At 50.0% G+C, this 461373-nt stretch carries 457 protein-coding genes, 1 tRNA gene, 3 riboswitches and 1 other annotated feature (2 of these 462 running past the window's edge); of the genes, 381 read left to right on the top strand and 77 right to left on the bottom strand.

All coding sequences use genetic code 11. The annotated features are described in order from the left end of the window. Positions 1-1983, bottom strand: partial view of a S9 family peptidase gene (locus Q5741_RS02570; RefSeq protein ID WP_305022467.1) — the 5' portion only. 27 nt of this gene lie to the left of the window's left edge; 1983 of the gene's 2010 nt are visible here — the first part of the coding sequence; its start codon is at positions 1981-1983; its stop codon lies off the left edge, out of view. A gap of 62 nt (positions 1984-2045) precedes the next feature. Next, the gene (locus Q5741_RS02565) at positions 2046-2672 is read right to left on the bottom strand and encodes a YktB family protein (RefSeq protein WP_305022466.1); all 627 of its coding nucleotides are present in this window, start codon (positions 2670-2672) and stop codon (positions 2046-2048) included. 250 nt (positions 2673-2922) lie between these two features. On the opposite strand from Q5741_RS02565, the gene Q5741_RS02560 reads away from it, so the two are divergent. The 3 genes from Q5741_RS02560 (at position 2923) to Q5741_RS02550 (ending at position 5786) form a co-directional block, all read left to right on the top strand. Continuing rightward, positions 2923-3522: a hypothetical protein gene (locus Q5741_RS02560; RefSeq protein ID WP_305022726.1), complete on the top strand. Its 600-nt coding sequence runs from the start codon at positions 2923-2925 to the stop codon at positions 3520-3522. Between the two features lie 171 nt (positions 3523-3693). After that, entirely contained in the window at positions 3694-5100 is a 1407-nt protein-coding gene (gene gndA, locus Q5741_RS02555; RefSeq protein WP_305022465.1) for an NADP-dependent phosphogluconate dehydrogenase, read from the top strand. Positions 5101-5234: 134 nt separating this feature from the next. Continuing rightward, the gene (locus tag Q5741_RS02550; RefSeq protein WP_305022464.1) at positions 5235-5786 is read left to right on the top strand and encodes a shikimate kinase; all 552 of its coding nucleotides are present in this window, start codon (positions 5235-5237) and stop codon (positions 5784-5786) included. Positions 5787-5845: 59 nt separating this feature from the next. Here the strand turns inward: Q5741_RS02550 and Q5741_RS02545 are convergent, their stop codons facing one another. Continuing rightward, a complete protein-coding gene (locus Q5741_RS02545; RefSeq protein WP_305022463.1) occupies positions 5846-6151 on the bottom strand; it encodes a rhodanese-like domain-containing protein in 306 nt (101 codons plus the stop codon). Positions 6152-6244: 93 nt separating this feature from the next. Between Q5741_RS02545 and aroA the strand changes: the two genes are divergently transcribed. The 8 genes from aroA (at position 6245) to Q5741_RS02505 (ending at position 14909) form a co-directional block, all read left to right on the top strand. Continuing rightward, a complete protein-coding gene (gene aroA / locus Q5741_RS02540; protein WP_305022462.1) occupies positions 6245-7540 on the top strand; it encodes a 3-phosphoshikimate 1-carboxyvinyltransferase in 1296 nt (431 codons plus the stop codon). 63 nt (positions 7541-7603) lie between these two features. Continuing rightward, positions 7604-8035 (top strand): CoA-binding protein, encoded by a 432-nt coding sequence (locus Q5741_RS02535; protein ID WP_305022461.1) that lies wholly within the window; start codon positions 7604-7606, stop codon positions 8033-8035. 145 nt (positions 8036-8180) lie between these two features. Then, the gene (locus tag Q5741_RS02530) at positions 8181-10064 is read left to right on the top strand and encodes a glucose PTS transporter subunit IIA (RefSeq protein WP_305022460.1); all 1884 of its coding nucleotides are present in this window, start codon (positions 8181-8183) and stop codon (positions 10062-10064) included. After that, entirely contained in the window at positions 10061-11809 is a 1749-nt protein-coding gene (gene ptsP / locus Q5741_RS02525; protein WP_305022459.1) for a phosphoenolpyruvate--protein phosphotransferase, read from the top strand. The genes Q5741_RS02530 and ptsP overlap by 4 nt, the downstream gene beginning before the upstream one ends. Positions 11810-12082: 273 nt before the next feature. Further along, positions 12083-12523: a hypothetical protein gene (locus Q5741_RS02520; protein ID WP_305022458.1), complete on the top strand. Its 441-nt coding sequence runs from the start codon at positions 12083-12085 to the stop codon at positions 12521-12523. A gap of 152 nt (positions 12524-12675) precedes the next feature. Further along, complete coding sequence (gene ytxJ, locus Q5741_RS02515; protein WP_305022457.1) at positions 12676-13017, top strand: bacillithiol system redox-active protein YtxJ; 342 nt, start codon at positions 12676-12678, stop codon at positions 13015-13017. Between the two features lie 104 nt (positions 13018-13121). Next, complete coding sequence (gene ccpA / locus Q5741_RS02510) at positions 13122-14129, top strand: catabolite control protein A (protein WP_305022456.1); 1008 nt, start codon at positions 13122-13124, stop codon at positions 14127-14129. 81 nt (positions 14130-14210) lie between these two features. Further along, a complete protein-coding gene (locus tag Q5741_RS02505; RefSeq protein ID WP_305022455.1) occupies positions 14211-14909 on the top strand; it encodes a 5'-methylthioadenosine/adenosylhomocysteine nucleosidase in 699 nt (232 codons plus the stop codon). On the opposite strand, the gene Q5741_RS02500 is transcribed toward Q5741_RS02505, so the two are convergent. Continuing rightward, positions 14906-15538 carry a GNAT family N-acetyltransferase gene (locus Q5741_RS02500; protein ID WP_305022454.1) on the bottom strand — a complete coding sequence of 211 codons (633 nt, stop codon included), beginning with the start codon at positions 15536-15538 and terminating at the stop codon, positions 14906-14908. The two genes, Q5741_RS02505 and Q5741_RS02500, sit on opposite strands and share 4 nt — an antisense overlap. Before the next feature lie 275 nt (positions 15539-15813). Between Q5741_RS02500 and acsA the strand changes: the two genes are divergently transcribed. Further along, a complete protein-coding gene (acsA, locus tag Q5741_RS02495) occupies positions 15814-17526 on the top strand; it encodes an acetate--CoA ligase (protein ID WP_305022725.1) in 1713 nt (570 codons plus the stop codon). A 182-nt stretch (positions 17527-17708) separates the two neighbouring features. Here acsA and Q5741_RS02490 read toward each other — a convergent pair whose 3' ends face one another. Together Q5741_RS02490 and rpsD are read right to left on the bottom strand one after the other, a co-directional pair. Next, on the bottom strand, positions 17709-20756 hold the full coding sequence (locus Q5741_RS02490; RefSeq protein ID WP_305022453.1) for a transglycosylase domain-containing protein: 3048 nt from the start codon (positions 20754-20756) through the stop codon (positions 17709-17711). Between the two features lie 199 nt (positions 20757-20955). Continuing rightward, positions 20956-21555: a 30S ribosomal protein S4 gene (rpsD, locus tag Q5741_RS02485; protein ID WP_305022452.1), complete on the bottom strand. Its 600-nt coding sequence runs from the start codon at positions 21553-21555 to the stop codon at positions 20956-20958. Between the two features lie 547 nt (positions 21556-22102). Between rpsD and Q5741_RS02480 the strand changes: the two genes are divergently transcribed. The 5 genes from Q5741_RS02480 (at position 22103) to Q5741_RS02460 (ending at position 26967) form a co-directional block, all read left to right on the top strand. Further along, positions 22103-24052 (top strand): diguanylate cyclase domain-containing protein, encoded by a 1950-nt coding sequence (locus tag Q5741_RS02480; protein ID WP_305022451.1) that lies wholly within the window; start codon positions 22103-22105, stop codon positions 24050-24052. Positions 24053-24174: 122 nt separating this feature from the next. After that, positions 24175-25005, top strand: a complete 831-nt coding sequence (locus Q5741_RS02475; protein WP_305022450.1) for a hypothetical protein — start codon at positions 24175-24177, stop codon at positions 25003-25005. A gap of 77 nt (positions 25006-25082) precedes the next feature. Continuing rightward, positions 25083-26198, top strand: a complete 1116-nt coding sequence (locus Q5741_RS02470) for an aminopeptidase (protein WP_305022449.1) — start codon at positions 25083-25085, stop codon at positions 26196-26198. Positions 26199-26292: 94 nt separating this feature from the next. After that, entirely contained in the window at positions 26293-26538 is a 246-nt protein-coding gene (locus Q5741_RS02465; protein ID WP_305022448.1) for an HPr family phosphocarrier protein, read from the top strand. Positions 26539-26679: 141 nt separating this feature from the next. Further along, positions 26680-26967 (top strand): YlaN family protein, encoded by a 288-nt coding sequence (locus tag Q5741_RS02460; protein WP_305022447.1) that lies wholly within the window; start codon positions 26680-26682, stop codon positions 26965-26967. A 143-nt stretch (positions 26968-27110) separates the two neighbouring features. On the opposite strand, the gene cax is transcribed toward Q5741_RS02460, so the two are convergent. Beyond that, complete coding sequence (gene cax / locus Q5741_RS02455; protein WP_305022446.1) at positions 27111-28184, bottom strand: calcium/proton exchanger; 1074 nt, start codon at positions 28182-28184, stop codon at positions 27111-27113. A 159-nt stretch (positions 28185-28343) separates the two neighbouring features. On the opposite strand from cax, the gene Q5741_RS02450 reads away from it, so the two are divergent. Beyond that, positions 28344-28706: an Asp23/Gls24 family envelope stress response protein gene (locus tag Q5741_RS02450; protein ID WP_305022445.1), complete on the top strand. Its 363-nt coding sequence runs from the start codon at positions 28344-28346 to the stop codon at positions 28704-28706. A gap of 55 nt (positions 28707-28761) precedes the next feature. Here Q5741_RS02450 and ftsW read toward each other — a convergent pair whose 3' ends face one another. Next, entirely contained in the window at positions 28762-30012 is a 1251-nt protein-coding gene (gene ftsW, locus Q5741_RS02445; RefSeq protein ID WP_305022724.1) for a putative lipid II flippase FtsW, read from the bottom strand. Continuing rightward, on the bottom strand, positions 30006-30134 hold the full coding sequence (locus tag Q5741_RS02440; RefSeq protein WP_305022444.1) for a hypothetical protein: 129 nt from the start codon (positions 30132-30134) through the stop codon (positions 30006-30008). Before Q5741_RS02440 ends, ftsW begins: the two co-directional genes overlap by 7 nt. A gap of 304 nt (positions 30135-30438) precedes the next feature. Here Q5741_RS02440 and Q5741_RS02435 point away from each other — a divergent pair, with 304 nt between their 5' ends. From Q5741_RS02435 to Q5741_RS02395, 9 genes are all read left to right on the top strand, one after another. Then, positions 30439-31638, top strand: coding sequence for a M20 family metallopeptidase (locus Q5741_RS02435; RefSeq protein ID WP_305022443.1), 1200 nt, complete (start codon positions 30439-30441; stop codon positions 31636-31638). 71 nt (positions 31639-31709) lie between these two features. Beyond that, positions 31710-32138: a CBS domain-containing protein gene (locus Q5741_RS02430; protein WP_305022442.1), complete on the top strand. Its 429-nt coding sequence runs from the start codon at positions 31710-31712 to the stop codon at positions 32136-32138. Positions 32139-32246: 108 nt separating this feature from the next. Then, positions 32247-33962, top strand: coding sequence for a DNA repair helicase XPB (locus Q5741_RS02425; RefSeq protein WP_305022441.1), 1716 nt, complete (start codon positions 32247-32249; stop codon positions 33960-33962). Positions 33963-33979: 17 nt separating this feature from the next. Continuing rightward, positions 33980-35656: a hypothetical protein gene (locus Q5741_RS02420; RefSeq protein WP_305022440.1), complete on the top strand. Its 1677-nt coding sequence runs from the start codon at positions 33980-33982 to the stop codon at positions 35654-35656. A 63-nt stretch (positions 35657-35719) separates the two neighbouring features. Continuing rightward, the gene (locus Q5741_RS02415; protein WP_305022723.1) at positions 35720-36160 is read left to right on the top strand and encodes a YlbF family regulator; all 441 of its coding nucleotides are present in this window, start codon (positions 35720-35722) and stop codon (positions 36158-36160) included. Between the two features lie 45 nt (positions 36161-36205). Beyond that, the gene (locus Q5741_RS02410; RefSeq protein WP_305022439.1) at positions 36206-36463 is read left to right on the top strand and encodes a YlbG family protein; all 258 of its coding nucleotides are present in this window, start codon (positions 36206-36208) and stop codon (positions 36461-36463) included. Positions 36464-36647: 184 nt separating this feature from the next. Continuing rightward, positions 36648-37085 carry a hypothetical protein gene (locus Q5741_RS02405; protein WP_305022438.1) on the top strand — a complete coding sequence of 146 codons (438 nt, stop codon included), beginning with the start codon at positions 36648-36650 and terminating at the stop codon, positions 37083-37085. A gap of 180 nt (positions 37086-37265) precedes the next feature. Then, on the top strand, positions 37266-38222 hold the full coding sequence (locus Q5741_RS02400; RefSeq protein ID WP_305022437.1) for a selenium metabolism-associated LysR family transcriptional regulator: 957 nt from the start codon (positions 37266-37268) through the stop codon (positions 38220-38222). Continuing rightward, entirely contained in the window at positions 38219-39097 is an 879-nt protein-coding gene (locus tag Q5741_RS02395) for a PHP domain-containing protein (RefSeq protein ID WP_305022436.1), read from the top strand. Before Q5741_RS02400 ends, Q5741_RS02395 begins: the two co-directional genes overlap by 4 nt. Before the next feature lie 114 nt (positions 39098-39211). Here Q5741_RS02395 and Q5741_RS02390 read toward each other — a convergent pair whose 3' ends face one another. Then, positions 39212-40966 (bottom strand): Rqc2 family fibronectin-binding protein, encoded by a 1755-nt coding sequence (locus Q5741_RS02390; RefSeq protein ID WP_305022435.1) that lies wholly within the window; start codon positions 40964-40966, stop codon positions 39212-39214. Positions 40967-41224: 258 nt separating this feature from the next. On the opposite strand from Q5741_RS02390, the gene Q5741_RS02385 reads away from it, so the two are divergent. The 19 genes from Q5741_RS02385 (at position 41225) to spoVM (ending at position 62731) form a co-directional block, all read left to right on the top strand. Continuing rightward, positions 41225-44017, top strand: a complete 2793-nt coding sequence (locus Q5741_RS02385; protein WP_305022434.1) for a calcium-translocating P-type ATPase, SERCA-type — start codon at positions 41225-41227, stop codon at positions 44015-44017. Between the two features lie 111 nt (positions 44018-44128). After that, positions 44129-44965 carry a diaminopimelate epimerase gene (gene dapF / locus Q5741_RS02380; protein WP_305022433.1) on the top strand — a complete coding sequence of 279 codons (837 nt, stop codon included), beginning with the start codon at positions 44129-44131 and terminating at the stop codon, positions 44963-44965. Between the two features lie 143 nt (positions 44966-45108). After that, positions 45109-47001 carry a bifunctional homocysteine S-methyltransferase/methylenetetrahydrofolate reductase gene (locus Q5741_RS02375; RefSeq protein ID WP_305022432.1) on the top strand — a complete coding sequence of 631 codons (1893 nt, stop codon included), beginning with the start codon at positions 45109-45111 and terminating at the stop codon, positions 46999-47001. A gap of 32 nt (positions 47002-47033) precedes the next feature. Beyond that, positions 47034-47921: a YicC/YloC family endoribonuclease gene (locus Q5741_RS02370; RefSeq protein ID WP_305022431.1), complete on the top strand. Its 888-nt coding sequence runs from the start codon at positions 47034-47036 to the stop codon at positions 47919-47921. Between the two features lie 51 nt (positions 47922-47972). Beyond that, entirely contained in the window at positions 47973-48233 is a 261-nt protein-coding gene (gene remA / locus Q5741_RS02365; protein ID WP_005548256.1) for an extracellular matrix/biofilm regulator RemA, read from the top strand. A gap of 14 nt (positions 48234-48247) precedes the next feature. Next, positions 48248-48820 (top strand): guanylate kinase, encoded by a 573-nt coding sequence (gene gmk / locus Q5741_RS02360; RefSeq protein ID WP_305022429.1) that lies wholly within the window; start codon positions 48248-48250, stop codon positions 48818-48820. A gap of 58 nt (positions 48821-48878) precedes the next feature. Next, positions 48879-49079, top strand: coding sequence for a DNA-directed RNA polymerase subunit omega (gene rpoZ / locus Q5741_RS02355; RefSeq protein WP_305022428.1), 201 nt, complete (start codon positions 48879-48881; stop codon positions 49077-49079). A 277-nt stretch (positions 49080-49356) separates the two neighbouring features. Beyond that, the gene (gene coaBC, locus Q5741_RS02350) at positions 49357-50643 is read left to right on the top strand and encodes a bifunctional phosphopantothenoylcysteine decarboxylase/phosphopantothenate--cysteine ligase CoaBC (protein WP_305022427.1); all 1287 of its coding nucleotides are present in this window, start codon (positions 49357-49359) and stop codon (positions 50641-50643) included. Beyond that, a complete protein-coding gene (gene priA, locus Q5741_RS02345) occupies positions 50643-53171 on the top strand; it encodes a primosomal protein N' (protein WP_305022426.1) in 2529 nt (842 codons plus the stop codon). The genes coaBC and priA overlap by 1 nt, the downstream gene beginning before the upstream one ends. Before the next feature lie 226 nt (positions 53172-53397). Beyond that, positions 53398-53895, top strand: coding sequence for a peptide deformylase (def, locus tag Q5741_RS02340; protein WP_305022425.1), 498 nt, complete (start codon positions 53398-53400; stop codon positions 53893-53895). Between the two features lie 5 nt (positions 53896-53900). Next, positions 53901-54845, top strand: coding sequence for a methionyl-tRNA formyltransferase (gene fmt / locus Q5741_RS02335; protein WP_407074304.1), 945 nt, complete (start codon positions 53901-53903; stop codon positions 54843-54845). Between the two features lie 41 nt (positions 54846-54886). Continuing rightward, a complete protein-coding gene (rsmB, locus tag Q5741_RS02330; RefSeq protein WP_305022722.1) occupies positions 54887-56239 on the top strand; it encodes a 16S rRNA (cytosine(967)-C(5))-methyltransferase RsmB in 1353 nt (450 codons plus the stop codon). Between the two features lie 275 nt (positions 56240-56514). Continuing rightward, complete coding sequence (gene rlmN / locus Q5741_RS02325; protein WP_305022423.1) at positions 56515-57555, top strand: 23S rRNA (adenine(2503)-C(2))-methyltransferase RlmN; 1041 nt, start codon at positions 56515-56517, stop codon at positions 57553-57555. A 7-nt stretch (positions 57556-57562) separates the two neighbouring features. Continuing rightward, entirely contained in the window at positions 57563-58357 is a 795-nt protein-coding gene (locus Q5741_RS02320; RefSeq protein ID WP_305022422.1) for a Stp1/IreP family PP2C-type Ser/Thr phosphatase, read from the top strand. Next, positions 58354-60597, top strand: a complete 2244-nt coding sequence (pknB, locus tag Q5741_RS02315) for a Stk1 family PASTA domain-containing Ser/Thr kinase (RefSeq protein WP_305022421.1) — start codon at positions 58354-58356, stop codon at positions 60595-60597. The genes Q5741_RS02320 and pknB overlap by 4 nt, the downstream gene beginning before the upstream one ends. Positions 60598-60672: 75 nt before the next feature. Then, a complete protein-coding gene (gene rsgA / locus Q5741_RS02310) occupies positions 60673-61590 on the top strand; it encodes a ribosome small subunit-dependent GTPase A (protein WP_305022420.1) in 918 nt (305 codons plus the stop codon). A 2-nt stretch (positions 61591-61592) separates the two neighbouring features. After that, positions 61593-62255, top strand: coding sequence for a ribulose-phosphate 3-epimerase (gene rpe, locus Q5741_RS02305; RefSeq protein ID WP_305022419.1), 663 nt, complete (start codon positions 61593-61595; stop codon positions 62253-62255). Positions 62256-62258: 3 nt separating this feature from the next. Beyond that, positions 62259-62510, top strand: a complete 252-nt coding sequence (locus Q5741_RS02300; protein ID WP_305022418.1) for a hypothetical protein — start codon at positions 62259-62261, stop codon at positions 62508-62510. 140 nt (positions 62511-62650) lie between these two features. After that, positions 62651-62731: a stage V sporulation protein SpoVM gene (spoVM, locus tag Q5741_RS02290; protein WP_407074313.1), complete on the top strand. Its 81-nt coding sequence runs from the start codon at positions 62651-62653 to the stop codon at positions 62729-62731. A gap of 208 nt (positions 62732-62939) precedes the next feature. Here the strand turns inward: spoVM and rpmB are convergent, their stop codons facing one another. Then, entirely contained in the window at positions 62940-63128 is a 189-nt protein-coding gene (gene rpmB, locus Q5741_RS02285; protein ID WP_305022417.1) for a 50S ribosomal protein L28, read from the bottom strand. Positions 63129-63800: 672 nt separating this feature from the next. Between rpmB and Q5741_RS02280 the strand changes: the two genes are divergently transcribed. The 4 genes from Q5741_RS02280 to Q5741_RS02265 all read left to right on the top strand — a co-directional run bounded on the left by Q5741_RS02280 (position 63801) and on the right by Q5741_RS02265 (position 68891). Then, on the top strand, positions 63801-65588 hold the full coding sequence (locus tag Q5741_RS02280; protein ID WP_305022416.1) for a DAK2 domain-containing protein: 1788 nt from the start codon (positions 63801-63803) through the stop codon (positions 65586-65588). A 35-nt stretch (positions 65589-65623) separates the two neighbouring features. Further along, positions 65624-66478, top strand: a complete 855-nt coding sequence (locus Q5741_RS02275; protein ID WP_305022415.1) for a DegV family protein — start codon at positions 65624-65626, stop codon at positions 66476-66478. A gap of 13 nt (positions 66479-66491) precedes the next feature. Beyond that, a complete protein-coding gene (recG, locus tag Q5741_RS02270) occupies positions 66492-68537 on the top strand; it encodes an ATP-dependent DNA helicase RecG (RefSeq protein WP_407074303.1) in 2046 nt (681 codons plus the stop codon). Positions 68538-68603: 66 nt separating this feature from the next. Next, the gene (locus Q5741_RS02265; protein ID WP_305022413.1) at positions 68604-68891 is read left to right on the top strand and encodes a stage VI sporulation protein F; all 288 of its coding nucleotides are present in this window, start codon (positions 68604-68606) and stop codon (positions 68889-68891) included. Positions 68892-69035: 144 nt separating this feature from the next. Here the strand turns inward: Q5741_RS02265 and Q5741_RS02260 are convergent, their stop codons facing one another. Continuing rightward, complete coding sequence (locus Q5741_RS02260) at positions 69036-70457, bottom strand: N-acetylmuramoyl-L-alanine amidase family protein (RefSeq protein WP_305022412.1); 1422 nt, start codon at positions 70455-70457, stop codon at positions 69036-69038. Positions 70458-70704: 247 nt separating this feature from the next. Here Q5741_RS02260 and Q5741_RS02255 point away from each other — a divergent pair, with 247 nt between their 5' ends. Beyond that, on the top strand, positions 70705-71166 hold the full coding sequence (locus Q5741_RS02255) for a disulfide oxidoreductase (protein WP_305022411.1): 462 nt from the start codon (positions 70705-70707) through the stop codon (positions 71164-71166). A 65-nt stretch (positions 71167-71231) separates the two neighbouring features. Here the strand turns inward: Q5741_RS02255 and Q5741_RS02250 are convergent, their stop codons facing one another. From Q5741_RS02250 to Q5741_RS02240, 3 genes are all read right to left on the bottom strand, one after another. Then, positions 71232-71555: a YolD-like family protein gene (locus Q5741_RS02250; RefSeq protein WP_305022410.1), complete on the bottom strand. Its 324-nt coding sequence runs from the start codon at positions 71553-71555 to the stop codon at positions 71232-71234. Continuing rightward, positions 71552-72823 carry a DNA polymerase IV gene (locus Q5741_RS02245; protein ID WP_305022409.1) on the bottom strand — a complete coding sequence of 424 codons (1272 nt, stop codon included), beginning with the start codon at positions 72821-72823 and terminating at the stop codon, positions 71552-71554. The genes Q5741_RS02250 and Q5741_RS02245 overlap by 4 nt, the downstream gene beginning before the upstream one ends. 179 nt (positions 72824-73002) lie before the next feature. After that, on the bottom strand, positions 73003-73374 hold the full coding sequence (locus tag Q5741_RS02240; protein ID WP_305022408.1) for a hypothetical protein: 372 nt from the start codon (positions 73372-73374) through the stop codon (positions 73003-73005). A gap of 302 nt (positions 73375-73676) precedes the next feature. Here Q5741_RS02240 and Q5741_RS02235 point away from each other — a divergent pair, with 302 nt between their 5' ends. From Q5741_RS02235 to Q5741_RS02225, 3 genes are all read left to right on the top strand, one after another. Further along, positions 73677-74672 carry an alpha/beta hydrolase gene (locus Q5741_RS02235; RefSeq protein ID WP_305022407.1) on the top strand — a complete coding sequence of 332 codons (996 nt, stop codon included), beginning with the start codon at positions 73677-73679 and terminating at the stop codon, positions 74670-74672. Positions 74673-74813: 141 nt separating this feature from the next. Next, positions 74814-76787, top strand: coding sequence for an ATP-dependent DNA helicase (locus Q5741_RS02230; protein ID WP_305022406.1), 1974 nt, complete (start codon positions 74814-74816; stop codon positions 76785-76787). 461 nt (positions 76788-77248) lie between these two features. Next, positions 77249-79060 (top strand): serine hydrolase domain-containing protein, encoded by a 1812-nt coding sequence (locus tag Q5741_RS02225; protein ID WP_305022405.1) that lies wholly within the window; start codon positions 77249-77251, stop codon positions 79058-79060. A 77-nt stretch (positions 79061-79137) separates the two neighbouring features. Here Q5741_RS02225 and Q5741_RS21645 read toward each other — a convergent pair whose 3' ends face one another. Continuing rightward, a complete protein-coding gene (locus tag Q5741_RS21645; protein ID WP_407074312.1) occupies positions 79138-79314 on the bottom strand; it encodes a DUF6199 family natural product biosynthesis protein in 177 nt (58 codons plus the stop codon). Positions 79315-79580: 266 nt separating this feature from the next. Here Q5741_RS21645 and Q5741_RS02220 point away from each other — a divergent pair, with 266 nt between their 5' ends. The 6 genes from Q5741_RS02220 (at position 79581) to Q5741_RS02195 (ending at position 83107) form a co-directional block, all read left to right on the top strand. Continuing rightward, complete coding sequence (locus Q5741_RS02220; RefSeq protein WP_305022404.1) at positions 79581-79784, top strand: hypothetical protein; 204 nt, start codon at positions 79581-79583, stop codon at positions 79782-79784. 167 nt (positions 79785-79951) lie between these two features. After that, a complete protein-coding gene (locus Q5741_RS02215; RefSeq protein WP_305022403.1) occupies positions 79952-80299 on the top strand; it encodes a DUF6054 family protein in 348 nt (115 codons plus the stop codon). Positions 80300-80588: 289 nt separating this feature from the next. Beyond that, positions 80589-81161 (top strand): hypothetical protein, encoded by a 573-nt coding sequence (locus Q5741_RS02210; protein WP_305022402.1) that lies wholly within the window; start codon positions 80589-80591, stop codon positions 81159-81161. Positions 81162-81268: 107 nt separating this feature from the next. Next, complete coding sequence (locus Q5741_RS02205) at positions 81269-81790, top strand: hypothetical protein (RefSeq protein WP_305022401.1); 522 nt, start codon at positions 81269-81271, stop codon at positions 81788-81790. Between the two features lie 59 nt (positions 81791-81849). After that, positions 81850-82284 (top strand): GNAT family N-acetyltransferase, encoded by a 435-nt coding sequence (locus Q5741_RS02200; protein ID WP_305022400.1) that lies wholly within the window; start codon positions 81850-81852, stop codon positions 82282-82284. A gap of 31 nt (positions 82285-82315) precedes the next feature. Continuing rightward, on the top strand, positions 82316-83107 hold the full coding sequence (locus tag Q5741_RS02195) for an HAD family hydrolase (protein WP_305022399.1): 792 nt from the start codon (positions 82316-82318) through the stop codon (positions 83105-83107). Positions 83108-83200: 93 nt separating this feature from the next. Here Q5741_RS02195 and Q5741_RS02190 read toward each other — a convergent pair whose 3' ends face one another. Next, complete coding sequence (locus Q5741_RS02190) at positions 83201-83794, bottom strand: YdeI/OmpD-associated family protein (RefSeq protein ID WP_305022398.1); 594 nt, start codon at positions 83792-83794, stop codon at positions 83201-83203. 309 nt (positions 83795-84103) lie between these two features. On the opposite strand from Q5741_RS02190, the gene Q5741_RS02185 reads away from it, so the two are divergent. From Q5741_RS02185 to Q5741_RS02175, 3 genes are all read left to right on the top strand, one after another. Continuing rightward, complete coding sequence (locus Q5741_RS02185; RefSeq protein WP_305022397.1) at positions 84104-84235, top strand: hypothetical protein; 132 nt, start codon at positions 84104-84106, stop codon at positions 84233-84235. A gap of 115 nt (positions 84236-84350) precedes the next feature. Then, complete coding sequence (locus tag Q5741_RS02180) at positions 84351-84593, top strand: hypothetical protein (RefSeq protein WP_305022396.1); 243 nt, start codon at positions 84351-84353, stop codon at positions 84591-84593. 125 nt (positions 84594-84718) lie between these two features. After that, positions 84719-84985: a magnesium transporter gene (locus Q5741_RS02175; RefSeq protein ID WP_345784147.1), complete on the top strand. Its 267-nt coding sequence runs from the start codon at positions 84719-84721 to the stop codon at positions 84983-84985. A gap of 78 nt (positions 84986-85063) precedes the next feature. On the opposite strand, the gene cysK is transcribed toward Q5741_RS02175, so the two are convergent. After that, positions 85064-85990 carry a cysteine synthase A gene (cysK, locus tag Q5741_RS02170; protein ID WP_305022395.1) on the bottom strand — a complete coding sequence of 309 codons (927 nt, stop codon included), beginning with the start codon at positions 85988-85990 and terminating at the stop codon, positions 85064-85066. Between the two features lie 66 nt (positions 85991-86056). Continuing rightward, on the bottom strand, positions 86057-86575 hold the full coding sequence (locus tag Q5741_RS02165; protein WP_305022394.1) for a hypothetical protein: 519 nt from the start codon (positions 86573-86575) through the stop codon (positions 86057-86059). A gap of 546 nt (positions 86576-87121) precedes the next feature. Between Q5741_RS02165 and Q5741_RS02160 the strand changes: the two genes are divergently transcribed. Continuing rightward, positions 87122-87823, top strand: a complete 702-nt coding sequence (locus Q5741_RS02160; RefSeq protein ID WP_305022393.1) for a YitT family protein — start codon at positions 87122-87124, stop codon at positions 87821-87823. A gap of 93 nt (positions 87824-87916) precedes the next feature. On the opposite strand, the gene Q5741_RS21595 is transcribed toward Q5741_RS02160, so the two are convergent. Both Q5741_RS21595 and Q5741_RS21590 read right to left on the bottom strand, forming a co-directional pair. Continuing rightward, the gene (locus tag Q5741_RS21595) at positions 87917-88096 is read right to left on the bottom strand and encodes a DUF2188 domain-containing protein (RefSeq protein ID WP_345784146.1); all 180 of its coding nucleotides are present in this window, start codon (positions 88094-88096) and stop codon (positions 87917-87919) included. A 27-nt stretch (positions 88097-88123) separates the two neighbouring features. Then, complete coding sequence (locus Q5741_RS21590; protein ID WP_345784145.1) at positions 88124-88381, bottom strand: DUF2188 domain-containing protein; 258 nt, start codon at positions 88379-88381, stop codon at positions 88124-88126. Positions 88382-88499: 118 nt separating this feature from the next. Here Q5741_RS21590 and Q5741_RS02150 point away from each other — a divergent pair, with 118 nt between their 5' ends. Beyond that, the gene (locus Q5741_RS02150; RefSeq protein WP_305022392.1) at positions 88500-89303 is read left to right on the top strand and encodes a lipid II flippase family protein; all 804 of its coding nucleotides are present in this window, start codon (positions 88500-88502) and stop codon (positions 89301-89303) included. A 156-nt stretch (positions 89304-89459) separates the two neighbouring features. Here the strand turns inward: Q5741_RS02150 and Q5741_RS02145 are convergent, their stop codons facing one another. Next, on the bottom strand, positions 89460-90014 hold the full coding sequence (locus Q5741_RS02145) for an undecaprenyl-diphosphatase (protein ID WP_305022391.1): 555 nt from the start codon (positions 90012-90014) through the stop codon (positions 89460-89462). Positions 90015-90199: 185 nt separating this feature from the next. On the opposite strand from Q5741_RS02145, the gene Q5741_RS02140 reads away from it, so the two are divergent. Continuing rightward, a complete protein-coding gene (locus tag Q5741_RS02140; RefSeq protein WP_305022390.1) occupies positions 90200-91180 on the top strand; it encodes an LCP family protein in 981 nt (326 codons plus the stop codon). A gap of 82 nt (positions 91181-91262) precedes the next feature. Here the strand turns inward: Q5741_RS02140 and msrA are convergent, their stop codons facing one another. Both msrA and Q5741_RS02130 read right to left on the bottom strand, forming a co-directional pair. Next, entirely contained in the window at positions 91263-92252 is a 990-nt protein-coding gene (gene msrA / locus Q5741_RS02135; protein ID WP_305022389.1) for a peptide-methionine (S)-S-oxide reductase MsrA, read from the bottom strand. 96 nt (positions 92253-92348) lie between these two features. Then, positions 92349-92981 (bottom strand): TVP38/TMEM64 family protein, encoded by a 633-nt coding sequence (locus Q5741_RS02130; RefSeq protein WP_305022388.1) that lies wholly within the window; start codon positions 92979-92981, stop codon positions 92349-92351. Positions 92982-93344: 363 nt separating this feature from the next. Here Q5741_RS02130 and Q5741_RS02125 point away from each other — a divergent pair, with 363 nt between their 5' ends. From Q5741_RS02125 to Q5741_RS02115, 3 genes are all read left to right on the top strand, one after another. Beyond that, positions 93345-94034 (top strand): TerC family protein, encoded by a 690-nt coding sequence (locus Q5741_RS02125; RefSeq protein WP_305022720.1) that lies wholly within the window; start codon positions 93345-93347, stop codon positions 94032-94034. Positions 94035-94155: 121 nt separating this feature from the next. Next, on the top strand, positions 94156-95094 hold the full coding sequence (locus tag Q5741_RS02120; protein ID WP_305022387.1) for a Gfo/Idh/MocA family protein: 939 nt from the start codon (positions 94156-94158) through the stop codon (positions 95092-95094). Positions 95095-95165: 71 nt separating this feature from the next. Then, positions 95166-95504 carry a hypothetical protein gene (locus tag Q5741_RS02115; RefSeq protein WP_305022386.1) on the top strand — a complete coding sequence of 113 codons (339 nt, stop codon included), beginning with the start codon at positions 95166-95168 and terminating at the stop codon, positions 95502-95504. Between the two features lie 66 nt (positions 95505-95570). Here Q5741_RS02115 and Q5741_RS02110 read toward each other — a convergent pair whose 3' ends face one another. Then, positions 95571-96389, bottom strand: coding sequence for a helix-turn-helix domain-containing protein (locus tag Q5741_RS02110; RefSeq protein ID WP_305022385.1), 819 nt, complete (start codon positions 96387-96389; stop codon positions 95571-95573). A gap of 181 nt (positions 96390-96570) precedes the next feature. On the opposite strand from Q5741_RS02110, the gene Q5741_RS02105 reads away from it, so the two are divergent. The 7 genes from Q5741_RS02105 to Q5741_RS02075 all read left to right on the top strand — a co-directional run bounded on the left by Q5741_RS02105 (position 96571) and on the right by Q5741_RS02075 (position 102855). Further along, positions 96571-97686: a Gfo/Idh/MocA family protein gene (locus Q5741_RS02105; RefSeq protein WP_305022384.1), complete on the top strand. Its 1116-nt coding sequence runs from the start codon at positions 96571-96573 to the stop codon at positions 97684-97686. 20 nt (positions 97687-97706) lie between these two features. Then, complete coding sequence (locus Q5741_RS02100; protein ID WP_305022383.1) at positions 97707-98471, top strand: sugar phosphate isomerase/epimerase family protein; 765 nt, start codon at positions 97707-97709, stop codon at positions 98469-98471. Then, on the top strand, positions 98464-99546 hold the full coding sequence (locus tag Q5741_RS02095) for a Gfo/Idh/MocA family protein (RefSeq protein WP_305022382.1): 1083 nt from the start codon (positions 98464-98466) through the stop codon (positions 99544-99546). The genes Q5741_RS02100 and Q5741_RS02095 overlap by 8 nt, the downstream gene beginning before the upstream one ends. A 63-nt stretch (positions 99547-99609) precedes the next feature. After that, positions 99610-100578: a sugar phosphate isomerase/epimerase family protein gene (locus Q5741_RS02090; protein ID WP_305022381.1), complete on the top strand. Its 969-nt coding sequence runs from the start codon at positions 99610-99612 to the stop codon at positions 100576-100578. A gap of 30 nt (positions 100579-100608) precedes the next feature. Next, a complete protein-coding gene (locus tag Q5741_RS02085) occupies positions 100609-101337 on the top strand; it encodes a ThuA domain-containing protein (protein WP_305022380.1) in 729 nt (242 codons plus the stop codon). Positions 101338-101633: 296 nt separating this feature from the next. Beyond that, positions 101634-101963, top strand: a complete 330-nt coding sequence (locus tag Q5741_RS02080) for a winged helix-turn-helix transcriptional regulator (protein ID WP_305022379.1) — start codon at positions 101634-101636, stop codon at positions 101961-101963. A 190-nt stretch (positions 101964-102153) separates the two neighbouring features. Next, complete coding sequence (locus Q5741_RS02075; RefSeq protein WP_305022378.1) at positions 102154-102855, top strand: hypothetical protein; 702 nt, start codon at positions 102154-102156, stop codon at positions 102853-102855. 23 nt (positions 102856-102878) lie between these two features. Here the strand turns inward: Q5741_RS02075 and Q5741_RS02070 are convergent, their stop codons facing one another. Further along, positions 102879-103139: a hypothetical protein gene (locus Q5741_RS02070; RefSeq protein WP_305022377.1), complete on the bottom strand. Its 261-nt coding sequence runs from the start codon at positions 103137-103139 to the stop codon at positions 102879-102881. Positions 103140-103636: 497 nt separating this feature from the next. Next, positions 103637-104362 (bottom strand): Crp/Fnr family transcriptional regulator, encoded by a 726-nt coding sequence (locus Q5741_RS02065; RefSeq protein ID WP_305022376.1) that lies wholly within the window; start codon positions 104360-104362, stop codon positions 103637-103639. 252 nt (positions 104363-104614) lie between these two features. Between Q5741_RS02065 and adhE the strand changes: the two genes are divergently transcribed. The 7 genes from adhE (at position 104615) to metG (ending at position 116748) form a co-directional block, all read left to right on the top strand. Continuing rightward, positions 104615-107224 carry a bifunctional acetaldehyde-CoA/alcohol dehydrogenase gene (gene adhE / locus Q5741_RS02060; RefSeq protein WP_305022375.1) on the top strand — a complete coding sequence of 870 codons (2610 nt, stop codon included), beginning with the start codon at positions 104615-104617 and terminating at the stop codon, positions 107222-107224. Positions 107225-107415: 191 nt separating this feature from the next. After that, entirely contained in the window at positions 107416-109677 is a 2262-nt protein-coding gene (pflB, locus tag Q5741_RS02055) for a formate C-acetyltransferase (protein ID WP_305022374.1), read from the top strand. Between the two features lie 41 nt (positions 109678-109718). Then, a complete protein-coding gene (gene pflA / locus Q5741_RS02050) occupies positions 109719-110468 on the top strand; it encodes a pyruvate formate-lyase-activating protein (protein WP_305022373.1) in 750 nt (249 codons plus the stop codon). Between the two features lie 287 nt (positions 110469-110755). Then, complete coding sequence (locus Q5741_RS02045; protein ID WP_305022372.1) at positions 110756-113458, top strand: stalk domain-containing protein; 2703 nt, start codon at positions 110756-110758, stop codon at positions 113456-113458. Positions 113459-113652: 194 nt separating this feature from the next. Continuing rightward, positions 113653-114114, top strand: coding sequence for a Fur family transcriptional regulator (locus Q5741_RS02040; RefSeq protein ID WP_305022371.1), 462 nt, complete (start codon positions 113653-113655; stop codon positions 114112-114114). A 35-nt stretch (positions 114115-114149) separates the two neighbouring features. Further along, positions 114150-114410: a membrane protein insertion efficiency factor YidD gene (gene yidD / locus Q5741_RS02035; protein WP_305022719.1), complete on the top strand. Its 261-nt coding sequence runs from the start codon at positions 114150-114152 to the stop codon at positions 114408-114410. 328 nt (positions 114411-114738) lie between these two features. Further along, the gene (metG, locus tag Q5741_RS02030) at positions 114739-116748 is read left to right on the top strand and encodes a methionine--tRNA ligase (protein ID WP_305022370.1); all 2010 of its coding nucleotides are present in this window, start codon (positions 114739-114741) and stop codon (positions 116746-116748) included. A gap of 103 nt (positions 116749-116851) precedes the next feature. Here metG and Q5741_RS02025 read toward each other — a convergent pair whose 3' ends face one another. Both Q5741_RS02025 and Q5741_RS02020 read right to left on the bottom strand, forming a co-directional pair. Further along, complete coding sequence (locus tag Q5741_RS02025; RefSeq protein WP_305022369.1) at positions 116852-119302, bottom strand: molybdopterin-dependent oxidoreductase; 2451 nt, start codon at positions 119300-119302, stop codon at positions 116852-116854. Positions 119303-119403: 101 nt separating this feature from the next. Next, positions 119404-119826: a hypothetical protein gene (locus tag Q5741_RS02020; protein ID WP_305022368.1), complete on the bottom strand. Its 423-nt coding sequence runs from the start codon at positions 119824-119826 to the stop codon at positions 119404-119406. A 191-nt stretch (positions 119827-120017) separates the two neighbouring features. Here Q5741_RS02020 and Q5741_RS02015 point away from each other — a divergent pair, with 191 nt between their 5' ends. The 3 genes from Q5741_RS02015 (at position 120018) to Q5741_RS02005 (ending at position 121581) form a co-directional block, all read left to right on the top strand. Beyond that, entirely contained in the window at positions 120018-120500 is a 483-nt protein-coding gene (locus Q5741_RS02015; RefSeq protein WP_305022367.1) for a methyltransferase domain-containing protein, read from the top strand. Between the two features lie 15 nt (positions 120501-120515). Further along, positions 120516-120806, top strand: a complete 291-nt coding sequence (locus Q5741_RS02010; protein ID WP_305022366.1) for a hypothetical protein — start codon at positions 120516-120518, stop codon at positions 120804-120806. A gap of 76 nt (positions 120807-120882) precedes the next feature. Continuing rightward, the gene (locus tag Q5741_RS02005; RefSeq protein ID WP_305022718.1) at positions 120883-121581 is read left to right on the top strand and encodes a cytochrome c biogenesis CcdA family protein; all 699 of its coding nucleotides are present in this window, start codon (positions 120883-120885) and stop codon (positions 121579-121581) included. A gap of 9 nt (positions 121582-121590) precedes the next feature. Here the strand turns inward: Q5741_RS02005 and splB are convergent, their stop codons facing one another. Beyond that, complete coding sequence (gene splB, locus Q5741_RS02000; protein WP_305022365.1) at positions 121591-122667, bottom strand: spore photoproduct lyase; 1077 nt, start codon at positions 122665-122667, stop codon at positions 121591-121593. Between the two features lie 254 nt (positions 122668-122921). On the opposite strand from splB, the gene mntR reads away from it, so the two are divergent. From mntR to Q5741_RS01985, 3 genes are all read left to right on the top strand, one after another. Next, positions 122922-123347, top strand: coding sequence for a transcriptional regulator MntR (gene mntR / locus Q5741_RS01995; protein WP_305022364.1), 426 nt, complete (start codon positions 122922-122924; stop codon positions 123345-123347). Positions 123348-123556: 209 nt separating this feature from the next. After that, the gene (locus tag Q5741_RS01990; protein ID WP_305022363.1) at positions 123557-125194 is read left to right on the top strand and encodes a family 10 glycosylhydrolase; all 1638 of its coding nucleotides are present in this window, start codon (positions 123557-123559) and stop codon (positions 125192-125194) included. Positions 125195-125293: 99 nt separating this feature from the next. After that, a complete protein-coding gene (locus tag Q5741_RS01985; protein ID WP_305022362.1) occupies positions 125294-126289 on the top strand; it encodes a patatin-like phospholipase family protein in 996 nt (331 codons plus the stop codon). 143 nt (positions 126290-126432) lie between these two features. Here the strand turns inward: Q5741_RS01985 and Q5741_RS01980 are convergent, their stop codons facing one another. Then, positions 126433-126750: a hypothetical protein gene (locus Q5741_RS01980; protein ID WP_305022361.1), complete on the bottom strand. Its 318-nt coding sequence runs from the start codon at positions 126748-126750 to the stop codon at positions 126433-126435. 6 nt (positions 126751-126756) lie between these two features. Continuing rightward, positions 126757-127749, bottom strand: coding sequence for a DUF1385 domain-containing protein (locus Q5741_RS01975; protein WP_305022360.1), 993 nt, complete (start codon positions 127747-127749; stop codon positions 126757-126759). A 197-nt stretch (positions 127750-127946) separates the two neighbouring features. Here Q5741_RS01975 and Q5741_RS01970 point away from each other — a divergent pair, with 197 nt between their 5' ends. The 30 genes from Q5741_RS01970 to spo0A all read left to right on the top strand — a co-directional run bounded on the left by Q5741_RS01970 (position 127947) and on the right by spo0A (position 154257). Beyond that, positions 127947-128441, top strand: coding sequence for a YqhR family membrane protein (locus Q5741_RS01970; RefSeq protein WP_305022359.1), 495 nt, complete (start codon positions 127947-127949; stop codon positions 128439-128441). 116 nt (positions 128442-128557) lie between these two features. Then, a complete protein-coding gene (locus Q5741_RS01965; RefSeq protein WP_305022358.1) occupies positions 128558-129628 on the top strand; it encodes a M24 family metallopeptidase in 1071 nt (356 codons plus the stop codon). 57 nt (positions 129629-129685) lie between these two features. Continuing rightward, positions 129686-130243, top strand: coding sequence for an elongation factor P (gene efp, locus Q5741_RS01960; RefSeq protein WP_305022357.1), 558 nt, complete (start codon positions 129686-129688; stop codon positions 130241-130243). A 262-nt stretch (positions 130244-130505) separates the two neighbouring features. Then, positions 130506-131759: an aspartate kinase gene (locus tag Q5741_RS01955; protein WP_305022356.1), complete on the top strand. Its 1254-nt coding sequence runs from the start codon at positions 130506-130508 to the stop codon at positions 131757-131759. A gap of 170 nt (positions 131760-131929) precedes the next feature. After that, positions 131930-132196 carry a YqhV family protein gene (locus tag Q5741_RS01950; protein ID WP_305022717.1) on the top strand — a complete coding sequence of 89 codons (267 nt, stop codon included), beginning with the start codon at positions 131930-131932 and terminating at the stop codon, positions 132194-132196. Positions 132197-132268: 72 nt separating this feature from the next. After that, positions 132269-133273: a stage III sporulation protein AA gene (spoIIIAA, locus tag Q5741_RS01945; protein ID WP_305022355.1), complete on the top strand. Its 1005-nt coding sequence runs from the start codon at positions 132269-132271 to the stop codon at positions 133271-133273. Continuing rightward, positions 133266-133784, top strand: a complete 519-nt coding sequence (gene spoIIIAB / locus Q5741_RS01940; RefSeq protein ID WP_305022354.1) for a stage III sporulation protein SpoIIIAB — start codon at positions 133266-133268, stop codon at positions 133782-133784. The genes spoIIIAA and spoIIIAB overlap by 8 nt, the downstream gene beginning before the upstream one ends. Before the next feature lie 13 nt (positions 133785-133797). Next, positions 133798-134001, top strand: coding sequence for a stage III sporulation protein AC (gene spoIIIAC / locus Q5741_RS01935; protein WP_305022353.1), 204 nt, complete (start codon positions 133798-133800; stop codon positions 133999-134001). A gap of 22 nt (positions 134002-134023) precedes the next feature. Continuing rightward, positions 134024-134413 (top strand): stage III sporulation protein AD, encoded by a 390-nt coding sequence (gene spoIIIAD / locus Q5741_RS01930; RefSeq protein ID WP_305022352.1) that lies wholly within the window; start codon positions 134024-134026, stop codon positions 134411-134413. Positions 134414-134473: 60 nt separating this feature from the next. Further along, positions 134474-135766: a stage III sporulation protein AE gene (gene spoIIIAE / locus Q5741_RS01925; protein ID WP_305022351.1), complete on the top strand. Its 1293-nt coding sequence runs from the start codon at positions 134474-134476 to the stop codon at positions 135764-135766. 14 nt (positions 135767-135780) lie between these two features. Continuing rightward, complete coding sequence (spoIIIAF, locus tag Q5741_RS01920; RefSeq protein ID WP_305022350.1) at positions 135781-136554, top strand: stage III sporulation protein AF; 774 nt, start codon at positions 135781-135783, stop codon at positions 136552-136554. Positions 136555-136571: 17 nt separating this feature from the next. Beyond that, positions 136572-137213 (top strand): stage III sporulation protein AG, encoded by a 642-nt coding sequence (gene spoIIIAG, locus Q5741_RS01915; protein ID WP_407074302.1) that lies wholly within the window; start codon positions 136572-136574, stop codon positions 137211-137213. 45 nt (positions 137214-137258) lie between these two features. Next, positions 137259-138128, top strand: coding sequence for a SpoIIIAH-like family protein (locus Q5741_RS01910; protein ID WP_305022349.1), 870 nt, complete (start codon positions 137259-137261; stop codon positions 138126-138128). Positions 138129-138486: 358 nt separating this feature from the next. Beyond that, positions 138487-138957 carry an acetyl-CoA carboxylase biotin carboxyl carrier protein gene (gene accB, locus Q5741_RS01905; RefSeq protein ID WP_305022348.1) on the top strand — a complete coding sequence of 157 codons (471 nt, stop codon included), beginning with the start codon at positions 138487-138489 and terminating at the stop codon, positions 138955-138957. 48 nt (positions 138958-139005) lie between these two features. Continuing rightward, on the top strand, positions 139006-140349 hold the full coding sequence (gene accC / locus Q5741_RS01900; protein ID WP_305022347.1) for an acetyl-CoA carboxylase biotin carboxylase subunit: 1344 nt from the start codon (positions 139006-139008) through the stop codon (positions 140347-140349). A 128-nt stretch (positions 140350-140477) separates the two neighbouring features. Beyond that, complete coding sequence (locus Q5741_RS01895) at positions 140478-140885, top strand: Asp23/Gls24 family envelope stress response protein (protein WP_305022346.1); 408 nt, start codon at positions 140478-140480, stop codon at positions 140883-140885. A 72-nt stretch (positions 140886-140957) separates the two neighbouring features. Then, positions 140958-141497 carry an alkaline shock response membrane anchor protein AmaP gene (gene amaP / locus Q5741_RS01890; RefSeq protein WP_305022345.1) on the top strand — a complete coding sequence of 180 codons (540 nt, stop codon included), beginning with the start codon at positions 140958-140960 and terminating at the stop codon, positions 141495-141497. A gap of 15 nt (positions 141498-141512) precedes the next feature. Further along, positions 141513-141746: a DUF2273 domain-containing protein gene (locus tag Q5741_RS01885; RefSeq protein WP_305022344.1), complete on the top strand. Its 234-nt coding sequence runs from the start codon at positions 141513-141515 to the stop codon at positions 141744-141746. 153 nt (positions 141747-141899) lie between these two features. Beyond that, complete coding sequence (gene nusB / locus Q5741_RS01880; protein WP_305022343.1) at positions 141900-142352, top strand: transcription antitermination factor NusB; 453 nt, start codon at positions 141900-141902, stop codon at positions 142350-142352. Between the two features lie 74 nt (positions 142353-142426). Then, entirely contained in the window at positions 142427-143284 is an 858-nt protein-coding gene (folD, locus tag Q5741_RS01875; protein WP_305022342.1) for a bifunctional methylenetetrahydrofolate dehydrogenase/methenyltetrahydrofolate cyclohydrolase FolD, read from the top strand. Positions 143285-143347: 63 nt separating this feature from the next. Then, positions 143348-144661 carry an exodeoxyribonuclease VII large subunit gene (gene xseA, locus Q5741_RS01870; RefSeq protein ID WP_407074311.1) on the top strand — a complete coding sequence of 438 codons (1314 nt, stop codon included), beginning with the start codon at positions 143348-143350 and terminating at the stop codon, positions 144659-144661. Beyond that, on the top strand, positions 144648-144908 hold the full coding sequence (gene xseB / locus Q5741_RS01865; RefSeq protein ID WP_305022340.1) for an exodeoxyribonuclease VII small subunit: 261 nt from the start codon (positions 144648-144650) through the stop codon (positions 144906-144908). Before xseA ends, xseB begins: the two co-directional genes overlap by 14 nt. Before the next feature lie 22 nt (positions 144909-144930). Further along, positions 144931-145806: a polyprenyl synthetase family protein gene (locus Q5741_RS01860; protein WP_305022715.1), complete on the top strand. Its 876-nt coding sequence runs from the start codon at positions 144931-144933 to the stop codon at positions 145804-145806. A 145-nt stretch (positions 145807-145951) separates the two neighbouring features. Beyond that, positions 145952-147859, top strand: coding sequence for a 1-deoxy-D-xylulose-5-phosphate synthase (dxs, locus tag Q5741_RS01855; protein ID WP_305022714.1), 1908 nt, complete (start codon positions 145952-145954; stop codon positions 147857-147859). 35 nt (positions 147860-147894) lie between these two features. Then, complete coding sequence (locus Q5741_RS01850) at positions 147895-148758, top strand: TlyA family RNA methyltransferase (RefSeq protein ID WP_305022339.1); 864 nt, start codon at positions 147895-147897, stop codon at positions 148756-148758. A gap of 306 nt (positions 148759-149064) precedes the next feature. Next, positions 149065-149514 (top strand): hypothetical protein, encoded by a 450-nt coding sequence (locus Q5741_RS01845; protein ID WP_305022338.1) that lies wholly within the window; start codon positions 149065-149067, stop codon positions 149512-149514. A 38-nt stretch (positions 149515-149552) separates the two neighbouring features. Next, positions 149553-150002 (top strand): transcriptional regulator AhrC/ArgR, encoded by a 450-nt coding sequence (ahrC, locus tag Q5741_RS01840; protein ID WP_305022337.1) that lies wholly within the window; start codon positions 149553-149555, stop codon positions 150000-150002. A 26-nt stretch (positions 150003-150028) separates the two neighbouring features. Then, entirely contained in the window at positions 150029-151747 is a 1719-nt protein-coding gene (gene recN / locus Q5741_RS01835; protein WP_305022336.1) for a DNA repair protein RecN, read from the top strand. A gap of 123 nt (positions 151748-151870) precedes the next feature. After that, entirely contained in the window at positions 151871-153208 is a 1338-nt protein-coding gene (gene spoIVB / locus Q5741_RS01830) for a SpoIVB peptidase (protein WP_305022335.1), read from the top strand. 245 nt (positions 153209-153453) lie between these two features. After that, positions 153454-154257, top strand: a complete 804-nt coding sequence (spo0A, locus tag Q5741_RS01825) for a sporulation transcription factor Spo0A (RefSeq protein ID WP_305022334.1) — start codon at positions 153454-153456, stop codon at positions 154255-154257. Between the two features lie 107 nt (positions 154258-154364). On the opposite strand, the gene Q5741_RS01820 is transcribed toward spo0A, so the two are convergent. Then, complete coding sequence (locus Q5741_RS01820; RefSeq protein WP_305022333.1) at positions 154365-155141, bottom strand: FlxA-like family protein; 777 nt, start codon at positions 155139-155141, stop codon at positions 154365-154367. A gap of 264 nt (positions 155142-155405) precedes the next feature. Between Q5741_RS01820 and Q5741_RS01815 the strand changes: the two genes are divergently transcribed. Beyond that, the gene (locus Q5741_RS01815) at positions 155406-157106 is read left to right on the top strand and encodes a methyl-accepting chemotaxis protein (protein WP_305022332.1); all 1701 of its coding nucleotides are present in this window, start codon (positions 155406-155408) and stop codon (positions 157104-157106) included. 73 nt (positions 157107-157179) lie between these two features. Here the strand turns inward: Q5741_RS01815 and Q5741_RS01810 are convergent, their stop codons facing one another. Continuing rightward, positions 157180-157773 (bottom strand): thymidine kinase, encoded by a 594-nt coding sequence (locus Q5741_RS01810; RefSeq protein ID WP_305022331.1) that lies wholly within the window; start codon positions 157771-157773, stop codon positions 157180-157182. 246 nt (positions 157774-158019) lie between these two features. Here Q5741_RS01810 and Q5741_RS01805 point away from each other — a divergent pair, with 246 nt between their 5' ends. The 6 genes from Q5741_RS01805 (at position 158020) to lipB (ending at position 164183) form a co-directional block, all read left to right on the top strand. Continuing rightward, positions 158020-158235 carry a hypothetical protein gene (locus Q5741_RS01805; RefSeq protein ID WP_305022330.1) on the top strand — a complete coding sequence of 72 codons (216 nt, stop codon included), beginning with the start codon at positions 158020-158022 and terminating at the stop codon, positions 158233-158235. 122 nt (positions 158236-158357) lie between these two features. Beyond that, the gene (gene lpdA / locus Q5741_RS01800) at positions 158358-159779 is read left to right on the top strand and encodes a dihydrolipoyl dehydrogenase (RefSeq protein WP_305022329.1); all 1422 of its coding nucleotides are present in this window, start codon (positions 158358-158360) and stop codon (positions 159777-159779) included. Positions 159780-159913: 134 nt separating this feature from the next. Beyond that, positions 159914-160945: a thiamine pyrophosphate-dependent dehydrogenase E1 component subunit alpha gene (locus Q5741_RS01795; protein ID WP_305022328.1), complete on the top strand. Its 1032-nt coding sequence runs from the start codon at positions 159914-159916 to the stop codon at positions 160943-160945. A gap of 2 nt (positions 160946-160947) precedes the next feature. After that, entirely contained in the window at positions 160948-161934 is a 987-nt protein-coding gene (locus tag Q5741_RS01790; protein ID WP_305022327.1) for an alpha-ketoacid dehydrogenase subunit beta, read from the top strand. A 21-nt stretch (positions 161935-161955) separates the two neighbouring features. Next, positions 161956-163365 carry a dihydrolipoamide acetyltransferase family protein gene (locus Q5741_RS01785; protein WP_305022326.1) on the top strand — a complete coding sequence of 470 codons (1410 nt, stop codon included), beginning with the start codon at positions 161956-161958 and terminating at the stop codon, positions 163363-163365. Positions 163366-163478: 113 nt separating this feature from the next. Beyond that, positions 163479-164183 carry a lipoyl(octanoyl) transferase LipB gene (gene lipB / locus Q5741_RS01780; protein WP_305022325.1) on the top strand — a complete coding sequence of 235 codons (705 nt, stop codon included), beginning with the start codon at positions 163479-163481 and terminating at the stop codon, positions 164181-164183. Between the two features lie 70 nt (positions 164184-164253). On the opposite strand, the gene prli42 is transcribed toward lipB, so the two are convergent. Continuing rightward, the gene (gene prli42 / locus Q5741_RS01775; protein ID WP_305022324.1) at positions 164254-164355 is read right to left on the bottom strand and encodes a stressosome-associated protein Prli42; all 102 of its coding nucleotides are present in this window, start codon (positions 164353-164355) and stop codon (positions 164254-164256) included. Between the two features lie 84 nt (positions 164356-164439). Between prli42 and Q5741_RS01770 the strand changes: the two genes are divergently transcribed. Then, positions 164440-165576, top strand: coding sequence for a tripeptidase T (locus Q5741_RS01770; RefSeq protein WP_305022323.1), 1137 nt, complete (start codon positions 164440-164442; stop codon positions 165574-165576). A 59-nt stretch (positions 165577-165635) separates the two neighbouring features. Here the strand turns inward: Q5741_RS01770 and mciZ are convergent, their stop codons facing one another. Further along, positions 165636-165782, bottom strand: coding sequence for a Z-ring formation inhibitor MciZ (gene mciZ, locus Q5741_RS01765; protein WP_305022322.1), 147 nt, complete (start codon positions 165780-165782; stop codon positions 165636-165638). Positions 165783-165911: 129 nt separating this feature from the next. On the opposite strand from mciZ, the gene Q5741_RS01760 reads away from it, so the two are divergent. The 4 genes from Q5741_RS01760 to fur all read left to right on the top strand — a co-directional run bounded on the left by Q5741_RS01760 (position 165912) and on the right by fur (position 169000). Next, on the top strand, positions 165912-166487 hold the full coding sequence (locus Q5741_RS01760) for an NUDIX domain-containing protein (RefSeq protein WP_305022321.1): 576 nt from the start codon (positions 165912-165914) through the stop codon (positions 166485-166487). Positions 166488-166501: 14 nt separating this feature from the next. Beyond that, entirely contained in the window at positions 166502-167686 is a 1185-nt protein-coding gene (locus Q5741_RS01755; RefSeq protein ID WP_305022320.1) for an endonuclease Q family protein, read from the top strand. 80 nt (positions 167687-167766) lie between these two features. Then, positions 167767-168411: a stage II sporulation protein M gene (spoIIM, locus tag Q5741_RS01750; RefSeq protein ID WP_305022319.1), complete on the top strand. Its 645-nt coding sequence runs from the start codon at positions 167767-167769 to the stop codon at positions 168409-168411. A 109-nt stretch (positions 168412-168520) separates the two neighbouring features. Further along, positions 168521-169000, top strand: coding sequence for a ferric iron uptake transcriptional regulator (fur, locus tag Q5741_RS01745; protein ID WP_305022318.1), 480 nt, complete (start codon positions 168521-168523; stop codon positions 168998-169000). A 104-nt stretch (positions 169001-169104) separates the two neighbouring features. On the opposite strand, the gene Q5741_RS01740 is transcribed toward fur, so the two are convergent. After that, on the bottom strand, positions 169105-170295 hold the full coding sequence (locus tag Q5741_RS01740) for a S8 family peptidase (RefSeq protein ID WP_305022317.1): 1191 nt from the start codon (positions 170293-170295) through the stop codon (positions 169105-169107). 205 nt (positions 170296-170500) lie between these two features. On the opposite strand from Q5741_RS01740, the gene Q5741_RS01735 reads away from it, so the two are divergent. The 30 genes from Q5741_RS01735 (at position 170501) to Q5741_RS01590 (ending at position 197847) form a co-directional block, all read left to right on the top strand. Further along, positions 170501-170737 carry a DUF4227 family protein gene (locus tag Q5741_RS01735; RefSeq protein ID WP_305022316.1) on the top strand — a complete coding sequence of 79 codons (237 nt, stop codon included), beginning with the start codon at positions 170501-170503 and terminating at the stop codon, positions 170735-170737. A gap of 87 nt (positions 170738-170824) precedes the next feature. Then, entirely contained in the window at positions 170825-171748 is a 924-nt protein-coding gene (xerD, locus tag Q5741_RS01730) for a site-specific tyrosine recombinase XerD (RefSeq protein WP_305022315.1), read from the top strand. Positions 171749-171791: 43 nt separating this feature from the next. Then, positions 171792-172979 carry a phosphopentomutase gene (gene deoB, locus Q5741_RS01725; protein WP_305022314.1) on the top strand — a complete coding sequence of 396 codons (1188 nt, stop codon included), beginning with the start codon at positions 171792-171794 and terminating at the stop codon, positions 172977-172979. A 143-nt stretch (positions 172980-173122) separates the two neighbouring features. Beyond that, on the top strand, positions 173123-173947 hold the full coding sequence (locus tag Q5741_RS01720) for a purine-nucleoside phosphorylase (protein WP_305022313.1): 825 nt from the start codon (positions 173123-173125) through the stop codon (positions 173945-173947). A 32-nt stretch (positions 173948-173979) separates the two neighbouring features. Then, positions 173980-174843, top strand: a complete 864-nt coding sequence (locus tag Q5741_RS01715) for a purine-nucleoside phosphorylase (protein WP_305022312.1) — start codon at positions 173980-173982, stop codon at positions 174841-174843. Between the two features lie 74 nt (positions 174844-174917). Further along, on the top strand, positions 174918-176249 hold the full coding sequence (locus Q5741_RS01710) for a pyrimidine-nucleoside phosphorylase (RefSeq protein ID WP_305022311.1): 1332 nt from the start codon (positions 174918-174920) through the stop codon (positions 176247-176249). 149 nt (positions 176250-176398) lie between these two features. After that, complete coding sequence (locus Q5741_RS01705) at positions 176399-177607, top strand: D-alanyl-D-alanine carboxypeptidase family protein (protein WP_407074301.1); 1209 nt, start codon at positions 176399-176401, stop codon at positions 177605-177607. A gap of 126 nt (positions 177608-177733) precedes the next feature. Continuing rightward, positions 177734-178087, top strand: a complete 354-nt coding sequence (gene spoIIAA, locus Q5741_RS01700; protein WP_305022310.1) for an anti-sigma F factor antagonist — start codon at positions 177734-177736, stop codon at positions 178085-178087. Then, positions 178087-178539, top strand: coding sequence for an anti-sigma F factor (spoIIAB, locus tag Q5741_RS01695; protein ID WP_305022309.1), 453 nt, complete (start codon positions 178087-178089; stop codon positions 178537-178539). Before spoIIAA ends, spoIIAB begins: the two co-directional genes overlap by 1 nt. An 11-nt stretch (positions 178540-178550) precedes the next feature. Next, a complete protein-coding gene (sigF, locus tag Q5741_RS01690) occupies positions 178551-179306 on the top strand; it encodes an RNA polymerase sporulation sigma factor SigF (protein WP_305022308.1) in 756 nt (251 codons plus the stop codon). Between the two features lie 164 nt (positions 179307-179470). Then, the gene (locus tag Q5741_RS01685; protein ID WP_305022307.1) at positions 179471-180112 is read left to right on the top strand and encodes a stage V sporulation protein AA; all 642 of its coding nucleotides are present in this window, start codon (positions 179471-179473) and stop codon (positions 180110-180112) included. Next, a complete protein-coding gene (locus tag Q5741_RS01680; RefSeq protein WP_305022306.1) occupies positions 180109-180534 on the top strand; it encodes a stage V sporulation protein AB in 426 nt (141 codons plus the stop codon). The genes Q5741_RS01685 and Q5741_RS01680 overlap by 4 nt, the downstream gene beginning before the upstream one ends. Before the next feature lie 19 nt (positions 180535-180553). Beyond that, the gene (locus tag Q5741_RS01675; protein WP_305022305.1) at positions 180554-182305 is read left to right on the top strand and encodes a spore germination protein; all 1752 of its coding nucleotides are present in this window, start codon (positions 180554-180556) and stop codon (positions 182303-182305) included. Positions 182306-182422: 117 nt separating this feature from the next. After that, positions 182423-183754, top strand: a complete 1332-nt coding sequence (gene lysA, locus Q5741_RS01670; protein ID WP_305022304.1) for a diaminopimelate decarboxylase — start codon at positions 182423-182425, stop codon at positions 183752-183754. A 167-nt stretch (positions 183755-183921) separates the two neighbouring features. Continuing rightward, complete coding sequence (locus tag Q5741_RS01665) at positions 183922-184356, top strand: peptidylprolyl isomerase (protein ID WP_305022303.1); 435 nt, start codon at positions 183922-183924, stop codon at positions 184354-184356. Between the two features lie 257 nt (positions 184357-184613). After that, positions 184614-185069, top strand: a complete 456-nt coding sequence (locus tag Q5741_RS01660) for an IDEAL domain-containing protein (RefSeq protein WP_305022302.1) — start codon at positions 184614-184616, stop codon at positions 185067-185069. A gap of 138 nt (positions 185070-185207) precedes the next feature. Further along, positions 185208-185358: riboswitch (FMN riboswitch) on the top strand. A gap of 275 nt (positions 185359-185633) precedes the next feature. Next, complete coding sequence (gene ribD / locus Q5741_RS01655) at positions 185634-186743, top strand: bifunctional diaminohydroxyphosphoribosylaminopyrimidine deaminase/5-amino-6-(5-phosphoribosylamino)uracil reductase RibD (protein WP_305022712.1); 1110 nt, start codon at positions 185634-185636, stop codon at positions 186741-186743. 16 nt (positions 186744-186759) lie between these two features. Further along, on the top strand, positions 186760-187419 hold the full coding sequence (ribE, locus tag Q5741_RS01650) for a riboflavin synthase (protein ID WP_305022301.1): 660 nt from the start codon (positions 186760-186762) through the stop codon (positions 187417-187419). Positions 187420-187438: 19 nt separating this feature from the next. Beyond that, positions 187439-188686, top strand: coding sequence for a bifunctional 3,4-dihydroxy-2-butanone-4-phosphate synthase/GTP cyclohydrolase II (locus Q5741_RS01645; protein WP_305022300.1), 1248 nt, complete (start codon positions 187439-187441; stop codon positions 188684-188686). A gap of 74 nt (positions 188687-188760) precedes the next feature. After that, positions 188761-189231: a 6,7-dimethyl-8-ribityllumazine synthase gene (gene ribH, locus Q5741_RS01640; protein WP_305022299.1), complete on the top strand. Its 471-nt coding sequence runs from the start codon at positions 188761-188763 to the stop codon at positions 189229-189231. 45 nt (positions 189232-189276) lie between these two features. Further along, the gene (locus Q5741_RS01635) at positions 189277-190071 is read left to right on the top strand and encodes a segregation and condensation protein A (RefSeq protein WP_305022298.1); all 795 of its coding nucleotides are present in this window, start codon (positions 189277-189279) and stop codon (positions 190069-190071) included. After that, positions 190040-190660 (top strand): SMC-Scp complex subunit ScpB, encoded by a 621-nt coding sequence (gene scpB, locus Q5741_RS01630; RefSeq protein ID WP_305022297.1) that lies wholly within the window; start codon positions 190040-190042, stop codon positions 190658-190660. The genes Q5741_RS01635 and scpB overlap by 32 nt, the downstream gene beginning before the upstream one ends. A gap of 175 nt (positions 190661-190835) precedes the next feature. Beyond that, the gene (locus tag Q5741_RS01625) at positions 190836-191549 is read left to right on the top strand and encodes a DUF2953 domain-containing protein (RefSeq protein WP_305022296.1); all 714 of its coding nucleotides are present in this window, start codon (positions 190836-190838) and stop codon (positions 191547-191549) included. 144 nt (positions 191550-191693) lie between these two features. Continuing rightward, complete coding sequence (ytfJ, locus tag Q5741_RS01620) at positions 191694-192188, top strand: GerW family sporulation protein (RefSeq protein ID WP_305022295.1); 495 nt, start codon at positions 191694-191696, stop codon at positions 192186-192188. Between the two features lie 150 nt (positions 192189-192338). Continuing rightward, entirely contained in the window at positions 192339-193499 is a 1161-nt protein-coding gene (locus tag Q5741_RS01615) for a D-alanyl-D-alanine carboxypeptidase family protein (protein ID WP_407074300.1), read from the top strand. Positions 193500-193531: 32 nt separating this feature from the next. Further along, a complete protein-coding gene (locus Q5741_RS01610; RefSeq protein WP_305022294.1) occupies positions 193532-194182 on the top strand; it encodes a nucleoside recognition domain-containing protein in 651 nt (216 codons plus the stop codon). A 14-nt stretch (positions 194183-194196) separates the two neighbouring features. Further along, positions 194197-194727, top strand: a complete 531-nt coding sequence (locus Q5741_RS01605; protein WP_305022293.1) for a spore maturation protein — start codon at positions 194197-194199, stop codon at positions 194725-194727. A gap of 60 nt (positions 194728-194787) precedes the next feature. Then, on the top strand, positions 194788-195534 hold the full coding sequence (locus tag Q5741_RS01600; RefSeq protein ID WP_305022292.1) for a pseudouridine synthase: 747 nt from the start codon (positions 194788-194790) through the stop codon (positions 195532-195534). Positions 195535-195686: 152 nt separating this feature from the next. Continuing rightward, entirely contained in the window at positions 195687-196403 is a 717-nt protein-coding gene (locus Q5741_RS01595) for a response regulator transcription factor (protein WP_305022291.1), read from the top strand. Between the two features lies 1 nt (position 196404). Next, on the top strand, positions 196405-197847 hold the full coding sequence (locus Q5741_RS01590) for a HAMP domain-containing sensor histidine kinase (RefSeq protein WP_305022290.1): 1443 nt from the start codon (positions 196405-196407) through the stop codon (positions 197845-197847). Positions 197848-197958: 111 nt separating this feature from the next. Here Q5741_RS01590 and serA read toward each other — a convergent pair whose 3' ends face one another. Beyond that, positions 197959-199548 (bottom strand): phosphoglycerate dehydrogenase, encoded by a 1590-nt coding sequence (gene serA, locus Q5741_RS01585; RefSeq protein ID WP_305022289.1) that lies wholly within the window; start codon positions 199546-199548, stop codon positions 197959-197961. A 216-nt stretch (positions 199549-199764) separates the two neighbouring features. After that, positions 199765-199989, bottom strand: a binding site (T-box leader). A 162-nt stretch (positions 199990-200151) separates the two neighbouring features. Here serA and Q5741_RS01580 point away from each other — a divergent pair. Together Q5741_RS01580 and Q5741_RS01575 are read left to right on the top strand one after the other, a co-directional pair. After that, positions 200152-200745, top strand: a complete 594-nt coding sequence (locus Q5741_RS01580) for a CPBP family intramembrane glutamic endopeptidase (RefSeq protein WP_305022288.1) — start codon at positions 200152-200154, stop codon at positions 200743-200745. Further along, entirely contained in the window at positions 200742-201128 is a 387-nt protein-coding gene (locus tag Q5741_RS01575; RefSeq protein WP_305022287.1) for a hypothetical protein, read from the top strand. Before Q5741_RS01580 ends, Q5741_RS01575 begins: the two co-directional genes overlap by 4 nt. A gap of 48 nt (positions 201129-201176) precedes the next feature. Here Q5741_RS01575 and Q5741_RS01570 read toward each other — a convergent pair whose 3' ends face one another. After that, positions 201177-202142 (bottom strand): polysaccharide deacetylase family protein, encoded by a 966-nt coding sequence (locus tag Q5741_RS01570; RefSeq protein WP_305022286.1) that lies wholly within the window; start codon positions 202140-202142, stop codon positions 201177-201179. 93 nt (positions 202143-202235) lie between these two features. Between Q5741_RS01570 and Q5741_RS01565 the strand changes: the two genes are divergently transcribed. From Q5741_RS01565 to Q5741_RS01370, 40 genes are all read left to right on the top strand, one after another. After that, entirely contained in the window at positions 202236-202607 is a 372-nt protein-coding gene (locus tag Q5741_RS01565) for a hypothetical protein (protein ID WP_305022285.1), read from the top strand. 194 nt (positions 202608-202801) lie between these two features. After that, a complete protein-coding gene (locus Q5741_RS01560) occupies positions 202802-203416 on the top strand; it encodes a genetic competence negative regulator (protein WP_305022284.1) in 615 nt (204 codons plus the stop codon). A 123-nt stretch (positions 203417-203539) separates the two neighbouring features. Continuing rightward, positions 203540-204235, top strand: coding sequence for a glutamic-type intramembrane protease PrsW (gene prsW, locus Q5741_RS01555; RefSeq protein WP_305022283.1), 696 nt, complete (start codon positions 203540-203542; stop codon positions 204233-204235). A 62-nt stretch (positions 204236-204297) separates the two neighbouring features. Further along, positions 204298-204447, top strand: coding sequence for a hypothetical protein (locus tag Q5741_RS01550; protein WP_305022282.1), 150 nt, complete (start codon positions 204298-204300; stop codon positions 204445-204447). Between the two features lie 68 nt (positions 204448-204515). Further along, positions 204516-205868, top strand: coding sequence for a germination protein YpeB (gene ypeB / locus Q5741_RS01545; protein WP_305022281.1), 1353 nt, complete (start codon positions 204516-204518; stop codon positions 205866-205868). 139 nt (positions 205869-206007) lie between these two features. Then, positions 206008-206664: a flagellar brake protein gene (locus Q5741_RS01540; RefSeq protein WP_305022280.1), complete on the top strand. Its 657-nt coding sequence runs from the start codon at positions 206008-206010 to the stop codon at positions 206662-206664. A gap of 109 nt (positions 206665-206773) precedes the next feature. Continuing rightward, positions 206774-207481, top strand: coding sequence for a (d)CMP kinase (gene cmk, locus Q5741_RS01535; RefSeq protein ID WP_305022279.1), 708 nt, complete (start codon positions 206774-206776; stop codon positions 207479-207481). Further along, entirely contained in the window at positions 207478-208065 is a 588-nt protein-coding gene (locus Q5741_RS01530) for a lysophospholipid acyltransferase family protein (RefSeq protein ID WP_305022278.1), read from the top strand. The genes cmk and Q5741_RS01530 overlap by 4 nt, the downstream gene beginning before the upstream one ends. A gap of 138 nt (positions 208066-208203) precedes the next feature. Then, positions 208204-209433, top strand: coding sequence for a 30S ribosomal protein S1 (gene rpsA / locus Q5741_RS01525; RefSeq protein ID WP_305022277.1), 1230 nt, complete (start codon positions 208204-208206; stop codon positions 209431-209433). Between the two features lie 181 nt (positions 209434-209614). Then, complete coding sequence (der, locus tag Q5741_RS01520; protein WP_305022276.1) at positions 209615-210937, top strand: ribosome biogenesis GTPase Der; 1323 nt, start codon at positions 209615-209617, stop codon at positions 210935-210937. Between the two features lie 11 nt (positions 210938-210948). After that, a complete protein-coding gene (gene plsY, locus Q5741_RS01515; RefSeq protein WP_305022275.1) occupies positions 210949-211563 on the top strand; it encodes a glycerol-3-phosphate 1-O-acyltransferase PlsY in 615 nt (204 codons plus the stop codon). Then, positions 211556-212596, top strand: coding sequence for an NAD(P)H-dependent glycerol-3-phosphate dehydrogenase (locus Q5741_RS01510; protein ID WP_305022274.1), 1041 nt, complete (start codon positions 211556-211558; stop codon positions 212594-212596). The genes plsY and Q5741_RS01510 overlap by 8 nt, the downstream gene beginning before the upstream one ends. A gap of 68 nt (positions 212597-212664) precedes the next feature. Then, on the top strand, positions 212665-212940 hold the full coding sequence (locus Q5741_RS01505) for a stage VI sporulation protein F (protein ID WP_305022273.1): 276 nt from the start codon (positions 212665-212667) through the stop codon (positions 212938-212940). Between the two features lie 133 nt (positions 212941-213073). After that, positions 213074-213676, top strand: coding sequence for a nucleotidyltransferase family protein (locus tag Q5741_RS01500; protein WP_305022272.1), 603 nt, complete (start codon positions 213074-213076; stop codon positions 213674-213676). Positions 213677-213719: 43 nt separating this feature from the next. Beyond that, the gene (locus Q5741_RS01495; protein ID WP_305022271.1) at positions 213720-214067 is read left to right on the top strand and encodes a 2Fe-2S iron-sulfur cluster-binding protein; all 348 of its coding nucleotides are present in this window, start codon (positions 213720-213722) and stop codon (positions 214065-214067) included. Positions 214068-214480: 413 nt separating this feature from the next. Next, positions 214481-215959: a stage IV sporulation protein A gene (spoIVA, locus tag Q5741_RS01490; protein WP_305022270.1), complete on the top strand. Its 1479-nt coding sequence runs from the start codon at positions 214481-214483 to the stop codon at positions 215957-215959. Positions 215960-216261: 302 nt separating this feature from the next. Then, on the top strand, positions 216262-216534 hold the full coding sequence (locus Q5741_RS01485) for an HU family DNA-binding protein (protein WP_305022269.1): 273 nt from the start codon (positions 216262-216264) through the stop codon (positions 216532-216534). A 138-nt stretch (positions 216535-216672) separates the two neighbouring features. Beyond that, positions 216673-216897, top strand: coding sequence for a trp RNA-binding attenuation protein MtrB (gene mtrB, locus Q5741_RS01480; RefSeq protein WP_305022268.1), 225 nt, complete (start codon positions 216673-216675; stop codon positions 216895-216897). A gap of 104 nt (positions 216898-217001) precedes the next feature. Next, positions 217002-217532 (top strand): hypothetical protein, encoded by a 531-nt coding sequence (locus Q5741_RS01475; RefSeq protein WP_305022267.1) that lies wholly within the window; start codon positions 217002-217004, stop codon positions 217530-217532. 147 nt (positions 217533-217679) lie between these two features. After that, a complete protein-coding gene (locus Q5741_RS01470; protein WP_305022266.1) occupies positions 217680-218546 on the top strand; it encodes a heptaprenyl diphosphate synthase component 1 in 867 nt (288 codons plus the stop codon). Positions 218547-218555: 9 nt separating this feature from the next. Continuing rightward, positions 218556-219284 (top strand): demethylmenaquinone methyltransferase, encoded by a 729-nt coding sequence (locus Q5741_RS01465; protein WP_305022265.1) that lies wholly within the window; start codon positions 218556-218558, stop codon positions 219282-219284. After that, positions 219277-220149: a UbiA-like polyprenyltransferase gene (locus tag Q5741_RS01460; RefSeq protein WP_305022264.1), complete on the top strand. Its 873-nt coding sequence runs from the start codon at positions 219277-219279 to the stop codon at positions 220147-220149. Before Q5741_RS01465 ends, Q5741_RS01460 begins: the two co-directional genes overlap by 8 nt. Further along, positions 220149-220766 (top strand): UbiX family flavin prenyltransferase, encoded by a 618-nt coding sequence (locus tag Q5741_RS01455; RefSeq protein WP_305022263.1) that lies wholly within the window; start codon positions 220149-220151, stop codon positions 220764-220766. The genes Q5741_RS01460 and Q5741_RS01455 overlap by 1 nt, the downstream gene beginning before the upstream one ends. After that, positions 220753-221613 (top strand): menaquinone biosynthetic enzyme MqnA/MqnD family protein, encoded by an 861-nt coding sequence (locus tag Q5741_RS01450; protein WP_305022262.1) that lies wholly within the window; start codon positions 220753-220755, stop codon positions 221611-221613. The genes Q5741_RS01455 and Q5741_RS01450 overlap by 14 nt, the downstream gene beginning before the upstream one ends. Beyond that, entirely contained in the window at positions 221610-222584 is a 975-nt protein-coding gene (locus tag Q5741_RS01445; RefSeq protein ID WP_305022261.1) for a polyprenyl synthetase family protein, read from the top strand. The genes Q5741_RS01450 and Q5741_RS01445 overlap by 4 nt, the downstream gene beginning before the upstream one ends. Positions 222585-222710: 126 nt before the next feature. Continuing rightward, entirely contained in the window at positions 222711-223154 is a 444-nt protein-coding gene (ndk, locus tag Q5741_RS01440) for a nucleoside-diphosphate kinase (RefSeq protein ID WP_305022260.1), read from the top strand. Between the two features lie 28 nt (positions 223155-223182). Then, complete coding sequence (locus tag Q5741_RS01435) at positions 223183-223983, top strand: CheR family methyltransferase (RefSeq protein ID WP_305022259.1); 801 nt, start codon at positions 223183-223185, stop codon at positions 223981-223983. 210 nt (positions 223984-224193) lie between these two features. Next, complete coding sequence (gene aroC / locus Q5741_RS01430) at positions 224194-225363, top strand: chorismate synthase (RefSeq protein WP_305022258.1); 1170 nt, start codon at positions 224194-224196, stop codon at positions 225361-225363. 1 nt (position 225364) lies between these two features. Beyond that, a complete protein-coding gene (aroB, locus tag Q5741_RS01425; RefSeq protein WP_305022257.1) occupies positions 225365-226462 on the top strand; it encodes a 3-dehydroquinate synthase in 1098 nt (365 codons plus the stop codon). Next, positions 226463-226840 (top strand): chorismate mutase, encoded by a 378-nt coding sequence (gene aroH, locus Q5741_RS01420; protein ID WP_305022256.1) that lies wholly within the window; start codon positions 226463-226465, stop codon positions 226838-226840. Positions 226841-227187: 347 nt separating this feature from the next. Beyond that, a complete protein-coding gene (trpE, locus tag Q5741_RS01415; protein ID WP_305022255.1) occupies positions 227188-228732 on the top strand; it encodes an anthranilate synthase component I in 1545 nt (514 codons plus the stop codon). A 21-nt stretch (positions 228733-228753) separates the two neighbouring features. Further along, positions 228754-229794, top strand: coding sequence for an anthranilate phosphoribosyltransferase (gene trpD, locus Q5741_RS01410; protein ID WP_305022254.1), 1041 nt, complete (start codon positions 228754-228756; stop codon positions 229792-229794). Then, a complete protein-coding gene (trpC, locus tag Q5741_RS01405) occupies positions 229784-230584 on the top strand; it encodes an indole-3-glycerol phosphate synthase TrpC (protein WP_305022253.1) in 801 nt (266 codons plus the stop codon). Before trpD ends, trpC begins: the two co-directional genes overlap by 11 nt. A gap of 76 nt (positions 230585-230660) precedes the next feature. After that, the gene (locus Q5741_RS01400; protein ID WP_305022252.1) at positions 230661-231329 is read left to right on the top strand and encodes a phosphoribosylanthranilate isomerase; all 669 of its coding nucleotides are present in this window, start codon (positions 230661-230663) and stop codon (positions 231327-231329) included. After that, positions 231326-232519 (top strand): tryptophan synthase subunit beta, encoded by a 1194-nt coding sequence (gene trpB / locus Q5741_RS01395; protein ID WP_305022251.1) that lies wholly within the window; start codon positions 231326-231328, stop codon positions 232517-232519. Before Q5741_RS01400 ends, trpB begins: the two co-directional genes overlap by 4 nt. Continuing rightward, positions 232519-233325: a tryptophan synthase subunit alpha gene (gene trpA / locus Q5741_RS01390; RefSeq protein WP_305022250.1), complete on the top strand. Its 807-nt coding sequence runs from the start codon at positions 232519-232521 to the stop codon at positions 233323-233325. The genes trpB and trpA overlap by 1 nt, the downstream gene beginning before the upstream one ends. Before the next feature lie 30 nt (positions 233326-233355). Continuing rightward, positions 233356-234453, top strand: a complete 1098-nt coding sequence (gene hisC / locus Q5741_RS01385) for a histidinol-phosphate transaminase (protein WP_305022249.1) — start codon at positions 233356-233358, stop codon at positions 234451-234453. A gap of 42 nt (positions 234454-234495) precedes the next feature. Further along, positions 234496-235590, top strand: coding sequence for a prephenate dehydrogenase (locus Q5741_RS01380; protein ID WP_305022248.1), 1095 nt, complete (start codon positions 234496-234498; stop codon positions 235588-235590). A 673-nt stretch (positions 235591-236263) separates the two neighbouring features. Continuing rightward, positions 236264-236590 carry a hypothetical protein gene (locus Q5741_RS01375; protein ID WP_305022247.1) on the top strand — a complete coding sequence of 109 codons (327 nt, stop codon included), beginning with the start codon at positions 236264-236266 and terminating at the stop codon, positions 236588-236590. After that, positions 236587-236868 carry a SunI/YnzG family protein gene (locus Q5741_RS01370; RefSeq protein ID WP_305022246.1) on the top strand — a complete coding sequence of 94 codons (282 nt, stop codon included), beginning with the start codon at positions 236587-236589 and terminating at the stop codon, positions 236866-236868. Before Q5741_RS01375 ends, Q5741_RS01370 begins: the two co-directional genes overlap by 4 nt. 91 nt (positions 236869-236959) lie before the next feature. Here Q5741_RS01370 and Q5741_RS01365 read toward each other — a convergent pair whose 3' ends face one another. Genes Q5741_RS01365 through Q5741_RS01345 form a run of 5 tightly spaced genes read right to left on the bottom strand, consistent with a single transcriptional unit; the run spans position 236960 to position 242166 of the window. Continuing rightward, positions 236960-237814 carry an STM4011 family radical SAM protein gene (locus Q5741_RS01365; protein WP_305022245.1) on the bottom strand — a complete coding sequence of 285 codons (855 nt, stop codon included), beginning with the start codon at positions 237812-237814 and terminating at the stop codon, positions 236960-236962. Then, positions 237811-239202: an STM4012 family radical SAM protein gene (locus Q5741_RS01360; protein ID WP_455430321.1), complete on the bottom strand. Its 1392-nt coding sequence runs from the start codon at positions 239200-239202 to the stop codon at positions 237811-237813. The genes Q5741_RS01365 and Q5741_RS01360 overlap by 4 nt, the downstream gene beginning before the upstream one ends. A 27-nt stretch (positions 239203-239229) precedes the next feature. Then, on the bottom strand, positions 239230-240036 hold the full coding sequence (locus Q5741_RS01355; protein WP_305022244.1) for an STM4013/SEN3800 family hydrolase: 807 nt from the start codon (positions 240034-240036) through the stop codon (positions 239230-239232). Then, complete coding sequence (locus Q5741_RS01350) at positions 240030-241379, bottom strand: STM4014 family protein (protein ID WP_305022243.1); 1350 nt, start codon at positions 241377-241379, stop codon at positions 240030-240032. The genes Q5741_RS01355 and Q5741_RS01350 overlap by 7 nt, the downstream gene beginning before the upstream one ends. Beyond that, on the bottom strand, positions 241321-242166 hold the full coding sequence (locus Q5741_RS01345; RefSeq protein ID WP_305022241.1) for an STM4015 family protein: 846 nt from the start codon (positions 242164-242166) through the stop codon (positions 241321-241323). The genes Q5741_RS01350 and Q5741_RS01345 overlap by 59 nt, the downstream gene beginning before the upstream one ends. A 166-nt stretch (positions 242167-242332) precedes the next feature. Between Q5741_RS01345 and Q5741_RS01340 the strand changes: the two genes are divergently transcribed. Further along, positions 242333-242902, top strand: a complete 570-nt coding sequence (locus tag Q5741_RS01340) for an Imm50 family immunity protein (RefSeq protein ID WP_305022240.1) — start codon at positions 242333-242335, stop codon at positions 242900-242902. 77 nt (positions 242903-242979) lie between these two features. Here the strand turns inward: Q5741_RS01340 and Q5741_RS01335 are convergent, their stop codons facing one another. Next, positions 242980-244116 (bottom strand): phosphodiester glycosidase family protein, encoded by a 1137-nt coding sequence (locus Q5741_RS01335; protein WP_305022239.1) that lies wholly within the window; start codon positions 244114-244116, stop codon positions 242980-242982. A gap of 374 nt (positions 244117-244490) precedes the next feature. Between Q5741_RS01335 and Q5741_RS01330 the strand changes: the two genes are divergently transcribed. The 8 genes from Q5741_RS01330 to Q5741_RS01295 all read left to right on the top strand — a co-directional run bounded on the left by Q5741_RS01330 (position 244491) and on the right by Q5741_RS01295 (position 250137). Further along, on the top strand, positions 244491-245084 hold the full coding sequence (locus Q5741_RS01330) for an RNA polymerase sigma factor (RefSeq protein ID WP_305022238.1): 594 nt from the start codon (positions 244491-244493) through the stop codon (positions 245082-245084). Beyond that, complete coding sequence (locus Q5741_RS01325) at positions 245081-245710, top strand: anti-sigma factor (protein WP_305022237.1); 630 nt, start codon at positions 245081-245083, stop codon at positions 245708-245710. The genes Q5741_RS01330 and Q5741_RS01325 overlap by 4 nt, the downstream gene beginning before the upstream one ends. 110 nt (positions 245711-245820) lie before the next feature. Then, positions 245821-246408, top strand: coding sequence for a histidine phosphatase family protein (locus Q5741_RS01320; protein ID WP_305022236.1), 588 nt, complete (start codon positions 245821-245823; stop codon positions 246406-246408). A 100-nt stretch (positions 246409-246508) separates the two neighbouring features. Then, on the top strand, positions 246509-247624 hold the full coding sequence (locus Q5741_RS01315) for a hypothetical protein (protein ID WP_305022235.1): 1116 nt from the start codon (positions 246509-246511) through the stop codon (positions 247622-247624). A gap of 72 nt (positions 247625-247696) precedes the next feature. Next, positions 247697-248203 carry a gamma carbonic anhydrase family protein gene (locus Q5741_RS01310; RefSeq protein WP_305022234.1) on the top strand — a complete coding sequence of 169 codons (507 nt, stop codon included), beginning with the start codon at positions 247697-247699 and terminating at the stop codon, positions 248201-248203. A 23-nt stretch (positions 248204-248226) separates the two neighbouring features. Then, on the top strand, positions 248227-248409 hold the full coding sequence (locus Q5741_RS01305; protein WP_305022233.1) for an IDEAL domain-containing protein: 183 nt from the start codon (positions 248227-248229) through the stop codon (positions 248407-248409). Between the two features lie 173 nt (positions 248410-248582). After that, positions 248583-249239: a DUF1405 domain-containing protein gene (locus Q5741_RS01300; protein WP_305022232.1), complete on the top strand. Its 657-nt coding sequence runs from the start codon at positions 248583-248585 to the stop codon at positions 249237-249239. Positions 249240-249282: 43 nt separating this feature from the next. Beyond that, positions 249283-250137 carry a sporulation protein YpjB gene (locus Q5741_RS01295; protein ID WP_305022231.1) on the top strand — a complete coding sequence of 285 codons (855 nt, stop codon included), beginning with the start codon at positions 249283-249285 and terminating at the stop codon, positions 250135-250137. 98 nt (positions 250138-250235) lie between these two features. On the opposite strand, the gene Q5741_RS01290 is transcribed toward Q5741_RS01295, so the two are convergent. Both Q5741_RS01290 and Q5741_RS01285 read right to left on the bottom strand, forming a co-directional pair. Then, positions 250236-250772, bottom strand: a complete 537-nt coding sequence (locus Q5741_RS01290) for a GNAT family N-acetyltransferase (RefSeq protein ID WP_305022709.1) — start codon at positions 250770-250772, stop codon at positions 250236-250238. A 42-nt stretch (positions 250773-250814) separates the two neighbouring features. Further along, on the bottom strand, positions 250815-251684 hold the full coding sequence (locus tag Q5741_RS01285; RefSeq protein WP_305022230.1) for a YitT family protein: 870 nt from the start codon (positions 251682-251684) through the stop codon (positions 250815-250817). A 201-nt stretch (positions 251685-251885) separates the two neighbouring features. Between Q5741_RS01285 and Q5741_RS01280 the strand changes: the two genes are divergently transcribed. From Q5741_RS01280 to Q5741_RS01160, 25 genes are all read left to right on the top strand, one after another. Beyond that, the gene (locus Q5741_RS01280) at positions 251886-252215 is read left to right on the top strand and encodes a nucleotide pyrophosphohydrolase (protein ID WP_305022229.1); all 330 of its coding nucleotides are present in this window, start codon (positions 251886-251888) and stop codon (positions 252213-252215) included. 47 nt (positions 252216-252262) lie between these two features. Continuing rightward, positions 252263-252802, top strand: coding sequence for a tetratricopeptide repeat protein (locus Q5741_RS01275; RefSeq protein WP_305022228.1), 540 nt, complete (start codon positions 252263-252265; stop codon positions 252800-252802). 13 nt (positions 252803-252815) lie between these two features. Continuing rightward, positions 252816-253619 carry a 4-hydroxy-tetrahydrodipicolinate reductase gene (gene dapB, locus Q5741_RS01270; protein ID WP_305022227.1) on the top strand — a complete coding sequence of 268 codons (804 nt, stop codon included), beginning with the start codon at positions 252816-252818 and terminating at the stop codon, positions 253617-253619. An 81-nt stretch (positions 253620-253700) separates the two neighbouring features. Beyond that, positions 253701-254135 carry a methylglyoxal synthase gene (gene mgsA / locus Q5741_RS01265; RefSeq protein ID WP_305022226.1) on the top strand — a complete coding sequence of 145 codons (435 nt, stop codon included), beginning with the start codon at positions 253701-253703 and terminating at the stop codon, positions 254133-254135. After that, the gene (gene bshB1 / locus Q5741_RS01260) at positions 254132-254833 is read left to right on the top strand and encodes a bacillithiol biosynthesis deacetylase BshB1 (protein WP_305022225.1); all 702 of its coding nucleotides are present in this window, start codon (positions 254132-254134) and stop codon (positions 254831-254833) included. Before mgsA ends, bshB1 begins: the two co-directional genes overlap by 4 nt. A 94-nt stretch (positions 254834-254927) precedes the next feature. Then, a complete protein-coding gene (bshA, locus tag Q5741_RS01255; RefSeq protein ID WP_305022224.1) occupies positions 254928-256091 on the top strand; it encodes an N-acetyl-alpha-D-glucosaminyl L-malate synthase BshA in 1164 nt (387 codons plus the stop codon). Between the two features lie 42 nt (positions 256092-256133). Continuing rightward, on the top strand, positions 256134-257471 hold the full coding sequence (locus tag Q5741_RS01250; protein ID WP_305022223.1) for a CCA tRNA nucleotidyltransferase: 1338 nt from the start codon (positions 256134-256136) through the stop codon (positions 257469-257471). Beyond that, positions 257461-258435, top strand: coding sequence for a biotin--[acetyl-CoA-carboxylase] ligase (locus Q5741_RS01245; protein ID WP_305022222.1), 975 nt, complete (start codon positions 257461-257463; stop codon positions 258433-258435). The genes Q5741_RS01250 and Q5741_RS01245 overlap by 11 nt, the downstream gene beginning before the upstream one ends. A 343-nt stretch (positions 258436-258778) precedes the next feature. After that, positions 258779-259654: a 3-methyl-2-oxobutanoate hydroxymethyltransferase gene (gene panB, locus Q5741_RS01240; RefSeq protein ID WP_305022221.1), complete on the top strand. Its 876-nt coding sequence runs from the start codon at positions 258779-258781 to the stop codon at positions 259652-259654. Further along, on the top strand, positions 259651-260550 hold the full coding sequence (gene panC, locus Q5741_RS01235; protein ID WP_305022220.1) for a pantoate--beta-alanine ligase: 900 nt from the start codon (positions 259651-259653) through the stop codon (positions 260548-260550). The genes panB and panC overlap by 4 nt, the downstream gene beginning before the upstream one ends. Next, a complete protein-coding gene (gene panD / locus Q5741_RS01230; protein ID WP_305022219.1) occupies positions 260543-260926 on the top strand; it encodes an aspartate 1-decarboxylase in 384 nt (127 codons plus the stop codon). The genes panC and panD overlap by 8 nt, the downstream gene beginning before the upstream one ends. 114 nt (positions 260927-261040) lie before the next feature. Beyond that, entirely contained in the window at positions 261041-261718 is a 678-nt protein-coding gene (locus Q5741_RS01225; RefSeq protein WP_345784144.1) for a tetratricopeptide repeat protein, read from the top strand. 153 nt (positions 261719-261871) lie between these two features. Then, positions 261872-264727 (top strand): ATP-dependent DNA helicase DinG, encoded by a 2856-nt coding sequence (gene dinG / locus Q5741_RS01220; RefSeq protein WP_305022218.1) that lies wholly within the window; start codon positions 261872-261874, stop codon positions 264725-264727. 34 nt (positions 264728-264761) lie between these two features. After that, on the top strand, positions 264762-265406 hold the full coding sequence (locus Q5741_RS01215) for a redox-sensing transcriptional repressor Rex (RefSeq protein WP_305022217.1): 645 nt from the start codon (positions 264762-264764) through the stop codon (positions 265404-265406). Further along, the gene (locus Q5741_RS01210; RefSeq protein ID WP_305022216.1) at positions 265399-266700 is read left to right on the top strand and encodes an amidohydrolase; all 1302 of its coding nucleotides are present in this window, start codon (positions 265399-265401) and stop codon (positions 266698-266700) included. Before Q5741_RS01215 ends, Q5741_RS01210 begins: the two co-directional genes overlap by 8 nt. Positions 266701-266744: 44 nt before the next feature. After that, a complete protein-coding gene (locus Q5741_RS01205) occupies positions 266745-267290 on the top strand; it encodes a hypothetical protein (protein ID WP_305022215.1) in 546 nt (181 codons plus the stop codon). Between the two features lie 363 nt (positions 267291-267653). Beyond that, complete coding sequence (locus Q5741_RS01200; protein WP_305022214.1) at positions 267654-268187, top strand: hypothetical protein; 534 nt, start codon at positions 267654-267656, stop codon at positions 268185-268187. Continuing rightward, positions 268180-269682, top strand: coding sequence for an AAA family ATPase (locus Q5741_RS01195; protein ID WP_305022213.1), 1503 nt, complete (start codon positions 268180-268182; stop codon positions 269680-269682). Before Q5741_RS01200 ends, Q5741_RS01195 begins: the two co-directional genes overlap by 8 nt. A gap of 133 nt (positions 269683-269815) precedes the next feature. Beyond that, positions 269816-270688 carry a 3-hydroxyacyl-CoA dehydrogenase family protein gene (locus tag Q5741_RS01190; RefSeq protein ID WP_305022212.1) on the top strand — a complete coding sequence of 291 codons (873 nt, stop codon included), beginning with the start codon at positions 269816-269818 and terminating at the stop codon, positions 270686-270688. Further along, entirely contained in the window at positions 270685-271902 is a 1218-nt protein-coding gene (locus tag Q5741_RS01185; protein ID WP_305022211.1) for an acetate/propionate family kinase, read from the top strand. Before Q5741_RS01190 ends, Q5741_RS01185 begins: the two co-directional genes overlap by 4 nt. Before the next feature lie 126 nt (positions 271903-272028). Continuing rightward, positions 272029-273324, top strand: coding sequence for an asparagine--tRNA ligase (asnS, locus tag Q5741_RS01180; protein ID WP_305022210.1), 1296 nt, complete (start codon positions 272029-272031; stop codon positions 273322-273324). 3 nt (positions 273325-273327) lie between these two features. Continuing rightward, positions 273328-274038, top strand: a complete 711-nt coding sequence (locus Q5741_RS01175; protein ID WP_305022209.1) for a DnaD domain protein — start codon at positions 273328-273330, stop codon at positions 274036-274038. 155 nt (positions 274039-274193) lie between these two features. Further along, positions 274194-274772: an RNA polymerase sigma factor gene (locus tag Q5741_RS01170; RefSeq protein ID WP_305022208.1), complete on the top strand. Its 579-nt coding sequence runs from the start codon at positions 274194-274196 to the stop codon at positions 274770-274772. After that, positions 274769-275203, top strand: a complete 435-nt coding sequence (locus Q5741_RS01165; protein ID WP_305022207.1) for a hypothetical protein — start codon at positions 274769-274771, stop codon at positions 275201-275203. The genes Q5741_RS01170 and Q5741_RS01165 overlap by 4 nt, the downstream gene beginning before the upstream one ends. A gap of 26 nt (positions 275204-275229) precedes the next feature. Then, on the top strand, positions 275230-276465 hold the full coding sequence (locus Q5741_RS01160; protein WP_305022206.1) for a hypothetical protein: 1236 nt from the start codon (positions 275230-275232) through the stop codon (positions 276463-276465). Positions 276466-276621: 156 nt separating this feature from the next. Here Q5741_RS01160 and proC read toward each other — a convergent pair whose 3' ends face one another. The 3 genes from proC to proB all read right to left on the bottom strand — a co-directional run bounded on the left by proC (position 276622) and on the right by proB (position 280002). Next, positions 276622-277500: a pyrroline-5-carboxylate reductase gene (gene proC / locus Q5741_RS01155; RefSeq protein WP_305022205.1), complete on the bottom strand. Its 879-nt coding sequence runs from the start codon at positions 277498-277500 to the stop codon at positions 276622-276624. Between the two features lie 105 nt (positions 277501-277605). Further along, a complete protein-coding gene (locus Q5741_RS01150) occupies positions 277606-278868 on the bottom strand; it encodes a glutamate-5-semialdehyde dehydrogenase (protein ID WP_305022204.1) in 1263 nt (420 codons plus the stop codon). Positions 278869-278901: 33 nt separating this feature from the next. Then, positions 278902-280002 (bottom strand): glutamate 5-kinase, encoded by a 1101-nt coding sequence (gene proB, locus Q5741_RS01145; RefSeq protein WP_305022203.1) that lies wholly within the window; start codon positions 280000-280002, stop codon positions 278902-278904. A 419-nt stretch (positions 280003-280421) separates the two neighbouring features. On the opposite strand from proB, the gene Q5741_RS01140 reads away from it, so the two are divergent. Together Q5741_RS01140 and Q5741_RS01135 are read left to right on the top strand one after the other, a co-directional pair. Further along, a complete protein-coding gene (locus tag Q5741_RS01140; protein WP_305022202.1) occupies positions 280422-281240 on the top strand; it encodes a carbon-nitrogen family hydrolase in 819 nt (272 codons plus the stop codon). 125 nt (positions 281241-281365) lie between these two features. Then, positions 281366-281566 (top strand): hypothetical protein, encoded by a 201-nt coding sequence (locus Q5741_RS01135; RefSeq protein WP_305022201.1) that lies wholly within the window; start codon positions 281366-281368, stop codon positions 281564-281566. Between the two features lie 232 nt (positions 281567-281798). Here the strand turns inward: Q5741_RS01135 and Q5741_RS01130 are convergent, their stop codons facing one another. Next, positions 281799-282728 (bottom strand): LysR family transcriptional regulator, encoded by a 930-nt coding sequence (locus tag Q5741_RS01130; protein ID WP_305022200.1) that lies wholly within the window; start codon positions 282726-282728, stop codon positions 281799-281801. A 299-nt stretch (positions 282729-283027) separates the two neighbouring features. Here Q5741_RS01130 and leuC point away from each other — a divergent pair, with 299 nt between their 5' ends. The 19 genes from leuC (at position 283028) to Q5741_RS01035 (ending at position 310644) form a co-directional block, all read left to right on the top strand. Then, a complete protein-coding gene (gene leuC / locus Q5741_RS01125; protein WP_305022199.1) occupies positions 283028-284452 on the top strand; it encodes a 3-isopropylmalate dehydratase large subunit in 1425 nt (474 codons plus the stop codon). 23 nt (positions 284453-284475) lie between these two features. Next, entirely contained in the window at positions 284476-285075 is a 600-nt protein-coding gene (gene leuD, locus Q5741_RS01120; RefSeq protein ID WP_305022198.1) for a 3-isopropylmalate dehydratase small subunit, read from the top strand. A 383-nt stretch (positions 285076-285458) separates the two neighbouring features. Then, a complete protein-coding gene (locus Q5741_RS01115; protein ID WP_305022197.1) occupies positions 285459-286832 on the top strand; it encodes an N-acetylmuramoyl-L-alanine amidase family protein in 1374 nt (457 codons plus the stop codon). A 29-nt stretch (positions 286833-286861) separates the two neighbouring features. Continuing rightward, entirely contained in the window at positions 286862-287614 is a 753-nt protein-coding gene (locus Q5741_RS01110) for a GerMN domain-containing protein (protein ID WP_305022196.1), read from the top strand. 170 nt (positions 287615-287784) lie between these two features. Next, positions 287785-290523: an S-layer homology domain-containing protein gene (locus Q5741_RS01105; protein ID WP_305022707.1), complete on the top strand. Its 2739-nt coding sequence runs from the start codon at positions 287785-287787 to the stop codon at positions 290521-290523. A gap of 86 nt (positions 290524-290609) precedes the next feature. Further along, positions 290610-291311, top strand: coding sequence for an endonuclease III (gene nth, locus Q5741_RS01100; protein WP_305022195.1), 702 nt, complete (start codon positions 290610-290612; stop codon positions 291309-291311). Positions 291312-291344: 33 nt separating this feature from the next. Next, the gene (locus tag Q5741_RS01095; RefSeq protein WP_305022194.1) at positions 291345-291623 is read left to right on the top strand and encodes an NAD/NADP transhydrogenase alpha subunit; all 279 of its coding nucleotides are present in this window, start codon (positions 291345-291347) and stop codon (positions 291621-291623) included. A gap of 212 nt (positions 291624-291835) precedes the next feature. After that, positions 291836-295462 carry a dynamin family protein gene (locus tag Q5741_RS01090; RefSeq protein ID WP_305022193.1) on the top strand — a complete coding sequence of 1209 codons (3627 nt, stop codon included), beginning with the start codon at positions 291836-291838 and terminating at the stop codon, positions 295460-295462. 257 nt (positions 295463-295719) lie between these two features. Next, positions 295720-297492 carry an ABC transporter ATP-binding protein gene (locus Q5741_RS01085; protein ID WP_305022192.1) on the top strand — a complete coding sequence of 591 codons (1773 nt, stop codon included), beginning with the start codon at positions 295720-295722 and terminating at the stop codon, positions 297490-297492. A 65-nt stretch (positions 297493-297557) separates the two neighbouring features. Next, positions 297558-299354 (top strand): ABC transporter ATP-binding protein, encoded by a 1797-nt coding sequence (locus tag Q5741_RS01080; RefSeq protein WP_305022706.1) that lies wholly within the window; start codon positions 297558-297560, stop codon positions 299352-299354. 119 nt (positions 299355-299473) lie between these two features. After that, complete coding sequence (gene purT / locus Q5741_RS01075) at positions 299474-300658, top strand: formate-dependent phosphoribosylglycinamide formyltransferase (RefSeq protein ID WP_305022191.1); 1185 nt, start codon at positions 299474-299476, stop codon at positions 300656-300658. Then, entirely contained in the window at positions 300651-301106 is a 456-nt protein-coding gene (locus Q5741_RS01070) for a GNAT family N-acetyltransferase (RefSeq protein WP_305022190.1), read from the top strand. The genes purT and Q5741_RS01070 overlap by 8 nt, the downstream gene beginning before the upstream one ends. 288 nt (positions 301107-301394) lie before the next feature. After that, on the top strand, positions 301395-303056 hold the full coding sequence (locus tag Q5741_RS01065; RefSeq protein WP_305022189.1) for a response regulator: 1662 nt from the start codon (positions 301395-301397) through the stop codon (positions 303054-303056). A 62-nt stretch (positions 303057-303118) separates the two neighbouring features. After that, positions 303119-304864 (top strand): sensor histidine kinase, encoded by a 1746-nt coding sequence (locus tag Q5741_RS01060; protein WP_305022705.1) that lies wholly within the window; start codon positions 303119-303121, stop codon positions 304862-304864. Beyond that, entirely contained in the window at positions 304861-305835 is a 975-nt protein-coding gene (locus tag Q5741_RS01055) for a substrate-binding domain-containing protein (RefSeq protein ID WP_305022188.1), read from the top strand. Before Q5741_RS01060 ends, Q5741_RS01055 begins: the two co-directional genes overlap by 4 nt. 247 nt (positions 305836-306082) lie before the next feature. After that, a complete protein-coding gene (locus tag Q5741_RS01050; protein ID WP_305022187.1) occupies positions 306083-307114 on the top strand; it encodes a galactose ABC transporter substrate-binding protein in 1032 nt (343 codons plus the stop codon). A gap of 147 nt (positions 307115-307261) precedes the next feature. Next, a complete protein-coding gene (locus tag Q5741_RS01045) occupies positions 307262-308770 on the top strand; it encodes a sugar ABC transporter ATP-binding protein (protein ID WP_305022186.1) in 1509 nt (502 codons plus the stop codon). 28 nt (positions 308771-308798) lie between these two features. Further along, positions 308799-309812 (top strand): galactose/methyl galactoside ABC transporter permease MglC, encoded by a 1014-nt coding sequence (gene mglC, locus Q5741_RS01040; protein ID WP_305022185.1) that lies wholly within the window; start codon positions 308799-308801, stop codon positions 309810-309812. Between the two features lie 172 nt (positions 309813-309984). Continuing rightward, complete coding sequence (locus tag Q5741_RS01035; protein WP_305022184.1) at positions 309985-310644, top strand: CAP domain-containing protein; 660 nt, start codon at positions 309985-309987, stop codon at positions 310642-310644. Positions 310645-310742: 98 nt separating this feature from the next. On the opposite strand, the gene Q5741_RS01030 is transcribed toward Q5741_RS01035, so the two are convergent. Further along, positions 310743-310815, bottom strand: a tRNA-Lys gene (locus Q5741_RS01030). A 291-nt stretch (positions 310816-311106) separates the two neighbouring features. On the opposite strand from Q5741_RS01030, the gene Q5741_RS01025 reads away from it, so the two are divergent. The 8 genes from Q5741_RS01025 to Q5741_RS00990 all read left to right on the top strand — a co-directional run bounded on the left by Q5741_RS01025 (position 311107) and on the right by Q5741_RS00990 (position 321384). After that, entirely contained in the window at positions 311107-311973 is an 867-nt protein-coding gene (locus Q5741_RS01025; protein ID WP_305022183.1) for a GDSL-type esterase/lipase family protein, read from the top strand. Next, the gene (locus Q5741_RS01020; protein ID WP_305022182.1) at positions 311970-312935 is read left to right on the top strand and encodes an ABC transporter ATP-binding protein; all 966 of its coding nucleotides are present in this window, start codon (positions 311970-311972) and stop codon (positions 312933-312935) included. Before Q5741_RS01025 ends, Q5741_RS01020 begins: the two co-directional genes overlap by 4 nt. Next, the gene (locus tag Q5741_RS01015) at positions 312928-313917 is read left to right on the top strand and encodes an ABC transporter permease (protein ID WP_305022181.1); all 990 of its coding nucleotides are present in this window, start codon (positions 312928-312930) and stop codon (positions 313915-313917) included. Before Q5741_RS01020 ends, Q5741_RS01015 begins: the two co-directional genes overlap by 8 nt. 79 nt (positions 313918-313996) lie before the next feature. Then, positions 313997-315976: a DNA topoisomerase IV subunit B gene (gene parE, locus Q5741_RS01010; RefSeq protein WP_305022180.1), complete on the top strand. Its 1980-nt coding sequence runs from the start codon at positions 313997-313999 to the stop codon at positions 315974-315976. Positions 315977-316146: 170 nt separating this feature from the next. Then, complete coding sequence (gene gyrA / locus Q5741_RS01005) at positions 316147-318582, top strand: DNA gyrase subunit A (RefSeq protein WP_305022179.1); 2436 nt, start codon at positions 316147-316149, stop codon at positions 318580-318582. Positions 318583-318842: 260 nt separating this feature from the next. After that, entirely contained in the window at positions 318843-319247 is a 405-nt protein-coding gene (locus Q5741_RS01000; RefSeq protein WP_305022178.1) for a MarR family transcriptional regulator, read from the top strand. A 188-nt stretch (positions 319248-319435) separates the two neighbouring features. After that, the gene (locus Q5741_RS00995) at positions 319436-319891 is read left to right on the top strand and encodes a MarR family winged helix-turn-helix transcriptional regulator (protein ID WP_345784142.1); all 456 of its coding nucleotides are present in this window, start codon (positions 319436-319438) and stop codon (positions 319889-319891) included. Next, positions 319888-321384 (top strand): DHA2 family efflux MFS transporter permease subunit, encoded by a 1497-nt coding sequence (locus Q5741_RS00990; RefSeq protein WP_305022177.1) that lies wholly within the window; start codon positions 319888-319890, stop codon positions 321382-321384. Before Q5741_RS00995 ends, Q5741_RS00990 begins: the two co-directional genes overlap by 4 nt. 70 nt (positions 321385-321454) lie before the next feature. Here the strand turns inward: Q5741_RS00990 and Q5741_RS00985 are convergent, their stop codons facing one another. Beyond that, positions 321455-322192: an RluA family pseudouridine synthase gene (locus Q5741_RS00985; RefSeq protein WP_305022176.1), complete on the bottom strand. Its 738-nt coding sequence runs from the start codon at positions 322190-322192 to the stop codon at positions 321455-321457. 3 nt (positions 322193-322195) lie between these two features. Then, positions 322196-323059, bottom strand: coding sequence for a class I SAM-dependent methyltransferase (locus tag Q5741_RS00980; RefSeq protein WP_305022175.1), 864 nt, complete (start codon positions 323057-323059; stop codon positions 322196-322198). Between the two features lie 199 nt (positions 323060-323258). Between Q5741_RS00980 and Q5741_RS00975 the strand changes: the two genes are divergently transcribed. The 4 genes from Q5741_RS00975 to Q5741_RS00960 all read left to right on the top strand — a co-directional run bounded on the left by Q5741_RS00975 (position 323259) and on the right by Q5741_RS00960 (position 325406). Next, the gene (locus tag Q5741_RS00975) at positions 323259-323675 is read left to right on the top strand and encodes a hypothetical protein (protein ID WP_305022174.1); all 417 of its coding nucleotides are present in this window, start codon (positions 323259-323261) and stop codon (positions 323673-323675) included. A 173-nt stretch (positions 323676-323848) separates the two neighbouring features. After that, positions 323849-324301, top strand: a complete 453-nt coding sequence (locus Q5741_RS00970; RefSeq protein ID WP_305022173.1) for a flavodoxin — start codon at positions 323849-323851, stop codon at positions 324299-324301. Positions 324302-324332: 31 nt separating this feature from the next. After that, entirely contained in the window at positions 324333-325052 is a 720-nt protein-coding gene (locus Q5741_RS00965) for a hypothetical protein (protein ID WP_305022172.1), read from the top strand. Positions 325053-325106: 54 nt separating this feature from the next. Beyond that, positions 325107-325406, top strand: a complete 300-nt coding sequence (locus Q5741_RS00960) for an acetyl-CoA acetyltransferase (protein ID WP_305022171.1) — start codon at positions 325107-325109, stop codon at positions 325404-325406. A gap of 42 nt (positions 325407-325448) precedes the next feature. Here Q5741_RS00960 and Q5741_RS00955 read toward each other — a convergent pair whose 3' ends face one another. Beyond that, positions 325449-326453, bottom strand: coding sequence for an aldo/keto reductase (locus Q5741_RS00955; protein ID WP_305022170.1), 1005 nt, complete (start codon positions 326451-326453; stop codon positions 325449-325451). Between the two features lie 187 nt (positions 326454-326640). Here Q5741_RS00955 and Q5741_RS00950 point away from each other — a divergent pair, with 187 nt between their 5' ends. The 3 genes from Q5741_RS00950 (at position 326641) to Q5741_RS00940 (ending at position 328330) form a co-directional block, all read left to right on the top strand. After that, positions 326641-327294 (top strand): hypothetical protein, encoded by a 654-nt coding sequence (locus Q5741_RS00950; protein ID WP_305022169.1) that lies wholly within the window; start codon positions 326641-326643, stop codon positions 327292-327294. Between the two features lie 106 nt (positions 327295-327400). Then, the gene (locus Q5741_RS00945; RefSeq protein ID WP_305022168.1) at positions 327401-327592 is read left to right on the top strand and encodes a hypothetical protein; all 192 of its coding nucleotides are present in this window, start codon (positions 327401-327403) and stop codon (positions 327590-327592) included. A 159-nt stretch (positions 327593-327751) separates the two neighbouring features. Further along, positions 327752-328330, top strand: coding sequence for a hypothetical protein (locus Q5741_RS00940; protein WP_305022167.1), 579 nt, complete (start codon positions 327752-327754; stop codon positions 328328-328330). Between the two features lie 89 nt (positions 328331-328419). Here the strand turns inward: Q5741_RS00940 and Q5741_RS00935 are convergent, their stop codons facing one another. Beyond that, complete coding sequence (locus Q5741_RS00935) at positions 328420-329262, bottom strand: metallophosphoesterase family protein (RefSeq protein WP_305022166.1); 843 nt, start codon at positions 329260-329262, stop codon at positions 328420-328422. A 231-nt stretch (positions 329263-329493) separates the two neighbouring features. Continuing rightward, positions 329494-329763 carry a hypothetical protein gene (locus tag Q5741_RS00930; protein ID WP_305022165.1) on the bottom strand — a complete coding sequence of 90 codons (270 nt, stop codon included), beginning with the start codon at positions 329761-329763 and terminating at the stop codon, positions 329494-329496. A gap of 205 nt (positions 329764-329968) precedes the next feature. Between Q5741_RS00930 and Q5741_RS00925 the strand changes: the two genes are divergently transcribed. The 6 genes from Q5741_RS00925 (at position 329969) to Q5741_RS00900 (ending at position 332787) form a co-directional block, all read left to right on the top strand. Then, a complete protein-coding gene (locus tag Q5741_RS00925; RefSeq protein ID WP_305022164.1) occupies positions 329969-330319 on the top strand; it encodes a hypothetical protein in 351 nt (116 codons plus the stop codon). Between the two features lie 85 nt (positions 330320-330404). Continuing rightward, positions 330405-331391: a ketoacyl-ACP synthase III gene (locus Q5741_RS00920; protein WP_305022163.1), complete on the top strand. Its 987-nt coding sequence runs from the start codon at positions 330405-330407 to the stop codon at positions 331389-331391. A gap of 73 nt (positions 331392-331464) precedes the next feature. Then, positions 331465-331659: an H-type small acid-soluble spore protein gene (locus tag Q5741_RS00915; RefSeq protein ID WP_305022162.1), complete on the top strand. Its 195-nt coding sequence runs from the start codon at positions 331465-331467 to the stop codon at positions 331657-331659. 16 nt (positions 331660-331675) lie between these two features. Next, a complete protein-coding gene (locus Q5741_RS00910) occupies positions 331676-331852 on the top strand; it encodes a hypothetical protein (protein WP_305022161.1) in 177 nt (58 codons plus the stop codon). Between the two features lie 219 nt (positions 331853-332071). Continuing rightward, complete coding sequence (locus tag Q5741_RS00905) at positions 332072-332530, top strand: GNAT family N-acetyltransferase (protein WP_305022160.1); 459 nt, start codon at positions 332072-332074, stop codon at positions 332528-332530. Between the two features lie 44 nt (positions 332531-332574). Then, positions 332575-332787, top strand: coding sequence for a hypothetical protein (locus Q5741_RS00900; protein ID WP_305022159.1), 213 nt, complete (start codon positions 332575-332577; stop codon positions 332785-332787). 50 nt (positions 332788-332837) lie between these two features. On the opposite strand, the gene Q5741_RS00895 is transcribed toward Q5741_RS00900, so the two are convergent. The 4 genes from Q5741_RS00895 to Q5741_RS00880 form a co-directional block, all read right to left on the bottom strand. Next, positions 332838-333119: a YxcD family protein gene (locus Q5741_RS00895; RefSeq protein WP_305022158.1), complete on the bottom strand. Its 282-nt coding sequence runs from the start codon at positions 333117-333119 to the stop codon at positions 332838-332840. A gap of 3 nt (positions 333120-333122) precedes the next feature. Next, positions 333123-333566 (bottom strand): hypothetical protein, encoded by a 444-nt coding sequence (locus Q5741_RS00890; protein WP_305022157.1) that lies wholly within the window; start codon positions 333564-333566, stop codon positions 333123-333125. 107 nt (positions 333567-333673) lie between these two features. Then, positions 333674-334240 carry a PadR family transcriptional regulator gene (locus tag Q5741_RS00885; RefSeq protein ID WP_305022156.1) on the bottom strand — a complete coding sequence of 189 codons (567 nt, stop codon included), beginning with the start codon at positions 334238-334240 and terminating at the stop codon, positions 333674-333676. Positions 334241-334401: 161 nt separating this feature from the next. Further along, positions 334402-334968 (bottom strand): beta-class carbonic anhydrase, encoded by a 567-nt coding sequence (locus Q5741_RS00880; RefSeq protein WP_305022155.1) that lies wholly within the window; start codon positions 334966-334968, stop codon positions 334402-334404. A gap of 129 nt (positions 334969-335097) precedes the next feature. Between Q5741_RS00880 and Q5741_RS00875 the strand changes: the two genes are divergently transcribed. The 20 genes from Q5741_RS00875 to glnA all read left to right on the top strand — a co-directional run bounded on the left by Q5741_RS00875 (position 335098) and on the right by glnA (position 359542). Continuing rightward, complete coding sequence (locus Q5741_RS00875; protein WP_305022154.1) at positions 335098-336621, top strand: carboxypeptidase M32; 1524 nt, start codon at positions 335098-335100, stop codon at positions 336619-336621. A gap of 173 nt (positions 336622-336794) precedes the next feature. Next, positions 336795-337790, top strand: a complete 996-nt coding sequence (locus Q5741_RS00870) for an ABC transporter substrate-binding protein (RefSeq protein WP_305022153.1) — start codon at positions 336795-336797, stop codon at positions 337788-337790. Between the two features lie 44 nt (positions 337791-337834). After that, on the top strand, positions 337835-338611 hold the full coding sequence (locus Q5741_RS00865; RefSeq protein ID WP_305022152.1) for an ABC transporter ATP-binding protein: 777 nt from the start codon (positions 337835-337837) through the stop codon (positions 338609-338611). Positions 338612-338627: 16 nt separating this feature from the next. Further along, positions 338628-339443, top strand: a complete 816-nt coding sequence (locus tag Q5741_RS00860) for an ABC transporter permease (RefSeq protein WP_305022703.1) — start codon at positions 338628-338630, stop codon at positions 339441-339443. A gap of 206 nt (positions 339444-339649) precedes the next feature. Beyond that, positions 339650-340624, top strand: coding sequence for an aromatic acid exporter family protein (locus Q5741_RS00855; protein ID WP_305022151.1), 975 nt, complete (start codon positions 339650-339652; stop codon positions 340622-340624). Positions 340625-340703: 79 nt separating this feature from the next. Further along, positions 340704-341264, top strand: a complete 561-nt coding sequence (locus tag Q5741_RS00850) for an outer spore coat protein CotE (protein WP_305022150.1) — start codon at positions 340704-340706, stop codon at positions 341262-341264. Between the two features lie 104 nt (positions 341265-341368). Continuing rightward, complete coding sequence (locus tag Q5741_RS00845; RefSeq protein WP_305022702.1) at positions 341369-342643, top strand: putative amidoligase domain-containing protein; 1275 nt, start codon at positions 341369-341371, stop codon at positions 342641-342643. A gap of 162 nt (positions 342644-342805) precedes the next feature. Next, positions 342806-345526 (top strand): DNA mismatch repair protein MutS, encoded by a 2721-nt coding sequence (gene mutS, locus Q5741_RS00840; protein ID WP_305022149.1) that lies wholly within the window; start codon positions 342806-342808, stop codon positions 345524-345526. 35 nt (positions 345527-345561) lie between these two features. Continuing rightward, positions 345562-347562, top strand: a complete 2001-nt coding sequence (mutL, locus tag Q5741_RS00835) for a DNA mismatch repair endonuclease MutL (protein ID WP_305022148.1) — start codon at positions 345562-345564, stop codon at positions 347560-347562. 58 nt (positions 347563-347620) lie between these two features. Next, on the top strand, positions 347621-348409 hold the full coding sequence (locus tag Q5741_RS00830) for a class I SAM-dependent methyltransferase (RefSeq protein WP_305022147.1): 789 nt from the start codon (positions 347621-347623) through the stop codon (positions 348407-348409). Beyond that, positions 348393-349373 (top strand): tRNA (adenosine(37)-N6)-dimethylallyltransferase MiaA, encoded by a 981-nt coding sequence (gene miaA / locus Q5741_RS00825; protein WP_305022701.1) that lies wholly within the window; start codon positions 348393-348395, stop codon positions 349371-349373. Before Q5741_RS00830 ends, miaA begins: the two co-directional genes overlap by 17 nt. A gap of 18 nt (positions 349374-349391) precedes the next feature. Next, a complete protein-coding gene (hfq, locus tag Q5741_RS00820; protein ID WP_305022146.1) occupies positions 349392-349634 on the top strand; it encodes an RNA chaperone Hfq in 243 nt (80 codons plus the stop codon). A gap of 162 nt (positions 349635-349796) precedes the next feature. Next, positions 349797-352493, top strand: coding sequence for a penicillin-binding protein 1A (locus tag Q5741_RS00815; RefSeq protein WP_305022145.1), 2697 nt, complete (start codon positions 349797-349799; stop codon positions 352491-352493). Between the two features lie 134 nt (positions 352494-352627). Beyond that, complete coding sequence (locus Q5741_RS00810) at positions 352628-353185, top strand: DUF402 domain-containing protein (protein ID WP_305022144.1); 558 nt, start codon at positions 352628-352630, stop codon at positions 353183-353185. Next, a complete protein-coding gene (locus Q5741_RS00805) occupies positions 353185-353817 on the top strand; it encodes a YdcF family protein (RefSeq protein WP_305022143.1) in 633 nt (210 codons plus the stop codon). Before Q5741_RS00810 ends, Q5741_RS00805 begins: the two co-directional genes overlap by 1 nt. Before the next feature lie 165 nt (positions 353818-353982). Next, positions 353983-354978, top strand: coding sequence for an AAA family ATPase (locus Q5741_RS00800; RefSeq protein ID WP_305022142.1), 996 nt, complete (start codon positions 353983-353985; stop codon positions 354976-354978). A 94-nt stretch (positions 354979-355072) separates the two neighbouring features. Continuing rightward, complete coding sequence (gene hflX / locus Q5741_RS00795; protein ID WP_305022141.1) at positions 355073-356380, top strand: GTPase HflX; 1308 nt, start codon at positions 355073-355075, stop codon at positions 356378-356380. Positions 356381-356436: 56 nt separating this feature from the next. Further along, complete coding sequence (locus Q5741_RS00790) at positions 356437-357690, top strand: methionine gamma-lyase family protein (RefSeq protein ID WP_305022140.1); 1254 nt, start codon at positions 356437-356439, stop codon at positions 357688-357690. A gap of 83 nt (positions 357691-357773) precedes the next feature. Next, positions 357774-358184, top strand: coding sequence for a MerR family transcriptional regulator (locus Q5741_RS00785; protein ID WP_305022700.1), 411 nt, complete (start codon positions 357774-357776; stop codon positions 358182-358184). Positions 358185-358213: 29 nt separating this feature from the next. Beyond that, positions 358214-359542, top strand: coding sequence for a type I glutamate--ammonia ligase (gene glnA / locus Q5741_RS00780; protein WP_305022139.1), 1329 nt, complete (start codon positions 358214-358216; stop codon positions 359540-359542). A gap of 183 nt (positions 359543-359725) precedes the next feature. On the opposite strand, the gene Q5741_RS00775 is transcribed toward glnA, so the two are convergent. Continuing rightward, positions 359726-360235: a hypothetical protein gene (locus Q5741_RS00775; protein WP_305022138.1), complete on the bottom strand. Its 510-nt coding sequence runs from the start codon at positions 360233-360235 to the stop codon at positions 359726-359728. Positions 360236-360520: 285 nt separating this feature from the next. On the opposite strand from Q5741_RS00775, the gene Q5741_RS00770 reads away from it, so the two are divergent. Then, complete coding sequence (locus Q5741_RS00770; protein WP_305022137.1) at positions 360521-361660, top strand: 5-methyltetrahydropteroyltriglutamate--homocysteine S-methyltransferase; 1140 nt, start codon at positions 360521-360523, stop codon at positions 361658-361660. A gap of 185 nt (positions 361661-361845) precedes the next feature. Here the strand turns inward: Q5741_RS00770 and lexA are convergent, their stop codons facing one another. After that, positions 361846-362472, bottom strand: coding sequence for a transcriptional repressor LexA (gene lexA, locus Q5741_RS00765; protein WP_305022136.1), 627 nt, complete (start codon positions 362470-362472; stop codon positions 361846-361848). 319 nt (positions 362473-362791) lie between these two features. Here lexA and Q5741_RS00760 point away from each other — a divergent pair, with 319 nt between their 5' ends. From Q5741_RS00760 to Q5741_RS00615, 30 genes are all read left to right on the top strand, one after another. Then, positions 362792-363154 (top strand): LysM peptidoglycan-binding domain-containing protein, encoded by a 363-nt coding sequence (locus Q5741_RS00760; RefSeq protein WP_305022135.1) that lies wholly within the window; start codon positions 362792-362794, stop codon positions 363152-363154. A 272-nt stretch (positions 363155-363426) separates the two neighbouring features. Then, entirely contained in the window at positions 363427-363633 is a 207-nt protein-coding gene (locus Q5741_RS00755; protein WP_305022134.1) for a DUF896 domain-containing protein, read from the top strand. 202 nt (positions 363634-363835) lie between these two features. Next, positions 363836-364351: a hypothetical protein gene (locus Q5741_RS00750; protein WP_305022133.1), complete on the top strand. Its 516-nt coding sequence runs from the start codon at positions 363836-363838 to the stop codon at positions 364349-364351. A 121-nt stretch (positions 364352-364472) separates the two neighbouring features. Further along, positions 364473-365267: an HAD family hydrolase gene (locus tag Q5741_RS00745; protein WP_305022132.1), complete on the top strand. Its 795-nt coding sequence runs from the start codon at positions 364473-364475 to the stop codon at positions 365265-365267. 180 nt (positions 365268-365447) lie between these two features. Beyond that, positions 365448-368873 carry a methionine synthase gene (gene metH, locus Q5741_RS00740; RefSeq protein ID WP_407074299.1) on the top strand — a complete coding sequence of 1142 codons (3426 nt, stop codon included), beginning with the start codon at positions 365448-365450 and terminating at the stop codon, positions 368871-368873. 141 nt (positions 368874-369014) lie between these two features. Continuing rightward, the gene (gene rnz / locus Q5741_RS00735) at positions 369015-369947 is read left to right on the top strand and encodes a ribonuclease Z (RefSeq protein ID WP_305022130.1); all 933 of its coding nucleotides are present in this window, start codon (positions 369015-369017) and stop codon (positions 369945-369947) included. Between the two features lie 349 nt (positions 369948-370296). Continuing rightward, positions 370297-371097, top strand: a complete 801-nt coding sequence (locus Q5741_RS00730; protein ID WP_407074298.1) for a TIGR01457 family HAD-type hydrolase — start codon at positions 370297-370299, stop codon at positions 371095-371097. A gap of 2 nt (positions 371098-371099) precedes the next feature. Beyond that, a complete protein-coding gene (locus Q5741_RS00725; RefSeq protein ID WP_305022128.1) occupies positions 371100-371921 on the top strand; it encodes an Fpg/Nei family DNA glycosylase in 822 nt (273 codons plus the stop codon). Further along, complete coding sequence (locus Q5741_RS00720) at positions 371911-372783, top strand: deoxyribonuclease IV (RefSeq protein WP_305022127.1); 873 nt, start codon at positions 371911-371913, stop codon at positions 372781-372783. The genes Q5741_RS00725 and Q5741_RS00720 overlap by 11 nt, the downstream gene beginning before the upstream one ends. Positions 372784-372795: 12 nt before the next feature. Continuing rightward, complete coding sequence (locus Q5741_RS00715; RefSeq protein WP_305022126.1) at positions 372796-373134, top strand: cyclic-phosphate processing receiver domain-containing protein; 339 nt, start codon at positions 372796-372798, stop codon at positions 373132-373134. Continuing rightward, a complete protein-coding gene (locus tag Q5741_RS00710; protein WP_305022125.1) occupies positions 373131-373445 on the top strand; it encodes a thioredoxin family protein in 315 nt (104 codons plus the stop codon). Before Q5741_RS00715 ends, Q5741_RS00710 begins: the two co-directional genes overlap by 4 nt. Continuing rightward, positions 373442-374215 carry an ABC transporter ATP-binding protein gene (locus tag Q5741_RS00705; protein WP_305022124.1) on the top strand — a complete coding sequence of 258 codons (774 nt, stop codon included), beginning with the start codon at positions 373442-373444 and terminating at the stop codon, positions 374213-374215. The genes Q5741_RS00710 and Q5741_RS00705 overlap by 4 nt, the downstream gene beginning before the upstream one ends. Positions 374216-374236: 21 nt before the next feature. Beyond that, positions 374237-375292, top strand: coding sequence for an SAM-dependent methyltransferase (locus Q5741_RS00700; RefSeq protein WP_305022699.1), 1056 nt, complete (start codon positions 374237-374239; stop codon positions 375290-375292). A gap of 166 nt (positions 375293-375458) precedes the next feature. After that, positions 375459-376940, top strand: a complete 1482-nt coding sequence (locus tag Q5741_RS00695) for a serine/threonine-protein kinase (RefSeq protein WP_305022123.1) — start codon at positions 375459-375461, stop codon at positions 376938-376940. Positions 376941-376988: 48 nt separating this feature from the next. After that, positions 376989-378053 carry an SAF domain-containing protein gene (locus Q5741_RS00690; protein WP_305022122.1) on the top strand — a complete coding sequence of 355 codons (1065 nt, stop codon included), beginning with the start codon at positions 376989-376991 and terminating at the stop codon, positions 378051-378053. 27 nt (positions 378054-378080) lie between these two features. Beyond that, positions 378081-378797 (top strand): hypothetical protein, encoded by a 717-nt coding sequence (locus Q5741_RS00685; protein WP_305022121.1) that lies wholly within the window; start codon positions 378081-378083, stop codon positions 378795-378797. Further along, entirely contained in the window at positions 378794-379633 is an 840-nt protein-coding gene (locus tag Q5741_RS00680; RefSeq protein WP_305022120.1) for a hypothetical protein, read from the top strand. Before Q5741_RS00685 ends, Q5741_RS00680 begins: the two co-directional genes overlap by 4 nt. After that, complete coding sequence (locus tag Q5741_RS00675) at positions 379634-381547, top strand: ATPase, T2SS/T4P/T4SS family (protein WP_305022119.1); 1914 nt, start codon at positions 379634-379636, stop codon at positions 381545-381547. Further along, the gene (locus Q5741_RS00670; RefSeq protein WP_305022118.1) at positions 381540-383609 is read left to right on the top strand and encodes a hypothetical protein; all 2070 of its coding nucleotides are present in this window, start codon (positions 381540-381542) and stop codon (positions 383607-383609) included. Before Q5741_RS00675 ends, Q5741_RS00670 begins: the two co-directional genes overlap by 8 nt. A 30-nt stretch (positions 383610-383639) precedes the next feature. Beyond that, the gene (locus Q5741_RS00665; protein WP_305022117.1) at positions 383640-384125 is read left to right on the top strand and encodes an ABC transporter permease; all 486 of its coding nucleotides are present in this window, start codon (positions 383640-383642) and stop codon (positions 384123-384125) included. 6 nt (positions 384126-384131) lie between these two features. Then, the gene (locus tag Q5741_RS00660; protein ID WP_305022116.1) at positions 384132-384533 is read left to right on the top strand and encodes a hypothetical protein; all 402 of its coding nucleotides are present in this window, start codon (positions 384132-384134) and stop codon (positions 384531-384533) included. Beyond that, positions 384533-385084 carry a hypothetical protein gene (locus tag Q5741_RS00655; RefSeq protein ID WP_305022115.1) on the top strand — a complete coding sequence of 184 codons (552 nt, stop codon included), beginning with the start codon at positions 384533-384535 and terminating at the stop codon, positions 385082-385084. Before Q5741_RS00660 ends, Q5741_RS00655 begins: the two co-directional genes overlap by 1 nt. Further along, a complete protein-coding gene (locus Q5741_RS00650; RefSeq protein ID WP_305022114.1) occupies positions 385071-386057 on the top strand; it encodes a hypothetical protein in 987 nt (328 codons plus the stop codon). Before Q5741_RS00655 ends, Q5741_RS00650 begins: the two co-directional genes overlap by 14 nt. 162 nt (positions 386058-386219) lie before the next feature. Beyond that, on the top strand, positions 386220-387770 hold the full coding sequence (locus tag Q5741_RS00645; RefSeq protein ID WP_305022113.1) for an ABC-F family ATP-binding cassette domain-containing protein: 1551 nt from the start codon (positions 386220-386222) through the stop codon (positions 387768-387770). Positions 387771-387867: 97 nt separating this feature from the next. Continuing rightward, positions 387868-387976: riboswitch (TPP riboswitch) on the top strand. 171 nt (positions 387977-388147) lie between these two features. Continuing rightward, positions 388148-388834, top strand: a complete 687-nt coding sequence (locus tag Q5741_RS00640; protein ID WP_305022112.1) for a thiamine phosphate synthase — start codon at positions 388148-388150, stop codon at positions 388832-388834. A gap of 11 nt (positions 388835-388845) precedes the next feature. Then, positions 388846-390021 (top strand): glycine oxidase ThiO, encoded by a 1176-nt coding sequence (thiO, locus tag Q5741_RS00635; protein ID WP_305022111.1) that lies wholly within the window; start codon positions 388846-388848, stop codon positions 390019-390021. A gap of 18 nt (positions 390022-390039) precedes the next feature. Beyond that, positions 390040-390243: a sulfur carrier protein ThiS gene (gene thiS, locus Q5741_RS00630; RefSeq protein ID WP_305022110.1), complete on the top strand. Its 204-nt coding sequence runs from the start codon at positions 390040-390042 to the stop codon at positions 390241-390243. 2 nt (positions 390244-390245) lie between these two features. After that, positions 390246-391013 carry a thiazole synthase gene (locus Q5741_RS00625; RefSeq protein ID WP_305022109.1) on the top strand — a complete coding sequence of 256 codons (768 nt, stop codon included), beginning with the start codon at positions 390246-390248 and terminating at the stop codon, positions 391011-391013. Further along, positions 391010-392113 (top strand): ThiF family adenylyltransferase, encoded by a 1104-nt coding sequence (locus tag Q5741_RS00620; protein ID WP_305022108.1) that lies wholly within the window; start codon positions 391010-391012, stop codon positions 392111-392113. Before Q5741_RS00625 ends, Q5741_RS00620 begins: the two co-directional genes overlap by 4 nt. 158 nt (positions 392114-392271) lie before the next feature. Then, positions 392272-392946 carry a response regulator transcription factor gene (locus Q5741_RS00615; protein ID WP_305022107.1) on the top strand — a complete coding sequence of 225 codons (675 nt, stop codon included), beginning with the start codon at positions 392272-392274 and terminating at the stop codon, positions 392944-392946. A 63-nt stretch (positions 392947-393009) separates the two neighbouring features. On the opposite strand, the gene Q5741_RS00610 is transcribed toward Q5741_RS00615, so the two are convergent. Both Q5741_RS00610 and Q5741_RS00605 read right to left on the bottom strand, forming a co-directional pair. After that, positions 393010-393516 carry a C40 family peptidase gene (locus Q5741_RS00610; protein ID WP_305022106.1) on the bottom strand — a complete coding sequence of 169 codons (507 nt, stop codon included), beginning with the start codon at positions 393514-393516 and terminating at the stop codon, positions 393010-393012. 283 nt (positions 393517-393799) lie between these two features. Next, positions 393800-394441 (bottom strand): thiamine diphosphokinase, encoded by a 642-nt coding sequence (locus Q5741_RS00605; RefSeq protein WP_305022105.1) that lies wholly within the window; start codon positions 394439-394441, stop codon positions 393800-393802. Between the two features lie 201 nt (positions 394442-394642). Between Q5741_RS00605 and Q5741_RS00600 the strand changes: the two genes are divergently transcribed. Both Q5741_RS00600 and Q5741_RS00595 read left to right on the top strand, forming a co-directional pair. After that, on the top strand, positions 394643-395305 hold the full coding sequence (locus tag Q5741_RS00600) for a trimeric intracellular cation channel family protein (RefSeq protein ID WP_305022698.1): 663 nt from the start codon (positions 394643-394645) through the stop codon (positions 395303-395305). Then, positions 395302-395766 carry a low molecular weight protein-tyrosine-phosphatase gene (locus tag Q5741_RS00595; RefSeq protein ID WP_305022104.1) on the top strand — a complete coding sequence of 155 codons (465 nt, stop codon included), beginning with the start codon at positions 395302-395304 and terminating at the stop codon, positions 395764-395766. Before Q5741_RS00600 ends, Q5741_RS00595 begins: the two co-directional genes overlap by 4 nt. Before the next feature lie 161 nt (positions 395767-395927). Here the strand turns inward: Q5741_RS00595 and Q5741_RS00590 are convergent, their stop codons facing one another. Beyond that, on the bottom strand, positions 395928-396662 hold the full coding sequence (locus Q5741_RS00590) for an alpha/beta hydrolase (protein ID WP_305022103.1): 735 nt from the start codon (positions 396660-396662) through the stop codon (positions 395928-395930). A gap of 259 nt (positions 396663-396921) precedes the next feature. On the opposite strand from Q5741_RS00590, the gene pdhA reads away from it, so the two are divergent. The 8 genes from pdhA (at position 396922) to Q5741_RS00550 (ending at position 408092) form a co-directional block, all read left to right on the top strand. Further along, the gene (gene pdhA / locus Q5741_RS00585) at positions 396922-397989 is read left to right on the top strand and encodes a pyruvate dehydrogenase (acetyl-transferring) E1 component subunit alpha (protein WP_305022102.1); all 1068 of its coding nucleotides are present in this window, start codon (positions 396922-396924) and stop codon (positions 397987-397989) included. Between the two features lie 93 nt (positions 397990-398082). Next, complete coding sequence (locus tag Q5741_RS00580; protein ID WP_305022101.1) at positions 398083-399060, top strand: alpha-ketoacid dehydrogenase subunit beta; 978 nt, start codon at positions 398083-398085, stop codon at positions 399058-399060. A gap of 32 nt (positions 399061-399092) precedes the next feature. Then, positions 399093-400748, top strand: a complete 1656-nt coding sequence (locus Q5741_RS00575) for a 2-oxo acid dehydrogenase subunit E2 (RefSeq protein ID WP_305022100.1) — start codon at positions 399093-399095, stop codon at positions 400746-400748. 3 nt (positions 400749-400751) lie between these two features. Further along, a complete protein-coding gene (gene lpdA, locus Q5741_RS00570) occupies positions 400752-402173 on the top strand; it encodes a dihydrolipoyl dehydrogenase (protein ID WP_305022099.1) in 1422 nt (473 codons plus the stop codon). 211 nt (positions 402174-402384) lie between these two features. Beyond that, positions 402385-403179, top strand: a complete 795-nt coding sequence (thyA, locus tag Q5741_RS00565) for a thymidylate synthase (RefSeq protein ID WP_305022098.1) — start codon at positions 402385-402387, stop codon at positions 403177-403179. A 29-nt stretch (positions 403180-403208) separates the two neighbouring features. Further along, entirely contained in the window at positions 403209-403694 is a 486-nt protein-coding gene (locus Q5741_RS00560) for a dihydrofolate reductase (protein ID WP_305022097.1), read from the top strand. 253 nt (positions 403695-403947) lie between these two features. Continuing rightward, positions 403948-405435 (top strand): glutamate synthase subunit beta, encoded by a 1488-nt coding sequence (locus tag Q5741_RS00555; RefSeq protein WP_305022096.1) that lies wholly within the window; start codon positions 403948-403950, stop codon positions 405433-405435. Positions 405436-405812: 377 nt separating this feature from the next. Beyond that, a complete protein-coding gene (locus Q5741_RS00550) occupies positions 405813-408092 on the top strand; it encodes a type IA DNA topoisomerase (protein ID WP_305022095.1) in 2280 nt (759 codons plus the stop codon). A 24-nt stretch (positions 408093-408116) separates the two neighbouring features. Here Q5741_RS00550 and Q5741_RS00545 read toward each other — a convergent pair whose 3' ends face one another. Both Q5741_RS00545 and Q5741_RS00540 read right to left on the bottom strand, forming a co-directional pair. Continuing rightward, positions 408117-408881 carry an HAD family hydrolase gene (locus Q5741_RS00545; protein ID WP_305022094.1) on the bottom strand — a complete coding sequence of 255 codons (765 nt, stop codon included), beginning with the start codon at positions 408879-408881 and terminating at the stop codon, positions 408117-408119. 57 nt (positions 408882-408938) lie between these two features. Beyond that, positions 408939-409859, bottom strand: coding sequence for an ArsR family transcriptional regulator (locus Q5741_RS00540; RefSeq protein ID WP_305022093.1), 921 nt, complete (start codon positions 409857-409859; stop codon positions 408939-408941). A 308-nt stretch (positions 409860-410167) separates the two neighbouring features. On the opposite strand from Q5741_RS00540, the gene Q5741_RS00535 reads away from it, so the two are divergent. The 5 genes from Q5741_RS00535 to Q5741_RS00515 all read left to right on the top strand — a co-directional run bounded on the left by Q5741_RS00535 (position 410168) and on the right by Q5741_RS00515 (position 415690). Then, positions 410168-411379, top strand: a complete 1212-nt coding sequence (locus tag Q5741_RS00535) for an MFS transporter (RefSeq protein WP_305022092.1) — start codon at positions 410168-410170, stop codon at positions 411377-411379. A gap of 77 nt (positions 411380-411456) precedes the next feature. Beyond that, on the top strand, positions 411457-412182 hold the full coding sequence (locus Q5741_RS00530; protein WP_305022091.1) for a phosphonate ABC transporter ATP-binding protein: 726 nt from the start codon (positions 411457-411459) through the stop codon (positions 412180-412182). Positions 412183-412221: 39 nt separating this feature from the next. After that, the gene (locus tag Q5741_RS00525) at positions 412222-413547 is read left to right on the top strand and encodes a hypothetical protein (protein ID WP_305022090.1); all 1326 of its coding nucleotides are present in this window, start codon (positions 412222-412224) and stop codon (positions 413545-413547) included. Continuing rightward, the gene (locus Q5741_RS00520) at positions 413544-414233 is read left to right on the top strand and encodes a response regulator transcription factor (protein ID WP_305022089.1); all 690 of its coding nucleotides are present in this window, start codon (positions 413544-413546) and stop codon (positions 414231-414233) included. The genes Q5741_RS00525 and Q5741_RS00520 overlap by 4 nt, the downstream gene beginning before the upstream one ends. 5 nt (positions 414234-414238) lie before the next feature. Further along, entirely contained in the window at positions 414239-415690 is a 1452-nt protein-coding gene (locus Q5741_RS00515; protein WP_305022697.1) for a sensor histidine kinase, read from the top strand. 150 nt (positions 415691-415840) lie between these two features. Here Q5741_RS00515 and Q5741_RS00510 read toward each other — a convergent pair whose 3' ends face one another. Beyond that, positions 415841-417052, bottom strand: a complete 1212-nt coding sequence (locus tag Q5741_RS00510; protein WP_305022088.1) for a glucose-1-phosphate adenylyltransferase — start codon at positions 417050-417052, stop codon at positions 415841-415843. Between the two features lie 218 nt (positions 417053-417270). Between Q5741_RS00510 and glgB the strand changes: the two genes are divergently transcribed. Together glgB and glgA are read left to right on the top strand one after the other, a co-directional pair. Further along, positions 417271-419328 carry a 1,4-alpha-glucan branching protein GlgB gene (gene glgB, locus Q5741_RS00505; protein ID WP_305022696.1) on the top strand — a complete coding sequence of 686 codons (2058 nt, stop codon included), beginning with the start codon at positions 417271-417273 and terminating at the stop codon, positions 419326-419328. Next, positions 419325-420797 carry a glycogen synthase GlgA gene (gene glgA, locus Q5741_RS00500; protein WP_305022087.1) on the top strand — a complete coding sequence of 491 codons (1473 nt, stop codon included), beginning with the start codon at positions 419325-419327 and terminating at the stop codon, positions 420795-420797. The genes glgB and glgA overlap by 4 nt, the downstream gene beginning before the upstream one ends. Positions 420798-420855: 58 nt before the next feature. Here glgA and Q5741_RS00495 read toward each other — a convergent pair whose 3' ends face one another. Beyond that, positions 420856-421899, bottom strand: coding sequence for a glycine-rich domain-containing protein (locus tag Q5741_RS00495; RefSeq protein WP_305022086.1), 1044 nt, complete (start codon positions 421897-421899; stop codon positions 420856-420858). A 200-nt stretch (positions 421900-422099) separates the two neighbouring features. On the opposite strand from Q5741_RS00495, the gene Q5741_RS00490 reads away from it, so the two are divergent. Then, a complete protein-coding gene (locus tag Q5741_RS00490) occupies positions 422100-423134 on the top strand; it encodes an AI-2E family transporter (RefSeq protein ID WP_305022085.1) in 1035 nt (344 codons plus the stop codon). Between the two features lie 92 nt (positions 423135-423226). Here Q5741_RS00490 and Q5741_RS00485 read toward each other — a convergent pair whose 3' ends face one another. Then, the gene (locus Q5741_RS00485) at positions 423227-424399 is read right to left on the bottom strand and encodes a M20 family metallopeptidase (protein WP_305022084.1); all 1173 of its coding nucleotides are present in this window, start codon (positions 424397-424399) and stop codon (positions 423227-423229) included. Positions 424400-424585: 186 nt separating this feature from the next. On the opposite strand from Q5741_RS00485, the gene Q5741_RS00480 reads away from it, so the two are divergent. From Q5741_RS00480 to Q5741_RS00470, 3 genes are all read left to right on the top strand, one after another. Beyond that, on the top strand, positions 424586-426052 hold the full coding sequence (locus Q5741_RS00480; protein WP_305022083.1) for an ABC transporter substrate-binding protein/permease: 1467 nt from the start codon (positions 424586-424588) through the stop codon (positions 426050-426052). Next, a complete protein-coding gene (locus Q5741_RS00475; RefSeq protein ID WP_305022082.1) occupies positions 426039-426761 on the top strand; it encodes an amino acid ABC transporter ATP-binding protein in 723 nt (240 codons plus the stop codon). The genes Q5741_RS00480 and Q5741_RS00475 overlap by 14 nt, the downstream gene beginning before the upstream one ends. A 145-nt stretch (positions 426762-426906) precedes the next feature. Further along, positions 426907-427057, top strand: a riboswitch (cyclic di-AMP (ydaO/yuaA leader). A 4-nt stretch (positions 427058-427061) separates the two neighbouring features. Beyond that, the gene (locus tag Q5741_RS00470; RefSeq protein WP_305022081.1) at positions 427062-427760 is read left to right on the top strand and encodes a 3D domain-containing protein; all 699 of its coding nucleotides are present in this window, start codon (positions 427062-427064) and stop codon (positions 427758-427760) included. A 71-nt stretch (positions 427761-427831) separates the two neighbouring features. Here the strand turns inward: Q5741_RS00470 and Q5741_RS00465 are convergent, their stop codons facing one another. Next, the gene (locus Q5741_RS00465; protein WP_305022080.1) at positions 427832-428440 is read right to left on the bottom strand and encodes a polysaccharide deacetylase family protein; all 609 of its coding nucleotides are present in this window, start codon (positions 428438-428440) and stop codon (positions 427832-427834) included. Between the two features lie 423 nt (positions 428441-428863). Between Q5741_RS00465 and Q5741_RS00460 the strand changes: the two genes are divergently transcribed. The 4 genes from Q5741_RS00460 to Q5741_RS00445 all read left to right on the top strand — a co-directional run bounded on the left by Q5741_RS00460 (position 428864) and on the right by Q5741_RS00445 (position 431335). Further along, positions 428864-429532, top strand: coding sequence for a PspA/IM30 family protein (locus Q5741_RS00460; RefSeq protein ID WP_305022079.1), 669 nt, complete (start codon positions 428864-428866; stop codon positions 429530-429532). 105 nt (positions 429533-429637) lie between these two features. Beyond that, the gene (locus Q5741_RS00455; RefSeq protein ID WP_305022078.1) at positions 429638-430042 is read left to right on the top strand and encodes a DUF350 domain-containing protein; all 405 of its coding nucleotides are present in this window, start codon (positions 429638-429640) and stop codon (positions 430040-430042) included. Between the two features lie 25 nt (positions 430043-430067). Continuing rightward, on the top strand, positions 430068-430574 hold the full coding sequence (locus tag Q5741_RS00450; protein WP_305022077.1) for a DUF4178 domain-containing protein: 507 nt from the start codon (positions 430068-430070) through the stop codon (positions 430572-430574). Between the two features lie 11 nt (positions 430575-430585). After that, the gene (locus tag Q5741_RS00445) at positions 430586-431335 is read left to right on the top strand and encodes a DUF4247 domain-containing protein (protein WP_305022076.1); all 750 of its coding nucleotides are present in this window, start codon (positions 430586-430588) and stop codon (positions 431333-431335) included. Between the two features lie 75 nt (positions 431336-431410). On the opposite strand, the gene Q5741_RS00440 is transcribed toward Q5741_RS00445, so the two are convergent. Beyond that, entirely contained in the window at positions 431411-431719 is a 309-nt protein-coding gene (locus Q5741_RS00440; protein WP_305022074.1) for an HNH endonuclease, read from the bottom strand. A gap of 167 nt (positions 431720-431886) precedes the next feature. Here Q5741_RS00440 and Q5741_RS00435 point away from each other — a divergent pair, with 167 nt between their 5' ends. Then, positions 431887-433164 carry a molybdopterin molybdotransferase MoeA gene (locus Q5741_RS00435; protein WP_305022073.1) on the top strand — a complete coding sequence of 426 codons (1278 nt, stop codon included), beginning with the start codon at positions 431887-431889 and terminating at the stop codon, positions 433162-433164. Between the two features lie 38 nt (positions 433165-433202). Continuing rightward, entirely contained in the window at positions 433203-433781 is a 579-nt protein-coding gene (mobB, locus tag Q5741_RS00430) for a molybdopterin-guanine dinucleotide biosynthesis protein B (protein ID WP_305022072.1), read from the top strand. A 79-nt stretch (positions 433782-433860) separates the two neighbouring features. Here the strand turns inward: mobB and xerS are convergent, their stop codons facing one another. Continuing rightward, complete coding sequence (xerS, locus tag Q5741_RS00425; RefSeq protein WP_305022071.1) at positions 433861-434940, bottom strand: tyrosine recombinase XerS; 1080 nt, start codon at positions 434938-434940, stop codon at positions 433861-433863. Positions 434941-435133: 193 nt separating this feature from the next. Between xerS and Q5741_RS00420 the strand changes: the two genes are divergently transcribed. The 10 genes from Q5741_RS00420 to Q5741_RS00375 all read left to right on the top strand — a co-directional run bounded on the left by Q5741_RS00420 (position 435134) and on the right by Q5741_RS00375 (position 443552). Beyond that, complete coding sequence (locus Q5741_RS00420) at positions 435134-435562, top strand: GNAT family N-acetyltransferase (protein WP_407074310.1); 429 nt, start codon at positions 435134-435136, stop codon at positions 435560-435562. Positions 435563-435614: 52 nt separating this feature from the next. Next, positions 435615-436229, top strand: a complete 615-nt coding sequence (locus tag Q5741_RS00415; protein ID WP_305022069.1) for a flavin reductase family protein — start codon at positions 435615-435617, stop codon at positions 436227-436229. A 502-nt stretch (positions 436230-436731) separates the two neighbouring features. Further along, complete coding sequence (locus tag Q5741_RS00410) at positions 436732-437151, top strand: GTP pyrophosphokinase (RefSeq protein WP_305022068.1); 420 nt, start codon at positions 436732-436734, stop codon at positions 437149-437151. A gap of 264 nt (positions 437152-437415) precedes the next feature. Continuing rightward, the gene (locus Q5741_RS00405; protein WP_305022067.1) at positions 437416-438360 is read left to right on the top strand and encodes a tyrosine-type recombinase/integrase; all 945 of its coding nucleotides are present in this window, start codon (positions 437416-437418) and stop codon (positions 438358-438360) included. A gap of 240 nt (positions 438361-438600) precedes the next feature. Next, complete coding sequence (locus Q5741_RS00400) at positions 438601-439863, top strand: WD40/YVTN/BNR-like repeat-containing protein (protein WP_305022066.1); 1263 nt, start codon at positions 438601-438603, stop codon at positions 439861-439863. A gap of 130 nt (positions 439864-439993) precedes the next feature. Continuing rightward, entirely contained in the window at positions 439994-440179 is a 186-nt protein-coding gene (locus tag Q5741_RS00395) for a hypothetical protein (protein ID WP_305022065.1), read from the top strand. Positions 440180-440362: 183 nt separating this feature from the next. Continuing rightward, a complete protein-coding gene (locus Q5741_RS00390) occupies positions 440363-440758 on the top strand; it encodes a DUF2500 domain-containing protein (RefSeq protein ID WP_305022064.1) in 396 nt (131 codons plus the stop codon). A gap of 117 nt (positions 440759-440875) precedes the next feature. Next, positions 440876-441298 (top strand): cell wall hydrolase, encoded by a 423-nt coding sequence (locus Q5741_RS00385; protein WP_305022063.1) that lies wholly within the window; start codon positions 440876-440878, stop codon positions 441296-441298. 85 nt (positions 441299-441383) lie between these two features. Further along, on the top strand, positions 441384-441833 hold the full coding sequence (gene gerQ / locus Q5741_RS00380; protein WP_305022062.1) for a spore coat protein GerQ: 450 nt from the start codon (positions 441384-441386) through the stop codon (positions 441831-441833). A gap of 399 nt (positions 441834-442232) precedes the next feature. After that, positions 442233-443552 carry a hemolysin family protein gene (locus Q5741_RS00375; RefSeq protein ID WP_305022061.1) on the top strand — a complete coding sequence of 440 codons (1320 nt, stop codon included), beginning with the start codon at positions 442233-442235 and terminating at the stop codon, positions 443550-443552. Positions 443553-443605: 53 nt separating this feature from the next. Here Q5741_RS00375 and Q5741_RS00370 read toward each other — a convergent pair whose 3' ends face one another. Further along, positions 443606-444238: an RNA polymerase sigma factor gene (locus Q5741_RS00370; protein ID WP_305022060.1), complete on the bottom strand. Its 633-nt coding sequence runs from the start codon at positions 444236-444238 to the stop codon at positions 443606-443608. A 187-nt stretch (positions 444239-444425) separates the two neighbouring features. Here Q5741_RS00370 and rpmG point away from each other — a divergent pair, with 187 nt between their 5' ends. Further along, entirely contained in the window at positions 444426-444575 is a 150-nt protein-coding gene (rpmG, locus tag Q5741_RS00365) for a 50S ribosomal protein L33 (protein ID WP_305022059.1), read from the top strand. A gap of 143 nt (positions 444576-444718) precedes the next feature. After that, entirely contained in the window at positions 444719-445855 is a 1137-nt protein-coding gene (locus tag Q5741_RS00360; protein WP_305022058.1) for a zinc-dependent alcohol dehydrogenase, read from the top strand. Positions 445856-445918: 63 nt separating this feature from the next. Here the strand turns inward: Q5741_RS00360 and Q5741_RS00355 are convergent, their stop codons facing one another. Next, positions 445919-447151, bottom strand: coding sequence for an aminopeptidase (locus Q5741_RS00355; protein ID WP_305022057.1), 1233 nt, complete (start codon positions 447149-447151; stop codon positions 445919-445921). Between the two features lie 136 nt (positions 447152-447287). On the opposite strand from Q5741_RS00355, the gene Q5741_RS00350 reads away from it, so the two are divergent. The 6 genes from Q5741_RS00350 to Q5741_RS00325 all read left to right on the top strand — a co-directional run bounded on the left by Q5741_RS00350 (position 447288) and on the right by Q5741_RS00325 (position 454862). Next, a complete protein-coding gene (locus Q5741_RS00350; RefSeq protein WP_305022056.1) occupies positions 447288-447560 on the top strand; it encodes a hypothetical protein in 273 nt (90 codons plus the stop codon). 127 nt (positions 447561-447687) lie between these two features. After that, positions 447688-448494 carry an MBL fold metallo-hydrolase gene (locus Q5741_RS00345; protein WP_305022055.1) on the top strand — a complete coding sequence of 269 codons (807 nt, stop codon included), beginning with the start codon at positions 447688-447690 and terminating at the stop codon, positions 448492-448494. A gap of 169 nt (positions 448495-448663) precedes the next feature. Continuing rightward, positions 448664-449665 (top strand): aldose 1-epimerase, encoded by a 1002-nt coding sequence (locus Q5741_RS00340; protein WP_305022054.1) that lies wholly within the window; start codon positions 448664-448666, stop codon positions 449663-449665. 33 nt (positions 449666-449698) lie between these two features. Then, complete coding sequence (fumC, locus tag Q5741_RS00335) at positions 449699-451087, top strand: class II fumarate hydratase (protein ID WP_305022053.1); 1389 nt, start codon at positions 449699-449701, stop codon at positions 451085-451087. 231 nt (positions 451088-451318) lie between these two features. Continuing rightward, entirely contained in the window at positions 451319-454078 is a 2760-nt protein-coding gene (locus Q5741_RS00330) for a CHASE3 domain-containing protein (protein ID WP_305022052.1), read from the top strand. A gap of 154 nt (positions 454079-454232) precedes the next feature. Next, a complete protein-coding gene (locus Q5741_RS00325; RefSeq protein WP_305022051.1) occupies positions 454233-454862 on the top strand; it encodes a LysE family translocator in 630 nt (209 codons plus the stop codon). A gap of 25 nt (positions 454863-454887) precedes the next feature. On the opposite strand, the gene Q5741_RS00320 is transcribed toward Q5741_RS00325, so the two are convergent. Beyond that, positions 454888-456270: an amino acid permease gene (locus tag Q5741_RS00320; protein WP_305022050.1), complete on the bottom strand. Its 1383-nt coding sequence runs from the start codon at positions 456268-456270 to the stop codon at positions 454888-454890. A 282-nt stretch (positions 456271-456552) separates the two neighbouring features. Here Q5741_RS00320 and Q5741_RS00315 point away from each other — a divergent pair, with 282 nt between their 5' ends. The 6 genes from Q5741_RS00315 to Q5741_RS00290 form a co-directional block, all read left to right on the top strand. After that, complete coding sequence (locus tag Q5741_RS00315; RefSeq protein ID WP_305022049.1) at positions 456553-458007, top strand: potassium/proton antiporter; 1455 nt, start codon at positions 456553-456555, stop codon at positions 458005-458007. Positions 458008-458131: 124 nt separating this feature from the next. After that, complete coding sequence (locus Q5741_RS00310; protein WP_305022048.1) at positions 458132-458458, top strand: YnfA family protein; 327 nt, start codon at positions 458132-458134, stop codon at positions 458456-458458. A gap of 98 nt (positions 458459-458556) precedes the next feature. Then, entirely contained in the window at positions 458557-458790 is a 234-nt protein-coding gene (locus Q5741_RS00305; protein WP_305022047.1) for a DUF2188 domain-containing protein, read from the top strand. Positions 458791-458831: 41 nt separating this feature from the next. Beyond that, positions 458832-459713 (top strand): NAD-dependent epimerase/dehydratase family protein, encoded by an 882-nt coding sequence (locus Q5741_RS00300; RefSeq protein WP_305022046.1) that lies wholly within the window; start codon positions 458832-458834, stop codon positions 459711-459713. Positions 459714-459933: 220 nt separating this feature from the next. Then, positions 459934-460956 (top strand): FecCD family ABC transporter permease, encoded by a 1023-nt coding sequence (locus Q5741_RS00295; RefSeq protein ID WP_407074297.1) that lies wholly within the window; start codon positions 459934-459936, stop codon positions 460954-460956. A 7-nt stretch (positions 460957-460963) separates the two neighbouring features. Further along, a protein-coding gene (locus Q5741_RS00290) for a FecCD family ABC transporter permease (protein WP_407074309.1) crosses the window boundary here: on the top strand, positions 460964-461373 show its 5' portion. The gene runs 610 nt beyond the window's last position; 410 of the gene's 1020 nt are visible here — the first part of the coding sequence; the start codon lies at positions 460964-460966; its stop codon lies beyond the right edge, outside the window.

Here is a 461373-nt window from a genome sequence, read left to right as displayed (position 1 = left end):
ATTGAACCAGCGGACGATATGGTTGAGACGCTTCACCCGAAGCTGCGGATGTCCGCTGCGGGACAGGTTGTGGTCCGCACCCGGGAAGCGTACGAACTGTGTCTCCTTGCCCAGCCGCTTCAAGGCAACGAACAGCTGCTCACCCTGTTCCACCGGACAGCGCAGATCCTGTTCCCCGTGAAGAATGAGCAGAGGCGTATTTACCTCGTTAACATAAGCGATCGGGGAATGCTTCCACAGTTTCTTGAAATCCTCCCAAGGATTGCCCCAGATCTGGTCCTCGGTAAAGTAGTAGCCAATATCACTTACGCCGTAGAAGGAAAGCCAGTTGCAGATGGAACGCTGGGTCACCGCTGCCTTGAACCTGTCGGTATGTCCGACGATCCAGTTGGTCATGAAGCCGCCGTAGCTGCCGCCGGTTACGGAGAGGCGGTCACCGTCCACAAAGTCATAAGCGGAGAGAACATAGTCCACAGACTCCATGACGTCCTGGTAGTCACGCCCGCCGTAATCACCGCGAACGGTATTGACATGCACCTGACCGTAACCGTGGCCGCCGCGCGGGTTGGTATAGAATACCGCATATCCAGCGGCGGCAATCAGCTGGAACTCATGCATAAAGGTATGTCCATACATCGCCTGAGGTCCACCATGAATCTCCAGCACAGCGGGCACCTTACTTCCTTCCTTGAAGCCAACCGGCTTCATCATCCAGCCCTGAATGTCCCAGCCGTCCGAGGTCGTGAACCAGAAGGTCTCGGGTACACTCAGCTCCAGTTCCTCGAACAGCTTGGCATTACAGTTCGTGAGTCTTTCCTCTTCCGCTTGTCCAGAAGCCCGGAAGAACAGATCGCCAGGCTGAAGCGGATCTGCGGCGGCATAGACGAGGTCACCTTGAGCACTGACATCAAACTGATAGACTTCCCGCTCACCGCCGACGATCACTTCACTGCCTGAGCCATCCAACGCAAACTGAACAATCTGTACACTGCCTTCCCTGGTGGTCTGAAGATAGACAGAACGCCCGTCGCGGCTGAAAAGGGGAGGCGTTCCTGCAGCAGCCCTCATATCACTGACTGCAGCATGACCGAGCTGAACGTCCATATCGCTGTAGAGCTGGCGTATCTCACCGCCTGCAGCAGAGATAAGCTGGATTCGGGACAAGGTCGCAAATCCATGGGAAAGGTTGTCTGCCAGCATCAGAATCTTTTCGCCATCCGGTGTGAAGGCAATCGGGCCGATCGACAGCCCGCCCTGTGTCAGCTGCCTGCGGCCGCTGCCGTCCGCCTGAACGATGTAGAGTTCGTTGAAGAGGCTCAAGTCCGGATTACGGCTGCCGTCTTCCACAATGTCGGAAGTGAATGCAACCTGTCTGCCGTCCGGAGACCAGGCGAAGAACGAAATGTCATAATTACCGCGGGTCAGCGGCGTGGATTGGGACGCTTCAATATGCCAGATGAAGAGATGGGAGCGTCGGCCGTTCCACAGGCCTGCACCATCGGATTTATAGCGGATGCGGTCGACAACGATGTCTTTGGCCTCATTTTTGCTCTTCTCATCCTTATTCTCTTCCTGCTCTTCCTCTGAGTCGGCCGCGGAAGCACGAAGCAGCAGCTGCTTGCCGTCCGGAGACCATTTGAATGCAGAGACGCCATGCTTCAGATCGGTTATAGGCCGGGCTTCGCCGCCATCTGCCTGAAGGAACCAGACCTGGACGGCCTCATTCTTTTTGCGCAGAAACGCCAGGATGGTCCCGTCCGGTGACCAGGCCGGAGCCGAGTCATGCTCTCCCGAAGTGAAAGGGCGGTCCTGCCGGCTGCCGCCGCTAATAAGGCGGATGTGGGAACGGTAGCCGTCCTGATCCTTGGATACAACCTTGGAGACATAAGCAATGCTGCCGTCACGCGGAGATAGCACCGGGCTCTCCACCCAAGATAGCTTGTACAAGTCTTCTGCCGTGATTTTACGTGTGCTGCTGTTCATGGCTTATCCTCCTTCAAAAAAATTTTAATGACTAACCGTTTCCATTTTATCTCATGATGATGCTAAAAAGCTATCTGATATAGCGGTGTCAGCTTTTTGAAGGTATTGCGGATGGTCTCCAGCAGTTGTTCGCCATCCTTCAGCACATCTTCACCGGCGTTAATACGCAGGCCGCACATGACCTCGGCTTTTTTCACGCTGCGCAGCTTGTCGATCATTTTCTGGAAGTCCTGATCCTCCATTTTCCCGTGGATCAAGCCTTCGGGAGACATATGATCCATGGACCAGTAGAAGTTGGAAGGAAGCTCCTTGCGGATCGTCTGAAGCTTCTTGTCTAATCCTTCGGCGAATGTCGTTTTGTTCGGGCTCTCGTAAATGATGGCGAATATGACAAATACATGAGTTGCAAACATCCCAACTTCAAAATGCGGCAGGGCCTTATAGCCGCGCTTCGCCGAGGCCCATGCGACCCAGGTATCCTTGGGCGGATTCACCGTACGGCGGGCATGCTTGGCCACATGGACATACATCGGTTCCCCGCTGAGTTCACTCAGGAAGGGCGCCAGCTCGGCCCCCAGCTGCTCCAGCTTCGGACGTACCCGTTCGATGAGCACTTCCATGCGCGGCTCCAAGCCGGGGATTTCAAATACATCAAAGTCTTTTTGATCAAATCCGGTAAAAGCAGTCACGTTAACTTCCCCCTGTTTTCTCTGATTATGGGTCCGATTATAGCATATCCCTGCCGCCTGTCTTTATGGGGGTTTGAAGAAGATTTCGTGAAGGTTGTCCTGCCCGGCGGGTCTGCTGCCTGTCCCCAGTCACAAAATTAGGCAATAAACCAAGTACGCTTACATAACATGAAGTATAAAATAGATTACAGAAGCAAAATCAATGAAGCTTGCCGTTATCGCCAATATCCGGTGCGGAGGAGGGATTGCCGTGAACAAGGGCTGCGAAGTGGAATACTGCAACTTGGAGCTCCGGTTTAGCCGCCGGCATATCCAGCAGTTGATCAAGGATTTGATTCAGGAGGGTTATTCCCTGTACTGGAGTGAAGATGATGCTTCATTTATTCTATCGATCCGGACAGGTCGCAAGCTGGTAAAGCTGCGCTTTCAGCAGATGAAGAACGGGGAATACAAGATGGTCGGTGACTATATGATCAGGGATCCGAAGCTGGCGGAATGGCTGGAAAAGCTGATCAATGACACACGCGGACATGCTGTGGTCAAACGCTTCAAGGAACAGCATATCCTGGTAGAGAACATTCTGTTCGGAGAGGTGATCCGGCTTGTAGAGGTGTCCGGCTTCAAGACCCGGATTTTGTACCAGAAGGGCCCAATACTTTCCGCTGAGGAAATGCAGGAGATGTTCGACTCGAATGAAGGCGAGAACAGGCTTATGCTGCTGCGGCTTGAGATCGATCTGGAGCTGGATCAGCTGCGCACAGCGATACGGGCCTGTGACAAGGAAGCGGTACACGCCAGTAAAGAACGAATGAAGCGGCTGTCCCATCAGCTGTTTATGCTGGAAGGCTAGAGAATGTTCCCGGGTAACGGTGACAATTTGAAGAACACCTCATCTGTTGGGGTGTTTTGTTCTGCGTGGCTGCTTCATCGGGGTTCACTTCTTCCGTTAAAGGGTTTAGAATAAACTTGTCGTATTGCATTCAGCATAAAACCAAATTATATGCAAAGGATGAGGAACCAGATGGCAAAACAGCAGATTGGTGTAGTAGGCCTGGCCGTTATGGGCAAAAATTTGGCTCTCAACATTGAAAGCAAGGGCTTTACGGTTTCGGTATTTAACCGCTCTCCTCAAAAAACGCATGACTTGCTGGAAGAAGCGAAAGGCAAAAATTTGACAGGTACTTTCTCTGTCGAGGAATTTGTTCATTCGCTGGAAACCCCGCGCAAGATTCTTATTATGGTACAAGCTGGTCCGGCAACAGATGCAACGATTGAACAGCTGATTCCGTACCTGGATGAAGGCGACATTATTATTGACGGCGGCAACGCTTACTTCCCTGACACTCAGCGTCGCAGCAAAGAGCTCGAAGAGAAGGGCTTCCGCTTCATCGGAACCGGGGTATCGGGCGGTGAAGAAGGCGCACTGAAAGGCCCTGCCATTATGCCGGGCGGACAGGAAAGCGCGTACAAGCTGGTAGAGCCGATTCTGACGGCCATTTCGGCCCATGTTAACGGTGATCCATGCTGTACGTATATCGGACCGGATGGGGCAGGTCATTATGTCAAGATGGTGCATAACGGAATTGAATATGGTGATATGCAGCTGATCGGCGAAGCTTACCACCTGCTCCAATCTGTGCTTGGTCTCGAGACGGAAGAGCTGCACCGTATTTTCTCGGATTGGAACAAGGGGGAGCTCGACAGCTATCTGATCGAGATAACAGCAGATATTTTCTCCAAAACAGATCCGGACACCGGCAAGCCGATGGTCGATGTGATCCTGGACGCAGCCGGTCAGAAGGGAACAGGCAAATGGACAAGCCAAAGCGCGCTCGATCTGGGTGTGCCCCTGTCCATGATTACAGAGTCGGTTTTCTCCCGTTTCCTCTCCGCAATGAAAGAAGAGCGGGTTGCAGCCAGCAAGATTCTAAATGGGCCTGAAGTGAAGCCGTTTGACGGTGACCGGGAGCAGTTCATTGAGAATGTGCGCCGGGCACTTTTCGCAAGTAAAATCGTTTCGTATGCGCAAGGGTTCGCCCAAATGCGTGCTGCTTCCGATGAATATGGCTGGGATCTCAAATACGGCAACATCGCTATGATTTTCCGCGGCGGCTGTATTATCCGCTCTCAGTTCCTGCAGAATATCAAGGATGCGTATGACCGGGAGCCGGCCCTGAAGAATCTGCTGCTTGATCCATATTTCCAGAATGTGGTCGAGTCCTATCAATCCGCTTGGCGTGAGGTGATCTCCGCAGCGGTATCTCAAGGGATTCCGGTTCCAGGCTTCTCAAGTGCACTTTCTTACTATGACAGCTACCGTACAGAGCGTCTGCCGGCTAACCTGCTGCAGGCGCAGCGTGATTATTTTGGGGCGCATACATTTAAGCGTGTGGACAAGGAAGGCGTGTTCCATCATCAATGGTTCTAATCTCATCTTAATAGATTATAGATAACATAACCCGCAGGGACTGGAAAGATGATTTCTGGTTCCTGCGGGCTTTCTTATGTCAGCAGATCGGACAAATGCTCTATTATACAAAATGTCAAACCCTGTGGTATGATATGAAAAAAAGTTTAGCAAAAGGGGTGTCGGCATTGCTGCAGGAGGATACCGGACCCAATTTGATTCTGGTAGGAATGATGGGGACGGGCAAATCAACCGTCAGCCGGATTCTGGCCCAGGAGCTGGGGTACCATCTCATTGATATGGATGAGGAAATTGAACGCCTGGAAGGGCGCAGTATTGCGGATATTTTTACACAGCATGGAGAGGAATATTTCCGGGAAGCTGAGGCGGCAGCACTACGTTCCATCTGTTCGGCCAAAGGCCAGGTTATCTCCACCGGAGGCGGATCGGTGCTTCGTTCTGTGAATTGTGACCTGATGCTGTCAAGCGGACTGGTTGTAGCTTTAACAGCTGTACCGGAGGTTATCATTGAACGGGTAAGCGGGAATCCGGATCGGCCGCTGCTTGCAGGCGGCGTGGAAGATCGGGTTCGTCGGATCATGGAAGAGCGCAGGGATGCCTACAAGTTTGCACACGTCGAGGTGGATACATCTCATCTGTCTGCGGCCGAAGTGGCTTCTATGATTTTAGCACATTACCGCGTCTAAGCTTTTGACTGCAAAAAAAACGGGCCCTTAGGCCCGTTCTCCAATCAGAAACGGCAGGATCAGGATTCACTGTTCCACTGCAGCATGCCGCCGGTCATGTTCACGACATGTCTGAAGCCCAGCTGCTGCAGGTATTCACATGCCCGTTCGCTGCGGTAGCCGCTGCGGCAGATGAGGATCCACTCCTGTTCAGGATCCAATTCGTCCGTATGCTGCGGAAGCTGGCCCAGCGGAATATGCTTGGCCCCTGAGATCATGCCTTCAGCGACTTCTTCATCCTCGCGGACATCGATCATGTTCGGCTGCTCGCCTGCCTGCAGTCTGGATCGAAGCTCGCTTGGCTCTATTGTATCCAAATGGTTCATTAGGCACCCTCATTTCAATAGTTTCATGCCTTCATGATAGCGAAGGGGCCTTGGGACTGTCAATTCAGCAACTTATATAGAAGGAGAATGACCATGGACGTAATCGTAACACCGACACCAACTCTTCAGGGCACGATCGGGGCCCTGTCATCCAAAAATTATACGACCCGCTACCTCCTGGTAGCAGCGCTGGCCGAAGGTACAAGCACCATCTATTATCCGGCACACAGCGAGGACAGCGATGCGATGCGCCGCTGTATCCAGGACCTCGGCGCGAGTCTGGAAGAAGACGAAGAGAAGATCGTCATCACAGGCTTCGGCAGTCGTCCGCGCAATGTGAAGGAACTGAATGTCGGCAATGCCGGGGCGGTTCTCCGCTTTTTGATGGGAATTGCAGCACTTAGCGAGAACGTAACTTTTGTCAATACGTATCCCGATTCACTGGGCAAGCGTCCTCATGACGACCTGATTGTCTCGCTGCAGCAGCTGGGTGTTCAGGTGGAGCACCGGGAAGGCAAGCTGCCGATTACTATCTCCGGCGGCGCGCCCAAAGGCGGCAAAATTACCGTATCTGGATCGGTCAGCTCCCAGTATCTGAGCGCACTCCTGTTCCTCACACCGCTCCTTTCGGAGGACAGCGAGATTGAAGTTCTGCACGATCTGAAGTCCAAGGTTGTTATCGGACAGACCCTGGAGGTGCTGGAGCAGGCAGGTATTGTTATCCATGCCAGCGATGATTATATGCATTTTAAGGTTCCGGGCAGGCAGGCTTATCAGCCGCGCACTTATACGGTGCAGGGTGATTATCCAGGCAGTGCGGCTGTACTGGCCGCGGCGGCTGTAACCCGTTCAGATGTGACCGTGGAACGTCTGATGGAGCGAAGCAAGCAGGGGGAGCGGGCCATCGTCGATGTGCTGCGCCAGATGGAAGTGCCGCTGACGCATGAGAATGACACCGTACATGTTCAGGGGAACGGGCGCCTGAAGGCAATCGAGTTCGACGGTGATGCTGCGACAGATGCGGTCCTGGCGATGGTTGCTGCTGCGTGTTTTGCTGAAGGAACCTCACGGTTCTATAATGTAGAGAATCTGAGATACAAGGAATGCGACCGAATTACCGATTATCTGGCTGAACTCACCAAAGCCGGTGCCAAGGTGGAGGAGCGTCAGGCTGAAATTATCGTTCACGGGCAGCCGGAAGGCGTCGAGGGCGGGGTCGAAATCAATGCCCATTACGATCACCGTGTTATCATGGCCCTAACGGTAGTCGGTCTGCGGTCACACAAGCCGCTGGTTATTCGGGATGCCCATCATGTGGCCAAATCGTACCCGCAGTATTTTGACCACCTGAGGGCGCTGGGTGCTTCGGTTGAATGGAAAGAGTCCTAGGGATTACCTTGTATGCAGGATAACTTTCAATCACGACTTGAAATGTAGAGAGGAGCAATAATGATGGCGTTTGAGAACCCTTCACGTGAAGAGATCAAGAACATTCTGGAGCAAGCAGGGAATATCGCAGTAGTCGGTCTGTCGGACAAAACAGACCGTACGTCCTACATGGTTGCAGGCGCGATGCAGAGCCGGGGCTACCGTATCATTCCGGTAAATCCGGCTGCAGCAGGCTCCACCATTCTTGGTGAGACCTGCTATGCCAGTCTTGCAGAAGTACCAGAGCCCATTGATATTGTCAATGTGTTCAGACGCAGCGAATACTGTGCGGACGTGGCAAAGGAAGCGGTAGAGGCCGGTGCGCGGGTGCTGTGGCTGCAGCAGGGCATCATTAGCGAAGAGGCTGCCGGCATTGCGGGCGGGCGCGGACTTCAGGTGATCATGGATCGCTGTATCAAGGTTGAAGAGGCCATCACCCAACCGGTCCGCAGATAGGCTGCTGCGGTTATCATAAGCAATATTTAAGTCTGCACAATCCCGGTATGAACCGGGATTGTGTTTTTTATCATGCATCGGTACGGTTGGCTTTGACAAAACCAGGTTATCCGCTTACCATCATCTTAGAAAGGAGAGGATGGCCATGAACTGGCTCGGATCCTTGCAGCAGTTTGGCAGGGCGGTCATGCTCCCGACCATGGTGCTGCCGGCAGCGGCAATTCTGCTCTGTGTGGGCAGTTTACCTTGGCAAGCCTGGGGAATCCCGGAGGTTGGCAGTATTGCCACTGTCGCCGGTCAAGGTATTTTTTATTTTTTGCCTTATTTGTTTGCGGTTGGCGTTGCGCTGGGCCTGTCTAATCAGGCGGGGCAGGCGGGGCTCGCTGCTTTGGCAGGTATGGTTATTTATGAACAGGTTACGGCTCATTTCGGCAACGGAAATATCCATCCGGCCACGCTGGTGGGGATGATCCTCGGAGCGATTGCCGGGTTAACACATAATCGATTCAAGTCTATTAAGCTCCCGGAGATCTTGCAATTTTTTGGCGGGACACGGTTTGTTCTGCTGGTTGTTGGGTTGTTTTCGGTTATTTTTGCATGTCTGATGCTGTTCGTGGCTCCCCTGCTGCAGCAGCTGCTGGATATCATTGCAGGCTGGGAATACAGTCTCGGCGGCTTTGGCCTGTTTTTGTACGGAATTCTGTATCGTGTGCTGGTCGCTTTCGGGCTTCATCATTTGCTGAATAACGTGTTCTGGTTCCAGCTGGGCAACTATGAGACGCCTTCGGGCAGCATTGTACAGGGGGATCTGCCGCGCTTTTTTGCAGGTGATCCCACAGCTGGTTATTTTATGTCCGGGTTGTTCCCGATCATGATGTTTGCGCTTCCGGCCATTGCATTTGCTATTGTCCATGAAGCCCGTGAAGATCTGAAGCCCAAGGTGCGCAAAACGTTTCTAACCGCATCCCTGGTATGCTTTTTTACCGGAGTATCTGAACAGATCGAGTTTGCGTTTTTGTTTGCTGCACCCTATCTGTTTATTGTGCATGCGGTGATGTCGGGTCTCGCCATGTGGCTGACCTATATCCTGGATATCCGCCACGGTTTTTCCTATTCGGCAGGTGCTATAGATTATGTGCTGAACTTTCACCTGTCCCATAATGCCTGGATGCTGATTCCAATCGGCATCGCCTACGGTGTTGTCTATTACGTACTGTTTCGCTGGGCAATCCGCAGGTTCCGCATTCCTACGCCGGGGCGTGAGGAGGGGTCGGTGCTGGACGACTGGGTAGGCAATATTCCTTACCAGGCACCCCTTATCCTTGAAGCGCTGGGCGGTAAGCAGAATCTGATTCAGGTGGAGGCCTGCATTACGAGGCTGAGGCTGACCGTTCATAACGACAGGCTGATTGACTCCAACGCCATGAAAGCACTTGGGTCGGCTGGATTAATCAAGCTGGGAGGCGGCAACGTGCAGGTTGTTTTCGGCACCTATTCCGAATTGATACGTGAAGAGATAGCAAAACTGATGGAAAGGGACCTTCAGCAGGTACTGTTCTGTGCTCCTGTGCAGGGCGTAATGATGCCGATTGAAGAAGTGCCTGATCAGATTTTTGCGGCCAAACTGGTGGGTGACGGTGTCGCCTTTGTACCGGAGCGTGGTGAATTGGTATCACCGGTGTTCGGAACAGTTATGCATCTGTATCCAACCATGCACGCGATTGGAATCTCGACCCGGGAAGGGCTGGAAGTGCTCATTCATATCGGGATCGATACTTCGCAGCTCAAAGGCTGCTTCCAGGCTCACGTTCAGGCGGGGGACACGGTGGAACAGGGACAGCTGCTGATTTCTTTTGATATGAATATACTTAAGAGCGGAGCTGCATCTCTGGCTACGCCGATGGTTATTACAAATCCGGAGCTCGTTAAATCCTGGAGCTTTGCTCCGTTTAAGTCAGTCAAAAAAGGCCAGGCTTCGGTCATGTCAGTCGTGCTGCATGACAGAAATGTTGGAGGGGTAGAATCATGATACAAGGCATCGGCAGTGCTGCGGGCGTTGCGATCGGGAGTGCATTTGTTCTTCCCGGCTGGGAATGGGAAATGCCGGATCAGAAAATGGACGCAGTGGATTTGGCCAAGGAGTTCGAACGGCTGTATGAAGGAATTCGAACCTCCAAAAACGAAATCGAATATATCAAGAATGAATTCAAGGAAATGGTCGGGCCTGAAGAATCGAGCATCTTTGATGCGCACCTGGCGATTCTTGAAGACCCGGTATTTATGAATGAGATTCAAGGGATCATCGAGCGGCAGTACAAGGCGGCTGAAGTCGCCGTCAAGGAAGCCATTGACCATTTTGTAACCATGTTTGATCTTCTTGATGATGAATATATGAAAGAGCGTGCCATTGATATCAAGGATGTAGGGAACAGGCTGCTCAAGCATCTGCTGGGTGCGCCGGAGATCACCTTGCCGAAGGACAACAAGCCTTATATCCTGGTGGCCAAGGAGTTGTCTCCGTCCCAGCTGGTTCACCTTAATCCGAACCACGTGCTGGGTATCGTTACGATGAATGGCGGAAAAACCTCACATTCTGCCATCATGGCCCGCGCTTTGGGGATTCCGCTCGTCTCGGGACTGGAGACGCAGGTCAGCCTGCCAGTACAGACCGGCGATCTCATGGTCGTTGATGGCGACCAAGGGCTGGTCTATATCCATCCTGACCGGAAGATTATTGAACAATATACACTGCTGCGCGCCGAGCAGCAGCTGCGCAAGGAACAGCTGCAGCTGCTGGCATCGGTGGACGCCATCACGAAGGACGGGGTGACATTGCAGCTGTCCTCCAATATCAGTTCCCTGAAGGAGCTCGATATGGCACTGCGTCACGGGGCGCAAGGTGTAGGCTTGTTCCGTACCGAATTCCTGTATATGGACAGGGACACCTTCCCTGATGAAGAGGAACAGTACGAAATGTACCGGAAGGTAGCGGAGAAGACGCAGGGGCATTCGGTTGTCATTCGGACACTGGATATCGGCGGGGACAAGGAGCTGGATTATTTCGAGCTTCCCGAGGAAGATAACCCTTTTCTTGGCTACCGTGCTATCCGCATCTGTCTGGACCGCGAGGAGCTGTTCAAGACCCAACTGCGGGCGATCCTTCGTGCCAGTGCCGGGGGCAATGTCAAAATCATGTATCCAATGATCTCATCCGTCGATGAAGTCAGGGAAGCCAACAAGCTGCTTGCGGAAGCTCGTAAGGAGCTGGACCTGCGTGGGCTGGCGTATGACCCTGATATTCAGGTCGGCATCATGGTTGAAGTACCCGCTGCTGCAATGATTTCGGACCTGCTCGCGCAGGAGGTTGATTTTTTCAGTATCGGAACCAATGACCTGGTACAGTACGTCCTGGCAGTGGACCGGATGAACGAGCAGATTGCCCATATGTATCAGCCTTTCCATCCGGCTGTTCTGCGCCTGCTGCGCATGACTGTAGATGCTGCTTCCCGCGCAGGAATCAGTGTCAGCGTATGCGGGGAGATGGCCGGTGATGAGCGGTCGGTCCCGCTCTGGCTGGAACTGGGGGTTCAGAATTTGAGCATGTCCCCTCAGTCCCTGCTCCGGGTCAAGCATCGGGTTCTGAATACCCATGCGGATGAAGCGCGACGGAAGGCGCGCGATTGTATGGGAATGAGCAGCAGCTCAGCGATAGAACAAGCCCTGACAGATTTTGCTTCGTCTACGCTGAAGACAGGCAGCTGTGGAGGCAAATAGAGCCTCGGGCGGACGCATTCTGCTGAATCCTGATTGCCGGAAGCCCCCTTTATATGACACCCATAAGACAGCCGGTTCCTCGGGAATCGGCTGTTTTGGTGCTGGAAGGGTTTACTTACAGGCTTGTAATATTAACTCGGCTGGTAATAAGTACATCGCAAAAAGAAAAGGAATTGACACCTCTTGGTCGAAGTAGCTTGTATAATACAATATAGATAAATGAGTTGGACAGGACAGAAAGCGTCCATATTAGTTGCTATGAAGAGGTGTCACATGCAGGAATATTGCCAATGCGGTCATACCATCCAGTTAGAACTACGAACTGTTATTTTTGCCGGAAAGGTGTCGATCACCCAGGTTCCGGTTATGAGCTGTGAAGAATGCTCTTATTATGAATTACTCCCTTGTGTCAAAGAAGAATTAAAGCAGTATCTGGCCGAGCTCGGCTCTGAGCCGGAAACCATCCGGATCTCCTTTGCCGACAGGAATGAGCTGTCAAGCCTCATTCTCACCAGCAAGCTGTATGGAGTTCAGCTCACACCGTCAACCGCCCGTCAGCTGATGAAGGCTGTTAACGAACGGATTAATACGCTGCTGGATGTCTATCGTTATGCACAATCGTCAGGAGATCAGGATTGGACCCAAGATATCGAGAGACGGCTCAGCCAGCTGTCCACATTATCTTCCTATCCGATTCTGTCCGCCTCTTCCTGACGGATATCATAATCGATTTTGGGAATGGGAGAGGCTTATTTTTGACTGATCGAGAATGAAAATGAAAGGTTTTCATGCCGTTCGTTGGATTTTTCATGCGCTTTTTGTTAGGATATGAGATAGGACTCTTACAAAAAGGGGATGTATATCTAATGGCGACGATGATTAGAATGACTACTATCGGACAGCTGCAATCCGCTCTGGAAGCGTCAACAAATAAACCTTTGCTATTGTTTAAACATAGTACACGCTGCCCGATCAGCGCCGGAGCTTTTCGCGAGTTCCAGTCTTATCTGGAAGGTACGCCTAATGAGGAAGTGGAATACGGTCTGATCTATGTCGTTGAGGACCGCCCGGTTTCGAACGAGGCAGCTGAGCTGCTCGGCATCCGCCACGAATCGCCACAGGCCATTCTTGTGAAGGACGGAGCCCCGGTATGGCACACTTCTCATTCCAATATTACTACCCAGTCTTTGAAAGAGGCATTAGTCTGAGAACCGCAACTATCATTGCATAAAGGAACATTTTGTCGTATCATAATTCTAATTGATAGTTCGAGGCTTGGTTATAAAATTTACTGGCAATGGAGAGAAGGAACGTGACGGTAACTATTTACGATGTGGCTAGAGAAGCAGGCGTTTCCATGGCCACGGTTTCACGGGTCGTGAACAACAATCCGAATGTGAAGCCGCAGACCCGCAAAAAAGTATATGAAGCAATCGAACGCTTGGGATATCGTCCGAATGCGGTTGCCAGAGGCCTGGCAAGCAAGAAGACGACAACTGTCGGCGTTGTGATTCCGGATATATCTAACTCGATTTTTGCCGAAATTGCACGGGGAATTGAAGATATTGCGAACATGTACCACTACAATATCATTTTGTGTAATGCGGACAAGCGTAAGGAAAAGGAAATTCGCGTTATTAACACGCTGCTGGAGAAGCAGGTGGACGGGCTGTTGTTCATGGGCGGTACGGTAACGGACGAGCACATTCAAGCGTTCCAGACATCGGCAGTGCCAATCGTGCTGTGCGCAACAAGTGACGAGAACGGCACCTATCCTTCAGTTGACATCGATCATGAAGCTGCGGCGTTTGATGCCGTGAATACATTGATCCGACATGGACACCGAGAAATCGCGATGATCAGCGGCACGCTTCAGGATCCAGCTAATGGTTATGCCCGTTTCCAAGGGTACAAGCGTGCACTGGAAGCAGCAGGTATTGAATATCAGGAAGATCTGGTTCGAATTGGAAACTATCGTTACGAGTCCGGCGTCGAAGCTATGAAGTACTTCCTTGGTCTGAAGAAGAAACCGACAGCCATCTTCGCGGCAACCGATGAAATGGCGATCGGCGCAATTCACAGCATTCAGGATGAAGGATTAAAGGTGCCGGATGATTTCTCCATCATCAGTGTGGATAACATCCGTATGGCTTCTATGGTTCGTCCGCAGCTGACTACGGTTGCGCAGCCTATGTATGATTTGGGTGCTGTTGCGATGCGTCTGCTGACCAAGCTGATGAAGAAAGAGAACGTCGATAATCCGCGCGTTATTTTGCCGCATGAGACGATTCTCCGCCTGTCTGTCAGTCATGTAGACTAACCGTTTGACATGGATTGATTGGAATTATAGCTCCTGCAAAGGAGCTTTTTTCATGTTTATATCATCGCAGGAGGGATAATGATGGATAAGCTTACAGGGATTATCGGAGCTATGGATGAAGAGGTTGAGCTGCTCCTGGCAGCCATGGGCGGTGAGGCGGAGACCGAGCAGGTGGCTGGAGTGGCATTTACAACCGGGATGATTTATGGCAGGTCTGTGGTCGTGTGCAAGTCGGGAGTAGGCAAAGTGAATGCTGCGGTCACTACGCAAATTCTGGTAGATCGCTATGATGTAGAGCGGGTGATATTTACCGGAGTAGCCGGAGCAGTCGATCCTGACTTGAACGTGGGTGACATTGTAATTTCAACCTCATGCGTACATCATGACATGGATGTGACGGCACTAGGTTATGAACACGGTGTCATTCCGTATCAGGAAGTTTCCAGCTTTGCAGCCGATCCGGCATTGGTGGAGCTGGCAGAACAAGCCTGCCGCGAGCTGCATTATCACTATCTGACAGGCATCGTGCTGTCCGGAGACCAGTTTATCGCAGATCGTGAGCATGTCTTATGGCTGCATAAGCAGTTGAACGGTTCATGCACAGAGATGGAGGGAGCAGCTGTTGCCCAGGCGTGTCATATGAACGGTGTTCCATTCCTGATCCTGCGATCCATGTCAGATAAAGCTGATGGCTCGGCACATATCAGTTTTGAACAATTTACAGTCGAGGCTGCCCGTCGTTCCCATCATATTGTGGCTAACATGCTGGAACACCTTTAATACATAAAACGCTGCCTGAACCTGATGCGGTCAAACTGCTCCCTTGATTGCAGCGGCACATGCTGTCCGATACGTACCATTAGACAGTTAGCCGGATGGGAGCAGATTTCCGGATCGTCCGTGGCGTACCACACCATGTCGACCGTCTTCATCAGCCGTTCCATCATATTACGGTATTCCCATATGGACAGACCGCTGCCCTTCAAATCCCAATGCCAATAATATTCTGTGGTGAAGATAATATAAGCTTCCATCTGCTGATCCTGAAACGCATGCCGGATGAGCCTGCTTCCCAGACCGAATCCGCGGAAGGGATCAGCGACTTCCACGGCGCCGAGTTCGATCAGATCATCCATCCCCGCTTCAGACCAGCGCTCCATCTCGTCGGGATAATGAAAGGTTACATAACCGACAATCGTCTCCTCCTGAATGGCTGCAATAATCCGACCTTCCGGAAGCCCGGCGATCTCGATCAGTGCTTCCAGCTGTTCTGCCGGGCGCCGGAATGCATCCAGCAGCGGATGCATCTCCAGCTTGGACAGACGTTCAGGAGGAACCGGACCTTCAATAACAAAAAGCTGCCCGTTCTTTTCATATTCAGCTGCTGTGCCGTTTTTAGGATGCTGCATATGGCGTTGGCTCCTTTCACTAATCCGATAGCTGCGGTATAGACACCTAACCATTTTTCATAAATCTCCGAAAAGCAATAGTCTTCATAAATCGGGCGTGCTATAATATTTCCGACACAGAACGTTCATACTTTTCCCTTTCATTGGCAGCAGATGATGGACATGACTTACCCAAAGGTTGCTGAAGAGAACCTGACGAATTATTTTGTAAGCGTTATCTTATCGTAAGCATATTTTATATGTGCTGCAGACTGGAGGTCAAGGAGATGAGTTCTATGCAAGAGGAGAATATGCAAAGTACGGTTCAGACGTCGAATCTCGGAAACTATGAAGAAGCCCGGAAGCAGTTCAGCTGGGAGGAAGTGGAGCGTCATTTCACCTGGTATGCAAACGGGAAAGTGAACATGGCTCATGAAGCGATTGACCGCCATGTTGATGAGGGACGCGGTAACAAAACAGCTCTCATCTACAGTGACGCCAGCCGCAGGGAGACATTTACCTTCGAGGAGCTGAAGCTGTTATCTAACCGTTTCGGGAACGTACTCCGCCAGCATGGCATCGGCAAAGGAGATCGTGTGTTTATCTTTATGCCGCGTTCTCCTGAGCTGTATGTGGCGCTGCTCGGCATTCTGAAGACCGGCGCGATTGCAGGTCCCTTGTTCGAAGCCTTCATGGAGACGGCTGTTAAGGATCGTCTGGAAGACAGCGGGGCTGTGGCTCTGATAACAACACCCCAGCTCCTTGGCCGGGTAAGCAGGGAGGAGCTGCCGGAGCTGAAGCAGATTATTGTTGTCGGTGAGGTACATAGTGGAGAAGATTTGATCTCGTATGACGATGAGATGCGGTCTGCTTCGGATGAGCTTGAGCCGGAATGGCTGGATCGTGAGGATGGTCTGCTGATTCACTATACCTCCGGGTCCACAGGGAAGCCCAAAGGGGTTTACCATGTACAGAATGCAATGATTCAACATTATTATACAGGGAAAATGGTGCTGGATCTGCGCGAGGATGATATTTACTGGTGTACCGCGGATCCGGGCTGGGTAACCGGAACGTCATACGGTATTTTTGCTCCTTGGCTGAACGGGGTAACCAATGTCGTGCGCGGCGGTCGTTTCAGTCCGCAGGACTGGTACAGCACGATCGAGCGTGAGAATGTCAGTGTATGGTACAGTGCACCGACAGCTTTCCGCATGCTGATGGGGGCGGGAGAACAGGTGCACGAACAGTTCCGGCTGGATAGCCTGCGTCATGTGCTTTCCGTCGGTGAGCCGCTGAATCCGGAAGTGGTTCGTTGGGGCTGGAAAGCCTACGGACATCGGATCCACGACACCTGGTGGATGACAGAGACCGGGGCACAGCTGATCTGCAACTATCCGGAAATGGATATTAAGCCCGGCTCTATGGGCAAACCGCTTCCCGGGATTGAAGCCGCGATCGTGGATGACCACGGCCAGGAGGTACCACCGAATCATATGGGCAACCTGGCGATCCGGACACCTTGGCCTTCGATGATGAGGACCATCTGGAATAACCCGTCTAAGTACGAGGAGTATTTCCGTCTGCCGGGCTGGTATGTCTCCGGAGATTCCGCGTATATGGATGAGGATGGTTATTTCTGGTTTCAGGGACGTATCGATGATGTGATCAACTCGTCCGGCGAGCGTATCGGGCCTTTCGAAGTGGAAAGCAAGCTGATCGAACATCCGGCAGTAGCGGAGGCAGGTGTTATTGGTAAACCGGATTCAACGCGCGGCGAGATCATTAAAGCTTTTATCGCGCTGCGGGAAGGATATGAAGCTACAGATGAGCTGAAGGAGGAGATTTACCGCTTCGTCAAGGAAGGGTTGTCTGCTCATGCTGCTCCACGGGAGATCGAATTTAAGGATAAGCTGCCGAAGACACGTTCCGGTAAAATTATGCGCAGAGTGCTAAAAGCATGGGAGCTTGATCTTCCTGCAGGGGATTTGTCTACCATCGAAGACTAAAGGACTAAATCAAATAAGCGGTGTCCGCCGATCTGTATGTATACAGAGGCGGACACCGCTTTTTGCTGACCGAACGTTAAAAAAACTCCAGGCAGACGTTGAAGGTCTATTCATGATAGACTCCTCTAACACGTCAGCCCGGAGTTCCTGTTAATTCGTATAAATAAAATACGATGTAATACTTACTTCGGTTTGCCACCCGTATTGGGGCTGCTGCCTGGTCCGACGATCGTTCCGGGTACAGTTACCGGTTCAGATGCAGGACCTGTGGCAGGAGTGCTGCCGCCTGCACCGGGTTCAGGATGACCCGCAGCTCCATCGCTGTTCTGGCCCAATCCCGCCGGCGGTGTGGATGCATCCGGTGGCGAAGACGGGCTGCTTGTGCTGCTGTCTCCACCAGTAGAAGTATCCGGATTCACAATCTTGCCGGGTACCGTAATGGTCGTGCCTTGCCCTGGTGTAACTGGCGGTGAAGGATTCACGGGCGGTGGTGCTGCGCCTGATACTGTGGCGCTGGGCGCTGACTCGTTGCCTGCCACGTCGACAGCCGTTACATAGAAAGCAGCGCTTCCCGGGGCGCCCGAGCTGGTGAATATCTTCGACTGGTCAGCGAGTACCACCTTGTTTTGATAGGCGAATCCGCCGTTGTTGAGTGAACGGTAGAGTCGGTAACCGACCACATCGGAATTGCCGCTGGCATTGAAGGTTATCGTTGCTCTGCCGCCATTGTAGGAGACACGGATATTACCTGGTGCATCCGGACTGCGCCCGTCATCCTGGCGTGGATCGATCCGGGTCGGCATATCCCCGTCTGCATCTTCCGGCAGATAGTAGGACAGCGAATTATGTTTCTTCATTTTCGCAAAAGCGGTCTCCAGCTGCTTGATCAGATCCGAGATCGGAGTCTCCCGTTTGATCACAGTCTGCTCCTTCAGCATATCGTCCGGTGTGCCATCCCGAGGAATGTAATTCACACCGTTGTAGGTAATATACTTGGCTTTGGCAACGCCATCGTCGCTGTCAGTCGGAACAAATTTACTGTTGAACAGATCGGTTACAAATTTGTCGGTCAGTGAGGTCGGAAGTTTACCGCTGTATGCCGATACGGTACGTGTTGTAATCCCGTCAGGCTTGGCAAAGTCCTTAGTCTGGAACAGCTCTTTGTCACTGTCTGTGACCTTGTTCATGATCTGTGCCCACAGGAAACGGGCCCGCTCTTTCTGCTTGGTGGTCTCCAGTTTATATACCGGATCTTTGTATCCGACCCAGACTCCGAGCGTAACGTCAGGAGTAAAACCTTCGAACCAGACATCGGTATAGTCCTGTGTCGTCCCTGTTTTACCCGAGATTGGAATCTCACCATATTTGTTGAATTCCTTCCGGACCAGCTTCCCTGTACCGTCGGTGATAACCGTATGAAGCATGTCGGTCATCAGGTACGCCGTTTGAGACGAGTAGACCTGAACGGGATTAGGCTTGTGCTGGTAAACGATCTTACCCTGGGAATCCACAATTTTCTCGATCATATAAGAATCATTAAATACCCCGCCGTTCGGGATAGAACCATAAGCGTTGGTCAGTTCTTCTACCGTTACACCATGACGCAGGCCGCCCAACACACCGGTCTGAGCCTGGTAATCCTCCCGCTCGATGGTGTTGATGCCCAGCTTCTTGGCAAAAGCCCATGCTTTATCAATTCCGACCTTCTGATTAAAGAGCTTCAGAGCAATCGTATTCGTCGAATTATTGAGCGCCGAACGTACGGTCATTAACCCTTTGTACCGGTTATTCGAGTTCTTCGGAATGTGGAAGCCGTTGGGTCCATCCTTCAGAATAATCGGCGAATCATCCATGATGGTGGCAGGCTGGACCAAACCTTCGTCCAGAGCCGGCAGATAAGCGGCAATCGGTTTCATCGTTGAACCCGGCTGGCGGACCATCTGGGTCGCATAGTTCATCTGTTCTTCCTGGAAGCTGCGGCCTTCAATCATACCCAGAATAGCGCCGGTTTTGTGATTGATCATCATCGCTGCCGTTTGTTCCAGGCCTTTTTCCTTGCTTCTCGCTGAGAAATTATCTGGATTATCTGCGACTTCATGCATAGAGTTATACACCGACTTATCGATGGTCGTATAAATCCGGTATCCTCCGACGCGCAGCTGCTCCTGTGCCTCCTGAAGCACATCGCTGCCGGCTTTTTCAGTGCCTTCCTGACTGTTGTCTGATGCAGCAGAATCATTGCCCAGTTTGCCATTCGCCATAAGATCGGCGAGAATCTGGGAAGCCTGGCGCTCGGTCTCCATCATCAGATAAGGATAGGTGTTGTAAGCTTTAACCTTGTGCGGGGCAAGCGACTTTTTGAGATCAAAGTTCATCGCTTGATTGTACTGGTCCCGCGTAATCTTGTTCTCTTCCAGCATTCGGGTGAGCACAAGATTCTTGCGGTTGGCTGCGCGCTTGTAGGCAGCTGCATTAAAGGTCCCTTTGCTCGTAAAGGCCGAGTAGGAGGACGGCAGCTGGGGCAGTCCGGCCAGATAAGCCGCTTGGGCAAGATTCAGCTTGTTGAGATCATCGATGTTAAATATGCCTTTAGCTGCGGCTTTAATCCCGAACAGATTATATCCGCTTGAACCATTGCCATATGGAACCTTATTAAGATAGGCCGTCAAAATTTCTTCCTTCGTTAAGAAACGCTCCAGACGCAGGGAGAGGAGGATTTCTTTGATTTTGCGGTCATCGGTGCGATCCAGATTCAGAAACACACGGCGTGACAGCTGTTGAGTCAGCGTACTGCCGCCCGTCTGGGTGGATTCCTTCAGAACCTTCTGCTTGACAGCGCGCATGGTCCCGTTGAAGTCAACCCCTTTGTGTTCGTAAAAGTTATTGTCTTCGATCGCAAGAACTGCATCAATAATGACTGGGGGAATATCCTCATATTTGATCAACCGCCTGTCCTCGTCGGTACGGAGCTGTCCGATCGGTGAGCCATCGTTGAAATAGACAAAACCGGTTATCGCGTTCTCATTGACCTTCTGCTCAATAACAGCACGCGAACGCACAGGTTCATCTTTTACCTTGGCTGCAACGTAACCGGCTACAAGTCCGCCAACGGCCAGTATGGCCATCAGGCCCAAAGAAACCATCCATTTAAGAGTAGTGCCCAGTTTGCGGGCGAACGATCTTTTACGGACAGGCTGTTCTTCAGGTGTCATTTTATTCTCATCAACCATGCAGTAGCTTCCTCCTTTTTACCAGCCATTATTATAGCATAAAAAGACACGTTTGAACTCCTGCTCCAGATGCATAAGTCGAAAGCTGTGTTATAAGTTCGCTGCAGCTTAAGCATGCCCACAGAGAAGAGGGAGGAACGAGCGTGAAAAAAGAAAAAACCTCCGGATAAACCGGAGGTTCTCGGTGATGCTGTACCGATTAACGGTTGTAGAATTCGACGATTTGTTTCTCGTCGATATCTTGGGACAGCTCGGAGCGTTCTGGCAAACGGATGTATTTGCCTTCAACAGCGCTGTCGTTGTACTCCAGGTAAGCAGGCAGGTGAGTACGGTTTTCGATAGCTTCTTTGACGGAAGTCAAAGCACGGCTTCTTTCACGAAGACCAACAACATCACCAAGGCTTACTTGGTAGGAAGCGATGTCGACTTTTTTACCGTTCACAGTCACATGACCATGGGATACCAGCTGACGTGCGCCTGCACGGGAGTTGGCAAAACCAAGACGGTAAACCAGGTTGTCCAGACGGCTTTCAAGCAGGAACATGAAGTTCTCACCGGCAATACCGTGCATGTGCTGTGCTTTGTTGAACAGCGTGCGGAATTGCTTCTCTCCCAAACCGTACATGTGACGCAGTTTTTGTTTTTCTTGAAGCTGCATACCGTAGTTGCTTACTTTTCTGCGTTGGTTAGGACCATGTTGTCCAGGAGGGAAAGGGCGTTTCAGTTCTTTGCCAGTGCCGCTCAGGGAAATACCAAGACGACGGCTCAATTTAAATTTAGGACCAGTGTAACGTGCCATTATAGAGTTAACTCCTTCATAATTGAAATTTAGTCGGGGTTCTCTTTGCGCTTCGTTTTGTTTGGAGGATCACTTTGAATCACACACTACTGCCAAGAAAGTTCAGCCGCTGTCTTGTCAGCAACAAAATGAATGAGGGTGACACACAATTTGTTACGCCCGGAAAACAAGACTATAACAGTCTTTTTCAATAATATATAATATATGAATGACATAATCAAAGTCAAGTGAACTGTGCAAGATTTCTGCAAGGAAACAGGAGGGAAAAGCGCGGATTTTGTCGATAGTTCGTTAGACCTATAATTTAGTGCTTTTTCTCTGGAAAAAGAGTGCAAATTTCCCGGATAGAGAGTAAAATAGTTGTCATAAGAATTTAAGAGACGTTTCGCCACCTGGTACAATAGACCATTTATACCATGTTGTCTTTCATAAAGCCTCAACCAGACTGAAATATTGTTGTAAAGGAGTGCAGTAGATGTCACAGCACGAGAGAAGCAACCTTATGTTATCACCTGCAGGGTCTGCGGAACATGATTCCTTCCTAAACATGAATTCGGAACAACTCAGCTGGCTTTCCAGCATGGATATAACAACCTTTGACTACCCTTACATAGATGAACTTCTTAGAAAAAGCCTGCAGGACTGGTACCGACAGTCCTGCAATCTTCCCTGGCTGGCAGATGCAGCTGCCGCTATATATAACCGGAATGCTCAATTGGTGGAGGCTGCCGGGAGGCTGGCTGAGATGTGGCCGGAGCTGGAAGATGAAGCGGCAGCACTATCGGGGCAGGTCATGGACAAACTGCATGGGGTCACTTCTATGGTTATTAGAAAGGATGCAGAGATGGGGAGCGAAATCTGTTTGTACGGATTGCCGCTCCGGAGCCGGAATCTTAACGAAATATTTGCGGTAGCGGTCATCGCCGTCCGCGGCTCTGCGTCTGCAGAGCACAGGCAGATGGAAGAGATGCTGGCATCCTCCATGCTGCATTACCGCGCATGTTTCTACCGATGTTATGAATTAATGTTTATGGAGGACTTTATTTCGGCTCAGCGCCAATCAGCGAAAGAAATCGGACGCCGCTCAATTCTCGCCCGTATTGTGAAGCAGGTGCATGATATTACCGATGTGGACCTGCTGCTTAATCAAGTGTTCGAGAACCTGAATGAACTGTACCCGAATGTGCGGGTTACCCTCTATGTATCCCAGGATCGCGAGAGCGAGAATGTTCTGGTACAGCCGCTGGTTCTGGATCGGGGACATGACGATATCTGTGCTCAGGCTTTTCTGACGGGACAAGTCGTACAGCGGAAGCTGGCAGGCGAAGAAGAAGCAGGTGGCCTGCTGGAAATCGGCGTACCCCTCCGGGGCAATCAGGGTGTTTACGGGGTTTTTCTTCTCCAATTTGCAAGCTCGGACACGGGGATGAACCAGGTGGACCTGGAGATGATGACGATGATAGCTGATGTCGCAGGAACGTCCTTCGAGAATGCAAAGCTGCTGGAACAATCCAATCTTCTGATTCAGGAGCTCCGGCTGATTAATGAGCTGGCCCAGCGTTTGAACCAGAGTTTGCAGCTCTCGGAGATCTTTCAGTATGCTGTTCATGAATTAATCGGAATCTTTCAGGCGGACCACTGCCTTATTCTTCAGTTGAATGAGGAACAGAAGGTATTCGAGATTATGGCGGGTACCTTCCGTTTTCCCGAACATGATCCCATCCCTTGTAACAGCGGGTTTTCCGGTCTTGTTTATCAGACGGGAGAACCGATGATTCTGCCGGATTACGCAGAGAACGGCAGAGTCACTTCCCGGTTTATGGAGAATACCGGAGGGCGCTCCCTGATGGCCGTTCCGCTGCGCAGCAACGGCCGGGTAGAGGGGGTTATTATTGTGACCCACCAACAGCCGCAATTTTTTTCTTACGATAATTATAAGCTGCTTCAGATGCTGGCACCCCATATCTCGCTGGCGCTGTCCAATGCTTCTCTTCATGCCGAAGTACGGCGGATGGCAAGCCTGGATGTGCTGACAGGGCTGCATATCCGTCATTATCTGGACAAGCTGATCCAGCAGCGCCAGGAAGAAGATTACTGCGGAACCCTGCTGCTGGTGGACATCGACCAGTTCAAGCAGGTGAACGATACGTACGGTCACCAGGTCGGGGACCGCATACTGCAGCAGGTAAGCGAGATCGTGAAGACGTCAGTCCGCCAGGAAGATATGCCTGCTCGCTGGGGCGGAGAGGAGCTCGCTATCTACTTCCCCAAATTGGGGGTCCAACAAGCGTATGCTTATGCAGAGTTGATCCGTCAGCGGGTCCAGCAGGAGACCAGCCCTGCAGTGACTGTATCTTCCGGTATTGCCGACTGGAGCTGGATGGATGAACAGATCAGTCTTGAAACCTTGTTCTATCATGCGGATATGGCTCTATATGAAGCGAAGAATGGCGGCCGCAACCGAATCATGGTTCATGAGGCCGGTACGACAGCCTGAAACCGGACGTTTCCTGAAGGAGACGTTCTTTTTTTGCATCTGATTTTTATTCATAGCGGACGTATAACTCGCACTCCCGCGGACAGCCTAAACACGAATGAAGTGATAAGGCGGTGATGACTGTGGATGTTCAAAAAGGCAGAAGAATGCTGACCGCAATGATGATGGCAATGCTGATTATTCCCGGCTGCGGCTGGACGAGTACCAACTTTTCACCAGAGCAGGTCTACCGGAATGCGCTGGCAGGTATCGCAGGGCGTGAGAGTGTAAAGTTTCAAGGACAAGCCGGATTGCGGAGGAATGAGGAGAACGGGTATAAAGATCAATTTCATTATGAAGGATCGCTCAAGGACCACGATGAATTAACGCTCCACACCGTTCTGCCGGTAAGCGGTAAGGAACCCGGAATACAGAGCATGTCTGCCAGCGGTAATTCTGTAACCTTTGCCCGCCTGGGCAGCCGCTGGATCTCGTTGTCAGGTGAATCTGATACTATGCACGGTACATTAGCACGATTCAACCCTATCAGTCAGCTAGAGGGGCTGAGCACGGTTCCCAAGCGGATGACAACCGAACACAGTGCTGCAAGGGGTACACGAATGATTCGAATTGAACTCGGTCCGACGGAAGCGCATCAGTGGATTGCCGCACAGCTGAGCGATGAAATGAGCAGCATACGCAGACAGTACGATCAGAAAGCTTCCAGTCAGGCAGGACCTGAAGGAAACCGTGTGCAGCAGGAAATGGATCAGGTCTGGGACAAGGGACAGCAGGAGCTGGTCCAGATGTTGAACGGGGCGGAGGCCTCCGTCGTCTATCATTTAACAGTGGATCGCAGCTCCAGTCTTCCGATTCGACTGTCATCCGAGAGCCGGCTGCAGTACAATGACAAAAATGGACGGCCGCAGCAGGAATCTCTAGTGACGGATGTGAATTTTGAGGACTATAAGTAAACTTCGTGGCGTGCTACAATAGAAAGTGAAAATTAACCATCGTTCAAATGAACGTTTCATCCAGGAGGTAAGATCATATGAGAGACCCAAGAATCCAAAAGCTGGCTGAGAATCTGGTCGGCTATTCCGTAGATGTTCAACCCGGCGAGAACATCCTGGTAGAAATGATCGGTACCGAACGCGACCTGATCAAGGCTGTTGTAGAAGAGATTGCAAAAAAAGGCGGTAATCCGTTCGTGCAGCTGACGGACCGCACCGTGCAGCGTTCCATGCTGATGAATGCAACCGAGGATCAGCTCCGGGTATGGGCTGAGATCGATCTGAACCGTATGAAGCAGATGCAGGGCTATATCGGTATCCGTGCCGGTGAGAATGTGAATGATCTGTCTGACGTTCCGGAAGAGAAGATGAAGATGTACAACGCTCTTTACCAGCATCCCGTACATAGCGAGCAGCGTGTGAAGCATACGAAATGGGTAGTCTTGCGCTATCCTAACTCCAGCATGGCCCAGCTGGCTAATACAAGCACCGAGGCATTTGAAGACTTTTACTTCAACGTCTGCAATCTGGACTATGCCAAAATGGACAAGGCTCAGGATGCACTGGCTGATCTGATGAATCATACGGATAAAGTGCGTATCGTCGGTCCTGGTACAGACCTCAGCTTCTCGATCAAGGGCATTGGCTCCATCAAATGCTCTGGCCAGTGCAACATCCCGGACGGCGAGGTATATACAGCTCCTGTTCGCGATTCCGTCAATGGAACGATCAGTTACAATGCGGCTACGCTGTATAACGGTATTACGTTCGAGAATGTCAAGTTCCGTTTCGAGAATGGCAAAATCGTTGAAGCGTCCAGCAATGACACGGAACGCATCAATGAGATTCTGAACTCTGATGAAGGTGCACGTTATATCGGTGAATTCGCTATCGGCTTTAATCCGTATATTCTCCATCCTATGAAGGATATTTTGTTTGATGAGAAGATCGCTGGCAGCCTGCATTTTACACCAGGTCAGGCATATGAGAATGCGGATAACGGCAACCGATCTTCCATTCACTGGGACTTGGTGCTGATCCAGCGTCCGGAGTACGGCGGCGGAGAAATCTACTTTGACGACGTTCTGATCCGTAAGGACGGAATTTTCGTTATTCCTGAGCTTGAGGCGCTGAATCCTGAGAACCTGAAATAGTCAGGAATGTTCTTGAAGAGTAAGCGGATTCAATGTATCATTAAAAAGGTAATGATTACATGAGAATTTCTTAATGGGAATCGGAGGGATTTATATGTCCAGCAACAATGCAGCCGTAGTAGAAATCGCACAGACCGCAAGCAAATTTACCTCATCCATTGTCCTGCATTCCGACAACAAATACATTGACGTCAAGAGCATCTTGGGTTTGTTCACGACGTTGGTCAGCAATAAGAGCTATGAACTTCATGTTCATGGACCCGATGCTGAAGAGGCTACCAAGGCAGTGGCAGAAGCATTTGCCAAGAATGGCCTTAGTGTAACCGTGGCTACCGACTAATCAGGCTTTAAAATCAGCAAGCGTTCCGGCTCTTTGGGCCGGGACGCTTTTTTATTCAAGTTCTTGTATTAGCCCGCAATTTCGTCTAATATTAAGATAGAACGTCTGATGAGATTTTATGGACAGAGGGGGGAAGAGTGCATGACTTCATCTGAATTGCAGGAGCAGTTGAATCTTAAAGCGGTTAACCTGCTTCAAGATGACGCTGATAAAATACAAAAGCTAATTGAAGTACAGATGGAGAATCTGGCAACCCGTTACTGTCCTCTGTATGAGGAAGTGCTGGATACCCAAATGTACGGTTTTTCCAAAGAAGTAGATTTTGCTGTCCGTGCCGGACTGGTTCCCGAAATGCTCGGTAAGCAGCTCGTCAGCAAGCTTGAACGCAATCTGGCCGTCTTGTATGAGGCCTTAAATAATAAGGAATAGTCGGACTCCTGCCGACAACCTGAGAAGCATGCCCTGCATGCTTTTTTTATTTTGTAACAACGACGACATAAAAAGGGTGCTCCTCAAGCCGGTGAATGTTGCTGACTTGAGGAGCACCCTTTTGTTAAACGTGAGATATAGGTCTAGACGAGGAAGAACGAAACGCCAAGCATGATATAGACGACAAGCAGCATCAGGCCTTCGTACCAGTTGGTTGCGCCATCCTGCGTAATCGACTTGGCAATAAACACGGATACACCGATGGCAACGAGTTCGATCGTTGTGAAGACAATATCCATCACGCCGTGAGACATAAAGGAACTGACAATGATGAGAACCGGTGCTACGAACAAGGCAATCTGAAGGCTGCTGCCTACTGCGATCTCGACGGCTGCGCCGACCTTATTTTTCATCGCCAGCATGATGGCTGCGCTGTGTTCAGCTGCATTACCGATGATCGCTACCAGGAAGGCCCCGACGAACAGCTCGCTTAAACCAAATTGTGTCGTGAACGTCTCCAGCGTACCGACGAGCCATTCACTGACGAATGCGACCATAACAGTTGCAAGAACCAGATAGGAGACCGCACGGTTGCGGGACCAGGCAGGTGCATGCTCATGCGGAAGCTCTTCTTCCGAGTCCTCGGTTACATCATCCAGGTAATCCTTGTGGGTGACGAGCGAGAACAGCAGCCAGGCCAGATAAGCGACAATAAGAACGACGGCAACAATCAGACTGAGCGTGTCTGTATCTTCCTTTGTGATCGAATGTGTGTTCAGGAACACCGCTGGAACGAACAGGGAGATGACGGCAACAATCATCAGGGAACCACTCAATCCGGCCAGCGATACATTAAATTTCTGGACCTTGAATTTCAGTCCGCCTGCGAACAGGCTTGCACCCAGTACCAGCAGCAGGTTGCCAATAATCGAGCCGGTGAGGCTGGCCTTCACCATATCATACAGCCCTTCCTTGACAAGGAAGATGGCAATAATTAGCTCGGCCGCGTTGCCGAAGGTCGCGTTCAGGAAGCCGCCCAGACGCTGCCCGGCGTAATGGGAGACATTCTCGGTAGCCCGTCCCAAAAACCCAGCTACAAAGATGACAGCAATAGCCGACAGAATAAACTGTACAATGGCATTCATGTGTGTGTAGTGGGCGATCCCGCTCAGCACGAAGCTGGCAATGAGCAGGAGGGTCGAAATCTGTTTTCTCAAATCAGCCACCTCATTATGTAAGTTGTTATTCAAACCATCCTTTAACAATATACCCAATACTCTAAAAAGAGTAAACGAAACTAAAGTCGCTGTTTGATTTGCATTTTCGCATAGAAAGGATTTACAATACGGTTATTGAGATGAAGGAGGATGTGTAGCATGGCAGAACAACTGCAACTTGAATCGGGCAGCATCCGGATCGCGGATGATGTGGTAGCCAAGATTGCCGGTCTCGCTGCACTCGAAACACCGGGCATTGCTGCAATGTCGGGAGGTTTGTCGGAAGGCTGGGCGAAGCGACTAAGCGGGAAAAATGTGCAAAAAGGCGTGACGGTAGAGGTTGGACAGCTGGAAGCAGCGATTGACCTGCGAATTATCGTACTGTACGAGACGCCGATCCATGAGGTATCGCGGATGCTGCAGCAGAACGTGCGTGAAGCTGTGGAGAGTATGACCGGACTGCGGGTCGTGGAAGTGAATGTTAAGGTTGAAGGCGTAGCCTTTAAGGACGACATGATCTAACTTCAAAATGACGAAACAATGAAAAAAGACTGCCCTGAGGGCAGTCTTTTTTGTATTACCGGAATCTGGCGGAACGGCGTGCTTCGAGCTCGGTCGGGCGGCGGACTCTGACGGATTTGGTCGTTTCCTTCGTCTCCTCAAGCTTGCTCTCCCTGGAGATACTGAGCATGATGCCCATACTGAGCATCATGGCCAGAAGGGAAGAACCGCCGTAACTGATAAATGGAAGAGTGACCCCGGTCAGCGGAATCGTTTTTGTCACTCCACCGATGTTGATGAATGCCTGAATAGCGATCAGCCCCATGACACCGGTACCGACCAGAGTGCCAAAGGGATCCGGACAGCGAAGCGCAATCAGCATGCCTCTCCAGATAAAATAGAGATAAAGCAGCAGGAAGAGGCCGGTACCGATCAGTCCAAACTCCTCACCAATAACTGAAAAGATAAAGTCGTTATAGGGATTGGGGAGATAATGAAGCTTGATGATGCCTTGTCCAAAGCCGGAACCGGTAATTCCGCCCTCACCAATGCCCATAAGGGATTGGTACAGGTTATAACTTGTATTCTGCTTGTCGGCCGACGGATTCAAAAAGGCTTCAATCCGGCCCATTTTGTAGTTTTTCTCCGCCTGATCTCCGACAGAGCTGCTGGAAGATGATGAGCCGAACAGGCTGCCGACACCAAACATCAGAGCGGCTGTCACGATCAGGATCAGCATGGTTACAAGCATGTGCTTCGTACTGGCCCCGCCTGCATAAATGACGAGTCCGCACGTCGCTACCAGAATGAAGCAGGAGCCAAAATCCGGCTGAAGCATAATCAGGCCCGCGATAAAACCGACAATAACGGTCACGGGTACATAGCCTGTTTTCAGATCCCGGAACCGTTCACCCTTCTTGGTGATCAGTGCTGCCAGATACAGAATGGAAGCGATCTTCGCCAGCTCGGTAGGCTGAATACCCAGACCTACAATCTGCAGCCAGCTGCTCGCGCCGTTAAGCCCTTTCGTAAAGAGAACCGCAATCAGAAGAAGAACGGTAACGAGAAACAGCGGTTTGAACAGCTTTTTGTAGCTCTTTAGCGGAAGGTTCATAGCAACAAACATGAAGAGCGTGCCCACGACAGCCCACATCGCCTGTTTCTTTAGAAAGTAATAAGGATCATTGCCGAACTTGCTGCTGGCTCCTGTCAGGCTGGAGCTGGCACTGAATACCATCAGAACGCCGAACCCGACGAGCAGGAAGGTCAGGATCAGCAGCTGAAAATCCGGCGTGCCCCGGCGTTTGACTGGTTTCTCGTTCATGATGCTCTCCTCCGGTCTATGGAAGCGGAGTTCACGGTCACTGCATCGTTCAGATGAGGGATGCGCAGCAGGCGCAACAAGTGCAGGCAGGCTGGCTTGTCCGTGTCGTTATGTAAATCTAACATGACGGTGAGGTCTCCTCCTTTTCTGGGTAAGTCGAATTTACTCGTCTCATTAACATTCGTACAAACAGTCGTACAGGAAAGTCGTACAAGAAAGTCGTACTAGCAGAGTCATCCAAGTATAGTCATCATAGTATGTTTGGCAGCGGTCTGCAAGTTGGGAGCCCCTGCTGCAGCTGCGTTTTTAGCAAATTTTCATACAGAATGATCCACCAAGGAAAAGAGACGTGTAAGGTTATTTCGGATAACTTCTGTTACAATAATAAAAATACATATCTTGGACCATTACACGGAAGGGTGGATCACGATGAATACAACAGTGGAAATCAGCAGATGGCTGGAAGAGGATCTCCTGGGCAGCATGGTCTCTTGGCGGAGATATCTTCACCAGCATCCCGAGGTTTCCTTCCATGAGCAGGAGACATCGGCGTTCGTTGCAGGCAAGCTGGAGGAGTTAGGGCTTGAAGTAAGAAGAAATGTAGGCGGGCATGGCGTCTTGGCCGTTCTCCGAGGGGGACGTCCCGGGCCGGTCGTCATGCTGCGAGCCGATATGGATGCACTGCCGATTCAGGATGAAAAAGATTGCGAATACCGTTCATTGAAGGACGGTGCAATGCATGCGTGCGGACATGATGGCCACACTTCCATTTTGCTCGGTACGGCTTCCTATTACAGTAAAATCCGCGATCAGGTGGAAGGAGAGATCCGCTTTCTGTTTCAGCCTGCGGAGGAACTGCTCCCTGGCGGAGCAGTACAAGTCATTTCTGACGGGGTACTGGAAGGCGTTGATGTCATCTACGGCATCCATCTGTGGACACCTATCCCTGTCGGGAATGCTGCCAGTCTGGCGGGTCCGATTATGGCGGCAGCGGATGATTTCTATATCGAAATTACGGGAAAAGGCGGCCATGGCGGCATGCCGCAGGTTACGAATGATAGTGTGGTCGCAGGATCAGCCCTTGTTATGCAGCTGCAGAGTGTCGTCAGCCGGTCCGTCGATCCGTTGAAGCCTGCTGTATTGACCATCGGCACGATTCAGGGCGGCTCTGCGCAGAACGTCATTGCGGAGACCTGCAGGCTCAGCGGTACGGTCCGCACTTTTGATGAAGATACACGTGAAGTAATGAAGCAGCGGGTACATGATATGACTTCCCATATCGCTGCTTCCTATGGAACCCGGGCTGAAATTAACTACATTATGGGTTATCCGCCCGTGGTGAATGATACTGGAGAGGCGGCAAGATTTTTCAAGGAAGCCGTTGACGTGTTTGGCAGCGAGCATGTGGTAGAATCACCACAGCTGATGCCGGCTGAAGATTTTGCGTATTACCTGCGTCAGCGTCCAGGCTGTTTCATGTTTGTTGGAGCCGGTAACCCTGACAAAAATGCCATTTATCCTCATCATCATCCTAAATTTGATTTTGACGAAGATGCCATGCTGCATGCGGTCAAGCTGTTTATCGCCATGACAGACAGTTACATTTCGGAACAAGCTGCTCGCTTTTAGATAATTGCATAACAGAAGATGCATGTCTTGGCCCAGAGTGGGTATCCTATCTCCGAAAGGAGTGGATATGAATGAAAAAAGTTCAGGAATTTATGTCCAAAAATAGTGTGACCGTAACCCCGCAGGATACCATCCAGGAGACGGCGCTCAAAATGAAAAATCATGATACCGGCTTTATCCCGGTAGTGGATGGAGTGGGCAGTGACAAGCTGGTAGGGTGTATCACAGACCGGGATATCGTTATCCGCGGCATTGCGCAGAAGCATAATGCGGACTGTCTCGTCCAGGAGATCATGACGACAGGGATTCGTACTGCGACAGCAGAGATGTCTGTGGACGAGGCGGCTGAATTGATGGCAGAGCAGCAGATCCGCCGTCTGCCGGTTACGGAAGGGGAGCGCCTGATCGGCGTTATTTCCATCGGTGACCTGGCGGTCCGTAACATTTTTGCGGATAATGCAGGCCAAGCCCTTAGTCAAATTTCGGAGCACCTCCATTAATAGACAGCTTAGGGAGAGAGTTCATTTCCGGCAGTGCCGGAATTGGACTTTTTCCGCATGTTTAAATTCATCAGGTTAAATTATTGTGGATGAGGAGGACGGCCTTTGATGAATCCGGATCAAGCCAAACCTTGTATCGTGCAGCGCGACCGTACCGTTCTGCTTGAGACGGGGCATGCGGGGGCAGGGCCTGCACGTGAACAGCTGCAGTATTATGCGGAGTTGTTAAAAAGCCCTTCAGGTTTTCATACATATCGTTTGACCCCTCTTTCTTTATGGAATGCTGCTGAAACCGGATGGGGTGCGGAGCAGGTGCTGAACAGTCTGGCGTCGATCTCCAGATGGCAGCTGCCTGCCGGGCTGGTGGAGGATATCCGCACACTGATGAACCGCTACGGCTCACTTAGACTCATCGGCAGCTGGGAACAGCCTGTATTGAATCTGGTGTGTGAGGATGAAGTTATGATGCGCCAGCTGGAGACCCTTGCGGACTGGACAACCCTGGGGCTGGGACGCTGGAAGGAAGGCAGCGTGGACATCCCCTCCCATTTTAGAGGGCGGGTTAAACAGGAACTCACACGTCTTGGATACCCTGTTGTGGACCTGGTGGGCTACCACTCAGGAAGCAGGCTGAAGTTAAGTCTGACGAATTCAGAGGGAACGGAGTGCAGGCTGCGCTCCTATCAGCAGGAAGCCGTGGAGGCATTCCGTGACAGCGGCGGCCGAGGAGGCAGCGGCGTTCTCGTTCTGCCTTGCGGGGCCGGCAAAACGGTCATCGGTATCGGGGTCATAAACCAGCTGCAATGCGAGACCTTGATCCTGACATCAAATACGACCTCGATTAGGCAGTGGATCGCTGAACTGACCGGGAAAACCAGCCTGGCAGCAGCAGAGATCGGTGAATATTCCGGTGAACGCAAACAGATTCGCCCGATTACTGTGGCAACCTATCAGATGCTGTCACGCCGCAATGCTAAGGACCATCAGTTTCCCCACATGAAACTGCTGAGCGAACGTTCCTGGGGGCTTATCATTTACGACGAAGTTCATCTGCTGCCTGCCCCCGTTTTCCGCGCGACGGCGGAAATCCAGGCAACACGCCGGCTTGGCCTGACAGCGACACTCATACGCGAGGACGGAAGAGAACAGGATGTGTTTTCTTTGATTGGTCCGAAGCGTTACGATATGCCGTGGAAGATGCTTGAGCAGCAGGGATGGCTTGCAGGCGTGGAATGCCGCGAGGTTCATGTGCCGCTTCCGCTGGAACTGAAGGAGGCCTACCAGCAATCCGCCGAGCGCCAGCGCTTCCGCCTCGCTTCGGAGAATCCGGACAAGCTGCCGGTGATCAGGCAGCTGCTGTCCGCCCATCAGGGGCACCAGACACTGGTGATCGGCCATTATCTGGACCAGCTGCGCCGGATTGCCGATGAGCTGGAAGTGCCGCTCATAACCGGTTCTATGGGGCAGCAGGAGCGGCAGAACTGCTATGATGCGTTTCGCAGCGGAGAAATCCGGGTGCTCGTGGTCTCCAAGGTAGCTAATTTTGCGATTGATCTGCCTGACGCGGCCGTAGCTATTGAAGTATCAGGAACTTTTGGTTCACGGCAGGAGGAGGCCCAGCGGCTGGGCAGGGTGCTGAGACCCAAATCCGGCGACAACAAGGCTTATTTTTACACACTGGTCAGCGCGGATACGAAGGAGCAGCTTTTCGCTGCACGGCGCCAGATGTTTCTGGTTGAGCAGGGATATGAATACCGCATATCCAGAGTAGACGGGACATCCGGCGCTCATCCGCCTTGGATCGTGGATGGAAGGAGTGAGTAGGCATGGAGGATATGCTTATGAATCAATGGGAACAGCTGACGGGGGAAGCCCGGCTGGTGCTGCGGTGCTGTCTGCTGCAGTACGGTTCCCAATGGATGCCTGAAACAGCCCCCCGCCGGCTGCTTCAGGGCAGGCTGAGCGGTGTTGAAGTCGTGCTGGCCTGCAGGGAGCTTCTCCGAACCGGCTGGATGAAATCCATGCACAAAGGATGGGGGGAGGTTCGATATGCTGTCCCGGAACGGTATATGGGTCAACTCCTGCAGTGGATGCTCCACCCTCCTGAGTTTGCAGGAGAATTATCCGGCTGCCGGATGGTTGCTGAGGCCAGCGGCAGGGTGACGGGTCAGCTGCTGCATCTCATGGCCGGAATGTACCCGAAGGGTCTGCAGCTGACCCTTAAAGGAGCTCTTCACAAAAAGGCGCAGCAGCTGCTAAATGAACGGAGCCCGTTTGCCCTAGTGGATGGCATGGATGCCATCCATTCAGAATCGGCCGCAGCTCTGGACAGCTACTCTGTGGTATTTGAGCTGCTGGTGTATCTGGGAATGCTTCGATTGGAAGAACGAAGGTACGCAATTGACGAAGCTGTGCTGAACGGATGGCTGGCCCGGAGTAATGAGGAGAGGCTGGTAATCCTGTATGACTGGTTGACTGCTCATCATCGGCCTGACGGGGTGGCGGCAGAGCTTTTGGCGTCTTTACTGCAGCTTCAAAGTTCTTCTGCAGGCCGATGGATTAATGTGAGTGCTATGCTGGCCTGGCTGCAGGCGCACAGAGCCGCAGGAGCTGTGGAGGACTCTTTTCCGGACGAGGCCTGGAACTGGCTCCTGCAGCTGAGCCGGCTGGATCTCGGGGATGCTGCAGTATCTGATGAGGGTACTCTGCTGTTCCGGTGGTCTATTCCGGTCGCCGGTTTACCTCCGGCAGAGCAGGCAAGAGCGGGAGAACAGTCAGAGAAACAGATTTACGTACAGCCCGATATGGATATTCTGGTGCCACTATCCACGGATCATCGGATTCGCTGGCTGCTGGAGATATGGACAGAGCGTGTCAGTCATGACCGGATGAGTGTATACCGGCTGTCGGCCCAACGCTTTACGTCCGCAGTGGCGCACAGCTCCCCCGAGTCCTTCCTTCTTATGCTGAAGCGTACGGCAGCCTCGGGGATTCCGGAGCATGTTCAGCTTCTGCTAGAACAATGGTGCCGTGAATGGCCGTCCTCTGTTTCGCCGGGCGATACGTTTGGTCAGGAAGGCAGAGGCCCGAGCCTGGCTTCAGTCTCGGAACCTTTGGGTCCGGAAATCCCGTCCCGGAAGAGCTTGGAACCCTCTGCTCTGCCTGCAGAAGAGATGCTGTTTGCCGGATTGCAGCAGGTTCCGCTGCGCTGGACCCAGATGGACGGGGCCTATCACCCGTCAACAGCACGGAAGCTGGTAGAGCAAGCGGTACAATGGGAGACGAAGCTCGCATTGTCCATTGCCGGAGAATCAAGAATTTACATCCCTGCAAAGGTGGAAGATGGTGCCCCGTGGTCAGTGTCAGGCTGGTTCGTGTCAGCCCCTACCGCAGAGGACAGCTGGCCGCCGCCGTCTCTCTGTTCCCTGTCACCGGACGACTGGAACGGCATGCGAATAGTCGTCCCGCCTCCGGAAGTTTGGATTCACTCTTCTTCTGATGGAAGGGATATGCTATGATAAAAAGAGCCGCGAATGCTGAACCATTTTCGTGGAACTTTATTATAGATAGGAATGAATTTCATGGACGTTGCCGAACTGAGCACGGTTGATTTAACCGAAGTGATGTCATACGCCTATGAATTGGGCGACATGATTAACAGATCCGCCGAAGTATCGGATTACTTATATTGGAAGACTCGAGTTGCTGCCAATCCGCAAATCCAGGAATGGGTTCGTAAGCTGGAGAGCAAGAAGGAGCTGTTTGCCGAGACGGAACGTTTTGGACATTTCCACCCGAATTATCATTCGGCCAAGGACGAGGTTCACGCCGTGGAGACACAGCTGGAACAGTTTGAGGAAGTGCGCATGTTTAAGCAGGCGGAGAAGGCTCTGGATGATATGCTTCATCTGATGTCCGAGACGATCGCTTATTCCGTGTCAGACAGCATTAAGGTCCCAAGTAATGACCCTAATCCTAAGGGCGGCGGCTGCGGCAGCGGCGGCAAGTGCTCCTGCGGATAGAACGGATATTTAGTAAATTTAGAGACGGAAAAGAGGCTGAGGCGCATGTTTGCAGAACGGACAGGATATATCATATGGGTAAGTGATGTGAAGGCTGCCCGCAATCTGGAAAAGTACGGGACTGTACACTACATCTCCAAACGGATGCAGTACGCCGTCATCTACGTCAATGCAGACCGCGCCGAGGATACGATGAAGAATATCCGTCGCCTTCCCTATGTGCGTAAGATTGAGCGTTCCTACCGGAATGAGATCAAGACGGAATACAGCAAAGCCGAGGATAAAACGAACTTTTACGGTTAACAGGAAAGGCAGCCCAGGGGGCTGTCTTTTTTGTATGGAAGGTGTGTTTTTTTGATAGTCTAGGCTGCATACGAGAAGCATACATTGTATAAATGTAAATCCGGCTTGTGAGCTAGGTACTATTGATGTAATATTATGGGTAAATGTGTAGATAGAAAGACCTATTTTCTGGAGAGTGATTCCCATGCGTGACAAGGTGATGCAGCGTTGGAGTACGTATGAACCCTTTAGTGTGACCCTTGGCGATAAGCGAGTTGCCGACATTGTCATTACCAGCCACGCTAAAATGCGCTATGCTGACCGGGTTCATCCCGGACAGACCGAAAGCGAGCAGATTGCAGCCTGGCTGTGGGAATGTCTTAAACAGGAACGAATGAAGCCGTACTACCAGCATGAGCAGGATGTCTATCTGATTGACGAAGATCTGGTAGTGGTTGCTGAATTCAGTGAGCTTCCAGGAGAGGCAGATATTGCAGGCAACCGTCTGCATAAAATGATTATCGTAACCTTCCTTGGAAAGATGTCGGAGACGATCGAACTCAGGGATTTGAAATCGTATTATTCCTGGCTCCGCCATTCCCGCCGCATGACACTAATTAAGAACAGCCGGAAGCGAAAATAGCCGGAACATCCTGATTGCAGAGCAAGAATGGTCATGACACAAGCAGCCACGAAAGGTCCGGCCATACGGCCGGATCTTTTTTGTTCCTGTCCGGTCAATGCGTTACAATAGAGGGACGAGAAGGTACGCTAATCACAGGTAGAATCCGATGATTCACCTGAACAAGGAGAACGCTGTATTATGAACTTTCATCAGCTGCACATTTTTTATACCGTCGCAGAGCGCGGCAGCTTCTCGGCAGCGGCCCAGGCGCTTCATATGACCCAGCCTGCGGTAACGATGCAGATTCAGGCCCTGGAGGATTATTTCGGGGTAAAGCTGCTGCACCGGTCGACCAAGAAAATGGAGTTATCCGAGGCGGGCAGAACCCTGCTGCCTTATGCCATGAAGAGTATGGAGCTTGTGAGAGAGACGGATACTGCCATGTCGGCATTCACGCAAATGCTGGAAGGCCGGCTGATGCTTGGAGCAAGTCTGACCATTGGTGAATATGTACTGCCGCGGCTGCTGGGTCCGTTTGGCCAAGAATATCCACATATCTCTATTGTTATGAAGGTGATGAATACCACACAGATTATGGATGATATTTTGCGGCACCAGCTGAATTTTGGATTAATAGAAGCGCCCGTTCATCATCCGGATATGGTTGTCGAACCCGTGATGCAGGACGAGCTGCTATTAATTGTACCCGGCAGTCATCCTCTGGCGGATCGCGATGAGGTATCATTGGCGGAAGCACTTGAATATCCTTTTATACTGCGTGAGCAGGGCTCGGGTACCCGTCAGGTGATGGAGGAGGAGATCCAGCGCCGGAAGGCGGTGCTTCCGGAACTACAGACGGTCATGGAGCTGGGCAGTACGGGGGCCGTAAAGTCGGCGGTTGAAGCCGGTCTCGGTATTACAATGTTATCGCCGTCATCCGTCAAGCATGAGGTAGCGCTCGGACTGCTCAAGATCATACGAATCGGGGATGCCTCCTTCAAGCGCAAATTTTATGCGATCCGCTTGAAGTCATCGCTGCTGCCGATATCGGCAGTCACCTTCCTGACCTACCTGCGGCAGCAGGGTGGGGAAGGCGTGCAGGCAGCGGACCATGCAGCATTTCGGGATCATTCAGCGGAGGAGAGAACGATATGAATACAGAGAGAACAACGACAAGGCTTACAGAGGGCAAATGTGACCTGCATACGCATACCACGGCTTCAGACGGCATGCAGCCTCCTGCGGACAATGTCCGTCTTGCGAAGGAGCGCGGCCTGGCCGCGGTAGCTATTACGGATCATGATACGGTTGCGGGTATCGGCGAGGCATTGCAGACAGGGAAGGAACAGGGAATTACAGTTGTTCCCGGTGTCGAGATCAGTACCCGGGCAGGTGGCAAGGACATTCATGTACTCGGTTATTATATCGATCATCAGGATACCGGATTGCTTCGCCGTCTGGAGGAGCTGCGCAGGACACGTGAACAGCGAAATGACAGAATCATTGCAAAGCTTCAGCAACTGGGTGTGGAAGTCACACTGCAGGAGGTCATTGATAATCTGGGCCGCCCGCTGAAGCCTGATGAGAGTGTGGGCCGTCCGCATATCGCTGACTTACTGGTCCGTAAGGGTTATGCAGAAGATATGAGAGACGCATTTAACCGCTATCTGGCTGAAGGAGCAGCTGCGTTTATCTCCTTGCCCCGGATTGGACCTGCTGATGCTTTTGCCTGGATTACAGAAGCCGGAGGAGTTTCAGTGTTAGCCCATCCGGGACTGTACGGTAATGACGAGCTTGTGCATTCTATCCTTCGGGAGGGACGTCCGGCTGGTATTGAGGTCTATCACTCGGATCATGATGAGGCTGCGGAGCAGCGTTATCTGGAGATGGCCCATCAGTATGGACTTCTCGTCACTGGAGGCTCAGATTACCACGGTGCGCGCGGCGGGGTGGTGTTTCACGGAGAGCTCGGCAGCCGGACCGTGGAGTATGAAGTCTTAGAGCGGCTTCTTGCTGCCCGCAGGAAATAGCAGATGATCCCAGGTACAGCAAAGACCGCAGCCGGTTTAAACCGGCTGCGGTCTTTTTTGGCATGGGACGCCTATATAAGCGAAGGTATATGGCACAATGGTAGCTTGCAGCTTTTAGTTGTTCTTGATTAGGTTAGGCAGTGCCTTAATCCGTGCTTCATCCGGAGTAACATACAGGGTCCGCTGGTGATCGTAGATGACGAAGCCAGGTTTGGCGCCGCTTGGCTTCCGGACGTGACGGATCAGCGTACAGTCCACAGGCACCATGCTGGATTCCTTGGCCTGGCTGAAGTAGACCGCCAGCTGTGAAGCTTCGTCCAGGGTGGCGTCGCCGAATTCAGCAGCACGGATCACAACGTGGGAGCCTGGAATGTCCTTGGTATGCAGCCATGTATCGTTAGGACCTGCCAGCCGGTTGGTAACATACTCGTTCTGCAGATTATTTTTACCCACATAAATTTCTATCCCTTCTGAAGAAGTGTAGATATGCAAGGTGGGCTTGTCGTTTTTCTTTTTCTTCTTAGCCTTCTTATTGCGGTCGCGCAGATATCCCTGCTGGATCAGCTCCTCCCGGATTTCCTCGATATCATTCATGGAGGCATGGGCAAGCTGCTGGAGCAGATTGTCGAGATAGCGGATTTCCTCATGGGTCTTCACCAGCTGTTCCTCAATGACGACAAGGCTGTTCTTGTATTTGTTATACTTTTTGAAATAACGCTGGGCATTATCAGACGGGCTGAGCAGCGGGTCAAGCGGAATGGTAATCATCTTCTGCTCTTCGTCGTAGAAGTTGACCAGGTTGGCCTCCTTATCCCCCTTCTGCAGTTCGTGGAGCGAGGCGAACAGCAGTTCGCCGCTGATGCGGTACTGATCGGCGTCCTCAGCTTCAGTCAAATCCTTTTGCAGGTTGTTCAGCTTTTTGATATTTTTGCTTCGTTCATTCTGCAGGAAGCGCAGCAGGTCGCTTACTTTCTGCTTAACCGTATCCCGTTCCGCTTTATCCCCGTAATAATCCTCCATGCATTCACTGATCGTGCCATATGTCTTGACTTCACCTTCGATCAATGTCAGCGGAACTGCGGAGAAAATACTTTTACCCTTGGCGTTCAGGCCGGATACAGGGTGAAAATCATTTGCCCGGATTTGCTCCATCAGCTGGTCAAACGCGTTCCACAGGGCCTCGCTGTCCGGGGCTTCTGCCGCAGGGTCCTGCAGCTGTGCACGTACCACGATGTCTTCAGCTACCAGCGGGCTGAGACCGTCGTATGTATTGACGATCCAGCGGGCAGGCGATTCGTTATTCGCTGCGCTCTCGGCATACGACGAGAGAAATGCATTCCGGTCCTCGGAGAGCGGATTGTGTTTGTTCTGCTGCGGCGGAGCCGTATACTGAAAGCCGGGCATAATTACCCGGTAGCTGCTGATGGATGGAGTGACATGGTGAATCCCGTCCAGAATGACACCGGTCGCCGGGTCCTGCAGAATAATGTTGCTGTGCCGTCCCATCAATTCGATAATGATCCTCTTAGAAGACACATCGCCGAGCTCATCGCGCTGGCGCACGTCAATATGAATAATCCGCTCCATGCCAACCTGCTTGATGTCTTCGATAATGCCGCCTTCACAGTGCTTTCGCAGCAGCATACAGAACATGGGGGCCTCCGGCGGATTCAGGAAACTGTGATTCGTAAAATGCAGCCGCGGATACGTCGGGTTGGCCGACAGCAGCAGCTTGGCATTGCCCCGCTGGGCGCGCAGGTTCAGTACAATATCGTGATTGTTGGGTTGATGTATTTTATTAATGCGTCCACCGCGGCAGCCCTGAAGCTCTTCCGCTATGGCGCGCGTAACGATGCCATCCAGTGCCATAATATAAGGTTCTCCTGTCTTGTAGCGAATATTGGATGCGGCCAGTGGCCGCCTTCTCTTTATGATACATAAGTTTGGTCCAAAACTTAAGTCCGTGTCTGTATATTTTGCCGAATCGCCGAATACATTTACCCTAGATAGTCTGTCCGGCCGCACAGGACATGCAAGGAGCCTCGTCCGGGCAGGCTGAGGAATCCGGGCATGAGCTGTTATAGTGCCGGGGGGAACGGAAATGGAGACAGGAGGGAATCGGGAAGAATGGGACAATTGCAATGGCACCAAATGAACGCACAGCAGCTGCAGGAGCACCTGAACGTTGATCCGCGCCAAGGCCTGAGTGATGAGGAAGCGTCGGAACGGCGCAAGCAGGCAGGCTTTAATGAATTGTCGGAAGGAAAAAAGGTATCGCCTGTCACTCTGTTTCTGAACCAATTCAAGGACTTCATGGTATTGGTGCTGATGGGGGCAACGCTCGTATCCGGGCTGCTCGGAGAATATCTGGATGCGATTACGATCATTGCTATTATTCTGCTCAACAGCATCCTCGGATTCATCCAGGAATTCCGCGCCGAGCGCTCGCTGCGTGCGCTGAAGCAGCTGTCTGCACCTTCAGCCAAAGTGCTGCGCGGCGGTCAGGTCCGCCATATACCAGCCAAGGAGCTGGTTCCCGGCGATATCGTAATGCTGGAGAGCGGTGACCGGATTCCCGCAGACCTGCGCTGGCTGCTGACAAGCAGCTGTGATGTTGAGGAGTCGGCGCTGACGGGTGAGTCTGTACCGGTTGGCAAACACGCAGCGAGTATTAAAGAAGCGGAAGTGCCGCTCGGTGACCAAAAAAACATCGGGTTCATGGGCACCATGATCACCCGCGGCACGGCGAAAGGCGTCGTCATTCGGACAGGCATGGGCACCGAGATGGGCAAAATCGCTGACCTGATCCAGAATACGGAGGCGCAGGAGACACCGCTTCAGCACCGCCTGGAGCAGCTTGGCAAAATTCTAATTGTCGTCGCTCTTGTGCTGACCGTATTGGTGGTGGTTGCAGGTATTCTGCACGGTCAGCCGGCGATGGGAATGTTCCTGGCAGGGGTCAGCCTGGCTGTAGCTGCCATACCCGAAGGGCTCCCGGCCATTGTAACGATTGCTCTTGCCCTAGGTGTGCAGCGGATGATCCGCCGCAAGGCCATTGTCCGTAAGCTGCCCTCGGTGGAGACGCTGGGCTGTGCCTCGGTAATCTGTTCGGACAAAACCGGTACGTTGACCCAGAATAAAATGACCGTAACGGATCTGTGGCTGGACGGCCGTTCTCTGAAGGTAACAGGAGAAGGTTACGATCCGCAGGGCCAGATCAACGAGGATGGCCAACCGGTCAGTCTGAAGCTGGACCAGGCACTGCGGCGTCTGCTGCAGATCAGCGCTCTGTGCAATAATTCCGAGATCGTTCAGGATGTACCTGAGGAGATGCGCAGCAAGAAGAAAACCAAGGAGCAGCCGCAGCTGACCTGGATACTGAAGGGCGATCCTACCGAAGGCGCACTTGTTACGCTTGCGGCCAAGGGCGGACTGCCCCAGCAGAGTCTGAGTGAAATCTACAGCCGTGAGAAGGAGTTCCCGTTTGATTCTGAGCGCAAATGTATGACTGTGCTGGTCGCCCATGAAGGCGGTCGTACGCTGTTCACCAAGGGAGCGCCCGATGTGCTGGTGAACAAATGCACATATCTGCTGTGGCAGGGCAAGGTGGTTCCTTTTACGAGTGCTATGAAGCAGCAGGTTCTGGCAGCCAATGAACAGATGGCCTCGGATGCGCTTCGTGTACTGGGCATGGCTTACCGGGACGTGAATCCGCACGAAGTTCTGGATCATGAACAGGCAGCTGAAGCGCAGTTGGTCTTCGTAGGGCTGGCAGGGATGATCGACCCGCCGCGCCGTGAGGCCAGGGATGCGATTGCAACCTGCCGTAAAGCCGGCATCCGTACGGTGATGATTACCGGTGACCACCGCACAACCGCCGAGGCGATAGCCCAACAGCTCGGTATTCTGCCCCGCGGCGGGACATCCCTGACAGGCCAGCAGCTTGCCCAGATGAGCGATGACGAGCTGGATAAGCACGTGAACAACGTGTATGTTTATGCACGCGTCTCTCCGGAGCACAAGCTGCGAATCGTCCAGTCTCTGCAGCGTCAGGGGCATGTGGTGGCGATGACTGGTGACGGCGTTAACGATGCGCCTGCGATCAAGGCCGCGGATATCGGAATCTCGATGGGAATTACAGGCACGGATGTAACGAAGGAAGCCTCTTCGCTGATCCTGAGCGATGATAACTTCTCAACGATTGTCGCTGCTATTGAAGAAGGAAGAAGTATTTACGAAAACATACGCAAGTTTATCCGTTATTTGCTTGCTTCAAACGTAGGGGAAATTCTGACGATGTTCTTCGCCATGATGGCAGGACTTCCGCTCCCCCTGCTGCCGATTCAGATTCTGTGGGTGAATCTGGTGACCGACGGTCTTCCTGCGATGGCACTGGGGGTGGATCAGCCGGAGAAAGAGCTGATGGAACACAAGCCGCGCGGAGCCAAGGAGAATATTTTCGCCCGCAGGCTGGGGTGGAAAATTGTCAGCCGCGGTGTCTTGATCGGGCTGTGTACGCTGGCCGCGTTCTGGCTCACCTACCGGGTTGCGCCGCAGGATGCAGGACAGCTGATCAAAGCGCAGTCAGTCGCATTCGCCACACTGGTCATGGCGCAGCTCATTCATGTGTTTGACTGCCGGAGCTCGCGCTCGATCTTCCATCGTAATCCGTTCCAGAACAAGTATCTGGTCCTTGCCGTGCTGTCATCGGTCATCCTGATGCTTGCCGTCATGTATATCGAGCCGCTGCAGCCGATCTTCAAGACTGTGCCGCTTGGGCTGCGTGAATGGGCCATCGTTCTGGTCGCTGCAGGTATTCCAACGTTCCTCATGGGGGCAGGAAGCGTTTGGGGCGGCCGCCGGAACCGCCGCCGCTCGACCAAATCGTATGTGGGAAGAAACGGCAGTATGCCGGTTTAAGCACCGCTTCACATGTCCCTCCTTGACGGAGTATGCTATCATGACTATATATTTCACTGGACATATCTAACAACACAGCACAAGCAGTTCTAACAAGGAGTGGAAACCTTCATGGAATTTACCAAGATGCAAGGGCTTGGGAATGATTTTATCGTCGTGTATGGTGAGCAGCAGCTTCCGGCTGACGCCTCGGCGCTGGCCAGGAGGCTGTGCGACCGTCACTTTGGCATCGGAGCCGATGGACTTGTGTTTATCCTTCCGTCTGACAAGGGAGACGTTCAGATGCGGATTATTAACTCGGACGGCTCGGAATCGGAGCAGTGCGGCAATGCGATCCGCTGTGTAGCCAAATACGTATATGATTTTGGTCATGTGCAGCGGGAGCAGCTGACGGTAGAGACGATCGGAGCAGGCGTGCAGCAGGTCGTAGTCACATCGGCTAACAGCAGGGCAGCGGCGGTCCGGGTGGACATGGGCGCACCGATTCTGGAAGGGCTGCAGATCCCGACGACAGTCAATGCCAATCCGGTTGTAAATCATCCGATCGAGACAGGAGGCAGCGGTTACCGCTTTACGGCAGTATCCATGGGGAATCCGCACTGTGTCATTTATGTGGAGGATGCCCCTTCATTTGATATCGAGGCCTGGGGCCCCCGAATTGAACATCATCCGCTGTTCCCGAACAAGGTCAATGTGGAATTTGCAACGGTGCGGAGCCGGGAGCATATAGACATGCGGGTGTGGGAGCGAGGAGCCGGCCCTACGCTGGCTTGCGGAACGGGTGCCTGTGCTACGCTTGTTTCCTCTGTGCTGAACGGATTAACCGACCGTAAGGCTGTCGTAAGTCTTAAAGGCGGCGACCTGACGATCGAATGGAATGAAGAGAATAATCATGTTTATATGACAGGTCCTGCTGAAGTTGTGTATACCGGACGTTTGCAGCTTTAAGAATTGACAGTCACGACGGACATAAAAGGCCATGCGAGCAGCATGGTCTTTTTTTGCTGGGCCTTTTCAACGATTTTGGCTTATCTTTCACAGTACTTTATGTTACATTAGTATGAAATTAAAAGCCGGGGTGAACTAGCATAATGACGCGGGATCTGCGAGCAGCTTGGAAGAATGAAGTCCTGATTGGTGACGGGGCCATGGGCACTTACCTGTACCAATTAGGTTTTCCGGTAGGAATTTCTTATGAAGAATTGAATGTCACCCAGCCGGATGTGATTGCCGGTATTCATCGCATGTACCGGGAAGCGGGAGCGAATGTGCTGGAGAGCAACACGTTCTCTGCGAACTACTATAAATTATCCAAATTCGGTCTGGAAGCCAAAGTAGAAGAGATTAACCGCGAAGGGGTGCGCATTGCCCGCGAGGCGGCAGGATCAGAAGGTTATGTGCTTGGGGCAGTAGGATCTATTATGGGTGGCAAAAAGATCAACGCCTCCATTCAGGAGCTGCAGCGCTATTATGAACAGCAGATGGATGCCCTTTTATCCGGCGGGGTAGACGGAATTCTCTGTGAGACCTTTTATGAGCTGGAAGAAATGCGGACGGTGCTGCGTGCGGCCCGGCGTGCGAGCCGGGATATTCCGGTCATCTGCCAGTTTGCGGTGGACCAGGTAGGCCGGACGCTGGACGGTTATTCGCTGGCCGAAGCGTTCAGCATCCTCCAGCATGAAGGAGCCGATATGCTCGGCTTTAACTGCCATTCTGGACCGAAAGCAATTATGAGCGTCATGGAGAAGCTCGGTGGACCGCTCGACATCCCGCTGTCAGTATATCCGAACGCGGGTCTGGCGGCTTTTGTGGATGGTAAATATGTATACGGCGCTACACCGGATTATTTTGGTGAGTGTGCGGTTCCTTTTGCCGACATGGGTGTCCGCCTGATCGGGGGCTGCTGTGGAACGACGCCGGAGCATACGGCAGCCCTGCAGGCGGCGCTGTTGGATTATGTGCCAGCACCGCTGCCGCAGGAATCGGTACTCCCCGCCTATGATGCGCCGGCTATAACCGGGATACAGGAAGCGGTGGATTCGCGGCAGGCCGGTGAACCGGCTGCGCCAAGCCTGGTGGAACTGGTGAAACAGCGTCATACTGTTATTGTGGAGCTGGACCCGCCGCGGGATCTGGACATTACCAAGTTTATGCGGGGTGCAGAAGTGCTGACGAAGGCCGGTGCAGATGCGCTGACTATGGCTGACAACTCGCTGGCCGTGACCCGGATGAGCAATATGGCGCTGGGACACCTGGTCAAGATGCAGACAGGGATTCGTCCGCTGATTCATATCGCATGCCGCGACCGAAACCTGATCGGCACCCAGTCTCACATGATGGGCTTTGACGCGCTCGGTATCGATCATGTGCTCGCCGTAACGGGAGACCCGGCTCGCTTTGGCGATCTGCCTGGTGCGAGCTCGGTATATGACATGACCTCTTTTGAGGTGATCCGTATGATCAAGCAGCTGAACGATGGTGTAGCCTTTTCCGGCAAGCCGCTGCGTCATAAGGCCAATTTTGTGGTGGGTGCAGCTTTTAACCCGAACGTGAAGCACCTTAATAAAGCCGTGCAGCGGCTGGAGAAAAAGATTGATGCCGGTGCCGACTATATCATGACTCAGCCGGTGTATGATCCGGAACTGATTGTGGCTATACAAGAAGAAACAAAGCATTTGCAAGTGCCGATTTTCCTTGGTATTATGCCGCTTGCCAGCGGACGCAACGCTGAATACCTGCATAACGAGGTGCCGGGGATCCTGCTGTCAGACGAGGTCCGCAGCCGCATGAGCGGGTTGGAAGGCGAAGAAGGACGTGCTATGGGCACACAGATTGCGCGTGAGCTGCTGGACGTAGCTATTCAACATTTTAAAGGCATTTATCTGATGACACCATTCATGCATTTTGATATGACAGCCTCCTTAACCAGCTATATTTGGGAGAAAACGGGCAGCAAGCAGTCCCCCTTGTATCAGTCTCTATAATGGATTACAATAGTGTAATGGATGTGATGCCGATGTCATTTAGTATGACCGGATACGGTCAAGCCGTTCTGCATTACGGAGGTTACAAAGTTCAATTCGAGATCAAATCGGTGAACCACCGATATTGCGAGGTTATGCTGCGCATACCCCGTGAGTGGACACGCTTTGAGGACGGCTTGAGAAAAACAGTACAGCGGCAGGTCAAGAGAGGCCGTGTTGATGTGTTCATCAGCAAGGAAGTTGACCTTCAGCAGGGACAGTCTGCTGTACTGAATGAGGCATTGGTGCAAGCATACCTCAAGGCAGGGGATAAGCTCAGAACCGATCATGGCGTTCAGGGGCAGCTTACCGTTGCCGATCTGCTGTCTCTGCCTGACATACTTCATCCGCCGGACGGTGGTGTGCCGGAGGAGGAAATGGAGGCTTGGGAGACGGTGCTCCAGCAGGGCTTGACGACCGCATTAGAAGGGATGCTGGATATGCGGAGACGTGAAGGCAGGCACCTTGCCGAGGATCTGGGACAGCGGCTTCAGAAGCTTGAGCAGATTCTTGCCGAAATGACGGTGTTAGCACCTACGGTTGTTCAGGACTACCGGAACAAGCTGCGGCAGCGTCTGAACGAGATGCAAGACAGCTTTACGATCGATGAACACCGGCTCGGCATGGAGATAGCCTTGTTTGCGGACCGGTGCAATATTGATGAAGAGCTTACCCGATTGCAGAGCCACTTTGCCCAGTGCAGCGGACTGCTGACTTCCAGCGAGCCTATAGGCCGGAAACTGGATTTTCTGATCCAGGAAATGAACCGTGAAGTGAACACGGTAGGTTCCAAGGCCAATCATCTGGTCCTGGTTAATCTTGTCGTTGATATGAAAGCGGAGCTTGAGAAGATCCGCGAGCAGGCGGCGAACATAGAATAGAATCCGGCGAAGTGACGCTGTAGTCACATATTTAGGGGGAACTACCTGGACATGGCAATTAAACTCATTAACATCGGTTTCGGTAATATTGTTTCGGCAAATCGTATTATTTCGATTGTCAGTCCTGAATCCGCGCCGATCAAACGGATCATTCAGGAAGCGCGCGACCGTCACATGCTGATTGATGCTACATACGGAAGGCGCACCCGTGCGGTGATTATTACGGACAGCGACCATGTGATCCTGTCTGCGGTCCAGCCGGAGACGGTGGCCCATCGTCTATCCACCAAAGACGATGACAATGACGAATAAAATGGAGTGTAACAATGGCTAAAGGATTACTTATTGTATTATCCGGCCCTTCAGGGGTCGGCAAGGGAACCGTATGCAGCGCCCTGCGGCAGAAAATGCCGGGCCTGACCTATTCGGTATCCGCAACGACACGTTTGCCAAGACAAGGCGAAGAACATGGCGTGAACTATTTTTTCAAGAGCAAAGATCAGTTTTTGAGCATGATTGAGAATGACCAGCTGCTGGAGCATGCGGAATATGTTGGCAACTACTATGGTACGCCGCGTGATTTCGTGGAAGAAACGCTCGAGAAGGGTCAAGATATCATCCTGGAGATTGAAGTTCAGGGAGCCCTCAAGGTAAAGGAGAAATTCCCTGAAGGAATTTTTATTTTCCTGACTCCGCCTTCGCTCGAAGAACTTAAGGACCGGATAACCGGACGCGGCACGGAAACCCAGGCGACCATTGATCACCGGATGTCTGTGGCGGTTGATGAGATCAACCTGCTCAAGCATTACGATTATGCCGTTGTGAATGATGAGATTGATCTTGCCTGCAAACGAATAGAATCCATCATCATCGCCGAACATTGTAAAGTACGCAGCTAGTCTGCGGCTTTGCACGTTCTACAGAGGTATTACAATTTCATATAAAGAGGTGTCGTTCTTGCTGTATCCTTCGATTGACGAAATGATGAAAAAAGTTGACAGTAAATACTCCCTGGTGGTTGCGGCTTCCCGTCGTGCAAGACAGCTTCGTGAAGGTGAAAAAACAACCATTAAAACGCCAAGATCCCGCAAGCATGTCGGGGTAGCCTTGGAAGAAATCTATGGCGATATCCTCAAAGTAGAAAAAGGCGAAGAGTAATAGGATTTATCAAGCTGTACGTTCGGACTTGACCGCACTGCATATAGACGGACGGGTTGACCTGCTGGTTAACCGCCTCAAACGCATATCCTCAGCCCCGGAAGGGGTTGATTGGTATGCTGGCCGAGGTTCAATCCATCAGCCATTGATTTTCATTGACAACCGCAAGGTTGTTATTTTTTTCTGTATCCGCTGTTCCGGAGAGGGGCTGCGGATCTTTTCCATATCGCCTTTTATCACACAAGGATTTCAATAGATGAGCAAGGGGGAAGGAAGCATGCTGAAGGGCAAAAAAATCGTATTGGGCGTGACAGGCGGCATTGCCGCATATAAAGCCGCCACCCTGTGCAGCCAGCTCACCAAGAAAGGGGCAGATGTACACGTCATTATGACGTCATCGGCCAAAGAGTTCATCACTGAGCTGACGCTGCAGACGCTGACCCGCAACCCGGTGTACAGTGACACCTTTGATGAACGCGAACCTGCAGTGGTTTCACACATTCATCTGGCCGATCTGGCCGATCTGGTACTAGTCGCACCGGCTACGGCCAATACCATCGGTAAGCTGGCGCTGGGTCTCGCAGACGATATGCTCTCTACCACGCTGCTGGCGACGACGGCTCCCGTGATGGTAGCCCCTGCGATGAATGTGCATATGTATGACCACCCCGCCGTTAAGCAGAATATGGAGACGCTGGTCTCCCGCGGTGTCATGATGATCGAACCCGGCGAGGGACTGCTCGCCTGCGGCTATGTTGGCAAGGGGCGTCTGGAAGAACCGGAGAGCATTGTTGAGGTGGTGGAGCGATTCTTCGAGGCGCAGGCTGACGGCAGGAAAACCCTGCCGGTGCAGGCTGAACGTGCCATCGGTGATGAGCCTGGTGCAGGAGATCTGTCCGAAGAACCCCTTCTGCAAGGTAAAAAGGTTGTCGTTACGGCGGGCGGGACCGTTGAACGGATTGATCCGGTCCGCTACATTACGAATGATTCCTCCGGCAAAATGGGGTTTGCCATTGCGGCCGCCGCAAGGCAGATGGGCGCTGAGGTCGTTCTGGTAGCAGGGAACACGACGGAAGCACCGCCTGAAGGCATCACAGTGGAACGTGTACAGTCCGGCCAGGACATGTATGAAGCTGTGCTGAAACATTGGCAGGACAGCGATATCGTAGTGAAGTCGGCAGCGGTTGCCGATTACCGTCCGAAAACAGCTGCGCCGAAGAAAATGAAGAAGCAGGGAGAAACCCTGACACTTGAACTGGTCAAGACGATTGATATTCTTGAAACGCTCGGAAAACAAAAGAAGGGGCAGTTCCTGATCGGATTTGCGGCGGAGACGGACCAGCTGGATACTTATGCACGGGAGAAGCTGGTACGCAAAAACTGTGATCTTCTTGTTGCTAATGATGTTACCGCAGCAGGGGCCGGCTTCGGCACAGATACGAATATCGTCCATATTTACGGTCCGGAGGGACTTGTTGCAGATCTTCCGCTTTTGTCGAAGGACGAGGTGGCTAAACAGCTGCTGGAACTGACGGCCCGTCGTATGAACGGAGTGTTGTCTTAATGGAAATTGCTAAGGTGATTGTGGACGTACCTGCCAAAAGTACGGACCGGACCTTTGATTATTTGATACCTGCTGAAATGAGGCGCTGGATTGAGGTCGGCAGCCGTGTGGGAGTGCCTTTCGGACACCGAACGGTTCAGGGGTTCGTCACCTCGCTGCATGAGCGGCAGGAACCGGGACGCTTCAAGCTGAAGCCTATCCAGGAGCTGCTCGACCTGGTACCCCCGCTGCCGCCGGATTTGGTAGAACTCGCCGGCTGGATGCGTGAGCGGTATGCATGCGGTGAGATCATGGCCCTGCAGGCGATGATCCCCACCGCGCTGAAAGGTAAAGCAGAGCGCTATATATCAGTCTCTGATACAGAATCACAAGCTGCGCAGGACGGCTTACTCCTGGCAGATACCGGGATGGAGGATGATTCCGAACGTGAGATTGTCTTGTTCGTGCAGAGCCGGACCCAGGTTCCGCTCGGACAGCTGAGCCGCCGTTTTCCCGAACAGGCAGAGATGATTAAATCACTGCTGCGCCGTGGCGTACTGCAGGAGAGTCAATATATCAAGGACAAGCTCCAGAAAAAAACGCTGAAGGCAGTAGATCTTGCAGTCAGCGTGGAGGAGGCAGAGGCGGCGCTTGCCGCCTTCCCTGCCAAAGCCCAGCGTCAGCGGGAGGTTCTGGCCTGGCTGCTGGAGCTGAGTCCCATGCTGCCGGTCGCCATGAAGGAGGTTCTCTCCGGCCTGCAGGTATCTGCGGCTACCGTGAAGTCGCTGGAGGACAAGGGCCTGGTAACCATCGATGATGTGGAAGTATTCCGAGACCCTTACCGCGGAAGGGATTTTAAACCGACGGCTCCGCTGCCGCTTACCCACGAGCAGCAGCACGTCTATGAGCGGGTAGTCGGCCAGCTGGACGAGCGTACCCATGGCGTCTTCCTGCTTCATGGTGTAACAGGCAGCGGCAAGACGGAGATTTACCTTCAGACGATCCAGCGCTGTATTGAACAGGACCGGCAGGCCATAGTGCTGGTTCCTGAGATCTCGCTGACTCCCCAAATGGTAGAGCGCTTCAAAGGCCGCTTTGGAGATCAGGTTGCCGTGATGCACAGCCGGCTGTCGGCCGGTGAGCGGTATGACGAATGGCGCAAAATCCGTGAAGGCCGTGTCAAGGTGGCGATCGGTGCGCGTTCGGGGGTATTCGCCCCCTTTAAATCCATAGGCCTGATCATTATCGATGAAGAGCACGAAACCTCCTACAAACAGGAAGAGACGCCTAAATACCATGCGCGTGATGTGGCAGTTAAGCGTGCCGATCAGCACGGTGCAGTGGTTATTCTGGGGTCGGCTACGCCTTCGCTGGAGAGCTATCATGCTGCCCGTTCGCAGAGCAACGATGAGTTCGCACCGCTTCTGCTCGAGATGCATCATCGTGCCCTCGGCAATAAGCTTCCCGAAGTGCATATCGTGGATATGCGCAACGAGCTGCGCGGCAACAACCGCTCCATGTTCAGCCGTGACCTTCATCAGGGGATTGCAGCTCGTCTAGAGAAGGGGGAACAGATCGTCCTGCTGCTCAATCGCAGAGGGTATTCGACGTTTGTCATGTGCCGGAGCTGCGGTTACGTGTCGACATGCCCGAACTGTGATATTTCGCTGACTTATCATCAGCGGTCCAACAATATGAGATGCCATTACTGCGGTTATTCGGAAGGAGTCCCGGAGACATGCCCCGAGTGCGGCAGTGAGCATATCCGGTATTTCGGTACAGGTACACAGCGGGTGGAGGAAGAGCTGGCGAAACTTTTTCCGGGTATCCGGGTTATTAGGATGGATGTTGATACCACGACCGAGAAGGGCTCCCATGAGAAGCTGCTGAAGCAGTTCCGGGACAAAAAAGCCGATGTTCTGCTTGGAACCCAGATGGTAGCTAAAGGTCTTGATTTTCCTGATGTGACGCTCGTTGGCGTGATCACAGCCGATTCGGCTCTGAATCTGCCGGACTTCCGGGCTGCCGAGAAAACCTTCCAGCTGCTGACACAGGTCGCCGGGCGTGCAGGACGGCACCAGCTGCCAGGGGAAGTGTTCGTCCAGTCCTACACGCCGGATCATTACTCGGTTATTCATGCAAGCCGTCATGATTATTTATCCTTTGTGCGGGAAGAACTGAAGCACCGGCGTGTACTGCACTATCCGCCATACTGCAGACTGATCCTGGTTACCTTCACCCATGAACAGCTGCCGTTGCTGGTGCGCCTGGCCGAGAACTATACAGCGAATCTGGAAGGCAAGGCCAGACAACGCGGCTGGTTCGGGAGTCTGGATAAATTTACAGGCGATGTTATGGATGTTCTGGGACCTGTGGCATCACCTATGCCGAAGATTAAAAATAGATACCGATTTCAATGTATGATAAAATGGCGTGGGAATATTGACGTCATCGGGCTCGCACGCGAAGTGGCCGATGACATGGCGGATGCCGTCCAGAATCAGAAGCTTCTGATCAGTCTGGACGTGGATCCGCAGATGCTTATGTAACCGATTCTGCAGGATGACATTCTTTGCCCGGCCGCCGGGTATAGGTACAAAGAGTCCGGTCATAATCTAGAGTAATCATAAGCCGAACTATTTGCGTGATTATCATCAGCGGTATACAGCGAGGAGCCTGTGAGGCAGAGATTCATTGGTCTGATGGGGTTCTGAAGCTCGTATACTCGTTCGCGCACAATGAGCAAGCTTTATAACATAGAGGGATGGTGTTCTGATGTCTATTCGTATTATCGTTAAAGAACCGGATGAAGTATTACACAAGAAAGCCAAGGAAGTAACCAAAGTTACACCAAATGTCCAGAAGCTGCTGGATGATATGGCTGACACGATGTATGACGCAGAGGGCGTTGGTCTTGCCGCTCCGCAGGTTGGCATCCTCAAGCGTCTGATTGTCGTCGATGCAGGCGATGAGCAGGGGCTGATCAAAATGATTAACCCGGTCATCGTGGAACGTGAAGGCGAGCAGTTCGGGCCGGAAGGCTGCCTGAGTATTCCGGGTCTGAACGGTGATGTGCGCCGTGCTGAGAAAGTAACCGTGGAAGGCCTGAACCGTGAGGGCGAGCCTGTGCGGATTACCGGCACGGGTTTGCTGGCGCGCGCATTCCAGCACGAGATCGACCATCTGGATGGTGTCCTGTTTACCGATATTGCCGATAAAGTGTACGACGTTCAACCAAGCCAGCCAGGACCGAACCGCCAGAACAGGGGGTAATGTCCATGAACATTATATTTATGGGAACACCGGCCTTTGCCGTGCCTTCGCTCGAAATGCTTCTCAAGGAAGGCTACAACATCACAGCGGTCATCACCCAGCCGGATAAACCGGTTGGCCGCAAAAAGGTGCTGACCCCGTCTCCGGTAAAGATAGCTGCTGAAAAACACGGTCTTCCCGTGCTGCAGCCCTTGCGTCTGCGCAACCCGGAATCCGTTGAGGAGGTTGCAGCGCTGCAGCCCGATCTGATTGTAACCGCTGCTTACGGACAAATCCTGCCTAAGGCCGTGCTGGATCTGCCGCAATACGGCTGTCTGAATGTGCACGGTTCACTGCTGCCGAAATATCGCGGCGGTGCGCCGATTCAGCGCTCGATTATTAACGGCGAGAAGGTCACGGGCGTGACGCTGATGTATATGGCGGAAGGCCTGGACACCGGGGACACGATCGAGAAGGTCGAAGTACCGATCGAGCGGGAGGATACTTCCGGCACGATGTTCGAGAAGCTGAGTCTTGCGGGCGCGGAGCTGCTCCGTCAAGAGCTGCCCCGCATTCTGGAAGGCTCAGCCAAGCGAATCCCGCAGCAGGAGGAAGAGGCCACCTATGCTCCAAATCTGAAACGGGAAGACGAGAAACTTGACTGGACCAGCGCTTCAGAGGAGATCTACAATCAGATCCGGGGGCTGGTGCCTTATTCAGGGGCTTTTACTTTGTGGGACGAGCAGGTATTTAAAGTATGGGCAGCCCGTGACCCGTTGTCCGTGCAGGGAGGTTCTTCTTCCCAGGCCGCTCCGGGCACCGTACTGCAGCTGGGCAGTGATGGCATCGAAGTGGCAACCGGTGACGGCTCTCTATGGCTGACTCAGGTGCAGCCGGCAGGCAAGAAAGCAATGGAAGCAGCCCAGTTCGCCCGCGGCGGCAGCCTGAAGCCGGGGACGGTGCTGTCTTGAGCGGGACACAGGGTAGACATAAAGGGAATACCAGGGACCGGATGCCGACAGCGCGTGAAGTGGCGCTCGATGTGCTGGTTGCCGTGGAGCAGGAAGGTGCTTACAGCAACCTGGAGCTGAACCGGAAATTGCAACAGAGCGGTTTAGCTCCCAGTGATGCAGGCCTGGCGACAGAACTCGTCTACGGGACTGTCGCACGCCGCAATACGCTGGATTACTTTGCCGCCAAATTCGTAGCCAAAGGCATGGACAAGCTGGAGGCCTGGGTTCGCTGTTTGCTGCGGATGAGTGTTTACCAGCTTGTCTATCTCGACCGGATTCCGGACCATGCGGTTGTCAGCGAGGCAGTCAGCCTGGCCAAGAGGCGCGGCCATCAGGGGATCTCCGGCATGGTTAATGGTGTGCTCCGCAGCATGTTACGCCAGCCTGAGCTGCTTCAAATTCCGGACAATTTGAAGCCGGCTGAAAGGATCAGCCTGGAGCATTCGCACCCGCGCTGGCTGGTCAAGCGCTGGATTGCGCAGTTCGGCGAAGCGACCGCTGAAGCGATCTGTCGGGCCAACAATGAACCTCCCTCCGTCAGTGTGCGGGTGAACACAACGATGTATACCCGGAAGAAGCTGCTGGAAGAGATGGCTGCCGAAGGCCTGCAGGTGGAGCCTTCACCGCTGAGTCCGGACGGATTGATCGTCCGCGGTGCAGGCAACATGGCCCTTACGTCATGGTATCGGGACGGAATTATTTCAATCCAGGACGAGAGCTCCATGCTCGTTGCACGGGCGGTAGCGCCACAGCCGGGCATGGAAGTGCTGGACTGCTGCGCTGCCCCTGGGGGCAAGACGACGCATATGGCAGAACTGATGCAGGATCAGGGTCACATTGTGGCGAACGATGTACATCCTCACAAGCAGAAGCTGATCGAGGACCAGGCTGAACGCCTGGGTCTTGACAGCATCGAGGTGATCTGCGAAGATGCCCTGAAGCTGAATGAAGTGTACCGTCCCGGAACCTTTGACCGCATTTTGCTGGACGCGCCGTGCTCCGGCTTCGGTGTCATCCGGCGCAAGCCGGATCTGCGCTGGAGCAAGCGGCCGGAAGATGTGGAAGAAATCGCAGACCTGCAGAAGGAACTGCTGGAGACGGCTGCTTCACTGGTTAAGCCGGGGGGGGTGCTGGTATACAGCACCTGCACGATTGAACAAAACGAGAATGCGGGGCAGGTGGATCGCTTCCTTGCAGCCCACCCCGAATTCAGCTGGGCCGAGCCTGCTGCAGAAGAACGATCGTCCGGCGCTGCGGACTTATGGCCAGCAGACGCAGGCTTGCAGATTCTGCCGCAGGACTATCACAGCGACGGCTTTTACATTGCCCGGCTGCGCCGGCGTGAGGACTAGCCCTATAGTACGGATGATTCTTCAAACCGCCGGCATCTGCTGATTCCGGCGGTTTTTCATGTGTTTGATGCATTAAGCAGACCGTTAGGCCTTGAAACCGGATGAAAGTTTTTTTACCTGTCTTTTCATTTGTGCTAAAATAGGAAGAATGAGAAAAGAATATAATGTGAGCGGTCCTGCTGATATGGTTTTGAATCCTGAGATTCACAGAGCAGCTTCTGGACGCTGATTACGAATCCGCCTGTGCGGAAGAAAGAATAGGTGCGAATACAAACATGAAACCTTTTATATACGATTACACCCTGGAGGAACTTCAGGAATGGGCACAAGAGAACGGTGAGCCGGCCTTCCGCGGCGGTCAGATTTTTGACTGGCTGTATGTGAAGCGGGTCAACGATTTTCATGAGATGAGCAATCTTCCGAAAGGGCTTCGCCAGAAGCTGGAGGATCAGTTCCAGTTCGTGACATTGACTGAAATCACCAAGCTGGAGTCGAAGGACGGAACGGTCAAGTTCCTGTTCGGCCTGCATGATGACCATGCGATTGAGACCGTTATTATGAAGCATAGCTATGGCAACAGCATCTGTGTGACAACACAGGTCGGATGCCGGATCGGCTGCACCTTCTGTGCTTCCACGCTGGGCGGGCTGAAGCGTAACCTGACAGCTGGTGAGATTACAGCCCAAGTGGTGCAGGCGCAGAAGATTCTCGATGCTACGGGAGAGCGTGTGAGCAGTATTGTGATCATGGGTTCGGGTGAACCTTTTGAAAACTACGAAGCGACCATGAAGTTCCTGCGCACGATGATCCATGAGAAGGGCCTGAATATCGGCCAGCGTCATATCACTGTATCTACCAGCGGTATTGTACCGAACATTTACAAGTTTGCGGACGAAGACACGCAGATCAACCTGGCGATCTCCATCCATGCACCGAACGATAAGCTTCGCTCCAAGCTAATGCCGGTGAACCGCCGCTTTCCGTTTGATGATGTTATGGAATCCCTCCGTTATTATCTGGCCAAAACCGGCCGCCGTATTACTTTCGAGTACGCGCTGATCGGCGGAGTCAACGACCAGGCTGAACATGCGGCCGAGCTTGCGAGTGTATTGAAGGACATGCTGTGCCATGTCAATCTGATTCCTGTCAACCATGTGCCTGAACGCAAATACGTCAGAACATCGCGTAAGGATATTTTCCAGTTCCAGCGCATTCTGGCCGAGCAGGGAGTCAACGTCACGATTCGCCGTGAGCAGGGTCATGATATTGCAGCCGCATGCGGTCAGCTGCGCGCCAAGCATATGGAGTTGAGGTGAGAACGTTTTGATCAAAACAGTTCATGTCAGCCACGTCGGACGCGTGCGTTCGGTGAATGAAGATTCAGCCTGGATCCGCCATCTGGAGCAGGGATATATTTTGGGAATTGTTGCTGACGGCATGGGCGGACATGTCGCCGGAGATACCGCCAGCCGCCTCGCTGTCGAGACGATGGCCGAGGACCTGGCAACCCTGGAGCAGGGTTTGTCGGCCGCGGCTCTTTCGGCTGCGCTCAGCGACGCTATTTTGCATGCCAATGATGTGATCTATCAGACGGCCTCGCGCGACGAGAAGTACTACAACATGGGAACGACCGTCGTTGCGGTCCTGCTGAATGATGCTTCCGGTATTATTGGCCATATCGGCGACAGTCGTGCCTATATGGTATCCGGTAATCAGGTGCGTCAGGTAACCGAAGATCATTCACTGGTCAATGAATTATATAAAAACGGCCAGATCAGTCAAGAAGAAGCAGATAATCATCCCCGCCGCAATGTGCTGACACGTGCGCTGGGAACCGATGCTGAGGTGAAAGTCGATCTTGACCCGATTGGGCTCGAACCAGGCGATGTGCTGCTGCTGTGCAGCGATGGACTCAGCGATCTGGTCAGCAGCCAGCAGATTGGGCAGGTGGTCGGCCAGCGGGACCTGCCGCTTGAGGAACGGGCCGATCGTCTGCTGCATCTGGCTCTGCTGGCAGGCGGGGATGACAATATTACGGTTGCCCTGTTTGAACTTCAGCCTGAAGGCGATATTCCCGGTCCGTCTAACCCCCGGCATGAAGCGGGGTGGCAGGCATGATCGGACATCTGCTCGGAGGGCGCTACGAAATACTGGAGCGTATCGGCGGCGGAGGCATGGCTCTTGTCTATAAGGCGCATGATGTGCTGTTGAACCGCAATGTTGCAGTGAAGGTGCTGCGGCAGCAGTTTGTCCATGATGAGGAATTTATCCGACGTTTCCGGCGGGAAGCCCAGTCGGCAGCATCGTTGTCCCATCCGAACGTGGTTAGCATCTATGATGTAGGTCAGGAAGATGAGATCCATTATATCGTAATGGAATGTGTGGAAGGGCAGAACCTCAATGAGATTATCAAGGAGCGAGCCCCGCTGCAGGTAGATGAGGCAGTCCGTATTGCAATGCAGATCTGCGATGCTCTGGAGCATGCCCATCACCATCAGATTATTCACCGTGACATCAAGCCGCATAATATCCTGATTGGACGCAACGGCAGGGTAAAGGTAACTGATTTCGGAATTGCGCGTGCGGTAACGTCAACTACGATCACACAGACAGGCTCTGTCGTCGGCTCGGTTCATTATTTTTCTCCTGAGCATGCGAAAGGCATTACAACGGGTGAGAAGTCGGATCTCTATTCATTAGGCATCGTACTCTATCAAATGCTGACTGCCCAGCTCCCGTTTTTGGGAGAAAGCCCGATTAGCGTAGCTCTCAAGCATCTGCAGGAGCCGTTTGAGGAGCCGCGCAGAGTGAATCCGCTGATTCCGCAGAGCGTCGAGAATATTATTCTCAAATCCATGCGCAAAAACCCGCAGGAGCGTTATCAATCTGCTGAGGAGATGCTGATGGATCTCGAGACCTGTCTTCTGCCGGAGCGCAGGGATGAGCCCAAGATTGATTTCAGTGAAGAGGACGACGCAGATCAGACACGGGTCATCCCTGCCATCAAGCCCGAGCCTCAAGGCGCAGCCTTCCGCGGGAATGAGCAGGAGAATCCCTCAGAGCCTGATGCGGCTGTCGGAGCGGCAAGCCCTGGCCAGCGTAAATCGAACAAAAAGCGCAATACCATTATTATTACGGTTATCCTGCTTATTCTTGCCGCTATGGGCGGACTTGCTTGGTATGTCAGCCAGGCGTTTGAGGTTGACGACGTTAAAGTACCTAAAGTCATCGGCATGACCGAAGACCAGGCAAGGATGGAATTGGGCAGATACAACCTGACAGTCGGGGAGCCTGTGCTGAAGCAGTATAAGGAAGGTGTCCCGGCAGGGGTCGTCTTTGACCAGGATAAGGAACCGGACTCGACTGTCAAGGAAGGGACGATTGTTAAGCTGTCTGTCAGCATCGACAAACCATTGTCCACCATGATTGACGTAAAAGGGAAAACTTACGAAGAAGCAGTACAGCTGCTTACGGAGCAGGGAATCGAAGAAAGCAGGATCACCCGTAAGGATGAATACAGCGATCAGGAGCCCGGTACTGTTATTACTCAGACTCCAGGGGTTAACGAGGAATACGACAAGGATAACGCCGATATTACACTGGTGGTAAGCAAGGGTGTAGAGTCGGTTCGTATGCCAGGGCTCATCGGCAAAACGCGTGACGAGGCAGAGAAGCTCATCAAGGATGCCGGTCTCAAGCTTGGGGACGTCAAGGAAGAGTACAGTTATAGCTCTGATGCCGGTAAAGTTACCCAGCAGTGGCCATACAATGAAGGCGCAGATGTTCAGCCTGGCTCTGAGGTTACACTCACCGTGAGCAGCGGTTATCCACCGGAAGCATTGGAATTCACACTTAGTGTGCCGGCAGCCCCAGCTGAGGAAGGCAAAAGCAGCAAGATCCGTATTACTTACTCCGACGCCCGCGGCGATAACCAGGAGTGGGGGACGCGTACGATCAAATCGACCCAGACTTTCCCGGTAACACTGCTGCTCGGTCCGAACAAGGATGGTACGATTTCTGTATTCCGTGAAGGACAGTTTATTGATACGTATCCGGTTCGCTATATCGATGCGAAGAACGGAACCGTAGAACAGCCGCAGCTGCCGCAGACGAATACCGATACCGGAAGTGAAGCGACGCCGCCAGAGGACCAGCCGACATCCGGCAATGCAAATACCGGTAAACCGGAGGAGCCTGCCAACAATGGTGAAGGCAATAATGCAGAACCTGCCGGCAAGGGGAAAGGCAAAGATAAAGGCAAATCTGATAAAAAGGATAAGGCCAGCGACGATAACATAAACAACGATAATACAGACAGCACCCAGACTGATGATACGGCCGACAGCACCAATCCTTAAAATGGGCTGGGCTAGCGGTTTACAGAGTCGTTCTGCGGAAGCTATCCATTATGAAGAAGGAGGGACAGCTCAAGCATGCCGGATGGACTGATCATTAAGGCGTTAAGCGGATACTACTATGTCTCGGAAGTGGACAGCGAAGGTGTGCCCCGCCCAGAAGAGCCCGTGGTACAATGCCGTGCAAGAGGTATCTTCAAAAAGAGAGGTGTGAGCCCTCTGGTCGGTGATCAAGTTGTCTATTCACTGACCGAGAACGGAGAGGGGATGGTGGACGAGATCAAGCCGCGGGCAACCGAGCTGATCCGTCCGCCTGTCGCAAACGTACAGCTGGCTGTGCTGCTGTTCTCTCTGCGGGAACCGGACATGAATCTGCAGCTGCTTGACAAATTTCTGGTCCATATTGAGCATGCCGGGTTGGAGGCCGTGATCTGCCTGACCAAGCAGGATCTGCTGGAAGAGCATCAGGGCGGGAATGACTCCACTGCCGCTGTCAAGGAGCTCTACGAGGAGATCGGGTACGAGGTGATCGTAACCAGCTCCCGGACAGGCAAAGGCACCGAATGGCTCAGAGAGCGTCTGGCCGGTGAGATCAGCGTGTTCGCCGGCCAATCGGGCGTCGGCAAGTCGTCCATGCTGAATGCGCTAAGGCCGGGCTTGTCTCTGGAGACCAGCGAGATCAGTATGAGATTGGGGCGTGGACGGCATACGACCCGCCATGTGGAGCTGATCCCGCTGGAAAGCGGCGGATATGTGGCGGATACGCCGGGCTTCAGCCAGCTGGATTTCCTTGAACTCGGGGTTGAAGAGCTGTCATCCTGCTTCCGTGAATTTGTACCGCTGGCAGCGGGCTGCAAGTTCCGCGGCTGCACCCATACCCATGAACCCTTCTGCAAAGTGCTGGAAGCCGTGGATAAGGGCACAGTTGCTGCGAGCCGGTATAACCACTACAAGCAGTTTCTCGAAGAAATGAAAGACAAGAAGCGGAGGAATTGACCATGATTAAAATTGCACCATCGATCTTAGCTTCAGATTTTGCCAAATTGGGCAGTGAAGTCGCTGACGTAGAGCGCGGCGGCGCGGATTGGATACACGTAGACGTTATGGACGGACACTTTGTTCCGAATATTACGCTCGGTCCGCCGATCGTTGACTCTCTGCGGCCGCATACCAGCCTGCTGCTGGATGTACACCTTATGATTGAAAACCCTGAGCTGTACATCCAGGAATTTGTGAAAGCAGGCGCGGGTATGATCACGGTTCATGTGGAGGCTTGCGTTCACCTTCATCGTGTCATTCATTTGATCAAAGAGCACGGTATTCTGGCAGGTGTTGCTTTGAATCCGGGAACACCGGCTTCGGCTGTGAAGGAAGTGCTTCCTGATGTAGATATGGTCCTTGTCATGACGGTGAATCCGGGCTTTGGCGGACAGGCCTTTATTCCGAATACGGTTGGCAAAATCCGCGAGCTGCGCACCCAGCTGCAGGCACTTGGACGTCCACATGTCCATATCGAAGTGGACGGCGGCATCACAAAAGAGACGGCTCCGCTTGTTGTTGAAGCAGGGGCGGATGTGCTGGTAGCCGGCAGTGCCGTGTTCGGCCAGCCTGACCGTGCGGCTGCCATTGCGGATATCCGCAGCAGTGTGGGGAGCAAGTAAACCATGAACCTCAAGGACGCAGCCTGGATGACTCTGGCGAGTACGGTTACGGGCCTGATCTTAAGCTTGTTCTCGTTTCTCAAAATGCCCTATAACGCGCTGCTCGCCCTGGTTGCGCTTGCGGTAATTGTGTTTTATTTCCGCCGCAATGACAGCCGTAAGCTGCGCGTCGGGTTTATCATTTTTACAGTGTTATATTTCATCCTATTTATCTTCCTGATCTCCGTGGCTCAGTACTACAATCAACCTGTCTGATGGCATAGGAGCAGGAGACACCGCATAAACATGGTTACATGAGCAGGATTCTCATGTAGCCTTTTTTATTGGCACAATCCTGATGTGTCGTTGCATAAACTGCGGTGGTATCTGCATGAGAATAATGGGGAGGGTGAAATATGAAGTTTTATACGTTCAAGCTGCCGAAGTTTCTGGGAGGGTTTGTGAAGGCGATATTGAACACGTTTCAAAAAGGCTGATCTTCCGGCTGCCTGGCAGGCAGGGGATGACAGCAGAGGCCGGTATGCTTTCCGTGCGAGGCGGGGATCCGGAGATTGGCTCCAATGATCATTGGGCACGGGAAGCAGCCAGCCTGTCATTATCAGTTCACGGATTAAAAACATCGTGATAAATGAAAAAAAGCACCTGTTCAAGGACAGAGTGCTTTTTGTTAATGGCATCTACAAATTATACGCGAGTTACTTTACCCGATTTCAGAGCACGGGTGCTGACATAAACGCGTTTTGGCTTGCCGTTCACCAAGATGCGAACCTTCTGAACGTTGACACCCCAACTACGACGGTTGCGGTTATTCGCATGGGAAACGTGGTTGCCGCTGCCAGCTGTTTTACCTGTTACATAGCATTTGCGAGACATGAATTACACCTCCTATCCTGAACATAACCGGTATCCCCGAAAGGCCAAGCTTCACAAAAATGTTCTGCTCGGCGTTCGGCCGAATTGTATGACTCATGGCTGTTCTTCATCAGGCCGGCTATGCCGGACTCCAAACCTGCATAAAACAATACTTGAATATAATATCATATTAAAAAATGCTTCGTCAACCGCTCTAAAACTTTATTTATTTATGCTGTCTATTATAGTACAATGTTGTATAGTCCATAATACTGCAATAAGGGATATTTTTGCACCTTTTGGGGCAGAAAGCTCGTAGTTTATGGAGTGATCCGTTGGCCTTTTACCAAGACGATATATGGATACTGAGCCGGTTGGTTCTCTGCCGCTGCGGCAGATGCCGGGTGTTCGTAACGTACGCATGTTTCTGGTTGAGAAGAATGGGTGATTGTCCATACCGGATGCCTTCTAGAAGACAATCTTTCATGGATCCGCATACTGCACAATCAGACGCTGTTTGGATACGGATACAGCCTTCAGGAGGGGTTAACTGCTTTATTCTGCGGGCTGCCGATGGGAAATACAGTTTGAATGTATGCAGGTGCTGGGATAAACGCCGTTACGGCACGGATCTTAATACCATCGTTCATCCCGGGGTGGATGTGCGTATTAAGCTAGGAAGGGGAATCCTCATTGAGTAAGCGTTCTTTAAATGGAACAGAATTCACCGCCATGGTTCTAGCCGGAGCGGAACAACTGCATAAGCATGCGGAGCATGTCAATTCCCTGAATGTGTTCCCGGTGCCGGACGGCGATACGGGAACGAATATGAATTTGACAATGAGCGCGGGTGTCGCGGAGATTAAAAAAGGAAACTCCAATTCTATTGGAGTCATGTCCGGTATTTTGTCCAAAGGGCTGCTGATGGGTGCGCGCGGGAACTCCGGCGTCATTACGTCCCAGCTGTTCCGCGGATTTGCACGTTATGCCGCACAGTATGATGAATTGAATTCGGTGCAATTTGCAGCCGCTTTGCAGAGCGGGGTAGACGCAGCCTACAAGGCGGTAGTTAAGCCGGTGGAGGGCACGATCCTGACTGTGGCAAAGGAAGCTGCCAAGCATGCCGTCTACACGGCGCGCCGTACAACGAATATAGACGAGCTGATGGGTGAAGTGCTGGCAAAAGCCAAGGAAACTCTGGCACTGACCCAGGAGATGCTGCCTGTCCTGAAGCAGGTCGGTGTCGTTGACTCCGGCGGTCAGGGACTGGTATACATCTACGAAGGCTTCATGGATTATCTCGGTTCCGGCGATGCGGCCGCACCTGTCTATCAGGAGGTATCGGTTCCTGCTGCGACGGCTGCCTCTATATCGAAGCCTGCCGCACCAGCAGTCGTGCCGCTGCCTGAGACCCAGATGGTCACAAGCGCTCAATCCAGGCTGGAAACAGAAGACATTGAATATTTATATGATATGGAGTTTTTCATCAACCGCAAGATTGGCGAAGTGAAGAATGCTCCTTTTGACGAAGATGTATTTCGGAAAGCGTTATCCGTGAACGGCGACTCTATTATTGTGATCGCGGACGACGAGATTATTAAGGTTCATGTGCATTCCAAGGCGCCGGGTGAGGTACTCAACCTGTCTCTGCGTTACGGAGAAATTACACAGATTCATATTCTTAATATGCGGGAGCAGCATCGCGAACTCCTGACAGCCGGTATGGATATTGCGCCTGCGCCTGAACTGTTCGCCCAAATTCCTGCTGAAGCTGCCCGTCCGGCGGAGCCGAGTGTTCCGCCTGCTGATGAATTGGCGCCTTACGGCTTCATCGCCGTTTCTTCAGGTGAAGGCATCTCAGAGATCTTCAAGAGTCTTGGGGTTGATGTCGTGCTGTCCGGCGGACAGACGATGAACCCGAGCACGGAAGACTTCGTGAATGCAGCCAAATCAATCTCGGCGAAACATATCTTTATTCTGCCGAACAACTCCAACATTGTACTGGCCGCTGAACAGGCCCGGGAGCTGCTGGAGGAGGAAATCAAGGTTATCGTCATCCCGAGCAAGACGATTCCGCAGGGCATAGCGGCAGCATTCGCATTCCAGGAGGAAGAGAATGTAACAGCGAATCAGGAGAATATGCTGGACGCGGTAAGCCGTGTGACCTCCGGTCAGGTTACGTATGCGGTCCGGGATACGGTTATTGACGATTTGACCATCAAGGCTGGACACTATATCGGCATCCAGAACTCCAAGATTGTAGCGAGCGAAGCCGATCTGCTGCCAACCTGCCGCACGCTGCTGGGCAAAATGATCCAGAGCGGTGATGAAGTCGTGACAATTCTTACGGGTGCGGAAAGCCTTACCTCCGAGACGGATGAGTTGGTAGCATGGATTGAGGAGCAGTTCCCTAACACCGAGGTTGAAGTCCATGAGGGTGGTCAGCCGATCTATTCCTACCTGTTCTCGGTAGAGGCTTAGGGCTGTCATTTCAGATGAATCCAAGGGGGATATCCATGACGAAGACTTTGATCGTAACGGACAGTACATCGGATATTCCGCAGGAAGTACTTGACCAGTATGGCATTGTTGCTGTGCCTCTTCAGGTCATGTTCGGAGAAGAAACGTACGCCGATGGCGTTGATATTACAGCTGGGCAGTTTTATGAGAAGCTGGTGAAGTCGAAGGAGCTTCCGACAACCTCTCAGCCTTCTCCTGCCAGCTTCATGGCGGCCTATCAGGATCTGCTGGACCGTCATCCGGATGCTGATATTGTATCGATCCACCTGTCTTCCGGCTTAAGCGGGACTTACCAGTCTGCCCTTCTGGCCCAGTCTATGCTGGATCAGCCGGAGCGGGTGACCGTGCTAGATTCTAAATCAGCTTCCTACGGTTATGGCCTTCTGGTCGTGCATGCTGCCGAGCTTGCCCGCCAGGGTGCCAGGGCGGATTCGATTGCACGTGCGGTGGAGGAACTCCATCAGCACCGCAAGCTGTATTTTCTGGTGGACAATCTGGAGTATTTGCAGAAAGGCGGGCGGATCGGCAAGGCTTCGGCCATGCTGGGCACGCTGCTGAACATCAAGCCGATTCTGTCTATTGATGAAGAAGGCATTATTTATGCGGTCGAAAAAGTCAGGGGCCATAAAAAAGCGATGGCCCGTATTGTTGAAATGTTCGAGCAGGATTTCAAGGGTCGTCCTGTACATGTGGCGCTGGGCCATACCGCTGACCCATCCTCGGTTGAACCCCTGCGGGAACTGCTCGATCAGCATTTTGACGTGGCCGACGTGGTCTACACGAATGTAGGTGCCGTGATTGGCACTCATGTAGGCCCGGGCGTCATCGCTGTCTTTGTATGGCCTGTGTAAAAGAGGGATGGGTATGACACTGGAACAAACAGCTTTAAGGCAAATTAACGGCGTGAGTGCGACCAAAGAGGGGGAGCTTCACGCCTTTGGCATTTCTTCGGTGAAGGATCTGCTGGAATACTATCCGTTCCGTTATGAGGATTACCGTCTGCGTTCGCTCAGCGAAGCCAAGGACGGCGATAAGGTTACGGTGCAGGGTAAAATCATGAGCGTCCCTGTCCTGCAGCGTTACGGGCGCAAATCCCGGTTGACCTGCCGGATTATGTCAGAGAACTGGATGTTCTCTGCAACCTGGTTCAACCGGCATTTTCTCAAGGACCAGCTGGAGGCTGGACGAGAGATCGTGGTTACCGGCAAATGGGATCAGAAGCGCATGCAGATGACCGTAACGGATTCGGAATTCCCCGACAAGGGGAGTGTACGCTCCGGTACACTGCAGCCGGTCTACTCCATCGGTGGCAAAATTACACAGTCATGGATACGCAAGACTATGAAGCAGGCGCTGCAGCAGTTTGGTGAAATGATTCCGGAAGTCCTGCCGTCCCGGCTGATCAGCAAGTATAAGCTGATGCCGCGCAAGCAGGCGATTACGGCACTCCATCTGCCCAATGATAATCAGAGCGGGCAGCAGGCACGCAGAAGAATGGTCTATGAGGAGTTGTTCCTCTTTCAGCTGAAGATGCAGGCTTTCCGGGCATTGAACCGGGGACGGATGGACGGTGTGGTGCATGCGGTGGATAATGCAACGGTCCGTGAATTCGTGCGCAGCCTGCCCTTCGAACTCACGGATGCGCAGAAGAAGGTGGAGCTGGAGATTCTGCATGACATGCGCTCACCTTACAGCATGAACCGGCTGCTGCAGGGAGACGTGGGCTCGGGCAAAACGGTGATTGCCGCGATTGCGCTGTATGCGACGGTGCGTTCCGGCTTTCAGGGGGCGCTGATGGTGCCGACCGAAATTTTGGCCGAGCAGCATTCGCGTTCCCTGCAAAAGCTGTTTGAGCCTTTTGGTATTACGGTTGGACTGCTGACAGGCAGTGTTAACGGCAAAAAGCGCAAGGAGCTGCTATCCTCCCTCCAAATGGGTCTCATTGATATTGTTGTTGGCACCCATGCGCTGATCCAGGAGGATGTTTATTTCCGTGATTTGGGACTGGTTGTTACGGACGAGCAGCACCGTTTTGGCGTGAATCAGCGCGGCGTGCTGCGCCGTAAGGGATACAATCCGGACGTGCTGACGATGACGGCAACCCCAATACCGCGGACGCTGGCCATTACGGCATTTGGAGATATGGATGTATCGACGATTTCAGAACGGCCAAAGGGCCGTATTCCGATCTCCACCTACTGGGTCAAACATGACATGATGGACCGGGTGTTGGGCTTTATCTCGCGGGAGGTAGGCCAAGGACGCCAGGCGTATCTGATCTGCCCGTTGATTGAGGAATCGGACAAGCTGGACGTGCAGAATGCAATTGACCTGCATGTGCAGATGCAGCAGGCATTCCCGACATTCAAAGTCGGGCTGCTGCATGGACGGATGACGCCGTCTGAGAAGGAAGAGGTCATGCGTTCCTTTTATGATAATGAGGTGCAGCTGCTGGTCTCGACGACCGTTGTTGAGGTTGGTGTGGACGTACCGAACGCGACATTGATGGTCATTATGGATGCGGATCGCTTTGGGCTGTCCCAGCTGCATCAGCTTCGCGGCCGGGTTGGCCGGGGGGCGCACGCTTCGTACTGTGTTCTGATCGCTGATCCGAAGTCCGAGGTGGGACAGGAGCGGATGAAGGTCATGACCGAGACGGATGATGGCTTCGAGGTATCCCGCCGCGATCTCGACCTGCGGGGGCCTGGCGACTTCTTCGGGACGAAGCAGAGCGGGCTGCCTGAATTCCGGATCGCTGACATGGTCGCTGACTTCGAAGTGCTGGAGCAGGCGAGAGAGGATGCTGCGGCTCTCGTCGGAGATGCTGCCTTCTGGACTTCTCCAGAGTATGCTCCACTCCGTGAATTTCTGCAGCAGCAGCAAATTTTTCAGGGTGATCTGATTGACTAGGCACATTGGACCGGCTTCCGTCATATATTGGGTAAGACTGCAATTTTGACGGGAGAGGTGATCGGCTTGAGTTATCAGAAGTACGGCATCAGCCCGGAGCTGGTGGAGCGTATTAAGGCTAAAATGAAAAATCCTGCGGCTAAAGAGCGTGTCAAAAAGCTGCTGGAAGGTGTGACGAAAGCGGATCTGCAGAATACGGGCAAGGTCCAGCGGCTGGTGAAATCCGCCTGCACGATTCTGAATGAACGGCTGAGTCCGGCTCAGGAGCAGCAGATCGTTACATTCGTGATCAGCCAGCGGATTGACCCTAACAACACGTTTCATCTGTTGAAGCTGTGGGGAATGTTCCGCTGATGGCTTCTGTCAGGAGCAGGGGGAGCTGGCCGGCCTGCCGGGCCGTGCTGGACATAACAAAGGCTGCCGGGTCTCCGGCAGCCTTTTTTGTTTGTATATTTTGATCCTATGATATTCAATAAGTCCTCAATAAATCCTCAATCATTACAGCTTGAAATATTCCTTGATGCCATCCACGATACCTTGGGCGACCCGCTGCTGGAAGTCATCGGTCAGCATGATCATGTCTTCCTGCAGATTCGAGAGGAATCCTACCTCCAGCAGGGTGGCCGGTCCATTGGATTGGCGAAGCACCTGGTAACGCTCGGTCTTCACTTTGCGGTCCTTGAAGCCAGTGGCCTGAAGGAGATGCTTGTGCATGATGGTGGCAAGCTCTTTGCCGTTGCTGTTGTAATAATAGGTTTCGGTGCCGGAGGCATCCGGCTTATCCAGCACGGAATTGGCATGGATGGAAATGAAGGCATCGGCATGCAGGTCATTCGCCAGCTGAGCCCGCTGTGCGAGCGTAGGGTAGGTATCATCGCTGCGTGTAAGCACCAGGTCAATGCCAGTCTCGCTCTTCAACAGGTCAGCCACCTTAAGCGTCACAGAGAGGTTGAAATCCTTCTCATGGTTGCCCAGAATCCCGGTCGTCCCTACATCCTTAAATCCATGTCCTGCGTCCAGGACCAGGACTTTCTTGCCGCCCGCGCCTACCGGAGGAGTTGGACCGGTTCCCGGATCGGTGAGTGTGACCGTAATCAACCCGCTGCTGTCCTGAGAAAGGGTATAGCTCTTCGGCGCATTCAGATCCAGCACGACTCTTATTGTCGAAGGATTGTTATTGAATAATGAATAGCGGATACGCGAGACATCGGCAGATCCGATCGCGTCCTGCTGACCGCTCTGCTTCTGATCCAGCGGCTGTCCAAGGCCAAACTGGCTGGAGAAGGCTGTATTGGGCAGATCTACAACGAGCCTGTCCGGTCCGGTCAGAGTTGAAATACTCGGGTTCACGGCTCCCGAAGCGGCAATCAGCAGACGGCCGTCCGCGAAGCTGATGGAATTGACTGTTGCTGGTGCCGCAGAGGGTGCTGATCCACCGCCTGTTACCGGTGTCGGTTGTGCCGGCTGCGGAGCTTGATCCTCTGCGGGGACAGGGCTGGTGAGATAGGCGGATTTGGCCTTGTTATCCCAGCTCACCTTCAGCCCCATCTGTTCACTGACGAAGCGCAGCGGCACGACGGATGTGCCTCCGCGCAGCAGTGGGGGGGCCGCCAGCTTGACCTTGCTGCCGTTCACCACGGCATTGTTATTGTTAACAACGAGTTCAATCGTACTGGCGTCATTCTGAATAGTAACTGTACCCGATTTTTGATCCCAGCCTACCGTGCTGCCGAGCCCTTCGGCGACGACCCGGAGGGGAATCATCACATTATTTTGTACAAGCTCGATCTTCACACCCGCGGGTACACTCAGCGCCTTGCCATCCAGATACACTGCATTGGAAGCAGCGGCTGCCTGTCCATGCATGGGAACGAGCCACAGCATCAGCGCAAGCAGCAGCAAAAAACCGTATTTCTTCATGTGTCCACCCATCCTCCATTATGATCTACCTGTCTTCATACTCTAACTGACGTCCATTATCTCATAAAAGTTGTAGAATTTTATTCCAAAACGTTAAAAAAATTGGCGTTTATATTCTTTTATCGGTTCGCTCATGGAAATAGTGGACACGTAGACGAAAAATAGCTCGTTAGAGTCATGGCAGAAGGGGCTTGTTCCATTATGATGAAGTTGAAGTGTAAATTCGGGTTTGTAAAGGAGGGGCATCATGGGGGCTGGGGATGCCGTACGCCGGAATGAGTATCGGCTGTTTGCCGCCTGGGCGGTATCCATGGTTGCGACCATGGGGAGTTTATATTTTAGCGAGATTAAGGGGTACACGCCTTGTGATCTTTGCTGGTTCCAGCGCATTTTTATGTATCCGCTCACGATTATGCTCGGGATCGCCTGCTTCCGCAGAGATGCGGGCATAGCCCGCTATGTATTACCGCTAGCGGCAGTTGGGGGTGCCATCTCGCTGTATCATATTCTGTATCAGCATTTCCATCAGTATTGGGATAACTCCCTGTCCGCGGCCTGTGGGCCAACGCCATGCACGGTCAATTATGTGAGCTGGTTCGGCTTCATTACGATTCCGGTGATGGCGCTGACGGCTTTCATACTGATTATCCTCTGTCTATGGAGGCTGGCTCCATCCACTCCTAGGGAAGAGGACACCTTCGCAGAATAATTCTTCAAATCATGCTGCAGGCTAAATGCATGGCAGAGGGGATCGACCGTTCCAAGCGGCTTTTGTTACATATCCAAGCTGATCTCCAGAATGTCAGCCAGAGGCACCCAATGGCCGTCTATCTGCACCTTAAGTTCCCAGGGATTCACCTTGGTCACAATACCGCTAATCACGGAATCCTCGTATTCTCCGTAGATGCGCAGCTGCACGGGGTGCTGCTCCCGGTATGCTTCACTGATCTGCTCCGCAATCATATTTGCATGCTGCTCATCCAGGACTGGATGGGCTTTGTGCTGCCGCTCCGCTTTCTTGTTCAGCAGGGCATCCCGGTGCTCGAACAGCATCATCCGGCTGGATTCCCACAGACCGTTACCTGTCAGCTTTTTCATTTGTAATGTCCTCCTATCTTGGTGTTCATCAGCCGCAGCTGGCTGGAATGGGTAAGGGAAGAACCGAAGAAGATCGCTTCCCGGCCAAAAGCATCCTGGATCTCATCCATTGTGTGCTCCAGCTGCATCTGCTTCTCCCGTTCCCCGAACAGGGAGAGCTGGTGGACTGCATCGCTCTGCAGCCCATCCAGGGAGACCCAGATTTTGCGGACCGCATGGCCGCCCCAGTGAGTATCGAACAGCTTGCGGGCCGCCGCGTAGATTTCCCGGGAGATATGGGAAGGCTCCTCCAGCTTGAGCTGCCGGGAGAAGCCGACAGGGCGGTCGAAGTCTGCCCCCTGTGCACCGGCACTGACGACCGTCCCCATGTACCCCTTGGCGCGGGCCCGGCTGCAGATCATCATCGACAGCTCGCGCAGGACGACGTCGATCTCTTCCCGGCTGTGAAAGTCGACCGGCAGGGTGGTCTGGCGTCCGATTCCCTTTTGTCCGTCGAAGGCGTCCGGGGTGACAGGCGAATCATCCCATCCCTTGGCTGTACGCCACAGCACCTCGCTCCAGATATCGCAGTTTTTCTTCATATATTGCTTCATCTTCTGCTTCAGATCGCCCAGCGGTGTGGCAGCAACATCGCCAATCGTATACAATCCAATCCGGTTCAGATGACGTGCAGTACGCGAGCCGACACCGAACATGCTCTTGACGGGGCAGGCCCACAGTGTTTCCATCGTAGCATCGTTCAGCTCATAGATGCCGTCCCCATTTTTCTTGGCGAAGTTGTCGCAGGCCATCTTGGCCAAAATTTTGTTGCGGCCGATCCCCACACGGATATAGATTCCTATTTCATTCTGTACACGCATCTGGATATGCTTTGCGAGCTCCCGCGGACTGCAGTTGAAGTGGGCCAGACTCGCTGTTATATCCACGAACTGTTCGTCGATACTGAACGGCTCTACCAGATCGGAATAGGACTCCAGAATGTTCATGATCTGCAGCGAAATCTGAATATAGGTCCCCATACGCGGACGGACGACAATGACCTCCGGGCATTTCTGCTGCGCCTGCCACAGCGCTTCGGCGGTTGTAATGCCTTTGGCCTTGGCCAGCGGGCAGGCGGCCAGAATGATGCCGCTGCGCCGGGCAGGATCACCCGAGACAACCAGCGGCTTATGGGCATAGGCCGGGTGAGCGGCCTTTTCGATGGAAGCATAGAAGGACTGACAGTCGGCCAGGAAAATCACACGCTCCCTTTTGTTTGCATTCGGCATAAGTATTCCTCAATTCCGTAGGTGAAGAACAGCAGCTGCAATGCCGGTATTCTTCTGTGTTACTATAAGTATACGCCGAACATTTGTTCTTAATCACTGGTAAATGCTGATACTGCAGATGCAGGAGACCGTTCTGTGTAGAGTGCTATTCTGTGTAGAGTGCTATGTAATGAAATATGTTAACGATTGAGATCAATATGTAATTCATCCGCAAGGCGGATTTCAATGTCTGCACGTACAATCTCCCACAGCAGCTCCATCCGGTGGGTATACCCCCGGCACTTATACTCCACCTGCAGAGAGAACTCGGTTCTCCTTGCTTCAATGATCCGGATATCCCCCTGCCGGAACAGCTGCTTCAGCTGAAGCTGACGTTCCAACACCCGGTTCTGGGCTGCCTGCAGGCGTGCGATATAGGGTTCGGGAAGCTTCAGCGCAGCCTGGCGCAGCATAGCGATATCCCGTTCCAGTACATCAAACATATAGGGAAGAATGGCGGCTTCCTTGACGAGCAGCAGTTCTTCTTCGGTTTGCAGGGGAGATGAATGCATGGCGTTCTGACCTCCATGTGGCTGATACCTCATTATATACCGAACATATGTTCCTTGTGCAAGAGGGGAAATGTGGGCTTAACAGGAATGCGGCATTACGACAATATCAGCTTTTCATTAAAACAAAGGTCTTATACAGCATTAACGGAGCGCAGCGGCGTGCGTATATAGGTCTGGCTGAGCAGCAACCCTCTTAGGGATACAAAACAGGAAAAACAGGCAGGAATAACTTCACTTTTTGCGAAAGCTATTCACGGCTATGATGAGTACAGCCCAGATTGTACAAAAGGAGGGTGCTCTTCGTGCCGTTGTTACCTATGATCTCCAAAGCAGGATCAACCGGAGACCCGCAGCCCGGATTAACAGGGATACCGATTATAGAAACGCTGCTTCGCACAGGTATCTCCATTCTCGGTTGTCCGCTTACTCTGACTCAGCATATTGTATCTGTATGGAGAAACAGCTCCTACCTTCCCAAGGGACAGATGGTTAATATTGGGGGACGCCAGCTGCATGCACATCTCAGCGGTGAAGGCAGGGTGACCGTCATTCTTGAATCGGGTATGGGCGGGTGTTCTCTCGACTGGACCTTTGTTCAGCCGGAGCTGTCCCGGCATGCCGCTGTTCTATCCTATGACCGGGCAGGCTTCGGCTGGAGCGATCCCGGCAGGGAAGCCCCGACATGCAGACAAGCGGTCAAGGATCTGCGGGTGCTGCTCCAGAAGCTGAAGCTGCGGCCGCCGTATCTTCTGGTGGGCCATTCCTATGGCGGCATGATGATGCGGCTCTTTGCCAGCCTGTATCCGGATGATGTACTGGGACTTGTGCTGGTGGATGCAACCCATGAGCAGCGTCTGCTGCCGACCGGTATGAGTATGACGCGCCGCCGACAGGTGAACCGGCACAGACAGCAGCTCAGGATGGGTTATCTCTGCTCCCCAGTGATGCTGCCCCGCCTGCTGAAGCGTCCGGTCGGTTCGCGAAGACTGCCTGATGAGGCTGGCTGCATGTCCCGCTGGCTGGGGTATCAGAATAAAGCCTACAAACAAGCGTATTGGGAGCAGCTATGTGCGGAAGCAAGCGCGCTGCAGCTGCAGCAGGCCCAGCCTCTGCCGCGCGAGCTGCCGGTTATGGTCCTGACGGCCGGGCTGCAAAGCGAAGAGTGGAAGGAAGACCAGCACGCGCTGCTGGAACTGACGGACCGGACCGAGCAGTGGCTCGTGGAAGACAGCCGGCATTCGATCCAGATCGACCGGCCGCAAACAGTCATGCAGGCAATAAAGAGGCTGCTGTACTAAGTGCGCGGTCAGATTCACCCTCTTCTTTCTGCGACCTGTAAACTCTTCTTGTAGGATTCCTATAGATATGAGATAATAGTCTTTTGACTATTGAGGTTTGCATATATAGGGAGTTTATATAGATGGAGGCGCGGTGAGAACGTGGCAGTCAATCAATATCCTTTTGAATATAACCACAAAGAACCGTTCATTCAGCAGGTCAGTGACTGGGTAGCGGACGTGTTTTATGATATTTTGCCGGAAGCGGGCTTCGAAGTGCGGGACGAGCAGATCTTCATGGCTTTCCAGCTGGAGCGTGCGTTTGCAGAGAAGAAGACGATTTTTGCCGAGGCCGGCGTAGGAACAGGGAAAACACTGGTGTATCTGCTCTATGCCGTCTGCTATGCACGTTACACGCGCAAGCCGGCGATTATCGCCTGTGCGGACGAGTCGCTGATCGAGCAGCTGGTCAAGCCGGAGGGAGATATCGCGAAGCTGGCGCAGCATCTGGGCCTGGTGATTGATGCCCGGCTCGGCAAGTCGCAGGATCAGTACCTGTGCCTGAACAAGCTGGCGGATATCCGCTTCAAGGATGAGGATGCGCCGCTGTTCGAAGAGGTCAATGACGGACTGCCGGACTTTGTCCATTTTACCGATACAATGCAGTCATTCCATCCCTACGGGGACCGGAAGCAGTATCCGCATCTGAACGATGCGCAGTGGAGCAAGATTAACTGGGATCATTTCCAGGACTGCTTCGTCTGTGACCGGCGTCACCGCTGCGGACTTACGCTGTCGCGTGACCATTACCGCAAGTCGGCTGACCTCATCATCTGTTCGCATGACTACTACATGGAGCATGTGTGGACCTATGAGGGACGCAAACGGGAAGGCCAGCTGCCGCTCCTGCCGGAGCACAGCTCGGTCGTCTTCGATGAAGGGCATCTGTTGGAAGAGGCGGCGCAAAATGCGCTCAGCTACAAGCTGAAGCATGCTGTCTTCGAAGAGCTGATCACCCGTCTGCTGCAGGGAGAGGTGCGCGAGTCGCTGGCCCTGCGTATCGAGGACGCGATTATGCAGAGTGAGGGCATGTTCCAGCTGCTGGAGGACCGGACCCATGAGATTCCGGGCTCGGAGCGGAAAGCCATCGTGATGGACGAGAAGCTGCTGGACAGCATCCGCCGCTTCAGTTCGATCCTCGACGCTGTGGAGGAAGAACTGGTCTTCGAGAGCGAGCTCTACACGCTGGACGCGTACCAGCTGCGGATCGTAGAAGAGCATCTGGAGATGATCCAGAAGGCCTTGGCGCTGTTCCGTCAGTCGCAGTCGTTCATCTGTTGGGCGGAGCACGGAGCAGATGGGCTGACTCTGTCCGTCATGCCGCAGACGGTCAAGGAAGTGCTCGCGGAGCGCGTGTTCTCAGCCCGTATGCCGATCGTCTTCTCTTCAGCGACTCTGTCTGTAGAGAGTTCGTTCCAGTATGTAGCCGACAGCCTGGGCGTGGAGGACTATCTGTCCTTCTCGGTAGCATCACCGTATGATTATGCGGAGAAAATGAAGATGATTGCCTATGGACGCGGCAGCGAACTCTCCTTTGCCGGCAAGACGGCCGCGGCCGTCGACCTGATCGCGCAGAACGGCGGCAGCACGCTGGTGCTGTTCCGCACGATGCAGGAGCTGCGCGAGTTCAAGCAGAACGTAGCCGGAGATGCGCAGCTGCAGGCGCGCCTGGAGGGTATCCCGTTCCTGTACGAAGGAGACCGCGAGATCAGCGACCTGATCCAGTCGTTCCAGGGCGACGCGAAGAGTGTGCTGTGCGCGGTCAACCTGTGGGAAGGCCTTGATGTGCCGGGACTGTCCTTGAGCCGCGTGCTGATCTGGTCGCTGCCGTATCCGCCGCAGGATCCGGTGTATGCGGCGAAGCGGAAGGCGGCGCAGGATGCTTTTGCCGACATCGACCTGCCGTATATGCTGCTGCGTCTGCGCCAGGGCATCGGCCGCCTGATCCGGACCCGTTCGGATGCCGGGCTGGTAGCCATTCTGGATGGACAGCTGTTCAGCCAGGAGGGGGTGCTGGAGCATGTGCTGAAGGTGCTGCCTGAAGGTGTGGAGCTGGGCGAGCCGGAGGCTGTGTAACGGGCTCGGTTGATGCAGACGGAAAAGAAGTTGAAGTGAAGCAGGATTTAATTGATTTCAGATGAAAGATTGATCGAACTGAAAAATCGATTGAATGATATAGATGAGCTGCTTTAGCAAATGAGCCATTGTGTAGGCCGTTCTCCCATTTCATGGGGGGAACGGCCTTTTTGCTGCTGTAGCGGTAGTCCTTCGGCTCTTGGTTGCATCAACTTACAAAACGATGGTTCATCCAAATATGGATGGCAATACATTATGAAAATTAAGTCATTTATTAATAAAATGACTGTTATACTATAAAGGAAGATTCAGGTAATACCTATTTCTAAAATGCATGGGTCAACTCAATGATCGTAGTGAAATTCACAACAAAACTATTTTACGGACTTGCTTAGAATTTAGGAACTGCGAAAGGTGAGCTAGATCTGATCTTATTATCTGATGCTGAAGGAGAGTAGCTGATGCAGAAAAATCGCCAGAAAGATCGTAGTGATCACAGTATAAACAGAGTAATAGCTTGTGTTCTGTCATTCATATTTATCACTATGGCAATAGCGGTACCTGCCCACGCAGAAGAAGAACAGGTTGAGACTACACCATCCAGGATTCCTTTATCAGAATTAGAGAAAACGATTGATGCTTATGTTGCCTCGTATGAGAAATATACCGCTGCCGTTTCTGTTGTGGCTATTAAAGATGGTGAAACCATTGTGAACAAGGCATATGGCTTGGCGGATATTGAGGATCAGCGAAAGGCGGATACATCAACTGTATTTGAATGGGCTTCCATTTCTAAACTGTTGGTCTACACTAGTGTGATACAGCTTGTCGAACAAGGAAAGCTTGATTTGGAGACAGATATCAAAGAATACCTGCCAGAGGGATTTTTTAAAAAGCTGAAATACGATGACCCGATTACGCTAATGAACCTAATGCATCACAATGCGGGTTGGGAAGATCAAACAGCGGCCGAGGTGTATTATTACTCCAAGAATGAAACGTTAGAATTAGGAGAAACATTGCGCAAAAATGAGCCGAAACAAATATATAAACCGGATAGCATCGTAGGTTATTCAAACTATGGCGTTGGTCTGGCCGCTTACATCGTGGAATTGCAAAGTGGCCAACCCTTTTATGAATATGTTAATCAACATATTTTTAAACCGCTTAATATGAATGACACTACGATTCACCCAACGGGACAAGATCATCCAGACGTCGTACGAAGAAGGAATGAGATTGAAGGGTATACCAAAGATTTGAAACGGATCTCTCACAACAGAGTATACGTAACCTTTTATCCTGCAGGAGCAGCGATTGGGACAGCAGAAGATTTAGCGAAATTCCTTGCAGCGTTGATGCCTGTTGATGATAGTAATTTATTATTTACTAACAGGAATACGTTAAACGAAATGTTGTCAACAAGTCTATATTATGATGGTACTTCTATTCCCCGATTTGCGCATGGGTTCGTTGAGATGGAATACTGGGTACCCACACTAATGCACGAGGGGAATTTAAAAGGATTTTCAAGTAAAGTCGTCTTTGATCCGGAATCTAAATTTGGAATGATAGTCATGACAAATCAGTCTTTTGAAGAAATTTATTATTATGGACTTATTAACAAAATTTTTGGTAATAATTTATATTCTAATTCAGTTACTTCGGAGAGGGGAGGCTATTTTCAATCCGCACGACGTGCCGCCTCAAGGTTTACTAATCTATTTACTGCTCTTGATATAAAGGAATATTCAAAAGCTGAGTTAAGTAAGTTTTATAATGTTGTCGAGCGTAATGGTGTGGTTGAGAAAGTTTCCGTTACTCCTTACATTGATTTCTTGCCTGTATCGAGTTTAAAGGTAAACTTGATAAAGATCTCTTTTATTCCTGTTGCGCTAGCCATCATTTTCAGCTTAAGTGTGTTGATCGTCTGTTTAATCCGGATGCTTCTTTACAAACTCAATAAACGAGGAAACCCTCTAACCCATTTTGATAAATATCATCTTGCAATTCATTTTGCAGGTATGCTACTCCTTCTTAATCTTTTAGTTATACTCACGAGACTTCCAAGTTATCCCTCTTATTCTTCGTTACGCATCCATTTAATGTTTAACCTGCTCTATGTGGTTCTAGCACTGGCGTATCTTGGGTTGCTTATTTATAAACTGTGGAAGAGCAGTTACAGCAAAAGGCAAAAGGTGATGTACATCATGTCGGGTGTCTCGGCTCTTATACTTGCTGTTTTTATTGTGGGGTGGGATTTGTATATATAGAGTGAGCTGTCGTTTTCTTACTTCGTTGGGAGAGCGGCCATTTTTGTTAGTATGGGGTAATCCTTTTTTATGCGCGGTTACTTCACCACAAAAGCTCCGATGCACACCATTATAATTATGAAACCGCCCAAACGGGTACTCCAAAGATAAAAATGAGATGGCTCTGCATCGGCGTTATTTTTCCAGGATTCTGTTAATAACCAAAATGCATCAGGTTTTATAATCATTACAAAGCCAAGCAAACAAACGAGAATGAATAAAATATCATAAGTCTACCTCCTGGGAATTATCTTCAGAAAACAATGTTTTGACCGCGTTCAGATACGGTTGCTGCTAACAAAATAAGTACATAGAAAAACGGAGTCTTCCAAAATTTCATGAAGGGCTCCTCCTTGTTAAGTAATGAATGGGGGCATTGAGCGCTCTTTTCTAATGATAGATTTATCAAATTAACCAAAAAATTGATATATTTAGATAAACTGGATTTATACATAAATAACAGCTTTTTGGAAGGTTCCGAATGGCTGTATATCGTGAAAGGGGGTTGATTGTGGATACTGGCAGCTTTTCGGTTGGTTGGGGAACCCTTGCATTAATTAATGCCGGGTTAGCACAAGGGAAGAACAGAAGTGGTCTTAACTGGTTTCTATTATCATTATTGCTGGGGCCCTTGGCAACCTTCTTAATCGTCGTCATGGGGAAGATGGAAGAGAAGGAGGATTGATCTCCAGTTCCTGTGAATTCACATCCTGTTTCTGCTAGATATCTGTTACATATTAATGTAAGCCTTGAATATAGTGCGGGCGTTTACAGTACGGACATAGCTATCGGAAAATTGTTTGATCTACTGTTACAATTGTGATTCATATACAAAAAAAGGAGGATAGTTTTATGAAAAAACCGGTAGAGTTTACCACTACGATTTCCCCTTTTGAGGCTGCTGATATTGTACTAAATCATCATGAGTTGAAAGATGACTTGCTATATTGGGAACATCATGTTGTTGGAGATGACGGCAAACAGATATGCACTTTTGTATTTGAAAAGTATTATATTCGTACAGGGGGAAGAGCATCGCTTACCGTAATTCTGGAAAACTTAGAGGGGATCAGCAAGGTGAGATGCATCACTTCCGGCAGTGCGGAGAGTATTTTGAGTTTTGACCTTGGAGCGGGAGGTAATTTCGTTAGCTGGTTTAAATATCTTCTTCAAGGATACATTGCAGATGAGTCGGAATAAAAAACGGTATGTCAGTTAATTTGCTTTTCCTTTCCTTATGCTGCTTCTAAAATATCTGTTAAATACGTAAGGGTAGCCGGAAGGCCGGAATGAGCAGGGGGAGTGGATATACCACAATATAGGTCCGATCGGAGCCTTGAATGACTTGTTGGCTTATTTGATTCAAGAAGAGTTGAGAGATCATAAAAGCTAGGGCTGATCTAAAAAAAGAAGGACAGCCCGAACCAACGGCTGCACGCAGCATAAAATGAGAGTAGGAGGTTATGCCGACCATAAAGGAGGAACATACATGCCTCAACCGAACCCGAACCGGTTTGTCTCGGCCTATGTTGTACGATCTGTTGCTAGAGCAATGCTACCTTTCTACCGCAAGATTGCTAGTAACAAGACGTTCGCATCGCAGTGGGGCAGAGCGGTTGTAGATGTTAACGTTACGGAGATGCAAAGGCTGTTTCGTCTCGCATCCCCGCTCGCCAAAAACCCGCTCCCCGGATCATTTAAGAGCGGTTATAATGTATACTTTGAATTCAAAGGAAAAATTGATATTTATGGCGTCGATATCTTGCTTCCGCCAGGCACATTGAAGCTGATTTCTCAGGAAATAAGAGCGCATCAGAAGATGGCGCAGGCGATTCTGCCTTTGTACCGGGCACTGGCGTCGGATACGCCTTTTGCTGAGGTGTGGGCCCGGGCGATCCGCGCCGGAAATACGGCTAAAATCGATGCGCTCGTGCGCAGACGTATACCAACCCCGGCGCTTCGTTCTATAAGTATTGGAGGATCCGGCGTGACGCTTACGTTCAAATTTGCATTTAGCCCGTACACGTACGAGCACCTCCTGTACCACCCTGTGTTTGAATGACCTCAACGGATGAAAGCCTCTTAATTGGGGAAGAAAGGCTGCCGAGTCTTATAGACCGGCGGCCTTTTCTGCGTCATTAGATGTTCCTCCATGTCAGATTACGGTTAATGGGGAAGTGGGCAGACAAGCAAATGAAAATAGACAGAATGGTTCATTTAACAACCATTCAAGTGTTAAATATTAGTGGGAGAGGAGAGACACCCGTGAGACACAAAAAAACATTCTATTTCTTGGCAGCTGTCCTTGTCTTCATGATCGGTGGTTCTGTTGGAGCTGCAGCCGGCTCCAACCCAGATAAAATAACCGCTTACCTCAATCGCGATGTTCATTCGCAAGTATACGGCGAAGATGTGAAGCAGGCCGATGCAAAAGGAAACCCGCTGTTACCTATCACGTGTAACGGGACGACGTATGTGCCCCTCAGAACGATTGCTGATGCATTTATGGGCGCAACCTTTGAAACCCGTTTTGCCGGCGGTTCGACGCTGGACGAAGCAGAGTTAGCCCGGCGTATGGATAAGAAAGACTTCATTTCACTGATCCTTATATGGCGTCAAGGATCGGCTTGGGCCGGTCTCTGTTTGTTTGACTTTATCGTTATTGCAAATGCGAGAGTTATGATAATATGATGGAAGTGTCTTCCATACCACTTGTGTCTGAATCTGATGAAAAAAGGGAGTGTTTAAGTATGATAGCGCTTAAGGAGATCGACCGGCATAACTTTTTTGATGTGATCAAGCTGAAGGTAGCCGAAGAACAAAGTAAGTTTGTAGCGACAAATACATTCTCGCTTGCCCAAGCCAAGGCATTCCCGGAGTGTGTCTGTTTGGCCATTTATCACGATGAGGTGCTGGTCGGATTTACAATGTATTGTATGGATGAAGAGGATCAGGAATATTGGATTTACAGGCTGATGATCGATGCGAAGTACCAGTCGCATGGCTACGGAAAGGCGGCTATGGACATGCTCATCGACAGGATCAAAAAAGATACACAGCATCAGGTGATATACATCAGCTTTGAGCCGGATAATGTGTGGGCTAAGCAATTGTATGAAAAATTGGGGTTTAAAGAGGATGGACGGGTAGTCGATGGGGAAGTCGTTTATAGACTGGAGTATTAACTAACACACCCACTTTTGAGAGGGGATTTTAATGGAATTTCCTTTAATAATTATAGACTTGGACGGGACCCTCCTCAGCTCCACCAAAGAAATCTCAAACCGCAATAAACAGGCGATCTTGGACTGTGCAGAGCGCGGTATGAAATTTATATTTGCAACTGCACGCCCTCCGCGAGCGGTAAAATTATTCATGAAAGAAGAGCTGCTGAAGATAGGTTCATTTATTTATTATAACGGTGCCTATATGGAGTGCAGGCATACAGGAATCATAAAGCATCTGCCGATTGAGGCTGAAGTGACAGCTGAGATTTTGGATTACTGCTTGGCTTACAACCCGGATCTTGATCTAAGTCTGGAAGTCAAAGACGAATGGCTGAGTCTAAGAGAATATGATGCTGAGACACTGATGAGAGTCAAAGGCAAGCCAGTTGTGAAGTCCCGGGAAGAACTCGGCGGGCTGGAGGCTTCGAAGATTTTGTTCTCAGGAGATGTCGATATGGTTTCTTTTCAGGAGAGATTTAATAGGAAAGTAAATATTCTGGTTACAGACCAAGCCAAGCTGGTTCAAATCTCTTCACTTCAGGCATCCAAGGAACGTGCAGCTGCTGTTTTGGGTGAGGCGATGAATATTTCACTTGGGAATACGATGGTCTTTGGGGATGACTGGAATGATATCGGATTATTTGAAACGTGCGGTTGGCCTGTAGCCATGGGGAATGCCATTGATGAATTGAAGCTGAGATCCAAAGAAATTACGGCGACGAATGATCATGACGGCGTGGCCGAAGTATTGGAAAGACTGTGCAGGTTATCTCGCAGTTAAACAAGCCGCCATTCATTTATGTTAAAGCGCTGCCTGGGAAGGACGGCCTGTTTTTCCAAGGGTCTGCGCGATGCAACTAGGTCTTACTACGTTCTAATCATTCAGCCCTTTTCCATCAAGTATGTTCTGCGTATATTTATCTACCCGTGACGCGCGGGTTTTGGATTGCTTGGCTTCTGAGAAATATAGCAGGTATGCCCGCTGCCGCCCGGGAGTCAAGGCTTCGAAAGCCGTTCTCAAGGCAGGAACTTCATCCATCTTATGCTGAAATTCTTCAGGAACGGTGTACTCCGTATTCTTTTTGAAATCTACTTTCAGCCCAGCCTTCTCGACCTCCATGGCTTCAAGAACATAGGCTTTCAGCACCGTTTCCATGTCAGCGATCTCTTGAACAGCGGTGAAACGAATCTGGCGTCCCGCCTGTACCTTCTCTGTTTGCTGGATCAGAATACGATGGGGGTCCTTCAGCAAGGCGCCTTTCATAAACAGAATGGCACAGTATTCTTTGAATCCGTGGATTAGGACAATGTTTTTGTTCTGAACCGTATAACAAGGAACACCCCACTTCAGTTCTTCGGTCAGCTGGCAGTCCAGCATGATCGTTCTCAATTTTTTGAACTCTTCCTGCCACGTTGTGGCTTTGCTCAGGAATTCATCAACCTTGGGATTCATACTGCCATTTGTCATTGAGAAGCACCCTTCTTTATATTAATATTATGATGGAGATCACTTGCTTTTTTTATAGTTTCATTATACTGTTTTTCAAAGATTTGCACTGTTTCTGTCGGATATCCCGTTTATTATCGAATGAAGGAGTAGAAAATATACTGCTGTCAGAGTTGGCGACTGTACCCTGGTGTGCGGTAAGTAGAGAGTGTATTGGCATCCATGCTTGTATTGGATCGAGCTTTAGGACTACATAGGATTAAACGAATCATCGCTGTAAGCGATGCGGGCCATTCAAGAAAAAGATGCCTGCTCACTTTACAGACGTATATGCCCCGTTGGATCGGGTTTGTTATGGTGGGATCAAGCTCGGCGCTCCCGCAGCGGGCAGAGAAGGAAGTACAAAGCATCATTCAATATATCCAGGAAGGCCAGATTGCTGATTTTGCAATAACCTTATAATTAATACTGCTAATTTGAAATCAGGTGGTGAGTTGACATCCGAAGCACGAAGGCTGCGATTTATTTACTTTTTATTGTCGAGGCGATTCCGCTGCTGTTCTATCCTTTTATCTTAATGGCCAATGTGATGACAGCGGCAGGAGTTCAGACAAAGGATGAGAGCAGGCTTCTCATTGCGCTTGTATGGTTATTTCTGATTTCCTCCACGGCTTATCCAGTGACGTATATCTACTCTATTATTTATTATTGGCGGAAAAGAAAGTCAAGCCTCAACCCATGGAAGCTCTTGTCTCCCATCGTGCATATCGTAATTGTGATCCTGCTGGGCTTTTTATGGAGCCTGACAGGAAGCGGATAGTCTGCAGTTGTAGAGCATGAAGGCTTCCCGGATCAAAAAAGAACTTTTCCATGGAAGAAGTAAACCGTTTGCTGCTCCGGAATCCACAGTGCTGTCCTTAATATGTCGCGAAATCAAGTTGGGTAATGATTGGTCTGGTGTGCGCAGCGCTGATTACGGTCATCGCATACTTTTGGCAGGGAAGCTGGCTGCTTGGTATGATCATCGGGATATCCCTATTCTGCACATTAGTCATCGGTACACTTACTCGCACCTGTATTCCACTGGTTCTAAGCCGCTTCAAAGTAGACCCGGCTGTAGCCTCCGGTCCTCTGATTACTACATTGAATGATATTTTATCCTTATTTATTTACTTCGGTATCGCTACACGTTTTCTCGGCGCCCTTATGTAGGCTGTTCATACTGCGTACGTGCAAAAGGTCTGTATCTCTATCACGAGATACAGACCTTTATTACGTTCCATAAAGCTTTCAACCAAATACATCCATGCTTAAGTACCGCTCACCCGTATCCGGGGCGATACACAGCACACGCTTGCCGGGCCCCAGGCGCCTTGCGATCTGCAGGGAGGCCCAGACCGTTGCACCCGAAGAAGGGCCGAGCAGCAATCCTTCGCGTACCGCAAGGTCACGGGTCGTCTGCAGAGCATCTTCATCCGTCACGGTGAGAATCTCGTCCCACACGCTGGTATTCAGGATAGGAGGGACGAAGCCCGGACTGGTGCCGACAAGCTTATGCGGGCCAGGCTGACCGCCGGACAATACCGGCGAGCCTGCCGGCTCAACCGCATAAATCTGGATGCCGGGCAGTTCGCGGCGCAGTGTCTCACCGGTGCCTGTAATCGTTCCCCCTGTTCCTGAAGAGGCGACAAAGGCATCAAGGCGTCCTTCCGTCTGCTCGATAATCTCAAGCGCGGTAGTTGTACGGTGGATATCAGGGTTAGCCGGGTTCTCGAACTGCTGCGGAATCCAGCTGCCGGGTATGGATGCCTGCAGCTCCAGCGCCTTGCGGATGGCTCCGGGCATCCGTTCGGCAGCAGGCGTAAGAACGACTTCAGCGCCGTAAGCCTTCAGGATATTAATCCGTTCCCGGGTCATATTATCCGGCATGACCAGGATGGCTTTATAGCCTTTGGCCGCCGCATTCATAGCCAGGCCGATTCCTGTATTGCCGCTGGTTGGTTCAATAATGACAGCGCCGGGCTGCAGACGTCCGTCCTGCTCTGCCTGCTCAATCAGGTTAAAGGCTGCGCGGTCCTTTACACTGCCGCTGGGATTCAGGTACTCGAGCTTCACAAGCACCTCAGCATCCGCAGAACCTGTCAGACGGTTCAGCCGCACGGCCGGTGTGTCACCTATTAATTCAGTAATATGATTAACCACTTTGGGTGAATGCACAGGAAAGCCCCTTTCATGATAAAGATACGTTTTATTATATCACTGAAAGGGGAGACAGGCCTTTATTCAGCCGCTTACACTCGACGAAGCAGAATTTTTGCGAGAGATTTCAGCCCGGGCTGTACGGTTGGGAGCCGGTCTCTGGATTCCGATATCCGTTGGGATCAGCGGTGTAGGGCGAAGCGGCGGGGCAGTCTCGACGTCAGCCAGACTAAGGTCTACTCCAATCTGCCGTGCAAGCTCTTGACAGGCCTCGCTGCGGGCTTCAGTCCAGCTCAAGGTGAATCTGTCATGGTAGCCGCGGCAGAGATAGCTCACGTGCACGCCCTGATTGCTGCGCTGCTGCTCTGTAATCCGGATACCGCGGCGTTTCATATCCTGCCGGATCTGCTGCTCCAGATTCTGCACACGCTCCTTCACCGACTCGAGGCCCCGCAGATAAAGAGCTCCCATTTTGAGCTCCAGTCCATGCAGGCTCTGCAGATCACGATTCAGTGCCTCGAGGAGCAGTTCATAAATGTTGCATTGCTGGATGAGCGAGAGATCACGGATTTCGGGGAGCGGCGGGACAGATCCGGTTTTCATTCAGCGGCCTCCTTTCCAGAGATGACAAGAACATTTGTTCTGTAATTATATTCACCATCTTATGCGTATATGATACCTTATGGCAATGGATAAGAATTGGAATTGCAGATTTTAAAAGCGATAAATACGATTAACAAGGTAATTTTAATGTTTTTTTGTGCCAAATGGTAAAAATCTTAGGAGCGGATTTCTAACTGCGCATCCGCCGACATATCCGGTGCTAAACGCTCATATACTGAAAAAAAGCGGCTTGCAGCAAGCAAGCTGTTTAGCACTTGCTATGGTGTGGTATAATAGATTCAGTAGTAAAACTCCACAATGAAAGGATCAGGATACCATGTGTCCCCGAAGGATGCTTCCCCAAAGGACGATTTGGAAACGTTATGATCTCTCCTACACTTAGCTCTTTCGTAGATTGCTCGTCCAACTAGGACCGACTCTACGGAAGAGGGGAATAATGTATGCGAAGGATGAAGTCCTCCAGGTGCACCTCCCGTAAGAGTTGGTCGAAGATGACCAAACTTACGAAGAACCGAGGGAGCCTGTATGAGGAGAAAAGAAACCGTAACAAAAGCACTGGCCCAGGTAGGCATTATGCTGCTGGGAACGCTGATTCTGGCGTTTACGTATTATCACATTAATTTTGAGAACCACCTGTCTGAAGGCGGGTTTGTCGGACTTGCGCTGTTGGGTAAATATGCGTTTGGTCTGTCACCGGCATACAGCGTATTTCTGCTGGATATTCCCGTTATTTTGATCGCATGGCTGTTAAAAGGCCGTAAATTTATGCTCTTCACCCTGCTGGGTGCCGTATCGTTCTCATTGTTCTATTCCGGATTTGAGAAATATTCGACACTTGTGCTGGATTTGCACGGTAATCTGTTCGCCGCTGCGCTGCTGTCCGGACTGCTGACAGGCCTGGGAGCAGGGATTGTTCTCCGTTTCGGCGGGGCAACCGGAGGCGATGACGTCCTCTCGAAGCTGATTAGCGAATGGACCGGCTGGAAGATTGGTAATGTATTTTTTGTGAGCGATGCATTTGTTTTGCTGGCCTCCTTATTCTTCCTTCCTGTTAAGGAAACGATGTATACGATTCTGGCCGTATGGCTTGCTGGTAAAGTGATTACATGGACGATGACCGTCCAGATCCGTATCCCGGCCAGACACAACGAGCCTGCAGCCGTATCTGTGAAGCAGCCTATACAGAACAGCAAGTCTGTTCCGGCTGTAACGAGCTTACGTCATTAATACAACCGCCTGGCTGACCCGGGCGGTTTTTTTATTTGCCTATAACTACGCTATAACAAGACCAAAAGCCGGTCCGAAGGCCGGCTTGCCGGGTCAGGACGGCTGTTGGGAAGACTCGATCCTGCCGTCCTCATCATGAATAATCATACGGACCTTATGCTCAGCAGCGAGCTTCTCGGCTTGTTGAACCGCTTTTTTCTGGTTATCATGCGTGGATACGGGATCATCCTCGCCTTCCTGCTTCACGGCCCAGCTGTCATCGTGAGGCACCACATGATAATTTCTGTGATCACCCGAGGATTATTGTACAGGCTGGTTACTGTCCTTGTGGTCATTGTTTGTATCATTCGTGTGCTTATCCTTACTGTTCTTGTCGTCATCTTCATGCTCAGGGTGATTCTCATTCCATTCTTCCGCCCGGGCGGTGGCGATAGCAATAGAGCGACCTTCCTCATATCCTTCCTCCAGCAGGGCATTGGCGATCTCTACCGCTTTGTTGCGTATCCGTGGGTCCAGATTTTTCATGGACGGCGGATAATCCTTTTTATTCCAAGGCATGATATTCTCCTCCTCATATTGAATTCTATGACACCTATTACCCGAATCCGGTTGTCCGAAATCGGAGAAAGAAAGACCCTCTTTTATCCAATGATGGGTTATACTAGGTGGGAAGGAGATGGTGAAAATGGTACTCATGTGGGGCGCTATTTTGTTGTTCACGCTGACCATACATACAGCGGACAGTCTGTCCTATGCACTGCGGCTGGGCGGATTGCGGGCTCGGCGCATCGGGCTGGCGCTATCCCTGGCCGGTATGCTGCTGCTGGTCTCGCGTACCTCTAACATGGCTCAGGGGCCCATGATCGGGAGATTGGTGGATCATGCGAAGTCTGCCGCGGACGGAGGAGGTTTGGCTTCCGGCCTCCACATAGTGATGGCCGCAGCTGCGGCCGGAACCGTGCTTGCTATGCTGCTGTTTCCCAGTGTGGTGCGCATTTCGGCCCGGCTGGTGGTTCATCTGGAGAGCGCGGGTTCCTTTCCGGCCCTTCTGCGCCGTGTCCTGATTCCAGCCCGGCTGAAGAATATTTCCTTCTACATCAGGCTGCCCAGGCTGTATATGGTGCGGACCTTACTCGACGGGAATCTGCCGCGCAGATTGATGGTCATGAATATGACGGTGACGGCTATCTATACGACCGGCGTATTGTCTTCGCTGTATGCTTCTTATCTGTGGCCAGCGCACAGCACCAGTATGTCCATGTCCTCCGGACTCATTAATGGCTTGGCTACAATTCTGCTGACGCTGCTCATCGATCCGAAACTGGCGATCCTCTCTGAACGTTCACTCCGCGGCGAACTGCGGCTGAGCCAGATGAACCGGACTTTCGGCCTCATGATGTGTTCACGTTTGGCCGGAACCCTGCTGGCACAGCTGCTGCTCGTGCCATTCGCCTATTGGCTGGGCTGGCTGCTGGGCTGACATATAGAACTTTTTCATATGGAGATTCCGTATGAACTGATTGAACGGGCCAGTGTGTAATTCTGCCGATTGGCCCTTTGAAGAGGAAAGGCGCCCCGTCTCCGGGATCATGAGGAGAAAGGGCGCCTTTTACTATGGAGATCAATTGAGAGCAGATTAAGAACGTATCATCTTCCGGTACATCTGGATGAAAAAGTCAGGAACCGCCGAGGTAAAAGAACGGGTATAGAACAGAAGCGACGAAAGGATAACCGCAAACACGGCGCCGCCCAGGATATCAGCGGGATAGTGAACGCCGACATAGACACGGGAAAGGCCGATCAGAACAGCCAGAATCAGCATCACACGGCCGACGGGCCGGTTGATTGCAAAGGACAGGAAGGCGAGCGTAAAGGCAAAAGCCGCGTGCTTGCTCGGGAAAGATCCATCCGGTGTATGGTCAATCAGCTGGTGGACACTGTGCTCTGTGAACGGCCGGGGATGACCAATCCAAGGGGCAATCACTATTTTGGTTGAAAGTACAGCAAATGCTGCGCCAATGAACGCATAGACCACCATGCGCTGCTGCTTCCTGTTTCCACGAATCCAGACCAGGGCCAGTACGACAATCATAATCCAGATGGCGTATTTGGATAAAAAGATAAACGCATCATCCAGCAGGGGATTCTGGTCCGCAAAACGGTTAATCCATGTAAATACTTCATAATTCATCGTCCATACTCCTTGTGTAACATAATCTTTTCGCAGTCTGCATGATATAAAATTAGACAAAAACTATCGTTATGTCAAATTTAAAAGAAAAGTTCATTCTAAACGAAATCAAAGGTGAAATTTATGAATCTATTTGTTAAAATGCTTGAGGGAAAGTGATCATGAAGGAAAGGTTGTGGGCAAACGTGAAAAAAAAGTGGCTGAAGCTGACGCTTCTCACATTCAGCATAGGGATTCTGGCTGTGATTTCCATCTATGCTTATTCCATTATTAAATTCTCTAACGCTATCTCTACGACTGCAGCATCTACAGCAGCAGACCGTTCTTCTGCAGCAGACAGCTCCTCTTCTGCAGAAGAGAATGTCACCATTCCCAAGTGGGAGGGCAAGGAGCGAGTGAATGTCCTCATTCTCGGCGGTGATTCGAGGGGCGATGACGCGGGACGGTCGGACTCTGTTATGGTTTTGTCGATCGATCCGTCCTCGAAGAAGGTTCACCTGTTCTCCGTGCTGAGGGATACCTATGTCGATATTCCCGGCCATGGCCGCGGAAGATTGAATGCCGCCTTTGCTTACGGCGGTACGGAGCTGACCCGTCAGACTGTCAGCAAACTGTTGGGCATTACGATTCATAACTACATATACACGGACTTCAACGGATTCATCTCGCTGGTGGATGCGCTTGGCGGAGTTGATATTGAAGTAGAGAAGGATATGTACTATACCGATTCTGCGGATAAGCATATGTATGATATTGATCTCAAAAGTGGGCTTCAGCATATGGACGGAAAGACCGCATTGCAGTATGTCAGGTTCCGACATGACGCCACCTCGGACTTTTCCCGAACCGAACGCCAGCGTAATTTTCTTACACAGGTCGCTAATAAAATGCAATCTACTTCAACCATCTTCAAGATTCCGGGCATCCTGAATGCGATTGCACCTTATATCCAGACCGATCTCAGTCCGACCCAAATGCTGAAGCTGGCATCTCTTGGCATGGACCTGGATGTGAAAGGGATGGACCGCCAGCAGCTGCCGCCTTATTCCCTGCTTAAGAACGAAGTCGTGGGGGGAGCTCAGGTGCTGGGAGTAAACAAGAAGAGTCTGCAGCAGTATGTGCAGCAAGTATTTGAGAAAGATGCCGCGGAAGAAAAGCAACAGTAAGGCTCAGACAAAAATGAGGTATACCAAATAGGCTGCCGGGAAGTTCACCGGCAGCCTAGATTTTATTTTGTTCATGATTATTTTACAGCGTAGTCTGCTCATCCTCGAACAGGTAAGCATATTCACCGTAGCCTTCTTGCTCCAGCTCTTCCTTCGGCACAAACCGAAGGGCTGCAGAGTTGATGCAGTACCGCAGACCGTCTGGACCCGGACCGTCATCAAATACGTGTCCCAGATGGGAGTCGGATTCGTTGCTTCGTACTTCCGTACGGATCATAAAGTGACTGAGGTCGGTTTTCTCCTTTACACTGTAGCTGCGCAGCGGACGCGTGAAGCTCGGCCAGCCGCAGCCGGCATCGTATTTGTCACGGGAGCTGAACAGAGGCTCACCGGATACGATATCGACATAGATGCCTTCACCGTGATGGTCCCAGAACTCGTTGCGGAAGGCAGGCTCGGTTGCGTTATTCTGCGTGACTTCATACTGAAGCGGTGTCAGGCGTTCTCTCAGCGCGGCAAGGTCTTTTTTACCCGACCAGTGGCTGTGGATAAAATCCTCTCGTCCCGACCCTTTGCGGTAACGCTTGTAGTGTGCCGGATTTTTTTTGTGATAATCCTGATGATATTCTTCCGCCTCATAGAAAGGCGCTGCAGGCAAAATCGGCGTGACAATCGGTTTGTCAAAGCGTCCGCTCTGAGCCAGGGCCTGCTTGGACGCCTCAGCCTTTACGCGCTGTTCATCAGTATGGTAGAAAATCGCTGTCTGATACGAAGATCCACGGTCATGGAACTGGCCGCCGGCATCGGTTGGATCAATCTGCTGCCAGAACAGCTCCAACAGCTTCTCATAAGGGAAGAGGGCCGGATCATAGGTGATCTGGACTGCTTCATAATGGCCTGTCGTCTCGGAGCACACTTCCTCGTAGGTTGGGTTCTCCTTGTGGCCGCCTGTATAACCGGATCTGACCTTCAAAATACCCGGCAGTTCTTCAAAAGGGGAGACCATGCACCAGAAGCATCCCCCGGCAAAAGTCGCTTTTTCGGATACGTTCGGATTATGGATGCTGCTCATAGGATCACTCCATTTCGGTATTGGTTGAATTAAAAGTTTTGCACAATCTATTATAAAGCAATTGGGCTCGAACACCAAGCCAGCAGCTCGATCGGGTCAAGAGGAAGGCTTAGAAGAGGTCTGCTTCTTGGCCAGCCAGAGGCGGTATCCCCAGAGGCTTCCCCCCGCAAGCCCCAGATAGGCAGCGAACAGGATGACAGCCTGAACAGGATGATCCAACAAGGTTCCGCCCAGAAAAGCATACAGCGCAATGCCCGGCAGCTTGCCGATTCCCGAAGCCAGGGTGTAGCTCCAGAAAGGAAATAAGGCAACACCCGCGTATACATTGACTGCAGGCTGCGGCACAATGGGCAGAAGACGGGCGATCAGAATGGCGCCGAAGGGATGTTTTTCCATAAAGTCTGTTAATCGTCCCAGACCCGGGATGCGGTCCAGATAACGTCTTCCCTGCTCCTGAAAAGCCAGTCTGACGGCCCCGTAGATCAGCACAGCAGCAGCCGTTGAGCCAATCCAGCAAATGACTGCTCCCCACCATGCCCCGTATGCATATCCAATGAGTGCAATCACCAGTTTGTACGGGATAATCGGGAACAGGGCGAGGCAGGCTGCAATCAGCACCAGCACCGGCCAGGGGTGCGGAGCACGCGCCCAGTCAAGCAATTCATATCTGTAGATAAACGCAAGGCCAAGCACCGAAACATAACCGGCGGGTATCAGCCATTTTCTCATCAGTATGACACATCCTGTCCTGCCGGCCGCCTGTTACTGCCATCAGATTTGAGTGAAATCCACTAAAGTGGACATTCACTATTCACTCTCCCTCAAAAGTGTGCTATACTGCCAGTAATAGAATAGTTCCCAAAGGGGAGTAGCTGTAGCAGTAAAGTCGTCATTACGGGATTGTATCCCCGGCTTTATTGGCAACATTCGTTGTAGCGAGACCTTTGCCGTAGTTTTTTCGTGAACTGACGGTAAAGGTCTTTTTTGATGAGTATATCACAAAAGTGCCGTTATCCGGTTTACGGAGACGGCGCTTTTTTTATTGCGGAGAACTCTATTCAGTATACCAATAAGAAGAAAAGGGTGAGAAGAATGGATCTATTCGGTATTGAGTTCTGGGCCGCGCTGTTATCTATCGTCGTCATTGACCTGGTTCTGGCAGGAGATAACGCCATCGTCATCGGTCTGGCAGCAAGGAATGTACGTAAAGAAGACCAGAAGAAAGTCATTATGTGGGGGACCGTAGGTGCTATCGTTATTCGGATTATAGCCACTCTGCTTGTGACCTACCTGCTGCAGCTGTACGGGCTGCGGTTGATCGGCGGTGCTGCCTTGATCTGGATTGCCTATAAACTGCTTATTGATGAGAAAAAGCACGAAATATCGGCAGGCAACCAGATGTGGGCCGCTATTCGGACGATTATTATTGCGGATGCCATGATGGGTCTCGATAATGTGCTGGCTGTTGCAGGTGCAGCGCATGGCGATTTCCTGCTGGTTATTATCGGCCTCGCCATATCGGTTCCGATTATGGTATGGGGAAGCACCGTGATTCTGAGGCTGACTGAACGATTCCCGCTTGTCATAGCCATTGGTGCTGCTGTATTGGCCTGGACCGCTGCGAAGATGATCGTAGCCGAACCGCTTATTAAGGAATGGTTTGCCAGCCCGGTGGCAAAGTACGGTTTCGAGGTTATTGTAGTGGCAGCTGTTGTTCTGATGGGTCTTTGGGTGAAGAAGAAAAAGCAGCAGTCCAAGCCGGACGCGGTTCATATGTCGTAAGAAAAAGTATCATGACCAGCCGTTTGCGGACATTCCGCAGGCGGTTTTTTCATGCGCCTTTTGCGTGCCGGACGTGATGCAGGTACACTAGAGTCAGCAAACAGAGAAGGTGGAATGGGGCTTGAATCAGAATAAACGTACCCGGGTGGCCATCGCCGGCCTGGGTGATATTTCGCATAAAGTGTATCTGCCGCTGTTAACGGCTCATCCGGAAGTAGAGATTGCAGGCGTTATGAATCGTTCCAGGCAGCCGGTAGAGGAAGTCATAGCCCGTTACCGTCTCCCGAAGGGGACAACGGACTTGAAAGAAATGTTATGCTGGGATCTGGACGCGGTCTTCATTCATACGGCGACAGAATCTCATTATGATATTGTCATGGCCTGTCTCGAACGGGGACTGCCGGTTTATGTGGATAAGCCGCTGTCTTATCAGCTGCGGCAGGCGGAAGAGATGGCTGCCTTCGCAGAGTCGCTGGGCGTACTGCTGGCCGTCGGCTTCAACCGCCGTTTCGCCCCGCAGTATATCCGAGCGAAGGAATGGATGACCGAGGCAGGGGGCTTCGAGCGCTGCACGGCCGTCAAGCACCGCACCTCAATACAGCAGCGTCCGAGCCGGGAGACGGTGTATGACGACCTGATTCATATGATTGATACCCTCCTGTGGCTGGGGGACAACGACTACGAGCTCATTCATCATGTACTCAAGGAGAATGAACAAGGCCGGCTGCGGCAAGCCTTTGGTACGATCCGTCTTGGTCAGGGCTTCGGCAGCTATGATATGGTGCGAAGTGCAGGCAGCGACTGGGAGCGACTGGAGCTTCACGGCAGCGGAAGATCGGCGGAGGTAACGAACTTGGAACAAGCTGTGTTCTATGCTGCAGGGGAACAGCCTCGTCGACAGGAGTTCGGCAGCTGGGACAGTCTCTTGAAGCGCAGAGGGTTTACGGGAATTGTCGATCATTTTCTGGCTGCGCTTGATGATCCCGAGCAGTGTCTGGTCCGGAGTGATCTTGTCACCGAGAGTCATCTGCTTGCAGAGCGGCTGCTTAAGACGCTGTAAGCCGCTGCGGCGGATTGGACTTGCAATACAGGAGTATTAAGATTTCATTGAAGAAGAGGAGTCTAGATGTTATGGAATATGACTATGAATACAGTGATAAAGAGCGGAAGAAGAGGATGGAGGAACAGGTGGTGGAAAGCTACCGCCAGGATGAGGACATGATGATCCTGGTGTTCGCTCAATGGTGCATCAACAACAGTCTGGACCCGGAGGAGCTGTACCGTGAGGCCTACCCGGAGCAGGAGGGCAACGAACGACTGAAGCGCTCACTTAAACTTACCGTCAGCAGAGAGGAAGCAGGACCGATTCCGGATGATACCGTGCTGGGTGTATTGTCCCTATACGGAAATGTGGATCTGGCTATGGTTGTATCGGATGCGATCGCCAGACGGCCGAAATCTAACAAATAAAATAAAACCGCAGGGAATCCATCCGGACGCCTGCGGTTTTTTGTAGTTTATGTAGTCTGTAGTCCGCTACAGCTGCTCCCGATGAATGGCCCTGAATTCCTTAGGCGCCATGCCGAAGCGGGATCGGAACACCCGGTGAAAATAGGTATAGTTGGCAAAGCCGGACGATTCGGCCACCTGTTCCAGAGACATGGGGCTGAAGATGATCCGCTCACGCGCCATGTTCAGTCGAACATCCAGAGTATACTGCATGATGCTGGTGCCGAAAGCCTCTTTGAACAAATGAACCGACCGGGATACGCTGATATCCACATGAGAAGCCACGTCTTCCAGCTTGAAGATGGAGGAGGCATTCTCCTCAATATAATTTTTCATCCGGTAGGCAAGATAACTCTGGTTGGTAGTGGTGGGATGTTCAGACAGCATGCGGTCCACTTCAAGGCAGAGTATTTTCATATAATATTCGGATATTTCAGGATAGGGATTGGAAATACGCCGCTGCTCCATGACAATTTGACGGAAAAGGCCCAGGAAGCCCTCGGTCATCTGCATTTTGACCTTGGTTGGCCGTTTGCGCCGCTTCCACCATTCGTCCGCCCAAGGGCCCCCGAAAAAGATATGATAATCTCCGCTTTCGATCAGCAGCTCGCCGAGAGGGTTCAGCTCATTGTCGATTTTGAGCTCATAATGTTCATAGGGATCAAAAATAAGCAGGTCTCCGGCCTCAACCTGTACCATCTCCTTGCCTACACGCGCCTTACAGCGGCCATCCATCTGAAGTCGGAGCAGATAGTTCTTGAGCCCTTCCGGCTGGTTGGAATAGAACGGTTTGCGGTGGAAGGAAAAACCCGCCGTTAGTACCTGGCAAGATTCATCTGAAAGCATATGTCTGTCTCCTTTTAAAACGATTGCAAAATAATGACCAGATTGTTCATGTTTTAATCATATACTTCATTTTAATCGAAATAGAATTGTAATACCATGAATATCAGTAAGAGGCAACTTCTTAAACCAGGCATCATGCATACATGGCAGCAGTGAATATATTTTAAGGAGTGAAACAGACGTGCAGAAAATGAAAGCCGGCATCATCGGATGCGGCAACATCAGCGCCGTCTACCTGAACAATCTGCGGAAGAGTCCGGTTATCGAAGTGGTGGCATTAGCAGATATGCTCGCAGAGCGTGCTCAGGCAAGGGCCGAAGAATTTGGTATTGAAAACGTATACACCGTAGATGAAATGCTTCAGCGGGAAGATATTGAACTGATCATTAACCTGACCGTGCCCGGCAGTCATGCCATGATGAATACGGCTGCACTGGAGGCCGGCAAGCATGTATACGGCGAGAAGCCGTTCTCGGTATCCCTGGAAGACGGACGCCGTGTGCTGGAGCTTGCAGAGAAGAAAGGGTTATATGCCGGATGTGCCCCGGATACGTTCCTGGGAGCAGGTATTCAGACTGCACGACGCGCCATTCTGGACGGATTAATCGGCAAGCCTATCGCTGCTACCGCCTTCTTCATGGGCCGGGGTCCTGAGTGGTGGCACCATGATCCGGAGTTTTTCTATGCGTCCGGCGGCGGCCCGATGTTCGATATGGGACCGTACTACCTGACTGCACTGGTTACATTATTAGGACCCATCCGAAGAGTAAGCGCTTCCGCGGGAATTCAGATTCCGGACCGCAAAATTCATACCGGGCCGAAGGGCGGTACACCGCTCCGGGTACAGACACCGACCCATCTGGCAGGAACACTGGATTTCAGCAATGGTGCAATCGCAAGCATGATCACCAGCTTTGATATCCGCGGTACCTCGGATCTGCCGAGAATGGAGATCTATGGTACAGAAGGGACCCTCAGTGTACCGGATCCGAATGATTTCAGCGGCGAGGTGAAGCTGCGCCGATTCGGGGAAGAAGAATGGGTTACTATTGAACCCGTCTTTGAATGCAGCGTGAATGAGAGAGGGCTTGGCGCCAACGAGATGGTAAATGCAATCCGTGCCGGACGCAAGCATCAGGCCAGCGGCGAGCTTGGCTACCATGTGCTGGAGGCCATGCGTGCATTTGAGAAATCCTCCCTGGATGGCAAGCACATCCAGCTGGAGAGTACCTATACCCAAGACGAGGATTTCAGGCTGGATACGAAACTGCTGCCCCAGCCCAAGCAAGAACAATAAGATGTCGAGGTGAGTGAAAGATGGCAAAAGTAGGACTGCAACTCTATACACTACGTGATCAGCTGGAACAGGATTTTGAAGGAACCCTTCGCCAGGTGGCGGAGCTGGGTTATCAGGGAGTCGAATTTCATAACTTCTTCGGCAGGACAGCTGAACAGGTGAAATCGCTGCTGGATGAGCTGGGACTGGTCGCACTTGGCGCACATGTACAATATACCCGACTGCTTGAACACCTCGATGAGGAAATTGCCTATCACAAGGCGATCGGCAATGCATTACTGATTGTTCCGTTTTTGTCCGAGGAGCAGCGCAATTGGGAAGAAGTATTTTCTTCTCTGAAAGAGCTGGGTGATCAGTGTCAGGCACAAGGCATGACGCTCGCTTATCACAACCATGACTTTGAATTCACAGCTTCTTATGGAGAGCAGACGGTATTTGACGCAATGTATGAGACGGTACCTGCTTCCCTGCTGAAGGTTGAACTGGATACCTGCTGGGTTCATTTCGGCGGATATGATCCGGTGGAATACATTCACAAGTACGCCGGCCGGCTGCCAGTCATTCATCTGAAGGATGCACGCCGTGAAGGTGAAGGCGTACAGACCGTAGAGCTGGGACAGGGTGAAGTGGATCTGAAACCGATCGCTGATGCAGCGATTGAAGAACAAGTACAGTGGATTGTGGTTGAACAGGATTTCTGTCAGAACCCTCCTCTTCAAAGTATCGAAACCAGTATGCAATGGATCAAAAATTACATTACCCAGGGAGGACAATTACATGTCTAAAAAATTGCGGATTGCGATTATCGGATGCGGCGGCATCGCTAACGGAAAGCACATGCCAAGTTTGGCCAAACAGGATAAGGCAGAAATGGTTGCCTTCTGTGACATCGTGAAGGAGCGTGCAGAAGAAGCGGCTGCCCAGTTTGGTGCAGAAGGCACAAAAGTCTATGACGATTACCGTGAACTGCTGAAGGACAGCAGCATTGATGTGATCCATGTCTGCACACCTAACGATTCCCACGCTGAAATTACGGTTGCGGCCCTGGAATCCGGGAAGCATGTACAGTGTGAGAAGCCTATGGCGAAGACAGCGGCTCAAGCCCGCGAAATGCTGGATGCAGCCAAACGTACAGGCAAAAAGCTATCAATCGCTTACCAGAACCGCTTCCGCGATGACAGCCTGTACCTGAAGCAGCTTATTGAAGAAGGCGAGCTTGGTGACATCTATTACGGCAAGGCCATTGCGCTTCGCCGCCGTGCCGTCCCAACCTGGGGCGTATTCCTGGACGAAGAGAAACAGGGAGGCGGACCGCTGATCGACATCGGCACGCATGCACTTGACCTGACGCTGTGGCTGATGGATAACTACAAGCCGAAGAGTGTCATGGGCTCGACGTTCCACAAGCTCGGCCAGCGTGAGAACGCAGCCAATGCATTTGGTCCTTGGGATCCAGAGCAATTCAAGGTTGAAGATTCGGCTTTCGGCTTCATCACCATGGAGAACGGCGCAACAATCGTGCTGGAATCCAGCTGGGCCCTGAACGTGGTTGAATTCGGTGAAGCGAAGACTCTTCTCGCAGGTACTGAGGGCGGAGCTGATATGACGAACGGGCTGCGTCTGAACGGGGAGAAGAACAGCCGTCTCTATGATACGAACGTAAACCTTGGTGCAGGCGGCGTAGCTTTCTATAACGGCGGAGCCGAGAACGAAGCAGATCGTGAAGCCAGAATGTGGATCGAAGCGGTGCTGGAAGATAAGGAGCCGCTGGTTAAGCCGGAACAGGCTCTGGTGGTTACTGAAATTCTTGAAGCGATCTACGAATCAGCCAAGACAGGTAAGGCTGTGTACTTCGATTAATTCATCAGAGACTTTAATGATCGCAGATTATACGAATTTAAATTCGCACGAGGAGGGCTAGCCATGAAACTTGGAGTATTTTTGGTACTGTTCGGAGGACGTAAACTGGAAGAGGCGCTTGACTTTGTTGCTTCCCGCGGCCTGAAAGCCGTAGAGATCGGTACAGGAGGGTATCCGGGTAACGCGCATTGTAATCCGGACCTGCTGTTGGAGAACGAGACGGCACTCAAGGAATTCAAGCACGCAGTGGAGTCCCGCGGCCTGATCATCAGTGCATTGAGCTGCCACGGCAACGCGCTTCATCCACAGAAGCAGATTGCTCAAGGATTTCATGATGCTTTTGTCAAGACGGTTCAGCTCGCCGAGAAGCTGGAAGTACCGGTCGTTAATACGTTCTCCGGTCTGCCTGGTGATCACGAGGATGCCAAGTATCCGAACTGGCCGGTAGCGCCATGGCCGAATGATTTTCAGGAGGTTCTGAAATGGCAGTGGGAGAACAAGGTGATCCCGTATTGGAAGGAATGGGGACAGTTCGCCGCAGACCGTCAAGTGAAGATTGGTCTGGAGCTTCACGGAGGTTTCTCTGTGCACACGCCTGCTACGCTGCTCCGTCTGCGTGAAGCAGCCGGGGAAGTAATCGGAGCGAACCTCGACCCAAGCCACATGTGGTGGCAGGGAATTGATCCTGTTCAGGCAGTTCAGATTCTGGGACGGGAGAACGCGATTCATCACTTCCATGCGAAGGATACGACGATTGACCCGGTTAATGTGAACCGCCATGGTGTAACCGATATGCAGGAATATAGCCAAATGATGGATCGTGCCTGGCAGTTCCGTACAGTCGGTTACGGGCATGATATTAAAACCTGGGCCGATATTATCAGCGCATTACGACTTGTAGGCTATGACTATGCCGTTAGTATAGAGCATGAAGACGGACTGATGTCTGTCGAGGAAGGCTTTACAAAAGCCGTCCAAAATCTTCAACAGGTCCTGATTGAAGAACCGCTGGGAGATATGTGGTGGGTTTAATTTAGGGCTTTAATTTAGGGGGAAATCAACATGATTAACGTCACCATCTGGAATGAATTTGTTCACGAGAAAATCCATGACGAAGTAAAAAGTGTATATCCGGAAGGGCTGCACAAGGCACTTGCTGATGGTCTGAACGGCGAAGGCTTTGCGATCCGCACGGCCACTCTGGACCAGCCGGAACATGGTCTTACGGATGAAGTACTGGACAGCACGGATGTGCTGCTGTGGTGGGGCCACATGGCTCACGACCGGGTAAGCGATGAGATCGCAGCCAAGGTTGCTGAACGTGTGCGCGGCGGCATGGGCTTTATTGTCCTGCACTCCGGACATTTCAGCAAACCGTTCAAGCGTCTGATGGGCACAAGCTGTGACCTTAAATGGCGAGTGGCCGGCGAGCAGGAAATCATCTGGACCGTCAATCCGACGCACCCGATTTGCGACGGCGTGGACAGCCGAATCATTCTGGAGCACGAAGAGATGTACGGAGAGTTCTTCGACATCCCGGCACCGGATGAGCTGGTCTTCATCAGTAACTTCCAGGGCGGGGAGGTCTTCCGGAGCGGTTGCACATTCACCAGAGGCGCCGGCAAAATCTTTTACTTCCGCCCGGGTCATGAGACCTACCCGACCTATTATCAGCCAGAGGTGTTAAAAGTCATTCGGAATGCAATCAAGTGGGCACATCCTGCCCGGAATGCCAAGCAGCAGTTCGGCAAAAGTGAACCTGTCAGACCATTTGGTGGCGTGTTGGTGTAAACCTGTTTACAGTAATTCTTATTATGAAGCAAGCAAGGCGGGGCCCAAGGGCCCCGTTTTCTGTTATCACAGGTGGTAAAGCGGGTTAGGCGTGTTGAATTGCAAAAGAGAGGGTATATTATTTATAATGTTTGTACTACTGTGGAGAAGTGCCGAAGTGAAGCCATAATTGAATAGCAAAATCCAAAGATTACATGAAATTAGTGGTTTTCAACCCGCATAAAATATGGTAAAATTAAATATACTAACAAATTGTAAGTTTACAAATAGAGTGACCAGCTAAAGAGGTGAATATGATGGAGGGTCAAGACATCCGGATGTGTCCTCGCTTTGAGAGCGCATTCTCATTTTTGGGTAAACGCTGGAACGGACTGATTATTAATTCTTTGATGAGTGGTCCCAAGCGGTTTAAAGATATCTCCAACCTGATTCCAACCATGAGTGATAAGATGCTGTCGGAGCGTATGAAGGATCTGGAAAGCGAAGGCATTCTCGTGCGCCATGTTTATCCGGAGACGCCAGTACGCATTGAATATGAACTGACCGACAAAGGCCGTGCACTTCGTCCGGTTATGGACCAGGTACAATCCTGGGCTGAACAGTGGGTAGACCAGCCGCATGATTAATATGCGGAGGCTGAAGGGAAACAGAAGAGAACAGGCTGAACAGTGAAGGATTTGTAATCCGACCTGTGCGGCCTGTTCTTTTTTGATTTATTGGAGTTCCTCGCAAAATTCCTTTATCTGTCGGTTTATGGCATAATGATAGAATAGGGTAAGGGAGAAAGAGACAACACGTTTGAACGTGAGGTGACCTATGAAACTTAATAAACGATATTACACATGGGGGCTGGGAGGCCTTCTGCTGTTGGCGGGCTGCAGCAGCCAAGAGGCATCTGCAGTACCCATCGTAGGCCAGAGCATGTCCGACGACATCACCATCCAGATGGATGGCAGATCCTTGCTGCCACAGCTGACGAAGACGTTGAAGATTAATTATAAGGACGGCCTGACCATAGCCGAAGTATTGAGGAACGAAGGACAGATGCGGCTGTCGGATGACGGAATGCACATATCGGCTGTGGCCGGGACGACGCTGGATCCTTCACTGGCATGGAAAATTCAGCTGAATGGGCATAGCGTTGTCCCAGAGCAGTGGAAGCAGAAGCTGGATAAGAAGGACAACCTGCAGATCGAGCTTACAGCCGTGCAAAGAAATCCGAAGGACAAGCCGCAGTCGGCCAGACTCTCGGTAAACGGGGGAACCCTGAATCCCGGGCTGAGCCGTGCTTATATTAATGTATTCCATGATAGTCTGACCGTAAGAGATATTCTGGTGAACAGCGGACTGGTAAAGCTGAATGACAATAATAAAGCCGTAGTGTCCGTAGAAGGATACAGCCCGCGTGTGAATGAACAGTGGATCTTAAAGGTGAATAATAAACAGCTGATCACTAACGGTCTGGATATGAAGCTGCAGCCTCAGGACATCGTGGAGATTGAGCTGGCATCCACGTGAGGGCCGCAGCATGTTGGAGAAACTCACCAGCCCCGTCTCGTGGCGGTCTTATACGTGCCTGCCGGCTGCAGTCTCGCAAGCTGGGCCTCCAGCTGCTGAGAGACTTGCTGGAATGAGCCTTTGCAGCTGCGGCATAAGCGGCCGTCCCGGATCGGGCCATGACAGGATTCACACGGGTAGGTTAAATTTTTATATACTTTAGGAATTTTGCCCTGCTTGATAAAAGTAATGATTTCCCCTTCGGTAACTCCTACCGCATCCTGTAGTTCTTTGGTTGTGGTCAAAGGGTATCTCCAGAGATAATCATTGCAGCGCTGGATACGATGATCGAGCTCGGAGCTGCATGTAACACAGAGTTTCCGCAGGTTGATGTGATAGATAGCTCCGCAGCTGGGACAGTTAGCGACATGAAGGTTCATAGGAATCATTCCTTAAACTTGGAGTGAGTACCACGGATAACTAATTCTAAAGTCTTATATTAAGTCTTTAGTAGTGGTTATATATTACTATGGCGCCATCCATTTAGCAATATACTAGGAGGAGACTCGCGAAGTCTTCTTTTGTTGTTTACCCGTTTATATTATTTTTATTCACCATAAGACTTTTTAATGAGACTTTTCATAGAAGACTTTTTTATGAATGATAAGAGGAAGGCTGGGGAAATTTCCCTAAGGGAGGATACAGCCGTTCAGTAAGAAAGCAAAAAGCCGGCCACCCCAGGCGTCCGGCTTTTTGCATATAATGAAGTTGTTTGCAGAATGGGCAGAGAATAAGTATGAAATCAGATCCGGCATATTTCTTTGGGACAAAGCTCACAATGGCAGACGCCGCGCAGCATTTCAAGGTCCTTCACCACGATCATGCCTCCATCATATTCGACAGCTTCTTTTTTGCGCAGGTCACTCAGCATCCGGTTAACGCTTTCCCGGGTAGCTCCGATCATATTGGACAGGTCCGTATGGGTAATTTTTTTGCGGATAAGAATGTCGTTCCCGTGCGGCTCCCCGTAAGTATTGCACAAGCGGATGAGTGTGGAGCAGAGGGCCCCGGGTTTGCCGTACATCATCAAATCGCGGAATTTCGTCTGGGTCAATCGGTGGTGAACGCCCATCCATTTCATAAAATCAATGGCGAAGTCGCAGTGCTGACAGATCAGCAGCTCAATATCCTTGTAATCAACAGCGCCTACTTCGGTATCTTCGAGCACTTCAGCCGAGAAGGTATGGCGTGTGCCAAAGAACGGATCGGCCTGCCCGATCATATCTCCGGACTGATACATATAGAGAATGAGTTCTTTTCCTTCATCCGTTGTTTTGGTAATTTTTACCCGGCCTTTTTTAAGAAAGAACATTTTGTCCGAGGTATCACCTTCCCAGAACAGATGGGAACCTTCCGGTACGATGCGGTCCTTCATAACCGAAGCCAGCAGCTTGAAGCTGACGGGCGAGAAGCAGGAGGTGTTGCCGGCATGGTCTATGGTATGTGTGGTTTCAGCAGGGTTTCTCATTACACTATCCCCTTTTTAATCTAATCTAACTTTTGTAATTCAAATTCATTATATACCTGAGTTTTTGATTTGAGTTGGTCGGCACAGCGGGAAAAGTGGCGAATTTTCAAACTTTGTGATTATTTTCACTAAATAAATTTAAAAATGCAGATAACTGTGAAGTAGATCACAATTTTATGGATTAGGTCGTGTTACGATGTGCTCGTAAAGTTAAGCAAGAGAAAAAAGACACCTGACAGGAGGATGAGGGAGATGGCTGTTAAGAACGAAGTCGCCCCAACAAAAGAAGTTTCCGCAGAGCAATATATTCAAACACTGGTGGATCGCGCCAACAAAGCTCATCAGGCATTCATGAGTATGACACAGGAACAGATTGACGAGATCGTACAGGCTATGGCATTGGCAGGTCTCGATAAACACATGGCTCTTGCCAAAATGGCCGTAGAAGAAACCGGCCGTGGTGTGTATGAAGACAAAATTACCAAAAACATCTTTGCTACAGAATATATTTATCACAGCATTAAATATGACAAAACAGTAGGGGTTATTGAATCCAACGAGTTTGACAGCTTTGAGAAAATTGCTGAACCGGTCGGGATTATCATGGGGATTACACCTGTAACCAATCCGACGTCCACTACCATGTTCAAAGCTTTGATCGCTATTAAAACACGTAACCCGATCATCTTCGGCTTCCACCCGTCCGCACAGCAGTGCAGCCAGGAAGCAGCCAAAATTCTGCTCGAAGCTGCTGTGAAACACGGCGCGCCAGCTGACTGTATCCAATGGATCGAAGCTCCTTCCATGGACAAAACCAATGCGCTGATGAACCATCCTGACGTGGCTCTGATTCTGGCCACCGGCGGCAGCGGCATGGTCAAAGCAGCCTACAGCTGCGGTAAACCTGCACTGGGAGTAGGACCGGGCAACGTGCCTGCGTTCATCGAGAAGACGGCAGATCTCAAACAGGCGGTTCAGGACGTCATTATGTCCAAATCGTTCGATAACGGTATGATCTGTGCTTCCGAGCAGGCCGTCATTATTGAAGAAGCTATTTATGAGCAGGCTAAAAAGCTGATGATTCATAACGGATGCTACTTTGTAAATAAAGAAGAAGCTGCCAAACTGACCAGCGGCGCGATGAATACGGAAAAATGTGCAGTCAATCCGGCTATCGTTGGCCAGTCTGCAGTGAAAATTGCTGAAATGTGCGGCTTCACGGTTCCGGCTGATACCAAAGTGCTGGTAGCCGAGCTGGAAGGGGTGGGACCGAAATTCCCGCTTTCTGCCGAGAAACTGAGCCCGGTGCTGGCTTGTTACAAAGTAAAAAATGCCGACCAGGGCATCGAGCGCGCAGCGCAAGTGGTTGAATTCGGCGGTATGGGGCATTCTTCGGCCATTCACTCGTATGATGATGAAATTGTCCGCAAATTCGCCAACCGTCTGCAAACCGGACGTATTATTGTGAACTCGCCTTCGACTCATGGCGCGATCGGCGACATTTATAACACCAACCTTCCTTCGCTGACCCTGGGCTGCGGCTCGTACGGACGCAACTCGACTTCGTCGAACGTATCGGCAGTAAACCTGATTAACGTGAAAAGGGTGGCAAAACGTACCGTGAATATGCAATGGTTCAAAGTACCTTCCAAAGTATACTTCGAAAAAGGCGCGACTCAATACTTGGCTAAAATGCCGGACATCAGCCGTGTAGCCATCGTGACAGACCCGATGATGGTAAAACTGGGCTATGTGGACCGGGTAACCCACTACCTTCGTCAGCGTCAAACACCGGTTGCCATTGAAGTGTTCTCGGAAGTTGAACCGGATCCATCGACAACAACGGTCGAGCGCGGTACCGAAATGATGAATCGCTTCCAGCCGGACTGCATCATTGCCCTGGGCGGCGGGTCGCCAATGGATGCGGCCAAAGGCATGTGGCTGTTCTATGAATATCCGGATACCGACTTCAACAACCTAAAACAAAAATTTATGGATATACGCAAACGGATCTACAAATACCCTCGCCTTGGTGTGAAAGCTCAATTCGTAGCGATCCCAACCACATCGGGTACAGGTTCGGAAGTGACTTCGTTCGCTGTTATTACTGACAAAAACCTGGGCAATACCAAATACCCGCTGGCAGACTATGAACTGACACCTGACGTGGCGATCATTGACCCTGAGTTCGTATACACGCTTCCTAAAACCGCTGTTGCTGACACGGGTATGGACGTATTAACTCATGCAATCGAAGCCTATGTATCGACAATGGCTAATGACTACACAGACGGTCTTGCCATCAAGGCGATCCAGCTGGTCTTCCAATATCTCGAGAAATCGGCGCTGGAAGGCGATAAACTGGCCAGAGAAAAAATGCATAACGCATCGACTATTGCGGGTATGGCATTCGCGAATGCCTTCCTCGGCATCAACCACAGCCTGGCACACAAATGGGGCGGTCAATACCACACTGCGCATGGCCGTACCAATGCCATTCTGATGCCGCACGTCATCCGCTACAATGCCAAAAAACCTACGAAATTTGCTTCGTTCCCTAAATATTCGCACTTCGTAGCGGACGAACGTTATGCAGAAATTGCACGGATTCTGGGTCTGCCTGCACGTACAACAGAAGAAGGCGTTAACAGCCTGATCGAAGCAGTGCGCAAGCTGAACAAAACACTCGGCATCGAGGAATCGTTCCAGCAGCTCGGCTTTGATCCTAAAGATTTCGAATCGCGTGTAGACTATTTGGCTGACCGTGCTTTCGAAGACCAATGTACTACGGCGAACCCTAAACTTCCGCTCGTTACTGAGCTGGCCGAAGTGTACCGTGATGCTTTCTATGGAAGATTTTAAGTAAATAGGATACCTGAGAAGGCTGTTTCCTTCGGGAAGCAGCTTTCCTGCATCCGTTGGGCAAACTACAAGTGATAAAAATCACAAACATTGTGATGTAAGTCACAGAGGCTTCTTTCGCAAAGTTCTACAATAAAAATGTAAGGTAACTGATACAAAGAGATCCAAGCTATTTTTAGGAGGGATTACAGATGTCGGTGATCGAGAAGCAAGTACAAGAGCAGCAATCTGCATGGCGTGGTTTTGATAAAGGTAAATGGACACGGGAAGTTAACGTTAACCATTTTATTGAACAGAATATAACTCCTTATCGCGGCAATGAACAGTTCCTGGCAGGGCCGACTCAGAATACATTGGACCTGTGGAAGATCGTATCGGATCTGACGAAGCAGGAGCGTGACAACGGTGGTGTGCTGGATGTCGATGTAAATACACCATCCACAATTACTTCCCACAAACCGGGCTACCTGGACAAGGAGAAGGAGCAGATTGTCGGAGTACAGACGGATGCACCGTTCAAGCGTTCCCTGCAGCCGTTCGGTGGAATCCGGATGATGATCGATGCATGCAACGCCTATGGCTTTGAGGTGCCGCAGCAGATCGTCGATATATTCACCAATATCCGGAAGACGCATAACCAAGGTGTGTTTGATGCTTATACGAGTGAAATGAGAGCAGCCCGCAAAGCGGGTATCATTACAGGTCTGCCGGATGCTTACGGCCGCGGCCGCATCATCGGTGACTACCGCCGTGCGGCGCTGTACGGCATTGATTTCTTGGTTAAACAAAAGAAACAGGAACTGAACAGCCTGGAAGTGGATGTAATCGACGAGGATGTCATCCGCCTGCGTGAAGAGCTGTCCGAACAAATCCGGGCATTGGGCGAATTGAAACAGATGGCTGCTGAGCACGGCTTTGATATTTCCAGACCGGCGCAGAATGCCAAGGAAGCTTTCCAATGGGTATATTTCGCTTACCTGGCTGCGATTAAGGAACAGAACGGTGCTGCGATGTCGCTTGGACGTGTATCCTCGTTCCTTGATATTTATGTAGAGCGTGACCTGGAGGAAGGAACATTAACCGAGCAGGAAGCTCAGGAGCTGGCCGACCATTTTGTCATGAAGCTTCGTATTGTCAAATTCCTGCGCACACCGGATTATAATGAACTGTTCAGCGGCGACCCAACTTGGGTAACAGAATCCATCGGCGGGATGTCGGTCACTGGGGAAACTCGTGTAACGAAGAACAGCTTCCGTTTCCTGCATACCCTGTACAACCTGGGACCTGCACCGGAACCGAATCTGACGGTACTGTGGTCCGAGCAGCTGCCAGAAGCTTTCAAGAAATACTGCGCCAAAGTGTCCATTGAAACCAGTGCCATCCAATATGAGAATGATGATCTGATGCGTCCGATCTACGGCGACGACTACGGTATTGCGTGCTGTGTATCCGCGATGAGAATCGGTAAACAAATGCAGTTCTTCGGTGCCCGCGCCAACCTCGCTAAAGCTCTGCTGTACGCCATTAACGGCGGTGTGGATGAAAAATCCGGCGCGCAGGTAGGTCCTGAATTCCCTGCAATTACCGCTGACGTACTGGATTACGAAGAAGTGATGAAACGCTTCAAGCCGATGATGGAATGGCTGGCGAAGCTGTATATGAATACACTCAATGTTATCCACTACATGCACGACAAATACAGCTACGAACGGATCGAAATGGCTCTGCATGACCGGGATATCCTTCGTACGATGGCATGCGGTATTGCCGGTCTGTCGGTGGCGGCTGACTCCCTGAGCGCCATCAAATATGCCAAAGTGAAACCGATTCGTAATGAACAGGGTATCGCGGTTGATTTTGAAATTGAGGGTGAATTCCCTTGTTACGGCAACAATGATGACCGTGTGGACCAGATTGCCGTCGGCCTGGTAGAGAGCTTCATGGGCATGATCCGCAAGCATAAAGCGTACCGGAATGCCGTTCCTACCCAGTCGGTTCTGACAATTACATCGAATGTGGTATATGGTAAGAAAACAGGTACTACACCGGATGGACGCAAAGCGGGTGAGCCATTCGCACCAGGGGCCAACCCAATGCACGGCCGTGACAAAAAAGGCGCATTGGCTTCGCTGAGCTCGGTTGCCAAACTGCCGTATGAACACAGCCTGGATGGCATCTCCAATACGTTCTCGATTGTTCCTAAGGCACTGGGCAAGGAAGAGGAGACCCGCACATCGAACCTGGTCAGCATGATGGACGGCTATTTCGGCAGCCATGCCCACCATTTGAACGTCAACGTCTTCAACCGCGAACAGCTGATTGATGCGATGGACCATCCGGAGAACTATCCGCAGCTGACCGTACGTGTATCGGGTTATGCCGTTAACTTCATCAAACTGACCCGCGAACAGCAGCTGGATGTTATTAACCGCACATTCCACGGCTCCATGTAATCATTCAAACTAACGCAGCGGATGCGGAAAGGAAGATCAGCATGATAAAAGGACATATACACTCACTGGAAACCTTTGGGACCGTAGATGGCCCCGGCATCCGCTTCATCTTGTTTATGCAAGGATGCCTAATGAAATGCCAATACTGTCACAACCCGGATACCTGGGCGCTGGACGGGGGACGAGAGGTCACTGTAAACGAAATTGTGGATGAAATCGAACCCTATCTGGCCTATTACCGCTCTTCAGGCGGCGGTCTGACCGTCTCCGGCGGTGAACCGACACTGCAGGCGCATTTTGTAGCTGAGGTTTTCAAGGAAGTCAAAAGACGGTGGAATCTGCATACCACACTGGACAGTAACGGCTTTAACGATGCGGATAAAATTCATGATCTTCTTGATGTGACTGACCTGGTGATGCTGGATATCAAGCACATTGATGATGAGAAGCATATCAAGCTGACTAGTAAATCGAATCAGCGGACATTGGAGACGGCTCGGTGGCTGTCCAGCCATGGACGGAAGATGTGGATCCGGCATGTATACGTACCCGGTATCCATGATCAGGAAGAGGATCTGCTGAACCTTGGCCGCTTTATCGGCACATTGGATGGTGTGGAGAAGTTTGAAATTCTGCCCTACCATCAGATGGGCATCTACAAATGGCAGGCGCTGGGACGTGTGTATCCGCTGGAGGGAGTTCCTTCCCCGACGGAGGAGGAAGTGGAGCGTGCTTATCGTCTGATCGAAGAGGGCCGGAGAGAGACGGCAGCAGCAAGAGCCGGACATTAAGAGTATAAGAATAACGATTAATCTGGAAGGGATCCTCGGATCCCTTCTTTTTGTATTTAGCTGCAAGCTGACCTTTGCTATTTGGATGTATCCTGTAACAATGGTAGAATAAGCGTTATGGCATGACCGGGCGGCTGCTTATTAATCAGAATTCTCCGTATTCATACAAAAATGGCGGTTTTTTCTTTTTGTACATAATTAGTTAGAAACTTTTTCATCCTTGCGGCGTCTAAATAGTGTGACTGAAGAGGGGAATCCAGAAATAGAACAATAGAAGGAGCTTAATCATGAATTTCAAAAAAGTAACAATGGTATCGATCCTGGCACTAGCCCAGGCGGCAGCGGTACTGCCGGCAAGCGCAGCACCGGCCGCGTCAGGTACAAGCCAGGCCTCGGTAACACAGGACACTTACGGAGCATCAAGCGGAGCACAAACGTCTTCCGTGTCTAATGTCAGCCAGACTCCAACGGCTGCGGACAGCAAGTCGGCGGCTGCAGCCAATGAGCTGATTCTGTACATGAACAGCGCGAAGATGGAGCACAATGGTGTAACGTACAAGGCGACACAGCCAATGACCGTGAAGAACGGCGTATCATACATAGGGGTTCGTTCCCTAGTGGAACGTGTCGGCTACAAGCTGCTGTATGACAACAAGACCAAAGAAACGATCATTACCTTCGGCGGCAAGGAGCTTCGTTTCAAGACCGGCAGCAATATTTACACTGTGAACGGTGTGGCAGCAACAATGAAAGGTGCGGCCTACCAGCAAAATAATGTATTTATGATTCCGCTGACATCGGTAACCCAAGCATTTAATATCCCTTATTCTGTAGATCAGCCGAACAAACGCGTTATCCTGAATCTGGCTGCAGCAGGCATTGATTTTAGTAACACCTCTGCTTCAACAACTGAGCCTGCGGGGCAGGACAGCTCTGCTGCAGGTGAGACACCAGGTACAACACCAGGTACAACACCAGGTACAACACCAGGTACAACACCAGGTACAACACCAGGTACAACGCCTCCGGATCCAACCGTGCCAGGTACAACAGCACCAACCACGACCGTGCCGGGTACGTCAGCGAATACAGCCACTTATGGTCCTAATGATCTTATTCTCTATATGAACAGTGCCAAAATGGTGCAGAACGGGGTAACTTATACGGCGACTCAGCCGATGACCGTGAAGAACGGGGTATCTTATATCGGGGTTCGTTCTCTGGTGGAACGCTTCGGCTATAAGCTGCTGTACGACAACAAAACCAAAGAAACGATCATTACGTTTGGCGGCAAAGAGCTTCGTTTCAAGACGAACAGCAGCATTTATACCATTAATGGTGTTAAATCAACCATGAAGGGTGCTGCTTATCAGCAGAAAAACGTGTTTATGATTCCGCTGACCTCGGTCACACAGGCATTTAATATTCCTTATTCGGTAGATCAGCCGAACAAGCGTGTCATTGTAAACCTGAGCTCGACCAAAAAACCGATCGCGCTGTTCAGCGTCTCACCGAAGACTGAAATCTATGCGGGTCAAACCCAGGTGACCTATACTTCGCAGGCTTCTTCTCCATCAGGGCTGCCGATCATCAACGAGAAGTGGGAAGGCCGCGAGGATATTTTCCAGGAAGCAGGCCAGCATACCATCACTTATTCGGTGCAGGATTCCAGTGGTGCATGGAGCGATCCGTTCAGCATGACCGTTGAAGTCAAAATGCCGAACCAGCCGCCGGTAGCGATGTTTACAACAGACAAGGACGTTTACAGAATGGGTGAGAAGGTCATGATCACCGACCAGAGTTCAGACGACGGCGGTGTCGACAAGCTGAAGTATTACTGGCTGAACAACCGGATGGCATTCTTCCAGCCGGGTCCTGTAACGATCCAGTTGAACGTAACCGATGAACAGGGTCTGACTTCGCAATATGAGAAGACAATTACCATTTCTAACGAAACCCTTTATACGGAACAGGACTTTTACAAAATTTTCACGCCGATCGGCGAGAAATTTACCTTCAACGGCTCTAATGTACCGAATCTGCCAAAAGTAAAGCCGGCGATTACGGATGAGCCGAGCCTGCTGATCCGCAGTAACAGCCCGGAGACCAACTATACTGAGGGTGTTGTATACCGCGAGGACAGCACAGGGCCGACCCGGATCATGGTTCACCATTTGAATGCAATCGGTAAAAACGTGAAGATTTACGTGATTGCCACGAATACAAATCCTTATCCGGCTACCCTGAATACCGAAGTAGTTGGCTTTGCGGGACCGGTTGCTTCTCCAGTAGAAGCGGGTAAGAAGTCTTCGATGCGTTATTTCCAGGACATGCAGACAGGGGCACATCGTTCGAGCACGATCCTGCAGCCTGGCGAGCAGCGTGTGATTCTCAATGATCTGAGTAACGTAACATTGAAGCCGAAGGATCTAATCTCCCTGCTGGCCGATGTGAATAGTGACGCTCAAATTCATTATGATGTTATTATGATTGACGCTGCAAAGGATCCGATTACAACGCTTCCTACACTTCCTGTTCTGGATCGAGACGGTATCCACAACCGTGGAACCTATCCTAATTCGACACGGGTCATGGAGGTTAATGATGTCGTCGGGGTGACCGAGTCCAGACTCGTTCTGGGAGACAATTCGGATGACCCGAACCTTGTCGGACACGATGGTGTTGACATGGCGGATGCTTCTAATGCCGGCAACTTCGGCGTCGTGTACAAGATCCGCTTGAACCACGTAGCACCTAATACGCTGATTACCTTTAACCCCCGCGGCGGTCAATTTGGCGGTGCGGTCATGGTGAATGGCAGTGTGGTTATGATTCCTAATAACGGTCAGGTCGAAGCACCGAATGAACAAAGTGTTCTGTTCCGCAACGGTGCCTACGAGCAGCCGGTAGAGATTTATTTCACTGCGGCTGCAGGCAGCAACCTGCCGGTCAATCTGCTGTTTACGCAGATCCCGCCGGAAAAACAATAACTGACGATTGGCTTTATCCTGAGCCCTGTGTGTGCTGACACCGCAGGGCTTTTGGTATGCGCTGATTCTGAGGAATATTGCGACGCGGCTGTCGTTATATGTTATAATTACGATTAAGTTTTAAGATGTTAAGTTCATGCTGTGCTGATCCGGCAGGTTAGCCGACAAGCAGGGTATGCCGGGAGGTTAAATGGATGCTTACCACGGAACAAATTATTGAAACGATGTCAGGACAGGGGCTCCGGATCACAGATCAGCGCAAGTCGCTTGCACAGCTGTTCGCCGAGACGGAAGGGTATTTATCCCCTAAGGATGTTTATGAATACATGTGCAAAAAATATAGTGGTCTGAGTTTTGATACGGTATATCGTAATCTGCGGGTGATGCACGAGCTGGGAGTGCTGGAGCAGATTATGTTCGAAGACGGAGCCAAATTCCGCGCTCACTGCAGTGAGGATCATCACCATCATCATATGATCTGTTTGTCCTGCCAGAAGACCGTACCTGTTAAGTTCTGTCCGATGGCCAATACGGATGTGCCGGATCAGTTTATGGTCGTGCAGCATAAGTTTGAAATGTTCGGTTATTGTAAGGGATGTCAAGAGAGCGGCGCTGCCGCCCAGGGAGCTGCCCCGGCAGGACAGGGAGGACGTTGAACGTGCAGGAAGCCAAGCGGGGTTCGCGGCGTGTGATGCAAGCACCGATACATGTGTACCGCAAATTCATTTCGCCCCTGAAGCCGGCCACCTGCCGCTTTTATCCGACCTGTTCGGCTTATGCGCTTGAAGCGATTGAGGTTCATGGTGCGCTCAAAGGGTCTATTCTGGCAGCGAAGCGTATTGCCAGGTGCCATCCTTTTCATTCTGGAGGGCTGGACCCTGTCCCGCCGCGCGCAGATTCTTCTGCACAGTCTGGTGGAGAGCGGCCGAAGGGGCAGAAGCATCCGACTTGACATTCATGTTGTAATTTCAGTATATTTTCTGTATATGAATTTCCTGTGAATGGATAAGTACGATCACCCCGTCAGCTCAGAGAGCCGGAGATGCTGCAAACCGGTCTGACAGGAGGTCCGAAGATGGTCCGGGAGGAACTGCTTTCGAGTTAGGCGAATGCGTAATGAGGGAGCAGCGTGATCCAGCGTTAATGGACGGTTGGACAACAACCGGTGGAGCCTGTGTTCGTAAGAATACAGGGAATTTGGGTGGTATCGCGTGAGGAGACTCTCGCCCCAGCAGGGGTGAGGGTCTATTTTTGTTGATTTCAAAGGAGGAACATAAGTAATGGCAGAGAAGAAGACGTTTTATCTGACTACGCCAATCTATTATCCAAGCGCCAAGCTGCATATTGGTCACGCTTATACGACTGTGGCGGGGGATGCTATGGCCCGCTACAAACGGCTGAGAGGATACGATGTACGTTACCTGACAGGCTCGGATGAGCACGGGCAGAAGATCGAACAGTCAGCAGCCAAGGCAGGCAAGACGCCGCAGCAGTTCGTGGATGAGATCGTAGAGGGGATCCAGGATCTGTGGAAGAAGCTCGACATCTCGCATGATGACTATATCCGTACGACGGAAGAGCGCCACAAGAAAGTCGTTCAGGAGATCTTCGACCGCTTGCTGAAGCAGGGCGATATCTATAAGGGCGAATACGAAGGCTGGTACAGTATCCCTGACGAGACCTACTATACGGAAACACAGCTGGTGGATGTGGAGAAAGATGCGGACGGCAAGGTCATCGGCGGTAAAAGTCCGGACAGCGGGCACCCGGTTGAGCTTGTGAAGGAGGAATCCTATTTCTTTAGAATGAGCAAATATGCGGATCGTCTTGTTCAATATTACAATGACAATCCGGACTTTATTCAGCCGGTGTCACGCAAGAATGAGATGCTCAACAACTTTATCAAGCCGGGTCTTGAAGATCTGGCGGTATCCCGTACAACCTTCGAATGGGGCGTGAAAGTCAAAGGCGACCCGAAACACGTTGTGTACGTATGGATTGACGCCCTTTCCAACTATATTACGGCACTGGGCTATGGTACAGATAATGACGAGCTGTTCAACCGGTATTGGCCTGCAGACGTGCATTTGGTCGGCAAGGAGATTGTCCGTTTCCATACGATTTATTGGCCGATTATGCTGATGGCGCTGGACCTGCCGCTGCCGAAAAAAGTATTTGCTCACGGCTGGCTGCTGATGAAGGATGGTAAAATGTCCAAGTCCAAAGGCAACGTCGTGGATCCCGTAACCCTGATTGACCGGTACGGCCTGGACGCCCTTCGCTACTATCTGCTGCGTGAAGTGCCATTTGGTTCGGACGGCACATTCACACCGGAAAGTTTCGTGGATCGTGTGAACTCGGACCTCGCGAATGATCTGGGCAACCTTTTGAACCGTACGGTGGCTATGGTAGATAAATACTGCGGTGGGCAGGTTCCTGACTTCGAGAGCGGGGTTACCGAGTATGATGAAGCGCTGGAAGAGTTGAGCCGTACAACCTACAGCAAGGTCGAAGAGGCCATGGAGAATCTGGAGTTCTCCGTTGCCTTGACAGCCATCGGCCAATTCATCAGCCGTACGAACAAGTATATTGATGAGACGCAGCCTTGGACGCTGGCCAAGGACGAATCCAACCGTCGGTCACTGGATTCGGTCATGGCGCATCTGGTCGAGAGCCTGCGGATTTCTTCCATCCTGCTGCAGCCGTTCCTGACCCTTACACCGCAGAAAATTTGGGATCAGCTTGGTCTGCAGGCTGGTGAACTGACCAGCTGGGAGAGCGGCAAGCAGTTTGGCAGCATTCCTGCCGGGACCCAGCTGCACAAGGGTGACCCGATTTTCCCGCGGCTGGATACCGAACAAGAGGTAGCCTATATTGTGTCCGCGATGGAAGCAGGGAAGCCGGCTGCAAGCGGCGGAACAGAGAAGGCTGCAGAGGAAGCAGCTGTTGAAGCTGTTGAAGAGAAGGAAGAGATCGGTATTGAGGATTTCGGCAAAGTTGAGCTGCGCGTTGCACAGGTTATCGCCTGTGAGCCGGTCAAAAAGGCAGATAAACTGCTGAAACTGCAGCTGGATCTGGGTTATGAACAGCGTCAGGTGGTATCCGGTATTGCGAAGTTCTACACGCCGGAGGAGCTGATTGGCCGCAAGGTGATCTGTGTAACCAATCTAAAACCGGTGAAGCTGCGCGGTGAGTTGTCCAGAGGCATGATTCTGGCGGCATCCCACGGCGATCAGCTGACTCTGGCTTCGGTACCTGACAGCATGCCGAACGGTGCAATTGTCAAGTAGGGTCTTGCCGCAGTCGTAATGAATTTGTGAAAAACCAACAGAAAAAGCTGCTCCACAGCCATGCTTTATGGCCGAGGAGCAGCTTTTTTCTGTTCGCTAACGATCAATCATCACGGTTTGTCTTGCCGGTATAGCTGCTGCGCTGGGGAGCATAAGGCTGCAGCGGAACGCTGAGGACGGAGATTGGAACCTCCAGAGACTGGCCTGTCTGGATACTGTAAGGTGTGTCCAGTTGATTAATCTTCAGCAGATCGGCGGGTTGCAATCCATACTGCTCCGCAATATAAGCTGCAGATTCACCTTCCACGACCGTGTGCTGCCGGCGGAGCTTGTTGATCCGGCCGGCGCAGTGCTTGAAGGTAGGCTGCTTGGAGAGCGGATCGACAAAGTCAGCGGTCAGCTCATTCGCAGCCTGATGTCCTTCCCAGCTGCCGAAATGGAATGGAACAAAAATCAGACCCTGCTGGACAACATCACTGATCTTGACAGGCACTTCAATCCAGCCCCGGGGCGAAGTCACGCGGACGACTTCGCCTTCAATGACACCCAGCTGCCGGGCATCTTCATGATGCAGCTCGGCATAACCATGCGGTGCCGCCATCTGCAGATAAGGGGAGCGGCCGGTCTTGGTACGCGTATGCCAATGCCACACCAGCCGGCCTGTCGTGATCCAGAATGGGTACTGCTCGTCCGGCGACTCGGCCGGCGGGTTGTAACGGGTGGCGTACAGGATAGCCCGATTGTGGGCTTTTTTAGCGGCAAATTCTTCATGCGTCAGTGCCCGCCCTGTGAACTCGTCCTTCGTATAGCTTTGGGCATAGTCCGGCGAGGTATGGAACTTGAGATCCGTGTATAACCGGGGTGTGCCTTCAGGATTCTCGGCATTAACCGGCCAGCGCAGGCCGTTAGACTGTTCAAGCTTTTCGTAGGTTATACCGGTCATATCGCAAGGGCGGCCTGCGGACACGGTTTTCCATTCTTCAAAAGCTTCTTCAGGCGTCTGATACGAAATCAGAGGGTTTCCGTCCCGATCCCGAAAATCCATCCGTTTAGCAAAATCGAGCAAAATGTCAAAATCGGTTTTCACATTCTGTGGCGGATCAACAGCCTTGCGGAGCAGGTTGATGGTACGGTCTGCGTTCTCCATCGTCCCTTCCTTCTCCCCCCACATGGCTGCGGGGAGGATGACATCGGCGACTTTGGCAGTTTCCGTAAGGAAATGATCCTGCATAATGACAAACACCTTCTCAAGCGCCCTGCGCGCCCGCTGGCGGTTCGGAAGAGAAACCATCGGATTGGTGCCGATATTCCAGAAGACAGCAATCTCCTCCCGTTCCATCATCTCAAGCTGTTCTTCAATACCTTTCTCGGGCCCGGCCGGCAGAGTCATGGGATCTACATTCCACAGCTGTCCCATTTCCTTGAGATGGGCCGGATTCATAGGGTTGCGGTGCGCGGGATAAGTACCGACGCCGCCTGCCGTCCGGTTGGCTGATGAACTCGGTTGACCAGCCATGTGCAGGGGGCCTGAGCCTGGCTTGCCGATCAGTCCGCGGATCAGGTGCATATTGTTGATCGCTACACAGGAGGTGGTTGCATCCGCGCTCTGAAAGGCTCCCTGAAGGGTAGTCGTTACAAGCGAGGGTGTCTCCGAGAGTACACGTGCCGCCTCGTATAGAGTACGCTCTTCGATTCCGGTTTCTCTGGCTGCGCGGTCCGGGGTCCATTCTTGCACACTTGATTTCATCTCATCAAAACCAATCGTGTACTGCTCTATAAACTTCATATCGGCAGCCCCGTTTTTCAGAATTAAATGGATCAATCCGTTCAGCAAAGGTACATTGCTGCCCGGTCGGAGCTGTAAATGCAAATCTGCCTGCCGTGCTGTCAGCGTGCGACGGGGATCCACAGCGATAATGTAAGGCTTGCCCGTACGCTGTTTCCGCTGCATAATCCGTTCATGAAGCACGGTGCCCGTCTCAGCGACATTGTGGCCGAAGAGCATTAATGTGTCGCATACATCTACATCATCAAAGGAAGCAGGCGTTCCATCTGCGCCAAAAGACTGCAGCAGGCAAAATTCAGTTGTCGCGGTACAGAGCCGGGTATTCGCATCCAGCAGATGGGTATGAAGACCGGCACGGCCAATCTTGGCTATCGTATAATAATCCTCCAGGAATCCCTGGCCTGTGGAATAGATGGCGATGCTGTTAGAACCTTTCTCCTGGCGGGCTTTTCTGATTTTGGACGTAATCAGTTCCATCGCCTCATCCCAGCTGGCAGGTTCCAGCTCCCCATGCGCCCTGCGTATCATAGGAGAGAGCAGGCGGTCTGGGCTGTTATTGGCCTGCCACTGATTCTCGCCTTTAGGCCCAAGGCGTCCGCGATTGATTGGATGTTGGCCGTTCCCTTTAATGCCCACAATATGGTCGTCTTTGACCGCAATATGACATCCGCAGCCAACCGAGCACAGATTGCACGTGCTGTACACCCAGCGGTCTACTTCACCTTGGCTGTACACATTCATGTCGATACGTTCTTTTTGCCAGCTCATGGATGCTCCTCCTTACCGGTCCAGTCCAGTCTAGTTAAGTTATTTTATGATACTTCCATTGCAATGTGGTGCAGGATGATGAACAGATTGACTAATGGGACTTACGCCTGCGGCTGATACAGCGCTGGAACCACAAACTTGATAGCCGAGGCACCATAGAGCTGTTTCAACTCTTCTGCCGCCTTTCGAAGCAGCTGTTTGATCTCCGGAAAACGATTCTCCAGCTGGATGGCCTCGCACGAATCGGCGTGATCCATCCACTGTACCGCCCTGAGCCAGGCTCTAAACGTTGATTCCACAACCTCATCGTTGAGATAAATAATGGAAATGTCATTTTTTATCTCTGACAGCGGGGGCGTTCTCTCTTCCTTTAATCGGGACAAAAGCCGTACGAGAGCTGCTTGCTCGTCCTCTAATGCGGTCCGGAACAGTACAACGAGTGGATGAGTCATGCTTGCGGTTTCCTCCAGGGTCTGACGAACCCCGGCCATAATCGCTGCAAATCGTTCTTGGAGTATGCTCATCGTGGACCTCCTTTGTATGAATATACATATTGATGTCACTACACATTCACCGTGACCAAGGGGACCTGAAACGGTAAGTCTTCAAGACGGCTCCTGCAGGAAACCGGGATCATTGCCAGAACGAGAAGAATTACATATAATTACAGCAGTCTGATCTAGGAGGCGCAGCCAAGGAATCCAGGGAGGAAGCGTTGAAGCGGGCAGAGATGCCGCCGGGTATGAACCAAATTTTGAATCAAAGATCATTGAGTTCGGCGAATCGCAGACTGGCAGAGCTGATCCAGCCTGGTATGCGAGTGCTCGATGTCGGCTGTGGAAGCGGCGCCATTACCAAAGGGATTGCAGAGCAGGCAGGACCGGATGGACAGGTCGTAGGCATTGACAGCAGCAAGCAGCTGATTGAGGAGGCGCGAGAGCGGTATGGGGAGATACCGAATCTTCATTTTGAGATAGGGGATATCTATAATCTGAAGTATGAGGGTGTATTTGATATTGTAAGCGCATCCAGGATTCTCCAGTGGTTGTCCAGACCTCAGGATGCTCTTCACCAAATGAAGAAGGCGGCACGGCCAGGCGGCAGAGTACTGGTGCTGGACTATAACCATGAACGAATTGTCTGGCGCCCGGCTCCCCCGGCTTCAATGCAGCATTTCTACCGGCGCTTTCTGGAATAACGTGCAGATTTAGGAATGGATAACCGTATTGCGGATCATTTGAGAGAAATTTTCCGAAGCACCGGTTTGACACAGATCAATACTACGATTCAGTTGGAACGCAGCGAGAGAGGGGACCATGATTTTGAGAAAGGGATCGGGATCTGGGCAGCCGTTGCATCCAGCCGGGGTCAACAACTGGTCAGTGACGGATATGTTACAGAAGAGGAGCGTGCAGCAGCAGAAGAGGACTACAGAGATTGGATAAAGGAGGAAGCCCGGCTGCAGGAGATGTATCTGCTCGCAGTTGAAGGGATTCGGGCATAACCTACTTAGGACCTGCGTAGGCTGATAGAACAGGACATCCTGTATGTCAGTGACGAAGGGTGGAAATCTCGTGGAAATGAATTTATGGGTAGCCTGGATGGCAGGTGTCATATCATTTGCTTCTCCCTGCTGTTTACCCCTGTATCCATCCTACCTTTCTTACATAACCGGATTGACCGTTCAGCAGCTGAAAAACAAGGGGGGCGAGCAAGGTGTGCGAGCCTTGACGCTGACACATACGTTGGCGTTTATTCTGGGTTTCTCGGCGATATTTTATTCACTTGGAGCCAGCGCAGGTCTCATCGGCAGTCTGTTTACCACACACCGGGATCTCCTGAGGCAGCTGTCCGGGATCCTGATGATGATGATGGGCCTGTTCACCCTGGGTCTCATTCAGCCGAAATGGCTGTTAAGCAGCTACAAGCTGAATATGACACAAAAGCCTGCCGGTTACCTCGGCTCCTTCATTCTGGGAGTCGGGTTTGCGGCAGGCTGGTCTCCTTGTGTGGGGCCGATGCTCGCATCCATCATTGCACTCGCGGCAACTCGTCATGAATGGTGGTTCTGGCTCATTACCGCTTATGCCAGCGGATTTGCACTGCCTTTTTTTGTCCTGTCCTTGTTCAGCGGTTATACACGGATGATCACAAAATATTCCGGTATCATAATGAAGAGTGGTGGAGCTATCCTGATCCTAACCGGACTGCTGCTTTGGACCGATCGTTTGTTTCAGCTGACGCTCTGGCTACAGAGGCTCGTGCCGGCCTGGATCTAAATTTAAATCCTAGGTGAAGTAATCAATGTTGGACAAAGGAAAATGCTCGAAAATCTGCTCCGAGATAAACTCACGCAGCGCAGTCTGCTGGTCATCCGGGTAAACGTATTTATTTTGTCCCCAGCGCCCCCATTTCGATTTGCGCTTCTCGATGTCCATCTCCAGCTTCGTCTTGGGATAACGTTTCTCGATCACGGCTTTGGCTGTTTTGGTAAACCGATGCTGAATCATCTCAAAGGTCAGGTCGTGCTGGGCTTCCGGCGGAAGTGCTTCTGCCAGCTTGCGCAGCAGTTCGCTGTATCCCTCTTCCCAACCGTCATACCAGATAATAGGGGCGATGATAAAACCGAGCGGATAACCTGCACGGGCAATTTTGCCGGCGGCTTCAATCCGTTCCTCAAAACGGGAAGTGCCTGGCTCGAATTGGCGGATCACATAGTCTGCGTTCACACTGAAACGAATTCGGGTATGCCCTTTATGGTCCAGCTGCAGCAGCGGATCTACATGATGATATTTGGTTACAAAGCGGAGCCGGCCATATTCTTCATTTGCCATAAAAGTAATCAGGTCGGAGAGGGAGCCTGTAATATGCTCCAGTCCGACAGGGTCCGATGTACAAGCCGCTTCAAAACGCGTAATTTCCGGCACTCTCTCGTTAATATAGTTTTTGGCAGCGCCTATAATATCGTCGGTGTTGACGTACACTCGGACATAAGGCTTTGCCCCCAGGGTTGTCTGGAGATAACAGTAATGGCAGTGGCCCATACAGCCTGTAGAAATCGGGATAGCATATTCAGCGGAAGGCTTGGACTGGTCGAATTTTAATGTTTTGCGAATGCCGACAACCAGTGTTCGTTTGGCCATCCGGTACTGCTCCTGTTCGGTGTCACCGGGAAGATTGGTGATCCGGTTGTGGGAGGTCGTCATCCGATATGGAATTTCCTGTGACTTTACCCATTCCATAATACGCTGCCCTTTAGGATAGTTCAGGGCGTCTGGTTCAAAATAAACAAGGTCCGGAACAAACGGCTTTGTAGCTCTGGGTTTTGCTTTTGTCTTTGAACGTTCCAGTACTTCTGTTGACATCGGCGTTGTCCCCTTTCTGGACCAGCATAATTTCAGCTATAGTGTGCCCGTAGGAGACGCAAAGCAAGTCATGCCAAATTTATCGGGATGACTGCAGCAGCTCTGGTCGCCGTGCATAATGCCGTAAGTCTTCGGGTTTATGTAAACCGTACTCGACTTGCCAATTCCTATTGATAACATGTATCATTACTAGAGCAGTTGAACGGTAGTTGTAACGGCGGCAAGCGTTGTATACAAAGAAGAGAGGGAAGCAGATGCCAACGCCCAGTATGGAGGATTATTTGGAGCGGATCTATAAGTTGATCGATGAGAAGGGATATGCAAGGGTATCGGATATTGCCGAAGGCCTGGAGGTGCACCCCTCCTCCGTGACCAAAATGATCCAGAAATTGGACAAGGATGAATACCTGATTTATGAGAAATACAGGGGGCTTATTCTTACACCGAAAGGTAAAAAAACAGGTAAACGGCTCGTTGACCGGCATCATCTGCTGGAGGAGTTCCTGGAAATGATCGGTGTTCATGAAGATAACATTTACAAGGATGTGGAAGGAATTGAGCACCATCTCAGCTGGGATTCCATCACAAGAATTGAGACCCTGGTGGAGTATTTCCGGCGGGACGAGCGTCGAGTTCAGGATTTGCATGAAGTCCATCAGGAGCTGACGAACGAAAACTGACACCATTCATCCAACCTGCATCGTCCATAAGGACTGATGCTTTTTTATGCTGCTTCAGGACGTTACATTGGCATAAAATTCTTGCTTTTCCGCAACAAACCCTCTTTTTTGGCGTCTATCCATTAAGACAGGCCGAAACCAGCAGCTGCTTACCAGGCTGTCTGCTGCGGGCCTGCCAAATCCAAACATGCAGTGGAGGACGACAGGAAATGAAGGGAAACAAATGGTGGATGATGGTGCTGATGCTGCTGCTGTTAGTAACATCGGCTGTACCGCAGGCAAGCGCTGCAGCGAAACAAATTTCCATCTATCTGGATGGAACGCGGCTTGCTTCGGATACTGCGCCGTATATTCTGGCCAAATCAAACGTAACGATGGTGCCGCTTCGCGTCATTAGTGAAGGGCTTGGAGCTAGTGCCTATTGGGATCAGAAATCCCGTACCGTCAACATCTCCGGACAGCAGACAGATCTGACGTTAACTTATGGCAGTAAAATAGCGATGGCGAATGGGAAATCGGTCGCTCTGGACACTGCTGTAGATCTGAAGAACGGCCGTGTTATGGTTCCTATCCGTTTTGTCAGTGAGCAGATGGGCTTACAGGTACTGTGGAATCAAAGTACATACCGGATTGATCTGAACTCGATGTCTGCGGGTACGCCAGAGGTTCCGGGAACGACAACACCTGTACCAAACCTTCCGGCAAACCCGGGTACCGTTGATTCGAGTACAGGCGTGCGCGGAGCATGGATTTCGACGATCAACGGAGACTGGCCGTCCAGTGGTTCAACGGGTAAGCCCGCGGCACAGCAGCAGGATTATATCAATACGCTCGATAAACTGAAAGCTATGGGCATTAATGCAGTTTATGTACAGGTACGTGCCAACTCGGATACGATCTATCCATCAGCCTATGCGCCTTGGGGCAAGTTCCTGACAGGAACTCAAGGCAAGGATCCAGGTTATGATCCGCTCGCTTTTATGATCCAGGAGACGCACAAGCGGGGCATGCAGTTCCATGCCTGGTTTAATCCGTTCCGGGCGAGTACAACGACCAGTACGGCTGCTCTTGCCAGCAGCCATGTAGCGAAGGCGCATCCCGAATGGATCGTGAACGCGGGCAATCAGCTGTATATTAATCCGGGAATTCCAGCTGCGCGTCAGTATATTATTGACAGCATTATGGAAGTGGTAAAGGGTTATGATATTGACGGCGTTCATATGGATGACTATTTCTATCCGTCCAATGCGGCATTTGCAGACAGTGCGGCATATGCGGCATACAATACAGGACGCTTCAGTACTTTGGCGGACTGGCGCCGGGATAATATCAACCAGTTCGTTCAGCAGCTGGGACAAGCCGTTCATCAGGTGAAGCCTGCTGTTCAGTACGGCATCAGTCCATTCGCGGTCTGGCGCAACAAATCGGTGGATCCTACCGGTTCAGATACCAAGGCAGGAATTACTACCTATGACAGTATGTATGCTGATGTACGGACATGGGTGAAGCAGGGCTGGATCGATTATGTGATGCCGCAGGTGTATTGGAGCATCGGCTATGCGCCTGCAGATTATGCCAAGGTCGTTGCCTGGTGGGTTCAGGAAGTAAAGGGTACGAAGGTACAGCTGTATATCGGCCATGCGGCCTACAAGGTCGGAGCTGCGAATGAGGCAGCTAATGGCTGGAGTAAACCAACGGAGTTGATCAGCCAGCTGAGTCTAAATGGAAAATATCCCGAGATTGGCGGCGATGTCTTCTTTAGTGCACAGCACCTGATCAAGAACCCGCTGGGAGTGTCTGAATTAATTCGCTTATATTATGCCTATGGGCTTGGATTTTCGTCTTAAGGAAGTTGGAACTAATTTAATATCATAAAGTCATAATGAAAGCCCCTTTCTCATACATAGACTGTACAGCGGTCTGCGGAAGAGAAGGGGGTTTTTGTCATGCTGATTAATGCTGTATTCGAAGGCGGCGGGGTTAAAGGCATTTCATTGGTTGGTGCCGTGAAAGCGGCTGAACAGGAGGGGGTGACTTATCACCGGCTGGCAGGAACCTCTTCGGGTTCGATCGTGGCTGCTCTGATATCTGCCGGTTACAGCGCAGATGAAATGAAGGACGTGATCGAGCGCACGCCGTTGATCTCCTTGCTGCGACGTTCCAAATGGTTTGATACACCCTGGATCGGTCCCGTAGCACGTATACTGCTTAAGAAGGGTTTATATTCAGGAGAAGCGCTGGAGTACTGGGTCAAAGGGCTGCTGCGTGCCAAGGGCATAAGAACCTTCGGTGATTTGCCTCCGGGCCGACTGCAGATTATTGCTTCCGATATCACGAACGGCAAAATCCTTATTCTGCCTCAGGACCTGGTCCGCTTCGGTATGGAGCCTGACAAATTCGAGGTTGCGAAGGCGGTACGGATGAGCAGCAGCATTCCTTATTTCTATGATCCCGTCATGCTCAGACTGCCGCCCAATCAGCGGCGTGGGGTGAGCTTTGCCGATCAGTTTGTGTACGTGGTGGACGGGGCGCTGCTCAGCAATTTCCCGCTCTGGCTCTTCGACCGTGACCAGCTGGATTCTACAGGGCGGCTGATCCCGACGGTCGGCTTTCAGCTTGTCGGCAAGCAGTCCGGGCAGCGGGCCCGTATCCGCGGACCTGTCAGCATGCTGCAGGCCATGGTCGATACGATGCTGTCCGCCCACGATGAGCGTTACATTGAGCAGACGAACCGCTACCGCACGATCAAGATTCCGGGGCTCGGAATCCGCACGACGCAGTTCGATATTTCATCTGCGGATCAGCAGCGGCTGTTCGAGTCAGGTCTTCGGGCAGGCAGCGAATTTTTCGGCAAGTGGAGCACTAAGGTATATTATGATCACTTTACGAAGCACAGCCCGATTTTTCAGGATGATAAAATAAAGCCGCTGGTCAAAATATAACAACTAGGCTTCCCAAAACGGTCGGAATAACCGGGGAAGCCTCTTTGATGCGCTGTGCCTGATATGGCAAATCTGGAAACGGGTATAAAAATAACCGGCCGGGCAAGAAGAACTTGCCGTAACCGGTTATCGTGTCCGTTAGATTAATGATACTTGGGAATATTATCGTCCTCTTGTTTGCCTTTATGTCCTTCAATCACATAGAATGGATACTCCTTGCGGCGTTTGGACGCGGAGGACGAGGTTTTGCGGGACTCGGCAACCTTGGCCATGGTGCGGGCGGACGGCTTCACCTTAGGCTGTTTGCTTCGTCCTCTGGAAGGCGGATACTTGTAAAGCAGGAACACGACGGCTAATAACACGACGGGTATTATCAGTGTGGTTAAGAATTGGGGAGAATCAATCAAACCAATAACAGCCAGAATGATGCTTCCCCAAAAAATGACTGCCTGCCTTATCATCGCATCTCATCCTTTCACGGGATCCAGTATCGTTCTTCCGGAGTTCTGTTCTACCGGGGACTGCTCCAGCTGGGCGTCCAGCTCGCGCATCCGGTTGAAGGAAGCGATCGATACCTCCACTTGGTCGTTAGTAGGTTCTTTGGTAGTCAACAGCTGAAGCCACAGCCCGGGATATCCGAGATAACGGAGGACCGGAATGTCGCGCATGGAATTAGTAATCTTCAGGAATTCAAACGATATTCCCAGTACGACAGGCAGCAGCAGAATACGCTGGCCTACCCGCTCCCATAAGCTGTCATACGTAAACAATGAATAGACAAGGATGCCGATGATTACGGTCAACATGATAAAACTGCTGCCGCAGCGGTAATGGAGACGGCTGTACTTCTGCACATTCTCGGGGGTCAGCTCTTCTCCCGCCTCAAAGGCACTGATCACCTTATGCTCGGCGCCGTGATACTGGAAGAGGCGTTTAACCATCGGCGTCAGAGAGATCATATACAGATAAAAGAGCAGGAGGATCAGCTTGATAACACCTTCGACGATGTTATGCAGGAACTGGCTCTTGAAGACGCTGCCGAAGAGCAGGTTTTCTACAAAAACCGGGACCAGCGTAAGAACCAGCTTGCCGAAGATAAAAGAAAGGATGCCGACAGCTGCAACTCCGATGATCATCGTCAGACTCCAGCGTGATTCTTCCTTCTCTTTCTGCTTGGCGCGTTCTTCCGGCTCCAGTTCATCATCCGCATACGACTCTGCAGCGTAATTCAGATGTCTCGTACCTTTGGCACTGGAATCTATGATACTGACAATACCGCGCAGGAGCGGAATTTTACGTAACTTCTGGACCCATGCCTTATCCTGCCGCGGCACTTCGAGGAATGTAATTTCCCGGTTCTTCCTTCGTACGGCTGTGACATTGACATGCTTGCCGCCGAACATAACCCCTTCGATGACCGCCTGACCGCCGTAGCTGACGGGTTTTGACGTTTCAGACAACAACTTCACCTTCCGTTCTTGGAATGAATGCGTACTTTCTACTACTATTGTATCGAATTTTGCAGCTGATTTCTAGTTTTAGGATATATCCCCTGTCCGGATTGAATGGCAATTTAGGAAATGCGCATACTAGCTATCATCTACTTGGCCTTATTACGATCCAGACAGCTGTCTTCAGGCCAGAAGGGGGAGCATTTATGAGTCAGATCAATCAAAGTGCCAGAACGAATCCGGTTGCTTTTGCCTTGGAACTTGGCTTTTTTGCAGGTTTGATATGGGGAACCATCCGCTGGTTTTTTTATGTACTGCACTTTACTGTCGTTGAACCGGGATTCCTGGCCGAACCTTTCTTCAAGCATCAATTCATCAAAAGCGGAGCAGGCCATCTGCTCGGCCTCCTGTTTTTTATTGCATTTTCTGTCATAGCCTCTCTGCTGTATACCGCACTGTTTCGGAAGTTCAAAGGGCCGGCAGGAGGGTTTGTGTACGGTATCTTTTGGTGGGTCATTCTATTTGTGCTGCTGGGTGCAAAAGGCGGGATGATGCGGCCGCTGAACCGCCTGACCTGGGATACAATTACTTCGGAATTTTGTGTTTTTCTGCTGTGGGGCCTGTTTATTGGCTATACGGTAGCTACCGAGTTTACAGACGAAAGAGTAAGGGAACCGGAAAAGGCAGGGAGCCTATCTTAAAAAAGCTTCTCAACCGTGTTGTGCCATGGTAAAATAGCATTTGGTTATTTGCGTATAGTAACCTTGCTATATGCGCTTTTCGATACCGTAATGACGCGGAAAGAAGGAATGAACCGATGGAAAACAAGCGAGTGATCAAACTGCGCCAGGCTTTGGCAGATCGTAAACTGCGCGCCATGTTGGTCGTCAGTCCCATCAACCGCCGATATTTGAGCGGGTTTACCGGCTCGGCGGGGTATGTGCTTATTACGGAGAACGATAGCTATCTGTTGACAGATTTCCGTTATATGACGCAGGCGCCGGAACAGGCGAAGGGGTTCAAGGTCGTTGAACACGCTTCGAATGTGATGGATACGGTTAAAGAAATTCTGGACGGGCAGCAAATCCGCGAAGTGGGTTTTGAACAGGATAATGTTACTTTTGGTACCTACCAGTCCTATAAGGAACGCCTTGCTCCAATTGATATGGTGCCGGTATCGGGTATCGTGGAGCAGATCCGTATGTTCAAAGATGACGAAGAACTCGCGGTTATGCAGCGTGCTGCTGACCTGGCAGATGCGACTTTCGAGCACATTCTGGGTTTCATTAAGCCTGGGGTTACAGAACGTGAACTGGACCTCGAAATGGAATTCTTTATGCGCAAGCAGGGTGCGACCTCTTCCTCGTTCGATACGATTGTTGCGTCCGGGGAGCGTTCAGCGATGCCTCACGGTGTGGCCAGCAGCAAGAAGGTACAAGCCAACGAGCTGATCACCTTTGACTTTGGCGCACTACTTGACGGCTACTGTTCTGACCTCACGCGCACGGTTGCTACTGGAAATCCGGTCCCGCAGCTGCGTGAAATTTATGACATCGTGCTGGAAGCACAGCTACATACGCTGGAGCATATCAAGCCGGGAATGACAGGCCGCGAAGCTGATGCCCTTGCCAGAGACATTATCACCCGTCATGGTTATGGCGAACAGTTCGGGCATAGTACAGGCCACGGACTGGGCATGGAAGTGCATGAGTCTCCAAGGCTGTCCAAACTTAGTGATGACATTCTGAAGCCGGGTATGGTTGTAACGGTTGAACCGGGAATTTACCTGCCTGGTCTTGGCGGTGTACGGATCGAGGATGACATCGTCATTACAGAATCTGGCATTACTGTCCTGACGCATTCCAGCAAGCAGTTTACTGTGGTATAAGAGCCATCAAGCAACACGAAAACAAGCATTCATGATCCTGTAGGAGGGGTTTTTTCAGTGATTAACGTTAACGATTTCAAAACAGGCCTGACCGTAGAGGTTGACGGCGACATCTTTACAGTTCTTGATTTCCAGCACGTAAAACCAGGTAAAGGTGCTGCATTCGTGCGCTCCAAGCTCAAAAATCTGCGTAACGGCAATACCGTTGAACGCACGTTCCGTGCCGGCGAAACGATCGGCCGCGCGCAGATCGAGAACCGTGGTGTATCTTACCTGTACGCGAGCGGTCAAGAGCATACCTTTATGGACAACGAAACTTACGATCAATTCAGCCTGACCAGCGACCAGCTGGAATGGGAATTGAATTTCCTCAAAGAGAACATGAACGTTCACATCGTCAGCTACCAGGGTGAAATCCTGGGTATCAACCTGCCTACCAGCGTTGAGCTGAAGGTTGTTGAAACAGAGCCAGGCGTAAAAGGTAATACGGCTCAAGGCGCCCTGAAAAGCGCTAAAGTTGAAACAGGCCTGAATGTTCAGGTTCCTCTGTTCATCAACGAAGGCGACGTACTGCTGGTCGATACACGCGACGGCAAGTATATCTCCCGTGCTTAATAGCCCCATGAACAATGATAATCCCTGCCGCATTTTTGCGGGAGGGATTTTTTGTGCTGCCAACCCCGCCGTAATGGCACTTTTGAAAAAAAGGGATGGATGATGCAGTTCTTTCGTATTATACTGTACTAAAGCATGTGAGGTTACAGGCAGGAACAAGCTTGGACAGAGCAGCAATTTGCACCTTTTCGTATGCAGCTGCCTAAGATGGAAGGGCGCAAAACGCGTAGAAGAAAGAGCACAAGTGAGGAGTGAGCTGGCGTTGTCTTTGTATGTGATGAAATTTGGAGGCAGTTCGGTTGGGGATACAGAACGGATGAAACGTGTCGCCAAGCGGATTGCAGAGAAACAGGACGAGGGACATCAATGCGTGGTGGTTGTATCTGCAATGGGAGATACAACAGACGAGCTGATTGACCAGTCCAAGCTGTTGAATGAAAATCCACCCGCCAGGGAAATGGACATGCTGATGGTCAACGGAGAACAAATCTCGATGGCCCTGCTCTCCATGGCGATTCATAATCTCGGGCGTGACGCTATTTCGTTCACAGGCTGGCAGGCCGGCTTCCGGACGGAGGCTGTTCACGGTAAAGCCCGCATTACAGACATCCATCCGGAACGGGTGAAGAAAGCGCTCGGCGAGGGCAAGATTGTCATTGTTGCCGGATTCCAGGGGATGACAGATGAAGGTGAGATTACAACCTTGGGACGCGGCGGTTCCGATACGACGGCAGTCGCCCTGGCGGCAGCAATCGATGCAGACTTCTGCGAAATCTACACGGATGTAGACGGAATTTATTCCACAGATCCGCGGATCGTCAAGAATGCACGCAAGCTGAAGGAAATCTCTTACGATGAAATGCTGGAACTGGCAAACCTGGGGGCCGCAGTGCTGCACCCGAGGGCGGTGGAATATGCCAAGCATTCAGGAGTTCCCCTGATTGTACGGTCCAGCTTTAACTATAATGAAGGTACGGTTGTGAAGGAGGAAGCAGTCATGGAACAGGGAGTCGTAGTCAGCGGGATTGCCTATGATAAGAACGTAGCACGCATCAGCATTTTGGGAGTCGCAGATCATCCGGGTGTCCTGGCCCGAGTTTTTGGTTCTTTGGCTGCGCATCAGATCGATGTAGATATCATCGTGCAAAGCGGCGGTCAGAATGGGGAAGCGGACTTCTCCTTCACCGTAGGGCTATCTGATCGTGAACGTGCGATCGAGGTGCTGAACAAGACCCGTGATGAACTGCCTTTCCGGGATATTACGTTCGAGGACAATCTTGTCAAAGTATCTATCGTCGGTGCCGGTATGGTCAGCCATCCAGGCGTTGCAGCCCAGATGTTTGATGTGATTTCGGATCAAGGGGTCAATATCAAGATGGTCAGTACCTCCGAGATCAAGGTCTCCTGTGTCATTGAAGGCGGTAAGCTTCAGGAAGTGATTCGCGCCCTGCACACCGCTTACAATCTAGATACGGAGGAGCAGGCATTCGTTGGAGGTCCGGAGACTCGCCGGTAATTGAATACTTCTATTTAAATGTGAGAGAAAGAGGCTGTCCCCGAGGGGACGGCCTTTTTTTGTTTTACTGCAGACTGCTAATCTATCATTTTCTCCGGAGAAACGGAATGAAAAGGTGACCGTGCTGCATATCTATCAAAAGACATCATTCGGTCAAAGGAGGAAAAGTAATCATGGACAAGTTTGTAGGGAGCATGGCGCTGCTCCGAATGCTATCCGGTTGTGCCGAGATTATCGCGGCAATCTGGATGCTGAAGCTGAATCAGGTGGATAAGGCACTGGCTGTCAACTCGGCACTTGCATTTGTGGGGCCGTGCATCTTGGTGCTGACTACGGGTATTGGCCTGGCAGGGATGGCAGATCGTCTTTCCTGGGACAAGATCGGCCTGATCGGCTGCGGGGTCGCTCTACTCTTATTCGGGATTTTAAAGAAATGATAGATTACCGGTCTAAACGTGACTTTCCTGCATACACATAGGGTATACGAAGGACAACTAGGGGGCTTGGTTATGAGGCTGCATTGGCTGGAGCTGTTTCCCGACCTATTGCAGAGAATGCTTAGATCGCTTCCTGATGAGAGGTTTACCGCTCTTGAGGAAGTCCGGATAAGGGAAGGCAGGGCTCTTGAGATTAATACGGGCGGTGACAGCTATTTTGTAACTCCTGACGGTGAATTGACATCAGAGGAGAACAAGGCGTACAAGCCAGGCAGGGAGGATACCTACCGGCTTCTGGACACCATCAGTAACCACTCTCTGTATACGATGGAAGAGGAACTGCGTAAAGGCTTTATCACCCTTCCGGGAGGGCATCGGGTAGGGCTGGCCGGCAGGACGGTCCTTAGCGGAGGAGCTGTAGAACATCTGAGGGACATTAGCAGCTTTAATGTCAGAATTGCCCGTGAACTGCCTGGTATTGCCGATAATATTCTGCCATTTCTATGGGACGAGTCTGGCGGGCGATTACACCACACATTGATTTTGTCGCCACCTCAGCAGGGGAAGACAACGCTGATCCGGGATTTGGCCCGTCAGATCAGCACAGGCACGGGATACGAAGATGGGGCAAATCCCTTTGCCCGCGGGCAGAAGGTCGGCATCGTGGATGAACGCTCAGAAATTGCGGGCAGTCATAAGGGAGTGCCCGGGTTTGATGTCGGTCCACGGACGGATGTCATGGACGGATGTCCCAAGGCGGAGGGCATGATGATGATGATTCGTTCAATGTCTCCGGAAGTTCTGATCGTGGATGAGATTGGGCGAACGGAAGATGCTTATGCTGTGCAGGAAGCCATGCAGGCTGGCATTTCGGTCATAGCGACAGCTCATGGCCGGGAATTGGCCGAGCTGTCGCGGAGACCAGCTTTCTCGCCTATGCTCAGTCAGGAGCTGTTCCAGCGCTATGTTCTTCTGCAGCGCAAGGGGAGTGTTATCAGCTTCAGAGTAGCTGACGCCAAGCAGCGGATGATGATCATCCCGGATGTTTCCCGAAAGGGGAGGGATAGACATGCTTAAGATGACAGGAGCGCTGCTCGTGATGTTGGCTGCTACGCTGGGCGGATGGTATCAGGCAGGTCTGTATGCCCGGAGGCCGCGTCAGATCCGTGAGCTGATCACCGCACTGCAGAGACTGATGACGGAGATCAATTATGGCTTTACACCGCTTCCTGAAGCTATGTCCAAGATGGGCCATCAGCAGCGTGAGCCGCTGCGAAGCCTCTTTCATCGGGCTGCCAGGCTGATGGAACCCGGTACGGGCAAAAGCGCGCAGGACAGCCTGCATCAAGCCATCGAGGAATGCTGGGGCGCTACGGCAATGAAGCAGCCGGAGAAGGAAGCGCTCCGCCAGCTTGGATTCAGTCTTGGCACCAGCGACCGGCAGGACCAGCTGAAGCACGTATCACTGACCATACAGCAGTTATCCCTTGAAGAGACGGCAGCGCTTGCCGATCAGCAGCGTTACGAGAAGATGTGGAGAAGCCTTGGGATGCTCTGTGGTGCATTAGTCGTCATTTTGATCTTTTAGCGGGGTGCCAACGATGAACCTTGAAGTAAACGCGATTTTTCAAATTGCGGGGATCGGCATCATTATCGCCATGATTCATACCGTTCTGAAGCAGATGGGCAAGGAGGATATGGCCCATTGGGTCACAGTAATCGGATTTGTCGTCGTCCTGTTTATGGTCGTCAGGCTGCTCGATAGTCTCCTCCAGGAGATAAAGTCGATATTTTTGTTCCAGTGAACTCTGTAAGTAGGTGGTCTCTATGGAGATGATTCAAGTGATCGGCCTCGGGCTGATAGCTACCGTGCTCATCCTGGTCGTCAAGGAACAGAAACCGATGTTTGCCTTCCTGATTGCTGCTGCGACCGGCATTCTGATATTCCTTATGCTGGTAGGCAAAATTGGCTCTGTGGTGGAAGTGTTGGAACGGATCGCGGAATCGTCAGGCATTGACCTGATATATCTGAAGACGGTGCTCAAAATTATCGGTATTGCCTACATCGCCGAATTTGGTGCACAGGTGGTCAAAGATGCCGGGCAGGACAGCATTGCTTCCAAGATAGAGCTGACCGGGAAAGTGCTGATCATGGTGCTAGCGATACCCATCATCAGTATCATTATTGAAACGGTGATGAAGCTGATGCCCACATAGTTCCGCATAGAGATAAACGGGGCTTGAACTGCCGCGAGCAAACCGGGAAGGAGCGTAGAAATGAAGCGATTGCGCAGATGGTGGACAGCCTGGCATATACGCTTGTTATCAAGCCTGCGGCCGGCTGCCGACCGCCGCGCTCCGCAGGTCCGGCTTGATTCAAAGCCCGGGATCAGCTGTACAAGCCTGCTCGTGCTGGTGATCTGCTTCTGGCTGGCCGGCACGGCTCCAAGTCTAGCGGACGACCCAGCGAAGCCGCCAATGGATCAGTGGGTGAAGCAGCAGGCTGACCTTCTGCCAAAGGATGAGGTTGAGCGCTATTGGGACGGCTTGATGAAACAATACGGCGGCTTCTTCCCCGATGGCTCGGTACCCTCGTTTATGGACATGCTCCTTCCCGGCGGGCACGGTTTCAGCCTGCAGTCGGTTTTCTCGGCGATCGGCTCCATTCTGCTGCATGAAATTTTGTATAATGGCAAGCTGCTGGTAACCATCGTGATGCTAAGTATTATGAGTATGATTCTGGAAACGCTCCAGACAGCTTTCGAGCGTAATCAGGTCAGCAAAATCGCTTATTCCTTGTGCTACATGGTTATTATCGTCATTGCAATTAACAGCTTTAATGTAGCCATCGGCTACGCCAAAGACGCCATCAACGACATGATCAATTTTATGATGGCGATGGTGCCTCTCCTCTTTACACTGCTGGCTTCCATGGGCAATATCGTTACCGTCTCGGTGACGCACCCGCTTATTGTGTTCATGATCAACATGGTCGGGACGACCATCCATATCGTTGTCTTTCCGCTCATGTTTTTCTCGGCCGTTCTGCATCTGGTCAGTTCGATCTCTACCAAGTACAAGCTGACCTCGCTTGCCAATCTGCTGCGAAACGTTAGTGTAGGTCTGCTGGGTGTCATGCTGACCATCTTCCTGGGTGTAATTTCTGTACAAGGATTGACCGGATCGGTGACAGACGGAGTGACGATCCGGGCGGCAAAGTATGTAACCGGAAGCTTCGTCCCTGTGGTCGGCAAGGCGCTTGCTGATGCGACCGACACGGTCCTCTCCGCTTCCCTGCTGGTGAAGAATGCGGTTGGCTTGGCAGGTGTACTGATACTCCTCTTCCTTTGCGCGTTTCCGGCACTCAAAATCCTGACGCTCGCTCTGATTTACAAGATCACGGCAGCGGTCATGCAGCCCATGGGAGACACGCCAGTCGTAGAATGTCTTGAGGCCATCGGCAAAAGTATGGTATTTGTATTTGCTGCACTTGCCGCAGTGGGTCTGATGTTTTTCCTCGCAGTGACCATTCTGCTGACTGCAGGCAATCTGACCGTCATGCTCAGGTGAAGGGGGGGGGAGAGATGGAATGGCTCAGCGGATGGCTGAAGGAGCTGATTCTGATCGTCATGCTTGCTGCCTTCGTAGATCTGATGCTGCCAAGCAAGTCTATGGAGCGTTATGTCAAGCTGGTATTAAGCCTGCTGATCCTGCTTACCTTGCTCACGCCTGTTGTTAAACTGCTGAGTGCAAATCCGGCTGCGAAGCTGCAGGAGACGTTCCAGGCGATGACACGGGGGGGCAGTCTTGACGGAAAAGCTCCGACACTGGAGCAGGTGCTGGCGGATGGGAAAAAGCTAAGACAGCAGCAGGATCATCAGGCTCTGCAGTGGGCTGGCGAACAAATGGCACAGCAAATGAAGGAGCAGATCAGCCAAGAAACGGGCATTATGGTCCAATCTGTTCAGATTGGCATTCGGGACGGGAGCAGCATTTCGCAGGATGGCAGCAGTCAAGCGGCTCAGCCGGATGTTCAGTCAGTCACTGTATTGCTGGGCCCTCCCCGAGATCCTGCAGGTGAAAAGCCGCCGGATTCTAATAAGAACGACTCTCCGAGAGAAATCAGGGTTGATCCTGTTGCAAGTGTCCATGTTCAGCTGGGCAAAGATGCGGAAGATTCCGGAATGACCAGGACAGGCCACGGACCGGGTACCGAACAGCTGGCTGACAGCGCTGTTTCCGTTCAGGCTGATGAAGCGCAAGTGAAAAGCATCATTGAACTGGTCCATTCGCGCTGGAGTATTGAGAAGTCCAAAATAGATATTCGCCAGAGTACTTCAGAATCAGGAAAAATGTAATAAGGGGGGGAGAATCCGTGGGGAAATTGACGGAATGGCTTGGCAAGCTAGCTGGCGGAAACGGGCCGAAGCGTACCCATGTGCTGCGCTGGCTAATTATTCTTGGTTTGCTGGGCGTGGCCATTATGCTTCTCAATTCCTTCGTGAATGTTAAAAAGATCGATCCCGAAAATGTCGGGAGGGAGCCGCCAGGCACACTGGCACCTGCCGAACAGGCTTCCACTGCTTCATCAGGGGGCGGGGGAGACTCCTCTTTTGCCAGTATCGAGAATGCCTTCGAGAGCAGCATGAAGCAGATGCTGGAACAAATTGTCGGTGTAGGAACAGTGGATGTTATGGTCACTGTTGATTCGACAGAAGAAATTGTGGTTCAACGCAATGTCAAGGACAGCCAGGAGCAAACAGAGGAAAGTGATTCCAATGGGGGTAAGCGGAACAGCACGCAGTTTACCCGGGACGGAGAAATCGTCACCTATGAATCCTCGGGCAGTCAGACTCCAATCGTCACCAAGCGGATTAAACCGAAGGTTCGCGGAGTACTCGTGGTTGCCAAGGGTGCCGAGAATCCGGTCGTCAAGCAGCTGATTGTGGATGCGGTAGAGAAAGGGCTGAACGTGCCAGCCTATCGTGTGTCAGTAGTGCCTCGGAAGCAGCAGTAACGGCCAAGTGCCGATATTTTAAAGTGTTGGGGAGGAAATGACGGTATGAATAACAAAAGACAAACAATCTGGCTGGTATCGATGCTCAGTCTGATGGTGGTTCTTTCGGCGTATTATCTGTTCACAGAGGATTCAGGACCAGCCAAAACACCGGTAGCGGGCAGTCAGCAGCAGGACACGAAAGCCGGTGCAGCGGGCCAGGCAGGAGATAAGGAGTCGGCAGACGGTCTTGTGGTGAACGAGGTAGTAACCGGTGACGCGGCAGAAGAGGCAAGCGGAGAAAGTGACAGCGGAGCTGCAGACAAATCCCAGGCTTCTTCAGACAGCGAGGGTCAGAAGGCGCCCGCTCAAGAACCGGCGAATACAGACCCTGGCAAAGCAGACTCCAAGGATTCGTCCCAGCAGTCCGAAGATTCGACCAGCAGTTCTGCTTCCGGCGCAGGTGACAAGGAAACGGCAGCCGACGCAAAAGACCAGGCAGCGGCCGGGGGGGCGAAAACAGATGATCAGGTGCTGAAGGAGCTGGAAGACGACAACGCGGCCAAGCCGGTAACAGCTTCCGCAATTGATCAATATCTATTCGAGCGCGACCAAAGCTATAATGAGAAAACCGAAGAGCTGAGCGCGGCGATGGCCGACATGTCCAAAAATCCGGAAGACTCGGCCAAAGTAGAAAAGGAACTGCAGGCTCTGGAAGAGAAGCAGTCCAAAATTACAAATATCGAAGAAGAGCTGAAGCAAAAGTATGCTAACGCAGTCGTACGTGAAGAAGCCAATGAGAAATACAACGTCGTTGTCATCAGCGACAAGCTGGATGCCAAGCAGGCTGTAGGTATTATCGATCTGGTCATCAAAGAATTAAAAGTACCTCAGGACAAAATCAGTGTCCAGCATGTCAAGGAAAATAGTAAATAATAAATAAATTGCCTTCCCGGAGCGGATTTGCAGCCGGGGAGGCTGCTTTTTTATGACCAAGTGATAAAATAAATTTTGCAGTAATTTCACATATTTCGTATAATGCAGAATGAATGTCGTATTAGACAGCGGCTCAGCTGCCTTTTTCGGTGCGAGCATGACTGTGTGACGCGCTTGTCCATTTACTAAACCAGGGACAGGCTGCAATAGAATCAGTACGGCCCGGACGGTGAACGGTCATCAGGTCAGGGACGTTGCACGAAACCAACCTGTCCAGCTGCTGATTGACTGGCCTGAATTGTCTATGCGATCAGGGCCGCCAGGGGCGACGGCAGAACTTGAAGGAGTGAACATGTTCATGTTTAAGTTGAGTGAAATTAAAGAACTGATCAAGCTGTTGGATGAAACATCCGTACACGAGCTTGAGATTGAGAATGAAGGATCCCGCCTGACCATTCGTAAGCCAGGCAAAACCGAAGTTGTCAGCGTACAGGCGATCCAGCCGGCACCGGCTGCCATTGCAGCTCCAGCTGCTTACCCGGCCTCCGTACCTTCAGCTGAACCGGTACCGCAGGCAGAACCCAGCAACTTACATAAAATTCTGTCTCCGATGGTAGGTACTTTCTACAGTGCTTCTTCTCCGGATAACCCTCCGTTCGTTAAAGTGGGCTCCAAGGTCGGTGAGAAGACAACCGTATGCATCATCGAAGCGATGAAACTGATGAATGAGCTGGAAGCTGAAGTCAAAGGTGAGATCGTCGAGGTACTGGCTGAGAACGGTCAGCTCGTAGAATACGGTCAGCCGCTGTTTCTGGTAAAGCCGGAGTAATCAGACTTTAGAACAGCGTGTGTCTGTCACTCCAAAGGAGGATATACAATGAAATTTCATAAAATATTAATTGCGAACCGCGGCGAAATTGCGGTTCGCATTATTCGTGCCTGCCGTGAGATGAATATTTCAACGGTGGCCGTATATTCGGAAGCGGATAAGGATTCCTTGCATGTTCGACTCGCTGACGAGGCTTATTGCATCGGGCCTACCTTATCCAAAGACAGTTATCTGAATTTCACAAATCTGATGAGTGTTGCAACCCTGACGGAATGTGATGCTATTCATCCAGGTTACGGGTTCCTGGCCGAGAACGCAGATTTCGCAGAAATCTGCAACTCCTGCAATATCGCCTTCATCGGTCCTTCTCCGGAAGCCATCAACAAGATGGGCGACAAGGCTGTTGCCAAGCAGACGATGAAGGATGCTGGCGTTCCGGTCATTCCGGGTTCGGACGGGTTGGTTGACAGTCTGGATGAAGCGGTTATGATCGCGCGTGATATCGGTTATCCGGTCATTATCAAGGCTACTGCCGGCGGTGGCGGTAAAGGAATCCGGATCGCGGAAGACGAGGATATGCTGGTCCAGCAGATTACGACTGCCCAGCAGGAAGCGGAGAAGGCTTTCGGGAATGCAGGCGTTTATCTGGAGAAATATTTGACGGGCATGAAGCATGTTGAAATTCAGATCATTGCTGACCAGCATGGTCATGCCGTTCACCTGGGCGAGCGAGACTGCTCGATTCAGCGCCGTCGTCAGAAGCTGATTGAGGAAGCACCATGTCCGGTGTTGAATGAAGAGATTCGTCAGCGGATGGGTGAAGCTGCTGTGCGTGCAGCTCTGGCGGTAGAGTACTCCGGCGCAGGCACCCTGGAATTTCTGCTGAGCCCGAACGGGGAGTTCTATTTTATGGAAATGAACACTCGGATTCAGGTAGAGCATCCCGTAACAGAGATGATTACTAATGTTGACCTGATTCAGGAAATGATCTCCGTGGCGGAGGGCAATCCGTTGTCGTTCACCCAGGAAGAGGTTACTTTCCAGGGCTGGGCTATTGAATGCCGGATCAATGCAGAGGATCCAAGCCGTAACTTTATGCCGGCACCAGGAAAAATCGGCTTTTATTTGCCGCCGGGCGGACCAGGAGTGCGGGTAGACAGCGCTGCTTATCCGGGATACAGCATCCCTCCGTTCTACGATTCCATGATCGCAAAGCTAATCGTATGGGCGCCTACAAGAGAAGAAGCTGTCGCCAAGATGAAGCGTGCATTGGCTGAGTTCGCGGTCGAAGGAATTCCGACCACCATTCCTTTCCACCAGAAGCTGCTGGAGCATCCTTCGTTTATCAAGGGTGATTTCGATATCAAATTTCTCGAGGAGAACGAGATTTAAGAGGCATATCCGCCTTGTTTGTCATAATGTTACCCAAATGATATAGTATGAATAATAAGTGCGCTTGTCTCTCCAGCGCACCGCCGCAGAGCGACACGAAACTTATATTCCGAAAGGTGTGGATGGGTATGAGCTCATTGCCAACAGAATTTGAACGGACAGACATCGGGGAGATCCAGATTGCACCCGAAGTCATTGAGATTATTGCCGGCCTGGCTACGGTGGAAGTGAATGGCGTTGCAGGAATGAGCGGCGGATTCGCGGGCGGATTCGCGGAGCTTCTCGGCCGCAAAAATTTGTCCAAAGGCGTAAAGGTGGAAGTAGGTCAACGCGAAGCGGCTGTCGATGTCTCGGTCATTATCGAATATGGCAACCGTCTTCCGGAAGTGGCTACTGAAATCCAGCGTAATGTGAAACGCTCCATTGAGAATATGACAGGTTTGACCGTAGTTGAAGTGAACGTCCATATCCATGATGTTCAATTCAAGAACGCGGAGAGAACGGAAGAGATTGATCAAACCGGCCGGGTGAAATAAGAGTATGACACGTAAAACCCCCGACGCTTCAAGTCGAGGGTTTACTCTATATTACAAGGAGGCTGTGCTGTTGTGGCTAAAATACTAGACAGGCTTCTGCTGTTCATCTACAGCTTAAGTATCGGAATCCTATCCGTTGTCGCCATCCTCCTCTTGAGCGGAGCCATGCCTTATGAGATCAGCCTTCAAGAGGAACAGAATCTATGGATAGCAGCTATTGTAGTCGCTGCGGTGCTCTTCATCCTCAGTCTCCGTTTCTTCTATATTTCTGTCCGTCGTGACCGAGCTTCGCTGCCCTCCATTGATCAGCGCACGGAGTTTGGCGATATCCAGATTTCGATGGAAACGGTAGAGAATCTGTGTCTGAAGGCTGCTTCCAAATTCCGCGGCCTGCGGGATGTCAAAGCCCGGGTGCGGGTTGTTGAATCCGGTCTTGAGATTCTGATTCGCGCGGTTGTGGACGGGGAAGGATCCATCCCGTCTCTGACTTCCGATGTTCAGAAGGGCGTGCATGATTATGTTGGTGAGATCACAGGTATCCCGGTTTCCGATGTATCCGTGTATATCGCCAATCTGGCACAATCGCCCAGCTTCAAGAGCCGTGTGGAATAGAGGTGATCTTTCCGGATGCTGTGGAGAGAAATATGGGATAATTATAAAGGCCGGATTTTCGGCATAGCAGGCGGCGTTTTTTTAGGCTTTATTTACTTGCTGTACGGTTTTTGGGATATGTTGTTCTTTGCACTTGTGGTGTTCATAGGATATACGCTTGGCAGACGGAGTGACCATAAACTCGCATCTCTCTTCTCTTGGAGAGAATGGGGGAACTGGCTCAATGACCGCTGGCGGCCTTTTAAATGAACCCTGTGATATGCGTTCTCCAAAACAAGAGAGTCAGCCTCGTGACGCCGATTTTTTGGAGGAGCGTACACAGGTTTTTTTATGGCTGAATCCGTGCAGGACTGGTTTGACAATACTAATTCAATCAATAGGTAAAAATGTAGGAGGCATCACATGAAAAGACGTCTGGCAAGGGAAATCGCAGTGCAGAGCTTGTATCAAATGGAAATGAACGAAGTAGGCGCGGCGGAAGCCGTAGAAATGCTGCTGACAGAAGCAGCTGAGGATAACGAGGCAGAGATTGTTATTAAAGATGTACCGGCCATGAGAAGTTATGTGCTGGAACTGGTTCAGGGCACTTCGGAACACAAGGAAGCCATTGACGGGCTGCTGACGGATTATCTGAAGGGCTGGCAGATGAGCCGCCTTTCTCGTGTGGACCGTCAGATTTTGCGGATGGGCGCTTTTGAAATGATCTTCCGTGAGGATGTGCCAGCCAAAGTCGCCGTCAATGAAGCCATTGAATTATCCAAACATTTCGGAACTGACGAATCGGGGAAATTCGTTAACGGTGTACTTGGCCGGATGATTCAGGATGTGGAGCAGCTGAAGAGCCGCTTGTCTTAAATAGATCGTCATCAACGTCATCGTCATAAGGGTTACAGCTTATTTTCCAATATGGTACAGGGAGAGTGTAGTTCATGACAGCACCTATAATAAATGGCAAACAAGTATCTGAAGAGATTCGCGCAGGTATCCGTGATCAGGTCAACGAACTGAAGGCAGACGGCTTTCAGCCTGGTCTGGCAGTTGTACTGGTGGGCGAGGACCCGGCATCTCAAGTGTATGTACGCAACAAGGAGAAGGCTTGTCACGACCTCGGTTTCTATTCCGAAGTGCATCGCCTGTCTGCTGAAACCTCACAGGAAGAGCTGCTGGCACTGGTGGACAAGCTGAACCGTCAGGATAACATCCATGGCATTCTGGTACAGCTGCCACTGCCTAAGTATATTGAGGAAAAAGCGGTCATCGACGCCATTGCTGTTGAAAAGGACGTGGATGGCTTCCATCCGGTCAACGTCGGCAATCTGGTGATCGGCGACGACAGTCTGCTGCCATGCACACCGGCTGGCGTCATCGAACTGATTAAGCGTACGGGCATTGAAATGGCCGGCAAGCACGCGGTGGTCATTGGACGAAGTAATATCGTCGGCAAGCCGGTCTCCCTGCTGCTGCAGCGTGAGAATGCGACGGTGACGATGTGTCACTCCCGTACATCGAACATGAAGGAGCTTGCACTCCAGGCTGACATTCTGGTTGTCGCTATCGGCCGAGCCAATTTTATTGATGCGGGTTATGTGAAACCGGGGGCTGTTGTCATTGATGTCGGCATGAACCGTCTGGATAACGGCAAGCTGGCGGGAGACGTTGATTTTGAAGCGGTGAAGGACGTAGCAGGTCCCATCACGCCGGTACCGGGCGGGGTAGGTCCAATGACCATTACGATGCTGATGCAAAATACACTGATTGCGGCCAAGCGTGCCTGCGGATTGGCTTAAGGAACTTTGCCTGTGGCTGAACAGCGAATTTATTCCATCAAGGACCTGAACCGGTACATCCGCATGAAGCTCGAATCGGACCAGGTGCTGTCCGACGTATGGATTCGTGGTGAGATCTCCAACTTCACCCATCATTCGAGCGGTCATATGTATTTTACGTTAAAAGATGAGGGCAGCCGTCTGCGTGCTATTATGTTCGCTTCGCATAACCAGCGTCTGCCTTTTGTGCCCAAGGAAGGCTCGCGGGTCATCGCACGGGGTAATATCTCCGTATATGAACGCGACGGGCAGTATCAATTTTATGCGACCCATATGCAGCCGGACGGGATTGGTAGTCTCTATCTTGCGTATGAACAGCTGAAAAAGAAGCTGGAGGACGAAGGATTGTTCGCGGAGGGCCGCAAGCGTCCGCTTCCGCGTTTTCCTAAGGTGATCGGCGTGATCACCTCGCCTACCGGCGCTGCCGTGCGTGACATTATCACAACCCTTCAGCGACGTTACCCGCAGGCAGAAATTTTGCTCTACCCTGTCACGGTACAGGGGAAAGGGGCTGCGCCTTCGATTGTAAAAGCGATTGAGGTGATGAACCGCAGACAGGAAGCCGATGTTCTTATTGTCGGACGCGGCGGCGGTTCTCTGGAAGAACTGTGGGCATTTAATGAGGAGATTGTGGCTCGTGCGATCTATACATCTGACATTCCGGTGATCTCTGCGGTCGGTCACGAGACCGACTTCACGATCGCCGATTTTGCGGCCGATCTGCGGGCCGCCACCCCGACGGCAGCCGCGGAGCTGGCTGTTCCGCACCGCACGGAGCTGCTGGAGCAGCTGAGGCAGCGGCAGAGCCGTCTGCGTCAAGCGCTGCGGCAGCAGCATGCGAGCAGCCGGGAGAGGCTGGCCCGGCTGCAGCGATCGCCCGCGCTGCGTCAGCCGCGGCGGTACATGCTCCAGCACGCGGAGCGGCTGGATATGCTGCGGCAGCGCCTGCAGCGCACGGTTGAGGCGCGGTCCCGTCTTAGCGCCGAGAAGACCGCGAGGCTGCGGCACGCGCTGGAGCGGTTTAACCCGCGCGAGCAGATCAAGGCCGCGCGCCGGCAGACCGACAGCAGCCGCCGGCAGCTGGAGAATGGGATGCTGGGGATGATGCGGAGCCGGTCCCAGCAGTTGTCCTCGGCCATGCGCCAGCTGGACGCACTGAGTCCGCTAAAGGTGATGGCCCGCGGCTACAGCCTCGTCTACGACGAGAAGGAGAGCAAACTGATCAAATCCCTGCATGATGTACAGCCCGGCGATCTGATCAAGATCAAGGTAAGTGATGGGCAGCTTGATTGTCAGGTATGGGGAATGAAGGAGGATGCTGAACATGGCGGTGAATGAAACCGAACTGAATTTTGAAGAAGCGATGGCAGCCCTTGAAGAAATCGTGGGCCAGCTGGAGCACGGGGATGTGCCGCTGGAACAGGCAATTGACCTGTTTCAACGGGGAATGAAATTATCTCAGCTCTGCAGCCAGAAGCTGGAGCAGGTCGAGCGCAAAATTGAAGTCATTGTGGAGGAAGACGGTGAGCTCCGCAAGCGCCCGTTCGGTTCAACTGAGGGTACTGGCGGTGAAATGATTGAGTAAGCGTCCTGATTTTGCGGAATATATGGCTCAGATCACCGAAGAGGTAACACAGCAGCTGAAGACGAGCATTCCCGATCACTGGGATGTCCCGTCTTCTCTGCTGGAATCGATGCAGTATTCATTGATGGCTGGCGGCAAGCGGCTTCGTCCGCTGCTCGTCATCGCTGCTGCGGAAGCACTCGGCGGCAGCCGTGCAGCTGCACTGCCGGTTGCTTGCGCGGTAGAGATGGTACATACGTATTCCCTGATCCATGATGACCTTCCCGCTATGGACAATGATGATTATCGGCGCGGCAAGCTGACTAATCACAAAGTTTATGGTGAAGCAACGGCCATTATGGCCGGGGACGCTCTATTGACTCATGCTTTCTACAGCGTAGTCCAGGCAGCCCGTTTACACAGCGTTCCTGCAGATGCAGTCCTCTCTATCGTTGAGGATTTGTCTGTTATGGCCGGGGCGCGAGGCATGGTCGGCGGGCAGATGGCTGACATGGAAGGTGAGCAGGGGGTTACGGGACTGGAGCAGCTCCAGTACATTCACTTGCATAAAACGGGTGACCTGATCGTTTTCTCTCTTGTGGCCGGAGGCAGAGCTGCTGGTGGTGAGCCGGCACAGCTGGAGGCACTGGAGCGTTTTGGCCGGGACCTTGGCCTGGCCTTCCAGATCCAGGATGACATTCTAGATCTCATTGGTGACGAGCAGAAGCTGGGCAAAAAAACACAAAGTGATGTTGAGCAGCAAAAGGTAACATATCCTTATTTTCTCGGTATGGAACGTTCGCTTGAAGAAGTGGAGCGTCTGACGGCCTCGGCGAAAGGTGCCTTGGCATCGGCGAATATCCCTGACCCAAGCCGACTGCTGGAAATTGCGGATTTTCTGATGAAACGAGACCATTAAACGACAGAAATCGTCCCCTTTTATTGAAAGCGGTCTGATTGTGATATAATAGGCTTTATTATGACTGATGAGTTTTTATTAATGAGCATTACTGTGTATGCGGAAAAGTACAACAAATCCAATTCAGGAAAGCGGGGAGTTAGACGTGCTGCTTCCACAAATACAAAAACCGAGCGATCTGAAATCTTTGTCAGTTGATGAGCTGGCCTCCCTATCCGCGGAAATCCGCCAGTTTTTGATAGAGAAGCTGTCTGTTACAGGTGGACATCTGGCATCGAATTTGGGTGTGGTTGAGCTCACGGTCGCCCTGCACTATTGCTATGACAGCCCGCAGGACAAAATGATTTATGATGTGGGTCACCAGGCGTATGTGCATAAAATGTTGACAGGGCGCATGGATCGCTTTGATTCGCTGCGCAAATATAAAGGCCTCTGCGGCTTTGTCAAGCGTGCCGAGAGTGAACACGATGTCTGGGAAGCCGGGCACAGCAGCACTTCCCTGTCTGCAGCTATGGGGATGGCGCTGGCCCGAGATCTTAAGGGCGAAGATAATAAAGTTATCGCGGTCATTGGTGACGGTGCCCTGACAGGCGGTATGGCCTTTGAAGCCTTGAATCATATCGGTCATGAGCAGAAGAAGCTGATGGTCATTCTGAATGATAATGAAATGTCTATCGCGCCAAACGTGGGTGCGATGCATAACTATCTGAGCAAGATCCGTTCAGATAAGCATTATATGCGTGCCAAGGATGAACTCGAAGGGATTCTGAAGAAAATACCGGCCATTGGCGGCAAGCTGGCCAAATCGGCTGGCCGTGTCAAAGATTCTCTGAAATATATGATGGTGCCGGGCGTGCTGTTCGAGGAGCTGGGTTTTACTTATCTGGGACCCGTGGATGGCCATGATCTTGGCAAACTGATTGAGACCTTCCATCAGGCAGATAACGTGAACGGTCCGGTTCTGGTTCATGCGGTGACCACAAAAGGTAAGGGCTACAAGCCTGCCGAGGTAGATTCACACAAATGGCACGGCGCGTCACCTTACAAGATTGAGTCCGGTAAAGCATTGAAAGCCGTAGGCAATCCGATGTATACCGAGATATTCGGTCAGACGCTGATTGAACTTGCGGAACAGGATCGGCGGATTGTCGCTGTTACTCCTGCGATGCCAAGCGGTTCGGGATTGATCCCGTTCAGCAAAGCCTTTCCAGAACGGATGATTGACGTCGGCATTGCAGAGCAGCATGCAGCTACAATGACCGCAGCGCTTGCCATGGAAGGCATGAAGCCGGTGTTTGCGGTGTATTCCACATTCATGCAGCGGGCCTACGATCAGATCGTCCATGATATATGCCGTCATAATGCGAATGTAATGTTTGCGATTGACCGTGCCGGTTTTGTAGGTGCAGACGGTGAGACGCATCAGGGTGTCTATGACGTCGCCTTCATGAGACATATCCCGAATATCGTCATGATGATGCCTAAGGATGAGAATGAACTGCGGCATATGATGAAGACCGCTCTAGACTACAATGACGGTCCGATTGCATACCGCTATCCGCGTAATAATGTGGTTGGTGTTCCGATGGACCGGGAGCTGAAGAATATCCCGATTGGCAGCTGGGAATATATTCGTAAAGGTGAGGGATACGCGATTCTGGCGGCAGGACCGATGGTACAGCTGGCAGAAGAAGCCGCTGACGTCCTGAAACGGGAAGGGATTCAGGTGAGTGTTGTGAATACCCGTTTCCTTAAACCGCTGGATGAGCAGATGCTTCTTGAGCTTGGTCGTCAGCATACCAAAATGATTGTCATTGAGGAAGTGTCCGAGGCAGGAAGCATGGGCAGCGCAGTACTCGAATTTTACGCCAGGGAAGAGATGTATGATCTCCCTATCCATCTGATGGGAATTCCGGATCTCTTTATTGAACATGGCAGCATTTCTGAACAGCGTGCGGAAGTGGGATTGACCGTGGATGCTCTGGTGGCCAATGTACGGAAATTGGCCTCCGGACAGCCTTTCAGTCTGACTCCGAACACTTACTCTTCCTGAAGCGGATCGAAATCGAGGAAATATAGGAGAGCCACATGTCATCATCCAAAGAAAGAATAGACGTGCTGCTCGTCGAGCAGGGTTTTTTTGAAAGCCGAGAGAAAGCAAAGGCAGCCATCATGGCCGGCTTAGTGCTGGTCGATGATATGCCTGTAGATAAGGCGGGGAGTAAAATTCCCCGCGAAAGTGCGCTGCGCGTCAAAGGGGCGGTGCACCCTTATGTCAGCCGCGGCGGCTTAAAGCTGGAGAAGGCAATCCGGCATTTTGGCCTGGATATGGCGGACCGGGTCATGCTGGATATCGGTTCTTCGACCGGCGGTTTTACGGATTGTGCGCTTCAGCACGGGGCATCTTATGTGTATGCTATTGATGTGGGTTACAACCAGCTGGACTGGTCCCTGCGCAACGACGAGCGGGTTAATGTTATGGAGCGAACAAATTTCCGTTATATGACTCCCGAAGATTTGCAGGGACCTGAGCCTAACTTTGCCAGTATTGATGTTTCTTTCATTTCCTTGCGGATCATTTTGCCGCCGCTGGTAGCACTGCTGAAGAGACCGGCAGACATTGCGGCACTGATTAAGCCTCAGTTCGAGGCAGGCCGTGAGAAGGTAGGTAAATCCGGCGTCGTACGGGAGGCTTCAACCCATCGTGAAGTGCTGGAGAACGTGCTGACGTTTGCAGATGGTCTTGGTTTGTCACTGGAAGGCCTCACGTTCTCCCCTATAACGGGAGGCGAAGGGAATATTGAATTTCTCGCTCACTGGCAGCTTAGAGCTGAAGAAGCACAGACAGTGCAGGAGGATGGCCAGACAGCAGAATCTCTGGATGAGCAGATCCGGCGTGTCGTTGAAGAAGCCGGACAGACGTTTGTCGGCAAGCCAGCGAAGTATAAATAACTAGATTGAAGGGAAAGACTCCCGCTTCAGGCGGGAGTCTTTTCTGCATTTTATGAGAAAGGATAATCCATTTGAGAACATGAAGATTGATTTCTGAGCGGATTCATGATTAAATAGGAACAAACGTTCCTTTCACATCAATGTCACAAATTAGTTATTACATAGAAGTTACATGAAGGATGTAAGTTGCACAGGCAGTATGCTAATAATTATAATAAAGAGTCTTCTTTATCAGAAAGTACCACAGACGGCCTCGCATAATAATCACGGGGTGATAGGATGGAAGCGCATTATGACAGAATACTCATGTTTGTTATTGTATTGCTTCTTATCGTGTGGATCCTTAACGGACTGCGCAAATGGCTGATGACTGATCCGGTCACACTGCCAGATTTCCCGCTGATCAATGAAGAGATTGAGGATCATCCGGCGGTTCAATTGCTGGAGGAAGAGGGTTATGAAGTCGTAGGAGGAAAAGTTCGGATCCCTTTGGCATTTATCTCGAATCAGGACATGGTATACAGCCGCCTGTATATTGACTTTGTTGCGATGAGCGAAGATGAGACCTACCTGGTTAAGGTAGCGAAGCGGCGGGCATCTTTGACATTCACCGGACCTGAGATCAGGGACAAGCTTTTGCCTTATCTTTTGATGTATCCTGCCTGCGCAGGTCTGCTCTATGTGGATTGTGAGCAGGGGAACATCCGCCGAATCGTGCTTGCTGATCATGAGGACTACACAGAAGACGTATTCTGACTTTACTATAAACTAACATGCTGTACGGGGGGCTTTTTATGAAAGGACAACGTCATATCAAAATTCGGGAAATTATTACTCAGAAGGAAATTGAGACTCAGGATGAATTGGTAGAAGCGCTGCGTGATTCGGGTTTTCAGGTAACTCAGGCAACCGTGTCCCGAGATATTAAGGAGCTGCTGCTGATCAAGGTTCCGATGGATGATGGCCGCTATAAGTACTCGCTGCCCACAGACCAGCGTTACAACCCGGTAAGTAAGCTTAAACGGGCTTTGGTGGATAACTTTTTACACATTGATTATACGGGTAATCTGTTGGTAATGAAGTGCCTGCCGGGCACGGCGAATTCTATTGCTGCACTGCTGGACAACATCGAATGGCCTGAAATTATGGGTACTATCAGCGGTGACGATACCATTCTGATCATCTGCCGGACTCCGGATAACAGTACAACTGTGATGAGTCAAATTATGAGCTATATTTCTTAGGTTTTACTTGAAGGGAGCTTGTTACCATGTTGGTCAGTTTATCGATACGAAATTTGGCAGTCGTGGAAGCTGTGGATGTGCATTTTTACCCGGGTTTTCACGTTCTTACGGGTGAGACAGGTGCGGGTAAATCTATAATTATTGACGCATTAGGTCTAATTGCAGGAGGAAGGGGATCAGCGGACCTTATCCGCTATGGCTGCGATAAGGCTGAGATGGAAGCCATGTTCGAGCTTTCCCCTCAGCATCCGGTATGGGATACCCTCGATCAGCTCGGCATCAAAGCCAACCGTGATGAATACCTCATTATACGTCGTGAATTGAACACGCAGGGCAAGAGCACTTCAAGAATCAATGGGCAGATGGTTAACCAGAGCATGCTGCGTGATGTCGGGGAGCAGCTGATTAACATTCATGGTCAGCACGAGCATCAGAGTCTGCTGCGTTCAGATCGTCACTTGGCACTGCTTGATACGTATGGTGATCCGTTAATTCGGCCGGTCAAGGAAAAGTACCGTCAGCAGTATGGGGAATTTGTTAAGGTGGAACGTGAGCTGCGGGAGCTGCAGGAGACCAGTCAGAAATCCTATCAGTTGCTCGATATGTATCGGTTCCAGCTGGAAGAGATTGCAGCTGCTCAGCTGAAGTCGGGTGAGGATGAATTACTTACCGAAGAACGGGTGAAGCTATCACATAGTGAGAAAATGATGGATTCGGTATCGGGTGCTTATGAAATTCTGTATGGGCCTGAGGGGCTTGATGCTGTGAGCCTCGCCTTAAGCCGGTTAAATGATATCAGCCGTTATGATTCCAAGGGTCTTCAACCTATCGTTGACCAGCTGCAATCCGCTTTTTATCAGCTTGAGGATGCAGCATTTCAGCTACGCGATTACCGCGAGAACATTGAGTTTAACCCTGCACGTCTTGAAGAAGTGGAAGTTCGCCTCAATTTGATTCACGGTCTGCAGCGCAAATATGGAGACAGCATCGATGAAATTCTGACGTATTTTGAGCAGATCCATCGTGAAACCGACCAGCTGGAGAACAAAGACGAACGCCTGGAGAAGCTGAGCAGCCAGCGCAATGAACTGCTGGAGAAGCTCCTGCTTGCGGGGGATGAGCTGACGGAAACCAGAAGAGCATGTGCGGAAGAATTGGCTGCACAGGTGGAGAGAGAGCTTCAAGATCTGCAAATGCAGCGGACTTCTCTAAGAGTACAGATCGAACCTTTGGAGGATCCGCGGGGTTATCTGTGGCATGACCGGAAGGTGCGGCCGACCAAGCAGGGGATTGATAACGTAGAATTTCTCATCTCAGCCAATCCTGGTGAGCCGCTTCGTCCACTAGCCAAAATTGCTTCAGGCGGCGAAATGTCACGCATCATGCTTGCCATGAAGAGTATTTTCGCCCAGCATGATCAGATCCCTGTATTAATCTTCGATGAAGTGGATACGGGGGTCAGCGGACGTGCAGCCCAGTCCATTGCGGAGAAGCTGTACCGCCTCTCGTCCACCTGTCAGGTCTTTTCCATTACTCACCTGCCTCAGGTGGCCTGTATGGCGGATCATCAGTATTTGATTGAGAAGAACGTCGTGGAAGAGCGTACCATGACACAGGTTGAAGCCTTAAGTGAAGATGGACGTGTAAAAGAACTTGCACGGATGCTCGGCGGTGTGGAAATTACCGAAAAAACACTTCATCATGCTCAGGAAATGCTTAATCTTGCGGAAGCCAAAAAAGGCTGAGAACAGCGGCTGGCGTAATGTTTGACAGTAATAAAAGCCTGAGGGCAGGGTTATGTTATAGGTACGCAATTGGCGACCACCTTTACTCGTCAAGCGAATGAAGCAAAGGGAGCGTGACAGCCATTGAACTCCAACCTCAGGAAGTTTGTGCCCGTTGTTGTACTCATTCTTTTTTTATGCTGTCTGGGTACCCGGTCGACTGTTCAAAGTGTGTTCTCTTGGCCTGATGAAATGAATCTGATCAAAGGGCAGCCTGCCCAGCTGCAGGCAGCCGTTCCGGTACAGGCTCAGATTCAGGTGGATCATCCTGATGTTCTTCAAGTCAACGGCTCCGCAGACCATTTTACCCGCGTGTCCCTCAAGTCCCCGGTGCAGCTTACTCCCCAGCACAGCGGGCAGGCACAGTTAAAATTAAAGCTGTTTGGCAGTATTCCTCTCAAAACAGTGAATGTGCATGTGGTACCCGACCTTAGGGTATTTCCAGGCGGACAGACGATTGGCGTTAAGGTCAAATCAGCAGGTCTTCTTGTTGTAGGTCATCATTTAGTGAAAAGCGGTGACAATCGCTCCAGCGTATCTCCAGGTGAAGGTGCAGGAATTCGTCTCGGTGATCTGATTACCCACATTAATGGCAGTAAAGTTAACGACTTAGCATTAATATCGGGTACCATCGAGCAGTCGGGGACAAGTAAAAAGCCATTAAAGGTTACCCTGGAGCGAAACGGTAAAAAGGTGCAGACAGAGCTTCTGCCTGAATATGATCAGGAAGATCGTGCCTGGCGGCTTGGACTTTATGTTCGTAATTCAGCGGCAGGTGTCGGAACGTTGACGTTCTACGCTCCTGATCAGGGTGTGTATGGCGCTCTGGGGCATGTCATCACAGACATGAACACTCAGACTCCTATCGTTGTTGGAAGCGGTGAGATCGTTCAGTCCAATGTAACTTCAATTTCTAAGAGCGAAAGCGGAGATCCTGGAGAGAAGCGGGCAAACTTTGTTAAAGAAAGCAAGACACTTGGCAATATTGAACGCAATACGCATTTCGGCATCTTCGGCAAAATGACGGAAGAACCGAATCACAGTCTGTATCCAAAACCAATTCCTGTTGCATTAGCGAGTGAAGTAAAAGAAGGGCCGGCAGAGATCCTGACGGTGGTGGACGGTCAGAAGGTTCAGCGATATAGGGTGGAAATTGTTCATGTCTCTCATCAGGATAAACCAGCTACCAAAGGGATTGTGCTTCGAATTAGTGATGAGAAGCTGATCGACAAGACCGGAGGTATCGTACAAGGGATGAGCGGCAGCCCGATCATTCAGAATGGCAAGCTGATCGGAGCGGTTACCCACGTTTTCGTGAACGATCCTAAATCAGGGTACGGCTGCTTCATTGAATGGATGCTGCAGGATGCGGGCGTCATGCTCAAAGATCAACAAGCACCAACCAGTCTTAAGGCGAGTTAGCCTTAAGACTTTTTGTTTAGCATAGTAACAGAAGATCCCGAACGGGGTACATACCATAATAATTTGTCGAGCCATAGGGAAAAGAATCAGATCATGTTGCAAATTATTAATTATATAGCAATCATTTAAAAAAATAAATAAAAATAATTTTCGACAGAAGGAATTTAAATCGGCATGTCGAAAATATAAACTAGAAAAGAGCGACTGAAACTATCCATTCATTGAGAATATAAGGAGGAAATGCAATGCACAAAATCGAGGTACTGTTGGCTGATGATAACCGGGAGTTCACGAATTTGCTTGCTGAATATATTTCAGAGCAGGAAGATATGGAGGTCACAGGGATTGCTTTTAATGGTGAGGAAGTATTACAGCACATTAATAATGCTCGCAAAGTCCCTGACGTGTTGATTCTTGATATCATTATGCCTCATCTGGACGGATTGGGTGTGCTTGAGCGTCTGCGTGACATGAACCTGTCTCCCCAGCCCAAAATCATTATGTTGACTGCATTCGGTCAGGAGAACATTACCCAACGTGCTGTGCAGCTCGGAGCTTCTTATTATATTCTAAAGCCTTTTGATATGGAGGTTCTTGCTAATCGGGTCCGTCAACTGGTAGGTATACAGTCCATGAGCTCAAGCTCATCCATTTTGTCCACCTCCAAGTCGAATGTCGTACCGCTGGGTAAAAGTAAAAATCTCGATGCCAGTATAACTTCCATTATTCACGAAATTGGTGTTCCAGCACATATCAAAGGCTATCAGTACCTGCGTGAAGCAATAACAATGGTATATAATAATATCGAAATTTTGGGTGCGATCACCAAAACCCTGTACCCGGCCATTGCCGAAAAATTTAAGACAACGCCTTCCCGTGTCGAACGCGCCATTCGTCATGCGATCGAGGTCGCCTGGACACGCGGTAACATCGATAGTATTAGTCACCTGTTCGGCTATACAATCAACATCAGCAAATCGAAGCCTACGAATTCAGAATTTATTGCCATGGTGGCCGACAAGCTGCGGATTGAAAATAAAGTCTCTTGAAAGGGTAAGGAGTAGTTACGCGAAATAACCAGCAATATAAAAACGCTGCGCAAGGAGGAGAACATCCTGCACAGCGTTTTTTGCTGTCTGTTTCTGTATGTAAAATCTTAGACACGAATGTCAATGGAGGTTTTGGTGCTCGTCTTGTGAGATCGGGTGTCTCTCTGTTCCGGATCTGTTATTTCATCGTTTGGATCAGGATTGCCGGTCTCTGGTGAATCGTTTGTATCAGTCTGGCTATTAATATTCGCAGGAGAGTTTGTAACCCCGGCTTTTTTTTGAGTATCGTGGATGTCCTGCAGAATATCGTTCATTTTACCTTCGATCCGATGAACTGTGACTTTCACGTCCTGAATACTTTCCCGCTTTTTCTGAAAGACAGTGCGCTCCGCGTTGGCGAGCATGACGGACTTAGCCCCGTCTGGATCAGCTGTATTCTCATAGAGCAGCCGTCCATTTTGAAGTTCACCTTCAATAGTCTGGATGGTGTGATTCGCCTGATTGCGCATGCCTACAAGCTTCCCCAGCTGATTATATTGCAGCCCGTTTGTCAGCAGCTGCTGGCTGCTTACAGGGTCGGTTAGTTCGGATGGTCTGGAGGACTCCTGCTCAGCCGTGCTGGACTGCTGTTTGTTTTTGTTTTTCTCCTCCTGTTCTTCCGCCTTCTTCTGCAAAATTTCCGCGTCAATCTGCTGCATATTTTCTGTTAAGGTTTTGATACGGGCGCTTTTGGTCTTGGTATCGAGTTTGTCATTGGCCTTTACATCCTGGATCTGTTCCATGATCTTGCTCTTCTGCTGCATGAGATTCCGAATTTCTTTGTCCGTGTCTGTCATGGCTGGCGGAGTAATGGATGTGGAGCTGCGGGATAGCGAGTTAATCATGTTTTCACCCATTTTTGGATAATTATCCCATACATATTTAATATCGGTTACCCGAGCATTTATTTTTAGTAGGGCAAAAAGGTGCAGCCTATATAACTTAAAGATTTATAGAAAATTAAAGTAGGTAAAGGTACAATACCGATAGCAGACTTAAGGTAATGTTTACCACATAGAAAAAATATGAAAAATAACTAAAAATGTTATCGAAAATTGTCGATATATGATAAAGAAATATAAAATTATGGGTAATCGGAGCGTGCAAGTATGAAGATGACGATTCGCAAAAAATTGTTTGGCGGTTTTGGCTTGATTCTGGCTTTTCTGATTGCGGTGAGCACAGTAGGCCTTCTCAAAATGGAGGTACTCGGTTCAAATACCAGATCTATTAACGATAAGTGGATGCCCAGTGTAACGCTGCTCGGCAGCTTGAATGGAGATATTTCCGATCTGGAACGGCTCGCATTAAATATTATCGTAGAGACGAATGAGAGTACGGTGAAGCAGCTTGAAGGTGAGTTTGCTGCTACTCAGAAAAAAACAGCCGATGAGCTGAAGCAGTATGAAAATATGATTACGACGGACGAAGAGAAACAGTTGTACCAAAAGTTCACCAGCAATTACAATCTCTTCTTGGCTAAAATTCCTGCTGTCATTACCGCGGGGAAAGACAATGACTTTGATGGTGCAAGCAAGCTGCATCAGGAGTCCTATCAAATGTGGACGAATGCAAACAACACGATTATGGAGCTTATTGAGCTGGACAACACCCTCTCGAAGGAGAAATCTGCGGTTGCCGTTCAGAGCTATCTAGATGGGAAAACGCTGCTGCTCATTCTGGGCATTGCGGCAACCATCATTGGACTGGTGATCGCTTACCTGATCTCTCAATCGATCTCCAAACCGGTTATCCGTCTAAGCCGTTCAGCAAGCAGAATCGCTGACGGTGATTTGACAGAGGAAGATATCATGTTCAAGAACCGCGATGAAATTGCGCAGCTGGCACAGACTTTTAATACGATGAAAGCCAATCTGCGCAGCCTGATCCAGACTGTGTCGGATACGACAAGCGAGGTCGTAGCTTCTTCCGAAGAGTTAACAGCGGGTGCAGAGCAGAATAGTGCTGCTTCCCGTCAGATTACGGTTGTGGTGCAGGAGGTAGCTGAAGGAACGAGCGAGCAGGCTCGTCTTGTCAACAAATCCTCTCAATCGATGGAGGAAATGTCGGTCGGGGCCGACCAGATTGCGATTCGCGCTCAAAACGTATCGGCATCCGCCCAGGAAGCTTACAGCAAATCTGCAGAAGGTAACCGGATGATCCAGGAAGCCGTTCAGCAGATGGACTCGATCCACCGTTCGGTTGTCTCTATGGAAGAGCTGATGAACGGCTTGGGAGAGCGTTCCGGCGAAATCGGACATATTATTGAAGCCATTACGGCTATAGCAACACAGACGAACCTTCTTGCTCTCAATGCTGCAATCGAAGCTGCCCGTGCTGCTGAACATGGACGAGGTTTCGCTGTCGTTGCCGGGGAAGTGGGCAAGCTGGCAGAACAATCTTCGAAATCCGCCCAGCAGATCACGGAACTTGTCACATTGATCCAGAAAGATACGCAGAACGCACTTGAAGCCGTCAACCGCAACGGCCGCGAGATCGAAACCGGATTGCATTCGGTGCAGCAGGCAGGTCTGTCCTTCGAGGATATCCTGGAATCGGTCGACAAGGTTGCAAGCGAGATTGAAGAGGTATCGGCTGGTTCGCAGCAAATGTCAGCGAGTACAGATGAAATTGTGGCCAATTTCAAGGAAATTGCTGCGATCGCCGAAATGGCGGCAGATGGTACAGAGAATGTATCGGCTGCGACTGAAGAGCAGCTCGCTTCCATGGAAGAGATCGCTTCCTCCGCTATGGGCTTGTCCAGAATGGCCGAAGAGCTGCAGCAGCAGATTGGGCGTTTCAAAGTATAATCTTAATAAGCACCGCAAATAACAAAAAGCAGCCGTCCGTAATGGATGCGCTGCTTTTTTTATGATGGATTCTTTAACAATTCACTTTATGGGGAGGAACAAAACATTTGCGGCAGCGGGGCTCATAGGACTCGGAGTCTCCAATCATAACAATTGGACCCGCCTTCATCGGTTCTCCATTCACAATCCGTTGGGTAAAGGCTGCATCCGGACTTCCGCATACCGCACAAAATGAGGTCAGCTTCTCAATATCGTCTGCCATGGCCAGCAGCCCGCCGATATAACCAAATTCCTTGCCGCGATAATCCAGATTAAGTCCATCCACAATCACATGCTTGCCGCAGTATGCCAGCTCTTCCACCAACCCCATAATTTCGCGGCTGAAAAACTGCACCTCATCAAAAGCAACAACGTCTGCATCGATCGTTTCCTTCAAAATCTGTGTCAGGACTTCCTTATTCAGCTTTCTTGGAATGGAGATGGCAGGCAGACGGTATCCAATCCGGGATACGATCTCATCCTCAGCATATCGGTTATCCTCGGCAGGCTTATAGGCGACCACTTTTTTGCGGCCGTATTTAATCAGCTTCTGACAGCGTCGAATGAGTTCGCCGGACTTCTCGCTAAACATAGGTCCGGTAATGACGGTGATGCGTCCAGTAGGCAATGTAGAAACCCCTCTCAATTACACAAGACTTTGTGACGTGCTCCGTTCCAGAGAATGCAGGACACTCTCAAAAAAGCGGCCTTTATAGATTATCATAACGATTCTGGTCAGACCAGCGTCAAATTTAGTGAATCATGTATAACTTACAGCTGTTACAAGTCGCAAGCATGCGTCTGACATGCTATTCTGTAGACATGAAGGATTCATGCCGCAAAGGCGATCCCGAGAGAAAGAAGGATGAAAATAATGAGCAGCAGCCGTCTGACACAATTAAGAGAAGAAGTTGAAGAGTGGATAGAAACAGGTGAACCAGAGGAACGCAGCAGGGAACTTCTGATGAAGCTGATTGAAGAGCTGGAGCAGGTCCATGCCCGAAACGATGCGCTTCGGCGAGCAGCGTTGAAGACGGTATCCAAAGATAACCGGATGTCGACCAAGCTAAGAGATGCGTTGTACGAATAACCTCTTCATTTGTAATCAATCACAAAGCGAGTACAATAGAATTATAAGTAACGGACCGTTCTGGCAGCGGTCGGTTTATCATATGTTCGCATCAATATACAGAACAGTTCTGGAGGATAATCATGGCAATTACGTGTGATGTAGCAATATTAGGCGGGGGAACGGGCGGTTATGTCGCTGCGATCCGTGCTGCCCAGTTGGGCAAGGAAGTCGTCATCATTGAGAGGGACAAGCTGGGAGGAACCTGTCTGCACAGGGGATGTATTCCAAGCAAATCGCTGCTCCGCAGTGCTGAAGTATATTCCGAGATCAATGAGAGTGAATCGTACGGGATTGAGACGACAGGAGTCACCCTCCGCTTCGGCAAGGTACAGGAGCGTAAGAATGCGGTCGTAGACCAGCTGTATCAAGGTGTACAGTACCTGATGCGCAAAAATAAAATTACGGTTATTCAAGGCAGCGGCCGTATAATCGGACCTTCTATTTTTTCTCCGAAGAGTGGAGCTGTAGCAGTAGAGCTGGAGGATGGAGAAGTGGAGACCATCGTACCGACCAACCTGATTATTGCTACAGGCTCACGTCCGCGAGTGCTCCCGGGTCTGGAGCCGGATGGTCGATATATTCTCAGTAGTGATGAAGCGCTGCAGCTGGAAGAGCTGCCTGAATCCATGCTGATCATTGGCGGCGGGGTCATCGGGATGGAATGGGCGTCGATGCTGCATGATTTTGGCGTTAAAGTGACTGTGGTTGAAGCGGCAGATCGCATTCTGCCTACAGAAGATGCTGATATCGCGCGCGAGATGGAGAAGCTGATGACGAAGCGCGGAATTGACATCCTCACTGGCTGCCGGATTCAGACTGAAACTTACCAGGCCGCTGACGGACGGATTACGATCAAGGCAGCTAAAGGGGAGCAGGTTCTTGAAATTCAGGCTTCACAGATGCTGGTGTCTGTCGGCAGGGTCGCGAATGTAGAAGATATCGGAATCGGCAATACAGATATCAAGCTGGAGCGCGGGTTCATCAAAGTCAACGAACACCTGCAGACCGGTGAGCCGCACATCTATGCAATCGGGGATTGCATTGGAGGGCTGCAGCTGGCACATGCTGCCAGTCATGAAGGTATTGCAGCTGTACAGCATATCGCAGGACAGGAGAACCACACCACACAGCCGCACCTGATTCCGCGCTGTATCTATACACGTCCTGAAGCAGCAAGTGTCGGTTACACGGAGCAGGAAGCCCGTGAACAAGGAATCAAGGTAAAGACAGGCAAGTTCCCATTCTCAGCCATAGGCAAATCTCTCGTATACGGAAGCCGGGACGGATTTGTCAAAGTGGTGGCTGACAGTGAAACCAATGATATCCTCGGAGTCCATATGATCGGAACCCATGTTACCGATCTGATTAGTGAAGCGGCACTGGCCCAGCTGCTAGATGCGACACCTTGGGAGGTTGGTCAGCTTGTTCATCCGCATCCAACGCTTTCGGAGATTCTGGGCGAAGCGATGCTGGCTGTTGACGGACAAGCTATAGGAATGTAGCTCCTCAGCATAAGTTAGAGCATTTCTTTTTCAATGCAAAGGGATTATAATAGGTCTAAGCCAAGTCTTAGTACCAGGTTTTAAGAGTAGACCTGTAGTAAGACCGCCAGGCTCTATAACAAGGAGGTACCTCAATGAGCAAACAAGGTACTGCAGAAACACAGCGCCGCCATGAGCAGCTGGGACTCAGTGATGGACAGGTCATTGACATGTACAGATATATGCTGCTCGCACGCAAATTTGATGAGCGTAATTTGCTGCTGCAGCGCGCGGGTAAAATTAACTTTCACGTATCCGGTGTCGGCCATGAGGCAACACAGGTAGCAGCGGCGTTTGCCCTCGATCGTGAGAAGGATTATTTCCTGCCGTATTATCGGGATTATGGTTTTGTATTGGCAGTCGGGATGACTGCAAGAGAGCTGATGCTGTCTGCATTTGCAAAAGCAGAGGACCCGAACAGCGGCGGACGGCAGATGCCGGGTCACTTCGGCAGCAAACGTCTGCGCATTGTAACGGGGTCCAGTCCGGTTACCACGCAGGTTCCTCATGCTGTAGGTGTAGCCTTGGCTGCCAAGATGCAGAAGAAGGACTTCGTTTCTTACGTAACCTTTGGCGAAGGCTCGAGCAACCAGGGAGATTTCCATGAAGGTTGTAACTTTGCCGGTGTGCACAAGCTGCCTGTCATCATTCTTTGCCAGAATAATCAATATGCGATTTCGGTCCCTGTACATAAGCAGATCAGCGGCCGGATCAGTGACCGGGCATTAGGCTATGGCTTCCCCGGCATCCGTGTCGACGGCAATGATGCACTTGAAGTGTATGCTGCCGTGAAGGAAGCCCGGGAGCGCGCCGTACGCGGTGAAGGGCCGACCCTGATCGAATCCATGCTGTACCGACTGTCTCCACACTCGACCTCGGATAACGACCTGGCCTATCGGACGAAGGAAGAGATTGATGAGAACTGGAAGAAAGACGGCGTTGTGCGTATGAAAAATTACCTGATTGATTGCGGGATCTGGGACGAGGCACGTGATGCTGATCTGGCTGCACAGATTGTACTCGAACTCAAAGAAGCGATCGAATATGCGGATAAGGCGCCGTTCCCTCAGCCTGAGGATACGCTGCTGCATGTGTACGCGGACAGCAGTCAAGGGGAGGTTCGTTAATTATGGCGTATATGGAATATATCGATGCCATTCGTCTGGCTATGAAGGAAGAAATGGAGAATGACGATACGGTATTCGTACTCGGTGAGGACGTCGGCGTAAAGGGTGGTGTATTTACAACCACAAAAGGCCTGATGGACCAATTCGGTGAACAGCGTGTCATGGATACGCCGCTGGCGGAATCCGCGATTGCCGGCGTAGCAATTGGTGCTGCGATGTATGGTATGAAGCCGATTGCGGAAATGCAGTATTCGGATTTCATGCTGCCGGCAACGAATCAAATTATCAGCGAAGCGGCCAAAATCCGTTATCGTTCCAATAATGATTGGAGCTGTCCGGTTGTAATCCGTGCGCCGATTGGCGGCGGTATATTTGGCGGCCTGTATCATTCCCAGTGTCCGGAATCTATCTTCTTCGGGACACCTGGATTGAAAATCGTTGCACCTTTCACAGCCTATGATGCCAAAGGTTTGCTTAAGGCAGCTGTCCGCGATCCGGACCCTGTTTTGTTCTTTGAGAACAAAAAGTGTTACAAGCTGATCAAGGGTGAGGTTCCCGAGGATGATTATGTTGTACCACTTGGCAAAGCCAACATGTTGCGTGAAGGTGAGGATATTACCGTTATCGGCTACAGCCAGCCGCTGCACTTTGTGATGGAAGCAGCTGAAGAGCTGGAGCGTGAAGAAGGAATCACCGCGCACGTGGTCGACCTGAGAACGCTGCAGCCGCTGGACCGGGAGGCGATTGTGGAAGCAGCCCGCCTGACAGGCAAGGTACTGATCGTTCATGAGGATAACAAGACGGGCGGCGTAGGAGCAGAAGTGTCGGCTATTATTAATGAGGAGTGTCTCTTCGAGCTGGATGCGCCGATTGCACGTCTGTGCGGTCCGGATGTACCAGCGATGCCGATCAGCCCGCCAATGGAGAAATTTTTTATGCTTAGCAAGGATAAAGTCAAAGAAGCGATGCGCCAGCTGGCGCTTTATTGATCGCTGAGGAGTTGAATGTACATGCCAGACAACAATAAGCAATGGAACGACGTCACGATGCCTCAGCTGGCAGAATCCCTGGTATCTGCCACGATTGCCAAATGGCTCAAGCAGCCGGGTGAGACCGTTGAGCAATTCGAACCGATCTGTGAAGTTATCACGGACAAAGTAAACGCTGAGATTCCGTCGACAATTGACGGGGTTATGGGTGAGCTGGTTGCAGCTGAGGGGCAGACCGTAGCGGTCGGCGAGGTGATCTGCCGGATTGGAACTGAAGCTGCTGCGCAGCATGTAGGCACAAGTGTGACAAACGAACCTTCCCCTGCTCCGGCAGTAAGTTCGCTGCAGCATGCCCAGGGCGACCAGGCTATGCGCGGCCGGTATTCACCGGCTGTACAGAGTCTGGCGAACGAGCATGGCCTTGATCTGAATCAGATTCAAGGCAGCGGGATGGGCGGCCGGATCACGCGCAAGGATGTGCTCTCTTACATCCGTAACGGCGGAGCAGCGGCCCAGACAGCAAAGCCTGCTGCTGAAACGCAGAACATCCATCATACACCAGCAGCGGCTGCATCTTCTGCACCGTCTGCCGGATTATTTACCGGTCCTAGTGCTCATCAAGCAGCACAGGGAGGAGCTGCATCCGTGGTAGATCCGGTGCGGCATTCAGGAATTCATCTGACGGAGACGCCTCGTATTCCTACCATTGATGTGGAGCAGAATGCCGGAGGCCGTTCCGAATATTTTATCGATGTGACACCGATGCGTAATGCGATTGCCCGTAACATGCGCCAAAGTGTATCCGAAATTCCTCATGCCTGGACCATGATTGAGGTGGATATGACGAATCTCGTCATGCTGCGCAACAAGCTGAAAGATGAATTCAAACGTAACGAAGGAGTCAATTTGACCTATCTTGCGTTTATGATGAAGGCTGTAGTCAGCGCGCTGAAAGACTATCCGATCATGAACTCGGTCTGGGCCGTGGATAAAATTATCGTCAAGCGAGATATCAATATCTCGCTGGCTGTAGGAACGGAGGATTCCGTGCTGACGCCGGTAATCCAGAAGGCAGATCAGAAAAATATCGCAGGCCTTGCCAAGGAGATTGATGATCTGGCCCGTAAGACACGTGAGGGCAAGCTGAAGCTGGATGACATGCAGGGCGGCACATTTACGGTGAACAACACCGGTTCCTTCGGCTCGATCCTGTCTTATCCAATCATCAACTATCCGCAGGCAGCAATTCTTACATTTGAGTCGATCGTCAAGAAGCCTGTGGTCATTAATGATATGATTGCGATCCGGTCGATGGCCAATATCTGTCTTTCACTGGACCACCGGATTCTGGACGGGGTCATCTGCGGACGATTCCTGCAGCGTGTGAAGGAGAACCTGGAAGGATATTCACTGGATACCAAGCTGTACTAAAAGATGGATGTGAATGTATAACTAAAGTGATTGCTCTAGCCTAAGCCATAAACCAGCCGGGCCTGCAGCCTGCCCAAAGGTCCGGCAACCATGTGGAGAGGAAGTGACTGGCCGTGGACAGACGACCATTGGAGGTTACGTACACGCCGATGCAGGATTACGGTGAAGCCTGGAACCGGCAGAAGGAATGGGTACGCCGATTGGATGCAGGAGAGCAGGCGGAATCACTGCTGCTGCTGCAGCATCCGCCAACCTACACCATCGGCTCACAGCGGCATCCGGAGCATCTGCTCCTTAGTCCGGAACAGCTGGAAGAGCAGGGGATCTCCGTCTTCCAGATTGACCGCGGGGGTGACATTACATACCATGGACCTGGTCAGCTCGTGGGTTACCCGATTCTTTTTCTCGGCCGCGACGATGGCCTGGATCTGCACGGGTATCTGCGCAGCCTGGAGCAGGTAATCATCAATTACCTAGCTTCATTAGGAATTACTGCCGGACGCAAACCGGAGTATACCGGCGTGTGGGTCGGGAGTGAGAAAATTTGCGCTATTGGCGTCAAGTTTAACCGGTGCCGGAAGCGTAAGGGGTTTATCACAAGTCACGGATTTGCTTTTAACATTACATCGGGTATACAGCATCAAGGGTTTGAAGGGATTGTTCCATGCGGCATACAGGAATATGGAGTGACGTCGCTGGAGGATATTACAGGGCGTGCTTTTACGGTCGAACGTGTAGCGGAGCAGCTGCTTCCGTTCTTCACTGAAGTCTTTCCTTATGAAGCCGAGTGGACCATGCCGTTACGCCATTCTTCCTGATTATACACAGAGAGAAAGCCCGGTTGTCTTCGTAGACAGTCCGGGCTTTCGTGCTGATACACAGGTTGAATTAACGGAGAAGAAGCGGTTCAAGCACGGCGAAGAGCGTGGAACCGACAATTGCAATCAGCATGACATATACGAAGATACGAAACCATTTTTTGTGCTGCATGTGTGACTCCTTTAATATGGGTTTAAACTAATATGTAGACTATTGTATCGTATGGAAGATTTGAATGAAAGAGAGGGGATTTCTGTGATCTCACAAGAACGGATTGTTAATCTGTTTATGGAGCTTGTCCAGGTGGACAGTGAAACTAAACATGAAGAAATGATCGCACAAGTGTTAACCGATAAATTCAAGGGGCTTGGGCTTGATGTCGTAGAGGATGATTCCAAAGCGCGCAGCGGGCACGGAGCAGGCAACCTGATTGTGACATGGCCGGCAGCAGAAGGCATTACAGCAGCGCCAAAACTTTTGTTTACCAGCCATATGGATACTGTAACGCCTGGTAAAGGAATTAAGCCAATTCTTCAGGAGGACGGCTGGATCACGAGTGATGGAACTACCATTCTCGGATCTGATGATAAGGCCGGGCTTGCCGCGCTGCTGGAATCCATTCGCATCATTCAGGAACAGCAGCTTCCACACGGACAAATTCAATTCGTGATTACCGTTGGAGAGGAATCGAGTCTTGCTGGAGCAAGATCGTTGGACCCTTCCCTACTGGATGCAGATTTTGGTTATGCGCTTGATTGCAACGGCGAGGTGGGCTCAATCTGTGTCGCTGCGCCGGCACTGGCCAAGATCAACATGAAAATTTTCGGCAAATCCGCCCATGCAGGTGTAAATCCGGAGGATGGGATCAGCGCGATTCAGGTGGCTTCCAGATCCATTTCCGCTATGAAGCTGGGACGAATCGACAAGGAAACGACAGCGAACATCGGTAAATTTGAAGGCGGCAGCGCCACGAACGTGGTATGCGATTATGTCGAACTCCACGCTGAGGCCAGAAGTCTGGTTCAGGAAAAGGTAGAGCATCAGATTCAGCAGATGCGTGAAGCGTTGGAAACAACGGCGCGCAGTGCGGGTGCACAGGCAGAGTTTCGCAGTGAGCTGATGTATCCCGGCTTCAGCTTTAATGAACAGGATGACGTCGTTCAGCTGGCCAATCGTGCCATAGAAGGCATTTCATTTCCGACACGCATATTCCAGTCCGGCGGAGGCAGTGATGCCAACATTTTTAACGGGCTGGGTGTACCGACTGTCAATCTTGCTGTCGGCTATGAGAATATTCATACGACACAGGAGCGTATTAAAGCGGAAGATCTGGTAAAAGTAACACAGGTCGTGCTTGCCATTATCGGAGAGGCTGCGAAGAGCAGCAAATAATGAAAAGGGTCCGAAGTCCGGCACGCCGGGATCGGGCCCTTTTACCAAGCTGTACCTGCTTATTTCTGCGGCAAGCTGTCGTTCAGCAGCAGCTCATGAACAGAATGGCTGCCGCCCTTTTCCTTCATCAGCTGTTTCAGCATCCATTGAACCTGCCAGGCTTGTCCGACAAGACGGAAGGTGTTTGCACTGCGGTATACTTTCATGGAGAGCACTCCTTTTTCGGAAGAAATTCAAGGCTTGATACACGATATGTATTCTTTTCCCTGTCTATGCAGGATTCCCGAATATCATTTAGAGAAACCTATCTATTTCCCATTGAGGAGGACAAATTCATGAACAAACCTAATCCTTATTCCAACCCGGATCTGGATGAGCAGACGCTGTCGACGGAACCGATCTTTCAGGGTAAAGTCTTAAATCTCCAGGTGGATACCGTCCGCCTGCCCAACGGCTCTACCAGCAAACGCGAAATTATCAAGCATCCGGGCGCGGTTGCCGTAATTGCGCTGCATGCAGGAAAGCTGCTGGTGGTTGACCAATACAGGCAGGCGATGGGACGCTGTGAGGTTGAAATACCCGCAGGCAAACTGGAACCGGGAGAAGACCCGATGGAGGCGGCAGGGCGTGAACTGCAGGAAGAGACAGGGTATACAGCAGTATCCCTGCAGCATCTGCAGTCGTTTTATACATCTCCCGGTTTTGCGGACGAGCTGATTCATCTATATGTGGCGGAAGAGCTGACAGCGGGTGAAATGAAGCTGGACGAGGATGAGTTTCTGGAAATGCAGGAAGTGACACTGGATGAGGCTTACGCCATGATCCGGGACGGACGGATTGCAGATGCCAAAACAGTCATGGCTGTATACGCCTGGCACCTGTATCAGGCGACAGGGCAGTGGCCGAAGTAATGGAGGAACTTGTCATGAATCCAGAACTTCAGACTGTTTATGCTGATATGCATATTCATATCGGGCGCAGCGAGAGTGGAAGGGCCATCAAGATCAGCGGCAGCCGTAATCTGACGTTTGCCAATATTGCCCATGAGGCTTCGGAACGGAAAGGAATCGGACTGATCGGCATCATCGATTGCCATTCACCAGCCGTTCAGGCTGATATCCGCCAAGCTTTGCTTAGCGGAGAGATGACAGAGGTCGCTGGCGGAGGCATTGGATACCGGAATACTGTCATTATGCTGGGTACGGAGCTGGAAGTGAGGCAGGAGGGCATGCGCGAAGCGCATGTCCTGGCCTATTTTCCCGATATGCCTTCAATTACCGATTTCACGCTGTGGATCAGTCAGTATATGAAGAACGTCGAGCTCAGCTCCCAGCGGGTTCATATCCAGCCAAGGGAACTGCAGGCTGAGGTATACGCGCGCGGCGGCATACTGATTCCGGCCCATGTCTTTACCCCGCATAAAGGGATATATGGCAGCTCAGCTCCCCGGATGGCAGACATGCTGGACTTGAATATGATCGACGGCGTTGAGCTGGGACTTAGTGCAGATTCCGGTATGGCCGGTCTGATCAGCGAGCTTGATCCGTATACATTTTTGACAAATTCGGACGCACATTCACTTGGCAAGATCGGCAGGGAATATAACGAACTGCAGATGGCGGCCGGCAGCTTTGAAGAGTTTGTCAAAGTGCTGCGCAGGCAGGAGGGCAGAAGAGTTGCGGCCAACTATGGACTGAATCCGCGGCTCGGCAAATATCATCGTACCTTCTGCTCTGCCTGTGGAGCGGTTATGGATGAGGAGCATTTATCGGTCAAAACTTGTCCGCAGTGCGGGAGCCACAAGCTGGTACAGGGAGTATTGGATCGCATCCTGCATATTGCTGACCGGTCTGAGCCGTTGCTGCCGGCTTATCGTCCGCCATATCGTTATCAGGTGCCCCTGGAGTTTATCCCTGGTCTCGGTAAAGCTTCCATGGAGAAGCTCCTGACTGCATTCGGTACCGAGATGAATATTCTGCACAGATCCGGCGAATCTGAGCTTGAGCAGGTGGTTGGACAGCAGTTGGCCCGTTATATCGTCTCAGCAAGAGAAGGAACGCTTCTTTTGTCATCCGGCGGCGGTGGAATCTACGGTAAAGTTATGAAGTAGAAGGGATGGCTGGCATATCCTCTTTTTTTCGCTCATATCCTCATAGAGTAGATAGGAAGAGAGAAAGGGGATGCATACCTGTGCAGCTGCTTCGTCATACGTTAAAAGATCAATCCCAGCTGTATGTATTCGTAGCCGTGTTATTCCTTGTCGGCGTCGTATTCGGAGCTCTGATGGTGAACGCCTTGTCCCTGGAGCAGCAGCAGGACCTAGCCCGGTACCTCGGCAATTTTTTTCGAACAGTCAGCCAGACTCAGGAAGCTGGAGGAGAGCCCGGACCGGGGAGCTACTGGGATATTGCCACGCTGCACTTAAAATGGGCAGGCATCATCTGGGTGCTCGGCTTATCTGTCATCGGGCTGCCGGGTATCCTGATTCTTGATTTTCTGAAAGGCGTTTTAATTGGATTCACTGTAGGTTACCTTGTCGGTCAGTATGCGTGGAAAGGGCTATTATTCTCGCTGGTGGCGGTGGCTCCTCATAACCTGATTGTTATTCCGGCGCTGTTCGTCTGCAGTGTGGCTGCGGTCAGCTTTTCCCTGCAGATGATCCGCTCTAGAGTGCTTACCCAGCGGCAGGGCGGACTGGCCCGGCCGCTGTTATCCTATACGGCATTGACTGCGGTAATGGTAGCCATTTTGCTCGGAATATCATCCTTTGAGGTATGGGTAACACCTGTAATGATGAAATGGGTTGCCCCGATGCTGGTCGCTTCAACAGGCTAGTTTGACCTTTTAGCAAAATGTTTGACTTTATTTGTAACCTCCCCCTATAATGAAAGAAGTGGGCAAAATGATGCATTCATGCAGTGATTTTCAATGGGGGAGGGAGAAAATGGAAGCGCGGATCGAGAAAATTAAACAACAATTGCAATCCCATGGCTATAAATTGACGCCTCAACGGGAAGCCACCGTCAGAGTTTTACTTGAGAATGAAGAAGATCATCTGAGTGCGGAAGATGTATTCATGCTTGTCAAAGAGAAAGCTCCCGAAATCGGTCTGGCAACCGTATACCGTACCCTCGAGCTGCTGAGTGAGCTGCATGTGGTGGAGAAGATTAATTTTGGCGATGGTGTATCCAGATATGATCTGCGGGGAGATACCTCCAAGCATCATCATCACCATTTGATCTGTGTGCAATGCGGCAGTATGGATGAGATTCGAGAGGATTGGCTGGGACCGCTTGAGGAAAGACTTGAACGTGAATTCAATTTTACCGTTGTGGACCATCGGCTGGATTTCCACGGAATCTGTTATCGCTGCAAGAGTAAGAGCGAAGAGGAACAGAAGAACCGTGAATCAGACACCGAGTAAGGTTGGTTCCTGAATAGATAACATTTGTAAGCTCTCACCGGCGACGACAATGTGTGAGAGCTTTTTTGATGTCTTTGAATCATGATACCGTTTGCTGATAAGAACTAGCGGGCGTTTTTCATGACGGCTCTGTCAGCCTGTATAAGCCCTTTGCCTTGTGCAATTTGACTGTAGCCTTTCAGCTTACGGGTGGTACTTGTGAGCAGACGACGTACAGCAGCAGGGGTACGGCTGCGTTTCTGGGCCAGCAGGAGAGCCGCTGTGCCGGATACGAAGGGAGAGGACATCGAGGTCCCTGACTCGTATCCGTAACGGCCGTGGGGAAGGGTGGAATAAATGTTCACCCCTGGTGCAGTAAGGTCAATACCGGCCCCCCTGCTGCTGAAATCAGCGATCCGGCTCCTGATATCACTTGCAGCGATGGCCATAACCTGAGGATAGCGTGCCGGGTAATCAATGCCCTGAAGAGCAGTTCCGCTGTTGCCAGCAGAAGCTACCAGAACAATGCCTTTGGCATACGCCCGCTGCAAGCTTCGCTGCAGCAGACGGCTGTTCCCTCTGGTGCCCAGACTCATATTAATGATTTGAATGCGGTTGTTGATGCACCATTCCACGCCTTCAATGATGTCGGAGATGTAGCCTACACCGTTTTGGTCAAGCGCTTTCACAGCATACAGTCTTGCTCTTGGGGCCGTCCCGGACATGCGTCTGCCCAGAGTGGCTGCTGCGATTCCAGCCACATGGGTTCCATGACCATTATCATCCAGGATAGGCCCACCGGGTGTGATTGTGTTGATGCCGCCGGATACTTTGAGCTGGGGGTGTGGGCCAATCCCGGTATCGATAATACCGATGCGAATACCGCTGCCTTTTGTGACCGGCCAGGCCTTCTGTGCTTGAATGGCATTTAAACCCCACGGCAGGCTGGAATTCTCAGCTGCAGGACTTATACGGAGCGAGGACCAGGCCGGGGGATAAATGAGTGGAGACGCCGAGTGGGCTGGGGTAAGATCAGTAGTGACCGCGTGTGCACGGATTTTCAAGTCTTTTTCCAGCTGAATTACCTCGGGATGGGAACGCAGCAGAACGAAATCCTTGGTGCGACGCCCATCTCCGTAAAAAGCAATACTGTGGGCATGTTTAATTTGTTTGAGCGGTCGAATCCCATTCTTGTGAAGATGATGCAGACACCGCTGATATGCGCGGGCATGCCTCAGACAAAGAATCCAGCGTTGACGGTGACGAGTTGGGCAAGGTCTGGACAGTCTGCATAAAAGTTGTTCCGGCTTGTTCAAGCAGGTATCCTCCTTAGGGTCGGGTTCATTTCTTCTTCAATCGGTTACTGTATCGTATGTGATATGCTGTACAATCGTGTATAGTGAGCAGCCCATAGCGTGTCTAAAACAGGAGTTTCCGTCATAAACTCAACATAACTGCCATCCTGCAAGGGAAGGATAGTTTTGAGATCTTCGATCGGTTATAAGGAAGGACGGAAACCTTATGATTATACAGGTACGCAAGGTGATGAGATGGGTGAGAGCGTTCATTGTTTTCATGATGATGCTGTATATTGCATTTTTTTGTTTTAAATGGTTTGCCCAATGGGTAACGCCGGTGGATCATTACCGGATTCCAGAGGGCAGTGCGATCAAGGTGTTTGGCGAAGATGGTGCGGCGGAGGGTCATAAGCCGCGTCTTGCTGAACGTCTTCGCTTTTTTTATTGGTATGGGGAATGAGACCTATTGCAGGATTTTGCAGAAGGATTGCAGAATTTGTATTAGGTATCGGATTAAATTAAGCAAAAGAGGAGCTATCAGCAACCGATGAGGCAGTTTGTAGCGCCCTTTATTCGTTATTTGGAAGAGGAGAAAAACCTGTCGGCCAGCACCGTATCCTCCTATCAGCGCGACCTAGGTCCGTTCATGGAATTTCTGGAGCAGCAGGATCTTGTTGAGCCGGACAAGGTGAGCCGGGCTCTGCTTGTCATGTTCATCAGCAGGCTGAAGCAGGACGGCAAGGCACCTGCCACGATTACACGGAGCGTAGTGACCCTTCGTTCCTTTTTTCATTTTCTGGTCCGGGATGGTGTTCTATCTCATAATCCTGCGCTGCTGCTGGACATGCCCAGACAGGATAAGAAGCTTCCTGTCGTTCTGACGACTGAAGAGATGGAGCAGCTCCTCAAGGCGCCTGACCTTTCAACAGTCCAGGGCAGCCGTGACCGAGCTATGCTGGAACTGCTGTATGCGTCCGGTATTCGGGTGACAGAGCTGGTCTCTCTTAATGATGAGAATGTTCGTCTAGATCTGAAATATGTACACTGCCGTGCAGCTGATGGAAAGGAAAGGATCGTTCCGATTGGAGGCGCAGCCGTTTATTGGATACAGCAGTACGAGCAGGAAGCCAGACCCAAGCTGGTACAGCGCCAGGAGGTTCAAACGGACCCAGCGCTTTTCTTGAATATGAATGGCAAACGAATGAGCCGTCAGGGTTTCTGGAAGCTGCTTAAGAAATATGCGGCAGATGCAGGGATCAATAAGGAGATTACGCCCCATACCCTCAGGCACACCTTTGCGGTGCATATGCTGGATCGCGGAGCGGACATACGCTCAGTACAGGAGCTGCTCGGCAACTCCGACCATGGAGAGCCCCTGCTGTACAGGCATGTTCCCCGGCCCAGCATGAAAGAGGTTTACGACAGGTATCATCCGAGAGCAGGTATGTATGCTCCCAATAGTCACGAATAACAGGGCATCAATCAGTATTAATCGAAGTCGAGGAGTGAGCGACATGTCGCAGGAACCATCATTTAAACGGATTTGCTTTATTGTATTGGATAGTGTAGGTATTGGTGAGCTGCCGGATGCTGTGAAATTCGGCGATGAAGGGTCCCACACCCTGGGGCATATCCTAGAACGTGTCCCAGGTGTAAAGCTGCCTAACATGCAAAAGCTGGGACTGGGTAACATTGCTGACATCCCGCCTTTGACCCCTGTGGATCAGCCTCTCGGATATTTCGGCAAAATGAACGAGGTTTCCGTTGGTAAGGATACGATGACAGGTCACTGGGAACTGATGGGACTTAAAATCAATACGCCATTCAACACGTATCCGGACGGGTTCCCCGCTGATCTGATCTATCAGTTTGAGCAGGAGACCGGACGTAAAGTCCTGTGCAACAAACCGGCCTCAGGCACGGAAGTACTGGACGAATATGGCGAAGAGCAGATGAAAACAGGGGCATGGATCGTTTATACGTCTGCCGACAGTGTATTCCAGATTGCTGCGCACGAGGATATCATTCCGCTGGATGAGCTGTACCGTGCCTGTGAGATTGCCCGCCGGCTGACACTTGCGCCTGAGCATTCAGTGGGACGAGTGATCGCCCGTCCATATATCGGGGAACCCGGAAGTTTCAAGCGTACACCGAACCGGCATGATTACGCGATTACCCCGCCGGAGCCAACGGTGCTGAATCTGCTGGCCAATGCAGGCAAGGATGTTATTGCTGTCGGCAAAATTAACGATATCTTCAGCGGCGAGGGAGTATCAGCATCCTACCCGACGAAGAGCAATGAGCATGGGATTGAAGTGACGATTGATCAGCTGGGAGAAGACTTCGAAGGTCTGCTGTTCACGAATCTCGTTGACTTCGACAGCTTGTACGGACATCGCCGTGACCCTGAAGGCTACGCACATGCCCTTGAAGTTTTTGACCAGGCTGTGCCGCAGCTGATGGAGCGGATTGGACAAGATGATCTGCTGATTATTTCGGCCGACCACGGCAACGATCCGGTACATCCCGGAACAGATCACACCCGTGAGTACGTGCCGGTTCTGATTTACAGCCCTTCGCTGAAGCAGCCGGACAGCATCGGTATCCGCGAGACGTATTCCGATCTGGGAGCAACGATTGCGGATAACTTTGGTGTGCAGGGTATCCGCAATGGTCAGAGCTTCCTGAATCTGCTTAAATAACAGGGCCAGAATCCATTTTACAGTCCAGCGGTAACTGCAAAAATGCTGTATAACGTTATATCAACACAAAATTATTATGCCTGCTGTACAGTCTCCGATTTGGACATCGAAGGTGCAGCAGGTCTTATATAGGAGTGAATACATTGACCATTATTAATCAGGGCATCATTCAGGAAGCAGCATCTTATATTCAGGGTGAAAGCGCCATCAAGCCGGAGATCGGGCTGATTTTGGGTTCGGGTCTCGGCATTCTGGCGGAACTGATCGAAGATGCCGTCAGAATCCCATACGATGACATTCCTCATTTCCCGGTGTCGACTGTGGAAGGACATGAAGGCGAACTTCTCCTGGGCACAATTAAAGGACGCCCGGTAGTAATGATGAAAGGCCGTTTCCATATGTATGAAGGATATGGACCTGAAGTAACGGCGTTTCCTGTTCGTGTCATGAAGGAACTCGGCGTACAGAGTCTGCTGGTTACCAACGCAGCAGGCGGTGTTAATACATCCTACCAGCCTGGAGATCTGATGGTTCTTTCCGATCACCTTAACTTGACCGGCAAGAACCCGCTAATCGGACCTAACGATAATAATCTGGGCGTCCGTTTCCCGGATATGTCTGAAGCTTACAGCCGCCGCCTGCGCGGCATTGCCAAGGAAACTGCAGCCTCCCAGGGCTTCAAAGTACAGGAAGGTGTTTATGCCGGCCTGCTGGGACCTACATACGAAACGCCGGCCGAAATCCGCATGCTGCGTACACTGGGTTCGGATGCTGTCGGCATGTCCACAGTATCTGAAGTCATTGTTGCCCGTCATGCTGGTATCGAAGTTCTTGGTATTTCCTGCATTACGAATATGGCCGCCGGTATTCTGGACCAGCCGCTTTCTCATGACGAAGTGATGGAAACGGCCGAACGCGTACGGGAGCAATTCTTGAGCCTTGTGCTCGCAATCATTCCGCAAATGTAAAATGCTGCCGGAATACAGGAGGAAGATAACGGATGAATACAGCCAATCAGGAATTATCTTTATATAGTGAGCATATTCAAGAGGCAGCCGATTACGTTCGAAGCCGTCTGGGCAGTTACAAGCCGGTTATCGGCTTAATTCTGGGTTCAGGTCTGGGAGATCTCGGGGATCAGATTGAAAATGCCGTCTACATTCCATACCACGAAATTCCTCATTTCCCGCAATCAACGGTGGAGGGACACGCGGGACGTTTTGTTATCGGTAAGCTGGAAGGCAAGGACGTTATGATTATGCAGGGGCGTTTTCACTACTACGAGGGCTACAGTATGCATCAAATTGTCCTGCCCGTCTATGTGATGTCCAGCCTTGGTGTTCACTCCTTAGTGATTACGAACGCCTGCGGTGGTCTGAATCCGGCATTCCATGCCGGTGACTTGATGCTGATTACGGATCATTTGAATTTCACAGGAGACAGCCCGTTAATCGGACCCAATGATGCGTCCATAGGTGTCCGATTCCCGGACATGTCCAGTGCTTATGACCGGGAGTACCGTGAGCTTGCGCTTCGGCTTGCAGCGGATATACAAGGGGAAGACGGTTCGCCGCTGCTGCTCCAGCAGGGCGTATACGCGGGAACAACGGGCCCGACCTACAGTACGGGAGCAGAATACAAGATGCTGACCCTTCTAGGCAGTGATGTTGTGGGTATGTCTACCGTTGCCGAGGTCATCGCGGCCAGCCACGCGGGCCAGCGAGTCCTCGGTATATCCTGCGTAACGGATATGGCCGTCGCAGACGAGCTGGAGCCGCTGACCCACGAACAGGTCGTGAAGGTGGCTAATCGGACCAAACCGAAGTTCATCTCGCTTGTGCGTGCTTTTGTTCGCGAGGTCTAAATCCTGGGCATATTTGTGATTTCATCTTTCATCGTAAGAGCTAACCGGGAATATTACAGAAAAGGTGTGAACGTATGAGAGCAGTGGACATCATTCAAAAAAAGCGAGATGGCAAAGAGCTGACGAGAGAGGAAATCTCCTTTCTCGTTCAGGGCTACACTCGTGGAGAAATTCCAGATTACCAGCTGTCTGCCTGGGCGATGGCCGTGTATTTTCAAGGGATGAGTGCCAGGGAGACTGGTGATCTCACACTGGAAATGGCGGAATCAGGAGATGTGGTGGACCTCAGCCCGATCGCGGGAATTAAAGTCGATAAGCATTCCACAGGCGGGGTGGGTGACAAAACGACCATTGTACTGGCCCCGCTCGTAGCGGCTGCCGGTGTTCCTGTAGCCAAAATGTCAGGACGGGGTCTTGGACATACTGGCGGCACCATTGATAAGCTGGAGGCTATTTCTGGCTTTACCGTCGAGTTGTCGCGAAAACAATTTTTTCGTCAGGTAAATGAAGTAGGTGCAGCTGTCATTGGTCAAAGCGGCAACATTACACCTGCAGATAAGAAGCTGTACGGACTGCGGGATGTGACAGCTACAGTCGAATCGATTCCTTTAATCGCGAGTTCGGTCATGAGCAAGAAAATTGCTGCCGGCGCGGACGCCATTGTATTGGACGTGAAGACGGGAAGCGGGGCATTTATGAAAACCCTGGATGACTCCATTGAACTGGCTAAAGCGATGGTCGATATCGGAAGTCATGTGGGACGCCATACCGTTGCTGTCATTAGTGACATGGATCAGCCGCTTGGTTATAACATTGGCAATTCGCTTGAAATTAAGGAAGCTATCGACACTTTGCGCGGTCAGGGACCTAAAGATCTGGAGGAAGTCAGCCTAATTCTGGCTTCTCACATGCTGGTCTTAGGAGGTAAAGCTGGAGATGAGCAGGAAGCCCGCGAGATCCTTGAGAAACTGATTTCCAGCGGAGCTGCTTTAGAGAAGCTGAAAGATATGGTAGCGGCGCAGAATGGGAACCCTGAGCAGATTATGAACCCAGATTTGCTGCCGTCCGCAGCCCGCACCGTAGAGGTCCGTACGGTTCAGGCCGGTTATGTAGAGTCCATTCAGGCCGAAAACATCGGGGTTGCGGCTATGCTGCTGGGAGCTGGCCGTGAAACCAAAGAGTCGGTCATTGATCTGGCTGTTGGTATTGAGCTGCGCAAGAAGGTTGGCGAAGCGGTGGAGTCGGGTGATTTGCTGGCTGTTCTCCATGTTAATGAGGTGGACCCAACCCGGTTGGGCGAGGCGGAGAAAAAGGTGCTGGAAGCGTACAGTATCACACCGCAAGCCGTTCCTGCACAGCCATTGATTTATGCATTAGTTACCCGTGAAGGTGTGACACGTTACTGATTTTTATCCAATTGAGTACAAAGAACCCACATTCTTTGTACTCTTTTTTTGCGCATAATCCGCCTTTCCTAGGAGATAACTGGAATAAATCCTCTCATTCCTGACGACAATGGATAGCAGTAAATGGGAAATGTTGCTCCCATCTGCATATGTGTCCAAGGAGGGAACCTACTTTGATTAAAAAATTGTGGGCTGCGAGTCTCGCCGCTGCAGTATTGGCTGCTGTTATACCCTTGTCCGCTTTTGCGGAGGAAACCCCTAAAAATGGGACCCCGCCTTCTGCTGCAGAGCTGGCTCCGAATGCACGTTCGGCTGTACTGCTCGATGCAGATACCGGGACTGTGATCTATGAAAAGAACAGCCATGATAAGCTGCCTCCGGCCAGTATTACCAAAATTATGACGATGCTGCTGACGATGGAAGCTCTGCATGACGGCAAGCTGAAGCTGACCGATAAGGTACGTACCAGCGAATATGCAGCCTCCATGGGCGGATCTCAGATTTTTCTGGAGCCTGGTGAAGAAATGACGGTGGATGATATGCTGAAAGGGATTGCGATGGCTTCAGGCAACGATGCATCGGTAGCGATGGCAGAGAAGCTGGGCGGCAATGAACAGGGCTTCGTACAGTTGATGAATGAGAAAGCGGCCGAGCTGGGAATGAAGGATACTCATTTTTCCAATCCGAACGGTCTGCCGGTCAATAATCATTATACTTCTGCCTATGATATTGCCCTGATGAGCCGGGAGCTGCTTCGATATCCGCAGATTACCAAGTACACAGGAGCCTATCAGGATTATCTGCGAAAGGATTCAGAGAAACCCTTCTGGCTGGTGAATACGAACAAGCTGGTACGTTTTTATCCGGGAGCGGATGGTCTGAAGACCGGCTATACCTCTGAGGCCAAGTTCTGTCTGTCTGCAACTGCCAAGCGGGAGGGTCTGCGGACCATTGCGGTTGTGCTGGGGGAACCGAACACGAAAACGCGGAACAGTGAAGTCTCCGCTATGTTTGACTATGCGTTCTCGCAGTACATGATGAAATCGATTTATAAGCCGGGGGATTATCTTGGCAAGGTGAAAGTGGAGAAAGGGACCATGCCGGAATTAGTACTAACAGCGGACCAGCCGTACAGTGTACTGATGAAAAAAGGCGGCAAGGCTGATGAATTCCGCAAAGAGCTGCAGATTCCAGCCGAAATCAAGGCTCCAGTCAAGGCCGGTGATGTGATCGGCAAGCTGGTTATCTATCAAGGGAACACCAAGGTGAAAGAATTTGAAGTGAAATCCCCGATTCAAATCGAGAAGGCCGGTTGGTGGAAGTTGTTCAAGCGTACGACGTCTAATCTGTTCTCTTGACGTTTTAGTGGGCATCAGCGGGATCTGTAGATTCTTAGGGGTTTTCTTCTAGTTTTGTCGCAGGGCAGGAATCCCTTTTTAATTTGTAGAAATCCATGGGCAAGACAGGGAGGAGAGTGAGCAGGCATGAATTTGCAAGTGGAAATGGAACATCACCGCGGCGTCCTGATCGTCCGGTTAACAGGGGAATTGGATCATCATACCGCCGATCTTGTTCGGCTTCAAATGGATGAGGCGATTCAGCGCAGACAATGCGAACATGTTGTGCTGAGCCTGAATGGTCTGCAATTCATGGATAGTTCCGGACTGGGCGTTATCCTTGGCCGGTACAAGCTCATCAAGCAAAAAGGCGGCAAAATGGCAGTATGTGATGTCAATCCGTCCATCTATCGTCTGCTGGAGATGTCCGGTTTGTTCAAGATCATGCCGATCTATGAGAATGAGGGCATGGCATTATCGGGACTGGAGGTGGTTTCTTAATGGAGGAGCAGTCGAAAAACTTCATGCATCTGCAGTTTGCGGCCAAGTCCGAGAATGAAGCATTCGCAAGGGTTGCGGTGGCAGCGTTCATCTCTCAGCTGGACCCGACCATGGAGGAATTGAGTGATCTGAAGACGGTGGTATCGGAAGCCGTTACGAATTCGATTATTCACGGATATAACAATGATCCCAGCGGGCTGGTAACGATTCGGGCCGAGATTGATCATGACCGGGTGACACTGGTCGTAGAGGATCAAGGTGAGGGAATTGATGATCTGGAATTGGCGAAGCAGCCGCTCTATACCTCCAAACCCGAGCTGGAGCGTTCAGGGATGGGCTTTACCATCATGGAAAATTTTATGGATGAATTTGAAGTGACCAGTGAGCCGGCGAGAGGCACCTCGATCCGGATGATGAAGCGGATTGAATCGAAGAAAGCTTTATATAATTAGGGGCGCTGCCTATGGATCCAAAAGTAAAGCAGTCTTCACAAACCTATCTCGAGGATGGGGAAGTCAAGCGCCTGATCGCGCTCAGCCAGTCCGGTGATGCTATAGCTAGAGACACGCTGGTGAACTGCAATATGCGGCTGGTCTGGTCGGTTGTTCAACGTTTCATGAACCGGGGATATGAGCCGGAGGATCTGTTCCAGATCGGTTGCATCGGCTTACTGAAGTCCGTGGACAAATTTGACCTGAGTTATGATGTCAAATTCTCCACATATGCCGTACCGATGATTATCGGTGAAATCCAGCGCTTCCTGCGGGATGACGGCACGCTAAAAGTAAGCCGTTCGCTGAAGGAAATGGCGAACAAAGTTCGTAAGAAACGGGATGAACTGTCCAAGCACCTGGACCGGCTTCCAACGATTAAGGAAGTGGCCGAGCAGCTCGGTGTTTCCCCGGAGGAAGTGGTATTTGCTCAGGAGGCCAACAAGCCTCCCACTTCCATTCATGAGACGGTATTCGAGAATGATGGCGATCCCATCACACTGATGGATCAGATTGCGGATGAGTCCCAGGAGCGGTGGTTCGACAAGCTCGCTTTGAATGAGGCGATCGACGGATTATCGGAACGAGAGAGACTGATTGTGTATCTGAGGTATTTCAAGGATCAGACGCAGTCTGAGGTCGCAGGCAGATTGGGAATCTCCCAGGTACAGGTGTCTAGGCTGGAGAAGAAGATTCTTCAGTCCATCCGGGATCAGATCGCGCAGTAGCTTTTTTAGCCAACATACAGAAGTGCCAACCTGAAGCAGGCAGGGTCGAGCAGACCTTTCCTGCTTTTTGTGTTGTTTTACCTGTTTAAGAATAATACGGTCAGACCCATCACACACTAACGTTAATTCAAGCACGGTATTACGCGGCAAGGGAAGTGATAGTGATGGCAGAACGTACTGTGCCGACCGTCTACCTTCGTCTGCGCAGCCGCATTCAGGTCAGGCTGGGTCAAAAAATAACACTTGGCGATGTTGCCCATCTGCTGACTGAGCCGGAATGGGAAGCCAGACTGCTGCAACTAGAGCTGATAACACCCCGTATTCATGACGGAAATCTGATTATGGTCGACATGCTGCAGATTATCTCCTTGATCCGCAGCCAGATCCCCGGCATACAGGTAGAGTCGCTCGGCAAGCCTCATATGCTGATCGAGATCGTCAAGAAACCGAGAAAACCTTCCAAGCTGCTGTTTGTGCTCGTCTGGCTGCTCTTATTCGTGGGGTCAGCCTTAACGATTATGAACTTCCATGCCGATGTGAACATGCTGGAGGTGCAGATCCGGATTGTCGAGATGCTGACAGGGAAACGGGATGAGCATCCTTATCTGTTTCAGGCCGCCTATTCGGTAGGTATCGGTTTTGGCATGATCATATTCTTCAATCATCTCTTCAAGAAAAAATGGAATGACGAGCCCACCCCTTTGGAGGTCGAAATGTTCCTTTATCAGCAGAACGTGGATCAACAGGTTGTTGCCGAGGAGTACGAGAAGATGAAGCAGGGCCAGATTGGAAAAAGGCGTATATGATTGAGCTCATCCAAATTGTACTTCAGATCTCGCTGGGCATCGCTGGCGGTATTGCCGTCGGCAGTGGTGTCATTGCACTGTTCATTGTGCTGGACATGATTCCAAGACTTGCGCAGCTCACCCGGTCTTATAATAAGGCGCACAGTTATGAGGGTGCGATGATCGTTGGTTCTTTTGCCGGGACGCTCGCTGATTTCTGGAACTGGAGGTTTCCGCTGCTGTCTCTGGCTGTACTGCCTGCGGGTCTGCTGAGCGGAATATTCATTGGGCTGCTGGCCGCTGCTCTGACAGAGGTGCTCAACGTACTTCCCATCATGGCCAAGAGGCTTTATATGACGCCGTATTTGTTTGGGCTGCTGCTGGCCATGGTGCTTGGCAAGACCGCCGGCTCGCTGTTTGACTGGTTTGTCTATAACCGCTAAAAGAACTGGAGGCTAGACCATGAATGATCGGAATGATCTTACTTCAAGCGAATTCGAACAGCCGGAGCGGGAGCTCCCCCCTCATGTGAGCAGACTTGGGGATCGTGATCCTGAAGAAAAGAACGGACATGGGGGACATCAACAACCTGTAAAAATTAAAACCCGTAATTTAAATAAAAGGAATTCTCGGCGCAGTGATCAGCAGGAGTCCAGTCAGAAAAAGCGGCTTGCACATAAAAAACAGGATGAGATGTCTGACAATATAAAGGAGTCCGTCGAATATTGGCAGGGCAACGATAAGGTTCCCGCTGAGATGAGTGAGGTCAAAAATACGCTGAAGCAGGTTATGGGCCTCGGGGAAACGTTTGATGTCGTACTGCGTGAAATGACCCTGGGCGGGCGGCATACCGGGTTGTTTTTTATCAACGGCTTCTCAAAAGATAATATTCAGCTGGAAATCCTCAAACGGCTCACTTATCTGACCTCAAACGATATGTCTTCAGATGCCGTTCAGTCCTATTTTGAATATTATATTCCCCATATTCAGGTCGAGAAAGCGGATCAGATGTCTGCGATCCTGAACAAGGTTATGATGGGCATGTGTGTCATGTTCATTGAGGGTGAGTCCCAGGCTATTGTGATGGATACGCGAAACTTCCCGGTTCGAAGTCCTGAAGAACCTTCGCTGGAGAAAGTTGTACGTGGTGCAAGGGATGGATTTACGGAGACGATGCTGTTCAATACGGCCCTGATCCGCCGGCGTCTGCGTGACCCGGGACTGAAGTTTGAACTTATGAATGTGGGCCGGCGCACACGCACCGATGTCTGTATCGCATACATTGATGATATCGTAGATAAGACATTGGTAGATGAAGTACGTGAAAAAATCAAGGGTGTAAACCTGGATGGCATTCCCCTTGCAGATAAACAGCTGGAAGAGACGATGATCAACAAGGGCTGGCACCCGTACCCGTTGGTACGATACTCGGAACGCCCTGACGTTGTGGCATCCCACATTATGGAGGGGCGTGTAGTCATCATGGTGGATACCTCACCGAGCGTGATGATACTGCCTACGACTTTTTTTGACTTGTGTCAGCATGCTGAGGAGAACCGCCAGACGCCTTTTATGGGAAGCTATCTGCGCTGGATCCGTTTTCTGGGGATATTTGCATCCCTGTTTCTGCTGCCGCTCTGGATGCTGCTGGTGATTGAGCCTTCACTCAAACCGCCGGCATTTGATTTTATCGGCCCGCAGAAGGACGCCAGGCTGCCGCTGATCATGCAGTTCCTTCTGATTGAATTTGGTGTCGATCTAATGCGTATGGCGGCTGTGCATACACCTACACCTTTGGCGTCAGCGATGGGGTTAATTGCAGCGATTCTGGTCGGAGACATTGCCGTGCAGTCCGGCCTCTTCGTTAATGAGGTTGTCTTATATATGGCTATAGCGGCTATCGGCATGTTTGCCACGCCCAGTTATGAGCTGGGACTGGCCAACCGGATAGTAAGACTGGTCCTGATTATTCTGGTGGCGATGTTCAAAGTGCCAGGCTTTGTTATTGGTACAACGCTGATCATGATTTCATTGACCATGCATCGTTCCTTTAACTCCTCTTACCTCTGGCCGTTTATACCATTTAATGCAAAGGCTTTGGGGGCTATTTTGTTCCGGATTCCCGTATTGTCGTCAAGCAAACGCCCGTCATTCAACAAAGCCCGGGATAATACCCGTATGCCGCGCCAAGGTGGGGATGGTACGGCTAACTGACAATTGTGCAAATGAGTTGTATAAAAATCCATTACTCTTCTTTTTGTCGTTTTGCTATACTGATGTAAACATAACCTGGAATTCGCAGCGTGTTCCGGAAGGGGAGAGCACTAGCTTATGTATTTACACGGTACCAGCACAATTAATGCGCAAGGCCATCTGGAGATCGGCGGTTGCGATGTGACCTCGTTGAAGGAGACGTTTGGAACTCCGCTTTATATTGTGGATGAGCAGCTGGTTCGCCAGCGTTGCAGAGAGTTTATAGATGCATTTAAGCAGACGGGACTGAAATATCAGGTAGCGTACGCCAGTAAGGCATTTTGTGTGAAAGCCATGTGCCTGCTGGTGGAAGAAGAGGGAATGTCTCTGGATGTTGTTTCAGACGGTGAGCTGTATACAGCGCTGCAGGCAGGATTTCCGCCGGAGCGCATTCATTTCCATGGCAACAACAAGACGCCGGATGAGATCGAAATGGCGATCGATGCACGGATCGGATGTTTTGTGGTAGATAATCTGGTAGAGCTGCATATACTGCAGGCGATTGCGGCTGGGAAGGGCCAGAAGGTCAATATTCTGCTGCGTGTGACCCCAGGGGTTGAAGCCCATACGCATGAATATATTTCTACCGGCCAGACGGATTCGAAATTCGGCTTCGATATCGGGAACGGATCCGCCTATGAAGCTGTAAAGCTGGCTTCCAGCCAGTCTAATCTGCAGCTGCTTGGACTGCATTCTCATATCGGTTCCCAGATTTTTGAGGTGGACGGTTTTCAGGTTGCTGCCGAGCGCGTAGCTGCTTTTGCAAGAGAGGTGCACGAGGGACTGAATGTCGTGTTCTCCGTCATTAATCTCGGGGGCGGTTTTGGCATCCGTTACACGGAAGAAGACACCCCGCTTCAGGTTGCCGAATACGTGAAAGCCATCGCAGAGTCTGTGCGTACTCATTTTGCGGGAATCGGTCCAGAGCTGCCGGAAATCTGGATTGAGCCGGGTCGCAGCATCATCGGTGATGCAGGGACAACCCTTTATACGGTGGGGACGACCAAGGACATTCCCGGCGTCCGCAAGTATGTGTCTGTGGATGGTGGCATGACGGACAACCCTCGTCCAGCTTTGTATGACGCCAAGTATGAAGCGCTGCTGGCTAACCGGGCGGGAGAACCGGAGACCGAAACGGTATCCATTGCAGGCAAATGCTGCGAGAGTGGAGATATGCTGATCTGGGATGTGAATCTTCCTGAAGTCAATCAAGGTGATCTGTTGGCTGTGGCGAGCACAGGAGCGTATAATTATTCCATGGCAAGCAACTACAACCGGATCCGCCGTCCGGGCGTTGTATTCGTAAAAGACGGCGAGGCTAGTCTGGTTGTGCGGCGCGAGACTTATGAGGATATTGTACGCAATGATCTTGTTCCCGAGCGTATTGGAAGACAAATGGTCAGCAAATAACCTGTTATTGATGATTGACCCTCTCCTGGGGAGAGGGTTTTTTAGTTTTTTATCTGAAATTATGGGTGAACGTTGCATCTGATGTTGGAAATGAGATACAATCATAAAGTGATAAACTGCACAAATAAGAGCAGCAGCTCTAAGATAAGCAAAGGACGTGACCCCAGATGAAAAAAGGTACGATTGAACTTGAAAACGGCGGAGTCGTAGAAATCGAATTTCTGCCAGAAGAAGCACCTAACACGGTAGCTAACTTTGAGAAGCTTGCGAACAGCGGTTTCTACAACGGACTTTCTTTTCACCGTGTCATCCCTGGCTTTGTAGCCCAAGGCGGATGCCCGAACGGAACAGGTACTGGCGGTCCTGGTTATACCATTGACTGCGAGACTGCAACAAATACAACCAAGCATGAGAGAGGCGTGCTCTCCATGGCACATGCCGGCCGCAACACAGGTGGCAGCCAATTCTTTATTGTATACGCACCCCAACCTCACCTGGATGGTGTTCATACGGTATTTGGCAAAGTCACTAAAGGCATGGAACTCATTGACGATGTCAAGGGCGGAGACAAAATGAAAGAAGTTAAAGTCTTCGAAGCTTAACATCAATGAGCTGAGCCCGGAAAAGCCCCTCCAAATTTTCATTTTGGAAGGGCTTTTTCATTAATTATTTTCATAATAAGGGTCTGTTTCTAAAATAGTTGGACTACAATATTCATAAAGCAGGTGTACCTGCCGATATAAAATTAACAGCGGCGCTGTTGATTCAAGGCGGTACTGCAGCCGTCCTGAGTGACCAGGACTCACGATTCTCCGCAAGAAGGCAGCCAGCATGTTTACGATGAGAAGAGGTGCCGAAGATGATGATGTTAAAGAACGAACAGATTGTTGAAGTTGTTAAGAAACAGATTGCTAAAGTACTGAAAAAAACACCGATCGAGCTTACCTTTACTAACGACTTTGGCCGCAGTCAAACCGCAGCAGCAGACCAGAAGCTTCATTTAACGAATGAACATTACTCTGCAAAAATTATGAACTGTGTCTTCGATACCCATATCAGACCTGTGTTGATGTGTGAAGTGATTTACTTCCTGAAATGTGAATATATGGACGGAGAGGTTGAACTTCATCTGGAGTATGAACCGAGGCATGATGCACAGCAGCAACCGGATGCTTCTGTCTATGTATCTTTTGACGATAAGACCGAACTGGGGCGTGAGGAGCTGGACGCTCTGATTGATATGGCACTGGCAACGAACGATAAGAAATGGTTTGAAGAACTCACTTCCAAAATCAATCTGCCTGCCGTTTCATAAACAACGAAAATTAATGATTCTATTTAATATAACCCAAGGCAGATGAGCTTGAATCATCTGCTTTTATTGTTTTTTTGTCTCGGATATGATAAAGTTGTATTACTTACTTTTTTCAAGTGATGTAAAAACCAAATATACATGATCCTTCGGGGCAGGGTGAAATTCCCTACCGGCGGTGTGGTCCGGCCAAACGGCGGGACTAAGTCCGTGACCTGTAAGCTGTTAAGCTTATGGCTGACCTGGTGAGAATCCGGGACCGACAGTATAGTCTGGATGGGAGAAGGAGATGGGACGTCTAGACAGACGTTTAGGCATGCAGGCTAAGTGTGTTCGTTCACATTTCGGCAGCACGCTGTTTGAGCTTATGGCTTGGCAGGTGCAACGGGAATAAGGGGAACATGCTGGTTCATTGAACGGGTTCAATGGCTTGTTTGCGCTATCCACAATCTCTACAACTCGCAGCCCTGTAAGGTCTTATGACCTTCAGGGCTTTTTATTATGGTCAGTATGTTAGATTAAAAGCAGCGGCAGGAGCGAATCTATCTAAAGGACAGGGTGAAATGGATGCAAATCATCAACGATGAATATTACATGGGACTTGCGCTTGACATGGCAGAACGCGCACAAGGGCAGACTGACATTAATCCGGTTGTCGGCTGTGTCGTCGTTAAGGATGGTGCTGTTGTTGGGGTGGGAACCCATTTGAAGAGAGGGACCGGCCATGCTGAAGTGCATGCTCTGAACATGGCAGGAGATGCAGCTGAAGGCAGTACGGCGTACGTTACACTTGAGCCCTGCAGCCATTTTGGCAAAACACCGCCCTGTGCCCAGCGTCTTATTAAGGAAAAAGTCAAACGTGTCGTGGTCGCTTGTGAGGACCCCAATCCCCAGGTTGCGGGAACCGGATTTGAGATGCTCCGTCAGGCCGGGATTGAGGTGGTCACTGGCGTACTGCGCGAACGGGCACTGAAGCTGAATGAAAAATTCATTAAGTACATTACTACAGGTTTTCCTTATATTACACTGAAGACGGCTACGACTCTTGACGGTAAAATAGCGACTCGAACGGGAGACAGCAAGTGGATTTCCAATGAAAAGGCACGCGAAATTGTACATACACTTCGTCATCGTCACCAGGGAATCATGGTTGGGGTTGATACCGTTATTGCCGACAATCCTGAGTTGACGACCCGGCTTAGTGTGGAAGGGATTAGTCCAACAAGGATCGTCGTGGATTCCACATTGCGTATTCCTCTGGACAGTAAGCTGGTGCAGGACGGGCTGGCTCGTACCATCGTCGTGACAACCGACGAAGCGGACACAGCCAAAGATGCAGCTCTTACCGCTTCTGGTGTTACGGTTGTTCGGTGTGGAACAGGCCCGAGAGTCAACCTCTCCGCAGCCATGAAGAAGCTGGGAGAGCTCGAGATTGGCTCCGTTCTGCTGGAGGGGGGAGGCCGTCTGAATGGTTCCATGCTGGAAGCCCGTCTCGTTGACCGGGTTCAACTCTTTCTGGCTCCAACAATTGTTGGTGGAATTGGAACAGCAGGAAGCTTCACCTTTGACGGTGTAGAGAAAATGAGTGAAGCGATACGCCTGACGGAACTTGAAGTAGAGATGGTGGGCACGGATAACATCAGTGTCAGTGGTGTTCCCGTCTGGCCTTCAGCTTAAGAAGGGAGGATTCCATATGTTTACTGGTCTGATTGAGGAGGTCGGCAAGGTCAGGAGGCTGACCCGTAAAGGAGAGGCCATGGTCATTACGGTGGAGGCGTCTGTCATTATGGACGATGTCCGAATCGGTGACAGCATTGCTGTAAACGGCGTATGTCTTACCGTAACCGAGCTGGAAGAGCATCGTTTCAGTGCAGACATTATGCCGCAGACCTATCGCAACAGTAATCTGAGCACGCTGCAGACCGGAAGCAAGGTGAACCTGGAGCGTGCCATGGCAGCAGGTGGCCGCTTTGGCGGACATATTGTTCAAGGACATGTGGACGGTACAGGTACCATACGGCGTGTCATGCCGGACCAGAATGCAGTTATTTATGAGATAGCCCCTGATGATACCGGCTTGTTCAGATATATTATTGCCAGAGGCTCCATCACCATTGACGGGATCAGCCTGACCGTATCATCCGTAACGGAAACATCGTTTAAGGTGTCTATTATTCCGCATACATTAATTGAAACGGTCCTTCATGCCAAACATGCCGGTGAGACTGTGAATCTGGAGTGTGATGTGCTTGGCAAATATGTTGAGCACATGCTTCAGTTCGGCCAAGCGGAAACAGGGTCTAAGCAAAGCGCAATCAGCCACGATTATTTAGCCAAACACGGTTTTGCTTAATAGAGAAGGAGGAAACGGGATGGAAAATCATATCAGTCTAAACACCGTAGAAGAAGCCATACACGATCTCAAGCTTGGCAAAGTAGTTATCGTCGTAGACGATGAAGACCGTGAGAACGAGGGGGATTTTATCGCCCTTGCCGAAAAAGCTACACCAGAAGTCATCAACTTCATGATCACTCAGGGAAGAGGGCTTGTATGTGTGCCGATTACGGAAGAGCGGTCAATCGAGCTGGGGCTTAAGCCTATGGTCAGTCAGAATACGGACTACCATGGAACAGCCTTTACGGTATCTGTGGATCATAAGAATACTACTACCGGTATATCCGCTGGCGAGCGTTCGGTTACAGTTCAGGCGCTCATTGATCCGGATACGACGGGAGATGATTTCCGCAAGCCGGGTCATATGTTCCCGCTCATTGCGAAGAAGGGCGGTGTCCTGCGCAGAGCCGGGCATACCGAAGCTGCTGTAGATCTGGCTCGTCTCGCAGGCTCCTATCCGGCCGGTGTCATTTGTGAGGTCATCAAGGAAGATGGTACGATGGCCCGCCTGCCGGATCTCTCTCGTATTGCGGAGCAGCATAATCTGAAACTGATCACCATCAAGGATCTCATTCAGTACCGAAACCAGCAGGAGCAGCTCATTACCCGTGAAGTGAGTGTACGTATGCCAACAGATTACGGTGAGTTCCAGGCCGTCGCATATACCAATGCCGTTGACAGTAAAGAGCACGTTGCTCTGGTCAAAGGTACGATCAATCCTTCGCAGCCTGTCCTGGTTCGGGTTCACTCCGAGTGCCTCACAGGAGACGTCTTCCACTCTCACCGCTGCGACTGTGGTCCGCAATTTGATGCCGCCCTGCGCCAGATCGACGAAGCCGGCAGCGGCGTCCTGCTGTATATGCGGCAGGAAGGGCGTGGAATTGGGTTGATAAATAAGCTTAAAGCCTATAAACTTCAGGAAGAAGGACTGGACACGGTTGATGCTAATCTGAAGCTGGGCTTTGCGCCGGATCTCAGAGATTATGGCATCGGTGCGCAGATTCTCAAGGATCTTGGTGTACAGCAAATTCGTCTGCTTACGAATAATCCCCGTAAGATCAAAGGTCTAGAAGGCTACGGACTGGAAGTGGTGGAGCGGGTACCGATTCAGATTGAAGAGAACGAAGATAACCGATCCTATCTGCACACCAAACAGAGCAAGCTGGGTCATCTGCTCAAGTTTGATGATAAGCTGGAGCAGAATGAAGACCCCTCCCGCAGCTAGTTGGTAGATGTTTTGCTGTGGGTAGATGGACAGGAATACAATACATCATGAATAGATGAAGGGTGGAACTTAAAATGGCAAGAATTTTGGAAGGTAACCTCGTATCAAGCGGATTAAAATATGGCGTCGTTGTAGGGCGTTTCAATGAATTTATTACGAACAAGCTGCTTACAGGTGCATTGGATGCTTTGACACGTCACGGCGTGGCTGACGATGAAGTGGACGTAGCCTGGGTTCCGGGAGCATTTGAGATTCCGCTGGTAGCGCAAAAAATGGCCCAAAGCGGCAAATACGACGCGGTGATTACACTAGGAACCGTCATTCGCGGATCAACAACCCATTACGATTATGTCTGCAACGAAGTGGCCAAGGGCGTATCAGCCATCAACCTGAAGACAGGTGTACCGACAATCTTTGGTCTGGTGACAACCGAGAATATTGAGCAGGCTATCGAGCGCGCAGGCACTAAAGCCGGCAACAAGGGCTGGGATTGCGCGATGGCTGCCATTGAGATGGCTAACCTCAACAAACAGTTGGAAGCTTAATTATAGCGATAAGAATATGCATGAGTATGGCAGGAGGAAGTGGAAGTGACCGTAGTAACCTATAAATTAGAGACGTTCGAGGGTCCGCTTGACCTGCTGCTTCATTTGATTGACAAGGCCGAGATCGAGATACAGGACATACCGATCAGCGAGATTACCGATCAGTATATGGCCTATCTGGACAGCATGCAGGAGCTGGAACTGGATATTACGAGCGAATTTCTGGTTATGGCGGCAACGCTCCTGTCCATTAAGAGTAAACTGCTGCTTCCCAAGCCGCCCGTCATTGAGATGGATGACTTTGATTATTATGAGGAAGATGATTACGACCCGAGAGCTGAGCTGGTGCACAAGCTGATGGAGTACCGCAAATTCAAGGGCATCGCCAGGCATCTTCATGACCGGGAATGGGAGCGCAGCTTGATCTACAGCAAGGAACCGGAAGACCTGACTCCCTTTATGCCTGCAGAGCAGGAGAATCCGATTCAGGGACTGCATACGGCGGACCTCATCGCAGCTTTCCAGAAGGCGCTCCGCAAGGCAGTCAGACAGGCTCCGGTAGCGAGAATCCAGCGGGACGAGATCTCGGTCAAGGACCGGATCAAGGACGTGGTCAGTACACTGGAGAGGGTCGGGTACGGAGGAAAGCTGATGTTCTCCAAGCTGCTGGATCAGGATATGTACAGGCACGAGATTGTCGTAACCTTTCTGGCAATTCTTGAATTAATGAAAATGAAGCAAATCGTATGTTATCAGGAACAGCTTTTTGATGACATTGTTATGGAGTGGAGAGGGGAAGGAAGGCTGGATGGATTTTCCGAAGTTGAAGTCGATTATTGAGGGCCTGCTGTTTCTGGCAGGAGAAGAAGGCTTAAGCATCAAGCAGCTGACGGATATTGTGGAACAGCCGGCAGAGATGGTGGCTGACGCACTTCATGAGCTCAAACAGGACATGGAGCGCGAGGGAAGAGGCCTGCAGATGGTACAACTGGCCGGGAACTATCAGCTGGCAACGCTGGCCGATCATGCGCCTTATTTTGAGAAGCTGGCCTACTCACCATCCCGTTCCTCATTATCCCAGGCTGCGCTTGAGACGCTGGCAATTGTCGCCTACCGTCAGCCGATTACCCGTGTCGATATCGAGGAAATTCGGGGTGTCAAATCCGAGCGGGCGATCCATACGCTGGTCAACAAGGACCTGATCGTTGAAGTTGGACGGGCTGAGGCGATCGGCAGACCGATTTTGTATGGGACGACCAAATCCTTTCTGGACTATTTTGGCCTGGGAAGCCTTAAAGATCTGCCTGAACCTTCGCAATTTGAAGATACAGATAATCTGGAGGAAGAGACCCAGCTGCTGTTTGAGAAACTGGGAGCGGAGCCGCTGGATTTTGAAGATTTACCAGACACAGGTGATACGGAAGCATAACATCAAGCGAACGTATAGGTATAGATAGCGACTAAAGGCAAACCGCGATATCATGGTTTGCCTTTTTTTTGTGTAAACATGGAGGATGAACCGGTATCGGTTAACGGTACCGTGAATGTTTTCCTGCTGGTCTGCCATACTAGATGGGAGAAAACAGCCAAGGGAGGGCTGCTGTATGTGGTTCTGGATCGGCGCCGCCATTGTGGTTATTGTTATCATCCTCGCTGTCGTGCTCTCAGAGCTGCGGGTTGAGCTATTGATACGCAAGAGCAATCAGGATGACCGGATCTACGCCAAAGTCATTTTGCTGTACGGTCTGATCCGCCTCCATTTTGAGGTACCTGCCATCATGCTGGACAAGCTGAAGAAGGGCATTCTGTTCCGCCTGGACCGGAACGGTAATTTTCATGAGCATGAGACCTCGATCGGGAATGAAACGATAACCAAGGCGAAGGTTCGCAAAGCGCTAAAAGATCTGCGCCGAATTCTAGCGGCTACCGAAGGATTTAACGCCTGGATCAGAACGACCCTGGCGCGGGTATCTGTTCACCGTATGGACTGGTCCACGAATATCAGTGCAGGGGATTCCATGTATACAGCCGTAACCGTAGGTGCCTTGTGGGGGATAAAGACTACAGCTGTAGGCTGGATGACGCACTATATGCGGTTTCGCAAGCCGCCGCGTCTCTTTGTAGTTCCATATTGGATAGATGAGCTTCGGTTGACCAGTGAAATGCAGGCAAGTCTGAATATCCCTGTGTATCAGCTGATCGCCGCAGGAGCGAGTCTGTTCCTGCGTATCCGCAGAGTAGAGGGAGGCTTTCAAGTGTGGAAAGAGCTTCTGAAGGAAGCGCGTGAAGCAAAGAAAAAGAAGCGGGCTGCTATTTAGCCTGCAATCATGTGCTCTCAGCGGCAGATAAGTTACGGCTTCATTAAAAGTGGGCTGACAGGCATACATAATCGGCCAGCGATAAGCGCACACTGTAGAACGTACAGATCAGTCTTTATTTTATCGCATAGAGGAGGAGTCATCATGCCAGAGCATCCGCTTCAAGGATTAATGCAGACAGCGATGGAGAACATCAAAGCGATGGTTGACGTGAATACCATTGTAGGTGAAGCTGTCGAAACGCCTGACGGGACCGTGATTCTACCGATCAGCCGTGTAGGTTTCGGTTTTGCTGCAGGGGGGAGCGACTTCCACGTTGAGGATGAGCACGCTCATTCAACAGGATCAGGCCCCAACGCCCATAATCATGCTGAAGTCGCACTTCCTTTCGGCGGCGGCAGCGGCGGCGGCGTATCGATCCGTCCAATCGCATTTCTTGTGGTGGGCAAACAAGGGGTGCAAATTGTGCCTTTGGATGCCCAGACTCACTTGTTTGAGAAAATCATCGATTCCACCCCATTCCTGCTGGACAAGATCCAATCCATGTTCCAGTCTCAAAATAACTCCAATGAGAATTATTCCGTGCCTCCAACAACGCCGGACAAAGAGACTCATAACCGAGGACCAGCATTCAGCTGACCAACCTGACATGATCCCTTCCAACCGGAAGGGATTTTAACTGTATGGACATACTGATGCCTGTCCGGGCATATAGTAGAACAGATTCCACGGACCCGAAGGAGTAGAAGAATGCGTAATTTGCCAGTAAGCAAATGTTGGTTGCTATTCATGTCGTTTGTAATGGCTGCAGGCTTGGTCCCGTCGGTCTCTGCGGCAAATGCTGAAACGGTACCGGTACCACCAGGAATATCGACACATGCACAGGCATCAGCGCTTATTGATGTCACGTCTGGCCGTATACTGTACAGCAGTCATGGGGACGAAGAACTGCGGATTGCAAGCCTGACCAAAATCATGACCGCACTCGTTGCCATTGAACAGGGCAGACTGGACGATAAGGTTAAAGTCTCTGCCCGGGCATTTGCCAAGGAAGGCTCCTCGATCTATTTGAAGCTTGGGGAGGAAATGACCCTGGAGAACATGCTGTACGGGCTGATGCTGCGTTCCGGCAATGATGCGGCAACAGCGATTGCGGAGCATATTGGCGGATCCGAAGATGGTTTTGTGTTTTTGATGAATCAGAAAGCGGAGGAGCTGGGGTTATCCCACTCCCATTTTATGAACCCGCATGGTTTGGATGCAGAGGGGCATTATTCTTCTGCCAACGATCTGGCCAAGCTGACAGCCTATGCCCTTCAACAGCCGGAATTTAAGAAGATTGTGGCTACCAAGGAGAAAGCGGCACCTAACCCCAATGAGAGCTGGGATTATAAATGGGCCAACAAAAACAAATTGCTGCGTTTGTATGAGGGAGCTGATGGGGTCAAGACAGGCTACACGAAGAAAGCTTTCCGCTGTCTTGTAAGCTCGGCGACCCGCCATGGACAACAGCTGGCAGCTGTGACCCTGAATGACGGGGATGACTGGAAGGATCATGCACGAATGCTGGACTACGGATTTAAGTATTATCCTCTTGTGACACTAGCTGAAAAGGAGATGCGTGTTCACGAGCAGCCGCTGCAGACCGGAAAGGCCTTCGTGTATCCGCTGGCAGAAGGGGAGAAAGGACAGGTCACCAACAAGCTGGTATTGTATCCTCCTGTGCGTCCAGGGAAACTGGATTCGTCTTTCGGCATTCGGGGCAGTGTCGATTTTTATCTGCACGACAGACGGATCGGTTCGGTCCCCATCTATCATCGATCTGAGGCGAATTCGAATGGAGGTTCTTCGGGTACAGCTTCTCCTGCAGCGCCTTCTTCAGGAACAATGCATACGAACAGCCCCGTATGGTTATCGGTATGGAAAAGGGTCATGAGCCATTTGTTCTGACTTGCTGGATATAATCAGGGAGGAGAGATGAGATGATCAATCTGATTTGGATGGGACTGATCGTCATTGGCTTCATCTTCGCGGCGGTACAGGGGAAAATTGAGGTTGTTACCCAGGCAGCCTTTGACGGGGCGGCGACCGGTGTGACCGTTTGCATCGGACTGATCAGCGTACTCGTATTCTGGATGGGTATGATGAAAATGGCCGAGGATGCAGGCCTACTTGGTAAAATAGCGAAGCTGCTGTCACCGGTCGTGTCCTTTCTGTTTCCGGATGTTCCAAAGAACCACCCCGCGATGGGGTACATACTCTCGAACATGAGTGCCAATCTGCTTGGACTTGGTAACGCTGCAACTCCGATGGGAATTAAGGCGATGCAGCAGCTCCAGGAATTAAATCCGGACAAGCAATCGGCCAGTCCAGCTATGTGTACACTGCTTGCCCTGAATACAGCCAGCATTACGTTGATTCCGACAACACTGATCGCCATCCGCTTGAATTACCATTCCGCGAACCCTGCAGAGATCGTAGGAACAACGCTGCTGGCAACTGCCGTAGCGACGGCTGCAGCTATTTTGGCGGACCGTTGGTACCGTGGGCGTTTTCTGCGGAGGAATCCTGATTACCGAAACCGGTTGAATCAAGCGGGTCCCCCTGACAAGGGCAAGCCGGTTGGCATGTGAAAGGATGATGATGGATGTACCAGCTCGTCAGTCTTATTTCCACCTGGGCAATTCCGCTGATTTTAGCTTTTATTCCACTGTATGCTTATATGAAGAAGGTCCCTGTCTATGAATCCTTCGTGGACGGAGCCAAAGGCGGGTTTTCCACGGCAATTGATATTATTCCTCATCTGGTTGGTATGATGGTAGCCATCAGTGTATTCCGCGCCTCAGGGGCACTCGAGTTTTTTACCGGATGGCTGACACCCTGGCTGCGTTCCATAGGGGTTCCTGGAGAGATTGTACCTCTGGGGCTCCTTCGTCCGCTGACAGGTACGGGTTCACTCGCTTTTACGACGGATCTGATCAAAACCTATGGACCCGATTCCATGATTGGACGCATTGCTTCAACCATACAGGGCAGCACAGATACTACGCTGTATGTATTGACTGTTTATTTTGGCGCAGTGGGTATCCGGAATGGCCGTTACGCTCTCAAAGTCGGACTGTTCTCCGATGTGGTCGGCTTTATTGCTGCAATCGCGGTCTGTCTAATGATTTTTTGAGGGGGAGCTTGTGATTTGTCCATGTGATGGTTATCATTAGGTTGAGGTGACTGAACAGACATGGAGAGATTGCAGAAAATTCTGGCCCAGGCAGGCGTAGCTTCAAGACGTAAAAGTGAAGAGCTGATCCAGGCCGGTAAAGTAGAAGTCAACGGGGTGACTGTGACCGAACTTGGCACCAAGGCGGACCCCGACGAAGATATAATTACAGTGAATGGCAAGCCTATTAAAAGCGAAAACAAAGTGTACCTGATGATGAACAAACCAAGAGGCGTGATTACCAGCGCTTCGGATCCGGAAGGCCGCAAGATTGTCTCTGACTATCTAAAAGGCGTGAAGGAACGGGTCTACCCGGTCGGTCGTCTGGACTATGATACGGAAGGTCTGCTGCTGCTGACCAACGACGGTGAATTTGCCCACCTTCTGACGCATCCGAAGCATCATGTGCCGAAGACCTATGTGGCTACCGTTAAAGGTGTGCCGCACGGTACGGAACTGGATAAGCTGAAGAAGGGCATCATGCTGGAAGACGGAATGACTGCACCGGCTGAGGTGGAATACAAGGACGTTGATCCGGAAGGCAAGGAAGCAGTAATCCAGATCACCATTCATGAAGGACGGAACCGTCAGGTGAGGCGAATGTTCGAAGCGATCTCCCACCCGGTGACGAAGCTGAAGCGTATCTCCTTTGGAGATCTGCTTATCGGCAACCTGAAGCGCGGATTGACGCGGCCTTTAACCAAAGACGAAGTCAACAAGCTGATCCAGCTGGCCAAATCGGATAAGAAATCTAAGAGGCAGGGGTAACCCCGCCTTTTTTCTTTATCTGCCTGAGCGGGAGAGGAGAAGGTTTGACCCGGAATGGGAAAAGTGTACAATAGAATCTGATTGGTTTATCCGCTTCGGGTGTGCCGGAGGGGATGTTTATTTTCGCAGAGTAAAGAGGGGTTGTGTGGCAGATGTCAGAGCAGGGAAATCGAATATTGGTAGTAGATGATGAAGAGCGGATCCGCCGGCTCCTCAAAATGTATCTGGAAAAGGAAGGGTATGAGATCGACGAAGCCGAAGACGGAGAGACTGCGCTGCAGAAGGCCATCGAGGAAAATTACGGACTGATTCTGCTGGATGTGATGCTGCCGGGAATTGACGGAATTGAGGTGTGCACCCGGCTTCGTCAGGTTAAGGCAACACCGGTACTGATGCTGACGGCCAAGGGAGAAGAAATTAACCGTGTTCAAGGTTTCGAAGTGGGAGCAGACGATTATGTGGTCAAGCCCTTCAGCCCTCGTGAGGTTATTTACCGGGTGAAAGCGATTCTGCGGCGCTCTTCAGAGACCGCTTATTTGACCAAGGAAGTGACGCCGAGCAACAGTATCGTATTTCCATCTCTGGTCATTGAGCATGATGCTCACCGTGTTACTGCAGGCGGGAAGGAGATCAGCCTGACCCCGAAGGAATATGAACTTCTGCATTATCTTGCTATCTCACCAGACAAGGTGTTCTCCCGTGAGGAGCTGCTTAAGGATGTATGGAATTATGAATTTTTCGGAGATCTCCGTACCGTAGATACGCATGTTAAGCGGCTGCGGGAGAAGCTGAACAAGGTGTCTCCGGAGGCGGCTTCCATGATCACCACGGTCTGGGGTGTTGGCTACAAATTGGAGGTTCCGAAATAAATTGAACTTCATGAAATCGCTTGTCGGGAAATTGTGGATCACGATTACCTGTCTGGTTGGCTGTATCCTGATCACGCTCGGCATGTTCATGCTGCCCTATATTGATACTAATTTTGGACAAAGCGAATCCACAGAAATCAAGCGGCTGTTTACCATCATTTGCATTATCGGTTTTCTGCTGACCACCTTCTTCGCTTTGTTCCTGTTCACCAAGATTACACAGCCGATGCAGCGTTTGATCAAAGCGACCAATGCAGTACGTCAGGGGGATTACGGAACACGGCTCTCTCTGGTAACCAGTGATGAAATTGGCGAGCTGGCGAGTACATTTAACCATATGGCCGAAGAACTGGAGATGACGATCAAGAGTCTCAATCAGGAGAAAAATCATCTCTCCAGTGTGCTGCGCAGTATGACGGATGCCGTGATTACCTTTGATGGTGCCGGCGATATCATCCTGATCAATCCTCCGGGCCAGGATCTGCTCGATCAGTGGGAGAAAATGGAGTGGACGGGGCAGAGGGAGACGGAGGGCTCTTACCACGCCTATGTTCCCGAGCCGCTTCAGCCGCTGTTCCATGCCGTTATGGAGAACGGCGAGGATCAGAATGCTAACGTTCATGTACAAAAAGGGGTATGGTCTGTGCAGATGGCCCCTTTGTATTCGGATAATGCGATTCGGGGAGCGGTAGCCGTTCTTCGGGATGTTACGGAGCAGGTGCAGCTTGAGAAAATGCGCAGAGACTTTGTGGCCAATGTCTCGCACGAAATCCGTACGCCCCTGTCGATGATGCAGGGATACAGTGAAGCGCTGCTGGATGGAATGGCCGCCTCGCCGGAAGAAAGTGAAGAGCTCATTCAGGTCATCCATGATGAGTCACTGCGGATGGGCCGCCTCGTCAAGGATCTGCTGGATCTGGCCCGGATGGAAGCCGGCCATACGGATATGATGATGCAGCAGCTGGATCTGAACGAGCTGATTGAGCGGGTGTTCCGTAAATTTACGGTCCGCTCCAAGGAACTGGGCCTGGATCTCCGTTATGTCCGCGGCCCCGGAAGCCTTGAAATGGAAGCCGCGGATGAAGATCGTCTGGAGCAGGTATTCACGAACCTGCTTGACAATGCATTCAGACATACCCCTGCAGGCAGGACCGTGACGATCTCCGCTAGGCGGGAGACCAGCGGCAAAGGCGCAGATTCTGTCATCGTGTCGGTCAAGGATGAAGGTGCTGGTATTCCTGCTGAAGATCTGCCGTTTATCTTTGACCGCTTTTATAAGGCAGACAAAGCCCGTGTACGGGGCAGCTCGGGCGGAACAGGCCTGGGCCTTGCGATTGTCCGGAATATCGTCTCAGCCCACCAGGGCAAGATTCGTGCGGTTAGTACGCCAGGGGAAGGTACCGAATTCACCATGGTTCTCCCTGCAGGTCCTGCGGTTATTTAACGGCACAAAATACAAAAAAACGTCCCTGCACGAAGTCGTGCGGGGACGTTTTTTGTTGAAGTCTTCCGTAAAATATTGTTCTGCGTGGAACATGAGCAGGATATAGAATGATTATAGTACGATTTCCGAAGCAGTGTTTAACTCTTCCAGTCCGGTCAGATCGATCAATACTTCTTTTGGTACGGCTTTATCGACCGTCAGAATCATGATGGCTTCACCGCCGATAATTTTACGGCCTACCTGCATGGATGCGATGTTAACATCATTTTTGCCCAGCAGGGTGCCGACACGTCCGATAATGCCAGGTTTATCATTATGGGAGATCAGAATTTGATGGCCTTCCGGAGCGGCATCGACCGGGAATTCATCCAGCTGTACAATCCGCTCGCCGTAACCCGGGAGCAGAGTGCCTGCCACGAGACGGTTTTTGCCGCTTTGTGTTTTTAATGTCACGGTAATCCGGTTTGTAAAGCCTTTGGTTTTAGGTGTTTTCGTGACGACAAAATTAAGATCGCGTGCTTTGGCAAGATGCATGGAGTTGACGATATTGACGTCGCTGCCAAGATGACGCTGCAGGATGCCCTTCAGGATATATCGGGTCAGCGGTTGTGTATCCACGTCATACAGGTCTCCAGCATAGTCTATCAGAATTTCACTGACTGCATCCGCTGTGATCTGTGCAGCAAAACTCCCCAGCTTCTCGCCCAATCCAAAATAAGGCTGAAGCTTACTCATGACACTGGAAGATACCGGCGGCATATTAACGGCATTCACGAACGGCTCATCCCGGAGAATATGAAGCACCTGTTCGGATACGTCGATGGCGACATTCTCTTGTGCTTCCACAGTGGATGCACCCAGATGAGGAGTCACGATTACTTTCGGATGAGTCAGGAACGGGTGATCGGAAGCAGGCGGTTCATGCTCGAACACGTCAAAAGCTGCTCCGGCTACAATCCCCTCATCAATAGCTTCAACCAAAGCCAGCTCGTCGATAATGCCGCCTCGTGCACAGTTGATGATACGCATGCCTTTTTTCATCACCTCAAACTGCGGGCGTGCGATCATATGCCGGGTTTCCGGGGTCAACGGGGTATGCACGGTCATGAAATCGGCCTGGCGGATAATCTCGTCTACGCTCGCAAGCTTTACTTCAAGTTTTTCTGCACGTTCTTCAGTAAGGAAAGGGTCAAACGCAAGAACATTCATGCCGAATGCTTTTGCACGCTTGGCTACCTCGCTGCCGATCCGGCCCATGCCGAGGACGCCCAACGTCTTGTTGCGGAGCTCCACTCCCAGGAAGGATTTGCGGTCCCATGTCCCATGAATGGTCTTGGCATAAGCCTGCGGGATATGACGGGCGAGTGCCATCATCATAGCGAAGGTATGCTCACAGGTGGTAATTGTATTTCCGTCCGGTGCATTGATAACGATGATTCCACGCTTGGTTGCTGCTTCCAGGTCGATGTTATCCACACCTACACCTGCACGGCCGATTACTTTCAGTCCTTTGCCTGCTTCCATGATTTTCTCGGTCACGCGGGTCTGGCTTCGAACGAGCAGTCCGTCATACTCACCGATAATCTGTACCAATTCATCTTCCGTGAGCCCTGTTTTTTTCTCTACGCTCACATCTTCGGCGTCCATCAGCTTCTGAATTCCCAGATCACTGATCGGATCGGATACTAACACTTTAAACATGGTTTCTTCCTCCTTGAATGTTAAGCTATATAATAGGGGCAATGCCGCGAAAAGCGGCTCTGCCGAACAACCTAATAGAAGAGAGTCATGCTTGCGCCCAATAGCGCGTGTGTGCGGTAATGCACCAGAGAATCAAAGTGCAGCGTTCGAGCTTTACCGGTTGGCCTACAGGAAAATGGCAGCAAAAAAACTCTCAATCCGCATACTATCTCCGTAGTAAGGGACGAGAGTTGCTCGTGGTACCACCCTAATTCGCCGCAGCTTTACAGCAGCAGCCTCATGGTCAATCTGACCGACTGGTAACGGAGGTCAACCGACTGAACCTACTGAATTCGGTACAGTAACTCTGGAATGCTTAAGACTTGCCTTTTGCCGCCGATTTGCACCACCCACCGGCTCTCTGAAGACATCGTGCAGTCTGGTTTCCTTCATCGCTTTTGCGTAATTTTTTCATAATGTATCATGCCTTACATGACCATGTCAATAGGATTCAGGACGGGGTTGAAACGCCTTGATGGGTTGGAATAAGGCCTTCGAGCACTTGAATGGGGCACGTTTTTTGGCTATGATTCTATAGTATACTAAGCAGAGGACAGACATAATATGAAAAAATCCAGATTTAAGAGGGTCAAAATGGGACAGGTTGAAGCAGGTGAGCTTACAGACCGTCTGCTGCTCATCAATCTGTATCTAACTCAAGGCATTACTTTGGTAGTGGGTCTGGTATGGGTGCTGCTGCAGAGGCGTAATCCGCTTTTTGTGCTGCATTTGCCAGAAAGCACGGAGTTTATACTATGGGGGCTTGGTCTTGCGGCAGTTATGCTGCTGGTGGATATGCTCTTGTCCCGTGTTATGCCGCAGGACGCCATGGACGATGGCGGGATTAACGAGCTGTTATTCCGGAACCGGCCGGTATGGCACATTATTCTGATTGCTGCAGTGGTGGCCATCTGTGAGGAGCTGCTCTTCCGGGGTGCCATTCAGTATGCATTCGGTATATATTGGACCAGCATTATATTTGCAGTCATTCATATCCGTTACTTGCGTCACTGGCTGCCCACAGGCTGGGTATTTCTCAGCAGCTGCGGTCTGGGATATATTTACTATGTTACAGGCAGTTTGTGGGCGCCGATCTTGTGCCACTTTGCCATTGATCTGATTTCAGGCTTGGCAATACGGTTTCGGAGGGAAGCATGAATCAGGAATTGAGCAGAATGCAGAAATATGGTTCGCAGCGCCGCAGCGGACGGAAAAAATCAGCAGAAGTGACACAGGAGAGTACAAAGGAGCGTTCGAAGGTTCGGGAGAAAACGTCGCTGGATGCATCAGCAGCCAGTCTAAGCCGCAGGGCAGCGCAGGCTCGCAGAGCCAAGGCGGCTTCCACTGAAGATGCGCGCCGCACCCCCGAGGAGGAAGAGGAGCTGCTGACGCGTGCCGAGATGTTTCCTTCACGCAGACTTCGCCTGAGCCGCTGGTTTTTGAATACATTAAGTTTTTTATTCGTGCTGCTGACCATCGGCCTGTTCTGGTGGGGGTTTCAGGGGGCTCCGCCGCTCAGCACATTTTGGGATTGGTTCTAAAGGACAAAGAAAGGCGCATCTGCATGCAGATGCGCCTTTCTTTGTGGGTCAGGGCTGCTTGGAAGCATCAATGCTGTTAGGATCAACGAAGCTGTACCCTTTCTGCTCAAGCTTGGTCAGCAGCTGATCAAGCGTCTCGGCCGTCCAGGGAAGTTCGTGCATCAGGATGTTGCTCCCCGGATGGAGCTGATCCATGACATTTTTGATGATGGCCTCGGATTTATTGGGATCCTTGGCTTTCATCTCCCAATCGAGCGAGCCGTTGGACCAGGTCATATAGAGCAGGCCGTTCTCCTTGGCCACTTTACGTCCGATGTCACCGCCCGCCCCATGTGGGGGTCTGAAGAATACGGGGGTCTTCCCGGTTACTTCCTTAATTATTTTTTGGACATCTTCAATCTGATGGCGGACTTCCGCCTCGGACTGGTCCTTTAGAACGATATGATCCCAGCTGTGATTGCCGATAACCTGACCGCGCTTCTGGATCAGCTTAAGCAGCTCAGGATGGCTTTTGACCCGGTAACCATTTACGAAAAAGATGGCTTTCGCCTTATGCTTGTCCAGCGTATCAATGATCTGGTTGATCATTTCGGCTTCTTTCGGGCCATCGTCGAAGGTCAGCAGAACAACTTTTTTCTCAGTACCTTCCTCGTTAGGAACGATATTATAGACCTTGTTCATATGATACTTGATTTCCGTTTGTGCTGGTGTTGAGGCTGTTGTCTCCTGGTTCTGGCTGACGTCTGAGCTGGCTGCAGGGCTGTCTGGATTGCTCCCAGAAGTGGTTTGATTGGCGGATCCTTTGGATGAGGCTTGGTCCTGATCCTTGCTGCCGGAATCATTAGCTGGCTGGCCTGCTGTTGAATTGCCGGGTGAAACAGAGTTTGATGAAGATGAAGTGCTGCTGTCAGGAGAGGCTGCAGAATCCCCGCTGATCTCTGAAGTTCCGGCCGAGCCGCAAGCACTTAGTGTCAAGCTGGCGGCGAGAAGCATGGCCGCTGTCTTTTTACCCATGATTTCATCTCGCTTTCCTGTTTTTATGCCGCATGAGTTAGGATGTTTCCGCGAACACTAAACTCGATTCTATCATAGAAGGAGGTAATAAATGTGAAGACTTCTTCATTTTTTCTGGGTCTGGTTGTTGGTGCAGCAGCCCAAACGATGATGCAGCGCCGTAATTTTTCCCTGTTCTCCTCAGGCTCCAAGGGTGGAAATTCGGTGGGACAGATGGTCAACCAAGCGAAAAACACAGTCATGGATGCTGCTTTTCCGGGAATGGGCTCCATGACGGACAAATTGAAGGACGGAGAAAATAACTCCCGCCAGCATAATGCTGCTCAGATCGACCACAAGTCAACGATCCGTGACAAGGAAGCCAACTTCCGCATGCTGAAAGATTTTATCCGTACCAACCCTGACGTTAAAAAAGAAGTTGAAGCTATCCTGAAGGATACTCACACAGCCATACCTGGTTTGTAAACCGGAAGTCAGCCTTGAGAATCATTTATCTCTTCCCTGTGAAAAGATAGGTGATTCTTTTTTTAAAACGATTTTATTACGTGCATTTGTGGGTATAAAATGATAACATAACTACATAGAACCATTTTCTTCACACATGCTATTTAGGCATCATATTTTATTATATTACTTGGTTGTTAAGGGGAGGATCCTGTATGAAAATAGAAAGACTAGGCCAAGATAAGATACGGATTTTCCTGACTTTTGACGACCTGAGCGAGCGTGGCATCCAAAAAGACGATATGTGGCAAGAAATACCTAAGGTTCATGAACTGTTTACAGAAATGATGGACCAGGCCTACAGTGAATTGGGCTTTGACGCGACAGGACCTTTGGCTGTAGAAGTTTTCGCACTGCCTGCTCAGGGAATGGTCGTTATTGTGACCCGCGGAAAATACGATCAGCAACGATACGGATCGGGCGCTGAAGATGAGTTGCCTGAAGAAGTTTATGAGATGGAAGTAACGCTTGAAACGAGCGACTCCATTGTATATGCATTTAACGATTTCGAGGTGCTGATAGAGGCTGCGCATATGCTTCATGATCATGTGACCAATGCCGGCAAGCTGTATCATTACAAAGGAAAATGGATTCTATATCTTGAACCGGATGAGGTGGAGGAGAGCAAACATGCAGCATTGATTGCGCTGCTGGCCGAATTCGGGGAAGGAACCTCGGTTACACCTGCGGTACTTGAGGAATACGGGAAAGTGGTTATGCCGGAACAGGCTGTCGAAGTGCTCTGCACCCATTTCAGCCGCCAGGGATAATAGAATAACCTGAAGACGGTCTGCAGAAGTTCTGCTTGTGCAGACCGTCTTCTTCTGTTTTGCGGCATGTTTTGTGGTATAGTGATGGTATACATTTTAGGGTGATATGAGGAGGAGTGTTCGTTGCTTTTGTTTTCCATAATTACAGCGGCAGTTGCTCCGGGCCTCGCCCTGCTGACTTATTTTTATCTGAAGGACCGGTATGACTCAGAACCGCTTCATATGGTCGTCAAGGTCTTCCTCCTGGGATTTTTGGTGGTTCTGCCTGTGATGATTCTTCAGCGGGGATTAACCTTGTGGCTTGGGGATCATCCTTTGATCTCTTCGGTGGGGATATCTGCCGGTGTAGAAGAGTTTTTCAAATGGTTCGTTCTGTACCATATAATTTATAATCACACGGAATTTGATGAGCCGTACGACGGTATATTATATTCTGTCGCGATCTCGCTCGGTTTCGCGACTGTGGAGAATATCATGTATGCTTTTGCAGGCCATGCCTCGTTCGGGTATATGCTGATGAGAGCTCTGCTGCCGGTATCCGGTCATGCGATGTTTGGTGTCATGATGGGATACTACCTGGGAAGGGCCAAATTCAGCCAAGGACGTAAAACACGCTATTTTATTATTGTGTCCCTCGTCTTTCCGATGTTCTGGCACGGTATCTACGATTTGATATTGAACACGATGACCCATTATTGGGTATGGTTCGCCGTTCCGTTGATGGCCGGTCTGTGGTATACAGGCATGGGTAAAGTTAGAAGAGCTAATAACCGTTCGCCGTTCCGTTTTGTGAAGCGGGAGGAAGAGGTTAACTTGTAAGAAAATGGGCACACTGTTCTATCATGAAGGTCTATAACCCATGATGAACGGAGGTGCCTTTTTTGCGTGTAAAAGTCATGATTCGCTGCAAGCGCTGCGGAGAGCGCTTCGTCCTGCGCGGCCGTAAAGAACATGGAACGATTGAAACGGGATTCAAGCAGTGCCTGTGCGATAATCGCGATCACTTTGAGATTGAGGAAACGGTTCTCTAACCCATGAATAAGACTCCCCGCTTCTTGTCACAATAAGGGCAGTGTACCAGAAGAAAGGGGAGCTAATCTTGTATAAACGTTTAAGTGCGGTTTTGTTCCCGGTCATGACGCTGTTTTTAATCGGCGCATTGGTCTGGGGTTATCGTGAGAACCAGGAAAAGAACTCTGTGCTGATCAAGGCGGAGAACCAATATCAGCGTGCGTTTCATGATTTGTCTTATCATATGGACCGCCTTCATTCTGAACTCGGCAACACGCTGGCGGTCAATACCACCTCGCAGGGTATGCACCGCAAAAGTCTGATGAACGTATGGCGGCTGACAAGTGAGGCGCAGAACGAAATAAATCAGCTGCCGTTGACGCTCATGCCTTTTAATCATGCGGAAGACTTTTTGTCCCGGATTTCAAATTTTGCGTATCAGACGTCGGTCAGAGACCTGACCAAAGAGCCGTTGAGCGAGCGTGAGATCAAGAATCTGAAGTCTCTTTATTCGAGTTCAGACCAGATCACCAAAGATCTGCAGCAGGTGCAGAGTAAAGTTATCAGCAACAATCTGCGCTGGATGGATGTCGAGATGGCTATGGCCTCCGAACACAAGCAGGCGGATAACACCATCATTGACGGATTTAAGACCGTTGACAAGAAAGTAACCCAATATTCGGAGCTCGACTGGGGACCGACGATCGCCAGCATTTATGACAAACGTTCTGTCAAAAAGTTGGATGCAGCACCCGAGTCAGCGGAACAAATCCAGCAGAAGGCTGCGGAATTTGCCGGTGCCAATAAACAGAATGTACGTGTCACTGAGCAGGGGAAAGGGACAGAGTGGGCCTCCTACACCGCTTCCGTCCAGGACCGCGGCCGTACCGCTTATTCAATGGACTTTACCCGCAAGGGCGGCAAACTCATTTCCTATGAGAACCGCAGAGAGATTGGCGCCAAACAAGTTGACCGTCGAACCGCACAGTCAAGAGCCGACCGTTTTCTCGAGCAGAAGGGCTACCCGGGAATGACGGCGGTATCGTATGATGAATATGGCAACATCGGCAACTTCACATATGCCCGTAAACTGGGGGACGTGATTGTATACCCTGAGAAAATGACCGTACGGGTGGGGCTGGACAATGGTGAGGTTACCGGCTTCCAGTCGAGTGATTATGTTTACCAGCTGAAGCAGGATCGGAAGATGCCGAAACCAAAGCTGGATCTCAAGGCTGCCCGCGGATATTTGAATCCGGATTTCAAGGAGCTATACCACCGGATGGCCCTGATCAAGAATGATTTGTCCACTGAGGTGCTCTGTTATGAATTCGGAGGCGGTATCAACGGTACAAAATACAAAATCTTTATCAATGCAGATAACGGGCAGGAAGAATCCGTGGAAGAAATTCGCAGCAGCAAAGCACTGGCGAAGATGTAATGGATGATGTGTTTGAGTTCATACTCAAAAAAGCTCTCTTTTGAGAGCTTTTTTTTATATTTATCAGGTGGGAAGTCATGGTATAATCGGACTATTATTCATCCAGTACAAGATCAGGTAGGTTAAGGCAGGTGTGGGGATGTATCCAAAAGTAAATGAAATGCTGTATCTGCAGCTTGCTTCTGCTGAAACGCAGGAGCCAAAAGAAGAGTTCAAATCAAGAGTAGCCGAAATGAAGGAAGACAGCTTGTTGATCGAGATCCCGTTCAGCCAGGAGAATGGGCGTCAGAAAAGACTGCACCTGGGGGAAGAGTTATCCATTTATTACATATCGGCAGACGGCAAGAAGAGTTATTTTAACTCCTATGTGCTGGGCTTCCTGGAAGACCAGATCCAGCTGGTCCGCATCCGCAAGCCGGAACCGGAAGGAATTACAGCATTTCAGCGCCGCGGCTTTCTTCGGGTAAATGCTTCGCTTGAGATTGCGGTTAAATTCCATCATGATTTTACACGCTTTCTGGCGCGGACCCGGGATGTTAGCGGAGGCGGTTTATCATTCTATGGAGATTCGAGGCACCCTCTGACCGAGGGTCAGCCCTTGTCCTGCTGGCTTTTGATTAACTACCGGAACGGGACCGTTGAACATATGCCGTTTGAGGGTGAAGTTGTCCGTATACAGGACCAGGAGGCCGGTCCTGCTATCGTCATGCTTAAATTTACTGACATCAAAGATGCAGAGAGACAAAAAGTGATTAAATATTGTTTTGAGCGGCAATTGGAAACACGAAACGCTTAAGGCATTTGGATACATTTTTGCATCACTGTATAGAGTGTGGTATAATTTTCACGTCGCAGGCAATGCCTGCTTTTTTAATGAGGATGAGCTTTGAGGAGGAATGACCCCGTTGTCAAGCCAGAAGACAGCAAGTAACGGGAACATCAACGTGGCAATAGACGGACCTGCCGGCGCGGGGAAAAGTACGGTTGCCCGTAAGGTAGCCGAAGCTCTGGAGTATGTGTACATAGACACCGGAGCCATGTACAGGGCGGTCTCCTGGTATATGATCAGGAACGATATTCTGCCTGAGCATGTTGAAGAGGTCGAACATCATGTTAAGAATTTGGTGATTGATCTGGTCCCTGATGCCGGAGGACAGAAAGTCTATTGTAACGGTGAAGATGTAACAACAGTGATTCGTTCACTGGAGGTGACCAATGTGGTGTCGCTTTATGCCTCCATAGAGAGCGTGCGAACACACTTGGTGCAGAACCAGCGCCAAATGGCTTTGAGGAAAGGCGTTGTCATGGATGGCCGCGACATTGGCACTACGGTGCTGCCTGATGCGGAAGTCAAAATTTTTATGACCGCCAGCGTTCAGGAACGCGCTCTACGCCGCTTCAAGGAGCTGGGAGACTCTTTTGACATTACACTGGAGCAGTTGGAGAAGGACATAGCCAACCGTGACAAGCTGGATGAAGAAAGAGAAATTTCACCGCTTCGATGCAGTGAGGACGCAATTGTGCTCGATACGACTCACATGAGTATCCCGGAGGTCGTTGAAACCATTGCCGCTTATTGCAGAGCCGCGAGGGATGGAGAGAACCGGTCATGATTTACGTCTTTTGCAGGAATGTGCTTCGGTTAATTTACGCCATTTTGTTCCGCCTGGAAGCTGTCGGTAAGGAGAACGTCCCTAAGGAAGGCGGCGTTATGCTCTGCTCCAATCATATCAGCAATTTTGACCCACCTACCGTCGGGATTTTGCTTGACCGTAAAGTCCATTTTATGGCGAAAGCAGAATTGTTCAAAGTACCGGTGTTGGGCTGGCTGATTGAGCGTCTTGGGGCTTTTCCGGTCAAGCGCGGCGGTGTCAGCAAAGAATCCATCAAACTGGCCATTACGATCCTTCGTGAAGGCAAGGTGATGGGGATTTTTCCGGAAGGTTCCCGCGGTGCCGGCATCGGCAAGAAGGGAGCAGCCAGCTTTGCGCTTCGCAGCGGTGCGGCTGTTATTCCTGTAGCTGTTATCGGCAATTATAAAGTCTTTCGTAAGATCAAAGTCATTTATGGTGCTCCTGTCAGTCTTGAGGAATTTAAATCCCGGGACATGGAAGGAGATCCGCTGGAGTTGGCAACAGACAAAATTATGTCTAGAATTAAAATCATGAAAGAAACAGGACAACCGACCCTGGATTAATGCACTGCATGAACATTATAATTTCATGGAAAGCTAAACAGGCTGAAGTCCTGCCCAGCAAAATAGGTTAATAATGTTTTGAACTCTGCTATACGCAGGTTTAAATAAATGGGGTTTTGAATCGAGGAGGGTATTGACATGTCGGAAGAAACTAAAAATCAAGAAGTTGCCGAAACGGCAAATCAAGATGCATTGGACCAATTCGTAGCTCTGAAAAAAGGGGATACGGTAAAAGGAACGATCGTCAAATTGGAAGATAACCAAGCTGTAGTAAGCATTGGATATAAATATGACGGTGTTGTTCCGGTTCGCGAATTGTCTTCTGTTCAAGTAGACAACGCAGCTGACGTGGTTCAGGTTGGCCAGGAAGTGGAATTGAAAGTGGTCAGCATCGACGATGACAAAGAAAGACTGGTACTGTCCAAACGTGCAATCGACAGCGAAAATGCTTGGGAAGTATTGCAGCAGCGTTTTGACAACAATGAAGTATTCGAAGTGACTGTATCTGATGTCGTTAAAGGCGGTATCGTAGCAGACGTGGGCGTACGCGGATTTATCCCGGCATCCATGGTTGAGCGCCATTTCGTTGAAGACTTCAGCGATTACAAAGGCCGCACACTTCGCGTTAAGGTGAAAGAGCTTGACCGTGAGAACAACAAGGTGATCCTTTCCGCTAAAGACGTCCTGGAGCAGGAGTTTGAAGCCAACAAGCAGAAGGTAATGGCCGAACTGAAAGAAGGCCAGGAAATTACAGGTACTGTTCAACGTTTGACTCAATTCGGCGCTTTCGTTGATGTAGGCGGCGTTGATGGTCTGGTTCACGTATCCGAGATTGCTTGGACACATGTTGCCAAACCTTCCGATGTACTGTCTGAAGGAGATACAGTGACAGTGAAAGTGCTGAAAGTTGATCCGGAAAAAGGCAAAATCAGCTTGAGCATCAAGGCTGCACAGCCAGGTCCATGGGAAACTGCAGCTTCCGGCTTCAACAATGGCGACATTGTTAAAGGCCAAGTAAAACGTCTTGTTGATTTCGGTGCATTCGTGGAAATCGCTCCAGGAGTTGAAGGTTTGGTTCATATTTCCCAGATCTCCCATTCCCATATCGGTACTCCACATGAAGTGCTGAAAGAAGGACAAGAAGTTCAGGTTAAAATTCTTGACTTCAACCCTTCCGAACAACGTGTCAGCCTGAGCATCAAGGAAACAGAAGAAGCTCCTGCACAGGCACCACGTGCTGAAAGACCAGCTCGTGAACGCGCTCCTAAAAAAGAAGAACTGAATAACCCGAACGTATCCCTGAGCAACCAAGGTATGAGTGTTACTCTTGGCGAGCGTTTCGGTGATAAACTCAGCAAATTCAAGTGAGCCTTTCACGACTAGTTTATTACATTTAACAAACACCATCGGCGGACCCAGAGGGTTCGCCTTTTCTTTTGTTGTTAAGCACCTGCAAAAAAGTTAATACTGCATGATAGAGGTATAGTACCCAAGCAGTTTATTTTTTGCTATGATGAGAATCGTAAGAATTGACAGGAGGAGTGCTTTTATGGCAAGACCCGTAGTGGCCATCGTCGGCCGGCCGAATGTAGGGAAGTCAACTATATTCAACCGGATTATCGGGGATCGCCTGGCCATCGTGGAAGACAAGCCGGGTATTACGCGCGACCGTATTTACGGCATCGCCGAATGGAACGGCAAATCATTCAGCGTGATTGATACTGGAGGAATTGAGATCGACGGTGAAGACGTGATGCTCAAATCAATCCGGATGCAGGCTGAATTAGCAATTGAGGAAGCTGACGTTATCGTCTTCATGTGCGATGCTAAAGCCGGGGTTACCCAATCCGATGAAGAAGTGGCACAGATGCTGTACCGCTCAGGTAAACCGATTATTGTAGCCGTTAACAAGGTAGACAACCTTGAGCGGCATGACTTGATTTATGAATTTTACGGATTTGGCTTCGGAGATCCGATTGCAGTCTCCGGCAGCCACGGGACCGGTGTCGGCGATCTGTTGGATAGCATCACGAACAATCTTCCTGTACCGGAAGAAGACGAATATGATGAAGATGTCATTCGTGTGGCGCTGATCGGCCGTCCGAACGTAGGCAAATCTTCTCTCGTCAACGCCATTCTGGGGGAAGAGCGCGTCATCGTCAGCGATGTTGCGGGCACAACACGGGATGCTATTGATACCCCGTTTGAACGTGACGGCCAGCGTTACGTACTGATCGATACCGCGGGCATGCGCAAACGCGGCAAGGTATATGAAACCACCGAAAAGTACAGTGTGATGCGCGCCATGCGTGCCATTGAACGTGCTGATGTGGTTTTAGTAGTTATTAACGGTGAAGAAGGTATCATTGAACAGGACAAGCATATTGCGGGTTATGCGTATGAAGCAGGGAAGGCGTCGCTATTCGTTGTCAACAAATGGGATGTTGTCGAAAAGGATGACAAGACGATGCACCAGTTTGAGACCAAAATCCGTGACCATTTCCTGTTTATGACGTATGCACCGATCGTTTTCCTGTCCGCCAAGACGAAGCAGCGTCTCCAGAAGCTTCTTCCTGTGGTCCAACACGTATCTGAGCAGCATGCCTTGCGTGTACAGACCCACCTTTTGAATGATGTAGTCTCTGACGCGGTAGCCATTAACCCGCCTCCGACGGACAAGGGCCGCCGAATGCGGATTAACTATGTAACACAGGTATCGGTCAAGCCGCCTACCATGGTGGTGTTTGTTAACGATCCGGAATTAATGCATTTCTCCTACGAACGCTACCTGGAGAACAAGATCCGGGCCGCCTTTGATTTTGAAGGGACGCCGATTCGGATCTTCACACGGCGCAAGTCTGACGAAAGTTAGGGGAGAACGAAGTGACTTTGAAGATTGTAGCAATAGTGATCAGCTATTTTTTGGGATCGGTCAGCTTCAGTGTTTTGTTAGCCAAAATGCTGAAGGGCATTGATATCCGTCATCATGGAAGCGGCAACGCCGGGGCTACGAATACTTTGAGAGTACTGGGAAAGGGTCCCGCGATTCTGGTGCTGCTGCTTGATGTCCTCAAAGGTATTGCCGCGGTATGGCTTGGAAAATGGCTGGGCGGCGATTCCTTGTGGATTCCGGCGCTGTGCGGGATTGCAGCCATTATCGGTCACAACTGGCCCATCTACTTCCGCTTTCGCGGAGGAAAGGGCATTGCAACCGCGATCGGCGTTCTGGCAACGCTTTGTTTCCTGCCGGCACTGTATGCCGGTATCATTGCAATTATTTCGATCTTTATTACCCGTTACGTTTCGCTGGGGTCTCTGATATTCGTCATTTTGACACCCGCCATTCTGCTGATGCTCCCTACTTATCCGCTGACCCTGTTTTGGGCCGCTTTGATTATCTGTGTGTTTGCAATTTGGCGTCACCGGACGAATATCAAAAAGCTGATCCATGGCAAGGAAAATAAGCTGGGTAACAAGGGGGAGAAGCGAGTTGTCTGACAAGGTTGCAGTACTCGTAGCTGGCAGCTGGGGAACAGCGCTTGCCAGCGTTCTGGCCTATAACGGATTAAACGTAGTGATGTGGACTCGAAAAGAAGAACAGGCTGCAGAGATTAACGAACGCCATACGAACGGCCAATATCTTCCCGGTACGGTTCTGGCTCCGAATCTGACAGCGACAACGCAGCTGGGACAGGCGGTGGACGGGGCCAAAGCAGTGATTATCGTTGCACCTTCATCTGCAGCAAGACAGGTTGCCCAACAGCTGAAGGAATATTACAGAAAAGATATGCTGATCGTGCATGCGACTAAAGGGTTTGAGACGGAAAGCCTCAAGCGGATGTCGACCGTTATCGCCGAAGAATTAGACTGCCAGGAAGGCGATATCGTTGTTCTGTCTGGTCCGAGCCATGCTGAGGAGGTAGTCCGGCGTGCTCCCACAACCGTAGTCGTGGCTTCTCTGAATGACAAAGCTGCTGCTGCTGCGCAGGATCTGTTTATGAACTCCTATTTCCGGGTGTACACTAATCGTGACCTGGTCGGCGTAGAGCTAGCAGGAGCTCTTAAGAACATTATCGCTTTGGGTGCAGGTATGTCCGACGGTCTTGGCTTCGGAGATAACGCTAAGGCAGCGCTGTTGACACGGGGATTGGCCGAGATCAGCCGGATCGGTGTAGAAATGGGTGCGAATCCGTTGACTTTTGCCGGTCTTGCCGGGATCGGCGATCTTGTGGTAACTGCAACCAGCCATCACAGCCGCAACTGGCGTGCAGGCAAACTGCTGGGCGAAGGACAGCCTCTTGAAGAAGTGCTGGAATCGATGGGGATGGTTGTAGAGGGAATCCGTACGACCAAAGCCGCACACTCCATTTCGCTTAAATTCGGGGTCGTGATGCCAATTGCCGAGCAGCTGTATAAAGTCTTGTTCGAGCAAAAGGATGTCCGTACAGCTGTTGAGGCTCTAATGGGCCGTGATCCAAAGACCGAAATGGAAGTCATGCCGCTCCAGACCTGGGAGCAGTGGCATTCCTAACAGCTCATTCACCTTTACCGTCATTGTCTCATACATTAAGGAGAGCAATGCCGGAGGAGGGAGAACAGTTGAGCAAAGACTTTTCGAAGGATGCGCTGAAAGCCATTAATAAGAAAAGCGGTAAAACCATCAGTGAGAATGCTGTGAAAAAGCTGGCCAGCACCGTGAAGCCTGAGACTCTTCAGAGTGAAGCACAGCTGCGGCAGCTGATTAAACAGGTATCCGCGATGGCCAATGTGCCGGTATCGGAAGATACGATCAAGAGCATTATCAGCACGGTCAAAAAGAGCGGTATTAACCCGTCTAATATGGAAGCGCTGATGAAAATGATGATGAAGAAATAAGGTTTCAGCTCCAGATGCCTCCGGATCAAGATCCGGGGGTATTTTTGTCTGTTTGTCTGAACAGCGTAATTGTTTACATAATGGTATACTTGTAAAAAGCATAAAAATCAAAATAGAGGGCGGGGACATCATTATGAAGTCATTTCAAGCGCCTGAACAGCTTCGCAAACAAGAGGATTTGGCTGAAGGGCTGAGAACGCTGCATGAAACATGGGGTGATCCAGAGTACAGCTGGGTGGTCGGAGGCAGTACGAGTCTGCTTGTACAGGGTGTTGAGCTGGCGGAGCCTCCAAGGGATATTGATGTATATGCGGATATGGAAATGGCCAAAAAGCTGCATCTGAAGCCTCCTGGAAGGATGACAGATGTGCAGCTGCAGGATCGGAACGGAATTTACTCCTCTTTGCTGAGTCATTATCAGGTTCATCGCTTTTCCGTAGAGCTGGTTGGGGATTTTCAGGTACTGCCGCCAGATGCGTCATACCGTATGGAGGTAGAGCATGTGCTGATACCGTACGCACCCTGTCTGCTTCTTGACGAGGCTCGTATTTATCTGACTCCCCTGAGCCATGAATTGATATTCAACATCTTCCGCGGCCGAGAAGACCGTTATGAGCCGATAGCTGCGACAATGAAATCAGATCTCCAGGCGCATCGTCCTGTTCTGGATCTGATCCAGCGGCGTAACAGTATGACAGTCAAGCAGTGCAAACTTCTGGAATCCTTGTTAAGCTGAAGGACAACGGTCCTGCAGCTTGATGAAGAAAGAGAGGCCCCTTATGGCATATTCAATCACATTCCTGCCCGCTGGCAAGCAGGCCCAAGTGAAGAAGGACACAACGGTCTTACAGGCTGCACGCAGAGCGGCTGTTCCTATCCAGACGAGATGTGACGGCAAAATGGGCTGTCTGATGTGCAAAGTGAAGCTGCCTGACGGAATGTCGGATAAAGTATCACCGCCGTCTCCAGGAGAGCTTCTGAAGCTTGGGGGATCGGTTAAAGACGGGATCAGACTGTCTTGTCAGGCAAAAATCAGAGAATCCCTGACCGTTGAAGTTCCTGAGGACCGGCTGAAGGCAGCAGTGCGCAAGCAGCTGGAGCAGCAGCAGGAAGATACATTATGGTAACCGGGTAACAGCATACGGTTGAATGAAACCCTCTTCCGGGAGAGAACTGCCCGAAGAGGGTTTTTCGTGCACGTCTACAATCATTTTTTCAATCATACTTTCGCATTTCCGCTCATATATTCCTCTGTGGAAGCAGCGAAGAAGGGGATGGACACTAGGGCGGTGCATGTACCGTCGGGAGAAAACCGTCATATTGTTCATTCCGAATACATATGATGATACCAGTCCAAATGCATGTACGAGTTAACGCCGCTCTCGCCGTTTTTATCAGATTACAAATTTTGGCGGCGGACGACTTCCGGGCATTCAAAAGGCTGTTCTACCGCCTTTAGGGATCAAGTCTTCTGATTGAACACGAAGCGGATGCTCTTAAAAGCATTTTTCCTTCGGAACCATTTGAGGAGGGGATTTCATTGGAGAAAGTAGACATTTTCAAGGACATTGCCGAGCGCACCGGAGGGGATATTTATCTGGGGGTCGTCGGCGCAGTCCGTACGGGCAAATCAACGTTTATTAAGAGATTTATGGAAACGATCGTTCTGCCGAACATTACGAATGAAGCAGACCGGGTACGAGCCGTAGATGAGCTGCCACAGAGTGCAGCCGGCAAAACGATCATGACAACCGAACCCAAATTTGTACCGAATAGTGCGGTGCAGATCAAGGTAACGGAAGGGCTGGAGGTCAATGTCCGTCTCGTCGATTGTGTCGGTTACGCTGTGGAAGGTGCCAAAGGCTATGAAGATGAGAACGGACCGAGAATGATCTCGACGCCTTGGTTCGAGGACCCGATTCCATTCCAGGAGGCTGCTGAAATCGGCACTCGCAAGGTCATTCAGGAGCACTCCACACTTGGGGTCGTGGTTACTACGGACGGCTCCATTGCCGAGATTCCGCGCAGCTCATACGTCGAGTCAGAAGAGCGTGTCATTGAGGAGCTCAAAGAGGTCGGCAAACCGTTTGTTCTCATCATTAACTCAACCCGCCCAAAGAGTGAGGAAGCTCTCCAGCTGCGCAGTGAACTTGCCGCCAAATACGACATACCGGTAATGACACTCAGTGCAGCAACCATGTCGGAAGAAGATGTGACCGGTGTTCTGCGCGAAGTTCTCTACGAATTTCCGGTACATGAGGTAAACGTGAATCTCCCGAGCTGGGTGATGGTGCTGAACGAGAATCACTGGCTTCGCAGCAACTACGAGAATTCGGTACGTGATACCGTTAAGGATATCCGCAGACTCCGTGATGTTGACCGCGTCGTGTCCCAGTTTGTGGAATATGACTTTATCGACCGTGCCGGTCTCAGCGGCATGAACATGGGTCAAGGTGTGGCGGAGATTGACCTGTACGCCCCTGATGAGCTCTATGACCAAATCCTGGTGGAAGTGGTCGGTATGGAGATTCGCGGTAAAGATCATCTGCTGCAGCTGATGCAGGAGTTCACGCATGCCAAACGTGAATATGACCGCTTCGCTGAAGCGCTTGAGATGGTGAAAACGACCGGTTACGGGATCGCAGCCCCTTCTCTAGCCGAAATGGCGCTGGATGAGCCGGAGCTCATACGTCATGGAACTAAGTTCGGTGTCAGACTCAAAGCAACAGCACCGTCTATTCATATGATTCGGGTTGATGTGGAGTCCGAATTTGCTCCGATCATTGGAACAGAGAAGCAAAGTGAAGAGTTGGTACGCTATCTGGTACAGGACTTTGAGAATGACCCGATTAAAATCTGGGAATCTGATATGTTCGGTCGCTCGCTTCACTCCATCGTCCGAGAGGGTATCCAGGGCAAAATCGCCATGATGCCGGACAATGCGAGATACAAGCTTCAGGAAACACTGGGCCGTATCATCAACGAAGGATCAGGCGGTCTGATCGCCATCATCCTGTAATGCTGCGCCGGTCCGCCGGCGGATGGCCTTGGTAAGCCGCAGAGAGCCGCGCTCTCTGTGGCTTTTTGCTGTTCAAATGCTGCCGCACTTGAAATTGTACCGGGTCTGTATTACTATAAATCTTGTTCCGCGCCTTAGTGTGTTATGCCATTTTGGGTAATATCAGCTAAAATAAGCATAATCACGTATAAACTGCGGTAAAACGGCAACAAAGTTAACACGTCTAAATATATTCTTGACTTACCGGATATATTTGGCCCGGACCATTCGGGAATGTAAAATTAGGCAGGAGGTGAATATACATGAACAAATCCGATTTGATCAATCAGGTTTCTGAAACGACTGAGCTGTCCAAAAAGGACGTAACCAAAGCGGTAGATGCTGTGTTTGAGGCTATCTCCGGTGCTCTGCAGAGTGGAGACAAAGTGCAGCTGGTGGGTTTTGGTAACTTTGAAGTGCGCGAACGTTCCGCCCGTAAAGGCCGTAACCCGCAAACAGGAGAAGAAATCGAAATTCCTGCGAGCAAAATCCCTGCATTCAAACCAGGTAAAGCGCTCAAAGACGGAATTAAATAAGATTTCTACATATTCCATTGCCCAAAAAGACCGTGACCATTTGATGTTCACGGCCTTTTTATGTTAACTATTGAAGCCGGATATTGTGCACCGGCATGATACACGAGGATGAGATGAGCAGAGACAGGAGGTAACATGATGGAAAATGAGATGAATGGAGATATTTTTGTAGTTAAGGCACATGACAATGGCGTTCAGGTCATCGGGATGACCCGCGGCCAGGATACCCGTTTTCATCATACGGAGAAGCTGGGCAAAGGGGAAGTGCTGATTGCGCAGTTTACTGAACATACATCCGCTGTCAAAATTCGGGGTAAAGCAACTGTAATCACCAAGCACGGCGTTATCGAAGCGGATAGCTGATATGTAAAAATGCAGGCATAGCCTGCTTTTTTTCGTTGTAGAATGTAGTATGGACCCTTGCTGTTGCGTACAAGCTAATCAGTGTAAGGGGGAGGGGGAATAGGATGAGGCCCTGGACCATACTCACAGGAGCACTGCTGTTAACCTCGGCGGTTGTCCTTCTGCTTAATGCTCTCTCAGAAAGTTTGCGAAATCATAGTGCGGAAGCCAGAACCGTCATGAATCAGCAGAACACAATTACACTGAGTAACGCAAATCTGGTCGATGTGTTGGCAGGCTCCGGGCTGCCAGTCGCAGCGGTGGAATGGGAGAAGGACGTTCTTACGCTTGATCTCAAAATCAGCAGCGCCTCCGCTTCGCCGGCTGAGGCATACGGGCTGATCTGCAAAGCCATCGAGCTGACGCTCGACAGAACGAATAACGTCAACCGTCTAATGCTGCGTATTGACGGTGTCGACGAATGGACCGGAACCCGCCATCTGCTGATCGCATCCGACGTGCGGCGAGGCGAAGTTTCACCATCTACGCTGCAGAAGCTGGCTGCCTGGAAGGATCCAGAGCTTCCGCAGGAGCTGCAGTCTACGCTGAGGGCAGCTGTGACGCCGCTGTGGCATTACCGGTTTGCCGGTTCCTGAATCAGACGGAAGACATGTCTTCATGAATCCTGAGATTGGAACCTTTGACAAAGGAATACCAAGTCGCGTGTGTCTGAAAGTTATGCTATAATAGACAGGATTATGACATTGACAATCGTTGAGAATGCATTGGCTCGGAGGCTGAGGATGAAACCGTATCGCGTAGATCAACTTACAGACAAATATATAGAATACGATATGATACAGCGGCATACTGATCTGCCTGCCCAGCCGGACAGCCGAGCAAGGCTTCTGGCTGTTTTTCTGGAGCGCAGCAGCCTGCAGCAGAATCAGGAAGAGCTGTACGCACTGTCGACTTCTCTCGTACAGATGGCTATGGATACCCATGATCTGATCGATGTGGCCAAAGAGAACCGTCCGGAGAGCGACATGCGGTCAAGACAGTTGAAGGTGCTGGCCGGTGATTATTTCAGCAGCCGTTTCTATCAGCTTCTGGCTCAGGCGGGACAGATTGATGCAATCTCCAGGTTGAGTGAAGCTGTCTGTGAGGTAAATGCCCGCAAAATGAGTCTCTACAAGGCCATGACGAGTTCATGGATGCAGGCTGAAACATATTTGCGTGAAATGGTGCAGCTGAAGATGCAGCTGTTTCTTTCTTTTTCCAGTCTAATGAACGATGATGACCTTCGGATCTGGGAACTTCTTCTGGAAGAATTCAGCCGCAGTGAGACACTGGCCGGGGAACTGGATGCGGTCGGGAAGCCTGCCGATTCCCTGTTCAGCTATACGCGTTGGATCATCATGGAGCAAGGCAGTCAGGAAGAGCAGGGTAAGCTGGCCGGGGGAATGATGAATCAGCAGGAATGGGACAAGCTTGTCGCCAAATATGCTGTCGGTCACCAAATCCGTGAACAGCTGCAGCGTTCCGTCGACAGGATCGAAGTGCTGGTACGTGATATTCACGGCAGCGAGGGTCAGGCTGAACTGCTGCAGGCGATCCGCCCCTATACCGTTTTGCTGCATGCATCCCATTCGGTTGTACGTGAAGGTTGAGGTGAAGAGATGGGGACAAACAAAGCAAAACCAAAAGAGCAATTTGTTCATGAAGTGTTCGAGAGTATTGCAGGTAAATACGATGTCATGAACGATATCCTCAGTTTCCGCAGGCACAAAGCCTGGAGGAAATTAACCATGAGGAAAATGGACATGAGGCCGGGTGACACAGCCATCGATTTATGCTGCGGTACTTGCGATTGGACGCTTAGCATGGCCCAGGCAAGTGAAAGTGGTCACATCGTTGGCCTGGACTTCAGCCGCAATATGCTGGACGTTGGACAGTATAAGATCGATCAGCAGTCCCGCGGCAAGCAGATTACGCTTGTACAAGGGAATGCAATGAGTCTTCCTTATGAGGATAACAGCTTTGATTATGCGACTATTGGCTTCGGTCTGCGCAATGTGCCTGATCTTCGTCAGGTACTTCAAGAAATGCAGCGAGTGGTGAAGCCAGGTGGACGTGTAGTTTGTCTGGAGTTGTCCAAGCCGACATGGCAGCCTTTCAAGGGTCTTTATTATTTTTACTTTCAGAACATACTGCCATCGCTGGGTAAGCTTTTTGCCAAACGTTATGAGCAGTACAAGTGGCTTCCCGATTCGCTGGTGACGTTCCCTGGAAGAGAGGAGTTGGCCGCTATTTTCCGTGAAACCGGTTTGCAGCAAGTCGAAGCCTATCCTCTGACGGGTGGCATCGCAGCGCTGCATATTGGAATCAAGGAGAATCAGCATGTTTAAGAAAATAGGCATCTTTCTGGAAATGATCAAAATAGAACATACCGTTTTTGCTTTACCTTTTGCTTTTATGGGCGCTGTACTCGGCTCGGCCGTAGTCAGCGGACATCTCCCGAGCTGGGCTCAGATTGGCTGGGTGCTTCTGGCCATGTTTGGAGCACGCAGCGCTGCATTCGGATTTAACCGCATGATTGATCAGGTAATTGACGGCAAGAACCCGCGGACAGCCAAACGTGCCATCCCGGCAGGGCTGCTGAAGTCTGCCGAGGTTATCGTCTTTTCGATCGTCTGCCTGATCCTTTTGTTCTGGGCTTCCTATAAGCTCAGCCCGCTGGCGCTGAAGCTGTTCCCGGTTGCCTTGTTTATGCTGGTATTCTATTCGTATACCAAACGGTTCACCTGGCTGTGTCATGTCGTGCTGGGTCTGACGATCGGTCTTGCACCGCTCGGCGGCTGGGTTGCCGTTACAGGACAGATCGATTGGACAGCTATTGTCTTTTATCTTACGGTCGCTTTATGGACCGCCGGATTCGATATTATTTATGCCTGCCAGGATATTGACTTTGACCAGAAGGAAGGAGTGTATTCTATTCCGGCCCGCTTTGGTCTGGAAGGTGCACTTAAGATTGCCCGGTTCTTCCATATCCTGACGGCTATCGGCTTTGTAGTGCTGCTGTTTGCGGCTAACCTAAGCTGGTGGTACGGAATCGGCATGATTATTTCGTACATTATTTTGTTCTACGAGCACCATATTGTATCGCCGAAGGACTTGAGCCGTCTGCAGACTGCCTTTTTTACCTTGAACGGCGTACTGAGCATCGTGGTGTTCTCGTTTACTCTAATTGATTTGGTGGTGCAGCATTACTGATGAACAGCCGCAACCAACGGCTTGTCGTCGGCATTACCGGCGCAAGCGGCTCGATCTACGGGATCAAGCTGACTGAAACTCTGTTGGATATGGGATATGACGTTCACTTGATCGTCTCGAATGCAGGCTGGCGTGTGCTGAAGGAAGAAATGAATTGGAATGTGACTGACCGGGAAGGGATCCTGAACGACAAGTTCGGAGGCCGACCCGGTTCTCTCATTTACCACCCTGTCAGCGATATCGGCGCTTCAATTGCCAGCGGCTCGTTTCTGGTGGAGGGAATGATCGTGATGCCATGCTCTATGGGCACATTGTCTTCGATCGCCAGCGGAGCTTCCGACAATCTGATGGCAAGAGCCGCAGATGTCATGATGAAGGAAGGGCGACCGCTGGTCCTGGTGCCTCGTGAAACGCCGCTGCACGCCATCCATTTGGAGAATATGCTGAAACTTGCAAGACTTCAGGTCAAAATCATACCGGCGATGCCGGCCTTTTATTTCCATCCGCGCAGCATGGATGACCTGGTGCTGTTTCTGGTAGGGAAGGTGCTGGACAGCCTGCGGATTGAACACAATCTTTTTGCAAGATGGGGGGAGAGTGAACATGATGCAACCTGATTCTATAACCACCGTTGGTAAAATCCAATACACCAATGCATGGCCGATTTTTCATTACTTTGATCCGGCCGGGCTGCATAACGTGGAACTGGTCACCGACATACCGGCCGGGCTGAACCGCAGGGTTCATGCCGGTCTGCTTGATATCAGTGCCATGTCTTCTTTTGCCTATGCTTCGGTCTCGGAGAAACTGCTGCTGCTTCCGGATCTGTCGGTCAGTGCCGACGGAGACGTGAAGTCTATTCTGCTCTTCTCCCGCAAACCGATAGAGGAAGTGGCGAACGGACGGATTGCACTGACTAACACATCGGCTACTTCAGTCAACCTGCTCAAAATATTATTGGAGAAAGCGTTCGAAGGAAAGCCTGCTTATTTTGACAGTGAACCCGAGCTTGAGAAGATGATGGAGAACGCAGATGCAGCGCTTCTAATCGGGGACCATGCCATCAAGGCCTCATGGAGCGACCATAATTATATTGTGACTGACCTGGGCAGGGTGTGGAAAGATTGGACGGGTCACAGTATGACCTTTGCTGTATGGGCAGTTCAGAAAAGTGCCGCTCTTCACAAGCCGGAAGCCGTAGCCGAGATTGCCGCTGCGTTCCGGGAGAGCAAGCGCCTCAGTCTTGCCGATCTCCAGCCTGTCGTAATAGCTGCACAGGAGTCTGTTGGAGGGGATGCCCTGTATTGGGAGCAATACTTCACCAATTTATGTTATGATTTTGGAGAGAAGGAACAGAAGGGACTAGCCCTCTATTTCCGTTATGCCCATGAAATGGGATTGCTGGATCATGAGGTGAATCTGGATATCTGGTCCGACAATACAGTGATATGGGTGAATGAATGAGACGACTAGACATTTTCGGCTTGTTAAAAAGAGATATGGATTTTATTGAGCAGGAGCTGTATGGCAGCATTAATGCAGAAGAGCCTCTCGTCAATGAGACGGCGCTTCACCTGCTTAAGGCCGGCGGGAAGCGTCTTCGTCCCGTTTTTGTGCTGCTTGGCGGCAAGTTTGGCAATTATGACCTGGAGCGGCTGAAGCATGTTGCCGTTCCGCTGGAGCTGATTCACTCGGCCTCTCTCGTGCATGATGATGTCATTGACGATGCCCAGACCCGCAGGGGAAAACCAACGGTTAAAGCGCAGTGGGATAACCGAATTGCAATGTACACCGGGGATTACATATACGGACGGGCTCTTGTCATGGCGGCAGAACTCCGCAATCCGGAAATTCACCGAATTCTCTCCAAAGCGATGGTGCAGATGTCCATTGGTGAAATGGAGCAGATTCGGGATTTCTTCAACTGTGAGCAGACCGTACGCAACTATCTGCTGCGCATCCGCCGTAAGACAGCACTTCTGATCGCCATCAGCTGCCAGCTTGGAGCGATTGCCGCAGAAGCACCAAGAGAAGTCAGCCGCCTGTTGTACAGCTACGGTTATAACGTGGGTATGGCTTTTCAAATTCAGGATGACCTGCTGGACCTGTTCGGATCCGAAAAGCAGATCGGCAAACCGCCTGGGAGCGATATGCGTCAAGGGAATATCACGCTTCCAGTGCTGTTCGCCCTGCAGGAGGAAGACATTCGCGATGAGCTGCTGCGCGAGATCGGGGACATACATCAGGCGGACGGGCAAGGGGATGCTACACGGGCAATTGCTCTTATCAAGAAAAGCGGCGGGAGTGCTAAAGCAGAGGCTCTGGCTGACCGATATATACAAAAAGCGCTCGATGCGCTGGATCAGCTGCCGAATACTAAAAGTAAAAAAACACTTCGTGACATTGCTCATTTCATCACAAAACGTTCTCACTAGCAGGAAAACGTCAGGTTTTGTTGAATTGCTGTGATATAATCCCTTTTTTCCGTTTGTGGGGATTGTTAGAATGATGCTGAGATTGCAGTACTTCAACCAAACCTTGTTGTGATAGGGAGTGAGCCAATGGATCGTACATTTTTGATGATCAAACCGGATGGCGTTCAGCGGGGGCTGATCGGACGCATTGTGAGCCGCTTGGAAGACAAAGGATTCAAGCTGGTGGCAGGAAAATTGGTGCTGGTAACCGAGGAACAGGCCAAACGGCATTATGCCGAGCATGAAGGCAAGGACTTTTTCGATAGTCTAGTGAGATTTATCACTTCCGGACCTGTATTTGCTATGGTGCTGGAAGGTGACGATATTATCACATTATCCCGTATTGTCATCGGCAAAACCAAAGTTACGGAAGCGCTGCCCGGCACCATCCGCGGTGATTTCGCGAACCATACGCCATCGAACCTGATTCATGGTTCCGACTCGCCCGAGAGCGCCGAACGTGAAATCGCCAACTTCTTCTCACCAGAGGAGCTTGTCGTCTACGACAAGAGCATCACACCTTGGATCTGAGTTAATACTGCATGAGAAGGATGATACCATGACTGAGCTGGAACAGGGTCTGGCTGACCCGGATTACACGGCTTTTATCCGCAAAATTAAAGAGAGTACGGGCATTGATCTTGCTCAGTATAAGGAAGCGCAGATGAAACGTCGTCTGACTACGCTTCGCAACAAAAACGGGTATCATACTTTTGTTTCGTTCCATGAGGCAATGATGAAAGATAAACCGCTTTTTCATGAATTTCTGGACCGGATGACGATTAACGTATCTGAATTCTGGCGAAATCCGAGCCGCTGGGAAGTATTGCGCGACAGCATTATTCCCGAGCTGCTAGCCGGCAAACGCCGGCTCAAGCTGTGGAGCGCCGCCTGTTCCACAGGTGAAGAGCCTTACACGCTGGGCATGATCCTGGATGGCAAAGGGCTGCTTCCGGAAAGCAGCATTCTGGCGACAGATCTGGATGAAGGCGCTATTGCCAAAGCAAAGGAAGGCATTTATCTTGAGCGCTCGCTGAAGGACGTGCCGCCAGATGTCGCTGCCCGTTATTTCAAGCCGGACGGTTCGGTTTACAGAGTGGACAGCAAGCTGAAGAACGCGGTGAAATTCCAGAAGCAGAATCTGCTGCTCGACAAATTTGATGAAGGCTTTGACCTGATCATTTGCCGGAATGTCATGATTTACTTCACGGAAGAAGCGAAGCATCAGCTGTATCATAAATTTGCCAAGGCCCTTCGCCCTGGAGGATACCTGTTTGTCGGCAGCACAGAGCAGATTTTTTCGCCAAATCAATACGCGTTTGAGTCTACAGAAACGTTCTTTTACCGTAAAAAAGCTTAAATACAGCCGCATTGCACTTATGGAACTTATCCAGCATGATCCAACAAAAGCACGTCTCTTTCCCTTGCGGGGAAGGGCGTGCTTTTGCTTTTGGTGAATTTCACTAACTTAAAGTTGCCATAGGGGATTGGACAACGTATACTCAAATGCTATAATGAGTTTAAATGTTTTAGCGGTTTACAGTTTAACAGTTTAAAGGGGGAACGCAGCATGAGTTTACGTTACTTGACTGCAGGGGAGACACATGGTCCGCAGCTGACTGCGATTGTGGAGGGTCTACCAAGCAATTTGAGACTGGATTTTGAAGCTCTGAATTACCAGCTAAGCCGCCGCCAGAAGGGATACGGACGTGGACGGCGGATGCAGATAGAGAAGGATACAGCCCAGATTGTAGGCGGCGTGCGTCATGGTTACACGACAGGTGCACCCGTAGCGCTTGTAGTTGCCAATAACGACTGGAAGCACTGGCAGAATATTATGAATATCGAGCCGATTGAAGGCAGTGACGAGGAGAAGAGACGGGTGCATCGCCCTCGCCCGGGCCATGCCGACCTGAACGGCGGACTGAAGTATAACCTGAAAGACCTGCGCAATGTGCTGGAACGCTCCAGCGCCCGTGAGACGACGGTACGTGTCGCCTGCGGAGCTTTGGCTCGGCAGCTGCTGGCGGAGTTCGGCATCAAGGTGGCAGGACAGGTGATCCGTATTGGTGAGATCGAAGCACCTTACAAGGAAATGCCGATCGATGAGCTGATTGAAGTGACAGAAGCTTCTTCAGTACGTGTAACGGACAAAGAGACGGAAGCGAGGATGGAAGCTTATATCGACCAGATCAAGCAGGAAGGCGACTCCATCGGCGGCGTTGTGGAATGTATCGTCGAAGGTGTTCCGATCGGCCTTGGCAGCCATGTGCAGTACGATCGTAAGCTGGATGCCCGCATTGCTCAAGGTGTCATGTCCATCAATGCCTTTAAAGGGGTCGAGATCGGTATCGGCTTTGAGGCAGGTCAGCTCCGCGGCTCTCAGGTCCATGATGAAATTTTGTATGAAGAAGGACGCGGCTACTACCGCAAAACAAACCGTCTCGGCGGTTTTGAAGGCGGGATGACGAATGGAATGCCTGTCGTTGTCCGCGGGGTTATGAAGCCGATTCCTACGCTGTACAAACCGCTGCAGAGCGTTGACATTGACAGCAGAGAGGCTTTTACAGCTCAGGTGGAACGTTCTGATGCCTGTGCGGTACCGGCAGCCAGCGTCGTGATGGAGCATGTTGTAGCCTGGGAGATTGCAAAGGCACTGCTGGAGAAGTTCGGCGGCGATTCCATTGAGGAGATCCGCGCTAATATCGCCAACTACAACGCCCAGCTGGAGGCCTATTAAGATGGGGACTCTTACAGTAGATCTTGGCGAACGATCCTATCCGATCATCATTGGACGGGGCCTGCTGTCACAGGCCGGCTCCCATCTGAAGAAGTGCGGCATCCGTACCGGGAGCCCGCATCTGATCATTACGGACAGCAATACGGCACCTCTGTATCTAGAGAAACTGCAGTCCGCCCTGGAGTCCGAAGGCTTTCAGATTGTGACCGCCATCGTTCCGGCAGGTGAACAATCCAAATCGCTCGCGGTCTATGAGGAAATGATGACCCGGGCGATCACCGGCGGCCTGGACCGCAAATCGGCGGTTATTGCTCTTGGCGGCGGTGTCGTCGGGGATTTGGCCGGCTTCGTGTCAGCGACGTATATGCGCGGAACCTATTTTGTCCAGGTGCCTACAACGATTCTGGCTCATGACAGCAGCGTGGGGGGCAAGGTTGCGGTAAATCATCCGCTGGCAAAGAACATGATTGGAGCCTTCCATCAGCCTGTCTTAGTGCTTTATGATGTGGATACTCTTCAGACCCTACCGGACCGCGAGGTTTCTGCCGGCTTATCAGAGATGGTGAAGCATGGTCTGATCTGGGATGAGTCTTTTGCGCACTGGTGCAGGGATCATGCGGCCGAACTGCTGGCTCTGCAGCCCGAGGCGCTGGAATATGGTCTTGAAAAAGGCTGCGCCGTCAAAGCAGAGGTCGTCTCCCGTGATGAACGTGAGAATGATCTGCGTGCCATCCTTAATCTAGGTCATACCATTGGTCATGCCATTGAAGCGATTGCCGGTTACGGTGAGTTTCTTCATGGGGAAGCTATTGCAATCGGCATGGTTGGATCTGCGAAGCTTGGTGTCCGTCTGGGTGCAGACCCTTCGCTTGAGACGGAGACCGTCTCCATGCTGAAAGCACTTCGTCTGCCAACTGTTCTACCAGGTCATTTATCCACAGACGACATCATGTCAGCGATGAGCCATGATAAGAAGTTCACTGAAGGCCAAATGAATTTCGTGGTACCTAAGGCGATCGGCAGCGTAGAATTTGTAAGAGGCATTTCAAGTGACATGGTCCGGGACATCGTAGACGAGCTGAAGAAAGGAGAGGCTTAAATGTACAACCGAGGAATTCGCGGTGCAACAACGGTGAATCAGAACGAGGAGCAGGAAATTCTGTCCGAAACTCTGGTGCTCCTTCGTGAAATCGTAGCCCGCAATGAGATTGACCCTGAATCCGTATCCAACATATGGATTACGATGACACAGGATCTGGATGCAGCATTTCCGGCCAAAGCGATCCGCCTGATGGAAGGCTGGCAGTATGTACCGTTGATGTGTTCGGTTGAAGTTCCGGTCAAGGGCAGTTTGCCCCAATGTATCCGTCTCATGGTACAGGTGAATACGGAAAAATCGCAGAGGGAGATCAAGCATGTGTACCTCAATGGTGCGCGGGTGCTCCGCCCGGATCTTTCGGCGCCAGGCAGCAAATAAATTAAGATTTGGGGTTGCAAACCTCGCAGATCATCATGTATAGTGAAGTCAGCAGAGATGAGTAGAGACGTTTTATAGTTGAGATGAGAAGAGTGGAGACGAGTTAATTTCATAGCCATATGAGGGTGTCATATCCATGATGAGCACAGTTGGGCTGCTGTCCGAAGGGACTTTAGATTGCGACTGTGATAATGGACTTATAGGACCCGTGTATTGTCATATGTGAATGCTATGGAACATTCTTATGATTTCAACTTAAAATTGGAACCTCTACCGATCCGGTAGAGGTTTTTTTGCATTTTAATCACGATTATCATCCTTGCAAATAACGAGAGGACGTGTTGCCCATGATTACCCCGTCTGTAGAGCAAGTCATTCAAATGTCGGGTGAGTATAACCTGATTCCCGTATGTAAGCGCGTATTGGCTGATATGGAGACACCAATTCGCCTGTTTCGCCGGTTCGCTGAGAGAGATTGCGCTTTTCTGCTGGAGAGCGTAGAGGGCGGGGTACAGTGGGCACGTCATTCCTTCATCGGAACAGATCCGTTTCTGAAGATATCCGGCAAGCAGGGTCACATCGAGATTGAACGCGGAGAACGCAGGGAAACGGTAACCGGAAAGCCGGTGGAAGAGCTTAAAGCGCTGCTGAGGAGCTACCGCAGCCCTAAACTGCCAGAGCTGCCACCATTCACGGGCGGGGCCATCGGATTTTTCGGTTATGATCTGCTCCAGTATTACGAGAAGCTTCCCGCACATGCGCTGGACGATCTTCAAATGGATGACATCCGCTTCATGTTCTGTGACCAGATTATCGTATTCGACCATGTGAAGCAGCAGCTTCTGCTCATTGCCAATGTACATATCGCGCCGGGTGACCGGGATGAGCAGATTAGGGCCTCTTACCAGGCTGCGGCCCAGCGTCTGGAGCAGACGGCGGCTCTTTTGGAGCAGCAGGGTCCTGCAGAGAACGTGAACGCACGTTCCATTCCGGGTGATGTGGAGCTGGGTGAGATTCATTCGAACCTGACGAAGGAGCAGTTTATCAGTAATGTGGAGCAGGCCAAGGAATATATCCGGGCCGGCGATATTTTCCAGGTGGTGCTGTCCCAGCGCTTTCATATTGAAACTGAAGTATCTCCCTTGCAGGTGTACCGCGTGCTGAGAACGCTGAATCCTTCGCCTTATATGTATTATCTCAAGATGGACGAAGAGATTATTGTTGGTACTTCACCGGAAGCTCTGGTTAAAGTGGATAACGGCAGGGTGGAGACACGGCCGATTGCCGGAACAAGACCGCGTGGAGCTACTGAAGCGGAAGACCGGGCGCTGGCGGAGGAGCTGATGGCGGATGAGAAGGAGCGTGCCGAACATCTGATGCTGGTCGATCTGGGAAGAAACGATTTGGGACGCGTATCCGAATTCGGTACCGTGAAATGCGATTCACTGATGGAGATTGAACGTTATTCCCATGTCATGCACATTGTTTCCAATGTGTCGGGTAAACTGGCAGAGGGCAAGGACTTCTTCGATGCTTTCCTTTCATGCCTGCCGGCCGGTACGGTATCGGGAGCACCGAAGCTGAGAGCGATGGAGATTATCGCTGAACTGGAGCGCGAAGCACGCGGCGCCTATGCCGGGGCCATCGGTTATCTGGGCTTCTCTGGCAATATGGATTCCTGTATCACAATTCGGACGATTATCTTCAAAAAAGGGCGTGCCTATGTGCAGGCCGGTGCCGGTATAGTATGGGATTCTGTACCAGAGAGCGAGTATCAGGAAACGGTCAACAAAGCCAAAGCGCTGCTCAAAGCGATCCGCACAGCTGAGGCCATGTTTCCGGCTCTGAGGGACGAAGCCGTAGCTAACCAGGATTATCTCTATACCCCATAAGAAGAGAAGGAGGAGACCTTAATGAATTCACAGCAGCTCTTGCAGCACGGTCTGGCCCGTGTCATTGAAGGACAGGGATTGACTCAGGAGGAAGCCAGAAGCATTATGGAAATTATTATGAGCGGCGGAGCTTCATCCGCACAGATCGGCGGTCTGCTGACGGCCCTCCGGATCAAAGGGGAGACCGTGGAGGAGATTACCGGCTTTGCGGAAGCGATGCGCAGCCACAGCAGCCGTGTAGAAGCGGATCAGCGTCAGCTGCTCGATACATGCGGTACCGGCGGCTCAGGTATCCACAAATTTAATATCTCGACCGTATCGGCGATCATTGCGGCCTCAGCGGGCGTAAGGGTCGCCAAGCACGGCAACCGTTCGGCAACAAGCAAAGCAGGCAGTGCTGATGTGCTGGAGGCTTTAGGGGTTAATATTCTGCTGAGCGGACCGCAGGCACGTCAATGCCTGGAGGATATCGGGATCTGCTTCCTTTTTGCCCAAATCTATCATCCTTCCATGAAGTACGCGGCTGCGCCGCGGCGGGAACTCGGTGTAAGAACTGTATTTAATATGCTGGGACCGCTGACGAATCCGGCCGGCGCCGACAGCCAGCTGCTCGGTCTGTACGACCGCAGCAAGACGGACACTATTGCAGAAGTGCTGAACCGCCTGGGCAGCAAGCGTGCTTTGGTTGTATCCAGCCATGAAGGGCTGGATGAGATCAGTATATCGGGTCCAACCCGAATCTCCGAACTGCAGGATGGTCAGGTATCCACATACGAGATTGATCCTGAGGCGCTGGGTCTGCGTTCCTGTGATCTCAGCTCCATTCTAGGCGGGGATGCCATCGAGAATGCAGCCATCATCAGACGGGTGCTGCAGGGGGAGAAGGGACCGTATCGAGATGTGGTGCTGGCAAATGCCGGTGCATGCATCTACGTCGCGGGTGCTGCCGGCTCATTGACGGACGGAGTCAAAGCCGCAGCGGAAGCTATTGATTCAGGCAAGGCACAAGGCAAGCTTGACCAATTGATCCAGACAACGGGGGAATATCAATATGTATCTTGATCGTATCGTAGAGACCAAAAAAGCCGAGGTAGCGGCGCTGGCGGAGCGCTTTCATCTGTCCGAAGCTGAATCCGCTATTGCCAAACTTCCGGATACACGCGGTTTTGAACGTGCGCTTGCAGACCGCAGCCAGCGCAGCTTGGGCCTCATTGCCGAAGTGAAGAAGGCTTCGCCTTCCAAGGGGCTGATCAGACCGGACTTTCATCCGGTTGAGATCGCCAAAGCTTATGAACAGGCGGGCGCCGACTGCATCTCGGTATTAACGGACGTTCAGTATTTTCAGGGCAGTGATCGATATTTGCAGGACATCCGGCAGGCCGTCCAGCTGCCTCTGCTGCGCAAAGATTTTATCATAGATGAACGGCAAATCTATGAAGCCCGCCTGCTTGGTGCAGATGCGGTATTGTTAATTGCCGCCATTCTGGATACGCCTTATATGGGGCGGCTGCTGGAGACAGCACGTTCCCTTGGGCTGGACGCACTGGTAGAAGTTCATGACCGCCGCGAGATGGAAGCAGCGCTGTCGCTGGGGACCGCCAGTCTGATCGGAATCAACAACCGTAACCTGCATACCTTCGAGACGAGACTGGAGACAACAGCTGAACTGGCAGCGATGGCTCCGTCTGATGTAACCCTGATCAGTGAGAGCGGAATCATGCAGCCCGGTGATCTTCCTGGTCTGCAAAAAGCCGGAGCCAAGGGGATTCTGGTCGGCGAATACTTTATGCGACAGCCGGTTATTGAAGATGCGGTGAGCGGGCTGATGGGAGCCGTAGAGACTTCTGCCTGATTCGCTGATATGCAGCATATGCACGGGCATATGCAGACACTCGGAACCTAACCTTCATAAATAAAGGAGCATCAGCATGACAGGCACAACAGTAAAAATTTGTGGACTTCAGGACGTTGAAGTGCTAAAATCACTAATACAGATGCCAGTTGATTATACAGGTTTTATCTTTGCGAAAAGCCGTCGTCAAGTAACTGCGGAGCAGGCAGCCGAACTGATAGAGGTGCTTCATAGCCGTCCTTCCACCGGGCGCCCGGCCAGTGTCGGCGTCTTTCTCAACCCCGAGAGGGAAGAGATTGACGAGGTACTGAAGCGGGCCCCGCTTGATTTTATACAGCTGCACGGACAGGAAAGCCCGGCTTTCTGTGATGACCTGCGGCGGCAATACGGCGTTAAAGTGATCAAGGTGCTATCCTTGGATCCGGGCGGAAGCGAGGCCCATGCCCTGAAGTTGAACTCTTATTTGAATCATATTGACGTTTTGCTGCTGGATACCCATGATCCGGTCTACGGAGGGGGCTCAGGCGAGACATTTGCCTGGGATCAGATTCCAGCCTATCAGAATTGGAGCCGCTCTGCCGGCATTCCTCTGATGGCAGCTGGCGGTCTGACACCGGAGAACGTTCAGACGCTGGTCCAATCTTATGCACCTGATGGTGTTGATGTTTCCAGCGGGGTCGAGAGCAATGGCGTTAAGGATATAGCCAAAATTACAGCATTCGTAGAAAGGGTGAAGGGGTTATGACACAGCTGCCTGACGAGAATGGACGTTTTGGCGCCTTCGGGGGCCGGTTCGTACCGGAAACACTAATGAACGCATTGATCGAGTTGGAAGAGTCCTACCGACATTATGCAGAGGATCCTGCTTTTAACGAGGAGCTTCAATATTTGCTTCACGAATATTCCGGACGGGAGACCCCGCTCTACTATGCGGAACGGCTCAGCAAGCATCTGGGTTCGGCCAAGATCTATCTGAAACGGGAGGATCTTAACCACACAGGGGCACACAAGATCAACAATGCGCTTGGACAAGGTCTGCTCGCGAAGCGCATGGGCAAGCAGAAGGTTATTGCCGAGACAGGAGCTGGCCAGCATGGGGTTGCGACTGCGACGGTAGCAGCTCTGCTGGGTCTGGAGTGCAAAGTATTCATGGGTGAGGAAGATATCGAGCGGCAGCGTTTGAATGTTTTTCGCATGAAACTGCTGGGTGCAGAGGTTGTTCCGGTCGTATCCGGTACGCGCACCTTGAAGGATGCGGGCAACGAAGCCCTGCGCTACTGGGTCAGCCATGTGCATGACACCTTCTATATCCTCGGTTCGGCCGTAGGTCCCCACCCGTATCCGATGATGGTCCGCAATTTCCAACGGGTGATTGGGGATGAGACACGTCGCCAGATTCTGGAGAAGGAAGGCCGCCTTCCCGATCATGTCGTTGCAGCTATAGGCGGGGGGAGCAACGCGATCGGCATGTTCTATCCTTTTGTGGAAGATAAGGAAGTAGCGCTGATCGGTGTTGAGGCAGCAGGTAAGGGCGTGGAGACAGATCAGCATGCGGCAACGATGAGTAAAGGTACGCACGGCGTGTTCCAGGGATCCATGAGCTATCTGCTGCAGGACGAATACGGTCAGGTACAGCCGGCACACTCGATCTCAGCAGGCCTGGATTATCCTGGGGTAGGTCCTGAGCATTCTTATCTGAAGGACATTGAGCGAGCGAAGTACGTGCCGATCACGGACCAGGAGGCACTCGATGCGCTGCAGCTGCTGTGTCAGACGGAAGGTATCCTGCCGGCGCTGGAATCGTCCCATGCTGTTGCACAGGTTGTCAAAATGGCTTCGCAGTTTACGGCGGATGACATTGTCGTGATCTGTCTGTCGGGACGCGGGGACAAAGACGTAGAATCGATTATGAAATATACAGGAGGGCTCGAATAATGAATCTGATTGATGAGACCTTCCACCGCTTGAAAATGGAGGATAAAACAGCTCTTATTCCTTTTCTTACCGTAGGCGATCCGGATCTTGAAACCACGGTCGACCTGCTGATCCAGCTTGAAGCCGCAGGTGCGGACATCATTGAACTCGGTGTCCCTTATTCCGATCCTTTAGCCGATGGCCCGGTGATCCAGCGTGCTTCCCAGCGCGCCCTGCAGCAGCAGATTTCAATCCGCACGTGTATTGAGACGGCTGCCAAAGCACGAGAAGCAGGAGTTAAGGTTCCTTTTATCCTGTTTACGTATTACAACCCGATTCTGCAGACCGGCTTCGATACCTTCTTCGGGCTGCTGCAGCAGCATGGCATCAGCGGCATGATTATCCCTGATCTTCCGCTGGAAGAAGCAGAAGAGATCGGTCTTCGCGGACGGGAAGCAGGAGTTCACCTGATTCCGCTGGTTGCGCCGACCTCTGCAGAACGAATTGAGAAGATCGTCAGCCGGGCACAGGGTTTTGTCTATTGTGTCTCTTCGCTTGGCGTTACGGGCGAACGTGCTTCCTTCTATGATGGCATTGAAGAGTTTATTGCTTCTGTGAAGCAGCATACAGACGTGCCGGTTGCGGTTGGTTTCGGTATCTCTAGTCGCGAGCAGGTTACGCGGTTCTCCAAGATGTGTGACGGGGTAGTTGTCGGAAGTGCGATTGTACGCAAGGTGGAGGAGAATATTCCGCTGCTCCAGAATCCAGATTCGAGAGAAGAGGGCCTCTTGCAAATTCGCAGCTTTGTGGCACAATTAAAGGAATAATGTTCGTTGGAGCTGAAGGAGGCTAATGGCATGCAGCCTAAAAGTAATATCATTAATCTACCGGTGTACCAGCCGGGCAAACCAATTGAAGAAGTGAAACGTGAACTGGGACTCAGCGAGGTTGTCAAGCTGGCGTCTAACGAAAATCCGTACGGCAGCTCTCCTGCAGTACATCGGGCGATCCAGTCCGAGCTGGAGAATATTAGCATCTATCCGGATGGCAGCGCTGCGGATCTGACGGCAGATGTGGCGCGTCACGTTGGTGTGAACCGCGATCAGGTGATTTTCGGCTGTGGCTCGGATGAGATCATTGCCCTGATTACCCGGGCCTTTTTCCTTCCAGGCGATGAGACTATCATGGCGGATCAGACATTCTCTGTGTACAAGAGCAATGCTGATATTGAAGGGGCTGTCTCCATTGAGGTACCTCTAAAGGACGGCACGCACGACTTGGAAGCCATGCTCGCAGCAATTACAGACCGTACAAAAGTAATATGGATCTGTAATCCGAACAACCCGACAGGGACCATCGTTAACGAAGCAGAGCTGTCCTCTTTTGTCAGCCGCGTTCCAAAGCATGTAATGGTGGTCATTGATGAGGCTTATGTGGAATATGTGACAGATCCTTCGTTCCCTGACAGTGTTCGTCTGCTGCAGGATAACGAGAATGTGGTTATCCTGCGCACCTTCTCCAAAATTTACGGCCTGGCTTCCTTGCGTATCGGTTACGGCCTAGCCTCTGCATCTGTGATCTCTCTGATCAATAAAGTACGGGAACCGTTTAATACCTCCCGTTTTGGTCAGGCTGCTGCAAGAGCGGCCATTGCAGATCAGGACTATGTCCGGGACTGCCGTGAGAAGAATGCCAAAGGAATTGTCTTCCTGCAGGAAGAGTTTAGAGCAATGGGATTGTTCTCATTCCCGGCGCATGGCAACTTCATTATGGTAGATGTCGGCAGAGCTTCCCGCGAAGTGTTCGATGAGCTGCTGCAAAAAGGAGTCATCGTACGTCCAGGATTCAGCAAGTACCCTGAATATATACGGGTAACTGTAGGATCAGAAGAACAAAACCGGGTTTTCCTTAGCGCCCTCAAGCAGGTGCTTGGCGCGGAGACGGCCCAGGTATAATCTGGGGTAAAATCTACACCAATGAAGCGAGGACCCTTAGTCATGAAAATAGCAGTTATCGGCGTCGGGTTGATCGGTGGTTCTCTGGCCCTTTGCTTTAAGGGAAAGCCGGGAATCACGGTAACGGGCTTTGCCCATCAACCCCAGTTGATTGAAGATATGCTGAGTCGCGGCGTCGTGGATGCCGCGACTTTATCACTTGAGGAAGCTGTACTGGATGCGGACTTTATCTTTGTGTCCGTGCCTGTCGGCAAGATTGAACACTATATGGAGGAACTCAGCTGCTTACCGCTGAAGCCGGGCTGTATTGTATCTGATGTTGGCAGCACCAAGGCATCGATCGCGGCGTTTGCCGCCCAGCTGGATTGGAAGGGTGTGTATTTTATCGGCGGACACCCGATGGCGGGTTCAGAGCGAGCAGGTGTTGCAGCAGCAACGGCGCTGCTGTTCGAAAACGCGTATTATGTGCTGACTCCATCGGAGGAAACACCTGAAGAAGTCTACAACTCACTGGCAACCCTGCTGGAGCACACCAGAGCCCAGGTGGTAAGGGTGGAACCGTCCGCCCATGATGACATTGTTGGCGCCATCAGCCATCTCCCGCATATCATTGCGGTTGCATTAGTGAATCAGGTGCGGGGACTGAATGAGCAGAATCCGCTGTACCAGCTCTTGGCGGCCGGCGGCTTCCGGGACATTACCCGTATTGCGTCCAGTGATCCCGTCGTTTGGCGCGATATCCTACTCAGCAACCGTGATGTGCTGCTGAACCTGCTGAAAGAATGGGACGAGCAGATTACCGGCTTTACCCGGATTCTTGAAGACAGGGACGGCCTGGCAATTGAACAGGCTTTTGCCGGGGCAGGTGCTTTCCGCAGTGAGCTGCCGGAACGTCGTAAAGGCATGATTACCCAGTTATATGATCTTTACATGGACGTACCGGATACACCCGGGATTATTGGCCGGATCGCCACGGAGCTTGGCAGCAGGGGGATCAACCTGAGCAATATGCAGATTATCGAGAGCCGTGAGGATGTGCCTGGCATCCTGCGCTTATCGTTCCGGAATGAAGACATGATGGAGAAGGCGAAGGCTCAGCTGGAATCCATGAACTATAATGTATCTGTCGTGAAGTAATTAAATAATTTTCGAGAGGACAATTTGCATCCTATCCAGACGCCGGTTTCGGATTAGAAGTGATGGACACTGAAGGAGCAGCCAGCTTCAAGGGAGTCCTGTGATCATCACTGGGTTTGATAGATGCGAATTTCCTGCACAAAAAAGAAAACGCTTTAAAAACATATTGACAAAATGAAAACGGATACATATAATAAAAGTACAGTATGGTTTCTCTCCACTCCTATCCAATAACTGGTTGTTCTGAAAATGAACGACAAGGCCGCTTATAGCGGCCTATTTTTTTTGCAGCAAACAGGAATGGATCGGCATTTAAGAAGAGTAAGAGTAAAATAGCGGGAGGTCAGCCTTTACCGATGAAAAAGCTGCTGCCTGCAATGGGTATTCTGATGATGACGATCCGTTTCTCCGTAAAACTTGTTCATTCCGCAATCCGAACAGAGCTGGATCGGATTCGTGGGGATAATGAAAATTAAGGTAAATTTTATGTTATATTCTGTATAAGAAATGATATTCATCCAGGGGAGGGGAAGGTGATATATAAACTTCGTTACAGGATTCTCTGGCTGACATGCCTGTTGATGATCTGTCTCCTTCTAGGAGCCTATAGCACAACAATACAACCTGCGAAGACATCGGATGAATCTGCGGCCAAAGTTTTTGTGAGAAGCACATGCAGACTTGGACCGTTCAGCAAGTTCCGCCGGATCGTTATTTTGGTCAAAACATTGACTATTACAGGTTTATTGTTAAAGGTCATCCCTTGGAGAAAAAGTACCATACAGCAACACAGCTTAACATCATGGTGAGCAAAGGCCAAGTCATTGGGGGGACTTCATTTCCTGACCTGGAGGGATTATTGGGTAGTGTATATTCTATCGAAGGCAGGACATTGGAAGAAGTTCAGGATATGACTTATGCAGACTGGCTGGGGGTATGGAAGAAGAAGTACAGCCCAGAAACGACAGCTTTTATAAAGAGTGAGGGGAGAGGAAGATGATAGGGATACAAGTGAAAAAGGTCGAAGATCAATTAATCATCCGCTGGCAGCTATCCAAGACGATAATACCAATTGCAGATATTACCGAAATCTATCTGGATGATACCTACGCAGGGACAGACCCAGCTGCGGTCCGGATCGGGCTGCCATCGGGAACCTCGGAGCGAATTGTAATCCGTACTCATAAGCAATCTTATGTTTTGTTTTTATTCGATTCTACGAAAATGATGAATCGCTTGCAGGATGATGTCGGTCTCAAGGTGAAAGCCAGCCGTTAAATAACGGTATGTCTATTAAAATAAAGCCTTACTCTCGCCCCGTCAGGAAGGAGAGTAAGGCATTTGCTGTTATTGTTGTTATCGTCTGTGTCTAGAGCCGGGGATTGCGCTCCAGCAGACCGCTGCCGTAGACGTTCTCCAATTCAAGCTCAGGCAGATGGATGTAACCAATATAGCAGTCACACGTATTCATTCGGCAGGAACGTTTCTGCGACAGCTTCACCAGGCCATCCCGATACAGATCCCCGATGACCGCTCGATCCTTGTAACAGCGCTTTACCCGTCCGGAGGCTTGAACATAAAAAACATTCACACCTGCCATACAGGACTTGCCCTGACTGTCATAATCCATGAGGTTCAGTCCGAACAAAGGGTCGATGCTCTTAAGGAATTCAATGTCCTTATCCGAATAGTAGTCCGGTTTATCCTTATAAGCATTTACCCATACATAAACGTCTTTCGGGAGGTTGGCCCGCAGCTCCGTAATGGCTGCAAAAGCAGAATGAACGCCTACACTTCCCACGGTAAACGAAACGCCCCGCTCATACAAAAACTGACACTGCTGCAGAAAGGATGTTGGCTGCACCTGTCCCGGATGATAGCTGGCCCAGAACGTCACCTTGTGATTCTTCAACTGGTCCACGAAATCCAGTCTAGCGGAGAGATTGGTCTGAATAGCGATTTTCTCTACATGGTCCATCGAACTGAGCTCGGCCAGGGCATGACGGTACCAGCGGTGAATGAGAGCCTCCCCATATGGATTGAAAAAAATGGACAGCTGATGTTTCTCTGCAGCCTGCTCACGGACCCATTCCACAAACCGCTCGAGATGCTTCTGATCCTGCGCAAGGGTGGCCGTACTGTCTCTGCGTTTACCGAAGGGGCAGTAGGGACAGTCATAGTTGCAGGATGTTAATGACCCGCGATAATAGATGACCGCCTTCATGCAAGAACAAATCCTTCCATGCGCTCACGCACCTCTGCTGATATGAGCCAGTCTCCGATCGCATCCGAGCAGGAAAGACCCTCATCACTCAGATACATCGTTCCATCCTTTTCATAAGCCATCCCGCTCAGCAGGGGCAGATTCAGCTCTGGATAATCATCTGCAGGAAGGCTCCCGAAGCGCTGATGATAGTCGGCGAGGCGCAATCCTTCCCGGTGGAGCAGCGCTTTAAGGATGAAACGCCGCTTTTGCTCGTCGGGCCCCAAAACAAAACCGTAATCGGCCGTTGAATAATCGTCAGCGGCCACATAGTCGGCAATGATGCTAGCCGTGGCCTGGCGGCTGACACCATATCGGGAAGCATAGTGAACGTGTCTTGTATAGGAGCGGGCGCCGCAGCCCAGACCGACCATTCCCTCCTCCTGACAGCTGTAGTCCAGCAGCTGCTTCATACTGGTTGTACCAGCCTTGGCGAACCGCCGCATGGACGATTGGACATAACCTCTGCCAATCAGATAATCACGTGCCAATGTATAATAAGCCAGCCGCTGATCCTCACCATGCTGCCGGATATCGTCCGGCTTCACAATGGTATGCTCTCTTGTATAGAGCGGATAAAGGAAAATCTCCTCTGGATCAAAACGGAGCGCTTCCTGCAGCGAATACATCCAGGTATCCTCGGTTTGTCCGGGAAGGCCGTAGATCAAGTCAAGGTTGAGTATGGGAAAACGATTCTTGGTCAGCTTGTCCAGTGCCCGGTATACCTCAGCCGGGTCCTGCGGACGGAATATGGCAGCAGACTCTTCAGCTACAAAGCTTTGGATGCCCATACTGACACGGTCCACACGGTGGTCTCGAAGAATAGCCAGTTTTTCCTTTGTAATCGTCTCGGGCGACGTCTCTACGGAGATAGATACCTGCTGCAGGTCTACCTTCATATCCTTGACAGCGATGTCGAACAGCCTCTTCAGCTGGCGTGCGGGCAGCAGGGTAGGAGTGCCTCCACCGATCGCGAAGCGGGCATACGGCTTGTGTGAAGTCACCGGGCCCCACTGCCGTGCCTGGCGTTCCAGTGCGTCTACATATTGTTCATGGACATTCGCCCTTTTGTCTGGCAGTGTGAAGAGATTACAGAAGCCGCAGCGAGCACCGCAGAACGGAATATGCATGTACAAAAAGAAGCTCTCCGCGGGTTCTGAAGCCCATAATTCCCGAAGCGGCAGCGGAGACGGAAACTCGCGGTAAGCGGTCTTATGTGGATAAGAATATAAATAAGACCGGTAAGGCAGCCGCAGCATTTGGGCTTTCCAGGCCTGTGCATCGGCGGAGTTATAGGTTTGCTGCTGAACTTTAGATGACTTGGTTGGAGCAGCCACATCCGTCACCATCCTCTCTGGTTGAGATTTTTATATGCTTCATATGCTTTGACCTTTAGGTGATAAGAAAAATTCCCTGTAAGGCACATTCCAGACGGTCTCATGCGCAAGCCGGTGTCCTTCATAGCCGTCCTCGCCATAAGCGGTACCATGATCAGAGAAAGCAAGGCAGAAGACCGGATTCCCTCGCTGCCTGAAGGCGTCAAACAACCGGCCAAGCTCTCCATCCGCATAACGAAGCGCTGCCCGCTGGGAGTCAACGGAATCTTTGCGTGCCCCGGGTACAAACATATGATTAGGACCATGGATCGCCGACACATTAAGGAAGAGGAAGAGACGCTGATCAAGTGGTGTACGTTCCAGCAGCTTGATGGCATGGTTGACCTGATGCTCCGTTGAACGGGGGTTTGTCACGCCAAAGGTCATTCTCCAGTAGCTCTCCTGAAAATATCCCGGCAGTACTTTAGCCAGCGGATTTTTCTTAGTAAAAAAGATCACACCCCCAATACAAACTGTACGGTATCCTTCTGCGGCCAGACCGGAAACGATATCAGGCGTATCAAACAGCCAAGTATTAGGGTGAGTCTTGAGACCCGTGTTCCTGGAATGAAAGAGCCGGACATGGCTGGCTTTATCCGTGTCAGCTGGTGTGGGAAGGAAGCCGCCGAAGAAGGCATGATGGGCGGCGTATGTAAAGCTGCCGGGTGTATGACGCTTTTCCCAGGATCCGCTGCCGCATAAGTTGGGACAATTGGATTCCTCCAGTATGGCAGCGTCGTAACGCAGAGTATCCAGTGTAATCATCACAATGTCGTGTGTACCGACAATATCATTCATATTCACCATGCTGTAACATCCTCTATAAGTTGATGACGCTGCAGAAGGCGCTGCATTTCCCATTCATAAGTGCCTAATCCATCATATGAAACATCATACAGCAGGTCCCCGAATGGATTGACATCTACGATATAGGGGAGCAGGCTTCCGCTCTGCAGCAGCACATCTACGCCGGCCAGACTGGAATTAGGAAAGGCTTCAAGCGCCTGAATCGCTGCTTTCCGGACTTTTCCCAATGCAGACAGGTCGAGGCCGGCTTCTGATGGTGTCATCCGGCGGGTCCGCAGATGCAGATTAGTGATGGGAGTCCGGCTGGCACGCGCCACCGTATGACCTGCTTCTCCCCAAAGCACGAGCTGACGGACGTCAAAAGCCATCCCGTTCACTGATGCTTTGGGAACCCATTGTTCCACCTGGGCGCCGTGGCCGAGCACCCAGTTCATTACGGTGGCAATAGTCCGCGGGTCGGTGTACCGCCGCAGCTTGCCGGCATTATAGAAACGCGGCGGCCGCTGGATGAAGGATTCGAAGCCCACGGTGGTTGTCGCAATTTCAGTCCCTGTAACCGGATTCAGCTGGTAGGCAATGACTCCCGAGGCCGCCGATCCGCATGCCAGCTTGACGAAAACCCGGTGCATTCCTTGATGAAACAGCGCCGCTCGCAGTTCCTCATAGGAATGAATAGAATCCATATCCTGAAGTCTGGCAGGTATAGAAATCCCCGTCTGCTCGAGTTTCTGCTGAGCGACCCGTTTGTCTGTCATATCAGCGATATCCTGCGGTGCATTAAACCAGACGGCTGCTGGCAGAAGCGCGGCAGCTTCCCTATGCAGCTGTGCCAGCAGCCTGCAATAGCCGCGAAACCATTGAGAAGGATGATGCAGGACGCCTTCAGCCGGTTCCAGTTTAGCGGCGGCAGCTCGATACAGCGGGTAAGGGTCATACCGGTTGGCATATCGATACAGCGTTTCATCGATTCCTTGTCGGTCAGGTGCACCGTATTCAATGAGCAGCCGTTCAACCTCGAAACCGCCTCCCGGCGAATCCAGACGCAGCAAAGCACCGTGCTCCATACAGAGATGGAGCAGTTCCTTACCCCGCCAGTGCGAAGGGATCTCTGTCTGCTCGCGGGCTGCAGTCAGCAGCAGCTCCTCCAGGGATTGTCCAAGCAGCAGGTCTCTGTAGGACAGCACGATGGCGGAAGGAAGCCCCAGCCGGCTTCTTGCCTGCTGGATGCCAATGGTGCGCTTGTGATCGGCCTGACCGAACAGGAGGAACGGCAGGCCGGACAAGTTATTCGGTAATGGATGGGTAACGCCAGTCATTTTCATCATCAGCCTTTTCTTGTTCACTTACATCCACAGAAATGCCAGTCTCTGTCCACCGTTTTACCATATCGTCCGACATATAATGATGATGGAGATCCAAGTGCTTCAGGCGCTTGATACGGTCACTTTGGATAAGGGCCTCTGCGCCCTGATCACTCAATGTGCCATCCGACAAATCGAGCGTTTCCAGTTGATCCAGAATCGGCGCGTCGGCTAGAGCTTCTGCGATCTCATCCTGGATTTCGCTGTTCTTAAGACCCAGAAATGTAAGCTTTGGAAACTTGCCTGGCTCGATCAGCGGCAGCAAGTTTTCAAGTCCGCCATCAAAACCATACTCATCGACCCCCAGATAGAGCTCCAGGTGCTCCAGCTGCGGCAGTGAAGCTTCAGCAATTTGCTGTAATACGTCCGAACCCAGTCCCCCGCATATAATAACAAGTTCCTTGAGATTCTCATGCTTCAGATTGGTCAAGGCAAGACCGTTAGAACCTTTGATCCGGAATGATTCCAGCTGAGGATAGGCTGCAAGAAGCGGAGAGAGGTCGGTTTGGACGATCCAGGACACTTCGCATTCTTCAAAGCCCATGTCCCCAATAAACAGCTTGCGTAGAGATGGAAAACGGTCATGATGCTCAACGAGTGATCGTACGACATCTTCGGAGGAGTTCTCATAGGCCTGTCCCCAGTCGCCAATGATGAGGCTGGTCAGCTGTGCGCTGTCTGGCTGGCTGCTTAAATCTTCGATCAGCTTCGTAATTCTTACTCCATTCTCATACTCATCATAATCAACCTTCAGTTTGACTTCAGTCATTCTGGCAACCTCCCGGTAAAAAATGGATTCCCTTCCACCCTATCATTCGGTATGAGCCTCCGTCAAATCCTCTTTCATTTATAGCGATAAAGGAAGCCGCGTTTGTTATCCTTACTTTTTTGATATAATGTCAGCATGAAAGGGAATCGAAACGGAGGTCGACAGCATGCAGCTGAATATTGATCAGATAGAGCAAGAGAATGGGGTCTATACCCTGAACTACAAGGCCGGCGGGCCATTGCCCTTTACAGAGCACGATATCGTGCTGCTGCACGCGGACGGATATTTTATAGGCAGTATTATCGGGTTGACATCGGAGCAGCTGAGGCTGAGTGTGGAGGAAGAAGGATTCGCAGAAGCCGTGCAAGGGTCGCTGGAGATGGAGCTTGCCTTCTCGCCGGCCATCTCGATTGAAGGAGGCCCTCAGCTGGTTCAGGAGCTGGGCGGATTCCCTTCTTTTCATAAAGCAGAAATAACCAAGGCAGAAGTAAGCGGAAAAAGTGTAAAGCTGGCTTTAAATACCCCGAATTCTGCCGGGACAATCAAGGAAGTTATCTTCACGTTCCAGGAAGTGAGTGAACAGGAATTTACACCTCTGGCCGATCGGAATATCATTGAGCAGATAGATTTCCGCTACGACGGCGGGGATATGGTAGTGGATATTGAGGGAGAGACCGGATTATCCGGTTCTTTAATCTGCGGAGGCATCCGGGCAGAGGTTAGCAGTAACGAATAGAGTGGAGCAAATGATCACAACTAGATACCTTAAAAAGGCTGGTCCCTGGCATTCGCCGGAGATCAGCCTCTTTATGTCTAATTTACAAGCTTTACGATCAATGCATTACTAATCTGACGGCCTGGCGAAGTGAGGTAGGAACCATTATAATACAGCCCGCTGGAGGCCCCTCCGTCCAAGTTCATCGCCTGATAGGCGCCAGCCTGCTTCATGATCTGCGCCAGTTGTGGAATAGTTGCTCCGCCAGTCGTTAACAGAATCAGCTTATGGTCTTTCGTAATGCCGAGTGCGCTGCGCGCGCCGCCGCCGGTCAGAATTTTGGGATCACGGAAGCCTTCCCCCTTCACATCTAGGGCCACCTGTCCGTTAGCGACAAGGCGCGGTCCTGCCTGCAAAGCCCCCTGTATTTCTCCTGTATCATAAAAGCTGTTAAAGCTCAGTCCCGGGATCAGCTGGGCGAGCTGGTTGCTGTCATATGTAAAAATTACTCGTTTGTCCGCAGGACTGGGCTTCAGAATTTTGCCCGAGCTGACGATATACCCGTAAGGGGTTTTAATGGAGCCTTTCGTATAGGCATCAAAGAAAGTTCCGTTAATGGCGACAACCGCCTGATTGCGTTTGGCGATGGAACGAAGATCTTCTACTTTGCCTACCTGGTTGCCTGCCAAAGCTACATCGAGCTGGACTCTCGGATCCAGCATAGAAATCGTGACGACCTGGGCACTGAAGGAGCGTCCGCCAACATTAAATGTTTTTTTGGCTGCAGTCACCGGCTTTGTTGAAGTAGAAATGCTGCCGCGGGCAGTGACTGGCAGTGTCATCGAATCTTTGCCTGCTGTAAGAAGCACGGAAGAGGTGTTGTTATTCCATTTGGCCTGGAAGCCAAGCTGCTGGGCTATAAACTGCAAAGGGACATAGGTTGTTCCGTTCTCGCGAAAAGCGGATGACGTTAACGTCATCTTCTTATCATTAACCCATGCCGATGTGCTTCCGGCAACCAGGGATAACGTTGTACCGTTCTTAATGATTTCAGCTTTTTTTTGACTCTCATTCCAGGTTACGGATACACCCTGATAGCTTTTGAGCAGGGAAAGAGGAACGAAGGAAGCCCCTGCTTTATCCGTAAGGACTATCATTTTTGCCGGTGCCGACGCATACACTGGCATGACCATTGCAAGTGCGGCCAGCAGCACCAGGGTAAAGATTTTTTTCATGACTGGATCAATCTCCTTACATTGTTATATTCTGTTATCCTGTTTCTATATCGGCACGCTGATCTAAAATATTAGTTACAAAACTGCAACTTTTTATGCTCGAGGGCCGTCATAAATTAGTAGAAAGCAGGGAGGTTTGGATTTGACCGCCCATATTATGCTACAATAGGTAAGGCATTTTGTAGAAAAAGATGATAGATTGTCTTTTCCTGGCGCTGCTATTCCTTGGTTTACATAATAAGGGTCTCCATTACGGCAGGCCTTTCTTTTGCTGAAAAATTTCAATTAGTCCGCAACTTTTGCATACCTGTTCGGTAATAATAGTAGAGGGTCGAACGGGGATTAGCCTGATGGGCGAGGAGGATCTCACACTGATGACGGATTCCCAGTTGATTCGTGAAATTAAAGAAGGTAATGTCGAGCTCTATTCGGAGCTGATGCGGCGTTACCAGCGAAAAATATTGGCATTTATTTATCACATGCTAAAAAGCTCCAAGCTGGAGCTGCTTGCTGAAGATCTGTGTTCGGAGACATTCTACAAAGCCTTCCGCAGTCTTCAATCTTTCCGGGAGGTAGATGCCTCCTTCTCTACCTGGCTCTATACCATTGCGAGAAATACGGTGCTGAGTGAGCTGCGCAAGCAGCGCGGCAGCATGGTACCTCTGGATGAGAGCGGTTTTATGCCAATGGCATCGCCGGATGCGGTGCCGGAGCAGGCGATTCTGCGCAGCGAGAAGGTAGAGATGGTACGTGAAGCCATCAATCGTCTTCCGGAGAAGCAGCGCTCTGCGCTTATATTGAGGGAATATGACCAGTTAGACTACCAAGAAATCGCAACGATATTGAACCAGAGCGTCAGTTCAGTAAAATCTCTGCTGTTTCGTGCGCGTTCCAGTGTCAAAAGCCAAATGGAGCCCTATTTTTTCGAGCCTATTTATGAGGAATACGAAGGGATGAAGAGCCAATGAAATGCCGTGAAGCTAAGGAAGTGTTTGGTCTGCTGGAAGAGCTGCCCGAACATGATCTTCGGCGGATCAGAGCCAAACGCCATGTAGAGCAGTGTCCGGTATGCAGCAGTGAGCAGGAGGAGTGGGAAGAACTTCGACTGTTGATGATGAGCATACCGGATGAGGTAACCGATGCTCAGGCTGAGGCCGTTAACAGAAATGTGATGAATCGGATTTATGCGGAATCGCCTTGGCTCGTTCCGGGTGAAGTTAAGCAGACGCGTGTGCCGCCGGTCATCCGCAGTCACCTTCGATTGTGGATTGCTGCTTTTGTAGCCCTTTTTCTATGCAGCTTCATTTATTGGATGACCGATCAGCCCGTCGCACACGAACAGGCGGCTGATTCTGCTGCTGCTCAGCATGAAACTGTTCAGGCGACCGGTATTTTACCTACAGGCATTGCGGGTTCACCGCAAACGGCCGAGCAGTTCAACTATAATATTCCGGTACCCAAGAACGGGATCACGGATCCACTTGTAGTCAGCATGGCCCCTGCCTATCCGCAGTATTGGATGGCGCTGTCCCTGTTGGCGCTGTGTCTGGCAATTGTATCCATCCGCTGGGTACACCGGGTACGCCGGACCTAAACGGAAGGTTCCCCGGTGGAGCGGTCATTCAATATTCTTGCTTGACCTGATCACATCTGATCTTTATTTACTTAATCGCAACGTAAAGTAAACGAAATGGAGGAGACGGCATGCTCGTTGGATTGATTCGCCATGGTCTCACAGACTGGAATGCCTTGGGCAGAATTCAGGGACAAAGTGATATTCCGCTGAATCAGGAGGGCCGCAGACAGGCTGCACTGCTTGCAGAGCGGCTGAAACAGGAACCTTACGAATGGCATGGTGTGATCACAAGCGGGTTATCCAGAGCCTATGAGACGGGGGCTATTATTGCGCATTCCCTCGACATTCCCCTTCTTGAGCCTGATGTTCGTCTCAATGAGCGCTTTTATGGTCAGATCGAAGGGATGACGCAGGCGGAACGCGAGGGGAAATGGGGAACCGACTGGAACCTGCAGGAACTCGGACAGGAAAAGCTGGAGGATCTCCAGCTGCGCGGTCTTGCCTTTATGGAGGAAATTAGCAAGCGTTCTCCAGATGAGAATTTGCTGGTAGTGTCCCATGGCGGATTCCTGGCTCAGCTGTATACGGCCTTGTACAAGGACAAGTACAGTGAGCGACTAGGAAACCTGTCATTAACCATACTGGAAAAAGAAGACCTGAACTGGGCTCCGTTATTATATAACTGTACCAAGCACCTGCTGGCGCATAAATCATAACCCGATAACCGGGTTATTTTTTTTGGATTTTTTTGGCGGCAGGCGGAATAAAAAAAGGAATAATTCCCATAATGGTAGTAAAACGGTGAGGCGATGGATTATGAATCTAGCAGAAATGCTTACATTTGCCGATATCGGCCAATTAAACCGGATTGCAGCACACTACCAGTGCGACTGTAAGAGGAACTCCAAGCATGAGCTCATTCAGAGTATTCTGATCGCTTTGGGGCAGCGTGAGTTTTTTGAAGAACAGGTAAGGCTGTTGACCCTGCCGCAGCTGCGCTTCCTGAATCAGCTGCTGTTCGACGGGAGGCATTTTTTCAGTCTGGAAGATCTGCAGGCCGTGGCCAGGCACTCTATGGATGAGGAACAGGGAAAGCTTACAGGCACTCCAAGAGACATGATTACCTTATTCACCAAAAGCGGCTGGCTGTTCAATGGAACTGCCGGCAGTAACCGATACCTGTTCCAGGTACCCGGTGATCTGAAGGAACGGCTGCGTTATGTTCTGCGGGAGCGGTTTCGGCACCAGACGGCAGCCGCGGATGAACCTACAGTCTACCGGGAAGAGCATCATCTTTTGGCCGAAGATCTTCAACTGATGCTGCAGTTTGTCAATAACCATGAAATCCCCTTGAACAGCGAAGGTATGATGTATCGGCGGCAGCAGCAGATGCTGATGGAGCATCTTCATATTCAGGAACCCTTAATTGCCAAAGGCGGCTGGCGTTTTGGATATGGACGCTCTTTCAAAGATTATCCTGACCGTCTGGCCCTGCTGTATGATTTTGCGGTCCATCACAAATGGCTGACTGAGCGCGGCGGAACCCTCAAGCTGACAGAAGCGGCAAGGGATGAAGCGGATCGGAATCCTGAAGAGAAAATGATACAGTTATTTCGCTTTTGGTTAAAACTGTATAAAGGAGCCATTCCCAATCTGGTTTCACTCGTTTACTGGGTTGGCGAGTCCTCTAGAAGTTGGGTGCTTACAGAGTCTCTGATGGACAGTGTAGGCATACTGATCAAGCCTTTTTACTATGATAAGCCTCACGACATTTTGCACAAACGGCTCCTGCATATGATGCTGCATCTGGGCATGGTTCGGATTGGCGAGCTTCCAGGCTGTGGGACAGCAGTGCAAATGACCGCATGGGGAGTCAAGATGAGCGAGAGCTGCATTCACGGCTTTTCCAGTAAGAGTGGAATGAAGGGGTAGAGGCTTACATGTTTGACAAGTGACAGGCAGGTTGATAGAATCACATCCACAATCAGGAAAGGGTGAGATTCCATGCTGCTCCCGTATAAAGGAGTCCTGCCGAGGCTGCATGCCTCTGTCTATACTGCGGAAGGAGCCAAGCTCATCGGAGATGTGAAGATCGGCTCCGAATCAACTGTTTGGTTCAATGCCGTTCTTCGCGGCGATATGGCGCCGATTGTGATTGGCGAACGCTGCAATATTCAGGATAATGTGGTCGGTCACGTGAATACAGATCAGCCGCTGCTGCTGCAGGATGACGTGTCGGTAGGCCACAGTGCTCTAATTCACGGCTGTTCGATAGGCAAGGGTACATTAATTGGTATGGGGGCCATCATACTGAACGGTGCTGATATTGGTGAATATGCTTTAGTAGGAGCAGGATCGCTGGTAACGGAGAATACAACAATACCACCCTATACGCTTGCTCTCGGATCACCTGCCCGGGTCATCCGTGAACTGAATGAGGATGATTTGCAGCGGATGGCACGGACGACAGAGGGATATGTGATCAGAGGCAGGGAATATAGGATTTCTTAGACAAAGGTCTGGAGGTGCATCCTATGGATAAAATGAAGGTTACTTATGAAGTCATGTTAGGTCTGGCTGCTGAGATGGTGTGGGATGAGGCATTGCGCAAATTCCGGAGCGAGAGACTGTACCAGAAAATTGACGACGCGCTCGCTAGTGGAGATGTGGTGGCTTTCCAAAATCTTACGGATGAACTGAAGGAGCTTCAGTTCTAGCTTTGCCGGCTGCCCTGCAAGGAAGCTGTCTGCAGCCTTCACCTTGATTCGGATGGACAGGGATAGTAAAATATTGAAATGCGAAACCTGATCGTGGAAGCGGTCGGGTTTCTTGTGCAGCCGGGAGGCGGTCCGGTTGGTGACTGCCTGAAGAAGCGGAGGGGAACTATCCATTGTCGATATCATTTTTCTGGAGCAGAGCATTTTTAACGAAGCGATCCTTTTTATGGCTGCTGCTGATTTGTAATTTGATCGGAACAGTATACGGCTATTACTGGTATGGCGGGCAGCTTGAGTATACGCTGGACAACTACGCGCCTTGGCTGCTGGTTTTTGTTCCGGACAGTCCGACGGCCAGCCTCTTTTTTACGATTGCCATCGGTTTTCTGCTGTTTCCTCCTTCTGGAAGGCTGGGCAGCGGTTTCCGGCAAATTATTGAGGCTTTGGCTGTCGTGACAAGCGTTAAATACGGGATTTGGGCTTCGGCTATTATTTTTGCTGGCGCCGCACAAGGGGAGCCTCTAATCTGGCAGGACTGGATGCTGGTCTGCTCCCATACAATCATGGCCGTTGAAGCACTGGTGTATGTGCGCTTTTTCCTAATGAAGCCATGGGCTCTTCTCGTAGGGGCGGCTTGGACTTTTCTTAATGATACGATTGACTATACATATGGTGTTTTTCCTTTTCTGCCGCAGCCGCTGTATGATCATGTGACATGGATACGCAACGGTACGATCATGCTTACTTTGTTCAGTGTATTGGCTGGCTGGGCAGCGGTATTTCAAGCAAGGCGTTCTTCAAATAGAGGTTCGCTGGACCACGAGTTCTAATCCTGTCTTGTCCGCCATAAGTTGGTGGTAGGAGGGATGTCCCATGATACGGAAAGGGCTTGGTGCAGTGCTGTCCGTCCTGTGCCTGCTGCTGCTCTGGTATGGCTCCTTATGGGTAAAGCCGGCCATTGTACATTCTGCGCCTGGGTTCGAAACCGCGGGAGGAGTCAAGCCTTCGGCTGCAGCTGCAGAATTTAATCAGACGGCAGCCCGTTTATACAGCCATGTTCAGGAAGGCAATATTCATGCGGTTAAGGAAGACCTGGCGGCAGCCGTCAAGCTGTTCGAGCAGGGTGCGGTACAGGGGAAGCTCTCAGTGAGCGGTATACATGCCATGTCTGAGGTCATGCTGGAACTGGAACAGGTGACGAACAATGTCAAGGCTTCGCCGGAAGCCTGGAACCAGGCGGCAGCGCGTTTTCGTCTGGCGGCGGACAGTATTGCCAATCCCCAGCAGCCGATGTGGCATCAGTATTATAAATTGATGTCCGAGGACCTGAAGCGTTTGAATCAGCTGGCGGCGGCAGGAAGCACCCAAGAGATTCGCGCTTCTGCGGCACTTCTGCGCACTCATTATGACACGATGCGAACAGCTGCGCTGATCAGCAGAAGTGAGAGTGTAGTCGCCCAGATGGACTCCTGGCTGTCCCATGTTGAGGGTATGGCAGGTAATCCGGAGAGTAATCGAAAAGAAATGCAGGATACGCTGACCTTCGGCAGCGTTGTATTGAACAGCCTGTTCGGTAAGGAAAAGGACGAGTCGGCGATGGCCTCTTTTGCTGCTGGCGGCAGCCCGTGGATGACCGAATTCGGCATTGCTGCTTTCATTATCGCTGCGCTTGCGTATGCCGGCTACCGCAAGTACAGCGGCCAGAATCCATGGCGGTCAGGAATTTAACAGAGGAAATGACAGTTTATCCTCAGTATGCCAAGAAGGCTATCCCATGTCGTTATTCACGATGGGATAGCCTTTTTGTTTTTGGCTGTTGTCACTTGTTACAGTGCTGGATCAGCTGTTAATGAAAAGACACGGGTATCATGGCTTGCTCCGTTCTGATACATGTAATTGCGCAGTATTCCCTCTTCCCGGAATCCGAGCTTACGGAGGAGGGAGGCGGACGGGGTATTTTCTACATATACAATAGCCCCGATCCGTACCAGATCCATGGATTCCCATCCATACCGGATCACTTCAGCTGCCGCCTCGCTTGCGTAACCCGCTCCCCAATAATCCGGATGGAGCTCATATCCCAGCTCAGCCCGCTTGTGTTTGGGCGACCAGGCGTTAAATCCGATAGTACCGATCAGCCCCGGGGAGCTCTTCCGCTGGATCCCCCAGCGGATACCTCGTTCCCCTGTCCAAGCGGATGCGAAGAATTGGAGCAGCCGATCAGCTTCTTCCAGCCGGGTGAATGGATCTTGGCCGTAATACCGGGTCACGTCCGGATTTGAGAAGATACCGAACACCTCCTCATGATCCTCTGAGGACAGCTCTCTCAGCACCAGTCTCTCTGAATGCAATACAGGAAAGATTCTGACCACCTTCTTTCAAAGAATCGATGATGTCCGTGTACATTACTCTACCTTAAAGCCTTCGCCGTGTACGTCATGAACATCGTTAATGATCACGAATGCTTTGGGGTCCACGGATCGGACAATCTGGTGCAGCGTGCGGATCTCCTGCCGTGAGACCACGCAGTAGGCCATGTGTTTCGCCTGCTTGGAGAAAGCGCCAATGGCCGGGATAATCGTTACACCCCGATCCATATCTCTTGTAATGATATCAGCGATGTCATTGGCATGATCGCTGATGATCATGAAGGCACGGGCTGAATAGGCGCCCTCCTGAATAAAATCAATGACTTTAGAAGCGATAAATACGGCAACCAGCGTGTACAGGATCTTTTCCTTAGGAATATAGAACAGGGAGGAGCCAATGATGATAATATCAATGGCCAGCATGATCTGTCCCATACTCCAGCCGGTCTTGCGGTTCAGGATGCGGGCGATGATATCTGATCCGCCAGTCGTTCCCCCAAAGCGGAAGACAATTCCCAAGCCGGCTCCAAGCGTTACACCCGCATAAAGTGCTGCCAGAAGATAGTCCGAGTGGGTGCGGAACGGATCAATCCATCCTTGTTTGATCAAGCGTTCGAACAGCCACAGGAAGAAGGTTAGAGCACCAATGCCTACGCCTGTGTAGATAATCTGCCGGCCGCCAAGGAGTTTCCACCCGATCAGAAACAGCGGAATGTTGATCACCAGCGTGGAGAGGGATGGTGAAATCCCGAACGCATAGTTGAGCAACACAGTGATACCGGTGACACCGCCTTCCATCAATTCATTCGGAATAATAAAATACAGCAGGCCGAATGCATAAATCGCTGCGCCCAGCAGAATGGGCAGAATGACACGGACAGGATTCATTAATTTGGAATTGTTCATGGTAACCCTCTCTATTATGTATAATTCTGGTTCATGCGGCTCTATGCATGAAAAGGCTGCAGATGCATAAAGTCCACTTTATACAGTATACCTGTTTCCCTGGTGATTAAAAAATATTTGTTTTCAATTGTTCTTTACGATAACATTAGTTTTAAACATTAGCTTGCGGCATGGTTCACTTGCCGGTGGGAGGTGTACGCTGTGGAGAAGTCATTGGCCGAAATTCAGCGCGAGGTTGACCAATACATATCCCAGTTCAAAGAAGGTTATTTCAGTCCTCTTGCCATGCTGGCCCGGATGAGCGAAGAAGTCGGGGAGCTGGCCAGAGAGGTAAATCATTCATTTGGTGAGAAGCCGAAAAAGTCAACTGAAGAAGACAATTCCATTGAATTGGAACTGGGCGACATTCTGTTTATCACTGTTTGTTTCGCGAATTCGCTTGGCATTAATCTGGCTGAAGCCCATGACAAAGTCATGCATAAATTTAATACCCGGGATGCAAATCGCTGGACTAAAAAGGACACCGAATAGAATTCCGGTACATATGCTGTACAAAACCCGAAAGGGGGTACGGCGCAATGAAAGCAAAGGACATGGTTAGGAACGCATACAGGGCTATTTTGCAAAACGATTTTGAACAGGCTATTCACTGGTTTGAGTCTGCGATTGCAGCTGAGCCCGGACAGGCTGAACATTATTACAGATGTTCGGTTACCTGCTCCCGCAGCAGGCGGCTGGGCCTTGCAGTTGAGTACGCTCTCAAGGCGGTTGAACTTGCGCCGCAGCGGGATGATTATCTGCTCCATCTGCATCATCTGCAGGCCAGACAGCTGGCAGAGACCGCTCGCAGACAGCTGGAACCGGGCAGCCCGGAGTCTGAGGAGTCGCCCTATGAGGCTGTGCGGCTACTGCAGAAGGCTATCGAGCTGGATCCGTTAAACGGGGAAGCTTATGTCTGGCTGGCGCTTGCTTATGCCGAGTTGGAGCAATATGTGCTCGCCGTGGAGACGCTTGAAGAAGCAATAACGCTTCATCCCCAGCAGGAACCGCTGCAGCTGCTGAAGCAGGACCTGTACAAACGAATGGCCTCTGTATCCAACAAACCGTCCATACAATAGGGAGATGACATAGATGACAGATCGAATCAGGGTAGCCGTTGTCGGTGCCGGGGGAAGAATGGGGAAAGAGGTTGTCAAGCTGGTGCTTCAGGATGAGGAATTGGAGCTGGCTGCGGCCGTCAATACGTCTTCCGTTGGTACGGATGCAGGTACGCTTGTCGGACTGCAGCCTTGCGGGATCGAAGTTAAGGAGGACCTGGAGCTGGCGCTGGTGGAAGGCAAGCCGGACGTAATGGTGGATTTTACGGCCCCACATTTTGCCTATGAACACACCGCGCTGGCTATTTCTCACGGCGTAAGGCCGGTAATCGGCACGACCGGCTTCAAGCCGGGACAGATCGAAGAGCTGGACAAGCTCTGCAAACAGAAAGAGATCGGAGGTCTGATCGCTCCTAATTTCTCTATCGGTGTCATTCTGATGATGAAGTTTGCAGCACAGGCCGCCAAGTATTTCCCGCATGTAGAAATCATAGAGACTCATGGCGACCAGAAGCTGGATGCCCCGTCAGGCACAGCGGTAAAAACAGCGGAGATGATCGCTGAGAACCGTGAAGAATTCCGTCAAGGTAATCCGAAAGAGGAAGAATTGATTGAGGGTTCGCGCGGCGGATATTATCAGGGATTCCGTATTCATAGTGTTCGTCTTCCGGGTGTCTTTGCACAGCAGGAAGTTATTTTCGGTGCGTACGGGCAAAGCCTGAAACTGCGTCATGATTCCTATGAACGTGCAGGATATATGCCGGGTGTGAAGCTGGGGATTCAAAAGGTTATGGAGTACAGCGGCCTGATTTACGGTTTCGATCATTTTATTGATTAAGCACGGAACGGACTACAGGCATGCAGCGCCAGGAGATTTAATAGAATCATGCAAAATGCTGACTAATGGGAGAGATACTTCATGTTTAAAATCGCATTCATCGCACACGATCGTAAAAAAGACGAAATGGTCAACTTTGTAGTAGCCTACGAACATGTCTTCAAAGGTCACCAGCTGTATTCTACAGGTACAACCGGTACACGAATTATGGAGCAGACAACGCTGAACATCCACCGCTTCATGTCCGGTCCGCTTGGCGGGGATCAGCAGATCGGGGCCATGGTAGCTCAGGACGAGATGGATCTGATCATCTTCCTGCGTGATCCGCTGATGGCTCAGCCGCACGAGCCGGATATCAGCGCTTTGCTGCGTTTGTGTGACGTTCAGGGCATTCCGCTGGCGACCAATGTGGCTACCGCTGAAATTCTTGTTAAGGCACTTGACCGCGGGGATTTCGGATGGCGTGAGCTTGTACATAAATATAAGCCGGGTGTCGCGACCGGTGAAGCGGAATGAGTCTGGATATACTAATCTTTGGGGCCCATGCAGATGATGCGGAGATCGGCATGGCAGGTACGATTGCGAAGCATACTTCTGCCGGTTTGAAGGTAGGAATCTGTGATCTTACCCGGGCAGAGATGTCTTCGAACGGGGATGTGGATACACGTCAGGCAGAAGCGGAGGCAGCCTCGTCTGTTCTCGGCTTATCTGCGCGAACGAACCTGGGCCTGCCGGATCGCGGTCTCATGCTGAATCAGGACCATATATCTGCAGTGACAGCAGAAATTCGCAGACACGCCCCGAGGATCGTATTTGCCCCATATTGGGAGGATCGCCATCCGGACCATGTCATGTGCAGCAAGATTGTGGAAGAAGCGGTGTTTAACGCGAAGCTGCGCAGATACATGCCAGAGCTGCCTTCAGTACAGGTCAGCCAGCTTTATTTTTATTTTATTAATGACGTGGGGAAAACGGATCTGGTTGTGGACATTACAGAGTATTACGGACAGAAAGAAGCCTCGCTCCAATGCTATCAGTCCCAATTTGAAGCTGTCACAGGCACAAATCAAGCCCAAACGGTTTCGACTCCTTTGAATCAAGGGTATATGGAGCGTATCAAAGCCCGCGATTCCCTGCTTGGACAGCGTATGCTGATTCCGTTCGCCGAGGGTTTCGCATCGAAAACTCCATTTGTGGTCAGTCAGTTTGGTTAAGGGCTTACGACTGTCGAACAGTGGAACCATTAGACTGAAATCAATAGTATAACTCATACTAATATACTGGTTGCGGGGAAAAGGGAGGACATCCATGAGCAAAAGCCTGAAAATTGGAATTACCTGTTACCCGTCACTTGGAGGCTCGGGCGTTGTGGCCACAGAGCTGGGAAAACTGCTGGCAGAAAAAGGGCACCAGGTCCACTTTATCGCCAATAGCATTCCCTTCCGTCTAGGCGGTGCTTTTCAGAAGAATATTTTCTACCATGAGGTAGAAGTTAATGACTATTATGTATTTCGCTACCCGCCTTATGATCTGTCGCTGGCTACGAAGATGGCGCAGGTCGCCAAGATGCAGCAGTTGGACATTCTGCATGTTCATTATGCCGTCCCTCATGCGGTATGCGCCTTTCTGGCGAAGCAGATGGTCGGAGATCAGCTGAAGGTGGTCACGACCCTGCACGGAACGGACATTACGGTCCTCGCTCAAGATGAATCATTGAAGGATCTGATCCGCCTGGCTATTAACGAAAGTGATGCCGTTACAGCGGTATCTCAGGACTTGATCCGGGAGACGGTGGACGTGCTTGACATCGAGCGCAGCATCGATCTGACTTATAACTTTGTTGACAAAAGAGTCTATTACCCGAGGGACGCTGTGGCACTGCGGAGAGACTTTGCTGCACCGGAAGAAAAGGTGCTTATGCATATTTCGAACTTCAGACCGGTGAAACGGGTTAGTGATGTGATCGATGTGTTTCACAAAGTGAATCAGAAGGTGCCTTCCCGTCTGCTGCTTGTGGGCGAAGGTCCGGATCTGCCCAAAATCCAATGGAAAATCAGCGAGCTGGGGCTGGAAGATCGTGTGCATTTTCTCGGCAAGCAGGATGAAATTGCCCAGGTCATTTCTATGGCGGATGTGCTGCTTTTGCCTTCAGAGAAGGAGAGCTTCGGCCTCGTGGCTCTGGAAGCCATGGCCTGCGGGGTGCCGACCATCGGCTCCATGGCCGGGGGCATTCCGGAACTGGTTATCCACGGAGAAACAGGGTATCTGGCCGAGATTGGCAATACAGATCAGATGGCGGAGTATGCGATCCAGCTTTTGAGCAACGAGGGACAAGCTGCGTCATTCCGCGAAGCTTGTCTGCATCGTGCCCGGACTTCGTTCTGTGATGAGCTGATTACTAGTGAGTATGAAGACATTTATTATCGCGTGTTGGGACGCAAGGTTTCCGCATTGAAGCCGGTTTGCGGTTAAGCGGAGGCCTTGCTTTATTTTTGAATAAAGGTGGAGCAGGCAATGAAGGTATGGCGTCACGTACCCGCGCAGATGGCTGCTCAGGGTGAAAAGGTCGTCCGCACGCTCGTCGAGGCAGGCCACCAGGCGTACTGGGTAGGCGGCTGTGTGCGCGATGAGCTGATGGGCCGCGAGGTTCACGATATGGATATTACGACCTCAGCCATGCCGCAGCAGGTCACTGAGTTGTTCCCCGGCTCTATCCCTACAGGCATTCAGCACGGGACTATTACGGTGGTTATCGAGGGGATTCCGTTTGAGGTGACCACGTTCCGAACCGAAGGTGAATATGAGGATCACCGCCGTCCGACCGAAGTGCATTTTGTAACGGACGTTGCGGAGGACCTCCGGCGCCGGGATTTTACAATGAATGCTATCGCGATCGGATTGGATGGGCAGCCGGTGGATCCGTTTAACGGTAGAGAGGATATTCAGCAGAGACTCATTCGTTGTGTCGGGGAAGCTCAGGAGCGGTTTGACGAGGATGGTCTGCGGATGGTCCGCTGTGTTCGATTTGCATCGGTTTTTCAATTCCGCATAGCGCTCAACACTTGGAAAGGTCTTCTTCATCAGCGGGATAAGCTTGGGTTTATCGCTGCGGAACGGATTCGTACAGAGCTGGAGAAAATGATGAAGGGACCGGCTCCCTTAAGAGGTCTGGAGCTTTTGCGGCGCAGCCGATTAATCTCGTATGCTCGAATACAGACATCTTGGGAGCGTATTGCTGCTGCAGATGTGAGCAGCCTTCCGCTGCTGGGTATTGATCACAGATGGATGCTTCTTCTGTTCGCGATGGGACTTGAACCCGATGAGGCTGATCAGCTGCTTCGGGAATGGACCTTCTCCAACAGGCAGCGGGAACGCTGGGTTGCTGTGCTCCGCTGGGAGAAAGAACTGCAAAGGCTTGTCTTGAACGCAGAACCCGGGTTCGATCCGGGGCATGCAGCGAATCGCAAGGCATGGATCGGAATGGTTCTGCGCTTCGGACAGCAGACGGCTGAAGACTGGCTGACAGTGCGTGAATTGAAGCCGGAACCACTCAGCCACGAACAAAAGCAGTCATCGGGTCGTTCAGAAGCAGGAGAAACGGAAAATGGTTTCAATTGGCGAGAATGGACACTTCTGGGCTGGCGCTGGAACCGAGAAATCAGGTTGTTCGGACTTAAGGAATTAGCGGTTGGCGGCAGCGATCTGCTGGCAGAGCTCCAGCTCAAGGGCGGCCCGTGGCTGGGGCAGCTGATGCAGCATCTTCTGCTGGAAACGGCTTCCGGAGACCTTCAGAACAGCCGTGAAGAATTAATTGAAGAAGCAAGGCGGGTGATCAGCAGAAATGAAGCATGAAGCGCTGCTGAATTTATTTGAGGAAAAGCCTGGGGAATTTATCTCCGGAGAGGAGATCAGCCGGCAGCTCCTGATCAGCCGTTCGGCTGTATGGAAGCAGATTAATAAGCTGCGGGAACTGGGCTATGAATTTGAAGCGATTTCCCGTGTAGGCTACCGGATCTCGGGCACGCCCGATCTTCTGAATGCAATGGAAATCCAAATGGCGCTGAAGACCCGGCGGTTTGGCCGTAAAGTCAAAATTATAGAAACTACTTCTTCTACCCAGGAGGATGCTGCACGATTAGCCGAAGAGGGAGCAGCGGAAGGTACACTGGTTATTGCGAATGAGCAGACGGCAGGACGGGGCAGACAAGGACGTAAGTTCTACTCGCCGCGAGGGAAAGGCATCTGGATGACGCTTCTGCTGCGGCCGGAGAAGCCGCTGCCTTATACCCCGCAGCTGACGCTGCTCTCCGGTGTCGCCGTTTGCCGGGCAATCCGTCAGTTGACCGGCGTCGAGGCAGGCATCAAGTGGCCGAATGACCTCTTGGTGAATGGCCGCAAAATCTGCGGCATCCTGCTGGAATCAGCAGCTGAGGATGAGCTTGTCAGATACTGTCTGGCCGGCATAGGAATTGATGCTAATGTGGAGCCGGAAGACTATCCGGAGGAACTGCGTTCGATTGCAACTTCGCTGAAGGCAGAGGCAGGAAACAAAATCAATCGTAACCAGCTGATTGCAGCCATTATGAATGAATTCGAAATGTTATATGATCTGTACTGTACGGAAGGATTCCAGCCGATTGCTGCGCTGTGGGAAGCACTCTCCGTCTCTCTGGGAAGAGAAGTGCGGACCAAATCCCGCCTGGGTCCAGTTACAGGAATCGCCCGGGGGCTCGACGAATCGGGAGCTTTGATTGTTGAGCAGAGCAGCGGCGAACGGCTTGTCGTATTCTCGGGAGAGATCGAACTTGGTACGTGAAAATGTTGTGTACTAGTGCTATACTGTGTTGGAGGCGGTATCGGTTACCCGAACTGCACTCCAGGGCAGGAAGCCCACGGTATGCATTCCATAACCTTCATAACTGACTGCACAAGTTACGTTGGATTCTGCTCTGAGCCGAAAAGGACCGAGACAGAAGGGACGATCGCGAGTGACTCTTTTTTGGCTGTTCGGACCTTTTTAGTGACCGTTACAGCGAGGCCTGACCAGAACGGCAGATGCTCTAGCGTCTTCCGCGAAGGATCTTACCGGTTTCGGCTGTAAAACTAAAAGGTTTTTTTGTTGTGCCAAAAATACGACTTGAAGGGAGTTTTGATTGCCGATGGCAGCAAAACAAGCACTGAACATTGTTAAAATGAAACAAATGAAAGCAAACGGTACACCGATCAGTATGATAACTGCGTATGACTATCCTTCCGCCAAATTATCGGAGGAAGCCGGGGTGGACATGATCCTGGTGGGCGACTCGCTAGGAAATGTGGTCCTGGGCTATAACTCAACCATTCCGGTTACGCTGGACGACATGGTATACCACACACGGGCGGTTGCACGCGGCGCTGAGCATACCTTTATCGTAGCGGACATGCCGTTTATGACATATCATGCAAGTCTCGAGTCCAGTCTCAGCGGCATTCGCCGTCTGATGCAGGAGGGCCATGCCCATGCGGTTAAAATGGAAGGCGGTGCTGAAATCGCCGAAGTTGTTAAAGCCTCTGTACAGGCAGGGGTGCCGGTGCTGGGCCATATCGGTCTGACACCGCAGTCAGTCAATCAGATCGGAGGATACCGCATCCAGGGGAAGGACCCGGAAGATGCTCGCCGGCTGATGAATGATGCCAAAGCTCTGGAGAAGGCGGGAGCTTTTGCAATCGTGCTTGAACTGGTAACAGAGGAAGTGGCAGCTGCCATTACCCGGGAGCTATCCATACCGACGATCGGCATCGGAGCCGGCCGCTTCTGTGACGGCCAGGTGCTTGTATATCATGATGTGCTTCAGTATGCATCACCTTACCGGGCCAAGCGTTTTGTGAAGACTTATGCTGATGTAGGCAGCATCATGCGTGAGGGGATTGCTCAGTATGTTGAAGAGGTGAAGAGCAAAGCCTTCCCGTCGGAAGAGCATGTATTTAATGCCGACGAGCAGGTGCTCACTTCGCTCTACGGCGGCAGCAAAGAAAAAGTGGGGGCAGGATCATGATTGTTATTCGCGATACCGCAACATTGCGGGAAGAAATCAAACAGCGCCGCAGAGCGGCTCTGGGCGCTGACGTCCAGGTCGGCCTGGTGCCGACCATGGGATATCTGCATGATGGTCATGCTAGCCTGATGCGGGCAGCCCGCAAACAGAGCGATGTCGTTGTTCTCAGTATTTTCGTTAATCCGATACAGTTTGGCCCTAATGAAGACTTTGACAGCTATCCCCGGGATGAAGAACGGGACCTGGCGCTGGCTGAGCGTGAAGGGGTAGATATTGTTTTTATTCCGACTGTCGAGGTGATGTACCCGGGCCCGACCAAGACGAAAATTCAGGTGAGCGGACTGACGAGCCGTCTGTGCGGAGCATCCCGTCCGGGTCATTTTGACGGTGTAACGACGGTTGTCGCCAAGCTGTTTAATCTCGTGCAGCCCGATCTGGCTTTCTTTGGCATGAAGGATGCCCAACAGGTGGCAGTGCTGCAGCAGATGGTGCAGGATCTGAACATGCCGGTTCATATTGTGCCATGCCCTATCGTCCGGGAGGAAGACGGGCTCGCGCTCAGCTCCCGCAATGTGTATCTAAGCGAAGAAGAACGCGAGCAGGCGCTTGTACTCTCCCGTGCTCTTCGTGAGGCCGAATCAGCAGTTACAAGCGGAACAGTCAAACAGGTAACGGATTTGCGCCGGCAGCTGGAACAGACGATCGGTACGTCATCGCTGGCCTTAATTGATTATGTAGAGATTCTGACTTTCCCTGGCCTTGAGCCGCTGGATGAAAATATGCTGTTAAATACGATAGATCAGGATCTGATTATCGCATTGGCTGTCAAGTTCGGACGTACCCGATTGATCGACAATATCAGACTGCAGAAAGCTGAGGTTCACGCCTATGTTTAGAACATTGATGAAATCTAAAATTCACCGTGCCACCGTTACGGAGGCGAATCTGAATTATGTCGGCAGCATAACGATTGACCGTGATCTGATGGATCAGGCTGACCTGCTGGAGAATGAGAAGGTTCAAATCGTAAATAATAACAACGGTGCCCGTCTTGAAACTTATGTGATCCCTGGAGAACGAGGCAGCGGCGTTATCTGTCTGAATGGAGCCGCCGCACGCCTTGTACAGCCGGGAGATACGGTTATTATCATTTCCTATGCCATGATGTCCGATGAGGAAATTAAAACGTTCAAGCCGACCGTTGTATTCGTCGATGGTCAAAACCGGACTGTAGAGACCGCGCGGGAGGAAATTCACGCCACGATCATGTAATGGCTGGGACCCCGGATGAAATGACACCATTCCGCAAAAAATGTGACTAGACGCCTTGCTGGAACCACGCTGTACAGAAGACGCCGTATGCAAGGAACAGCAAGGTATTCACTGTTGCAGGCAGATCGTCAGAACCGAAACCATGGAGTCAAGGGTGGGGTGGATGCCATGTTCAAGCATGTTTTTGATGAAATGAACAAGATGCTGGATGGAATCATCAAGGCTTACCCGTCGGCTCAGGGCGAGCAGCGTCAGGAACTGCTGCTGCGCTGGAACGTGCTGCGTCAAATGAGCGATGACATCATTGACGAATGGCTGTCCTTTGAAGAGAAGATGAGCAGGCTTAACGCTCTGCAGACCCCGTCCAGTGAGTTGACCGCTATGCCGCCGGAAACGAGGGAGGACGCTTTCATCAAAGGACAGGGCTATTATCAGCTTCTCATGTACACACAGAGTATCGAGCAGTTTGACAAGGTGCTGCAGCGTTATCCGGACAGTTCGCTTGCCCGTATTTACAAAGCGATGGCGCACCTGCAGCTCGAAGAACTGGATGAATCATGGATTCAGCTGAACCTGCTCCTGCCGCTTACAGACCATTCTCTGCTTCAAGCTATTATTTATAATGCCCTGGGCTGTATTATGGCAAAAAGAGGCCAGCTGGAGCGGGCACAGCAGCATTTTATGCAGGCCATCCAGTGCGACTCGTCACTAACTGAGCCGATGTCCAACCTGGAAGCCTGCCGCAGCCGCGGACAGCTTCAGAACGGGAATCAGCTGCTAGCGATGTTATGAATGCTGAGTCATGCCGGGTTCCCGAAAGTTATACAACGATGTGCCGCCTTTAGCAAAAAGGGCGGCACATCGTTTTTCTGCCGACGCGAATTTCCAAACTGGCAATCTTCTGCTATGCTGTTAGAGAGACTGGAAGGAAGGAACGTAATCGTAATGAAATTTGCAGTATTGGATTTTGAAACAACAGGAACCCAGTCCGCAGATGATATTATTCAAGTCGGGCTTGCACTTATAGATCATGATTTCAGCATTTCCAGCGTGTACAGCTCTTATGTGAATCCACATAAGCCCATTCCGGAGTTTATTACAGGTCTGACTGGGATTACGGATGAAGATGTCCAGGATGCACCAGAGCTTGACGATATGATGATGGAGCTGGTTCCGCTTTTGGATGATGTGGTCCTAGTAGGCCATAATGTTGCGTTTGATTTTAATTTTTTGCAAAATGCGCTGGACCGCTGCGGGTATTTGCCGTTTAGCGGCCGGATTCTAGATACAATGGATTTTCTGAAAATTGTTTTTCCCTCTCTCGGCTCCTATGCATTGGGTAATGTAACCGCTGAACTGGGTTTCGGACACGATCGCCCGCATCAAGCGGACAGCGATGCACTTGCCACGGCAGAGGTTTTCCTGAAGTGCCTGGATGAACTGAAAGAACTACCGCTGATTACGCTGCAGCGTCTTAGTGACCTGTTCGCGGAGGAAGACAGCGACCTGGGCTGGTTCTTCGACGGCCTTCGTGAGGAGAAAGAACGTGAACCTATTCACGATCTTGATGGGCATACCTTCTATCGCCAGCTTGCCCTCAAGGTGGAAGATTGGACGGAATTAGCGCCAGCCCGTGGTGAAGAGGACGAGAACCCTCTGGCTGACCTGTCTTTCGGGCAGTATATGGAACAGGTGCATGACAACCTTCGTGATATGCTGCCCCAGTATGAAGAGCGTGAAGCTCAGAACCGTATGTTCGACAGTGTGATGCAGGCTCTGGATGAGGACAAGCATTTGTTGATCGAAGCGGGTACAGGCACAGGCAAATCGCTGGGTTATCTGCTTCCGTCCATTTACAGCAGTGTCAAAAATGGTCAGAAAGTGATGATCAGCACGCATACGATTAACCTGCAGGAACAGCTCCGCGAGAGGGATATTCCGCTGCTGACCAAGGTGGTTCCCTTTGCATTCCGGGCCGCCGTATTCAAAGGGCGCGGTCATTATTTGTGTCTGCGCAAGTTTGAACTTAAAATAAACAGAAGAGATTTTGTAACGCCGAAAGAAGATCTGATGACAGCAGCTCAAATGATCGTGTGGCTGACACAGACTGAACATGGTGACGATGAAGAATTGAATTTTGGCAGCCGGGGCGGTGACTTCTGGGAAACGGTAGCCAGTGATTCGGATTCCTGTCTGGGAAGGGCCTGCCCCTGGTTCAAGAAATGCTTCTACCATCGTGCACGCCATGAAGCGGGTATCGCGGATGTTGTTATTACGAATCATTCCAAGCTGTTTACTGATGTGAAGGCAAGTCATCAGCTGCTGCCAGCTTATGAACAGCTTGTTATTGATGAAGCACATCATCTTGAGGATGTTGCAGGCAAGCATCTGGGTCTCCATATGAAATATTTTACATTTGTCCATGGATTAACACGTTTGTTCAAAGACAGCAAGAACGGGCAGCTGCCATCCCTTCGTCAGCAGATTCAGGGTTCGGGTCATGAAAAGGCTGTTGAATGGACGTCCACCATTGATGACATGTATCCTTCGGTTATCGATGCCAAGGAGGCCTGGGATCAGATGAGTGAGCTGATGTTTGGCCTGCTGCCTGAGCGCAGCGATGCATCTCCTGGGGAAGCGGGACAGTTCGTTATGCGGTTCAAAGCCAAAAATCATCCCAAAGGCTGGGATAAGCTGGCGGCTCTTGAGAATCAGATTTATGTCTCCCTCGGTGAGGTGGTGCGTAAAGGAGATCGGCTGATTTCCGAGGTGAAGGAAGACTATGACGATTACAGTGCGGAGAGTCTGACGACGGATATTTCGGGTCTCTTGAAGGATCTGAATACAGTCAGAGAGAACCTGCGTTTCTTTACCCGGCTGGATGATGAGAACACCGTTTATTGGGTGGAAGCAAATGGCCAGTATCGTTCAAAGTCTCTGCAGCTGTACGCCGTACCTGTAGATGTCAGCAAGCAGTTGAAGGAGACGTTCTTTGACAAGAAGAAAAGCGTAGTCCTGACATCGGCAACACTGTCCGTAGATAAATCGTTCCAATATATGATTGAACAGCTGGGTCTGCAGGAAGCAGCCGATACTGGCCGCCTGATGACGACACAGCTGCCTTCGCCTTTTAATTACAGGGAGCAGGCACTGCTGGTCATCCCGCGGGATTTCCCAAGTGTCAAAGGCAGTGTCGGCGACGCGAATTTTGTAAGTATGCTGGCCGAGTCTTTGGCTGAAACGGCGATTGTCACACAAGGCCGAATGCTGGTGCTGTTCACCTCATACCGCATGCTGCGTCAGGTGTATGAGCCGCTGAAGGCAGCGCTTGAGAACAGTGATATCCAGGTGCTAGGTCAGGGCGTTGACGGAGGCAGCCGAACGAAATTAACTCGGCGCTTTCAGGAGAAAAGAGCGTCCGTCCTGCTGGGAACAAGCAGCTTCTGGGAAGGGGTTGACATCCCGGGTGAGGCCTTGAGCTGCCTAGCCATCGTAAGACTGCCGTTCCAGCCGCCTAATCACCCGCTTGTGGAAGCGAAGAGCGAGCTTCTTCAGCAGCAGAAGAAAAATCCGTTCATGAAGCTGTCCGTACCGCAGGCGGTTATCCGTTTTAAGCAGGGGTTTGGACGACTTGTCCGTACAGGCCGGGACCGCGGCATTGTCATTGTCTATGATACCCGCGTGATCGAATCCTATTATGGAAAGCACTTCCTGTATTCCCTGCCAGGACCCAAGATGGAGCACATGCCTACAGGGCAGATGGTGCCGAGAATCGAGGAATGGCTGCACAACAAGCAATAAATTTATTCAAAGCCAGAAATAAGGGGAGCTTGACATGAAGTCCGAGAAAATATCGGAAGCCGTTGTCCGCAGACTGCCTGTCTACCTGCGCTACCTGAACGAGCTTCACAAACGGGAGGTAGCCACAGTCTCTTCGCAGGAGCTGGGACAGAAGCTGGATCTTAATCCGGCACAAATCCGCAAGGACCTTGCATACTTCGGTGACTTTGGACGCAAGGGTATCGGCTATGATGTATCTTATCTTATCGAGAAAATCAGACAGATTCTTAAGATTGATCAACAAATCAATGTAGCGCTGGTCGGGGCAGGTAACCTCGGCCAGGCGCTGTCTAATTACAACGCATATCTTAAGGACAATATGAAAATCGTAGCGATCTTTGACTCCTCTGAAGCCAAGGTGGGCAAACAGATCAATACGTTGACGGTTCAGCCCATGGATGAACTGGGACGCATGGTAGAAGAACATCGAATCCGGATTGGTATTATAACGGTTCCTGATTTCGAAGCACAGCGAGTGGCGGACACGATGATAGAAGCTGGTATTGAAGCCATTCTGAATTTTGCCCCAACCATTCTGAAGGCACCACCGCATATCCGTATTCATGCAACAGATTTCACAACGGATCTGCTCAGCTTGGCCTATTATCTTGAAGGCGGGAAGGATGACGATAATGAATAACGATAAATGGTTGATCCGTAACGGGCAGTTTATAGTGAATGCCCCGGAAACTTCTGTAGTTAAAGGCTGCATGATGATTGAGAACGGCAGAATTACATACATTGGCGAATCTCTGCCGGAAGGGGAGGAAGAGACGCCATTCATAGATGGTAAAGGTCTCCTGTTCATGCCGGGGCTTGTGAACACGCACGGACATGCAGCAATGTCACTGCTGCGCGGATATGGCGATGATCTGGCACTCCAGGTATGGCTGCAGGAGAAGATGTGGCCGATGGAAGCCAAGTTTACGTCGAACGATGTCTATTGGGGCAGCTCCTTATCCGTTCTAGAGATGCTAAAAGGAGGTACCACCACCTTCCTGGATATGTACGATCACATGGATCAGGTGGCTCGTGTCGTACAGGAGTCTGGTATCCGTGCAAGCCTGATGCGTGGGGCAATCGGTCTTTGTTCGGAAGAAGAGCAGGCATTCAAGCTGGCAGAGGCAGTCCAGTTTGCCAAGGAGTGGAACGGTCAGGCGGATGGACGCATTACAACCATGCTGTCTCCGCATGCCCCGTACACGTGTCCGCCTGCTTTTATCGAGAAATTTGTTCAAGCCTCCTATGATCTGGATCTTCCGCTGCATACCCATATGTCAGAAACGGCCGCTGAAGTACAGCAAAATGTTGACTCATACGGACTGCGTCCGGTGGCCCATCTGGAAAAGCTGGGTTTCTTTGACCGACCTTCTCTGGTCGCTCATGCTGTTCATCTGACGGATGAAGAAATTGCTGTTCTTGCCAGCCATCAGGTAGGGGTATCCCATAATCCGGGCAGTAACCTCAAGCTTGCCAGCGGCGTGGCCCGGGTGAATGATCTGCTGAAGGCAGGGGTCACCGTATCTCTGGGTACGGATGGGCCTGCCAGCAACAATAACCTGGACATGTTTGAAGAAATGCGCCTTGCTGCATTGATTCATAAAGGAGTCTCCGGTGACCCGACAGCTGTACCTGCAGCAGAAGCATTGCGGATGGGCACAGAATACGGGGCTCGCTCTATTTTCCTGAACGACACAGGAACTCTCGCTGCCGGCAACAAAGCAGATTTCATTGCCTTGGATATCGACCAGCCTCATTTCCTGCCTTATAGTGACCTGATCTCACATGTCATCTACTCAGCAAGTGCCAAGGATGTAGCTCATGTATGGGTCGACGGTATTCAGGTCGTGAAGAACGGAGAAAGCCTGACCATGGATGAAGAACGGATCAAATCCGAAGCCCAGGCTGCATTCGAGGGATTGCTCGCCCGTTAGGATTCAATGGAAAGCGACTATAAGAGGGAGAGAGGATTTGCCGCTTGAGAAACAGGAAGCAATGGATATGGATCGGAATGATGGCTGTTATTCTGCTGCTTGTACTGTTCTATTGGTACATTACTTACGTGATGAAGGATCAGAACCGTGAAGAGAAGGCCGCGATTCTGACCGCTCAGCAGCAGGGCGGCCTGATATCCTCCGAGCAGACATGGAAGTCAGTATGGGGAATGAACAAGGATAATGCGATCTATTGGGTAGTGAAGGGGAAAAACGCCCAGAATCAGGATCAGATGGTATGGGTACGTTTTGATGCCAATCATGAGCCATCGACCAAGCCGGGAAGTGTCAGTACAGCACTGCTGCAGAATGGCAGATCTGAGGAACAGATCAGGTCGCAATTAACTGCCTCCATGCCTCAGGCTGACATTCAGCGGGTACTGCCAGGTATTTATAACGGTATTCAAGTGTGGCAGGTATTTTGCAAAGATCAGACTGGCTACAATTACCGTTTCTATAAATTCAGCGACGGCAAATTGGTAGACGGGCCGTTTGCTCTGCCAGACAGCTTTGGAACAGAGCAGCAATAATTACAGACTGTAAAGAATTGAACAGATGCGCCGGTGTCCAATAGGATATCGGCGCTTGTTGTTGTGTTCTGGTGACGAAGGAGTGAATTAGATTGCAACCGACTCTATTAAACGACAAATAAACTTCCTGACTGTAGAGTCAGCAAGCGTTATGGGTAAATGTAGCCAAATTGTAACGGAATCATTATAATTTGATGAAAATGGTTTAAAGTCCATCTTTAAAATTCGATATTGTATATACGGTGTGATATACTTTTATTTGTACTTCGTTGATAGTTTGTTCGGTATTTTGATAGTTTTACCATTGTTTGTTAGGTTCGGTAAGCGGTTGTTATTAGTTCAATTATTGAAGGAGGACGTCACTTGAAACTTCGTGTGTTCCCTATTGTTCTTACAGCCATTATTATGGCAGTGGTCTTATTCGGTGGTTGGTTCCTGTATCGTCAAATGGCAATCAAATCTCCGTTAGAGAAAATTGTTACTCAATACCCTGGCGTTACGAGCGCCCAATTAGATATTAACCAGAGTACGGTATCTTTGAAACTCGATTTAAAGCCGGAAACGAATATTAGTGGTTTGGTAGATCAAATTAAAAAAGAAGGCAAGTCGATGATCGGCAGCCGCACTTTGAAGCTGGACGTGGTGGATCACTCCAACAGCCAGCTGGATCAATGGTGGTCTGAAGCAATGTTCCCAGTAGCTGAAGCTATGGAGAACCGCAAATATACAGAGATCCGGTCTGCACTTGAGCAGCTGGAGCACAACAATCGTAATATTAAAATCCAGACAGCCATGGATGACAGCAACGTGTATGTCAGCCTGAGTGAAGGTAAAGCGAGCAAGTTTATTATTCTGCCTCGTGAGGCTCAGAAGATGGGAGTGTGGCCGAATGCCTAAATGGACGAAGGAAATTTTGATCGGCGGTATCCCTGTTGTTATCGCTTTTATGATTTTTATCGGTGTGAACGTTATTCCACTTCTGATCGCAGCGCTGATGCTGGGTGGATTAGCATTCATGATGCATATGCGCGGCGGCTTGGCGGTTGGCGCAGGCCAGGAACGTAAGCGCAAAAAGGCGGCTCCCACGAAACTCACCTTCGAGCAAATTGGAGGACAGGAAAGCGCCAAGCAGGAGCTGCGTGAAGCGCTCGATTTTTTGATCCGTCATGAGGAAATCTCCAAGTTTGGTATCCGCCCGCTCAAAGGGATTCTGCTTACAGGTCCTCCGGGAACAGGTAAGACACTGATGGCACGTGCGGCAGCGCACTATACGAACTCCGTATTTGTTGCTGCTTCGGGCAGTGAATTTGTCGAGATGTATGTCGGTGTCGGTGCCGGACGGGTGCGGGAACTGTTCAAGGATGCACGCGCGCGTGCAGCAAAGGAAAACAAAGAAAGTGCCATTATCTTTATTGATGAGATTGATGTGATCGGCGGCAAGCGCGAAGGCGGCCAGCAGCGTGAATATGATCAGACGCTGAACCAGCTTTTGACTGAGATGGATGGGATTTATAACTCCGACTCTCCTCGTATTCTTATTATTGCAGCAACCAACCGGAAAGAAATGCTCGACAGTGCGCTGCTTCGTCCAGGCCGTTTTGACCGTCATATCCAGGTCGACCTGCCTGATAAGAAGGGCCGTAAGCATATTCTGGAGCTGCATGCGAAGAATAAACCGCTTCAAGCTGAAGTGAATTTGGATAAAGTTGCAGAAGAGGCATACGGTTTTTCCGGTGCGCAGCTGGAGAGTGTTATGAACGAGGCAGCCATCTATGCCATGCGTGAGAATATGGAGCAGATCGGCCAGAAACAGCTCTCCATGGCCATTGATAAAGTCATGATGGGTGAGAAAACGGATCGCGAATCTACGCTTGAAGAGAAAAAACGGGTGGCGATGCACGAATTGGGACATGCCATTATCGCAGAGATTGTCCGCCCTGGCAGTGTGGGACAAGTTGCTCTGAGTCCGCGCGGCAAGGCGCTTGGTTATGTCCGTCATAATCCGCAGCAGGAGCACTATCTGTATACGAAGGGATTCCTGGAAGAGCAGATTATGATTGCGCTTGGCGGCGCAGCAACAGAGGAAATTTATTATGGCGGCCGCAGTACAGGATCGAGTAATGACTTTGAACAAGCGCTTAATATCGTTGAGACGATGATTAAGTCGGGTCTGACCTCGCTGGGGATTGTGAACTTGCAGATGGTGACCAAGCAGGAACTGATGCGGGTGAACAGTGAAGTGCTTGACGAGCTGATGGCACGTACCCGGCAGCTGCTGCTGGAACATAAGCACGTATTTGAATATTCACTGGATATCCTCATGCGTGAGGAAGTTTTGTCCGGGGAGCAATTCCGGTGTCAATTTCGTGACAGCGCCCTTTTACCAGCATAATTCTTTATGCTGGTTATTTTTTTTTACATTTTGGCCGTGCTAAGATATTATTATCTATTGGGTCATAAAGCTGTATTTTTCGACAAGAGGGATACAATATATGTAGAGACCAGGAAGGGATGGAGTAGAAACGATGCAATACAAAAAGATTGGCGTCATCGGCGGCGGTACCATGGGACAAGGCATTGCCGAAATGCTGGCTGGCAAAGGCATTGACGTCCTGCTCGTAGAAGAAAATGCAGAGAAGCTGGAGCGGGCTTACAATATGATCGAGACCAGTCTCGACAAAAAAATGGAGAAATGGGCGATTACTCAGGCTGAGAAGAAACTGATTCTCTCCAGAATTCATAAAGTAACTCATTTCGCAGAGCTTGGTACAAGCGATATGGTCATTGAGACCATTACGGAAGATCTGTCTTTGAAAAAAGAAGTTTTCCACCAGCTGGACCAGGTTTGCAACAGCAATATTATTCTGGCCAGCAATACATCCACACTCAGCTTGACCGAGCTTGCGAGCTCTACCATGTATCCAGAGCGTGTGATCGGCCTGCACTTTATTTATCCGGTATCCCGCATTGATCTGGTTGAAATTATCCGTGGTTTAAAGACGTCGGATGCAACTTTTGAGAACACCAAGACGTTTGTCGAGGATGTAGTAGAGAAAAAGGGTGTTATGGTATACGAATCCCCAGGATTTGTGACAAGCCGGGTTATTTGTATTTTGATTAATGAAGCTGCGCACGTTCTGCAGGAAGGTGTGGCGTCTGCTGAAGATATTGACGATGCTATGCGACTGGGATACAACTTCCAATACGGACCGCTTGAGATGGCGGACCGCTTTGGCCTGGATTCCGTTCTCGCGGCTCTTGAACGCATGTTCCGCGAGTTTGGTGAATTGAAATATCGTCCTTCCATCGTGCTGAAGAAAATGGTCCGCGCGGGCAATCTCGGCGTGAAATCGGGCGAAGGCTTCTTCAAGTATGACAAGGATGGTGACCGGGTATGAAAATTCTAGTAATTAACGCGGGAAGTTCTTCCCTGAAATATCAGCTGTATGATATGACGACTGAAGCCGTTCTGGCCAAAGGTCTAGTCGAGCGGATCGGTATGGATTCCTCCATTCTGAACCACGAGCCGACAGGCGGCCAGGAAATCAGTGAAGTGAGTGAAATTCTGGAGCATACGACAGCGATTCGTAAAGTCCTCGACATGCTGGTACATAAAGAGCATGGTGTACTGCAATCGGTTGATGAGATTCAGGCTGTCGGTCACCGTGTCGTGCACGGAGGTGAGGCATTCAAAGGTTCAGCCATTGTAACACAGGAAGCAAAGTCTGAAATTCGTCGTCTGTTCGATCTGGCTCCTCTGCATAATCCTGCCTGCATGATGGGGATTAGCGCCGCAGAAATTAACATGCCGAATGTTCCACAGGTTGTTGTCTTTGATACCGCCTTCCATCAGACCATGCCGGAGAAGGCTTATTTGTACGCCATTCCGCGTGTTCTCTACAAGAAGTACCGGGTTCGCCGCTACGGCTTCCATGGCACATCCCATTATTATGTCAGCCAAAAAGCTGCCGAGTTCCTGAACCGTCCGTTGGAGGATCTCAAGATTATTACCTGCCATATCGGTAATGGCGGCAGTCTGACAGCGATACAGAACGGCGAATCAGTCGACACTTCCATGGGGCTTACACCGCTGGAAGGTTTGATGATGGGTACACGCAGTGGTGACCTCGATCCAGCGGTTGTTCCATTCGTCATGAACAAGGAAGATCTGACCATTAACGAAGTGAACTCCATGCTGAACAAGCACAGTGGTCTGCTCGCTATTTCCGGTGTTAGCTCAGATATGCGCGATATTACCGATGGCATGGCTGCGGGTGAACCGAATTCCACGCTGGCTTTCGAAATGTACGAATATCGTCTGCGTAAATACATCGGCTCTTATGCGGCTGCCATGAACGGTGTAGACGTGATTGTCTTTACGGCAGGTGTAGGCGAAAACTCTGTGGTTGTTCGCCAGCGTGTCTGCGAGAACCTGTCTTATCTGGGCGTCGATGTAGATGAAGCGTTGAACGCAGTACGTTCCCGTGAACCGCGCCGCATCTCGACGGCTAATTCGAAGGTAGAAGTGCTGGTTATTCCAACCAATGAAGAGCTGGTAATCGCACGCGATACTTTCCGTCTAGTACAGGAGCAGAACAGTACCAATTCATGATATAATTGCTCTGTTCGGCTATTGAACACATTATGATTAAAATTTGGTCCGGCACTTTGCCGGCTGCAGCGAGCAGCCTTCCCATCGGGACGGCTGTTTGTTTGCAGAATAAGGAGAGATTTAGGCATGGCCACTAAAAGTGTGATTCGCGATGTGAATCAGCATGTCGGTGAGACAGTAACCATCGGCGCGTGGATCAACAACAAGCGTTCCAGCGGTAAAATTCAATTCCTGCAGCTTCGTGATGGTACTGGCTACATTCAGGGTGTCGTTGTCAAAAGCGAGGTGCCGGAAGAAGTATGGAACGATGCAAAAAGCCTGACCCAGGAAAGCTCCCTGTATGTGACAGGAGTTGTTCGTGAAGAACCCCGTAGTCAGTCCGGATTTGAGCTGACGGTAACCGGGATTGAAATTATTCATTTGACTGAAAATTATCCTATTACACCAAAAGAGCATGGTGTTGACTTTCTGATGGACCATCGCCATCTGTGGCTGCGTTCTTCCAAGCAGCGTGCAATTCTTTTGGTTCGTGCAGAGATTATCCGTGCTGTACAGCAGTTCTTTGACGAGAATGGATTTACGCTGGTAGATCCGCCAATCCTGACTCCGTCCTCTGCTGAAGGAACGACTGAACTGTTCCACATCAAATACTTTGATGAGGATGCATATTTAACCCAGAGCGGCCAGCTGTATATGGAAGCTGCTGCCATGGCACTGGGCAAGGTATATTCCTTCGGACCTACGTTCCGTGCCGAGAAATCCAAAACGCGCCGCCATCTGATTGAATTCTGGATGATCGAGCCGGAAATGGCGTTTACGGATCATGAAGAGAGCCTGCGTGTGCAGGAGCAGTTCATCAGCTTCGTGGTACAGTCTGTTGTCAAAAACTGCCGCAAAGAGCTGGAAGCGATCGGACGTGACGTATCCAAGCTGGAACAGATTCAGGCGCCATTCCCTCGCATTACCTATGATGAGGCGATTGAGTTCCTCAATCAGGAAGGCTTTGAGATCCCATGGGGTGAGGATTTTGGTGCACCGCATGAGACTGCGATCGCTGGCAAGTATGATAAGCCTGTCTTTATCACCCACTATCCTGCCGGAATTAAAGCCTTCTATATGAAGCCTGATCCGAACCGTCCTGAAGTCGTTTTGTGTGCTGATATGATCGCACCTGAAGGATACGGGGAAATTATCGGCGGATCCCAGCGTATTGATGATCCTGAACTGATGCAGCAGCGCTTCCAGGAGCACGATCTGTCGCCGGATGCTTACCAATGGTATATGGACCTGCGGACATACGGTTCCGTACCACATTCCGGATTCGGTCTCGGTCTGGAGCGTACGGTAGCATGGATTTGCGGATTGGATCATGTTCGTGAGACCATTCCATTCCCGCGTATGCTCTACCGTCTGTACCCTTAATTCATGAGGGAACCTAAGCATACTGCTGCAGACGAAGCTGTACGCGGCGCGTCTGTGGCGCTTGAAGCAGGCATGGCCAGCATTCCTTACGTTCTGCTGAAGTATTATCGTCAGCTTGAACTCAGCGATATTGAAGTTCTCCTGCTGATCCAGCTGCTGTCCTTCAAGCAAATGGAGCAGAATGAGTTTCCCACTCTGGATGAGCTGCAGCAGCGGATGGGAGCAGCACCGGATGTTATTGCAAAGGCGGTTCAGAGACTGATTCGGGAGAAGCTGATCAGCATTGATATGGAACTGGACGAGCAGCGCGGCATTCATTATGAACGCTACAATCTCTCTGGGCTTTATACCGAGTTGGGCAGGTACCTGCTCAAGGAACAGCAATCCCGCAAGACGGTTTCTGTGTCATCTCCGCAGACCAACAGCTGGTTAGAGGAGCCGAAGGAAGAGGAGAAGAATATTTTTACGATTTTCGAGAAGGAGTTCGGTCGTCCTTTGTCTCCAATGGAGTATGAATCCATTTCCGGCTGGGTTGATCAGGACCGTTATCCCGAAGAATTGATTCTTCTTGCTCTGAAAGAGGCAGTATTTGCGGGCAAAGTTCATTTTAGATATATTGACCGTATCCTTCTGGAATGGAGCCGTAACCGGCTGCGCACGGCTGAAGAAGTCAAAGCGTACGCTCAGCGTTTCCGAACCGGGGGTCGTGGTTAGTTCCTGCGGGAGAAGCTGTCCTGAGGCATTTTATGCCCGGGGCAGCTTTTTTTGCATCCACTTTTCCGCATTCCACTTTTTTCATTTATAAAAATGAAAAATAAATTCATATTTTATTATTAAATGCAGGGGTGCATGAAATTCTTATCGTCTATATGAACGGGAAGGAGGGGAGAGCAATTGAACATGCTGCTTTGATTCAACAAATTTTGCAGGGGGACCGTAGTAAATTTCGTGAGCTGGTCGAGATGTACAGCAATCATATTTATCATGTAGCTTATTCTGTACTGCATGATGCGAAAGAGGCGGAAGATGCTGCCCAGGAGGCCCTGATTCAAGTGTATAAATCTCTCCCCCAATACCGTAATGAAGGATTTAAAACCTGGATTTCTCGCATTGCTCTTCATAAGGCCATAGATGCAAAGCGCAAGAAAGCACGGCAGACAGCAAACAATGTGGAATTCGATCAGACGCTGCTGGAAGCGACCCTTCGTTCTGATGAGCCGGATGTGCTGGCCCAACTGGTGCGCAGCGAACATCATGATGAAATCCGAAGACGGGTGGAGGAGCTTCCTCCCAAACACAGAGAGATCATTACCGCGTTTTATCTGGAAGGCAAAGGTTATGATCAAATTTCTATCGAGCTTGAGGTCGCTGCAAAGACTGTAGAATCGAGATTATACCGGGCCAGACAGTGGATCCGGGAGCATTGGAAGGAGGAGGAATGGATATGAGCGACTGCAGTAACAAAGATAAAGAAATATGGAAGAGCTACATAACAGGCGGCCCTCCGCCTCACGTAGAGAGAGAAATGGAGGAGCGGCTGCTGCATGACGACTACGATCTGGAACAATTCCTCCATGAGCTGGACGATCTGGACGATCTTCCCGTGCTGACGAACCCGGACGACTTTGCAGACCGGATTATGCTGGCAGTAGAGGCTGTAGAGCTTCCTCATCAGAAGCCGCGGCACCGTCGCTGGGTAGACCATCCGCTATTTCATTATGCTATTGCAGCGTGCTTGATGATCTTCTTCTTCTCCAGTGGGCTGGCGGACAATCTGCTGCCGCACACAGGGACGATAACGGCACCCTCTGAAGGACCTGGTATGGCGGATCAGATCATGAAAGCGGCTGTCAGCTGGCTGGACCGATTAAAGCCCTGACCGGGCAGGAAGAAAGGATGATTAACATGACTTTACCAATGCGCAGCAAGCTGCTGGCGTTTGTTCTCAATTTTATTCCGGGTCTTGGACATCTGTATTGGGGAAAAAGAGGGCGAGCTTTTATTTATGCTCTATTGTTTTTTGGTTCTCTGTTTGGTGCGGCAGGCCTGTTGGTATTAAGCGGGGAAGATAAGCTGCTGCTGCTGGGCGTTTTGTTTGCCTTTTTCATGGGATGTATCAGCATGGTTGATCTGATCGTTGTTCTGCTGCGAGAGCCTTCAAGGTTTCCAAGGCAAACTGGTTATCCTCAAGCAGAGTATGCGTATGGCCAGGCATCCGGGCCTATGCCATGGCAGCACCACACTGGCGGAGATAGCCAGACATGGGGCGAATCCGGTTATAATCCCGAACAGGATCCGTTTGTTAGCGGGCAGGAGGGCGGGCTTAGCAGCAGCTTGCCGCCGATGTATGCCCAGCCGGCAGCTTCGGGTACGGAGAATGAACGGTTCTTCACCATTCTGCTTTCGTTAATACCCGGTCTTGGACATTTCCATCTTGGTCTGATGCAGCGTGGTATGTCCTTTCTTGTATCCTTTTTTGGTCTGGGAACGATGCTGCTTTTCGTGGCAGTTCTGACCCGTGAAGAGAGCGTACTGCTATTCATGTGTGCCCTTCCGGTTCTTTGGCTTTACTGCATGTTTGATGCTGTTCAGCTTGTAAACCGCCGTATGGCAGGGGAGCAGATTAACGACCGTACATTGTTTGATCAATTGGAGCAGGGACGAGGCACCGGCCGCAGAAGCAAAGTATTCGCAATGATACTGTCCGCTTTTCCCGGAGCAGGGCATATGTACCTGGGGCTGCAGAAAAGAGGGTTACAGCTGATGGCCCTGTTCCTGGGCAGTATTTATGTTCTGGATCTGCTGCGGCTGACGCTGTTTTTGTTCCTGATTCCGGTGATCTGGTTTTACAGTTTTTTTGATGGGATGCAGCAGGCCAGCCGTTATGATCTGGGACTTGCCCAAGATGTGCCCGTTTTCCGGATGAATCGTGTTTCACAGCGTATGCTCGGCTTGGTGCTCCTGGCACTTGGCTTATATTATATTTTGATCCGTTTTGTCGTTCCTTACCTGGATACTCATTTTCCGGATCTGCAGCTCTATTATACGATCGATATGTATTTAAATACCGTGATGATTTCTATACTGCTGATAGGTGGAGGGCTGTGGCTGCTCAAGCGGAGCGGGAAGAATGAGTACTAGATCAAGAACGATCAGATAAAGAAACCATTAGATATAGCCATTAGAGAAAGATCTATTGCCATAAAGCTATACTAAAATGACCGCTGCCTTTAGAAGGCAGCGGTCATTTTAATATTGATGGACTTACAGATTTGTCGATATACAGCCGCAGCCGGTCTAATACTCTTCCCTTGATGGAACCTCTACTAGGGCAGCGCCCATTTCCCGTGAACGTTCAGCACAGCGATGAACAGCCGAGATCACCGTCTCAAAGAAGTCTCCTTCATCAAGCTTTTCAAGTGCTGCCTGCGTTGCTCCATTCGGAGAAGTCACCTTCGCGCGGAGCGCAGAAGGAGCTTCCCCCGTTTTCTGGACCATACGTGCAGCGCCCAAGACCGTCTGGATCGTCAGTTCCCGGCATTGATCGGGTGTCAAGCCGCCGCGAATTCCTGCTGCCATCATGGCCTCCATCATGTAATAGATGTAAGCCGGACCGCTGCCGGAAATACCTGTGAGAATCTCAAGCTTGTCCTCTTCCACTTCAGTTACAGTGCCTACTGCTTCGAACATAGTCAATACGGTCTGCCGCTGTTCAGCAGTCAATTCCTTGGAGAGGGATAGGCCTGTAGCTCCAAGTCCGATCGTACTGGAAGTGTTGGGCATGGTGCGTGCTACTGCTTGCGGCCTGCCCAGCAGGGATTGGATCGTCCGGATCGTCAGACCGGCAATCATGGAGATGATAAGTTGATCATCGGACAGGATAGGAGCCAGCTTTTTGATAGCAGCGGATGCTTCCTTAGGCTTCATGGCCAGCACGATGACAGGTGAATGCTTGAGCAGCTCCATTTTGGCATCGTCATTATGTTGAACCTGAACCCCATATTTTTGCTGAAGCTCGTCCAGTCTCTTCACATTGCTTCGGTTCATCATGCTGATATCCTGAGGACGAACCACCTGGCGGGCAATCAGACCGCGAACGACGGCCTCGGCCATGGCTCCGGCTCCATAAAATGTAATGTGCTGCTGAATCAAGGTTTTGGTTTGCGATTCACACATGTGTAATTTCCCCCTTAGATGATGTCCGGCATACTGTGATTTTTCTCTTTGGCACAGCATGCCCAAGTATCGCGAATCCTGTTAAAATCGTCTGAATCTCCGGTTTTACCCGCGGATTTGGCCGTTTCCCTGCACACGGTATTTGGTAGAAGTGAGTGCAGGCAGGCCCATGGGCCCCCGAGCATGCAGCTTCTGGGTGCTTATGCCGATCTCTGCGCCAAATCCGAATTCAAAGCCGTCCGTGAAACGTGTGGATGCATTATGATAGACGGCAGCTGCATCCACCTCCTGCAGGAACCGGTTGGCATGTGCTGTGTTCTCAGTAATAATACATTCAGAATGTCTGGTTCCATACTTGCTGATGTGCTCGAGTGCTTCGTCCAGATTCTGAACGATACGAACATTCAGAATATAGTCATTGTACTCCGTTGCAAAATCCTCAGCTGAAGCAGCTGCTGCCCAAGGCAAAATGTGCTGCGTCTGCTGACAGCCCCTAACCTCGACGCCCGCTTTACGGAACGTTTCGCCCAGGGCGGTTAAATAGCGATCCGCATAATCTTGATGGACGAGAAGGGTTTCCATGGAGTTGCATACAGAGGGCCGCTGTACCTTCGCATTCAGGCTGATGGCTTCTGCCATTTCAACTGTAGCTGATGCATCGAGATAAGTATGGCAGATCCCGGCTCCGGTCTCAATAACAGGAACGGTTGCATTCTGTACCACATTCTGAATTAATGAGCTGCCGCCCCGGGGAATGATCACGTCGAGCAGATCATTCAGCTTCAGCATCTCATCGACAGAAGAGCGGTTGCTGTCTTCAATCAGCTGCAATGCTTCAGGCGGAATATCAGTCGCCTGCAGCGCCTGGCGGAGTACATTAATAATTGTCGTATTGGAATAAAGTGCAGCAGAACCGCCGCGCAGTACAACGGCATTGCCTGTCTTGAGACAGAGACCTGCCGCATCCACCGTGACATTAGGTCTTGCTTCATAGATCATGCCGATTACTCCTAAGGGTACACGAATCTGAGTAATGTGCAGACCGTTCGGACGTTGGATGGTTTGTACGGTTTCTCCGACCGGATCCTGCAGTTCGATAACCTGGCGGAGGCCGTCAGCCATATCCTTAATGCGTTCAGGTGTCAGCTTCAGGCGATCCAGAAGGGAAGAAGAGGTGCCTTGAGACCGGCCATGATCGAGGTCCTGTTCATTCGCACTCAGGATAAGCTTTTGCTCTGTTATTAATGCGTCCGCCATGGCAGACAATGCAGCATTTTTTTGCGCGGTAGTCATTCTGTTCATCACTACGCTGGCTGCCCTGGCCTTGCCCGCCTTAGCCCGTACTTCGCTAACATGTACTTCACTCATATATTAATCCCCTCTCCTTATGATTAAAGATAATCACAGGGTGACCCATTCATCCCGGTGAATGACTTCAAGACGGTGAAAACCGCCCAGCTTTTGCAGTACCTCGCTGCTGCTAAGGCCCTTGATCTCGTGGAGCTGGGCATCATCATAATTAACGATGCCGCGTCCAAGCACGCGTTCATCCGGTCCAAGGACTTCGACGACGTCCCCTGCATGAAAGCTGCCCGTCACGGTTAGAACCCCGACAGGAAGGAGACTGTGCCCCCCGTGAACGAGAGCTTCTTCTGCCCCCTGATCCACTCGGATGCTTCCCAGTGGAGTGGACATAAAGCCAAGCCACTGTTTCTTCATTGGGAGCGAAGAGAGGGTGGTGTCAAAATAGGATCCCTGTCCTTGACCCTCTACGGTCTTCAGCATATCACCGTTCTCCTGAATTCTGCCGACAAACACAGGCACCCCGCCGCGGGTGGCGACCTTGGCTGCCTCCACCTTGGAGCGCATACCGCCCGTTCCGACGGAGGAGCCGCTGCCGCCGGCAAGCAGATGAATTTCTTCTGTAATGACCTCGATACGGTCGAGACGCTGTGCGTGCGGATGCTTGCGCGGATCAGCTGTGTAAAGCCCGTCGATGTCTGTGATGATGATCAGATGCTGTGCTTTGACCATGTTGGCAACGAGGGCAGACAGCATATCATTATCTCCAAACTTCAATTCATCCACGGATACGGTATCATTCTCATTAAACACAGGGATAACACCATGGCGAAGCAGTTCTTCGACCGTCATACTGGCATTGCCCATCCGTTTACGGCTGTGAAAATCATTGCGTGTAAGCAGAATCTGAGCTGACCGGATACCGTGAGAGCCAAACGCTTGACGATAGGCCTGCATCAGCAGTGCCTGACCGACGGCAGCCGCCGCCTGCTTCTCATGGAGAAGTGTAGGGCGGAACAGATAACCGATCTCCCGGAATCCGGCAGCGACTGCCCCGGAGGTGACAAGCAGCACTTCATAACCTGCCTTGTACAGAGACGCGATTTCCGATGCAAAATAACTGATTGCCCTTTCATTCAGGCCTCCTTCGTCTCCGGTAAGAGAACTGCTGCCGATCTTGATCACAATTCGGGCTGACATAGGTTAACTCCTTTCCAAGTTATGAATTGCATAAAAAAAGACTCTCATCCTTGTAAAGGACGAAAGTCTGTCTTCCGCGGTACCACCTTCATTGACGGCATACAGCACCGTCCAGCTTCAGGCCTGTAACGGGGGCGCCGTCCTGCCAGAGCAGGCCGCTCGGGGGTAGGTTTCGGAGAAGGAGCGAAGACAGATCCTCTCAGCCTCTGGAATCTGCTCTCTGGTCATGCCCGGCTCTCGTACTGGTCCCGTCTGCACGTTTCAACATTTGATTAAGAATATAGCACGAATAGAATCCTTTTGGCAAAGGGAATTGAGGAAAAGATCTGACTGGATACAGCCGGTTGCGAGTCCTTCTTTACAAGTCTAAGATAGATGAAATACTTTAAGTTGTTATTTTCATTAAGGAGGAGAATTCAATGGCACCTTTTAAGATAGCGCTGCTCCAGTCCGATATTTGCTTTGGAGATCCTGTCAGCAACAGACAGCGTCTTGGGCATATGATGAAAACTGCAATGGAGCAGCAGCCGGATACCGATTTGCTGGTTCTGCCCGAGCTGTGGAATACGGGATATGACCTGCAGCGGCTGGATGAGATTGCTGAGCCTGTCGAAGGAGAATCTTACCGCCTGCTTGCGGACTTTGCGGCCGAATATCGGGTTAACATTGTGGGCGGGTCCATTGCGGAGCGGCGGGAGAGCGAATTTTATAATACCGAATTTTATAATACAATGTACTGCTTCGACCGCACAGGTCATGTGAAAGCCGCCTATTCCAAAATCCACCTCTTCGGACTGATGCATGAAAATGACTATTTGCAGCCTGGGAAGTCCCTATGTAATTTGGAACTCGACCATCAACTGAAAGCCGGCGCTGCGATCTGCTACGATATCCGTTTTCCCGAGCTGTCCCGGACTCTTGCCATGCGCGGCGCACAGCTGCTGATCGTAGCTGCAGAGTGGCCGCATCCCCGCCTGCACCACTGGAAGACGCTGCTGACCGCAAGGGCCATTGAGAATCAGATGTTTGTCATCGCCTGTAATCGGGTGGGGTCCGGAGGCGGAAATCATTTCTGCGGTCACTCCCTCATTATTGATCCATGGGGGGAGATACAGGCTGAAGGCAGTGAGCTGGAAGAAATCGTCACGGGTATCATTGAGCCGGAGCAGGTGTCCGAGGTCAGGAGCCGTATTCCCGTATGGCAGGATCGCAGAGATGATCTGTATTACAAAGGATGACGTTTTGTATAGAAAGAGATATATCAAAAAGTGTATCAAAATAACATAAAAAAAGTACAACTCTGTTTCATAACAGTGTTTGTGTGTTATATATTAGTATCCCGTTAACCAAGGAGGTTATAACGATGGATAACCAAAGTAAAGCCAAAATGGAATCAAGGGATGCCTTGACGAGGTCAACATTGACGGAATCAAGGAGCAGCATCAGGCAATTTGCAAGAGACTATGAGGAAGACGTCGGACCGCCGGTGCAAGGGGTTTATCATGACCAAAGAGCACCAGATGAGCAGAACAGGTTGATCGATCAGCACAATCTGAGGAAATAATCCAAAGAAAGAAGTGATGCGATCATGAGGGTAACGTTAATGCGGAGAAGCAGGCGAAGGCAAACGATTACGCCGAATTAGAAGATGGATAAGGTCGATGGTATGATGTAATGGAACCATGACGTTAAGTTGTGGGTAACAGAATACTGGCCAGAATAGACAAAAGGCTGTTTTCCCTCCTGCTGCAGCAGGTTGGGAGAACAGCCTTTTCATATTGAGCTTACTTCAAAAATCAAGGTCGTTTGACATCGGCCAGCTGTTGAACGGTATTGCGGAAGGTATCAATGAAGGCTTCAGCCGCTTTGGACAAATAACGCCCGCTCCGGTAAGCAATGACCAGTGTGCGGCTCGGCGATGGTTCCTCCAGCTGCAGATAAGCTGGGACAAACTCACTCCTTGTCGCTCTGGCGATAAAATGCGGCACAAGCGTTACGCCCATCCCGGTAGCGACTAGTGACTGGATCGTTTCAATATTGTTGCTCTCGAAGACGACTTGAGGTTCAAAGCCGGCATTTGCACATAAATCAAAGGTCAGCTTACGCAGTCCCTGTCCTTTTTTAAGGAGTACGAAGGGTTCCTCCCGCAGTTCAGACAGCTTCACCCGTTGAATGCCATCGGTGCCCAGCGGACGCTGTGCAAGCGGATGGTTAGGGGGAACAGCAAGATCAATGCGTTCCTCACCAATCGGAATATAAGTAAGTGATGTTTCCGTAAGCGGAAGCGAGAGTAGGCTGAGATCGGTCTGGCCGCTGGCCGTCAGCTTTTCCAGATGCATAGACGAGTCTTCCAGCAGTGCAATCTCGATATCCGGATAAGACTGGCGGAATGCCGGAAGCACATGGGGCAGCAGATGAGAGCCTGTGATAGGCATGCTTCCGACAACGACCCTCCCTTTTCGCAGCTGCGAGATGTCATCCATCTCCTGGCGCAGCAGTTCAACGGCATCCACAATTTTCTGTGCCTGAGCTACGAAGCTTTCTCCCGCATGGGTCAACTCAACACTGCTTGTATTGCGCTGGAACAGGCGGACACCCAATTCGTTCTCCAGCTTGGACAGCTGCTGACTGAGTGAGGGCTGGGCAATATGCAATTTCTCGGCGGCCCGGGAAAAGTTTTTCTCAGCCGCGATTTGCAGGGTATACATGAGCTGACGAATTTCCAACGATGGTAACCTCCTTAGAACCTGCAGATATATGACTAGCAGCTTATACTAAATAACTATTAATTTAAGCTTAATTATAAACAAAAGACACGGGCCTGTCATACTTTAATGACGGCTTGCTTACTGAATAACAAATGGTTAATCCAATGGTTTATCCATCGGTTTATTGACCAAACCTATTAACGGTATAGGTTTTATATCTTGGATCAATTAACTGCATGATGATATATTGAATTCAAAGAGAAGTACGAACTGAACGTTCGTCTCCAAACACGAAGTTACCATCAGGGGTGAAAACGATGAGTCAAAAGACCATGTTCGAGAAAATTTGGGATAACCATGTGATTTATCAGGAAGAAGGGAAACCAAGCATTATTTATATTGATCTTCATCTGGTTCACGAAGTAACGTCCCCGCAGGCTTTTGAAGGTCTGCGTCTCAGCGGCCGCAAAGTTCGCCGTCCGGAACGTACCTTTGCAACCATGGACCATAATGTACCTACTACGGATCGGTTCAATATCAAGGACCCGATCTCGAAGCAGCAAATCGATACCCTGACCCAGAACTGCCGTGATTTCGGCGTCACTTTATATGACCTGGATACCCTTGATCAAGGGGTTGTACACGTCATGGGACCTGAGCTCGGTTTGACTCACCCCGGAAAAACGATTGTTTGTGGTGACAGCCATACATCGACGCACGGTGCGTTCGGAGCGCTGGCATTCGGAATCGGCACAAGTGAAGTGGAGCACGTTCTGGCAACGCAATGTCTTCAGCAGTCCAAAGCCAAAACGATGGAAGTCCGCTTTGTTGGCAGCCGCAAGCCAGGAGTAACGGCCAAAGATATGATTCTTGGAGTAATCGCTAAATACGGAACAGATTTTGCAACAGGATATGTTATTGAGTATACAGGAGAAGCGATCAAAAGCTTGACGATGGAAGAACGAATGACGGTCTGCAACATGTCAATTGAAGGTGGAGCGCGGGCTGGCCTGATCGCACCGGATGAGACGACATTCGAATATCTTCGCGGCCGTCAGCATGTTCCACAGGGTGCTGAGTTTGATGCAGCCGTAGAAGAATGGAAGAAGCTTGTCACCGATGAGGGCGCGGCATATGATCATGTGGTTGAATTTGACGTGGACAGCCTGATTCCTCAGGTAACCTGGGGAACCAGCCCGGGTATGGGTACAGATATTACCTCAGCGGTACCTGTTCCAGCTGAGCTGCCAACTGAGAATGAGCGCAAAGCGGCCGAAAAAGCGCTGGAGTATATGGATTTGACTCCAGGTACACCAATGACGGAAATTGCTATTGATTATGTTTTTATCGGTTCCTGTACGAATGGTCGGATTGAGGATCTGCGTGCAGCGGCAGAAATTGCGCGCGGATATAAGGTTTCGGACCGGGTGACAGCGATCGTGGTACCTGGTTCCGGACGGGTGAAGCTGCAGGCGGAGAAGGAAGGACTGGATGAGGTGTTCCGTGAAGCAGGCTTTGAGTGGCGTGAAGCGGGATGCAGCATGTGTCTGGCGATGAATCCGGACGTACTGCAGCCGGGACAGCGCTGTGCTTCAACCTCAAACCGCAACTTCGAAGGCCGTCAAGGCCGCGGAGGCCGCACACATCTGGTCTCGCCGGCAATGGCTGCCGCAGCAGCGATCGAAGGCCGCTTCGTAGATGTACGTGACTGGAAAATCAAACAGCAGGCTGTTGTCAGCTGATCGACTGAATAGGAGGAAGCATCATGGAGGCATTTACAACTTTAAAAGGATTGGCAGCACCGGTTGATCGCGTGAACGTAGATACGGATGCCATCATCCCTAAGCAATTTCTGAAGCGTATTGAGCGTACAGGATTCGGGCAGTTTCTTTTCTACGAATGGAGATTTGACGAGGCGGGCAACGATAACCCTAACTTTGAATTAAACAAAGAGCGGTATGAAGGAGCAAATATCTTGTTATCAAGGGCCAATTTCGGCTGTGGTTCATCACGGGAGCATGCTCCTTGGGCCATTCTGGACTACGGGTTCCGCTGTGTCATCGCACCATCCTTTGCCGACATTTTCTACAACAACTGCTTCAAGAACGGCATTTTGCCGATCAAGCTGTCAGAAGAGCAGGTCGAAGAGCTGTTTCAGCGTACTGCTGCACACGAAGGATATCAGCTGAACATTGATCTCGAACAGAAAACCATTGCGGATGATTTTGGTCTTCATATTGCTTTCGATCTGGATGAGCACCGCCGCCAGTTTCTTTTACAGGGGCTGGATGATATTGGGCTGACCCTGCAGCATGAAGATGCGATTGCTGCATATGAAGCCAAGCGTGCAGCAGCTCTTGTTTAATCTGTTGGAATGTTAAGGGATTATTACCGCAAGTAATAAAGCTGGCCGATCTGATCGGCCGGCTTTTTTTATGTTCTTATTTTAGTAGAATCAAGAAAGTGACTGGAGAAGAATAATTCATTAAAAAATATTAATTTTCTGTAACTATTATAAAAGAAAAGAGCAGTGAGGGAGATGCGGGGTTAGACGTAATGAATAGTAAATTATGAGAGAACCATGTCGTAAAAAGCGCTATTTAACAGTCTTTTTTTCTGTTATGATGGAATAAATTCGCAACTTTTGATAGAGAGCGGCGTCTTAATATTGTCTGGTATTGCTTGTGCAGCAGCGGGAGCTTTTCGCCGGAAACATGTCAAAAATTAATAGGATGGTAGGGGTGAAGGATGAAAAAGCTGGGTTTTTTGATGTTCTTATTTATCTTCATGTTGGTGGTTCCGGGCCACGGACACGCTGCGACGACAGGAAATACAAGCATATTTCTTGATGGCAAGAAATTAAATCTTCCTGGTGATGTGCAGGTAGAGCTGCTCAACAACAAGGTGATGATTCCGATTCGCGTCGTATCCGAGAACCTGGGTTATAACGTAGGCTGGGATCAGAATTCAAAGATTGTAACGATTCAAAGCGAGAATACCACGATTACTATGACGGTTGGCGTCTCCCAGGCAGACGTGTCCGGACAGAAAGTGGCACTTGACGCTGCACCTGTATTACGAGGGGGAACAACTTTGGTTCCGCTCCGTTTTGTAGGCGAGCAGATGGGATTGAAGGTCAGCTGGGACAATACCAGCAAGTCAGTGTATCTCATTACCCAAAACAACAGCGGTGAAAACACACCGGTCAGCGATCTTGCTATGGTGAAGGGAATCAGCTTCAGCGATAACCGTCTTCTTATCGCAATGGATGGTAATGTGAAGCCGAACGTGTTCACGATGACAGGACCGAACCGCGTTGTTGTTGATCTGCCTCAGGCTGCATTTTCCAGCACTTTCGGGGATACCCAGTCGCTGAATGCACAGCTTAATGGTGAAATGGAAGTAACCGGAAACAGTGATGTGAGCAAGGTGCGCTACTCCTTGTACAACAACAATCCATCTACTGTGCGTGTAGTCGTAGATGTCAGCAAAGCGAAAAACTTTGCCATTTCTAATCCCGGAACAGGCACGCTGATCGTTACATTGAGTGATGGACAGGCTTCCAAACCAGTAGGCAGCGGTGGTAAAAAAATCGTTGTCATTGATGCAGGTCACGGAGCCAAAGATCCAGGTGCAGCGGGTGTATCGGGAACCAAGGAAAAAGATTTCAACCTGGCCATGGCACTGAAAGTGGCTAATCTGCTGAAGCAGAACCCAAATATTGATGTCGTACTCACACGCAGCGACGACACATTCCTTGAACTGAAAGATCGGGTGAAAATTGCGAATGACCTGAAGGCGGATGTCTTCGTTTCAATTCATGCCAACAGCAGCGGAAGCTCGGCCGCAACAGGCACTGAAACGTATTATCAGCGCGCGGAGAGCAAAGCGTTGGCTAACACCATTCATAAATATTTTGCCAAGGCTACAGGCTTGACGGACCGCGGCGTACGGTATGGTAACTTCCATGTTATCCGTGAGACCAAAATGGCAGCCGTTCTCCTGGAGGTTGGCTACCTCAGTAATAAAAACGATGAAAAGGCCCTGTTTAACACAAGCTTCCAGACACGAGTGGCTCAAGGGGTCGTTGATGGAATTGAAGATTATCTCGGACTGAAGTAGAGGAGGAAGCTCCTCGTGGGAGGCGACAAATGAACAGAAAAGTAATAGTAACAGGTGCGCTGGCCCTTATTCTGGTGGCAGCGGGTTGTTCACAAAAGCCGACCGCCGCACCCTCAGCTGATCAGGATCAGGTGAAGCAAGGAGCGGCAGTCCAGGCAGAGAGCGAAACCTCCGCCGCGGATGCGTCAGGCGAGAGTACTGCATCAGTACCTGAACCAGCAGAAGCTTCTGCATCAACATCTGCAGCAGCGGATTCGCCGGATACCACTTCCGGCAATGCGGCAGGAAAGAGTACTGGTGAGGATACAGCTGGCCAGAGCAGTACTTCTGGACAAGCAGCAGCACCGACTGACAGCAGTAAGGCCAGTCAGACTGCTTCTGCAGATGAAGAGAGCAAGCAGAAAATTGCAGTGTATTACACAGACCCTCAGGAAATGGAACTGAAGAAGGCAGAAGCGGAAATTTCATTTCCTACTAAGCTTCAGAAATATAAAGCAGCCTTTCAGGCGCTTCAGCACAGTGATAACAGTGACCTGGTTCCGCTCTGGTCTGACACCATTGAGCTGAAGCAGCTGGAATTTGTCAATGGTGCGTTAACGCTGAATATTTCACTGCCAGATACTGCCCGGTTGGGCTCCGGCGGAGAACAATTTGCCCTGGATGCGCTGAAGCAGACGATGTTCCAGTTCAGCGAGGTCAAGAGTATTGAGCTGCTGGTAAATGGAGACAAAGTGGAGAGTTTGATGGGACATGTTGATCTGGACCATCCAATGACCCGATAGTTAACCGACACGAAGAACGACCAACAACCAGAATGGTTTATCCTAACGGGATACAATGCTGCCCAGCCGTCGATGTGCGGCTGGGCACATTGTCTCCTTTCTCTTTTTTAGGGGGCTTTATTTCAGTTAGATCAAATTGAGAGATTAGAATTAGGAGATGAGACTTAGTGATGGAATTCAAACGCGGTCAGGCATTACATTCCAAAGTTGTTGTATCCGCCGTTCTGGCAGGTATGATTACATTGGGGACAGGCACCTCTACATTTGCTGCTGAGACAACAACGGTATCTGCAGCAGCAGCTTCAAGCATCTTTAGTGATGTGAAGACAGGTTACTGGGCTGAGAAGCACATTTACAAGCTGGCCGGACAGGATATCCTCCTTGGCAACAATGGCCTGTTCCGTCCTGGAGATGCAGTAACCCAGCAGGAAGCAATTACAATGGCAATCCGTTTCTTGAACAAAGAAAATCAGTTAAGCAGCGCTTCACCAACTGCGGTTCCTGCTAAAATTCAGGTGAACAACTACTACAAATCCTATGCAGCACTTGCATTTCAATTGAAGCTGCTGGACGCAGCAGAAGAATCCTCCGTTGATGTAGGCAAGGACACATGGGGCAGCAAGAAGGCTACCCGTGAATGGATTGCCAAACTGCTGGTACGTGCTCTAGGGAAAGATGCAGAGGCTAAATCTGCGGCTTCAACAGCAACCGGTTTTGCGGATAACAACAAAATTTCAGCCAATGCCAAAGGCTATGTTAATGTGGCTGTCAGTCTTGACCTGACTAAAGGGGTGGATGGCAATCGTTTTGATCCGCTGGGTCAGGTGACTCGGGCACAGTTGGCAACCTTCTTCAGCCGTGGGGAAGCGCTGACGAATAACGTCTATTCCAATGTAACCGAAGGTTATGTCGTGCAAAATGCAGGCGGCAAGCTGACGTTAAACGTTTCCGGCAGCAAGGTGACTTTTAATGTACCTGCCTCGACGCCGTATTTCAGCAAAACCTCTGAAACACGTGCCGCGGCCGATGACGTCAAGCTTTATTCCAAAGTGTCGGTGATTGGTAAAAACGGGACGGCCTCGTACATAGAAATTGTGGACCCAACCCAGCAGGTGGAGAGCATTCAGGGCAGCTTTCAGCGTTTGGCGTCAGGAAACAAGCTGTGGATGCTGGTCAATGATAACTATGAATCATACACCTATGATAGCGACACGGTGTTCACTGATCAGAACGGAAATGTAATCAAGCCCGAAGCTCTAACCCAGAACAGTCTAATCGAACTGAGCCGTGAAACCTTTACTTCGGATAAAAAGCCTGTATCTGTCACTGTGAAGTCAGGCATTGTTAACAAAAGCGACACGGGTACTGTACAAAGCGTAGATACGGTTAACAAGACGATCACCTTCAAAAGTGCAAGCGGTATAACAGATACTTTCAAGCTGGATGATCTGAGTGTAATCAAGTATCAAAATGAGCTTCTTGCTCTCAGCGAATTAAAGGCTGGAGCTGCGGTTAAATATACGATCAAGAATAGTGTGATTGCCTCCGTTGAAGTCACGCAGGGCGTGGAGCGCACGGTACGCGGAGTGCTGTACAGCATCGGCCAGGACAACAAGACGCTGACTTACCAGAAGGAGGGCGGCGGTCTGGAGGTCAAATTCCTTAGCGATAAGCCTGAGATTGTGGTAACGGGAATGGCATCAGCATCGCTGAGTGATCTGATTGCCGATCCGACCGCAGGAGATTCGCTGCAGCTCACATTGAACGGTCAGGATCAGATTACCAAGGTCGAGGTACTGAACCGTCAATCCAAGCAGCTGAATGGTGTTACGGTCAGCTCCTATGATGCCAAAAACCGTATTCTTACCGTATTGGACAGCAATAAGCAGGCTTTTGCCGTTACACTGAACGACAAAACCAAACTGGATTACAACACACCTTCTCCGACGCTGGCAGGGGTTGAGAAGCTGCTGACCGAAGGCAAAAAGGTGAATTTGACCTTTATCAGCAGCGGCTTCGGCGCTCGTGCACTCTCACTTCAAGTGATGTACAAATACGAAGGCACCATCAGCACGCTGGATAATACCGGAAGAAAGGTAACCCTGCTGCTGGCAGATGGCACTACGGTTACCCTGCCTTATGTCAATCTGTCCCCGGCTGTCGAGTATTACGGCAAAGCAGGCGCCACCATTTCTGATCTCAAATACGGAGACCGGGTGACGGCGATTCTGAGTGATGATCAGAATACGGTTCAGACGCTTCTTGTCCAGAAGGTACAGCAGTTTGAGATTGTATCGGTAGATGCGGCCCTGAACCGGATCCGGGTACAAAGCGGAGGGGTGACGAGTGACATTGATCTGAGCAAAGTGACCCTGACTGGAGACAGCGGCCAGACAATCAAGACTGCAGACTTGGCAGCGAAAGGCCTTGTTAATATTTCTTTCAGCGGAACGACTCCGACATCCCTGCAGAGTGTGAAACTTGTCGTCGGAGAGGTCCTTTCCGTCGATGCGAATGCTAAGGTTTTGATGATTAAAGACTATACAGGCAAAACACAGTCGGTTAACGCGGGAGGCAATGTAACGGTAACCAAGAATGGTGTAACCGGCAGCACAATTGCTTCACTGGCAGCGGGCGACCGTCTAGAGATGCGTAATGACATCGACGGCAGTCTGATTCTGAAGGCACTCACTTCACAAGCCAAACAGTTCTGGACCTACGATGTGACGAATAAGCAGGTGTATGTGAAGCGGGCTTCCACAGCAGACGACAATTACCGTCTTGATCTGGCCCCCAATGTATATATTCATCAAGGTGACACGACTTTAAGCGTGCAATCTTTGAAAGAAAATGATAATATTATTGTATATTTCAACAACAATGTTGTCGTTGAGATTCAAAAACAGTAGTCATGGACACAATGATTATTTAAAGAACGACCGTCTTGATGCGGGTTCCCCGTATCAGGACGTTTTTTTTGTAGGAGGTGAGCCTCATGAATACTGCTACCGTTCGCCATATTCTCGACAGCATAGGAGCCATGTTTCCTGACGCGCACTGTGAATTGAACCACAGCAATGCTTTTGAACTGACCATCGCGGTACTGCTATCGGCCCAATGTACGGATGAGACCGTGAACAAGGTAACCGCTGACTTATTCCAGAAGTATAAGACGCCGGAGGACTACATATCGGTACCGCTTGAGGAACTGGAACAGGACATCCGGCGGATCGGTTTGTACCGTAACAAGGCGAAGCATATTCACAACCTGTGCAGGCTGTTGATAGAACAGTACGGCGGTGAGGTACCGCAGGAGCATGATCGCCTCGTCCAGCTTCCCGGTGTAGGGCGGAAGACGGCAAACGTCGTGGTCTCGAATGCTTTTGGTGTTCCTGCCATTGCCGTGGATACACATGTAGAGCGGGTGTCCAAACGTCTAGGACTTGCAGGCTGGAATGATTCAGTGCTTGAAGTGGAGAAGAAGCTGATGAAGCGAGTGCCGCGTGATGAGTGGACCCTTACGCATCACAGGCTGATTTTTTTTGGCCGATACCACTGCAAAGCCCAGAATCCCCAATGTCAGGTTTGTCCGCTGCTGGATGTATGCAGGGAAGGCAAGAAACGTATGAAAACGTCCCTAATCAGGAAAGATAAGGAACGTGGTGCTGTAACGAAACCGCAGGCAGCTAAGAAATGACGACAAGTATATGAGTAGAAAAGGATGATTGTAATGAAATGCATTTCGGTGTACACAGACAATTTTGAGGCATTCTCTGATATCTTTGAACAGGTTGTAGACAGCGGCTTGACCGAGAATGAGGAACGTGAAGTAGAAGGCATCACAATCAGCCACTCTGGTGATGTCCCTGAACACTACCTGGAGCGTATGTCCCAGAAACCGGATGTCGTAGTGATGAAAGACAAACAAAAAGGCATTACTATTCTTCAGCATGGACAAGTATTTGAAATTCTTATGCCTGTTCTTGAAAGTGTAGCTCAAGAGGCATAAGCAGCCGATTCAGACCAAGACGGCGGGAGAGGATATCTCCTGCCGTCTTTTTTATGTAGAATCGTGCTTTTACTGGCCGATTGTACAATGGTACAATAAAGACTAAATCATTCACGATACGTTGAGGCGCTGCTGGTGGTTCGTGAATGTTCATCGCAGGAAATAACCTGAACAGACGATGGTAATGCCGAAGGAATGGAGTTCGATAGAGAATGCTGAGAACGGTTACATATGAAGAGAGCAAGCCATTAAAAAGCCTGATGGATTACTGGTCGGGTGAGGGGAACGAACTGGCGGCCGGCCGTGCCCGCGATCTGATAAATAAACTCGGTCAGAATGAGTTAACCATTGCCTTCTGTGGTCATTTCTCAGCCGGCAAATCCAGCCTGATTAATTCTTTGTGCAGACGGCAGGTGTTGCCTTCGGGACCAGTTCCCACAAGCGCTAATGTGGTTATGATTCGCGATGGCGAGCCTAGAGCCGTCCTGCATCGCCTCGATGCTGACGAAGGAAAGTTGGAAGCGTCAGCTGCAAGGCCCGCAGATGCAGTCGAAGTAAATCCTGCCGAGTTAGGTGAATACTGCCGAAATGGTGACGAATACCGTTCCATTGAGGTATGGGAAGATATCCCGCTCCTGCAGGGCGGGGCTGCTCTACTGGATACCCCCGGGGTAGACTCTACGGATTCGGGACATGCTCTGGCTACCGATTCGGCGCTGCATCTGGCGGATGTCGTCTTTTATGTCATGGACTACAACCATGTACAATCTGAGAATAACCTGTCTTTTGCGAAAAGGTTGTCTGACTGGGGTAAGCCTTTGTATCTGATCGTCAACCAGATTGACAAGCATCGGAGCCGGGAACTGTCTTTTACTGAGTACCGCCGAGGTGTTGAAGCTGTTTTTGCTGCGTGGCAGGTCAACTATGCAGATCTGATCTTTACCTCCGTGCTGCATCCCGAGCATGAGCTGAGCCAATGGAATCAGCTGGAGCACCTGATCGCCGGTCTCATACAGAACAAGGTTTCTCTGATCGAGCACAGCATTATTTCTTCCCTTCATCATCTCGGTGAACAGCACCTGAAGGACAGGCAGTCTGATGTGCAGGAAGAGATGGAGGCCCTGCTGGCTGAAGCCGGAGGGGAAGGAGGAATGCAGCAGCTGCAGACCGGACTGGATACGCTGACAGATCAGGAACAGTCTCTGAAGACACAAGCTGAACGGGCGCTTTCGGAGTTTCGGAAAGAGCTGGACAGCCTGCTTGCGAACGCTAATATTACGCCTGCCCAGCTGCGCGATGCTGCCGGTTCGTACCTGGAATCCCGCAAGCCGGGCTTCAAGGCAGGCTTTCTCTTTGCTGGAAATAAAACGGAACAGGAGCGAGCACGACGGTTAGAGCTGCTTGTCTCCATGCTGCGGGGCCAGGTCGAAGGACAGGTGGACTTTCACGTTCGTTCCCTGCTGAGGGAGCTTGGCGAGCGTTACCGTCTATGGTCTGCCGAATGGGAATCCCGGTTGACTTCCGAACTGCCTGAAACGGATGCCGCCCTTGTGGCAGGTTTGGTGCGTGAAGGGGCTATTTCTCCGGAGTATACGCTTCAGTACAGCAAGGATCTGCGCGCTGAGATCACCGCGCGCTATCGCAGGGCGGCCCTGGCGTTGGCCGCCGCCCTCCTGGACGGCCTGACTGCGCGGAACATGTCCGCGCTCGAAGCCGTCCAGGCCGAGCGCGCCGCGCTGCTGGCGCGCAGCACAGCCGCGGCCCGCTATGCGGAGCTGCAGCAGCAAGCGCAGCAGCGGGCCGCGGCCCAGGCGGCGCTGCTGCCGCCGCGCCGCCCGCTGACCTCCGGCGTCCTGCCGGAGGTCGACGCTCTGGTGCCCGCGGCACAGCCAGTGGGCACCGAACCCGCGACGCGTACGCCTGCCATGCAGGCACCGCACGCGGAGACACGGCCGGCCGGTGGCGGACGGCGCCGCCGGCTGGAACGCGCAGCGGCGCGGTTGGAGGCCGCAGCTGCGCTGGTGGAGCCGTACGCCGGCATGGGCTCGGCGGTACGGAGCCTGCGCGCCCGCGCGAAGGACCTTGCGGGCGGCCGGTTCACGCTGGCGCTGTTCGGAGCCTTCAGTGCCGGGAAATCATCGTTCGCCAATGCCCTTCTGGGCGAACCGGTCCTGCCTGTATCGCCGCATCCGACGACGGCGGCCATTAACCGCATTCTGGCCCCGGAAGAGGGCAGGGCCCATGGCACCGCCGTTGTCACCATGAAGACCAGGGAGGCCTTTGAGGAAGACCTGCGCCATGCATTTCAGCTGCTGGGCCTGGGAGCTCCAAGAGAGAATTGGCGGGAGATGGCGACAGAGCTGTCACCGCAGGGTATCCATCCGGCGGGAAGACCTCAGTACAGCTTCATTCGGGCAGCGGCAGCCGGCTGGCATACTGCCGAGGAGCATCTGGGCGAACGAATACAAGTAAATATGGAGGAGTATCGTTCCTTTGTTGCCGATGAGCAAAAATCATGTTTTGTCAGCAGCATTGACCTGCATTACAGCTGTGAACTTACAGAGCAGGGCATCGTGATCGTGGATACACCCGGGGCTGACTCGGTTAACGCACGGCATACCGGAGTTACCTTCGAATACATGAAGAATGCGGATGCCCTGATCTTTGTTACTTATTACAATCACGCTTTCTCCCAAGGGGATCGCCAGTTTCTGATGCAGCTGGGCCGTGTGAAAGATACCTTGGCACTGAACAATATGTTCTTTATCATTAACGCATCAGATCTCGCTTCCTCGGATCAGGAGCTGGGACAGGTGCAGGAGCATGTGGCTCAGCAGCTCAAGATTAACGGCATTTCACTTCCGCGGCTGTATCCGCTGTCCAGTCTGCAGGCGATGGAAGCCAAGGAGACCGGGAACAGCGCGGGATTGGCTCAGTCCGGTTTCCTAAGATTTGAAGAAGCTTTTACGGCATTCGCTGGAGATCAGCTTCCTGCTTTATCCGAACAGTCGGTGGAAGAGGAGCTGCGGAGGCTGACCGCCAGGGTATCGAGAATGGTGATGGAAGCAGAGGCCGATGAAGAGGTAAGGACAAGTCGGCTGGCTTCCATGGAACAGCAGATGAAAGGGGCTAAGTACAAATGTATCAGGCTGGAGCAGCTTGATAAAACGGCGGAGCTGGCGCAGGAGACGGGAGAGCTGCTCTACCATGTCAGACAGCGGGTCTTTTTCCGGCTGGGCAGCCTGATGGCGGAAGCTTTCCATTCCTCGGTACTCCGGGAAGGGACGGATTTGAAACGCGGATTTATGGCCTGCGGCCGTGAACTGATGCGCATGCTGTCACTCGATCTGAATCAGGAGCTGCTGGCATTGACGCTGAACCTGGAGCAGACCGCGAAAAAGCTGCTGCGGAAGGAAGTAAGTACGGTGTTGGAAGAAGTGGCGGGCGAGCTCCCGGATTTTGAACCGGCACTGCCGGATATGAAGATGACTTGGCCGACACCGCCGATGGCCGAGTTGAATCTGCAGGACCAGCTGGATTGGGGAAGTTATTGGAGGATGTTCAAGAATCCGCGTTCCTTCTTCGAAGGAGGCGGACGCAGCGGGCTGCAGCAGGCTTTGGAGCCTAAGCTGAGAGAAGCTGTAGAACAGGCGGTCACACCGTACCAGCAGCAAATAACGAATTATTACTCACAGCATTTACTTGACAGCGGGCGCTTTCAGGCAGACCAGCTGCGGGAACAGCTGGGTGAGCTGGAAGGCAGTCTCCGAGAGTTGTGGCAGCAGACCGGGGCAGCGTCGGATTGGCAGCAGCTGCTGTCCAGGCTCGAAACCCGCTAGCCTGTTAAGTATAAATTCATCCATTTGATATCACCAGCACCGATTTGAGGCAGCTGGTGATTTTTTTATCCTTTGTTATAGCATGGAAGAGGAATTGGGATGATTTGACCGTTATCTGCGGATTATCCTTCTATATTCGTGACTCAGTCCGGTTGAACTGGGAATATGGCGAGTAATTCTCTTTGCCGCTGTGAAAGGTCGGTGATAAACTTCATAAATGTCACACATTTCTGCGACAGAGACAGAGGAGGAAAATTATGGAGGTTCTCAGGCAGCTGCAGGGATACTTCTGGACAAAACGATTGTATTTATTTTTGTCCATCTTGTGCCTTGCCATCGCGACTGCGCTCGGGCTCATCTATCCGAACCTTTTGAGGTATTTGATCGATGACGTGATCACGCCCCGAAATTTTGAAGGCGTTCCCATACTTGCCATGAGTGTGTTAGGCGTAGTTATTGTTAAGTCTTTTATGCAGTTTTTGCACGGTTTTTTTGGCGGAAGGCTCGGTAATTATCTGGCTTACCGGCTCCGGAATGCCTGCTATGAGAAGCTGCAGTTTTTGTCCTTCCGCTATTACGATACGGCCAAGACCGGAGACCTGATGTCCCGGCTTACCGGCGATCTGGAAGCCATCCGTAACTTTATCGGTTTCGGCTTTGCCCAGCTGCTCAATGTGATTCTGATGGTCGTGTTCGGGGCGATCATGATGCTGTCGATCAACTGGCAGTTGACCCTGATTACCTTAATCAGTATGCCGCTTCTGGCCTTTATCGCCCTCCGGTTTGAATCCCAGATTCACCCGGCATTTCAGGAAATGCGCCTAGCCCTCAGTTCACTGACGACAGCCGTTCAGGAGAACATCACAGGGGTGCGTACGGTTAAGTCCTTTGCAAGAGAGCCCTATGAAGTTGAGAAGTTCTCTACCCGTAATGAACGTTATAAGACCAATCAGATTTTTGCTTCAACACTGTGGAGCCGTTTTTTTCCCGTTATGGAGCTGCTCGCATCGATCAGTATTGTACTGCTGCTGGGAGTAGGGGGATATTTGGTTATCCAGAAGTCTCTTTCCCTCGGTGAATTGGTTGCATTCTTTAGTTTGATCTGGTACATAATCGGACCTATGTGGAGCATTGGCTTTCATATCAATAACTACACCCAGTCCAAAGCCTCAGGAGAACGTGTGCTTGAGCTGTTGAATCAGCCTGTTGAAGTGCTGGATCGGGAACGGGCTGTAGAACTGGATTCGCAGAGGGTAGAAGGGCATGTGACTTTTGACGGAGTTACATTTGCCTATGGCAATAAGCTTCCTGCTGTGGTGGACATTAATCTGGATGCGCCTCCCGGTACGGTTATTGGTTTTCTGGGCGGTACCGGTTCAGGCAAGTCCACAATCATTCAGCTTTTAATGCGGGCCTACGATGTGAACACCGGAAGCATTAAGCTGGATGGCAAGGATATTAGGGATATCCAGATTCGAAGTCTGCGCGGTCAAATCTCATCGGTTTTCCAGGAAACGTTCCTATTCTCCTCCACGATACGCAACAATATATCCTATGGCCTGACCCATGTCAGTATGGAAGATGTGATCCGTGTCTCCAAGCTGGCTAAAGCCCACGATTTCATCATGGAGCTGCCGGACGGTTATGACACGGTTGTTGGCGAGCGCGGTATGGGCCTGTCGGGTGGACAGAAGCAGCGGATCGCCATTGCGCGGGCACTTCTCAAAAATCCGAAAATTCTTGTCCTCGACGATGCAACGAGTGCGGTGGATATGGAAACCGAACATGAGATTCAATCCGGATTCCAGGAAGTGATGAGAGGGAGAACCACCTTCATTATTGCCCATCGAATTTCTTCCCTGCGCCATGCGGATGAGATTCTGGTCATGAATGAAGGAAGGGTTGTCCAACGAGGCAAGCATGAACAATTGATTGCTATTCCTGGCCCATATCAGGATGTCTACCACATTCAGTATGCTGATCATATTGCACGTCTCAAAGACACAGCCGGAGAGCAGGTGAAACAGTGAGTCAGATTCCTTTGCAGAACAAGAAGCCCGGTAGGCCTGGAGCACAGCCGGACCCACAGGAGCCGATGAACGAGCGTTTTATATATAAAGATGATGAAGTGATCGACCAGCCTTTCAACTGGTCGCAGTTCAAGCGTTTGTTTGCATACATGAAACCTTACGCTAAACAGATTATTCCATTGATTGTTCTGATGATGATACTGGGTACGATCACTAAGCTGACGGTACCTTACCTGATCAGTCTGGCGATAGACAAAGCAATCGCACCTAAAGCGCCGGCCGTGCCAAGCTTGAATCTCCTGTTTCTGATTACGGGTGCTGTGCTTGTTCTTTATTTGATTCAATGGGCTTCGAATGCCTATCGGATCAAGTTCACCAACATTATCGGACAGCGCGTAATCTATGACCTTCGTGCTGATCTGTTTAAACACATTCAGAAGCTGTCTTTTAACTTTTTTGACAAGAGGCCTGCAGGCTCCGTCATGGTACGGATCACGAACGATATTAACTCCCTGCAGGATTTATTTACCAACGGTGCCGTCAACGTTTTGATTGACTGTGTGCAGCTGGTCGGAATTATTGTCATCCTGCTGCTGATTAACTGGAAGCTGGGGCTGGCCGTGATTTTGACTGTACCGCTGATGTTTGTAATTTCAACCAAGCTGCGGGTGAAGATTCGCCGTGCCTGGCAGGATGTACGGGCGAAAAACTCACGGATCAACTCTCATCTGAATGAATCGATTCAGGGCATCCGTGTGACACAGGCGTATACCCAGGAGCAGGAGAATATGAGATTCTTCGACCGCATGAACATGAGCAGCAAAAAATCATGGGATAAAGCTTCAGCCATGAACCAGGGCTTTGGTCCCATGATTGACATCACAGGCGGATTAGGGTCACTGATCCTGTTCTGGTATGGTGCCTATCTGATTCAATCGGGAGAGATCACTATCGGTATTTTGGTCGCCTTCGCGAACTATGTAGGAAACTTCTGGGATCCGATCAATCGTTTGGGTCAGATGTATAACCAGCTGCTTGTAGCCATGGCCTCCTCAGAGCGAATTTTCGAGTTTATGGATGAGGAGCCGAGTATTGCGGACAAACCGGGGGCAAAAACGCTGCCGAAGATTAAAGGCGACATCAAGCTGGAGAATGTGGTTTTCGAATATGAAAAGGGCCGTCCCGCCCTCAAAGGAATTAGTCTGGATGTTCATGCAGGTCAGTCGATTGCGCTGGTCGGTCATACGGGTTCCGGCAAGAGTACCATTATCAATCTGTTAAGCCGCTTTTACGATATCACCTCAGGCAGACTGACCGTGGATGGATACAACATTCAGGATGTCAAGGTGGAGAGCCTGCGCAGCCAGATCGGTATTGTCCTCCAGGATACGTTCATCTTCTCGGGCACGATCCGGGACAATATCCGGTTCGGACGTCTTGATGCGACGGATGAAGAGGTAGAGCAGGCGGCCAAGGCGGTAGATGCCCACGAGTTCATTATGAAACTGCCAGGGGGATACGAGACGGAAGTGGAAGAACGCGGAAGTGCATTGTCTATGGGCCAGCGTCAGCTGCTGTCGTTCGCGCGGGCGCTGCTGGCTGATCCGCGGATTCTGATTCTTGATGAAGCGACGGCAAGTATTGATACAGAGACCGAGCTGAAGATTCAGGAGGCTTTGAAAGTCCTTCTGAAAGGAAGAACATCCTTCATGGTAGCTCACCGGCTCTCTACCATTCGACATGCCGACAATATCATCGTTCTGGATCATGGGGAAATCAAAGAAACAGGAAACCATAACCAGCTCATGCAGAAACAAGGAATCTATCATGGCCTGATCGAGGCACAGTTCAAATTTTTGTAATAGAATCGTAAAAAATCGCGATTTTTGTAAAGGAAAATACCGGAGCACTCTTGCAATCTGGCTCACAAACCCCGAAAATAAGAGGTAGATAGCTATATCTTAAGGGGGATGGGAACAAGATGTGGGGTGCTCCTTTGTCTTCCGGCTCTGTAAAAATGATGCTGCTCGGCAGCGGCGAACTTGGTAAAGAGGTCGTTATTGAAGCACAGCGTCTGGGAGTCGAGACGATTGCGGTGGATCGTTATGACCACGCGCCCGCCATGCAGGTAGCCCATCGTTCATACACCATAGATATGCTGAATGATGAGGCTTTGAAGCAGTTGATTCGACAGGAACAGCCGGATTTCGTCGTTCCTGAGATTGAAGCGATTGCAACACCTGCTCTTGAAGAGCTGGAGAGAGAAGGATTTACTGTAGTGCCTACCGCAAGGGCGGCGCGCCTGACGATGGATCGGGAAGGAATCCGGCGGCTTGCTGCTGAGACCTTGGATCTTCCGACAGCGGAATACCGTTTTGCAGACAGTCTTGATGAATTAACTGTCGCAGTTCATGAGCTTGGTACACCCTGTGTAATCAAGCCGTTAATGAGCTCCTCGGGCAAAGGCCAAAGCGTCTGTCGAACGGATGCTGATGTGAGTGCCTGCTGGCATGCCGCACTGGAAGGTGCGAGAGGCAAATCTACACGGGTTATCGCAGAGAAGTTTGTTCCATTTGAAAGTGAAATTACCCTGCTGACTGTCCGTTCTGTGAACGGAACCGTTTTCTGTCCGCCTATCGGGCACATTCAGAAGGACGGTGATTATGTTGAATCCTGGCAGCCGCACCCTATGAGCGAGCAGCAGCTGATGGAAGCTCAGCGGATTGCCAAGACGATCACTGACGAGTTGGGCGGTTACGGAGTTTTTGGTGTTGAATTATTTTTGACATCAGACGGTGTGGTATTCAGTGAAGTTTCGCCGAGACCTCACGACACAGGCATGGTTACGATGGTAACCCAGGATCTGTCCGAATTCGCACTTCATGTGCGCGCCATTCTGGGTCTGCCGATTGAAGACGTTCACCTGATGGCACCTGGCGCTTCAGCAACATTAAAATCAATGATTGAGTGTGATGCGTTCGTTATTAAAGGTATGGAAGAAGCATTATCTCTTCCACGAACTGTGATTCGTGTGTTTGGCAAGCCGGAGAGTAAGGTGAATCGCCGGATGGCGGTCGCCCTCAGTCATGCTGAGAATGTAGAACATGCGCGTGAATTGGCAGTAAAAGCTGCACAAATGCTTAAAGTGGAGGGTTCCCATGTCTAACAATGTTTATGCTCCGTCATTCACGATTCGTCCAAGCTGTCTTCAGGACTGCGAGGCAATCACTAGTCTTCTTCGTGAAGTAAGTTATCCGACAACGTTTAATGTCATGAAGGAGCGGATGCAAGGGATTGAGGCGGAAAATCATTCCATCATGCTCGTTGCAGAGCTCGAAGAGAAGGTCGTCGGCTTTATCTCGCTGCAGCGGGTACAGAGCAAGGCTTACCCTGATCCTGCCGCGCAGATTACCATGCTCGTTGTCTCCCGGGATCATCGTTATGAAGGAATCGGCAAGAGACTGGTTGAACGAGGCGAACAGTGGGGACGTGAGCAAGAAGGTGTCCAGCTGTTCATTACAGGTGCCAACCGCGAGCGTCATGCAGAAGCACATGCTTTTTATGAACGCATCGGCTTTGACAAAAAAGGCTATCGGCTGAGCAAAAAAATATAAAATCTTTTTTTACATAGACAAGCTCTGTTCTGCGCTCCAGCGCAGGATCAGGGCTTATTTGTTATCTTTTCTTTTCCCATCCATTTCATGAATCTGAAGGTTTACTTTGCTTAGAAAGTAATATAAAATACCGTAGGAAATGTGTAATCGCTTTCAAATAAGTGTTTCCATTATAGCATGATCTGTGATTGATCAGTGTGTCATATATCATGGTATCGGTCCTTTTTCCTAACAACCATGTTACGGATTGGCGAGGACAACAAATGCCTAAGCAAGAGGGATGAACGTATGTATAAATTGATTCTGGTGGATGACGAACAGGATGTCCGTGAAGGTCTGGCTGAACAAATCGATTGGGCTGGATACGGTTTTGAAATTACGGCTATTGCCGAAAATGGCAGGGAAGCCGTCGAATTGATTGAACGATATAATCCGGATATTGTTGTAACCGATATTCAGATGCCGTTTATGAACGGCCTTCAGCTCGCGGAGTGGATTCGCAATGAGGCGCCAATGACACGCATTATTATCTTGACTGGCTTTGACGAGTTTGAGTATGCCCAGAAAGCGGTTAAACTGCATATTGATGAATATGTCCTGAAGCCTTTCTCTTCACAGGAGCTGATCGACAGTTTGCTGAAGGTGAGATACCTGATCGAACGGGAAGCGGCTGAGAAAAAAGACGTTGAGCTGCTTCGGGGACATTATAAGGAGAGCCTGCCTGTTCTGCGGGAGCTTTTTTTATCTTCGCTGGTGGAACGCCGGCTGCCGGAAGACGAGATTAGAGCCAAAAGCCGAGGTTATGAATTGCTTATGGAAGACAGCCGGTGGGCAGCTTCCTTTATAATGCAGGATACGGCTTATTCTGCTTCTGTACTGCCATCCGCTTCATCCGAGTGTCAACCTCCTACGAATTCTTTGCAGCACGAGAGTAACACGCAGCTCCAGCGGTTTGCCATTCGCAATATTGCAGAGGATCTGTTAAACAGCCGGAGCATCCAGGGCAAGGTGTTTTTTTATCAGAATGGCGTGGTCGTCCTTCTTCCCGGAGAGGAAGGCGAGCCTGTAGCAGCAGCCGGGCAGGGACAAATGCTTGAGGAGATCCGCAGATCGATTGAAATCTATCTTAAATTTACGGTTACCATCGGGGTTGGGAGTATCGTTGAAAGTCTGCAGCATCTGTACCATTCGTTTGCACAGGCGAAACAGGCACTTGATTATCGTATGATTCTAGGCAGCAACAGGATTATCTACATCAATGATGTGGAGAGCCGGCAGCCGGATACGCTGCAGTTTGACGAGGAGAAGGCCCAGGCTTTGACCCGTTCCCTTAAGGTTGGCAGCCGCGATGAGGTCGAGAATCTGGTGAACCTCCTGCTCCCTGAGGAACAGCCCCTTCAGGTATCTGTTGAGGACTACCGCGTGTACTGGCTGGAAATGTTCACCGTTCTGCTCAAAGTCATCCGGGAAACCGGGCTGAGCCACGAAGAGGTATTTGGTGATTCCACACATCCCCTATTAGAAATTAACCGCTTTACGAATATCCAGGAAGCCAAGCGCTGGTTCGAGATCATCTGCAGCCGGATCACCGGATGTATTGCCAATGACCGTCAATTCGGTTACCGTCGCCTAGTAGAGGACGCCAAAACCTATATTCATCAGCATTATGCTGATAATGACATGTCCATTACAGTGCTGTGCAACCATCTTCATATCAGTGCGGGTTATTTCAGTTCGATCTTCAAAAAAGAGACTAAAATGACCTTTGTCTCCTATCTGATGCAGCTGCGTATGGATACAGCCAAGGAGCTGCTGAGCAGCAGTGACCTGAAAGCCTTCGAGATCGCGGAACAAGTCGGCTTTGCTGACCCGAACTATTTCAGCTTCTGCTTCCGCAAGACGTTCGGCATGACACCGAAAGAATACCGCAGCCGGGTTAGAGGGGGATAAGCTGAACGATGGACAGAACCTGGTGGACCCAGATTCGCAGCAGGGCAGCCTCAATTGCCGAGATGTTTAACTTCCGCAGCATTCAGTTTATTATCACGGTTTCTTTTACACTGGTTACCGTAATCGTTGTCCTGATCTTCAGTTTTCTCCTTTACAACAAATTCGCCCATACAGCTGAAGACAACGCCGCTCTGAATATCGAGCAGATCGTAAGCCAGGTCAATTACAACCTGGAAAATTATGCGGACAGCACGATGAGTATCGTACAGGTTATTCAGGACGGCGTAACCGGAGCCGGGGATATTGCTGATAACAAGCTGAAACAGCAGCTGCAGTCCGTATTGGGCACACGAGAGGATCTGGTCTCCGCAGCGGTGTTTACATTAAAAGGTCAAATGGAGCTAGGTATTCCCGCCCAGCCGATGCTGAATAATTCCAGGCTGACACAGCAGAGCTGGTTCGAGTCGGCCCTGGCCCAGCCTGGTAAAATGCTGTTCTCTCCGCCCCATATTCAAAATCTGTTCAAGGGCCAGTACAAATGGGTTGTATCTATTAGCAGGCAGATTGAGTATGTCTCTCATGGTGTCAAGCAGAAAGGTATTCTGCTCGTCGACGTCAATTTCCGGACGATCGATGATTTATCCAAACGGGTCAGTCTGGGCAAAAGAGGATATGTCTATATTCTTGATCCTCAGGGCAATCTGGTCTACCATCCGCAGCAGCAGCTGATCTATGCCGGATTGAAGTATGAGAATATTGAGCCTGTCCTTGGCTACGCTTATGGCAGCTATACGGATTATTCAACAGGCGAAGCGCGATTAATTACTGTGAAGACGGTAAATCCGATCGGCTGGAAGACCGTCGGGGTTGCTTACAAGGATGAAATGGTGACCACCAAGCGGGACTTGAGCCATTTTGTCATCTGGTCGTTAGTTATTGCCAGTCTGTTCGTGGTCATTCTCTCATTCATCGTGTCTGCTGCCATCACGCGTCCGATTCGCAGACTCGAGAAATCAGTCAGCCGGGTGGAGCTGGGGTATCTGGATACCCCCATCGATGTCAAAGGAGCCTATGAAGTGGAACGTCTATCCGGCCGCTTCAATGATATGCTGCAGCATATCCGGCAGCTGATGGACCAGATCATTGAGGAACAGGAAGCGAAACGCAAGGGAGAACTGGATGTGCTGCAGGCACAGATTAATCCTCACTTTCTGTACAACACCTTAAATTCGGTCATCCGTCTGGCGGAGCGGGGAATGAATGAAGAGGTTATTACTGCGATTACTTCTTTGTCCAAATTCTTCCGGATCAGCCTGAGCAAAGGGAAAAATATTATTTCCCTGGAGGAAGAACTGGAGCATGTCCGGCATTACCTGATTATTCAGAAAATACGCTATAAAGACCGCTTTGATTATGAGATTCAGGCGGATGATGAAATTAGAGATTGCCTGACGCTGAAGCTGATCCTTCAGCCTATTGTAGAGAATGCGATCGTTCATGGCATTGAACCCATGGCAGACCGTGGCTTTATCTTGATTCGGGCAAGCCTGCAGAACGGATTGATTGTACTGCGTATTGCTGATAACGGACTGGGCATGTCGGAAAGCACGCTTGCGCGTATGCTGACCGGACAGATGCAGAGTGACCACGGTTCCGGTGTCGGTGTCAATAATGTACATGAGCGGATCCGCCTTTATTTTGGCGAAGGGTACGGACTTGACTTTGAGAGCGAACTGGAGGAGGGAACGACGGTAACCATAACGTTCCCGGCCGTGCGCGAGCACTTGGGGGAGGGGAAACCGAGATGATAAGTAAAGGCGTTCGCCTAATCGTTGGTGTGCTATTGCTGTGCTTGTGCGGTTCCTGTTCCCCGGCCTCTTCATCCATGCTGGTGACCGCTGGTGCTCCATTGAATGTAGACATGATTGTCAAAATGAAGGGCGGGGAGTATTGGAATACGATCCGTATGGGAGCCGAAGTTGCCGCCAAGGAATTTAATGTTCATCTGACGATCAAGGGGCCGCAGAGCGAGAATGATATTAAAGGCCAGATTCGATTGATGGATGAATCCATTCAGCAAAAAAAGGACGCTATTATCCTCTCTGCAAGTGACTACATGCAGCTGGCCCAGGTGACGGACCGAGCAGATTATTATCATATCCCCGTCATCTCGATGGATGCCGAGGTCGCTTCGGCCAAGCCATTGTCCTACATCGGAGCGAACAATTACGAGTCCGGTCAGCTAGGTGCGGAACGGCTGGTCCAGCTGACAGGCAAAAGCGGCGAAATTGCTATCATTAACTTTGTCAAGGGGGCACGCAATGCGGATCAGCGCCTTGAAGGCATGCTGGATTATATTGCAAGGTATCCTCAGCTGAAAGTGGTGGACATTCAATACTGCGGCTCCGACGAAGAACTGGCTTATCGGGAAGCTATGCAAATGCTGAAGCTTCATCCCCAGCTCAAAGGAATTGCTGCCTTGAATGCGGTTGCGGCTGTCGGGGCAGGGCGGGCCATTGAAGATACCCCGGATGCCAACGTGAAGGTCGTAACGTTCGACAGTCTGCCGGATGTTATGGAGATGCTGCAGGAAGGCACCGTTCAGGCGACGGTGATTCAGAACCCGTTCAGCAACGGGTATCTGGCGGTCAAGAATGCGGTTGAGGCTGCAAGAGGCATTCAGATTCCGGAACGGGTTGATACAGGAACCAAACTGATTGACAGGAGCAATATGTTCTGGCCGGAAAACCAGAAGCAGATGTTTCCTTTTGTTAAATAGCCCGAATCATGATTTATGAACGCTGCTCCCGAGGCTGTATGTCAGCTTAAGGAGCGGTTTTTTTATGGAGCTCAGGAGGGCCACGAAGAAAATCATCAGCTGATGAGGATTTTTATAGTTTGCATTAGAATTTTGCATTCAACAAGCAAGCTTTTTCAGAGATAATGAAAGCGCAAACAATACAACACAGAGATAAAGCTGTACAACACAGCCCATAGCAAGGATCATATCGAGGAGGTCTTGAGGAATGAAGAAGACAGCAGCAGTAATTTTGGCAGGATTGATGGCAGGCAGCGCATTGGCGGGGTGCTCCAATTCCAGTAAAAGCGGAAGCGGCAGTTCGGATCTGCCGGAGGTAGGTGCGGCCATCTACAAATTCGATGATACGTTCATGTCCGGCGTGCGCAGTTCCATCGACAAATACGCTAAGGATAAAGTGAAAGTGGATATTGTCGACAGCCAAAACTCACAGCCAACGCAGAACGATAAGGTTGACCTGTTTATCACTAAGAAGAAAAAAGCACTGATAGTGAATCCGGTAGACCGTACAGCTGCTGGCGTTATTATTGATAAAGCCAAAGCGGCAAGCGTTCCGGTTGTGTTCCTGAACCGCGAGCCTCTGCCTGAAGATATGAAGAAATGGGATAAAGTCTACTACGTAGGCGCCAAAGCGGAAGAGTCCGGTACGATGGAAGGCCAGATTGTGGCCGACTACTTCAAAGCTCATCCGGAAGCGGACAAAAATAAAGACGGTGTGCTGCAATACGTTATGCTGAAGGGTGAGCCGGGCCACCAGGATGCCGAGCTGCGCACCCAGTATTCCATCCAGGCGATCCAGGATGCAGGCATTAAGGTAGAGAAGCTGGCAGAAGATACAGCAATGTGGGACCGCGTTAAGGGCCAGGAAAAAATGGCTGCCTTCCTCGGTGCCAATGGTGACAAAATTGAAGCCGTTCTTGCGAATAACGATGACATGGCTCTTGGTGCAGTAGAAGCACTGAAAGCTGCCGGATACTTCAAAGGCGACAAGTTTATGCCGGTTGTAGGCGTCGATGCAACACAGCCTGCACTGCAGGCGCTGCAGGATGGAACCCTGCTCGGAACGGTGCTGAATGATGCAGACAGTCAAGGTAAAGCTTCCGTTAATCTTGCAGCTGTATTGGCAAAAGGTGAAACACCTTCCAAAGACAACGTAGGTTTTGACATCAGCGACAATCAATACGTGTGGATCTCCTACAAGAAAATTACCAAAGACAATATTAACGACGCGAAGAACTAAGTCTGGAACCTGTATTGGATGAGTGAAAAAGGTGAATGGGGCGGATGACGGCAGCTGCTGTTATCCGCACTCTTTACAGAGAGAGAAACGGAAGGGATTGCCGAATACAGGCGCCTCTCCAGATGAATCGAACAGGAGGCGTGGCTCATGGCTCATGACTATGTGCTTGAAATGAACGATATTACCAAGGAGTTTCCGGGCGTTAAGGCCCTGGATGGACTAACGCTTCAGGTAAGACCGGGTACCGTGCATGCCCTGATGGGTGAGAACGGAGCTGGTAAATCCACATTGATGAAATGCCTTTTCGGCATTTATCATCCGGACAGCGGCGAAATCCTGCTGGATGGAGTAAAAGCCGCGATCAATACCTCCAAAGATGCGATGAATTACGGTATTTCAATGATTCACCAGGAGCTGCACCCGATTCCTTACCGCAGTGTCATGGAGAATATCTGGTTAGGACGTTTTCCGACGAAGGGCTTCGGACCTTTCCAGTTTGTGGATCACAAAAAAATGTACGATGATACCCAAGCTCTGTTCAAAGAGCTGGATATTGATCTGGACCCGGAGATAAACGTCGGCAAATTGTCGGTATCCAAGGTTCAGTCCATTGAAATTGCCAAAGCCGTTTCGTTCCAGTCTCGAGTCATTGTGATGGACGAACCAACTTCCTCGCTTACAGGTGTCGAAGTTCAGCATTTGTTCCGGATTATCCGTGACCTGAAGAAGCGGGGCGTAGCGATCATCTATATATCGCACAAGATGGAAGAAATTTTGCAGATTTCAGATGATGTCACCATTATGCGGGACGGCCGCAAGATTGGCACCTGGCCCGCTGCTGAGCTGACAACCGATATGATTATTTCCAAAATGGTAGGACGCGACCTGACCTCCCGTTTTCCAGAAATGGACCATGTGCCGGGTGAAGTTGTGCTGAAGGCTACCGGTTTGACCTCCCCGCTGCCCAAGTCATTCAAAAATGTATCCTTTGAACTGCGGCGCGGTGAAGTACTTGGCGTTGGCGGCCTGGTGGGTGCGCAGCGAACCGAGGTTATTGAGGCATTGTTCGGCCTTCGTTCGCTGGAGTCTGGCACGATTGAGATGAACGGCAAGAAGGTCAATATCCGTCATCCTCAGGATGCGAAGAAGCTAGGGATTGCACTTCTGACGGAAGAGCGGCGGACGACAGGGATTTTCCCGGTGCTGCCGGTGCATGAGAACGCCGCCATCGCGAACCTGGACCGTTATACGACACCGTATATGCTGCTTAATGAGAAACGCAAGCGTAGTGAGTCTGATGAGATGGTCATGAAGCTGCGGACGAAGACACCTAACACCAAAGCATTAATCATGAATTTGTCAGGCGGTAATCAGCAGAAGGTGCTGCTCGCACGCTGGCTGCTGACCGGACCGGACATTCTGCTGCTGGATGAACCGACCCGCGGCATTGACGTGGGTGCCAAATTCGAGATTTATTCGATCATTGCCGATCTGGCGAAGCAGGGGAAGAGCATTATTATGATCTCGTCCGAAATGCCTGAGCTGCTCGGGATGTCAGATCGGATCATGGTCATGTCAGAAGGCCGGATGACCGGTATTCTCGACCGTGAAGATGCCTCCGAAGAACAAATCATGAAGCTGGCCGCCCAGCATTAGGCAGGAACGAAAGGGGAAGTTATTCATTATGAAAGCCAGAGCAAATCAAATTCAGGGCATGCTGTCCCAATATGCGATTTATGTCGTACTCCTTGTCCTTATTATCGGTATTTCCATTTATGATCCCAATTTTGTTGAGATCAGTACGCTGCGTGATGTCCTGATCCAGTCCTCGACCCGCATCATTATTGCACTGGGAATGGCATTTATCCTGATTACCGCAGGAACAGACCTCTCCGCAGGCCGGATCGTTGGTTTATCGGCCGTAATTTCAGCTTCCATGCTGCAGGTGTCCGATTATCCGCGCAAATTTTTCCCAGACCTGCCTGAGCTGAACGTGCTGATTCCTATCATCGTGGCTGTCCTGATCGGCTTGATCTGCGGTCTCCTGAACGGCTGGGTCGTTGCCAAATTGAACGTTCCGCCTTTTATCGCTACCCTGGGCACGATGGTTATCGTGTATGGTCTGAACTCGCTGTATTTTGATATGGAGCCTAACGTGTCCCAACCGATCGGCGGTCTGCGTTCTGACTTTACGAATATCGGTTCCGGCTTTATTGGCAGCGGACAATATTCTATCCCTTACATCGTCATCATTGCGATCATTGTTGCAGCCATTGTGTGGGTAGTCTTCAATAAGACAAAGCTGGGCAAAAACATGTATGCCATTGGCGGCAACATTCAGGCTGCCAAAGTGTCCGGTATCAACGTATCCAAAAACCTGATCTGGATCTATGCCATCGCCGGTGCGCTGTATGGTCTGGCTGGTGTACTGGAAGCCGCTCGTACGGGCGGAGCAACAAATAACTACGGTAATATGTATGAGCTTGATGCGATCGCAGCATGCGTAGTCGGCGGTGTATCCACCTCCGGAGGAATCGGCACCGTTCCAGGCGTTCTGGTCGGGGTATTCATTTTCACGATTATCAACTATGGTCTGACCTTCATCGGCGTTAGTCCTTACTGGCAGCTGATTATCAAAGGTATTATCATCGTGACTGCAATTGCAATCGATATGCGCAAGTACTCTACTAAGAAGTAACATAAAAAATAACTTAACAAGATTTAGCCTGGAAGACCGCAGTAATTGCGGTCTTTTTTGGTGTAGGAGTACAAGTAGATTCCATCATTTGGAGGATGGAAAGGTGTTTCAGCCATGTTATACTGCTAGAGAAAGAGATGACAAAATTGTAACGATTAGAGGAGATGACAGCATGACTATGAAATGGACGAAGACACTCATTGCTGGCAGTATTGCAGCGGTGTTATCTGTAGGACTCATATTGCCTGCATCGGCTGCCACACCAACCCAGGATCAAAACTTGAATAATTATATCCAGCAATGGTTGAAAAATAACAATATCCAGTGGAGCTTTAATACAGCTCCGACCCAAATTCAGACCGCTAAACCAGCCCAGCAGGCTCCGACGCAGGAAAAGCCAGCACAAAAGGCGCCTGCCAAGAGCACAACAGGTACTGCGGGAAAGCAGAAGCCGGCATCGACTGATGCAAGCTATGCTGCACAGGTTATTGAGCTGGTGAACAAGGAGCGTACAAAAGCCGGACTCAAGCCGCTTACCAACCATGCCAAACTGTCAGAGATGGCCCTGGTGAAAGCCAAAGATATGAGTAATAACAATTATTTTGATCATCAATCCCCGACTTACGGCTCTCCGTTTGATATGATGAAGAAGTTCGGTATTTCTTACAGCACAGCTGGTGAGAACATTGCTAAGGGACAGCGTACGCCTCAGGAAGTGGTTGACGCCTGGATGAACAGTGAAGGACATCGAGCCAATATTCTGAACGGTTCGTTCACTCAAATCGGTGTCGGCTACTATAACGGCTGCTGGGTACAGGAATTTATCGGTTAATCTCATTTAAAATAATATTTTATAAACAAGGAAACGCCGTATTCTACTTATGTAGATACGGCGTTTCCTTGTTTATGCTGCTCTGCTGTCTCAAAGAATGGGTTATGCAGGGGTCGAACCTGCGACCTGCCGATTAAGAGTCGGCTGCTCTACCAGCTAAGCTAATAACCCGCATAAAGTTTCAGATTGCTGTAGTTTTGCTTACTTATGTATTATACAACTATCTTGTGTGAAATGCATCCTAAAAATAAGTGTAATTGCACGCTGTCAAAAAATGTTCACAAAAATACTGGATTTGCAAAATGTGCTAAGAAGATTTATGTTTATGTAACTAGTGTGAAATAGCGGAAATAAGCCGTAATCTGAAGGAAAATGCTCGAAGATACTGCCCTTATTATTAGGTCTGTAGCTGTCGAATTTACCCATCATGTTCAGCAGGTGACGAAGGAGGAGAAAGAGAAGATGAATCAATCTTCAAAGTGGATTTGGCGGGTTGTCGGTCTTGGATCGCTCGCAGCAACGGTCCTGCTGTTGGCAGGATTCGTTGTCGGGGTGAAAGATATTGTCTCTCCGAAGGCCGGCAGCGGCCTGTCATCGCAGGAGCCAGCGTTACAAGGAGATCAGCAGACTGATGGACAGGAAACTGCCGCAGCAGCCAAGAAGCTTGAAATTGCGGCAATCGGTGACTCGCTGGCCAGAGGTACGGGAGATGACAGCGGCAGCGGTTTTGTACGCAGATCTATAACGGTGCTGGACAAGTCTGGACGCGATGTTGAACTGTTGAACAACCTGGCCATCAACGGACTGACGACAGAAGGACTGCTCCAGCGTCTGAACGATCCAGGTGTGCAGTATGTACTTAAGAAATCAAATCTGATCCTGCTGTCGATCGGCGGAAATGATTTGTTCCAGGGCGCACAGGCGGCTCAGAGCATGAGCGGAACCATTCCAACCATCGAACAGCTTAAGGCTGCTCTGCCGGAGGCGTCCAAACGCCTGCAGACCGTGCTGGAGAAGATTCGAGAGATAAACAAGAATGCGACTATCGTTTATGTGGGGCTATATAATCCGTTCGGTGATATTCCACAGCTCCTCGGCCCCGGCAATGAAATTGTGAATACATGGAACCAGGCAGCGATAAGTGTTGCGGCCAAGGATAAGAATATGATCGTTGTCCCTACTTTTGATCTGTTCCAGCAGAACCTCGCGAAATATTTATCCTCCGACCATTTTCATCCTAACGGCGAAGGCTACCAGGCCATTGCTGATAGAATTGTACAGGGAATCCCGGCAGACAATACAAAAGCGGAAGAGGGGGCACAGCCATGACCCGGGACCAGGAAGTTGTACTGTCAGTACAGCAAGTGAAAAAGAAGATCGGGCGCAAATGGATCATACAGGATGTAACATTTGATGTTCGGGCCGGAGAAATTTTCGGTTTTCTCGGACCCAACGGTGCAGGCAAAACGACGACCATCCGTATGCTGGTGGACCTGATCAAGCCAACCGAAGGGAAGATTATGGTCTGCGGCTATAATGTGAACCGGGAGCAGGAGAAGGCGCTTCAGTATGTGGGATCCATTGTGGAGAACCCTGAAGTATATACGTATTTGACCGGGTGGGAGAACCTGGAACATTTTGCCAGAATGCAGCCGGGAATCGATGAGGATCGCATTCGTGAGGTTGTTGAGATCGTGAGGCTGGACCAGCGCATTCATGATAAAGTCAGAACGTACTCTCTCGGTATGCGTCAGCGTCTGGGTATCGCTCAGGCGCTTCTGGGCAGACCGAAATTGCTGATCCTGGATGAGCCGACCAATGGTCTGGACCCCAAAGGAATCAAGGAGCTTCGTGAATTTATACGCCGTCTGGCCGAGGAAGGCATGGCTGTCTTCGTATCCAGTCATCTGCTCAGTGAAATTCAGCTGCTGTGTGAACGTGTTGCTATCATCAGCCGCGGCCGGGTTCTTGCTGTAGGGGGTGTAAAGGATCTGGTGGAGCAGCATTCTAACTTGGCAGTATGGGAGCTGTCTCCGCTGGAGCAGGGGCGCTCGCTTCTTACGGCTCATCCTCACGTACAGCTGGTTACACAGCCGGAACTGGTGCTGGACGATACGCTGATCGCAGGCATGGGCCCGAATGCCGTAGTTACGGAAGTGGATGAGAGCGAGATTCCGGAACTGGTGGCCGAGCTGGTAGGCGCGGGAATTCGGGTAGAGGCGGTTAATAAAATTAATCCGACCCTGGAGCAGCTATTTCTGAAACTGACGGAGGGTGAGACTATTGAATAACATCATGCCCCTGGTGAAGAACGAGACCTTGAAGATTATTAAGAAAAAACGATTCTACGTCATTCTCCTGATCCTCCTCGTCCTCGTTCCTATTTTTACATATGCCCAGGCCAAGGTGGCCCAGAATAATAGAGATAAATTTAACGGGGACTGGCGTCTAGAGCTTCAGCAGGCCATTACGGACAACCAAAATTCTCTGGGCAGCGACCGGGTCCCGGAGGAATGGAAAAAATACCGTCGAATATTTGTTCAGCAAATGCAGTATTATTTGGAGCATAACGTCAATCCGAACGAACCGAATGGTGTTACTTTTACGAGAGAATTTATGGATAACTCCATTAATCTGTTCATTCCGCTTCTCATTATGGCAGTAGCCTCGGATCTGGTATCCGGCGAACGGACAACCGGTACGATCAAGATGCTTCTGACAAGGCCGGTAAAACGCTGGAAAATCCTGCTGAGCAAGCTGCTGACTCTCGGCATGTTTGTGTCCTTGATTGTGGTCAGTACATTCGTCATCAGCTATTTAATATCAGGGTTATTTTTCGGTTATAAAGGGTTTGATATTCCGGTATTCACAGGCTTCCAGATTAATGGCTCGAACGTGGATATTTCAGCTGTGCATGCGGTGCCGCAGTGGCAGTACCTGTTGATGCAGGGCGGTCTGATCTGGTTTGTGGCACTTGTGGTAGCATCTCTGGCTTTTATGGTATCTGTACTTGTCCGCAGTACAGCTGCAAGTATTGTCGTTATGATGGCGGCTCTGATTGCCGGGACGATCCTGACAAATATGGCCTCCGCATGGGAAAGTGCCAAATATTTGTTTATGGTTAATCTGGGATTGACCAATTATCTGGCCGGCAGCCCGGCTCCAATCGAAGGGATGACACTGCTGTTTTCCCTTGCTGTCCTTGGTGTTTGGGGCATTGCGGCACTGATTGTGTCATTCACCGTCTTTACGAAACGGGATATCTTGAATTAAAATGGACAAGGTAAAGAAAACATCTGTTTGCATTTTTGAGCAACATGACCAATGTTTAGGTATAAAAGGGGGAGCATGAATGGTCGACCAAATCGATTTATTTCCAGATCGGGCTCGGGAGGAGCAGGATTCTTCCGGGTATGGCGCGGACGACATTCAAGTGCTTGAAGGACTTGTCGCAGTGCGCAAACGGCCGGGTATGTATATCGGCAGCACAAGTTCTTCAGGCCTGCATCATCTGGTTTGGGAAATCGTGGACAACGCTGTCGACGAGCATCTCGCCAAATTCTGCTCCAAAATCGAGATAAATCTGCATAAAGACGGATCGATTACGGTATATGATAACGGGCGGGGCATTCCAACGGGGATGCATAAGACAGGAATTCCAACACCGCAGGTCGTGTTTACGATTCTGCATGCCGGCGGTAAGTTTGGCGGTTCCGGATATAAGAAATCGGGCGGTCTGCACGGTGTCGGCGCTTCAGTAACAAACGCACTGTCCGAATGGCTGGAAGTGGAAATTTACCGTGAAGGTAAGATTCACCGTCAGCGTTTTGAATATTGGGAAGATAAGAAAGGCAAAGAGCACGTCGGAGAGCCGGTTACGGGACTCGAAGTGCTGGGCAACACCAACCGTACAGGAACCAAAGTTACGTTTAAGCCGGATATCCGTGTATTTCAGGCTGGTATTAACGTGAACTATGATACACTGGCCGAGCGACTGCAGGAGATTGCATTTCTGAATTCGGGTCTGAGAATCACCTTGAAGGATGAACGGAGCGGCAAGGCTGACGAGTTCTATTATGAGGGTGGAGCTGCACAATTCGTAGCTTTTCTGAATGAAGGCAAGGATGTTCTGCACGATGTAGTCCATTTTAACGCAGAGCGGGATGACATTGAGGTTGAGGTTGCCATCCAGTACAATGCAGGTTATACCGAGACGCTGGCTTCATTCGTCAACTCCATTCCGACTCGGGGAGGAGGAACGCATGAGACCGGTTTCAAGACGGCTTATACCCGTGTTCTTAACGACTATGCGCGCAAGGCGAACATGCTGAAGGAGAAGGACAAAAATCTGGAAGGAAACGACCTTCGCGAGGGCATGATGGCCGTCATCAGTGTCAAAATGTCCGAGGTTGAATTCGTCGGCCAGACCAAGGATCAGCTGGGCAGCGCGTCTGCCCGCAGTGCACTTGACGCCGTAGTTTCTGAGAACATGCAGCGTTTTCTGGATGAGAATCCTCAAGTCGCCCAACTGCTGCTCAAAAAGGCGATACAGGCTTCCAAAGCCCGCGAGGCTGCCCGCAAGGCCCGTGACGATATGCGCAACGGGCGCAAGCGCAGCGAGAGCTCTAATCTGGGAGGCAAGCTTACACCGGCGCAGTCCAAAGATTTCTCGCGGACCGAGCTGTTCATCGTCGAAGGGGATTCTGCCGGCGGTTCAGCCAAGCAGGGCAGGGACTCCAAGATTCAGGCTATTTTGCCTTTGAAGGGCAAGCCGATGAATCCGGAGAAAGCCAAGCTGACGGATATCATGAAAAATGATGAATACCAGGCTATTATGGCAGCTATCGGGGCTGGCATCGGGCCAGACTTCGATATAGAGGACAGCAATTATTCCAAGATCATCATTATGACGGACGCGGATACGGACGGTGCTCATATCCAGGTTCTTCTTTTGACCTTCTTCTACCGTTATATGAAGCCATTGATTGACGGGGGCAAAGTCTTTATCGCACAGCCGCCGCTGTATAAAATATCGCGCAAATCCGGCAAGCTGGAAACGTCTCACTACGCATGGAATGACGAGCAGCTGCAGAATTACGCCAAGGAATTCGGTAAAAATTTTGAGCTGCAGCGATACAAGGGGCTGGGAGAAATGAACCCTGACCAGCTGTGGGAGACAACGATGAATCCAGAAACCCGTACGCTGCTTAAGGTTCAGATCGAGGATGCAGCCAAAGCCGAGCGACGGGTGTCCACCCTGATGGGTGACAAGGTTGATCCGCGCAAACGCTGGATTGTGGAGAATGTTGATTTTACCGAATACGAGGAATAAAGCTAAGGGGCAGCATGCTGCCCCTTTTAAAAACCAGATGACAAGGGAACGGTTATTATAATGAATTGCAGTTCGACTGCATACCGGCTATGAATTCATGGTTTTGGCCGGGTTTTAAAAATAACCATTTGCCTTCGGATAACGGTTATTTTTAAAAAGAGGTGTAGCACATGAGTCTATCCGAACAGTTTTTACCTGCTTTTCTTGAAGAGGTTGTTGGTGACCGCTTCGGCAGATACTCCAAATATATTATTCAGGACCGCGCAATCCCGGATGTACGGGACGGTCTAAAGCCGGTGCAGCGCCGGATTCTGTACGCCATGTACGATTCAGGCAACACACCGGATAAACCATACCGCAAATCGGCCAAAACGGTCGGTGATGTCATGGGTAACTATCATCCGCACGGTGATTCTTCGATTTATGAAGGTATGGTGCGTATGGCACAGCCTTGGAAAATGGGGCATGTTCTCATTGATGGACATGGCAATTGGGGCTCGCAGGACGATGATCCGGCCGCGGCGATGCGATATACAGAAGCACGGTTGTCTCCGATCGCTATGGAGCTGCTGCGCGATATTGAGAAGCGTACTGTTTTGTTCAAAGATAATTTTGATAACACGGCCAAAGAACCGGTCGTTCTTCCTTCCCGTTACCCGAACCTGCTGGTGAACGGTGTTAGCGGTATTTCCTCCGGTTTTGCAACAGAGATTCCACCCCACAACCTGCGGGAAGTGATTGATGCCTGTATCGCGGTGATGGAAAAGCCGGAGATTGAACTCGAAGAGATTATGACCTTTATCAAAGGACCTGATTTTCCGACAGGCGGTACCATCATGGGCGGTGAAGGCATTCTGGATGCGTACCGTACAGGCAAGGGCCGGATCTATATCCGCTCCAAGACGGAGATTGAGCAGCTCCGCGGCGGCAAGCAGCAGATCGTGATCACCGAAATTCCGTTTCAGGTTGTGAAATCCCGTCTCGTTACAGCGATGGAGAATATCCGCCTCGAGAAAAAGGTAGAGGGCATTGCGGAAGTTCGGGACGAGAGCGGACGGGATGGGCTGCGGATCGTTGTCGAATTGAAGAAAGACGCTGATGCTACAGGTATCCTGGCTTTCCTGCTGAAGAAGACCGATCTTCAGGTCAACTACAACTTCAACATGGTAGCTATTGTGAACAAAGCACCTCATCAGCTGGGTCTCAAGCCGATTCTGGAAGCCTATATCGCCCACCAGCGGGAGATTGTGACCAACCGGACGAAGTTTGAGCTGGAGAAAGCGGAAGATCGTGCACACGTACTTGAGGGCCTGGTGAAGGCGCTAAATATTCTGGATGAGGTTATTGCTGCTATCAAGGCATCGAAGAACCGTCAGGACGCGCAGAACAATCTACAGTGGATGTTTGGATTCAGTGAACGGCAGGCCGATTCCATCCTGACCTTGCAGCTGTATCGTCTGACCAATCTGGAGATCACCTCGCTAGAGAAGGAATTGGCCGATATTCAGAAGAAGGTTGCCCAACTTCAGGCCATTCTCAACAGCGATCGGAAGCTGATCGGTGTCATCCGCAAGGAACTGATGGACATCCGTGAAAAGTATGGCGTAGATCGCCATTCTCAGATCCAGGGTGAAGTAGAAGAGCTGAAAGTAAACCTGGAAGTGCTCGTTAACAGCGAAGATGTCCTGGTGACGCTGTCCCAAGATGGTTACATCAAGCGGACAGGCATGCTGTCCTTCACCCGCTCGGGAGGCGAACGCAGCGCGTCAGGAACGAAGGAAGGCGATCACATCAACCGCCTGCTGGATGTGAATACACTTGAGAATCTGCTTGTCTTTACGCAGCGCGGGCAGTACTTCCTGCTGCCGGTTCATCAAATACCGGAATTCAAGTGGAAGGACCCCGGTACACCGATTGTTAATGTGATTCCGCTGGCTAAGGAAGATCGGATTGTCAGCGTGGTACCGGTCAAAGGCTTTGATGACTTTGAGAGCAGCCTGGTGTTTGTTACGAAGAAAGGTCAGGTCAAGCGTACCCTGTTAAAAGAATACTCGACCAAACGTTCCGGTGCAGTAGCTGCCTGCAAGCTTGGTGCCGGGGACGAAGTGCTGGACGTCTCCTTGAGCAGCGGCAAGGAGGAGCTGATGCTGCTGACCAGTCAGGGCATGAGCATTCGCTTCAAGGAAGAGGAAGTGAGCCCGATGGGACGGGTATCCGGCGGCGTGAAAGGTATACAGTTAGGGGATGGCGATGAGGTAATCGCAGCCCTGTACCCTGGTCAGGACGAAGGGGAAGTACTGGTCATGAGTGAACTTGGCTACGCGAAGCGCACCCTGCTGCTGGATTATCCGATTCAGGGCCGGGGCGGTAAAGGTATGTTGACCTTTGAATTTAAGGAAGGCAAACGGGTCCGTTCCAATGGCACGCGCCTGATTGGCGCATTCTACTGCAAAGAAGAACAAAGTGTCGAAGCCGTAACCCGCGAAGGGCACATCCATGTATTCAGCACTCTGAAAGCTCCTATTCAGGAGCGTAAAGATATAGGTAAAAATCTGGTATCCATCGACAAAAAAGATGAGATTACTTACTTGATTCGTCAGTTTTAACAGATCAAACCGCATCAATGACATAAAAGGCGTTTCTTCTTGCGTGCAGCAGAAGAAACGCCTTTTTTGCTCGCTGCTGTCGAAGAATTCATGTAATATTTCCTTTAGATTAGGGCTTCCTTCCCCTTTTCATAAGAGCTTATGTCGAAGGGCAGGAATCCTCAAGGAAGCAACGAACCTTTAACCTACGTAAATTTTAACCAGGTTAATCATCCCTTGCTGTGCGTTCCCGAAACAACGAATCCGAAGGAGAGATGAATATGCAAACCATTGAATTCGCGAAATTATGGTCCAAGCTGACCAAGGATTATAAAACGTACATGGAGGAGCATCTCGCTCCCGGCTTGACCGAGTCCCAATTGGTTGTATTGGAAGTTCTCTATGAGGCGGGCCGCATGAAGCCTTCACAGCTGATTCCGATTTTGGAGACGACCCCAGCGGCTGTAACCATGCTGCTTGATCGGATGGAGAAGAATGGGCTGATTTCACGGGTACGGCATCTGGATGACCGCAGAATGATATGGATCTACCTGACGGAGCGGGGAAAAGAAGAAGCCAAGCGAGGCGTTCAGATTCGCAACAGTTTCATGTCCGATGTGTTAGACCGGATCTCACAGCATAATCAGAATTTGCTCGTCTTCCTGCTCAATAAAATTACTAGCTGAGCATGGATTCATAATGGATGCGGCAGAGGCTCATGCAGAGATGCAGCGGCCATATGTCACATCAGATGGCAGATGTGAAAACTTTTGAAACCGATTGACAATTTCATAAAGTATGGTAAAATTCTTTATTGTAATCATAATATTTCGCTTACGAATGATTATACTATTAAACTAAAGGATGGTGTGTTTTGGACCATCAACAACAAGAACTGATGCAGGTGATTCAGTCGTTCAGGCAGGTAAGCCAATCGTTATACCGGGTGTTCTGGAATGAGACCTCGGAGAGCGAATCAGGACTTACCTCCATTCAATTTATGGTGCTCAATGTCCTGAAGAGCCGCCCGAATATCGGGCTGGCTGAGTTAGCGGATGCCTGCTTTATGGGAAGCAGCTCCATGAGCGGGGTTGTAGACCGGCTTGTGAAGGCAGGTTATGTAAGCCGGGAGAGACTGGAGAGCGATCGCCGTGTGCTGACACTGCGAATGACGGAGAAAGGAGAGGAGATCCGCGAGTATACCAATTCACTTTGGATGAACAGAGTGTCTCCTATCTTGGATATTCCTAAGAAGGATATGGATTTTGTATTAAGCATTCACCAACGAATGATCGAAAAGCTAGAAGGAAAAGGGATGAACACAGAATGAATTCTTCGCTGCAACATATTAAAAAAGGGCCTATCATTGCTGCACTTATGATTGGTGCGGTTGTCGCGTTCCTCAACCAGACACTGATGAACGTCGCATTGCCCAAAATGATGGAGACTCTAGGCATTGAAGCCAGCACAGCTCAATGGCTGACGACCGGCTTTATGCTCGTGAATGGGGTCCTGATCCCGGTAACTGCATTTCTGATTGCACGTTTTACAACACGTCAACTGTTTATAACTTCTATGGCCTTATTTTCTATAGGTACGTTCCTGTGTGCGATCAGTCCGAATTTTTCACTGCTGATGACAGGCCGTGTCGTTCAGGCCATGGGCGCAGGGATCCTGATGCCTCTGATGACCGTTGTCTTCCTGAATATCTTCCCAATTGAGAAACGGGGACAGGCGATGGGGACGATGGGGATTGCGATGATCTTCGCACCGGCTGTCGGTCCAACACTTTCCGGTTGGATAATTGAGAACTATAACTGGCATGTGCTTTTCTGGATGATTCTTCCGTTTGCAGTTCTGTCTATGCTGATCGGTATCTTCTTCGTGAAGAATGTTACCGAAACATCCAAACCAAAACTGGACTTCCTGGCAGTTGTGTTGTCAACGATTGGTTTTGGCGGTTTGCTTTACGGCTTCAGTGATGCAGGTACTGACGGCTGGGGAAGTGCTACCGTTATCAGCTGCTTGATTATAGGAGCGCTTGCGGTAATTGTATTTATTCTGCGCCAGATGAAGGTCGAGAATCCGATGCTCGAGTTCCGGATTTTCAAATATAATATGTACAGCTTAACGACAGTGATCAACGTCTTGATTACGATGGCAATGTATGCAGGTATGATTTTGCTGCCGATTTTCCTGCAGCAAATCCGTGGCTTTACACCTGTTGAATCTGGTTTGCTTATGCTTCCAGGAGCCCTGCTCATGGGTGTGATGTCGCCGATTACAGGTGCAATCTTTGACCGTGTCGGTGCCCGCTGGCTGGCTGTAATTGGACTGATTATTACCGTAATTACAAGCTGGGAGTTCGCTAACCTGACTGTAGATATCACATATACGAAGCTGATGATTATCTATACAGCCCGTATGTTCGGGATGTCCATGCTGATGATGCCGATCCAGACTGCAGGTCTGAATCAGCTGCCTCAGCGCTTGAATGCGCATGGTACGGCGATGTCCAACACACTGCGTACAATTGGCGGTTCGATCGGTACAGCCCTGCTTGTTACGATTATGACGAACAAAGCCAAAAGTCACGGACAGGAGCTGGCAGCCGGTCTGCAAGCTGCACCTGATAAAGCGGCAATGGCGCAAATTCAGGTTGACTCAACGATTTATGGCATCAACTATGCGTTTATCGTTGCTACTGGTTTCGCAGCCGCGGCATTGGTCCTGGCCTTCTTCATCAAGAGAACCAAACCACATGCAGAGAACAATATTATGGAACACAGCGAAGTGAAGAAAACAGTAGAGACAACAGCTTAACCGCTGTCTATACAACAAAGCCCCTCAACCATGGTTGAGGGGCTTTTGACTGTCCGGTTTGTTATCAGGCTCATGGTCGGGAGGAGGAAGCGGCTCTCTCGTAGATCTCCGTCTCCCACTGGTCCCAAGGGTACTGGCGGGGAGGAAGGGAAATGAAGCGCATGGGCTCCCGCATTGTCGGGTGAGGCGCGCCGGCGATCATTGACCAGAGTGCCAGCTGCTGCCCGGGTTTATTCAGGGAAGTGCCGTATTTTTGGTCCCCGTAAAGAGGACAGCCGATTTCTTTCATTTGTACCCTGATCTGATGGGATCTACCGGTATGCAGTTTAACGTGAACCAGGCTGTGTTTGTCACTTTGTGCGATGACTCTGTATTCCAGCACTGCCTCCTTGGCGCCTGCTGTGCCTGAAGGGACCGACGATACATTGTTCGTACGTGTGTCCTTCAGCAGGTAATGCCGCAGCATCCCTTCAGACCGGGCAGGATGACCGTGTATGACGGCCGCATATTCTTTCTCCAGTGCATGGCTGCGTACGCTTTCGGAGAGACGAGAGGCTCCTTTGGAGGTTTTGGCGAAGATCATCGCACCACCTACAGGCCGGTCCAGGCGGTGGACAAGTCCAAGAAACACATTACCCGGCTTGTGGTGCCTGTCCTTCAAATCCGCCTTCAGCAGCGTCAGCAGATCGGGGTCGCCTGTTGCGTCCTCTTGAGTGGGCACATTGACGGGTTTAACGACCGCGAGCACATGGTTATCTTCGTAGAGTACCGGAATGGTATCTCCGGAATGATGCTCAGAACGCGCCATAACTCAGGACTCCCAGCGGCCGAGAATGCCACAAGGAAGATTCAGTCCCGAACGAGTAATCGGCAGACCGATTTCTCCTGCAGAAATAGTGCCCCCATAGCGTTTCTCCATCGTCATGGTCAGCATGTTGCGGAGGACCGAGGGCGAGATCCCGGTTGTGTAGGAGTTGATCAGCAGAAATAGTGGCTGAGCGGACAGAATTTCCATGCAGGATTCCAGGAACGGGAACAAGCTGGATTCGAGCTTCCATGTCTCACCATTAGGTCCGCGGCCGTAAGAAGGCGGGTCCATAATAATGGCGTCATATTTATTGCCCCGGCGCTGTTCACGCTGAACAAATTTGAAAACATCATCTGTAATAAAGCGGATCGGGCGATCCGCAAGACCGGACAGCTGCGCATTTTCTTTGGCCCATTGAACCATACCTTTAGCTGCGTCAACATGTACGACCTGTGCACCGGCAGAGGCTGCTGCAACGGTTGCTCCGCCGGTGTAGGCGAACAGGTTCAGAACGGAGATTGGGCGTCCGGCATTCGAGATTTTGTCCATCATCCAGCCCCAATTCGCTGCCTGCTCTGGGAACAATCCTGTATGTTTAAAGTTAGTTGGTTTGATATGAAACTTGAGATTGCGGTAACCGATCGTCCAGCGTTCCGGCAGCTGCTTCTTCATGTCCCACTGTCCGCCGCCGGAAGAGCTGCGGTGATAGTGGCCGTGCACGTTGCGCCAGTCTGCATCTTCGGAGGCAATAGGCCAAATAATTTGAGGGTCCGGACGACGCAAAATAACGTCACCCCAACGCTCAAGCTTCTCGCCATTTCCAGTATCAATTACTTCATAGTCTTTCCAGTCTTCTGCAATATACATTTTGTGCTCCATCCTTCAACAGTCATTTGGATTTTATTGTACAACAATTCCGCCTTTTCATGCCAGTTTCATTCTCGCTTAACGCCTGGAGGAGGTGCCCCTGACCTTCCGGTTCCGTTTATAAATATTTTGCGACGGGTAAATTATTTATATTAGGTAAACGGTCGAGGCAAGTATAACAGGAAAAGGAGTGCTGGGCATGCGGGAAGAGAGCAAGCGATGGATTATCTGGCTGACCGTGGGATTCGGATGGTTTGTCCTGGTATTATATACTTTTGCAGCGATACAATATCAAATTTATTTTGATATGGGTCTGATCTTCTTTGGTTTCATTCCTGTCGTCGGAGGCCATGTCGCCTGGATTCTTCACCGCAAAAATTCAGCTGTCTATGCGCAGAGACATATTCTGCAGTTTGCCCGGGAACAGGGTTATCTGCTAACCGCAGCAGAGGTGGCATTGCTTATCCCCATGGATATTGAACAGGCATCCAAGGCGCTTGAGCAGCTGCGCAGGCAGGGGATGGCTAGATTAAAAGTGGCTGAGAACGGGGTCTGGGTTTATGAGATTGAACCGCTGTTAACGTATGAGCAGAAGCTTGCTGCAGAACGCGTATAAATAGGAGAAGGGTTTGCCGCTGAACGGGTGTTTAGCGGTTTTTTTGATCCCTTTATCGATACTATTGACAATGATAATCATTATCATTTATGATTTAGCTGTATTCAGCAAGGACTACAGACATTACTTTTGCGGAGCAAAGAATCATAATTTTATAAAAGTGAGGGGACGGGATGGGAAAACTATTCATCGTGTATGCCAGCCTGACCGGTAACACCGAAGAGATTGCAGAGCTGATTGCTGAAGGTGCAGGGGAGAATGCAGGTGAAGTGAAGCTAGTCTCCTGTAAGGATATGAACTCTACAGAAATATTGGAGCATGACGGTGTTCTGATGGGCTTATATACCTGGGGAGATGGCGAAGTGCCAGACGAATTCATCAACTTGTATGAAGAGCTGGATGGGATGAATCTTACGGGGATACAAGCGGCGGTATTCGGAAGCGGTGATCTGGCCTACGCCCAGTTTTGCGGTGCAGTTGATCTGGTTGAACGGAAGCTGAGGGAGAGGGGAGCTTCCATCGTTCAGGAAAGTCTGAAAATTGAATTTCATCCGGAAGGGGAAGAAAAAGAACGGTGCCGCCAGTTTGGGAGGAGGGCTGCAGAACTATTGGCAGGTGTTGATTGATTTACTTTTCGATTGGAGGAGGGGAATACGGATGAATGATAACGTGACGAGGGATGTGCCGGTGTTATTTGATTATCAGTTGGAAGCGTTTTTGAAGCGGACAGATGGCGATTGTCTTAAGAAGGAGACACGAAGCAGCTGTCTTTGGCGTCACCGTGCACAATATGCAGTAAGCCATACCCTTAATGAGTTCTTCGCTATGGAACCCTTAATCCGGCAGGAAATACCTATAGCTTATCTGCTTGAGAAGTGGTGGCCACCTGGACTGGAAGGTTTTGATTCTCTCCAGCAATATTGGGAACTGAAGCAGACTTTCGGTGACCAGCTGTCAAGGATCGCTGTGGATTTACAGGAATTACCCCGGCCTTTTCTTCTGTATGATGAGCAGCATGTGTACGTTCCCGAACTCCGCTCGAACCTTTCGGTCCTTGTGCAAGCAGCTTGGCTTCATACGGATGGCGGTAAAGCTGAACAACTGGAAATACATAAGTTTCTGATCAGCTATCATGAAGAAGTTATAAGAGCGGCAATCTCTTTGCTAAATGTATTCTGCTGGAACGCTTTTGGCCAAATGCCTGAAGTGATTCATATCCATTCTTTACTGGAAGGCCGGCAGATATCCACGAGGTCCGAGGAATGTCATCTCCGAGCTTCCATGGATTATGTCAGGTTGGCTGCAGGCAGCTGCCTCTATATGAATCAGGAGGGGACTGCGGCAAACGGAACAGACCAATCTGTTATACAGCAGTGACCTTGGGCGGGCGGATGCATAGAATGTGGTATCTTGATTGACGGAGGTACAACAATGCAGTTACCAAGATCGCAACAAATTATTTATCAGGCAGAACCTTCTCATGTCCACATGATTAAAGGTCTGAAACAGAAATTCGAACATTCCTGTAATCCTTACCTGAATCACAAGGTCAGAGTAGAGACGCTTGATGGTGTCACATACGAGGGCATGCTGGTCCAAATGGACGGCTGTCATGTTCATCTTCAGGTTCAAGGCGGGTATGACCGACGCGGATTGTACAATCCGTATTACTATAATCAGATTTTGCCCCTCGTCCTGTTCGACCTGCTGACAATTACATTGTTATTATAATGCATAAGCCCCTTCCGCTTTTAAGCGGGAGGGGCTCTTTATTTATTTGAAGCGGTATTGACGTGGTTCAGTAAACCAGAAGCTTCCGTCGCCTGAGAAATCCTTATAGGGACTCGGAGAAATTTGATCTACCAGGTCCAGATCATCCTGCGTCAGCTCAACTTCTAATGCTTTCAGATTATCCTGGAGCTGCTGCTCGCTTCGTACGCCGATGACGGGAATGACCCCGGGCCGCTGCAGCAGCCAGGCCAGCGCAAATTGGCTGAGCTTGATCCCCTTCGCTTCGGCCCGCTCGGCCAGCAGCTCAACCTTCTCCAGCTTTGCTCTGTTATGTGGGGCCTCCGGATCCATTCGTTCACCGCGCGAATTGTCAGGGAGAGGCTGACCCAGCCTGTATTTACCAGACAACCACCCTCCATCCATGGGAGAGTAAGCGAGAGTAGCCAGTCCATGACGTTCACTGGCAGGCAGTATCTCTTGTTCGATGTAGCGGTTAAAAAGATTAAAAGAAGGCTGGTTCGTCACAAAACGTTCCAGATTCCTCTTCTCGCTCACCCACAGAGACTCTACAATCCGCCAAGCTTCGAAATTGGAGCAGCCGATATACCGGACCTTGCCTTGAGTTACAAGATCATCCAGAGCTCTCAGTGTCTCGTCCAGCGGCGTGTTCGGATCCGGACGGTGAACCTGATAGAGGTCGATGTAATCGGTCTTCAGACGCTTCAGGCTGGCTTCAACCTGACGCATAATCCGGTAACGGCTGGCACCTTCCCCATTGGGACCTTCTGCAGTGCGAACCTTGAACTTTGTCGCGACGATGACCTCATCCCGGCGTCCTTGAATGGCTTTACCGATAATCTCTTCGGTCGTTCCTTTTCCATAGGTATCCGCAGTGTCGATAAAATTAATGCCTGAATCCAAAACACGCTTGATCACCGCAAGGGAGCTCGTCTCATCCATGTCCCAGTCCCCGTACGTCATCGTCCCCAGACAAAACCGCGACACCTGCAGGCCGCTCCGTCCCAGATATGTATATTCCAATGTCATTCCTCCTGATTCACTTGAGATGGATTTGATAAGACTTCTATCTATTATAAACTTGTGCGTACTGAAGACGCTATTCCTCCTGGCGAGGACAAAGGCAATACTGAAATGGAAATATACAAACTTAAGGAATTTACCTAGAATTATCTAAATAAATTAAAACAAACAGGTTTGTAAAAGGGGTGAAGTCATGGATGTCATGGCCTTTAACGATTGGGGCAGCTTCTGGGGTGTGTTCAGACTGTCCATTTTGTCCAGCTTGCTCGGGGCATTAATCGGTCATTATTCCAAGAACGGTGTGATCCAATTACCCTTATTTGTCATACCTTATGAAAGAGGTGAATGGGTAACAGCCATTTTAGGGCATGTATCCATATCATGGGTACGCCTGATCTTGAATATAATATTGACACCAATGGATTTTGTGCGTTTTCTGCTGGGTATTCGATGGAGTCAGGAGCAGGCCGGGAAGCGGGCTTATTTTGAACTGGGGCTGCTCGGAGACATTCTGATCGGTATCGGAACAGGTGTGCTGGCCAAAACGGCGACCGAGATGGCGCAGACACAAAACGTATTCGCAGAAATGAGCGCAGCCTTTATCGCAGGTTTTGCCGGCCTTTCCTATATACGGGAACGACAGCGCAAGGACTTGGACCCGGGAGACAGCGAAGGGAAGCTGGATCCGAGTATTGTTGCACTGCCGATGGATCACCGTGGTTTAGCTGCTCCTAATCCTGAAGAAGGTGAAAAATCCTTGCTCGCAGTAAAAAACTCTTCAGATGACAAGCGGTTAACGAGTGAAGAACCAAAGGATCGTGGTTCCAGCTTCTCTGACTCCTGTTAACGGGATCGGCGGTGTGTCCGCCGGAATGCGCCGGCCCAAACGCGATAATCTTTGCAGATAACAATCTATTCTAATCCCTTTAGAGGAAGCAAAGGAGGTACGTTTGATGCGGCGCAAAATAGAAGTCACTCCCAAGGAGTATGACGAGTTGAAGAGGCTGGCTAAAATCGTGAACGATACGACCGCACCTGTCGGCCAGCGCCGATTAGCCAAAGCCGAGTATGAAGCGATTCTGCGGTTGGCGAAGAATCGGCCGAGTACACCTATGAGGAGCACGCATACTGTCAGAGCATTTTGATTGACCGTAGCATACTGGATGTAACGAGTGTGGTGCGGGCTGTGTTCCCGCAGGACCAGAGCTATAAAAATTATAGTAAGCTTTGTCCATGGCACTCGGACCCTCTGCCGAATCTACTGTAAGCAAATGCAGTCGCTTGCATAGACAGGAGGGAAGGGTATGGCGATACCGGCAGGAACCTGTGTCGGAGTTCTTTATTACCGGCTGGTCAAAGGAGTCTGGACATTTGGTGTCCATAATGGCAGTACGAGGAATACGGTAACAAGTCAATCGGTCTTGATACTTGGTCATGTAAGCAATGAGGAGCAGTTCAAGAAGAAACGGCCTGAGGCGCTGCTGTTCTATAAAACACTGCAGGAATACCAGGCAGCGCTTAAGAAGCCCCCCAAGCCAAGTGTAGGCAGCGTGTTCGGGGTACGGGTGGCAACCCGTGAGATCCTGCCCAATTCCAAGCACCCTTGTGTGGCTTTCCTGCAAACCGTAGGGAAAAAGAATAAATCAGGAACAGGAATAGTCACCGAGACGATTGCACATAATGGCAAGTTCCTGCAGTATACTTCTCCAAGGGGGAAGGTCTACAATAATGTAGCCCCTGCTATCCAGAGCATCTCTGACGATCCGGGCGGCACGTTGCTGTACGCTCATTACAACTTGGCTTCCAAAGGCAGCGGCCGTTATAACCTCGTAAGTGAAACCATAACCAAATCCGGCATTACGGCTCTGAGATTTCTCCATTAAGCGGTGAAAATAAACAAGAATAAGACAGCAGATCTCCTTGCACGGAGGTGCTGTCTTTTTTTATACGAATAAAGTCATTTGCAGCTAGTCTACAGCTGCCATGAGATCGGAATTTTTTTGGTGGTGATGACACCGCTGTTGACGGACAGCTCCACAATGTGGTTGATCTGATTTTTGTCGAGAGCGGCTCCTGCTCCACCGGAGATAATGGCAGGCTTACCGTTGATCTGAAACCTTTTGTAAGCATGAATATGTGAGAACAGGAAGAGAGAGACATTGCTTTGTTTGGTCAGTTTCAGGAATTCATCTTGTCCGAATTTCCAGTCGCTGGGTGGTACGTGGGTTGTAATAATAATATTTTTGGCCTTGGTCTTTAGTTGTTCTTTGAGATAGGCCAGCTCGCTGGGCGGTAATCCGTATGGGCCGCTACCCGTGGGACCAACAGAGTTTAATCCAATGATTTTGATAAAAGGGATTCGTAACGCAAAATGAATAGCGGAAGGCCCAATGATGTTTTTGTAGTTATTCAGCGAGGAATTTCCATTCGTACGCGTGCTCTCATGATTACCCACGGCCACAAACACAGGGGTATCAGGTACTTTTTTATTCACTTTCTTCTTGAAGAAATTCAACTGCTCCTTGGTGCCGGTGAAAACAATATCGCCCCCGTGCAGGAGAAGGAGCGGTTTCTTGCTGCGGCTGACATTCAGCGCTTCGTTCAGCACGGCTATGCCTGTCATATTCCCTTCAGCAGCCCAGCTGTCTCCCATATAGATGATTTTGAAATGGTTCGGATCAAACTTTGGTGAAGCCAGAGATTTACGCAGCCACACTTTGGATTGATCATACAGCGTGCTGCTTTTGGCACGGACAGCCTTTACCTTTACCAGCTTGCTCTGCTTCATCGTCAACTTTTTTTTTCCAGACCTCATACGGCCAGATCATCCTCTCTGATATCAAAGATCGATATGCTCCCGACTCCATGGTCAAGAAGCCATCAGGCTACAGTGTATGGTTTTTAGAGGATGAAGAATTAGACGATGGCCTAGGGTTGAAGAATTATCCGGCCGAATATTCTGGATCAGACATGCACGAAATTGATAATAAGTAAGAAGCCCTCCATTGGGAGGGCTTAGTGAGCATAAACGAATTACAATTTCTGGTTACAGTGTGATCGCCCGGTGAGGCTTGCTGTAGTGACTTGTTCCACCGCCGCCCACGAGAACCTTCCCGCCTTTATTAAATACCAACAATTTTCTTTCATTATTGGACAGCAGTACCTCGACACGGGCATTATCGGTCTTGGCGATATAGGTTACATACCCGCTGTCAGTAACTACAGTACGCCAGTTGCGGTCAAATTCGGAACGAACAACACGGCTCGAATAGACCTGGTTTTCAACACGGCCTTGTGATTTGTTTACTTTTTTCATTGCTAGCAGCTCCTTTGCAATATGAGGATGATGACAATCTAGTATATTCACCGCAGTAGGAACTGGTTTGGGACAGCTGTCTGATCTTCATTTTTATGCTGCTGCTGCCGATACATAGTAGAGTATGACTGTTTTCCCTGTATCTAGAGAGGACTGTATAATGAGGTACTGCTTACTTATATTGCGAGACGGAGGAAGATTCGTTATGACTCAAAAAGCATTCAGCATTGAAATCAATCGAGCAAACAAAACGATGGACATGATGGTATCAGGCACATTCACCCCCCAGGATTACGACAACTTTGTAAAGGACTATGCCGCTAAAACCGGTTCAATCGATGCAAAGGAATACACGCTTGTTGTAGACTGCAAAACGATGAACCTGCTGGGACCAAGTGATGTTGAAGGGCTTAGCGCTTCATTCGTCCGTTACAAAGAAAGCGGGTTTCAAAAAGTAGTATTTATCATCACGCAAGCCCAGACGCTGATCAAAATGCAGCTTGGCCGTGTTGCACGCGGAGCCGGCCTGAGCAATGTGGAAGTCGTTGTTGAATAGCAAGATGCCCTGAACAGAACTTCGTACATGAAGTTTTGTTCTTTTTTTCCCAAAAACAGATCATTGCAGGATAGGAGTACTAAATATGAGCCATATTCGCATCCACTCGTTGGAAATCTATCACCCAGAGCTCTCCGTGGATAATTCTTTTTATATCGACCACTTTGACCGCCGCGGTAATGATATCCGCAGACTTATGAAACATATGGGCCGGGAACGCAGATATATTATTGATAACGAAGAAGAAAATACACTGACCATGGGGATTGCTGCAGCTGAGAAAGTGCTGGCTCGCGCAGGAATGACGGGCGCTGACATGGATATGATTGTGTTCTCCACACAGGTGCCGGAGACAACCTTCCCCGCCAATGCTTTGATGCTGCACCATGCTGTTGGCGCACCTTCCCATGCCATGCTGTTAGATTCAAATGCAAACTGTGCAGGCATGACTGTGGCTGTGGACCATGCGGCGCGATATATGCTGACGAGCCCATCAGTAAAGCGTGCTTTGGTCGTAGGCTCCGATTATAATACGCTAATTGCTAATCCAGAAGATGCTATTACCTTTGCCAATTACGGTGATGCAGCAGCAGCAGTCATTCTCGAACAGACCGAAGAGGAGACCGGGTTCGTGGATTCTATTTATTTTACGGATACAGTCAATCGAGATAAAATCCTATACCCTCCGCAAGGGTTGGCAAGCGCAGTGAAAGGGACTTCAACCTCGCATGTCATTCAGTGGCTGCCTTTCGACGGCAGTGTTGCTCTTCCGCATACTTATGAGATGGTGGAGACGCTGTTGACACGCCATGCTCTGACCGTGCACGATATCAAGGCTTACTGCTTTTCGCAATTGGTGCTGCCGAATCTGCAGCATTTTCAGGAGCATTTTGCCGTTGATCCCGACAGGATGATCTATGTAGGGGACCGTTTCGGATATACGGGGACAAGCAGTCCGTTCATTGCGCTGCATGATGCTCTGGAAAGTGGACGCGTACAGCGTGGGGATTATGTGCTCTTCTGGACCGTTGGAGCCGGTTACCAGCTCATCGCGATGTTGTTCAAATATTAATCAAAACCGAATAATCCCCTCCAATCTCGCGCATAGTAATGTCGAGTATTGATTCACAAGGGAGGTTCCTGGTATGAATGTTCAGCGGGTACAGGAGATTGCAGGTTCTCCGGTCATGGCGAATGTGTGGTGCGAAGGCGCGCCGGTGTATATTCAGCATGTGGATGAGCAGCTTGAGACGGCTCGTATCTACCCGCTGCATCGGCCTGAAGAAGAACGGGAAGTACCTTTGTACACGTTGATGGAACAGGATCAGCCACTGCGATAGGAAGGGAGACACATCCATGAAGAAAGTAAACCCACAGGACGCAGCAGAGGCGAACAATCTAAACGATCATGATCGTACGGATGATGTGGTTCGCGAAGTTCCTGCCACTACGAACGCCAATGACGCTGTGGCAGCACTAACTTCTCATATTAACAAGTATGATCTGCCGGATGAACTGGAGGAAAACCAATAAGATCGAGCACGCACAGTGAAAACTGATGCGTGCTTTTTAGTTATAGTGTACGTTAATATTAGAGGCAATGTTAGATAAGAGAAGATAGATAGACTGTCTGGTATAAGCATCCTATTCTCTATATAGCAGAAGGCAGGTTGCGCAGCGCGCCGGTTACATAGCAATAGAGCGTATCGTATTTTGACACTTTATAAATGAACTCAAAAAGGAGAACAATCCATGAAACAATCTTATGATATTGTTCAAGCGACGCTTCAGGACTTGGAGGAAGTTGCCTTCGTTTTTAATGAGTACCGGATGTTCTATGCACAGGAGACAGATGTGCAGCGCGCACGGCAGTTTTTGACTGAGCGCTTGGAGCGCCGCGAATCCATTATCTTTATAGCCAAAACAAGCAGCCGGACAGCACTTGCCGGGTTTGCTCAAATTTACCCTGTATTCTCTTCCATCTCCATGCAGAGATCGCTGATCCTGAATGATCTCTATGTAAAAGAAACAGATCGCGGGCGTGGAGTAGGACAGCTTCTGCTGGAAGCTGCTAAAACCTATGGTAAACAACAGAAAGCGAAGGAACTGGTTTTATCAACAAGCATAAATAACACCACTGCCCAGCGTCTGTATGAAAAGAACGGATATGTGAGGGATGAAGAATTCACCCATTATTATCTGAGTCTTTAAGATTGAACAATATTAAATCCGAATGATGTAGGGGGGTCGTTAGCATGATTAAACTGTCAAAAGAAGAAATGATTATTATTGTGCAGAAACTGCTGAACGGAGAAGGAAGCGAAGAGGAAGAGCATCAGTGGATGGAGAAAATCGAATTCAGTGTGCCTTGTCCTGATATAAGCAATCTTATCTATTGGCCTGAGGAAGAGCTTTCTGCCAAGGAAATTGTAGAGAAAGCGCTGAGTTATAAAATCATACAGCTGTAGATGCATGAAAAAAGCTCCCGACCGTTAAGGGTCGGGAGCTTTAGTATTATTTAATCTGTAACTACATGAGCGGTGATCTCTTCATCAAGATCGAGACTGACTTGTTCACGATAAGCACGAATACCGTATTCGCTGTTCAGGTAACGCAGAATGGACTCTATCATGTTGGCCTCAACCAGATACTGGCTTCTGCCGCTGACCCATACCTCTGCAGTATATCCTGTCTCTTCATCCCAGCTAAGCTCCACCTGGACATCTGTCGGGCGGACGCCTTTGCGTTCCGCTGTATGCAGACAGATCGCATTAATAATTTCGTCCATACTGAGAATCATGAATTAGTACCGTCCACGACTGTCGTCAGGTTTGCGACGATTCTTGAAGCCTCTGTAGATCGCCACCACGATAACGACCAGCAGATAAATAGCAAGCAGGTTAATAGCGAGACCAAGCAGGTTACCCAGGAAGCCCATATTGCCGAACAATCCACCAAACAGCATGCCGGCCAGACCGCCGACGAGCAGACCCTTCATGAATCCGCCGCCGCTGAAGAAACCGCGGTTAGCTGTTGTTCCGGAAGTTGTACCGGACTTGTTGGAATTGGTGTTCGATTTGGACACGTTGTTATCGGCTTTCTTAGGTGTTGTTGTATAAGAGCGTGTGCCGGAACTGAATCCGCCTCCGCGTTTGGCGTCAACTGTGCTTGGTGCAATCGTTGTAGCGAACAAAAGGGTGATGGTCATCAGGATCATCATCAGATTCTTTAATTTAAAATTTTTCATAAACGTTGAGTTACCCCCTGTAAAGTATGTGTTGGTGTATATCAGGTAATACGTGCAGAAACCAGAATGGTTTCAATTTTCATTTAAAATTGTTTTGATCTGTGCAGCTAGATGCTTGAGACAAGTTTCTCCTGCAGGCTGGTGGTTCCTTCACGGGGAATCATGCCCAAAACCATCTGGCACCATTCGAGGCCAGCACGTGCATTCATAAGGCCCTTCTGGATCAGGATAAATTCTCCGAACTCCGGGCTGCCGAAAGTGGGTGTATGCTGCGGTCGTGAGGCAAGAAGGGATTCAAAATAATCAATACGTTCCAAAAAGTGCCGTTTGCGTTCCGCCACCATGCGGCGTGCACCTTCTTCCTCTGTCAACCACAGGCAGAACAGTCTCAGACTAAGCTCATCCCGGGTGACCGGTGCTGACAAATGACTGAGCATCCATTCCTGCAGAATTTCACGTCCATGCTCGGTTATACCGTACATCTTCTTGTCAGGCTTGTCGGATTGCTGAATCCAGCGGGATGAGAGCAGGTTCTTCTCTTCCATTCTGGACAGCAGAGGATAGATCTGGCTGTGCTTGGCCTGCCAATAAGGCTGAATTTTGAGCATGAGGTCGTATCCGGAAGATTCCTCGCGGGCGACCATGCCCAGCAAGCCGTAAGATAACAAGTTCATCGGACGACTCTCCTTTGCTATTATAACGGCCTGCCGTGTAACCTTTGCGACCGCTTACTTAAAAGTGTACACTATCACTGTATGGTTTGACAAATTTGCTGCAGCAGACACAAAAAGGGCACGGATCGAAATCCGTGCCAAAAAGCAAAGTAGAGAGAAGTCTATTGCCGTTCGTACCCGTTCACGACCTGATCTAATCTCCCGGTATCGGGATCAATGATCATACCATGAACCGGTGCGTTTGGGGGGAATAGGGGATGACTGCGGATCATCTCCACGGTATTGATTACCCCGTCACTGACGTTATCAAACCCTTTCAGCCACTTAGGAAGCTTGATCCCGATATTTTCAATCGTATTCAGAACTTCCTGCGATACACCGCGCTCAAGAATATGACCAATCATCTTCTCGGAATCGAGGGAAGCCATGCCGCAATCGTAATGACCGACCACGAGAACCTCTTCTGCTCCGAGCTCGTACAGGGCGACCATGATACTGCGCATGACGCTGCCGAATGGCTGTGAGACGATCGCGCCGGCCGTTTTAATAATTTTTACATCACCGTTACGCAGGTTCATAGCTTTGGGGAGGAGCTCAACCAGACGCGTATCCATACATGTGACGATAACCATTTTTTTGCGTGGGGATTTGCCATTCTGATATTTCACATATTCCTTAGATTCGACAAACTGACGGTTATGCTCCAAAATCTCTTCAATATGGTTCATGATGATTCCTCCGTTCAATGACTGATATCAAGGCAGAGAGTTAGTGACCTGCTGCTAAAAGTTGATTATATCCCTATCGGTAAGTATCATCAAGAAGAAAGGAAAATTACGGAGAGGGGAATAACTGCCATGACGCTGCAAACCACGGATCAACTGCAAGCATTCAAACAATTGGTACGGAAAATTAAAAGCTATCACGAGGCGATTGGCCTTCTTCATTGGGATATGAGGACCGGAGCGCCGCGCAAAGGTACAGAAATCCGTTCCGAGACAGTGGGTGTATTAACAGCCGAAGCCTTTCGTCTGGAAGTTTCGAATGAGATGGAACAGCTGCTGGAATATTTGACTCAGCCGGATGTCCTGAAATCGTTATCGGATGATGATCGCCGTCAGGTGGAGAACAGCAAGAAGGACTATGACCTCAACCAGTCTGTGCCTGCTGAGAAAATACAGGAGTACAGCGTTCTGTCTGCCAAAGCCCAGACTTACTGGGAAGAAGCCAAGCACAACAGTGACTTTCCGGGATTTGAGCCTTACCTGTCCCAGATCGTGGCGCTTAAGAAGGAATTTATTGATTATTGGGGTGTGAAGGACACTCGATATGATACCCTGCTGGATATGTACGAGCCTGATATGACTGTCCAGAAGCTGGATAAAGTGTTTGATAGGGTGAAAACGCGTCTGGTGCCGCTGCTCGAGAAAATCCAGGCGTCCCCGAACAAACCGGATAACTCCTTTATGAAGCAGCTGTTCAGCGAAGACCAGCAGGAGAAATTCGGCCTGTTTGTTCTGGAACAGATGGGGTACGATTTTGATGCTGGCCGTCTGGATGAGAGTGTTCATCCTTTCGCAACCGGACTAAATCCGGGGGATGTGCGGATTACGACCCATTATCTGCAGGATGACGTTACAAGTGCGATCTTCAGTTCCCTGCATGAAGGCGGACATGCCCTCTATGAGCAGAATATTGATCCGAAGCTTGCAGGTACGCTGCTGGCCCAAGGCACCTCTATGGGAATACATGAGTCGCAGTCCCGGCTGTGGGAGAATATGATCGGCCGCAGCCGTCCGTTCTGGGAGCGGTATTATGGTGATTTGCAGAAGCATTTCCCGGAGCAGCTGAAAGATGTAGAGGTTGAACAGTTCTATCGTGCTGTCAACCGTGTGGAGAACTCTTTGATACGGATCGAAGCCGATGAGCTGACGTACAATCTTCATATCATTATCCGTTACGAAATTGAGAAGATGCTTTTCAACGAAGGACTTGATGTGAAGAAGCTGCCTGAAGTATGGAATGCAAAATACCAGGAATATCTGGGGATCACCCCGCCGAATGACGGACTCGGTGTCCTGCAGGATGTACACTGGTCCGGGGGAGATTTTGGTTACTTCGCTTCCTATTCGCTAGGAAATATGTATGCCGCGCAGATTCTGGTGACACTCCGCAAGGAAATGCCTGAATTCGACACCTATATTGCGAAGGGGAATCTGCTCCCGATTAAGGAGTGGCTCAGTGACAAGATTTATCGCTACGGAAAGAGCCGTACACCATCTGAGCTGATTCTTGCCGTCACCGGTGAGGACCTGAATCCGGATTATCTTTGTGATTATCTGGAGAACAAATATAACGAGATCTATAACTTGTCGCTGTAATTCAATTGACAGTGACCGTCAAGCTTCTTTTTGATAAACCGCTGACGCGTGCGTCGGCGGTTTTTGACATGGGAAAATACCTCTCCCATTCGACTAACAGGCAGGTTCCCTTTCGGTTCCGGGCGCATATGGTATGAATATAGCCATAGCGCATAGGAAGTGGAGGGATCTCGATGAAGGCAGGCAGCTGGAGAACGTTCGGCATGCTGCTGTCCGCTCTGGCATTGACCGGTTTAGTGCTCAGCGGCTGTGGCAGCAAGTCAGGACTAATCAAGGTGAAATTGGGGGAAGTGGCACGCACTGTATTTTATGCACCGCAGTATGTTGCACTCAGTCAGGGAATGTTCAAGGAAGAAGGACTTGATGTGGAGCTTACGACAACGCCAGGCGGTGATAAAGCGATGACAGCCCTGCTGTCCAATCAATCTGATATTGCACTGATTGGTGCAGAAACTTCGATATATGTATACCAGCAGGGAGCTGAGGACCCGGTCATTAACTTTGCACAGCTGACCCAGACTGACGGGACCTTCCTGTTTGCCAGAGACGGCATTGGGACTTTTGAGTGGGATCAGCTGAAGGGCAAAGAATTCCTGGGGCAGCGCAAGGGAGGCATGCCGCAGATGGCAGGGGAATTCACTTTAAAAAAGCATAACATCGATCCGCAAAAGGATATTAAGCTGGTTCAAAATATAGATTTTGCTAATATTGCGTCTGCTTTTGCCTCGGGAACCGGTCAATATGTACAGCTGTTTGAACCTCAAGCCTCCATCTTTGAGAAGGAAGGGAGAGGGAAGGTCGTGGCATCCTTCGGGGTTGAGAGCGGCAGACTTCCTTACACGGTCTATATGGCGAAGCAAAGCTACATCAGTAAAAATAAGGATACGATCCGTAAATTTACAGCCGCCATTCAGAAGGCACAGGATTGGACAGCTGCGCATTCGCCCGAAGAAATTGCCGATGTCATTCTTCCTTATTTCAAGGATACCGACCGGAATATCGTTATAAGTGCCGTTAAACGCTACAAGGAGCAGCAGACTTATGCCGCGGATCCGGTCATTGATGAGGCAGAATGGAATAACCTGCTGGGTGTCATGACCAGTGCAGGAGAACTGAAAGAAAAAGTGGCACCGGATCAAATCGTCGACAACAGCTTTTCTCAAAAATAACGGCCTGATCCGCTGCGGTGCCGTCCGTGAAAGGAGAGGGACGATTGCAGCCTTTAGTTGAATTAAGGGATATCTCCCACGTATATGTTACGGATCAGGAAGCCTCACTTGCCATTGAAGAAGTCAACTTAAACGTTCGCCAGGGTGAGTTCCTGAGTCTTGTCGGCCCCAGCGGCTGCGGTAAAACGACCCTGCTGTCGATCATTGCGGGTCTGATCCGTCCGGCTGCAGGGGAGGTCCTGTTAAACGGCCATAAGGTCGCAGGGCCGACATCCCAGGTCGGTTATATGCTGCAGCAGGATTATCTGCTGCCTTGGCGCACGATTCTGGAGAATGCCGTATTAGGACTTGAACTGACAGGACGCCTTGACGAACCCGCCAAAGCCCGTACACGAAGCATGCTTGATGGTATGAATCTTGCTGGTGCCTATGATCTTTATCCTTCCCAGCTGTCGGGCGGTATGCGGCAGCGGGTAGCGCTGGTACGTACACTTGCGATGGATCCGGATCTTCTGCTGCTCGATGAGCCGTTCTCAGCGCTGGACTACCAGACCAAGCTGCAGCTGGAGGATCTTGTTGCAGATATTCTCCGCAGCAGAGGCAAGACGGCTGTACTGGTCACGCATGACCTGCAGGAAGCGGCTGCCATCAGCGACCGGGTTATTGTGCTGGGACGTAACCCGGGACGGATCCGGCGGGTGTTCGAGATTCCGGAGCATATCCGGGAAGCGCAGCCTTTCTATGCCAGGGAACAGGAAGGGTTTACAGAGCTGTTTCATGAAATCTGGAGGGAGCTGGAAGCTGTCGGCGGGAAGGAGTGAGTAACCTTTGAATGACATGCCGCATAAAGCGCGCGAGAAATGGCTGCTGGAGCTGCACCTTCAGCATCAGGTACGGAGAAGATCCTACCGGCGCCAGGTTTTGACCGTTCAGCTCTCCATATTGTTCCTGCTGTTCGCATTGTGGGAAGCAGCCGGCCGTCTGCGCTGGATTGATGTTCTGCTGTTCAGTTATCCAACCAAAGTATTCGGGCAGATCTGGAAGGATGCCTGCAGCGGAGAGCTTTGGGTTCATCTGGGCATGACGGTAGGTGAGACGGTGACTGGCTTTGTACTTGGCACACTGTTCGGTACCCTGCTGGCCGTGCTGATCTGGTGGTCTCCGTTTCTGTCGAAGGTGCTGGATCCCTATATGGTTGTCTTCAATAGTATGCCCAAAGTAGCGCTTGGCCCGATCTTTATCGTGATGTTCGGAGCCGGCTTTAATGCGATTGTGGTGACAACCTTATCAATCACAGTCATTATAACGACGCTGGTCGTATATAACAGCTTTAATGAAGTCGATCCCCAATTCATTAAGCTGATCCGCAGCTTCGGCGGCGGGAAGAAGGATATTTTCCGCAAAGTCGTACTGCCCGCTTCATACCCGGCTATTGTCTCAACCTTAAAAGTGAATGTAGGCATGGCATGGGTGGGTGTAATTGTTGGTGAATTTCTTGTCGCCAAGAATGGACTTGGATACCAGATTATCTACGGGTTTCAGGTATTCAACTTCACGCTGGTGATGTCAAGTCTGCTGATCATTGCTGTGGTAGCTGCTCTGATGTATCAGGGGGTCGCCTATATCGAGAAAAAGCTGCTTTCCAGCCGTTAAGGTGCTGCGGAAGCGGCTTTTTTTATAGGAGTATTCCCCTCCCAATATGACGCTGACCGTTAAGTTGTATACAAGTTGAAAATCAAGTACCATAGATCAAGTGCTATAATATGCGGCTTACTAAGGATCAACATGGAATAGTAAAGGATCAGCATGCAGACAGATTCATACATACTGATCAGCCAAGAGAAGAGTGAGGTAGTTAGATGGGGTTCAGGGTAATCAAAACAGCCATTGCATCATTAATGGCGGTGCTTATTGCCGATTCGCTGGGGGTACACGGAGCAACCTCAGCTGGCCTGCTGGCCATACTTGGAGTGGATGTGACCCGGAAGAGAAGCTTGCGGACGATCTCTGCGCGATTTTTTGCTTCGGTGGTCGGACTTCTTTTTGCTTGTGTGCTTTTTGCAGTATTCGGATTTCATTACTGGGTGCTCGGTGCGTACATTCTGACCGCATTCCCGGCGATCGTGCGCGCAGGCTTTAAGGAAGGAATTGTCACCGGGTCCGTCGTCGTTTTCCGCGTGTTCAGCGGCGGCGTCATTGATCTCGATGTGCTGTTGACCCAGTTGTGGCTGCTGTTGATCGGTCTTGGATCGGCGATGGTCGTCAATCTGGTGTATATGCCGAAGGCAGACAATACGCTGCTTCATATCCGTCAGGACATTGACAAGCTGTTCTCGCAGATCTTCAAGAACATTTCCGATACGCTCCATTACCCGGACAAGGTATGGGACGGTAAGGAAATTATTGAAGCAGATCAGGCGATCAGCCGAGGACTTACCATCGCCAGCCGGACACTTGAGAATCAGGTGCTGAATCCGCAGGAAAACTGGAATATTTATTTTTATATGCGTAAGCAGCAGCTGGATTCGATTCAATTCATGATGCATCTGATCTCCCAGGTGTACGAGCATCTGCCTCAGGCCGAGTATGTCTCGGAATTATTCGAGCAGTTGAGTATCGATGTCTTGTCCGAGCATTATACGGGGCGTACTGAAACCCTTCTTGCTCATGTAGAGGAAGAATTCCGGGCCATGGATCTGCCTACCACTAGGGAAGAGTTCGAGATTCGCTCAGCGATCCTGCAGCTGTGCCGGGAACTGGCTTTTTACCTGAAAATAGCGAAAAAAGACAAGGCGCCGACGCCTGTCCCGTCCCGGTCGCAGTCTTCAATATAATCATAGAAAATAGTTGTCACCCTAGACGAATGTCCTGCATACACTTGTAGTGAATGATTGTATGGAGGAGGTTCAAAAGATGTCATTGAGTCATAAGAACTCATTTAGAGAAATCATCACCAAGGCGATCTGCGGAAAGGGTCGCAAGTTCTCTACCATTGCTCATACCGTGACTCCGCCCAATAATCCGACCAGCATTCTGGGGGCATGGATTATTAACCATCAATACGAAGCGGTTTCGGCAGGGGACGGTGTTGAGGTCATTGGTACGTACGATCTGAACATCTGGTATTCGTACGATAAGAACTCACAGACCGATGTGGCCAAGGAAACAGTATCGTATGTAGAGCATGTGCCGCTCTCGTATCTCGATCCGAAGCATCGGACTTCCACCGTTGAGGTATCCGCGGAGGCAACGCAGGAACCCAGCTGTGTGGAAGCCAGTGTATCTTCGGGCGGCGGCAATGTTGTTATCCGTGTCGAACGAGAGTTTGCGGTTGAGCTGGTTGCCGAAACTAAGGTCCGCGTCAAAGTATACCCTGGCGAGGGTGGTTATTTTGAAGACAAGGACTATGACTTCGGCGCTGAGTCCGGTGATTACGAGGACCTGGATCCTGATCTGCTGGATGACGAATTGTAATTCATATTTAACTTTGAGGGTTGCTTTACTATATGCGCCGTGTCCGGCTGCGTAGAGGGCAGGAGCCCTCCTTTTTGTTTTTTTAGGCCATTTATTTGAAGATCATGCCCTGCCCAAAGGGGGGAGCGGTTACGAAACTGGAGAATGAAGCCACATCTATACAGCAGTTCAGAAATTGGAGCATGCTGGAGAAGAAAAGGAGGCTTGAACGGAGCGGCATTCCAGTCCGCTTTGGCCGGAATGCTGTTCACAGTAGAGGTCTGACCCAGCATTATGTGATCCAGACCGCACATTTTCGGACATTGCAGCTGGTGCGGGTCATGCACTCGGCTGGAAGAGTGACAGGTCGTGAGGAGATGTCACTCGAACAGGAACTGCCGATCCAGCAGCGCAGAATGATTCGAATGGCCATTAAGGCGCTTTATACATTGGGCCTGGATGCCGGAGAAGTTCGTATTTCTGCTGTGTCTGACGGCAAATACGCCGTTCATGAAATCATGGCCGAGCCTTGGAAGGAAGACGCCGTGCTGAAGTCCTTATATCTGAAAGCAGTTAAGGAGCATGCTGAGGAGCTTCAACATGAAATGCTGGAGCCTGCACAGCTTCTAATCGGGATGGATCCGGAGTTCGTGCTCGTGCGGGATTCAGACCGTAAAATTGTACCGGCATCACGTTTTCTGGATCGTTTCGGCCAAGTGGGATGTGATGCGGTAATCCGGGGAGGAAGACGTTCCTATCCGATTGCCGAATTAAGGCCCATTCCGAGTCGTGATCCGCGAGGTCTGCTGCACCATCTGGTGCAGACGCTCTCGCAGGCTTCAGGTCGGATTACCGACCGTACGCTGATCTGGCAGGCCGGTTCCATGCCGCAGCGGGGACTGCCGCTGGGTGGACATATTCACTTCAGCGGTGTTCTGCTGACCGGTGATCTGCTGCGAGCGCTCGATCACTATCTTGCGCTTCCGGTAAGTCTTCTTGAAGATCGCAGGGGAGTCGGGCGCCGGCCGAAATACGGGGTACTGGGAGATTACAGGAGCAAAAGCTATGGGGGGTTTGAATACCGGACATTGCCCAGCTTCCTGGTCTCCCCGCTGCTCGCCAAAGGTGTGATCGGACTGGCTTACCTGATTGCAGGCAGTTATCGTCAGCTCAAACGGCGTGATCTGGATCAAGAGGAACTGCACCGTGCTTATTATGAGGGTGATCCAGCGCCCCTCCGTGCAGCAGCGGGACCGATTCTTCAAGATCTCCGCAGTCTGAAGGCGTACGCGAAATACGAATCATATATTGAGCCGCTGCTTCAAAAGGTGGAGAGCGGGAGTACATGGGATGAAACCCGTGACATCCGTTCGTTCTGGAAACTTCCAACCGGCCCTTGAGCAGCGGCCGTTTTTTGCTATTGCCGTTTTTGTAATAGTTTTTGTTATAATAGAGATCTGGTGTTCTCAGTGAAAGACAGAGCAAAATAAGCTGTTTTACAATTGGCCAGCTGCTGCAGCTGATGGGCAGCCGGCGCCTGTATTCGATTTGGAGGGTAACTCATGGCTACATACACGCCTATGATTCAACAATATTTAGCTGTCAAAGAGCAGGCGAAGGATGCCTTTTTGTTCTTCCGCCTCGGTGATTTTTATGAATTATTTTTTGATGATGCCCTGCTGGCTTCCAAGGAACTGGAGATTACGCTAACTGGACGTGCCGGCGGCGGTGACGAGAAAATTCCAATGTGCGGGGTGCCTTACCACTCTGCCGAGAATTATATTCAGCGTCTGATTGAGAAGGGCTATAAGGTTGCAATTTGTGAGCAGCTGGATGATCCGGCAGCGACCAAAGGCATGGTCCGCCGTGATATTGTCCGTGTCATTACGCCTGGAACTGTCATGGAGGGCAAGACGCTCGGGGACAAATCCAACAACTACATGGTCTGTGTATCTGAGACGGACGGGATGCTTGCGCTCTCGGCATGTGATTTGTCGACAGGAGAATTGTATGCCACGTCGGTTCTTTACTCCAAGGAATGGCTGAAAGACGAAATTAACATCTACGAGCCTTCTGAGATTATCGGTGACGGCCATCTGCTGGATCTTATTGGAGCCGAGATGGTACCGCTCGGACGCAAGGTCCTCTTCACGGTTTGGGACAAGCATAAGGACGATCTCGTCCAGAGTCAGTTCGGCGCTGCTGCCTGGGCACGGCTCAGCCGGGAACGTCAGGTTAATGTCTCGAAGCTGATCGGTTATCTAAGTGAAACACAGAAGCGCTCTTTGGGTCAGCTGACCCATATTGAGACATATGAGCCGGATCATTTTATGATCCTTGATCCGTTCACCCGGCGTAATCTGGAGCTCGTTGAGACTGTACGGGAGCGCTCCAAGAAGGGATCGCTTCTATGGCTCCTGGACCAGACCGAAACCTCGATGGGCGGCCGCCTGCTGCGCCGCTGGATCGACAAGCCGCTGCTGACCCGTTCGGCGATTGAAGCCCGGCTGGAAGCGGTAGACAAGCTGTACAACCAGTTTATTCTGCGTGAAGATATCCGAGAGCAGCTGAAGGAAATATATGATCTGGAACGCCTGGTTGGCCGGATTGCCTTCGGCAATGCGAATGCCCGGGACCTGATCGCCCTGAAGCTGTCCCTCTCAAGAATACCGGCATTGAAGGAACTGTGCACAACCTCGCCGTCCGAGACACTGCAGCGGATTGCGGACGAGCTGGATGAGTGTGCAGATCTGTGCGAATCTATCGATCAGGCGATTGTTGATGAGCCTCCTGTCTCCGTAAGGGATGGAAACATTATTAAGCTGGGTTATCATGATTATCTGGATCAGCTGAAGGAAGCCAGTATCAACGGTAAACGCTGGATTGCGGAGCTTGAAGCGCGTGAGCGCGAGACGACCGGGATCCGTTCCCTCAAGATCGGATATAACAAAGTGTTTGGTTATTACATTGAAGTTACACGATCGAATCTATCTTCGCTTCCGGAAGGGCGTTATGAACGCAAGCAGACACTCGCCAATGCGGAGCGGTTTATTACGCCTGAATTGAAAGAGAAGGAAGCCTTGATTCTGGAAGCCGAGGAGAAAATGGTGGACCTTGAATACAGCCTGTTCACCGAGCTGCGGAGTATGCTAAATAATGAAATTCAGCGGCTGCAGAAGCTGGCAGAGCAGGTGGCCGAGATTGATGTTTATCAGTCTCTGGCGGCTGTCAGTGCAGAACGAGGGTTCGTTAAGCCGGCTCTGAGTGATGGTTACGATCTGGTGATCGAGCAGGGACGCCATCCTGTAGTGGAATCCGTGATGAAGGACGGGGCTTTTATATCCAATGGAACCGCACTGGAAAAGGATCATGCCCATATTCTGCTCATTACAGGTCCTAACATGGCAGGGAAAAGTACGTATATGAGACAGGTTGCGCTTATTTCGATCATGGCGCAGATCGGCTGCTTTGTACCGGCTGATCGGGCCGAGGTGCCGATCATGGACCGGATATTCACCCGGATTGGGGCAGCGGATGACCTGATCGGCGGCCAGAGTACATTTATGGTCGAGATGGCGGATATTCAGGTTATGACCGAAAAGGCAACACCCCGAAGTCTGATTATTATCGACGAACTTGGACGGGGCACATCAACCAGTGAAGGCATGGCTATCGCACAGGCGGTTATCGAATATGTACACGGGACGATCGGCTGTAAAGCGCTGGTATCCACTCATTTTCACGAACTGGCCCATTTGGAAGACAGCCTGCCGTCTCTCTCAAATTATTCCATGGCTGTTCAGGAGAGCGGTGACAAGGTCAATTTCCTGCGCAAGCTGATTCCCGGTGCAGCAAGCAGCAGCTACGGCATCTACTGTGCCCGTCTGGCCGGCCTGCCTGAAGTCATCATTGACCGGGCGAATGGACTGCTCCAGCAGCTGGAAGAAGTAACAGCCCAGATTGCCGGAGGCTCGGATCGGTTACAGCCGGTAAGGGGACGGACAGAGGCTGCGCAGCCTGAACAGATGGAGCCCAGTGAAAAGATGGATCAAATCGAACGGATACAGAAGGGATCCGACATTATTCAACTGTCCATGTTTGATGAATCTGAACCAGGGACTCTGGAGTCGGCTGCGCCTGCTGCAGTCCATGTATCTGAAGCTCGTAATCCGCTGTTAGAAGAGATTATCAAGGAAGTCAAGCAGGTGGATATGATGAACATGACACCGCTGCAGGCTATGCAGCTGCTTAATGATCTGAAGATGAGAGCACGGGATCTGTAAGAAGGCTGTTAGAGCCGATTCGGAAAGGAGACGTTATGGCCAAAGTTCAGGTATTAGACGAGCATATCGCCAACCAGATTGCAGCAGGCGAGGTCGTGGAACGGCCGTCTTCTGTAGTCAAAGAGCTGGTGGAGAATGCCATTGATGCAGGAAGCACACGGGTTGATGTCCACGTTGAGGAAGGCGGGCTGATGAGTATCCGGGTCGTTGATAACGGCGAAGGTATTCATCCTGATGATGTCGAGACTGCTTTTTATCGTCATGCTACCAGCAAAATTACACATGGACGCGACCTTTTCCAGATAACCAGTTTGGGTTTTCGAGGGGAGGCGCTGCCAAGTATTGCAGCTGTATCCAAGGTGGAGCTGCTTACCTCGGATGCTGAAGACGGCCAGGCCCGCCGGATCGTCATTGAAGGCGGCCGCCTGCAGACCCACGAAGATGCGGCAGGGCGCCGCGGCACAGATTTTACAGTGAAGGAATTGTTTTACAACACGCCGGCAAGGCTTAAATATATGAAGACCATTCAGACCGAGCTGGGCCACATCTCAGATGTTATGTACCGGATGGCCATGTCGCATCCCGAGATTGCCTTTACTCTCAGGCATAACGGCAACACGCTGCTTCAGACCATGGGGAATGGTGACCTGCTGCAGGTCATTGCTGCTATATATGGAACTTCTGCGGCCAAGAGCATGCTTCAGCTTGAAGCGGAAAGTCTGGATTACCGGATTGGCGGTTTTGTCAGTCTGCCGGAATGGACCCGGTCCAACCGCAATGCCATGTCGACGATTATTAACGGGCGGTTTGTCAGAAATTACGGCTTGAACCAGGCTATCCTTAAAGCCTATCATACATTACTGCCGATCAACCGTTACCCGCTTGTTGTTATGCAGCTCGAGATGCATCCGTCCCTGGTGGATGTGAATGTCCATCCGGCGAAGCTGGAAGTGCGCTTCAGCAAAGAGCAGGAGCTGTATGCCTTTGTAGAGGAGAGCGTTAAGGAACTGCTGCAGCGCCAGGTGCTGATTCCTAAGGTCGTCAAGCAAAGTCTCGGGCGCAGTGACAGCAAATCATTTATTCAGGAACAGTTTCATTTTGATAAAAAAGCGGCCCCGAGTTCACAGCCTGAACTGGAGAAGCGGGATTCCAATCCGCCTTCAGCAGATTCCGGCAGCATGAATAACGTTCCGTCATCTCACCAGGCCGAACAGTTCTCTACGGGGTCTGTGCCCCGGCGGGAGTGGACGAAGCCGCAGAATCCGGATCCAAGACCACAGCAATCCTGGGATACATCCGTAAAGGAAAGTGCGGCGGCAGCTTCGTATCAGACGGAGACGAAAGAACCGCGTGAACGTAGAGAGCAGAACTCCTATGTCCAAGAGCGAGGCTCCGGCGCGGCACTCAGCCGTCAGCAGCTTGAGATTTTGGCGAGTCCTGCACCAGAACTGCCGGCTTTCCCTCAGATGACAGTGATCGGCCAGCATCATGGAACGTACTTGATCGCCCAGAATGAAGACGGCTTGTATCTGATTGACCAGCATGCGGCGCATGAACGGATTAATTATGAATTTTATTACGAGAAGTTCGGCAAGCCTGCGGAAATTTCCCAGGAGCTGCTGCTTCCAATTACATTGGAATTTACGCCGTCAGAGTCAGAGAAGCTGAAGGAGCGGCTGCAGTGGTTTGAACAGGCAGGGGTATATCTGGAGCATTTTGGCGGCCAGACCTTCCGCGTCAGTTCCTATCCATATTGGTTCCCTAAGGGAGAAGAGCAGGATATCATTGAAGAAATGGCGGAGTGGGTGCTGAGTGAACGGGCAATAGATTTGGCCAAGCTGCGTGAAAAAGCCTCCATTCTCTGCTCCTGCCGGGCCTCAATTAAGGCCAACCAGAAGCTGACCGAGCATGAATCTGAAGTCCTGCTGGATCGTCTTGCCGCGTGCAGACAGCCCTATACTTGTCCGCACGGAAGACCTATTGTTGTTTCTTTCTCCAGCTACGATCTGGAAAAATTGTTTAAACGAGTAATGTAATTTCATTGCCATATCTGAATACGCCCTTACATGAATATGCAAGACATCGGAGGAAAATATGTTAATTACTACAGGGGATACGGACAACCCTGAATTGTTCAAAAGGGCAGCGTCTCTGGCGGAGCATACCGGGTCCTGTTATGTTCCGCGCAGAGGCATGTCACTTGGCAAGCTGGTACAGCGCAGCGGCGGTGAGCAGGATGTCATTGTCGTCATCCAGAACGGGGCTAGGCTGGTTCGTCCTGGTCAGGATCCGCTTACGTTCCATCCGAGCATGGGGTTTATACGTGCCAAGCGTATTCTCAAAGGAGAGCAGGACCCGATGCTGGAGGCAGCCAGGCTGGAGCCTGGCGACACAGTGCTGGACTGTACAGCAGGGCTGGGAACGGATTCCCTGCTGTTCAGCGTAGGTACAGGCCGTGACGGTAAGGTCATCGCTATCGAAAGCTCGGAATCATTATATGCTTTGTTAAAAGAAGGGATGTCGTATTATCGTTCAGGGCTGCAGGCGGTCGATGAGGCATTGTCGCGCATCGAGCTCCACAGATCGGAGCATCTGGATATCCTGCGCGAAATGCCGGACCGCAGCGCGGACGTGATATACTTTGACCCTATGTTCCGTGACCCGATCCTCGATTCCAGCTCGATCAGCCCGCTGCGCATGTTCGCCAATCCGGAAGCCCTCGCTGAGGAAAGTATCCGGGAAGCCTGCCGTGTCGCACGCAAAACGGTAGTGCTCAAGGAAAAACGGGACAGTACAGAGTTTGCAAGACTGGGCTTCACCAAGGTGGAACGCGGCCAGACCAAAACGATATACGGAGTGATTCATGTTGACCGCCTTAACTAAACCCAAGCTGCTCGTCCTGGTCGGACCGACGGCCATTGGCAAGACACGAATGAGCATTGAGCTTGCCCGAGAATTTAATTGTGAAATTATTTCCGGTGACTCCATGCAGGTCTACAGACATATGGACATTGGAACAGCTAAAATCAAACCAGAAGAGATGCAGGGGATCCCGCATCATCTCATAGATATCCACGAGCCGGATTTTCCATTTTCCGTTGCCGCTTTCCAGGAGGAGTGCCGCCGTCTCATTCCGGAAATTACCCAGCGGGGCAAGCTCCCTTTTATCGTTGGCGGTACCGGTTTGTATGTCGAGTCCGTCTGTTACGAATTCCAGTTCTCGGAAGTGGGAGCTGATGATGATTACCGCAGAGAACTGGAGCAGTTTGCTCTTGAACATGGGGCTCAAGCTCTTCATGACCGTCTGCGAACCATTGATCCGACAAGTGCGAACCGCCTTCACCCCAATGATCAACGGCGCGTCATTCGTGCTATGGAGATTTATCATGTGAGCGGGACGACCCTGTCCTCTCAGCTGGCTGCCCAGAAGAAAGAGTCTCCGTACGACTTGTGTCTGATCGGTTTGACAATGGATAGGCAAATGCTATATAACCGTATAGAAGACCGTATTGATGAAATGCTGCAGCAAGGACTTGTTGAAGAAGTGGCTTCCCTGCTGGAACGCGGTGTGAAAACTGAATATATTTCAATGCAAGGTCTGGGCTACAAAGAGATTGCGGCCTATTTGCAGGGTTCGGTGTCCTACGAGGCGTCAGTGGAATGGCTGAAGCGTGACACTCGCAGATATGCCAAGCGTCAGCTGTCCTGGTTCCGGCACATGAAGGATATCCATTGGATCGATGTGACGGATACTGCAAATTTTTCTGACCATTTCACAAAAATCCGTGATCTGGTGGCAGGAAAGTTTTGGACAGACCTTGAATATACTTCAAAACAATCCAAATGATTATTGGGGGTACGGCTAATGAACAAGTCCATTAACATCCAAGATACGTTTCTAAACCAGTTGCGCAAAGAAAATATCCCTGTGACAGTATATCTGGTTAACGGTTTTCAGGTGCGCGGCACCATCAAAGCGTTCGACAATTTTACGATTGTCATCGACAGCGATGGACGTCAGCAAATGATTTACAAACACGCAATCTCCACCTTCACTCCACAGCGTAACGTCTCGCTAATGCAGCAGGAGCCTAGTACGGAATCCTAAAATTATTGAAACTTTCTCATGAATGAGCACGTTTAAGTGTATAGCAATGAGCCGGAGCAACCTTGATCAGGTTGTTCTTTTCATTACGTACAAGAATTGGCAGGCTTAACCAAAGAGAACAGAGAGAGAACCTTACTTCAACATCGAAAGGGAGTCACGGCAATGTCTAACGATTCACTGTCGAGATCTGGCAACCGCAACAATAAGCCGGGCAAAAACAAAGAAAAGCCCGCAGGCAACAAGAAAAAGAAATTAACCGGAAAGCGAGTCGCATGGATTTTATTCTTTACGATCGCGTTTGCTGTGTTCTGCGGCATTGCCGGTTATCTGTTTGTCGTCATTAACGGCGAACGGATGTACCAGGCTAACAAGGATAAAATTACAGTCAACGAAACGTCCAAGGTCTATGACCGCAATGACAAGCTGGTTGGCGAGCTTTCTGTTCAGAAGAGTGATCCGGCTACAGAGGATGAAATTCCGAAACTGCTGAAGGATGCGTTTGTAGCAACGGAGGATAAGCGTTTTTATGAGCACAAAGGTGTGGATTTGTGGTCCATCGGCCGTGCAGCTGTTAAGGACGTCGTTGCACGTTCTGCGGTAGAGGGCGGCAGTACGATTACACAGCAGCTGGCGAAAAACTTATTTCTGACGCGTGACAAGACGTTCTTCCGCAAAGCAACCGAGGTTTCGATTGCGGTAGCGCTGGACCGGAACATGAGCAAGGAAGAAATACTGACGCTTTACCTGAACCGGATCTGGTTCGGCCATTCCTACTACGGTGTCAAAGCCGCTGCAGAAGGGTATTTTGGCGTGTCGGACCTGAAGCAGTTAAAGCTGTGGCAGATTGCTACACTGGCAGCGATTCCGAAAGGGCCGTCCAAATACAATCCGGCCAGTAATCCGAATGATTCCAAGGAGCGGCGCGGGGTTGTTCTGCAGCTGATGTATGAGCAGGGCTATATCACCAAAGCACAGATGGATGAAGCCAAAGCGATCAATTATCAGTATAAGGCGCCTAAGAAGCAGCAGAAGCATCAGGCGTTCATCGACTATGTTATGGATGAGGCGGAGAGCCAATACGGACTCAGTGGAGACGACCTGAACATTGGCGGCTATAAAATTTATACAACGCTGGATGTGCAGGCTCAAACGGCAATGGAGAAAGCTTTTGCAGATGACAGCCTGTTCGAGAAGAGCAAGGACGATCAGCAGGTGCAGGCCTCTATGGTCATCATGGATCATACCAACGGCGGTCTTGTGGCATTAATGGGCGGTCGCGATTATCAGCGCGGCGGTTACAGCCGATTGAACAGCCGCCGTCAGCCAGGCTCTGCTTTCAAACCGATCGTATCCTATGCGCCAGCGCTAGACTCTGGTGAGTTCACGATGGATACACCGCTCAGTAACGAGCGCCAGAGCTTTGGCAAATACAGTCCGCGGAACCTGCATGGTTATTCCAAGACGATCAGTATGACCGACGCAATTACCAAATCGGAGAATATTCCGGCAGTATGGCTGCTGAATCAGATCGGAGTCAAGACAGGGGTCGCCTTTGCCGAGAAGCTCGGCATTAAGCTGGGGCCAGAGGATCAAAGTCTTGCCATTGCACTTGGTGGTCTCAGCCAGGGTACGAACACCCTTGAAATGGCGCAGGCATTTAGCGCTTTTGGCAACGATGGTCAGTTCCAGACCGCGTATTCGATCCGTAGAATTGATGATTCGAACGGTAAAACCCAGTTCGAGCATACCAGCGATCTCAAGCGCGTAATGAAAGAGAAAACAGCCTATGAAATGACGGAAATGATGCAAAATGTTGTGACCAGCGGTACCGGTAAAAAGGCTCAGATTGACTGGCCGGTTGCGGGTAAGACAGGTACAACACAGAGCGGCATTGAAGGCAACAGCTCGAACCGTGACGTCTGGTTTGTAGGCTATACACCGGAATGGACGGGTGCCGTCTGGATGGGATATGACAAGCCGGATAAAGACCACTTGCTGAAACGAAGCAGTTCGTTATCGGCGGCCTTCTTCGCACGGGTTATGCAGGAGGCACTTCAAGGTCATGAGGTGACCGACTTTAAAAAGCCGAAAGGCCTTGAGGAAGATGAACCGGTGAAGGAGCAGCCTCCTCAGGAGGAAGAACCTGCTGCACTGGGTACACCTGGCGGCCTGACCGGATCCTATAGTATGGATACGCAGACCGTATCGCTATCCTGGAATCCTGCTGAAGGCAGCAACGTCTTATACCGGGTCTATCGTAAGGAAAGCTCAGAGAGCTCCTTTACGCCGATTATTGACGGGGTTGCAACGACAGGTGCAGACGATCAGGCGGCAATGGCGGGGTTAACCTATGAATACTACGTCACTGCGTACTCGGGAATCACCGGGGAAGAATCGCAGCCGTCCAATACAGTTTCTGTTACCATTGACGCTGCAGAGGTAACACCTCCGCCTGAACAGCAGGAACCCGTTCCTGGGGATGTAACGACTCCGGAAGATGGAGACGGAACGTACCAAGGAACTGTTCCTCAGGATAACGGGAATAACGGTCTGGGCAACGGTGGGGATAATTCCGGTACACCGAATAGCGGTTCCGGTACGGACACCGGAACAACACCACCTGACAGTGGGAACGGCCAGAACAACGGCAGCGATACCCCGACTGGCGGATCCAGTGACACCAGCGGAGACGATCCAGCCCAAGGCGACACTACTGGACAGCAAGGTATCAGCCAGCCTGTGACGGTACCGGGAACGGTCTCACCGGAAGATGGGACCACGGACAGCGGGACAGGTACGGATGCCGGAAGCGGCAATAGAGGTAATGGTAATGGAAACGGGAACGGAAATGGAAGATAATGAAGGCTTGGACAAAGCTCCTGATCTGATCAGGAGCTTTTTTCATTTTTTATCTTAGGTGTGTGTCCTTATTTTGAAGTGAACCTCAAAAATATGGTAAGCTGTCAGTACTATGTTCGAGAGGATTTTCTTAAATGAAACGTAAATTTGGAGATCGGGCCAACTGGCGGAGAATCACCAATCGTAAATTCGTCTGCCGCTACCTGGACAACGATATGTTTACCGGTTACATCACCCTGTACACGATACTTGGGTTGAAGGAGCCGTTATGGAAAACGTATGGCGGGCACACCTTTTGTATTGCAGATAAGGGTTACTCCTGGCTCCAGTATTATCCGAAGGATGCCAATTATGTCGTAACCGCGATGTTCGATGACCGTGAACAGATTGTAGAGTGGTACATCGATACCTGCAAGCATCAAGGTATTACAGATCAGGGCGTTCCCTGGTTCGATGATCTGTATCTGGATGTCGTGGTGCTGAAGACCGGGGAAGTGTTTTTGCTCGATGAGGATGAGCTGCAGGAGGCGCTCCAGCGCAAGCATATTACCCAGCAGGATGCCGATATGGCTCACACCACCGCGGAAGGTCTGCTGCACAGCATTCGCTCTCACATGTTCCCTTATTTTCAGATGTCGTTGGAGCATCGTGCCGAGTGGTTTCACAATGGGGATTTCAGGAGAAAAGGATGATGATTAAGAGGAAAGTCCACCGGAAGAGATGGTGGCTGCGACTGGTCGCTGCCATTATGGTAATCGGACTTCTATGGCTTGGCTCGGTGCTGTGGCGAATGAATACGATGACAGATAAAGTACCGCCTCAGCCAGTAGATGTGGGTATTGTGCTTGGAGCTTCGATGTGGGGAGATCAGCCGAGTCCGGGGTTAAGGGAACGTCTCGACAAAGCTATTGAACTTTATCAAGATGGCCAATTCAAGCTTCTGATTGTGACAGGCGGCCTCGATAAACCGGGTTACCGTCTTACTGAAGCTGAAGGAATGCAGCGCTACCTGGTAGATCATGGTATCCCGGCGTCATCTATATGGTTGGAGAACGAAGCGACCAGCACTTATGAAAATTTGCTCTACAGCCAAAGGATCATGCGTAAGTACCATTTGAAAACTGCAGATATTATTACCCATGACTTTCATGGTATGCGAGCGTTGGAAATTGCACGTTTTCTGGATTATGACCAGCCGGGATTATTTCTGACCGAAACTAAAGTACTGCCTGTCTTACAGCGTCAGTCCCGTGAGGTCCTGGCCTATGGAAAGTGGAAGCTGGAGAAGTGGATGATTAACCTCGGTCTGCGGCCGGACGTCTAGGCGGATGCCGGATGAAACAGTATCCGTTTTTGCAGCTGTCTTGGTTGGTTCTAGTGAGTGAGTCTCTTGGATCTAACAGCGTGGAAATCTGCTAATAAGGCGTGACCCGCTAGAATACATTGGATACATGGAGTCAGTCCCAATTCAAGTTGAGGTGATTAATGCATGAACGGGCGAGTAATGGCTGCCGGTAACGGACCGGAAGGCCGGCCATCCAGACAGATTAATGTAGTGTTGCGCAGCCACGAACCGAATCACTCCGTCCATTCAAAGGCCGGAGAGGCGACGGCCAAGGAAGCGGAGCCCCAGGTTCATGCCAAGCAGCTTCCACAGCATGCCATGTACCAGGATATCCAGAGGGAGCTTGATCAGTTGGTAGGCCTGGATAACATCAAGGATCTGGTTTTTGAAATCTATGCCTTTCTTCAGATTGCTCAAATGCGCTCGGAGGCAGGGCTGATCAGTAACGCTCATGTCTATCATATGATTTTCAAAGGCAATCCGGGAACCGGTAAAACAACGGTCGCCCGCATTATTTCCAATATGTTCCAAAAACTTGGCGTGCTGAGCAAGGGGCATCTGATTGAAGTGGAGCGCGCTGACCTCGTAGGCGAATATATCGGCCATACCGCGCAGAAGACGAGGGATTTGGTGAAAAAGGCTTTAGGCGGTATTCTGTTCATTGATGAGGCCTACAGTCTGGCCCGCGGCGGCGAGAAAGACTTCGGTAAGGAAGCTGTGGATACACTGGTAAAAGCTATGGAGGATCACAAAAATCAGTTCATATTAATTTTAGCGGGCTATTCGGATGAAATGGATTTTTTTATGCGCACCAATCCCGGACTGCCTTCCCGCTTTCCCATCCAGATGGATTTTCCAGACTATACGGTAGACCAGTTGATTCAGATTTCTGAGTTGATGGCCAAAGAACGTGACTATACGCTGATGCCGCAGACGATTGTGAAGCTGAAGCAGCATTTGCTGCTGGAAAAGGAGCATAGCTGCCATTCTTTTAGCAATGCCCGTTATGTACGGAATGTGGTGGAGAAATCAATCCGGCATCAGGCTGTTAGACTCTTGAATCAATACACACAGGGAAATCCGGGTAAACTGGAATTGATGACCCTGCGAACGGAAGATCTGCGATTTGACAATAAGTAGCAGGTCATGATATTTTCGAGCCGTACACATAGCTGACATCAAACATACTTTTACAGTCAGCTGGATGATAACAGACACTAAAGGAGATACAATCATGGCCAATGGCATCACATATAATACCGATACGGATCTTCAGGACAAAGCAGTTCTGGTCAGTCTGATTACAGATGATGTCAAGAAGACGGGGATTGATCCGGAGTATTCCCTGCAGGAACTCGTTAAGCTTGCCGAAACGGCAGGCTCCGAGGTCCTTAGTGTGCTTACTCAAAATAGGGAAACCCGGGATACGAAATGGTTTATAGGCAAAGGTAAAGTAGAAGAACTTCGTGCAATTGCTGAAGAATTGGGGGCCAACACGGCCATATTTGACCAGGAACTGTCGGGCGCTCAGGTACGAAACCTGGAAGAAGCGCTGGATTTGAAGATTATTGACCGTACCCAGCTGATTCTGGATATATTCGCCCAGCGTGCCAAAACACGCGAAGGTATTATCCAGGTTGAGCTGGCACAGCTCTCCTACCTGCTGCCGCGGTTATCAGGGCATGGTAAAAATCTGTCCCGGCTTGGCGGCGGGATTGGTACACGCGGTCCGGGTGAGAGCAAGCTTGAGACTGACCGCCGTCACATTCGTGACCGGATCAGTGACCTGAAGCGTCAGCTTGAAGAAGTGACCCGGCACCGGAAATTGCACCGTGAACGCCGCAAGAAGAGCGGCATCGTCCAGGTTGCCTTGGTCGGCTATACGAATGCAGGCAAATCCACGCTGCTCAAACAGCTGACAGATGCCGACGTCTATATCGAAAACCAGCTGTTTGCAACACTCGATCCTACTTCCCGTACGATGGAGCTGCCAAGCGGCAAGGAAATCGTGCTGACCGATACGGTTGGTTTTATCCAGAACCTGCCCCACGACCTGATCGCAGCTTTCCGTGCTACCTTGGAGGAGGTAAATGAGTCCGATCTTATTCTTCACGTTGTGGATGCATCGTCTGATATGCGGGAAGATCAAATGAAGGTGGTACAGCAGATTCTTCAAGAGCTGGGTGCTGCAGACAAGCCTCAGATTGTTCTTTTCAACAAGAAAGACGCTTGCTCACCGGAGCAGTTGGAAATGCTTCCATCCGGCTCGGGATATCAGAAGATCAGTGCTTATAACGCTGAAGATCAGCAGCGGATTCGTGAAATTATACAGGAAGAGCTGACGGGGGACACACTCGTATTCCGTATACCTGCTTCCCGTGGAGATCTTACATCCGTTGTCTATGCTGTGGGAGATGTGGTGAGTACAGATTACGACGGCAGTGACGTGCTGTATGAAGTGCATTTGCAGAAGGGTGAGTATGAGAAATTAGCCTATCAGCTTGAGGATTATATTGAGCGTGAGGGGCAGATTGAAGACTAACAGGTACACATTTAACCACAAGCAAGCTTGAGGCATGACAGGGAGCGTATATAGAAATGATGTTGTTTGATCAAGAAATTACGGAAATTAAGAATAAAGCAGAGGAACTCATTCAAGGCCAGCTTAAAAAAATGGATGATATTGTTGATCACAATCAGTGGAAAGTCATTCAGGCGTTTCAGCGCCACCAGGTTAGCGATTTTCATTTTTCGGGATCGACCGGCTATGCCTATAATGACCGGGGGCGCGAAGTGTTGGACGAGGTATATGCGGAAGTATTCGGTGCGGAAGCGGCATTGGTACGACCGCATTTTGCTTCAGGCACCCATACGATTTCAACGGCATTGTTCGGTGTTCTCCGTCCAGGAGATGAGCTTCTCTATATTACTGGAAGACCCTATGATACCCTTCACAAAGTGATTGGCCATCAAGGGGATGGAACGGGTTCACTGGCTGATTTCGGCATTACTTATCAGGAGACAGCATTAACCAGCGAGGGCCTAGTAGACTGGGATGCTGTTGTTTCGGCTGTAGGTCCTGCAACCAAGGTCATCGGTATTCAGCGTTCCCGGGGCTACGATTGGCGCTCGTCATTTACCGTTACGCAGATTGCGGAAATGGTCTCGAGAGTAAAGGCGGTCAAGCCGGACGTGATCGTATTTGTAGACAACTGTTATGGTGAATTTACCGAAACGATCGAGCCCACTGAAGTGGGAGCAGACCTGATGGCAGGATCGCTGATTAAAAACCCGGGTGGAGGCATTGCGGAAACCGGGGGGTACATCTGCGGGAAACGTGACTATGTCGATTTGGCTGCTTATCGCCTTACCGCACCAGGAATCGGCGGAGAAGTGGGTGCTATGCTCGGGACGACCCGCGGGATTTATCAGGGATTATTTCTGGCACCGACGTTGGTGGGACAAGCGATCAAAGGGAGTATTTTTGCTGCGGCTGTATTTGAACAGATTGGATTTGAGACCAAGCCGGCTTGGCATGAGCCAAGAACAGATCTAATTCAAGCTGTATCCTTCAGCGGTCCTGAACACCTGATTGCTTTTGTGCAGGGAATACAGCGCGCTGCTGCTGTGGACAGTCATGTTACGCCGGAACCATGGGACATGCCGGGGTATGAGCATCCCGTAATTATGGCGGCAGGTACTTTCATTCAGGGTGGAAGCCTGGAATTATCAGCGGATGCACCCATACGGGAACCTTACATCGGGTACATGCAGGGCGGTTTAACCTATTCTCATGTCAAATTCGGGGTATTGATGGCGCTTCAAACCTTGAAGGAACGAAATTTACTGTGAGTTTACCTAACATATCATTGACACTTTGTATCAGGAAAATGTACAATGAGGTGAAGAATAGATCACTGGAAGGTTGATGAATGATGGGTGACGAAATTCGCAGAAATATGGCCTTATTTCCTATAGGTATCGTTATGAAGCTGACGGATCTGTCTGCACGGCAAATTCGTTATTATGAGCAGCACAACTTGATCGTGCCGGCACGTACGTCCGGGAACCAGCGTTTGTTCTCCTTTAATGACGTAGAGCGGCTGCTAGAGATCAAAGCCCTGATTGAGAAAGGCGTTAACATTGCCGGTATCAAGCAGGTGATGAACCCGGTCTCCAAGGAGTCGGAAGAAGCAACTGTAATTACGGCCGATACGGAAGTGAAACGCAGAGAGCTGTCCGATTCCCAATTGCATCGTCTTCTGAAGCAGCAGCTGGTGTCGGGCAAACGGCCAGGTCAGGTATCCCTGATTCAGGGCGAGCTGTCCCGTTTTTTTAATAAATAATAAAAGATAGATGAAAAGGAGAGGGTAATATGAGTTATACCAAAGAAGATATTCTCCGCATTGCCAAAGAGGAAAACGTTCGTTTTATCCGCCTTCAGTTCACGGATCTGCTGGGTACGATCAAAAACGTTGAGATTCCTGTAAGCCAGCTGGAGAAAGCGTTGGATAACAAAATGATGTTCGACGGATCTTCCATTGAAGGCTATGTTCGTATCGAAGAATCTGACATGTACCTGTACCCTGATCTCGATACGTGGGTTGTATTCCCGTGGGTAACTACGAATCGTGTCGCGCGTCTAATTTGTGATGTCTATATGCCTGATGGCACACCATTCGCAGGTGATCCGCGCGGCATTCTGAAGAAGATGCTGAGTGAAGCGGAAGAGATGGGTTACAGCGCAATGAACGTGGGGCCGGAACCGGAGTTTTTCCTGTTCAAAACCGACGAAAAGGGCAACCCGACCAATGAACTGAATGACCAGGGCGGTTATTTTGACCTTGCGCCAACAGACCTTGGTGAGAACTGCCGTCGTGAAATCGTATTGACTCTTGAAGAAATGGGCTTTGAAATCGAAGCTTCCCACCATGAGGTAGCTCCGGGTCAGCATGAGATTGATTTCAAATATACGGATGCTCTGAATGCTGCGGATCAGATCCAAACCTTCAAGCTGGTCGTTAAAACGATTGCCCGTCAGCATGGGCTGCATGCGACCTTTATGCCAAAACCTCTGTTCGGGGTGAACGGCTCTGGCATGCACTGTCACCAATCACTGTTCAAAGGCAGCGAGAACGCGTTCTACGATGAGAGCGACGAGCTTGGACTGAGTGAGACCGCCCGTTATTACATGGCAGGTATTCTTAAACATGCGCGTGCTATGGCGGCTATCACCAATCCGACGGTCAACTCCTACAAACGTCTCGTTCCAGGTTATGAGGCACCTTGTTATGTGGCATGGTCTGCAAGTAACCGCAGTCCGATGATCCGGATCCCGGCTTCCCGCGGATTGAGCACTCGTGTTGAAGTTCGTAACCCGGACCCTGCAGCTAACCCATATCTTGCATTGGCTGTAATGCTGAAGGCAGGTCTGGACGGTATCAAGTGTGAGCTGACACTGCCGGCGCCAATCGACCGTAATATCTACATTATGTCGGAAGAAGAGCGGGTAGAAGAAGGAATTCCGAATCTGCCATCTGATCTGAAAGAAGCACTGAGCGAGCTGCTTCGCAGTGAAGTCATTACCGAAGCACTCGGCGATCACGCATTGGCTTATTTCTATGAACTGAAAGAGATCGAGTGGGACATGTATAGAACACAAGTTCACCAATGGGAACGCGATCAATATATGACGCTTTATTAAAATTATCACTAAGCGGGGAATCCCTTGGGGCGCAAGCTCTAAGGGGTTTTTCTTTTTGTGGGCATTTCTGGGGAATTAGTTATTCAGGGCGATTTGCCCCCAAAATGCCCCCAAAGTTTCTTACATACCTTTAAAGGCTGACAGAAAAAAAGCCGCTATAAAGCGGCTCCATCTCACAGTAGTTCATCGGCCATTCGTATTGGAGGCCCAGACGGGACCTTTGCCTGAAGAATAAAGAACTACATTTCCGTCGTCCTGGACAACCAGCGAGTCTCCAATGAGTCCTGCTGGCACATTACCCTGGTAATGAGCATTGCTCCATCCCTGAGTATCTGCCCGCCAAAATGTAAAATCTTTGAATTGATCTGTTACACGAAGCAGCCCGGCAGAAAGTGTTAACAGCTGCGGTGATCTTCTGGTTGTATAGCCGGTGATAGGATCGCGCCATACATATGCTGCTCCATTTGTGCTTGTAGACCAGATCGGGTTCCCGGCATCTTTATAAAGTACGAGATTGCCGTCCGTCTGCATCACCAAATTAAACCGGCCGTTATTAGATGAAAGCATCTGGCCTTGTGATAGCGATTCACCGATGGAAAGAGAGTTCTTCGCAAAAGCGGCCGACACAACGGAGAGCTGAAGCATGAATACCGCAAGCAGAATAAAAACCGTTTTTTTGGCAGTTTTTTTCATAGATTTGGCTCCTTCTCGATCATAGATTTAAATTCTAATAGAATATAACACATAATTATATAAAAAGTAATATAATTCCATGGTTATTATTGTAAAATATTTATCAATTATGAAGAATTGATAGAGCGTATTTGTAATTTACTGTGAGTGGATGTACAGCGCTGATATCCATAGCCACTCAGGTATAGTCATTAACTATCGCCCAATATACATCTTTGGTAGAACGGTATATCTACCCTAATATGCTATATTGGACTCAACATCAAGAAATGAGGAGATTAATCGATGACTATACAAATTAAACCTAAAAGAAGAACAGTTACCCCTTACCGATACGATATTGTTGGCAGCTTCTTGCGTTCCCAGGTATTAAAAGAAGCCAGACTTCGCTGCCACAATGGTGAAATAAACGCTGAACAGCTGCGCGAGATCGAGAACGCGGAAATCGTCAAACTTGTACAAAAGCAAAAAAAGGTTGGGCTGCAAGCAGTGACGGATGGTGAATTCCGCCGTTCCTGGTGGCATCTGGACTTTTTCTGGGGTTTAGATGGCGTTGAACGGACGATTCTTGACCGTGGTTATCAGTTTAACGGAGCAGAGTCCCGGCCTGAAACAGCACGCCTTTCCGGCAAGATTACTTTCAGCAGTCATCCTTTTGTTTCTCATTTTGCCTTTTTAAAAGAAGCAGCAGGTGGGAATGTAGTGGCCCGCCAATCGATCCCTGCAGCTGCGCAATTCCTGTTTGAGCTGGACCGGGCAGAAAATCAGGAAAGTACCAAAGCGATCTATCCGGAGCGGCAGGAGCTTGTCAGAGACATTGCAATCGCTTATAAAGGGTTTATAGAAGCCTTGTATGATGCAGGATGCCGCAGCCTTCAAATGGATGATTGCACATGGGGAGCATTGTGCGATAAACAGTTCATGACCCTAATGGAGCAGGCGGGAGTGAATATAGAAGAATATGCCAATGAACTGGCAAAATTAAATGAGGAGGTAGTATCTGGTCTGCCTGATGATCTTGTAGTTACCACACATGTGTGCCGAGGGAATTACGTTTCGACTTATGCCGGTGTTGGCGGGGGATACGAGCCGATCGCGGAGACACTTTTGAGCATCGATAATTACTCGGGATATTATCTAGAGTTCGACACGGACCGAGCAGGTGATTTCAAGCCGCTTCGCTTTCTGAAGGACAATCAGCAGGTGGTGCTGGGCCTGTTCTCTTCCAAACTTGGTGAGCTAGAGAACAAAGAAGATATTCTGAAACGTATTGAGGAGGCAAAACAATACGTTGACCTGAATCGAATCTGTTTAAGCCCGCAATGCGGCTTCGCTTCTACAGAAGAAGGGAACCATCTGACAGAGGAGCAGCAATGGAGAAAGCTAGCTTTTATAAAGGAAATAGCCGAAGAAATTTGGGAGTAGCTACACATTAATCGTAAACATAGAGGCGAAAAGCTGCACGGGTAATGTATCTGTGCGGCTTTTTGTTGTGCCAGGTGAGGCACTATCAAATTTTCATTTTAGATAATTAACAATGAATCGTGTTAACAAAAATGGATAGGGCATCAGCGATAGCGCTGACATCCTATCCATTCTTAAGATGAAAATTAATGGAAGTCCCGGAAGAGGCCGACAACTTTGCCCAAAATGGTTACGTGAGTAAGACGAAGAGGTTCATAGGTCGGATTCTCTGGCTGAAGACGAATGTGGTCTTTCTCCTTGTAAAAGGTCTTGACAGTTGCTTCATCTTCCTCCGTCATCGCTACAACGATATCACCATTGTTGGCTGTCTGTTGTTGGCGAACAATAACATAATCACCGTTATTAATACCAGCCTCAATCATACTGTCACCCACAACCGACAGCATGAACACCTTGTCCTCTCCAACATACTGCTGCGGAAGTGGGAAGTAATCTTCAATATTCTCCGTCGCTGTAATCGGAACACCCGCAGTGACTTTGCCGACAACGGGAACACGTGCTACCGTGTGGCTGAACATAACTGCGTGTTCGGACTCTTCCTGCCCAAGCAGTTCGATGGCTCGCGGCTTGGTTGGATCCCGGCGGATCAGGCCTTTCTTCTCCAGGCGGTCCAAATGACCGTGTACCGTGGAGCTGGAAGCAAGTCCGACGGCTTCGCCAATCTCACGTACAGACGGCGGATAGCCCTTCAGGCGCACTTCATTGCGAATAAAGTCCAGAATGGCTGCTTGCCGGCTGGATATTTTGGACATACCTATCAACCCCATTTAGTAACGTTTGGGAAAATTATATCACAGAACCCCCGTTCGTACAAACATAAGTTCTAACTTTTGCTGCTGGAATTATCGAAAACAGGTATTTTGTTAATCACATTAATAGTTCACATCATATACAGCTTGTTAGCAATATAAGAGGAAGAAAACGCATTATTAATGGAAGAAGAGATGATTTTAGCTGAAGAGGCCGCCAAACAAATCGAACAATTGTTCTCAAAAACAGTTGAACGAAACGTGTGTTCGTGTTATATTGATCTCAGATCAGAACAAGAACAAATGTTTGGAGGTTGCTTATATGCTGAAATACAGTACATATCAAAGTATTTATAATAAGAATGAAACTTCGACACAAAGTGAACCTAAAAAAATGGTAAGCCTGAAATCGAACGGATCGTTATGCCTTAAAATTATTGCTCTGCTCATCGTTGTAGGAATTACGTGCAGTGGAGTAATCAAAGCGTTCGCAGGAAGTGCTGAACCGGTCGGATCAGGTCAGCAGATTGTCGTAGAGCAGGGTGATACGTTATGGGAAATTGCAGTAAGCCATAAACCGAAGACTATGGATACACGGGTGTATATTGAAGCTATTAAAATGGCCAGCGGTATGACAGACAGCAGTATTGAAACCGGCCAGATCCTGGTATTGCCTGAACTTTAAGCAGTATTGCATCATTCTGCAATCAATTAGAGTGGGCAGGTGGATTATCGGTTATGAGATTTGAATCTAATTGCTGTTTACTTATAATATGCTTGTAATCTAACGACCATGGCAGAGAGACCTGACCTTGGTTTTTCTTTTTCTTTATTTTTTTATTGTAGTTATTCTCCTAAAATCTCGATCCATCGCGGCAGCTGCTTCCCTTGTCTTGACAAGCTTTGACGATCATGTCAAAGTTAATGTACTCAATGATATAATGGGAGGAACACGATTTGGATATTGACAGCCTGGTAGAACGAATTAATGAACTGGCACGCAAAGCCAAAAATGAAGGATTGACTGAAGAAGAACTGGTAGAGCGCGGGAAACTGCGCGAAATTTACCTGGGCAATATCCGCCGTAACTTCCGTCAACAGCTGGATTCTATTGAGATTGTCGATGATGATCAATCATCTAATGAGTCTGGACCAAAACATTAAACCAAGCCGAATGTCATAAGGATATGTACCTTATGGCCGGCTTTTTTTCTAGGGAAGCTTGTGAAAACGTGAACATATGTTCCGGATTACATAATGCTTGCCCTGGCAGCAGCAAGAACAGCTTAACGTATTTTGCAGTATGGGAGTCTTTTGCAGTATGGGAGTCGTTTCAGGCTAATTTATGAAGTAGAGGGGAATTTTCATGGCACGTTCTTTTGAACGAAAAGTACGAAAAAATACGAATCAGCTGAATCAGCAGCGCAAAAAGCAGGGATTAAAAACGCTTGGCAATAACAGTGAGAGTGCTGACTTGTTTAGGGGTAGAAGCATTACCGCCCCCGCCCTGCTGGCATTCCTAGCCGTGTTCTACCTGCTTTTATCCTTGTTCGTAACCAAAGCGGGAATGAAACCAATGGACTGGTTTGTATTCGTGCTCTATTTGCTGCTCGGGGTCATTTTCTATTTCCGCCGTCCTTACCTTAAGGTAGGCAAGAAGACGGTATATACCCTTAAAAGTGGACGTGAACGCTCGATGAGCGCAGACATGATCAAGAGCATCAAGGTACAGCGCGGCTACATCTTTATCGAGAGTGAAGGCAAAAAGTCAAACTGGGGATTCAGCCGCACATTGAACCGTTACGATATTTCAGCAATGTCAGAGCGCCTGGAGAAATTCGCCAAGGAGAATCAGATTCCTTTTGAGCGTGAAGAAAAGTAAAACATATAGGTTTAGTTAATCTTTGTGATAAGTCTGCCCTCAGCATAGCAGCGTTCAGTTCAGAAGCCGTTAATTAAGTGAGACCACACATTTTCTTATTGAGTGAGGAGAGATGGCCGTTATGACGATTCAAGCTGTACTTTTCGATCTGGATGATACACTTTTATGGGATGAACGCAGTGTAGAAGAAGCATTCGCCGCTACCTGCCAGACAGCTTTTATCGAGACAGGTATTGATCCGGCCAGGCTGGAAGATGCAGTCCGCCGCGAAGCACGGGATTTATATGAATCCTATGAGACTTATCCGTTCACTAAAATGATTGGCATTAATCCGTTTGAGGGCTTGTGGTCTAACTTTACAGCCGGGCACCAGCCGGAATTCCGTGAATTGGAACAGCTCGCTCCTATATACCGTCAGGAGTCCTGGCGTAGGGGACTAGAGCGAGTTGGAATCCAGAATGCTGAGCTCGCCAGCCGATTGGCTGAACGATTTGCTATAGAGCGCCGTGAGCGTCCGCATGTCTATGAAGAAACATTTGAAGTGTTAAAAGAACTCAAAAAAGACTACAAACTGCTGCTGTTAACGAATGGCTGTCCGGCCCTGCAGAAAGAGAAGCTGGACGGTGTTCCGGATTTAGAGCCGTATTTTGACCATGTTGTTATCTCAGGCACCTTCGGCAAAGGGAAGCCAGATCCTTCAATTTTCGCACATGCCCTGGAACTGCTTAATGTTGCCCCGCAGGAAGCTGTCATGGTAGGTGACAAGTTATCGACCGATATTAAGGGTGCTCTGGCATCAGGTATTCACGCCATTTGGGTTAACCGCAACAGCCGCGAACTGGATGGTTCCATCCAGCCCGACTCTCATATCAAACATTTATCTGAAATTACCGGTATTATTGATTCCATTGCCTGATCACATCGACAGCCGCCTAGCCTTTAAGGTTAGGCGGTTTTGTTATGGGAAAACATATAACTCACTATAGCTAAAGCCTATAGCCAAGGCCTGAAAAAGCATTCTTCCACAATGAAAAGGTTTCTGATACACTAAGATTTAACGTTTTACGGGAGGGATAACACATTGAATAGGCCTAGCATGGAGATTGCAATGCAGCAACGAATTTTGATCCTCGATGGTGCCATGGGGACGATGATTCAGCAGGAGAACTTGACTCCCGACGATTTTGGCGGAGAAGATTTGGATGGATGCAACGAGATTCTGGTCTTAACTCGCCCGGAATTAATTCGTACCATTCACGAGAAATATTTGGAGGCAGGGGCAGACCTGATCGAGACTAACACGTTTGGAGCAACATCGGTCGTTCTGGCTGAATACGATATTGCTGGCAAAGCACGTGAAGTTAATCTTGCAGCCGCGCGTCTGGCTCGGGATGCGGTTGAGAAATACAGTACGGCTGAACATCCGCGTTATGTTGTTGGTGCAATGGGTCCTACGACGAAAACTCTGTCGGTTACCGGCGGAGTAACTTTTGCCGAACTGGTGGAAAGTTATGAAGAACAAGCACTGGCGCTCATTGAGGGTGGTGTTGATCTGCTGCTGCTTGAGACTTCTCAGGATACTTTGAATGTAAAAGCGGGCAGTATTGGTATCAGCCAAGCATATGAGAAGAGCGGTGTGAAGCTTCCATTAATGATTTCCGGCACGATTGAACCAATGGGAACTACGCTGGCAGGTCAAAATATTGAATCTTTCTATATTTCTCTTGAACATCTTAATCCGATCTCCATTGGATTGAACTGTGCCACGGGACCAGAGTTTATGCGTGATCATATCCGGTCTCTGTCCACAATATCCAAGGCTGCGATCAGCTGTTATCCTAACGCCGGTCTGCCCGATGAGAACGGGCATTATCATGAATCTCCGGAATCTCTGGCGCAAAAGCTGGGTGCTTTTGCACAGCAGGGCTGGTTGAACATTGCCGGGGGCTGCTGCGGAACAACACCTGAGCATATCCGTGCTATGGCAGAAACGATGAGTCAGTATAAGCCTAGAGAAGTAGCGGGTACCCACGCGCCGGCTTTATCAGGGATTGAACCCGTATATATTGAACAAGAGAATCGCCCTTATATGGTTGGAGAGCGTACTAACGTATTGGGCTCACGTAAGTTTAAACGCCTGATCGTAGAAGGTAAATACGAAGAAGCTTCTGAGATAGCCCGTGCTCAGGTCAAGAACGGCGCTCATGTTATTGACGTCTGTGTTCAGGACCCGGACCGTGAAGAGACCGAGGATATGGAAAAGTTTCTGGAGCTTGTGGTGAAGAAGGTCAAAGTACCTCTGATGATAGATACAACGGATGCCAAAGTTATTGATAGGGCCCTCCAGTATTCCCAGGGCAAAGCGATCATTAACTCCATTAACCTTGAAGATGGCGAAGAGAAGTTTGAGCAGGTTGTACCGCTAATCCATAAATATGGAGCAGCTGTTGTCGTAGGGACGATTGACGAGACCGGACAAGCCATCAGCAGAGAAGGCAAGCTCGAAGTAGCCACAAGATCCTACGATCTCCTTGTGAACAAGTATGGATTAAAAGCAGAAGATATCATTTTTGATACACTGGTATTCCCGGTAGGCACAGGGGATGAACAGTATATTGGTTCTGCCAAGGAAACCATCGAAGGTATACGACTCATCAAGCAGGCAATGCCGGAATGTCATACGATTCTGGGAATTAGCAACGTGTCCTTCGGCCTGCCTGAAGCCGGGCGTGAAGTATTGAATTCGGTCTTCCTGTATGAATGTACTAAGGCCGGCCTGGACTACGCAATCGTCAATACGGAGAAACTTGAACGGTATGCTTCCATTCCTGCAGAAGAGCGCAGACTGGCTGAACAGCTGATTTATGAAACGAATGATGAAACGCTCGCAGCTTTTGTAGCGGCATTCAGAAACAAAAAGGTAGAGAAAAAAGAAATCATCTCGAACCTGAGTCTGGAAGAGCGCCTTGCATCTTATGTAGTTGAAGGCACGAAAGAAGGGTTGATCCCGGATCTGGAGCTGGCTTTGGCCCAATATGGTCCTCTTGAAATTATCAACGGTCCGTTGATGAAAGGGATGGAAGAGGTCGGCAGGCTGTTTAACAACAACGAACTTATTGTGGCCGAGGTTCTTCAGAGCGCTGAAGTGATGAAGGCTTCTGTAGCTTATCTGGAACCCTTTATGGAGAAGAACGAGAGCGCGGTTAAAGGTAAAATTATGCTGGCAACCGTGAAGGGTGATGTTCACGATATCGGTAAAAACCTGGTCGAAATCATCCTCAGCAATAATGGTTACCAGATCGTTAATTTGGGTATAAAAGTACCACCAGAAAAGATTATTGAAGCTTACCGGGAACAAAAAGTCGATGCGATCGGTCTCTCTGGTCTGCTGGTTAAATCAGCACAGCAGATGGTGCTGACTGCTCAGGATCTGCGCACAGCCGGTATAGACGTTCCAATTATGGTAGGTGGTGCTGCTCTTACCCGCAAATTCACCAAAAACAGGATCCGGCCGGAATATAACGGGATGGTCGTATACGCGAAGGACGCCATGGATGGACTGGATATTGCTAATAAGCTGATGGATCCAGCCTCAAGACAAAAGATGCAGCAGGACATGGTTGCCGAAGCGGAAGCAGAAGGCGGCGTTGCCACAGAGGTGCGTGTACTCCCTGAGCTTACGCGCGTGGAACGATCCAATATCGCAACAGATGTTCCGGTATATCAGCCTCCTGACCTGGAGCGCCATGTTCTGCGCAGTTATCCTATTAACCATATTATTCCATATGTAAATATGCAGATGCTGCTGGGCCACCACCTAGGACTCAGAGGTTCTGTAGAACAGCTGCTCGCGTCAGGAGATGCCAAAGCGACGGCACTTAAGGAAACGGTTGACCAGATTTTTAAGGAAGCGGTGGATGAAGGGATTATCCAGGCTCACGCGATGTATCGCTTCTTCCCGGCACAAGGACGTGGCAACGATATTCTAGTATATGATCCAGAGGATCATTCCAAGATACTTCATACGTTCACCTTCCCGCGCCAGCAGGTTGAGCCATTCCTTTGCCTCGCTGATTTCCTTAAACCTGTCGAATCCGGTATAATGGATTATGTTGGGTTCATGGTAGTAACGGCAGGTCACGGTGTACAGAAGTTGTCTGCACAGTGGAAGGACCAGGGTGACTATCTGCGTTCACATGTGCTGCAAGCAGTGGCTTTGGAGACTGCAGAAGGTCTGGCCGAGCGTGTTCATCATATGATGCGCGACAGCTGGGGATTCCCGGACCCTCACGAGATGACCATGAAACAGCGTCACGGTGCCCGCTACCAGGGTATTCGCGTATCATTCGGATATCCGGCTTGTCCGGATCTGGAGGATCAGGCGCCGCTCTTCAAGCTGATGAAGCCTGAAGATATTGGCGTTGAGCTGACCGAGGGTTTTATGATGGAGCCGGAAGCTTCGGTCTCCGCAATGGTGTTCAGTCATCCTCAGGCCAAATACTTTAATGTAGACAAGGCTTAAGCCCTTGAAACTGAACAACATCAATTCGATATACATGCTCTGCCGAGCGGATCGGCGATGATGTAATTACCGCAAATGTAATTTCACCACCCTCCGATTGATCGGAGGTTTTTTGCTGGTTGGAAGAAAGAAGGTGGGTTTATGGAACTGTATTTTTTAGGCACTAACGCTGGTGTCCCTTCCCTGCAGCGTAATGTAACGGCTATAGCCTTAAGGATACTGGAAGAGCGGCGAAGTATGTGGCTGTTTGACTGCGGTGAAGGAACACAGCATCAAATCCTTAAATCTCCCTTGAAGCTGAGCAAGCTGGAAAAGGTATTCATTACCCACCTGCATGGTGACCACTTGTTTGGTCTGCCCGGGCTGCTCTCCAGCAGAGCTTACCAAGGAGGGACGACCCCTCTGGAGCTGTACGGACCGAAAGGGATTAAAGCTTTTATCGAGATGTCGCTTGAATTAAGTCAGTCCAGAATCAACTACGACTTAAAGGTCATCGAGCATGATGGCGGTATAATATTTGAAGATGATCAATTTGTCGTGGAATCGGCACTGCTGGATCACCGTATTGATAGTTACGGCTACCGGATAACCGAGAAAGACCGTCCCGGTAAACTGGACCTGGAGCAGTTGAAACAGCATGGAGTTAAACCCGGACCTATTTATGGCAAGTTAAAACGCGGTGAAGCCGTAGAACTCGGAGACGGGCTCGTGCTTCATCCTCATCAGGTGCTGGGTAGCCCGAAGAAGGGGAGAATTGTTACCATCCTTGGTGACACCCGTCCCGCTCCTAATGTAGTGCCGCTTGCACGTGGCGCAGACGTACTGGTTCACGAAGCAACTTTTCTTCACGAACTTGTGGACACGGCCTATGAATATCACCACAGTACGGCCGTTCAGGCTGCCGAAGCTGCCAAGCAAGCTGGTGTCGGACAACTGATTATGACTCATTTCAGCTCCCGGTACAAAGATCTGGATGAGCTGACTCCACTCTTGGAAGAGGCAAGAGGAATTTTTCCGGCTTCCTTCGTGGCTGAAGAGCATAAACTTTATCCTGTTGTCGAGAAGCAGGGCTAACGCAGAGCATAAGGAAGCTGTCTATTTGAGCGGAGACCGGAGGTGTTAACCTCCGGTTCTTTGCTCTGGAGCAGCGAAATCAGATAGGGAAATATACGGATAGAGCGTTCTATTTCCCAGGTAAGCGCATGAATTGACATGCGGGAGCAGATGACGATTAAAATTGACCCCCTTCGATAAGGTTCGACGAAAAGGATGGGGAGTCAAATATCAATTTGAATAGACGTTATGGAATCAAATTATGTAAAATAAATAAATATGCCGTATATAACATTTTATGATTAACATTTTCTTTCATCGAATGAATGATTAATGGCATGAAAGATTTTGGATGGAAAGGCGTGTTTACATGAAAGGGTTATTAATTGATCTGGATGGCACCATTTATCACGGGAAATCCATCATTTCAGGCGCAGATCTTTTGATACAGGAATTAAGGCGCCAAGGAATTCCGTATCTTTATGTCACTAATAACGCTTCGAGAACTCCGGCTTCTGTAGCTGAGCATCTGCGCTCGCTAGGAATTGAAGCTGATGCTCATGAAGTGTGCACGTCTGCGCTTGCTTCTGCCGAATATATTGCTTCAGAGATCTCCGATGGCAAAGTGTATTGTATCGGAGAAGCAGGGCTGCGGGAAGCGCTTGCTGATAAGGGACTTTTGTTAGTTGAAGATGAACAGGCTGATATTGTTGTTCAAGGGATTGACCGGTCTTTTACATACGACAAGCTGGCGGGAGCTGTTAGCCAAATACTAGGCGGGGCCCGTTTCGTAATGACCAATCCGGATTTACTGCTGCCGACCGACAGCGGTTTTATTCCAGGAGCGGGTAGCATTGGAGCTTCGATACAGGCTGCAACAAGTGTACAACCGATTATCATCGGCAAACCCTCTGGCATTCTCATGGATTATGCCCTCGACCGGATGGGGATTCAAGCGGATGAAGCCCTTGTGATCGGCGATAATATGCGTACGGATATTGCCGCCGGGGTGGCTGCTGGCTGCCGCACCGCATTGGTATTAACAGGAGTTACTACCCGTGAGAACATGGACACCCATTTGAAAGAGACGGGTTTGCAGGCAGACTGGATTTTTGATTCGCTGGCAGACCTTAGGATTTGGATTGAGCAAAACATTGGAAAGGAAAGATGAATATGCCGGAATTGCCCGAAATGGAGAATTACAGGATAAAATTATCCGAAGCCATATTGGATACACCTATCACAGGAGTACAAATTCTCAGAGACAAGTCCATTAACGTTGACGGTGTTGTCCTTGAGAAGGAGCTGATTGGGAGCAGGGTGGTATATGTTGAACGCAGAGCCAAACATCTCATTTTCCACCTCAGTACAGGCCGCCGTCTGCTGCTGCATCTGATGCTGGGCGGGCTGCTGTATCTCGGGTCTCAGGAGCAGCGCCCTCCTCGTTCTACACAAATTGAGATTGATTTTAATGGGAAAATTCTGTACTTTATCGGATTGCGCCTCGGTTATCTCCATCTGCTGACGGCTAAGGAGACAGAAGCGGTATTAGCCGAGCTTGGGCCGGAACCGCTGGATCGCCGCATGACGCTGGATAAATTCAAGGACACGTTAAAAGGACGCCGGGGATCGCTGAAAACAACGCTGGTCAATCAGCATATTATTGCAGGGATCGGCAACTGCTACTCCGATGAGATTGCTTTTACAGCAGGAATTACTCCCGCATCCAAGGTCCAGCATATTATGGCCAGTCCTGAGCTGAGTGAACGTCTTTATCATGCTATGCAATCGGTACTAAGGGAAGCTTTGTATGGTGGAGGTTATATCGAAATGCCCTTTACAGAGGGCGATACACTTACCGGTGCTTTCGATGACAAGGTGAGAGTATATGACCGGGAAGGGGAGACCTGCCCGCGGTGCAGCGGCACGATTGTACGCACTGAACTGAACGGACGCAAAGTGTTTCATTGCCCGCAGTGTCAGCATGATGCCTAGCAAAGGCTTTGCTGTAGGAGGTCATGTCAGCACCCGCGGTGGTTTTCTCAAGGCCGCTGAAAGGGCGGTTTCCACAGGCGGGGGCGCCTTTCAGTACTTTCCCAAAAATCCGCGAAGTCTTGCTCTAAAAAAGCTCAATGAATCGGATGCCAAAGCGGCCCAGGCGTTTACGATACAGCACAACCTTATGTCCATCGCGCATACACCTTACCCAAGCAACCCGGCAATCGGCAGAAAAAAGGGAGAAGATGCCTATCAAGCGCTGATAAATTCCATTCTGAACGATCTTGAAATCGCTGAATCATGCGGCTCTATGGGCATTGTACTTCATTATGGCCATATCCAATCTGGCGACTCACTTGAGGGGTATCGTAATATTATCTTTTGTCTGGATGAGGTGCTTGAGAGGTGGGAAGGATCGGCCAGGATCTTGTTGGAAAACCAAGCGGGTGATCATGGCCCCATGGGCACGATGATGGAAGAGCTCGTACAGGTTCGCAATTTGTGCCGTTATCCGGAGAAAGTCGGCTTTTGTATGGATACCTGTCATGCTTACGCTGCCGGATGGTGGAACGGAGGTCCTGATAAGGCTATGCTGGAGAAGGGGAACAAGCTTGGGTTCTGGAAGGAACTTGGCGCAGTTCATTTGAATGACTCCAAATATCCTGCCAGATCGCGCAAAGACCGTCATGAACGTGTGGGAAAAGGGTATATTGGCAAGGAAGGTTTTCTTTGGCTTTTGGAAATGGATTGGATGTACGGGATCCCGGTTATTCTCGAAAGTGAGACGGGTGCCGATGGAACACATCGTGAAGATATTGCGCAGGTAATCAAATGGGAAAAGGAGAGACCTGAGCGTTAGGGAGGCGACAGCATGATTCATGTGTTTTTGGACGATTACCGTGCTTGTCCGGAAGGATTTGTGCTGGCACGCAATGTGGAGGAATGTCTGCTGCTGCTGCGGGAGTGTGAAGTGGATATATTGTCTCTCGACTTTGAACTGGGACCGGATGAGAATGGGCAGGATGTGACATCTGCCATTGTCCGTGAACAGCTGTATCCCAGGCGCATCTACCTGCATACATCAAGCCTTTGGGGCAAACGTGTGATGTATGAGCAGCTGTATGCGAACAAGCCGGAGGGGACCCAGCTATTCAACGAGCCGATGCCGCTCGAGCTGTTGGATCAAATCGCCGGGGAGGGTGAGCAATGATAGAACTGGAAGCCAGAGAGCTGAAGCGCATGATCTGGGAGGGTTATCGGCTGGCGCTGTTCGTCTATACACCGATGTGCGGAACCTGTGCCGCAGCAAGACGCATGCTGGAGGTTGCAGAACAGCTGGTGCCAGAGAACACGCTCTATAGCGTCAACATTAACCGGATACCAGAGCAAGTGCAGGAGTACAGGATCTCCAGCGTTCCCGCGCTGCTGTTGTTTGACGGCGAGGCAGCAGAGCCGAAAGCAGTCTATAAAATGGGTTCGGTAGAACACCTGCTGAACGAGATTAGGAGCGTGATATCATGATCTCTATGGAGCATATTTCGCTGCGGCGTGGCGAAGATCTAATTCTGGATGATGTCAGTCTCAAAGTGAATAAAGGAGAGCACTGGGCCATTCTGGGCCGCAATGGCTCGGGCAAGACGACTTTGCTGGAAATGATGAACGGTTACCTGTTCCCGACCTCCGGCCGGATTGAAGTACTGGGTCATATCTATGGCCAATCTGACGTGCGTGAGGTCCGCAAAGAAATCGGTTATATCAGTCAGACCCTTCTGGAAAAGCTGGCCCTGAAGGATCCGGTGTGGGAGGTAGTGGCAACGGGGGCCTATGCGTATTTACGCTTTTATCAGGCGATTCCTGAAGAGGTTAAGGGACAGGCGGTAGCACTGCTCGAAGAAATGAATCTGGGTCATCGCAAGAATAACCCGCTGGGGACGTTGTCACAAGGGGAACGCAAAAAGGTGATGCTGGCCCGATCGCTCATGGCCAAGCCCAAACTGCTGATTATGGATGAGCCCTGTGCGGGTCTGGATCTGTTCGAGCGTGAAAAAATGCTGGTGGAGATTGACCGGCTGCGTAAGCGGGATGTCTCTGTCGTTTACGTTACGCACCATGTCGAAGAAATTGTTCCTCTGTTTACACACGTGGGGCTGATCCGTGAAGGGAAAGTAGCGGCCGCTGGACCTAAACATGAGGTATTAACGAAAGAAACAATTATGCGTACCTATGATATTCAGGTTGAGCTGCAATGGGATGCAGACCGGCCGTGGATACAGGTGCGTAATGGAGGGTAATGGATTTTGCAGCCAAATGAAATGTTTGATTTAGAGAGCCGCACTGAGAGGGAAGAGCAATCCCGTTTTATCTGTACGGCGAATCACGGGTTTCTGCCGTATGCGCAGGAAGAACTGCGCCGCCTGTTCGGCTCGGTGAAGAGCACCGTTGTTGTACCTGGAGAAGTATTTGCGGTGACCTTACAAGTGTCAGCGCAAGAAGCGGTAGAACAGATCGGCGCTTATCCGCCAATGTTTCTCCGCCATCTGTTTCCGGTTCAATTTCAGGAGAATAACGGTGATGCCGAGCAGATTTTGGCACAGCTAACCTCTTTTATTCTGAATCGTTCGGAACTGAATGGTTCACGCCTGAATGTACAAGTCCGCAAGTCCGAGGGCTGTTCCTGGGAAGGAAATGCGGGATCGCTGAAGCAGGAAGTGATGGACCGACTGGCGCCCGCGGGAGCAGAATTCACGCTGCAGGATGCAGACTATATTGTTTCTCTTTTTGCTGGAGATGAGGCATGGTATGCTGGGGTGTCCAGACCAGCGGACAATCTGTCCGATTGGAATGGCGGTGCTATTCGTTTTCAGCGTGAGGAGGTTCAGATTTCCCGTGCCAAGTTTAAGCTGCTGGAGGCTGAGGCGACATTTGGGATCGATTTTCGAGCATTCCATAAGGCCCTGGACATCGGGGCAGCTCCTGGAGGCTGGACTTCCTTCCTGCTGGAGCGTGGGCTTGAGGTTACAGCTGTTGATCCTGCCAAAATGAATACCTCTCTGCTGGAATCACCGCGGCTGACCTATTTGCGTAAAAATGCCGGTGAGGTGAAGTTCAGAGAGCGGGAGTTTGATCTGTTAGTATGTGATATGAGCTGGAGTCCCAAGCTGATGGCTAAATTGGTGACAGATCTTCTTTACAGCCTGCAGACAGGCGGCACTGCAATTGTTACGGTCAAGCTGATGCACAAAAAACCGCTGGCTCTGATCAAAGAGGTCATTACTTTGTTTGAGGAGTCTGGAATGCAGCTGCAGCGGGTGAAACAGCTCTTTCACAACCGTGACGAGGTCACACTCTTTATGATTAAATATGACTAAATATTATGTGACTGTAAGTAAATAAGTATTTACAAAAATTGACCAACTGTACTATAATGATACCAAATTATAACAAATGACAAACAGGGAAAGCATCCCGAAGTCGCTGTACATGCAGCGGCTCGGCGGTGCTTTCCTTTTTGATTTGTCCGAAAGGAGGGAAAGTATGAGCCTGGATGCTGAATTGGCATATGGCTCGGTAGTCGGAGGAAGATACCGGATTTTGCGATGTATTGGCCGAGGAGGGATGAGCAGAGTTTATCTGGCTGAGGATCAGAAGCTGCCGGGACAGCATTGGGCGGTAAAAGAGAATCTCCGGATTGACGGTATAGGGATGGCTAGAGAAGAAGCACAGATGCTGATTTCTCTCAATCACCCCAGGCTGCCGCGAATTGTTGATTTTGTTGAACCGGGAGAGGAAGGGAATATCAGTTATCTGGTTATGGACTTTATTGAAGGGACAACACTTGGTGATTATATCTCCGCATCAAAGGGGCGAGTTCCCGCAGAGCAGATCCTTCAGCTTGCTGCCCAGCTGCTGGAGGTGCTGGACTATCTGCACAGCCAGAATCCGCCTGTCATTTACAGGGATATGAAGCCAGGGAACATCATGTTGACAAGCGGGATGGATGTAAAGGTCATTGATTTTGGTATTGCTCGTAGTTTCCATGCGGAACGCCAAGAGGATACCGTTAAGCTCGGTACGCTAGGCTTTGCTGCACCAGAGCAATATGGAGGCAGGCAGAGTGATGCGCGCAGTGATATTTATGGATTAGGGGCCCTGCTGCTCTTCATCGTGACAGGCGGGCGTTACAGTGAGTGGCTGCCTGGCATTGAAACATCCATACAGCACGGAATTCCCAGATACTTTGTTCCTATGCTGCGCAAAATGCTGTATGTAGAACCGGCAGAACGATACCAAACCGCCGCAGAAGCACTTTGCGATTTAAAGAGAGGGGCGGCTACGCCGAAACCTCATCGACAGCAATGGAATGAGGAGCTGCTTTCCGGTACAAAAGTGGTTGCAGTGCTTGGGGTCTCTACGGGCGTGGGAGCAACACATACGACTATCTCGATAGGTCATCATCTGGATCGGCATTATGGAAAGGCTGCGATTATTGAGATGATCAGCGGGTCCAAATCGTTTGCTCGCATCCAGCAGCTAAAAGGAAGTGCAGCTTCGGTAAAAGACCATCACTTCTCACGCCAGTTCGAAATTGAAGGTGTACACTACTGGCGGCAGACAGGTCGGGCAGATGTTCTGAGCCTTCTCGGCGGAAGTTACCCGTTTATTGTACTCGATCTCGGAAGCGGTCGTGACGCTGAGAAGCTGGAAGAGCTGCTGCGGGCAGATATTGCATTGATTGTAGGCTCAGGTTCTTTATGGCGGCAGCAGGATATTCTGGAGTTTGTTCAGCTGGCAGGAAGGTATCCGCAGCATAAATGGCATTTTTGTCTGCCGCTTGCATCTGACAGGACAGTTCAATCCGTGAAGAATAACCTGGGACATAACCGGGTGTTTTCACTGCCGCTTCAGAGTGACCCGTTCGAAAGCGACGAGAGAATGGAGGTGGTGTGGGAGGAAATTCTTCGAAGCAAATTGCCGAAGCGCCGGCGCCGGTTTTCATTTTCAACCTTGTTCAAATAAAAAGTGGCTGTCAAATGAACAGCAGACCTAAAAGGCAGGAGGCATAATGTGTTCAAACTTCGGAAAAAGAGCAGACAGCTGCTGCTGGCGGGCAGCGTGGGAGCAGGAGTTGTCGGACTAATTTTTATCATATATGTGTTCTACAGCCACGTTCAGCTCCGCACAGTCCGTCAGCAAGCTTCCGACCAGGTTACACAGTTCAAACAGGAAGTACAGAAGCAAAGCGTGCAGGATCAGCAGCAGATAGCAGCCTATGTTCTGATCAGAGATATCGCAGCCGGGGTTACGATTAAGGCAGAAGACTTACAGCTGCGCCATATCCCTGCCGGAATAGCACCAGCTAATGTGATTTCGGATCGGAGTAAGCCGGCCGGAAAGACGGTCAAGATTCCGTTACAGAAGTCAACGGTTTTGACTACAGGCATGCTGAACGATCAGAGTCCAGTCTCCCACGATCTTCGGCACCGGCAGTTCGGTGCTGCCTTATTGCCTAGCAATCTGAAGACTGGCGATGTCGTCGACCTGCGGATACAGTTTCCAAGCGGTCAGGATTTTATTATTCTGGCCAAGAAGAAAATCAACATTTTGAGCGCACCTAATATATGGTTTACTCTGACTGAGCAGGAAATTCTCACACTGTCCAGTGCAATTGTTGACGCTTATCTTCACAAGGCCTCGATCTACGCTCTTACCTACGTAGAACCGGAATTTCAGAAGGAAGCAATCCCGACCTATCCTGCCAATCATGATGTCATCAAGCTGATGGCAGGTGATCCTAACATTGTCCAACAGGCCGAACGGGCTTTGGCAACAAGTATGAGAAACACGTTGGAAAAATCTTTAGTTTCATCTAACAACAATAATTTAATATCGAGTGATTCGATTCTGAGCTCTGACCGGCCTGTGTCCAGAGGGCTCGAAGCTGAAATTCATAATGAGGAGCGTATGAGCGCTTCGGGCTCTGCTTCGGTCAGCCCCTTGGAACCTGTGGTTTCTTCAGAAATGAATGAGAGCACCGTCAAAGAAACAAACGGCCAACCTGCTGATCTGCAGGAACAGAATGAAATTTTGCGAAACGGCACCTCGTCATCGGGCACGGAAGATTCATTTTAGTCTGTTATCTATACTAGGAGGGTTTATATGAACATCTGGATTTTTGCAGGTATGGCTGATAAAAGTGATATTCTGCTCTATCTTAGCAAGCTGGTGACTTCTTCCGGAAAACGAGTTTTACTGGTCGACGCTACCAGGTTGGGGAGATATCAGTACAGCATTCCGAAATTAGGGTTATTTCTGCAGATTACTCAATTTGCCGGCTTTGATGTAGCAGAAGGATTCCAGCATTACAATCAACTGTCCGGATACTTGGAAGAGCAGGGAATGAGAATGGAGGAAGCCTATGACTATGTGCTGATTGACCTTGAAGTCGAACAGTTCGCAGATGCAGAGCTGTTCCGTTCGGCTGCCGCCCGCGTATGGGTCAGTGATTATGGCAGAATGCAGCTTGAGCGGGGCAGGAAGTGGCTGGAAAATCAAATAGAAACAGGGCTGATCGAACGGGACAGCCCATTTTATTCCGTTTATGTTCAGACCGTTGATTCGCAGCTGCATAATCATTATTTGACCAGCTATCTCGCAAAGTGCGGGATCATGTGGCATCCGGAGTTGACGTTCCTTCCCTTGGATGAAAGTAACGTAGCGCTCAGACTGGAGAACGAACACAATCAAAGTCTGCGGATCAAGCCGCTGAGCCGGCGATACAAGCGGGAGCTGAGACAATTGGTCAGCAGGCTGACAGGCTGGGAAGAGCGCTACAGCCGCAGATTGTGGAAGATTGCAGAAAGGAGACAGGCATGAGTATGGTTGTCTTCTGGAGCCCGGTTCAGGGACGCAGCGGGTCGTCTACCCTGGCTTTGGCTTCTGCCCTTACGTTAGGTTTCCGGTATCGCATCCGTCAGCTTCTGACTCATCTTGGGTGTAGGGGAAACGGGCCTGAACAAGGACTTTCTTTAGCTGGTGGAACAGGAACTGATAATCCGGATTATCACTTTAGTAATCATGGATGGGATGCAATGCAGCGCATGTATCTGAGCCGTTCCCTGACGAAATACAATTTCTGCAGCTATACCCTTCCTATGCTTGAAGAAAGGCTGGATGTTCTGATGGGTATTGAGAGTGCTGATTTCAGATATCAGACCGATAACCCGGCTCTCGTGAATACGGTAATGGATACGGCAAGTCAATATTATGAACTTGTAATTGTAGATTTGGGCAGCGGAATGCTGCTGCAGGAAAAGGAGCTGAATGTTATGAAAAAAGCTGATCTTGTTGTCGTTTCATTAACACAGAATACGAGTGATTTGGATATTTTTTTCAGTCAGGAGCAGTGGCCTGAGATGCTAGCAGAGAAGGAGCAGCTGTACACAATCCCTAAATATGACATAACGTCGAGATTTACAGCCGCGAACATCAGGCGTAGATACGATGTGAAGCAGCCTATATATACTGTGCCTTATCATACAGATGTCATGGACTCATGGAACCGCAAAGATATGAAGTCCTGGGTACAGCAGAATATGAATTCATCCAGAGTAAGATCTGACTGGCAAGAGGGCATGCATGATCTAACGAAGATGATCCTGGAGAACAGCGGTCTGCAGTCAATACTTAAGCAGATCGAGAGGGGCGCATAAATGCGGTCAGCCCTTTTAAACGTCCTAATGACGAGTATCATCGGTTTAGGGTGTCTCTGCTATATCGCTGTAAGCTGGATGCGTTCCCGTAAGCAGTCTCCTCTGGAGCATGCATCGGATCACACCACTATTAGCATGGATGTCATCATTCATTATATTAAAAATGCACTTCATGAGCTCAGCCATCGTCAATTGGCGGATGCGGGACTTGGAGAAGAGGAATACAAGCGGAGATTACAACAGCGTACGGAACTTCGTAAAGCGTTAAAAGGATGTGTCTCAGGAAGTGTAGATGACAAAAAATTTGTAAAACAAATGATTGCCGATCTGCTGATTCAAGGATATGGGCTGCAGGAGAGTCAAGCTGACAGCTTGATTCCGTTTGAGAATCCGGATTTACTAACGAGTCAGGACAAGTTTGAAATTATATTTTATTTATTCCAGCAGCAGTTCGGGGCCGATGCCTTGGCCAGGATGCTTGATACCTATGGATTAGCACAGCTTAGACCAGGAATGGAGGGGGATGGACCCGGTTCGGAATCATATTGGGTAGACCATGATGATATAGACCATATTTTCCGCTGTGAGTATCAGATGCTTCACTTTCATGACAAACTTCAAATCATTGCACAGCGTGTCTATCAGCAGTACAAAGGTTTCTCTGTTGCGGATGACATCCGTGATCAGAGAATTGACGGAGTAAGCGGTGGGGTCAGCGGGATCACAGAATCCAGCTGGATTCAGGAGCAGGAGCCCGTGATGCGATGGAGCCTGGAAGGGGGGCTGCCGGAACAAATTCCTGTTCAGCCGGCTAATGGATGTGAGAGTGTCTGGGTCTTTTATAAAGGAAAATCGATACACTTCTCTTTTCTCTCTTTCGGATCAGAATCTGAATTAAAACGCGTCTGTCAGAACATCTACAAATATAATCATCCGGGACAGCTTTCTGAGGCCAACGGTTATAAAGTGAATGAGATGAAGGATGGATCCAGGGTCGTTGTGGTGCGTCCGCCTTTTTCAGAGTCATGGGCTTTCTTTGTCAGGAAATTTGATACCGCGAAAGCGACATTGGAGCAATTGATTACCGGGCCGAATGCGGAACTCCCAATACAGCTTCTATCCTTTCTGATGAAGGGCAGCCGGATTACAGCTATTACAGGTGCTCAAGGATCAGGTAAGACGACCATGCTCATGGCTATGGTTGGTCATATTTATGCTATGTACACATTACGTGTACAGGAGATGGCTTTTGAACTTCATTTGAGGAGGATGTACAGCCGGCGAAACATTTTGTCTTTTAAGGAGACGGATCATATCTCGGGGCAGGATGGCTTGGACCTCCAGAAAAAAACGGATGGTACGGTAAACATTCTTGGGGAGGTCGCCAGTGACGGAGTAGCAGCCTGGATGATTCAGATGTCCCAGGTCGCCAGTTTATTTACCGTATTTACACACCATGCCAAAACATTCCGGGACCTGGTATTTTCTCTTCGCAATTCTCTTTTGAAAGCAGGCGTGTTTCAGCAGGAAGATGTTGCGGAGGAGCAGGTTGTCAGTGTTATTAACTTTGATGTCCACTTGAAGAAAGATGCGGATGGCCGGCGGTATATCGAAAGAATAACGGAATGTATACCTATAGACGCAGGACTGGAGAATTCGGATACGGAGCCTTTGGAAGATATGGATTATATAAAACAATGGTCAGTCGTTAGCCGAGAATACATGGGGAAGAGACTGAATCGCACGAGGTTTATTACCCGCAATATTGTGGAGTACGAGAATGGGCATTACATAACCCGACACGCCATTTCTCAAATGAATGCAAAAGAGATGAAGGAGCAGATGAACGCGCAAGATCGGGATGAATTTGAACACTTTCTGGCAGTTCATTGGGGGACAGTTGTTCATGCTTAATACAGTACTTATCTATGTTCTGCTTGCTTCACTGCTCGGATTAACGGTCATGCTGATTCTCGTGAACTGGAGGGTACGGTTCGAGCGGCGTATGGCAGTCCTGCATGCAATCCCGGGTAGCAGCCAAGGCGGATGGTCATGGAAGGATGCATGGAACCGGGGATTGATTTCCGCTTATGCGTTGTGCTCCCGGCTGGCGTTGGTGGACGGATATACCGCTCGAGTTCGCAGAAAGATTGCAGCGGCAGGAGTTTATACTGAGTATCAGCTCCGGCGCAAAACGATGGAACTTATGCTGACAGTATCTGTAATCGTGATGCTCTCTGGTGCGACATTAATTTGGATGAGACCAGGGCTGTCTGTCCTGATCCTTATACTGCTCTGTGCGGTTGTCCTGAACAGTCTTGTCATTGACCTTGCTGTACAGCGACTGGAACGGCGTCTCCTCTCCAGTATGATGGAGCTGTTCGGAGATGTCAGGCACCGCTATCAGCAGCACAGCATGGTAGAGGAAGCATTAGCCGAAGCGGCAGAGTTCATGGAAGGAGAGGCATCCCTGCATGCCATGCAGATATATGAGGCATTATGCGACACGGATCCTGCTGCGGCTCTGGAGCAGTATTATGAGAGGGCCCCCAACCGTTTTCTAAAAGCTTTTGCCGGTATTTCATTTATGGTTCTGGAGCTTGGTGATCGATCAAAGAAGCATGGCTCCATATATTTAAAAGGCATTGAGGGGTTGATGCAGGAGATTCAGCTGGAACTGCTGCGCCGTGATCGTTTGGATTACCTGCTAAAGGGACTGCACATCATTGCGTTGGCGCCGGTATTGTTTATCCTGCCGATTCAGCGCTGGGCCCAGTCCAATTTTCCGACGATGAATACATTTTATGATGGAAAGTTAGGCTGGATTACCAAACTGATTCTGTATGCCATTGTAGTTCTAGCTTATATCCTGCTGCAGAAGCTTAACACCGTAAGGGAGACAGGCTATAGGGCAGGTCAGGACGGGCAGCGTTGGGAAGAGAAATGGTCAGATCGGAAATGGGTTCGGCTGAGTCTCAGATTATTCTGTCCGCAGCCTGGCAGTCCGGTATATATGACTAAGGTCAGGCTCCTGCGGGATACGAACAGTACAGGTAAAGTGGAATGGCTGTATGTCCGCAGGATATTTGCGTTCCTGATCAGTTTGATCGTTTGCCTGGTCACTCTTTTTTCTTTGCACATTTTGCAGAAGCAGCATATTATTCATGATCCCGTATCGGATGGAAGAATGTTCGGAAGAATGAATGCTTTTCAGCTTCAGGAAGCGTATCAGGAGGCTGCGGCCGACTATGAAGTTATGCACAGGCTGAAGATGTCGAGTGAAGCAGGTTTTAATGAGATTGCAAAGGAAACGCAGTCGGCCGCTCATCGTTCCTTAGCTCCTGATCGTCTGAACGAAATGGTGCACCGTATACAGGAAAAGCTGCAGTTATGGAACCAGGAATATATGAAATGGTGGGAGGTTCTCCTCTGCCTAGGGGCCGCTGTTACCGCTTATTGGCTTCCGGTGTGGGTGTTGTATTTTCACAAAAAAATGCGTTCCCTTGACATGAGGCATGAGGTTTACCAGTTTCAGACTATTTTATCCATACTGTGTGAGATGGAGCGCATCTCCGTTGAGGAAATGCTGGAATGGATGAACCGCTTTGCCGTCATTTTCAAGGAACCTATTCAGAAAAGTCTGCTTCATTTTGAGCACGGGCCAGAGATGGCTTTGGAACAGCTTCGTGAAGAAGTGACTTTCTCAGAATTCCAGCATTTGATTGATAAGCTGCAATTGGGTCTTGGAAGGGTGACGATTTGGGAGGCATTTGATGATCTGGAGGGCAGGATGGCCTTTTATTTTGAACAGCGCAAACAGGAATACACGCGGATCATTGAAGCCAAGGCTTCCTGGGGACGATTAATCGGGTTCACGCCTATGTATGGCCTCATATTCCTGTATCTCGTGATGCCGCTGATCGGCATGAGCTTTATCCAGATGAATGACTACTATGATCAAATCCAAAAGATCTGACTATCATTAAGAACGATGGAGGATAAATAGATGAATAATGCATCAACAGCTTTAAAGGTTGCAGCGGGAATTTTTTTGACGATTGCCCTGATCACTATTGTTGTCATTCTATTTATTTCGGCACAGGAAGCAACCAAAACGGCCCAAAATAACTTTGCCGACATCCAGACCGAGCTGTCACAAGCTTCTTTTACGGTGTATGACGGGACAACAATCAGCGGCTCGCAGGTAACCAATGCGCTGCGGAAGTTTAAAGATAAGGATCAGTTTGGCATCCGGATTATTACAGGCAAAAACCAGGCAGGTCAATGGTACGGCAACGCGCTCAGTCTTAACAGCTCTGCGGGATCTGATCAGTATGGTTCCGTCCTGAATCCGAACGACCGCTTGGGCCGGCTTCAAAACACACTTGATGAGAAGTTGAACGAATATGTAAATCCCAGCGGAAAATTTAAAGCCGAGATTGTTAAAGACAGCTCCAATGTAGTACGCGGGCTGATCTTCAGCCAATCTTGATTAACTATGCATTCAGCGCTTAGTCATATGCTGTTCACCGCGGCTGGACTTCTGCTGTTCGTAACAGCTTGTATGTTCTCATTCGAGACAGCTGGAGGGCTCGAACAATCCCTTTATACGTTTCGGTCACATGCTGAGGCAAGGGATGGACGGATCCAATTGAGCAGTCAGGCAGTCTTTCCGTCGTATTATACGAGCGGTGAAGTAGTGATGTACGTCAGAGTAATGAAGGGCGGCAGGCCGCCCATTGAAGTGGACGGTGTTTTTATTCAGGCTGATGAGGATTTGGAGAATGTGTTAGAACGGCTTGTCTCCATTACGTCCCTTCAGAGTCGTTATAAGATCAGTTACGATAGGGACTCACAAGGGGAAATTAAAATGATCCGCTTTTTAAAGGAGGGAACCTAGTGGTTAACTCTCTCTCCAAAGTGTTTGCAGCTCTGCTTGCCGTTATGCTGCTATACATCTATCCTGCTGCTGAAGCAGCACAGCGTCAGGACGATCTGAGCAGACTGGCTGCTCGGCAGGCGGTGACCCGTTTCGTGGATGCCGTTCGTACCAAAGGCTTTATAACACCCCTGATGTACAGTGAATTTACCAATGAGCTGGCACTGACAGGGAATCTGTATGATATAAACTTGGAGCATCAACATTTAAAGTATGTGCCGGATTATCTTGATGCTGCAGAACCAGACACTTTCCAGGGCAGCTACCAGACGGTCTACGATGGATATTATAATGCGCAGATTTTTGCGAAGCTTTACCCTGGTTCTTCTGTATCTGAAGATGGTGAACGAAGATATTTAATGACTGCGGATGATTTTTTCTCGGTCCGGATTACCAACACAAATCGTACGATGAGTGAATCGCTTCGCAGCATGCTGCTGCTTTCAACGGAAGCAGATGCCTCATCCATATATATCTCCTACGGGGGTATGGTATTGAATGAAGCTTACTGATTTAGGACTGCTGTTCCTCATTGTGTTCGTGCCGATATTTGTCATAGCTGCTATCCATCTGTCTGACGAGCGGGAAGTACAATGGCTGGAGGAGAAATATACATCTGCGCTTCAGACAGCTGTACAGGATGCAGGCGCTGCCTTGTCACGCAATGAAAGGCTGGAGGAAGAGGCTGGATATGGTTCGAGCAAAAAAGTGAGGGCGAATAAAGAGATGGCCTTAGATATTTTCACCAAGTCACTGGCCATGAATATGGGTATCGACGAGAATCCTGCACTGCTTCGACAGCTGTATGACTACATACCTGCCTTGGTGGTTGTCGACTATGAGGGCTGCTATATCCTGAGCCAGGAGGAGTGGACTTCAAGTGACGGAACAAAACGGAAGAAACCAGTGTGGTCTGCACTGAAGCCTTATGTTTATCAGGATGCTCAAGGGAACATGATTCATTTTACATTGGATGATGAATTTGAAGCTTATGATGCTGCAGCAGGCCGCTGGCTAAAAGGGAAACAGGCGGAGGCGGGCAGAGCGACCTCAATCCCTTTGCTTCAGAACACCTCTCTGTACCACCAAGTCAGACGTTCAACAATTGTAAACCGGATCCAACAGGATTTGGCCACTGTGATCCAATCCCATCCGACCGTAGGAAGAAACGGAGCTCAGAATTACCAGTTCATGCTTCCGACTATCCCAGATGAAGAGTGGTACAACTCCATTGAGGATGTAGGGATTCTTGTTTTTCTACAAGGGATTCCCGTAGGTAACCGTTATTATAATAACTTTGCAATGGGCGGAGGCAGGCTGGTCAGAAAGGAAACCATATGGGCAGGTGCAGATCCCGCATCAGGTATCCGTTATTATGCTTCTGATTCCTGTGCAAGGCCTTTTCCGGCCGAGGAAGCATTTGTAAGCCGGAGTGAAGCTGCGTCGCATGGTTATTTTGAATGGCGATGTGATTCCGATGGATGATTTGATTAGAGGTTGGATTACGGCTAACGTTATTCCCACCAGCAGAAGATTGGTGGTTTCAGTGCCGCTCCTGCTTATGCTACAATAGGGTTTTGAGAGGTAAATAGCCGACCATAGACCATATTGGCGCACAGCCATTAAGATAGGAGCCTGGATTTACGTATGAGCTTATTGACTGTAGAAAATTTATCCCATAATTTTGGTGATCGCACACTGTTCAAGGATGTTTCCTTTCGTCTGCTGGACGGAGAGCATGTTGGATTGGTTGGAGCCAATGGCGTGGGTAAATCCACATTAATGAATATTTTGACAGGGAAGCTGCTGAAAGATGAGGGTAAAGTGGAATGGACTCCCCGTGTCCGTTATGGTTATCTGGATCAGCACACCAAGCTGACACCTGGTAAAACGGTTCGTGATGTCCTGAAAGACGCCTTTCTTCCGCTGCTGGAACTGGAGAAGGAATTGATGGGAATTACTGATAAGATGGCCGATGCTACGCCTGAGGAGCTTGAAAAGCTTCTCGAAGAGATGGGTGAAATCCAAGAACAGCTAGAAATCGGTGATTTTTATCTGATTGATGTTAAGGTCGAGGAAATGGCGAATGGATTAGGTCTCTCTGCCATCGGTCTGGACCGGGATGTATCTGCTTTAAGCGGTGGTCAGCGGACTAAAGTTTTATTGGCCAAGCTGCTGCTTGAGAAACCGAATGTTCTGCTGATCGATGAGCCGACTAACTATCTGGATGTTGAGCATATCGAATGGCTGACCCGTTACCTTAAAGACTATCCATATGCTTTTATTCTCATCTCCCATGATACTGAGTTTATGAACCAAGTTGTCAATGTAATTTATCATTTGGAGTTTTCTAAGCTGACTCGGTATTCGGCCAACTATGAGAAGTTTCTAGAAATGGCGGAGATATCCAAAGGCCAGCATATTGACGCCTATGAGAAACAGAGAGAGTACATCAAGAAACAAGAAGACTTTATTCAGCGTAACAAAGCAAGAGCCTCCACTTCGGGCCGGGCGAAAAGCCGGGAGAAGCAGCTGGACCGGATTGACCGAATCGACAAGCCTGAAGAAGCAGCTAAGCCTGTGTTCCAGTTCAAAGAAGCAAGAGCCAGCGGTAAAACGGTATTTGAAGGTATCGATGTCGAGATTGGCTATACTCATCCGCTTCTGCCCAAGATGACCATGACCATTGAGCGCGGCGACAAAATTGCCATTGTAGGCTACAACGGTGTCGGTAAATCAACCCTGCTGAAGACCATTCTCGGTAAAATTCAGCCGATCAGCGGTAAAATTTATCGCGGTGATTACCTGTATCCGGCCTACTTTGAACAGGAGGTCCGTCCAGGTAATTTGACGCCAATTGATGATGTGTGGAATGAATTCCCCCATCTGAATCAGCATGAAGTACGTGCCCATCTAGCGCGCTGCGGACTTAAAAATGAGCATATTACACGCCAGTTGAGTGCATTGAGCGGTGGGGAACAAGCCAAAGTGCGTCTTTGCAAGCTTTTGCTGCGGGAGAGCAACTGGGTGCTGTTCGACGAACCAACCAACCACCTGGACGTCATCGCTAAAGAGGAACTGAAGCGTGCGCTGCGTGAATACAAGGGGACTGTACTGCTTGTATCCCACGAACCGGATTTCTATGAAGATTGGGTAACTAAGACTTGGAATGTAGAGGAATGGTCCTTAAAAGCCTAAGTACAGAGTTAAGCTATCAAGCTTAAAGTTGGCTTTATTTCTGAACACCAAGGGTTTCCATGAATGTTACGATATGATATGATGTTCACAACTTGATACGAATCACTAGGGGTGTCGCTATAAGCGGCTGAGACGGAAGTTAAACTTTCGGACCCTTTGGACCTGATCTGGATCATACCAGCGTAGGGAAGTGGATACCGTTGTACAACCGGCAGGAGGCCGATCACAGGCTTGATCCTTTTTGCCTTAGCTCTGGCAGCTGCATGTACAGAATTAACCAACCACTTCCATCAGGAAGTGGTTTTTTGTATGCGGTCATTAAAATAGGGTTTCGACCTGAAGACAAGATGAAGACATCCAGAAAGAGAGGTGTTTGGATGACGGAGCTTGCTGCCCGGGATATCAATGGCAATAAGCCTGAGCTGCATTGTATTACCTCCAGTTTGCGAAACCGTCATGAATCGGTAAGCCGGATCCAGCAGATTGAGCCTTACATTGACTGGATTCATCTGCGTGATAAGCAGCAGCCGACAATGGAACTGTGCGCATTGATTCAACAACTGCAGAACGAAGGAGTAAACCCGAGACGTCTGGTAATTAATGACCGCGTTGATGCTGCGCTAGTAAACCGGTTATCGGCGGTCCAGCTTCCTTCGCTTGGTTTGCCGGTGAAGGAAGTGAGGCAGTATGCACCGCATCTGAGAATTGGTGCCTCTGTCCATTCCCTGGATGAGGCTGCGGCCGCCTGTTCGGCTGGTGCTTCTTATGTGCTTTACGGTCATATTTTTGCTACCTTTTCTAAGGCGGGAGCGGAACCGCGGGGTTTGCAGGCTCTCGCGGATATTTGCTCATCCGTCTCCTTGCCCGTAATCGCTATAGGAGGCATTACACCTGAGCGAGTATTGGAAGTACTTCAAGCAGGCGCCACGGGAATTGCTGTATTGTCAGGCATTTGGGATGCGGCTGATCCTGGGGAAGCTGCTCGCAGATATCGTCAGAGTCTGGATGAGGCTTCTATATCGCTAAGCCGGACCTGCTTGACATCACAGTTACAAAGAAGATAAGGGGGATCATCGTGGAGATAAATTCTGGCCGAACCTATGAGTGTATTGTTATCGGTGCGGGTGTCATAGGATGTTCCGCGGCTTATCACCTTGCCAAATCAGGCCGTAAGGTCCTGCTTCTGGAGCAATCTACCACAGCAAGTGGGGCCTCGGGGGCAGCAGCAGGGATGCTAGCTCCAGATCATGAACACTTTGCTAATGAAACTTTGAAGCGATTGGCATTACGCAGCCGGGAGCTTTACCCTTCCTTAGTTCGTGAACTGGAAGAATTGACAGGTACGCCGATCGGATTGAACTGCAGCGGCTTTGTTACACCTGCTCTTAATGCAGAATCTGCCGACAAGCTGAGAGAGGAAGCAGGCCTTTTTTTGCCGGATAGTCTGCAAAATGGAACAGAATGGTGGGATTCAGTTCGTCTGCGGAAGGAGATTCCCTATTTCCGCAATGATATTTCCGGCGCTATTTACCGCCGCAATGAATTACAGCTGCTGCCCAGAGAACTGACCAGAGCTCTTTTGAAGGGAGCCATGCATTATGGTGCACGTATCCGTCAGGAGACAGTCATTAAGCCTGTCATTGTCAGCGGTAGACTGGTTGGCCTGGAAACAGACCAGGGCTTGCTCGCTTGTGAGCAGGCTGTGATTGCGAGTGGAATGCAGAGTGGTGAGCTGCTAAGAGCGGCCGGTATCGAGGCTAGTTTTGAACCCGTAAAAGGAGAAATTGTCGCAGTCCGAGCAGCGGGTATCGAATTGAGGCATACGGTTTATGCTCACGATCTGTACCTGGTTCCTAAGCCAAAACGGGAGTTATGGATCGGGGCCACCTCCCTCCCTGGAGAGAATGATACCCGTGTAAGCGTGGAAGGAGTACGCTCGCTGCTAAATCGGGCTGCCGCCTGGTTCCCTGGATTGGAGAAGGCTGAGCTTGTCTCGGCATGGGCCGGTGTCAGGCCAAAAACAGCAGACGGTCTGCCCTATATCGGCCCTCTTTCTCAAGTAGAAGGATTATTTGCTGCAGCTGGACATTATCGGAATGGAATACTGCTGGCAGCAGTAACCGGTGATATCGTCTCGCGCTGGATCACAGGTGCGCTGGAAGGGAAGCTTGCCTGTGATTTAGCTCCGTTTAGTCCGGACAGAGTACGGAATCCTTCTTTCGCAGAACAGGCCGGCCAATATTCAGTGTAAGCAGGAGAGGTGAAACGAATGAAGCTGCTTGTTAATGGTAAAGAAATCGAATTTGCATCACACATCAACAATGTCGAGAAACTCCTTCAGGAGCTTGGGCTTACAGTCAGGACCGTTGTCGTGGAACTGAACCGCTCCATACTGGTTCGTGACCAGCACGGGGAGGCACAGTTAAAAGACGGTGATGAGCTGGAAATTGTACATTTTGTGGGAGGCGGTTAAACATGTTTAGAATTGGTGAGCGGGAATTTCAGTCCAGATTGTTATTAGGTACAGGTAAATTTAAGGATTTGGATGTTCAGGGCGAGGCGGTACAGCTTTCAGAGGCTGAAATATTGACTTTTGCCGTGCGCAGATTAAATTTGGAACGGATCGGTGAGCCGAATTTTCTTGACAGGCTGGATCTGAAACGATACTCATTGCTGCCCAACACAGCCGGTGCATCCACTGCGGAAGAAGCGGTTCGCATCGCCAGATTGGCCAAAGCTTCAGGTTTATGTGATATGATCAAAGTTGAAGTGATCGGAGATGCTCAGACGCTGCTTCCAGATCCGCTGGAGACTTACAAGGCTTGTGAAACCTTGCTCAGTGAAGGGTTTGTTGTCCTGCCCTATATTTCAGACGATGTGATATTGGCCAAACGTCTGCAGCAGCTGGGTGTCCATGCCGTTATGCCTGGAGCTTCACCGATTGGTACAGGGCGAGGAATATTGAATTCCTTTAATCTGGAGCTTATTATTGAGCAGGCGGAGGTCCCTGTCATTGTTGATGCAGGCATCCGGTCGCCCAAAGATGCAGCTAATGCAATGGAGCTGGGGGCAGACGCGGTGCTCTTGAACACAGCGGTATCCGGCAGCAGCAATCCTGCTGCCATGGCACTGGCGATGAAATTGGCTGTACAGGCTGGAAGAATCGCTTATGAAGCTGGTATGATACCTGTTAAACGTTATGCATCTGCCAGCAGTCCGCAGGAGGGAATGGTTACAACATGAGTGAAGTGAATCGGGAGGCGAACTCGCTGACCGGATCTGAGCAAGACCGAAGGAAGCATTTGTCTACTAAACAATCAACTAATGATCGTTATTCGCGTCAGGAGCGTTTTGCACCTTTTGGGGTAGAGGGACAGCGATTGCTGGCTTCTGCCAAAGTGCTTATTGTCGGTGCAGGAGCACTTGGCACTGGGATTGCTGAAACGTTGGCCCGGGCAGGTGTAGGGCACCTTGTTATTGCAGACAGGGACTATGTGGAATGGAGCAATTTGCAGCGCCAGCAGCTTTTCAGCGAGCAGGAAGCCAGAGAGCGAGTGCCCAAGGCTGTAGCTGCCCGTAATCGGTTGGTCGAGATTAATTCTGATATTGTGATCGAGCATCATGTTATGGATGTGCGGATTGAGGAGCTGGAACAATTAGCAGCGGATGTGGATCTGATCATGGATGCCACAGACAATTTTGATACACGTCTGATCATCAATGATATGGCGCAAAAAATGCAGATTCCGTGGATCTACGGCGGTTGTGTCGGCAGCTACGGAATTACATACACCATCCTCCCTGGAGAAACCCCATGTCTGAACTGCCTGCTCGGAAGCGTTCCTCTGGGAGGTGACACCTGTGATACAGCAGGCATTCTCCCTCAGGCCGTTCAGATGGTAACTGCGAATCAGACAGCCGAAGCGATGAAGCTGCTCAGCGGCAACAAGGATACAATACGCCGTAAGCTGTTGTCATTTGACCTCTGGAGGAACGAGTATGTCAGCATAGGGGTCGATGCGGCACGTCAACCGGATTGTCCATCATGCGGAATAGATCGTACTTATCCCTATCTAAGCGCGGCCAATCTAGGTAAAACAGACGTGTTATGCGGCCGTGATACGGTACAAATACGGCCTGCACAGCGCGTGGAACTGAATCTGGAGGAAGTATACCGCAAGCTGAACGCTCTTCATGAGGGTGTGGTTGAGCGTAATCCATTCCTCATTTCTCTGACACTATCCAGCCACCGGATGGTCATCTTTCCGGATGGGCGTGCTTTGGTACATGGGACCAAGGATATTAGTGAAGCGAGAACGATCTATCATCGTTATTTCGTCTAGAATCTTCGAATCATGGGGAAGCTAACAATCCATTCTTTTTTATGAGTTGAGGGGAAACCATCATATTCATAAATTGGAATGGATTATTTCTTGTTTTAGCTAACTGTCAATGGTGTAATGAACGGAAAAGGCCTCATCACGTCATTGGGGGGATCGCCTTGAGTGAAACGATATTAGTTATAGATGATAGTTCTTCTGCAGCAGATGTAGCTTCTTATCTCAAAGACGCCGGTTATGAAGTCGAGTGGTTTAGTGAAGGGGAGCAGGGGTTGGATTTTATGCGTAATACGCATGTAGACATGCTTCTAAGCTATAAACGTAATCCGCTTCACCTACCGATGATTGAAGAAGCCAAAAGGGACGGCAGGCGGATCCCAGTTCTCATTCTGGCTGATCAGCAGGAACCGGAACAAATTGTGGATTGTTTCAGCCTGGGTGCTGACGATGTTGTTGCCAAACCTGTCAATATGAAGATACTGCTCGCTCGTGTCAATAATCTGCTTCGGCTTTTCGGTAAAATGAATGGGAACGGCCGGGTCATCAAACTGGGTAAACTGCAGATCGATCTTAAGTCCCATGAAGTGCGGGTTAATCATGAACGGGTTGAGCTAACGCCAAAGGAATATAATCTCCTGCTCTATCTGGCAAGGCATGTAGACCAGGTGTGCAGCAGAGAAGATATCCTCCACCATGTTTGGGGGTATGATTTTCAGATTGATACCAATGTGGTAGACGTCTATATCCGGCATCTCAGGCAGAAGCTGGAGCGGAATAGTAAACATAAATGGATTCAAACCATTCGTGGTGTTGGATACATGATTCGTAAGGGATAAAACGGGGTAAAGAAAAAGAGACCGGAATCTTGTTCCAGTCTCCCTGATAATGTCGAATTAAACTTAGAGTACACGACGTGCTTTCAGGTAAGTCTTTTTCCAGTTGCCAGAGTTCAAATTAGAGATTGTGACACCTGGTTTTCCGTAAGTGTGCAGGATTTTTCCGTTACCTGCGTAGACAGCGACGTGAGTGACATTTTTGCCGTTGGCTCTGCTGCCACTGGAGAAGAATACCAGATCGCCTGGCTTCAGGTTAGCTTTGCTAACTGCCTTGCCGACTTTTGACTGTGCTGCAGAAGTACGGGGCAGGCTAACGCCGTATTTCTTGAAAATGTACTTCATAAATGAAGAACAGTCAAAGTTTTTAGTGGTATTGGTCGAAGCACCGAATTTATATGGAGTTCCCATAAACTTCTTGCCATAATTGACGACATTCTGACCTTTTGTCGATGATACTGAAGCAGTCGCTGCCTGAGCAGCAGGGGCATTAATCATGCTTACGGCACCAAAGCCGATTGTAGCGCATAACCCTACAGTGACTACTTTTTGGATGAGAGTGTTAAATTTCATGTTATACCTCCAAAAATCGTTTGCTTTCAGGTTCGATTCGTAGTATAACAGGTTTGTAACTACCTAAATTATGGTTGGCATTTATTAAACCATTGCGGGACAAGGTTTTGTTGATGTTTATTAAAATATGATTAAAATTACAAACTTTTAAAAAATATGATCTGGAACGATATGTAAACCTAAGAAAAACCCTTGGCAGCCAAGGGTTTTTGTCATTTTAAGCAGCATTATATTGGATTACAAAAATGTAACTATCAACAAGGATAGACTTTAAACTTTACGTTCAGTCTTTGCTTTGAATAACGAGCAAAAGACCGCTTTGAATTGAGATGTTTCCCTCAAGTCCTGCCAGCCGATTGCTGACGCCAAGAGATTGTCCCATTTTGAGTGTGGCATTCTCGAGTGGATACATAAATCCTTCAAGGTTAATCCCGGTTACCTCTGCTGTCAGAGGAAGAAGAGAGACATACGTATAGCCCTGCTCATAGATGGTCAGGGTCGAAGCTGTCAGGGTGATCAGATTGTTAGGGTCCTTTAGTGTACATACAGAATGGTGCTGGACTGCCCGGATCAGCATTTGAATGTTGGCCAGCGTATGGTCCAGCCGTGTACCCGTTACACCGAGCATCAGGATTTCATTCGCGTGAGCCTCAAAAGCAAGTTCCAAGGCCAGCTCAGTATCTGTCAAATCTTTATGGATAGGGTCACAGGAAATCATACGTCCACACTTTTCTTCAATCTGTTGACGTTCTTCTTGGCTGACAGAGTCAAAATCACCAACTGCCAAATCAGGGCGTACTCCGTGGGAAACCAGAAAAAGCGCCCCTTTATCCGCGCCTATAACATAATCCGTTTCATGAATTTCCTGAAGAGATTCGGGGAACAGATTTCCTCCTGAAAAAATGACGGCTCTTGTAAAAGACATACTTAGCATCCTTCCTGCCGATGTGTGATCACAGTTATTTTCATATAAATATCACTTTTAGTATACAGGTTGAAATTAGCTTGCACAATTTTGACATCTTTCGTTACAATGAAACCAGTTATGAAACATTACAGGTCCAGTTAGCTTTGCAGCTGGCTGGGCTGCGACATCATGTAGGGAGAGGGACAAAAGAACGTGGATATGCATTTGTTTGAAGTGTTCAGCATTATTGGTACCATAGCGTTTGCATTATCTGGGGCCGTAGTTGCAATGGAAGAAGAGTATGATATTCTCGGTGTGCTTGTCCTTGGGCTGGTTACAGCTTTTGGCGGTGGGGTGATACGCAATGTGCTGATTGGAGTCCCGGTCACATCGTTATGGAGCCAGGGGAATCTCATTTTGCTGGCAATCGCTTCTGTAGCTGTTGCTTTTATGCTTCCTGCAGTCTGGATCGGACGCTGGAAGAAGACGGAGGCCTTGTTCGATGCAATCGGGCTGGCGGCTTTTGCTATTCAAGGGGCACTCTACGCAGTACAGATGCATCATCCCATTAGCGCAGTCATCGTAGCAGGTGTCATGACAGGAATTGGAGGCGGTATTATACGTGATCTGCTGGCAGGGCGTAAGCCGTTAGTCCTTCGCGATGAAATCTATGCAGTGTGGGCGATACTGGCCGGTCTTGCTGTGGGCTTAGGGATGAGACAGGGAACACTTGAGCTGCTGGTGCTGTTCGTCCTCGTTGTATTTTTCCGTATGCTGTCGGTTTATTACAAATGGAAGCTTCCCCGCCGGTCAATCGGCACTGTTCCAGTCAAGGAGCAGGGGACTTCCGGACAAGATCATTCTTACGGAGGTTCAATATGATATCTGTTTTGTTCGTTTGTCTAGGCAATATCTGCCGCTCACCGATGGCTGAAGCCGTACTCCGGCATCAGATCGAGGCTGAAGGGCTGAGTAACCAGATTCAAGTGGATTCGGCAGGCACAGGCGATTGGCATATAGGCAAAATTCCACATGAAGGAACCCGGCTGCTCCTGGACAGCTATGGGATCAGTTATTCAGGTATGACAGCCCGTCAGGTTTCTGCCTCTGATTTTGGCTCATTTGACTATCTAGTATGTATGGATGATTCGAATGAAAGGAATTTACGTGCGCTGCCAGGCGGAAGGGAAGCGAGTATCATCAAATTTATGGATCTTCTCCCTGAAGAGGAAACGAGAGAGGTGCCGGACCCATATTATACAGGGAATTTCGAAGAGGTCTATCGGTTGGTTAATCTGGGCTGTAGGAAGCTTCTGGACAAAATTCAGCAAGAAAAGCTATAATCGCTACAGGACTTAGTGTGAACATCAGCAAGAAGCACGAAAGACAGAACGGCAGAGATGCCGTTTATTTCTTAATTAGCTATGAAAGCGCAAACATTTTGTTCTTTTGTCAAAAAGAGACGACCTTTTAGTCATCTCTTTCCATTTGTCGGTTGTACAGCTTAAGATCGGTTTAAGAAGTAAGAGAGGGCGTCTGGAAGCTGATTTTGCCAAAATCCCCACAAATGCTGGCCTTCTTTCTCTTCATACGACACGCTGGCACCTCGGGCTTCCAGCAGGGCTTTGGTCTGTCTGTTCAATTCTACAAAATCATAAGTGCCGGTATCGCTGATGAACTGGGTCTCTTGCAGGCCTACGATCATCCATACGGACAACCAGGACAGATCGTGCTTCTCAGCGTAAATCTGCTGGCTGGCCTCATAGAAGGCACCGGACAGGCTGATGACCCGCCGGAACAGATGCGGATACATTAAAGCCAGATGGAGCGAAACGCTGCCGCCAAGGGAATCACCTGCGAGAATCCGCTCGCTGGCATCGCGTCTGATCGGATATTTGTCTTCAATATAGGGAATAATCTCCTCTGCAAAGCAGGCGGTGTAGGCTTTAAACATACTGCCGAATGGAGCATACTCCTGAGTGCGGATTGAGGTATCCACTTCCACTCCTACAATAATGAACGGCTCGATGCCTTCATCGAGTATCAGACGGTTAGCATGGGTTGCAATCCGGCCGAAATTGAAGAATTCCTCCCCGTCCTGACAATAAACGACGGGATAACTAAGGATTTCATTGTAGCCTGGCGGCAGATAGATACGCAGATTCCGTGTCCGGTTAAGGTAGGTACTGAAAATTTCGTCCTTGAGAATGGTTCGTTTCAAATAACGGGCATCCGTCATAAAGGAATCACCTTTCTTGGGTACAATTTTGCATTCAGGAACACAATAAGCTAAGATTAATCTGCATGTCCAAAAGTAGGGTTTGAATGCATCTTTAGCTATTCTGTTATACTATTATGACATCTCTGTTATATTACAAACGTGAAAGAAACATATAAAATATTGCTTAATTCTTTGACGCGGGCAATGAAACAGGTGTATAATAATTCTATAACAGCGGAACTTGATATTCAAATTTTTTGTTGAGGTGAATAATACAATGAGCAAGGTTCCTTATGAAGTTTACACGGAGGAAGTTGAAGCGCTGTCCGTGCTCTCCCCGGAAGGTGAGATCGTTAATAAAAGTCTGTTGCCTAAACTGACAGATGATCAATTGAAAGAAATTATGTACCGTATGGTATTTACCCGTACATGGGATGATCGCGCTGTAAACCTTGGACGCCAAGGACGCCTTGGCTTCTATGCACCGGTTTCTGGTCAGGAAGCGACTATGGTGGGGAGTGAATATGCTCTTCAGAAGGAAGACTTTGTTGCGCCGGGTTACCGTGATATTCCGCAGCTGGTATGGCATGGCCTTCCAATGTATCAGGGATTCTTGTGGTCCCGTGGACATCAGCATGGTGGTCAAATTCCAGAAGGTGTGAACGTTCTGATGCCGCAAATCATCATCGGTGCACAAATTCTGCATGCGATGGGTATTGCTATGGGCTTCAAGCTCAAGAAACAAAAACAAGTCGTCATTACATATACAGGTGACGGCGGTTCTTCCGAAGGTGACTTCTATGAAGGCCTGAACTATGCTGGCGTTTACAAATTGCCAGTCATTTTCTTTGTTCAGAACAACGGCTATGCCATTACGACTCCTTTCTCCAAGCAGACAGCTGCGCTGTCGATCGCTCACAAAGCGGTAGCTGCAGGAATCAAAGGCGTTAAAGTTGACGGTATGGACGTTCTGGCAGTTATCAAGGCTGTTCAGGATGCTGCTGAGCGCGGCCGCAACGGTGAAGGTGCTACTTTGATCGAAGCTGTAACTTACCGTTTCCGTCCACACTCCCTGTCTGACGATGCGACTAAATACCGCACCAAAGAAGAAGAGGGCGAATGGAGCGCTAAGGATCCGATTGCTCGTTTTGCGAAATATTTGGCGAAAAAAGGTCTCTGGACTGAAGAAGATACAGAGCGTGTGAAAGAAGAAGCCAAAGCTAAAGTCAATGAAGAAGTGAAGAAAGCCGAAAAAACAGAGAAAATGACTGTAGCCGGCCTGATTGACAGCATGTTCGAAACGACGCCTAAGCATCTGGAAGAGCAAAAGGCTGAGTTCAAGTAAGATTTGTCCTTGCATCAGGCGGTGGTGTAGGCCATCGCCCAACACATATAAAAGTAACGCGAACCGTGAATGTTTAAGGAGGAAATGAATCAAATGGCACAAATGAACATGAAAGAAGCGATTCGTGACGCGCTGCGCGTCGAACTGAAACGCGATCCGAACGTCCTGCTTTTCGGTGAAGACGTAGGTAATGTCGGCGGTGTATTCCGTGCAACCGAAGGTCTGCAAAAAGAATTTGGCGAAGAACGCGTATTTGATACTCCGCTTGCAGAGTCTGCAATCGGGGGTCTTGCTGTGGGTCTGAGCATCCAGGGTTTCCGTCCTGTAGCTGAGATTCAATTCGTTGGTTTTATCTTTGAGGCTTTGGACCAAATCGCGGTTCAGGCAGCTCGCTTGCGCTATCGTTCCGGCGGTGTCTATAACGCGCCAATCGTATTCCGTACGCCTTACGGTGGCGGCGTAAAAGCTGCTGAGCTTCATACGGATGCCCTGGAAGGTCTTTTGGCTCAAACTCCGGGTATCAAAGTGGTTATCCCTTCCAATCCTTATGATGCAAAAGGTCTGATGATCGCCTCGATCCGCGACAATGACCCTGTATTCTTCATGGAGCATTTGAATCTGTATCATGCGTTCCGCGCTGAAGTTCCGGAAGAAGATTATGTTGTTGAACTGGGCAAAGCAAATGTTGTGCGTGAAGGTTCTGATGTTACAATTATCGCTTACGGCATGATGGTTCACACTTCCGTCAAAGCTGCTGACGAACTCGAGAAGCAAGGTATCAAGGCCGAAGTGATTGATCTGCGTACTGTCAGCCCAATCGATATCGATACGATTGTAGCTTCGGTTAAGAAAACCAATCGTGCTATCGTGGTACAGGAAGCTCAAAAGAGCTCCGGCGTAGCTGCAGAAGTGATTGCTCAAATCAGCGAAAAAGCTATTTTGCACCTGGAAGCTCCGGTTCTGCGTGTAACTCCTCCAGATACCGTTTATCCTTTTGCTCTGATCGAGGACCAATGGCTGCCAACGCCTAACCGTGTCATCGATGCAGTGAACAAAGTCCTTAATTTCTAATTACAGCACAGCGAATAAGGAGGTACTTGAGCGTGGCAAAATTCGAATATAAATTCCCAGAATTGGGCGAAGGCCTGCATGAAGGCGAAATTATCAAAATGCACATCAAAGTCGGCGATAAAGTAACCGATGATGATATCATCATGGAAGTACAGAATGATAAGGCTGTTGTAGAAGTGCCTTGTCCGGTTAATGGTACGATAACAGAAGTTTTCGCCAAAGACGGTGACGTATTCAACGTAGGACAAGTCGTTGCAATCATCGACGCTGAAGGCGAACTGCCTGAGGGTGAAGACGTTCCTCAAGAAGAGCAGGTTGCCCAAGAGAAAGAAGCTGCACAAGGCGGTGCTGACACGACTTCTTCTCCTGCAACATCTGCTCCTGCTGCTTCTCAAGGCGGGGCTTCCCGTTTTGAATATAAATTCCCTGAGCTTGGTGAAGGTCTGCATGAAGGTGAAATCATCAAAATGCATATCAAAGCAGGCGATAAGGTAACTGATGACGATATCATCATGGAAGTACAGAACGACAAGGCTGTTGTAGAAGTACCTTGCCCGGTTAACGGCACGATCGTTGAAGTATTTGCGAAAGACGGCGACGTATTTAACGTTGGCCAGATCGTAGCTGTAATTAACGCTGAAGGCGAACTGCCTGAAGGTGCTGAACCAGCTGCGGAAGCAGTGGCCCCTCAAGCAGCTAATGAAGCTGATCTTGGTGTTAAACCTGCGACAGGCGCTTCTTCCAAAGAAGTTCTGGCTACCCCAAGCGTTCGTAAATATGCTCGTGAGCAAGGTGTAGATATCGCTCAGGTTAATGCGACTGGTAAGAACGGCCGCGTGACTAGAGAAGATATCGACGGATTCAAGAAAGGCGGCGCTGCTGCAGCACCAGCTGCGACAACGGCTCCTGCCGCTGAAACTGCAGCACCAAAAGCAAGCAAACCTGCAGCGGACAAAGCTCCTGCAGCAGCTGCTGCTGACCGTGCGGCTGATGAAGAGCGCGTACCATTCAAAGGCATTCGCAAAGCGATCTCTAATGCAATGGTTAAATCGGCTTACACTGCCCCACACGTTACGATCATGGACGAAGTGGACGTTACTGAACTGGTAGCATTCCGTACTCGCATGAAGCCAATCGCTGAGAAGAAGGGTGTTAAGGTTACTTACCTGCCATTCATCGTTAAGGCACTGGTTGCAGCTTCCCGTCAATTCCCTGCACTTAATGCATTCATTGACGAAGATGCGAATGAAATTGTATACAAAAAGTACTACAACATCGGTATTGCTACGGATACAGACAACGGCTTGATCGTCCCTGTTATCAAGGATGCAGATCGTAAGAGCATCTGGATGATTGCTGATTCCATTCGTGATTTGGCAGCACGCGGCCGTGACGGCAAGCTGAAGCCGGATGAAATGAGAGGCAGCACGATCTCCATTACAAATATCGGTTCTGCCGGCGGTATGTTCTTCACTCCGATCATCAACTTCCCTGAAGTTGCGATCTTGGGTACAGGCCGCATCAGTGAGAAGCCGGTTGTTAAGAATGGTGAAATTGTTGCAGCACCTGTGATGGCATTGTCCCTGAGCTTCGACCACCGTATTATCGACGGTGCAACAGCACAAAACTTCATGAACTATATCAAACAGCTGCTCGCTAACCCTGAGCTGCTCGTTATGGAGGTGTAATCAATGGTAGTAGGAGACGCTTCTCTCGATATTGATACATTAGTGATTGGTGCGGGTCCTGGCGGCTATGTAGCCGCCATCCGTGCCGCGCAGTTGGGCCAGAAAGTTCTGATTGTTGATAAATCTGAGCTCGGCGGCGTGTGTCTGAACCGTGGTTGTATTCCTTCCAAGGCTCTGATTTCTGCAGCTCATCAGTTTGAAGCTGCTAAGCATGGCGAAACATTTGGTGTTACGGCTGAGAACGTAAAAGTCGATTTTGCCAAAACCCAAGAATTCAAAAACGGTGTAGTTAAGAAAATGACTGGCGGCGTTAGCGGCCTGCTCAAAGGTAACAAAGTAGAAGTTTTCAATGGTGAGTGTATGTTCATCAGTGAAAACGAAGCTCGCTGCTTTAATGAGCACGAGTCTCCTCGTTACCGTTTCAAAAACTGCATCATCGCTACGGGTTCCCGTCCGATCGAACTGAAGCCTTTCCCATTCGGCGGCCGTATTCTGTCTTCGACAGAAGCTTTGAACCTGCCTGAAATTCCGAAAAGCATGATCGTCATCGGCGGCGGCTACATCGGTGCAGAGCTGGGTCAAATGTACTCCAAGTTTGGTACTCAAGTTACGATTATCGAAGGTATGGACACCGTGCTGCCAGGCTTTGATAAAGACATGACTTCGCTCGTTGCGAAAAGCATGAAGAAAACAGGAATTGAAATTTTTACAGGTGCTAAAGCTGAAAGTGCTGAGCAAACAGATAAAGATGTAACCGTGAAATTCTCTGTTAACGGTGAAGCCAAAGAAGTAACAGCAGAATACCTGCTCGTTACGGTTGGCCGTCGTCCGAATACAGACGGAGATCTCGGTCTTGACCTGATCAACATCGAAATGACAGACCGTGGTCTGATCAAAGTTGACAAACAAGGCCGTACCAACATTCCGCACATCTTTGCCATTGGCGATATCGTGCCTGGTCTTGCACTGGCTCATAAAGCTTCTTACGAAGGTAAGGTTGCTGCTGAAGCAATTGCAGGAATGCCTTCTGAAGTGGATTACAAATGTATTCCTGCCGTGGTATTCACAGATCCTGAATGCTCCAGCGTAGGTTATACTGAGAAAGAAGCGACTGAAAAAGGCTACAAAGTTAAAGTTGGCAAATTCTCCTACGGTGCTAACGGCCGTGCGGTATCTCTGAATGCTGCTGAAGGTTTCGTGAAAATCGTAGCTGAAGAGGGCACTGGCCTTGTTCTGGGAGCTCAAATTGTAGGTCTGGAAGCTTCCAACCTGATCGCTGAGCTGGGTCTCGCGATCGAGATGGGTACTACTTTGGAAGATATCTCCTTGACTATTCATGCTCATCCAACTTTGGGCGAGATCGTGATGGAAGCAGCTGAAGTCGTATTGGGCCATCCAATCCATGCTCTGGCACCGCGTCGCTAATACTTGAATAATATATTGTCTTCTATGACAGGTGCACTTTACGGTGTGCCTGTCTTTTTTATGAACAGGGCAGGAGAGACGGTCATCATTTCCTTAGCTTTCTCTCTTCCGTGGTCTATACAGATCGTGATAAACTTAAAGCTAGGTGGTTAATCAGAATTTTCACAAATTGCTGGTAATATAAACATACATCAGGAAAGGAGCGAATCCATTGCGTAATTATTTGGACTTGCTGCAAGATATATTAGACCATGGAGTCACAAAAGGAGACCGTACAGGTACCGGGACGACATCTGTTTTCGGACGTCAGCTTCGCTTTGATCTGGCGGAAGGTTTCCCGCTTGTAACGACGAAACGTATCCATCTGCGTTCAGTTATTCATGAGCTCCTGTGGTTTTTGAAAGGGGATACCAATATTGGTTATCTCAAAGAGAATAAAGTAACCATATGGGACGAATGGGCAGATGAGAATGGGGATCTGGGCCCTGTATACGGTTCTCAGTGGAGAGCGTGGGAAACACCTGAGGGAGAGCGTATCGATCAGATTGCGAATGTCATCGAATCCATTAAGAATAACCCGGATTCCCGGCGTCATATTGTCAGTGCATGGAACGTAGCTGTCATTGACCAAATGAAGCTGCCGCCCTGCCATTTCGTATTTCAGTTCTATGTAGCTGATGGCAAGCTGTCCTGCATGCTGACGATGCGCTCGGTGGATACGTTTCTGGGACTGCCATTTAACATTGCTAGCTATGCGCTGCTTACTCATATGGTTGCTCAGCAGTGTGATCTTGAAGTTGGTGAATTTATCTGGTCCGGCGGTGATGTCCACATCTATTCCAATCACATGGAGCAGGTTAAAACCCAGTTGGAACGAGAACCGCTGCCGCTGCCGAAGCTGATCATTAAGCGTAAACCGGAAACTATCTTCGATTACGTTTATGAGGATTTCGAATTCGAGAATTACGAGTATCATCCAGCCATTAAAGCTCCAGTAGCGATTTAACAGAAGTCTTTTATTATGAGGAGGGGCATATGACCATTTCAATGATATGGGCAATGAGCAGGGATGGACTGATTGGCAAAAATAACGGACTGCCTTGGCGCTTGCCTCGGGACATGGCTTTCTTCAAGGAGCAAACCCTGCAGAAAACGATAGTAATGGGCCGTAAAACGTGGGAGTCTTTTGGCAGCAACCCCCTTCCGAATCGGAAGAACATCGTTCTGACGAGAGACAGCGAATACCGGGCTGATGGAGCTGATGTCGCTCATACCGTTGCCGAGATTCAGCAGCTGGATCATAACGAGGAAATCATGATCATTGGCGGAGCTGAGATTTACAAGTTATTCTGGCCGCTTGCAGATCGTCTAATGGTAACCGAGATCGACGCTGCTTTTGCAGGGGATACTTATTTTCCCAAACTGGATTGGAGTCCATGGAGAATCGTTGAGGAGTTTCAGGGGATTAAGGATGACAAGAACCCGTATGACTATCGTTTTCTTACGTATGAACGGCGATAGAGTCGTCTTTAAATACAAATATATATGCAGTTTATCCATTTAATATACAAAGTGGGACGTGTTACGATAACTGAAATTTGTTAGCCATGCCCTGTAAAGCCTGCTATCACAGTCTTTGATTAAGGTTATAAAGTTTTTTTCCACCACATGTCGATGGTTTATGATACAATATACAAAAACTCAACAAGATAGCAGTTTCATGGGGGTTTAGGCATGGAATTGATGAGAAGAGAACGGATGGGGGAAACGTAAGATGTCTACACCTACAGGATTTATGGAGTACAAACGCCAGCTTCCCGCTGACCGCACACCGGAAGAGCGGATTCAGGATTGGGAAGAGTTCCATAAGCATTTATCTGAAGACGAACTTCGTACGCAGGGCGCACGTTGTATGGATTGCGGTACACCTTACTGTCACACAGGTATGGATATGGAAGGTGGCACTTTTGGCTGTCCTGTTCACAATCTCATTCCGGAATGGAACAATCTTGTTTACCGGAGCCAATGGCGTGAGGCGTTGGATCGTCTTCACAAAACGAATAACTTTCCTGAATTTACAGGGCGTGTCTGTCCTGCGCCGTGTGAAGGTTCCTGTACCGTAGGTTTAATCGGACAGCCTGTAACCATTAAGACCATTGAGCAGGCGATTATCGACAAAGGCTTCGAAGAAGGCTGGGTCGTTCCTACCCCTCCTGAGAAACGTACAGGCAAGAAAGTTGCCGTTGTAGGCTCTGGCCCTGCCGGCTTGGCTGCTGCAGCTCAATTAAACAAAGCGGGACACAGTGTGGTAGTATATGAACGTGCAGATCGTGTTGGCGGCTTGCTGGTGTATGGCATTCCTACCATGAAACTGGATAAGAATGTGGTACAACGTCGTGTGGACTTGCTGGAGGCGGAAGGCATTCAGTTTGTGACGAATACAGAGATCGGCAAGGACATTCCTGCTCAGCAGTTGGTGGATGAATATGACGCTGTTGTACTTTGCGGCGGTGCAACGAAGCCGCGGGAATTCAACATTGAAGGCAGTGAGCTGAAAGGCGTACATTACGCGATGGACTTCCTGAACGGAACCATTAAGAGCTACCTGGATAACGGTCTTGAAGATGGCGAGTATTTGTCTGCAAAAGGTAAAGACGTTATTGTCATTGGCGGCGGCGATACTGGCTCCGACTGTGTAGCAACTTCCTTGCGTCATGGCTGCTCCAGTGTGACCCAATTTGGTACCCATGCCAAAGCTCCTTTGGAGCGGGATCCAATTGCCAATCCATGGCCTCAGTTCCCGAACGTATATACATTGGATTATGCGCAGGAGGAAGCCAAAGCTATTTTTGGTGAAGATCCCCGTGAATTCTCTATCATGACGACCAAATTTGTAGGTGATGAAGAAGGGAACCTCAAAGAGCTTCACACGATTCAGATCGAGCGTATCGTTGATGAGACAGGTCGCAAGATCTATCAGCCGGTTCCTGGAACAGAGCGTGTATTCCCGGCTCAGATGGCGTTGATTGCAATCGGTTTTGACGGCCCTGAGCAGGAAATTGCACAGCAGCTCAGCCTGGAGACAGACCGCCGTTCCAACATCAAAGCCCGTTACGGCAAATATGTTACGAATACAGATAAAGTATTTGCGGCCGGTGATATGCGCCGTGGCCAGAGTCTTGTGGTATGGGCTATTCATGAGGGCCGTGAAGCAGCTCGTGAAGTTGATAAGTATCTCATGGGTTCCACCGTCCTGGCATAATTTAGTGTTATCCAAGCAGGCTGTGTAAGCAGCTTGCTTTTTTGTTTGTGCATTTCAATATATGTTAAATTATTTAACATATAAAAGTGAATTAATGAAGAACGGACTTTAATTTTGACTCAATTATACTCCCTGAAGCGACAGGTTTAAAGAGTTTTTTTCGATTTTCTATGTTTGAATAGAATAATTCGACTAATAAGTCAACTAATATTACATATACATGACAATAACGAGGATGAGTTCTCATCATTTATAACAGACAACGGGTATGGTATAATTGTATTAGTATTATAGAAATGACTTATGAAGCAGGGGCTTCCGCCGCATGGAAGCTCCTTTTTTGATGGCTCATTGTATGACAAGGGAGAGAGATTGTGATGAAGACACTGATTATCGCCGAGAAACCGGACATGGGCCGGACTATCGCGGCAGTGGTGGAGCCCCGGGCGCAGAACAAACGCAGTTATCTTGAGGGTGAACACTATATTATCACCTGGGCGATTGGTCACCTCCTGGGGCTTGCCGAGCCTGATGCCTATGATCCCAAGTATAAAAAGTGGAACATTCAGGATCTGCCCATCATCCCCTCCTCATTTAAAATCATTCCTAACCCGCGTACCAAGGATCAGCTCAAGATTATCGGTGAACTGGCAAAGCGCTGCAACGCGATCGTTAATGCTTGTGACGCTGGGCGGGAGGGGCAGTACATCTTTGCCTTGATACAACAGCAGCTTAAGCTGAAGCAGCCGGTTAAGCGGCTGTGGATATCTGATCTGACAGCAGAAAGTATTTCCAGAGGCTTTAGTCAGCTGCATGAGGCGGCAGAGTTTGAGCATTTGACCCAGGCTGCCAGAGCACGAAGTGAAGCTGATTGGCTGATTGGAATGAATGCTTCACGGGCCTTTACTACACGCCATAATGCGCTGCTGTCAGTCGGTAGGGTACAGACACCTGTACTGGCACTGATCTATGATCGTGAAAAAGAAATTCAGGCGTTCGAATCTCAAACCTTTTACGATGTCATTGCCCATTTCAAGCAGGAACAGACGGAGTATAAAGGGATTCGTCAAGGTGATAAGCTGACTGCTCAGGAGGATGCAGAGAAAATTGCAGATGCAGTCCGTGGAAAAGAGGGAAGGATCAGCAAGTACGAGTTAAAGAATACCAAAGAGTATCCTTTCAAATTATATGATCTCACGCTTCTCCAGAGGGAAGCGAATGCCAAGTTTGGTTATTCGGCGAAGAAGACGCTGGACCTCGCTCAGGCACTATACGAAAGACATAAGGTGATTTCTTACCCGCGGACCAATTCCAATTACGTGACAGAACAGAATCTGGAAGGAATGCACAAGACGCTGCAGCTGCTTAAGCACGGGCCCTACCGTGAGCTTGCCGAAGGGGCACAGCCAGCGTTAGTTCACAAAGGGAACAAATCCGTGTGCAATCCTTCACGCGTTGAGGATCACCATGCAATTTTACCAACGCTGAAGAAACCAGGTACTTTAAGCAAAGAGGAATCCAATATTTATGATTTGGTCATCCGGCGTTTTTTGTCTCATTTTTATCCGCCAGCGGAGTACAAGCAGCATACCGTATTCACAGAAGTGGAAGGACACCTCTTCAAGACAGGAATCAAAGAACTGCTTCATCTTGGCTGGAAAGTAGTTATCGACGATCAGAACACGAAGAAGAACAGCCGCAAAAAGAAAGATGAGGAGCAGGAAGCTGAAGAATGGACGGATCGCAGTTTTGAGATTCACGAAGCAAATCCCGTGCACTGCTTAAAGGCAGAAGCCAAAGAGAAGGCCACACAGCCTCCTAAAAGCTATACTGAAGGAACGCTGCTAAAAGCCATGGAAAGCGCCGGCAAACAGATAGAGAATGAGGAACTTCGTGACGCGATGAAAGAGAGTGGGCTGGGAACACCAGCGACCCGTGCGGCTACCATTGAACGCCTTAAAAATGTCGGCTATATCGAAATGCAGGGAAAGAAGATCGTCATGACTCCAAAAGGAAATATGGCGATTGAGTTGATCCGCAGAGCGGGAGTAGAGCTGCTGGCATCTCCTGAAATGACAGGACAGTGGGAACGGAGGCTGCATCAAATCTCCAAGGGTGAAGCTGAGCGGGACAAGTTCATGGATAATGTGAAGAAGTTTACACTATCCGTCATTGAAAAGGTGAAGCAGCAAGCACCCGCTCCGGCATCGGCATTTGGAGTAGAGAGCGGAAGAGGGAGTAAAGGTCGCAAAGGGGCTTCACCTCGTAGCAAAACATCATCAAGTGGAACTGCTACAGCGGTTAAGGCAGCGCGAACTTCTGTCTCCAAAAATACTGCTGCAACGAAATCCGCAGCCAAGCCGCGGTCTTCCGCTGAACGGGTATCACTGGGCAGCTGCCCTTGTTCAAATTGTAACGGTACAATTATTGAAGGACGAAAAGGATTCGGATGTGACCATTTCCGTGAAGGGTGTAAGTTTGTGATCTGGAAGGAATTCAGCGGCAAGCAGGTATCACCGGCTATGCTGCGATCTTTGCTCGATAAGGGACAGACACAGCTGCTTTCTTTTAAAACAGCGAACGGAGCTGCGTACAAGGCAAGAATTGTACTTGCTGACCGAACGAGCGGCAAGCTTACGCTGCAGCGAGAAGAATAGTGCTTTCTAACAGCAAAAGACCCTTCAGCCAAGGGTCTTTTGCTGTTGATGCATATGGATACTTTCGTGTATAACTCTTGGGACATCCGTCAAGCTGTGAATGGTGTACATAACCGAAGTGGGCTCCTGTTTAAGCTCAATGATATTGTAACTCCATTCATTTTTTTGTTTAAGATATATGCAGTTGATGCCTGCTGTAATAGCCGGCTCAATATCTGTACGCAGCGAGTTGCCGATCATCCAGGTTTTCTTACGATCAAAGCTGCCGCTCTGCAGAATCTGTTCAAGGGCTTCGATATTTTTGTGCTGTCGGATAAAAATGCGTTCATCAAAGTATGTGCTTAGCTTCATTTGGTCGATTTTGCGCTGCTGAATAGCCTTTTCACCACCGGTATAGAGGTAAAGATGATGTCCAGCCTTGGTCAGCGATTCGAGTGTTTCAACCATCCCGGGATAAGCTTCAATCTCCTGTTCGTAAACGCTCCGTCCGAGAAGACGAAGCTCGTGCTCCTCATCCTCGGCAGCTTTATGGCCATACTTCTCGCACAAAAAATGATAGGTGTCGATTAGCGATTGAGGAAAATGTTCGCTGGCAAAGCCGACTTTGGTTACGCCGGCGACATCAATTTCAATTTGTTTCTGACGGATTTCTTCAACGGTCAGCTGGTCGTTCTGGAACCAGTCCATCATCAGCTCGAAGTATTGTCCCAAAATCAGATCAAAATATTTGTTGCAGTGGATCAATGTATCATCCAGATCAAAAATGATTTGTTGTTTCTCATAACTCATCAGGCAGCACTCCTTCATTAACTGGCCGATCACCCACCGGCAGGGCAGTACGTTAAACTATAAACCGATATACGATTCAAGAAACATCTGGAGATCACCCAATCCTTCCGGGCGAATGTTGTATTTATCATGGCTCTCCAGGTCCAGATGTATCCGCAGCATACCGGCTGTACGCAGAACCATCAGATGCGAGGTTAAAACATCTTCGGTCAGGTTCATGTGCTCGATCATCTGATCCAGAGACTTGGGTTCCTTCCCAAGAAAACGAAGTAGACGCAGCCGATCCAGGTCATTAACAGCAAATGTAAGACGGGAGAGGATGACCGGCGGCTGCTCGGCATCTTCTTCAGAAAGCTCCACAGGGTACTGAATGAACAGAACTCCTTTATAGAAGCAATATGTATTAATGGGACGGTTGTGGACGGTTGGAAACAGGACAACGGAAGAAATACCTTCAAGATCACGTACAACCAGCCCGGAAGTTGCATATTCAACAAGATCCTCAGGTGCCATTTTGGTCAGCAGCAGCTGCTTCTCGGCTGCATCCTCTTCTGAGAGATGGCGCATACTCTGCTCGATATTGGCAAAATAACGGATATACCAATGCTTCAGCAGAGGCAGGTACGCACGCCGGATCCGCATCACATCTTCCAGCTGCAGATTCGGGAGGAGCGGGGAGGCAGCGGCCAGCAGTTCAGCTTCCGGTGCAGAAGCTGCATAATCGATGTATTGCTCTGCTTCCATTATATGTGCCGGACGGTTGATGGCCCAGGCGTACAGCGTATCGTAGTCAGCGAACGGCCAGAATGCAGACTGGCTAATTTCGCTCTTCATAGATGAATCCAGCAATTGGTCAGCGGTCTCGATAAACTCAAAGCCGAGGTCCAGATTGCGTACCCATTTCTTCGTGGCATAGACGAGAAAACTGCCCAGCAGCTCATAAATCGGTGTTGAATCTACACGTACTTCATAACCCATACGAAGGGCCTCCTATTCTAAATCACACAGAATGGACCGCCTGAAATGGCAGCCGCCTTTCCTGCGTAACTGAAAGTCTTGCCCATTCTGCTTCTTCGGAAAAAGATCCTGAAATATGCAGAATGAAATCTACATTTTCTGTTTTCATTATGGCTTGTTTAAGTAATCATTGTCCACTATAATTATTGTAGTTTGTCGAAATGAGGCTCAGCAGCAGCCACCACCAATTCATGGATGAATTTGGATTTCAGACAGGAAGTCGTCATTCCTTTTGACGATTTCTTTTGTATTTGTAGGGGGATTTTCTATTGTCATCAGCTGTATCGGAGCATTCTGGCTCCTCAGGCAGGCTCCATTTCCTGATATTAATAGCAGTTATCGTTATTGCAGGGATTAGCCAGGGGCTTCTGCTTCCTGTGTTATCCATTTATCTTGAGCAGATGGGGGTGTCTTCCTCTCTAAACGGGCTTAATTCTGCCGCTTTATACATAGGTTCTTTCGGAATGACCTTGGCAGCAGAAAAGCTGCTTGGACGTCTGGGGTTCAAGAAGCTGATGGCCAGCGGTCTGGTGCTTGTCATGGTCACCCTTTTATTGTTTCCGTTATTTCCGGATATCCGGATCTGGTTTGTTTTTCGCCTCTTCGTCGGAATTGGCGACAGCGCACTGCATTATGCGGCACAGCTGTGGGTACTGCTGGTAACACCTGTCCATCAGCGAGGACGCAATTTGTCGCTGTACGGGATGTCATACGGTCTTGGCTTCAGTCTGGGACCCTTCGGAATTTCGCTGCAGAAATACGGCATGTATGTACCATTCGTTCTTTTAGCTGTCATGCTTGCTCTCGTATTCCTGCTAGTCCTCCTCAAGCTGCCCAATATGAAGCCTGAGAAGCAGCCTGCGGATGAACATGCCAAACGCCGGTTTAGCAGAAGTTACCGGTGGGCGTGGTATGCGCTGCTTCCAGCTTTTCTTTATGGTTATATGGAAGCTAGTATGAATAGTAATTTTCCGGTTTATGGTCTCAGAATCGGTTACAGTCAGGACGATATTGCACTGCTGCTGCCTTTCATCGGAATTGGCGGTCTGGTTCTTCAGATGCCGCTCGGGATCCTGAGTGACCGGATCGGCCGCAGAAATGTCCTCATCTGGGCGGCGGCGGCAGGTGGATTGCTTTTTGTTCTGATTCCGTTCAGCGGAACCCATTTGATTGCGACGCTGCTGCTGCTGTTACTTGCAGGCGGCCTGGTCGGTTCATTCTTTTCACTTGGCCTGGCCTATGCGGCAGATCTGCTGCCAAAGCAGCTGCTGCCAGCGGCCAATGTGCTGGCTTCCTTTCATTTCAATGCCGGCAGTATTCTGGGCCCTAATATGGGTGGCAAACTTCTGGACAGCTTCTCCTTCGGAAGCCTGTTTTTTGTGATGGGAGCCGTTTATATCCTATTTGGGCTCATAGGCTTAGGCTTCAAGCCCGAAAAACGTGAGTTGCAGAACCACCAGTATATTGAGCATAAGGCTTGATTTGCATGACTTTTGGCTATTGTTTACAATAAAATGGACAGCAATACAGTACAGCGGACAAGAGGGGAAGTTCGGTTATGATAAAAGTGAATGCTTTGGCCAAAAGTTTGGGGGCAGACCGTGTTCCCGTTCTCAAAAATATCAGCTTCGAGGTTCATCACGGTGAGATGATTGCCGTTGTAGGTCCAAGCGGGAGCGGTAAGAGTATGCTGCTTCGCTGCCTTGCACTGAGGGAGTCGTGGGATCAGGGAACATTTATAATTGATGGTACGGATATTTTGAAGGGCGGAATGGCCGGTCGGAGCAAATTAAAGCGTGAGTGGGCATTTCTTGAGCAGAATCCGACCCTTTATCTGAACAAAACAGCACATAAAAACGTCATTATTGGTATGGCAGGTCAAACTCCGCTGTTTCGCAGAGTGACGGGTATGGTGAGATCCGATGATTATATGGGCGCGATGGACGTTCTGGAAGAACTAGGTCTGCTGGATAAGGCGAAGGAGAAAGCACAGAATCTCAGCGGCGGGGAAAGGCAGCGGGTGGCAATAGCACGAGCACTTGTGCATGGTGCCAGTGTCATACTTGCCGATGAACCCGTCATCGGACTGGATCCTCATTCTGCGGATGCTGTACTGGGTACACTTAAATCGCTGTGTGAGAAAGAGAAGATGACCGTGATCACCGTTCTTCCGATCGAGCTGGCTGAGAAGCATGCTTCCCGCATTTGGGGAATTTCCGACGGGGAGATCATTTTTGATATTCGCGGGCGGCGATTGACGATGGCTGAGAAGAATAAGTTGTAAGTGGGTTGAACCGCAGCTGCGGCTGTATAGAAAAGAGTGATGAAATTGTTTAAAGCTAGCTGGATGACGTCGCTGGTTGGAGCAGCAGGCCTCCTCTGTATGCCGCTGCTGCTAAGCGGATGTGATCTGATGAGGGATCCCGTTTCACTGATGAACACTCCAATTATGTCGACGGATAAAGAAAAACTCGTCAGTGTCATCAATACCCAGCTGCGGGATATTCCCGGAGCTACTCTGCTGCGTCCACGTGATCCCGATGATTCTAACACCATCCGCAGGGGCGACCTTAACAACGACGGAACCGAGGAAGCGGTAGTATTCTACGAAGCGCCTGACGATACACCACGGATTCACGGAATGCTGCTGGAGGAACAGCAGGGTACTTGGGTCAAGAAGCTGACATTCGAAGGCAAAGGTCTGGAGCTGGAATCCTTGAAACTGGTCGATCTGACCAATGATGGTCAGCTTGATATTGTAGCAGGCTATTCGACCGGAGATGATCAGGACGGGCAGAATTTGCTGGTTGTATATCGTTATAACGGCAGTAGTATCGAGAAGGTGCTGGAGATGCCTTATTCCAAATTTCTGGTCGAGGACAACCGGCGAGAGCCGCTGGATCTGAACGGAGACGGAATCAATGATCTAACAGTAATTTCATATAAACAGAATGAGATGCCATCCGTGACAACATATCAATACAATGGATCGTTTCAAGAAATCGGCAAGCTGGATCTGGATAATACCGTTAATAATTTCTATAATATTGTAGCAGGCAAGATAGCCAAGAATAAGGAAGGGATTATCATTGATACCCAGCTTGCAGCACACAGCTATTACTCCAGTATGATTACGATGAATAATGAAGTAATGGAGGAGGTTCAGCTGCAGGATCATACTCAGAAAGATGCTATGATCAAGAGCGGTGACGTGGACGGAGACGGCATCATTGAATACGGCATACTGAAGCGGCCGGACGGATGGGAGCATTTTGCACCAGATGACGTTCCTTTCTTTGTTAACTATTATCAGTGGGACGGCAAAAACGGCTCCAAGTTTGTGATGCAGAAATATGAGGATTTTGAAGACCGTTTCTCGCTAAAAATACCAAGCGATTTGTATGGAAAGGTTACCCTCGATACCAAGTCGCAAAAGGATAAATATCTGAAATTCATTAAAACCGATACCGGACAGACGCTGGCAGAGATTAAATTTTTTACTCTTCAGCAATGGGAAGATGCCAAGGGGAGCTGGGAGGAGCGGATCCGGGATAAGGACCGTGTCGTCGGTATCAAATTGCATGGAGAATTCCTGGAGAATAAATTAAATAATTCAGGTCTCAGTGATAGGAAAGGGGTAAAGCAGTGAGCAAAGTACTTATTTTAGAAGACGAGGAATCGATCCGCAGTTTTATTGTCATTAATCTCAAGCGCAACGGCTTCGAAGTATTGGAAGCGGGGGACGGGAATGAAGCGCTGCAGATTCTCAAAAGCGTTCAGGACATAGATATCGCGTTGTTGGATGTCATGGTGCCGGGAATCGACGGTTTTGAAGTGTGCCGCCGTATCCGTGAAACGAACGAGCGTATAGGAATCATATTCCTGACAGCCAAAGTCCAGGAGCAGGACAAAGTCTATGCGCTGTCCGTAGGAGCTGATGATCATATCAGCAAGCCGTTCAGCCCGACTGAACTTGTTGCTCGTATTCAATCGTTGCTGCGCCGGGTGAACGTCCATCGGGAAACCTCGGCCAGAGTATCTTTCCATTCCGGTCCGTTCACATTGGATCTGATCTCCAAGCAGTTTAAGAAGAACGGACAAATGGTGGAGCTGACTCCAACCGAATTCTCCCTGATTCAGTTCTTCCTAGAAAAGGAGAATACACCGCTCAGCCGGGACGTTCTGCTTGATCATGTGTGGGGAAAAGAGTATATGGGGGATCCTAAAATTGTGGATGTGAACATCCGCAGACTTCGTCAAAAAATTGAGAATAATCCTTCGGAACCGGAGTTTTTGCAAACCGTGTGGGGACATGGCTATAAATGGAAAGGCTAGGCGGCATGTTCAAGCGGGGAATCCGCAGACAAATAGTATTACATTACTTTTTTGTTGTGTTTCTGGCGCTTCTGCTGGTCGAGGTCATCTTCCTGTTTGCCATTCGCGCCTACTACTACGACAGCATTTTTGGCCATATCAAAAACCATGTTGAAGTCGTAACCGATTTTGTAGGCGGGCGTTCGGACACGGAAGAGAATGTCTCGCAAGAGCTGCTGAATACGTTTAAGCTCGACAAAACCCAATATGAAATTTTAGATGATCAAGGAAATGTACTCATTAATTCGACAGGGTTTGAATCCGACCGCCGCGTACAGACCAGTGATCTGCCCCAGGCCTTGGCAGGAGATATCGGACGCTGGGTGGGAAGGGAGACAACAACGGGGGAGCAGGTCATGGCCGTATCGAAGAAGTTCCAGCTGTCCGGAGAGAATGTTTATGTCATCCGATATGTGACATCGCTCAAAGGTGTCAATGAGAAGCTGTTCACCATTACGCTTCTGGCTGCGCTGATCGGAGTCGCCGTGCTCGCAGTCGTGTTCATCTTCAGTGTAGGGCTGGCAAACTCTATCGTCAGGCCGATTAACAACATCACCCAGGTGTCTGCCCAGCTGGCCAAAGGCCGGTTTGATAAGAGGGTCAAAGGAAACTACAGGTATGAACTCGGAGAGCTGGCATCAACGCTCAACTATATGGCCGAAGAGATTGTACGTACAAACCAGGTGAAGGACGATTTTATTTCTTCGATTTCGCATGAACTCCGGACCCCGTTGACCAGCATCAAAGGCTGGAGTGAGACCCTCAACATGGGAGATTATGATCCGGAAGAAACACGCGTGGGGATGCGAATTATATCTAAAGAGACGGAGCGGCTCATTGGTCTAGTCGAGGAAATTCTTGATTTCTCGAAGCTGCAGCAGAATGAAATGAAGCTGGTAATGAACCGGGTCAATTTACGTGAGATTCTACAGGAAATTATGCTGAATGTCTGGGCGAAAGGTGAGCAGAAGCAGGTACATCTGAAGCTGGAAGCTGAAGAATTGCCGTATTTTGTGCAAGGGGATGCGAACCGCCTGAAGCAGGTGTTCTTGAATATTGTCGATAATGCGGTCAAATTTTCTCACGAAAACTCCTGGATATTCCTCACCCTGCAAAAAGAGAACGGTTTTATCTCTGTTGCGGTTCAGGATACCGGAATAGGTATAAGTGAAGAACATCTGGCCAAAGTAAGAGACCGATTCTTCCAGGCAGATCATCAGCATGGAGGAACAGGCCTGGGGCTGGCCATCACTCAGCAGATTGTGGAGCTCCATCACGGAGAGATGGTTATGCAGAGCGAACTCGGGGTAGGCACCACGGTGACGGTTACTTTACCGGCAGCAGAGGATGAGGAGCCCGAGGAGGAGCTGTCTTCTTACACAGAAGAGGGACCCGAAGACGAGAAAGAAGTTATTTAGAGTTCATATTAAATAAGCCGTGTCCATAAAGGACGCGGCTTATTTTGCCAATAAGGAAGGAGGAGAAAAGGAATACAAGGCGAATTAGGTAATCAGGCATTAAAAAAGAGGGCCTCTCCCGAGGACGCCTCTTGATGTAATGATTAAATTTTACAGACCTTCGGCCACCAGTCGACCGGATTTCTCGTATCCTTTGAGAATACGAGCTGGCTGAGTTCGAACAGCAGGTTTGGCCAGTACCGTCTCATTAGGTCCAACTACGATAATGTCTCCGGCTTTACCTTTGACTACTGCACCGTCTTTTATGACTGCACCTTCACCAATGATGGCATGCTCAATCAATACATTGCGGCCGATTTTAACATTCGGCATAACCACGCTGTCCTTGATTTGAGAGAACTTGCCAACCTCCACGCCGCAGAACACGACAGAGTTGTCGGCCTGGCCTTCCATCGAACAGGAATCATGAACCAAAGCACGTTCAGGAACAAACGTACGAGGTTTGGAAGCACTTAGTTTGGTACGCCATTGACGCGTAAACATCGGCCAGGACTCATCGTTCAAATTGATCTCGCATTGATCGCCAAGAAGGTCCATGTGTGAATCCCACAGGCTCTGAATCGTACCGACATCTTTCCAGTAGCCCTGGAACTCGTATACGAACAGCGGTTCTTCGCCGCTAAGCATCGCAGGGATGATATCTTTTCCAAAGTCATGATTGGATTGTTCATTCGCTGCATCTGCAATTAAGTGTTTACGCAAATATTCCCACTTAAACATGTAAATACCCATAGAAGCCAGATTGCTCTCAGGCTGCTGTGGTTTCTCAGCAAATTCAGTGATCCGCAGATCTGTATTGGCAGTCATTACACCAAAGCGGTGTGCTTCTTCCCAAGGAACCTCCATGACCGAAATGGTAGCTACCGCTTGATTGCGAACATGTGCGTCCAGCATCTCACGATAGTTCATATGATAAATGTGGTCACCAGACAGGATCAGAACATGCTCAGGATTCTGGCGATCAATGTATTCAATGTTCTTGTAGATGGCGTCCGCAGTGCCAAGGTATTCGTCATTGCCTGTATTGTATGAAGGCAGAAGGCTGATTCCACTGTTGCCTTGTTCCGGCAGCCCCCACGGTTCACCTTCACCGATATGCTCATGTAGGGACTCTGCTTCATACTGAGTCAATACGCCAACTGTATCAATACCGGAATTGACACAGTTGCTGAGAGGAAAATCGATGATACGGTAATGTCCGCCGAACGGCACGGCAGGTTTTGCTATGGTTGAAGTCAGAGGAGCAAGTCTCCGTCCTTCTCCGCCCGCTAGCAGCATGGCAATGCATTCTTTCTTTTCCATGGTGTTTCCCTCCCAAAATTGTGTGTCTGTGTTTAATACATAAACGGATATAAGTCGGTTTGAAACGATGTATATTGTCGATAATGCATAAAATTACAAAAATATTTTTTGACGCTCATGTTTATGTTCAAAGTGGCTAAAATGGGGTAATGGGTTTAATAAAGTCCAACTTTAAAAGCAGGTGATGATGAGTGAAAGCAGATTTGGGCAATCGTCTGATGTCGAAAGAAGATATTTATTTATTTCATGAAGGAACCCTTTATCAGAGTTACCGAAGTCTGGGCGCACACCTCACGACTGAGGATGGCGAAGAGGGCGTCCGTTTTACCGTCTGGGCTCCAAACGCCCTTCATGTCGGCCTGGCCGCGGATTTTAACGGCTGGAACGGCGAGAACGATTCATTACATAAGATACCCGATTCGGGCATTTGGAGTCGTTTTTTTCCGGGGATAACGGAAGGTACTTTTTACAAATACGACATTACATCTCCAAGTGGAGAACGGCTTCTAAAGGCCGATCCGTATGCCATTCATGCCGAGGTAAGGCCTGCAACAGCTTCAGTAGTGTCCACCCTGGAAGGACACAGCTGGAAGGACGCAGCTTGGGTCCGCAAACAGCGTGAGCCTTATCAGAAACCACTGAATATTTATGAGGTTCATTTTGGTACATGGAAACAAAAGGAAGACGGCTCTTTTTATACATATCGTGAAATGGCGGAATTACTTATTCCTTATGTATTAGAAATGGGTTACACCCATATTGAAATTATGCCCCTGAGCGAGCATCCTTATGATCTTTCGTGGGGATACCAGTCGACAGGGCTGTTCGCTTTGACGAGTCGTTACGGCAAGCCGCAGGATTTTATGTATTTTGTTGACCAGTGTCATCAGGCTGGAATAGGGGTGCTGCTGGATTGGGTTCCCGCTCATTTTGCTAAGGACGCCCAAGGTCTGCGACAGTTTGACGGTGCTCCGCTGTATGAATACGGAGATCCTTTGCTGGCTGAAAAGCCGGGATGGGGGACCCTTAGCTTTGATTACAGCAAGCCGGAGATCCGTTCTTATTTGATCAGCAACGCGCTGTTCTGGATGGAGGTGTATCACATTGACGGTCTGCGGGTTGATGCGGTAACGAGTATGATTCGTCTGGACTTTGAGAAGCAGGAAGGGCAGTTCAGACGGAATGTACATGGCGGACTGGAGAATCTGGAAGCTATCCAATTTTTGCAGCAGCTGAACAGGACGATATTCAGCTATTATCCTCATGCTCTGATGATGGCTGAAGAATCCAGCGCATGGCCGAAAGTTACATCTCCGATCGAGGAAGACGGACTCGGTTTTAACTACAAATGGAATATGGGCTGGATGAATGATACGCTTGATTATGTTGAGAAGGAGTTTCAGGATCGGCCGAATCATCATAACTTGCTTACATTCCCTATTGTTTATGCTTATTCTGAGAATTTCATTCTTCCGCTTTCTCATGATGAAGTGGTGCATGGCAAGAAATCATTACTGGATAAGATGCCGGGGTCCTATGAGCAGAAGTTTGCAGGACTGCGTGCCTTATTGGGGTATCAAATCACGTCCCCGGGTAAAAAGCTGCTGTTTATGGGTGGCGAATTCGGTCAGTTTATTGAATGGAAGGACGAGGAGCCTCTGGATTGGTTCCTGCTGGATTACGACGCACACCGGCAAGTACATCATTATACGAAGATGCTTAACCATTTGTACAAACAGGAGAAGGCGCTGTGGGAACTGGATCATTCCATGGACGGTTACCAATGGATCAGTGCTGACGACTCCAACCAGAGTGTAATCAGTTATATCCGTCATGGGAAGAAGCCAGGAGACAGCCTGATTATTCTGATTAACTTGCAGCCTGTCGAACGCCCGGATTACAGGATTGGCTTGTACAAACCAGGCAGCTATGATGAGATCTTCAATTCGGATTCCGTTGAATTCGGAGGAAACGGTTCTAGTAACGGCAAGTCCTTGAAGACAACCAAAATTTCATGGCATGGTCAGCCGAATACTCTTGAAGTAAAACTTCCTCCGCTGAGTATGGTCATTCTAAAAAAGACACCGCGCAAGACGGCAGCCAAAGCATCCAAGGCGGATGAGAAGGTGGAGATTGCGGAGGTTCAGCTAACCGTCAAAAAAAGAACAAAAAAAGCTAAAAACAAGCCGTTGGAGCCAGCGACAAATGTGACTGCAGAAACAACGACGGCTGAGACAACCAGGAGTGGAGTACGAAACAGGAGGACAAAGAAATGAATATATTATTTGCGGCAGCCGAAGCCCATCCGTTTATCAAAACAGGGGGGCTGGCAGACGTCATCGGTGCCCTTCCCAAAGCGCTTTTGGCAGCCGGGCATGACGTTCGTGTAATCCTGCCGAAATACCAGGGGATTCCAGCGCTTTTTAAGGAACAAATGAAGTCTGAAGCCATTACAGAAATCCATGTGGGCTGGCGAAATCAGTACTGTGGTATTGAGAGCTTGAATTATGAAGGAATCACAGTGTACTTTGTTGATAATATGTATTATTTTGGCGGAAGAGAAGGCATTTACGGATACATGGATGACGGTGAACGTTTTTCCTTCTTCAATCGTGCGGTACTCGAAGCGCTGCCCCTGATTGAATTCCAGCCGGATGTACTGCACTGCCATGACTGGCATTCTGCGATGATCCCGCTTCTGCTGGAGTCAGATTACCGTTCTCAGAATTTTTACAGCCAGATTCGCACGGTATTCACCATACATAATCTGCTGTATCAGGGTATTTTCCCTTATGAAGTATTGACGGAGCTGCTTGAACTGGACAGCCGTTATTTTACGTATGAAGGGGTAGAGTATTACGATAAGGTTAATTTCCTTAAGGGCGGCCTCGTATACTCCGATCATGTGACAACTGTAAGCCCTACTTACGCGAGGGAGATACAGACTGACTATTATGGTTATGGGCTGGATGACCTCCTGCGCCATCTTGGACATCACGGCAAATTGAGCGGGATCGTGAACGGGATCGATACGGAGAGTTATAATCCTGCCACAGACCAGAAAATCTACCAACCCTATGATCAAGATCTGACACTGAAAAGACGGAACAAGGCAGGACTGCAGGAAGAGCTTGGGCTGCCGGTGAAGCCGGATATTCCGATGATAGCTATGGTAACCCGGCTGGTTGATATGAAGGGCCTGGATCTGGTCAGCCGGGTATTGGACGAATTGATGTATACGGAGGATTTCCAATTTGTCGTGCTCGGCACGGGAGATCCTGCTTATGAACATTGGCTTATGGAAGCGGCCAACAGACATCCGGACAATGTCTCGGTTAACATAACCTTTAATGATGCGCTGTCACGTAAAATATATGCAGCCTGCGACATGTATCTGATGCCTTCTAAATTTGAACCCTGCGGAATCAGTCAGCTCCTGGCCCTGCGATATGGAAGTATTCCCATTGTGCGGGAAACCGGTGGATTGAACGATACAGTACACGCCTATAACGAATTTACTGGTGAAGGGAACGGATTCACGTTCACCAATTACAATGCACATGACATGCTGTATACGATTCGTCGTGCACTCTCCTTCTTTAATCAGGATGATCACTGGACAAAGATCACGAGCAATGCTTTTCAGGGCGATTACAGCTGGAATGTTTCTGCGGAGGAGTATATTCACATTTATCATTCCATTCAGGGAGTGGTGGAGAACGAAGCCTCTACAGATTCGGAATAATACGAAAGAATTGTCAAAAAGGCTGTTCCTACTTAGGGTAGGAACAGCCTTTTTGAGATTAATTACTGCATCCTCCGCCACAGCTGCTGCAGGAAGAGCCGCCGCTATCCGACGAACCGCCGCTGTCGTGGGAGCCGCCGCCATGATCGCTTCCGCCGGAATGCGAATTATGATGTCCGTGATCATGATGATGTGAATGCTTGTGTCCATGGTCGTCGGAACTGAATGATCCGCAGCCTGAGCTGGAGCTGCCAGTATACATATCCTTGCGTTCTTCCGCAGGGGGCATCATGAATTGACCATAATCGGGACTTTCACTCCATGCATAAAATAAAGCGGCTGTGAGCAGGGTATTCGTGCTGGAATAGTTGACATCATAGTGATTCTTACTACCATTCTTGAACGGATGGATCCTTGACCGAATGTTACGGCGAATCTGCTGAATAGCTGTCTGAGCTTCTGGAATCTGTTCATAAGCTGATCGGTTAGCCCGGGGACCAAAAGTGGATTCGGCTGCAATGCTTACCTCCAGTTCTTTCTTCGGAATCGGATGGCGGAAGAAAGTCCCCCACAAGGAGGCGCTATGCGGATTCCAGCCAAAGCATTCCACGTATATGAGATCAAACCAGCCGCGCTCGGTTGGCATGGGCACTGGGCTTGTATGAGGGGTATGATGCAGCATATTACCCAGAAATTTCTCAGTGAATTGCTGATAATCCCGCGTAAACATCAGCATTTCGTGCCAGACGTCGTCCACTTTGCTGCTGAACATCGGTACTTTATCCATGATTGCACATAGAATAAAATACCTTTTTAATTCCAGCCAGAGCCAGTCATACTGTACATCGGTAACTTGAGGATGATCAGCTAGGAACCGGGTGCGAATGGACTCCGTAAATTGCGGAGATAATGACTGCTCCAGCCTTTGGGCTAGCGGATAAACGATACTCGTCGTTTCTGCAACTGCAGGAGCTGGCGGTAAAGAAGTCGGGCTGCTTTTAGGGGCCTTACGGTACGTAGATGATGAGCTTCGTTTGCGTACAAGATTGATAACAAAGATAAAAGCAAAAATACATATAATCACAATTAAAAAAGAATTCATCTGCTAAAGACCTCCATTTGCTGTAAAATGAGTTGTAGGCATCCATATTCTATTATGGCAAAACCAGGTAGAAGGTGCAAAACAAAAATGAAAATTCATTCATGTAGTGAAACGCAAAAACATTTTGTGCGTACTAAGATAGATGGCGTACACTGCGTTTGTCTGGATAGAGATTGATAGGGATAGATCAGGGGGATTGTATGGAGAAATTCAAGGCTTTTATTATGCAAAATGATATGATCAGGCGGCTGCTGGTACTGCTTATCATCATTGCCATTCTGTTCGGTCTTCGGGGGATGCTGAACCTGATGCTGCTGTTATTTCTGGTGACCTATGTAATGGATCGCCTGCAGGATTTTATTACGCGGCAGTTAAACCGATGGTTTAGAGTTGACTACAGGGTAGTCGTTGTTCTCTTATATGTATTCATCGTTACCTTCTTGACGGTAGGCATATCTAATTACATGCCGAAAGTCATTACTCAGATCACCGGACTGACCAATGAACTGCTGAGCTTTATTAATTCAGAGCCGAATGACAAGTTTTCTAAATACGTTTCTGAAGGACTTGCTAATTTTGATATTCAGTCTTATGCCAAGCATGGTCTTGATTACCTGCTGAAGCTGGGCAAATGGATTGAAGTTATATTGTTCGTTATTATCTTGAGTTTGTTTTTTCTTCTGCAGAAAAAGGCCATTCAGACGTTTACTGACAAGTTTTCTACAAGTAAGATTGGCTGGTTTTACGATGAACTGAAATACTTTGGGCAAAAGTTTGTTTCTTCATTTGGGAAAGTACTCGAAGTGCAGCTGCTCATTGCCGTCTTTAACACGGTATTTACAACGATTGCACTGTGGATTTTGGGTTTCCCTTACCTGTTCGCCCTTTCCATTTTGATTATGCTGCTCAGTCTTGTACCGGTGGCAGGGGTCATTATATCTCTTATCCCGCTTTGCCTGATTGGTCTTCAGATTGGCGGAATAAAAATGGTTCTGTATGTCATCATCATCATCATCGTGATTCACGCCCTGGAAAGTTACCTGCTGAATCCGAAGCTGATGTCATCGAAGACCCAGCTGCCGATCTTTTATACATTTATTATTTTGATCTTTTCCCAGCATTATTTAGGCGTATGGGGGCTGATTATCGGGATCCCGATTTTCATGTTTGTACTGGATATCCTGGATGTAAATAAAGTGAATAATCGCGGTATACTGCCGCCGGAAGAAAAATAAATATGACTTGCAACAAATAGATCAAGCAAGCCTACACAAAAAGGACGCTGCCAAGCCATTAGGCCAAGCAGCGTCCTTTTATATTTGGCAGTTTAATTTGCCGAGCTAAATTCGTCCTTAATCTGCTTCAGCAATTCAGCGTTGTCCATTACCTCATAAGCAGTACAGCCCAAAACCTTAGCTCCGAGAATCATCGCATCCAAGGCACGGTCAAGCATGGCCAAATCCCGGAATTCCGGGGTATGCAGGGAATGCTGCTCATCAACGACCTGGATGTAAGGATGAATTGCGGGACAGCGCAATGACACATTGCCCAGATCTGCGGATCCGTGATCATTTCCTTTGGTAACCGCTTCAGGGGCGATCCCGTTTTCAATCAAATTCCGCGTGTAGGCGTCGGATAAGGTCTCATTTGTAACTAGTTCATCATAGGATGTCTCGTAATTAGAGGTTTCCAGCCTGCAGCCGGTCTGCATCGCTGCACCCTCCGCGACATGGATGACACGCTGGGTCAGTGAAGTCAGCTCCTTGCGAGTTGCTGCCCTTACATAGAATTGGGCGGATGCATAGTCAGGAATAATGTTCGCCGCCTGGCCGCCGGCATTAATGATTCCGTGAATACGAACAGAACTTTTAACCTGCTGGCGCAAAGCGTTAATTCCGTTGAATGTCTGGATCACAGCATCGAGGGCATTGATGCCCTCGTGAGGGCTGGCTGCTGCATGTGCAGCCTTGCCGAAGAACTCAAATTGTACAGCATCCATGGCAAGCGAACTGCCCGAACGCTCATGGGCATAATAGGGGTGTGCCATCATCGCAAAATCACAATCATCAAACAGGCCGGCAGCGGCCATCGGCACTTTAGCTCCGCGAGTCTCTTCGGCAGGTGTACCATACACACGGATCGTGCCTCCAAGCTCATCAATCACACTTTTGAGACCAACCGCTGCTCCCACACTCATCATGCAGATCAGATGGTGACCGCAGGCATGTCCCAGGTCCTTAAGCGCATCATATTCAGCGAGAAGGCCGACGACAGGGCCGTCCTTGGCAGCAGAATAAGTTCCTATGAATGCCGTTTCGATCCCGAGTACAGGTGCTTCGATCTCAAAACCATGAAAAGCGAGCTCCTCTTTCAATCTTGCCGAGGCGAGATATTCTTCATTTCCAAGCTCCGGATTCGCACCGATAAATGATGAGATCTCTCTAAAACGGGAAGAATATTGATCAATTACAGTCTTAATCTGTTCTTTAGGGGTAGACATCAAGAATCGCACTCCTTATGGTTCACAATGAAAAATAGTATAGCATAAATTCATTGCATAATCATGCATTTTCATCTATAATGACACAGGCAGTAGGATCATAGGCAATACCAATAAAGCTTATTGAGAAAACAACATGCCGTTTAAAGCATCGTTTTCTAACAGCATAGTAAGGGAGAGACAGGATTGAAGAGAGTATATCGCTACATTGTTATGCTGCTGACCACAGTCATTTTGCTTAGCGCAGCTGTACCGGCAGCCCTTGCTTCAGGTACTTCAACAGAAGGAAGCAAAAAAGTCATCATTTTAGGCACGAGTGCCGAATTCCCTCCTTATGAATTCCATAAGACCATTAACGGGAAAGACGAAATTGTAGGTTTCGACATCGAGATTGCCAAGGCAATCGCCAAGGATATGGGTGCTGAACTGCAGATTCAGGATATGGGCTTCGACAGCCTCCTGGCTGCACTGCAGAGCAAGCGGATTGACCTGATCATTTCGGGAATGACGCCAACTGAAGAGCGCCGCAAGAGCATTGATTTTTCCGATCCTTATTACAGAGCCACACAAAGTATTGTTGTTCGTAAGGAAGATCAGGACAAATTCAAGACGATGAAAGACCTGGAGAATGCCAAGATCGGTGTTCAGAAAGGGTCCATCCAGGAGGAGATTGGTCAAGGTATACCTGGTTCCAAGCTGACTTCAATTGATAAAATTCCGGACATTATTATGCAGCTGCAGACCGACCGGGTTGATGCAGCCATTATGGAAGACACGGTAGCCAAAGCGTATATCGACGATGAGATCGTCTTCGCACCGGCGGTTCCCGATGATGCTGTTTCGGATGCGGCCATTGGAATCCGCAAGGGTGATACGGAACTGCTGAATTCAGTTAACCAGACATTGGCTCGTTTGAAGAGTGAAGGCAAAATCGATCAGATGGTGCAGGACGCGAGCAACCTTTCAGCAGGTAAAATGAAAGAGAAGTCCTCAAACATTTTCTCTGTGTTCTGGGAATACCGTAGTTATTATGCCAAAGGTGTAGGGTATACCTTGCTGCTGTCTGCATTGAGTGTATTTTTCGGTTTTATTATCGGTCTGATTATCTGCCTGTTCCGTATGTCGAATGTATCGGTCCTGAGATGGCTGGCCAGCGCCTATGTTGAAATTTTGCGGGGTACACCTATGCTCGTACAGCTGATGATCATCCACTATGGTATTGCATTATCTACAGGTATTAATTTCACACCGATCGAATCGGGCATTATTACACTTTCGATTAACAGCTCCGCTTATCTTGCCGAGATTTTCCGGGCAGGGGTTCAAGGCGTGGAGAAAGGTCAGATGGAAGCTGCGCGCTCCCTCGGTATGAATCGGGGTACTGCAATGCGCCATATTATCCTGCCACAGGCCTTGAAGGCGGTTCTACCTGCGATAGGCAACGAATTTGTAACAATTATCAAAGAATCTTCCATCGTGTCGGTGATCGGCATGGCGGAAATTATGTACCAGGCCAGTGTGGTCAAAAACATAACGTATATGAGCTTTAGCCCGTTCCTTATTGCTGCGGCTCTGTACTTCATCATGACATTCATTCTATCCAAGCTGTTGGGAGTATGGGAAAGGAAGTTGAGAGCCAGTGATCACCGTTAATCAACTGCACAAGTCTTTCGGCAAAAATGAAATTCTGAAAGGCATCAATATTGAGATTGATAAAGGCGAAGTCGTCGTCGTAATTGGACCCAGCGGCTCCGGCAAAAGTACATTTCTGCGCTGTCTGAATCTTCTGGAAGAGCCAACCAGCGGGCAGATTCTGTTCGAAGGACAAGTAATTACCGATAAGAAGCATGATATTAATGCAACGCGCGAAAAGATGGGAATGGTTTTCCAGCATTTCAACCTATTTCCTCATAAGACCGTTATGCAGAACCTGACGATTGCACCTGTACAGGTGAGGAAGCAGTCTCAGCAGGAAGCGGAGAAGATCGCCGCAGATCTTCTTCGTACAGTAGGTCTGGAAGACAAGCGGGATGCTTATCCCAGCCAATTGTCGGGAGGACAAAAGCAGCGTATTGCTATCGCTCGTGCGTTAGCGATGCAGCCGCATGTAATGCTGTTCGATGAACCAACGTCAGCACTGGACCCAGAAATGGTCGGTGAGGTGCTGGATGTGATGAAGAAGCTTGCCGAAGGCGGCATGACGATGGTCATCGTGACTCATGAGATGGGCTTTGCACGTGAAGTGGGTGACCGGATTATTTTCATGGATCAAGGTGTTATTCTGGAAGAAGGAACGCCGGAGGAAGTGTTCTCTAATCCGCAGCATGCAAGAACACAAGATTTTCTAGCCAAAGTACTGTAGTTTGACGCCGGTGCTTTCACTTCCCTTTATGAAGTGAAAGCACCTTTTTTATATAGACCGGCATCAAAGCGCTACCAACATTTTCTTGGTTCAAAGGTTACAAAATTGTGATATATTCAAATCGGCCAAAACTTCCATGATCAACATAAACGGATTACAGAATCAATGGATTGTACGGAGGATCCCAAAATGGCGGGTTCAAGCAGATACCGTCTTGGGGTGAATTGCAGTTAAGCATAGGGCAGCTCCAGCCCGAACCCGACAGCTAACTCCGCAGGCCTGACTAAGGAGGAAATCACAATGACGACAACAAACATGATAACAACGAAGAAATCCACATGGCAGGCCAAAGCCGCCGCACTCCTGCTGGGAGCAGCCTTGTTCCTGCAGACTCTTCCTGCACATGCAGAACAGGTGCATGTCGCCAAGGAAGGAGATACATATTATTTGCTTTCCCAGAAGTACCGAGTAAGTGTTGACAAGCTGACTAAAGCCAATCCGGGTATACCAGCCAGTAACATTTATGCCGGCCGCAAGATTGTGATCCCGGGTGCTGCTGCCAAATCGGGTACGGTGAACGCTTCGGCAGCATCTTCTCCCGTACCTTTACAGCCAAAATCACTATTGAATGTGAATTCTGAGAATAAAGAAGTGACGGCTTGGGGGAAATCCTTTAACTACAGCAAGACGATGAATGTTACAGCAACGGCCTATTCGGCCGCGAACGAAGAGAACGGCTGGGGAGCCGTTGATTACTTCGGGAACCCGTTGAAACTGGGAACTATTGCAGTGGACTCCAGCGTGATTCCTCTAGGTACAAAGGTGCTGGTTACGGGATACTCTCATCCTGGCTTGCCAAAACAGGCTTATGTAGCCACTGCTTCAGATAAAGGCAGTGCTATCAAAGGAAATCGTATTGATATCTTTATTCCGGGAAGCCGCAGCTTCGTTAGCCAGTTCGGATATCAGAACGTTAAACTGTATGTCCTCAATAAATAACATAACATAAGTTATGTAAACTAAAATTAAATGACGGGAACAAGTCAATCATGGCTGCCCGTCATTTTCCTTTATTTTTCCTGCTGCACCTTCAGCATTTCAGGAAGTGTTACTAATTGGTATCCACGATGCTTCAACTCCATAATAATCTCAGGTAAAGCCTGTATTCCTCCAGACAGATCAGAGCCAACGCCTCCCCCGGCGTGCATTAGAATAATAGAGCCCGGACCTACGTTATTCAAAATATTGTGCTTAACCTGCTCCTTGCCGATACCTGACCAATCCATTGAATCCACATTCCAATTGACAACCTTATATCCTCGGGCGCGGGCCCATCTAACCTGTTGTTCATTAATTTCTCCATAGGGTGTGCGGATCAGCCGCGGCCGGTATCCTATAATAGAGTCCAGTTCATTTTCAGTTTGCAAAATTTGTGTGCGAAAGGTGTTCACTGTTTTTTTCTTGAAATTGGGATGGCTGAACGAGTGGTTGCCCACTACATGCCCTTCACGTGCGATTCTTGTTGTAAGTGCCTGATGCTTGTGAGCCCGGTTCCCGACAACAAAAAAGGTTCCTCGAATATGATATCTGCTGAGAATATCGAGAATCTGGGGGGTGAAGCGCGGGTCAGGGACGTCATCAAAGGTAAGGGCTACTTGTCGTGTCCGCGGACCATGCATGGTGAATGTATCTCTGTATTTCCGATTTAGCTCTCCTAAGGTTAGGGGGGCCTGTTCGGTATAAAACGTAGTCTGCCGGATCATAGGCTCGGCCCTGTTAGGCTGCGCAAATAGAGGCTTGGAATCAAACATGAGTAAAAAAAAGAACGAAGCTGTGATTGTTAAAATGCTGCGAAAATTCATCTTATTCTCCTTTCAGAAACCGTACGTTAAGACATTCTACTTTGTTATGCTCTTTCGGCATCTGTTTTATGCTTATTCGTCTGATCAATTGAAGCAAATGGATGATATTTTCTGATTAAGGGTAATAATTTATATAGTGGGCAAAAAATTGCTTAAAAAAGTGAAACGCAGAACTGATACTTTGCGTAAATAGAAACATAAGAAAACAATTAACTGACTTTCCAGGGAGGAAATCAAATTATGTCCATTTTCAAAAGACTTCGTGACCTGACTATGTCCAACATCAACGCAATTATCGACAAAGCTGAAGACCCGATCAAAATGACGGACCAATACATTCGTGATATGACGGAAGACCTGGAAGATGCGGAGAAAGCGGTAGCTGCCCAGATCGCCATCGAGAAGAAATTCAAACAGCTGTATGAAGAGCAGGATGCTTTGGTGAAGAAACGTGAGGAGCAGGCCCATACGGCGGCCAAAGCTCAAAATGTTGATCTTGCCCGCCGTGCACTGGAAGAGAAAAAGTCCGCTGAGCAAAAGCGTGATGAGTACAAGGCCAGTTATGACCAGAATAAAGCTTCTGCGGATAACCTTCGTGCCAAGCTGGACGAAATGCGTAAGCAGCTGACTGAAATGAAGAACAAACGGGAAACCTTGGTAGCCCGTTATAATGCCGCCAAAGCACAGACTGAAATCAACAAGGCAATGAATGGCTTCAGCTCTGATTCTGCGAGCGCCGGTATGAAACGTATGGAAGAGAAAATGCTGCAGATGGAAGCTCAAGCTGAGGCAAGTAATGAAATGGCAGCCAAGGATAAATCACTTGATGATGAATTTGAACAGCTAAATAAGCAGAGCGCTGTTGATGACGAGCTGGCAGCACTTATGAAGCAGTATGATAACAAGTAATTAATTTCTCTGCAAGTCATCCTGAAGGCGAAGGGGAAGATTCAAATTCTCCTTCGCTTTTCATTGCAGTGACAGTGACATACTGAACATGGGGGCTGTGAGCGAATGGATTGGTTGATTGTATCAAGGATGGTCGTGTGGACCGTTGCCGGATCTTTGCTGTTATTTGTATTAATGTACATTGATTCGATATTTACGAAGTACCGGGATTTCCAAGAGGTAAAGGAAGGCAACATGGCCGTGACGGTACGGCTGGTTATGAAGCTTGCCGCACAAGGCTACATATTATCCAGTTCCATCAGCACGTCATACAGTTTATGGGATGCATTAATCTACTCGGTCGTTTCTTTTGTGATTCTTTTTATACTGGAAGCCGTCGTAAGGGTTCTTATCCGGCTGTGGGCTTCGCTTGATCTTGATAGCGGTACCCAGCAGGGCAAGGTGGGATACGGACTATTTTCCGGTACCCTGCATCTTGTCGGCGCATTGATTATTGCAGCTTGCTTCTAATGGAAGAAAGGCAGGAGAACGCTCGATGAGTGTATTCAAAAGAATATCAAATTTATTCGCCAAACCGGAGCCGCCGAAGAAAGAGAAGAGCATGCTTCAGCTGTCACCCGGTGATATCTGTGAGGTTTCTCTCGTAACGTACCAAGTGGTAGGCAAAGTGCAGAACCGAAGCAGAAATGCTGTAGTTTTGACACTCCAGGATGGGAACGATATCGCATACCTCCATATTGAGGAACGTGAAGTATTACAATTTGCTTTATATGTACCGATTGATGGTCGTCTGGATAACCCGGAAGAAGTTCCAACCATTGTAGAGCTGGATAACGGGACATTCTATCTGGAGGAGCAGTACGCCGGCTATGTAACCGTTCAAGGACGAGCTCCGTTTAAGCAAGGCGGCGAGCAGCACGTATGGCAGTATCAGGCAGATGATTATAAACTGCTTCGTATTGAATGGCAGGATGGCCGCTTCATGCTGTACGAAGGGGACAAAGTGATCCCGGGAGATGTCAAAGTCATCCGGGCAACTTAGGAGAGGTTAAGATGAAAAAGAGCCCATGGCAGTATGCCATTAAGCTGATTCTGGTCGCGAGCCTGTTCATCTCCGTCTTGAGCGGATGCGGCTCCCCTGACGTTAAGGATACTTACCCGCTTGAATCCGTCAGCGGCAGCGGCAGCAGTACTTCTTATGTATATCGGGCTGCGAACAAGACCGTACCTGAGGTTGCAGCCGAGCTGTCGGCAGAACGAACACCGGAGCAAATATCCAAGGAAGACCCTGACCGGATGTTCCTGGTCTACAGTGACAAATGGTACCATCTGCAAAAGGATACCGCTAAGCCTGAAGATACGTTGATTGAAGTAGATACGAAGCAATATGTACAGCAGAATTACAGTTCGAGTTTTCTGCAGGGATACCTGACCGCAACGATTTTGAACTCTATCTTTGATTCTTTACGCGGCTCCGGATCCTATCGTGGTTACAACAGCAGGGATATTTATAAGCCAAGTCAAGGGCAATATCGTGCTCCGACTACTAGTGAGAAGAAAGCAATTCCGCCATTAACCGTCGACCGTGGCGGTTCCATCACCCGTCGAGGCGGTAAGTCAGACAGCGGAAGTTCTTCCGGGGGGCTTTTTAATAGAGGGTCGAGCTCAAGCAAAGGTTCCATCACCCGGGATGGAGGCGGCTCCTCTTCGTCTGGCGGCATTTTTGGTTCACCTAAGAAATCGTATAAGAAACCAAGCACACGCAGCGGTTCTGGACGCATATCCAGGCGGGGGAGAAGATGACGTGAATTTAAGCACTCTACAGACTATCGATAACCATCGAGGTCTGGGAGTGCTTTTTTACTGCGGAATTAACGGTTAACGTCCCTTGGCGCGCACATTACGCGATTTACGGGACCTTGGAATAGTTCCTGCCGGTTGCTTGCGGATCCATTTGATAAAAGAAGAAATAGCCGGATCGTGTTGCAGGGCCTCAATCGTGTTCAATTGCTGTTCGACGAGCTGTTTGTTGGTATAGAGGTGGTGAATTTGTTTATGACAAGGGATACATAAATTAGCTGTAGGCAAAAAAGTACCGCCAAGCTCTTTGGGAGTCAAATGATGCAGAGTCGTTTCTACACCAGCTCTCCCGCAAAGCTCGCACTGCTGCAAATGATTAGGTTTCATATCGGCTCCTCCTTATGTCTAATGTACCCCAATCTGGCCGATCTGCTGTGATGTGATCATACCATTGAGCCCCAGTGCTTGCAGAAGAGGAGAATCCCAGTTATAACTGTATAGAGTGTGTGGTCCGGAAATAACAATAACAACTGTGTGCAGGAGAGTGAAGAGCGATGAGAGAAACCTCACAGAATCCTTATATAGCTTCAGCTAAGTTTAACCGGAAAGCGATCCAGGTATCTGAAGCGCAGAAGCGTGCCCATTCATTAGTAGGGTCGGCCAGGATCGAGAAGGTTCCAATTCACGAAGCTAACGGTAGGTTCCTGGCGGAAGATGTGTTTGCTCCGCATCCGTATCCTTTTTTTCGCAGATCGGGTATGGATGGTTATGCCATTCGCTGTGAAGATGTAGAGCAGGCATCAAGCAATCAGGTAATATGGTTGAAAGTGATTGATGATATCCCTTGTGGTTATGCTTCGGACATGATCTTGACTGAGACAACCGCGGCACGTATTATGACTGGCGCTATGGTACCCGAAGGTGCAGATGCCGTAGTTATGCTGGAGGCGACCGAGTCGAGGACAGAGGGGGGGACATCTTGGGTTGGAATCAAAAGGCCGATGGATCAGGGAGCGAATATCACGCCAGTCGGATTTGAAGTCCGGCCGGATGAGCTGCTGCTGAGGCAAGGAACACGCATTACTGCAGGTGAATTGTCTGTACTGGCTACGTTTGGAATTCACCAAGTTCCTGTGTTTAGCAAGCCGATTGTCGCTGTATTTGCTACTGGTACCGAGCTGCTGCGGGTCGACGAACCGCTGCAGCCGGGAAAAATAAGGAACAGTAATACGATCATGCTGGCTTCCCAGATTGAACAGGCCGGCGGCATAGCTGTTGTACAAGATTCGGTACCGGACGATATTGAATTGGCACGGCAGCGTTTGGATCAGGCAATACAGGAATATGACTTCATTGTAACCAGCGGCGGTGTCTCCGTAGGGGATTATGACATTATGGGTGATCTCGTTCGACGGCCTGAGGTTGATATGCTGTTCAATAAAGTGACTATGCGTCCAGGCAGTGTAACGACAGCAGCTGTGGTCCAAGGCAAGCTTCTGTTTGCCCTCTCAGGGAATCCCGGAGCCTGTTATGTAGGCTTCGAGCTGTTCGTTAGACCGGCTATTCGGAAAATGCTTGGTGATCAGCAGCCGTATCTGGAGACATGGACTGCAACACTGCGGCAAGATTTTAACAAGGTTAACAATTTTACTAGGTTTGTGAGGTCCAGGCTTGAGATAGAGGATGGTAGAGTCTGGGTAACTCCTGCCGCCATCGACGAGTCCAGTGTAATGGTATCCATCAAGGACAGTGATTGTCTGATGATCGTACCTCCTGAGCAAAAGGGATTACAGGCTGGTACACAGGTACAGGTTTTGAAACTGGAGCGATAGTGATGAGGCGGAGAGCAGTCAGCAGAAGACACAAAATGTTGCAGCATTCCAAACGGCGTATACGCCGCCGCCAACCTTGCCAGATTACCATGCCGTTTGTTCTGCAAATTGTAGGGTACAAAAATTCAGGTAAAACGACGTTAATCAGCCGCCTGCTGGAGCTGATATTAAAACAAGGTATTCAAGCAGCGATTATTAAGCATGATGCTCACGGGTTTGAAATGGATCATCCTGGAACGGACACTTACAAACTGCGTACTGCGGGAGCGCATGCAGTTGCCATTACATCTTCTTCAGGAACGGCCGTTCTGGAGGAAGGTGAGCAGAGCCTTGAGGAGCTGATATCCCGATTTGCCGCCTACGATGTTGTCCTGGTGGAGGGATTTAAGGAGGCTTCTTACCCTAAATGGGTAATGATACGCCAAAGCGGGGATATAGAACTGCTGTACAGGCTGAGAAACGTTCGGGCTGCTGTATGGTGGGACAGCAAAGTTTTTCACCACCATTCTGAACATCAGCATGGGCATCAGCCATCTGCGCTTTCTTTCCGACTGGATGATATGAGTGCAATGGAAAAGTGGCTGCTGTGCCAGCTGCATGGACGGCAACGTGAATAACGCTGCAGCACGAAAAGGGTACTGCAGTGTCACTTCTGTGACGAGCAGCACCCTTTAAGCGGGTTCAGCTGTGAATCCACTAGTCCATGCGCCGCTCAATCGCTTCAGACATGGTTTTGTCAGTGAGATGAGCATAAACTTCAGTGGTTTCGGTGGAGGCATGACCCAGCTGTTCCTTTGTTTTGTAAATATCGTTTTGCAGATAATAGTCTGTAGCAAACGAATGGCGAAGCTTATGAACAGTGAGATAGGGCTTGCCGAACGCTTTGGCATATTTGATAATCATCGCCTGGATGGCTCGTTTGGTCATCCGTTTGCCCTCGACCTGTCCATTGGGTACAGTTACGAACAACGCTTTTTCCCTTTTGGGGGCATGATAACGTTCAGTTCGCAGCCTTGTGTAGACTGCCAGTTCATCCTTGGCCTGTTCACGGAAGTATACCGGTGTTTTGAACGTCTCGTCATTATTGCCCTTGCGATATACATATAGCAGTTTGTTGTTCAGATCCAGGTCATCGATGTTCAAGTTCACCACCTCGGAGACACGCAGACCGGAGTTAAGGATCAGGCTGGCAATGCAGGCATCCCGTTCCTTGTTAAGGTTGTGCGAATAAATGGCCTGTTTATTATTGGACATATCCTGACCGTACCCTTCCAGAATATAACCAATGAACTCCAGCAGCTCCTCTTCTTCAAGAATTTTACCCTTGAGCTTGGCTGCGGTATCTTTAGGCTTATGTACGCGCTTGATTTCAACCTTGGCCATAACGTTACGCTTTAGCAGCGGATAGAAGTTCTCATCCTCGGCGATTTGGCTCAGATAGTGAAACAGGGAGCGCAAAGAGGAAAGCTTGCGGGAGACGGTGACCCGGGTATTGCTTCCTTCACGCTTGGTGGTTAAATAAATTCGGTACCCCGTAATACTGTCCATATGCAGAACCTCAAGTTCTTCCAGAGTAACCTGAGTGTTACTTACAGCGCCCGACAATCCTTCAGCGCGCAGCCAGGAGAGGAACATATCATAGTCCCGTACGTACTCGAGCAGCGTTGAGGGAGAGAGATCAGGAAGTTTATAATCTATAAATTTCTGGATGTACCATGGCATGGACGGGAGCTTCTCATCCAGCTTGGCACGGTCTTTTTCTTTTTGTACATTCATCATCAGCACCTCTTTAGAACTGCTCAAATTTATCGTCCATTTTATTGTAACAGGACGAGTACTGAAGATCATTCGATTTTTGCATTAGAGAAGTTTACAATTAGATTGATTCATACGGCAGGGAGGGAGCAGGGTGAGAAAATTAGAATTGGAAGCAGTAACACCTCGAAATAGTCAGATTATACGTCATTTAATGCAATTTTATCTCTATGATTTTACCAGATATCTGGATATTGACGTGGATGAGCAGGGTGTTTTTCCTGAATATCCCGGGTTGGAGGAGTATTATGCGGGCGGCGAGAAACTAGCCTTTATTATTCGATCCAGGCGGCGGCCCGCAGGTTTTGCGCTAATGGAACGGCTCGAAGAGCGGGAAGAGGGAGATTACTATATGACCGAATTCTTCGTACTTCAAAAATATCGACGCAGTGGTGTCGGCAGCTGGGCAGCGAGACAGCTGTTCAAGGAATTCCAGGGGAAATGGAAGGTGACTCAGCTCGGAACCAACCTGCCTGCTCTAGCATTCTGGAGACAAGTCATCAGCGAATATACCGATGGTAAGTTTGAGGAAAAGGTTCACCTAGAACAGGGGCATATCAGTCAGTACTTTGTCAGCAGCTAAGTTACACAAAATCATTGTATGAAAAATTCAAAACAGAAATGAGTGATTATTAATGCTGCGTTTTGATTCAGAACAACTGACTGCCAAAGAACATTATAAGATGCTGATTGGCAGTATAATACCGCGACCCGTTGCGCTGGTAACCACACTTTCACAGAACAAAGTGCTCAATGCGGCGCCATTCAGTTATTTCAACATTATTTCGTCCGATCCTCCCATGGTTTCCATATCGGTTCAGCGCCAAGAAGGTAAGCAGAAGGATACGGCACGTAACGCCGCAGCAGCAGGCGAGTTCGTCGTACATATTGCTGATGAAACCTATGCAGAGGGTATGAATGCCACAGCAGCGGGTCTGCCGTCAGACGAGAGTGAGGTGGACCAGGCGGGTTTAACTCCAATTGAAAGTACACATGTCCAGATTCCTGGTCTCGCCGAAGCGCACATACGCATGGAATGCAAATTGGTACAAATGATCACGCTAGGAGGGACTGACGAGAAGCCGGCAGCCGATCTGCTGATCGGCCGGATCGTCTGTTATCATATATCAGAAGAGCTGTATGACGAGCGGGGATACATAGATCCCAAGAAGTTAAAACCGTTGAGCCGTCTAGCAGGAAACAGCTATGCGACATTAGGAAGGATTTTTGAACTGCAACGTCCCAGATAAGGAGCTGAGACCCTCTTCATTTGAAGAGGGGTTTTTCAACAGTATAAGTTGACATAATAATAATTATGTATAAATTATAATCTAAAAAGAGACGATATAGAAAGAAAATAGATAAATAATTCAACATATGAAAAATTCATCTTGTTCACAAATAGAAAAGGGCAGGTCACCAAAAACCAATCAACGAACCTCATGTTCTTTGAAAGGAGACGCGCCTCGAATATGATAACAGGTTAAATACCCAATTCTGAAAATTAGAAAAACTCATGAAATTTACATAAGAAAAAACATTAAATAAAAATAAAAAATCATCATATGAAAAATTCATAATAAATAAAACAAAAATGAACATAGTTATTATCACTTAGAAAGCAAATACGCAAGTATCTATTATCGAAAAAGGAATTATTGTGAATTTTTGCACAAGTCGCTATATAAACGTTTTTTATCCTACAGAATGGGTAATGGTGTATTAAATAATCCGTACTTCAGGAGGGAAATTATGCAGACAATAACTCAAGCCGTTATGCTCGCAGCTCATTATCATGATGGTCAAACGGATAAAGGGGGGAATCCTTTCGTGTTTCATCCTCTTCGTCTAATGCTCAAAGCACTCTCCGAAGAGGAACAGGTTATCGCAATATTGCATGATCTAATCGAGGATACATCTATCACTATTTCGGAACTTGAACGGAGAGGCTTTAATAGCGAGGTGACTGCTGCAGTAGAGGCGTTATCCAGAGGAGAGCATGAAAGCTATGACGATTTTATCCGGCGTATTAAGAAAAACACTCTGGCACGAAGAGTAAAAATCCTTGATCTTCAGGACAATGTCGAGATGGTCAGACATAAGGATTTGGATGCGCAGCGTGAGAAACAGCTCCGTAAATACAGCAGGGCCTTGGACATTTTATTAAGTTAAGAGGACTAACAGTTAATTCATTTAACAACGTAAAACAGAACCTGTAATATCTTTAAAAAAGTGCGTATAACATAAATTATACGCAGTTTTTGTTTTAAACGAATTTTGTTGAATGCTTCGACAGAAAGTCCGCGCAAAAAGTCGCCAAGATCCCGACAATACGGCCTTTAATAAACGACAAATTACGAAATCTGTTAAAGTGTCACGCTCATTCGGTATAATGTAAGAAGAATAGTAGATAACGGGATTGTGGTGATGATAAAAATGATAAACCGAGACCTGCGTGAAATGTATGCGGATGAGCTGGAAGCTTTCGAGATTTGGTTAAAGGATGCCGGATATACCCGCTATACGCTGAGATCGTATATGGGCGATGTTAGTGAGTTCCTGGAATCATTGGAGGGGAAACAGCTGGAGAAAGTGAAAAAGCTGCATGTCCTGTCTTATCTGTCACGTGCCAGAGAGCGTGGGGTGAGTGATGCGACTCGTAATCGCAAGCATGCGGCTATCAACTGCTTTTACAAAGCACTGATCGAATTGGAAGTCCTCGAGGGTAATCCGGCTGCGGGAATCAAAAAATCGAAAACGGAAAAGAACCGCGCTCCTGTTTTCTTGGATGAATCCGGTTTACAGCGGTTTCTGGATGCTGTAGACGGTAAATACCGGATCCGCAATCTGGCGATTTTCCTGCTTATGGGGTATATGGGGCTGCGGGTCGGGGAGGTGCATGCTCTTGACTGTAAGGATTTTAATGCTGACCGGCGGACGCTAAATGTGTTCGGTAAAGGCCGCAAATGGCGTGCGCTTCCGGTTCCGGAGGTAGTGGCGGAACTGCTGAATCAATCGCTTGCAGAACGGCTTGCGCCTTGGCGGACGAAGGAGGAGGCTATGTTTATTTCACAAAAAGGACAGCGCCTGTCGATCCGTACGATCCAGCAGATCGCTGCTGAGACGTTTGAGCGGTTCCAGAAGGAGCTGCCGCCCAATCAACGGCTGGCTTACTCAAGTCATAAGCTGCGTCACACTTTCGCCACGATGATGCTCCGCAGGGGCGCTGATCTGCGCACGGTACAGGAATTGCTTGGTCATTCATCCATTCAGACAACGACAGTCTACACCCACGTAACGAGCAGAGAAAAAGAAGAAGCGATGGGGATGCTGGAGGTAAAGCTGCCTGAGTTTGCTGATGTTCAAGGTCTTAAGCGTTGATTGTTCAGATTTGGCTGTGTCCCTCATAGGGATGCGGTCATTTTTATTAGAAGTAACAATATAAATAGTTTCATAATTTTAATTATGTAAACTAGCTCTTTTGCAACTTTGTCTATTAAACATAAATATAATTATGTAAACTAATTGCAGCAAATTCGATCCAATCTGATAAATTATGATATAATAGCTCATCGAATCGGATTGAAGATTGAAGGAAGATGTTGAAGGAGGAACAACCAGATGAAGCGGCGTTACGTTCTAGCAGCCTTGGCTTTATTCTTACATATATTACTTGTCTCCTGCAGCCAGGCCGAAACACCGGCAGAGCCGGTCCAACAGCAGGATACCGAAGAGGAAGGACAGACAATAACCGTCGTACCGCCAGGCGGGAATGCAGTAACCAAGGATACTTCCAAATACCAGATTCAGACACGGCTCACCGACTTTCAGCTGCTGAACAGTAAGGAAGGGATAGCCTGGGGGATCACTCGTAATGCACTCCGGTTATATTACACCGAAGACAGCGGGAAGACCTGGATGAATATCTCGCCTGCTGATAATGTTCAGTTTAACTCAAACCCCAAATACGGCCAGGATATCTTTTTTACAGATCCCCAGCATGGCTGGATCGTGCGTGAGGGAATGGGTTCTACAGATTCCATTATGCTCCATACCGAGAATGGCGGTGAGACATGGAAGATCTCTTCACTTGCGTCCAGCCATCAGATAAGCGCCATTCATTTTGTTAATGCAAAGCGTGGATGGCTGATGACTTCTATGGATTCAACCATTGGCAAGGAGATCAAGACGCTCTACAGAACCGATGATGGAGGCTCCACCTGGTCACGTATTATGCAAAATGCTTCCAATGAACAGGTACAGGTGGGCAAACAGATTATATCGGACCAAGGTTATGTGGTGGGAATGACTTTTACAGACGTCAACCATGGATTTGTAACGGTTCATAATCTGGGCCGCCCGCAGCTGCAGGTCACTGCAGACGGAGGTCAGAGCTGGAATGAGAAGGAAGGATTCTTTAATTCGGAGGAGCATGCAGGCTGCTCGGCTTTTCAGACCGGGCGCCCTCAATCTCTTGGTCTTACTGGTAAAAATGTATGGATGTCACTGGGCTGCAGTAAAGCCACAACGACTCAATTCGGTGGTTATTTCTCCACAGACAGCGGTTCCCAGTGGAATTTTGTTCAGTTCGATCTTCGTGGCCAGGAGGGAGTCAATCAGTATCTCAGCCCTACATTTATGAATAGCACCGAAGGTTGGGCTGTTGAGAACGGGAACGTCTATCATACGATCGACCAAGGTCATACGTGGCTGCCTCTTCCTCCAAGCAAGGTATTGATCAAAAAGCTGCAGGATTACCCCGAGATCGTCAAAATTCAATTCTCTACGCCGAAGGTGGGCTGGTTGTTGATTGAGAAGGCAGAAGAGCGAAAATCGCTGCTGCTGCAGACCACAGATGGGGGTTATTCGTGGCATGTGCTGTAGATAGTATGAAGCAGAGAGATCTGCTTCATTTTTTATTTTTAAAATTCAGTTTATATTGTGAAAAATATCACAAAATAACTTTAAACCCGCTGTTATACTGAACCTGTAAACAAAGACAGGAGTGATTACAATGACCAAAACTAACGAGCAATATGTAACCAATAACCTCCTTCAATTCTGTTATACCTGTGAGCATGCCCATGAATGTACAACGGAAGAACAATGCAAAGCCTGCTGGGCCGAGAATGGAATGCTTCCTGAAGAGAACGAAGGCTTAAATGAAACACGGAAGTATCTGAACATGGCTTATGAGTAAGTCGAAAGCCCGAATAAATACGCAGCAAGGATAAATAGCTCTGCCGTTCTGGCAGGGCTATTTATTATACAGACTACACAGGAAGATTTTGCTGAGAAGATACAAGTTCACTTTTTTATCGCATATATATGAGTATTGGAAATCATTGCAGAGAACTTGCGCCTGGCCGAAGGAGGGAGAAAGGTGGGACTTGATTCTTTCTGGATGTTTGACTTCATGGGGACCGTACTGCCGGTCGTATTTGTCGTGATTATAGGAATCGCGCTGATGTCGGCGGGCAAAGGTCTATTGCAGTGGGGCCGTAATCAGCAGCAGCCTGTCTTGACGGTTCATTCTATCGTGACAGGCAGACGAATCGAACTAAAGCATTCCTCAACAGATGAACAGAGTCAGACTCGGACCCGTTATTACGTAACCTTTCAGGTAGAGAGTGGTGACAGACTGGAATTTGACGTCAATGGCAGTCAATACGGTCAGTACGCAGAAGGCGATAATGGAAGGCTGACCTTTCAGGGAACGCAGTTTATCGGATTTGACCGTGACCGGGGTCCAGTTACTTTCCCGCTGCGGCAGCACTGAACAGGGAATATTTCTACAGGTTCACATCGAGCGGCGTAAGCCGCTTTTTTATTTTGTCACCAAATGGGCATTCGCACATAGGATATACCATGAATTAAAGAGTGAGGAGGCGGCACATTGGCAGTAATCAAGGCGAATTCGGAAGACGTCAAACTGTTAGGACGCCTGATGCGGGCTGAAGCCGAAGGCGAGGGTGAGCAGGGCATGCTCATGGTAGGCAATGTCGGTGTCAACCGGATTCTGGGCAATTGTCTCGATTTTCGTGGCATTCGCACGATGAACCAAATGGTTTTTCAGAATCCCGGAGGATATGAAGCTACGCAAAAAGGATATTTTTATCAAAGAGCAAGGGAACGTGATACTCGGCTGGCACAGCGGGTAATAAACGGAGAAAGAGTTTGGCCCGCTTCCAATGCCTTATGGTTTTTCAGACCTGCGGGCGAATGTCCGGATACCTGGTATAACCAGCAGAATACCGGAAGATTCAAAGCGCATTGCTTTTTCAGCCCATCGGCTGAGGACTGCCCAAGCGTATATTAAGTGATTGGTTGGATGGATGGAATAGAGAGAATCGCGTTATCTAAAACATTAACAGGTTTCTATATATTAAGGAGGAACATATAACATGTTAACACAGCCTTACCGTACGGTTTCTTTCCCTGGTACATCGGTACCATCCGGCTCCGGCATGATGCAAGGTTCAATGACTCAGGCTCCTGTCTCGAATATGATGCCCCCGACACAGGTTCAAAGCGGCGGCGTTATGAGCCCAACCGGTACGGTTATTAACACATCTCCACCGGTGTTTGAACAGTCCTACATCGAGAACATCCTGCGTCTTAACCTGGGTAAGATCGGTACTTTCTACATGACCTATGAAAATAACAGCCAATGGAACGCCAAAATTTTCAAAGGTGTCCTCGAAGCAGCGGGGCGTGATCATATCATCATTAGTGATCCATCCACCGGTGTCCGGACGATTCTGTTGATGGTCAATCTCGACTATGCAACGTTCGACCAGCCTCTCACCTATCAATATCCAGGTGTGGTTGGTAATCCTCCGACTCGCCGTTAATATACAAGCAGGCTCCTTTAAGGAGCCTGCTTTGGTTCCACAGGAAGGACAAGCCTGCATTGGAATTCATAATGATGGATATACCGCCGATATAGTAAAGATAGGTTTCGCAAGCGATATGAGCCCAGCACAAGCGATTTCTTGCCTTTAACGGCTGTTATACGCTCATTTGCTGTCATACTGCGCGGTTTGACTGTGTAGTTTATAATAATATAATAAATTATATAACTTTAATGAATGAGAACGTTCTGCCTGTATGTTTATGCAGATCGCATTCTACAAAAGGAGTGAGTTCGTTGGGAAGTTGACGCTGATGCAGAATAGAACGATGAATACCCATTTTACGATCCGAAGGAGGTGGACCTGTCTGCTGTATCAAGGCGGCGGACAGGATGATGATTGAGTGACCCTTTACCGAGTATTTTAAGTATTGTTGCGGTGTTTTTGTTAGTGCTGTTAAACGGATTTTTCGTATCGGTTGAATTTGCGATGGTGAAGGTTCGCAGCAGCCGGATTGAGACGTTGGTGGAGGCAGGCAACAAAAAAGCCGTCTATGCATCCAAAATTATTCATAACATGGATGCTTATTTATCTGCTTGCCAGCTGGGGATTACCTTGGCTTCGCTTGCTCTGGGCTGGATCGGTGAACCTGCGATTGCCCACTTGATTGAACCCGTATTTACGGCTGTTGGGCTCGGCCCGGTATATGTGCACGGTACAGCCGTTGCTATTGCATTTGTTTTAATAACTATCCTTCATATTGTATTAGGCGAGCTTGCACCTAAAACCATTGCGATCCGCAAGGCAGAGACCGTTACACTTTGGTCAGCAGTCGCTTTGATGTTATTTTACAAAATCATGTATCCATTCATTTGGGCATTGAATGGAATGGCGAACAGCCTGCTGCGGTTATTCCGGATGGAGCCGATTACGGAGAATGACGAATCGGCGCATACCGAAGAAGAGATCCGCGTGCTGATGAAAGAAAGTAATAAAAGCGGTCTAATCGATAATACTGAATTGGCGCTTGTTGATAATATATTCGATTTCGCCGCCACGACTGCCCGTGAGATTATGATTCCAAGAACTGAAATGATTTGTCTATATGGAACCCTGTCCAAGGAGGAGAATTTGGAGATCGCTACCGAGAGTATGCGGACACGATACCCGATTTGTGCAGAGGATAAGGACCATATTATCGGTTTCATTCATATCAAAGATTTGCTTCGTGCCCAGACGCTGGACTACCACACGATGATTCGGCCGATTCTGGCTGTGCCGGAGTCTACCCATATCAGCGACCTTCTAAAACGAATGCAGCGCAGCAAGACACAGATTGCGATCCTGATCGATGAATACGGCGGAACTTCCGGTATGGTGACCTTGGAAGACATCATGGAAGAGATAGTCGGAGAGATTCAGGATGAATTCGACCAGGAGCGTCCTGGGGTGGAATCAACGCCAGAAGGTGACTATTCGATCGATGGCATGATGCTGATTGAGACGGTGAACGACCAGTTTGGTCTAAACCTCGATAGTGAAGATTACGATACCGTTGGAGGCTGGCTGTATTCCCGTGTAGAAGCCATCCCTCCAAGGGTCGGACAGTCAGTGGAGTTTGAAGGCTTCCTCTTTATGGTGGAGGAGATGGAGTACAAACGGATCTCCAGAATTCGCTTGATGAAACAAGAGATTCTCGCGGAAGAAGCAGGCGCTTAAGGCGTAGTCCATAAAAAAGAGATTGCCTTTATCGGCAATCTCTTTTTTGCTGTCTAAGAATGAACAGGTACTTTCCGGTAGCGTCTGCTCTGAATCACAGCAGGTGTCGGCTTGGCTGATTCATCCGGCCTCCAATCCTTACAGATCCAGCGTCTAATACTCTCTCTGGCCCGGTAGAGACGCTGTTTGACGGTTTCTTCACGTGTGCCTGTAATTTCGGCAATTTCCCTGTAGCTGAGGCCTCTTTTCCATCTGAGCTCAATCAATACTTTATAGTCAGGCTTGATCAGAGTAAGGTAATATTCAATAGCTTCCTGAAGCATCTTAGTTTCGACCAGATCCTCAACAGAGGGTTGTACCTGGGAATAAGCCTCTACACTGGACACTGCACTTTCATGATCCATAGAACAGCAGTATTTATGCTTTCTCAGATAGTTAATCGCTGTATTCCTTGTTACCACTTTAAGCCAGGCTTTCAATTTGGCCTCACACTCGAATTCCGGCTTATTATTAATAATTTTGATGAATGATTCTTGAATAATATCTTCTGCTGCGATCGGATCTTTAATCATATATACGATTAATCCATACATCATGTGATGATACTCGAGATACACCTTCTTCTGTAATGAGGTACTCAGGCTGGTAAAGTGGTTCTCCAGTAGAAGGTAAAGCTGGCTAGACATACTTGTGGATCTCCTTTCCGCAAGGCCAAACCATAGGAGAACGTCATTCATTTTCCTATTATGGTATTTTACTACAATTAAGGGAGAATGTCTTTACCTTCCTCTAGGCTGCTTGACTTTATGAAGGATAACTTGTATATTAATTGGATGAAAAAAGTGTAATTGTTACTATTAAGGAGGACTAAACATGCGTGTTGTTGTAACATTAGCCTGCACGGAGACGGGCGACCGTAACTATACGACTTCCAAGAACAAGAGAACTAATCCGGAACGGATCGAAATGAAGAAATACAGCCCGCGTCTCAAAAAAATGACGCTGCACCGTGAAACAAGATAATCGATCTAGAACTAAAACAACCGGCCGTCTGCTTTATACGCAGACGGCCGGTTGTTTTTTGATGTATTCCTTTGCATTCCTGATTAATTTAATGGCAAAAGGTTAAAGTTAGTAAGAAAGCGCATATGAGAGGAGATAACGTTATGAAAGCAGCCACTTATCAGGGTAAACGCAAAATCGAAGTCAAAGAAGTCGAAAATGCTCGTCTGAAAGACAAGGATGATGTGATCATACGTGTAACCTCGACGGCGATCTGCGGTTCTGACCTTCATTTGTTTAATGGGGAAATTCCGGGAATGCACGATGATTATATTATTGGACATGAACCGATGGGGATTGTTGAGGAGATTGGACCTAGTGTGACCCATGTCAAAAAAGGCGACAGGGTGATTGTCCCTTTTAACGTATCCTGTGGTCAATGCTTTTTCTGTCAAAACCAGATGGAGAGCCAATGCGATCATGCCAATGATGCTAAAGACACTGGCGGTATGCTGGGTTACAGCGACAGCTACGGCGGTTTTGCAGGCGGGCAGGCTGAGCTGCTGCGGGTTCCTTACGGCAACTTTATGCCATTTGTGATCCCAGAGGATGCGGAAATGGAGGATGAAAAGCTGCTGTTCCTCTCCGATATTCTCCCGACCGCTTATTGGAGCGTTCAGAATGCTGGTGTTAAACCTGGCGATACGGTTATCATTCTGGGCTGCGGCCCTGTGGGACTGCTCACACAGAAATTTGCCTGGCAGGCAGGAGCACAGCGCGTAATTGCAGTCGATCATCTCGATTACCGCCTGGAACATGCCAAGCGAACGAATAATGTGGAAATTTTCAACTTCGAGAAAATCAAGGATTTTGAAGCACATATGAAAGAGATCACCCGCGGTGGAGCGGATGTCGTTATTGATTGTGTAGGCTTGGATGCGAAAAAATCCGTCATTGAGAAGATTGAAACCAAGCTGATGCTTCAAGGCGGTTCGCTGGGAGCTTTCGAAATCGCCTCCAAGGTGGTCCGCAAATTCGGTACCATTCAACTGACAGGCGTCTACGGTCTGACTTATAACATGTTCCCGCTGGGTCATTTGTTCGAGCGTAATATTTCTCTCAAAATGGGTCAAGCCCCTGTCATCCACTTGATTCCTCAGCTCTACAACCAAATCAAGACCGGTCAGATTGATCCGACGGACATTATTACCCACCGCTTGGACCTGAATGAGGCCGCTAGAGGTTATGATCTCTTTGATAATAAAGAAGACGGCTGTATCAAGGTGGTACTGAAACCGTAAATGATATTAAAAAAGCATGTTCCCTTTACGGGAACATGCTTTTTTGGAGTGGCGACATTTGATCTAGAACGCCCAGTTTCCTTTGTGGAATACAGGCTCCTCGGTACCGTCTTCACGAACACCAAAGATATCCATCTCACCGGAGCCCACCATGAAGTCGACATGAGTTACACTGTCATTCATACCATGGGCAGCCAATTCCTCCTTGTTCATCGATTTGCCTCCCTCGAGACAGAATGCGTAGGCAGTTCCGATGGCAAGGTGATTGGATGCATTCTCATCGAACAGGGTATTGTAGAACAGGATATTACTTTGTGAAATTGGCGACTGATGGGGGACCAATGCGACTTCCCCTAGGTAGTGAGTGCCTTCATCCATCTCTACCAAGCGCTGCAGGGTATCCAAACCTACTTCGGCTTGAACATCAACGATCCGTCCGTTCTCAAAAGTCAGAGAGAAATGATCGATGATGTTGCCGCCGTAGCTCAGCGGTTTCGTACTGCTTACCTTCCCGTTCACGCCTGTCTTCAGAGGAGCGGTGAATACTTCTTCTGTAGGCATGTTGGCTACGAAGCTGTGTCCCTGCTCATTAATACTGTTACCGGCTGTCCAGATATGACCTTCTGGAAGCTCGATTGTCAGATCTGTACCCGGTGCTTTGTAATGCAGTTTCTTGTATTTCTTGGCATTCAGGGCACTGGATTTGCTCTCGAGCTGGTCCAGATGAGACTGCCAGGCTGCGACCGGATCTGCTTGATCCAAACGAACTGTACGGAAAATCGCTTCCCATAGTTTGTCGATCTGCTGCTCTTCAGGAACATCAGGGAAAACCTTAGCAGCCCATTCAGGAGAAGGTACGGCAACGATAGACCAGCTGAATTTGTCAGCCATCTGATAAGCACGGTACTGGGCCATAGCCTGTCCGCGAACTTTTTGGGAAGTGGTGATACGCTCCGGCTTAACGCCTTTCAGCAGATCCGGATTTTCAGCGATGACATGCAGAACGGCAGCGCCATTCTCGACCAGCTCCGTCATTTCGCCGGCCTGCCACTTGGGCACGATCTCAAAGGATTCGTCCGGGGCAAGGTCGTATTGAAGACGGGTTACCTGTTCATCATTCCACAGTACCTTGACCAGCTTGGCACCCGCTGTATATGCTTCCTTCACGATCAGACGTGTAAATTCAGCAGCACTGATTGGAGAGTGAACCACGAGCGTCTGGCCAGGCTGGACATTGACACCAACACGAACGGAAAGCTCGGCATATTTTTGCAATTTTTGTGTAAATTCAGACATTTTAACGATCCCTCCAGCAAACTTGTATAATACACATCCTGTAAGTACCATATGTATCTGTTCTATTGTACAATGGAACCATAAAGTTTACCAAATCTACATTGGCTGAACTGAAGCTTAATTTAGGAGAGATCGCATGAAACTAACGATTATGAATGCCAGTATGAAACGGGACGATGAAGGAGCTTACCTGGGACAAACCATATTCCAGGCTGAGGGATACCAGTCTACCTTTGAGATCACCTTCTTCAGCAAAAGGGGCAAAGAATGGGATTATAGTCTGCACTTTACTGGCGATTCCGGTGTTGAGGAAGAGATGCTGGCGGTTGATGCCCTCGTTGAAGAAAATGATGATGTTTACGATGAACTTCTCGATGCTGCCTGGAATAAACTGCCGGAAGACGTGTAGGAGGAAAGTGGTCTAAAACCGTGACAAGTTGATTATATTAGCATTGTTGAATATTTCCGCAAAAATAGGAAAGCCTATGTTGCGATTGGAAACAGCAGCTATTCCAGTACATTGGAGGGTTCCGACAATGACAGCAGATTATCTGTTTACGGAAGGAATGACGGCTGAAGAAGAGGCCGCGACCGACATCCTGAGTTTGCGGACATTATTTGTCAATGTGTGTTTTGTTGGACAGCCCGGCAGCAGAGAATGGGTGCTAGTCGATACCGGGATGACCGGTTTTAAGGAACATATACTCGCGGTTGCGGAAAAGCGCTTTGCAGGACCTCCGACGGCTATCATTCTGACACACGGACATTTTGATCATGTCGGATCCGTGATTGAGCTGGTACAGCACTGGGGGGTTCCGGTCTATGCTCATGCTGCAGAGCTGCCGTATTTGACCGGGCAGGAGGATTATCCTCCAGCGGATCCGGGTGTTGGCGGCGGCATGATGGCGCGGACATCTTTTCTCTATCCGAATGATGCCATAGATCTGGATGATCAGGTTGATGCACTTCCGGAGGATGGAGAGATTCCCGGCATGCCGGGATGGCGCTGGATTCATACACCTGGTCACACGCCGGGTCATGTTTCTCTGTACCGTGAAGAGGACGGAGCACTCCTTGCCGGAGACGCCTTTATTACAGTCAAACAGGAATCTGCTTGGGCTGTGCTGATTCAGGAGAAAGAAGTGCATGGACCGCCGGCTTACTTTACAACCGACTGGCCAAGTGCGCATCAGTCTGTTCAGCAGCTGTGCCAGCTGAACCCAAAGCTAGCTGTTACCGGACACGGGTCACCGATGCGCGGAGATGAGCTGAGACGACAGCTGAAAAGGTTAAGTGAGCATTTTGAAGAAATGGCAGTGCCGCGGAAAGGAAAGTATGTTTAGCAGGCAGAGAAGCACCCCGGCTACCCTGTTCATTTCGATACGAGCTGTGCCTAAGCAGGCACAGCTTTTTGCTGTGACCCGAAATAAGGGGCGTATGGAAATTTGCTCCTTAGCATGATATAGTCAACCCGAGTGGGTAAAAATCTCTACATATCAGCGGGAGGTAACTATGTCCGAACATTATGCATCTTTTGAACAGTCTTATCATGGCCTTGACGCAATTTGGCTCCGTTATGGCGCTTATGAAGCCGTTGCTATTCCGGGAATTGGCGGAAATCTTGTCGCTTTCCGTGATACAGAGAAGAAGCTGACCATTCTTCGTGAACCGGGTGAGTCCGAGATTGAACAGTTCCGCAAAACGCCTGCCGTCTACGGCATCCCCGTGCTGTTCCCGCCGAACCGCTATGAGGATGGCAAATTTGCCTGGAAGGGTACCACGTATCAGCTTCCAATTAATGAGCCGGAGAATAATAACCATCTACACGGTTTCGTACATGAAGTGCCCTGGACTGTGGAAGGCCACGGAGCCAATGCGCTTGAGAGCTATCTGGTTATGAGTCAGCATGTAAGCGAAGGGCATCCGATGTATCATTATCTGCCTTTTACGTTTACCATCACGCTGAGATATAGTTTGTGTGCAGACGGGCTGCAGCAGCAGTTGACCATTCGCAATGAAGGCAAGGAAGAAATGCCGAATCTGATTGCATTCCATACAGCGATTAATGCACCGTTCGCGGAAGAAAGCACAGCGGATGACTACAGCTTGACCCTGACCATGGACAAGAGACGTGAACTGAATGAAAGAAGTCTCCCTACCGGTAAATTTCAAACGCTTACACATGAAGAAGAGCTGATGAAATCAACCGGAATTAATCCTTACTTTGAAGCCATGGACAACCACTATACGGCTCAGCCCGTGAATGGCCGCAATGTAATGGAACTGACGGATACCAAGCAGAACATCACCCTTGTATATGATGCAGGTACCTCTTATAAGCACTGGATGGTATGGAACTGTGGAGCAAGCCGCCAGTTTTTCTGTCCTGAGCCTCAAATGAACATGATTAATGCGCCGAATGTACAAGGAATGGACCCGGAAGAGATCGGTCTGGTGGGACTTGCACCTGGTGATATTTTTGAAGAAACAAGCCGTTTGTACATTAAATCCTAATACTTTAAATTCTAGTAGAGTGGGGGAATGGAAATGGAATTCCGGATCGAGAAAGATACGATTGGTGAGATTCAGGTGCCTGCAGATCGTCTATGGGGTGCGCAGACCCAACGAAGCAAAGAAAACTTTCCGATTGGCGGGGAGAAGATGCCTCTGGAAGTTATTCGCGCCTTCGCCATCCTGAAACGCAGTGCGGCTCAGAGCAATCATCAGCTGGGTAAGCTGTCCGAGGACAAGCTGAATGCGATCCTATATGCAGCAGATGAGATTCTTGCCGGCAAGCTGGATGATCATTTTCCTCTCGTGGTCTGGCAGACAGGCAGCGGCACACAGTCCAATATGAATGTGAATGAAGTGATTGCGCATGTCGGTAACCGCTGGCTGGAAGGGCAGGGAAAGGATACCCGTCTGCACCCTAATGATGACGTGAATATGTCGCAAAGCTCGAACGATACGTTTCCTACTGCGCTGCATGTGTCCGGCGTTATAGCGGTTGAGGAACGCCTGCTTCCATCCATTGCTATACTGAAAAAGACGTTTGCTCAGAAATCAGAGGCGTTCAAGGATATAATCAAGATTGGCCGTACACATCTTCAAGATGCAACACCCCTCACCCTCGGCCAGGAGATCAGCGGTTGGTATGCGATGCTTGATAAAAGTGAGCGCATGATCCGGGATACGGTACAATATATGACAGAGCTTGCCATCGGCGGAACAGCAGTGGGTACCGGTATTAACGCTCACCCGGAGTTTGGGGATAAGACTGCTGCATACATCAGTGAGTATACAGGCAAATCATTCGTTTCTGCCCCGAACAAATTTCACGCTCTGACCAGTCATGATGAGGTCGTAACCGTCCATGGAGCGATTAAGGCGCTGGCGGCGGATATGATGAAAATTGCGAATGACATCCGCTGGCTGGCCAGCGGCCCGCGCAGCGGACTCGGTGAAATCACGATTCCTGCTAATGAGCCGGGTAGTTCGATTATGCCGGGAAAAGTCAATCCCACACAAAGTGAAGCAATTACGATGGTCGTGACGCAGGTTATGGGCAATGATGCGGCAATCGGTTTTGCTGCCAGCCAAGGAAACTTTGAACTGAATGTGTTCAAACCCGTTATTATTTATAATTTCCTGCAATCGGTTCATCTGCTCGCGGACTCCATCAAGGCCTTTAACGATAATTGTGCTGTGGGCATTGAACCAAACCTGCCGCAAATTGAGCATAATCTCAACAACTCCCTGATGCTGGTTACAGCGCTCAACCCGTATATCGGCTACGAGAATGCAGCAAAAATTGCCAAGCTTGCTCATACTGAGGGCTCCACGCTGAAAGAGGCTGCCCTGAAGACAGGTCTGCTGACAGAAGAGCAGTTCGATCAGTATGTGGACCCTGCTTTGATGATCAGTCCAAAAGCATAGATCATCTTGATGAATCACTAATCTTACAGAACTCCTTCTAAAACTGGCTTGTCTTCGGACGGGTCAGTTTTTTTGTTGTGGGACGAAGAGAATTAGAATTAACAATTTCAACTATTAATTTTCTTGAAAGGGTTGTTTAAAGGCTTGTTTTCCGCAATTTACCGCATTACAATTAAATTCGATTGTTCTAATTAATAAGACCCAAAAACAGCATACAAAGGGGAGCGAATCATGCGTCAACGATTTCGATTCAACATCCGGACCAAAATTCTCCTCGGCTATGTATTGATTGTAATATGTCTGGGAATCTTCCTGTTTGTCATGTCAGACAGAATAAATCAGCTGCAGGAGGAGAATCAATACATAACACAGCATGATTTGCAGGTTCACAATTTGACGAATGGCCTGGAGAAGCATGTTCTTGATATGGAGACCTCTCAAAGAGGTTATGTCATCACCGGGAATGAAAGCTACCTGGAACCCTACGACCAGGCGAAGGTGGTATGGGAGAATGATTTTAATACCTTGTATGGACTGGTAGCTGATAATCCGGCTCAGCAGCGTAATCTTGACGTCATTAAATCCCATATCGAGAATTGGATGAAGGTAGCGGGTGAACCGGTGATTGCAGCGAAACGTCAGGGGCAAGAAGAAGAAGTCACGGCTTTCTTCACGGCGGATCCTGGAAAGGCAGAAATTGATAACCTGAGAACCCAGCTGGCTACTTTTCGGGACACGGAGTTAGGGTTGACTCAACAGCGTGCCGACAGACTCACGGCAAGTAACGAAAGAATGCTTATCGTTATGTACTCCATCTGGGGTGCCATCATTCTTCTCTCTATTGCAGCCGGGATGACGATCTCAGGCAATATTGCCCGGACGATCAACCAGGTGACCGGCACCATTCGTGATATGTACAACGGCGGAAATCTGGGGCAGCGCATCAAAGTGAAGACGAATGATGAAGTGAGGGATCTGGGGAATGCCACCAACGATCTGCTGGATTCCTTGGAACGGCAGAATTGGGCAAAGGATCAGATTGCTGCTACAGCTACAATGCTGCAAAATCCGCTGGGGATCCATGAGCTTACCCAGCAATTCGTCAGTCGTCTGGCTGAACTGCTGGAGCTGCCGTATGCGCTGCTGTATCTGGTGAATGAACATACAGAGCTGAAGCGCTCTGCCGCTTTTGCAGCAGGTCCCGAACATGGAAAAGAGCAAGGGGAGGCCTATTTCCGGGCAGGTCAAGGGCTGGCAGGACAGTGTGCACTAGAGAATCGTATGCTTGTTGTTCATGATCTCCCTCCCGGTTACGTATCTGTAAATTCAGGGCTTGGATCTGCAGCCCCCCGGGTATTAATCCTTGCTCCGGTAAGCTTTGAAGGGCGTGTTCGCGCAGTCATCGAGATTGCAGCTATGCGTCCGCTCCATCCGGAACAGATGAATCTGCTTCAGGAGCTTTGCTCTATTCTTGGCGTGTCTATTCATTCCACGCAGATTAATATGGAAGTACAGCGTCTGTATGCCGAATCTCAAGCTATGAATGAAGAGCTGCAGGTTCAGTCGGAAGAACTACAGGCACAGACCGAGGAGCTGCAGGCACAGACTGAGGAAATGTCCATGCAAACCGAAGAACTTCATATTCTGAATGATAAGCTCGAAGAACAGAAATCAGCAGCAGAGAATGCCGCGGCCGAGCTTGAGAAGTATGCAGAACAATTGGCCAAAAGCTCGGATTATAAATCGGAATTTCTGGCGAATATGTCGCATGAACTGCGGACACCGCTTAACAGCATGTTGATTTTGTCCGAAATTTTATCAGAGAACAAGCATCAGAATCTTAGCGAAGAAGAGCAACAATATGCCTCGGTTATTCACTCTTCGGGCAAGGATCTCCTGACGCTCATTAACGATATTCTCGACCTGTCCAAAGTGGAGGCAGGTGAGATGCTGATCGAGTATGATCCTATTAATCTCTCCGAGCTGCCGGATACGTTGAATACTTATTTCCTGAAGACGGCGGAGAAGAAGAACGTTGACTTCCGGATTCAGCTGGATAAGAAGCTGCCGCAGCTGTTCTACAGTGATGGCAACAGGCTGCAGCAGATTCTTCGCAATCTGCTGTCTAATGCGTTCAAATTCACTTCCCGTGGAGAAGTGTCACTGACGGTGACCCGGCTGAAGTCCGAGGTTGATACGGAAGCAGGACCTTCTTCCGATATTCTTGCCTTTACCGTAGCAGATACGGGAATTGGGATACCCGAAGAAAAGCAGCAGTTGATCTTTGAAGCATTCAAGCAGGTAGACGGGGCCAATACCCGTAAATTCGGCGGAACCGGGCTAGGTTTATCTATTTCCCTCTCTCTTGCCCGGCTGCTGGGAGGTACGATTACCTTGCAGAGCGAAGAGGGCAAGGGCAGCGCATTTACGCTTTTCCTGCCGTGTCTTGAGGAGGAACCGCAGGACGATTCAGCCTTGTTCATTCAGCAGGAAGCAGCTGCTGCTATTGAGGAACCGGCCAGACTTAAGCCTGTACCGCGGCCGGTAATGCCGATTAGTCCTGAGGAGCTCTTTACTCCTCTGGAAGAGCAGATGTTTAGGGGCAGCAAGGTGCTTGTTGTCGACGATGATATCCGGAACGTCTATGCACTGGCTAATGCTTTGGAGAACTTCGATATGAGTGTGATCACGGCGCAGAATGGACGGGAGTGTCTGGAGCTTCTTCGGGAACATGATGACGTAGACATTGTGCTTATGGATATCATGATGCCCGAAATGGATGGTTATGAGACGATTCGCGAAATTCGGGGTACATACGGAATGAACACCCTCCCGATCATCGCCTTGACAGCCAAAGCGATGAAAGAGGACCGGGAGAAATGTCTTGCAGTCGGCGCCAATGATTATATCAGCAAGCCGCTAAACATCAGAGAAGTTGTCTCCAGAATGAAGCTGTGGCTTACAAACCGAGTAACGCATCATACTTCTTAATTCTGAAAAGGCAAGTCTTGACCTCCGTGAGGTTAAGGCTTGCCTTTTTTTATTTTCGTTAAGTTGTACATGCTGCAATCCATGAATAGACTAAATCAGACGATGGAACAGACAAGCAATTCCATCCTATGTGCTAGGGGAGGTAGCAGCGATCATGTACCATCTAATCAGTTATATGTTGCTGGGCATTACCCTGTCGGCACCGATTGGCCCGGTGAATGCAGCTCAGCTGGATAAGGGGATTAAGCACGGCTTCCTTCATGCCTGGATATTCGGGCTGGGGGCGGCCGCTGCAGACGTCATGTATATGATCCTTGTCTATTTCGGGGTCATTCATTTCCTGAATACCCCGTTTATCCAGACGCTGCTGTGGCTGTTTGGCGCCTTTATTCTTATCTATTCGGGTATAGAGAGCATTTGGAACTCCGGAAGACCTGAAGTCAAGGATCAGCGGAACCACGAGTCGTTGATAAAGTCGTGTTCCGCCGGTTTTATCGTATCTGCCGTTAATCCAATGTCAGTCCTGTTCTGGCTGGGTATTTACGGTTCTGTTCTGGCCGATATGGCGTCAGGTTCGTTCCAAATGGTCCTGCTTAACAGTGCTGCCATTCTGGCAGGTATCCTGCTGTGGGATCTGAGTCTGGCTGTTACGGCGAGCAGCTTCCGCCGCTTCCTGACCGATCGGATCATCCGGGGAATTGCCATTGTATCGGGCATATTTCTGATCGGCTTCGGTGTGTACTTCGGTACGGAAGCCGTTCAGATGATGATCTCAAGACTGTAATGTCAGCTGCAGAGACAGCAGCTTATCAGGTCCTTTGGTTAACTATTTTTCGTTTCTTCAGCGGGCGGTGCAAAGCTGCACCGCCTTTTTGCTTTTTCCATTTCCACTGCATCAGCAGAGTGACGATACCGATAAGCCCGATGAACAAGAGACTGATCCAGAAACCCGGTCTGCTCATCCCGTGAAAAAGAGTTCCCGTGACCCCGATCAGAATAAGCACCATCCCGGCATACCGCTTGATCTGGCCAAAAGGAGTGAGCTGCAACAATTTGCCGGCTGTAATTAGAATGAACAGCCAATTATATAAAAGAAGCAGTCCCGCCGCTGTTGTCACATATTCATAGATTTTCCCGGGGATCAGGAGAGCGAGTACAATGGATGCCGCCATTCCTGCGGCTGTAAGAGCTATAGCTGGGAGCGCAAGCTTTTTCCTGACCTTAATGGCAAACAGCTTCGGCGCATCTCCATCTCCAGCCAAAGTAACAAGCATGGTTGTGACCGCGAACAGACTGGCGACCATGGTTGAGAAGCCGGCAATGATCAATACGGCATTAAATACATGAGGCACAAATGGAAGATCGTAGCTCTTCAGGGCGGCAATAAACGGACTTTCTTTTCCGGTAAAGGCACTCCAAGGCAGCAGCGTCACAGCGAGACCGACGGAGATGATATAGACGGAGGCAAGGAGGATAAGCATCATCTTGCCTGCTTTAGGAGCATCTGCTGGATTCTTAAGACGAATGGCCATTAAGCCGATGATCTCGATCCCGCCAAATGCATAAAACGCGAAGATCACCGAAGACCAGGAACCTTTCCAGCTCGCCGGAAAGAATTCTTTCGCAGTTGTCGGAAACGAAGGAGAGTGCTTGCCACCGCCCACCCAGCCCAGCAGAGCAATTACAGCAATAACAAGAAACATGACAATAGCTGCAATTTTAATGACTGCCAGAACATTCTCTACACGGTCAAAACCTTTGGTTCCCATAAACAGAACAGCAAGTCCAAGAATGGCATATCCGCAGGCCAGCAGCCAAAGCGGAAGACCCGGCAGCCAAAAACGGGTGAACAAAGACAAAGCCGTCAGCTGGCTGCCCATAATGAGCAGTTCGGAGGACCAATATACCCAGCCGCTGCTGAACCCTGCCCATCGCCCAAAAGCTTTCTTGGCATAAGAACGGAAAGACCCCTGTTCCGGTTCCTTGGCCGTCATTTGTGCGAGTACATCGAAAACAATATAAGTCCCCAGCGCCGCCAATACAAAGGCAATCAGGATAGATGGGCCTCCGATCCTTATACCTAGTCCTGTCCCCAGAAAATACCCTGTCCCGATCGTACAAGCCACTCCGAGCAGTGAGAGCTGCCACCATTGAAGCTGGGTATCTTCTTTTGCAGCTGTGGATTTTGCCATTCTTTAACCCTCCTGTGTTGAGCTCAACGTGTAACATTACTGTGTCAAAAGGCGCGAGTGAATATGTAGGCATTTGCAGGAAAACGATAAATTAGACTTCATTAGCATACGGGTATGAAAAATGGTTAATAAGAGATAGATCCTTATTTGGCACGATTGAATTTGATACACGTTTTCAGCGGCCTACTTTTTCAGAGAGCCATGTAAAAACGGAAACCTTTAAATTAGGTTATAATAAAAGATATACATATAACTTGTTACTTGGAGGAGGAGAATAAGAACATGGAACAAACCGCTCTAATCGACTCAATCATCCTGCTCCTTTCCGGTCTGCTCCTGGTCGGCGTGCTAACAACCAAATTTTCTAACCGGTTCGGTATGCCTGCTCTGGTGCTCTTCATTATTGTCGGAATGGCGCTAAGCCGTTTTGTTTATTTTGACAATGCTTTTATTACACAGCTGGTTGGTATCCTTGCGTTGATTATCATCCTGTTTGAAGGAGGGATGCAGACTAAATTCTCCCACATCAAGCCTGTCATCAAGCCGGCACTGTCTCTGGCAACGCTTGGTGTTATTGCGACTACGGCGGTGGTGGGAATCTGTGCCACTTTCATTCTGGGTGTGGATTGGAAGGAAGGTCTGCTCTTTGGCGCCATTGTAGGCTCTACGGATGCGGCTGCTGTATTCTCAGTGCTTGGCGGTAAAAATATCAAGAACAAACTGACCTCCACCTTGGAGGCTGAATCCGGCAGTAACGATCCGATGGCCGTGTTTCTCACGGTATCTTTAATTGAGCTGATCCATCATCCGGATGAATCACTCATTTTGCTGGTCCTGCGTTTCTTCTGGGAAATGGGTTTTGGCCTGTTCCTCGGATTTGTAATCGGTCGTATTGCAGTATACGTCATCAACAAGATTAATTTCGACTCATCTGGCCTGTACCCGGTTATGGCTGTCGCTTTTGCCATTTTAGCTTATGCAGCAGCCTCCTTATCCGAGGCAAGCGGACTGCTGGCAGTCTACGTAATGGCTATCGTGCTGGGCAACTCGGACCTGACCTATAAGCGGTCGATCATCCATTTTAACAACGGCTTCGCCTGGATGGTCCAGATTATGATGTTTGTCCTGCTGGGCCTGCTGGTATTCACGGAGCAGTTATTTGATATTATCTGGCAGGGCATCGCACTGTCGCTGATTCTTATGTTCATTGCAAGGCCGATCGGGGTGTTCATCGCCCTGCTGGTATCCAAGTTTTCTGTATCCGAGAAGCTGTTTATCTCTTGGGCTGGATTAAGGGGGGCCGTCCCGATCGTGCTGGCAACCTATCCGCTGCTTGACCGTCTGGAACATGGCCAGCTGTTCTTTAACGTCGTGTTCTTCGTTGTCCTGACTTCAGCAATCATTCAAGGGACAACAATTATGCCGCTGGCTACCCGTCTAGGCTTGGCGGATGAGCAGCTGGATAATAATCCTTCGCTTCTCGAACTTGTATCCGTAGGCAAAACCAGCTCGGAAATCAACCATATTCAAGTAAAGCCGAGTATGAGTATTTCAGGCAAGCAAATTCAAGATATCAACCTGCCTGATGACATTTTGTTCACTGCGATTATTCGGGGGGAGGAGATCGTCACACCTCGGGGTAATACAGTGATTGAGCCGGGAGATACGCTGTATGTGCTGAGTCCGAAAGCCAAGCGTAAACGAATGAAAGAGCTGTTCCGGCTGCACGAAACATGACCAAATGAGTTTGTAACCCAAAACCCGCTGTAGGAACAGCGGGTTTTTCATTGTTCTGACATGCATGGTCAGCGTTTGAACTTGTTCTTAACTTCGCTATAATGAAGCGGAAAGGAGGGCTGCTATGAATTCCATTTTACTATTTATTTTGGCTGGTTTCGCTGAGATTGGCGGCGGCTATCTGGTCTGGTTGTGGCTTCGTGAGGGGAGAGGAATTGGCTACGGAGTTATAGGTGCCATCATTCTGGTTGTGTACGGGATCATTCCCACCCTGCAGAAATTTCCTTCCTTCGGCCGTGTTTATGCTGCGTACGGCGGCGTTTTTATTATACTGGCCGTGTTATGGGGCTGGGCGGTGGACAAGAAGACCCCCGACCTGTATGACTGGATTGGTGCCGCCATCTGTATGATTGGCGTATCGATTATGCTGTGGGCTCCCCGCAGTACATAAACCTAAACAAGAATCGAATGAATTTGGCCATTTCGGGTAATAGAAAGTAACCCAGGCAACGAGTGTGATGGCTAATTTCATCGAGGAGCGTGATGGTAATGACGGATAAACGAAAGCAATTTGTACATGTGACCCCGGATCCGGGAGAAGGCGGCTGGCAGATCCAGCGGGAAGGGCGGAAGCTGGGCGGGGAGCACACCAAGGAGGAGACCGTCAAGGAAGCCAGAGAAGAGGCCAAAGAGTATCAAACCGAGCTAAAGGTTCATAACCGGGATGGCAAAATATCTGAGTCCACCAGTTACGGACACGATCCTTTTCCTCCGAAAGGTTAATGATGTGGTCTTTATTACAGTATGGGAAGGAGACAAACAGGATGAAAAACATATTGATTATGGGGGGGACCCGTTTCTTCGGCAAAAATCTGGTGGAGCGCCTGCTTGAAAAGCCTGACGTTCAAGTGACTATCGCGACACGCGGACGAACACCAGACCCTTTTGGTGACCGGGTACAACGTCTGCAGCTGGACCGAACGCAGGAAAATTCACTAATCGAAGCGGCACGAACTCAAAAGCTATGGGATGTGGTGTATGATAATATCTGCTACTCACCGGATGAAGCGATGGCATCGGTTCGTGTTTTTGAAGGGAGAGTGAAGCATTATATCGTAACCAGCAGTCATTCTGTTTATGATCCTCAGGAAGATCCGCTGGTTGAAGAAGCATTTGATCCTTATACATATCCGATTCAGACTGGAAGTACCGCCGATTTCACCTATCAGGAAGGTAAACGTCAAACCGAAGCCATTCTGTTCCAAAAGGCAAACTTTCCTGTCAGTGCGGTACGGTTTCCCATTGTACTGGGAATCGATGACTACACGGAACGGCTTCATTTCCATATCAACCATGTGCGTCAGCAGCAGCCGATTGGTGTACCTAACCGGGATGCCCAGATCTCCTTTATCCGTTCTGATGAAGCTGCCGATTTTCTGTTATGGCTGGGGGATAGGGAAGCAATGGGTCCTGTCAATGCAAGCTTAACGGGCAGCCTGTCACCAGGTCAGATTATCGCTATGATTGAGCGTGCGTTCGGACAGCAGGCGATCATTCGGGACTCAACGGACGATAAGGATATGTCCCCGTTTGGTGTACCAGATACCTGGGTTCAGGATCCATCCAAAGCACAGCATGCCGGTTTCGGCTTTCTCCAATTGGAGCAGTGGATGCCTGTACTGATTCGGGATATACGCAACGCCTAAAATAAATGTGAATAGGATCCTCAAAAACCTCTCGTTTTCCTTGTGAAAGCGGAGGTTTTTTTGACGTTTGCGAAAAAAACGTTGTTGTTTCAATTCAGCTGGTATACAATGATAATCGTTCTCACTATACAGATCGGTTTTATTAAATACATATTTATTCACTGACACAGCCAAACTCAATGCTTGATGGTTAGTTGGCCGGAAAGGAGACCGAGGCCGATTGGCTTTCCCAAAGACGCTTCCAAAGAAACGTAAACTAATTCAAATCATTAGCTTTGCCGCCGCCATACTCTGCCTTGTTGCAGTTATGTTCATTTCTATCTCGTTAGGGGCTAAAGAGCTGACTGTGGGTACAGTATGGTCTGCTGTCTTTCATTATGATTCAGGGCTTACCTCTCATCAAATTGTGCATGAACTGAGACTGCCCCGTGTACTGGGAGCCTGGATAACCGGAATGGCTTTTGCCGCAGCGGGTGCTGTCATGCAAGGGGTTACTCGTAATCCGCTGGCAGATAGCGGAATCCTGGGAATCAATTCAGGATCTTCGCTGGCGGTTGCCGTTAGCTTCGCATTATTGCCGGGGCTTACTTATTGGGCTGTCATCGGCTTGTCCTTTCTCGGAGCAGCACTGGCCATGATATTCATTCTCCTGCTGGGAGCGGCTAATCGGGGCGGTCTGAATTCTATCCGTTTAACAGTAGCCGGTGCTGTCGTTGCGGCCATGCTCCATTCCTTAAGCACGGGTATCGCTATCTATTATGATCTTAGCCAGGATCTGGCCTATTGGTATGCCGGCGGTACAGCCGGGGTAACCTGGAATCAGCTGCAGATAATTATACCGATTGTTCTCATTACCATCGTCTGGATGCTGTTGATGGGCCGCCCTATTACATTTATGTCACTAGGGGAAGAGTCCGCTTCCAATCTGGGTGTGCGGGTACAGCGGGTCCGGATTGTCGGTCTGATCGGGGTTGTTATCCTGGCAGGAACGTCGGTTGCCGTTGCAGGAGCTATATCCTTCGTTGGATTGGTGGTTCCCCATATTGCGCGCAGGCTAGTCGGTGTCGATTATCGTGTAGTCATTCCTTTCTCAGCTTTATTAGGGGGGATTCTACTGGTATTGGCCGATCTCGCCTCCCGTCTGGCAGCTCCTCCTCGCGAGTTTGCGATTGGTGCCATGGTGGCTATCGTTGGCGTTCCGTTCTTTCTCTATTTGGCTCGCCGGGAAGAGAGGGACATGTAACATGGACATTCATCAAATTGAAAAAGATAGAAAAAACAGAGCTTTGTTTCTCTGTGCAGCCGGAACCCTTGTTGCGCTGCTCATCATTATGATCAGTCTGAATACAGGCAGCACCAGATTAACTCCTCTGGAAATTCTGCGTACATTGATGGGCTTCGGCAGTTATGCAGATCAGCTGATTCTACTGGAATACCGGCTCCCCCGTATATTAGTTACCGTTCTTGCCGGCGCTGGACTTGGATTGGCAGGAGCTGTATTCCAGGGTGTCTCGCGAAATGCACTGGCGGACCCGGGCATTCTGGGGATTCATGCAGGTGCTGCGCTGGGCCTGATCGTGTTCGTATCGTTTTTCAGAACGATGGATGGCCCTGCTGCTCTGCTGATTCCTATCTTCACCTTTTTTGGCGGAGCGGCTGC

The sequence above is a fragment of the Paenibacillus lacisoli genome, from assembly GCF_030580655.1.
Taxonomy (GTDB): Bacteria; Bacillota; Bacilli; order Paenibacillales; family Paenibacillaceae; genus Paenibacillus; species Paenibacillus lacisoli.
This window is presented reverse-complemented; position numbering and strand designations above follow the sequence as displayed.

Bases quoted from the DNA above. Each gene is read 5' to 3' on its own strand.
- gndA (WP_305022465.1), top strand. From the start codon at position 3,694: ATGGCAAAACAGCAGATTGGTGTAGTAGGCCTGGCCGTTATGGGCAAA.
- Q5741_RS02550 (WP_305022464.1), top strand. From the start codon at position 5,235: ATGAAAAAAAGTTTAGCAAAAGGGGTGTCGGCATTGCTGCAGGAGGAT.
- Q5741_RS02545 (WP_305022463.1), bottom strand. From the start codon at position 6,151: ATGAACCATTTGGATACAATAGAGCCAAGCGAGCTTCGATCCAGACTG.
- aroA (WP_305022462.1), top strand. From the start codon at position 6,245: ATGGACGTAATCGTAACACCGACACCAACTCTTCAGGGCACGATCGGG.
- Q5741_RS02535 (WP_305022461.1), top strand. From the start codon at position 7,604: ATGGCGTTTGAGAACCCTTCACGTGAAGAGATCAAGAACATTCTGGAG.
- Q5741_RS02530 (WP_305022460.1), top strand. From the start codon at position 8,181: ATGAACTGGCTCGGATCCTTGCAGCAGTTTGGCAGGGCGGTCATGCTC.
- ptsP (WP_305022459.1), top strand. From the start codon at position 10,061: ATGATACAAGGCATCGGCAGTGCTGCGGGCGTTGCGATCGGGAGTGCA.
- Q5741_RS02520 (WP_305022458.1), top strand. From the start codon at position 12,083: ATGCAGGAATATTGCCAATGCGGTCATACCATCCAGTTAGAACTACGA.
- ytxJ (WP_305022457.1), top strand. From the start codon at position 12,676: ATGGCGACGATGATTAGAATGACTACTATCGGACAGCTGCAATCCGCT.
- Q5741_RS02505 (WP_305022455.1), top strand. From the start codon at position 14,211: ATGGATAAGCTTACAGGGATTATCGGAGCTATGGATGAAGAGGTTGAG.
- Q5741_RS02500 (WP_305022454.1), bottom strand. From the start codon at position 15,538: ATGCAGCATCCTAAAAACGGCACAGCAGCTGAATATGAAAAGAACGGG.
- acsA (WP_305022725.1), top strand. From the start codon at position 15,814: ATGCAAGAGGAGAATATGCAAAGTACGGTTCAGACGTCGAATCTCGGA.
- Q5741_RS02490 (WP_305022453.1), bottom strand. From the start codon at position 20,756: ATGGTTGATGAGAATAAAATGACACCTGAAGAACAGCCTGTCCGTAAA.
- rpsD (WP_305022452.1), bottom strand. From the start codon at position 21,555: ATGGCACGTTACACTGGTCCTAAATTTAAATTGAGCCGTCGTCTTGGT.
- Q5741_RS02480 (WP_305022451.1), top strand. From the start codon at position 22,103: ATGAATTCGGAACAACTCAGCTGGCTTTCCAGCATGGATATAACAACC.
- Q5741_RS02470 (WP_305022449.1), top strand. From the start codon at position 25,083: ATGAGAGACCCAAGAATCCAAAAGCTGGCTGAGAATCTGGTCGGCTAT.
- Q5741_RS02465 (WP_305022448.1), top strand. From the start codon at position 26,293: ATGTCCAGCAACAATGCAGCCGTAGTAGAAATCGCACAGACCGCAAGC.
- Q5741_RS02460 (WP_305022447.1), top strand. From the start codon at position 26,680: ATGACTTCATCTGAATTGCAGGAGCAGTTGAATCTTAAAGCGGTTAAC.
- Q5741_RS02450 (WP_305022445.1), top strand. From the start codon at position 28,344: ATGGCAGAACAACTGCAACTTGAATCGGGCAGCATCCGGATCGCGGAT.
- Q5741_RS02440 (WP_305022444.1), bottom strand. From the start codon at position 30,134: ATGTTAGATTTACATAACGACACGGACAAGCCAGCCTGCCTGCACTTG.
- Q5741_RS02435 (WP_305022443.1), top strand. From the start codon at position 30,439: ATGAATACAACAGTGGAAATCAGCAGATGGCTGGAAGAGGATCTCCTG.
- Q5741_RS02430 (WP_305022442.1), top strand. From the start codon at position 31,710: ATGAAAAAAGTTCAGGAATTTATGTCCAAAAATAGTGTGACCGTAACC.
- Q5741_RS02425 (WP_305022441.1), top strand. From the start codon at position 32,247: ATGAATCCGGATCAAGCCAAACCTTGTATCGTGCAGCGCGACCGTACC.
- Q5741_RS02420 (WP_305022440.1), top strand. From the start codon at position 33,980: ATGAATCAATGGGAACAGCTGACGGGGGAAGCCCGGCTGGTGCTGCGG.
- Q5741_RS02415 (WP_305022723.1), top strand. From the start codon at position 35,720: ATGGACGTTGCCGAACTGAGCACGGTTGATTTAACCGAAGTGATGTCA.
- Q5741_RS02410 (WP_305022439.1), top strand. From the start codon at position 36,206: ATGTTTGCAGAACGGACAGGATATATCATATGGGTAAGTGATGTGAAG.
- Q5741_RS02405 (WP_305022438.1), top strand. From the start codon at position 36,648: ATGCGTGACAAGGTGATGCAGCGTTGGAGTACGTATGAACCCTTTAGT.
- Q5741_RS02400 (WP_305022437.1), top strand. From the start codon at position 37,266: ATGAACTTTCATCAGCTGCACATTTTTTATACCGTCGCAGAGCGCGGC.
- Q5741_RS02395 (WP_305022436.1), top strand. From the start codon at position 38,219: ATGAATACAGAGAGAACAACGACAAGGCTTACAGAGGGCAAATGTGAC.
- Q5741_RS02390 (WP_305022435.1), bottom strand. From the start codon at position 40,966: ATGGCACTGGATGGCATCGTTACGCGCGCCATAGCGGAAGAGCTTCAG.
- Q5741_RS02385 (WP_305022434.1), top strand. From the start codon at position 41,225: ATGGGACAATTGCAATGGCACCAAATGAACGCACAGCAGCTGCAGGAG.
- dapF (WP_305022433.1), top strand. From the start codon at position 44,129: ATGGAATTTACCAAGATGCAAGGGCTTGGGAATGATTTTATCGTCGTG.
- Q5741_RS02375 (WP_305022432.1), top strand. From the start codon at position 45,109: ATGACGCGGGATCTGCGAGCAGCTTGGAAGAATGAAGTCCTGATTGGT.
- Q5741_RS02370 (WP_305022431.1), top strand. From the start codon at position 47,034: ATGTCATTTAGTATGACCGGATACGGTCAAGCCGTTCTGCATTACGGA.
- remA (WP_005548256.1), top strand. From the start codon at position 47,973: ATGGCAATTAAACTCATTAACATCGGTTTCGGTAATATTGTTTCGGCA.
- gmk (WP_305022429.1), top strand. From the start codon at position 48,248: ATGGCTAAAGGATTACTTATTGTATTATCCGGCCCTTCAGGGGTCGGC.
- coaBC (WP_305022427.1), top strand. From the start codon at position 49,357: ATGCTGAAGGGCAAAAAAATCGTATTGGGCGTGACAGGCGGCATTGCC.
- priA (WP_305022426.1), top strand. From the start codon at position 50,643: ATGGAAATTGCTAAGGTGATTGTGGACGTACCTGCCAAAAGTACGGAC.
- def (WP_305022425.1), top strand. From the start codon at position 53,398: ATGTCTATTCGTATTATCGTTAAAGAACCGGATGAAGTATTACACAAG.
- fmt (WP_407074304.1), top strand. From the start codon at position 53,901: ATGAACATTATATTTATGGGAACACCGGCCTTTGCCGTGCCTTCGCTC.
- rsmB (WP_305022722.1), top strand. From the start codon at position 54,887: ATGCCGACAGCGCGTGAAGTGGCGCTCGATGTGCTGGTTGCCGTGGAG.
- rlmN (WP_305022423.1), top strand. From the start codon at position 56,515: ATGAAACCTTTTATATACGATTACACCCTGGAGGAACTTCAGGAATGG.
- pknB (WP_305022421.1), top strand. From the start codon at position 58,354: ATGATCGGACATCTGCTCGGAGGGCGCTACGAAATACTGGAGCGTATC.
- rsgA (WP_305022420.1), top strand. From the start codon at position 60,673: ATGCCGGATGGACTGATCATTAAGGCGTTAAGCGGATACTACTATGTC.
- rpe (WP_305022419.1), top strand. From the start codon at position 61,593: ATGATTAAAATTGCACCATCGATCTTAGCTTCAGATTTTGCCAAATTG.
- Q5741_RS02300 (WP_305022418.1), top strand. From the start codon at position 62,259: ATGAACCTCAAGGACGCAGCCTGGATGACTCTGGCGAGTACGGTTACG.
- spoVM (WP_407074313.1), top strand. From the start codon at position 62,651: ATGAAGTTTTATACGTTCAAGCTGCCGAAGTTTCTGGGAGGGTTTGTG.
- rpmB (WP_305022417.1), bottom strand. From the start codon at position 63,128: ATGTCTCGCAAATGCTATGTAACAGGTAAAACAGCTGGCAGCGGCAAC.
- Q5741_RS02275 (WP_305022415.1), top strand. From the start codon at position 65,624: ATGACGAAGACTTTGATCGTAACGGACAGTACATCGGATATTCCGCAG.
- recG (WP_407074303.1), top strand. From the start codon at position 66,492: ATGACACTGGAACAAACAGCTTTAAGGCAAATTAACGGCGTGAGTGCG.
- Q5741_RS02260 (WP_305022412.1), bottom strand. From the start codon at position 70,457: ATGAAGAAATACGGTTTTTTGCTGCTGCTTGCGCTGATGCTGTGGCTC.
- Q5741_RS02255 (WP_305022411.1), top strand. From the start codon at position 70,705: ATGGGGGCTGGGGATGCCGTACGCCGGAATGAGTATCGGCTGTTTGCC.
- Q5741_RS02250 (WP_305022410.1), bottom strand. From the start codon at position 71,555: ATGAAAAAGCTGACAGGTAACGGTCTGTGGGAATCCAGCCGGATGATG.
- Q5741_RS02245 (WP_305022409.1), bottom strand. From the start codon at position 72,823: ATGCCGAATGCAAACAAAAGGGAGCGTGTGATTTTCCTGGCCGACTGT.
- Q5741_RS02240 (WP_305022408.1), bottom strand. From the start codon at position 73,374: ATGCATTCATCTCCCCTGCAAACCGAAGAAGAACTGCTGCTCGTCAAG.
- Q5741_RS02225 (WP_305022405.1), top strand. From the start codon at position 77,249: ATGCAGAAAAATCGCCAGAAAGATCGTAGTGATCACAGTATAAACAGA.
- Q5741_RS02220 (WP_305022404.1), top strand. From the start codon at position 79,581: ATGGCTGTATATCGTGAAAGGGGGTTGATTGTGGATACTGGCAGCTTT.
- Q5741_RS02215 (WP_305022403.1), top strand. From the start codon at position 79,952: ATGAAAAAACCGGTAGAGTTTACCACTACGATTTCCCCTTTTGAGGCT.
- Q5741_RS02210 (WP_305022402.1), top strand. From the start codon at position 80,589: ATGCCTCAACCGAACCCGAACCGGTTTGTCTCGGCCTATGTTGTACGA.
- Q5741_RS02205 (WP_305022401.1), top strand. From the start codon at position 81,269: ATGGGGAAGTGGGCAGACAAGCAAATGAAAATAGACAGAATGGTTCAT.
- Q5741_RS02200 (WP_305022400.1), top strand. From the start codon at position 81,850: ATGATAGCGCTTAAGGAGATCGACCGGCATAACTTTTTTGATGTGATC.
- Q5741_RS02195 (WP_305022399.1), top strand. From the start codon at position 82,316: ATGGAATTTCCTTTAATAATTATAGACTTGGACGGGACCCTCCTCAGC.
- Q5741_RS02190 (WP_305022398.1), bottom strand. From the start codon at position 83,794: ATGACAAATGGCAGTATGAATCCCAAGGTTGATGAATTCCTGAGCAAA.
- Q5741_RS02185 (WP_305022397.1), top strand. From the start codon at position 84,104: ATGCCCCGTTGGATCGGGTTTGTTATGGTGGGATCAAGCTCGGCGCTC.
- Q5741_RS02180 (WP_305022396.1), top strand. From the start codon at position 84,351: ATGGCCAATGTGATGACAGCGGCAGGAGTTCAGACAAAGGATGAGAGC.
- Q5741_RS02175 (WP_345784147.1), top strand. From the start codon at position 84,719: ATGATTGGTCTGGTGTGCGCAGCGCTGATTACGGTCATCGCATACTTT.
- Q5741_RS02165 (WP_305022394.1), bottom strand. From the start codon at position 86,575: ATGAAAACCGGATCTGTCCCGCCGCTCCCCGAAATCCGTGATCTCTCG.
- Q5741_RS02160 (WP_305022393.1), top strand. From the start codon at position 87,122: ATGAGGAGAAAAGAAACCGTAACAAAAGCACTGGCCCAGGTAGGCATT.
- Q5741_RS21590 (WP_345784145.1), bottom strand. From the start codon at position 88,381: ATGCCTTGGAATAAAAAGGATTATCCGCCGTCCATGAAAAATCTGGAC.
- Q5741_RS02150 (WP_305022392.1), top strand. From the start codon at position 88,500: ATGGTGAAAATGGTACTCATGTGGGGCGCTATTTTGTTGTTCACGCTG.
- Q5741_RS02145 (WP_305022391.1), bottom strand. From the start codon at position 90,014: ATGAATTATGAAGTATTTACATGGATTAACCGTTTTGCGGACCAGAAT.
- msrA (WP_305022389.1), bottom strand. From the start codon at position 92,252: ATGAGCAGCATCCATAATCCGAACGTATCCGAAAAAGCGACTTTTGCC.
- Q5741_RS02130 (WP_305022388.1), bottom strand. From the start codon at position 92,981: ATGAGAAAATGGCTGATACCCGCCGGTTATGTTTCGGTGCTTGGCCTT.
- Q5741_RS02125 (WP_305022720.1), top strand. From the start codon at position 93,345: ATGGATCTATTCGGTATTGAGTTCTGGGCCGCGCTGTTATCTATCGTC.
- Q5741_RS02115 (WP_305022386.1), top strand. From the start codon at position 95,166: ATGGAATATGACTATGAATACAGTGATAAAGAGCGGAAGAAGAGGATG.
- Q5741_RS02110 (WP_305022385.1), bottom strand. From the start codon at position 96,389: ATGCTTTCAGATGAATCTTGCCAGGTACTAACGGCGGGTTTTTCCTTC.
- Q5741_RS02100 (WP_305022383.1), top strand. From the start codon at position 97,707: ATGGCAAAAGTAGGACTGCAACTCTATACACTACGTGATCAGCTGGAA.
- Q5741_RS02095 (WP_305022382.1), top strand. From the start codon at position 98,464: ATGTCTAAAAAATTGCGGATTGCGATTATCGGATGCGGCGGCATCGCT.
- Q5741_RS02090 (WP_305022381.1), top strand. From the start codon at position 99,610: ATGAAACTTGGAGTATTTTTGGTACTGTTCGGAGGACGTAAACTGGAA.
- Q5741_RS02085 (WP_305022380.1), top strand. From the start codon at position 100,609: ATGATTAACGTCACCATCTGGAATGAATTTGTTCACGAGAAAATCCAT.
- Q5741_RS02080 (WP_305022379.1), top strand. From the start codon at position 101,634: ATGGAGGGTCAAGACATCCGGATGTGTCCTCGCTTTGAGAGCGCATTC.
- Q5741_RS02075 (WP_305022378.1), top strand. From the start codon at position 102,154: ATGAAACTTAATAAACGATATTACACATGGGGGCTGGGAGGCCTTCTG.
- Q5741_RS02065 (WP_305022376.1), bottom strand. From the start codon at position 104,362: ATGAGAAACCCTGCTGAAACCACACATACCATAGACCATGCCGGCAAC.
- adhE (WP_305022375.1), top strand. From the start codon at position 104,615: ATGGCTGTTAAGAACGAAGTCGCCCCAACAAAAGAAGTTTCCGCAGAG.
- pflB (WP_305022374.1), top strand. From the start codon at position 107,416: ATGTCGGTGATCGAGAAGCAAGTACAAGAGCAGCAATCTGCATGGCGT.
- pflA (WP_305022373.1), top strand. From the start codon at position 109,719: ATGATAAAAGGACATATACACTCACTGGAAACCTTTGGGACCGTAGAT.
- Q5741_RS02045 (WP_305022372.1), top strand. From the start codon at position 110,756: ATGAATTTCAAAAAAGTAACAATGGTATCGATCCTGGCACTAGCCCAG.
- Q5741_RS02040 (WP_305022371.1), top strand. From the start codon at position 113,653: ATGCTTACCACGGAACAAATTATTGAAACGATGTCAGGACAGGGGCTC.
- yidD (WP_305022719.1), top strand. From the start codon at position 114,150: ATGCAAGCACCGATACATGTGTACCGCAAATTCATTTCGCCCCTGAAG.
- metG (WP_305022370.1), top strand. From the start codon at position 114,739: ATGGCAGAGAAGAAGACGTTTTATCTGACTACGCCAATCTATTATCCA.
- Q5741_RS02025 (WP_305022369.1), bottom strand. From the start codon at position 119,302: ATGAGCTGGCAAAAAGAACGTATCGACATGAATGTGTACAGCCAAGGT.
- Q5741_RS02020 (WP_305022368.1), bottom strand. From the start codon at position 119,826: ATGAGCATACTCCAAGAACGATTTGCAGCGATTATGGCCGGGGTTCGT.
- Q5741_RS02010 (WP_305022366.1), top strand. From the start codon at position 120,516: ATGGATAACCGTATTGCGGATCATTTGAGAGAAATTTTCCGAAGCACC.
- Q5741_RS02005 (WP_305022718.1), top strand. From the start codon at position 120,883: ATGAATTTATGGGTAGCCTGGATGGCAGGTGTCATATCATTTGCTTCT.
- splB (WP_305022365.1), bottom strand. From the start codon at position 122,667: ATGTCAACAGAAGTACTGGAACGTTCAAAGACAAAAGCAAAACCCAGA.
- mntR (WP_305022364.1), top strand. From the start codon at position 122,922: ATGCCAACGCCCAGTATGGAGGATTATTTGGAGCGGATCTATAAGTTG.
- Q5741_RS01990 (WP_305022363.1), top strand. From the start codon at position 123,557: ATGAAGGGAAACAAATGGTGGATGATGGTGCTGATGCTGCTGCTGTTA.
- Q5741_RS01985 (WP_305022362.1), top strand. From the start codon at position 125,294: ATGCTGATTAATGCTGTATTCGAAGGCGGCGGGGTTAAAGGCATTTCA.
- Q5741_RS01980 (WP_305022361.1), bottom strand. From the start codon at position 126,750: ATGATAAGGCAGGCAGTCATTTTTTGGGGAAGCATCATTCTGGCTGTT.
- Q5741_RS01970 (WP_305022359.1), top strand. From the start codon at position 127,947: ATGAGTCAGATCAATCAAAGTGCCAGAACGAATCCGGTTGCTTTTGCC.
- Q5741_RS01965 (WP_305022358.1), top strand. From the start codon at position 128,558: ATGGAAAACAAGCGAGTGATCAAACTGCGCCAGGCTTTGGCAGATCGT.
- spoIIIAA (WP_305022355.1), top strand. From the start codon at position 132,269: ATGAGGCTGCATTGGCTGGAGCTGTTTCCCGACCTATTGCAGAGAATG.
- spoIIIAB (WP_305022354.1), top strand. From the start codon at position 133,266: ATGCTTAAGATGACAGGAGCGCTGCTCGTGATGTTGGCTGCTACGCTG.
- spoIIIAC (WP_305022353.1), top strand. From the start codon at position 133,798: ATGAACCTTGAAGTAAACGCGATTTTTCAAATTGCGGGGATCGGCATC.
- spoIIIAD (WP_305022352.1), top strand. From the start codon at position 134,024: ATGGAGATGATTCAAGTGATCGGCCTCGGGCTGATAGCTACCGTGCTC.
- spoIIIAE (WP_305022351.1), top strand. From the start codon at position 134,474: ATGAAGCGATTGCGCAGATGGTGGACAGCCTGGCATATACGCTTGTTA.
- spoIIIAF (WP_305022350.1), top strand. From the start codon at position 135,781: ATGGAATGGCTCAGCGGATGGCTGAAGGAGCTGATTCTGATCGTCATG.
- Q5741_RS01910 (WP_305022349.1), top strand. From the start codon at position 137,259: ATGAATAACAAAAGACAAACAATCTGGCTGGTATCGATGCTCAGTCTG.
- accB (WP_305022348.1), top strand. From the start codon at position 138,487: ATGTTTAAGTTGAGTGAAATTAAAGAACTGATCAAGCTGTTGGATGAA.
- accC (WP_305022347.1), top strand. From the start codon at position 139,006: ATGAAATTTCATAAAATATTAATTGCGAACCGCGGCGAAATTGCGGTT.
- Q5741_RS01895 (WP_305022346.1), top strand. From the start codon at position 140,478: ATGAGCTCATTGCCAACAGAATTTGAACGGACAGACATCGGGGAGATC.
- Q5741_RS01885 (WP_305022344.1), top strand. From the start codon at position 141,513: ATGCTGTGGAGAGAAATATGGGATAATTATAAAGGCCGGATTTTCGGC.
- nusB (WP_305022343.1), top strand. From the start codon at position 141,900: ATGAAAAGACGTCTGGCAAGGGAAATCGCAGTGCAGAGCTTGTATCAA.
- folD (WP_305022342.1), top strand. From the start codon at position 142,427: ATGACAGCACCTATAATAAATGGCAAACAAGTATCTGAAGAGATTCGC.
- xseA (WP_407074311.1), top strand. From the start codon at position 143,348: ATGAAGCTCGAATCGGACCAGGTGCTGTCCGACGTATGGATTCGTGGT.
- xseB (WP_305022340.1), top strand. From the start codon at position 144,648: ATGGCGGTGAATGAAACCGAACTGAATTTTGAAGAAGCGATGGCAGCC.
- Q5741_RS01860 (WP_305022715.1), top strand. From the start codon at position 144,931: ATGGCTCAGATCACCGAAGAGGTAACACAGCAGCTGAAGACGAGCATT.
- Q5741_RS01850 (WP_305022339.1), top strand. From the start codon at position 147,895: ATGTCATCATCCAAAGAAAGAATAGACGTGCTGCTCGTCGAGCAGGGT.
- Q5741_RS01845 (WP_305022338.1), top strand. From the start codon at position 149,065: ATGTTTGTTATTGTATTGCTTCTTATCGTGTGGATCCTTAACGGACTG.
- ahrC (WP_305022337.1), top strand. From the start codon at position 149,553: ATGAAAGGACAACGTCATATCAAAATTCGGGAAATTATTACTCAGAAG.
- recN (WP_305022336.1), top strand. From the start codon at position 150,029: ATGTTGGTCAGTTTATCGATACGAAATTTGGCAGTCGTGGAAGCTGTG.
- spo0A (WP_305022334.1), top strand. From the start codon at position 153,454: ATGCACAAAATCGAGGTACTGTTGGCTGATGATAACCGGGAGTTCACG.
- Q5741_RS01820 (WP_305022333.1), bottom strand. From the start codon at position 155,141: ATGATTAACTCGCTATCCCGCAGCTCCACATCCATTACTCCGCCAGCC.
- Q5741_RS01815 (WP_305022332.1), top strand. From the start codon at position 155,406: ATGAAGATGACGATTCGCAAAAAATTGTTTGGCGGTTTTGGCTTGATT.
- Q5741_RS01805 (WP_305022330.1), top strand. From the start codon at position 158,020: ATGAGCAGCAGCCGTCTGACACAATTAAGAGAAGAAGTTGAAGAGTGG.
- lpdA (WP_305022329.1), top strand. From the start codon at position 158,358: ATGGCAATTACGTGTGATGTAGCAATATTAGGCGGGGGAACGGGCGGT.
- Q5741_RS01795 (WP_305022328.1), top strand. From the start codon at position 159,914: ATGAGCAAACAAGGTACTGCAGAAACACAGCGCCGCCATGAGCAGCTG.
- Q5741_RS01790 (WP_305022327.1), top strand. From the start codon at position 160,948: ATGGCGTATATGGAATATATCGATGCCATTCGTCTGGCTATGAAGGAA.
- Q5741_RS01785 (WP_305022326.1), top strand. From the start codon at position 161,956: ATGCCAGACAACAATAAGCAATGGAACGACGTCACGATGCCTCAGCTG.
- prli42 (WP_305022324.1), bottom strand. From the start codon at position 164,355: ATGCAGCACAAAAAATGGTTTCGTATCTTCGTATATGTCATGCTGATT.
- mciZ (WP_305022322.1), bottom strand. From the start codon at position 165,782: ATGAAAGTATACCGCAGTGCAAACACCTTCCGTCTTGTCGGACAAGCC.
- Q5741_RS01760 (WP_305022321.1), top strand. From the start codon at position 165,912: ATGAACAAACCTAATCCTTATTCCAACCCGGATCTGGATGAGCAGACG.
- Q5741_RS01755 (WP_305022320.1), top strand. From the start codon at position 166,502: ATGAATCCAGAACTTCAGACTGTTTATGCTGATATGCATATTCATATC.
- fur (WP_305022318.1), top strand. From the start codon at position 168,521: ATGGAAGCGCGGATCGAGAAAATTAAACAACAATTGCAATCCCATGGC.
- Q5741_RS01735 (WP_305022316.1), top strand. From the start codon at position 170,501: ATGATTATACAGGTACGCAAGGTGATGAGATGGGTGAGAGCGTTCATT.
- xerD (WP_305022315.1), top strand. From the start codon at position 170,825: ATGAGGCAGTTTGTAGCGCCCTTTATTCGTTATTTGGAAGAGGAGAAA.
- deoB (WP_305022314.1), top strand. From the start codon at position 171,792: ATGTCGCAGGAACCATCATTTAAACGGATTTGCTTTATTGTATTGGAT.
- Q5741_RS01715 (WP_305022312.1), top strand. From the start codon at position 173,980: ATGAATACAGCCAATCAGGAATTATCTTTATATAGTGAGCATATTCAA.
- Q5741_RS01710 (WP_305022311.1), top strand. From the start codon at position 174,918: ATGAGAGCAGTGGACATCATTCAAAAAAAGCGAGATGGCAAAGAGCTG.
- Q5741_RS01705 (WP_407074301.1), top strand. From the start codon at position 176,399: ATGTGTCCAAGGAGGGAACCTACTTTGATTAAAAAATTGTGGGCTGCG.
- spoIIAA (WP_305022310.1), top strand. From the start codon at position 177,734: ATGAATTTGCAAGTGGAAATGGAACATCACCGCGGCGTCCTGATCGTC.
- spoIIAB (WP_305022309.1), top strand. From the start codon at position 178,087: ATGGAGGAGCAGTCGAAAAACTTCATGCATCTGCAGTTTGCGGCCAAG.
- sigF (WP_305022308.1), top strand. From the start codon at position 178,551: ATGGATCCAAAAGTAAAGCAGTCTTCACAAACCTATCTCGAGGATGGG.
- Q5741_RS01685 (WP_305022307.1), top strand. From the start codon at position 179,471: ATGGCAGAACGTACTGTGCCGACCGTCTACCTTCGTCTGCGCAGCCGC.
- Q5741_RS01680 (WP_305022306.1), top strand. From the start codon at position 180,109: ATGATTGAGCTCATCCAAATTGTACTTCAGATCTCGCTGGGCATCGCT.
- Q5741_RS01675 (WP_305022305.1), top strand. From the start codon at position 180,554: ATGAATGATCGGAATGATCTTACTTCAAGCGAATTCGAACAGCCGGAG.
- lysA (WP_305022304.1), top strand. From the start codon at position 182,423: ATGTATTTACACGGTACCAGCACAATTAATGCGCAAGGCCATCTGGAG.
- Q5741_RS01665 (WP_305022303.1), top strand. From the start codon at position 183,922: ATGAAAAAAGGTACGATTGAACTTGAAAACGGCGGAGTCGTAGAAATC.
- Q5741_RS01660 (WP_305022302.1), top strand. From the start codon at position 184,614: ATGATGATGTTAAAGAACGAACAGATTGTTGAAGTTGTTAAGAAACAG.
- ribD (WP_305022712.1), top strand. From the start codon at position 185,634: ATGCAAATCATCAACGATGAATATTACATGGGACTTGCGCTTGACATG.
- ribE (WP_305022301.1), top strand. From the start codon at position 186,760: ATGTTTACTGGTCTGATTGAGGAGGTCGGCAAGGTCAGGAGGCTGACC.
- Q5741_RS01645 (WP_305022300.1), top strand. From the start codon at position 187,439: ATGGAAAATCATATCAGTCTAAACACCGTAGAAGAAGCCATACACGAT.
- ribH (WP_305022299.1), top strand. From the start codon at position 188,761: ATGGCAAGAATTTTGGAAGGTAACCTCGTATCAAGCGGATTAAAATAT.
- scpB (WP_305022297.1), top strand. From the start codon at position 190,040: ATGGATTTTCCGAAGTTGAAGTCGATTATTGAGGGCCTGCTGTTTCTG.
- Q5741_RS01625 (WP_305022296.1), top strand. From the start codon at position 190,836: ATGTGGTTCTGGATCGGCGCCGCCATTGTGGTTATTGTTATCATCCTC.
- ytfJ (WP_305022295.1), top strand. From the start codon at position 191,694: ATGCCAGAGCATCCGCTTCAAGGATTAATGCAGACAGCGATGGAGAAC.
- Q5741_RS01615 (WP_407074300.1), top strand. From the start codon at position 192,339: ATGTCGTTTGTAATGGCTGCAGGCTTGGTCCCGTCGGTCTCTGCGGCA.
- Q5741_RS01610 (WP_305022294.1), top strand. From the start codon at position 193,532: ATGATCAATCTGATTTGGATGGGACTGATCGTCATTGGCTTCATCTTC.
- Q5741_RS01605 (WP_305022293.1), top strand. From the start codon at position 194,197: ATGTACCAGCTCGTCAGTCTTATTTCCACCTGGGCAATTCCGCTGATT.
- Q5741_RS01600 (WP_305022292.1), top strand. From the start codon at position 194,788: ATGGAGAGATTGCAGAAAATTCTGGCCCAGGCAGGCGTAGCTTCAAGA.
- Q5741_RS01595 (WP_305022291.1), top strand. From the start codon at position 195,687: ATGTCAGAGCAGGGAAATCGAATATTGGTAGTAGATGATGAAGAGCGG.
- serA (WP_305022289.1), bottom strand. From the start codon at position 199,548: ATGTTTAAAGTGTTAGTATCCGATCCGATCAGTGATCTGGGAATTCAG.
- Q5741_RS01580 (WP_305022288.1), top strand. From the start codon at position 200,152: ATGAAAAAATCCAGATTTAAGAGGGTCAAAATGGGACAGGTTGAAGCA.
- Q5741_RS01575 (WP_305022287.1), top strand. From the start codon at position 200,742: ATGAATCAGGAATTGAGCAGAATGCAGAAATATGGTTCGCAGCGCCGC.
- Q5741_RS01570 (WP_305022286.1), bottom strand. From the start codon at position 202,142: ATGGGTAAAAAGACAGCGGCCATGCTTCTCGCCGCCAGCTTGACACTA.
- Q5741_RS01560 (WP_305022284.1), top strand. From the start codon at position 202,802: ATGAAAATAGAAAGACTAGGCCAAGATAAGATACGGATTTTCCTGACT.
- Q5741_RS01540 (WP_305022280.1), top strand. From the start codon at position 206,008: ATGTATCCAAAAGTAAATGAAATGCTGTATCTGCAGCTTGCTTCTGCT.
- Q5741_RS01530 (WP_305022278.1), top strand. From the start codon at position 207,478: ATGATTTACGTCTTTTGCAGGAATGTGCTTCGGTTAATTTACGCCATT.
- rpsA (WP_305022277.1), top strand. From the start codon at position 208,204: ATGTCGGAAGAAACTAAAAATCAAGAAGTTGCCGAAACGGCAAATCAA.
- der (WP_305022276.1), top strand. From the start codon at position 209,615: ATGGCAAGACCCGTAGTGGCCATCGTCGGCCGGCCGAATGTAGGGAAG.
- Q5741_RS01500 (WP_305022272.1), top strand. From the start codon at position 213,074: ATGAAGTCATTTCAAGCGCCTGAACAGCTTCGCAAACAAGAGGATTTG.
- Q5741_RS01495 (WP_305022271.1), top strand. From the start codon at position 213,720: ATGGCATATTCAATCACATTCCTGCCCGCTGGCAAGCAGGCCCAAGTG.
- Q5741_RS01485 (WP_305022269.1), top strand. From the start codon at position 216,262: ATGAACAAATCCGATTTGATCAATCAGGTTTCTGAAACGACTGAGCTG.
- mtrB (WP_305022268.1), top strand. From the start codon at position 216,673: ATGGAAAATGAGATGAATGGAGATATTTTTGTAGTTAAGGCACATGAC.
- Q5741_RS01475 (WP_305022267.1), top strand. From the start codon at position 217,002: ATGAGGCCCTGGACCATACTCACAGGAGCACTGCTGTTAACCTCGGCG.
- Q5741_RS01470 (WP_305022266.1), top strand. From the start codon at position 217,680: ATGAAACCGTATCGCGTAGATCAACTTACAGACAAATATATAGAATAC.
- Q5741_RS01465 (WP_305022265.1), top strand. From the start codon at position 218,556: ATGGGGACAAACAAAGCAAAACCAAAAGAGCAATTTGTTCATGAAGTG.
- Q5741_RS01460 (WP_305022264.1), top strand. From the start codon at position 219,277: ATGTTTAAGAAAATAGGCATCTTTCTGGAAATGATCAAAATAGAACAT.
- Q5741_RS01455 (WP_305022263.1), top strand. From the start codon at position 220,149: ATGAACAGCCGCAACCAACGGCTTGTCGTCGGCATTACCGGCGCAAGC.
- Q5741_RS01450 (WP_305022262.1), top strand. From the start codon at position 220,753: ATGATGCAACCTGATTCTATAACCACCGTTGGTAAAATCCAATACACC.
- Q5741_RS01445 (WP_305022261.1), top strand. From the start codon at position 221,610: ATGAGACGACTAGACATTTTCGGCTTGTTAAAAAGAGATATGGATTTT.
- ndk (WP_305022260.1), top strand. From the start codon at position 222,711: ATGGATCGTACATTTTTGATGATCAAACCGGATGGCGTTCAGCGGGGG.
- Q5741_RS01435 (WP_305022259.1), top strand. From the start codon at position 223,183: ATGACTGAGCTGGAACAGGGTCTGGCTGACCCGGATTACACGGCTTTT.
- aroC (WP_305022258.1), top strand. From the start codon at position 224,194: ATGAGTTTACGTTACTTGACTGCAGGGGAGACACATGGTCCGCAGCTG.
- aroB (WP_305022257.1), top strand. From the start codon at position 225,365: ATGGGGACTCTTACAGTAGATCTTGGCGAACGATCCTATCCGATCATC.
- aroH (WP_305022256.1), top strand. From the start codon at position 226,463: ATGTACAACCGAGGAATTCGCGGTGCAACAACGGTGAATCAGAACGAG.
- trpE (WP_305022255.1), top strand. From the start codon at position 227,188: ATGATTACCCCGTCTGTAGAGCAAGTCATTCAAATGTCGGGTGAGTAT.
- trpD (WP_305022254.1), top strand. From the start codon at position 228,754: ATGAATTCACAGCAGCTCTTGCAGCACGGTCTGGCCCGTGTCATTGAA.
- trpC (WP_305022253.1), top strand. From the start codon at position 229,784: ATGTATCTTGATCGTATCGTAGAGACCAAAAAAGCCGAGGTAGCGGCG.
- Q5741_RS01400 (WP_305022252.1), top strand. From the start codon at position 230,661: ATGACAGGCACAACAGTAAAAATTTGTGGACTTCAGGACGTTGAAGTG.
- trpB (WP_305022251.1), top strand. From the start codon at position 231,326: ATGACACAGCTGCCTGACGAGAATGGACGTTTTGGCGCCTTCGGGGGC.
- trpA (WP_305022250.1), top strand. From the start codon at position 232,519: ATGAATCTGATTGATGAGACCTTCCACCGCTTGAAAATGGAGGATAAA.
- hisC (WP_305022249.1), top strand. From the start codon at position 233,356: ATGCAGCCTAAAAGTAATATCATTAATCTACCGGTGTACCAGCCGGGC.
- Q5741_RS01380 (WP_305022248.1), top strand. From the start codon at position 234,496: ATGAAAATAGCAGTTATCGGCGTCGGGTTGATCGGTGGTTCTCTGGCC.
- Q5741_RS01375 (WP_305022247.1), top strand. From the start codon at position 236,264: ATGCAGACTTGGACCGTTCAGCAAGTTCCGCCGGATCGTTATTTTGGT.
- Q5741_RS01370 (WP_305022246.1), top strand. From the start codon at position 236,587: ATGATAGGGATACAAGTGAAAAAGGTCGAAGATCAATTAATCATCCGC.
- Q5741_RS01365 (WP_305022245.1), bottom strand. From the start codon at position 237,814: ATGAAGGCGGTCATCTATTATCGCGGGTCATTAACATCCTGCAACTAT.
- Q5741_RS01360 (WP_455430321.1), bottom strand. From the start codon at position 239,202: ATGGTGACGGATGTGGCTGCTCCAACCAAGTCATCTAAAGTTCAGCAG.
- Q5741_RS01355 (WP_305022244.1), bottom strand. From the start codon at position 240,036: ATGGTGAATATGAATGATATTGTCGGTACACACGACATTGTGATGATT.
- Q5741_RS01345 (WP_305022241.1), bottom strand. From the start codon at position 242,166: ATGACTGAAGTCAAACTGAAGGTTGATTATGATGAGTATGAGAATGGA.
- Q5741_RS01340 (WP_305022240.1), top strand. From the start codon at position 242,333: ATGCAGCTGAATATTGATCAGATAGAGCAAGAGAATGGGGTCTATACC.
- Q5741_RS01335 (WP_305022239.1), bottom strand. From the start codon at position 244,116: ATGAAAAAAATCTTTACCCTGGTGCTGCTGGCCGCACTTGCAATGGTC.
- Q5741_RS01330 (WP_305022238.1), top strand. From the start codon at position 244,491: ATGACGGATTCCCAGTTGATTCGTGAAATTAAAGAAGGTAATGTCGAG.
- Q5741_RS01325 (WP_305022237.1), top strand. From the start codon at position 245,081: ATGAAATGCCGTGAAGCTAAGGAAGTGTTTGGTCTGCTGGAAGAGCTG.
- Q5741_RS01320 (WP_305022236.1), top strand. From the start codon at position 245,821: ATGCTCGTTGGATTGATTCGCCATGGTCTCACAGACTGGAATGCCTTG.
- Q5741_RS01315 (WP_305022235.1), top strand. From the start codon at position 246,509: ATGAATCTAGCAGAAATGCTTACATTTGCCGATATCGGCCAATTAAAC.
- Q5741_RS01310 (WP_305022234.1), top strand. From the start codon at position 247,697: ATGCTGCTCCCGTATAAAGGAGTCCTGCCGAGGCTGCATGCCTCTGTC.
- Q5741_RS01305 (WP_305022233.1), top strand. From the start codon at position 248,227: ATGGATAAAATGAAGGTTACTTATGAAGTCATGTTAGGTCTGGCTGCT.
- Q5741_RS01295 (WP_305022231.1), top strand. From the start codon at position 249,283: ATGATACGGAAAGGGCTTGGTGCAGTGCTGTCCGTCCTGTGCCTGCTG.
- Q5741_RS01285 (WP_305022230.1), bottom strand. From the start codon at position 251,684: ATGAACAATTCCAAATTAATGAATCCTGTCCGTGTCATTCTGCCCATT.
- Q5741_RS01275 (WP_305022228.1), top strand. From the start codon at position 252,263: ATGAAAGCAAAGGACATGGTTAGGAACGCATACAGGGCTATTTTGCAA.
- dapB (WP_305022227.1), top strand. From the start codon at position 252,816: ATGACAGATCGAATCAGGGTAGCCGTTGTCGGTGCCGGGGGAAGAATG.
- mgsA (WP_305022226.1), top strand. From the start codon at position 253,701: ATGTTTAAAATCGCATTCATCGCACACGATCGTAAAAAAGACGAAATG.
- bshB1 (WP_305022225.1), top strand. From the start codon at position 254,132: ATGAGTCTGGATATACTAATCTTTGGGGCCCATGCAGATGATGCGGAG.
- bshA (WP_305022224.1), top strand. From the start codon at position 254,928: ATGAGCAAAAGCCTGAAAATTGGAATTACCTGTTACCCGTCACTTGGA.
- Q5741_RS01250 (WP_305022223.1), top strand. From the start codon at position 256,134: ATGAAGGTATGGCGTCACGTACCCGCGCAGATGGCTGCTCAGGGTGAA.
- Q5741_RS01245 (WP_305022222.1), top strand. From the start codon at position 257,461: ATGAAGCATGAAGCGCTGCTGAATTTATTTGAGGAAAAGCCTGGGGAA.
- panB (WP_305022221.1), top strand. From the start codon at position 258,779: ATGGCAGCAAAACAAGCACTGAACATTGTTAAAATGAAACAAATGAAA.
- panC (WP_305022220.1), top strand. From the start codon at position 259,651: ATGATTGTTATTCGCGATACCGCAACATTGCGGGAAGAAATCAAACAG.
- panD (WP_305022219.1), top strand. From the start codon at position 260,543: ATGTTTAGAACATTGATGAAATCTAAAATTCACCGTGCCACCGTTACG.
- dinG (WP_305022218.1), top strand. From the start codon at position 261,872: ATGAAATTTGCAGTATTGGATTTTGAAACAACAGGAACCCAGTCCGCA.
- Q5741_RS01215 (WP_305022217.1), top strand. From the start codon at position 264,762: ATGAAGTCCGAGAAAATATCGGAAGCCGTTGTCCGCAGACTGCCTGTC.
- Q5741_RS01210 (WP_305022216.1), top strand. From the start codon at position 265,399: ATGAATAACGATAAATGGTTGATCCGTAACGGGCAGTTTATAGTGAAT.
- Q5741_RS01195 (WP_305022213.1), top strand. From the start codon at position 268,180: ATGCCTAAATGGACGAAGGAAATTTTGATCGGCGGTATCCCTGTTGTT.
- Q5741_RS01190 (WP_305022212.1), top strand. From the start codon at position 269,816: ATGCAATACAAAAAGATTGGCGTCATCGGCGGCGGTACCATGGGACAA.
- Q5741_RS01185 (WP_305022211.1), top strand. From the start codon at position 270,685: ATGAAAATTCTAGTAATTAACGCGGGAAGTTCTTCCCTGAAATATCAG.
- asnS (WP_305022210.1), top strand. From the start codon at position 272,029: ATGGCCACTAAAAGTGTGATTCGCGATGTGAATCAGCATGTCGGTGAG.
- Q5741_RS01175 (WP_305022209.1), top strand. From the start codon at position 273,328: ATGAGGGAACCTAAGCATACTGCTGCAGACGAAGCTGTACGCGGCGCG.
- Q5741_RS01170 (WP_305022208.1), top strand. From the start codon at position 274,194: ATGAACGGGAAGGAGGGGAGAGCAATTGAACATGCTGCTTTGATTCAA.
- Q5741_RS01165 (WP_305022207.1), top strand. From the start codon at position 274,769: ATGAGCGACTGCAGTAACAAAGATAAAGAAATATGGAAGAGCTACATA.
- Q5741_RS01160 (WP_305022206.1), top strand. From the start codon at position 275,230: ATGACTTTACCAATGCGCAGCAAGCTGCTGGCGTTTGTTCTCAATTTT.
- proC (WP_305022205.1), bottom strand. From the start codon at position 277,500: ATGTGTGAATCGCAAACCAAAACCTTGATTCAGCAGCACATTACATTT.
- Q5741_RS01150 (WP_305022204.1), bottom strand. From the start codon at position 278,868: ATGAGTGAAGTACATGTTAGCGAAGTACGGGCTAAGGCGGGCAAGGCC.
- proB (WP_305022203.1), bottom strand. From the start codon at position 280,002: ATGTCAGCCCGAATTGTGATCAAGATCGGCAGCAGTTCTCTTACCGGA.
- Q5741_RS01140 (WP_305022202.1), top strand. From the start codon at position 280,422: ATGGCACCTTTTAAGATAGCGCTGCTCCAGTCCGATATTTGCTTTGGA.
- Q5741_RS01135 (WP_305022201.1), top strand. From the start codon at position 281,366: ATGGATAACCAAAGTAAAGCCAAAATGGAATCAAGGGATGCCTTGACG.
- leuC (WP_305022199.1), top strand. From the start codon at position 283,028: ATGAGTCAAAAGACCATGTTCGAGAAAATTTGGGATAACCATGTGATT.
- leuD (WP_305022198.1), top strand. From the start codon at position 284,476: ATGGAGGCATTTACAACTTTAAAAGGATTGGCAGCACCGGTTGATCGC.
- Q5741_RS01115 (WP_305022197.1), top strand. From the start codon at position 285,459: ATGAAAAAGCTGGGTTTTTTGATGTTCTTATTTATCTTCATGTTGGTG.
- Q5741_RS01110 (WP_305022196.1), top strand. From the start codon at position 286,862: ATGAACAGAAAAGTAATAGTAACAGGTGCGCTGGCCCTTATTCTGGTG.
- Q5741_RS01105 (WP_305022707.1), top strand. From the start codon at position 287,785: ATGGAATTCAAACGCGGTCAGGCATTACATTCCAAAGTTGTTGTATCC.
- nth (WP_305022195.1), top strand. From the start codon at position 290,610: ATGAATACTGCTACCGTTCGCCATATTCTCGACAGCATAGGAGCCATG.
- Q5741_RS01095 (WP_305022194.1), top strand. From the start codon at position 291,345: ATGAAATGCATTTCGGTGTACACAGACAATTTTGAGGCATTCTCTGAT.
- Q5741_RS01090 (WP_305022193.1), top strand. From the start codon at position 291,836: ATGCTGAGAACGGTTACATATGAAGAGAGCAAGCCATTAAAAAGCCTG.
- Q5741_RS01085 (WP_305022192.1), top strand. From the start codon at position 295,720: ATGGAGGTTCTCAGGCAGCTGCAGGGATACTTCTGGACAAAACGATTG.
- Q5741_RS01080 (WP_305022706.1), top strand. From the start codon at position 297,558: ATGAACGAGCGTTTTATATATAAAGATGATGAAGTGATCGACCAGCCT.
- purT (WP_305022191.1), top strand. From the start codon at position 299,474: ATGTGGGGTGCTCCTTTGTCTTCCGGCTCTGTAAAAATGATGCTGCTC.
- Q5741_RS01070 (WP_305022190.1), top strand. From the start codon at position 300,651: ATGTCTAACAATGTTTATGCTCCGTCATTCACGATTCGTCCAAGCTGT.
- Q5741_RS01065 (WP_305022189.1), top strand. From the start codon at position 301,395: ATGTATAAATTGATTCTGGTGGATGACGAACAGGATGTCCGTGAAGGT.
- Q5741_RS01060 (WP_305022705.1), top strand. From the start codon at position 303,119: ATGTTTAACTTCCGCAGCATTCAGTTTATTATCACGGTTTCTTTTACA.
- Q5741_RS01055 (WP_305022188.1), top strand. From the start codon at position 304,861: ATGATAAGTAAAGGCGTTCGCCTAATCGTTGGTGTGCTATTGCTGTGC.
- Q5741_RS01050 (WP_305022187.1), top strand. From the start codon at position 306,083: ATGAAGAAGACAGCAGCAGTAATTTTGGCAGGATTGATGGCAGGCAGC.
- Q5741_RS01045 (WP_305022186.1), top strand. From the start codon at position 307,262: ATGGCTCATGACTATGTGCTTGAAATGAACGATATTACCAAGGAGTTT.
- mglC (WP_305022185.1), top strand. From the start codon at position 308,799: ATGAAAGCCAGAGCAAATCAAATTCAGGGCATGCTGTCCCAATATGCG.
- Q5741_RS01035 (WP_305022184.1), top strand. From the start codon at position 309,985: ATGACTATGAAATGGACGAAGACACTCATTGCTGGCAGTATTGCAGCG.
- Q5741_RS01025 (WP_305022183.1), top strand. From the start codon at position 311,107: ATGAATCAATCTTCAAAGTGGATTTGGCGGGTTGTCGGTCTTGGATCG.
- Q5741_RS01020 (WP_305022182.1), top strand. From the start codon at position 311,970: ATGACCCGGGACCAGGAAGTTGTACTGTCAGTACAGCAAGTGAAAAAG.
- parE (WP_305022180.1), top strand. From the start codon at position 313,997: ATGGTCGACCAAATCGATTTATTTCCAGATCGGGCTCGGGAGGAGCAG.
- gyrA (WP_305022179.1), top strand. From the start codon at position 316,147: ATGAGTCTATCCGAACAGTTTTTACCTGCTTTTCTTGAAGAGGTTGTT.
- Q5741_RS01000 (WP_305022178.1), top strand. From the start codon at position 318,843: ATGCAAACCATTGAATTCGCGAAATTATGGTCCAAGCTGACCAAGGAT.
- Q5741_RS00990 (WP_305022177.1), top strand. From the start codon at position 319,888: ATGAATTCTTCGCTGCAACATATTAAAAAAGGGCCTATCATTGCTGCA.
- Q5741_RS00985 (WP_305022176.1), bottom strand. From the start codon at position 322,192: ATGGCGCGTTCTGAGCATCATTCCGGAGATACCATTCCGGTACTCTAC.
- Q5741_RS00980 (WP_305022175.1), bottom strand. From the start codon at position 323,059: ATGTATATTGCAGAAGACTGGAAAGACTATGAAGTAATTGATACTGGA.
- Q5741_RS00975 (WP_305022174.1), top strand. From the start codon at position 323,259: ATGCGGGAAGAGAGCAAGCGATGGATTATCTGGCTGACCGTGGGATTC.
- Q5741_RS00970 (WP_305022173.1), top strand. From the start codon at position 323,849: ATGGGAAAACTATTCATCGTGTATGCCAGCCTGACCGGTAACACCGAA.
- Q5741_RS00965 (WP_305022172.1), top strand. From the start codon at position 324,333: ATGAATGATAACGTGACGAGGGATGTGCCGGTGTTATTTGATTATCAG.
- Q5741_RS00960 (WP_305022171.1), top strand. From the start codon at position 325,107: ATGCAGTTACCAAGATCGCAACAAATTATTTATCAGGCAGAACCTTCT.
- Q5741_RS00955 (WP_305022170.1), bottom strand. From the start codon at position 326,453: ATGACATTGGAATATACATATCTGGGACGGAGCGGCCTGCAGGTGTCG.
- Q5741_RS00950 (WP_305022169.1), top strand. From the start codon at position 326,641: ATGGATGTCATGGCCTTTAACGATTGGGGCAGCTTCTGGGGTGTGTTC.
- Q5741_RS00945 (WP_305022168.1), top strand. From the start codon at position 327,401: ATGCGGCGCAAAATAGAAGTCACTCCCAAGGAGTATGACGAGTTGAAG.
- Q5741_RS00940 (WP_305022167.1), top strand. From the start codon at position 327,752: ATGGCGATACCGGCAGGAACCTGTGTCGGAGTTCTTTATTACCGGCTG.
- Q5741_RS00935 (WP_305022166.1), bottom strand. From the start codon at position 329,262: ATGAGGTCTGGAAAAAAAAAGTTGACGATGAAGCAGAGCAAGCTGGTA.
- Q5741_RS00930 (WP_305022165.1), bottom strand. From the start codon at position 329,763: ATGAAAAAAGTAAACAAATCACAAGGCCGTGTTGAAAACCAGGTCTAT.
- Q5741_RS00925 (WP_305022164.1), top strand. From the start codon at position 329,969: ATGACTCAAAAAGCATTCAGCATTGAAATCAATCGAGCAAACAAAACG.
- Q5741_RS00920 (WP_305022163.1), top strand. From the start codon at position 330,405: ATGAGCCATATTCGCATCCACTCGTTGGAAATCTATCACCCAGAGCTC.
- Q5741_RS00915 (WP_305022162.1), top strand. From the start codon at position 331,465: ATGAATGTTCAGCGGGTACAGGAGATTGCAGGTTCTCCGGTCATGGCG.
- Q5741_RS00910 (WP_305022161.1), top strand. From the start codon at position 331,676: ATGAAGAAAGTAAACCCACAGGACGCAGCAGAGGCGAACAATCTAAAC.
- Q5741_RS00905 (WP_305022160.1), top strand. From the start codon at position 332,072: ATGAAACAATCTTATGATATTGTTCAAGCGACGCTTCAGGACTTGGAG.
- Q5741_RS00900 (WP_305022159.1), top strand. From the start codon at position 332,575: ATGATTAAACTGTCAAAAGAAGAAATGATTATTATTGTGCAGAAACTG.
- Q5741_RS00895 (WP_305022158.1), bottom strand. From the start codon at position 333,119: ATGATTCTCAGTATGGACGAAATTATTAATGCGATCTGTCTGCATACA.
- Q5741_RS00890 (WP_305022157.1), bottom strand. From the start codon at position 333,566: ATGAAAAATTTTAAATTAAAGAATCTGATGATGATCCTGATGACCATC.
- Q5741_RS00885 (WP_305022156.1), bottom strand. From the start codon at position 334,240: ATGAACTTGTTATCTTACGGCTTGCTGGGCATGGTCGCCCGCGAGGAA.
- Q5741_RS00880 (WP_305022155.1), bottom strand. From the start codon at position 334,968: ATGAACCATATTGAAGAGATTTTGGAGCATAACCGTCAGTTTGTCGAA.
- Q5741_RS00875 (WP_305022154.1), top strand. From the start codon at position 335,098: ATGACGCTGCAAACCACGGATCAACTGCAAGCATTCAAACAATTGGTA.
- Q5741_RS00870 (WP_305022153.1), top strand. From the start codon at position 336,795: ATGAAGGCAGGCAGCTGGAGAACGTTCGGCATGCTGCTGTCCGCTCTG.
- Q5741_RS00860 (WP_305022703.1), top strand. From the start codon at position 338,628: ATGCCGCATAAAGCGCGCGAGAAATGGCTGCTGGAGCTGCACCTTCAG.
- Q5741_RS00855 (WP_305022151.1), top strand. From the start codon at position 339,650: ATGGGGTTCAGGGTAATCAAAACAGCCATTGCATCATTAATGGCGGTG.
- Q5741_RS00850 (WP_305022150.1), top strand. From the start codon at position 340,704: ATGTCATTGAGTCATAAGAACTCATTTAGAGAAATCATCACCAAGGCG.
- Q5741_RS00845 (WP_305022702.1), top strand. From the start codon at position 341,369: ATGCCCTGCCCAAAGGGGGGAGCGGTTACGAAACTGGAGAATGAAGCC.
- mutS (WP_305022149.1), top strand. From the start codon at position 342,806: ATGGCTACATACACGCCTATGATTCAACAATATTTAGCTGTCAAAGAG.
- mutL (WP_305022148.1), top strand. From the start codon at position 345,562: ATGGCCAAAGTTCAGGTATTAGACGAGCATATCGCCAACCAGATTGCA.
- Q5741_RS00830 (WP_305022147.1), top strand. From the start codon at position 347,621: ATGTTAATTACTACAGGGGATACGGACAACCCTGAATTGTTCAAAAGG.
- hfq (WP_305022146.1), top strand. From the start codon at position 349,392: ATGAACAAGTCCATTAACATCCAAGATACGTTTCTAAACCAGTTGCGC.
- Q5741_RS00815 (WP_305022145.1), top strand. From the start codon at position 349,797: ATGTCTAACGATTCACTGTCGAGATCTGGCAACCGCAACAATAAGCCG.
- Q5741_RS00810 (WP_305022144.1), top strand. From the start codon at position 352,628: ATGAAACGTAAATTTGGAGATCGGGCCAACTGGCGGAGAATCACCAAT.
- Q5741_RS00805 (WP_305022143.1), top strand. From the start codon at position 353,185: ATGATTAAGAGGAAAGTCCACCGGAAGAGATGGTGGCTGCGACTGGTC.
- Q5741_RS00800 (WP_305022142.1), top strand. From the start codon at position 353,983: ATGAACGGGCGAGTAATGGCTGCCGGTAACGGACCGGAAGGCCGGCCA.
- hflX (WP_305022141.1), top strand. From the start codon at position 355,073: ATGGCCAATGGCATCACATATAATACCGATACGGATCTTCAGGACAAA.
- Q5741_RS00790 (WP_305022140.1), top strand. From the start codon at position 356,437: ATGATGTTGTTTGATCAAGAAATTACGGAAATTAAGAATAAAGCAGAG.
- Q5741_RS00785 (WP_305022700.1), top strand. From the start codon at position 357,774: ATGGGTGACGAAATTCGCAGAAATATGGCCTTATTTCCTATAGGTATC.
- glnA (WP_305022139.1), top strand. From the start codon at position 358,214: ATGAGTTATACCAAAGAAGATATTCTCCGCATTGCCAAAGAGGAAAAC.
- Q5741_RS00775 (WP_305022138.1), bottom strand. From the start codon at position 360,235: ATGAAAAAAACTGCCAAAAAAACGGTTTTTATTCTGCTTGCGGTATTC.
- Q5741_RS00770 (WP_305022137.1), top strand. From the start codon at position 360,521: ATGACTATACAAATTAAACCTAAAAGAAGAACAGTTACCCCTTACCGA.
- lexA (WP_305022136.1), bottom strand. From the start codon at position 362,472: ATGTCCAAAATATCCAGCCGGCAAGCAGCCATTCTGGACTTTATTCGC.
- Q5741_RS00760 (WP_305022135.1), top strand. From the start codon at position 362,792: ATGCTGAAATACAGTACATATCAAAGTATTTATAATAAGAATGAAACT.
- Q5741_RS00750 (WP_305022133.1), top strand. From the start codon at position 363,836: ATGGCACGTTCTTTTGAACGAAAAGTACGAAAAAATACGAATCAGCTG.
- Q5741_RS00745 (WP_305022132.1), top strand. From the start codon at position 364,473: ATGACGATTCAAGCTGTACTTTTCGATCTGGATGATACACTTTTATGG.
- metH (WP_407074299.1), top strand. From the start codon at position 365,448: ATGGAGATTGCAATGCAGCAACGAATTTTGATCCTCGATGGTGCCATG.
- rnz (WP_305022130.1), top strand. From the start codon at position 369,015: ATGGAACTGTATTTTTTAGGCACTAACGCTGGTGTCCCTTCCCTGCAG.
- Q5741_RS00730 (WP_407074298.1), top strand. From the start codon at position 370,297: ATGAAAGGGTTATTAATTGATCTGGATGGCACCATTTATCACGGGAAA.
- Q5741_RS00725 (WP_305022128.1), top strand. From the start codon at position 371,100: ATGCCGGAATTGCCCGAAATGGAGAATTACAGGATAAAATTATCCGAA.
- Q5741_RS00720 (WP_305022127.1), top strand. From the start codon at position 371,911: ATGATGCCTAGCAAAGGCTTTGCTGTAGGAGGTCATGTCAGCACCCGC.
- Q5741_RS00715 (WP_305022126.1), top strand. From the start codon at position 372,796: ATGATTCATGTGTTTTTGGACGATTACCGTGCTTGTCCGGAAGGATTT.
- Q5741_RS00710 (WP_305022125.1), top strand. From the start codon at position 373,131: ATGATAGAACTGGAAGCCAGAGAGCTGAAGCGCATGATCTGGGAGGGT.
- Q5741_RS00705 (WP_305022124.1), top strand. From the start codon at position 373,442: ATGATCTCTATGGAGCATATTTCGCTGCGGCGTGGCGAAGATCTAATT.
- Q5741_RS00700 (WP_305022699.1), top strand. From the start codon at position 374,237: ATGTTTGATTTAGAGAGCCGCACTGAGAGGGAAGAGCAATCCCGTTTT.
- Q5741_RS00695 (WP_305022123.1), top strand. From the start codon at position 375,459: ATGAGCCTGGATGCTGAATTGGCATATGGCTCGGTAGTCGGAGGAAGA.
- Q5741_RS00685 (WP_305022121.1), top strand. From the start codon at position 378,081: ATGAACATCTGGATTTTTGCAGGTATGGCTGATAAAAGTGATATTCTG.
- Q5741_RS00680 (WP_305022120.1), top strand. From the start codon at position 378,794: ATGAGTATGGTTGTCTTCTGGAGCCCGGTTCAGGGACGCAGCGGGTCG.
- Q5741_RS00675 (WP_305022119.1), top strand. From the start codon at position 379,634: ATGCGGTCAGCCCTTTTAAACGTCCTAATGACGAGTATCATCGGTTTA.
- Q5741_RS00670 (WP_305022118.1), top strand. From the start codon at position 381,540: ATGCTTAATACAGTACTTATCTATGTTCTGCTTGCTTCACTGCTCGGA.
- Q5741_RS00665 (WP_305022117.1), top strand. From the start codon at position 383,640: ATGAATAATGCATCAACAGCTTTAAAGGTTGCAGCGGGAATTTTTTTG.
- Q5741_RS00660 (WP_305022116.1), top strand. From the start codon at position 384,132: ATGCATTCAGCGCTTAGTCATATGCTGTTCACCGCGGCTGGACTTCTG.
- Q5741_RS00650 (WP_305022114.1), top strand. From the start codon at position 385,071: ATGAAGCTTACTGATTTAGGACTGCTGTTCCTCATTGTGTTCGTGCCG.
- Q5741_RS00645 (WP_305022113.1), top strand. From the start codon at position 386,220: ATGAGCTTATTGACTGTAGAAAATTTATCCCATAATTTTGGTGATCGC.
- Q5741_RS00640 (WP_305022112.1), top strand. From the start codon at position 388,148: ATGACGGAGCTTGCTGCCCGGGATATCAATGGCAATAAGCCTGAGCTG.
- thiS (WP_305022110.1), top strand. From the start codon at position 390,040: ATGAAGCTGCTTGTTAATGGTAAAGAAATCGAATTTGCATCACACATC.
- Q5741_RS00625 (WP_305022109.1), top strand. From the start codon at position 390,246: ATGTTTAGAATTGGTGAGCGGGAATTTCAGTCCAGATTGTTATTAGGT.
- Q5741_RS00620 (WP_305022108.1), top strand. From the start codon at position 391,010: ATGAGTGAAGTGAATCGGGAGGCGAACTCGCTGACCGGATCTGAGCAA.
- Q5741_RS00610 (WP_305022106.1), bottom strand. From the start codon at position 393,516: ATGAAATTTAACACTCTCATCCAAAAAGTAGTCACTGTAGGGTTATGC.
- Q5741_RS00605 (WP_305022105.1), bottom strand. From the start codon at position 394,441: ATGTCTTTTACAAGAGCCGTCATTTTTTCAGGAGGAAATCTGTTCCCC.
- Q5741_RS00600 (WP_305022698.1), top strand. From the start codon at position 394,643: ATGCATTTGTTTGAAGTGTTCAGCATTATTGGTACCATAGCGTTTGCA.
- Q5741_RS00595 (WP_305022104.1), top strand. From the start codon at position 395,302: ATGATATCTGTTTTGTTCGTTTGTCTAGGCAATATCTGCCGCTCACCG.
- Q5741_RS00590 (WP_305022103.1), bottom strand. From the start codon at position 396,662: ATGACGGATGCCCGTTATTTGAAACGAACCATTCTCAAGGACGAAATT.
- pdhA (WP_305022102.1), top strand. From the start codon at position 396,922: ATGAGCAAGGTTCCTTATGAAGTTTACACGGAGGAAGTTGAAGCGCTG.
- Q5741_RS00580 (WP_305022101.1), top strand. From the start codon at position 398,083: ATGGCACAAATGAACATGAAAGAAGCGATTCGTGACGCGCTGCGCGTC.
- lpdA (WP_305022099.1), top strand. From the start codon at position 400,752: ATGGTAGTAGGAGACGCTTCTCTCGATATTGATACATTAGTGATTGGT.
- Q5741_RS00560 (WP_305022097.1), top strand. From the start codon at position 403,209: ATGACCATTTCAATGATATGGGCAATGAGCAGGGATGGACTGATTGGC.
- Q5741_RS00555 (WP_305022096.1), top strand. From the start codon at position 403,948: ATGTCTACACCTACAGGATTTATGGAGTACAAACGCCAGCTTCCCGCT.
- Q5741_RS00550 (WP_305022095.1), top strand. From the start codon at position 405,813: ATGAAGACACTGATTATCGCCGAGAAACCGGACATGGGCCGGACTATC.
- Q5741_RS00545 (WP_305022094.1), bottom strand. From the start codon at position 408,881: ATGAGTTATGAGAAACAACAAATCATTTTTGATCTGGATGATACATTG.
- Q5741_RS00540 (WP_305022093.1), bottom strand. From the start codon at position 409,859: ATGGGTTATGAAGTACGTGTAGATTCAACACCGATTTATGAGCTGCTG.
- Q5741_RS00530 (WP_305022091.1), top strand. From the start codon at position 411,457: ATGATAAAAGTGAATGCTTTGGCCAAAAGTTTGGGGGCAGACCGTGTT.
- Q5741_RS00525 (WP_305022090.1), top strand. From the start codon at position 412,222: ATGAAATTGTTTAAAGCTAGCTGGATGACGTCGCTGGTTGGAGCAGCA.
- Q5741_RS00515 (WP_305022697.1), top strand. From the start codon at position 414,239: ATGTTCAAGCGGGGAATCCGCAGACAAATAGTATTACATTACTTTTTT.
- Q5741_RS00510 (WP_305022088.1), bottom strand. From the start codon at position 417,052: ATGGAAAAGAAAGAATGCATTGCCATGCTGCTAGCGGGCGGAGAAGGA.
- glgB (WP_305022696.1), top strand. From the start codon at position 417,271: ATGTCGAAAGAAGATATTTATTTATTTCATGAAGGAACCCTTTATCAG.
- glgA (WP_305022087.1), top strand. From the start codon at position 419,325: ATGAATATATTATTTGCGGCAGCCGAAGCCCATCCGTTTATCAAAACA.
- Q5741_RS00495 (WP_305022086.1), bottom strand. From the start codon at position 421,899: ATGAATTCTTTTTTAATTGTGATTATATGTATTTTTGCTTTTATCTTT.
- Q5741_RS00490 (WP_305022085.1), top strand. From the start codon at position 422,100: ATGGAGAAATTCAAGGCTTTTATTATGCAAAATGATATGATCAGGCGG.
- Q5741_RS00485 (WP_305022084.1), bottom strand. From the start codon at position 424,399: ATGTCTACCCCTAAAGAACAGATTAAGACTGTAATTGATCAATATTCT.
- Q5741_RS00470 (WP_305022081.1), top strand. From the start codon at position 427,062: ATGACGACAACAAACATGATAACAACGAAGAAATCCACATGGCAGGCC.
- Q5741_RS00465 (WP_305022080.1), bottom strand. From the start codon at position 428,440: ATGCATGGTCCGCGGACACGACAAGTAGCCCTTACCTTTGATGACGTC.
- Q5741_RS00460 (WP_305022079.1), top strand. From the start codon at position 428,864: ATGTCCATTTTCAAAAGACTTCGTGACCTGACTATGTCCAACATCAAC.
- Q5741_RS00455 (WP_305022078.1), top strand. From the start codon at position 429,638: ATGGATTGGTTGATTGTATCAAGGATGGTCGTGTGGACCGTTGCCGGA.
- Q5741_RS00450 (WP_305022077.1), top strand. From the start codon at position 430,068: ATGAGTGTATTCAAAAGAATATCAAATTTATTCGCCAAACCGGAGCCG.
- Q5741_RS00445 (WP_305022076.1), top strand. From the start codon at position 430,586: ATGAAAAAGAGCCCATGGCAGTATGCCATTAAGCTGATTCTGGTCGCG.
- Q5741_RS00440 (WP_305022074.1), bottom strand. From the start codon at position 431,719: ATGAAACCTAATCATTTGCAGCAGTGCGAGCTTTGCGGGAGAGCTGGT.
- Q5741_RS00435 (WP_305022073.1), top strand. From the start codon at position 431,887: ATGAGAGAAACCTCACAGAATCCTTATATAGCTTCAGCTAAGTTTAAC.
- xerS (WP_305022071.1), bottom strand. From the start codon at position 434,940: ATGAATGTACAAAAAGAAAAAGACCGTGCCAAGCTGGATGAGAAGCTC.
- Q5741_RS00420 (WP_407074310.1), top strand. From the start codon at position 435,134: ATGCAATTTTATCTCTATGATTTTACCAGATATCTGGATATTGACGTG.
- Q5741_RS00415 (WP_305022069.1), top strand. From the start codon at position 435,615: ATGCTGCGTTTTGATTCAGAACAACTGACTGCCAAAGAACATTATAAG.
- Q5741_RS00410 (WP_305022068.1), top strand. From the start codon at position 436,732: ATGCAGACAATAACTCAAGCCGTTATGCTCGCAGCTCATTATCATGAT.
- Q5741_RS00405 (WP_305022067.1), top strand. From the start codon at position 437,416: ATGATAAACCGAGACCTGCGTGAAATGTATGCGGATGAGCTGGAAGCT.
- Q5741_RS00400 (WP_305022066.1), top strand. From the start codon at position 438,601: ATGAAGCGGCGTTACGTTCTAGCAGCCTTGGCTTTATTCTTACATATA.
- Q5741_RS00395 (WP_305022065.1), top strand. From the start codon at position 439,994: ATGACCAAAACTAACGAGCAATATGTAACCAATAACCTCCTTCAATTC.
- gerQ (WP_305022062.1), top strand. From the start codon at position 441,384: ATGTTAACACAGCCTTACCGTACGGTTTCTTTCCCTGGTACATCGGTA.
- Q5741_RS00370 (WP_305022060.1), bottom strand. From the start codon at position 444,238: ATGTCTAGCCAGCTTTACCTTCTACTGGAGAACCACTTTACCAGCCTG.
- rpmG (WP_305022059.1), top strand. From the start codon at position 444,426: ATGCGTGTTGTTGTAACATTAGCCTGCACGGAGACGGGCGACCGTAAC.
- Q5741_RS00360 (WP_305022058.1), top strand. From the start codon at position 444,719: ATGAAAGCAGCCACTTATCAGGGTAAACGCAAAATCGAAGTCAAAGAA.
- Q5741_RS00355 (WP_305022057.1), bottom strand. From the start codon at position 447,151: ATGTCTGAATTTACACAAAAATTGCAAAAATATGCCGAGCTTTCCGTT.
- Q5741_RS00350 (WP_305022056.1), top strand. From the start codon at position 447,288: ATGAAACTAACGATTATGAATGCCAGTATGAAACGGGACGATGAAGGA.
- Q5741_RS00345 (WP_305022055.1), top strand. From the start codon at position 447,688: ATGACAGCAGATTATCTGTTTACGGAAGGAATGACGGCTGAAGAAGAG.
- Q5741_RS00340 (WP_305022054.1), top strand. From the start codon at position 448,664: ATGTCCGAACATTATGCATCTTTTGAACAGTCTTATCATGGCCTTGAC.
- fumC (WP_305022053.1), top strand. From the start codon at position 449,699: ATGGAATTCCGGATCGAGAAAGATACGATTGGTGAGATTCAGGTGCCT.
- Q5741_RS00330 (WP_305022052.1), top strand. From the start codon at position 451,319: ATGCGTCAACGATTTCGATTCAACATCCGGACCAAAATTCTCCTCGGC.
- Q5741_RS00325 (WP_305022051.1), top strand. From the start codon at position 454,233: ATGTACCATCTAATCAGTTATATGTTGCTGGGCATTACCCTGTCGGCA.
- Q5741_RS00320 (WP_305022050.1), bottom strand. From the start codon at position 456,270: ATGGCAAAATCCACAGCTGCAAAAGAAGATACCCAGCTTCAATGGTGG.
- Q5741_RS00315 (WP_305022049.1), top strand. From the start codon at position 456,553: ATGGAACAAACCGCTCTAATCGACTCAATCATCCTGCTCCTTTCCGGT.
- Q5741_RS00310 (WP_305022048.1), top strand. From the start codon at position 458,132: ATGAATTCCATTTTACTATTTATTTTGGCTGGTTTCGCTGAGATTGGC.
- Q5741_RS00305 (WP_305022047.1), top strand. From the start codon at position 458,557: ATGACGGATAAACGAAAGCAATTTGTACATGTGACCCCGGATCCGGGA.
- Q5741_RS00300 (WP_305022046.1), top strand. From the start codon at position 458,832: ATGAAAAACATATTGATTATGGGGGGGACCCGTTTCTTCGGCAAAAAT.